At 56.0% G+C, this 461,373-nt stretch carries 342 protein-coding genes and 5 tRNA genes (1 of these 347 only partly in view); 154 read left to right on the top strand and 193 right to left on the bottom strand.

The window, feature by feature from the left end:
• The 13 genes from hybB to KQI65_04535 form a co-directional block, all read left to right on the top strand.
• A protein-coding gene (gene hybB / locus KQI65_04595; GenBank protein MCB2204005.1) for a Ni/Fe-hydrogenase cytochrome b subunit crosses the window boundary here: on the top strand, positions 1–98 show its 3' portion. Its footprint begins 1,120 nt before the window's first position; 98 of the gene's 1,218 nt are visible here — the last part of the coding sequence; the start codon falls outside the window, past its left edge; it ends in the stop codon at positions 96–98.
• Between the two features lie 34 nt (positions 99–132).
• Positions 133–918, top strand: coding sequence for a hypothetical protein (locus KQI65_04590; GenBank protein MCB2204004.1), 786 nt, complete (start codon positions 133–135; stop codon positions 916–918).
• 76 nt (positions 919–994) lie between these two features.
• Positions 995–2,602 (top strand): HAMP domain-containing protein, encoded by a 1,608-nt coding sequence (locus KQI65_04585; GenBank protein ID MCB2204003.1) that lies wholly within the window; start codon positions 995–997, stop codon positions 2,600–2,602.
• Positions 2,599–3,957, top strand: a complete 1,359-nt coding sequence (locus tag KQI65_04580; GenBank protein MCB2204002.1) for a sigma-54 dependent transcriptional regulator — start codon at positions 2,599–2,601, stop codon at positions 3,955–3,957. The genes KQI65_04585 and KQI65_04580 overlap by 4 nt, the downstream gene beginning before the upstream one ends.
• A 2-nt stretch (positions 3,958–3,959) precedes the next feature.
• Positions 3,960–4,502, top strand: coding sequence for an archaemetzincin (locus KQI65_04575; protein ID MCB2204001.1), 543 nt, complete (start codon positions 3,960–3,962; stop codon positions 4,500–4,502).
• A gap of 63 nt (positions 4,503–4,565) precedes the next feature.
• Complete coding sequence (locus tag KQI65_04570; protein MCB2204000.1) at positions 4,566–5,942, top strand: hypothetical protein; 1,377 nt, start codon at positions 4,566–4,568, stop codon at positions 5,940–5,942.
• Between the two features lie 138 nt (positions 5,943–6,080).
• Positions 6,081–6,725, top strand: coding sequence for a TetR/AcrR family transcriptional regulator (locus KQI65_04565; GenBank protein ID MCB2203999.1), 645 nt, complete (start codon positions 6,081–6,083; stop codon positions 6,723–6,725).
• Complete coding sequence (locus KQI65_04560; protein MCB2203998.1) at positions 6,722–8,026, top strand: TolC family protein; 1,305 nt, start codon at positions 6,722–6,724, stop codon at positions 8,024–8,026. The genes KQI65_04565 and KQI65_04560 overlap by 4 nt, the downstream gene beginning before the upstream one ends.
• Before the next feature lie 11 nt (positions 8,027–8,037).
• Positions 8,038–8,931 carry an efflux RND transporter periplasmic adaptor subunit gene (locus tag KQI65_04555; GenBank protein ID MCB2203997.1) on the top strand — a complete coding sequence of 298 codons (894 nt, stop codon included), beginning with the start codon at positions 8,038–8,040 and terminating at the stop codon, positions 8,929–8,931.
• Positions 8,928–9,860, top strand: a complete 933-nt coding sequence (locus KQI65_04550; protein MCB2203996.1) for an ABC transporter ATP-binding protein — start codon at positions 8,928–8,930, stop codon at positions 9,858–9,860. Before KQI65_04555 ends, KQI65_04550 begins: the two co-directional genes overlap by 4 nt.
• Positions 9,850–10,686, top strand: a complete 837-nt coding sequence (locus KQI65_04545; protein MCB2203995.1) for an ABC transporter ATP-binding protein — start codon at positions 9,850–9,852, stop codon at positions 10,684–10,686. Before KQI65_04550 ends, KQI65_04545 begins: the two co-directional genes overlap by 11 nt.
• On the top strand, positions 10,686–11,789 hold the full coding sequence (locus KQI65_04540; protein ID MCB2203994.1) for an ABC transporter permease: 1,104 nt from the start codon (positions 10,686–10,688) through the stop codon (positions 11,787–11,789). Before KQI65_04545 ends, KQI65_04540 begins: the two co-directional genes overlap by 1 nt.
• A gap of 18 nt (positions 11,790–11,807) precedes the next feature.
• Entirely contained in the window at positions 11,808–12,932 is a 1,125-nt protein-coding gene (locus KQI65_04535) for an ABC transporter permease (protein MCB2203993.1), read from the top strand.
• Between the two features lie 424 nt (positions 12,933–13,356).
• On the opposite strand, the gene KQI65_04530 is transcribed toward KQI65_04535, so the two are convergent.
• From KQI65_04530 to KQI65_04510, 5 genes are all read right to left on the bottom strand, one after another.
• On the bottom strand, positions 13,357–16,092 hold the full coding sequence (locus tag KQI65_04530; protein ID MCB2203992.1) for an insulinase family protein: 2,736 nt from the start codon (positions 16,090–16,092) through the stop codon (positions 13,357–13,359).
• Positions 16,093–16,198: 106 nt separating this feature from the next.
• Positions 16,199–18,532: a PAS domain S-box protein gene (locus KQI65_04525; GenBank protein ID MCB2203991.1), complete on the bottom strand. Its 2,334-nt coding sequence runs from the start codon at positions 18,530–18,532 to the stop codon at positions 16,199–16,201.
• A 42-nt stretch (positions 18,533–18,574) separates the two neighbouring features.
• On the bottom strand, positions 18,575–21,445 hold the full coding sequence (locus tag KQI65_04520) for a response regulator (GenBank protein ID MCB2203990.1): 2,871 nt from the start codon (positions 21,443–21,445) through the stop codon (positions 18,575–18,577).
• 23 nt (positions 21,446–21,468) lie between these two features.
• The gene (locus KQI65_04515; GenBank protein ID MCB2203989.1) at positions 21,469–22,290 is read right to left on the bottom strand and encodes a hypothetical protein; all 822 of its coding nucleotides are present in this window, start codon (positions 22,288–22,290) and stop codon (positions 21,469–21,471) included.
• Positions 22,291–22,410: 120 nt separating this feature from the next.
• Positions 22,411–23,124: a PIG-L family deacetylase gene (locus KQI65_04510; protein MCB2203988.1), complete on the bottom strand. Its 714-nt coding sequence runs from the start codon at positions 23,122–23,124 to the stop codon at positions 22,411–22,413.
• Positions 23,125–23,438: 314 nt separating this feature from the next.
• Here KQI65_04510 and KQI65_04505 point away from each other — a divergent pair, with 314 nt between their 5' ends.
• The 3 genes from KQI65_04505 (at position 23,439) to KQI65_04495 (ending at position 28,945) form a co-directional block, all read left to right on the top strand.
• Positions 23,439–24,710, top strand: a complete 1,272-nt coding sequence (locus tag KQI65_04505) for a hypothetical protein (GenBank protein MCB2203987.1) — start codon at positions 23,439–23,441, stop codon at positions 24,708–24,710.
• Positions 24,711–24,870: 160 nt separating this feature from the next.
• A complete protein-coding gene (gene aspA / locus KQI65_04500; GenBank protein MCB2203986.1) occupies positions 24,871–26,724 on the top strand; it encodes an aspartate ammonia-lyase in 1,854 nt (617 codons plus the stop codon).
• A gap of 112 nt (positions 26,725–26,836) precedes the next feature.
• Complete coding sequence (locus KQI65_04495) at positions 26,837–28,945, top strand: T9SS type A sorting domain-containing protein (protein ID MCB2203985.1); 2,109 nt, start codon at positions 26,837–26,839, stop codon at positions 28,943–28,945.
• Positions 28,946–29,073: 128 nt separating this feature from the next.
• Here the strand turns inward: KQI65_04495 and KQI65_04490 are convergent, their stop codons facing one another.
• Positions 29,074–33,114, bottom strand: coding sequence for a T9SS type A sorting domain-containing protein (locus KQI65_04490; GenBank protein ID MCB2203984.1), 4,041 nt, complete (start codon positions 33,112–33,114; stop codon positions 29,074–29,076).
• Between the two features lie 57 nt (positions 33,115–33,171).
• Positions 33,172–34,224, bottom strand: coding sequence for a WD40 repeat domain-containing protein (locus tag KQI65_04485; GenBank protein ID MCB2203983.1), 1,053 nt, complete (start codon positions 34,222–34,224; stop codon positions 33,172–33,174).
• 947 nt (positions 34,225–35,171) lie between these two features.
• Between KQI65_04485 and KQI65_04480 the strand changes: the two genes are divergently transcribed.
• The gene (locus KQI65_04480; protein MCB2203982.1) at positions 35,172–36,725 is read left to right on the top strand and encodes a lysophospholipid acyltransferase family protein; all 1,554 of its coding nucleotides are present in this window, start codon (positions 35,172–35,174) and stop codon (positions 36,723–36,725) included.
• 13 nt (positions 36,726–36,738) lie between these two features.
• Here KQI65_04480 and KQI65_04475 read toward each other — a convergent pair whose 3' ends face one another.
• Positions 36,739–38,427, bottom strand: coding sequence for a T9SS type A sorting domain-containing protein (locus KQI65_04475; protein MCB2203981.1), 1,689 nt, complete (start codon positions 38,425–38,427; stop codon positions 36,739–36,741).
• A gap of 298 nt (positions 38,428–38,725) precedes the next feature.
• Between KQI65_04475 and KQI65_04470 the strand changes: the two genes are divergently transcribed.
• On the top strand, positions 38,726–41,710 hold the full coding sequence (locus tag KQI65_04470; protein ID MCB2203980.1) for a hypothetical protein: 2,985 nt from the start codon (positions 38,726–38,728) through the stop codon (positions 41,708–41,710).
• A gap of 81 nt (positions 41,711–41,791) precedes the next feature.
• On the opposite strand, the gene KQI65_04465 is transcribed toward KQI65_04470, so the two are convergent.
• From KQI65_04465 to KQI65_04450, 4 genes are all read right to left on the bottom strand, one after another.
• The gene (locus KQI65_04465) at positions 41,792–42,661 is read right to left on the bottom strand and encodes a DUF3078 domain-containing protein (protein MCB2203979.1); all 870 of its coding nucleotides are present in this window, start codon (positions 42,659–42,661) and stop codon (positions 41,792–41,794) included.
• A gap of 146 nt (positions 42,662–42,807) precedes the next feature.
• Positions 42,808–44,469: a hypothetical protein gene (locus KQI65_04460; GenBank protein MCB2203978.1), complete on the bottom strand. Its 1,662-nt coding sequence runs from the start codon at positions 44,467–44,469 to the stop codon at positions 42,808–42,810.
• A gap of 19 nt (positions 44,470–44,488) precedes the next feature.
• Positions 44,489–45,256, bottom strand: a complete 768-nt coding sequence (locus KQI65_04455; GenBank protein ID MCB2203977.1) for an ABC transporter ATP-binding protein — start codon at positions 45,254–45,256, stop codon at positions 44,489–44,491.
• Between the two features lie 9 nt (positions 45,257–45,265).
• The gene (locus KQI65_04450; GenBank protein ID MCB2203976.1) at positions 45,266–47,086 is read right to left on the bottom strand and encodes a hypothetical protein; all 1,821 of its coding nucleotides are present in this window, start codon (positions 47,084–47,086) and stop codon (positions 45,266–45,268) included.
• A gap of 176 nt (positions 47,087–47,262) precedes the next feature.
• Here KQI65_04450 and KQI65_04445 point away from each other — a divergent pair, with 176 nt between their 5' ends.
• Genes KQI65_04445 through KQI65_04435 form a run of 3 tightly spaced genes read left to right on the top strand, consistent with a single transcriptional unit; the run spans position 47,263 to position 49,853 of the window.
• Positions 47,263–48,165 (top strand): metal ABC transporter substrate-binding protein, encoded by a 903-nt coding sequence (locus tag KQI65_04445; protein MCB2203975.1) that lies wholly within the window; start codon positions 47,263–47,265, stop codon positions 48,163–48,165.
• 28 nt (positions 48,166–48,193) lie between these two features.
• Complete coding sequence (locus KQI65_04440) at positions 48,194–49,012, top strand: metal ABC transporter ATP-binding protein (protein ID MCB2203974.1); 819 nt, start codon at positions 48,194–48,196, stop codon at positions 49,010–49,012.
• A 1-nt stretch (position 49,013) separates the two neighbouring features.
• Positions 49,014–49,853 carry a metal ABC transporter permease gene (locus tag KQI65_04435; GenBank protein ID MCB2203973.1) on the top strand — a complete coding sequence of 280 codons (840 nt, stop codon included), beginning with the start codon at positions 49,014–49,016 and terminating at the stop codon, positions 49,851–49,853.
• Here KQI65_04435 and KQI65_04430 read toward each other — a convergent pair whose 3' ends face one another.
• Complete coding sequence (locus KQI65_04430) at positions 49,854–50,258, bottom strand: hypothetical protein (protein MCB2203972.1); 405 nt, start codon at positions 50,256–50,258, stop codon at positions 49,854–49,856. It abuts the gene before it with no gap.
• 170 nt (positions 50,259–50,428) lie between these two features.
• Between KQI65_04430 and KQI65_04425 the strand changes: the two genes are divergently transcribed.
• The 9 genes from KQI65_04425 (at position 50,429) to KQI65_04385 (ending at position 69,268) form a co-directional block, all read left to right on the top strand.
• Positions 50,429–53,683, top strand: a complete 3,255-nt coding sequence (locus KQI65_04425; protein ID MCB2203971.1) for a PDZ domain-containing protein — start codon at positions 50,429–50,431, stop codon at positions 53,681–53,683.
• 229 nt (positions 53,684–53,912) lie between these two features.
• Complete coding sequence (locus KQI65_04420) at positions 53,913–55,994, top strand: hypothetical protein (GenBank protein ID MCB2203970.1); 2,082 nt, start codon at positions 53,913–53,915, stop codon at positions 55,992–55,994.
• A 20-nt stretch (positions 55,995–56,014) separates the two neighbouring features.
• A complete protein-coding gene (locus KQI65_04415) occupies positions 56,015–59,137 on the top strand; it encodes a T9SS type A sorting domain-containing protein (protein ID MCB2203969.1) in 3,123 nt (1,040 codons plus the stop codon).
• Between the two features lie 48 nt (positions 59,138–59,185).
• Positions 59,186–59,707 (top strand): hypothetical protein, encoded by a 522-nt coding sequence (locus KQI65_04410; protein MCB2203968.1) that lies wholly within the window; start codon positions 59,186–59,188, stop codon positions 59,705–59,707.
• 26 nt (positions 59,708–59,733) lie between these two features.
• Positions 59,734–62,859: a M4 family metallopeptidase gene (locus KQI65_04405; protein ID MCB2203967.1), complete on the top strand. Its 3,126-nt coding sequence runs from the start codon at positions 59,734–59,736 to the stop codon at positions 62,857–62,859.
• Between the two features lie 9 nt (positions 62,860–62,868).
• Entirely contained in the window at positions 62,869–64,338 is a 1,470-nt protein-coding gene (locus KQI65_04400; GenBank protein ID MCB2203966.1) for a hypothetical protein, read from the top strand.
• Positions 64,339–64,350: 12 nt separating this feature from the next.
• The gene (locus KQI65_04395) at positions 64,351–67,185 is read left to right on the top strand and encodes a TonB-dependent receptor (protein MCB2203965.1); all 2,835 of its coding nucleotides are present in this window, start codon (positions 64,351–64,353) and stop codon (positions 67,183–67,185) included.
• Positions 67,182–68,186, top strand: coding sequence for a PorV/PorQ family protein (locus KQI65_04390; protein MCB2203964.1), 1,005 nt, complete (start codon positions 67,182–67,184; stop codon positions 68,184–68,186). The genes KQI65_04395 and KQI65_04390 overlap by 4 nt, the downstream gene beginning before the upstream one ends.
• Positions 68,187–68,188: 2 nt before the next feature.
• A complete protein-coding gene (locus KQI65_04385; GenBank protein ID MCB2203963.1) occupies positions 68,189–69,268 on the top strand; it encodes a hypothetical protein in 1,080 nt (359 codons plus the stop codon).
• 87 nt (positions 69,269–69,355) lie between these two features.
• Here the strand turns inward: KQI65_04385 and KQI65_04380 are convergent, their stop codons facing one another.
• The 4 genes from KQI65_04380 to KQI65_04365 all read right to left on the bottom strand — a co-directional run bounded on the left by KQI65_04380 (position 69,356) and on the right by KQI65_04365 (position 74,040).
• Complete coding sequence (locus tag KQI65_04380; protein MCB2203962.1) at positions 69,356–70,633, bottom strand: HD domain-containing protein; 1,278 nt, start codon at positions 70,631–70,633, stop codon at positions 69,356–69,358.
• A 61-nt stretch (positions 70,634–70,694) separates the two neighbouring features.
• On the bottom strand, positions 70,695–72,776 hold the full coding sequence (gene ppk1 / locus KQI65_04375; GenBank protein ID MCB2203961.1) for a polyphosphate kinase 1: 2,082 nt from the start codon (positions 72,774–72,776) through the stop codon (positions 70,695–70,697).
• A gap of 21 nt (positions 72,777–72,797) precedes the next feature.
• Positions 72,798–73,292, bottom strand: coding sequence for a histidine phosphatase family protein (locus KQI65_04370; GenBank protein MCB2203960.1), 495 nt, complete (start codon positions 73,290–73,292; stop codon positions 72,798–72,800).
• A gap of 13 nt (positions 73,293–73,305) precedes the next feature.
• Positions 73,306–74,040, bottom strand: coding sequence for a phosphatase PAP2 family protein (locus KQI65_04365; protein ID MCB2203959.1), 735 nt, complete (start codon positions 74,038–74,040; stop codon positions 73,306–73,308).
• 330 nt (positions 74,041–74,370) lie between these two features.
• On the opposite strand from KQI65_04365, the gene KQI65_04360 reads away from it, so the two are divergent.
• The gene (locus KQI65_04360) at positions 74,371–76,980 is read left to right on the top strand and encodes an outer membrane protein assembly factor (protein MCB2203958.1); all 2,610 of its coding nucleotides are present in this window, start codon (positions 74,371–74,373) and stop codon (positions 76,978–76,980) included.
• Positions 76,981–76,993: 13 nt separating this feature from the next.
• On the opposite strand, the gene KQI65_04355 is transcribed toward KQI65_04360, so the two are convergent.
• The 3 genes from KQI65_04355 to KQI65_04345 all read right to left on the bottom strand — a co-directional run bounded on the left by KQI65_04355 (position 76,994) and on the right by KQI65_04345 (position 80,133).
• Positions 76,994–79,195: a TonB-dependent receptor gene (locus KQI65_04355; GenBank protein MCB2203957.1), complete on the bottom strand. Its 2,202-nt coding sequence runs from the start codon at positions 79,193–79,195 to the stop codon at positions 76,994–76,996.
• 71 nt (positions 79,196–79,266) lie between these two features.
• Positions 79,267–79,713: a hypothetical protein gene (locus KQI65_04350; protein ID MCB2203956.1), complete on the bottom strand. Its 447-nt coding sequence runs from the start codon at positions 79,711–79,713 to the stop codon at positions 79,267–79,269.
• A gap of 87 nt (positions 79,714–79,800) precedes the next feature.
• Positions 79,801–80,133 (bottom strand): hypothetical protein, encoded by a 333-nt coding sequence (locus tag KQI65_04345; GenBank protein MCB2203955.1) that lies wholly within the window; start codon positions 80,131–80,133, stop codon positions 79,801–79,803.
• Positions 80,134–80,337: 204 nt separating this feature from the next.
• On the opposite strand from KQI65_04345, the gene folE reads away from it, so the two are divergent.
• On the top strand, positions 80,338–81,150 hold the full coding sequence (gene folE / locus KQI65_04340; protein MCB2203954.1) for a GTP cyclohydrolase I FolE: 813 nt from the start codon (positions 80,338–80,340) through the stop codon (positions 81,148–81,150).
• Positions 81,151–81,194: 44 nt separating this feature from the next.
• On the opposite strand, the gene KQI65_04335 is transcribed toward folE, so the two are convergent.
• Both KQI65_04335 and KQI65_04330 read right to left on the bottom strand, forming a co-directional pair.
• The gene (locus KQI65_04335) at positions 81,195–82,205 is read right to left on the bottom strand and encodes an aspartate-semialdehyde dehydrogenase (GenBank protein MCB2203953.1); all 1,011 of its coding nucleotides are present in this window, start codon (positions 82,203–82,205) and stop codon (positions 81,195–81,197) included.
• A 74-nt stretch (positions 82,206–82,279) separates the two neighbouring features.
• The gene (locus KQI65_04330; GenBank protein ID MCB2203952.1) at positions 82,280–85,420 is read right to left on the bottom strand and encodes a DPP IV N-terminal domain-containing protein; all 3,141 of its coding nucleotides are present in this window, start codon (positions 85,418–85,420) and stop codon (positions 82,280–82,282) included.
• 250 nt (positions 85,421–85,670) lie between these two features.
• Here KQI65_04330 and KQI65_04325 point away from each other — a divergent pair, with 250 nt between their 5' ends.
• The 4 genes from KQI65_04325 to KQI65_04310 all read left to right on the top strand — a co-directional run bounded on the left by KQI65_04325 (position 85,671) and on the right by KQI65_04310 (position 90,985).
• Positions 85,671–87,392: an amidohydrolase gene (locus KQI65_04325; protein ID MCB2203951.1), complete on the top strand. Its 1,722-nt coding sequence runs from the start codon at positions 85,671–85,673 to the stop codon at positions 87,390–87,392.
• 155 nt (positions 87,393–87,547) lie between these two features.
• Positions 87,548–88,429: a hypothetical protein gene (locus KQI65_04320; protein MCB2203950.1), complete on the top strand. Its 882-nt coding sequence runs from the start codon at positions 87,548–87,550 to the stop codon at positions 88,427–88,429.
• Positions 88,430–88,447: 18 nt separating this feature from the next.
• A complete protein-coding gene (locus tag KQI65_04315; GenBank protein ID MCB2203949.1) occupies positions 88,448–89,260 on the top strand; it encodes a hypothetical protein in 813 nt (270 codons plus the stop codon).
• Positions 89,261–89,359: 99 nt separating this feature from the next.
• Positions 89,360–90,985 carry a BamA/TamA family outer membrane protein gene (locus KQI65_04310; GenBank protein ID MCB2203948.1) on the top strand — a complete coding sequence of 542 codons (1,626 nt, stop codon included), beginning with the start codon at positions 89,360–89,362 and terminating at the stop codon, positions 90,983–90,985.
• A 213-nt stretch (positions 90,986–91,198) separates the two neighbouring features.
• Here KQI65_04310 and KQI65_04305 read toward each other — a convergent pair whose 3' ends face one another.
• From KQI65_04305 to KQI65_04245, 13 genes are all read right to left on the bottom strand, one after another.
• Entirely contained in the window at positions 91,199–92,932 is a 1,734-nt protein-coding gene (locus KQI65_04305; GenBank protein ID MCB2203947.1) for a DEDD exonuclease domain-containing protein, read from the bottom strand.
• 35 nt (positions 92,933–92,967) lie between these two features.
• Positions 92,968–93,624, bottom strand: coding sequence for an ATP-binding cassette domain-containing protein (locus KQI65_04300; GenBank protein ID MCB2203946.1), 657 nt, complete (start codon positions 93,622–93,624; stop codon positions 92,968–92,970).
• 27 nt (positions 93,625–93,651) lie between these two features.
• On the bottom strand, positions 93,652–94,644 hold the full coding sequence (gene pdxA / locus KQI65_04295; protein ID MCB2203945.1) for a 4-hydroxythreonine-4-phosphate dehydrogenase PdxA: 993 nt from the start codon (positions 94,642–94,644) through the stop codon (positions 93,652–93,654).
• A gap of 2 nt (positions 94,645–94,646) precedes the next feature.
• A complete protein-coding gene (locus KQI65_04290) occupies positions 94,647–95,987 on the bottom strand; it encodes a GWxTD domain-containing protein (GenBank protein ID MCB2203944.1) in 1,341 nt (446 codons plus the stop codon).
• A 17-nt stretch (positions 95,988–96,004) separates the two neighbouring features.
• Complete coding sequence (gyrB, locus tag KQI65_04285) at positions 96,005–97,984, bottom strand: DNA topoisomerase (ATP-hydrolyzing) subunit B (GenBank protein ID MCB2203943.1); 1,980 nt, start codon at positions 97,982–97,984, stop codon at positions 96,005–96,007.
• 25 nt (positions 97,985–98,009) lie between these two features.
• A complete protein-coding gene (mnmE, locus tag KQI65_04280; GenBank protein MCB2203942.1) occupies positions 98,010–99,419 on the bottom strand; it encodes a tRNA uridine-5-carboxymethylaminomethyl(34) synthesis GTPase MnmE in 1,410 nt (469 codons plus the stop codon).
• Positions 99,416–99,709 (bottom strand): DUF721 domain-containing protein, encoded by a 294-nt coding sequence (locus tag KQI65_04275; protein MCB2203941.1) that lies wholly within the window; start codon positions 99,707–99,709, stop codon positions 99,416–99,418. The genes mnmE and KQI65_04275 overlap by 4 nt, the downstream gene beginning before the upstream one ends.
• The gene (locus tag KQI65_04270; GenBank protein ID MCB2203940.1) at positions 99,706–100,842 is read right to left on the bottom strand and encodes a DNA replication/repair protein RecF; all 1,137 of its coding nucleotides are present in this window, start codon (positions 100,840–100,842) and stop codon (positions 99,706–99,708) included. Before KQI65_04270 ends, KQI65_04275 begins: the two co-directional genes overlap by 4 nt.
• Before the next feature lie 2 nt (positions 100,843–100,844).
• Complete coding sequence (gene dnaN, locus KQI65_04265; GenBank protein ID MCB2203939.1) at positions 100,845–101,972, bottom strand: DNA polymerase III subunit beta; 1,128 nt, start codon at positions 101,970–101,972, stop codon at positions 100,845–100,847.
• A gap of 223 nt (positions 101,973–102,195) precedes the next feature.
• Positions 102,196–103,779, bottom strand: coding sequence for an Rne/Rng family ribonuclease (locus KQI65_04260; GenBank protein MCB2203938.1), 1,584 nt, complete (start codon positions 103,777–103,779; stop codon positions 102,196–102,198).
• Between the two features lie 102 nt (positions 103,780–103,881).
• Positions 103,882–105,489, bottom strand: a complete 1,608-nt coding sequence (locus tag KQI65_04255) for a hypothetical protein (protein ID MCB2203937.1) — start codon at positions 105,487–105,489, stop codon at positions 103,882–103,884.
• A 2-nt stretch (positions 105,490–105,491) separates the two neighbouring features.
• On the bottom strand, positions 105,492–106,001 hold the full coding sequence (locus KQI65_04250; GenBank protein ID MCB2203936.1) for a TlpA family protein disulfide reductase: 510 nt from the start codon (positions 105,999–106,001) through the stop codon (positions 105,492–105,494).
• Positions 106,002–106,034: 33 nt separating this feature from the next.
• Positions 106,035–106,658, bottom strand: a complete 624-nt coding sequence (locus KQI65_04245; GenBank protein ID MCB2203935.1) for an HAD-IA family hydrolase — start codon at positions 106,656–106,658, stop codon at positions 106,035–106,037.
• A 285-nt stretch (positions 106,659–106,943) separates the two neighbouring features.
• On the opposite strand from KQI65_04245, the gene KQI65_04240 reads away from it, so the two are divergent.
• Entirely contained in the window at positions 106,944–107,408 is a 465-nt protein-coding gene (locus tag KQI65_04240) for an EVE domain-containing protein (protein MCB2203934.1), read from the top strand.
• 97 nt (positions 107,409–107,505) lie between these two features.
• Here KQI65_04240 and KQI65_04235 read toward each other — a convergent pair whose 3' ends face one another.
• On the bottom strand, positions 107,506–111,804 hold the full coding sequence (locus KQI65_04235; protein ID MCB2203933.1) for a T9SS type A sorting domain-containing protein: 4,299 nt from the start codon (positions 111,802–111,804) through the stop codon (positions 107,506–107,508).
• Between the two features lie 382 nt (positions 111,805–112,186).
• Between KQI65_04235 and KQI65_04230 the strand changes: the two genes are divergently transcribed.
• Positions 112,187–112,648, top strand: coding sequence for a hypothetical protein (locus tag KQI65_04230; GenBank protein ID MCB2203932.1), 462 nt, complete (start codon positions 112,187–112,189; stop codon positions 112,646–112,648).
• A gap of 89 nt (positions 112,649–112,737) precedes the next feature.
• On the opposite strand, the gene KQI65_04225 is transcribed toward KQI65_04230, so the two are convergent.
• The 8 genes from KQI65_04225 to KQI65_04190 all read right to left on the bottom strand — a co-directional run bounded on the left by KQI65_04225 (position 112,738) and on the right by KQI65_04190 (position 120,024).
• Entirely contained in the window at positions 112,738–113,259 is a 522-nt protein-coding gene (locus tag KQI65_04225) for a CoA pyrophosphatase (GenBank protein ID MCB2203931.1), read from the bottom strand.
• 65 nt (positions 113,260–113,324) lie between these two features.
• Positions 113,325–114,206 (bottom strand): carboxylating nicotinate-nucleotide diphosphorylase, encoded by an 882-nt coding sequence (gene nadC / locus KQI65_04220; GenBank protein ID MCB2203930.1) that lies wholly within the window; start codon positions 114,204–114,206, stop codon positions 113,325–113,327.
• Positions 114,203–114,817: a gamma carbonic anhydrase family protein gene (locus KQI65_04215; protein MCB2203929.1), complete on the bottom strand. Its 615-nt coding sequence runs from the start codon at positions 114,815–114,817 to the stop codon at positions 114,203–114,205. Before KQI65_04215 ends, nadC begins: the two co-directional genes overlap by 4 nt.
• Positions 114,790–115,656: a DUF3108 domain-containing protein gene (locus tag KQI65_04210; GenBank protein ID MCB2203928.1), complete on the bottom strand. Its 867-nt coding sequence runs from the start codon at positions 115,654–115,656 to the stop codon at positions 114,790–114,792. Before KQI65_04210 ends, KQI65_04215 begins: the two co-directional genes overlap by 28 nt.
• 11 nt (positions 115,657–115,667) lie before the next feature.
• Entirely contained in the window at positions 115,668–117,269 is a 1,602-nt protein-coding gene (locus tag KQI65_04205; protein ID MCB2203927.1) for a S41 family peptidase, read from the bottom strand.
• Positions 117,270–117,435: 166 nt separating this feature from the next.
• Complete coding sequence (locus tag KQI65_04200; GenBank protein MCB2203926.1) at positions 117,436–118,257, bottom strand: formylglycine-generating enzyme family protein; 822 nt, start codon at positions 118,255–118,257, stop codon at positions 117,436–117,438.
• 115 nt (positions 118,258–118,372) lie between these two features.
• Complete coding sequence (locus KQI65_04195) at positions 118,373–119,095, bottom strand: glycosyltransferase (GenBank protein ID MCB2203925.1); 723 nt, start codon at positions 119,093–119,095, stop codon at positions 118,373–118,375.
• 17 nt (positions 119,096–119,112) lie between these two features.
• Positions 119,113–120,024 (bottom strand): YfiM family protein, encoded by a 912-nt coding sequence (locus KQI65_04190; GenBank protein ID MCB2203924.1) that lies wholly within the window; start codon positions 120,022–120,024, stop codon positions 119,113–119,115.
• A gap of 164 nt (positions 120,025–120,188) precedes the next feature.
• Here KQI65_04190 and rlmN point away from each other — a divergent pair, with 164 nt between their 5' ends.
• The 4 genes from rlmN to KQI65_04170 all read left to right on the top strand — a co-directional run bounded on the left by rlmN (position 120,189) and on the right by KQI65_04170 (position 123,995).
• A complete protein-coding gene (rlmN, locus tag KQI65_04185; protein MCB2203923.1) occupies positions 120,189–121,283 on the top strand; it encodes a 23S rRNA (adenine(2503)-C(2))-methyltransferase RlmN in 1,095 nt (364 codons plus the stop codon).
• 89 nt (positions 121,284–121,372) lie between these two features.
• Complete coding sequence (locus KQI65_04180; protein ID MCB2203922.1) at positions 121,373–121,927, top strand: adenylate kinase; 555 nt, start codon at positions 121,373–121,375, stop codon at positions 121,925–121,927.
• Positions 121,928–121,950: 23 nt separating this feature from the next.
• Entirely contained in the window at positions 121,951–122,865 is a 915-nt protein-coding gene (locus tag KQI65_04175) for a hypothetical protein (GenBank protein ID MCB2203921.1), read from the top strand.
• Positions 122,862–123,995, top strand: coding sequence for a hypothetical protein (locus KQI65_04170; protein ID MCB2203920.1), 1,134 nt, complete (start codon positions 122,862–122,864; stop codon positions 123,993–123,995). Before KQI65_04175 ends, KQI65_04170 begins: the two co-directional genes overlap by 4 nt.
• Positions 123,996–124,031: 36 nt before the next feature.
• Here KQI65_04170 and KQI65_04165 read toward each other — a convergent pair whose 3' ends face one another.
• Positions 124,032–125,078, bottom strand: coding sequence for a hemolysin family protein (locus tag KQI65_04165; protein ID MCB2203919.1), 1,047 nt, complete (start codon positions 125,076–125,078; stop codon positions 124,032–124,034).
• A 206-nt stretch (positions 125,079–125,284) separates the two neighbouring features.
• Between KQI65_04165 and KQI65_04160 the strand changes: the two genes are divergently transcribed.
• The 8 genes from KQI65_04160 (at position 125,285) to KQI65_04125 (ending at position 131,660) form a co-directional block, all read left to right on the top strand.
• Positions 125,285–126,847, top strand: a complete 1,563-nt coding sequence (locus KQI65_04160; GenBank protein ID MCB2203918.1) for a PglZ domain-containing protein — start codon at positions 125,285–125,287, stop codon at positions 126,845–126,847.
• Positions 126,848–126,850: 3 nt separating this feature from the next.
• The gene (gene tsaE, locus KQI65_04155) at positions 126,851–127,333 is read left to right on the top strand and encodes a tRNA (adenosine(37)-N6)-threonylcarbamoyltransferase complex ATPase subunit type 1 TsaE (GenBank protein ID MCB2203917.1); all 483 of its coding nucleotides are present in this window, start codon (positions 126,851–126,853) and stop codon (positions 127,331–127,333) included.
• On the top strand, positions 127,330–128,028 hold the full coding sequence (gene tsaB / locus KQI65_04150; GenBank protein MCB2203916.1) for a tRNA (adenosine(37)-N6)-threonylcarbamoyltransferase complex dimerization subunit type 1 TsaB: 699 nt from the start codon (positions 127,330–127,332) through the stop codon (positions 128,026–128,028). Before tsaE ends, tsaB begins: the two co-directional genes overlap by 4 nt.
• A 15-nt stretch (positions 128,029–128,043) precedes the next feature.
• Positions 128,044–128,889 carry an acetyl-CoA carboxylase, carboxyltransferase subunit beta gene (gene accD / locus KQI65_04145; protein ID MCB2203915.1) on the top strand — a complete coding sequence of 282 codons (846 nt, stop codon included), beginning with the start codon at positions 128,044–128,046 and terminating at the stop codon, positions 128,887–128,889.
• Positions 128,890–128,900: 11 nt separating this feature from the next.
• Positions 128,901–129,761 carry a pantoate--beta-alanine ligase gene (panC, locus tag KQI65_04140; GenBank protein ID MCB2203914.1) on the top strand — a complete coding sequence of 287 codons (861 nt, stop codon included), beginning with the start codon at positions 128,901–128,903 and terminating at the stop codon, positions 129,759–129,761.
• Positions 129,758–130,114 (top strand): aspartate 1-decarboxylase, encoded by a 357-nt coding sequence (locus KQI65_04135; protein ID MCB2203913.1) that lies wholly within the window; start codon positions 129,758–129,760, stop codon positions 130,112–130,114. Before panC ends, KQI65_04135 begins: the two co-directional genes overlap by 4 nt.
• A gap of 85 nt (positions 130,115–130,199) precedes the next feature.
• The gene (locus KQI65_04130) at positions 130,200–130,955 is read left to right on the top strand and encodes an NTP transferase domain-containing protein (protein MCB2203912.1); all 756 of its coding nucleotides are present in this window, start codon (positions 130,200–130,202) and stop codon (positions 130,953–130,955) included.
• Between the two features lie 66 nt (positions 130,956–131,021).
• Positions 131,022–131,660 (top strand): threonylcarbamoyl-AMP synthase, encoded by a 639-nt coding sequence (locus tag KQI65_04125; protein MCB2203911.1) that lies wholly within the window; start codon positions 131,022–131,024, stop codon positions 131,658–131,660.
• 92 nt (positions 131,661–131,752) lie between these two features.
• Here the strand turns inward: KQI65_04125 and KQI65_04120 are convergent, their stop codons facing one another.
• From KQI65_04120 to KQI65_04110, 3 genes are read right to left on the bottom strand one after another with little or no spacing between them, the layout of a single operon-like run.
• On the bottom strand, positions 131,753–132,061 hold the full coding sequence (locus KQI65_04120) for a hypothetical protein (protein ID MCB2203910.1): 309 nt from the start codon (positions 132,059–132,061) through the stop codon (positions 131,753–131,755).
• A 1-nt stretch (position 132,062) separates the two neighbouring features.
• The gene (locus KQI65_04115) at positions 132,063–133,475 is read right to left on the bottom strand and encodes an undecaprenyl-phosphate glucose phosphotransferase (GenBank protein ID MCB2203909.1); all 1,413 of its coding nucleotides are present in this window, start codon (positions 133,473–133,475) and stop codon (positions 132,063–132,065) included.
• 12 nt (positions 133,476–133,487) lie between these two features.
• Positions 133,488–135,722 carry a TonB-dependent receptor gene (locus KQI65_04110; GenBank protein MCB2203908.1) on the bottom strand — a complete coding sequence of 745 codons (2,235 nt, stop codon included), beginning with the start codon at positions 135,720–135,722 and terminating at the stop codon, positions 133,488–133,490.
• A gap of 211 nt (positions 135,723–135,933) precedes the next feature.
• Here KQI65_04110 and KQI65_04105 point away from each other — a divergent pair, with 211 nt between their 5' ends.
• Positions 135,934–137,007, top strand: a complete 1,074-nt coding sequence (locus KQI65_04105; protein MCB2203907.1) for a hypothetical protein — start codon at positions 135,934–135,936, stop codon at positions 137,005–137,007.
• A gap of 107 nt (positions 137,008–137,114) precedes the next feature.
• On the opposite strand, the gene KQI65_04100 is transcribed toward KQI65_04105, so the two are convergent.
• The gene (locus KQI65_04100) at positions 137,115–138,497 is read right to left on the bottom strand and encodes a dipeptidase (GenBank protein MCB2203906.1); all 1,383 of its coding nucleotides are present in this window, start codon (positions 138,495–138,497) and stop codon (positions 137,115–137,117) included.
• 546 nt (positions 138,498–139,043) lie between these two features.
• On the opposite strand from KQI65_04100, the gene KQI65_04095 reads away from it, so the two are divergent.
• The gene (locus KQI65_04095; GenBank protein MCB2203905.1) at positions 139,044–140,954 is read left to right on the top strand and encodes an ABC-F family ATP-binding cassette domain-containing protein; all 1,911 of its coding nucleotides are present in this window, start codon (positions 139,044–139,046) and stop codon (positions 140,952–140,954) included.
• A 24-nt stretch (positions 140,955–140,978) separates the two neighbouring features.
• Here the strand turns inward: KQI65_04095 and KQI65_04090 are convergent, their stop codons facing one another.
• The 3 genes from KQI65_04090 to KQI65_04080 all read right to left on the bottom strand — a co-directional run bounded on the left by KQI65_04090 (position 140,979) and on the right by KQI65_04080 (position 143,974).
• Positions 140,979–141,593 carry a hypothetical protein gene (locus KQI65_04090; protein ID MCB2203904.1) on the bottom strand — a complete coding sequence of 205 codons (615 nt, stop codon included), beginning with the start codon at positions 141,591–141,593 and terminating at the stop codon, positions 140,979–140,981.
• Positions 141,594–141,811: 218 nt separating this feature from the next.
• A complete protein-coding gene (locus KQI65_04085) occupies positions 141,812–143,173 on the bottom strand; it encodes a hypothetical protein (GenBank protein ID MCB2203903.1) in 1,362 nt (453 codons plus the stop codon).
• 48 nt (positions 143,174–143,221) lie between these two features.
• Positions 143,222–143,974, bottom strand: a complete 753-nt coding sequence (locus KQI65_04080; GenBank protein MCB2203902.1) for a hypothetical protein — start codon at positions 143,972–143,974, stop codon at positions 143,222–143,224.
• Positions 143,975–144,205: 231 nt separating this feature from the next.
• Here KQI65_04080 and KQI65_04075 point away from each other — a divergent pair, with 231 nt between their 5' ends.
• Together KQI65_04075 and KQI65_04070 are read left to right on the top strand one after the other, a co-directional pair.
• Complete coding sequence (locus KQI65_04075; GenBank protein MCB2203901.1) at positions 144,206–148,960, top strand: choice-of-anchor D domain-containing protein; 4,755 nt, start codon at positions 144,206–144,208, stop codon at positions 148,958–148,960.
• Positions 148,961–148,971: 11 nt separating this feature from the next.
• Complete coding sequence (locus tag KQI65_04070; protein MCB2203900.1) at positions 148,972–149,736, top strand: PorT family protein; 765 nt, start codon at positions 148,972–148,974, stop codon at positions 149,734–149,736.
• Positions 149,737–149,879: 143 nt separating this feature from the next.
• On the opposite strand, the gene KQI65_04065 is transcribed toward KQI65_04070, so the two are convergent.
• From KQI65_04065 to metK, 6 genes are all read right to left on the bottom strand, one after another.
• Entirely contained in the window at positions 149,880–150,443 is a 564-nt protein-coding gene (locus KQI65_04065; GenBank protein ID MCB2203899.1) for a DUF4287 domain-containing protein, read from the bottom strand.
• 42 nt (positions 150,444–150,485) lie between these two features.
• Positions 150,486–150,773: a ferritin gene (locus tag KQI65_04060; protein ID MCB2203898.1), complete on the bottom strand. Its 288-nt coding sequence runs from the start codon at positions 150,771–150,773 to the stop codon at positions 150,486–150,488.
• Positions 150,774–151,022: 249 nt separating this feature from the next.
• Entirely contained in the window at positions 151,023–153,260 is a 2,238-nt protein-coding gene (locus KQI65_04055; GenBank protein MCB2203897.1) for a M23 family metallopeptidase, read from the bottom strand.
• 13 nt (positions 153,261–153,273) lie between these two features.
• Complete coding sequence (locus KQI65_04050; GenBank protein ID MCB2203896.1) at positions 153,274–153,939, bottom strand: fumarylacetoacetate hydrolase family protein; 666 nt, start codon at positions 153,937–153,939, stop codon at positions 153,274–153,276.
• 184 nt (positions 153,940–154,123) lie between these two features.
• Positions 154,124–155,404, bottom strand: a complete 1,281-nt coding sequence (locus KQI65_04045) for an adenosylhomocysteinase (GenBank protein ID MCB2203895.1) — start codon at positions 155,402–155,404, stop codon at positions 154,124–154,126.
• Between the two features lie 49 nt (positions 155,405–155,453).
• On the bottom strand, positions 155,454–156,602 hold the full coding sequence (gene metK / locus KQI65_04040) for a methionine adenosyltransferase (protein MCB2203894.1): 1,149 nt from the start codon (positions 156,600–156,602) through the stop codon (positions 155,454–155,456).
• Positions 156,603–157,064: 462 nt separating this feature from the next.
• Between metK and KQI65_04035 the strand changes: the two genes are divergently transcribed.
• The 12 genes from KQI65_04035 to KQI65_03980 all read left to right on the top strand — a co-directional run bounded on the left by KQI65_04035 (position 157,065) and on the right by KQI65_03980 (position 169,679).
• Positions 157,065–157,140: transfer RNA gene (locus KQI65_04035), tRNA-Thr, on the top strand.
• Positions 157,141–157,209: 69 nt separating this feature from the next.
• A complete protein-coding gene (locus KQI65_04030; GenBank protein MCB2203893.1) occupies positions 157,210–157,806 on the top strand; it encodes an aminodeoxychorismate/anthranilate synthase component II in 597 nt (198 codons plus the stop codon).
• Positions 157,803–159,263: an anthranilate synthase component I family protein gene (locus KQI65_04025; protein MCB2203892.1), complete on the top strand. Its 1,461-nt coding sequence runs from the start codon at positions 157,803–157,805 to the stop codon at positions 159,261–159,263. The genes KQI65_04030 and KQI65_04025 overlap by 4 nt, the downstream gene beginning before the upstream one ends.
• Before the next feature lie 5 nt (positions 159,264–159,268).
• Positions 159,269–160,093 carry an aminotransferase class IV gene (locus tag KQI65_04020; protein MCB2203891.1) on the top strand — a complete coding sequence of 275 codons (825 nt, stop codon included), beginning with the start codon at positions 159,269–159,271 and terminating at the stop codon, positions 160,091–160,093.
• A gap of 168 nt (positions 160,094–160,261) precedes the next feature.
• Entirely contained in the window at positions 160,262–160,720 is a 459-nt protein-coding gene (locus KQI65_04015) for an NADH-quinone oxidoreductase subunit J (GenBank protein MCB2203890.1), read from the top strand.
• A gap of 27 nt (positions 160,721–160,747) precedes the next feature.
• Complete coding sequence (gene nuoK / locus KQI65_04010) at positions 160,748–161,050, top strand: NADH-quinone oxidoreductase subunit NuoK (protein MCB2203889.1); 303 nt, start codon at positions 160,748–160,750, stop codon at positions 161,048–161,050.
• A 74-nt stretch (positions 161,051–161,124) separates the two neighbouring features.
• Positions 161,125–163,062 (top strand): NADH-quinone oxidoreductase subunit L, encoded by a 1,938-nt coding sequence (nuoL, locus tag KQI65_04005; protein MCB2203888.1) that lies wholly within the window; start codon positions 161,125–161,127, stop codon positions 163,060–163,062.
• A 9-nt stretch (positions 163,063–163,071) separates the two neighbouring features.
• On the top strand, positions 163,072–164,613 hold the full coding sequence (locus KQI65_04000; GenBank protein MCB2203887.1) for an NADH-quinone oxidoreductase subunit M: 1,542 nt from the start codon (positions 163,072–163,074) through the stop codon (positions 164,611–164,613).
• Between the two features lie 114 nt (positions 164,614–164,727).
• On the top strand, positions 164,728–166,140 hold the full coding sequence (locus KQI65_03995; GenBank protein MCB2203886.1) for a sodium:proton antiporter: 1,413 nt from the start codon (positions 164,728–164,730) through the stop codon (positions 166,138–166,140).
• A 39-nt stretch (positions 166,141–166,179) separates the two neighbouring features.
• On the top strand, positions 166,180–167,604 hold the full coding sequence (locus KQI65_03990; protein ID MCB2203885.1) for an NADH-quinone oxidoreductase subunit N: 1,425 nt from the start codon (positions 166,180–166,182) through the stop codon (positions 167,602–167,604).
• A gap of 6 nt (positions 167,605–167,610) precedes the next feature.
• A complete protein-coding gene (locus KQI65_03985; protein MCB2203884.1) occupies positions 167,611–169,194 on the top strand; it encodes an NAD(P)H-hydrate dehydratase in 1,584 nt (527 codons plus the stop codon).
• On the top strand, positions 169,191–169,679 hold the full coding sequence (locus KQI65_03980) for a hypothetical protein (GenBank protein ID MCB2203883.1): 489 nt from the start codon (positions 169,191–169,193) through the stop codon (positions 169,677–169,679). The genes KQI65_03985 and KQI65_03980 overlap by 4 nt, the downstream gene beginning before the upstream one ends.
• A gap of 178 nt (positions 169,680–169,857) precedes the next feature.
• Here KQI65_03980 and ychF read toward each other — a convergent pair whose 3' ends face one another.
• Both ychF and KQI65_03970 read right to left on the bottom strand, forming a co-directional pair.
• Positions 169,858–170,940 carry a redox-regulated ATPase YchF gene (gene ychF / locus KQI65_03975; protein MCB2203882.1) on the bottom strand — a complete coding sequence of 361 codons (1,083 nt, stop codon included), beginning with the start codon at positions 170,938–170,940 and terminating at the stop codon, positions 169,858–169,860.
• 321 nt (positions 170,941–171,261) lie between these two features.
• On the bottom strand, positions 171,262–172,539 hold the full coding sequence (locus KQI65_03970) for a citrate (Si)-synthase (protein ID MCB2203881.1): 1,278 nt from the start codon (positions 172,537–172,539) through the stop codon (positions 171,262–171,264).
• 283 nt (positions 172,540–172,822) lie between these two features.
• Between KQI65_03970 and KQI65_03965 the strand changes: the two genes are divergently transcribed.
• From KQI65_03965 to KQI65_03935, 7 genes are all read left to right on the top strand, one after another.
• Positions 172,823–173,221 carry a (deoxy)nucleoside triphosphate pyrophosphohydrolase gene (locus KQI65_03965; protein MCB2203880.1) on the top strand — a complete coding sequence of 133 codons (399 nt, stop codon included), beginning with the start codon at positions 172,823–172,825 and terminating at the stop codon, positions 173,219–173,221.
• Complete coding sequence (locus KQI65_03960; GenBank protein ID MCB2203879.1) at positions 173,218–174,225, top strand: A/G-specific adenine glycosylase; 1,008 nt, start codon at positions 173,218–173,220, stop codon at positions 174,223–174,225. Before KQI65_03965 ends, KQI65_03960 begins: the two co-directional genes overlap by 4 nt.
• Positions 174,226–174,227: 2 nt before the next feature.
• Positions 174,228–174,863, top strand: a complete 636-nt coding sequence (locus KQI65_03955; protein ID MCB2203878.1) for a hypothetical protein — start codon at positions 174,228–174,230, stop codon at positions 174,861–174,863.
• On the top strand, positions 174,860–175,687 hold the full coding sequence (locus KQI65_03950) for an ABC transporter ATP-binding protein (protein ID MCB2203877.1): 828 nt from the start codon (positions 174,860–174,862) through the stop codon (positions 175,685–175,687). Before KQI65_03955 ends, KQI65_03950 begins: the two co-directional genes overlap by 4 nt.
• A gap of 73 nt (positions 175,688–175,760) precedes the next feature.
• A complete protein-coding gene (gene nusB / locus KQI65_03945; GenBank protein MCB2203876.1) occupies positions 175,761–176,216 on the top strand; it encodes a transcription antitermination factor NusB in 456 nt (151 codons plus the stop codon).
• A gap of 44 nt (positions 176,217–176,260) precedes the next feature.
• On the top strand, positions 176,261–177,610 hold the full coding sequence (locus KQI65_03940) for an MFS transporter (protein ID MCB2203875.1): 1,350 nt from the start codon (positions 176,261–176,263) through the stop codon (positions 177,608–177,610).
• Between the two features lie 228 nt (positions 177,611–177,838).
• Positions 177,839–178,750, top strand: coding sequence for a DNRLRE domain-containing protein (locus tag KQI65_03935; GenBank protein MCB2203874.1), 912 nt, complete (start codon positions 177,839–177,841; stop codon positions 178,748–178,750).
• Positions 178,751–178,898: 148 nt separating this feature from the next.
• On the opposite strand, the gene KQI65_03930 is transcribed toward KQI65_03935, so the two are convergent.
• The 6 genes from KQI65_03930 to KQI65_03905 all read right to left on the bottom strand — a co-directional run bounded on the left by KQI65_03930 (position 178,899) and on the right by KQI65_03905 (position 184,997).
• Entirely contained in the window at positions 178,899–180,284 is a 1,386-nt protein-coding gene (locus tag KQI65_03930; GenBank protein MCB2203873.1) for a S8 family serine peptidase, read from the bottom strand.
• A gap of 226 nt (positions 180,285–180,510) precedes the next feature.
• Positions 180,511–182,211, bottom strand: a complete 1,701-nt coding sequence (locus KQI65_03925; GenBank protein MCB2203872.1) for an NAD(P)-dependent oxidoreductase — start codon at positions 182,209–182,211, stop codon at positions 180,511–180,513.
• Positions 182,212–182,223: 12 nt separating this feature from the next.
• Positions 182,224–182,667: a hypothetical protein gene (locus KQI65_03920; protein MCB2203871.1), complete on the bottom strand. Its 444-nt coding sequence runs from the start codon at positions 182,665–182,667 to the stop codon at positions 182,224–182,226.
• A gap of 259 nt (positions 182,668–182,926) precedes the next feature.
• Entirely contained in the window at positions 182,927–183,268 is a 342-nt protein-coding gene (locus KQI65_03915) for a NifB/NifX family molybdenum-iron cluster-binding protein (GenBank protein ID MCB2203870.1), read from the bottom strand.
• Complete coding sequence (locus KQI65_03910; protein ID MCB2203869.1) at positions 183,265–184,146, bottom strand: P-loop NTPase; 882 nt, start codon at positions 184,144–184,146, stop codon at positions 183,265–183,267. The genes KQI65_03915 and KQI65_03910 overlap by 4 nt, the downstream gene beginning before the upstream one ends.
• Complete coding sequence (locus tag KQI65_03905; GenBank protein ID MCB2203868.1) at positions 184,143–184,997, bottom strand: ATP-binding protein; 855 nt, start codon at positions 184,995–184,997, stop codon at positions 184,143–184,145. Before KQI65_03905 ends, KQI65_03910 begins: the two co-directional genes overlap by 4 nt.
• 556 nt (positions 184,998–185,553) lie before the next feature.
• Here KQI65_03905 and KQI65_03900 point away from each other — a divergent pair.
• Together KQI65_03900 and KQI65_03895 are read left to right on the top strand one after the other, a co-directional pair.
• Positions 185,554–185,982, top strand: a complete 429-nt coding sequence (locus KQI65_03900) for a hypothetical protein (protein MCB2203867.1) — start codon at positions 185,554–185,556, stop codon at positions 185,980–185,982.
• A gap of 242 nt (positions 185,983–186,224) precedes the next feature.
• Complete coding sequence (locus KQI65_03895) at positions 186,225–186,860, top strand: hypothetical protein (GenBank protein ID MCB2203866.1); 636 nt, start codon at positions 186,225–186,227, stop codon at positions 186,858–186,860.
• 20 nt (positions 186,861–186,880) lie between these two features.
• Here the strand turns inward: KQI65_03895 and KQI65_03890 are convergent, their stop codons facing one another.
• On the bottom strand, positions 186,881–188,485 hold the full coding sequence (locus tag KQI65_03890) for a right-handed parallel beta-helix repeat-containing protein (protein MCB2203865.1): 1,605 nt from the start codon (positions 188,483–188,485) through the stop codon (positions 186,881–186,883).
• Positions 188,486–188,705: 220 nt separating this feature from the next.
• On the opposite strand from KQI65_03890, the gene KQI65_03885 reads away from it, so the two are divergent.
• A tRNA-Pro gene (locus KQI65_03885) sits at positions 188,706–188,779 on the top strand.
• Between the two features lie 251 nt (positions 188,780–189,030).
• On the opposite strand, the gene KQI65_03880 is transcribed toward KQI65_03885, so the two are convergent.
• The 7 genes from KQI65_03880 to KQI65_03850 form a co-directional block, all read right to left on the bottom strand.
• Positions 189,031–189,948 carry an SIR2 family protein gene (locus KQI65_03880; protein MCB2203864.1) on the bottom strand — a complete coding sequence of 306 codons (918 nt, stop codon included), beginning with the start codon at positions 189,946–189,948 and terminating at the stop codon, positions 189,031–189,033.
• A 47-nt stretch (positions 189,949–189,995) separates the two neighbouring features.
• Entirely contained in the window at positions 189,996–190,697 is a 702-nt protein-coding gene (locus tag KQI65_03875) for a M48 family metallopeptidase (GenBank protein ID MCB2203863.1), read from the bottom strand.
• The gene (locus tag KQI65_03870; protein ID MCB2203862.1) at positions 190,694–194,005 is read right to left on the bottom strand and encodes a DEAD/DEAH box helicase family protein; all 3,312 of its coding nucleotides are present in this window, start codon (positions 194,003–194,005) and stop codon (positions 190,694–190,696) included. Before KQI65_03870 ends, KQI65_03875 begins: the two co-directional genes overlap by 4 nt.
• On the bottom strand, positions 193,998–195,299 hold the full coding sequence (locus KQI65_03865; GenBank protein ID MCB2203861.1) for a restriction endonuclease subunit S: 1,302 nt from the start codon (positions 195,297–195,299) through the stop codon (positions 193,998–194,000). The genes KQI65_03870 and KQI65_03865 overlap by 8 nt, the downstream gene beginning before the upstream one ends.
• Positions 195,292–197,775, bottom strand: coding sequence for a type I restriction-modification system subunit M (locus tag KQI65_03860; GenBank protein MCB2203860.1), 2,484 nt, complete (start codon positions 197,773–197,775; stop codon positions 195,292–195,294). The genes KQI65_03865 and KQI65_03860 overlap by 8 nt, the downstream gene beginning before the upstream one ends.
• An 84-nt stretch (positions 197,776–197,859) precedes the next feature.
• Positions 197,860–199,239, bottom strand: a complete 1,380-nt coding sequence (locus tag KQI65_03855; GenBank protein MCB2203859.1) for a hypothetical protein — start codon at positions 199,237–199,239, stop codon at positions 197,860–197,862.
• 161 nt (positions 199,240–199,400) lie between these two features.
• Entirely contained in the window at positions 199,401–199,907 is a 507-nt protein-coding gene (locus KQI65_03850) for a hypothetical protein (GenBank protein MCB2203858.1), read from the bottom strand.
• Between the two features lie 201 nt (positions 199,908–200,108).
• On the opposite strand from KQI65_03850, the gene KQI65_03845 reads away from it, so the two are divergent.
• From KQI65_03845 to KQI65_03830, 4 genes are all read left to right on the top strand, one after another.
• On the top strand, positions 200,109–200,345 hold the full coding sequence (locus KQI65_03845) for a helix-turn-helix transcriptional regulator (GenBank protein ID MCB2203857.1): 237 nt from the start codon (positions 200,109–200,111) through the stop codon (positions 200,343–200,345).
• Between the two features lie 51 nt (positions 200,346–200,396).
• Positions 200,397–200,864: a hypothetical protein gene (locus tag KQI65_03840; protein ID MCB2203856.1), complete on the top strand. Its 468-nt coding sequence runs from the start codon at positions 200,397–200,399 to the stop codon at positions 200,862–200,864.
• Between the two features lie 65 nt (positions 200,865–200,929).
• The gene (locus KQI65_03835; protein MCB2203855.1) at positions 200,930–201,853 is read left to right on the top strand and encodes a DNRLRE domain-containing protein; all 924 of its coding nucleotides are present in this window, start codon (positions 200,930–200,932) and stop codon (positions 201,851–201,853) included.
• A gap of 120 nt (positions 201,854–201,973) precedes the next feature.
• On the top strand, positions 201,974–202,615 hold the full coding sequence (locus tag KQI65_03830; protein MCB2203854.1) for a class I SAM-dependent methyltransferase: 642 nt from the start codon (positions 201,974–201,976) through the stop codon (positions 202,613–202,615).
• An 11-nt stretch (positions 202,616–202,626) separates the two neighbouring features.
• Here the strand turns inward: KQI65_03830 and KQI65_03825 are convergent, their stop codons facing one another.
• Positions 202,627–203,256 (bottom strand): hypothetical protein, encoded by a 630-nt coding sequence (locus KQI65_03825; GenBank protein MCB2203853.1) that lies wholly within the window; start codon positions 203,254–203,256, stop codon positions 202,627–202,629.
• A gap of 184 nt (positions 203,257–203,440) precedes the next feature.
• Here KQI65_03825 and KQI65_03820 point away from each other — a divergent pair, with 184 nt between their 5' ends.
• From KQI65_03820 to KQI65_03800, 5 genes are all read left to right on the top strand, one after another.
• Positions 203,441–205,735: a hypothetical protein gene (locus KQI65_03820; GenBank protein MCB2203852.1), complete on the top strand. Its 2,295-nt coding sequence runs from the start codon at positions 203,441–203,443 to the stop codon at positions 205,733–205,735.
• 241 nt (positions 205,736–205,976) lie between these two features.
• Positions 205,977–208,919: a hypothetical protein gene (locus KQI65_03815; GenBank protein ID MCB2203851.1), complete on the top strand. Its 2,943-nt coding sequence runs from the start codon at positions 205,977–205,979 to the stop codon at positions 208,917–208,919.
• 165 nt (positions 208,920–209,084) lie between these two features.
• The gene (locus KQI65_03810; GenBank protein ID MCB2203850.1) at positions 209,085–209,663 is read left to right on the top strand and encodes a sigma-70 family RNA polymerase sigma factor; all 579 of its coding nucleotides are present in this window, start codon (positions 209,085–209,087) and stop codon (positions 209,661–209,663) included.
• Positions 209,663–211,138, top strand: coding sequence for a hypothetical protein (locus KQI65_03805; GenBank protein MCB2203849.1), 1,476 nt, complete (start codon positions 209,663–209,665; stop codon positions 211,136–211,138). The genes KQI65_03810 and KQI65_03805 overlap by 1 nt, the downstream gene beginning before the upstream one ends.
• Positions 211,132–212,775: a hypothetical protein gene (locus KQI65_03800; protein ID MCB2203848.1), complete on the top strand. Its 1,644-nt coding sequence runs from the start codon at positions 211,132–211,134 to the stop codon at positions 212,773–212,775. The genes KQI65_03805 and KQI65_03800 overlap by 7 nt, the downstream gene beginning before the upstream one ends.
• A 69-nt stretch (positions 212,776–212,844) precedes the next feature.
• On the opposite strand, the gene KQI65_03795 is transcribed toward KQI65_03800, so the two are convergent.
• A complete protein-coding gene (locus KQI65_03795; GenBank protein ID MCB2203847.1) occupies positions 212,845–213,378 on the bottom strand; it encodes a hypothetical protein in 534 nt (177 codons plus the stop codon).
• A gap of 346 nt (positions 213,379–213,724) precedes the next feature.
• On the opposite strand from KQI65_03795, the gene acs reads away from it, so the two are divergent.
• The 4 genes from acs (at position 213,725) to KQI65_03775 (ending at position 219,652) form a co-directional block, all read left to right on the top strand.
• Positions 213,725–215,617: an acetate--CoA ligase gene (acs, locus tag KQI65_03790; protein MCB2203846.1), complete on the top strand. Its 1,893-nt coding sequence runs from the start codon at positions 213,725–213,727 to the stop codon at positions 215,615–215,617.
• A gap of 193 nt (positions 215,618–215,810) precedes the next feature.
• On the top strand, positions 215,811–216,935 hold the full coding sequence (locus tag KQI65_03785; protein ID MCB2203845.1) for a hypothetical protein: 1,125 nt from the start codon (positions 215,811–215,813) through the stop codon (positions 216,933–216,935).
• 151 nt (positions 216,936–217,086) lie between these two features.
• Complete coding sequence (locus KQI65_03780; GenBank protein ID MCB2203844.1) at positions 217,087–218,523, top strand: SDR family oxidoreductase; 1,437 nt, start codon at positions 217,087–217,089, stop codon at positions 218,521–218,523.
• Between the two features lie 40 nt (positions 218,524–218,563).
• Positions 218,564–219,652, top strand: coding sequence for an MBL fold metallo-hydrolase (locus KQI65_03775; GenBank protein ID MCB2203843.1), 1,089 nt, complete (start codon positions 218,564–218,566; stop codon positions 219,650–219,652).
• Between the two features lie 38 nt (positions 219,653–219,690).
• On the opposite strand, the gene KQI65_03770 is transcribed toward KQI65_03775, so the two are convergent.
• The 4 genes from KQI65_03770 to KQI65_03755 form a co-directional block, all read right to left on the bottom strand.
• The gene (locus tag KQI65_03770; GenBank protein MCB2203842.1) at positions 219,691–221,613 is read right to left on the bottom strand and encodes a T9SS type A sorting domain-containing protein; all 1,923 of its coding nucleotides are present in this window, start codon (positions 221,611–221,613) and stop codon (positions 219,691–219,693) included.
• A 178-nt stretch (positions 221,614–221,791) separates the two neighbouring features.
• Positions 221,792–222,316 carry a DinB family protein gene (locus KQI65_03765; GenBank protein MCB2203841.1) on the bottom strand — a complete coding sequence of 175 codons (525 nt, stop codon included), beginning with the start codon at positions 222,314–222,316 and terminating at the stop codon, positions 221,792–221,794.
• Positions 222,317–222,457: 141 nt separating this feature from the next.
• Complete coding sequence (locus tag KQI65_03760) at positions 222,458–222,871, bottom strand: hypothetical protein (protein MCB2203840.1); 414 nt, start codon at positions 222,869–222,871, stop codon at positions 222,458–222,460.
• Positions 222,872–222,913: 42 nt separating this feature from the next.
• The gene (locus KQI65_03755) at positions 222,914–223,882 is read right to left on the bottom strand and encodes a hypothetical protein (GenBank protein ID MCB2203839.1); all 969 of its coding nucleotides are present in this window, start codon (positions 223,880–223,882) and stop codon (positions 222,914–222,916) included.
• Between the two features lie 262 nt (positions 223,883–224,144).
• Between KQI65_03755 and KQI65_03750 the strand changes: the two genes are divergently transcribed.
• Positions 224,145–226,058, top strand: a complete 1,914-nt coding sequence (locus tag KQI65_03750; GenBank protein MCB2203838.1) for a tetratricopeptide repeat-containing sensor histidine kinase — start codon at positions 224,145–224,147, stop codon at positions 226,056–226,058.
• Positions 226,059–226,074: 16 nt separating this feature from the next.
• On the top strand, positions 226,075–229,395 hold the full coding sequence (locus KQI65_03745) for a CHAT domain-containing protein (GenBank protein ID MCB2203837.1): 3,321 nt from the start codon (positions 226,075–226,077) through the stop codon (positions 229,393–229,395).
• Positions 229,396–229,492: 97 nt separating this feature from the next.
• Here the strand turns inward: KQI65_03745 and KQI65_03740 are convergent, their stop codons facing one another.
• From KQI65_03740 to KQI65_03725, 4 genes are read right to left on the bottom strand one after another with little or no spacing between them, the layout of a single operon-like run.
• Positions 229,493–229,960, bottom strand: coding sequence for a DsrE/DsrF/DrsH-like family protein (locus tag KQI65_03740; protein ID MCB2203836.1), 468 nt, complete (start codon positions 229,958–229,960; stop codon positions 229,493–229,495).
• A gap of 16 nt (positions 229,961–229,976) precedes the next feature.
• Positions 229,977–230,294 carry a TusE/DsrC/DsvC family sulfur relay protein gene (locus KQI65_03735; GenBank protein ID MCB2203835.1) on the bottom strand — a complete coding sequence of 106 codons (318 nt, stop codon included), beginning with the start codon at positions 230,292–230,294 and terminating at the stop codon, positions 229,977–229,979.
• A gap of 9 nt (positions 230,295–230,303) precedes the next feature.
• On the bottom strand, positions 230,304–231,005 hold the full coding sequence (locus tag KQI65_03730) for a DUF1641 domain-containing protein (GenBank protein ID MCB2203834.1): 702 nt from the start codon (positions 231,003–231,005) through the stop codon (positions 230,304–230,306).
• Position 231,006: 1 nt separating this feature from the next.
• Positions 231,007–232,236, bottom strand: coding sequence for an NAD(P)/FAD-dependent oxidoreductase (locus KQI65_03725; protein ID MCB2203833.1), 1,230 nt, complete (start codon positions 232,234–232,236; stop codon positions 231,007–231,009).
• Positions 232,237–232,464: 228 nt separating this feature from the next.
• On the opposite strand from KQI65_03725, the gene KQI65_03720 reads away from it, so the two are divergent.
• The 4 genes from KQI65_03720 (at position 232,465) to KQI65_03705 (ending at position 235,263) form a co-directional block, all read left to right on the top strand.
• Complete coding sequence (locus tag KQI65_03720; protein MCB2203832.1) at positions 232,465–233,211, top strand: hypothetical protein; 747 nt, start codon at positions 232,465–232,467, stop codon at positions 233,209–233,211.
• 90 nt (positions 233,212–233,301) lie between these two features.
• Positions 233,302–233,832, top strand: a complete 531-nt coding sequence (locus KQI65_03715; protein ID MCB2203831.1) for a TlpA family protein disulfide reductase — start codon at positions 233,302–233,304, stop codon at positions 233,830–233,832.
• The gene (locus tag KQI65_03710; protein ID MCB2203830.1) at positions 233,829–234,434 is read left to right on the top strand and encodes a thioredoxin family protein; all 606 of its coding nucleotides are present in this window, start codon (positions 233,829–233,831) and stop codon (positions 234,432–234,434) included. Before KQI65_03715 ends, KQI65_03710 begins: the two co-directional genes overlap by 4 nt.
• Before the next feature lie 163 nt (positions 234,435–234,597).
• Entirely contained in the window at positions 234,598–235,263 is a 666-nt protein-coding gene (locus KQI65_03705; protein ID MCB2203829.1) for an outer membrane beta-barrel protein, read from the top strand.
• Positions 235,264–235,432: 169 nt separating this feature from the next.
• Here the strand turns inward: KQI65_03705 and KQI65_03700 are convergent, their stop codons facing one another.
• The 4 genes from KQI65_03700 to lexA all read right to left on the bottom strand — a co-directional run bounded on the left by KQI65_03700 (position 235,433) and on the right by lexA (position 245,864).
• Positions 235,433–236,632, bottom strand: a complete 1,200-nt coding sequence (locus KQI65_03700) for an MFS transporter (GenBank protein ID MCB2203828.1) — start codon at positions 236,630–236,632, stop codon at positions 235,433–235,435.
• Positions 236,633–236,680: 48 nt separating this feature from the next.
• Positions 236,681–239,767: a DNA polymerase III subunit alpha gene (locus tag KQI65_03695; protein ID MCB2203827.1), complete on the bottom strand. Its 3,087-nt coding sequence runs from the start codon at positions 239,765–239,767 to the stop codon at positions 236,681–236,683.
• A 22-nt stretch (positions 239,768–239,789) separates the two neighbouring features.
• Positions 239,790–245,078 carry a hypothetical protein gene (locus tag KQI65_03690; protein ID MCB2203826.1) on the bottom strand — a complete coding sequence of 1,763 codons (5,289 nt, stop codon included), beginning with the start codon at positions 245,076–245,078 and terminating at the stop codon, positions 239,790–239,792.
• A 150-nt stretch (positions 245,079–245,228) separates the two neighbouring features.
• Positions 245,229–245,864, bottom strand: a complete 636-nt coding sequence (gene lexA / locus KQI65_03685; GenBank protein ID MCB2203825.1) for a transcriptional repressor LexA — start codon at positions 245,862–245,864, stop codon at positions 245,229–245,231.
• Between the two features lie 91 nt (positions 245,865–245,955).
• On the opposite strand from lexA, the gene KQI65_03680 reads away from it, so the two are divergent.
• The 3 genes from KQI65_03680 (at position 245,956) to KQI65_03670 (ending at position 251,265) form a co-directional block, all read left to right on the top strand.
• On the top strand, positions 245,956–248,070 hold the full coding sequence (locus tag KQI65_03680) for a hypothetical protein (protein MCB2203824.1): 2,115 nt from the start codon (positions 245,956–245,958) through the stop codon (positions 248,068–248,070).
• Between the two features lie 176 nt (positions 248,071–248,246).
• Complete coding sequence (gene asnB, locus KQI65_03675) at positions 248,247–250,175, top strand: asparagine synthase (glutamine-hydrolyzing) (GenBank protein ID MCB2203823.1); 1,929 nt, start codon at positions 248,247–248,249, stop codon at positions 250,173–250,175.
• Positions 250,176–250,200: 25 nt separating this feature from the next.
• Positions 250,201–251,265, top strand: a complete 1,065-nt coding sequence (locus tag KQI65_03670; GenBank protein ID MCB2203822.1) for a DUF1624 domain-containing protein — start codon at positions 250,201–250,203, stop codon at positions 251,263–251,265.
• A gap of 3 nt (positions 251,266–251,268) precedes the next feature.
• Here KQI65_03670 and KQI65_03665 read toward each other — a convergent pair whose 3' ends face one another.
• From KQI65_03665 to glmM, 5 genes are read right to left on the bottom strand one after another with little or no spacing between them, the layout of a single operon-like run.
• Positions 251,269–252,315, bottom strand: a complete 1,047-nt coding sequence (locus KQI65_03665; protein MCB2203821.1) for a YfiM family protein — start codon at positions 252,313–252,315, stop codon at positions 251,269–251,271.
• Positions 252,315–253,715 (bottom strand): phosphoglucomutase/phosphomannomutase family protein, encoded by a 1,401-nt coding sequence (locus KQI65_03660; GenBank protein MCB2203820.1) that lies wholly within the window; start codon positions 253,713–253,715, stop codon positions 252,315–252,317. Before KQI65_03660 ends, KQI65_03665 begins: the two co-directional genes overlap by 1 nt.
• A gap of 48 nt (positions 253,716–253,763) precedes the next feature.
• Positions 253,764–254,885, bottom strand: coding sequence for a glycerate kinase (locus KQI65_03655; GenBank protein MCB2203819.1), 1,122 nt, complete (start codon positions 254,883–254,885; stop codon positions 253,764–253,766).
• A 3-nt stretch (positions 254,886–254,888) separates the two neighbouring features.
• A complete protein-coding gene (gene eno, locus KQI65_03650) occupies positions 254,889–256,187 on the bottom strand; it encodes a phosphopyruvate hydratase (GenBank protein ID MCB2203818.1) in 1,299 nt (432 codons plus the stop codon).
• A gap of 41 nt (positions 256,188–256,228) precedes the next feature.
• Complete coding sequence (glmM, locus tag KQI65_03645; protein MCB2203817.1) at positions 256,229–257,608, bottom strand: phosphoglucosamine mutase; 1,380 nt, start codon at positions 257,606–257,608, stop codon at positions 256,229–256,231.
• 148 nt (positions 257,609–257,756) lie between these two features.
• On the opposite strand from glmM, the gene KQI65_03640 reads away from it, so the two are divergent.
• The 3 genes from KQI65_03640 to KQI65_03630 are packed head-to-tail and all read left to right on the top strand — an operon-like array spanning position 257,757 to position 260,910.
• Complete coding sequence (locus KQI65_03640) at positions 257,757–259,538, top strand: TrkH family potassium uptake protein (protein ID MCB2203816.1); 1,782 nt, start codon at positions 257,757–257,759, stop codon at positions 259,536–259,538.
• 15 nt (positions 259,539–259,553) lie between these two features.
• Positions 259,554–260,228 (top strand): TrkA family potassium uptake protein, encoded by a 675-nt coding sequence (locus tag KQI65_03635; protein ID MCB2203815.1) that lies wholly within the window; start codon positions 259,554–259,556, stop codon positions 260,226–260,228.
• Between the two features lies 1 nt (position 260,229).
• Positions 260,230–260,910 (top strand): hypothetical protein, encoded by a 681-nt coding sequence (locus KQI65_03630; protein MCB2203814.1) that lies wholly within the window; start codon positions 260,230–260,232, stop codon positions 260,908–260,910.
• Between the two features lie 23 nt (positions 260,911–260,933).
• Here KQI65_03630 and KQI65_03625 read toward each other — a convergent pair whose 3' ends face one another.
• The 23 genes from KQI65_03625 to cmk all read right to left on the bottom strand — a co-directional run bounded on the left by KQI65_03625 (position 260,934) and on the right by cmk (position 282,548).
• Positions 260,934–261,773, bottom strand: coding sequence for a phosphatase PAP2 family protein (locus KQI65_03625; GenBank protein ID MCB2203813.1), 840 nt, complete (start codon positions 261,771–261,773; stop codon positions 260,934–260,936).
• Positions 261,740–263,176 (bottom strand): 23S rRNA (uracil(1939)-C(5))-methyltransferase RlmD, encoded by a 1,437-nt coding sequence (gene rlmD, locus KQI65_03620; protein ID MCB2203812.1) that lies wholly within the window; start codon positions 263,174–263,176, stop codon positions 261,740–261,742. Before rlmD ends, KQI65_03625 begins: the two co-directional genes overlap by 34 nt.
• 33 nt (positions 263,177–263,209) lie before the next feature.
• Positions 263,210–264,247, bottom strand: a complete 1,038-nt coding sequence (locus KQI65_03615) for an AI-2E family transporter (protein ID MCB2203811.1) — start codon at positions 264,245–264,247, stop codon at positions 263,210–263,212.
• A gap of 1 nt (position 264,248) precedes the next feature.
• Positions 264,249–264,782 (bottom strand): cyclic nucleotide-binding domain-containing protein, encoded by a 534-nt coding sequence (locus KQI65_03610; protein MCB2203810.1) that lies wholly within the window; start codon positions 264,780–264,782, stop codon positions 264,249–264,251.
• Between the two features lie 7 nt (positions 264,783–264,789).
• Positions 264,790–266,187, bottom strand: a complete 1,398-nt coding sequence (gene cysS, locus KQI65_03605; GenBank protein ID MCB2203809.1) for a cysteine--tRNA ligase — start codon at positions 266,185–266,187, stop codon at positions 264,790–264,792.
• 34 nt (positions 266,188–266,221) lie between these two features.
• Complete coding sequence (gene recN, locus KQI65_03600; protein ID MCB2203808.1) at positions 266,222–267,922, bottom strand: DNA repair protein RecN; 1,701 nt, start codon at positions 267,920–267,922, stop codon at positions 266,222–266,224.
• A 140-nt stretch (positions 267,923–268,062) separates the two neighbouring features.
• The gene (locus KQI65_03595; protein MCB2203807.1) at positions 268,063–268,866 is read right to left on the bottom strand and encodes a hypothetical protein; all 804 of its coding nucleotides are present in this window, start codon (positions 268,864–268,866) and stop codon (positions 268,063–268,065) included.
• Between the two features lie 69 nt (positions 268,867–268,935).
• Positions 268,936–269,274: a 50S ribosomal protein L19 gene (gene rplS, locus KQI65_03590; protein ID MCB2203806.1), complete on the bottom strand. Its 339-nt coding sequence runs from the start codon at positions 269,272–269,274 to the stop codon at positions 268,936–268,938.
• A gap of 51 nt (positions 269,275–269,325) precedes the next feature.
• On the bottom strand, positions 269,326–270,030 hold the full coding sequence (gene trmD / locus KQI65_03585; protein MCB2203805.1) for a tRNA (guanosine(37)-N1)-methyltransferase TrmD: 705 nt from the start codon (positions 270,028–270,030) through the stop codon (positions 269,326–269,328).
• Positions 270,020–270,547 (bottom strand): ribosome maturation factor RimM, encoded by a 528-nt coding sequence (rimM, locus tag KQI65_03580; protein ID MCB2203804.1) that lies wholly within the window; start codon positions 270,545–270,547, stop codon positions 270,020–270,022. Before rimM ends, trmD begins: the two co-directional genes overlap by 11 nt.
• Positions 270,548–270,580: 33 nt before the next feature.
• Complete coding sequence (gene rpsP / locus KQI65_03575) at positions 270,581–271,111, bottom strand: 30S ribosomal protein S16 (protein MCB2203803.1); 531 nt, start codon at positions 271,109–271,111, stop codon at positions 270,581–270,583.
• A gap of 54 nt (positions 271,112–271,165) precedes the next feature.
• The gene (gene ffh, locus KQI65_03570; protein MCB2203802.1) at positions 271,166–272,497 is read right to left on the bottom strand and encodes a signal recognition particle protein; all 1,332 of its coding nucleotides are present in this window, start codon (positions 272,495–272,497) and stop codon (positions 271,166–271,168) included.
• A 147-nt stretch (positions 272,498–272,644) separates the two neighbouring features.
• A complete protein-coding gene (locus tag KQI65_03565) occupies positions 272,645–272,839 on the bottom strand; it encodes a T9SS type A sorting domain-containing protein (protein ID MCB2203801.1) in 195 nt (64 codons plus the stop codon).
• Positions 272,840–273,031: 192 nt separating this feature from the next.
• Entirely contained in the window at positions 273,032–274,441 is a 1,410-nt protein-coding gene (gene mtaB, locus KQI65_03560; protein MCB2203800.1) for a tRNA (N(6)-L-threonylcarbamoyladenosine(37)-C(2))-methylthiotransferase MtaB, read from the bottom strand.
• Between the two features lie 18 nt (positions 274,442–274,459).
• Complete coding sequence (locus KQI65_03555) at positions 274,460–274,846, bottom strand: group 1 truncated hemoglobin (GenBank protein ID MCB2203799.1); 387 nt, start codon at positions 274,844–274,846, stop codon at positions 274,460–274,462.
• 206 nt (positions 274,847–275,052) lie between these two features.
• Positions 275,053–276,165: a DUF4242 domain-containing protein gene (locus tag KQI65_03550; GenBank protein ID MCB2203798.1), complete on the bottom strand. Its 1,113-nt coding sequence runs from the start codon at positions 276,163–276,165 to the stop codon at positions 275,053–275,055.
• Positions 276,166–276,347: 182 nt separating this feature from the next.
• Entirely contained in the window at positions 276,348–277,097 is a 750-nt protein-coding gene (locus KQI65_03545) for an SIMPL domain-containing protein (protein ID MCB2203797.1), read from the bottom strand.
• A 92-nt stretch (positions 277,098–277,189) separates the two neighbouring features.
• Positions 277,190–277,585, bottom strand: a complete 396-nt coding sequence (locus KQI65_03540; protein MCB2203796.1) for a hypothetical protein — start codon at positions 277,583–277,585, stop codon at positions 277,190–277,192.
• Positions 277,586–277,615: 30 nt separating this feature from the next.
• On the bottom strand, positions 277,616–278,038 hold the full coding sequence (locus tag KQI65_03535; protein ID MCB2203795.1) for an acyl-CoA thioesterase: 423 nt from the start codon (positions 278,036–278,038) through the stop codon (positions 277,616–277,618).
• Positions 278,039–278,123: 85 nt separating this feature from the next.
• On the bottom strand, positions 278,124–278,759 hold the full coding sequence (locus KQI65_03530; protein ID MCB2203794.1) for a DUF2239 family protein: 636 nt from the start codon (positions 278,757–278,759) through the stop codon (positions 278,124–278,126).
• A 184-nt stretch (positions 278,760–278,943) separates the two neighbouring features.
• Positions 278,944–280,752, bottom strand: coding sequence for a 30S ribosomal protein S1 (rpsA, locus tag KQI65_03525; GenBank protein MCB2203793.1), 1,809 nt, complete (start codon positions 280,750–280,752; stop codon positions 278,944–278,946).
• 189 nt (positions 280,753–280,941) lie between these two features.
• Complete coding sequence (locus KQI65_03520; GenBank protein ID MCB2203792.1) at positions 280,942–281,835, bottom strand: 4-hydroxy-3-methylbut-2-enyl diphosphate reductase; 894 nt, start codon at positions 281,833–281,835, stop codon at positions 280,942–280,944.
• Positions 281,835–282,548, bottom strand: coding sequence for a (d)CMP kinase (cmk, locus tag KQI65_03515; protein ID MCB2203791.1), 714 nt, complete (start codon positions 282,546–282,548; stop codon positions 281,835–281,837). The genes KQI65_03520 and cmk overlap by 1 nt, the downstream gene beginning before the upstream one ends.
• Positions 282,549–282,879: 331 nt before the next feature.
• Between cmk and KQI65_03510 the strand changes: the two genes are divergently transcribed.
• Positions 282,880–288,108, top strand: a complete 5,229-nt coding sequence (locus KQI65_03510) for a hypothetical protein (GenBank protein MCB2203790.1) — start codon at positions 282,880–282,882, stop codon at positions 288,106–288,108.
• A gap of 80 nt (positions 288,109–288,188) precedes the next feature.
• Here KQI65_03510 and KQI65_03505 read toward each other — a convergent pair whose 3' ends face one another.
• The 14 genes from KQI65_03505 to KQI65_03440 form a co-directional block, all read right to left on the bottom strand.
• On the bottom strand, positions 288,189–290,444 hold the full coding sequence (locus KQI65_03505; protein MCB2203789.1) for a hypothetical protein: 2,256 nt from the start codon (positions 290,442–290,444) through the stop codon (positions 288,189–288,191).
• Positions 290,445–290,466: 22 nt separating this feature from the next.
• A complete protein-coding gene (ribE, locus tag KQI65_03500) occupies positions 290,467–290,940 on the bottom strand; it encodes a 6,7-dimethyl-8-ribityllumazine synthase (GenBank protein MCB2203788.1) in 474 nt (157 codons plus the stop codon).
• 14 nt (positions 290,941–290,954) lie between these two features.
• On the bottom strand, positions 290,955–291,782 hold the full coding sequence (locus tag KQI65_03495) for a PHP domain-containing protein (protein MCB2203787.1): 828 nt from the start codon (positions 291,780–291,782) through the stop codon (positions 290,955–290,957).
• A 45-nt stretch (positions 291,783–291,827) separates the two neighbouring features.
• Positions 291,828–292,586: a hypothetical protein gene (locus tag KQI65_03490; protein MCB2203786.1), complete on the bottom strand. Its 759-nt coding sequence runs from the start codon at positions 292,584–292,586 to the stop codon at positions 291,828–291,830.
• On the bottom strand, positions 292,583–293,797 hold the full coding sequence (locus KQI65_03485; protein MCB2203785.1) for a PQQ-binding-like beta-propeller repeat protein: 1,215 nt from the start codon (positions 293,795–293,797) through the stop codon (positions 292,583–292,585). Before KQI65_03485 ends, KQI65_03490 begins: the two co-directional genes overlap by 4 nt.
• On the bottom strand, positions 293,797–296,664 hold the full coding sequence (locus KQI65_03480; GenBank protein MCB2203784.1) for a BamA/TamA family outer membrane protein: 2,868 nt from the start codon (positions 296,662–296,664) through the stop codon (positions 293,797–293,799). The genes KQI65_03485 and KQI65_03480 overlap by 1 nt, the downstream gene beginning before the upstream one ends.
• 39 nt (positions 296,665–296,703) lie before the next feature.
• Positions 296,704–297,768, bottom strand: coding sequence for a bifunctional phosphoglucose/phosphomannose isomerase (locus KQI65_03475; protein MCB2203783.1), 1,065 nt, complete (start codon positions 297,766–297,768; stop codon positions 296,704–296,706).
• A gap of 65 nt (positions 297,769–297,833) precedes the next feature.
• On the bottom strand, positions 297,834–299,171 hold the full coding sequence (locus KQI65_03470; GenBank protein ID MCB2203782.1) for a glucose-6-phosphate isomerase: 1,338 nt from the start codon (positions 299,169–299,171) through the stop codon (positions 297,834–297,836).
• Positions 299,172–299,249: 78 nt separating this feature from the next.
• A complete protein-coding gene (ptsP, locus tag KQI65_03465) occupies positions 299,250–301,040 on the bottom strand; it encodes a phosphoenolpyruvate--protein phosphotransferase (protein MCB2203781.1) in 1,791 nt (596 codons plus the stop codon).
• Between the two features lie 22 nt (positions 301,041–301,062).
• The gene (locus KQI65_03460) at positions 301,063–301,329 is read right to left on the bottom strand and encodes an HPr family phosphocarrier protein (protein ID MCB2203780.1); all 267 of its coding nucleotides are present in this window, start codon (positions 301,327–301,329) and stop codon (positions 301,063–301,065) included.
• Positions 301,330–301,334: 5 nt separating this feature from the next.
• Positions 301,335–302,315 carry a polyprenyl synthetase family protein gene (locus KQI65_03455; GenBank protein ID MCB2203779.1) on the bottom strand — a complete coding sequence of 327 codons (981 nt, stop codon included), beginning with the start codon at positions 302,313–302,315 and terminating at the stop codon, positions 301,335–301,337.
• A 3-nt stretch (positions 302,316–302,318) separates the two neighbouring features.
• Complete coding sequence (gene fni, locus KQI65_03450) at positions 302,319–303,353, bottom strand: type 2 isopentenyl-diphosphate Delta-isomerase (GenBank protein ID MCB2203778.1); 1,035 nt, start codon at positions 303,351–303,353, stop codon at positions 302,319–302,321.
• A gap of 193 nt (positions 303,354–303,546) precedes the next feature.
• On the bottom strand, positions 303,547–305,607 hold the full coding sequence (locus KQI65_03445) for a thioredoxin family protein (protein MCB2203777.1): 2,061 nt from the start codon (positions 305,605–305,607) through the stop codon (positions 303,547–303,549).
• Between the two features lie 274 nt (positions 305,608–305,881).
• Positions 305,882–308,611 carry a hypothetical protein gene (locus KQI65_03440; protein MCB2203776.1) on the bottom strand — a complete coding sequence of 910 codons (2,730 nt, stop codon included), beginning with the start codon at positions 308,609–308,611 and terminating at the stop codon, positions 305,882–305,884.
• A 178-nt stretch (positions 308,612–308,789) separates the two neighbouring features.
• On the opposite strand from KQI65_03440, the gene KQI65_03435 reads away from it, so the two are divergent.
• Genes KQI65_03435 through KQI65_03420 form a run of 4 tightly spaced genes read left to right on the top strand, consistent with a single transcriptional unit; the run spans position 308,790 to position 313,888 of the window.
• Complete coding sequence (locus tag KQI65_03435; protein ID MCB2203775.1) at positions 308,790–310,211, top strand: dGTPase; 1,422 nt, start codon at positions 308,790–308,792, stop codon at positions 310,209–310,211.
• Between the two features lie 29 nt (positions 310,212–310,240).
• Entirely contained in the window at positions 310,241–311,401 is a 1,161-nt protein-coding gene (locus tag KQI65_03430) for a C1 family peptidase (GenBank protein MCB2203774.1), read from the top strand.
• A gap of 33 nt (positions 311,402–311,434) precedes the next feature.
• Positions 311,435–312,871, top strand: a complete 1,437-nt coding sequence (locus KQI65_03425) for an MBOAT family protein (GenBank protein MCB2203773.1) — start codon at positions 311,435–311,437, stop codon at positions 312,869–312,871.
• Positions 312,872–312,883: 12 nt separating this feature from the next.
• Positions 312,884–313,888, top strand: coding sequence for a hypothetical protein (locus KQI65_03420; protein MCB2203772.1), 1,005 nt, complete (start codon positions 312,884–312,886; stop codon positions 313,886–313,888).
• Positions 313,889–313,943: 55 nt separating this feature from the next.
• Here KQI65_03420 and KQI65_03415 read toward each other — a convergent pair whose 3' ends face one another.
• Genes KQI65_03415 through KQI65_03405 form a run of 3 tightly spaced genes read right to left on the bottom strand, consistent with a single transcriptional unit; the run spans position 313,944 to position 320,028 of the window.
• A complete protein-coding gene (locus KQI65_03415) occupies positions 313,944–316,469 on the bottom strand; it encodes a hypothetical protein (GenBank protein ID MCB2203771.1) in 2,526 nt (841 codons plus the stop codon).
• A gap of 3 nt (positions 316,470–316,472) precedes the next feature.
• Positions 316,473–317,252 (bottom strand): hypothetical protein, encoded by a 780-nt coding sequence (locus tag KQI65_03410; GenBank protein MCB2203770.1) that lies wholly within the window; start codon positions 317,250–317,252, stop codon positions 316,473–316,475.
• Positions 317,239–320,028, bottom strand: coding sequence for a valine--tRNA ligase (locus KQI65_03405; protein MCB2203769.1), 2,790 nt, complete (start codon positions 320,026–320,028; stop codon positions 317,239–317,241). Before KQI65_03405 ends, KQI65_03410 begins: the two co-directional genes overlap by 14 nt.
• A 251-nt stretch (positions 320,029–320,279) precedes the next feature.
• Between KQI65_03405 and KQI65_03400 the strand changes: the two genes are divergently transcribed.
• Positions 320,280–321,425 (top strand): DUF1624 domain-containing protein, encoded by a 1,146-nt coding sequence (locus KQI65_03400; GenBank protein ID MCB2203768.1) that lies wholly within the window; start codon positions 320,280–320,282, stop codon positions 321,423–321,425.
• A gap of 151 nt (positions 321,426–321,576) precedes the next feature.
• Here the strand turns inward: KQI65_03400 and KQI65_03395 are convergent, their stop codons facing one another.
• The 3 genes from KQI65_03395 to KQI65_03385 form a co-directional block, all read right to left on the bottom strand.
• A complete protein-coding gene (locus KQI65_03395; protein ID MCB2203767.1) occupies positions 321,577–322,182 on the bottom strand; it encodes a TlpA family protein disulfide reductase in 606 nt (201 codons plus the stop codon).
• Positions 322,183–322,224: 42 nt separating this feature from the next.
• Positions 322,225–322,443, bottom strand: coding sequence for a DUF1858 domain-containing protein (locus KQI65_03390; GenBank protein ID MCB2203766.1), 219 nt, complete (start codon positions 322,441–322,443; stop codon positions 322,225–322,227).
• 91 nt (positions 322,444–322,534) lie between these two features.
• Positions 322,535–323,707 carry a 4-phosphoerythronate dehydrogenase gene (locus tag KQI65_03385; protein ID MCB2203765.1) on the bottom strand — a complete coding sequence of 391 codons (1,173 nt, stop codon included), beginning with the start codon at positions 323,705–323,707 and terminating at the stop codon, positions 322,535–322,537.
• A gap of 183 nt (positions 323,708–323,890) precedes the next feature.
• Between KQI65_03385 and KQI65_03380 the strand changes: the two genes are divergently transcribed.
• The 6 genes from KQI65_03380 to KQI65_03355 all read left to right on the top strand — a co-directional run bounded on the left by KQI65_03380 (position 323,891) and on the right by KQI65_03355 (position 334,357).
• Positions 323,891–325,519: a DUF1800 domain-containing protein gene (locus KQI65_03380; GenBank protein MCB2203764.1), complete on the top strand. Its 1,629-nt coding sequence runs from the start codon at positions 323,891–323,893 to the stop codon at positions 325,517–325,519.
• A 39-nt stretch (positions 325,520–325,558) separates the two neighbouring features.
• Entirely contained in the window at positions 325,559–327,148 is a 1,590-nt protein-coding gene (locus tag KQI65_03375) for a DUF1501 domain-containing protein (protein ID MCB2203763.1), read from the top strand.
• Between the two features lie 145 nt (positions 327,149–327,293).
• Positions 327,294–328,388 (top strand): glutamine-hydrolyzing carbamoyl-phosphate synthase small subunit, encoded by a 1,095-nt coding sequence (carA, locus tag KQI65_03370; protein MCB2203762.1) that lies wholly within the window; start codon positions 327,294–327,296, stop codon positions 328,386–328,388.
• Complete coding sequence (carB, locus tag KQI65_03365) at positions 328,375–331,557, top strand: carbamoyl-phosphate synthase large subunit (protein MCB2203761.1); 3,183 nt, start codon at positions 328,375–328,377, stop codon at positions 331,555–331,557. Before carA ends, carB begins: the two co-directional genes overlap by 14 nt.
• 397 nt (positions 331,558–331,954) lie before the next feature.
• On the top strand, positions 331,955–333,295 hold the full coding sequence (locus tag KQI65_03360) for a hypothetical protein (GenBank protein ID MCB2203760.1): 1,341 nt from the start codon (positions 331,955–331,957) through the stop codon (positions 333,293–333,295).
• Between the two features lie 48 nt (positions 333,296–333,343).
• On the top strand, positions 333,344–334,357 hold the full coding sequence (locus tag KQI65_03355; protein MCB2203759.1) for a hypothetical protein: 1,014 nt from the start codon (positions 333,344–333,346) through the stop codon (positions 334,355–334,357).
• A 122-nt stretch (positions 334,358–334,479) separates the two neighbouring features.
• Here the strand turns inward: KQI65_03355 and KQI65_03350 are convergent, their stop codons facing one another.
• The 13 genes from KQI65_03350 to KQI65_03290 form a co-directional block, all read right to left on the bottom strand.
• Positions 334,480–335,064 carry a YIP1 family protein gene (locus KQI65_03350; protein ID MCB2203758.1) on the bottom strand — a complete coding sequence of 195 codons (585 nt, stop codon included), beginning with the start codon at positions 335,062–335,064 and terminating at the stop codon, positions 334,480–334,482.
• Between the two features lie 219 nt (positions 335,065–335,283).
• On the bottom strand, positions 335,284–336,180 hold the full coding sequence (locus KQI65_03345) for an MCE family protein (GenBank protein MCB2203757.1): 897 nt from the start codon (positions 336,178–336,180) through the stop codon (positions 335,284–335,286).
• Between the two features lie 83 nt (positions 336,181–336,263).
• Positions 336,264–336,494 (bottom strand): hypothetical protein, encoded by a 231-nt coding sequence (locus KQI65_03340; protein ID MCB2203756.1) that lies wholly within the window; start codon positions 336,492–336,494, stop codon positions 336,264–336,266.
• Between the two features lie 14 nt (positions 336,495–336,508).
• Positions 336,509–338,002 carry an ABC transporter permease gene (locus KQI65_03335; protein MCB2203755.1) on the bottom strand — a complete coding sequence of 498 codons (1,494 nt, stop codon included), beginning with the start codon at positions 338,000–338,002 and terminating at the stop codon, positions 336,509–336,511.
• A complete protein-coding gene (locus KQI65_03330; GenBank protein MCB2203754.1) occupies positions 337,995–338,960 on the bottom strand; it encodes an ABC transporter permease in 966 nt (321 codons plus the stop codon). Before KQI65_03330 ends, KQI65_03335 begins: the two co-directional genes overlap by 8 nt.
• Before the next feature lie 37 nt (positions 338,961–338,997).
• Positions 338,998–340,593, bottom strand: a complete 1,596-nt coding sequence (locus KQI65_03325) for an ABC transporter substrate-binding protein (GenBank protein MCB2203753.1) — start codon at positions 340,591–340,593, stop codon at positions 338,998–339,000.
• 196 nt (positions 340,594–340,789) lie between these two features.
• A complete protein-coding gene (gene hprK, locus KQI65_03320; protein MCB2203752.1) occupies positions 340,790–341,821 on the bottom strand; it encodes an HPr(Ser) kinase/phosphatase in 1,032 nt (343 codons plus the stop codon).
• Positions 341,822–341,887: 66 nt separating this feature from the next.
• Complete coding sequence (raiA, locus tag KQI65_03315) at positions 341,888–342,184, bottom strand: ribosome-associated translation inhibitor RaiA (GenBank protein MCB2203751.1); 297 nt, start codon at positions 342,182–342,184, stop codon at positions 341,888–341,890.
• Positions 342,185–342,209: 25 nt separating this feature from the next.
• Positions 342,210–343,118 carry a tyrosine recombinase gene (locus tag KQI65_03310; GenBank protein MCB2203750.1) on the bottom strand — a complete coding sequence of 303 codons (909 nt, stop codon included), beginning with the start codon at positions 343,116–343,118 and terminating at the stop codon, positions 342,210–342,212.
• A gap of 11 nt (positions 343,119–343,129) precedes the next feature.
• The gene (gene topA / locus KQI65_03305) at positions 343,130–345,382 is read right to left on the bottom strand and encodes a type I DNA topoisomerase (GenBank protein MCB2203749.1); all 2,253 of its coding nucleotides are present in this window, start codon (positions 345,380–345,382) and stop codon (positions 343,130–343,132) included.
• A 107-nt stretch (positions 345,383–345,489) separates the two neighbouring features.
• The gene (locus tag KQI65_03300) at positions 345,490–345,948 is read right to left on the bottom strand and encodes a DUF494 family protein (protein ID MCB2203748.1); all 459 of its coding nucleotides are present in this window, start codon (positions 345,946–345,948) and stop codon (positions 345,490–345,492) included.
• A 69-nt stretch (positions 345,949–346,017) separates the two neighbouring features.
• Entirely contained in the window at positions 346,018–346,452 is a 435-nt protein-coding gene (gene ybeY, locus KQI65_03295; GenBank protein ID MCB2203747.1) for an rRNA maturation RNase YbeY, read from the bottom strand.
• The gene (locus tag KQI65_03290; GenBank protein ID MCB2203746.1) at positions 346,445–346,936 is read right to left on the bottom strand and encodes a hypothetical protein; all 492 of its coding nucleotides are present in this window, start codon (positions 346,934–346,936) and stop codon (positions 346,445–346,447) included. The genes ybeY and KQI65_03290 overlap by 8 nt, the downstream gene beginning before the upstream one ends.
• 209 nt (positions 346,937–347,145) lie before the next feature.
• On the opposite strand from KQI65_03290, the gene gltX reads away from it, so the two are divergent.
• Genes gltX through nadD form a run of 3 tightly spaced genes read left to right on the top strand, consistent with a single transcriptional unit; the run spans position 347,146 to position 350,103 of the window.
• Entirely contained in the window at positions 347,146–348,588 is a 1,443-nt protein-coding gene (gene gltX / locus KQI65_03285) for a glutamate--tRNA ligase (protein ID MCB2203745.1), read from the top strand.
• A 4-nt stretch (positions 348,589–348,592) separates the two neighbouring features.
• A complete protein-coding gene (locus KQI65_03280; GenBank protein ID MCB2203744.1) occupies positions 348,593–349,519 on the top strand; it encodes a glycosyltransferase family 2 protein in 927 nt (308 codons plus the stop codon).
• On the top strand, positions 349,516–350,103 hold the full coding sequence (gene nadD / locus KQI65_03275; protein MCB2203743.1) for a nicotinate-nucleotide adenylyltransferase: 588 nt from the start codon (positions 349,516–349,518) through the stop codon (positions 350,101–350,103). The genes KQI65_03280 and nadD overlap by 4 nt, the downstream gene beginning before the upstream one ends.
• 37 nt (positions 350,104–350,140) lie before the next feature.
• Here the strand turns inward: nadD and KQI65_03270 are convergent, their stop codons facing one another.
• Both KQI65_03270 and KQI65_03265 read right to left on the bottom strand, forming a co-directional pair.
• Positions 350,141–351,127, bottom strand: a complete 987-nt coding sequence (locus KQI65_03270; GenBank protein MCB2203742.1) for an NAD-dependent epimerase/dehydratase family protein — start codon at positions 351,125–351,127, stop codon at positions 350,141–350,143.
• Positions 351,128–351,175: 48 nt separating this feature from the next.
• Positions 351,176–352,861, bottom strand: a complete 1,686-nt coding sequence (locus tag KQI65_03265) for a glutamine--tRNA ligase/YqeY domain fusion protein (GenBank protein MCB2203741.1) — start codon at positions 352,859–352,861, stop codon at positions 351,176–351,178.
• 325 nt (positions 352,862–353,186) lie between these two features.
• On the opposite strand from KQI65_03265, the gene KQI65_03260 reads away from it, so the two are divergent.
• From KQI65_03260 to KQI65_03235, 6 genes are all read left to right on the top strand, one after another.
• A complete protein-coding gene (locus tag KQI65_03260; GenBank protein MCB2203740.1) occupies positions 353,187–354,326 on the top strand; it encodes a pyridoxal phosphate-dependent aminotransferase family protein in 1,140 nt (379 codons plus the stop codon).
• Positions 354,327–354,347: 21 nt separating this feature from the next.
• The gene (locus KQI65_03255; protein ID MCB2203739.1) at positions 354,348–355,469 is read left to right on the top strand and encodes a GNAT family N-acetyltransferase; all 1,122 of its coding nucleotides are present in this window, start codon (positions 354,348–354,350) and stop codon (positions 355,467–355,469) included.
• Positions 355,470–355,476: 7 nt separating this feature from the next.
• Positions 355,477–355,761, top strand: coding sequence for an aspartyl/glutamyl-tRNA amidotransferase subunit C (locus KQI65_03250; GenBank protein ID MCB2203738.1), 285 nt, complete (start codon positions 355,477–355,479; stop codon positions 355,759–355,761).
• A 102-nt stretch (positions 355,762–355,863) separates the two neighbouring features.
• A complete protein-coding gene (kdsB, locus tag KQI65_03245; protein ID MCB2203737.1) occupies positions 355,864–356,619 on the top strand; it encodes a 3-deoxy-manno-octulosonate cytidylyltransferase in 756 nt (251 codons plus the stop codon).
• Positions 356,620–356,640: 21 nt separating this feature from the next.
• Positions 356,641–357,963 (top strand): 30S ribosomal protein S12 methylthiotransferase RimO, encoded by a 1,323-nt coding sequence (rimO, locus tag KQI65_03240; protein MCB2203736.1) that lies wholly within the window; start codon positions 356,641–356,643, stop codon positions 357,961–357,963.
• Between the two features lie 509 nt (positions 357,964–358,472).
• Positions 358,473–359,276: a GWxTD domain-containing protein gene (locus KQI65_03235; protein ID MCB2203735.1), complete on the top strand. Its 804-nt coding sequence runs from the start codon at positions 358,473–358,475 to the stop codon at positions 359,274–359,276.
• Between the two features lie 29 nt (positions 359,277–359,305).
• Here KQI65_03235 and KQI65_03230 read toward each other — a convergent pair whose 3' ends face one another.
• Positions 359,306–361,090, bottom strand: a complete 1,785-nt coding sequence (locus tag KQI65_03230) for an ABC transporter ATP-binding protein/permease (protein MCB2203734.1) — start codon at positions 361,088–361,090, stop codon at positions 359,306–359,308.
• 278 nt (positions 361,091–361,368) lie between these two features.
• Here KQI65_03230 and ablA point away from each other — a divergent pair, with 278 nt between their 5' ends.
• The 3 genes from ablA to ablB are packed head-to-tail and all read left to right on the top strand — an operon-like array spanning position 361,369 to position 365,070.
• Positions 361,369–362,703, top strand: coding sequence for a lysine 2,3-aminomutase (gene ablA / locus KQI65_03225; GenBank protein ID MCB2203733.1), 1,335 nt, complete (start codon positions 361,369–361,371; stop codon positions 362,701–362,703).
• Positions 362,703–364,124 carry a sodium:solute symporter family protein gene (locus KQI65_03220; GenBank protein ID MCB2203732.1) on the top strand — a complete coding sequence of 474 codons (1,422 nt, stop codon included), beginning with the start codon at positions 362,703–362,705 and terminating at the stop codon, positions 364,122–364,124. Before ablA ends, KQI65_03220 begins: the two co-directional genes overlap by 1 nt.
• Positions 364,125–364,179: 55 nt before the next feature.
• Complete coding sequence (gene ablB, locus KQI65_03215) at positions 364,180–365,070, top strand: putative beta-lysine N-acetyltransferase (protein ID MCB2203731.1); 891 nt, start codon at positions 364,180–364,182, stop codon at positions 365,068–365,070.
• An 18-nt stretch (positions 365,071–365,088) separates the two neighbouring features.
• On the opposite strand, the gene KQI65_03210 is transcribed toward ablB, so the two are convergent.
• Positions 365,089–366,033 carry a bifunctional hydroxymethylpyrimidine kinase/phosphomethylpyrimidine kinase gene (locus tag KQI65_03210; protein ID MCB2203730.1) on the bottom strand — a complete coding sequence of 315 codons (945 nt, stop codon included), beginning with the start codon at positions 366,031–366,033 and terminating at the stop codon, positions 365,089–365,091.
• Positions 366,034–366,617: 584 nt separating this feature from the next.
• Between KQI65_03210 and KQI65_03205 the strand changes: the two genes are divergently transcribed.
• Positions 366,618–367,943, top strand: coding sequence for a saccharopine dehydrogenase NADP-binding domain-containing protein (locus KQI65_03205; GenBank protein ID MCB2203729.1), 1,326 nt, complete (start codon positions 366,618–366,620; stop codon positions 367,941–367,943).
• A gap of 81 nt (positions 367,944–368,024) precedes the next feature.
• Here the strand turns inward: KQI65_03205 and KQI65_03200 are convergent, their stop codons facing one another.
• Both KQI65_03200 and KQI65_03195 read right to left on the bottom strand, forming a co-directional pair.
• Positions 368,025–369,335 carry a hypothetical protein gene (locus KQI65_03200; protein ID MCB2203728.1) on the bottom strand — a complete coding sequence of 437 codons (1,311 nt, stop codon included), beginning with the start codon at positions 369,333–369,335 and terminating at the stop codon, positions 368,025–368,027.
• 86 nt (positions 369,336–369,421) lie between these two features.
• Entirely contained in the window at positions 369,422–370,411 is a 990-nt protein-coding gene (locus KQI65_03195; protein ID MCB2203727.1) for a methyltransferase, read from the bottom strand.
• Positions 370,412–370,614: 203 nt separating this feature from the next.
• Here KQI65_03195 and KQI65_03190 point away from each other — a divergent pair, with 203 nt between their 5' ends.
• The 4 genes from KQI65_03190 (at position 370,615) to KQI65_03175 (ending at position 376,998) form a co-directional block, all read left to right on the top strand.
• Positions 370,615–372,582 (top strand): 5'-nucleotidase C-terminal domain-containing protein, encoded by a 1,968-nt coding sequence (locus KQI65_03190; GenBank protein ID MCB2203726.1) that lies wholly within the window; start codon positions 370,615–370,617, stop codon positions 372,580–372,582.
• Positions 372,583–372,740: 158 nt separating this feature from the next.
• The gene (locus KQI65_03185) at positions 372,741–375,248 is read left to right on the top strand and encodes a PDZ domain-containing protein (protein ID MCB2203725.1); all 2,508 of its coding nucleotides are present in this window, start codon (positions 372,741–372,743) and stop codon (positions 375,246–375,248) included.
• On the top strand, positions 375,245–375,922 hold the full coding sequence (locus tag KQI65_03180; GenBank protein ID MCB2203724.1) for a response regulator transcription factor: 678 nt from the start codon (positions 375,245–375,247) through the stop codon (positions 375,920–375,922). The genes KQI65_03185 and KQI65_03180 overlap by 4 nt, the downstream gene beginning before the upstream one ends.
• A gap of 68 nt (positions 375,923–375,990) precedes the next feature.
• Positions 375,991–376,998: a potassium channel protein gene (locus KQI65_03175; GenBank protein ID MCB2203723.1), complete on the top strand. Its 1,008-nt coding sequence runs from the start codon at positions 375,991–375,993 to the stop codon at positions 376,996–376,998.
• Between the two features lie 34 nt (positions 376,999–377,032).
• Here the strand turns inward: KQI65_03175 and KQI65_03170 are convergent, their stop codons facing one another.
• Positions 377,033–379,027: a hypothetical protein gene (locus KQI65_03170; protein MCB2203722.1), complete on the bottom strand. Its 1,995-nt coding sequence runs from the start codon at positions 379,025–379,027 to the stop codon at positions 377,033–377,035.
• A gap of 142 nt (positions 379,028–379,169) precedes the next feature.
• Here KQI65_03170 and KQI65_03165 point away from each other — a divergent pair.
• Positions 379,170–379,242: transfer RNA gene (locus tag KQI65_03165), tRNA-Gly, on the top strand.
• Positions 379,243–379,759: 517 nt separating this feature from the next.
• Positions 379,760–380,749 (top strand): phosphoribosylformylglycinamidine cyclo-ligase, encoded by a 990-nt coding sequence (purM, locus tag KQI65_03160; protein ID MCB2203721.1) that lies wholly within the window; start codon positions 379,760–379,762, stop codon positions 380,747–380,749.
• 86 nt (positions 380,750–380,835) lie between these two features.
• Here purM and KQI65_03155 read toward each other — a convergent pair whose 3' ends face one another.
• The 9 genes from KQI65_03155 to KQI65_03115 form a co-directional block, all read right to left on the bottom strand.
• Complete coding sequence (locus tag KQI65_03155) at positions 380,836–381,783, bottom strand: hypothetical protein (protein ID MCB2203720.1); 948 nt, start codon at positions 381,781–381,783, stop codon at positions 380,836–380,838.
• Between the two features lie 89 nt (positions 381,784–381,872).
• Positions 381,873–382,403 carry a thioredoxin family protein gene (locus KQI65_03150; GenBank protein ID MCB2203719.1) on the bottom strand — a complete coding sequence of 177 codons (531 nt, stop codon included), beginning with the start codon at positions 382,401–382,403 and terminating at the stop codon, positions 381,873–381,875.
• Between the two features lie 316 nt (positions 382,404–382,719).
• On the bottom strand, positions 382,720–386,451 hold the full coding sequence (locus tag KQI65_03145; GenBank protein ID MCB2203718.1) for a molybdopterin-dependent oxidoreductase: 3,732 nt from the start codon (positions 386,449–386,451) through the stop codon (positions 382,720–382,722).
• Between the two features lie 8 nt (positions 386,452–386,459).
• On the bottom strand, positions 386,460–388,217 hold the full coding sequence (nuoF, locus tag KQI65_03140) for an NADH-quinone oxidoreductase subunit NuoF (GenBank protein MCB2203717.1): 1,758 nt from the start codon (positions 388,215–388,217) through the stop codon (positions 386,460–386,462).
• 16 nt (positions 388,218–388,233) lie between these two features.
• The gene (nuoE, locus tag KQI65_03135; GenBank protein ID MCB2203716.1) at positions 388,234–388,728 is read right to left on the bottom strand and encodes an NADH-quinone oxidoreductase subunit NuoE; all 495 of its coding nucleotides are present in this window, start codon (positions 388,726–388,728) and stop codon (positions 388,234–388,236) included.
• A gap of 10 nt (positions 388,729–388,738) precedes the next feature.
• A complete protein-coding gene (locus KQI65_03130) occupies positions 388,739–389,227 on the bottom strand; it encodes a hypothetical protein (protein ID MCB2203715.1) in 489 nt (162 codons plus the stop codon).
• 222 nt (positions 389,228–389,449) lie between these two features.
• Positions 389,450–390,052: a DNA-3-methyladenine glycosylase gene (locus tag KQI65_03125; GenBank protein ID MCB2203714.1), complete on the bottom strand. Its 603-nt coding sequence runs from the start codon at positions 390,050–390,052 to the stop codon at positions 389,450–389,452.
• Positions 390,053–390,323: 271 nt separating this feature from the next.
• Positions 390,324–393,425 carry a T9SS type A sorting domain-containing protein gene (locus KQI65_03120; protein MCB2203713.1) on the bottom strand — a complete coding sequence of 1,034 codons (3,102 nt, stop codon included), beginning with the start codon at positions 393,423–393,425 and terminating at the stop codon, positions 390,324–390,326.
• Positions 393,426–393,657: 232 nt separating this feature from the next.
• A complete protein-coding gene (locus KQI65_03115; protein MCB2203712.1) occupies positions 393,658–396,606 on the bottom strand; it encodes a T9SS type A sorting domain-containing protein in 2,949 nt (982 codons plus the stop codon).
• 199 nt (positions 396,607–396,805) lie between these two features.
• On the opposite strand from KQI65_03115, the gene KQI65_03110 reads away from it, so the two are divergent.
• Positions 396,806–397,018, top strand: a complete 213-nt coding sequence (locus KQI65_03110) for a hypothetical protein (GenBank protein MCB2203711.1) — start codon at positions 396,806–396,808, stop codon at positions 397,016–397,018.
• A gap of 102 nt (positions 397,019–397,120) precedes the next feature.
• Here the strand turns inward: KQI65_03110 and KQI65_03105 are convergent.
• Positions 397,121–397,204, bottom strand: a tRNA-Leu gene (locus KQI65_03105).
• A gap of 205 nt (positions 397,205–397,409) precedes the next feature.
• Here KQI65_03105 and KQI65_03100 point away from each other — a divergent pair.
• The 6 genes from KQI65_03100 to KQI65_03075 all read left to right on the top strand — a co-directional run bounded on the left by KQI65_03100 (position 397,410) and on the right by KQI65_03075 (position 401,185).
• A complete protein-coding gene (locus KQI65_03100; GenBank protein ID MCB2203710.1) occupies positions 397,410–398,060 on the top strand; it encodes an energy transducer TonB in 651 nt (216 codons plus the stop codon).
• A 160-nt stretch (positions 398,061–398,220) separates the two neighbouring features.
• Positions 398,221–398,871, top strand: a complete 651-nt coding sequence (locus KQI65_03095; GenBank protein ID MCB2203709.1) for an energy transducer TonB — start codon at positions 398,221–398,223, stop codon at positions 398,869–398,871.
• A gap of 34 nt (positions 398,872–398,905) precedes the next feature.
• Positions 398,906–399,370 carry a hypothetical protein gene (locus KQI65_03090; GenBank protein ID MCB2203708.1) on the top strand — a complete coding sequence of 155 codons (465 nt, stop codon included), beginning with the start codon at positions 398,906–398,908 and terminating at the stop codon, positions 399,368–399,370.
• A complete protein-coding gene (locus KQI65_03085; protein MCB2203707.1) occupies positions 399,333–399,833 on the top strand; it encodes a hypothetical protein in 501 nt (166 codons plus the stop codon). Before KQI65_03090 ends, KQI65_03085 begins: the two co-directional genes overlap by 38 nt.
• 8 nt (positions 399,834–399,841) lie before the next feature.
• Positions 399,842–400,720, top strand: coding sequence for an NHL repeat-containing protein (locus tag KQI65_03080; protein ID MCB2203706.1), 879 nt, complete (start codon positions 399,842–399,844; stop codon positions 400,718–400,720).
• A 33-nt stretch (positions 400,721–400,753) separates the two neighbouring features.
• Positions 400,754–401,185 (top strand): single-stranded DNA-binding protein, encoded by a 432-nt coding sequence (locus KQI65_03075; GenBank protein MCB2203705.1) that lies wholly within the window; start codon positions 400,754–400,756, stop codon positions 401,183–401,185.
• 272 nt (positions 401,186–401,457) lie between these two features.
• Here KQI65_03075 and KQI65_03070 read toward each other — a convergent pair whose 3' ends face one another.
• Positions 401,458–401,967: a DUF134 domain-containing protein gene (locus KQI65_03070; protein MCB2203704.1), complete on the bottom strand. Its 510-nt coding sequence runs from the start codon at positions 401,965–401,967 to the stop codon at positions 401,458–401,460.
• Positions 401,968–402,156: 189 nt separating this feature from the next.
• Between KQI65_03070 and KQI65_03065 the strand changes: the two genes are divergently transcribed.
• A tRNA-Val gene (locus KQI65_03065) sits at positions 402,157–402,231 on the top strand.
• Between the two features lie 103 nt (positions 402,232–402,334).
• On the opposite strand, the gene KQI65_03060 is transcribed toward KQI65_03065, so the two are convergent.
• From KQI65_03060 to KQI65_03025, 8 genes are all read right to left on the bottom strand, one after another.
• Positions 402,335–402,703 carry a TIGR03987 family protein gene (locus KQI65_03060; GenBank protein MCB2203703.1) on the bottom strand — a complete coding sequence of 123 codons (369 nt, stop codon included), beginning with the start codon at positions 402,701–402,703 and terminating at the stop codon, positions 402,335–402,337.
• Between the two features lie 259 nt (positions 402,704–402,962).
• Entirely contained in the window at positions 402,963–405,113 is a 2,151-nt protein-coding gene (locus tag KQI65_03055) for a DUF4397 domain-containing protein (protein ID MCB2203702.1), read from the bottom strand.
• 225 nt (positions 405,114–405,338) lie between these two features.
• Positions 405,339–405,821, bottom strand: a complete 483-nt coding sequence (locus KQI65_03050; GenBank protein MCB2203701.1) for a hypothetical protein — start codon at positions 405,819–405,821, stop codon at positions 405,339–405,341.
• 249 nt (positions 405,822–406,070) lie between these two features.
• The gene (locus tag KQI65_03045; protein MCB2203700.1) at positions 406,071–407,666 is read right to left on the bottom strand and encodes a B12-binding domain-containing radical SAM protein; all 1,596 of its coding nucleotides are present in this window, start codon (positions 407,664–407,666) and stop codon (positions 406,071–406,073) included.
• A gap of 474 nt (positions 407,667–408,140) precedes the next feature.
• Entirely contained in the window at positions 408,141–409,088 is a 948-nt protein-coding gene (locus KQI65_03040) for a hypothetical protein (protein MCB2203699.1), read from the bottom strand.
• Between the two features lie 207 nt (positions 409,089–409,295).
• Positions 409,296–410,792 (bottom strand): HAMP domain-containing histidine kinase, encoded by a 1,497-nt coding sequence (locus tag KQI65_03035; protein ID MCB2203698.1) that lies wholly within the window; start codon positions 410,790–410,792, stop codon positions 409,296–409,298.
• Positions 410,789–411,502: a response regulator transcription factor gene (locus tag KQI65_03030; GenBank protein MCB2203697.1), complete on the bottom strand. Its 714-nt coding sequence runs from the start codon at positions 411,500–411,502 to the stop codon at positions 410,789–410,791. The genes KQI65_03035 and KQI65_03030 overlap by 4 nt, the downstream gene beginning before the upstream one ends.
• An 86-nt stretch (positions 411,503–411,588) precedes the next feature.
• Positions 411,589–412,791: a hypothetical protein gene (locus KQI65_03025; GenBank protein MCB2203696.1), complete on the bottom strand. Its 1,203-nt coding sequence runs from the start codon at positions 412,789–412,791 to the stop codon at positions 411,589–411,591.
• A 367-nt stretch (positions 412,792–413,158) separates the two neighbouring features.
• Here KQI65_03025 and KQI65_03020 point away from each other — a divergent pair, with 367 nt between their 5' ends.
• Positions 413,159–413,677 (top strand): hypothetical protein, encoded by a 519-nt coding sequence (locus KQI65_03020; GenBank protein MCB2203695.1) that lies wholly within the window; start codon positions 413,159–413,161, stop codon positions 413,675–413,677.
• 96 nt (positions 413,678–413,773) lie between these two features.
• Here the strand turns inward: KQI65_03020 and KQI65_03015 are convergent, their stop codons facing one another.
• The 9 genes from KQI65_03015 to KQI65_02975 all read right to left on the bottom strand — a co-directional run bounded on the left by KQI65_03015 (position 413,774) and on the right by KQI65_02975 (position 429,521).
• Entirely contained in the window at positions 413,774–414,424 is a 651-nt protein-coding gene (locus KQI65_03015) for a peroxiredoxin (GenBank protein ID MCB2203694.1), read from the bottom strand.
• 44 nt (positions 414,425–414,468) lie between these two features.
• A complete protein-coding gene (locus KQI65_03010) occupies positions 414,469–414,798 on the bottom strand; it encodes a DUF134 domain-containing protein (GenBank protein MCB2203693.1) in 330 nt (109 codons plus the stop codon).
• A gap of 136 nt (positions 414,799–414,934) precedes the next feature.
• Entirely contained in the window at positions 414,935–418,165 is a 3,231-nt protein-coding gene (locus KQI65_03005; protein ID MCB2203692.1) for a T9SS type A sorting domain-containing protein, read from the bottom strand.
• 245 nt (positions 418,166–418,410) lie between these two features.
• Positions 418,411–420,780: a T9SS type A sorting domain-containing protein gene (locus KQI65_03000; protein MCB2203691.1), complete on the bottom strand. Its 2,370-nt coding sequence runs from the start codon at positions 420,778–420,780 to the stop codon at positions 418,411–418,413.
• Positions 420,781–420,990: 210 nt separating this feature from the next.
• On the bottom strand, positions 420,991–425,163 hold the full coding sequence (locus KQI65_02995) for a hypothetical protein (GenBank protein MCB2203690.1): 4,173 nt from the start codon (positions 425,161–425,163) through the stop codon (positions 420,991–420,993).
• A 19-nt stretch (positions 425,164–425,182) separates the two neighbouring features.
• Positions 425,183–425,932 carry a hypothetical protein gene (locus tag KQI65_02990; protein ID MCB2203689.1) on the bottom strand — a complete coding sequence of 250 codons (750 nt, stop codon included), beginning with the start codon at positions 425,930–425,932 and terminating at the stop codon, positions 425,183–425,185.
• Positions 425,933–426,259: 327 nt separating this feature from the next.
• Complete coding sequence (locus tag KQI65_02985) at positions 426,260–426,742, bottom strand: DUF4468 domain-containing protein (protein MCB2203688.1); 483 nt, start codon at positions 426,740–426,742, stop codon at positions 426,260–426,262.
• Between the two features lie 137 nt (positions 426,743–426,879).
• Positions 426,880–428,520 carry a DUF362 domain-containing protein gene (locus tag KQI65_02980; GenBank protein MCB2203687.1) on the bottom strand — a complete coding sequence of 547 codons (1,641 nt, stop codon included), beginning with the start codon at positions 428,518–428,520 and terminating at the stop codon, positions 426,880–426,882.
• Positions 428,521–428,801: 281 nt separating this feature from the next.
• A complete protein-coding gene (locus KQI65_02975) occupies positions 428,802–429,521 on the bottom strand; it encodes an outer membrane beta-barrel protein (GenBank protein ID MCB2203686.1) in 720 nt (239 codons plus the stop codon).
• A 223-nt stretch (positions 429,522–429,744) separates the two neighbouring features.
• Here KQI65_02975 and KQI65_02970 point away from each other — a divergent pair, with 223 nt between their 5' ends.
• Positions 429,745–430,605, top strand: a complete 861-nt coding sequence (locus KQI65_02970) for a DUF72 domain-containing protein (protein ID MCB2203685.1) — start codon at positions 429,745–429,747, stop codon at positions 430,603–430,605.
• 32 nt (positions 430,606–430,637) lie between these two features.
• On the opposite strand, the gene KQI65_02965 is transcribed toward KQI65_02970, so the two are convergent.
• The 4 genes from KQI65_02965 to KQI65_02950 all read right to left on the bottom strand — a co-directional run bounded on the left by KQI65_02965 (position 430,638) and on the right by KQI65_02950 (position 440,372).
• On the bottom strand, positions 430,638–430,784 hold the full coding sequence (locus tag KQI65_02965) for a hypothetical protein (protein ID MCB2203684.1): 147 nt from the start codon (positions 430,782–430,784) through the stop codon (positions 430,638–430,640).
• Positions 430,785–430,936: 152 nt separating this feature from the next.
• Entirely contained in the window at positions 430,937–432,943 is a 2,007-nt protein-coding gene (locus tag KQI65_02960; protein MCB2203683.1) for an OmpA family protein, read from the bottom strand.
• Positions 432,944–432,999: 56 nt separating this feature from the next.
• A complete protein-coding gene (locus KQI65_02955) occupies positions 433,000–439,095 on the bottom strand; it encodes an SBBP repeat-containing protein (GenBank protein MCB2203682.1) in 6,096 nt (2,031 codons plus the stop codon).
• Between the two features lie 227 nt (positions 439,096–439,322).
• Positions 439,323–440,372 (bottom strand): T9SS type A sorting domain-containing protein, encoded by a 1,050-nt coding sequence (locus KQI65_02950; GenBank protein MCB2203681.1) that lies wholly within the window; start codon positions 440,370–440,372, stop codon positions 439,323–439,325.
• 265 nt (positions 440,373–440,637) lie between these two features.
• On the opposite strand from KQI65_02950, the gene KQI65_02945 reads away from it, so the two are divergent.
• The 7 genes from KQI65_02945 to KQI65_02915 all read left to right on the top strand — a co-directional run bounded on the left by KQI65_02945 (position 440,638) and on the right by KQI65_02915 (position 448,829).
• The gene (locus KQI65_02945; protein ID MCB2203680.1) at positions 440,638–441,810 is read left to right on the top strand and encodes an acyl-CoA dehydrogenase family protein; all 1,173 of its coding nucleotides are present in this window, start codon (positions 440,638–440,640) and stop codon (positions 441,808–441,810) included.
• A gap of 102 nt (positions 441,811–441,912) precedes the next feature.
• Entirely contained in the window at positions 441,913–443,385 is a 1,473-nt protein-coding gene (gene guaB, locus KQI65_02940) for an IMP dehydrogenase (GenBank protein MCB2203679.1), read from the top strand.
• Between the two features lie 134 nt (positions 443,386–443,519).
• Positions 443,520–444,650, top strand: coding sequence for a Xaa-Pro peptidase family protein (locus KQI65_02935; protein ID MCB2203678.1), 1,131 nt, complete (start codon positions 443,520–443,522; stop codon positions 444,648–444,650).
• Positions 444,647–446,029, top strand: a complete 1,383-nt coding sequence (locus tag KQI65_02930) for a glycosyltransferase family 4 protein (protein ID MCB2203677.1) — start codon at positions 444,647–444,649, stop codon at positions 446,027–446,029. Before KQI65_02935 ends, KQI65_02930 begins: the two co-directional genes overlap by 4 nt.
• The gene (gene purD, locus KQI65_02925) at positions 446,026–447,324 is read left to right on the top strand and encodes a phosphoribosylamine--glycine ligase (GenBank protein ID MCB2203676.1); all 1,299 of its coding nucleotides are present in this window, start codon (positions 446,026–446,028) and stop codon (positions 447,322–447,324) included. Before KQI65_02930 ends, purD begins: the two co-directional genes overlap by 4 nt.
• A 14-nt stretch (positions 447,325–447,338) precedes the next feature.
• The gene (locus KQI65_02920) at positions 447,339–447,725 is read left to right on the top strand and encodes a hypothetical protein (GenBank protein MCB2203675.1); all 387 of its coding nucleotides are present in this window, start codon (positions 447,339–447,341) and stop codon (positions 447,723–447,725) included.
• A 12-nt stretch (positions 447,726–447,737) separates the two neighbouring features.
• A complete protein-coding gene (locus tag KQI65_02915; GenBank protein MCB2203674.1) occupies positions 447,738–448,829 on the top strand; it encodes a UDP-N-acetylglucosamine 2-epimerase in 1,092 nt (363 codons plus the stop codon).
• Between the two features lie 47 nt (positions 448,830–448,876).
• Here KQI65_02915 and KQI65_02910 read toward each other — a convergent pair whose 3' ends face one another.
• From KQI65_02910 to KQI65_02900, 3 genes are read right to left on the bottom strand one after another with little or no spacing between them, the layout of a single operon-like run.
• Positions 448,877–449,425 carry a hypothetical protein gene (locus KQI65_02910; protein MCB2203673.1) on the bottom strand — a complete coding sequence of 183 codons (549 nt, stop codon included), beginning with the start codon at positions 449,423–449,425 and terminating at the stop codon, positions 448,877–448,879.
• Positions 449,422–450,639, bottom strand: coding sequence for a hypothetical protein (locus tag KQI65_02905; GenBank protein ID MCB2203672.1), 1,218 nt, complete (start codon positions 450,637–450,639; stop codon positions 449,422–449,424). The genes KQI65_02910 and KQI65_02905 overlap by 4 nt, the downstream gene beginning before the upstream one ends.
• Positions 450,639–452,003, bottom strand: coding sequence for an NAD-dependent succinate-semialdehyde dehydrogenase (locus KQI65_02900; protein ID MCB2203671.1), 1,365 nt, complete (start codon positions 452,001–452,003; stop codon positions 450,639–450,641). The genes KQI65_02905 and KQI65_02900 overlap by 1 nt, the downstream gene beginning before the upstream one ends.
• A 256-nt stretch (positions 452,004–452,259) precedes the next feature.
• Here KQI65_02900 and KQI65_02895 point away from each other — a divergent pair, with 256 nt between their 5' ends.
• The 4 genes from KQI65_02895 to KQI65_02880 all read left to right on the top strand — a co-directional run bounded on the left by KQI65_02895 (position 452,260) and on the right by KQI65_02880 (position 459,185).
• Positions 452,260–453,402 (top strand): tetratricopeptide repeat protein, encoded by a 1,143-nt coding sequence (locus KQI65_02895; protein MCB2203670.1) that lies wholly within the window; start codon positions 452,260–452,262, stop codon positions 453,400–453,402.
• Positions 453,403–453,432: 30 nt separating this feature from the next.
• Positions 453,433–454,626 (top strand): SPOR domain-containing protein, encoded by a 1,194-nt coding sequence (locus tag KQI65_02890; GenBank protein MCB2203669.1) that lies wholly within the window; start codon positions 453,433–453,435, stop codon positions 454,624–454,626.
• 262 nt (positions 454,627–454,888) lie between these two features.
• The gene (locus KQI65_02885) at positions 454,889–456,928 is read left to right on the top strand and encodes a T9SS type A sorting domain-containing protein (protein ID MCB2203668.1); all 2,040 of its coding nucleotides are present in this window, start codon (positions 454,889–454,891) and stop codon (positions 456,926–456,928) included.
• A 469-nt stretch (positions 456,929–457,397) separates the two neighbouring features.
• A complete protein-coding gene (locus KQI65_02880) occupies positions 457,398–459,185 on the top strand; it encodes a T9SS type A sorting domain-containing protein (GenBank protein MCB2203667.1) in 1,788 nt (595 codons plus the stop codon).
• Between the two features lie 135 nt (positions 459,186–459,320).
• Here KQI65_02880 and KQI65_02875 read toward each other — a convergent pair whose 3' ends face one another.
• A complete protein-coding gene (locus KQI65_02875) occupies positions 459,321–460,073 on the bottom strand; it encodes a hypothetical protein (GenBank protein ID MCB2203666.1) in 753 nt (250 codons plus the stop codon).
• 319 nt (positions 460,074–460,392) lie between these two features.
• Positions 460,393–461,067 (bottom strand): metal-dependent hydrolase, encoded by a 675-nt coding sequence (locus KQI65_02870; GenBank protein ID MCB2203665.1) that lies wholly within the window; start codon positions 461,065–461,067, stop codon positions 460,393–460,395.
• Between the two features lie 72 nt (positions 461,068–461,139).
• Here KQI65_02870 and KQI65_02865 point away from each other — a divergent pair.
• Positions 461,140–461,373, top strand: a 234-nt coding sequence (locus KQI65_02865; GenBank protein MCB2203664.1) for a hypothetical protein, incomplete at its 3' end; no start/stop codon positions are given.

The raw sequence follows: 461,373 nt of genomic DNA, 5'->3' as shown, positions 1-461,373 counted from the left end.
ATGAAGAAGAGACGGTACTTCGTATCAACGACGAGCCGGAACGGACCGCTGCACATCCTGTTGAGGGAAACCCCGCGGCCGAACTGCATCGCCACTGATTTCACAACAGCACGCAACTCACGGACTGCCGTCATGGGCATTATCATCGATACGCAGCAGGAACAACAATGTATCTGGGTTGAAGCGGGCGTGCTCAACTTCAAGCTCTGCGACAGGAATTTTCACTGTGAACACTGTCCGCTTGACGCCGCCCTCCGCGACCACGATGCATACTGCATGCAGGAGCATCCTGAGCTGACCTACCGCAAGGTCGATCTTCAGCTCCCGGATGACGTGCCTGACAGCCTGCAACCCCTGCTGGCGCCTCTGCGCTCGATTTCCCTGTGCGAGAACATGCAGTACAGCGCAAGGCATATCTGGGCTCGCGTCATGCTCAACGGCATGGTCGCCTGCGGACTCGATGCATTCGGCGCTGCGCTCTTGCCCGATGATCTGCAGATCGTGATCGTTGCAAACCATACGACACTGCAGGAAGGGGATACATTCGGATGGGTCTATGGTGGGAGCCACACAGTTCCCCTCTCTGCCCCGGTGTCGGGAACCGTGGTGTGCAGGAATACCTTCCTGCGCACCACGCCCGACGTCGTGCGTTCCGCACCCTATGAAAAAGGTGCGCTGGTCACCATCTCCCCTTCCGTCGCTTCCCTCGCCCATGCCCAGCTGTCTACCCCCCGCAATCATGACCGTCGCATCCGTAAGCGCGCCCGCACCCTGTCTGACCGTATCACCCGGATGCTCGCCTCCCCCATGGTCGGACCCTGCCTCAACGACGGTGGCGCTCCTGTCTCCTCACTCGAACAGATGCTCGGGGAGGAGCGCTACTGGAAGCTGCTCAGCAATTTCATTGGCGGAGAATAAGGTCCGAAGTTTGCTGATGGCAACGGACTTTCCTAGTTTGTACTGACAGCTTTCCCGTCCCTCAGACGGAGTTCCCATGCGCTTCTATCATTCTCTCAGCTTCAAAATCATTGCAACGGTATTCGCGGCGATGTTCATCGTACTGCTGTCGGTGAGCTACCTCCATATCGAGGCGCAGTACAACTTCCTCGAGCGCACCATTTATCTCTGCGCCGAACGCGCAAGTACCTTTTCCAAGTCGGCCCTTCTGCATGCCATGCAGGAAAACGACAGGGATAACATATGGCAAACAGTGAAAAACATGCGGGAAGCCCCCGGGCTCGACGTAATCCGCATTTATGACAAGACCGGGACCATACGCTATTCCACCAATCGCAGCGAGACCGGCACGCAGGTCGACAAGCGTGCCGATGCCTGCACCATGTGTCACGGGGAATCGTCGACGTTCACGCAGACCAGCAGCGATCAGTTCATGCGTATCTATGACTCCCCGCGTGGACACCGAGTGCTCGGACTCATCACTCCCATTGAAAACCGACCCGGTTGCTCCACGGCTCCCTGTCACGCACACAATCCGAAACAGACAGTGCTCGGCGTGCTCGACGTACAGATGTCCCTCGAGGAAACCGACGCGCATGTTGCCTCACAGCAGCGCATCGCCTTCCTCCTCTCCCTCGCGGCGTTCCTCATCCTCGCCGGGGTCAGTGTGCTGCTCATCTATTTCTTCGTGCACAAACCGGTGAAATCGCTGATCGCCGGTACATCCGCCGTGGCTGCGGGGGACCTCTCGCATCAGATTCACCTTGAACGGAAAGACGAACTCGGGCAGCTCGTGACCTCGTTCAATAAAATGAGCGGGGAACTGCAGAGGGCAAAATCCGCGCTGGTCGAATGGTCGAATACGCTTGAAGACAAGGTTGAGGAAAAGACACAGCAGCTCAATCGCGTGCAGTCACAGATCATGCACATGGAAAAGATGGCGTCTCTCGGCAAGCTGAGCTCCATCATCGCGCATGAACTGAATAACCCGCTGGCAGGCATCCTCACCTATGCAAGGCTGATCGAGAAACGACTCGGCAAGGGTGAAGTTGATGCCGAGCACTGCGAACGCATGGGCAACGAGGTCAAGCTGATCGCTGACGAAGCCCGGCGTTGCGGCGACATCGTGAAGAATCTGCTCTTCTTCGCCCGTGGCGGAGAAGGGAAATATAGCCAGGCAGACCTGGGCGAAGTAGTGGACAAGTCGATCAAGCTCGTCCAGCACAAGATCAATCTCTACGAGATTCATCTCGAAGTACAGCTCCCGCATGACGCCCTTCTCGTCAACTGCGATCAGAATCAGATTCAGCAGGTCGTGCTCGCCATCATTATCAACGCCATAGAATCCATGCCCGAGGGCGGCAGGCTGCGCATCGCCCTGCTGCGGCAGGAGTCGCAGGCGGTGATACGGATCGCCGATACCGGCGTGGGCATCTCGCAGGAAGATCAGCAGCGCATTTTCGAGCCATTCTTCACAACCAAGGAAGAAGGACACGGAACGGGACTCGGGCTCTCGATTGCCTACGGGATCGTGCAGAGTCACGAGGGACGCATCACGCTGAAAAGCGCTCCCGGCAAGGGAGCGGAATTTACCATCATTATCCCGATCTCCGGTCCGGATACGCACAGTCAGGAGGACGCATGAGCGCATTCGATCCATCTGAAATCACCATCATGGTCGTCGACGATGAACTGAGTGTTCGCCAGTCACTCGAAGCATGGTTCCAGGATGACGGCTACAGCATGCTCACCGCGGAAAATGCCGCGGAGGCACTCAAACGCATGCAGGAGCAGCACATCGATATCATTCTGCTCGATATCAAAATGCCGGGGATGGACGGACTGGCATTGCAGGACAGGATTCGGGAGTTCAACCAGGATGTGATCATCATCATCATCACAGCGTTTGCGACAGTGGATACCGCGGTGCGCGCGCTCAAAGCCGGGGCCTTCGATTACACGACCAAACCCGTCGATCCGGACGAACTTTCCATTCTCGTGCGCAACGCTGTCGATCGCATCCGCCTGCAGCGGGAAAACACCGCGCTGCGTGAAAGCATCGATCATCTGCAGTTCGTTGACGATATCGTCGGTGACAGTCCGCAGATGCAGAAAGTTTTCGAACTTGTAAAGACCGTCGCCCCGACCGATTCGACCGTGCTCGTCCTCGGCGAAAGCGGCACAGGCAAGGAGCTGATCGCCCGCGCCATTCACATGAACAGCACACGCAAGTACTTCCCCATTATCCCCGTCAATTGCGGCGCCATCCCTGAAACGCTCATGGAGAGCGAGCTGTTCGGGCATGAAAAAGGTGCGTTCACCGGTGCGCAGTATCGTCGCAAGGGGAAGCTCGAGATGGCCCGTGGAGGCACGCTCTTTCTTGATGAGATCGGGACCCTCGGACTCAAATCGCAGGTCGACCTCCTCCGTGTGCTTGAGGATCGCGAGTTTCACCGCGTCGGCGGTGAACGCATGGTGAAGGCCGATTTCCGCCTGATCTGCGCGACCAACCTGAACCTCGAAGATGAGGTGAAAGCCGGGAATTTCCGGGAGGATTTATTCTACCGCATCAATGTGTTCACCATTTCCCTTCCCCCTCTGCGAGAACGGCAGACGGACATCCCGCAGCTTGCCCGGCATTTTCTTGAGAAGCACTGCAGGACGATGAACCGGACCGTGAACGACATCGCCCCGGAAGCGATGGACATTCTCAAAGCATACGACTGGCCCGGGAACGTGCGTGAACTCGTCAATGCCATCGAACGCGCCGTGGTGATCAACAAGTCGGGTACCATCACCCCCGACGATCTTCCGATGCAGATGGCATCACGTCCCGCCTCGTCTTCAGAGGACGTTACCCTCGCTGACGTGGAGCGGAGACATATCGAACGTATGCTGGCTAACTTCGACTGGAATATTTCGCGCACGGCCGAGCAGCTGCATATCGACCGCGTCACACTGTACAACAAAATCGAAAAATACGGTCTGAAGCGTCCCTGACCGTGCGCAGTATGCAGGTCGTCCGCATTATACCGCTCGGCGCGCATCCCCGGGATGTCTCTTTCCAGTCCCTCATCATGGGACTGGAACAGGTGCTGCCCCTGCAGTGCCGCGTAGAGGCGATTCCCATGGATATCGATGCCGCACTCGACTCGTCCCGCAAGCAGTACCACAGCACGGAATTGCTTGCGAACCTGGTTTCACTGCCCGAACGGGGTGAGCAGCGCGTCCTCGGTATCACCCCATACGATCTGTTCATTCCCGTCCTCACCTTCGTCTTCGGGCAGGCGCAGCTCAATAACCGCGCCGCGCTGTTCTCGACGTTCCGCCTCCACAATGAATTCTACGGTATGCCGCATGCCGCCGAGACGCTGCAATCCCGCTGCCTCAAGGAGGCGCTGCATGAACTCGGGCACACCTTCGGACTCCGGCACTGCCTTGAGCTGCCCTGCGTGATGAACTCCTCCACTTACGTCGAAGACATCGATCTCAAACCTGCGGATTTCTGTTTGCCTTGCCGCGAACATCTGCAGGACGTATGTTGACACCGAACCGCTGAAACAGGGAGCATGTTCAGCGATTGACACACAACATATGGGGAGACCGCAATGCGAGGCTTGACGCAGGCATTCTGTTTTGCGCTGCTCGCCGCCATCGTGTACGTGAGCACGTTCACGGCACCGCTGGCAGCACAGCAGCACTGGTACTATGATTTTGGAACGGGCGTTGACAGCTGCACACAGGGCGTCACAAAGCAGCTGCTGCCAGCACCACCCTCGGGAGACACACGCGTCCGCATAGGATCGCAGGGCGGAGGCGTATATCTCAGGCAGTCCGGCGCCAGTGCCATCGGCAGCGGCAGCGAGATGCTGTTGCGCGCACCGACCGGTTCTTCACTCAACAAAGCGCAGCTGTACGACTTCGCACCCGGTGATGCACTCACCCTTCGCTGCAGTATGCGCATCGATGGACTGCCGGGCGACATCTACCTGTTCGCAGGCAATGGCAGCTGCTTTTCGGACAACGGGGGATTTACCTCGGCCGAGGTGTTCATGGGGGTGCGTTGGAGCATCGACACGGCCGGAACGGTGACCATGCTCGTACGCAGATCCTCGGGATGGACTCCGCTTCCCGCTGCGCAGATCGCGCGCGGAAACGCTTTCCTTTTCGAACTGTACGGGAACAATGGAAACTCATCCCGAAGCTACGTGCACGATAGCGTGCAGACGGTAGCCGCGGGATGCTGTGACATCTGGCTGGGGGGTGTTCGTGTTGCTGACGATATCAGTAAAACAGGACTTCCCGATTCCGTGCTCATCGACTCGTTCATGTGGTATGCCGCCAAAAGCACGGCGAATCTTCTCGAACTCACGGTCGATGATGTGCGCTACCTCAACAGTATCGCCGCACAGCCACTCCCCGTGGAGCTGCAGCACTTTCGCGCCGCACGGAAATTCGATGCGGTGGAATTACAATGGACTACCGCGATTGAGCTGAATAACCATGGGTTTTACGTGCAGCGGCGCACCGGCGCAGTCAGCGAATGGGAGAATCGTGGATTCATACGTGGACAGGGCTGCAGAAGCAGTCCCATGCAGTACCGGTGGAGCGATACCAGCGTCTCGAAATATGCAGAATATGCATATCGACTTCGCCAGCAGGACCGCGATGGAAGCTGCCACTATTCTGCGACCTGCGTCGTGCCCTCCTTCCCGGAAGAGGCAGACAGGGTGCATTGCAGCGTATTCCCTCTTCCCGCCCGCGAAGCAATCTCGGTTGAAATTTCGCTTCCCGCTGCATCGACAATTACCATCCGAGCCGTCACGCTGTCAGGGGAGGTCCTGGCAGAACATTGCGCCGGACGCCTCCTCCCCGCCGGTCGACACGTTCTGTCCCTCCCCTGCAGCTCCTGGCCCAGGGGAATGCATATCCTCGAGATACACGGAGGCGGAATACACGCAGCCCATCCGATGGTGCTTCGCTGACAGTATAAAGTATCGCTGAATACTGTCCGGAAACCCCAATTTTGGAATTTTTTTTCGCTCGGATTTGACTTCCTCAATCCGGGCGTCTATATTTGTCCATACAGTTTAACCGTATGGTTAAATCAACCAGTTAAGGATATGTTAAGCGATCGCAGTTACTCAGAAAGCGAAGAGAAGATTTTCCTGGCCGCCATCGATGTATTCAGCAAGCGCGGGAAGCAGGGAGCGCGGCTGCAGGAAATCGCGGATCAGGCAGGATTGAACAAGGCGCTGATTCACTACTACTTCCGCAACAAGGAGCGGTTGTACGATGAGGTGTTCGTGTTCGTCATCCGCCATTTCTTCCTTCGTCTTGCATCGACTATTCCTGAAAACGCTTCGTTCGATGAGATGCTGAAGCACTTCATCGACCGGTACATGGATCTCCTGAGTGAGAAACCCGCGCTGCCGCTGTTCATTCTGCGCGACATCGCCGACGGTGAACCCCTGCTGGGAGCAAAGATGCGGGAGATCTTTCTTCCGGAGGGAAAGAACGTCCCTCAGGTATTCATCCGGGGCTTCGAGCGAGCGGTGCGCCAGGGTGAGATTCGGGACCTCGGCGCCGCACAGACGCTGATCACGGTGATGGGATCCTGCATTTATATTTTCGCGGCCTTCCCGGTGATTTCAGCGGTACTGCCTGAGATTGCAGAGCAGCGGACGGCATTTCTCGAAGAACGCAAGCGTCATATCTACGACATACTGATGAACGGACTCAAACCACGAACGGAGCTGCACTCATGAAATGGCTGTTCACTCCCTTCCTCCTCATCCTGCTTGGAACAAGTGCGGTTGCGCAGCGCGAACTTTCGCTCGCGGAGGCACAAGCACTTGCGCTCGAGCATTACCAGGATGTGCACCTGGCGGAACTCGCCGTGCAGCGTGCGGAGCAAGGTGTTGACGCGGTACGCGCCCGCAGGCTGCCCAGGCTCGATTTCGAAGCCGGGTACACGCATGTCAGCGAAACCGCAAGCATAGATTTTCAAATACCCGGCGTCCTTTCACGCAGCATTTCCTTCGGCGATGGCAACGTGTATGAGACTGCCCTCACCGCCAGCGTCCCGCTGTTTTCCGGTTTCCGGCTTTCCGCCATGCAGGACGCCGCGGAAACGCGCAGCAGTATCGCGCGGGAGGCACTGCAGGGTACGCGCACGGCACTGCGTCACCGCGTCGCCCTGCTCTATCGCCGCGCTCAACTCGCCCGGCGCAGCGTGCACATCTATGATGAACAGCTGCAGTGGCTGGGCAAACAGCTGGAAACGCTCAAGCAACTCTATGCCCAGGGACAGGTGCTGGCCTATGACACGCTGCAGCTTTCGACCCGCCGCAGTGCGCTCGACCTGCAGCGCAGTTCAGCGCTTGTCGAAGAACGCAACACCCTGCTCACACTCGGAGAACTGCTGGTGCAGTCCGCGGGGAGTTTTTCCATCAGTGAAGAAATCACCTACGACGAAGCGCCGCTTCAGGAGTATCGCGCGGGGAAGCTCGGAGACATGGCGCTTGAGAAACGTTCTGACTTCCGCATCCTCTCGCTGCAGGAAAAGCTCTACCGTGATGTCGTTCGCAGCGAGGAAGCCGACTACTACCCTTCCCTCCAGGCCTTTGCATCCTACCGGTATGGACGTCCGGGCGTCGATCAGATCAGCAATGAATGGATGGATTATTACACTGCCGGCGTAAAACTGCAATGGAACCTCTGGTCCTGGGGAGGTGATCGTGCGGAGGTGGCGCAGCAGCAAATCGCGTTGAAGGAAACCGAGAGCAAGCGCAGCCGGCTCCGCGGCAGAATACTCACGGGTATTGACCGCATCGTCAACGAACTCGACGTCCTGCAGGCAACACGATCCGTACTTGAACGCCAGGTCGAGGAGAACGCCACCAAGCAGCAGCTGGTCCGTGCCCGGTTTACGCAGGGACTGGCGACGGCGACGGAACTGGTGGACGCCGAAACCGCGACGACCACCGCCCGGTTGCAGCGCGAACAGAATGAAATACGCTATGCCATGAAGCTCACCGAACTTGCCGTTGAAACTGGATGGAATTAAGGAGTACCCGAATGAAAGCGCGCATTATCATACTCACCGTCACACTCCTCGCATTCTCCGCATGCGGCAACGGAAATGATGACGCCCTGCAATACACCGGCATCATCGACGCCAACACCGTTCGCGTGAGCGCAGAGACCCCGGGACGCATTATCGCCCTGGAAGCGGACGAAGGGAACACCGTCAAGCGTGGTGATCTTCTCGCCCGCGTGGAAACCGAGCGGCTCGATTACCAGCTCGCGCAGAGCGGTGCGCAGCAGATGGAACTGGCGCATCAGATAACTGCTGCGAAGTCCCGCCTGAATGCCGCACGCGTGCAACGTGACAATCTCGCAACACGTCTCGAGCGCTTCCGCGCCCTGCTCAAACAGGAAGCCGTAACCCGACAGGCCGTCGACGACCTGAGCACGCAGTTCGAAGCCGCCGAAGCGGAAATCGCCGCGGCAGAAGCTTCGCTGGCCGCACTGCAGAGCAAGACGGGCCAGATCGATGCGGGACAGGATATCGTCCGCAAGCAGTTGCGCGATGCCGATATCGTATCTCCTCTCGACGGCAACGTGCTTGTCCGCTACGCCGACCGCGGTGAACTGCTTGGCATCGGTTCCCCGGTCTTTGAAATCGCCGACCTTTCGGAACTGTGGACAAAAATCTACATACCGGAAAAGCGGCTGCCGGAGGTCATGCTCGGTCAGCGTGTCAGCGTGCGCATTGACGGGAGTGACGAGGTGCTGTACGGCACCGTCAGCTGGATTTCGGAAAGCGCGGAGTTCACGCCCAAATCCATCCTGACCGAAGAGACGCGTACCGCACTCGTTTACCCTGTCAAGGTCACTGTCCCCAACGACCGCCAGTTGCTGAAGATCGGCATGCCCGTCACTGTCACCATGGAGAAGGGTAAATCATGACACCGCTGTTGTCGGTGAAGGACTTCTCAAAATCCTATGGCTCCGTCCGCGCAGTGCAGAACCTCGACTTCGAGGTCGAAAAGGGAGAGCTGTTCGGACTGATTGGTCCCGACGGTGCCGGGAAAACCACCACCATGCGCTGCATCGTCACCCTGCTGCGTCCCGACAGCGGGCGTATTACGGTAGAGGGAAAAGATGCCGTGCACGAGAGCAAGGCCATCCGCGCGATTACCGGGTACATGCCGCAGCGCTTCTCGCTCTATACGGACCTCTCGGTCGGACAGAATCTGCGTTTCTTTGCCGACCTCTTTGCCGTACCGCGTGAGGAAATTCCGGTACGCATGGAGCGCCTCTACCGCTTCAGTCGGCTGGAGCCGTTCGCCGATCGTCTGGCAGGCAGGCTCAGCGGCGGAATGAAGCAGAAACTGGCACTGTCGTGCACGCTGATACACAACCCCGTGCTTCTCGTGCTCGACGAACCCACGACTGGCGTTGACCCCGTGTCACGAAAGGAATTCTGGGACATCCTCCAGGAACTGCGCGACCAGGGGGTGACCATACTCGTCAGTACCCCGTACATGGACGAAGCCATGAAATGCGACCGTATCGTCATCATGCATGATGGACGCACGCTCGCGCAGGGGACACCGGATGCGCTGATCAACTCCATGCAGTATCCCATTTATGCACTGTACGATCAGCGGCTTGTGAAGGATTACGAACAGCTCGCGCTTGCTCCGGGTGTGCGCTCCGTGCAAACCTTCGGCGACAGTCTGCATGTCACGACCGAGGCTGAGGTGACCGCTGACGACCTCACACGAGAGATCCAATCCCGCTTTGATGTGAAGTCCGAAGCGAAACGCATCGATGCTTCGCTTGAGGACGTCTTCATCTCGCTTATCGAGGAAGGAGCGGAACATGTCGACTGATCTCGCCGTCTCCGCGCGCGGACTGACCAAACGCTTCGGTTCCTTCACCGCTGTCGATGGTATTTCACTCGACGTACAGAGAGGAGAAATATTCGGCTTCCTCGGAGCCAATGGCGCCGGTAAGACGACGGCTATTCGCATGTTCTGCGGGCTGCTCCCTCCGAGTGCCGGGGAGGCGACCGTGGGCGGATTCGACGTCCGAGAACAGGCCCGCAGCATCAAGCAGTCCATCGGCTACATGAGCCAGAAATTCTCGCTGTACGACGACCTCACGGTTGCAGAGAACATTGAATTCTACGGCGGCGTGTACGGTCTGTCACGTGAAGAAATCATCATGAAAACCGACCGCATGCTCGACGAACTGAATCTTCGCGGACGCGAAAACACCATCACCCGCGCACTCCCCCTCGGCTGGAAACAGCGCCTCGCCCTCAGCGTCTCGCTGCTTCACGACCCCTCCATCATCTTCCTCGACGAACCGACGGGCGGCGTCGACCCGATATCGCGCCGTAACTTCTGGCGCATCATATACGATATCGCCGCCAGCGGGAAAACCGTGTTCGTCACCACACATTACATGGATGAAGCGGAGTATTGCGGACGCGTTTCCATTATGTACAAAGGACGTATCATCGAACTTGGTGCGCCAACGGAGCTGAAACGCAAATACGGTCGCGACAGCATGCAGGACCTCTTCGTGCATCTCGTCACGGAGGACGAACCTGATGAACAAGGCGAACCGGATGAACAAGGCGAACCTGATGAACAAGGCGAACCGGATGCACCGATCAATGCCGGATCCAGTATCCGGGGAGGCGATGCCTGATGCGCAGACGCCTGCTCGCAATCATCCGCAAGGAATTCATACATATCTTCCGTGACTGGAGAACGCTGCTGATTATCCTGCTCATGCCGATTCTGATGATTGTGCTGTACGGCTACGCCATCACACTCGATATGCGGAATATCAGCTTTGGCGTCATCGACGATGCGCGCACACCCGAGAGTCGCATGCTCATCGAGGCGTTCAGCGAGAACGGATTCTTCAAGCCCTATACGCAGGAAGTGAAGCGCGACAACATCGAGCATCTCTTCATGCGACGCGACGTCCATACCGTCATCATCATTCCGAAAGACTTCTCAAAGCAGCTCGCAAACAATCACCGCAGCACCATCCAGCTGATCATCGATGCGAGCGACAGCAATGTCGGGACCTTCGTCAGTAATTATGCCGCACAGGTACTGCGTCTCTACAACCAGCGGATGAATCGTGAACTGCCGCTGCTGTTTGAACTCTCACCGCGCATTTTCTACAATCCCGATCTCGACAGCACCAACTTTTTCGTGCCCGGACTCGTGGCACTTATTCTCATGCTCATATCCGCGCTCCTGACAAGCATCGCCATCACGCGGGAAAAGGAAACCGGAACCATGGAACAGATACTCGTCTCCCCCGTGAATGCGCGGGAGATCGTACTCGGCAAGGTTTTCCCCTATATTCTTCTCGGACTTTTCAATGCCGGAGTCATCCTCGTCAGTGCCTGGGTGCTGTTTGCCGTGCCCGTACGGGGCAGTCTGCTGCTGCTCGGACTCATGTCGCTTATCTATGTTTTCGTCGCGCTCAGCTTCGGCCTCATGATATCCACCGCGGCGAAGACACAGCTCATCGCCATGTTCGGAACGCTCATGGCCACGATTCTCCCGACCATCATGCTCAGCGGTTTCATATTCCCGATCGCCAGCATGCCGCAGGCGCTGCAGTACCTGGCAAACATCCTCCCTGCAACGTATTTCCTGATCATCATCCGCGCCATCATGCTCAAAGGCGTGGGACTATCGGCACTGTGGCCACAGGCACTTATCCTCGCAGGGATCGGCACGTTCCTTCTTCTCGTCGCGACGCGGCGTTTCAGTATGCGACTCGAATAATACATCAGCACGGCAGCCATGCAGCGCATCTACTATCTCATACAGAAAGAATTCCGTCAGATCTTCCGCGATCGTCCGATGATGGCCGCGCTGTTTGTAATACCCTTCATACAGCTCGTGCTTCTCGGGAATGCCATCACCACGGATGTCACGAACCTCGATATCGCCGTCTGCGATTTCGACCGCACACCCATGAGCCGGGAATTCCTGCGCCATTTCGGCGACACGGAATACTTCAATGTCGTCGCCATCGAGGACGACTACGCATCCCTCAAGCATTTGCTTGATGAAGGAAAGGTCAAGTTCGCCCTGGTGATTCCCGAACACTTTCAACGTGATCTCGTCGGGGGTGAGCGTCCCGCAATTCAGTTGCTGATCGACGGCATTGACGGCAACAGCGCCGGTGTCGCCATCGGCTACCTCTCCGCCATCGCCGAGCAGCATCAGGTCGATCTCATCCGTATGGAGCCGTCGATGGGACGTGCCCTCCGCACGGCCACCGTGGTCAGCGCAGAGCCCCGCTTCTGGTACAATCCGGAAATGGAAAGCAAGGTGTACATCGTGCCCGGCATCGTCGCCCTCATCCTTCTGATCATCACCGTCTTCCTGACGAGCATGGGCATCGTGCGAGAAAAGGAAATCGGCACACTTGAGCAGCTTCTCGTGACCCCCATTCGCTCGTACCAACTGATACTCGGAAAGATCATTCCTTTCAGCATCCTGGGCTTCATCGAAATGTCCGTCGCCATCGGCTTCGTCTACCTGATTTTCGGCATCGGCGTTGAAGGCAGCCTGTGGCTGCTGTTCTTTGAGTCGGCCATCTTCATCCTCACCACTCTCGGTGTCGGCATTTTCATTTCCACCATCTCGGAAACTCAGCAGCAGGCCCTGTTCGTCGGCTGGTTCTTCATGATCTTCGCCATCCTGTTGTCGGGCTTTTTCATCCCCATCGCCAACATGCCTGATGTCATCCAGTATTTCACCTACCTCAATCCCCTTCGATATTTCATGGTGATCTTGCGGGAAATCTACCTCAAGGGCACACCGATTCAGTATCTGCTCCCTGAAACAGCAGCCATGATCGGCTTCGGTGTCACCGTCTTCAGCGCCGCCGTCATCCGCTACCGCCGCGTACTTAAGTAAATCAATCTGGGGGAACACGGATTCTCACGGATCGTACAGATCTTCACTGAGGAAAGTCGGAAGCCGGATTTGTCAACAAGTACGGCAGCTGATCAGGAATTCGTTTTCAACTGCCATCTTTGTATACAAGTTCGGCCTGCCCCTTTCTCCGTGAAAATCCGTAAGACCCGTGAAAATCCGTGTTCCCCTTAATTTCTCCCAAAATAAGTTCAGCCCTTTTCGATCGGTGGTGGAAGGACCAGAAGGAAAAAGGGCTGAAGGAGGATATTATGCACGCATTGATACGCCCGGGGCGGTACATTGTTGCATGCTCGGGGAGATTTTATTGGTCATAAATCGGGTACTATGCAGAGCGCTCCGGCGAATGATCACCGGAGCGCTTTGAAAGGGTGGAAACTGCCGCGTTCAGCGGCCGGAGCGATGCTCAGCGGAGCACATTCCCTTCGGCATCTACGACAACGACATTGCCCCAGTTGAGGGCTCGTATGCCCTGCTCGATTTCAGCGAGATCACCGACGACGACGGTGATGGCGTGCGGGAAATTAAAGTATTTCTTCGCAGCGCTGGTGACGGTTGACGGTGTCTGTTTTTCAATGGCGGGGATGTATCTGTCGAGATCGTCGATTGGAAGCCCCATGGCCAGCACATGCGTAATCTGTCCGAGCACCATGTCGTTGCTCTCGAAATTCTGCACATAGCCACGGGAGAGGTTTTTCTGCATTCCCTCAAGTTCCGTCTGCGTGACAGGAATGCTTCCGCTGATACCTTCGATTTCCTTGCGGAATTCAACCAGTGCTTCAGGAGTGAATTTCGTCTGCACACCTGCCATGGCGGACCAGTAGCCATAGTCCTTCGCATTGACCATGTGACAGAATGCACCGTACGCGTAGCCCTTGTCTTCGCGGATATTGAGATTGAGGCGCGACGAAAATGCGCCGCCCAGCAGTCCGTTAGCCAGATTCAGCGCGTAGTAGTCCGGAGTCTGGCGCTCGGGAGCGACAGAACAGATGCGTACCTGCGATTGAGGTGCGCCCTGCTTGTCTACCAGGTACACCGTCTGTTCGGCTGGTGCTGTTGCGGGAGGCATGGTGACGTCGGGAATGGCGCCCTTCTCCCACGCACCCAGGTATTCCGATGCGAGGTCGCGCGCTTCGTCCATGGTAATATCACCGACAAACATCAGTACCGCGTTGTTGGGTCTCCAGAATTGCTCCCAGGTTTCGCGAAGATCGGAGGTGGTCAACGCGTTGATCGAAGATTCCGTACCGCTGGAATTGCGTCCGAGGGGATGGTTCTCCCCGAACAGCATGCGCATGGCAATGTTGTTCGCGATGCTGCCCGGGTCACTCATCCTGCGCTTGAGTCCATCAAGCGATCGCTTCTGCAGACGGGCGAATTCTTCCTCATCCATCGCCGGATGCAGAACGACATCGGCCATGATGGCAAATGAAGGTTTGAGATTCTTCGCGAGACTGCTGAGGGTGACGCCGGCACTGAATTTGCTTCCATTGACGCGAAGACTCGATCCATACTGATCGAGATCGCGCTGCAGTTGCAGTGCATCGCGTGAGGTCGTGCCTTCATCCATGATTGCTGCGGTCAGCGAGCTGCGTCCCGCCTTTTCCGCCGTCTCCAGCACATCCTGCGTCTTGATCATCAGACTGGTGGAAACCACAGGCAGGTCCGGCCGCGGGGTGACAACGATTTCGAGTCCGTTATCCAGCGTACTGCGCTGCGTTTCGGGTGCCTTGAAACTCAATTGTCCATCGGTGGAAGGAATGACCGTGCGATCGAATTCTTCAGCATCGGGACGACCGGAAGTTTCCGGCGTGATATATATCTCAAGCCTGTGCGCATCCGCGATCCACTTGCGGAACGTGGACACGACATCCTCGGCCTTCACGTTCTGATAGCGATCGAAATCCTTCTGGAAATAATCCGGCTCCCCGAGAAAAGTGTTATACGAATTGAGACGGTCCGCAATACCTCCGAAACCTCCGATACGCTCGAGTCCACGCAAAAAGCCCATCGCCATTTCCGAACGAATACGCTGCATTTCCTCTTCGGTGGGACCCTTGGCGAGGAAGGACGCCATCTCTTCATCAACGATTGTTTTGATCTTTTCCAGATCCGCTCCCGGACGCGCGACGACTGTGATCGTAAATTCGCCGCTTATTTCCCGGCAGCTGTTTGAAATGCGCACGCTGTTGGCAAGCTGCAGATCGCGCACCAGCCTGCGATTGAGATACGAGGTCTTCCCGTGTCCGAGGATGGATGCGGCAAAATCCAGCGGCGCCTCTTCCTTCGAGAACATCGGTGGCGTGGGATAGACGAGCTGCAGCATGGCCATGGGAACGCGGTCTTTCGCCATCACCTGCTTATTGCGATTGAGGGTCGGGATATTCACTCCCGGACGCGACAGCGGCTTGCCCGGCGCAAGCGGACCGAAGTACTTGTGTACCAGTTCCTTTGCATGCGCAGGATCGAAATCGCCGACGAGTGTGAGCGTGCAGTTATTCGGCACATACCAGGTATTGAAGAAATCCTTGACGTCATCGAGCGTCGCATTTGTGAGATCCTCAATGGAGCCGATGACCGTGTGTGCGTAAGGGTGTCCGGCGGGATACAGATTATCCGCAACGAGATACTTCACCGCACTGTACGGCGAATTATCACCCTGCCGCTTTTCATTTTTCACCACGTCCTGCTGATTGGTGAACTTCTCTTCGGTGAGTGCGTCATCAAGGAAGCCCATGCGATCAGACTCCAGCCACAACGCATACTCGAGCGAAGTGCTGGGCACCGTCTCAAAGTAGTTCGTCCTGTCATTGTTTGTTGTCCCGTTCACTCCCCCGGTGCGGAGATTCGCGCCAGCCTGTTCGGCAAGCTGAAGATACTCACCCACGACGTGCTTGGATCCCTGGAACATCATGTGCTCGAAAAGATGGGCGAATCCGGTCTTTCCAGGCTTCTCGTTCTTCGAGCCAACATGATACCAGAGATTCACATTCACTGCAGGAATTTTCTTGTTCACGCAGAGGATGACCTGCAGACCATTCGACAGCGTGTATTTCTCATAATCGATTTTAGGCAGTTGCTGTGCCGTGCTGTTCGCTGTAATGAACAGAACGGAAAGCGCGAGGATAAACCAACGGAACATTTCTACACTCCTGATATCTTTGGGGAGATGAGAGCTATCCTGAATAATACGGGGAAATCCGGAAAAAGTTGTGCTCCCGCAAGGATATCAGGCTATGTGATGGTGCTCACGAGGCGTTTTCCTTGCCATTGATCGATGAAACTGCAGTGTGCTCGGATAAAGCCGGAAAGACCAGGGTAAATTTGGATCCCTTATTCTTCTCGCTCTCGACCTCAATGCGGCCATTGTTCAGTTCGACATACCGTTTGGCAAGAGCGAGTCCGAGTCCCAGGCCCTGATATTTCTTGGTGTACCCCTGGCTTTCCTGCGCAAACTCCGTAAAGACATACGGCAGGAAATCCTCGCTGATGCCAACCCCATTATCCTTGACCGAGACGTGAATCTCCTGCTCTACAACCCCTGCTCGGATGATGATACCACCCCGCTCCGAGTATTTGATGGCGTTTTCAAGAATGTTCGTGAGTGTCTGAGACACCATGTAATGATCCGCTTCGATCATGAGCGGGTCATCTTCAATCATAAGGACGCTTGTGAGGCCTTTCTCCAGAAAAGCGGCTTGCATTTCACGGTTGATATTCTTCACCACCTCGGCCAGGCTGAACTGCTCGAAGTGTGCTGTCAGTCCGCCCGATTCAATGTGGCTCAGATCGAGAATATGGTGCACGGTTTTGAAAAGTCGGCTTCCGCTTTCCTCCACGATGTGGAAATACTCTTTCTGTTCCTCACTGAGATGGTCGGCAAGGGAATCTTCCAGCAGCGAGGTGAAACCGAGAAGCGAATTGAGTGGTGTTCGAATCTCATGCGACATATTTGCGATAAAGAGGCTCTTGACACGAAGAGCTTCCTGCGCAAAACGCAATGTCTCTTCACGTTCGCGTTCATGTTTCTTTCGCTCGGTAATGTCGCGCACCACGGCAAACACGCGTACGCGGTCGAAGCTCTCAATTTCTGACAACGTGAGGTCGGCAGGGAACTCCGATCCATCCGTTCTCCGGCATATGCGTTCAACAACCTGGGAGCGAGAGGATTCCTCTTTCCGATCCTGGGCGATTGCGAGAAGTTGATCGCTGTCGAGGTCCGCAATCAGGCCCTTGCAGGCCGTGCCCATATGCAACTCGGAATCGAGAAAGAACATGGATGCCGCAGCGCTGTTCCAGATCAAGAGCCCACCATCCCTGTCGAAACCGAGAATGGCATCTTTCGCCGTCTCAGCAAGGACGCGAAAGCGCCGCTCACTGACCATCAGGTCACGTTCAGCCTTGACTTTATGAGTGATATCCTCAAGTGTTCCCTCGTAATATTGAATCTCACCATCTTCATCCGGGACGATAACCGCATTTTCACGCACGTCGATCCAGCTTCCGTCATGCCGACGAATACGGGTCTCATAGCCACTGACGGCTTTGTACCGGGTCATGATCCGTTCAAACTCGGTGCGATTGTACGCAAACTGTTCAGGCAGATTGCCGGACTGCAGTTCTTCCAGAGAATCACATTTCAGCATTTCAAGCAGGGCGGGATTCGCGAAGACAATCTGTCCATCACGGGTGCTCCGGTAGATGCCAACCGAGAGATTGTTGTACAGCGTCCGCAATTCCATCTCACTTTGATGAAGCGCCGCAAGCACTTCCTGTTCCTCGGTAACATCGTGGAGAATCAGAAGGACGTTTGATTCACTCTCATGCAGCAGTTCCGGGGCGTTCGCGCGCAACGAGACCCAGAGAAAGCTCCCATCCTTTCGCATCAAGCGGAATGGTTCGGTGTTCGAGGGGACACCCTGATTTCGGGAAGACGCAACAATGCGCTGCGCAGCCTTCCTGTCGTCCTGATGAATCAACGTCAGAAATTCTTTTCCCTGAAGCTCTTCTTTCTGGTAGCCGAGATATGAAGCACCAAACTGATTCGCCGCCACAATGCGGTTTTCATCATCGAGCGTGCAGTAAATGTCAGGGGCAAAGTCAAAGAGGAACTGATACTGCCTGCGGCTCTTTTCAAGAGCACGCGTGCGCTCTCGGACGCGGTTTTCCAGCTGGCGATTTTCGACACGCAACGACTCTTCCGCGACCTTCAGGCGCAGCATCGCGTTGATCTGTGCGATCAATTCCCCTTCATCGATGGGCTTGGACAGAAAGGCTTCCGCGCCCTGTTCAAGACCGTACACCCGGCTCTTGCTGTCGGTGTGATACGCTGTAAGCAGTATGATGGGGATGTACATGGTCTCCGGTTTGCTCTTCAGAAGTGAGCAGACCTCAAAGCCGTCCATTGCTGGCATGGAGATATCAAGAAGGATCAGGTCGGGGCGCAATCGCACCGCCTTTTCGATGCCTTCCACACCAGACATCGCGGTAATGATTTCGTCTTCAGGTCTCACATTTTTGAGAATGGCCTGCAGCGAAATCAGATTGTCTTCGCGATCATCAATGGCAAGAAATCTATGCATACCGTTCACTGTCTCCGACGAAATGAATGGGGGGCATCAAGCTCAGTTCACTTTGAGCATGGAGTAAAGAATTGCAAGAAGTTCTTCCTCGCCGACAGAACCTTTGAGCATGAGGCGCAGATGCGCGTCACTGTCAAGCAGTTCTTTTTCTTCGCGCGTGAGATTCTTGGCCGTGAGCACCAGAACGGGCAGATGTTGCGTCTGTTCAGCGGAACGCAGCATTTGCAGCACACTGAAGCCATCAATCTCCGGGAGCATCAGGTCGAGTATGAGGAGATCGGGATTGAAACTGCGTACCTGTTCAACAGCATTGACTCCGTGCGTGAGCGACAGCAGCTCAAACCCTTCGTCTTCGAGCACCGCGCGAAGCTGCAGGACGATCGCTTCGTTGTCTTCAAGGATGAGAATCCGTTTTGAACGTTCTTCGACAAGCGCAGGTTTTATGAGTGGAGTCAGCTCAGCCCGTGGAGCAGTTTTTATTCTGCTTCGCATTTTCTTCGGAAGGGTGACGGTAAAGCACGACCCCTTCCCCAGCTCACTATCCACGACGATACTGCCCCGCATGTGTTTTACCGCTTTCGACGCGATCGAGAGTCCGAGTCCTGCACCCTCATACCTCCGCGAGGTACTGCCATCAACCTGCCTGAATTCTTGAAAAATATGCGGCAGGTCATCTTTCGCGATACCGATACCGGTGTCGCGAACGGAGATCTTCACTTCGCTGCCGGCATCCTCAACCGTGATCCGCACCTCACCAGCATCTGTAAATTTGAAAGCATTTGCAAGCAGGTTCTGAACGATGAGCCGCACGTTCTTTGCATCCAGCGCAACATCGACGGGTTCGACAGGGAATTCCATGTGCATTGCGATGCTTTTGTCCTGCGCCAGAGTCTCCAGATTTCTGCTGATATCGCCAATCAGGCTGCTGATATTGAATTCTGAAATTTCTGACTCGATATGCGTGCTTTCCAGTCGTGCAAGATCGAGAAGATCATTGATCAGCGAGAGCAGTTCCTGTGCATTTCGCTGTACGATTGAGATGTATTTGATCTCTTCTTCCGACATTCCACTGTCGGCACGCTGTTCGAGAACGCGGGAGAGTGAGAGGATGGCGTTGAGCGGCGTGCGCAGTTCATGGCTGATGTTCGAGAGGAATTGACTTTTCATGGCATTGGCCTGTTCCAGCTCCCGTTTCTGTTCCTCCAGCATCTGATTCTGGTACTGCAGCTCTTCGGATTGCTGTTGCAGTTCTTCGGCCATGGATTCGAGTTCCTGGTTTTTATCCTGCAGTTCGGACGTCAGTTGTTCGCGGACTTCCCAGGCCTGGACGCGCTGCAGAATGGACGTCAGTTCCTGCTGCAGCATGGCGAGGGACTGCCGTTCCGTCTCGGAGAACGGCCGCTGTTTTGCTATCAGCAGCGCACCAAGCATGTCTTCGTCGTTGCCCAGCGCCAGAGTAGCCAGTTCCGACGGATGTGCGGTTCCCGCAATCGTTTCAAACTTTAGAACGTCCGGCTGCTCCAACCGCAGCAGGCTGAAATTCGAGCGCAGCATGGCCTCGCCCAGTTGTCCCCCTGGATGCTGCATGTCAAACTGCGGCAGAACTGCAAGTTCGCTTCCAGTCGCAGCGAACGGCGACATTTTCTGTGTCGTACGATCAGCCAGGTACAACGCCGTAATCATGGCATTCATTTCCCTGTTCAAGACCTTGCACAGCACTTCACCGAATTCCGGCAGATTACGGACGACGGATACCGTACTTATTATTCCAGTGCCCTTGTTGGCGACGGCAACACGGGTCTCAATACTCTGCGCCATTTCGTTGAACGCATTGCGCAACCTTCCGAGTTCGTCGAGCCGTTGCTTTTCCACCCTGACAGAATACTCACCACCGGCAATCTGCTGCGCCGATCGCACCAGTTCACGCAACGGTTCGGTTGTGCTGCGGGTGAGGAAATACGCGACAAGAATGCCAAGCAGGATGGCTGTCAGAAAACCGAGAACGATGTTTCCGATTCTGTCATAGTAAGGCTGATGCAGTTCCTCTACATCCTGCTTCGCTACGAAACCCCAACCGAGCCTGGGGAGATAGCTGTATGCTGCGATTACCTCGACCCCTCGATAATCCTTGGCCTGCACGACACCAGACTGTGCATTGCGGGCGAGCGAGGCTGGAACGGCATCAATGCGTCTTCTGAGCGCAGCCGCGGCATCGTGACGCAGGGCGGTCACTGCGACACCATCTTCATTGACAATCAGCGTTTCCCCCGTTTCCCCCAGTCCTGTCGAGTTCCGAATCATGCTTGTCAGGGATGCCGAAAGATCGATCTGCAGGACAAGCATCATCCTCCGTGCAGGTCGTGTGGAAATGGGAATCACGCAGTACATCGATGGCTGGCCGCCAATTGATGCAGACGGAAACGCGTCTGTAAAAACGACCTCACGCTCGTCAATATGCCTTGGAACATGATTGAAATATTGCCAGACGTTCCCTTCCATTTTACGCACTGAACTCAGTTTGATCACCCCCTCCTCGAAATCAATGACCATCCCGGTCTTGTACGCACTGTATCTGTCACAGATTTCCTGCAGAAAGTCCCGCACCGCTTCGAATTCCCCATCATTGGATGCGACACCATCGCCCTGCAGCAGAAGTGTCGCACTCCTGACCAGAGGTGCCAGAGTGGCGTAGGTCTGCATGTCTCCCGTGCGCTCATCCAGCCAGGAGTCGATTTCCCTGATCTTCAAATCCCGGACTGCAATGAGTTTGTGTCGCCCGGCCTCATTGATGGTGTGGACTTCACCATAAAAATCGAAGATAAAGAAGCATAAAAGAGGAATAATTCCGATGAGAAGGAGCGAGAGAAGGAATCTGCCACGGAGGGAATGAAAATGCATACTTGGGAATGGCATGTTCTGTCTCGGATCGATTCTGATTATTTCTTTTTGTAGAGTGGGAGTCCGTGCGCGAAGTGCTGGTACTGCCCCTCGGCCGTATCGGGGAGATTTTCATACTCCCCGAGCGCAAGATAGCCGCCATGCTGCAGTGCGGAATTCAACCGCTGCACAATGGTTTTCTGCATGGGCGGTTCATAATAAATCATCACGTTTCTGCAGAGGATGAGATCGTAGGTATTGAAGAGTGCTTCCGGCGGTCCGGGATTCCCCTCCCGTACGAGATCATGCTTTGCAAAACAGATCATCTCCCTGAGTTGCTGGCTGACCCGAAACATCGCCCCTTCCCGTGTAAAGAACGTCTGGATATCACCGAAGCGCAGGTTCTTGACTTCATCGGGATTGAAAAGTCCCTCCTTCGCACGCTGCAGGGCCCTGGTGTCGATATCCGTTGCGAGGATAAACACGCGAAACCCCGCCTCCTTGAAGTGGGACATTTTAAGCAATTGCATTGAAATGGAATATGCCTCCTGACCCGCAGCGCATCCGGCGGACCAGATACGGACAGTGCGCTGACCGAGTGTCTGCTTCTGCCTCACGATTTCAGGCAAAACGTGATGCTCGATATTTGCAAACAGCCAGGGATCACGGTTGAAACTGGAGAGCGGAATCGAGAATGACTGCTCAAACAACTCCCGCTCGTCAACATCATCATGCAGCAGATTCAGATACTGTTCAAAGGATGTACAGTGCGTAGACAACATACGTGCCTGCACTCTCCTCTTTACAAAGGGAGACCGGTATCCGTTGACGTCAATGTTGGCCCGATGAACAATTGCGTGTGAATATTCAATGCTATCCATACAACAGGCCCTCCGGGGACTGAACTTATCCGCGCTTCGACAAGAAGATAATACGCACTAATTATCCTAAATGCAACAAAAACAGACAGAAAGGCTGCCATCCGGTGACAGGTGCAGTTCTCAGGCAATGCCTGCACACATATCCGAAAGTGGCGGGTTGAATGATTCCATGTACAATTCGAAATACAGCGTATCCCCCACCTTCTCCACCACGCCCGATTTTTCGATGGTGTCTTTGTACGTGGCGTAGCAGCGGAGGGCCGATTTCATGGCTTCGATGTCGGCGGGACGCAACGGCTGGGCGCAACCGATTTCTTCGGGAGTGGAATGTTTGAGACGAATCTTGCCGTCCTCGAATGTCGGCTCTCCACTGTCGGGAACGGTAAGCAGCGCCAGGCGGCGGAGCGGCAGCCCTTCATCGAGAAGTTCCAGGTACACTCGCTTGACGATCGCATGCGTCACCAGGTGATCGTGAAAACCGCTTATACCGTGTACCGCGTAGCTGACGATGATGTCCGGCTGAAGCTTCCTTATGAAATCGGCGATGGCGCGTTCGAGTATACGCGGGTCCATCTGCTTGAGTCCGCTGTCAGGATAATCCCACACGGTCATCGACGACAGCTGCAGCGTCTTTTCAACCGCCTGCATTTCTTTGAGACGGATTTCCCCCATTTCCTCGATGCTCAATCCAAGGTCATGCCGCACACGTGTCGCGCCCCCGCGCGTGAGCGTGAGCAGATGTACCTGGTGTCCCACATCCAACTGTTGATGCATGATGCTGGCGGGACCGAAAGATTCGTCGTCAGGATGCGGAAATATATACAGGATGTTCATGATCAGCCTTTCAGCCTGTGGTGAGCACTTTCCAGGGATTGGCGCTCGCAGGCAGAATAATGAGATGTGTTGTTACGGTACACACTACGACGAGACGGGAAAGAATGCAAGGGTGTCCCTGCGCAACCCTCTCTGCCGAAAATATGCAGTTTCTGCATATTTTCATTTGCGGAAGGGTACCGGGAGGGGAATCAGCGGGCGATACAATATGCAGTATCTGCATATTGTATCGCTCGGGTTTCGACACACGCATGTAACTTCCATGCAGCGATGCGGGTTATGGTATGGGAACTTCGACATACGGGAATGCAGTCTTGAGAGGCAGGCTTTTCTACATCCTCATTATCTGTCCGGCCTTCCTCGCCATGGTCTCTTCAGCCCATGCACAGGTACGATGGACGGATATTCCTCGTCCCGCCGAGCCCATGGCTCCCATTCACTTCCCGGTGTATGTGACGGAGGATAACGGCATGTACGCCATCACATTCTTTACGGATCTCTACTACAGTGCGGATGAAGGCATCCACTGGTCGCCGGTCGATGTTCCGAGACCGATGTTCTGGGATGGTATCGATCTGGCCGATCCCCTCAACAGCGCTGTCCCTTATGTGCTCACGCATACCGGGATCGCACTGCTCGACAGCATATATGCGAGGCCTCTTCCTTCGTTCGACTCACTGTATGTCGCATCCATGTACACCGACGAGAGCGCTGCGCGGAGGCACCTGCTGGTTTCATCACGTTTCTATTCGCCGATCCACTTCCGCTCGCTCGACAGCGGCGAGAGCTGGGAGCGGCTCACGGATACCGAACTTCCGTTTCCCGTGAGCACCTCCACCTCGCGTTTGATACGGGATACGCTCTATACGACGACCGCATCGGGTGAGTGCCATTTCGTGACATGGGAAATGGACGCGTTCGTCCAGCTGCCGTATACGGCCCTTGATCCGTCCGCAACGCCCTGGGTGCTGGGTGACGGCATCATGATCATGCAGTACGATTCGAGCGTGGTGCGAAGCAGCGACGGCGGGAACTCGTGGTTCGATTCGCGGGTGGGACTCCCTTCCATTCCCGTCAGTATTGAAAAATGTGTGCGGTCCGTCGACGGCTCCATTTACATCCTGCTGAATGATAAACACGACTACCAGAAGCTGTTTCGCAGTGCAGACAGAGGACGCACCTGGAACCAGGTCTATCGCAATGGCGATGGACGCATCACCGATTTCCAGCTTCTTCGCAATGGTGAAATCCTGTGGTACTTCGGATCGGTGGCCTTCGCACGCAGTGATGGACTCGCCATGGCAGTGGACGTTGACCGACCGCCTATCCCCTCGCTCCCCGGCCTGTATCCCAATCCCCTGCGCAGCGGGGAGTCCGTCACCGTACTGCTCGGCGAGAATCCCCCGATGAACTGGGAGTGCTCCATCATCGATGCATCCGGCCGCAATCTTCATCGTCGCAGCGTCAGCAGTGATCGCACGGGAGCGCTGCATCTGCACATCCCTTCCCGGCTGTCCCCGGGCAGTTACTTCCTCCTCCTCCGATCCGGTACACACATCCATCTGCATCGCCTGCAGTTGCGCTGAAGTATCGCCGGATGATGGAATTCCGGCTGTCTCCTTTCCCTTCCGCCGGCATTGCGTCTCAGCGCTTTTGCGTACATTGCATACATCATTCCCGGCTGCGTATCGTCTGGCGCCGCGGTGAATACATACCTACCCTATTTCCGAAGCAGGAGTTTTCGTGATGGATTCCGCAATCATGCATGATTTCATAGCTGGCATCGAGCTTTTTCAGGACCTGGAGCCGGAGCAGAAAAGCATTCTTTTCGAGCAGTTCGAGGTGAAAACGTTCGCGAAGGACGAACTGCTGTTCGCGGAGAATACGGACAGAAGCTATCTCTGGATCATCTATGAAGGTGAAGTGGAGCTGTTCAAACGCACTCCTTTCGGGGAAGAAAAACGTATCTCCATTTTCACCCGGCAGGATTTCCTCGGCGAAGGTGTGCTGATGGACGATTCGCCGCATGCCACTTCTGCGCGTGCACTGCTGAAAACCACCGTGTTTGCACTGAGCCGCGAGCGTGTGTCGAAGGTGTTCGACGAGCACGGCAGCATCGGTGTGAAAGTGCTTTCCCGCGTGGCGAAAGTCATCTCGCGCCGCATGCGTCAGATTACCACGCATGTTGCCAACGTGGCGACGCAGTATGAAAGCGGACGCACCCGACGCGAGCACGATTTGCTCGGCGACCGCGACGTGCCCCATGAGCGCTTCTACGGCATTCAGACCCTGCGGGCGACCGAGAATTTCAATATCAGCGGCGTGCCGCTCAGCTTCTATCCTTCCCTGATTGAGGGAATTGCGATGGTAAAACTCGCAGCAGCGCGGGCGAATCATGATCTCGGACTGCTGTCCAAACCCGTGGCCGACAGCATCGTGCAGGCATGCATGGACATCATCAACGGTCGCCTGCACACGCATTTCGCAGTGGATATGATTCAGGGCGGCGCGGGAACGTCGACGAACATGAACGCAAATGAAGTCATCGCCAACCGGGCGCTCGAAATTCTCGGTTACGACAAAGGCGAATACAAAATCGTTCATCCCAACAACCATGTGAACCTTTCGCAATCCACCAACGACGCCTATCCTACTGCCATCAAGCTCGCCCTGCTGCGCAGCACCGAACCCTTCATCGCAGTGCTCCGCGACCTCATCGGGGCGTTTCGCAACAAGGCGGAGGAATTTTCAGGGGTGCTGAAAATGGGTCGCACGCAGCTGCAGGACGCCGTGCCGATGACGCTGGGACAGACCTTTGAAGCCTGGGCTGTGACGCTGGAAGAGGAAATCGACCGTCTGCATGAGAACGTCAAACTCTTCCTTGAAATCAACATGGGTGCGACGGCAATCGGGACCGGCATCAACGCCGTGAAGGGATACGAAGAGAAAGTCGTCGCCCACCTCCGCGATGTCAGTGGTTTTGAAGTGCGTTCGGCAAAGAATCTCGTCGAAGCGACGCAGGACACCGGCGCTTTCATCATGTTCTCTTCCGCCATCAAGCGGCTGGCGGCGAAGCTGTCCAAGATCTGCAACGACCTGAGGCTGTTGTCGTCGGGTCCGCGGGCGGGACTCAATGAAATCAACCTGCCCCCGATGCAGCCCGGTTCCTCGATCATGCCCGGCAAGGTCAATCCCGTCATCCCGGAAGTTGTCAACCAGATCGCATTCAAAGTCATCGGCAACGATCTCACTGTGACCCTTGCCGTGGAAGCCGGTCAGCTCGAACTGAACGTCTTCGAACCCGTGATCGTGCAGAGCATTTTCGAGAGCATGGAGATGCTGAAAAACGGCATGAACACGCTCAACCACCGCTGCGTCAGTGGCATCACCGCCAATGCCGATCACTGCCGTGCAATGGTGCAGAACAGCATCGGACTCGTCACCGCCCTCAATCCTGTCCTCGGCTACGAGGCCTGCTCCGGTCTTGCCAAGGAAGCGCTGGCATCAGGCCGCGGCGTATACGAGCTCGTACTCGAGAAAAAGCTGCTCTCACGCGAAGAACTCGATCAGCTGCTCGCACCGGAAAATATGGTGGGATAAACCACAGGGAATTCATTGTTTACGAAATCGTAAGTCTGAATTCATCCGCCTGTAAGTATCAACGCGTAATTTGACGAAAGATAGCGCGGCTTCGGACCATCTGGAGGCGCACATGCAACGTCAACTTCTTCTCGCGGTTTTCATTTCCTTCTTTCTCCCTCTGTCCAACACCTGTGCACAGGAAGGCGGACAGGCACTCTTTCTCGACAACATTGACTACACCGAAGGTGGTGATTTCGTCTATTTCCCGGAGCATGACTTCGGATTTACAGACGAAATAACTGTTGCCGCCTGGATTCGCTGGGAGACTCCTCCCACCAATACCATCACAAATCCTCACGAGCCCACGCAGAATAAGTGGGCAAATCTGGTCACCATCGATTATCACGACGATATCGATGAGGGCATTTTCTGGCTGCAGCACAACAGCGGAAATACAAAGTTCGAATGGGCAGTCCGCACCGGCAGCTCACGGAAATTCATACAATCCTCCACGGTACCCTTACAGGGCATCTGGTACTACCTCGTCGGAGTTTTTGACGGGAATCCAGCAGAGGGCAACACCAGCATGCGGTTGTATATCAACGGCGTGCAGGAAGCATCGGCCAATACCGGACAGATCAGCGGCAATCTCAAATCCCACAACGGCCGCATGCGCCTGAATCTGGGACGCATTCCATCCGACTACCGGCTGTTTAACGGACAGATGGACGAGGTGCGAATCTGGAAACGTGCGCTGTCGCGCGAGGAAATCCGCAAGCAGATGCACAGTGCGCATACGGTCAATACGCAGGATCTGGTCGCGTATTATCCGATGAATAATACTTCCGGGACAACCGTGTACGATTCCACCGGGAATCAGAACGGCACCTTCTACACCCTGCTCGTTGATGTACACTCCACCGCGAGTAATCTCTGTGATGCCATTCCGTTTTCAGACTTTACGACTTCGTCACCCTGGGAAATCGCTGATGCGGACAAACACTGGGACGGCTATGAACTGAGCGGTCTTCCGACCCTGACGGTATCCGGCGCAGGAGTAAACCAGGAAAACGCGATTGTCTCGCATACCTGCAACACGCTGGAGCTGGAATTCGGCTGGGCCGGCTCCGGTGCCGATACCATCGCGACCCCCGTTGTCGATGGGGACCCATACGATACCTGGCTGGGAGTACGCGACGATCTGCAAACATCGCAGTGGTGGGAATCGACAATTCCGGTCACGCTGGATCCCGTATACATCAAAACCACCACGCCGGTCATCGTGGGGGAATCCGGTGCCAGCATGCAGACATTCATTACGTCGACTCCCGACAGCAGTAATAATGTTATCGCATACATCTATGGGGATGTGAGCGAGCCGGCAATCACCGGAGAAAGCTTTCCCACCGGTATCGATGCGAGACCAGATATCATCTGGGGTCAGACATTGTTTGGCAGTGTGACCACATCCGCGATCATTGATTATTCATCTATCTCAGGGATCAGCACCCCCGCAGCTGTGACGCTCATGCGACGCACAGATCCGGATGCTGACTGGGAAGCAGTCCCCGTTTCAGGTTTGACGCACAATACCTCGAACCGCACGTTCACACTCACCGGCACGACCTCCAGCTATGAATATGCTCTGGGAGTGAATCTTTCCATCAATCCCCTTCCGGTAGAACTCACGGGGTTCACCGCACGATGGAAGGAGGACGGACTCATACTTCACTGGCGTACGGCCACCGAACTCAATTCACATGCTTTTGAAATTCAGTACAGGGAAAACGGCAGGGCAGCATGGACGACCCTTGCCACCGTCCCTGCTGCGGGATTGAGCAATGCTCCGCGGGATTATTCCTGGACGCATCGAGTTCTTCCCACGCAGGAGCACAGATACCGTCTCTTAATGCGCGACCGCGATGGAAGCTTTGAATACTCTTCGGAACTGATCGTGAATCGCAGTGATGTCAGTACTGTCTCATTCGAAGTGTACCCCAATCCAGCCTCCTCGCGCGTCGCGGTTTCCCTTTCCCTCGAAAGCGAACAGCCTGTGACACTCCGCGTCCATGACATGCTCGGCAGAACCTGCCTGGAAACAGAGCCTGAATATCTGCAGGCCGGGAAATCACTTCTTTCGCTGGATGTGACACAGCTCAGGCCGGGCATGTACATGCTTGAAGTTCGCACCGGTAATCGCCGCTATCACAAGACATTACGCCTTATCAGCTCACCCTGACTCGTGAATCCGTACCATACCTCCTGATACAAACCAGACAACCCTGACAAACGAAAAGGCCCCGAGGATTCGGGGCCTTTTCGTGTGGCAGAGGTAAGGTAGGTAGGTGGGTATTCTGCCGGCAGATTCTATTTGACCAGGTGCATCGTGCGCGTGAGCACGTGTCCCGCACTTTCGAGACGGTAGACATACACCCCGCTGGGCAGTCCGCTGCCGTTGAAGCGCACACTGTGCGTTCCGGCCGCGTGATGTCCCTCGGCGAGCGAAGTCACGAACTCACCGAGGAGATTGTAGACATTCAGCCTGACGTCTGCGGCCCGGGGCAGCGAAAATGTAATGCCCGTGGTCGGATTGAAGGGATTGGGATGGTTTGGCGCGAGCGAAGGCACACCGGCAAGCGCACGCGGCATGTTCTTGGCGACATTGTCATCCGCAGCCTCTTCCGTACCAGCGTAGCGATCCACGGCTGCAATCTCCCAGTTCTCCCCATGGGTGTGGACATTGGCGCGCACGCGAAGTTCGACTCCGTCAAACGCGGTGAGGTCCATTGAATGCGTCGCGACACCGGCGGCTTCGGCGAAGGTACAGAGCGGAAAGCTGTCCGCGCGCAGGATTTCATCGGTCCGAGCGTCCGCCACGCTCACCAGTACCTCGGCATTGGCCTGCTCGGACAGGTGCGCGAAACGCTCCAGCGTCATCAGCAGATGCGTGCCTTCGGAGGGAATAAAGGACGCACTGCTGACGTCGCCGGCAGCGTTACAGGGGGCTTCCCAGGAAAGCGGCTGCTCATCACCCGTGTTGTCAGCCAGTCTCAGGTCAGAAATCCCCAGTGCCGCAATGTCGGCATCGCGCTTCGCGAGCAGCTGTTTCTGCCAGCTCAGCTGCAATGCCTGCGACTTCGCGAGATTGTTTTTTGAGGCAAGAACGTTCCAGTCATACGGCTGCTGTCCATCAACCGAATACATGTCGAGCAGCGAGCCATCGCTATTTCCCCAGACCGTCATGCTCGGGTCCATACCGTCTTCATGTGCAAGAATGTTGACCGCCGTGCCGAGGCGAAGGACGTTGAGCAGTCCGGGCCGGTCATTGAACGCCACGCGCAGACTGCGGATCGGCTTTCCATTGATATCTGATGACGGCTGTGCGCCGAGGGTGGGACTGCACAGCTGCGCCGAACTCCCTCCCGTGCTGACGACGCTCGTTCCGGTGTTCCATGTCGGAAACATCGACGTGGGATTTATGCGCTCCCGAAGGACGAAAGCGGCAGGGAGTCCACCGGGTTTCGTTCCCATTCCCGGCCAGGTCGACCAGCTGTTGACCACATCGAATCCAACATGCACTGTTCCCAGTTCGGTCACCGCAATGCTCGGCGCATGACGCGCGGGATACATCGCGCCGACACTGCCCGTACGCGCATGCACCGTCTCCCTGTATGCTGTTCCGCCTGCGGACCAACCGACGATCGCCGCTGCCGTTGCCTTGCGGTCAATGCCGAGCCTGCAATAGTAGATAGACCCGTTCTCAATCCACGCAATATGGAAACCGTGATCGAAGCCCGGCTTCCGGGGCGCCATGGTACTGGCGGCGATACTCGGATAACGGGGCTGATCGACGGAATTCGTCTGCTGTTTGCCACGGACGAGCACCTGGTCGGTCACGATCGCACTGCCGCGCTGGAACACGGAGAATTTGAGTACATCTTGATCCTCCCACGTGGCGCAGACCACGGGTCCCGTCGCCTTGCAGCCCTCGTACTCACCCAGAACCGCCACGGCCGGCGTGCATTCCGCAACCATCCCCACCGGCGCACGGAACAGCTCATGCCAGCCATCCCCGGCCGTGACGCGCAGCACAACCTCACCGCCCGCGACATACGTGATCCAGGCATCATTTCCTGCAGCAGCGACGGAAGGACGCGAGGCCTGCTCCCCTGCTTCGCTCACGCGACGCTCTCCCGACCATGTCATTCCTCCATCCGTGCTGCGCACATACCACACCGCATCGTTGCTCTCATACACCGCGTGATACGTGTTCGCTGCATCGAGCGCAACTTTGCGCTGCGAATTGCTGCGCGTTGTCGGCACCGCATGTACCGCACAGCGATGCGCCTTGTACATCGCATTCACCACCGCACCCGGCTGCAGGAAATCAACAATCTTCGTGTCATACTGCTCGGGATTCGGGTACGCAGGATGTGGCGGATTCTGTTTATTGCGCGGGTCGACGTACATGTCCGCATTGCTGACATCCCAACCGACAAACGCATAATCGCCTACCTCGAATTCGTCACTGGCATGTGCATGTGAGTTGCGATCCAGTTGCTTCGATGCACGAATGGAGTAGTAGCCACGTTCGGGTTTCTGGGTATCGTAGCAATTGATGTGGATACCGCCATTGTAGTCCTGTCCGGGAACGGGATGATAATCTGAGAACTGCGCCGGTTGCCAAAGCATGCGATCATCGGAATCAGGATAGTAAACGCTCCAAGGATCAAGGAAGGATGGGAAAATATTGTGCAAGCCAGATCCGAATTGATCCCGTGCATTTAATGCAGGAGTACTGGATGCAAATGCTTGGCGATATTCTGCGATGACGCGATCCTGGTTTTCTCCAACGTATTCATCAAACTGATGCATAGTGGATATCCCATGCACATCGTCCGACCAGAATCTGAATTTTGCGTTTGTCACAGGATGCATTTCCGTATGCGAACGCAGTGAGAGATCATCGCCTGCTGATTTGGCAAACATCGTACCGGAAACCGTTCCAGTTGATGGGAAGGGATCCTCGAAATGCTCGCGGGCGAAAAAATCATCAAACCCAGGCGCTCCCACATTGCGCACCTCGTAATACTCATCCATCTGCAGCTGCTCGGCAAACCAGGCCAGGAGCGTTGCTGTGGCACGAATGGCATGGGGCAAGGTATGATCACGCACGCTGCACATGACGGCGTGCTTGTTGATATTCGGCTGTCCCTGCGTGATGTTATGCCGGTCCGGAATATCGCTCGTATTCCGGGGGATGCCCAGACTGGGGCCACTTCCATTGAAATCATCCGAGGAGAAGCTCGCCGTCAGGTTGCGCATGCCGGACATCAGGTGATACAGCGGATCCTGGGCGTTGCTGATATCAATGAGTCCGTCATTGATCATCTCCGCCGTCCACCAGCGCTTGACCGGAGATCCGACCCAGGTCTCATAGCTGTCCTCATCCTCCACGATCAGCGTCACCTCACCGATTTTAATCCCCAGCTGCTTCACATCCCTGGTGATGTTCATGTTGCCCATGTGCATATCCTTATGCACATGCGCTGGCACACTCATGTCCGCCAGTAGGTGGCACATGCGGCCGAATATCTCCCACACATACTGCTTCCGCTGCATGTCCGTCAGCTGGACGTGACGCCAGAAATGTTCCCCTGGCAGCATGATCTCGCAAGTGCCCTTGTTGAACAGCTCCGCCAGTGTATTGTAGCTGAGGAGCATGCACTGTTTCGCATCCGTTTTCTCCGGCAGCACGCACACGAGACTCTGCTGTGCATCATACATCCTGTCCTGCTCCTTCCACCAGTAATCGCGGATGGCGACACCATTGGGACGCGCGAGTTTCTGCATTTTGTCCCAGGCATTGTGCTGCACTCTGAGCGTCACCGTTTGATTCGGCGTCGAGAGGCAGGTCAGCAGTCCCGTTCCCTGCACCACGATGCCGTCCTTGCCGATATAATTGTCCTCGGCATTCGGATCCCAGAAATGCGTCAGTGTGGTGAATCCCTCCGCAAGACTGGGTTCGCCCAACATGGTAGCCCGAAACTCCTTGTACACCGCATCGATGCAATTGCCCGGTGTGTTGATGTCTATTGCCGGCCAGAGCGATCTGTCCGCTCCCCCGTAGCCGTAGACGATATCCTCACAATCCTCGCGGTACACCCCGACCATGATGGTGTTGCGCTGCCAGGGACCATCCCCGCTCTCGGCAACACCGATGTGATCCCGGAGCTTCATGGCCAGGCCGGGTTCTTCGGATTTCAGCAACTTGTAGGCCTCCCCGAGTATGTACTGATGCGTGCTCTGCGTGTGCTCTGCCTGTGGCACTCCCTGTGCAACGAGCATGGCGCGCAATGCGATCATCCAGAATAACGTGATCAGCAGGTACAATGATGTACGTCTCATGACATCCTCCCAAAGATGTTTTTGTGAAGTGTTCTCCCTGAAACCCGGCGGTGTTTGTTATTGCCGCGTCCCGTGTGCGATGACACAGACCTGTCCAGGCGCATAGGCAGCGATGTACACATGCCGTCCGCAGACGGACGCATCCATCACCGTCAGCATCGCCGGATAGGCGAAATGCACTTCCTCCCAGGTCGCCCCATTGAAATGCAGTATGTAGTTGTAGTCCGTCGTTGCAATGATCGAATTCGGCGCGTCGGCGATGACGTCGAAAATATGATGCCTCGCCTTCGTCACAGGCAGCAGATTATCCGTTTTCGCATCCACCAGCCTGAGAATATGCTCATTCCATGTGATGTACAGCGTGTCGCGATAATGCCACAGGTTGGACACCCTGCCATAGGGACAGCGAAACATCGTTTCTACTGTTCCGTCCGTTGAAATAGTGTACACATGTCCATCCCCCATGTTCGGATTTCCGGCGGCGATGTAGATCGTACCGTCCTCCGTCCCATGAACCTTGTACAGATGATCCTCTCCCGGCATGTTCACCCATTCAAAGGAGTCACTCTCCGGCGCATACAGCACACAGGAGTTATCGTATCCCACCGCACAGACGCGTTTCTGATCGGGTGACGCCCAGATATCGTTGATTCCGCTGTGGAAGTAAAATCCGTCATAGTTGTAAAGCGTCCATTTCGCACCGTCCCATTTATATGGCGATCCTCCACAGATCCAGACATTATTTGGTCCGAAGGCTGCTGCATCATCCAACGGATACCAGGAGCGTCCCCCCATGGAATTGAATCCTTTATACTTCCATTCCTTCCCGTTCCAATGGGCGGCATTCCCGACCGGCACGGGGGACACTCTGCCTGTCGAATCGTACCAGTAAAACTGTCCAGACACCCAGATATCGTCCGGTCCCACAGCCGCAATACCATGAATCGCTGACAGCGGCGCTGCAACAGTGTCAAACTCCCAGGTAAAAATATGACTCGTGGTATCGAGCGGAGCCGCGTTGACGGGATCCGGTTCTATGGGCTGCGGAGTGTCTTCACTGCAGGCGCTGAGGAATGCGGTGGTGAGGCAAAGGATGATGATTGAGCGCATGATATTCCCTGGTCCCTGTGTATACAATCAATGCGAGATCGAAAAGCGATACCGCGAGAGCGCCGCATGCGCTCTCAAACGGTATCTAAAACGCCTCCCACAGCACAGCTGAGGAAACCGGAACGCTGCAGACGTTCACTGACGCATTGCCGCTCCCTGTGACGCACCCTCCCTCAGCGCGTCCGGCAAATTGCGTGGCTTCATCGATTCCGTGGGGGCTTGCATTTGAATTGCCGCTCACCCTCGCAGTCCGGACTCTCCCGGCCGTCCGATGGACGGCAACAAGATCGGACATCCCCGTCGCGCGACGCGGCGCGGTGGCATTCACTGCTTCCGGCTGCGCGCCGGACTGCGAGGGTTCCCCGGAGACGGCATGCAAATGGCGACGACGCAATGCATCGAACAAAGATGGACACTTTCCCCGCTCCCTGACCGGCGTTCTCCCTGATTCCCCGTCTCCCCTCTCACCGGCTGTCCAAGTCTGCCCGCTTTGCAGTGGCATTGTGACGTTTCCATTTGACTTTTTATTAAACATTTAAAGATTCATATGGTGTTGTACTGTCAAGTTCCGTGACAAGAATACGTAATCGTGTCCCTACAGTCAACACCCAAATTCCCTAATTCCCTATTTACCAAACTCCCTATTATGGAATCCAGTACATACCACATAGGCATTTTCATGCTTTTATTGAACTTATGTAGGGTCATTTCTACACATTCGGTTGCGGTAACAACATGCGTTTTTTCGCTATTTTCAGCGATTTTTCTCCGTTCATTTAAAATAAGCGCCCGAATCGGGCTGTTTTGGGCATTGCTTCCGTGAGTATGTACCGAATTCCCCTTTTCAACAGTATTCACACAATTCCCCAATACCTGTGTAACGCATCGGTGGTAATTTGGGCTGGAATACAGAAGCACTTCCTTCCTCACCAATCCGCAGAACCGACATGATATCCTTCCAGCAGACCGACAACCGTTTCCGCCTTGAGATGCAGGACGAGAGTTTATTCAAGCAGGCGCTGTATCGCAGTGTGCAGCCGGCGCTGGAGCGGGCGCTGTCGCTGCACAGGCTGAGCGCGATTGCGGAGGCGTCGGAGGTGCTCGATGATGTGGACAGTGCGGAAGATCGCATCCTGCGTGTGCTGGATGTGGCCTGCGAGGCGCAGCAGGAGCAGCTGGATCGGATTCCGGCTGAGGGACCCCTGATCGTAGTGGCGAATCACCCGTTCGGGGGAATTGAAGGACTCATGCTCGCTTCCCTGCTCAAACAGCGTCGCCCGGACGTCCGCATCATGGCGAATTTCATCCTGGGACAGATACGGCAGCTGCGGGATCTCTTTATACTGGTCGATCCTTTCGGGAAAGAGGAATCCACCCGCGCCAACCTGGCGGCGATGAAGGAAACGCTGCGCTGGTTGGATCAGGGCGGCGTACTTGGCGTGTTTCCAGCAGGGACGGTCTCGCACATGACGCTGCGCAACCGGCGCGTGACTGATCCGGAGTGGCACAAGAGTATAGGACAGCTGGCGCAGCGTAGTGGCGCGGCGGTGCTGCCGGTGTTTTTCGAGGGACAGAATGGACCACTGTTCCAGGCGCTTGGACTCCTTCACCCCATGCTGCGCACGGCGCGGCTGCCGCATGAGTTCGTGAACAAAAAGGGACTCCGCAGCCGAGCGCATATCGGCAATGTGATTTCCCCGGAGCGGCTGGCCAGTTTCAAGAATGCAAAGGACGCCACCGCATACCTGCGCATACGCACCGAATTGCAGAATCCAGGGAATCCCGAAGTCGCGCAGGCAGCGAAAACCGTGAACCTGCGTCCCATCGCCCCGCCCGTCCCCACCGCCGCGATTGTCGACGAAATCCACGCCCTTCCGTCCGAAGCGCTGCTTGTCAGTCATGGGGAATACGAAGTGTATGTCGCCGGTGCGCCTGCAATTCCCTCAGTCATGAAGGAAATCGGCCGCCTGCGGGAAATCACCTTTCGCGCAAATCATGAAGGAACGGGAAAAGCACTCGATCTCGACGATTTCGATCCGCATTACCTGCACCTGTTCCTGTGGGACAGCAGTGCGCGGCGCATCGCGGCGGCTTACAGACTGGGACAGCAGCACATCCTTATGCAGTTTCTGCATAAACACAATATGGATGATCGGGCACGTCTCGTGCAGCCGCGTACTCCCCCCGCACAGGTGCCGATGACCATCGATCCCGCCACCATGTCCACCGTCGTACGCGAGATGAAAGACCTCTCCTCCCTCATCGCCGACATCGAAGCCGATCAGAAAGACATCCCCATCCTGCTCAAGCAGTATCTCAAACTCGGCGGACAGCTGCTGGGCTTCAACGTGGATCCGGATTTCTCAGACGTGCTTGACGGACTCATCCTCGTCGACCTCACACGCACCGACCCCCGCGTCCTCGAGCGCTACATGGGCAAGGAAGGCACAGCCTCCTTCCTCGCATACCACCGCAAACACTCAAAGCCCGCGCTGTTCTGAGTGAAGCTGCGGCTCACAACACAGTGAATGACCTGTACATGCTTCCGAGTGATGTTGCAATCACGAGGTGATATACACCAGGCTGCCATTGGGCGGCGGTGAGTGCAACGAGGGTCTCGGTTGCGTCAGAGGTCAGTTGCTCGGCGTGCACCAGGCGTCCAAGTACGTCGAAGGCGTAGAGAGAGATGGATTCCCCGATTTTCGAGGTGATGCGCACATGGAGATTTTCGCTTCCCGTGGCCAATGGATTGGGATAGACTGTGGCGGTCAGAGGGATCGCGGTGGATTGGGATGGAATTCCCGTGGCGAGCATGGGCGACCCGAGGTTGATCTGGAATCTGTGATCCAACCGTGTCCCTGTTTCGTAGCCACCGCCGATCGTTGCGAAATCGTCATATCCATCACCATTCACATCACCCGCATCGTATGCCCGGGCCAGCACATGATCCGCTTCTGGCGTTGTACCCTGGTAGCCTTTTGGTACTTTGTCCAATCCCCACGGGTGCATCGGGTACATGTGGTATAGTGTGCCTTTGTTGTAGTAGTAGGTATTCCAACCTATCAGCAGATCTTTCATGCCATTTCCATCCATATCTCCTACAGGATAGACGACCTTCGGCCCGAGGATGTGCTGATCCCGTGGATCGAAATTCGGTATGGAATCGGTCGGCTCGAACACCTGAGGTAAATCCTGCTGTCCATGAAAGACGAGAGCATCCCCGTAAATGCGATGTCCATTAGAATCAACTATATCATCGTATCCGTCATTATTGACATCAAATACGGCACTTGGTAACGTGGGACTGGGGCTCCACCCGTCGTCCCCGTCCAGTATCCTGTCTGGAGCGTCCGCGCGGCCCTCAGCATTTCCAAGATACAATTCCCATATTATTAGTTTATCAGGGTTCCTTGCCTCACCGGCGAACATCACATCATCAAAACCATCACCGTTGAAATCTCCAACAAGCACATCAATGGGTATATTCGTGCTATTCCCATACTTGACCAGGTTGATCACGATGTCCGGTTCATCCGAAAACGGCGGGTCGCCGAGAAATATGACGGGCTCGAAACGAAATCCAACAGTGTCCCAATTTCGGCGAAGCACGAGGAGATCATCCTTCTGATCCCCGTTGTAATCGAGCACTTGAATTGCGGCACGATAATCGTTATTCACCGGATGGTACGAGGTAGATCCCAGCAACTGCAATGAATCGCCTTGCAAAAGGTACTCCGGCTCGGGACCAAAGTAGGGAATCGTAGACTTCTGTATATAGATACGCAGTAAACCTCTATGTGCTGGATCTTCGACGTCGTTGATAAAATCCAACGCCGTCACGAGATCGAGCAAACCGTCGTGATTGAAATCGGCTGTGGCAATCCCAGGGCCGCCACCGTACAGCGTGTCATAGGGCTCATGGTGGAGGGGATCGCCACCCAGGAAGATGAACGTCGTGTCGTAGGCCGTGGCAACGGCAAAGTCACCGAATCCATCGCGGTTGATGTCCCCCAGCTTGCAGAACCACCGCGCAAATCCCGGATGCTCCTTGTGTACCACCTGGTCAAATATCCTAATCGCCCAGTCAGGATTGTCCGTCGTTTTCTGCAGCTGACCGAATGCGGGAGTGCTGAAGGACAGGCAGGCAAGCGCGATTGCGATTGCCGACCTGAATGGAATCCGAGTTCTCCTTGATTTGCTCACGATACTCCGCCCATCATTTCACACCGATGCACATTACAGACACAGCCATCGGGATTTCATTCCCGGGCAAAATCAGTATCTCATGCGCGAAAGTCAACTTTCCTGACCCGTTTTGAATGTCCACAGCAATTTTAGGACATGTTAAAATTTATTTTTAATACACCCTAAAACTCATTTCCCCGCTTTTTCTGCTCGAAATCGGCCGTTCTTGCAGGGTGCAATGCGCTGTGGCTTGAACTTTCAGCGGAGCGGATGCATTATAGGGGTATCATTCAACTCGCAACGGACCGGTTTACTTATGCGCACCTTGTTTTCGTTTCTTTTTCTGTGCCTGCTTTTTTCCAGCACGTTTGCGCAGGACAGCGTCGATGTCACATTCCGCTACTATTCGGCAGGCTCGCCGACATTCGTGCACCTGGCGGGGGAATTCAATAACTGGGCGAATAACAGCAACGGGACCATCAATCCGGGCTCGTGGACGATGACGAAGATGGGAGACGGCAGCTGGGAGAAAACCGTGCGGCTGGAAGTGGGCGGCGGTTCGGGACCTGATGGCTCGTATCAGTACAAGTTCAATCTCAATGGACAATCGGACAGCTGGCTGGCGGATCCGCTCAATCCATACACCTACGGGGGATACGGGAACAGTATCATATACGTGCGGCGTCCCACAATCCTGCACCTGCGCGCGGACAATGGTCCTATCCTGACCACGGATTCGGTGCGCGTGCTGGCGGATGTTTTCCCTGTCGTCGGTATGTCGATCGACACCGAGGGCTCGCGCGTCCTTCTCGATGGAGCGGAAGTCGCCACCTTCGGTTCGCAGTATGATGCTGCCACGCATTCGCTCGACCTCCTGCTCACCGATGTGGAAGATGGTGAGCATGTGATCACGCTCGTCGCCGTCGGCAGCGGAATAGAGCCAACGACGGATTCGATTTCCATCACGGTGCAGAGTTCTCCCCTGCAGTGGTTTACGCGCGACAATCCGGGCACGTACCGCGATTCCCTCCTGCTCGAGGGCTATACGGCGCAGGCCGGCGTGACCGACATCATTATTGTCAGCGACAACGGCGATACGCTGCAGACGGGAATGATCAACGAATCGTTTTTCGCGGAGACGGAGCTGTTTGAAGGCGACAATGTGTTTACCGCGCATGGGATGAAGGACGGCAGCGCGGTGCACAGCGTGCCGCTCATCATCCACCGATGGGTGGATCACGCTCCGAAAGCCGTCATGCAGTTCGGATTTTCAAACGAAACGGTATCGCTCAATGGCTTCGCCAGCACGGATCCCGATGGTGACCACCTGGCCTATTCCTGGAAATCCGAGGATGAGAAAAATCCCGCTCCGCTGAACATCAACCAGAGCGGTCCCATGCTGCAATTTCCCGCACCGAGCGTACCCGGGGAATATTATTTCACGCTCGAGGTGCTGGATCCCATGCATCATACCTCCATCGCGAGAAATTACATCCGCGTCTCAGACGGTGAGGCAGATCCGACGTTCGGACGCATTGATGAGAATCCCGCCTGGGTACGGGACGCCATTGTCTACGAAATCTTCGTGCCGGCGTATTCCTCCGACGGCGACCTCGAACATGTCATGCGCGATATCCCCCGCATGAAAGCGCTCGGGGTGAATACCATCTGGCTCATGCCGATCATGAACAATCCCGGCAGCATCAATTCGTTCAACGGGGGATACAGCATCATCGATTTCTATACCGTGGATGAGAGCATCGGTACTATCGCGGATTACGACGCACTGATCGACAGCGCACATGCGAACGACATGCGCGTCATCCTCGATATCACTCCGAATCACGTGCATGAGAATCATCGCTGGGTGCAGGACATCAGGGAATGGGGCGACTACTCCAGCTACCGGTCCTATATCGAGAACCGCGTGATCGGGGATGACCGCGGACTTGGACAGTCCATCGTCACCGACAACGGCTATGCGCTGTACGCGCGCTACTCGAACTGGTCGCTGGCGAACCTGAATCTCGGGAATGAAGACACGCGGCGCTATATGATGGACGTGTACCGCTTCTGGCTGATGAATCGCAAAGCGGATGGTTTCAGGCTCGATGTGTACTGGGGTCCGCAAAACCGCTATGGGGAAAAGACCTGGTGGCGTCCCTTCCGCGAGGAAATCAAGCGCTACAAACCCGACGCCATGATTCTCGGGGAAACCGACGGCACGGGAACGGGATCCGAAGTGAATTACGCTGACGGTGGAGGCGCCTGCGACGCAGGCTACGACTGGAACTGGTACGGGCAAATTAAAACCACGATGGGCAACGGCGTCATCGATGCGCTCGACGACCGCACGCGCAACTATTCCCCCAACGAAAATTACAATCACTATACGGGACCCAATGCGCATTACTTCCGCTTCATGGAGAATCATGACGAGACGCGCGTGGCCGAACTGTTCAACAGTCGGACCGACCGTACCAAGCCCGGGGCCGCGGTGATGTTTTCCGCACCGGGCATCCCGATGCTGTATGCGGGACAGGAGGTCGGCTGGAAGGGACAGCGCAACACGGTCGATTTTGTAGTCGCGCCTCGGCCGGATTTCTTCGATTATTACCGGGACCTGATTTCCATCCGGAAGCGCTTCTCCTCACTCCGTTCGCCGCGTATCACGCGCATCGCGAACGGCACGCCGGGAGTGTACAGCTTCCTGCGTCCCGCATCGGATGAGAACCTCATCACCACCGCCAACTTCACGCAGAACCCGGTGACGGTCACCGTGGATCTCGCAGCAGCGGGAATGAATCTCTCTTCCCCGCTCGAAGATGGCATGACCTATTACCTGAATGACATGCTCGCAGATTCTACCTTCGCGCTGACACGCGAGCAACTGGCGTCGTTTTCCTGCGACCTGCTGCCGTTCCAATCGCGCATCCTGCTTTTCTCTGACAGCGCGTACTACCCGATTGTCACCGGCATCGCAGAAGTACCCGCAGCTATCGGCGATTTTGCACTCGAGCAGCTCTATCCCAATCCCCTGACGGCCGGCAGCAATGGCACGTTGCGCTATACGCTGGGCGGCGCGCCGGGAAGCGAACATGAAGTGACCATCACGGTGTTTGACGCGCTGGGACGCGAGGTGCTCCGCACTCCCGCCCTGCTTCGCAGCGCAGGAACACACAGCCAGCCGCTACGTACGGCCGCGTTGCCGGCGGGACACTATCGCCTGCGGATGGAGTCCGTCAATCAGCACAGCGGCAGTCGCTGGACCTCAACCGGCGCATTCTCCATCCTGCGTTAGCAGTCTGTAAATCTCCCCTACGTGAAACGCCCTCCACTTCTGGAGGGCGTTCCGTTTTTCATCGAAATTTGTGTGACCGCATCAGAGCAGCGTGTAGCGGAGGCCAAGGGCCAGCGCCTGCTTGACCTGCGTCCTGCGTGTCTGCGAAATATCGTGTACGAGCAGCACGTTGAGCGAAACGTTCACGTAGTCGTTGACCTTGGCGCTTAGCGTGTTGTCCCAGCGCACATCCCATACGTCCATCTGATTGAAGGCGGAAAAAAGGTTGAGCTGCGAGGTGTAGAGAATGTTTTCCATAACCGTGACTTTCACGCCCGTGGCGGATTCGATACCGGTCTGGAAACGGAAGTCCTCAATTTCGTTCTCGGTGTCGGGGTCATCGGCGTAACCGTACTGCGTGCTGCTGAACGTTTCCTTGAAGGCGATACCGAGGCGCGTGAAGAAGGCCTCACCCATGTTGTAGGTGAAACCGGCCGACTGTATCAGGTACAGCGGATCGAAGGCGCCGGATGAATGCGTACGGATTTCATTCCCCTGGTCATCCTTTGTGATGGTGTAGCCGTCATCGAACTGCGTTCGCAGTTGATTGGCGACATAGGGATCGATCTTCCACCCGATATTATGTGAGTAGACACTTTCCCAGAACAGTTCATCTTCCGATTTCTGAAAAGGGTCATCACCCAGTTTTGTTTTGCCATACGTGATTTTCAAGGTGTTGTTCCACTTCCAGTCTGGCATGTAATACAGGAACTGTCCGTTGGTGAGAAAGGTCCAGGCCAGTGTATTCTCGCCGCCCTGTGTCCAGTTGTGCAGGCTCACCTGCGTGAGATTCAGACCCGCGACAAGCGTGTTGTTCCAGCCTTCGACAGGTCCTTCTTTCTCATCCTGCGCATGCAGCAATGGAGCGGAAAACAGCATGGCCAGAATAAATACGATTGCAGTGGTTTTCATAAGTAAACCCATGTTGTATGGAAATGATGGATGAACTCAGTTCGTAATGCGCTAGCAGCCGTCCGCTTCACGTGACAGGATGCACGCCACGTTGATAAAACTCATGATCAACGCAGTCAAGATAACAAACAGAACTGTAAAAGGGTTTACATATCGAATTGCATGCGGCTGGCTTTTTTTCGTACGCGCTCGGCGGCGAGACGTTCGAAAAACAGCGTGCAGAGGGCGAGCACGAGCAGTGTGATGCCTGTGGCGTAGGCAGAGGGATAGATAAGGCGTGTGAGCAGATTGATGATGATGGTCATCACCACGGCTGCGATGATGATGCCGACGAAAACGCCGGTGGTTCTTTCCCCTTTTTTCGAGGGACGTGAGAACGGCAGGTAGGGATTGACCATGACGAGCACCTGCAGGATGAGATGCGAAAGCATGCTCAGGATGAACATGTGCAGAAGCACGTGCTTGACGCTCTCGAAGTTGAAGGCGAAGACGATGCCGAGTCCGATGATGTAAGGAATGATGAAGAACACCACGAGCACGTCTTTCACCGCAAGCACCACTTTCCCCTTGTCCGACGGCGTCGCATGAAAAATCCATGACGCCTGCCACGAATCGCTGCGCGCCATCGACGCCATGAGCAGTACAGGGAAAAATGCCATGGCGAAATACAGCAGGTTGGCTTTTTCCCAGTGTTCCGCCGGATCAACGAAAGGATCCGCAAGTCCCCCGCCGCTGCTGAGTCCCGCAATCAGGTACAGCACCGTGAGCGGAATGATAGCGAGAACGGACATGCGGAATTTCTGATCGTACTTGAACTGATTGCGGATCAGCCGCGCTGCAGCGCGTCCCTCATTACGTGTGAACATCGGAAGCGAAAGCGCACGGGAGGGACGAGCGGGTTTGCGGTCTTCCGATATTTCCTCGAGCCTTGCGATCAGGGCGGCATATTCGAGGGAAAGCTTTTCGTACACATACGTGAGCAATGCGAGCGTCATGCCCGTCCCGAGCATGATCGAAGCCACCTTGAGCCAGGGGTTACCGCCCTGCGCCAGTGATATCAGGCTGGAAAACCATGTCGGCGGCAGTAGGAGCATCCAAACTTCATGCGTGATGTGCACGTCGCTGATCATTCCCGCCTGGAACAGCGACGAGAATATCATGCCGCTGCCGTAGACGATGAACGACAGTATCAGCTGCAGGTAGGAAAATATCCTGCGCAGTTTTTTCGGATGCACCACCTTCAGGAGGTTCACATACAGGAAGATGATTCCCATGGAAGTGAAGGTGCCTGCTCCGAGCATGCCAAGCAGCGCGAAGACGAACAGATGCGGCGCGAAACCGAAGCGGAACATGTACGCGATCGAAGGAACGAGTCCGATGGCAATCGTAATCACGCTGAGATAAATCAGCATGTTTGCGATGCGTGCGGTGAAGAAGGTACGCGACGACACCGGCCGGTGCGCGAGTATCGGGTAATCCTCCGGGGCAACGACGATGGACTGAAATTCCACGAGAATGGAAGTCGCCACGGTGAACATCACGATGGTCATCATCGCGGTACTCGAGAAGAAGAGATCGTCGGAGGCGACGACGAGGAAGGTGATGACGAGTCCGAGAAAACCGTAGAAAACGAGAATCTGCCAGAGTCCGGGGAAACGCCGCTTCGTTTTCTTTTTGCGGGAGGAGGCAAATAGTCCGGTGCGGAAATCAATACGCAGCGACGTACGCAGCAATGCGCGGAACTGCCGGGGATCGATGTCGAGCCGCTGCAGGATGCGGTCTATGATCGATGCATGCTTCTCGCGCATCACCATATCTCCCCTGGCATCACACGCGCTCCAGCGCGGCGAGGAAATCGTTGCTCAGTTCGCCGGCATCACGAATACCGGTGATGCGGGAGAATGCGTCCTCCAGTGTCGCGCTGTCGGTATCGCGGGTGATGCTTTCTGCGGTACCGGAAATAATCTGCTGTCCGCTGTCGATGATGACGATGCGTGTGCAGATGCGTTCAACCACTTCGAGAATATGGGAACAGAAGAAAATGGTCTTTCCCTGCGCCGCGAGTTTACGCAGCAGTTCCTTGACCACCATCGCGGCATTGGCATCGAGTCCGTTCAGCGGCTCATCGAGGAAGAGCACATCGGGACGATGAATCAGTGCCGAAGAGATCAGCACTTTCTGCTTCATGCCTTTCGACATCTCGGTCATGCGCTGATCGCGCACATCGAGGATGCCGAAGACATCGAGAAGATCATTGAAACGGGATTCTGCCAGCTCGGGATCGAGATGGTAGAGACTTGCGACGAAGTCGAGGTATTCAGCGGGAGTGAGACTTTCATACATCGCCCCGCTTTCGGGAATGTAGCCGATGCGCTGCTTGACCTGCATCGGGTCTTTCATGATATCAAAGCCCGCGATTTCCGCCGTGCCCTGCGTGGGCTGCAGCATGCCGGTCAGCATCTTGACCGTGGTACTTTTCCCGGCCCCGTTGGGACCGAGAAAGCCGAGGATTTCCCCCGGCTCCACGGTAAGTGTCAGATGATCGACGGCGGTAAACGTATCGAAACGTTTCGTCAGATCGAGCGCACGGATCATCGCGTCAGCTTATTCCCAGTCGCAGCGGAGGATGGTCCCGTTATGACCAACGACCCACTGCAGCTTCTTTCCGATTGCTTCGACGGACATCAGGCCGACATCGGCCACGCGATCAAGCTTGGTCCAGGTGCGACCGCCATTGTTGCTCAGCAGCACGGTGCCTTCGGGACCCACGGCCATGCCGTTGAGTTCGTCAGCAAAATCGACGTCCGCCAGCGGGAGGAAGAGATTCGTGCGTCCGCGTCCCCAGGTCTCGCCACCGTCGTCGGTGAAGAGAATGGTGCCGCGCTTGCCGCTGACCCAGCCGCTGCGTTCGTTGACGAAGCAGATGCCCAGGAAGTCGGCATTGTCGTCGGCCACGGCCGAGACATCGATATTCTTCCAGGTCATGCCGTCGTCGCAGCTGCGGTACATCATGCGACCATTGCCCGCCGCCAGCCAGCAGTTTCCGCCGATATGCTCGACTGTCTGCATGCTGACCGCATCAGGCATCATGGCTGCCGTCCACGACATGCCGCCGTTGACCGAACGCCAGATGTGTCCCTCATCACCAACCGCGATACCGACGTCGCCCGACATCGCAACACTGTTGATGTTGAAATTCTTGTCCTTCTGCACAAGCTGCCAGCTCATGCCGCCGTCAGCCGTCTTCGCGACATAGCCGCCGTATCCGACAACGACGCCGTTTTTCTCATCACGCATGGCGATGTCGTTGAGTTCGATGGCATCGGCCACCTTGACATCCGTCCACGTGTCGCCGCCGTCATGGGTGTACTGCACCGTACCGTCGAAGCCGACGGCCCAGCCACTGTTGCCCTTGAACTCGACCTGGTAGTAGGAGGAACGGGGTCCCTTCGATACACTGTACCATGTGTCACCGTAATCGGTGGAGCGCAGCAGCGTACCTTCGACGCCCAGAGCAATGCCCGTACCGTAATCGCTGAACGAAACATCCATCAAATCCTTCTTCGTGCCGCTGGGCACCTTGTTCCAGGTCTCACCGCCGTCAGTGGTCTTGATGATGACGCCGCCCTTGCCGATGGCCCAGCCATCGTTGGTGCCGACAAAGTACATCGAGATCAGCGTCACGCCCGTACCGGTTTCGATCATGCTCCAGTCTTCACCGCGGTTAGTGGTTTTGAGCATGAGTCCATTCCCGCCACAGATGAAGCGGACGTCAGAGTCGACGTAGTAAATGTATTCAGGATTGCCCGGCAGGTTGAAATCCTTCTTGACCCAGGACGTACCACCGTTGGTGGTTTCGAGGATGAGTCCGTTCCACCCCATGGCCCAGCCGCGACGGTCGTCGTCGAAGTAAATCGAGCGCAGGAAGAATGGCTCTTCGTAGGACTTGTTGATCCAGGTGTCTCCACCGTCAGAGGTGTAGAGAATGAGTCCGCCCACGCCGCAGGCCCAGCCGGTCTGCCGGCTGAAGAAATTGATGGCGTACACGCGCTTGGTGGTGCCGGTGTTCTGGCGATGCCATGTGCGTCCGCCATCGGTACTGCGGGAAATGATGCCGTCCTCACCACAGGCCCAGCCGTATTCGCTGTCGATGAAGCTCTGATCATGGAAAGAAATCGTCGTATTGCTTTCCGTCAGATCCCAGGTTTCTCCGTCATCGGTCGAACGGATGATTCTCCCCTGGTCCCCTACGATGATGATGTGATCCGCTTCGGGACGCTGAATACTGTTGTTGGTCACACCGTGGGGAAGGGGATTTTTCCATGTCCACGTCTGCGCCTGCATGGTGAACGCGGCGGTGAGCAACAGCGCAAGTGCCATCAGCATGCTTTTGCGGGCCGTGGAGGGAACTAGACGATCTCTCATGATCAGGTCCTCTGGTTTGATTGGGCGATAGGATCAGAACAGGGTAAAAAATACACCCCATGACCGGAAAATGAAAGGGTTCAGACATGAAAGAACGGTAAGAAGCGTGTGATTTCGCATTCTTGATCCCCCCGCGTATTTTGGGGGATATTCATTGATGCACGGCTTAACCTTCAATGCGCAGATATTTCCCGAACAGATTTCCCGCTTTCATTCTCGCTCTCCTGCTGTTTTCCGCCTGCGGCGAAAGGCAGGAGAAGGATGCGCGTCCCCTGGTGATCACCAGTATCGCGCCGCTGGGGGACTGGGTTCGCGCCGTCGGTGGTGACGACGTACGCGTGGCGGTGCTGCTTCCCCGCAGTGCCGATCCCCACACGTTTGAACTGCGTCCCACGCAGCTCCGCCAGGCGGCCGATGCCTCCCTGGCTGTGTTCATGGGGGCGGGACTCGAATTCTGGTCCGACAAACTCCTCGCAAACGCCGATGCCGAACTGCGTGTGCTGACGCTATCAGAGGGACAGCACCTGCTGCAGAGCGCACACGATGATGATGCGCACGGACATCATCATGCGGAGGGAAATCCGCATCTCTGGCTGGATCCCGTTTTTGCGAAGGAATCCACCGGCCGCATCGCCGATGCTCTCGTTTCCCTTCTGCCGGAGAAAGCGGAGGGAATCCGCAACCGCGCGCAGGCATGGGAAGATTCCCTTACCGCCCTCGATGCGTCTATCCGCGAAACACGCACACGATGGACGCGGCACAGTTTCGTGGCGGACCACAGTTCGTGGCTGTATTTCGCAGCGCGGTACGGACTCGAGCAGCGCGGCGTGCTTGAAGCCACACCGGGACGCGAAATCAGTGCGAAGGAAATGGGCGCGCTCATCGACCTTATGCGCGCCGATGATATCCACGCCATTTTCACCGACGTGCGAAAATCCACCCATGCCGTAGAAGTACTTGCCGAGTCTACCGACGCGCGCGTTGCCCTTCTCGATCCGATTGGCAGTGATGCGAGTGCACTTCACTATCTCGAACTTATGCACTATAATGTGGCCGAGATAACACGCGTGCTGAAGTAACACGCAAACCGGCAGCATCACCATACACATGTCCACTTCATCAGCCATATCGTTCCGCGGCGTCTCCGTTCGCTATGACCACCTCCCCGCTCTCGAAAACGTGAGCGTGGAAATTCCCGAGGGCAGCTTCTGGGGCATCATTGGTCCCAACGGCTCGGGGAAAAGCACGTTTGTCAAAACGGCGCTCGGACTCCTCACCCCGTATGAAGGAGAAGTACGCACGCTCGGTCATACGCCAGCCGCACTCGGCGCGCTGCGCGCACGCATCGGCTATGTGCCGCAGTACGCGGAACTGGACTTTTCCTTCCCTCTGCAGGTGATCGACGTAGTGGCCATGGGACTCTACGGTGAAATCGGCCTCTTCCGCCGGCTGAAGCGTGAGCACAGGCAGCGCGCCATGCAGGCGCTCGAGCGCGTGCAAATGGAGGAATTCGCGCACCGGCAGATCAGTGCGCTTTCGGGGGGACAACGGCAGCGCGTGCTCATCGCGCGTGCTCTCGTGGTCGATCCCTCCCTGCTCATTCTCGATGAACCGACGGCTGCGCTGGATCACGGGGCGGCGGAAGGACTTTATGACTGGGTGAACCGCCTGCACGGCGAATCCGGCATGACCATCATTCTCGTCACCCATGACATCGGTGTGGTCAGCCAGTATGTCGACAGTATTGCCTGTCTGAACCGCACGCTTGTTGCGCATGGACTCCCGAAGGATGTGCTCAGTGGTGACAGTCTTGAAGAAATGTACGGCTGCGGCGCAATGCTGTTCGGCCACGGCGAAGTGCCGCACATGGTAGTCCACACGAAAGAACAGGAAGAACGGCGCAGCAGCGAAGGACACAATCACTAGAATGGATTTCCTCCAACATACCTTCATGCAGCGCGCGCTGATCGAGGCGGTTCTCGTCGGCGGCATCTGTGCCGTGATCGGCGTGTACGTGGTACTCAACGGACTATCCTTCATCGGCGCCGGGATTTCCCATTCCACTTTCGCCGGTGTGGGAATCGGACTGCTTCTCGGCATCGAACCGGTGATGACCGCACTCATCTTCGCCGTCCTCGTGGCGCTCAGCATCGGCGCGGTCAGTGAGAAGAGCAGGCTGCGCCATGATACGGCTGTAGGGATTTTCTTCGCCGCGACCATGGCGCTCGGGGTGCTGCTGATTGGATTGATGCGCGATCGCTATGTGGATGTGCTGGGCTACCTGTTCGGCAACATCCTCGCGCTGACGTCGGCGGATCTCTGGATGAGTTCCATCATGGCGCTCATCACCGGCGGAGCCGTGTTCGCGTTGTACAAGGAATTTCTCGCGCTGAGTTTCGATGCAGAAGTTGCTGCGGTAATGGGACTCCCCGTCCGGCGCCTGCATTACCTGCTGCTGGTGCTCATCGCGGTTACCGTTGTGCTGAGTGTGAAATCGGTGGGTGTGGTTCTTGTCTCCGCCCTCATCGTCACCCCCGCGGCAGCTGCCTGGCAGCTCACCGTGAGCTTCCGCCGCATGATGCTGCTTTCCCTTCTTTTCGGCGTGACTTCCTCCGTCGCCGGACTCCTCCTTTCCTGGTACGTGGATATTCCCTCCGGCGCGGGCATCGTGCTCACCGCAACCCTTGTCTTTTTCCTCGCATGGGGATTTTCGCCCCGCCGCCGGGGCGCGGGACGCAACACTGCCGCTTCCTCCCTCTCCCGCTGATCACCCGTAAATCATTGGCAGCAGAATGATGATGGCTCCGATGGCCAGTCGTTTCATGCCCGAACTGCGGTACTCCGCCGGCGTCTTTTTGTTCAGCGTGCTGACCATGCGGTCGCGGTAAAACGGCATGAAATGAAACGGCAGGATGATCTCGAAAAGAATCACCATGGCGTAGAGCAGTATCTGTCCCACCTGCGCCGTCTCCATCACGAAATGTACAATCAGCAGGATGAAGGCAAGCGAGGTAAAGGCGAAGCTGATAAGTTCGAAGGCGCCGGGTTTCCCTGACTTGTAAAATGTGATTTCCGCCTCGCGATAGCTCTCGGGTGTGAGGATGGCCCGGAGGGCGCTGCCGAGATACATGATCAGGAAGGCGACCAGGGTGAGAAGTTCAAATGTCTGCATGGAATATCCGCGGATAATACAACAGCGTCTGAAATATACTCAAACCCGCGCACACTGCAATCATGCCGGGGTATGCAACAAGTCCCTCGGCTTTACCGTAGTTGAACGATGTGTCCTTTGCAGGATATATTGAGGGTTCATACGATTATCGTCAGACAGAGAAATCCCACATGCGTCCGTTCATTGCCGTCCTTCTGTTCACTCTCCTTTCCACACACATTGTCGATGCGCAGTCCACCCGGCTGCTCCGTTTCCCTGATGTGCACGGCGACCGCGTCGCCTTCGTGTACGCCGGCGACATTTATCTCGCCTCCACCGGCGGAGGCAGCGCGCGGCAGCTCACCGCGCATGAGGGACAGGAGCTGTTTCCCAAATTTTCCCCTGACGGAAAGTGGATTGCGTTTTCGGCAGAGTACAGCGGAAGCCGGCAGGTGTACGTGATGCCCGCGGAAGGCGGCGAACCACGTCAGCTGACGTACTATAATGATGTCGGCATCATGCCGCCGCGCGGCGGCTTCGATCACCAGGTGCTGGGATGGACGCCGGACGGCAGCCGCATTCTCTTCCGCGCCAACCGTCTGCCCTGGGGTGTGCGTATGGGACGTTTTTATACGATAGACTTCAATGGCGGACTCGAGACACCACTCGCCATCCCTGAAGGCGGGACGGGAATGTTTTCGCCTGACGGGAAGACCATGGTATACACGCCGATCTCGCGTGAGTGGCGCACGTGGAAGCGCACCCGCGGGGGACGCGCACAGGATATCTGGACCTTCGATCTCGAGAATCTTTCCGCCGAGCGTCTGACGGACAATGTGATGACCGACAACCAGCCGATGTGGATTGGCAACACGGTGTACTTCACGTCCGTCAGGAATTTCACCCTGAACATCTATGCGATGGATCTGGCGACGAAGAGCATCCGCCAGGTTACGCGCCATGACGACTACGATGTGCTCTGGCCCTCGACCGGCGACCGGAAATCCATTGTCTACCAGTGTGGCGGGTGGATCTGGCAGCTTGATCTCGCAAGCGGTGAAAGCCGCAGGCTGGATATCAACGTGCAGAGTGACGGACGGCAGTCCCTCCCCGTCTTCAAAAACGTGAGTGACAACATTTCCGACGCCGCCATTTCCCCCAGTGGCAAACGCGCCCTGCTCGCGGCGCGCGGTGATCTGTTCACCGTGCCTGTCAAGCATGGTCCGACCCGCAATCTTACACGCACGCAGGGCGTTCGCGAACACGCATCTTCCTGGTCGCCCGACGGCACGCAGATCGCCTACCTGAGCGATGTGACCGGTGAATACGAAATCTGGCTGCGTGCGGCCGGCAGCGAAGGCGCCGCGGATGAAGCGCTGCCACGGCAGCTCACCACGGGAAGCAGCAGCTGGCTGTATCCCCCGGTCTGGTCTCCCGACGGCTCCGCTCTCGCGTACGCCGACCAGGCGAACGGACTGCATATCATCGATATTTCCTCCGGCACCGTGACGGACGTTGCAAAGGGACGGCGTCGCGCGATCACCCATTACCGCTGGTCCCCCGACAGTCGCTGGGTGGTGTATACCATGGCCGCTCCTTCTGATTTGATGGGCATCTGGGTGTTCAACCGCGACAACGGGGAAAACACGCTGCTCAGCTCGGGCTTCTCAAACGATAGTGATCCGGTGTTTTCCGCGGATGGACGCTACATGCTGTTCTGCTCGAACCGCGATTTCAACCTGACCTTCAGCAGTCATGAATTCCGCTACGTCTACGACAGGGCCACACGCGTCTATGCCGCGGCCCTGACCGAGGATGCGCCGCCGTTCAAACCCATCCGCAGTGACGAAGAAAAGGGTGCCGGTGATGCCGCCGACAAAGACGCCTCATCGACAGGCGCGGAAACATCGCCCGCGCCGGTACGCATCGAAGCTGCCGGTTTCCCGGACCGCATCACCGCTCTCCCCGGAGCGCCGGGTACGTACTTTGCTCTGACGGCAGCAAAGGACGCAGTGTATTATCTGCAGCGTGACGGACGGGGTCCTGCAACCCTGATGCGCTACGACTTCAGCAAACAGAAGGCCGAGGAGTTGCTTTCGGGAATTACCTCGTACGAACTTTCCGGCGACGGCTCCACCCTGCTGTACAGATACGGGAAAGACTGGGGCATGCTGCCGGCACAGGCGGGCCAGAGCAAGGAAAGCGGCGTGCTCGACCTGTCGGGTGTGGAAATGAAAATCGATCGGAAGGCGGAATGGAGGCAGATTTTCGCCGACGGCTGGCGGCTGATGCGCGACTGGTTCTACGATCCGAACATGCACGGCGTCAACTGGCCGGGCATGCGCGAAAAATACGGGCAGCTCCTGCCCTTCGTTGAGCGCCGCAGCGATCTGGATTTCATTCTCGGCGAAATGGTGAGTGAACTGAATGCCGGACACACCTATGTGAATGCGGGTGACGAGCCGCGGGTGCCCCGCGTGGATGGTGGACTGCTCGGCTGCGAATTCGAGAACGACGGCAGCGCATTTTTCCGCATCGGCAAAATTTTCGAAGGAGAAAACTGGCATGACGCCTTTCGCTCTCCACTTTCCGAGCACGGCACGGGTGTGAAGGCCGGTGATTATCTGATCGCGGTCAATGGCGTGGAAGTCCGCACCGGCAGCAATCCCTACCGCTACCTCGAAAACACCGCGGGGAAAACCGTGACGCTCACCGTGAACGATCGTGCATCGAAATCCGGGGCACGTGACATCATGGTCAATCCAGTCAACAGTGAAACCTCCCTGCGTTTTCTCGACTGGATCACACGCAGGCGACATATCGTCGACAGCGCCTCCAATGGCCGTATCGGGTATATCTGGATTCCCAATACCGCCGTGGAAGGAAATCGTGAGCTTTTCCGCTGGTTCTATCCCCAGGCGAACAAGAAGGCACTCATTCTCGATGACAGGTATAACGGCGGGGGCTTCATTCCCTACAATATGATTGAGCTGCTCGATCGTGAGCCGCTGAACTACTGGGCCCGGCGCGGCATCGAACCCTTCAGCGCCCCGGACGTGTTTCACGAGGGGCCGAAAGCCTGCCTGATCAACGGCTACAGTTCTTCAGGCGGCGACGCTTTCCCGTACTATTTCCGGAAACGCGGACTCGGCAAACTCATCGGCACACGGACCTGGGGCGGACTGATCGGACTCTCCGGTCAGCCCTCCTTCGTCGACGGCGGATCGCTCAGCATTCCGTCCTTCCGTTTTTACGACACCGAGGGCAACTGGGCCATCGAAAACGAGGGCGTCTCGCCGGATATCGAAGTAATCGATCGTCCCGACGCCGTGGCAAAGGGTCACGATCCCTCGCTGGAAAAGGCCGTCGAAGAACTTCAGCGCGAACTCGAAAGCAATACGCCCGAGCGTCCCGCACCTCCGGTACCGCCGAACGAGGCGCGCTAAACAAAAAAAAAAATCGAGGAAGCAAGTGGAGAGTGCTTCAGGAAAAAGCAGGTAAGTTGTTTCATACGAACGCCTTAATGCCGTTTGTGTGCTTCATGTTACAATCTTGCTTTTCACGGAGGCCCTTTCTACTTTTCATCCTCACTCTATCGTTGACTGGAACAGTGAATGTGGCACCCCCACCCATTCAACGAAACATATTTCTCCACTCACAGCGACATCAGTTGACTTGAGAATTCTTACCGTTCTTCTGCTGATCGCCGGGCAGGTAGCTTTTGCCCAGCATCAAGGCGCGGGACCTTCGGCTCTGCGCAAAAGTCTGGATGATGATGAAAGCAAGTTCACCAATGTGGGCAGCATTCGTCTGACCATTTCCAACTTCGGTACTATCGGACATGGCTTCAATAAATGGCCATTCCAACCCAACTGTGAATACCCGGCCGGGTCCGGCATCGAGCACATCTTTGAGGGTGGACTCTGGATCGGCGCCTTCAAGGGTGGTGCGGGACCATATGTCTCCACCGGTGCGGTGGACGTCAGTTCCGTGCGCGACGTGGCAGCCGGCTTCGAATTTACGAATGCCGTTGGCACACGTACCGAGGAGCGTTCGACACTTGCGGATTCCCGGTTTTTCAGTCCCGATGCCATCAGTCATCAGGACTTCGTTGCCGATTTCACTGATTCCAACCGCGTCATTCCCGGCACCAACACCACCATTCCCCAGCACGACTATCCGCTGAAAGCTGCCGTGCACATGGAGACGTACGCGTGGAACTTCTCTTTCGCCGAAAACTTCGTCATCCTCAATTACACGATCACCAACGAAAGCGACCAGGCGTTCGACAGTCTCTACGTGGGCATGTGGGTGGATCCCGTGGTGCGGAACACAAATCTGTCTCCACCACGAGGCTCCTCTTTCTATAGCCGTGGCGGGAACGGGTATATGGATTCCCTGCGTCTCTGCTATGAATTCGATGTGGACGGTGATCCGGGCTTTACAGACAGTTACTTCGGGCTATCCGTCCTGGGTACGACGCCAATTCAGCGATTCGGGACCAAACCTGACGGCAGCGATTCGCTTGGTGCGCGCGTTGTGTTCAATTCATGGCAGTTCCGCAATACGACGGATCCGATTTACTTCAGTCCGGAAAACGACCGGCAGCGTTTCGAAAAGCTGGCCAGCGGACTCCCCCGCACTGAGTACAGCAACCTCAAATCCCCAAGTAACCGCTCGGTGCTGATGAGCACCGGTCCTTTCACACGCCTCGAGCCCGGGCAAAGTGTCAACGTGGTATTCGGCATCATCACCGCCAAGAAATATGGCAACGATCCGACACCCGACGACACCTATCTGGCGAAGAACAATCTCTTCCGCGGCTGGCAGTTCGCGCAGCAGGCCTATGACGGTGAGGATAAAAACCGGAACAATCAGCTCGATTTCGGGGAAGATCTCAACGGTGACGGTCAGCTGACGCGCTATGTACTGCCCGCTCCGCCCACTGCACCGCGCGTCAAGGTGATCCCTGGAAACCAGTCCGTCAATCTCTTCTGGGATGATCGCTCTGAATCCTCGGTCGACCCGATTTCCGGTGCGGAAGATTTTGAAGGATACCGCGTCTACCGCACGAATGCGGGCAGTGATCTGGACGTCACGAAAGTCCTGTCCAATTCCTTCGTCCTCGCCGGCGAATATGACAGGAAAGACAACGAGCTGTTTTACAACACCGGCTTCCAGGCGGTGCGGCTCCCCTCCCCCATCAAGTTCGCGGGAGATCCGACCGAGTACGTGTATGGACTGGAAGTGCCGAATCAGCTCAATGGCTGGCAGTATGTTTACACGGTCACGGCTTTCGACAGCGGAGACCCGATCAATAATGTCCAGAGCCTGGAAAGCAGCCGCCTGCAGAATGCCACGCGTGTGATTCCCGGAACGACGCCGGAGGACGCCATCGACAGGGAGCCGTTCGTGTACCCGAATCCCTACTACGCCAATGCGCTGTGGGACGGTGACGGCGAGCGCGAGCGCAAGCTGTATTTCGCGAATCTTCCCACTCGTGCGGAAATACGCATCTATACCATGGCGGGGGATCTTGTCAAGACCATGCGGCACGAAGCCGCTACATCCAATGGATCGGATATCGACTGGTTTTCACAGTATTCGGATGGCACGCAGCAGTTCGCAGGAGGCGAACACGCCTGGGACCTGATCACGGACAATGACCAGGCGACGGCGACGGGACTGTACCTGTATACCGTGGAAAACATCGATAGTGGAGAAATCAAACGAGGAAAATTCGTCATCATCAAGTAACCAGCACAGGAGTGTCTCGTATGAGAATGCTAAGACCGTTCATGTTTCTTTCTGCACTGCTCGTCATCTTCGCGATGACCGCCCAGGCGCAGATCACGTCAGATACGCTGACCATTCAGCAGATTCAGCAGCAGCCTGAAGACTCCCTGAACGCCGGCATCACCGACTCTCCCCACGTGGGCGACACCGTCACCGTCGAGGGTGTGGTCATCGCCGCACCGCGCATCAGTCAGGGTGGTCCCCCGACCTTCGCGCTCGGCAATGCGTTCACCATGTACATCATGGATCCCAACGGCGGTCCCTGGAGTGGGCTCAACGTCCGCGCCTCCGATTCCCTGGCCGCGGATGCCATTCTCTTCACCGTCGCCGATACGGGCTTCGTCGTGCGCTTCACCGGTGTTGTGACGCAGTATTACACGACCACGCAGTTCGAAGTCGGCGTCGGCAGCGACTGGAACGCTGACGTTTCCCTTGAAATCCTCGACGATATGGGACACCGTCCCGATCCCACCACGATCACGCTCGGTGATCTCGTCGACGGCGGTCCCCAGGACGACATTCCCCTCGGACAGCAGTGGGAAGGCGCCTACGTCAATATCAACAATGTCAAAGTCGGTTCCGTGAATCAGAACACCTCGACGGGACGTTACACCTGGACCATTCTCGATGGCGCTGGCAACAGCATTGGCGTTTACGATCAGAGTGTGTATTTCCGTGGCGGCTCCCAGGGCTTCGATCCGAACTGGGCTCCCCCCGCACCGGGTACGACCATCAGCTCGATTCGCGGTGTCATCTCGAGTTCGAGCCAGGGCATCGTCATCGCCCCGATTTATCCCGGCGACATGCAGCTCGGTTCCTTCCCGCCGATCGTCAGCGATCTCACGCGGGATATCGCCATTCCGACGACCTCCGACGCCGTGGAAATCAGCTGCATGGTTGAAGACAGCAATGAAGACGGCTCCATCACCGATGTCACCCTCGTGTACGGCCTCTACGAGAATGACGACAATGTGGAAGTCGACCGCCTGACCATGAGCTACGATGACGGCACGATGATGGCCACCGCGAGCATCCCGGCACAGGCCGACGGCGCGATCGTCTGGTATTACATCGAAGCGACGGACAACGATAACGAAACCGTGGTCTTCCCCGGCGACATCATCAACGGACGTCCCTTCTACATCGTGCGCGACGGCGACCTTCGCATTCGCGACATTCAGTACACCCCGTACGCAGACGGACGCTCGGGTGCCATTGCAGGCGAAGTGAGCATTCGTGGAACCGTGGTTGGCGGTGCTGATGATCTCGGCATGGTCTTCATCCAGGACGACAGCGCTCCGTGGAGCGGACTGATGGTGCGCGGCGACGAAAGCGTGCGCAATCTCGTGACCGGACAGGATGTGACCGTCACAGGTACCGTCGACGAGTACTACGACGTTACCGCGGTGGTGGACGCTTCGCTGACCACCGATCACGGAACGGCGACCGTTCCCGATGCGATTGAACTCGAAACAGGCACCTTTGAAAGTGATGTCGTCACCAATGGCAATACAGACGCCGAGCAGTGGGAAGGCATGCTCACGGTCTTCAAGAATCTTGAAGTGACGAGCGACAATGCTGACGATCCCGCCGGCAACTACGGTGAAATCCTCGTCAATGATGGTACCGGCGACATGCGCGCCGATGACATCGGCACCTGGAGCGACACCTACACCAACGATTCGACGGAAACCGGCAAGACCTATCTCGGTCCCGGAAAAACCATCGCCTCCCTCACCGGCGTGAGCTACTATTCCTTCGGCAACTACAAGCTGGAGCCGCGTGGCGAGGATGATGTCGAGGGTATCGGCACTGCCGAACATCCCCCTGTCATCACGGATCTCAAGCGCAACGTCGCCATTCCGACCTCCTCCGATGCCGTCACCGTGACATGCAAGGTCGAAGACAGCAATGCCGGCGGTACCATCAGCAAGGTGGAAGTTGTTTACGGCATGGCCGAAACCGAGAGCGGTCGCGTCGAGCTGAGCTACGACGAAAGCACAACGATTGCGACCGGCAGCATTCCCGCAATGGCTGACGGCGACGTGGTGTGGTACTATATCGAAGCCACCGACAACGACAGCGAGATGGCCACCTATCCTGAGGTCGTTACCGGCACCCTTCCCTTCTTCATCGTGCGCGACGGCAACATCCGCATCTGGGACATCCGCTACACGCCGTATGAGGACGGTGTACCGGGCTGCACAGGCTTCGAGAATATCACCACCCGTGGTACGCTCGTCGCCGGTCCCAACATTGGCAACTACTTCCTCCAGGGTGCGGAAAGCGAATGGAGCGGAATTCAGATCTATTCCAGTACGCTGAAGGATGAAGGACTCGCACTTGGCGACGACATCACTGTCACCGGTAAGGTCGGCGTGCGTTACGGTGTCGTGCAGCTCAGCGATGTGACCATCGACGAAAACCACGGAAACGTGGCACTGCCCGATCCGATCATGCTGTCGACTGGCATGTTTGAAACCGCAGTTACGCCGGATGGCGACATGGATGCCGAACCGTACGAAGGCATGCTCGTCGGCTTTGAAGATTTGACCGTGACCTCCGACAACGCCGATGCCCCCAATGGCAACTACGGTGAATTCCTGGTCGACGACGGCAGCGGCGAAATGCGCGTTGACGATCTCGGGACGTGGGATGACGTGTACACCACCGATTCCACCGACACCGGACTCATCTATCTCAAGCCCGGCACCTACATCACCGGTCTTACCGGACTGATGTATTTCGCGTTTGACAACTTCAAACTCGAACCGCGCAGCGAAGATGATTTCGTCGACGTCATCACGTCGCTCGAGCACATCCCGACCATGCCGAATGCAATCACGCTGCAGGCCAACTACCCCAATCCGTTCAGCGCAGCGGCTGGTACCACCATCCGCTTCGACATTCCGCAGGCAGGACAGGCCAGCCTCAAGGTCTATGACCTCGCAGGCCGCCTGGTCGCAACCGTGGTGGACGGCAGCCTCGAAGCCGGCAGCTATACCGCCCGCTTCGCGGCAGAGAACATGACCCCGGGCATGTACCTCTATCGCCTGACGGTCAACGGCATCAGCCGCACCGAACGCATGATTGTCACCCGTTAAACCCAACCGGGCAGGCGGGTTCGCCCGCCTGCCCATTTTTTATTGCATATGATCAAATTCCTCCCATATCTCGCAGCAGCCGTTGTACTGCTGATCAGCTCCGGTTGCTGTCCCTGCGACAGAACCTCATCGGCCGAGAACGCTCACGCAGACAGCGCGGCTCCCACCATACCGCTGTCCCATCCTCCGACCGAAATCGCCCTCAGTTCCGGTGGCGGATTCAGCGGCTACGTATCCGGCGAGGCCATCACCCCCGATGGCTTCGTGATCAGCTGGCATGGACGTCCCGGAACGCGTGAGAATCTCGACACGCTCGCACACATGGACGGTAAACAGCACGCACAGCTGCTCGACGATGTGTATGCACAGGACCCTGCGGGCATTCGGCTGCAGGAGACCGGGAACATGACGACAGCGCTGATCATCACATCCGGTGACGAGGTCTGGACCATTACCTGGTCCGGACAGCGCAGCAACGAGGAAGCCGTTCCTTTTGCCGCGCGCAAACTTCGCGACATCGTATGGAATGCCCTGCAATCGATTACCCCGGCGAACCCCGGCACCGAATAACTCTGCCTTCAGGAAAAGGAGACGCCATGGCACGCTTTTCGACACTCTTGATTCTCGTTCTCATCTCAACTGCGATGCTGTCCTCAACACTGCATGCGCAGCATCGGAAAGCTGAAACCGTGGCGGTGCACAGCAGCGCAGGTAATGTCACCATTGATCGCGTGTCCGCGCTCGGTGCGCGCTATGGCGACTGGAAAGAATCGAACCGCGTCCTGCGCACGGCGCCTGAGCTGTGGAATGTCGCAGGGCTCGATATCGACCAGATACTCGCCTATGGAGAGCATCGCGGCATCGTTCCCGGTTTCCGCGTTTCATGGGATGATCGCTATGGCATCCCCCTCGCCATGAGCGGCTCCGTGCTGCAGCACTCCATGGGGACTTTCAACGCCGATGCCGCACTGCATGACAGAACCGCACAGATATTCTTCCAAAAATTTGCTTCGCTTCTGAAACTGGAACCGGAGGCTGCAGGATTTGTCCTCAGCTCCGTCCTGCACACAGAAAACGGACGCACCCACCTGCGCTACCGTCAGGAAATTGAGGGCATCCCCGTCTGGGGCGGCGAGGTGGTCTGCGGATTTACTCCTCTGGGTGACCTCGATTATTTCACGGGGCGCTACGCGCCGTCCTCCCTGCATACCGAAGAAGCGTTTCTCCAGGGCAGCGACAACGCACTGCAATCCGCCCGCAGCTGGCTCGCGGCTCGCGGAGTGCATGATGAGCTTGAGGCGGGGAAATATGCAGTTTCTGCATATTCTGGTCCGACCACCACCCGAAATTACCTCATGGAAGCCGAAACGCTGCGTCCCGTCTGGGTCGTGGAAATGCGTACGGATGCGCTTGCACGCTGGCGCATTTTCGTCGACGCGCGCGACGGCAGCGTCGTACGCGGGTACAACTACACCTGCGCAGACGGTCCCGAGAAGGCGACGGCAAAAGACCTGGCGGGGAATGACGTAACCATCGACACGTACCTGCACCAGGGAAATTATTACATGATCGATGCGTCGCGTACGATGTTCAATGCCGGTGCGTCTGTATTTCCGAATTCTCCGGCTGGCGCCATTGTCACGCTCAACGCCAATAACAGCGACCTCGTCAACATTACGCAGTTCCAGTCGAGCAATAATAGCTGGGGCGACGCTTCGAGTGTCTCCGCGCATTCCAACCTTGGCGTTGTCTACGAATACTACCTCTCCACCCACAGCCGTAACTCCATCGACGGCAAGGGCGGGACGATCTACGCCATCGTCAATGTCACCGACGGCGGTCAGTCGATGGAGAACGCATACTGGAACGGACAGTTCATGGCCTTTGGTAACGGGGGCACGGTGTTCGATCCCATCGCCCGCGCACTCGACGTCACCGCGCATGAGCTGACGCATGGCGTCACCGAGCACACGGCGGGACTCGAGTATCTCAATCAGTCCGGCGCACTCAACGAAGCGATCAGCGATATCTTTGCGGCCATGGTCGATCGTGACGACTGGCTGATCGGCGAGGAAGTCACACGCACGAGTTCGCAGTTTCCCAATGGTGCGCTGCGCGATATGCAGGATCCGCATAATGGCGGAACGCAGGGCATCGCTGCATGGCAGCCAAAGCATATGAATGAGTTCGTCACACTCCCGGAAAATGTGGACAACGGCGGTGTACATATCAACAGCGGCATCATCAATCACGCAGCCTATCTGCTCAGCGAAGCGATCGGCCGCGACAAGGCGGAACACATTTTTTACGATGCGCTCTCCACAAAGCTGACCAGGCAATCGCAATTCATCGACTTCCGCCTCTCCATCATCCGCTCCGCGCAGGAGTTGTACACGCAGACGGAAGCGGACGCCTGCGCGAGCGCCTGCGACCAGGTGGGCATCACCGATGGGAATCCCACCGGTGATCCGACGGACTATCCTCCCGTTGATGGTATCGATCGCATGCTCTTTGTCAACACCGATCCTTTCCTCCCGGCACCGCTCTGGATCGTGACACCGCCGGGCGGACCGAATGATTTTTCCTCTGTTTCCTTTACAGAAGTGTGGAGCCGTCCGAGCATCACCGACGATGGCACGGTGGCCGTGTTCGTGGACACCGATTACAACGTTCGTGCCATTGCGCTCGACGGTCCGCCGAACGAGCAGGTCATCGACAACTCCGAAGTGTGGAACAGTATTGCGATAAGCAAGGATGAGAATCTTCTGGCCGTGACCACAGTGCTTCTGAATCCCGAGGTTTACATCCTCGACATTTCCGGCGCAACCCCTGTCGCACAATCCTTCGACGTGTACACCCCGAACTACAGCGGCGAATCCGTCCCCAACGTCGCAAAATTCCCCGACGCGCTCGACTTCAGTCTCGACAGCCGTACCCTCCTCTTCGATACCTACAATGAGATCGAGTACAACGGTCAGGCTCTCGGCTTCTGGGATATCAACGTCATGGATGTGTGGGACATGGAAGCGGATAATTTCGGGACGGGACGCATAGACCGCATCTTCCCGCAGGATCCCGATGTCAACATCGGCAACGCCATTTACTCGCGCACGAAGCCAACAGTCATCGCATTCGACGTGCAGTACCCCGGCGAATCCGAAGCGTACGTCGTCGCGATGGATCTCCTCGAAGGCAAGCCCGTCACTGTCGCACAGGCGTCCTTCGGCACCAACGGGTATCCGACCTATAACGGTGATGACAGCATGATTTCCTTCGTCGGTCTGTCTCAGGACATCAACGTGATTTACAACGTGGCGATGGAAGTAGACGGTATCACGCCTGCGGGCGACCCGCAGGGCTTCGTCCTCGCCGGTACGGCACCGGTCTGGTTCCGCACCGGTCAGCGTCCCGTTGCCGTCGAAGCCACACGGGCCGCTCTGCCCGACCGGCCTGTGCTGGGACAGAATTACCCGAATCCATTCAATCCCTCGACAAGCATTCCCCTGCAGCTTGCACGCAGCATGCATGCGCGCGTCAGCGTGCACGATATGCTGGGACGTGAAGTTCGCATCCTTGCCGACGAAGTGTTCCCGGCAGGAACACATGTACTGCGCTGGAACGGCCGGGATAATGCAGGGATGACGCTGCCCGGCGGCGTGTACTTCGTACGTCTCAGTGCCGGCGAAACAACGACAACCAAACAGATGCTGTATCTCAAGTAAAGCGACAATATGCGCCTACGCTACATTCTTCTTGGCCTGCTCCTGATCAGCGGCTGCTCGGATACCCCGAACGATCCGGTCGGCAACAAGCCGCCGGAAACATATCTCTCCCTGCAGCCGGATGGCGAACTCCGTACAACCACCAGCAGGCAGCATATCCACTGGTGGGGCGACGATCCCGATGGCTTCGTCGCCGGCTATTTCATCAGCTTCGACAATGTCGAATGGTCCTTCACCACACGCAATGACAGCGTCTTCGCCCTCTCGCTGTCCGGAAGCGACACCACGTACAGCTTCTACGTGCGGGCCGTTGACGATCAGGGGAATGCGCGTTACGATGCCGACGGGCCTTACGGTCCCGAGCCCTTCACCGACGAAAACGGGAACGGGGTATGGGATGACGGGGAAGCGTTTATCGATCTCGGGCTGGTCGATCCGACTCCCGCCGACCTCGACTACCCGATACAGAACTCTCCGCCGGTAGTGGAATTCCGGCAGGGTTCCGACGTGCCCGACACCACTTTCACGGTCGCGACCTTCGCCTGGCTGGGAACGGATCTGGACGGGGATGAAACGATACAGGCGTACATGTATGCCCTGAACGATACGCTCGACCCGGCCTCATGGCGCATGCTGCCCCGCAGCACGACCTTTCTCACCCTTTTCGAGAAAGACGGTCTCGTCGAGGGAGATAATGTGTTCTATCTCAAGGCAGTGGACATCGCAGGTACGGAGAGCCGGATCATCCGCATGCCGGATACATCGCGAAGCTGGTATGTCAAGAAACCGCGCACCGACTTGCTGATTGTGGACGACTACAAGCCCACGGACAATGCGGCTGGTTTCTATGCTTCGCTGACCGATACGCTGTTCGGCGGACGCTTTCGTAACGCGGATGTACTGGACATCAAGGCGGGGGCGAACACGACAACCAGAGGGATTTTCCTGCCTCCCTATATCAATCCGACCTTCATCGAAACGCTGAAACTTTTCCGCTATGTGATCTGGTACGGTGACAACACCCCGACGCTCGACGTGGCGCAGGTGGCGCTCCCGGAATACCAGAACAGCGGCGGCAACGTCATCTTCACTTCCGCCTTTCCTGAAGCCGCAATCGATCCGCGCGGTGGCATAACCGACTTCGCTCCGGTTGACAGCATCAGTCCGCTGGCCATTTCTTTTATCGCGAAAGGTGTCCGTGTGTTGCCCGACAGTGAATCTCCCGGCTATCCAGCTCTCGTCCGTGACGAGGGCGGCGTACCCGTCGCTTTCATTCGCGAACTGTACCGCAAGATCAACGCGCGCAATTTCTACCGCTTCGAGGAGAGTTCACGCTGGGAAGGCCAGCCAGTTGTGGCCGTACGCAGCGGAGACAGCCGGTTCATGCTCTTCGGCATTCCGCTTCACCGTTTCGACGGGGAAGGATCTGTCGGCTCTCTCATCTACCTGATATTCAGAAACGAATTTGGGTTGCAGTAAATGACAACCAGAATGATAGTACCGCTTCTCCTGCTGCTGCTGTTTTCGACGTCGCTGGCGCAGGCGCAGAAGGCGACCATCAAGGGAACGATCAAGGACTCCCGCACCGGTGAAACGCTTATCGGTGTCAACGTGCTCGTCAAGGGTACGTACTACGGTGCGGCGACGGACGTCAACGGGAAGTATGTCATACGCGACATGAATCCCGGAGAGTACACCCTCGTCATCTCGCTGATCGGCTACAAGAAAATTCAGCAGACAGGTGTCGATGTTGCAGAGGGACAGACGAAGACGCTGGATTTTGAAATGGAGGAAACCATCCTCACGATGGATGAAGCCGTGGTGATCATCGGTGAGAAACCGCTGATGGACATTGAGGAAACGGCCAGTTCGCGGACGGTGACCGCCGAGGATATCGAAGTCGCCGTGATTGAAAATGTGACGGACGTCGTGGCACAGCAGACCGGCGTGGTGAAATCCGATGAGGGAATTCACATCCGCGGTGGACGCGCGTATGAGAACGCCTTCCTCCTCGACGGCATTTCCGTACAGGATCCCCTTGCAGGAACCGGCTTTGGCCTGCAGCTCAGCGCCGCTTCCATCCAGGAACTGGAAGTGATCACAGGCGGGTTCAATGCGGAGTACGGGCAGGCCACGTCCGGCGTGGTCAATGTCACCACAAAGGATGCGACCGACCGCTACACGTTTTATCTCTCGCACAAGCGCGACAACCTGGGTTTCAACAGCGACAGCCGTTCGAACTGGAACACCGACATCAGCGAACTGTCGCTCGGCGGACCCGAACCGCTGACGTCCTTTCTCCTCCCTTCGATGGGCATTGACCTCCCCGGCACCATTTCCCTCTTCGGGAACATGTACGCCGGATTCTCCGACAACTTTACCCGGCTCACTCCCATCATTCGCGGCGGTCAGCCCACTGGCGACTACAGGGAAATTACTGCGGGGCAGCTGTATTCGAGCACGTTCGGCGGCACGCGCTTCGCTCCGCGGCAGGACAACAACTGGTTCTGGCTCGGCAAAATCACCTGGGCCTTCTCCCCCACCATGAAGCTGCGGTATTCGTATAACCAGTCCGTCAGCATCAATCAGAATTCCCAGTCCCTGCAGACCAACCTCGAGTACGTCGAACCGAGTCCGGGCTATCAGTATGAATTCCAGAACATCCTCGACGGCGCGAACACCTACACGCACAACACGGTTTTCCACACGCTGAGCTGGACGCATACGCTGAACAGCCAGTCCTTCTACGAACTGAAACTCAGCCGTTTCTATACGAACCTGCGTGCGGATGCGAACGGGAAAGACTGGACGCAGTACGAGGAACCGAAAGACCTGATCACCTTCCCGGTCGAGTACTACAATAAGGACACGGATTATGTCGGTGTGATCCCAGGTGACGGATTCTGGGATACGGGAAACGGCTTCACCTGGCACGATCATTACGTCGCCAATTACACGGTAAAAGCCGATTTCACCAGCAACCTGTCGGAGCAGAACAAGTTCAAGGCAGGACTCGACGTTACCTGGGGTGAAATGCAGGTGGTGGATATTTACAAGCCCTGGCTCGGCGATCTCGGACTCAACAATGACATCTACAATGTTCATCCGGCCTACGGTGCGATGTACGCGCAGGACAACGTCAACTTCAGCGGTATGATCCTGAATTTCGGTCTGCGGCTGGACTGGTGGATGCCCGGTAAATTCGTCGATGACGCGGTGGCCAATCCCGAGGTCATCACCATCCCTGATGACGTACGCGCATCGTATATGGAAAACACCTTCGGATTGTTCGGTCGCCGTTTCAAGGCGCGTATCAGTCCCCGTCTCGGCATATCGCATCCCATCTCCGACAATCAGACACTGTTCTTTTCCTACGGCCACTTCACCAAGCGTCCCCGTCCCCAGTTCGTTTACGCCAAGCTGAACCCCGTCAGTGCGAAATCCACCTTCCAGAAATTCGGCAATCCCGACCTGGATCCGGAAACCACTGTCGCGTACGAGCTCGGCCTGCGCAACCAGTTCACCGAAGACGACGTGCTCACACTGACGGCGTATTACAAGGACATCTTCGATTACGTCAGCACGAAGTCGGCGAAGATCCCGAGTTCGCGCTTTTCCGGCGGTTCTTTCATCACGTATATCAACCAGGATTACGCCCGCACGCGCGGTGTGGAGGTGGAGTACAAGAAACGCATTGGACGCTGGTTCCGCGGCACGGCCAGCTTCGCCTACAGCATCGCAACCGGCAAGAGTTCTTCTCCCGACGAAGGCGCACTCGTGCAGCGCGGTGATCTCGAGGAATCGATCAAGGAAAACTACCTGATCTGGGATCGTCCCCTGCAGGCTTCCGTGAGCGCAAGTTTCTACATTCCCCCCGGCAATGATCCTCTTGGAATCGGACTGCTCGAGGATCTGAATTTCTACTTCCGTGCTTTCTTCCAGAGCGGCAAACGCTACACGCCGGAACTTCTCATTGGCTATGATCCCAATACCGGTCGTCCCGTGTATGAGCGTGATCGCACGAACCTGTACGGAGATGTCGGTGAAAACTGGTTCTATCTCGATGTGAACATCGAGAAGCATATCATGCTGGCAGGACTCGACCTCGGCATCCTTGTGGAAATCACGAACATACTCGGGAATGAGAATTCCACCATCATCAATCCTGTGACGGGACGCGCGTACGAGTACGGCGATCCCACCCCTGGCGGTTATAACGATCCGCTTTACCCGGATCTGCAGGCCCCGCTCAATCCGTATCCTTACAATCCCGCGCGGTATCTTGCTCCGCGCAATATTCGCGCAGGAATTTCCATCAAGCTATGACAGGCACAAAACATATCACGCTGAGAACGCTTCTGCTCGTCCTGCTGCTTACCGCAGTGATAACGGGCAGCGCGCAGGCCCAGCTGATTCCGCTGCTCGGCGGACAGCGTGCGGGCATATCCTCGCTGCAATTCCTGAAAATCGGTACCGGCGCCCGTGCGGTGGGCATGGCGGAATCGTTCATCGCCGTTGCGGACGACGCATCGTCCCTCCATTACAATCCCGCGGGCATGGTGCAGTGTGAAGGACATGAACTGATGTTCTCGCACACCTCCTGGGTGGTGGATTTGCAGCACGAATTCGTCGCAGGTATCTACCGGCTCTCGCCGGGAGATGCTGTTGGTGTTTCCTTCACTTCCCTGCATACCGAAGACATGGAAGTGCGTACGGAAACGCAGCCCTTCGGTACAGGACGGTACTTCACTTACGGTGACATTGCGATCGGGCTCTCCTACGCCCGGCAGCTCACCTCACAGTTCTCGTTCGGCGCCACTGTCCGCTACGTCGAGGAAACCATCGACGTCCTCAAGACGCGTGCCGTGATGATCGATCTCGGAACGTATTACTGGACGGGACTCGGCAGCACGCGATTCTCTGTTGCCGTTTCCAACTTCGGGAACAACGTTGCGCCGGAGGGAACGGTGGATCTCCCGCATGGCGAAGAGGTCTCCTCATTCCAGGAATTCTCACCCCCTACGATGTTCCGCATCGGTTTTGCCTTCGAGCCCGTCGAAGACGACGTAAACCGTCTGACGGCTTCGGCACAGCTCAACCATCCGAACGATAACAGCGAGAACCTTGCGCTCGGGTTCGAGTACGCCTGGAACGAACTGTTCTTCGTCCGTGCCGGCTACAAGCTCAATGTTGACGAAGAGGGACTCACCGCAGGCGCGGGCATCAACGCTCCCATCGGTTTCGGCCGGGGCGGAGTGGATTACGCCTACGCGGACTTCGGCCGTCTTGGCGGCGTGCATCGCATCACTGTACGACTGGGATTCTGACCATGATCAGCCTACGCAAATCCATACAGACTTTGACCGCATGTGTGGCAGCGACCCTGCTACTCAGCGCATGCGGTGATACGTTCGATTCCGCCGACCTCGGCGCGACAGCCCCGCAGGAAACATACGGCGACACCAGCTACGTGCTGCAGCAGCCGATATGGACGGGCTTCGACGAACCTGTCGACGTGCTTCTCGGACGCGAGCCCTTCATTTATGTCGCCGAGCGCGGTGCAGGACAAATCACCATGATGGATCTCTCCGGCAGCACGATCGGGAGTTCCGCTTTCATTCAGCGTCCCACAGCCCTGGCGCAGGACTACCGGCTCGACCTGCTGGTGTGCGGCGAATTCGACACCACGATTGGCGGCACTTCTGCAACCTTTGGTGCCATTTACCGCATCAAACTCGTTGATGCCGGACATAACATCCCGCAGGCACGTGTTGAGCGAGTGTACTTCGATCCGCTCAATCCTGACAGGCGCTTTACCGGCGTCGCCGTACTCGTTGATAACAGCTATTACGTGACGCGCACCGGGCCGAACAACACCAGCCTCGTCGATCCTGACGACGCGGTGATGCTGTTTGACAAAAACGACAATCTGCGGCCACGCGTCGAATGGCCCGGACTCTCGGTCGATGGGACAGGACTCGCGACACTTACCGTCCCGACCTCCATTTCAACGTTCCCACGTATTACTACGGATTTCATCTTCACACAGATGGGTGAGCAATCGCTGTTCCGCACGCAGTGGATCACACAGCGCACGACAGGCGATGTCACACAGTGGGAATCGTATTATACGCCAGCGCGTGATGGTGAAATTGACTTCCTGCGGGTGAGTCTCTTCTCCCGTCCCGAAGATGTGACGGTTGACGATGCGGGCAATATGTACATTATCGATGCCGGACTCGATTCCCTTTTCCGCTTCAATCCCTCCGGTTTCATCACGCAGGCATTCGGCGGCGCGGAACAGTTCTCGCATCCTGAGGGCGTGGCGCATTTTGATCGGACATTGTATATCGCGGATACGGGCAACGACCGCATTCTCCGCTTCGTACTTTCCACCGATCTCGAGTAACGTCTATACCCTTCCCTGAATTGCAAAACGTGCCGCTGCGGTCAGTCCGCGGCGGCACGTTTCATTTTATGACTCCTGTAGTATCGCTCAGCCAGTCCCGAGCGGCAGCAGATCAATGGGCTGATCGGCGAAGAGCAGGAACATGACCACGTACAGAAGGATGGATACGACGAAGCCGTACATGAATACGTTGTAGGATACACGCAGATGGTGGTATTTACGTCCCAGCACCTGTCCGAGGTAATAGAAATCCCGGATCATGCTCCCGTAGAGGTAATCTTTGTCCTTCAGCATTTCACGCATGCCCCATTCAAAATCATCAACGGGCACATTGTAGAAATTTCCGAAAAACAGCAGGTTCGCCCGCTTCTGTTCGATATCCTCCCGCGTAAACATGCCGCTGGTGACCTTGGGGCGCGAGGCCAGCACCGCATAGACAATGGTTGTCAGGCAGACGGCCAGGAAAAGGAATGTGGGGACGGCCATGTAGGGATTGGTATCGAGTTTCCGGAACAGCACGCTGATGATGACCGAGATGACCAACGCATTGATACTGATCATAATGTTGGCCTTGCTGTCGACCATGGAGCTGAAGCTAACGTGATTGCGTGAGGTGATGCGGAACATCGTCTCCACGCCGCGATCACCTTTCCCGAGTATTTCCTTCACCCCTGCTGCCTGGTTGCTTCCGGACTGTTTGTCCTTCTTTTTCTTTTTTCCTTTCGGAGCCAGAGAAGCAAAATCAACGTCTTCCCCACGCTCCACTGCAGCCAGGCCTGTTTTCACCGTAGCCAGGTTTTTATCCAGTCGGTCCTGGTATTCGGCTCTGGCGTAGTCAGTATAAAACGTGCGTCCTTCAAGAAATGTGACCTGCTTCCGCAGCCATTCCTCTTCGCTGAATTCCTGTTTTGCGACGGCGGCCAGTTCCTGTCGCAGCAGCTGTGCACGGCTCCAGAATCGTTTCCTCCCGATGTGCAGGAGATCCGCGTCACAGATCACTTTTTCCTGAAGCGTCGTGGGAGCGACGTCGAGTTCAGTGACGAGGATGCAGTTTCGAACAGCCGCGATCGCATCACGATCATACTGCCGCTTCTTTAGAAAGCGTTCAGCGAAATCTGCACTTGCCTGTTCGTGATGCGTGTACACCTCGGTGATGCCCGTGTCGTGAAACCAGGCGGCGAGGACGACGACTTCCAGATCCTGGCCCTGCAGCCCGCTCGCCTCACCGATTTCCACCACGGCCTCGACCACCTCAGCGGTGTGCGCAAAGTTGTGAAAGCTGTAATCCTTCCCGAGGTGTTTCGTGAAATGCTTGAACACGTGGGAAGAAGCCTGTTCCGTCAGAGAGACATGTTCTTCGGCCATGGGAGACGCTCCGTTGTCGCGGGTTGCTATGATTGGAAAATAGTCCTTGCCTGCATGCAATTCAATCCTGCGGTCCATCATCTCCAGGCAATCGCGTATAATCACGATCCTTCAGGTATGCGTAAAATGCCGTCTGCGCACGAGCAGTCTCCGCATGCGCATCGGCGAAGAAGTAACTGTTCTGCTGTTCCGGATCGATGAGACGCGCCTTGGTGTCGTCGCTGAGCTGCGCATCCAGCATCGCATGCAGGTCCGCCATCAGGGCCGGATCCTTTACCGGGAAGGCGACTTCGATGCGCCGGTTGAGATTGCGCCGCATCATGTCGGCGGAGGCGAGAAACACTTCCTCCTCCCCGTCATTGTGGAACTGGTACACCCGGGCATGCTCCAGATAACGATCGACGATACTGCGGGCGACGATGTTCTCGCTCACGCCGTCCATCGACGGGACGAGGCAGCAGATACCGCGAACAATCAGCGTGACCTGCACACCGGCGCGCGATGCCCGGTAGAGCCGGCGGATGATTTTCGGATCCTCCAGGCTGTTCATCTTCATCAGAATGGACGCGGGACGCCCTTCTTTCGCGTGTGCGATTTCGCGTTCGATGCGCCGGTTGATCTCTTTGCGGAGATTGAACTGGGCAACAAGCAGGTGAGAGAACTCATATCCTACGCGCCGTTTGGAGAGAATATCGAATACGGCGGCGGCTTCCTTTCCCGTTTCCTTGTCCGCGGTGAAGTAGCCGTGGTCGCAGTAAAGTCCTGCCGTCTTCTCGTTGAAATTTCCCGTGCCGAGATACACGTAATGGCGTTTCTTCTTCCCTTCCCGCCGCACGATATGGTACATCTTGGCATGGACTTTCAATCCCGGGATGCTGTACATGACGTTGGCACCGGCTTCCTTGAGCCGCTCCGACCAGAAAATGTTCGCTTCCTCGTCGAAACGGGCCTTGATTTCCATGAATACGTTGACCCGCTTGCCCTGACGTGCGGCATCCATCAGCGCATTTCCAATAGCGGAATGCGAGGCGATGCGATAGAGGGTGATGGAGATCTGCTCCACCGCTTCATCCCGCGCAGCTTCTTCGAGAAAGCGCACTACGGGATCGAACTGCATGTAGGGAAAATGCAGCAAATGGTCGCGCTCCCGCACGGCATCGAAGAGCGATGTGGCCTGCGCGAAGGGCAGGTATTCGAGTGCGGGCAGCTCCTCGTCCTTCACCTCCGCACCGAGAGGGTTCGGGAAGGAAAAGAAGTCGTGGAAATTGTGATACCGTCCACCGGGAAACAGATCTTCCTTTTTCAGTCCATAATGCTTGCGTACCCTGCGCAGCAGGGCATCGGGCATGCCGGGATCGTACAGGAAGCGCGCGGGAACGCCAGTCTCGCGTTTGGAAAGTGCATGCTGAATTTTCTTGACGATATCGCCCGAGAACTCGTCTTCGATGCGCAGATCCGCATCCCTGTTCAGCTTCACCGACCACGCACCGTCCACTTCCCAGTCTTCAAATACCACCGGAAGATTCATCCTGATGACATCATCGAGGAACATGTATGCATGCGTCCCGTCCTCGGTCGGAAGCGGCACGAACCGCGGCAGGGTGTCGGTGGGAATTGTCACACAGCCCGTTACCTCGGCGTCCTCGCCACTCAACGGCTTGAGAGACACCAGCATGTACAGCGCGCGGTTGCGGAGGAAATCATCTTTCCTGCGCATACCCAGTATGTGCGCATCGAGAAAGGGCCTGACATTTTCCCGGAAATAACTGCGAATGGTCAGCAGCTGCTGCTCGCCGACTTCCTCTTCGGTCAGCAGCTGCACGCCGCGCGAGCGCAGGTGGCCGAGCAGCTCCTGGAAAATGCGTCCGAACTCTTCCTGCTGATGGTCGATACGGGTATACAGCTCTCCGAGCAGCGCCGCAGGATCGAGCTCGAGCTCTTCGCGTTTCTTTTTCGCGAGCGACATCAGGCTACGGATACCCGCGATACGCACGCGGAAAAATTCATCGAGATTGGATGAATAAATGGCGAGGAATTTCAAACGCTCGTAAAGAGGGACGCGATCATCGGCGGCTTCCTGAAGGACCCTGCCATTGAAGGCTACCCAGCTGAGCTCCCTGTCGTAAAGGGGATATTCTTTCATGGTTCCTGTCTTGGATGATGATCAGGTATGTTTTTTCGGATACTCAAAATATTCAATCGTGCCTTCACGGTCATCGACCGCACTCCACGTTTCCGCCTCGAATCGCACGCAGACGATACCGCAGGTGGGGAGATTGTCTTCTTCAAACCCTGCCAGCCGGTTCGCAAGCATCATCATGCCGGGATTGTGTCCGACAATCATGGCTGTCTCCGCAGAGTCGGGGAGCTGTTGAACGATGGTTTTCAACTGGCGGTCGCCTGCGCCATACATGTGCTCGTCTGTCTCGATATGATCGAGATCGTAGCCGAGTCCTTCCGCCAACAGGCGTGCGGTGGTGAGCGCACGGTTTGCGGGACTGCAGCGGATGTAATCCGGTTTCACACCACGCTCCTTGAGAACGGCAGCCATCACCGGGGCATCCCGGTGACCGCGCTTGTTGAGCGGCCGCTCGAAGTCGGTCAGAAACTCCTGCTTCCAGCTGGATTTTGCATGTCGTACGATAAACAACGTTTTCACTGTCGCTCCAGGATTAAAAGTAAACTTGCACTGATACGCCCTGAGGGGAGAGGCCGAGATTCCAGTCTGGTCTTCCCTTCTTCTTCATTCTCTCTTCCTCGCGGTGCACGGCGAATTTCGCCGCGGTGTAACCGATAACGGCCCCGAGAAAGACATCCGATGCCCAGTGATGATCCTGGTACCATCGTCCCAGTCCGACACCCGCCGCGGCACCGTAAAGAAGTACCGACGCCGCCCAGTGATCGATACGGGAAGCGAGCACGGTCGCGATGGAAAATGCCACATTGGTATGTCCCGAAGGAATGGACTGCTGGTTGCTGTCGGTCTGACCGGGATTGAATTCATACGCACCGAGGTGACCGGAGGGACGGCTGCGTCCTGCACTGACCGCGACAACATACCAGGTAATGCCACTGTAGATCAACGACTGGAGGAGAAGTCGCCCCGTCACGCGCACTTCTTCCCACCCACCAAGCCACCCTGTGAGATATGTCGCACCCGCTGCAATTTCCATGGTCGGCAGATGTCCGCCACGATCAAAGGTTCTCGCGACATCCAGTGTCGCTGTGTTCTGATTGCTTCTGGGGATTTCCTGCCAGGTCTCATCACCGAGCATCAATCCGCCGGTTACTCCCAGAACGCCCCCGGCGTAAATCCAGTCGTGTGAATCAAACGACAGCGGTGCCAGGATGTAGGCGAGACCGTCCTGCCCAAGAATGCGCAGGTCGTCAGTGAACACATCAATCATCCCTTTCTCAGAGATTTGCGAACTGTCTGAGAATGAAGTGGACGGTGCATGCTGCGCATCTGCGGAAGACATCCCGGACAGCAGCAAGACCGTCAACAGACCGATGCGACAAACGATGTGGCAGGAACGCGTACGGAAACGAGAACGCATACGGAAACGTGCTATTGATAAATGCTATATGGCAAAATAGACCTTTGCGGAGAGATCTGAAAAACAAAAACGAAAAATCGCTTCATTCAGCGTAAAATCGTGCATCTGTCCTTCCTGTCATGTATTTTACCCGGGCAACACTTCATGAGCCGCATAGACCACGAACCCAGGAGTTCGGACATGAGACGAGTCAGCATCCCCGCAGGTATCGTCCTATTTACTCTTGCATCCCTGCTGTATTCTGCCGTTCCATCACTTGCGCAGTCCCCCGGCGCCAACACGGGTGTGGCAGCTTCCGACACTGTCGTGGCGGGACCCGAGTACGCAGCCGGTAGCTTACATCGTTTCTTTTTCGGTGATCTCTGGCGCGATGCATGGACGGCGCCTGTGCGCATGCCATACCTCGACCTGGCATCGTATGGTGGTGGGCTCACTCCCCTCCATCGCGGCGGAGGGATGCAGACAGCTTCACTGCGGCTGAAGGGCGGCGACGGACGCGAATACAAATTCAGGTCGCTCAACAAGGATCCTTCGAAAACGCTCGAGGAAAAGCTGCGTGACACCTTCGTCGACGACATCCTGCAGGACCTCATCAGCACGGCGCATCCCTACGGAGCACTTGCGGCTTCACCGATCCTGAAATCTACCGGTACGCTGCATGCACCACCGACACTCTGCATCATGCCTGACAGTCCTGCACTCGGTGAGTTCAGAAAAGAATTCGGTGGCATGCCCGGGATGATCGAACTGCATCCGGACGAAATCGACAAAGAGCGCGGCTTCGCCGGATCAGACAAAGTCGTGGGTACGTTTTCCCTGCTCGACAAAGTGCAGCACGATACCGAAGACCGCGTGCAAAGCGTTGAATTCCTCAAGGCGCGCATCATCGATATTTTCATGGGTGACTGGGACCGGCATACCGATCAGTGGCGCTGGGCGCGATACGAAGAAGGAGAACTCGACTGGTGGTACCCCATTCCGCGAGACAGGGATCAGGCGTTCTGTCAGTACGACGGACTCATCCCGTGGCTCGCAACCGTTCTCATCCCGCAGCTTGAATCCTGTGACGAAGATTATCCGGGCATGCAGTATCTCACATACAGCGGCAGGCATCTCGACCGGCGCTTCCTGAGCGGCGTCCCCTGGTCTGCCTACGATTCGCTTGTCACGTACCTCCTCCCGCTGCTCAGTGACGAGGTGCTGCAGGAGTCCATCGATGCATTTCCAAAAGGCCTGCCGGAAGAAGGTGGCAATGTGCTGTATCATCGCCTGCAGTCACGCCGGGCGCAGCTTCGCGATGCGATACGGGATTATTACGAGGTACTGGCACTGGACGTCGATATCTACGGGAGCGATGAAGATGAGATGCTCGAGGTCACGCGTCATGCAGACGGCAGCGTTGAAGTCATTGGCCGCAGCAGGAATAAACTCGAGCGCCCCCCGTTCTTCCACCGCTCGTTCTTCCCCGATGAGACCTCGGAACTGCGCATTTATCTCGAAGGCGGCGACGATGTGGCCATTGTTCGGGGACACGCACCGCGCGGCATTATTGTGCGCGTAATCGGAGGACACGGACGCGACACTTTCATCGACAGTTCACGCGTGGGAGCGCTCCCCTTGTTCCGCAGCCAGACCTGTTTCTATGACCATGGCGACAATTCGTCCTTTACCTATGGTTCCGGAACCCTCATTGACCGCACGCATGTCAGGGAGGCGAAAACGAAAGAGGAACGCTACGAACCCCCACAACGCGACTGGGGTTGGGAATTACTTCCCGGTGTCATGGCTGGCTACAACGACGATCTTGGCATCCTGATCGGGGGCGGACCAGTGTTCACACGCTACGGATTCCGCAGCGATCCCTACGACTACCGGCTGAGTCTGCTTGCAGGCTTCGCCCCGCTTGAAATGCTGGGCAAGGCAGAGCTCACCGCCGATTTCCGCCGTGTGATTGCAGGACACAGTTTCACGCTTTCCGCCGGATACTCCGGCTACGAAGTTTTGAATTTCTTCGGTCTCGGAAACAGAACGAAAGTGGATCGGGGTGCTGAATACAGTTACGCGGTCAAGCAGACACAGCTGCATTTCAGTCCCGCTGTGCATTTTTTCCTCAGCAAGTATGTAACACTTTCGGCGGGCTTTGGCTTCCGCTATGTCACCAACGACCGGGATGACGAAACCCTCTATCTGTCTCTCGTCGAACCGTTGGGAACGGAAAACACATCCCTGGCTCACGTGGAAGCCGGCCTGTGCTACGACAGCAGGGACAGTGAAGCCTGGCCTTCATCCGGCGTTTTCTCCGATGTACGTGTGCGCTACTACCCTGCGATGCTCGACCTGGTCTCACGCTTTGAAACGGTGAATGCTGACCTGCGTGCCTATCTGCCGGTGGATTTCATCACCGAGTGGACGCTGGCCTTCCGTGCGGGCGGACAGTATAATCACGGGAAACATCCGTTCTTCGAGTCTGCGTTTCTCGGTGGACTCTCTTCAGCTCGCGGGTATGAGCTCAATCGCTTCGCGGGCGATGCTGCGATGTACGGTGGCGTCGAATGGCGGGGTCTTCTCGGAAACAGCTCTTTCATCGTCCCAACGGATATAGGCGCACTGCTATTCGTGGAGACAGGACGCGTATTCCTCGAAGAGGAGCAGAACCACGATATCTGGCATCCCTCCTGGGGCGGCGGATTGTGGTTCGCACCTGTCCATCGCGCATACACCTTCAGTGCCTCGATAGGACTCTCCCATGAGACCACGCGTCTCGATGTCGCAGCCGGCTTCGCGTTCTGATGCGCGTTCGGCGTCAGTGCAATTCGAAATGCAGCTTGTATGTCAACCTGAGATTGACACCTGCCTCAGGAAGGACGGCCTTGACGCGGGAAAGATGATTCCGGTACACCTGGTCGAGCACATTCTCCGCGGAAAGTGAGAGGTTGTGTACCTGTGCTCCTGTGCTGAACGAATACTGCGCGAACCCACCCAGAATAGCATATCCCGCCGTCTCCTCTTCGAATGCATCCACACGGGACTGCCGTCCCGCAAACGTGCTGTGCATGCCGAGCTGCAGAGTTTCCCGTTTCCATGTCACTCCTACTCGTCCTTTGACCGGGGGAATCTGTGGCAGCGGATCCCCGGTTTCCGCGAAGGAACCGTGTGTGTAGCTCACGGAGGCATCAACCTGCAGCTCTGGCAGGATATGCCAGCCGATCTGTGCCTCAGCCCCGTACAGCAGGGCCTCCACACTGCTGGTCGCGTATACCGGCAGAAATGTCGCGTAGTTGATCTCACCCGTATTGCGTGGTGTGATGAAAGACTGCAGGGCATTACGGAACAGGTTTATATTGAAATACAGGGCATCCCAACGGTGATAGAGAAAAAGCTCCGTCCCGATACCGTGTTCTTCGGGAAGGTTGGGGTTGCCCACCTCATAGGAGTAGGCCGCGAGATGTGGTCCTTCCGAAAACAGCTCCTCAATAGTCGGTACCCTGCTGCTGCGGCTGACGTTCATTCCCACATGCACGATGTCGGTCACATCGATCAGCGCGGTGGCGGAGGCGGACCAGGTATGAAATTCGCGCTCACGGATGTGCCCGATACGCGCGTTCGGGTCATCATGCAGAGGAGTAATGCGGTCGTAGTTGTAGCGGACGGCAGCTTCCATCTCCACGGGGCCCATCGTCCATCGCTCAAAAAGATACGGTGCTAGATTCATGGACGTACTTGGTGAGGTAAATACGAAGCCGCCCACGCTGAAGTCGCGGTACTCATAATTGAGACCGATATTTCCCTCGTCAATCGGTCCGACACTGTGATGCGTCATCCATATGCGTCCCGGATAATTGACGATGCGAAATTCCGATCCGATGAGTCCACTGGCTTCAAACTCCTTGTGCCGGTAATACGCGCGGCTTGCCTGCACCGATACATCGTGAAGAAAGCTTCCGTCGACCGCGTAGGAAGCGCGCGCATTGATCTGGCGGCGCTCCAGTTCGATATCCACTCCATTCGGATGCGCACCCACGAAACCTCCCGGAACGCCATACGCAAGGTCGTAGCCTCGATATGAGGCGCCGCCGTAGCTGCCCCCGTCAATGTAACTGCCACCAAATCCCATGTCGGTTGAAGCAGCGGAGGAATTGTGCAGTCGTCCTTCAGGCGTATCGAGATCTCCTGCCTCACGTCGGCTTACGTCGCCACGTAAAATAAAGGACGCGAGCGGGACGCTGGCATGCGCGGACGCCAGGTATCCGCGGTTGGCGGACTCACCGTATACACCGACGGAGCCGAGCACGTGCTCATGCCTGTCCATTGCAATGTCATGCCGGATGACGTTGACGACTCCGCCGAGTGTGACCGGAGACTGCGTGAGCACGCGGGGACCGCGCAGAACTTCGATGCGCTCGGCAGCGAACGGTTCAATGGTCACCGCATGATCGGGGGAGGTTGCAGAAAGGTCTGTGGTCTTGTTCCCGTCCTCGGTGATGAGGACGCGATCGCCCCCGAGTCCACGTATCACGGGGCGCGCCGGCGCGGGTCCCATGGCGCGCATGGCGATGCCCGTTTCATTCTTCAACGTGGCGGCAAGTGTCAGACCGAGCTCCCTGTCGAGGTCTTTTCCGCGCAACACCGTGGCGACTTCGGATGGATCTTCCACGCGGGAGTGCATGTGCGTGCCGGTGACGACCACGGGTTCGGTTCGGTAATTGCGCTCGCGGAGATAGATGATCATGTCCCGTTCTTCGTGGGCAGGAACGTCGACATTCATACTCTGTTCGTGATACCCGGCCCGATTGATGCGAAGGGAATACGGCCCCGGCTTCAGCTTTTCAAAAAAGAAACTCCCCTCTTCCTGCGTCGTCTGTTCACGTGCTGCGCCAGGATCGGACTGCGGGTAAATGAACAGGTATGCATTTTCAATCGATGCTCCACTTTCCGCGTCCAGTACGATACCACGGAGTCCTGCCTGCTGCGCCAACAGCGATCCGCCGGTCAAAAGAAGCACCATACCGGTCATGGCTGCCCGTAGCAGCCATGACCGTGTCGTATGGGAATTTCGGGGCTGCTTTGCTTCGCACATCATTGCACGACCAGCGGCAGGCTGCCGGAACGGAAGTCTGCATGTCCTTCATGGAGGATGAAGAATTCTATGCTTGTGGCTCCCTGCGTTTTCCCCCGGAGACGGAAGCTGAAACTCCCTTCACTTCCACTGTCCTGCACAACCGATGCTACCGTGGTGTCGGCAATTTCCCAGTCCAGCATGTGATGTTCGGCATCGGCCTCGAAGATGTCGTCGTGCTCATCGAAAAAGCGGGCTTCGAACATGTCGCTCGTATTGTCTGCAGTTGCGAACAACGTATCGGTGCTTTCCCCGCGAAGAACCTGGGCAACAGGGTTTCCAGCCTGATACAGAACGATACCGACTGCCTCGACATGTTCTTCCTGCGGCGTTACGGGGTCGTCTTCGTCGCAGGCGGATAAAAATGGAAGAGATGTGAGTGCGAGTATGAGAAATGCTTTGCGCATGGTACTTCCTTGCGATGATTGAATACTTGTAACTGCATATGAATACATCCGCAGACAAGGAGAATGCGGACAATGCCGTTGATTATATCATGCAAGGAAAGGGGGACCGCGGACGGGGTATCCACTCAGGTGCAGACTGACGAGTCTGCAGTGCGGAATCTGCGGAAGAAGCTGGAGGAACCGAGGAACGGACGACCACTGTGTGCGGTGCGGAATACCCAGAAATGCACTGTTGGCATACCAGGCAATGTGACAGTTGGACGCGTTGTGCAGCGACTCGGAGTGATGAGTGTCCGGCACCGAAGTGACGGCATTGCTCCCGTGCAGATGGATGGCATGGTAGTGAAATGCGACCACCAGGCTGAGTGCCAGGTACGCACCCGCAAGGATGAGTGACGGAGCAGAGCTCCGTGAGTTCATATGACGCATTTTATCAAGCATGCCAGTGTCGTGCCGCAGATTCAAACACCGATGCAGGGCATCGCGTTCCGCTCCACCCTGTAAGATACGGAAAAATGAAATCCTCGCTTGCAGGGAACTTGACTCACCTGGCAGTCGTTGTGAAGATGTTCAAGTTCAAAATATCAACCGGAAACGGGACACAAACAGGTCTGAAAGATCAACATGAATACAAACGGATTGAACGGACATACGAACGGGAATGGCAGGCATGCGAATGGCAATGGCACGCATGTGAACGGGAATGGGATGCACCCGAATGGCAATGGCACACTCGGGAAAAGCAATGGGGCCCATATACTTGCTGAGTACGCCGACATGCAGGATGTGGATTTACAGGGCGATTATCACGCCGCCTCCTCAGTTGACACGCCCCTGCGCGATGATGCTTTCGTTCTCAGTGACGACGAGAAAATGCAGATCATTGAGCGCAATATGACAGAAATCCTTCACACTCTCGGACTTGATCTGACCGACGACAGTCTGAGCGGTACGCCGCATCGCGTGGCGAAAATGTACGTCAAGGAAATTTTCCAGGGATTGAAAGAAGAGAATCGTCCCGAGGCGAAGGTATTCAAAAACAGTTTTCAGTACGGTGAAATGCTGGTGGAAAAAGATATCAGCCTGCATACGACCTGCGAACACCACCTGCTCCCCATTGTCGGACGCGCGCATGTTGCTTACGTCTCCACCGGAACGGTTATCGGACTCTCGAAGATCAACCGCATTGTCGATTATTACGCACGCCGTCCCCAGGTGCAGGAACGCCTCACAAGGCAGGTCGCCGAGGAACTCAAACGTGTGCTTAATACCGAGGATGTTGCTGTGGTGATTGATGCGAAACATTTCTGCGTCGCCGCGCGCGGCATACAGGACACGCACAGCAGCACGGTGACATCAGAATTCAGCGGCACATTCCGGGATGCCGAGACACGCCAGGAATTTCTGCAGTACGTGCGCATGAACTCCGCCCAGTGATTTCCCGTTTCACGCTACCTGGTTTTACGTAATCAGAGGAGACGTCAGCGCGTCTCCTCTTTCATTTTACGCCACAGCTCGGCAATCTGTACGGCATTTGTCGCCGCACCCTTGCGCAGGTTGTCAGACACCACCCACATCATCAGTCCCCTGTCGACTCCTGGGTCCCTTCGCAGCCGGCCGACAAACACTTCGTCCCGTCCCCTTGCCGCAGCGGCAAGCGGATATTCCGCAGCGTCAGGATCATCCTGCACGATCACACCTGGAAACGCTCCGAGGAGGGACCGAACCTCATCGATACTGAAATCGCGCGCAAACTCAGCACTGACTGCTTCACTGTGACTGTCCGCCACCGGCACGCGCACACAGGTCGGGGAAACCGCCAGTTGTGGCAGGGCAAGGATTTTTCGCGTCTCATCAATCATTTTGTGTTCTTCCAGCGTGAAGCCGTCGTCAGCAAAGGCTGCGATCTGCGGAAGCGCGTTGCCGTCGATGGCATGCGGAAAAGTATTTTCCACGCTGCTGTTTCCCAGGCGTTCCTGTTCGAGCTGACGGAGTCCCTTCGAGCCTGCACCGCTCACCGCCTGATACGTCGAAACAATCACCCGCTGAAGTGTGTAGGCATCGTGCAGCGGCTTGAGCGCAACGACCATCTGTATCGTCGAGCAGTTGGGATTCGCGATGATACGCGCCCGGGTATCGGGAAGCGCGGAAGGATTGACCTCGGGTACGATAAGCGGAACGTCCGCGTGCATACGCCAGGCGCTGCTGTTGTCGATGACAACAGCACCTCGCTCAACAGCGACAGGCGCCCATTCGCGGCTTGCTGCGCCACCGGCGGAGAACAGGGCGATATCGACACCATCGAACGCATCTGCGCTGACAGGGTGCACGGGGATATCACGACCGCGAAACTGGATGACGGATCCTGCGCTGCGCTCCGAGGCCAGGGGACGCAGTTCGCGTACCGGGAAACTGTGTTCCTCGAGGACCTGCAGCATCGTGCGTCCCACGAGCCCTGTCGCCCCCACGACAGCAATCACATAATCAATCATGGCGTATATACTCAATAAAAAAACCGCCCTGTCAACATCGCAAACAGGGCGGTGAATGACAAGACACGGCGGGATCAGAAATCCGCACCGAGGGAGAAATAGTATTTCGGACTGGAGAAGCCACCGCCATGATGTGCCCAGGCGATATCGAATTTCAACGGGAAACCGAGGAACCACATGCGCGCTCCGACGCCGGTACCGATCAGCAGGTCTCCGTTGATGAGGTTGCCGTTCGCATCGCGTTCAAAGGCCTTGAAATTGTCGAAGGTATCGACCGCTGCACCAACGTCGAGGAAAATCGCGCCGTTGACAGTCTGGAGGATATACGGCAGCACACCACCGAGGAAGTACTTCACCAGCGGGAATCGCAGTTCTGCATTTCCCAGTCCATACCGCGTCACGATGCGCGCATTGTAGTTGTAACCGCGCATGGGCAGGGCTGCGGTGAGGAAGGCAAAATCTTCTTCACTGTTGATGGGGATGCGTCCATTCTCAAACGTGCGGTTGATCCAGTTGTCCGTTCCTCCGAGGAAAAAGCGCTGGGGATTGCGTCCGAAACTGCCGCCGCCCGATCCGCGCAGCACGAAGGAGAAATCACTCCAGAAACGCCAGTACTTTCGATAGTCGAACGTGGCGGAAAGGAATGTCAACGAGGAACTGCCGAGGCCCGGACTTCCGAACGCGCGCACTTCGTAGCGTGAACCGCGTACAGGGGACCAGCCACCCCAGAGGCTGTTGTCATGCACGAAGCCGATATTGGGGACGATGACGGAACGTTCACTGATGGGCAAATCGACGCGGTCAAGGTTTTCCTGGGAAAGATTCATCCAGGTCACGGATCCTTCGAGACGATTGAATTTGTTGAAGGGATACGATGCGCTGAGACCGAATCCATATTGCCGGTAGCGTACGAGATCTTCATAGTCACCACCGGTGTAGCTGAGCAGAAAGCGCGCGCTGTGGAATCCCTGCACGCCCCAGTCAATGCGTCCCGGCAGATAGTAATAGCCCAGCGCGTAATCGCTGTTTTTCAGATCACCGATCAGATTCGTGAGGAACATGATCTGATGATTGCCGAGCATGTCGCTGAACGCCATCTGCGTCGTTCCCAGAACGCCGTAGAACGTACTGAAGCCGGCATTGCCATACACGAGGTCAGCAGAAAAGCTGAGCTTGTATTTGTTGATGACAAACTCGCCGTTCTCCTTCTTGTAGTTCTGCAGCGCGAACGCGGCGCGTTGTGCCTCCGGATCGCGTCCCCCCAGATCTCCGCCGAAGAGGATACGGTCCTTTCCCGCTTTCGTGGTCGTAAGCGTGTCGTCCGCATCCTGCTGCTGGCCAAGCTGAATAACGACATCATTGCCGACGGCAACGTTTTCCTCCTCGGAAGCAGTGTCGTCGGGAACTGCTGTCGCACTCGCCAGCGATGCCCCGGTACTCTCCATATCCTTTTCCTGGATACGCCGCTCGAGATATACCGTCGGCGGAAGCTCGTCTACGGCTTCCCGCTCGAAGGGAGACTTGAGCAGGAAAATGTCGAAGCCAGCTTCAAACATGGACGAGAACGCCAGTTTTTTTCCGTCCTCTGAGATCGACATCTGATACACGCCGCTCAGGGAATTGGTGATGGGATACTCTCTCCCACTCTCGAATTCATGGATGTACAGGTTCTTGATACCGTTCCTGTCGGCGATGAACAGCAGTTTGTCGCCTTCGGGACTCACGATGGGATAGCTTTCGTCGGCATTCGGCGTACTCGTGAGTCGCTCGATGCGACCGTTTTCCACCTCGACGCGATACAGGTCCATTTGGTTGTAATCATGTTCAAAGATGTTGAAATCTTCCGGCAGCGCCGATGGCTCGAGATACTGCTGCCGGTCACTTGAGAAGTAAATGTACTTTCCATCCGGCGACCATGACGGCTCCGCATCATTGAACACGTCATCCATCAGTTTTCGCGTGCGTTTTTCCTTCAGGTCATACACCCAGATATCGCTCTGTATGGTGGAATTCCCGACATAGGCAATGCGACCGCCGTCAGGGGACCACTGCACGGAGAAGATGCCGTCCTTGCTGACCGGAAGAGCCTCGTAATCACCGCTTTCCGCATCCACGATGCTGATGGCGTCGTTCGCTCCCGCTTTGGATGCCAGAGCCAGGAACTTGCCGTCCGGCGACCAGGTGAGGCCGGGCGTCAGCAGATGCAGTTCTTCAAAATCGTTCGTGTTATTTCCGTCAAGGATTTTACGCACGTTGCTGCCGTCAATGGCAGACATCATGTACACGCCGAAATAGTCGTCACGGTTGGAAATAAAGGCGATGCGATCACCCGACGGGGAAATGGCCGGACTCGTATTATAAAACGCACCCGCCTTGTTGTGATCCGTGAGCCGTTTCGCGTAGTCGCGCGGAGACTCCCGGATGGCGACATCCGGGTAGTACAGTTTCTTCTGCTCATTCATCCAGCGCTCTGACAGTTCCTTGAGATCGAGTCCGATAGACTCTTTCAACCCGCGATCGACACTACGCCGGGAACGGATGCTGTTGAGTACTTCGGCGATTTTCTGCTCCCCGTATTTTTCGCTGATATACCACCAGACCGACTGTCCCCCGCGATAGGCAAAATATCCGCCCAGATACTGAATCGGCGGCAGGTAATTGCTCGTCGACGCATCGCGAATGAACATGTCGGAATTCGTATCCCAGCCACCGAGCGCTTCATACTCCGCCAGTCCTTCATTCATCCACAGCGGCAGCACGAGCTGGATACGGTTCGACACCGCTGCCTGGAAAGACCCGCCGTAGAACATCTCGTTGATCACGGCATGCACCAACTCGTGGTGAATCACATGCCGGAACTGCGAATATGAGCCCTCAAAGGGAATCACGACGCGGTTTTTGAACAGCTCCGTCACACCGCCGATGCCCTCTTCGAGGTAACTGCCGACGACATTCGTCTGCTGAAAGTCGTTGTGGGAGTTGTAGACAATGAAGGGGATGCGCTGTGTAATGCGGTATCCGAGGGTCTTCTGCACACTTTCAAGCGCCACTTCCGCAGCGCGCGCGGTGAAGGCGGCGAGCTCATACCCGTCGTTCGCGTAATACACATCAAAATGTTCCGACTGAATGTAATACCAGTCGAAATCCGTGTACTGCACCTTGTTCTTCCCGAAATACTGCGCACTTCCCTGCTCAGCAAAGAACGGCAGTATCATCAGGATGAGAACGGTGGTAATAATGCGCTTAGGCATCATGTAATCTGCCTCGAAATGAACCAATACATGGAAAAATCATCAATGCAACATAATAGCCAGCGAACGCAGATCAGTCAAGCCATTTATGCGCAAGCGTTTAGCCATCTCCGCTGAAATACACGGAATTGTACTGAGCGGCGAACCGGACATCCCTTTGACACCGATTTCGTATATTGGGTTACGCCGACCATTCAATTTCCACGCATTCCCCATGAAACGCTTCATCATTGTACTTGCGATCGGACTATTCATGACTGCCTGCTCTTCTCCTGACTGTGATACCCTGTTCCATAATGCCGAAGTCCACACGATGGACGACCAGCTCAGCACCACCGGGGCTTTCGTAGTGCGTGACGGACGCATCGCCGCCACCGGCTCATATGAGGAATTGAGCGGGAAATGGCATCCACGCAGGGAGGTTGACCTCGCTGGTGCACAGGTATTCCCGGGCTTCATCGATGCGCATGCGCATCTTTACGGACTCGGGGAGGAGGAAGTAACTGTGCAGTTGCTCGGCACCGGCAGCGTCGCTGAAATACAATCGCTCTTACGGGATCAGCTCCGGAATTACACCGAAGGCGACTGGATTCGCGGCAGAGGATGGGATCAAAATGACTGGGAAAAGCAGGAATTCCCTTCGATGCGGGATCTGGATGCGGTTACCACCGCGCACCCGGTCTTCCTCAGCCGCGTTGACGGCCATGCCGGCTGGGTCAATTCGGCTGCACTTGAGCGCTGCAATATTACGCGGGACACGCCCGACCCGGAAGGAGGACGCATACTGCGCGATGTGAACGGCAATCCAACGGGAATCCTCCTCGACAATGCAATGGAACTCGTACGCAGCCATATCCCTCCCCCGGATATGGAGCAGCGACGCAGCGCCTATGCGGCAGCCATACGCCGCTGTCTCGCGACGGGCATGACGGGCATGCACGATATGGGACTCGACGGCGAGGATATCGAGGCGTTGCGCGGATTGATTGAAGATGACGCTTTCCCGTTTCATATGGTGGGGTACGTCGACGGACGCGGGGATACATGGGAGTCGAACCTTAAGCGGGGACGTCAAAGTATTGGTGCGCAACAACTTACCATTGCAGGCCTCAAGCTGTACGCTGATGGTGCACTCGGCTCACGGGGGGCGTGGCTGCTGGAACCGTATCGTGATGATGCAGGCAATCGTGGCATCCCCATCATAGACCGAGACACCATTGCTTACGAGTCCACGCGTGCAATTCGGGCCGGGATGCAGGTCTGCGTGCACGCCATCGGCGATGCCGCGGTGCGCACCGTGCTCGACGCTTATGCCATGGCACTGGAAGAGGCTGGCGAGGCCCGTTATCCCCTGCGGGTGGAACATGCCCAGGTCATTTCGCCGGCCGATATTCCGCGCTTTGCGGCGCTCGGGGTTCTGCCTTCGATGCAGCCGACGCATTGCACCAGCGACATGTACTGGGCCGAGGCGCGTCTCGGTGCGGCTCGCATCGCGGGCGCGTATGCATGGCAATCCCTCATCCGCAGCGGAACCATCGTACCCGGCGGCAGTGATTTCCCGGTGGAACGCCCGGATCCACTCGCCGGTATGTATGCCGCGGCATTCCGTATGGATGCGGAAGGACGTCCTTCCACACCACAGGATATCACCGCTGCGTTCACCACAGACGGAAGCGATGAAAACAGCACACAGAGGTGGGAAAACGGTTGGTATGCCGCCGAACGCATGACGCGCGAACAGGCAGTGCGGGCGTTCACCACCTGGGCGGCAGAAGCGGCGGGACTCGGTGACGACCTCGGGTCGCTCGAACCCGGGAAATGGGCGGATTTCGTTGTGCTGTCCGCAAATATCCTTGAAATTCCGCGCGAGAATTTCCTTTCGACCCGCGTCCTTTCCACCTGGGTACGGGGCACCGAAGTGTACAGTGCGAAATAACGCTTTTCTTCCTCCTGTGAAACATTCCTGCCATTTTCGGGGTACAAACAGCTGACCACCCTCTCCTTTCCCCGGAGAGGGTATCATTTGGACGCTGTTCTTTCGTATCTTTGCAGATGCGTGTTTTTTCAACCACCTCATGCGTTTTTCCCACGATGAAGAAGCTTTTTCCGATCCTTTTCCTTGCGGCATTCTGTACTGTTTCCGCGGGTGCCCAGCAGTTCGAGCTTTCGTACCGTCTTGCAAAGGACACCTACAAGTTCAAACAGCTGGAAGAGACCAATGCACTCGGACAGACCAATGACGGTCGGACGACGGAGATCAACCGGAAAACCACACGCTACGTGACGGTGGAGATCGAATCCGTCGGAGCCAACGGCATCAGTTACCGATCCGTGCAGGATACCGCCATTGTCGAAGAAAGCACCACGGATCCGCGCATTCAGCAGCAGAACCTGATCGTGCAGAATATCCTCACAGGCAAGCCTGTCCTGGTGCGGCAGTCCCCTTCCGGACTCACCATGGAAAACCGTGCGCTGCAGCCGCTGAATGCGTCGCGAATGCTCGGGCCCTCGGCAAATGACGCCATGTTCACCCCGCGGGCGGTGATTCTTCCCATCCTTCCCACCCGTCCCCTCGAAGTCGGGATGCGATGGACGGAAACACATGCGGACACGCTCAATCCCAGCAAAACAATTCCTCAATACGGTACCGGGAATGGCGTCCGCTACCTGCAGAGCAGTACCGAGTACGTGGTCGAGGAGCTGCAGGAGGTTGCCGGGAAGCGCTGCGTCAAAATCAGCTGGAAAGGCCTGAGCAGCATGGAGGAAAAGCTGATCTTCAGCAGGCTTGAAGAATACAATGAGGAAACGACAAAAAGCAGCGGTGAGATGCTCGTGGAAATCGACAGCGGCCTCCCCCGTCACGTCGACGTCTACGCCGACAAGGAAGCAACACGTGCCTTTTTCGGCGGTGAATCAAGCGTCATCCCGACCTCCATCAATACCCATACCGTTCTTGACCTCATATCTCATTAATGATACCCCGGAGTTTTTATGCGCAATCTTATCTACCTCTTCGTGCTTCTCGTCCTGGCGCTGCCTGTGCGCGCGCAGGATGCCATATTCCGTTATGAAGAGGGCGTGGAGTACAAGTACCTTATCGAGCAGTCCGGCCTCACCATCCAGGAAGTCCAGGGTCGCTCCATTACCGGCACAAATGAAACCACGATCAGCTCCATACTGACCGTCGTCGAAAAGCTGGATGGTGGCGATCTCCGTCTGAATATGCTCATCGAGAGCGCTCTCGCCATCAGCGAGGGTCCGGAAACAACCGAGACGAGTGGAACGGAATCAGCCGGGAAATCTGTGACCTTCACCCTCGACGCCGATGGACACGTCAGTGATGTCGACACAAGCATCAGAGCGCTGGCCCCGAAAACGCAGACTCTGCTGATGCTGCAGCTGAATATCTTCGCCCGCCTCGATCCCGAGCAGCTGCACGCTGGCGGAGAATGGGAACGTAACGAATCGGATACAACCAGTTCGGAAGAAGGAACCGAGATCATCACCGAAACGGAAAAGACGTACACGGTCAAGGCCGAGAAAGACATCAATGGGCACAACAGTCTCGAAATCATCGTGGAAACCGCACAGGACATCGACGGGAAAATCGTGCAGAACGCGGAGATCATGGTCAGCGGGAAGCGCGAAGGAAAGGGCAAATATTACTACTCGGCAGATGAAGGGCTGGTCACGAAAATCGACGCTGAGTTGAATCTGGATCAGACGCTGATGGTTACCGCGAACAACATGCGTATTCCGATTACATCCACCCAGTCCATGAAAATCGAACTCGTCTCCCCCTGATTCGGAACCGCATCCCTGACCGGGAAAATGGTGAGAACTTTTTACCCTCTCATGCGTATACGCGTGAAATTGCATCATTCATCAGCATTGGTGTGACCAATGAAACATTTTGTACCGATCCCTTCCCTGCTGCTGCTCTTCCTGCTGCTTGCCGTGGCAACACCGGCGCTCGCGCAGGTGGATCCTGCGGCGGAAGACAGTCTGCGTGCAGTGCAGGAAGTTCAGCTCAAACAGAAGAAGCTGACCCAGGAACTCGACGGACTCAATGCAGAACTGGAACGCATCGAGTCACAGCCCGAGAGTGCGGAACGCGACGAACGCATCGCCACCCTCGAACAGCAGATCAGCAACATCGAGAACCGCCTCGAAGCACTCGAGCGCAGCATCGACGACACATCTGACGATAGCTGGGATGAGGATGAATGGGAAGATGACGGTTCCTGGGAGGATGACAGCTCCTGGGAAGACGACAGCTCATGGGATGAAGAAGACAGCGAATGGTCGTGGTGGAAAGACGATGAAGATGGTGACGAGTTTGATCTTGAGGACACCTTCTTCAAAAAATATCCCGGAGACTTCCCGTGGATGTTCCCCATGATGTCACGTCTTCATGAGAGCTTCCTCCGTTACAACAGGGTTGAGGGACTGTATCTCGGACTCGCGCAGCCCAAGCGCCTGTACTGGCACAGCAAACCCTGGCTCGTGAGCACGGCTTCCCTCGGCTACGGATTCGCCAATCATACCTGGCGCTACAGCCTCGGGATGTATTTCCCCATCTATCTTGACGATCAGATCATCGAGATCGGCGGAAAGGGATACAGCCTGACGGACTCGAAAGACCAGTGGGCGTTCGACCGTGATGAAAATACGGCGACGGCATTGATCGCACGCGAGGATTATCTCGATTACTTCGAGCGCAGAGGCTTCACGGTTTCCGCTGCATGGTACTACCGCAATGAAGCGGGCATCAATGTGCGCGCAAGTGCGGGGTATGTGCATGATACCTACGGGAACATGAACCGGGAGACCAACTGGTCGATCTTCGGAGGAGACAAGCAGTTTCGTTACAACCCGGCCATCAACGATGGCAACGTCAACAGCATGGTGTTTTCCGCAGGCTTCAATACACTTGCCAGCCTTGACGATCGCGGACACGGCTGGGATGCACAGCTACAGTACGAGATGGCGGGCGGATTCGCCGCCGGTGATTTCGAGTTTTCGCAGATCACGGCTTCCGTGCGCCGTTATCAGCCCCTCGGTGAGCATCTGAATCTCAACCTGCGCGCCCGTGCAGGAGTGAGCGACGGCATGGTACCGCAGCAGCGCGCCTTCGAACTCGGCGGACCCGGTACACTCCCGGGTTATCGCTTCAAGGAGTTCGCCGGCAGTCATGTCATGCTCCTCAGTGCGGAGTTCATCGTCCGCAGCAGCATCGTGGGCAACGCCCGCGGCTGGGCAAAGAACATTCTGAAGAACACCAATATTATTTTCTTCGGTAATGCCGGTTCAACGAACAATGCCTCCCCGCTGCTCGGCGAGCTCACGGACGTAACACGCGGAGCGTACGACGTCAACATGACTGACGACTTCGTGCTCAACAACTGGAAATCCGATATCGGCGTTGCCCTTGGAAGCGCCTCCGGCGATTTTCGCATCGGTGCTTCCTGGCGGCTCGACAGGGACGAATCGCCCAACTTCGTCCTGCGCTTCACGCGTCCGTTCTGACCTGAAAGATCAAAATCCCCTTCCATACAAGCCGTCCCGCATTGCGGGACGGTTTTTTTTGCATCCCGGCAATGCAAATATGCAGTTTCTGCATATCCTGCCCGTCAGGATTATGCACTTTCTGCATAATTCACGCGGCGGAATTATGCACTTTCTGCATAATTCAGACCTGGAGAAGCAGTAAAACGGTATAAAATTGACGTGGGAGGAAGCTCAGGCGCTGTCGGCCTGCTTGGCTGCATCGCACTGACCGGCGCTGCGTATGGCTTCCGCACTTCGTTCGCATGCACTTTCGATCGTGTCTTCAGGAAGGATTTCGACGATGGTGGACTCATGCCGCCGCGTCAGGCACCAGGATGCGATGATGCGCATTTCATCGATATCTTCCTTGCGGCCCTGGAACAGCTCTTCCTGCCGGGAGAAGAATACATCTTCGATCTTGTTATGCAGCAATACTTCGGGGAGAGATTTCTGATCGACGAGAAATTGCGCTGCGAGCATGCCCGATTTGATGAGATGCACGTCAACGTTGCTGCGCCGCGCGAGGGTGATGATCACCAGGTTCTGCTTGCGCACGGACTGCACCATCAGGCGCTGCTGCCGGATAATACGTTCAACTGCGGCGATGCGATCACGCAGCACTGCTGCCCCTTCGAAATCGAGTTCTTCCGCGCGCGTTTCCATGCGTCCACGCAGGCGGTCGAGAACGCTGTCCTGCTCTCCCTGCAGAAACAGCACGATGTCATCGACTTCCCGCTGATACTCGGGTTTTCCCGTCACTGCCGCGCACGGCGCGCCACAGCGTTTGATCTCATGATACAGGCAAGGGGTATTGTCGGCGTCCGGTTTGATATTGCCGTCACACTCACGAAGCATAAAGAGCTTGTTGATGCTGTCAAGCGCATCCTCCACCGCAAAGCGTGAACGAAACGGTCCAAAATAATCCGCTCCATCATTCTCGATATCATAACACCAGCCAATGGTGGGCCAGTCGTTGGCAACATCGATACGGATGAACGGATACTTCCTGTAGCGCTTCAGCTGCGTATTGAACGGGGGCTGATGCTGCTTGATCAGCCGTGACTCGTTGAGCAGCGCCGACAGTTCCGTCTCCATCTCCTTCCAGGTGATGCCGTGCACGGCACGCACAAGCCGCCTGATCTTGGACGTATGCCCGATGTTGTGATAGAAGTACGAGCTGACGCGTTCTTTCAGGTCCCGGGCCTTGCCGATATACAGCACATCGCCGCGCCTGTCGTGGAAGAAGTACACCCCGGGTGCATGGGGCAGCTCGGAGAGATTGTCCTGCAGCCGGGTGAAATACCTTGGTGCACCGGTAATGCGGTATATCTGCTTGTTCTGAAACGAGAGCAGCTCACCGACATCGTGCGTATCGAACTCTTCTTCCAGGATCCGGATGAAATTGAGTAAGACGACAGCCGTTGCCTCTGCATCACCGGTCGCCCGGTGACGATTGCGAATGCGGATGTTGAAATGGGCGGCGAGCGCGCCGAGGTTTTTCTTGCTTTTCTTCGGGATCAGCCGCCGCGCAAGACGTGCGGTACAGAGATTCGGCACCTGCAGGGGTTCGAGTCCGCAGCGGCGCAGCGTCGCGTCCACAAATGAGCGATCGAAACGCACATTGTGTCCCACGAAGATGGCATCGCCGATGAACCTGCGCACTTCGGACATGACGTCTTCAGCCGGTGGTGCGCCGTATACCATTGCGTTGGTTATACCGGTGAGACGCTGAATTTCTTCGGGAATGAACTGCTTCGGATTGATAAGAGAACTGTATCGGTCGACGATCTGATTTCCCCGTAATCGGACGAGCGCGATCTCCGTAATCCGGTTGCGGTCGGGACTCAGCCCCGTTGTTTCGACGTCACATACGACGAATTCCATATCCGCAATCTGAAGCTGATACGTGCTGTCATGTTCCGGCATGGAAAGAAATCAGATGGTGAAACTGGGCTGTCGTGTCAAACGACATCGTAGAAATTTCGATTCTGGATCTTGATGACGCGTCCGGGACGCTGCGCGAGAAGGCTGTAGTCATGCGTCGCCATGATAATGGCAGTACCGCGTTTGTTCACCCTGTCAAAAATCGCGAGGATATCACGCGATGCGGAGGGATCAAGATTGCCCGTCGGCTCATCGGCAAGCAGGATGACAGGGTCGTTGACGAGCGCCCGCGCGATGGCGACGCGCTGCTTTTCACCGCCGGAGAGATCGTCGGGCATGGCAAATTCTTTTGAGGAGAGTCCGACCTCGGCCAGCAGGCGATGCACTTTGGAGGAAATCGCCTGCCGGCGTGCCCCGGTGACATGCAGGGCGAAAGCCACATTGTCGAACACATTCCGGTCTTCGAGCAGCCGGTAGTCCTGGAACACGATACCGATGGTCCTTCGCAAAAAGGGAACCTGATGCCGCGTGATGCTCGATGAGTCATAACCGCCAATGCGCACACGTCCCATGGTCGGCAGCGTGTCCATATACAGCAATCTCAAAAACGAACTTTTCCCTATACCCGTCTCACCGATGACGTACACGAATTCTCCTTCTGCGATCATGAGATTGGCGCGATCGAAGATGTCCTGATTGCCAAAGGTCAGTCGGACGTTGTGAAATTCGATCATCGCGCTGCGTCTCCTTGCAGAGTGAGGTTACTGCAATCTATTCAATGCAATGGTACGGGCAAAATACACGGCTTCTTTCATGCTCTCCGCACTGGCGATACCGTGACCGGCAATATTGTACGCCGTCCCGTGATCCGGTGATGTGCGCACGATCGGAAGCCCCGATGTCACATTCACTCCCCTCCCCATCGCGCTGAGTTTGAGAGGCACCAGGCCCTGGTCGTGGTACATCGCGATGATCAGATCGTACATCTGCTGTGTATGTGCGGAAAAGAAACCATCTGCGGGAAACGGTCCCTCGACGTTAATGCCTTCATTCTGCAGTGCAAGCACAGCGGGTTGAATGATATCCGCTTCCTCGTCGCCGAGCACACCGCCGTCACCGGCATGAGGATTCAGACCGAGCACCGCAATGCGCGGTGCATCGATGGCGAAATCATCAATCATTGCACGATGGCCGAGCCGCACCGTTCGCTCGACACGTTCGCGCGTGATGAGCGCCGCCACATCACGCAGAGGAACATGGATGGTCACCAGTCCGACATTCATCGTATTGCTGCTCAAAATCATCAGCACGTTTTCACCGCTCTCGCAGAGTGAGGCAAGCAGGTCGGTGTGGCCATGAAAAGGACTCCCCGCAAGGGCAATGGCCTCCTTGGATATCGGTGCCGTGACGAGTGCCTGCGCATCGCCGGAACGCACGGCATCGAACGCCGCCTGGATCGCGGCGAGACTGATGCGGCCCGATTCAGCGGTGGGACCCCCGACAGCGTCCTCATTGAATGCACCGTCAGTGACGATATATCCGACGCTTCCTTCCGCGGCTTCAGAAATGCGCTGCAGTTTTTGAAGAGGGACATCAATACCGAGCTGCTCATGGTAATGCAGGATGACGTCTTCCGGACCGAAGAGCACCGGACGGCAGCTGTCGAGAAGATCGGAACGCTGGAATGCCTTGAGCGCAATTTCCGGTCCGATCCCGTTTATATCACCAATGGAAATGGCTATTAAAGGGAGCATGATCATTCTTCATAAAGTTGGAAATCCCCATCTCCTTTCGTGTCCACGAAATGGAACGTCTTGCTGAGAGATGGGTAATACCAGATTTCCTCCGCGGGTTCGTCGCTCGTGAGGAAACGCTGCGTCTCTTCGGGGGGACCGAAAAGGATATACACTTTTCCCCGGTCAGTCAGGGCGCCGTTGCGCTCGTACAGTGTCTGGAAACGGTCGATGGTCTCGTCGACGCGACGAAAATACTCAGTCATCATTTCGTTGTACTCGGTTTCCGGAGTGTTGTCAAGCTCACTCCAGTACTTCCTGAAGTGCATCATCATCTCACGCCGGTCACCGCTTCGCATCCTGTCGTATTCATCTTCGGTCAGGATATAACGCATGACATCAATGGCGAACTCGATGTCGCGCAGTGAATACGGCATGTCACGCCAGTAGATACGTGTATCCGTAACGACGGAGTCGACACCCTCGGCACTCCTGGCGATAACAGTGAGACGGTACGCGCCGACATCGAGTTTCTCGATCGGTAATTTCAGGACAACGAGCGTCGCCTGTGTCTTGCACGATGTCTGGATGTCAAAACTGCGTACACGGCCATTCCCCTTCTGTGGGAGAATGTCGCGCAGAATTGTTGTCGGCTGCAGTGTCTGCAGCGGCAGCGCATCATCGTCGTCGATCACTTCCCCATCCTCATCCAGCCGCGACAACCTCACGCTCCAGTCCGCATGCCAGTCCGGCGCGGCTGCAATACCGATGAGTCCGGGAGATGCAAATGGCAGCGTCCCGTCATACCCGAGTACACTGTAGACACTCCCTCCCGGCGCATCCTCCATTGAGAGTGCGACCGGTTGACCGAACGTCCCTTTTTCCCGCACATTTTTCACCTTCAGAGTGCGCACGATATTGCGCTCCCGGGTAGAGCCACGATCCGTTACGTGGATGAGAAACTCATAGTCCCCTTCCTCGAGATAAAAGACCTGGTGAAAGAGCAGGAATTCGTCGCGCATCTCCGAGGTCTCATAACTGGCGCTGTTGAGCGAGGCGAAATGGTTGTATGTCTTGACCGTCTTCCCGTCCTTCCGCGCATGCATACTGATTTCCGCACCTGCGTGATACAGTGAATCCGCCGCTCCCTTCTCGGACCTCGTGAACACCATGAAGTCGTAGGAAATGCGCAGATACAGGTCAACCCGATTCACACCAACGGAATCGGACGGCAGCTGAGCCACCTCCGCATACAGCTTGTGTCCATAGCGGATATCGGGGATGTCCTGTGGCTGAGCCTGCAGAGGGAATACAAGTGCACTCAGTACAACAACGGTGAGAAGATGCATCCGGGTCAAAAACATGTCAGTCCTGTCACTTATCAGATATCGAGATTGCGTACATACTTCGCATTGCGTTCGATAAAATGGCGCCGCGGTTCAACGCTGTCACCCATGAGGATGGTAAAGAGGCGATCGGCCTCGGCAGCGTTTTCCATGGTGACCAGGAGCAGCGTGCGGGTCTCGGGATTCATCGTGGTTTCCCAGAGCTGGTCCGGGTTCATCTCACCGAGTCCTTTGAAGCGGGAAAGAGTAATGCCGCCTTTCTTGATCACTGCTTCCTCGTCGATGCCTTCAAGATCATCGGCATCGACTTTCGCGGCGCCGAAGGTCTTGAGAATTTCATCGCGTTCTTCATCGTCAAATGCGTAACGCTCGGTCTTGCCTTTCTTGATCTTGTAGAGTGGCGGCTGCGCGATATACACGCGTCCCGCCTCGACGAGCGACTTCATATACCGGAAGAAGAACGTCAGCAACAGCGTACGGATATGACTTCCATCTACGTCCGCATCGGTCATGATAATAATTTTCCCATACCGCAAACTAGCCAAATCTATTTCCTCATCTCCGCCGATGCCCGCACCGAGCGCGGAGACAATGGCGTTGATTTCGTTGTTCTCGAGCACCTTGTGCAGGCGTGCTTTCTCGACGTTGAGGATTTTACCCTTGAGGGGAAGAATGGCCTGGAAGCGGCGGTCGCGGCCCTGCTTGGCGGAGCCACCTGCGGAGTCGCCCTCAACGAGATAGACTTCGCAGTGCTCGGGATCGGTGATCGAACAGTCGGCGAGCTTTCCGGGAAGACTGAGCGAATCCATCGCGTTCTTGCGACGGGTCAGATCGCGTGCACGACGTGCGGCCTCACGCGCTTCCGCTGCGCGCAGCGCCTTTTCGATCACGCGCTTGGCGATGCTCGGGTTCTGCTCGAGATAGAGCGTCAGCTGCTCGCCGACGATGGACTCGACAATACTCTTGGTCTCACTGTTTCCGAGCTTGGTCTTGGTCTGCCCCTCGAACTGCGGTTCCGCGACTTTTACGCTCAGCACCGCGGTCAGTCCCTCGCGAAAATCGTCACCAGAAATCGAAGTCTTCCCTTCCTTCGCAATGCCGTTCTTGTACGCGTAATTATTCAATGCGCGTGTCAGTGCAGTTTTGAAGCCAACGAGGTGCGTCCCGCCTTCATGTGTGTTGATGTTGTTGACATACGTGTAAATGTTTTCCGAGTACGAGTCGTTGTACTGGAAGGCGAGTTCAACAGGCGTGTTGTCGCGCATGCCCTCGACGTAAATGGGCTTTTTCATCAGCGAATTCCTGTTGGAATCGATGTACTGCACGAAATCCTTGAGCCCGCCCTTGAAGAAATAGACTTCCTGCTCATCGTTGCGCTCGTCCTTGAGCGTAATCTTGATGGTTTTGTTCAGGTACGCGAGTTCACGTAAACGCTCTTCCAGAATTTCGAAACGGAAATCAATGGTTTTGAAAATCTCGGCGTCGGCAAAAAACGTGGTACGCGTACCGGTTTTCTTTGTCTTCCCGAGCTTTTTGATCTCTCCATCGGGTACACCACGGGTGTAGCGCTGACTGTACATCTGCCCGTCGCGATGCACTTCGACTTCGCACCATTCCGAAAGTGCATTGACGACGGAAACACCCACACCATGGAGGCCACCGGAAACCTGGTAGGTCTGCTTGTCAAATTTTCCGCCGGCATGCAGCGTGCACATGACCACTTCCAGTGTGCTGATCTTTTTGACCGGATGCGGTCCGACCGGGATGCCACGTCCGTTGTCGACGACGGTGATGGACTGATCTTCGTGAATCGTAATCTCGATGGAATCGCAGAATCCGGCGAGTGCCTCATCGATCGAGTTGTCGACCACCTCGTTCACGAGGTGATGAAGCCCGCGTGAACCGATGTCGCCGATATACATGGCGGGACGCTTGCGAACGGCCTCGAGTCCTTCGAGCACCTTGATACTGGTTTCGGAATACGAGCGCGCCTGCGCTTCCTGTTCTTTTGTCATGATGGTCTATTGAAATGTGAATGAATCATTTTCCAATACAGAAGCGGCTGAATACACCGTTGAGAATATCGTCGGTCGTTACCTCACCGATGATTTCACCAAGCGCATCGATCGCACGACGCACATCGGCCGCAAGAATTTCTTCAGTCATGCCTTCACGCTGCGCCGTTGCAGCTGTGCGAATCGCCTCGAGGCCACGCCGCAGGCAATCCGCATGACGGGCGTTAGTGACCAGCACTTCGCCCTCTTCGCTTTCGCTGCGCAATTCCCTTGCGACAGCCGCGAGATGTTTTCCGAGCGCGTCCACACCGTCGCCGTGCAGCGCCGAGATCGGCAGTCCGTGTGCCGCAAGCTCTTCCGCTGCATCCGCGTCAACGAGATCAGACTTGTTGAACAGCAGCAGAACCGGCGTGGCGGCGTCCTCGCGCAGAAGCTGTTCCTGCAGGAGACTTGCCTGCAGCGCTATGGCCTGCACGGCACCATCTCTTGCGTCTGACAGCAGGCAGACGATTTCCGCATTGCGCACGGCCTCCATGCTGAAGGCGATGCCTTCCCGCTCTATAAGGTCTTCCGTCTCACGCATGCCGGCAGTATCGATGAGACGCAAATACTCGCCATGCAGCAGCAGTCCTTCCTCAAGGTAGTCGCGCGTGGTACCGGGCATTTCGGTAACGATCGCTCTCCTTGTGCCAAGCAGTGCATTGAGCAGACTCGACTTGCCGACATTCGGAGCTCCGAGCAATACGACGCGCGCTCCTTCACGAATCACGCGTCCCCCGCTGAAACTGTCGAGGGCCGTCTGCAGCCTGGCTTCAGCCTGCGTGAGCATGTCCCCGAGCTGCCCGGAAGAAAGGAACTCAACATCTTCCTCCACGAAATCCAGGCTCAGTTCCAGCATGCCCGCGGCATGCAGCAGCTGCTCCCTGATATCGGTGACATAGCCGGACAGCCTGCCTTCGAGCTGGCGCAGAGAAGCACGGTGCGCCTCTGTGGAGCGGGCATGAATCAGGTCGGCGACGGCTTCCGCCTGCGAAAGATCCATTTTCCCGTTCAGGAATGCCCGTCGTGTGAACTCACCGGGTTCAGCCGCTCGCGCACCGGCGCCCAGCAACAGCGTCAGAACACCACGTGAAACGACACTGCCGCCGTGACAGCTGATTTCAACACTGTCTTCCCCGGTATAAGAGTGCGGCGCCCGGAACACGGTCAGCAGCACTTCATCAAGTGCCTCGCCATCGGCGTCGCGTATCATGCCATGATGGACCGTATGCGATGCGGCAGACCTGGGATCACTGCCGTCAAATACCCGGGCAGCGAGGTCCACGGCGCCATCACCCGAAATGCGGATGACGGCGATGCCGGACGTCCCCGGTGGTGTCGCAATCGCGGCAATCGTATCCTGCCCCGTCGTGGCCATCGTCTCTGTGTTCGTCATCTCAGGCGCAGCTCCGTGACGATATCGTCGCCAAGCGACGTATTGATGCGGCGTATCAGTTCCGTACGCATAAGCTGCAGTTCCTGTCGCCAGGCGGCATCGGTAACTTCAACCCACAGCACACCCTTGTGCAGTCGCTGGGCCTGCGCGTGGTTGGCGATGGCTGTTCCGACGAGTTCTTCCCAGCGCAGCAGTACTTCCTGTTCGCGGATTTTTCGCGTCATGCCCTGCTGCTCGAGAACGCGCTGCAGCGCAGCACCGAGCGGCGATGTCTTCCAGGGGGTACTCATGCGACTTCCGCCAGTCTCGACACCTTGCCGGCTTCAATGCGCAGGGTCAAATTCCTGGAGTGTGCACCCGCGAAATGCTGCAGCGTGCCCGCATTGGCGGAAGTGATAAAGGTCTGTCCCACTCCCTCGACCAGCTCGAGCACATGCGCCAGCCTGTCATCATCCAGTTCACTGAACACATCGTCGAGCAGCAGGATTGGTGCCTCATCGAGATGCGAGTCGAGGTAACGGTGCTCGGCCAGCTTGAGTGCGATAAGCACGGTTTTGTGCTGTCCCTGCGAGGCCTGTGCGCGCACATCGAGTCCGTTGAGCAGAATATCCATGTCGTCGCGATGGGGCCCGACGGTCGTACTCCCCCGGCGCAGATCAGTCTGAAACCGTCGCGCAAGCAAACTGCGATACGCCGCGACGGCATCGCTCGTACGCAGGTCGAGGTCCGCCGTCGCACGATAACGCAGCGTCACCTGTTCCCGGTCGCCGATCACACCCTGCATCGATGCCTGGAAGTAGGGGATAAATTCTTCGATAAATGCCGTCCGCCGCTGCATGATACGCACCGCGACTTCGGCGAGGGATGCGTCCCAGGCTTCGAGCGTGGCGCGAATGTCTGCGGGACGCCGCTCCATGTCGGAAAGCAACGCGTTGCGCTGACGCAGTGTGCGCCTGTACGCAAGCAAATCCATCAGGTAGCGATGCTGCACCTGCGAGATGATGAAATCGATGAAGCTGCGGCGTTCGCCCGGACCACCGGAAGTTATCGGACGATGCTGCGGTGAGAGTGACACGATCGGGAATTGGCCGATCAGGTCAGATGAAGACGGCAGTGCAGTGTTGTCGAGCTCAATCTGTTTGCGACCGGGATCTGTCGTATAGGTGACGGAAACCTCGCGACGGCTGCCTCCCCCTGACGTGAAGCTGCCTTCAAGGCGAAAATAGTCGCTGTCCTTCTGCACCAATCCCCTGTCCTGATGCGAGACGAAGCTGCGTGATGAGCAGAGAAACGACACCGCCTCGAGCACCGTCGTCTTTCCCGCCCCGTTTTCACCGAGAAGGAGTAGTGTCCCTTCGGGACAATCGATTTCCGTATGCCCGTGATTACGTAATTGAATTATACGCAGACGGTTGAGAATCATGTTCAGGCATTCAATCTCAGCGGCATGACGAGCATCAGTATCTCGATATCATCCTGCTGTTCTTTGGGTTGGATCAGTCCTGCACGCGTCGGCGCGCTGAAATAAAAGTCCACTTCCTCCGTTCCGAGATGCTGCAGCGCTTCGGTGATATACCGCGCATTGAAACCGATCTCCAGTTCCTCGTCCACCGAAAATGCAGCGGAGACAGACTCCCGCGCTTCACCACCGAAGTCGACATCCTCGGCGGAAACACGCAGCTCTTCTTTCGAAACGGAGAAGCGAATCTGATTGGTAATGGCATTGGAAAAAATTGAACAGCGCTGCACGGCGGCGATCAGGGCATTGCGATTGACGGCAAGCTGCTTGTCGTTTTCAAGTGGGATGACGCTTTCGTAATTCGGGTAGCGCTCGTCGATGATGCGGCTGATCAGTGTCATTTCTCCGAAGGTAAAACGCACGTTGCTGCGTCCGAAAACGACGCTCACCTCTCCGTCACCGAGGGACTTCGACACAATGTTCAGCGCTTTGGCGGGAATAATGACGTCGCGGTTGCCTTCGGTATTGGCTTCGGCGATCACACCGGCATGCTTGATGCGTACGAGGCGATGGCCATCAGTCGCCACGGCGTAAAACTCTTCCCCTTTCCACTGGAAGAGCACACCCATCATGGAGGGGCGAAGGTCGTCGGTGCTAACGGCGTACACGGTACGCGCGATGATGCTGCGCAGCAGATCGGTCTGCAGCTGCAGGGAAAATTCCTCCTGAATGCCCTCGGCTTCCGGGAAATTCGTGGCGCCTTCACCGGCCATCTTGTATTCACCCTGGTCAGTCTTCAGTGAAATCCGGTGATTCGTCTCGTCGGCGGAGAACATCATGTCCGTACTCGAAAGCGCGCGCAGCGTTTCGTTCAGCTTCTTTGCGGGAACGGCAACTTTACCATCTTCCTCTCCGCCGACCTGCAGGGCGACGGTCATGGAAATTTCGAGATCACTCGCGGTGAGCCGCAGCTCATTTCCTGCCAGTTCGAACAGCACGTTTTCGAGTATGGGCAGAGTCGATTTCGTCGGAACGACGCTGATGATTTTCGAAAGCGCCTTGTGCAGATCGCTGCTCACTGCGGAAAATTTCATGAAGTCCTCCGGAAGTATGCTCTTATGTAGCGGGGATTAATGTCGCGCTCACGGAAGGAAGCTGCCGCGTGATCCGGGGCGTATGCGTCCTTCCCTGCGATGTTGTATTCATCGTTGAAAGATACGAAAAAAACCGATGGGAATCCACCGGTCTTTCTCGCTGGAAAGCGTTTGATTACAACAAGTTACCCCACCTTCAGCATCGGGGGCCGGGGGAGCCGTCTCAGAGCATGAATTCCTTGGTGATATCGCGGTTTTTGCGGCGCGATATCATGCGGAATTCATCCACAGGCAGCGTGTGATCCCCGACGACTTTGATGCGCGCAAAATACTTGAGCATCAGGCGGGAGATATGCGAAAATGCTCCATCGGTGAGAAAAGACGCCATCGTCGGATGCACTTCGAGCGTCAAGCGCAGTTCCTTGCTCTTGACACGGAAGCGGCGCATCCAGCGTTCGATCTGTGTGAGGAGCGAGGTTTTCGAGAGTACGCGGCCTGTCCCTGAGCAAGTGGGACAGGTTTCGCTGACGGACATCTGCACGCTCTCGCGCACGCGCTGACGTGTGATCTGCATGAGCCCGAATTCGGTGATCGGGAGGATGGTGAATTTCGCCCTGTCGCGGCGCATTTCGCGGCGCATTTCATCATAGAGTTTCTTACGATTTTCTTCCTGCAGCAGATCGATGAAATCGATCACGAGAATGCCGCCGAGATCACGGAGCCGCACCTGACGCGCAATCTCGCGGGCCGCTTCGATATTCGTGCGCATGGAGTTGAGCTCCTGCTCCCTTTTCGCAGCGTAGCGACCCGAGTTGACATCAATGACTTTCATCGCCTCGGTATGTTCAATGATCAGGTAACCTCCGCTCTTGAGCCACACCTTGCGGCTCATCGACTGCTGTATCTGTTTCTCGATTTCGTACTTGTCGAAAATCGGCTCGCGGGCGTTGTGCAGCTCCAGCACGTCCACTTTATGCGGCGCGACCAGGTTCAGGTACGCGCGAATCTCCCGGTACATCTTGCGGGAATCGACCGCAACCCGCGTGACGTCTTCGGAAAAAAGATCCCGCATGGTGCTGCTGGACGTATTCATATCCTTGTACAGCAGCGTGGGAGGCGAAGATTTCTTGATGTTGCGCTCGATCTCGCGCCAGCTCTGAATGAGACCTTCCAGATCGGCACGCAATACGTCCTCCGACTTTCCTTCGGCCACCGTGCGAATGATGACACCGTAACCGCTCGGGAGAATCGACCGGACGAGTCGACGAAGTCGGCGCTTTTCCTTGAAGTTCTGAATCTTGCGTGAAACACCGATTTTATTGTCGAAGGGCATCAGAACGATAAAGCGTCCGGGAAGCGCCACTTCCGTCGTGACACGGACGCCCTTGTTTCCCACCGGCTCCTTGAAGATCTGAACGACAATCTCCTGTCCCCGTGTCAGCTGCACCTGGGAAGGAGGACGCCTGCTGCGGCGGGGACGGCGTCGCTGGTCTTTTTTCTTTCCGCTATCGTCCTCTTCGTCGTCGGTGATATCGTCAACCCCGTCCTCGTCACCCGTGATTGCACTGTATTCGCGAAACGCATCACCAACATCGGAGAAATGCAGGAAGGCGTCCTGCTCGAGGCCGATATCGATAAATGATGCCTGTATGCCGGCCATGACCTTGGCAACGGTGCCGAAGTATATGTCACCGACCATGCGCTCTTTCTCCTCGCTCTCGACAAAGAGCTCAGCGAGCTTGCCTTCTTCGACAATCGCGATACGTTGCGTGTCGTTCGTGGCATTGATAATAATTTCTTTTTGCATTGGCTTCTATATTCTAACCCTAGACAGCGGCTCGGCCATATGCGTGTTTCGCATATGGCACGGCCGCGTCAAAACTGTCATGCGGGACTTCCCGCGTTCTTGTTACAACTGCGATAGCAGGGAAACTCGTACGCCGTCGAATGGCAGCACTTCGCGACAGATACCGCTCGTGCATACCAGTCCACCACGCTCCGTTCCATAACTCACGGTTGCGATATGGCTGTTGCCGAGGCGGTACGCCAGTTCCGCGGTACTCCAGAACTGCTTCCCTGTCTGGTCCGCTTCGTCGGTGGTGTACTCCAAGCGGACTGTGGCCGACCACATCGCTGCGCGTGCCAGTGTCAGCGAGACGTACTCGTTGAAATACTCCGGATTCGCGCGTGAGAATGAATCGTGATAAAACTGTTGCTCAAAACTCGCGCCGATGCTGTATTCCTCATTCAACATGTATTCGATGCGAATCGGAATCGTCGTACTCGACTGCTCATGCGCGAGATTGGCTTCATACGGTGCGTCATAGCGCCGGTTGAATGCGGCACGGATGTACGACTGTCCTTCAAAATACCATTCGACCTCACCGTACAATTCCCAGAAGGGACTGAACTTCTCGTCGAGTGTGGGCATGAAATCCACATCCCGCTCGTACGTGACGAGGAAACCGTTATTTGAAGTATAGCCGTCATGCCTGCTGGCGACGGCACCGTTGAGATTGATTGTCACCGTCGGAGAGACGGAATAAAACACGTCCAGCTGCATGCCGATCTCATCATTGAAATCCACGACATGCGGATTGCGCGACAGCAGCGTGAAGTAATGTTCCTTGTGAACAATGGGAGGATTCTGCATGGGAAGCATGCGGGTGGGACGGTTGGGATCGCGCTCTTCCTCACCCACGATGTCGTAGCGGTAATCCTTGTACTCGAACGTCACACCCAGACCGATATCCGAGGTATAGGCGAGACTTCCGTACAGTGCATTTCCGTCGCTTTCCATGTGTTCGAACCCGCCGTCGGCGGTGGGACGCATAACGCTCGAGCGTTTCCACGCCTGCTGCACGAAGAAATCGAATCCGTAGCCACGGAGCGAAAGCATGAATTCCGGAATGTCGGCATGGACTAAATCCATTCCATACGCCGTGGGCAGTTCACCGTCAGCGCTCACCATACTGCCGCCGAGACGCATGAAACGCAGGGGACGCACTTCCATGTGTCCAGCGCGCACCGTGTACTCCTCAATGCGATCGTTGTTGAGCAAGTCGTAGTAACGCATCTTCCCAAGACCGAAAATGGCATTCATCCATCGATTACGATAGGTCCCCCGCAAACCATCGAGACGCGTGTCGTAGTTGATCCCGCGGTTCTCGAACAGGTTCATGGCGAGTCCCTTGCCGAACAATGTGTAATAGTCACCGGCACGCAGCTCGAGTCCTTCCTTGCTGAACTCCACGTAGCGCTTGCGTATGCCCTGGTATTTTGGACCGAACTCGGGGGGATCGTCATACAGGTATTCAAAGCCAACGGTCAGGTTGTCCCAGAAGAGACGTACATTCGTCTGATTCTCGATGTACTCTATGCTGCGAAGGTTTCCGCCGACAGTCTGTTCACCGTTGCCGTAGCGCATGAAATTCCCCACCGAATACTCCACCTGCGCCCATGCGTCCGCGCCGCAACACAGGAAAAGCGCTGCTGCGAGAAGAGCAATACGTTTCATCGTCACTCCAGAATTTTTTTAACGTCTTCCGCGATTTCATTCTCGTCTCCGGCGATATAGCCGGTGCGCTTGGCATGCAGCTTCCCGTCCTGATCCACAATAAGGGAATACGGCATGCTCTGTCCGTTCAGCTTCTTGAACACTTCGCTGTTCGGATCGAGCCAGAAATCATACGGCAGCTTCTGGGCCTTGACATACGCCTTGACCTTCGCGAGGCTCCTGGGGTTGTCCAGGTTGATCGCAAGGTAATGCAGATTCTGGTCCTTGTACTTTTCATACACGGTCCGCAGCGCTTTCATCTCCTGCTTGCAGGGCTCACACCACATGGCCCAGAAGCTGATGATAACCGCCCCCTTGTCGCCCGTGTCGCGTACGTCGGCCAGGTAATCCTGGAAGGAGTGCTCTTCCCCGTCAATGTCACGGAGGTAGAGATCGACACTTGTGAGATCCTGGGCAGCTGCCTGCCCGGCGATACTGATGAATACAGCAATCAGTATGACAAACTTTTTCATGTAAGTATCCTCTTATGAGTAAGAGATGTAATGCTAATGTTGTGGGGGCACAGGGAGTCCGTGCATCGCCAGCACGTCACGCGCACCGGCGGCGGACACATACTGATGCCCGTTCATGCCCATCGCGGATGCGGCATCCGCGTAAGCAGCAATGTCATCAAAGAACAGGGTTTCCTCCGGGGCGCAGCCGGCGGCATGAAGCGCCACGCGGAAAATGCGCTCGTCAGGTTTGGCCGTCCCGACATCGTAGGAGTACACCTTGTGTGAAAACAGTTCGAACACCTCCGGGAACTGCTTTTCCGCCCAGGCAATATGCAGCGGATTGGTGTTGGAAAGCAGAACAAGAGTGACCTGGTCATGCACACTGCGCAGCAGGTCGAGGTATTCGTCGTTGAGCCAGAAAATATCGCACCAGAGCCGGCGGAAATGCTCTTCATCAAGCGTACTGCCCTCCTCGAGCAGTTCACCGCAGGAGGTGAGAAATGCGCGTTCGTCAATAGCGCCGAGTTCAAACGATGTAACCAGTGCCCAGAACAGCGCCTCCTGTTCCTCATCCCACTGCGCCGATGGAAAGTCATGCTGCAGCCTCGCGGCAATGATTCTGTGATCGAAATGCAACAGAACATTCCCCAGGTCGCTGATGATGGCCTTGATCATGCACTGCCCTCCGAACGTGACGTCAGCCAATCCTTCCGCAGTGCGGGCTTTGAGAGAGTGAAATCGATGTAGGTGTATCCAGACATGTGCGGAAACTGTAGCAGACGTCAATATCGCAAAATAGTGAAGCGGTGCTGGGGAAACAACTTCTTTGTTTTCAATGGGAAACGGCGACCCGCTTCCCTGCATACGCCGCAGTCTCGGCGCGTGTTCCTTGCGGGCGAAACAATACGCGCTGCAGAAATGTTATCATCCTGAGTCAAACGATCCATATCGAGGAAAAACATGCCCAAAACACGTTACTGGCTGTTCAAATCGGAACCCGGCGCCTACAGCATCGACGATCTTAAAAAGGATGGGACGACATTCTGGGACGGCGTGCGGAATTACCAGGCGCGAAATATGCTGCGCGACGAGATCAAGAAGGGCGATCGCGTCCTTTTCTACCACAGCAACAGTAATCCTCCTGCGGTTGTCGGCACCGCCACGGTAACGCGAGACGGCTACCCTGACCATACGCAGTTTGAACAGGGACATAAAAAATTCGATCCGAAGGCATCGGAAGACAATCCCCGCTGGTTCATGGTGGATATCACTTTTGACAGCGCATTCGACGACCCCCTTCCCCTCGAGGAGCTCCGCGGCATTGCTGCATTGAAAGACATGGAACTGTTACGCAAGGGAAGCCGCCTCTCGGTTCAGCCGGTGCAGAAAAAAGAGTGGGACGCCATTCTGAAAAAGGCACGCTGAGCGAAGCCGCGGCTCGCAGCGTACACAACACGGAGATTTACTCTACGAAAAAAGGCGGTCGAAATGGACCGCCTTTCCCTTTTCAGTCACCCGGCATTTACTTCAGAAGTTTCATGCTGCGCATGCGCAGCTGCGACGGAGTGCGCAGCACGGTGATATACATGCCTGATGGCAGTTCTCCCGCCTCGAACGCCACCTGGTAGCGTCCCTTTTCGGCATAACCGTCGAGCAACGTCGCGACACGCCGTCCGAGCATGTCAAGCACGTAGAGATGCGTCGGACCTTCTTCGATAAGCTCATACGTTATCACGGTCATGTTGTTGAAGGGATTGGGATGATTCGGTTCGAGCGCCAGCTGTCCCGTTGCATCAAAGAGACGTGCTCCGCCTTCGCGGCAGATGCCGAGCAGAAACTCTCCATGAATACGCGTGACCTCGACGTCGGGTTGATCCCAGGTGAAGGTGGAAATCGTGAGCGGCGTCGACTCCGCGTTCCCCAGCGTGGCAATGAACTCGAGATGCCTGAGCACGCCGGTACTGCCGCCGAATGTTCCCGTCAGGTCAATTACACGCTCATTTCCTTCAATGCGTCCCATAGGTGTCGATCCCGTCGGAAGCAGCAGCGATGCGTTGTAGCGAAGCTCCGCGGTATAGCGCGAGGCAAGAACTTCTTCGAGATACTCCTGTTCCTCGAGGGAAAAATCGACGGCCACTTTTTCTCCGGGATTTGCTTCAACCTTTGGAAGCGAAACCGTGGAACGGGCCTGGTAGCCCTGTGTCCATTCATAGGGATCGGAAATCCTGCTGCAGCCAAAGTTGCTGCTGACGACGACCCAGTACCGCCGGTCAGGGACGGAGATGATGCTGGCAGCGTCCCCGGGAAGGACCGGCACCTGCTCCCCGTCAATCTCCTCATACCATGCATAAACATCCGCTGTCGTGGAATACAGGGTATCACCGCGACGCGAGATCACGGGTTTATCCGGCCATGGATGTACGGTGACGTCGAGTGCACGCGTACTGCCCTCGCAGCCGTATTCCGTCCATACCTGCAGCGCGTAACTGCCGCCCGCACGAACGACGATGGAGGATGTTTCCTCGCCTGTGGACCACAGGTAGCGTGCGAAGCTGCCGACGGCACGCAGGCGCACGCTGTCGCCCTCACAGAATTCGAGGGGCCCTTCCGCGACAATATCCGGCTCCGGCAACGGGTTGAAGCTGACGCTGAATGGAGCTGATTCGGCGGTACAACCTTCGATGGTGGTCACACGCACCGTCCAACTCCCGGCTGCATCAACAGTCATTGTCGACAAATTTGAACCATCTGACCAGAGGTACGACGCATACGTACCTGTGAGTCCGAGCGTGACCGTCCCCCCTTCGCAAACCGGCATTTCGGTCAAAGCGATGATCTCAGGTTCCGGCAGTGGATACACACGTACCTCGACCTCTGGTGATGTCCCGCTGCATCCTGCCATCGTCGTCACCGTCACGCTGTACCGCCCCGCCGAATCGACGGTCACGGCACTCCCGCTCGCTCCATTCGACCACTGGTAGCTGGCAAAACCCGGAGGCGCACGCAGCGTAACCTCTCCTCCCTCGCAGAACTCCAGCGGTTCATCCGCGGAAATTTCAGGCGAAGGATTCGGAAGCACTGTCACTGTGATCGTCGTGTCGCCCTGGCAGGACGCACTGCCGAACACCTGGTCGATACGCACGGTGAACACCCCGGGCGTTTCCCACACCACGTGTATCCGCGCGCTGTCGTCGGCACCGACGACCCTTCCGCCCGTGATGCCCCAGGTGTAGATCGATCCCGATACATGAGGCACGACGTAATCCGTTTCCGCGCCGGCACAGAGCAGCGTATCGCCGCTGATGCGTGGTGCGGGTTTATCCGATACGATGACTTCGATCGTATCCGAACTCCCCGGACAACCGTCGACGGAAATCACATCGACCCAGTAGTTGCCTGCATCTCCCACGGTAATGGTTCGCGAGCTTGCGCCAGTCGACCAATTGTACGAGAGATATCCCGCACCGGCATCCAGCGTCACGCTGTCGCCGATGCAAAACACCGGCGAACCGAGCACATCAATGCGCGGTTCGACTTCGGGCCATACGCTGATGAGCACCGAGTCACGCTGCAAACAGCTTTCCCGGTCGACGACGGTGAGTACGTACCACTGGCTCTTTGCCGGAGAAGCCATGGGATTCGGGATGTCGGTGGCTGACAGTCCTTCGGCGGGACTCCAGTAATAATTGTACGCGGGGGTACCGACGAACACCTGTCCCGTGAGCTGCACGCTGTCTCCCGGACAGATGGCGGTGGACGTCCCGGCATCGATACGCAGCTGATTCACGATCACCTGCACCGTGTCTTTCACACTGCAGCCAAACGCATTCGTCGCGGTGACCACGTAGCTGGTGGTAACATCAGGACGCGCAATCGGTGTCGGAGAATTCGGATTGTCCAATCCCTCCACCGGTTCCCAGCTGTACAGCACGGGGGCATGCGTCGTCCATGCAGTATCCCCGATCATGTGCTCCTTCCCTTCACAGATGCGTACATCATTCCCGGCATTGAGTGCGATGTCTGCAACGGTGACGCGCACACTGTCCGTGGTCTGACAACCATTGCTGGATCGCACGGTGACGATGTAGGTCGTACTGACTTCAGGAAACGCGAGCGGCGTCGGGGACGAAGGATCACTGAGAGATGAGGCGGAATTCCATGAGTATGTGTAGGGCGGCACCGCACCGGCAGCAGCAGCTTCAAGCGCCACAACCTGTTTGCGGCAAATTGTAGTGTCCTTCGAAGCCTGGACGATGACGTCGGAAACGCGAACGACGACGGTATCGGTACTGACACAGCCCGAGGGACTCGTCACCGTCATCACATATGTCGTCGTCACGGGGGGCGATGCTTCAGGAGTGACGACATTGGGATTGCTCAGTCCGGTCATCGGCGACCAGACAACACTGTAGGGTGGATTGTCCCCAACGACACTGCCTTCGAGCACGGTGATGCTGCCGGGACAGATATTCCTGTCGGGCCCTGCATCAATGACAGGATAATCCTCCACCGTTACATGCAGTGTATCCATACTGCTGCAGCCGGTGATGGAATCGTACACCGTAAACACATAGGTCCCTGACACAGCGGGATCCATGCTCAGCACCCGATCCGTTCCCATACCTCCACTCCACTCATATCCGAAGTACCCTGACCCGCCAATGATTCTGGCTTCGAAACGAAGTGACGCTCCGGCACAGAGAATAGTATCCGCATGCGCTACTGCCTGCATGTCCGGAACCTCGACGATGCGAATGGAGTCACGCACGAGTCCCGTATTACAGATATCCGGGATGTACACCGTCACCCATTCACCATCGTCAGAAACAGCGTCCTTGAATGCACTGATGGGAATGCGATAGCTCGCCTGTCCCCTTGCAAAGGTGAACGTGTTGACCACATGCGCGTAATCGCTGTCATTGATCGCTTCTCCCCGCAGCTGAAAACTCACCGTCATGGTATCTTCGAGATTCCCCATCCGCTGAATCTCAATCACGCCCGGATCGCAGCCTCCTTCTGCAGCGTCTTTCAATCCGACGACGCTCAGCTGATTCCCTGCATCGAAACTCCCGGAACGGAGAAACACTCCCGAGTCATAGAGATTATCGGAAACGTCCGCTATTGCCAGCTTGAGATGATAGGTCTCACAGGGGGTGACCACTGCTGACGCCCGCAGTACCGTTGTGAAGCCGTCGTATTCCACCGACTGTCCGATCGCATTGTTCACATAGTAACGGGTGGAGTCAATATGATTGACAGTATTGATAGCGACAGGGATACTCGTTCCGGGGATGAGGGCGATGTTCTTCTTCACCGGGAAGCCAGGACCGGAAATGTAGAATGCGAACACGTCATTGTACACGGATCCTACATACTCGGGATACTCTTCCGAGGCAAAGACGTAATCGAAAGACACGGTGTCCTGATAAGGAATGAAATCGAACTCGAGAACGGATGCGTCGAAGGTGAAATATCCCACAAGCTGCGAGAGGTCCGGGTCGCCTGCCCTGAGTGCGGGGTAGGAAATGTCATCGTAGTTGTTCGGTCCCACGGCGTAGCCGATCCACCCCGTCGTCATCAATACTCCCTCGTTGATCCCTATGTTGGATTTCGAGCCGTCGAAATAACCTATTCCCCTGGCGAAGCCTTTGTATGTGATATTGTCGACCTGTGCTCCGCCCCCGATGAAGTATGTGCGCACCAGCGAATCGACCGGGATTCCTTCCTTTATAGCAAGCTGCGCCCGCGCCTGCTGGCCGGCGGACGAGAGGAGCAGGACGCTCAGTGCCAGGAAAAATACAGCTCGGAACGAACGTGTCATGGAGTTCTTTCTTGGTGCGCGGAACGGAGACAGCATGTGCGGGTGGAAAATCCGCGGTGTGACCGGGCAGATGTTGGCCACTCATTTACGACACATGTACACTGTGGAAAGTTACGTTTTTCACCGCCACGCCGCCAGTGCTGAATTCCCGCCTTCAGCCAGGGACATCCGGATTTTTACAGCCGAATTCCTGACCAGTGGGTAGTCTTCTGCCCGCGGCAAATACAAAAAAAGTTGCACTGGAATCATCTTTTTTTCAGTGCAAAAATAAATCCGTACAAGATTTTTATCGCAGCTGCAACTCGTCCCTGATCACCGCGTACACGACAGTGTGTAAACAACAATCAAGCTGTTCAAATACATCAAAAAGCCGGAGGCTGTGATGAAAAAGGTAATGATAACGATGATGATGCTGTTCGCGATAAGTGCAGTTACCCAGGTGGCACTGGCAGGTGAAGCCAATCCCCCATTGAGTCAGGAACGACAGGAGTACATCAAGGAGAACGTGCTGGCAGGACTTCAGCATCCGTCCATGGAAGTACAGGCAGACTACGTGCAGTTGGTGATCGATCTGAAGCGCGCCTACCCCGAATACGACTTCGACTATGCGATCATTCCCCTGATGGACAAACTGAAGAACGAGTCTGATGACGGCATTCGTATCATCTCCGCCCTCGCTCTCTATGAGTACCAGGATTCCCGCAAGAGCCGCTTCGCCGTGCAGCAGACCGCGATGCTCGATGGCTCCGACCGCGTCGCAAAGCACTGCCAGACGCTGGTGCGCAAGTGGGACAACAGGTCCGAAAAGCCGATCTACACCGCACAGGTCGTATACCCCTTCTGATAGTGACCCACGATTTTCGTGGAACGTGAGAAAAAACCCTTCCCGCTACCGGGAAGGGTTTTTTCTTGTTCTCATGTTTCGGATTCGGCTCAGGCCGATGCATCAAGAAGCTGCAGATCCCGCAGAAAATTCCTGATGATCAGGGCTGTTGCACCCCAGATGGTTTCGCCATCATAGCTGTAGAAATACACTTCCCGCTCACGCCCCTCGAATTCGAAAAGCTGAATGTTGACATTCCCGCGCTGTGCGAAAAATGATAGCGGCACACGAAACATCCTCGCCACTTCATCCGGATTCGGGGTCAATCCATCATCTGACGACAGCACTGCAGCTACAGGGGAAATGATGAAACCGCTTGGTGTCCATATATCATCGTGACAGCCAAGAACTTCAACGTTTGACGGTGCAAGAGCAATCTCCTCTTCCGCTTCCCTCAATGCTGCCTGCCTGCAATCTTCACCTTCCTCGACACTGCCACCCGGGAAAGCGATCTGCCCCCGATGATGTGGCAAATCGCTGTTTCGCCTGGTCAGCAGAAGATCCCAGTCCCCCTGCACCGCGATCAGCGGTATCAATACCGCCGCCCGCCGGTAGCCGGGCCGATCAAGCATGTCCCGACTGTGCCCGGAAAGGACGGTGCGGATTGCACTGAGTGAAGGTGAAGGATCTGCAGCGGTCACAACGACGCTTTCTTTTCACTGATATTGAAGGAAATGTCAAGCGCGGCGACGGAATGCGTAAGCGCTCCGACGGAAATCATATCGACGCCTGTTTCGGCAATCGCACGCACGGTCTGTTCTGATACATTTCCAGATGCTTCAATGCGCACATCGCTGCGCTTGCCACGGATAAGTTTTACCGCCGTGGCCATTTCATCGAGCGTGAAGTTATCGAGCATGATGATATCCACTGCTTTGCAAGACAGTGCCTCGATCACCTGGTTGAGGCTGTCTGCCTCCACTTCGATCTTGATCTTCCGATCGGCGGGGAGCCGTCCGGCTACGAGATCAACAGCCTCCTTGAGTCCCCCGGCTGCGGCGATGTGATTGTCCTTGATAAGAACCATATCGTCGAGACCGAATCGGTGATTGGTGCCGCGACCGTGTGCAACGGCGAGTTTATCGAACGCGCGCAGGCCGGGCACGGTTTTGCGGGTATCCAGTATCTGCGTCTCGCTGCCTTCCACCAGCTTCACCATGGATGCCGTGGCGGTGGCGATGCCGGACATACGCTGCAGGAAGTTGAGGGCAACGCGTTCGGCGGTCAGCATGGACGCGATATTGCCGCGTACGACTGCAATGGACGCTCCGCGGAGCACGGGCATGCCATCGGTAATGCTGGCGTCGATGACCAGTTCATTATCCACCAGATGAAATACCGTTGCGGCAACTTCCAGTCCTGAAAGTACGCCGTTGGCCTTTGCAAGGAATACCCCTTCACCCTTGAGATCCGTTGGCACGGTACATTCGGTGGTGACATCTCCCGTCCCAACGTCCTCGCGCAGCGCAGCTTCAATTCGCTGCAGCATGGTACTGTCGTGAAGAATACTCAGTCTCATATGCGGCCCTTGTTTCGGTATTCAATATAGGAGTGGAAGTCGAGTCCTTTCTCGAGATCCCGATGCTTGCGGTACTCACCCACGTAATGAAGGTAGTTTTTCGCAGAATTACGGATATGCGCGCGCTCCTCGTCATCGAGTTCACGAACGACTTTCGCAGGGACACCAGCAACGAGCATCCCTTCGGGCACGGTAAATCCTTCACGCACGACGGCACCCGCCGCGACGAGCGATTCACTGCCGACCGTCGCATTATCAAGTACCTTTGCGCCCATGCCGATAAGGCAGGCGTCGTTGATGGTGCAAGCGTGCAGAATGGCGCCGTGTCCTACGGTGACATCCGCCCCGATCACGAGAGGATATTTCTTCCAGGTCTCATGCAGCGTACAGTTGTCCTGTATGTTCGTTCGCGCGCCAATCGTGACGCGATTGACGTCACCTCGAACGACTGAACCGAACCAGATGTTGGCATCCTCATCAATACGCACATCCCCGATAATGGTGACGTCTTCCGTCATGAACACGCTCGGGTGAATCTGCGGGTAAATACCCTGATAGGGATAAATCATGGAGTTGTCTCCCGTCAATCCTTGTATAGTGGCGGCGACCATCCGGGCCGCTTCCATTTGATCAATTCAATATACACGCTGCCGATCAGAACATGCATTTTGGCGACAATGGGTATGGCCGCCCTGTCCTCACTGAACCAGCCCTCGAATCCCCCCGTAAGTCCGAAAATCCCGGTAAAACCGGTTTCACCATCGAGTTTGACCGTCCGCACCTCTCGGTCGATGGCATCGAGGTCCATTTCCTCACGTTCCACACCAAAATTTATCGTGGTGATGGCCTTGTCTCGATACATGAGCACAGGCACCTTTTTCCGGCAATGTGCGTGCGCATACGCCCTTGCATAGAAGAGCAGACTCAATCCATCCTGCCAGTGCTTTCCTTCAAGGGCGAGCGTGTCGTCACGAATCCAATATGGATTGTCGTCGACGGTCTCGTGTATATAAACGACATCCTTTTTGCTGTCGAAATCGTAGTCGATGTGTTTGTACACGGTGTCGTTTCGCAGGTATTCCTTGTTGTGAAAATCCTGTGAAGCGAGCGTTCCGCCGATGCGACTCCGGTACAGCGTATTGAGCGTCACGAAGGGTACACCCCTGTAGGTGCGAATGAGGCCTTCCAGCCAGACCTGCAGGCCATGTTCCCCGTTGCGCACGCGAAGAACCCGGGTGCGAATTGTCCCGAGTCCCATACCGAGATAGCTGACCTCATAGGTAAGCTCCTCTCCCTCTGTGAACACGGCGAAGTTCGGCTTGCACTCATTCTGCTGCTGCTTTTTCGACTGCGAAAAAGCATGTGATACCAGCAGTAGTCCGGCAGCCAGGAAAAGAAAAACGTGGTTCCCGAAGAAACCACGTTTCCGATAAATGTTCATGTCAGTCATGGGGAGCGGGATCAGCGGAGGCCGGCGATCTTTCTCGCCTCGGGAAAGAGGCTCGTCGCCTTGCCGTACTGAGGATCGACTTCCAGCATGGAGCGGAACTGTCCCTCATTGCCATAGAGCGTCCTGGCGATCTGCGCCTTGACCACGGCACGGAGATAGTCCTTGTCCTTGTCGTATTCCTCCTGTTTGAATTCCACGCCCTTCGCCTTGCCGAAGGCAATCAGTTCCTTCATCATGGCGTCGCTGACCTGGAAGGACTTCACAAAAGCGGCAGCGTCGGCGTTTTCGTACTTCTCACGAAGTGTGGCGCCCTTCTTGTCCATGTAATGCGTTCCGAATTCAAAGACGAGGATGCGCATGCGTGCAACGTATTCGCTCAGATCTTCATAGCGGACGATGTAGTCGGGCGTGATGCCACCGCCGCCGTAAACCGGGCGACCGCTGTCGGTGTGGAATACCGGACGCGTGCTGTCGGCTTCTTCCGTATGCTCGATATTGTCGCCATCCACTTCCTCGCGGTGATAGGCGTTGCGGTAGTAATCCTCGTCAGAACCATCATAGGGACGCTGAATCATGCGTCCGCTGGGCGTGTAATAACGCGCGGTTGTCAGACGGAAGGCGGAGCCGTCGCTGAGGTCGAACTGACGCTGCACGAGTCCCTTTCCGAAGGAGGTTTCACCGACGATCAAACCGCGATCATGATCCTGCACCGCGCCGGCAACGATTTCGCTTGCCGAAGCACTGCCGTTACTGAGGAGGACGATGAGAGGCAGATCCTGGAACTCCCCGCTGCCTGTGGCAACGTAGTTCTCGTCGAAATCGCTGCGGCGTCCCTTCGTGTACACAATCTTCTGCCCCCTGCTCAGGAATTCATTCGCCAGGCGGAACGACTGTTCGAGATAGCCGCCGGGATTGCCGCGCAGATCAAGAACGAGCTTTTTCATACCCTGCTTCTTGAGATCACGCAGTCCGGTGAGGAACTCCTCATATGTCGTCGCAGAGAAGCGATTGATACTCATGTATCCGATTCCATCGTCAAGAAGGAAACCGGCATTTACGCTGTAAAGCGGAATCTTGTCGCGTGAGATGGTAAAATCAATGGGATCTGCCAGGCCGAATCGCTTGACGGTGACCACCACCTCGGTGCCTTTCTCGCCACGCAGCTTTTTCTGCACATCCTCATTCTTGAACTTGATGGCACTTTCACCGTCAATGCCAATGATTTTGTCTCCCGAGAGCAGTCCCACTTTCTCACTGGGTCCGCCGTAAATGACATTGGCGACTGTAATGGTATCATTCACGATGCGGAATTCTATACCGATGCCTTCGAAACTTCCCTTGAAATCCTCCTGTACCTTTTCGAGCTGCTTCGGACTGATGTACACGGAATGCGGATCGAGGGATTTGAGCATCCCTTCGACAGCATGCGTGACCAGGTCCGAAACCTTGACCTCATCTACGTAATATTTCTGCGTGTAGTTGAGAACATCCTTGAACTTGGTGAATTGTTCATAGATGTTGTCTTCGGATATCGCTCGGATCTGCGTACCCATGAAAATTCCGAAGACCAGCAGAATAAAAACACTCGCCAGGGAGATTTTCTGTTTGAACATGGTGCTTCTCTATCTGAAATGGGGAAGTGCGAAAATGTCTTGTCCGCTTACATGGTAGCAAAAGTCACTGTTGAAATCAATGCGCAACGGCGCGGCCATGGAGGGCAGTCTAAGACGGCTATCAGTAATAACTTGCTCCGGAGCGCGATGGTTCCGCTATGGGACTTCACCCGGCATTTCTGACCAGGCGTATGCCGATGTCGATGCTGTCGTACTTCGGTTCGAGCATGGAACGAAAACTGGAACGACACCCGTACTGATAGACAAACCATGAACCACCGCGGCAGACGCGCTGTGTCCCACCGGCAGGACCATGCGGATTGTTGTTTACACCCTGCGCATAATAATTCTGGCTGTACCAGTCCCAGCACCACTCGAATACGTTTCCGTGCATGTCATAAAGCCCAAAGTCGTTTGGTGCGAGCTTCCCGCGCTCATGAGTATGACCGTCAGCATTCCCGGAAAACCATCCACAGGACTGCAGGTCCTCAAGCGTCGAACCCGTATAGAAATCCGTGGTCGTGCCGGCACGACAGGCATATTCCCACTCAGCTTCCGTAGGCAAACGGTAACCGTTCGCGTCGAAGTTCGCCTTGACGGCACCATCAATATCAGAGTAAACCGGCGTCAGTCCATCTCGCTCAGAAAGCGCGTTGCAGAAGCGCAGCGCATCCGCAAATTTCACCTTCTCAACGGGATTGTTGTCGCCCTTATTGCTGCTGGGATTTTCACCCATGACATCCGAATACAGCTTCTGTGACACCTCGAATTTACTCATGCTGAACGCGTTGATTAAAACCTCCCGGGCTGGGCGCTCATTGATCTCATGCGAAGCACTGGGATCCCCCATAGTAAAGCTTCCAGCGGGAATGTTGACCATTTCAAGCGACGCACTCGGGTCACCACCGCCATCATCATCGTCGCATGCGCCCAGAACGAGGACACTGAGCAGAAGAACAGCCAGCGTGACAGGAAATCTTGAAAACATACTTTTCACCTGCAGACGAGATTGAACAACTCCATATAAAATATGCCGCCAGGCGAACTGAATTCCAAGCCTCAGCGCACTGCTTCCCATTCCTCAGCGCACTGCTTCCCATTCCTCAGCGCACTGCTTCCCATTCCTCACTTGAGGACTTATTCCGGAAAATCACCGCCAGCGCATTTCTCGTCCAGCCCCACAAAATGTGCAGGTAACCATACTTACGGAAGCGCCTGGGGGATTCATAGATCACCGTATGCGGCATCATGACGACTTTCCCTTTTTTCCGCACACGGCGAAACAGGTCGTAATCCTCGCCCGCGACCATCGAGGCGTTATAGCCGCCGATGCTTCGGAACATTTCCCTGCGCAGCACCTGGCATTCTCCCCTCCCCATTCCCTCGCCGATGGCGTTGAGAAAGCGCACGTAATGATTGTGCCAGAAATGGAACATGCGGTCCGAGAGGATCTCCTCTTCGGGAAACACCCTCACCACTGCCGTGACACCGCTGACAGTATCACGCTGCAGACAGCTTTCGATATCCCGGAAAAAGGAGGACACATCACTGATACGGATGTCGGCGTTGATGAAAACGAGGATGTCGCCCCGGGCAACCTCCGCACCGCGATTCCTTCCTTCGGCAATGGTCTGCCGGTGATCGCCCTCATGCTCAACGACGACGGCTCCATGCTCCCGCGCGATCTGTGTGCTCGCATCCTTGCTGCCCCCGTCACTGATGATGATTTCCACATCATGTGCGCGGCACAGTTCTGCGGGGAACTGCGCAAGAATCTGCGGCAGCAGTTTTTCTTCGTCAAGCGTCGGGATGATTATTGAAATCACGTAGTGCAGCGGCTGGTTTAGAAATAAATACCGTAAGCGATGTAATTGGGTGAGATGCGTATTGCGGGCGAGGGAAAATGAATAAAATTCAACGCCTCCTTCAATGTGTGCAGCAGCCAGGAATCTCCGGGGATGATCTCGCGCATGTCATAATCAAGCGCGATGATGACATTACGCTGCAGGTTCTCATACCCCTGCTCCGTATGCATGTTGCGAATGGAGATTCCAACTGCAATTCCCAGCCACGACGGCCAGTAATCCTGCCAGGAAGGAGGCAGCAGCTCATACATGTGGATACCCATCCAGTACGTCTGTCCCTCGTAGTCATCGATGGCGTTCCCCTTGTGCGTCCCATTGATGAAGGCATCGGACGGCCAGTAGGTGAACTTTGGCTGGAAACTCGAGAGATACGGCACGTAGTGCTGCAGCACAGGCCAGGCGGCACCGGCAACATCGGCGTAGGCGTCACCCGGACTGAATCCCCAACCCGTGGCAAAGCCGTCTTCAAATTCCACATACAGTTCAAAGAGCGAGCCAAGTGCAAAGCCGCCCCAGACAGCGGTTTCCTGCGAGGCGCCCGACCAGACCATTGACTTCTGTCCCAGCCACGACCCGAATGCCCCGCCATAAAAATGTCCCGCCTTGTCAACGTTCAAGGCGTAATCCGGATCGTTGACAAAATGAAACGGCCCACGTTGTCCCTGCCACCACGCATTCTGCTGATAGATATGAATCCCTGTCACCGTCGCGCCCAGCACCCCCCCGACGATTGCGAGATTCTCCCACTGCCAGTGTGTTTCATGAGGATCGTATCCCTCAAACGGAACCGGGGTATAAACACTGTCCTGCTGCGCCGCCACTGGGCGGAACAGAAAGAGGAAAACAAAAGCGGAGAGACAGAGCACACGCAGGGAAGGCAGACGGGACACGGACGAAATCCTCATTCACTGGAGAAATCAGCCAATCGAATAAAATACGACCACCGACTGCGCTGAACAAGTCAGCGATTCGTTCCCCCTGGCACCGGATTCCCGCACTTCAGCAATGCCGGGAAAATCCCTATGTTGCTATGACAGAAGCACACATATCTCCCATGCAGTCACAGAAAAAAAATATTTTCGGCCTCACCCTCCGCCAGCTCGAAGAAGAGATGACGTCTGCCGGTCAGCCGCGCTTTCGTGCCGAGCAGCTGTTCTACTGGCTCTATAACCGGGGCGTCGAAACTTTCAGCGCATGCGGCAACATGCCGAAGGCCCTGCGCAGCGAACTCGAGCAAAACTACCGTATCGCACATCCGACGCTCGTCCGCGAACAGCAGAGCGAAGACGGAACCCGGAAGTTTCTCTTCGCGCTCGACGACGGCAGGAATGTCGAAACCGTGCTGATTCCCTCCGAGAGTGAGGATGAAGGGGAACCCAGGCGCCTCACCATCTGTGTGTCGACGCAGGTGGGGTGTCCGCTCGACTGCAAGTTCTGCGCCACAGCTTCGATGAAACTCAAGCGCAACCTCCACCCCGGCGAGATCTTCGGGCAGTATCTCGCCGTGCAGAAGCATTCCGCACGGCGCATCACCAACCTGGTGTTCATGGGTATGGGCGAGCCCATGCTGAACTACGATCACGTCATGCACAGCGTTGAAATCATGACGCATGAGAAAACCGAAGGTATCGCGACAAGTCATATGACATTGTCGACAGCCGGACTCGCGGATCGCATCAGACAGCTGGCCGATGAGAATCGGAAAATCAAGCTGGCCATTTCACTGCATGCGACGACGGATGAACTGCGTCTCCGGTTGATGCCCATCAACAAAAAATTCCCTCTCTCCGAACTGCTCGACGCAGCAGAATATTATTACCGGAAAACGCGAAGGCGCATTACGTACGAGTACATACTCTTTGACGGACTCAATGACGGTCCCGAGGATGTCAGGCGACTGGTCAAGCTCACACGCCGCGTGCCGAGCAAGGTCAACATCATCCCCTTTCATCAGATCAGCACAGCGTATCCCGACGGCATGCCGCTCACGCTTGCGTCACCATCCCGTGAACACATCGAGCGTTTCGCCGCTGCACTGCGCAAGGAGGATGTAACCGTCATGCTGCGTTCGAGTTCGGGAAAAGACATCGACGCAGCCTGCGGCCAGCTGGCCGTCAGGCATACGACAAAACAGACGGAGAACCTCTGATTTGTTCACGTAAGGAAAATCCTTACTTTATTTTATCCGTTCGCTAGACAGAACTTACATCCAGTATCCCTTCCAATCTCGAGGACTACATGCGGCTTCTGATTTTCGGCCCTCCCGGGGCCGGCAAAGGAACACAGGCGCAGTTCATTTCCACGCATTTCAACATTCCGCACATCTCGACCGGAGATATTTTCCGGGAAAACATCCGCAACGGAACGCCACTCGGCATCGAAGCCAAGCGCTACTCCGAGGCAGGCGACCTTGTTCCTGACAGCGTGACGAATGCGATGGTCAAGGAGCGGCTCGAGAAGCCGGATACAGCGGCAGGGTTTCTGCTCGACGGCTATCCACGCACTCCGGCACAGGCGGAGGCACTCGACTCCTTCCTTCCTGACGGAGCAACCCTCGATGCGGTGCTGAACATGATTGTTCCGGAAGAGGAACTGCTTGAGCGTCTCGGAAAGCGCGGTCGCTCCGACGATTCGCTTGACACCATTCGCCACCGCCTCCATATCTACCATGAAACAACAGAGCCGCTCGCGGAGTATTACCGCGGAAAAGGTCTGCTCGTCGACATTCAGGGTGTGGGCGATATCACGGACATCACCGGGCAGATCATCACGGCTGTCGAACATCGTGTGTAAGACCTGATATGCATATTCGCAGAATGAACACTGTTGCGGCGGCGCTATTTTTGACCGCCGCATTTTTATTCCCATCTGCCGTCACGCTGCGTGCGCAGTCACTGAGTGACCTCGTCGAGCAACTGGGCGTCGAGGAACTTGCGCGCGACTACCTGCGTCCCGGTGTCGATGCCATCGGCTACACCATCAACAGTGGGTATGCGCATACCGCACGCGTCGATACGGCCTTTCACATCTGGGCCGGTGCAAAAGCGATCTTCACGTTTATTCCCGAGCAGCAGCAGACCTTCGTTGGCGTGTTGCCGGAGGCGCTGGTTTCGGCAGGCTATCCCGATCATGTGACAACCGCCACCGTCGTCGGCAACAAGGGGGCGGTACTGCAATCCAATCAGTCTTCGGCACCGGACATCGTGCTCCCGGATGGGACCGGGCTGCGACAGACAGCACTTCTGCTTCCGCAGGTCAGCTTCGGTCCCGTTCTCGGTACCGATATCATACTCCGCGGCCTGCCGCCCGCTACCTTCGACACGGAAATCGGGAAAGTATCGTTTTACGGTGCCGCGCTGAAACATGAACTGACCCACTGGTATGACTCGCCCGTCCAGGTTGCCGTTCTGGCCGGCTACCAGCAATTTGAAATCGGAGACGCGGTACAGGGAAACAGCCTGAACGGCATGCTGCTGGTCAGCAGGGACTTCGCTGCGATCACGCTGTTCGCCGGACTCGGGTACGAAGCATACGCCATCGATGTGAGTTACACGTACACTCCCGTGCAGACGGGACAGCAGCCCGAGGACATCACGCTGGAATTCCGCAGACGGAATCTGCGTTTCAGTTTCGGTGGAGCAATTACGCTGCTCCCATTGCTTGATATCACTGCCGGTTATAGTTTGGGCGAAATGGACAACCTCTCAATCGGAATAGGACTCTCCTTATGAAAGGACGCATCATGCTTCGGAGCCTCGCACTCCCCATCCTGCTCCTCATGTTTACCGCCAGTGCGAGCGCACAGGTGGAAATCGATACCAAGGCACTGCTCGAGGACTATTCCCGTGAACTTTTCGAGGCCAATGCCAAGGGCTTCATGAGTCCGCTCGTCATCGTGTCCAACGTCGGCGCGAACGATGCGTTTTACAACAGCGCCTATGTGCCGAAGGAAAACGTGTTCTACTTCGACATTTCCGTCAGAAGTATGTACGCAACTGTGATCGACGAGGAGCGCACCTTCATCGGACGGCTTCCGCTTGAGAATGCCGAGAATCCCTATCCAATCCTTTCCGAAGAATGGCAGCGTGTCCTGCAGTTGAACTATTTCAAAACACAGCTGCGCGGTGCTGTCGCGGCGGGTGAGCTGCAGCCCGAGGTGGAAACAGCCACCGTCTTCGGAGGAAAGGGTGCCGGTTTCAATGTGCCGAAGGAATATCTGCTCGAGAACGTTGCCGGCATCGACAGTGCCACACTGGCGGGACTGCCGAGCCAGCTCCCTCTTACGGACGGTACGAACCAGGATTTCGTCCTTGCCGCCGTGCCGCAGCTTACCATCGGCTCCTACTACAGCACTGAACTGCTTCTGCGCTACGTTCCGCCTGTCGTTTTCGATGAGAACGTCGGAAAATTCAGCTTCTTCGGTGTCGCCGTCAAACACGCGTTTACCAACTGGATTGAGAATCCCCCCTTCAATGCGGCGGTTCAGGTCGCATTTCAGACAAGCTCCATTACCAATGAAGTCGGCATCACCAAGGCCAAGCTCGAGGCCGACACCGACCTTTTTGCGGTCAACCTGCATGCAAGCCGGCGCTTTTTCCACTGGCTCGAGCCCTATGTGGGCATCAGCTATGAGACATTGAATTCCGAAGGCAGCTATACCTTCACCCTTCCGCAGAACATCAAGGATGAAATCGGCTACGATATTGATCCGCAGACCGTGCCGGTTTCCCTGAGCGACGACGCGGTCAAGGCCACGATCGGTGTGACCGGGCATCTTGGTCCGATGCAGCTCTTCGCGAGCACGGGAATTGCCAAGCATCTCATTTTCAGTGGTGGAATCGCCTACCGTTTCGCCCCGTAATTTTCATGCATCCCGCATCCGCAGCGGATGTGGCGATCAGGATGCAAATTCGTCCTTCCCCCTGCCGCGCCGTTCCTGCAACATGCGTGCGCGCACTCGCAAATCCACGTCCCTGTCGTGTTCGTCGACGATTTCTCCGACGAGCTGTTCAAGAATATCCTCCAGCGTAATCACCCCCGCCATCCCGCCATGCTCGTCGACCACGATGGCAAGATGCTCACGGTTTTTCAGGAAATCGCTGAGTATGACATTAAGCCGGGCGGTATCGGGCACATAGTGGACTTCCACCGCGAATTCGGACATCCGCCGCTGCCCTTTCCCTTTCGCAAGTGCCGCAAGGAGGTCCCTGATATGCGCGAGTCCAAGGATATCGTCCATATCCTCCCCGAAGATCGGTATACGGCTGACGGAGGCTTTGAACAGTTCGTGCCGGACTTCATCCAACGTCTCATCCGCACGCAATGCGAAGACCACTGTGCGCGGTGTCATGATATCCCGGGCCATGATGTCATCGAGCTGGAAGACGTGCCTGATCAGCTTGTTCTCCATGTCGAGAATGTTGCCGTCGCGATGGCTGAGGCGTGCCAGCACGGTAATCTCGTCCTCGCTCAGCTGCCGTGAGGCATCCTCGGATCCCCCGACGGGGCGTGTCATGAGATTGATGATGAGAACGAACGGATAGAAAAGAATGCGCAGGACGGTGACGATCACGGCCGTGTGGCGGGCATAGCTGGCGGCGTTGCGCTCACCAATGGTTTTCGGTACCACCTCGCCAAGGAGGATGATGACAAATGTCAGGATCGCAGAAAACACGCCTACCCAAAGGTCCCCGAACACGTCCACGGCGAGCGCTCCCACGATGATGGAGCCCGCAATATTGCTCAGGTTGTTGAGAATCACGATGGCAACGATGCTGTCCCGAATATTCTCCTTGTTCGCGCGCAACCGGAGCGCCCCGCGCTCCCCCTTCTCCACCATCTGCTCTATCTGTATGGCAGTGACGGAAAACAAGGCCGCTTCCATGCTCGAAGCAAGGAAAGACAGGGCAAGGATACCAACACTGATCAGGAGTAACGCAACCATGTCCGAATCTATCTCAATACTCCCTCAAACACAACAAAGTGCCTCACAATCGGCAATACAGCCTTGAGGACGCCCTGCGCAACCCACCCGGATTCCGCAGCATGCCCCCCTCCGCGGAGGCGTTCCCGTACCTTGTTTACCCCTGTGATCTTTTGTAGCTTTCATGTTTGTATCGCTTCCACACACCTTAGCATCAAGGACGCATAATGGCGGAAGACAAGGGACATATTCTCTGGGTCGACGATGAAGTGGAACTTCTCCGGCCTCATATCCTTCACCTCGAACAGCGTGGCTACCGTCTGAGTACCGTTACCAACGGTGAGGACGCGCTGGATTTTGTCCGGAATGAGCCGGTTGACCTGATTCTGCTCGACGAATCGATGCCCGGCATGGGCGGACTCGAAACGCTGTCGGAGCTCAAAGCCATGCAACCGGATATCCCCGTCGTCATGGTGACGAAAAACGAGGAAGAGGCGCTGATGGAAGAGGCCATCGGCGAGCAGATCAGCGATTACCTCACAAAACCGGTGAATCCAAGTCAGATTCTGCTCGTCGCCAAAAAAGTGCTGCAGGGGAAACGTATCGTTGGCGACCGCACGGCACAGTATTACATCCGCGAGTTCAACGATGTGTCAATGAAACTGCAGGGTCCGCTCGACCTTGAAGAGTGGATGGAGATTTACAAGAAACTTGTGGAATGGGAAATCGAACTCGATCAGCATCCGCGTCTGGGATTGCAGCAGACCATGGCGGATCAGCGGAAGGAATGCAACCAGGAATTCTGCAAGTTCGTCGAGCGTCATTACCGCGACTGGCTTGAGGACGACGATGTCACCCTCTCACCCCAGGTAGTGGATCGCTTTCTTCTCCCGCATCTCGAAAGCAAGGGGCCGGTGTTCTTCTTCGTAATCGACTGCATGCGTTACGACCAGTGGCTGATCATGGAACAACACCTGCGCGATCTTTACACTATCGAGAAAGAATTCTACATGGGAATTCTTCCGACGGCGACACCGTACGCGCGCAATGCGATTTTCAGCGGGTACTATCCTTCCGAAATTGAACGGGTGTTCCCGGATCTCTGGGCCTCGAAGGATGACGATGATTATTCAATGAACAAGTACGAGAAGGAATTCCTCGAGAAGCTTCTCGAGCGCCGCCGCATCAAACTGCGCAATGACCTGAAATACATCAAAATCATCGATCCCGAGTTCGGGAAGCAGATGGTGGGCAACATCGCGTCGTTCGTGAAAAACCACCTCACTGCAATCGTCGTGAATTTTGTTGACATGCTGGCGCATTCACGTTCCGATTACCCCATCCTGAAAGAGATTGCGCCGGACGAATCGGCCTACCGCTCCCTTACCAACACCTGGTTCACGCATTCGTCGCTCTACAACATGTTCCAGCAGATCGCGAAGACGCCCAACGCGACCATCGTCGTGACAACGGATCATGGCAGTGTGCGCTGTATGCGCGGGAGCAAGGTACTCGGCGACAGGGAAACCTCAACGAATCTGCGTTACAAATACGGGCGGAATGTCAAGGCCGACACCAAGCACGCGATGTACATCCGCAATCCTGAAGAGTACAAACTGCCAAAGCGCGGCGTAACGGTGAACTACGTCATCGCCAAGGAAGATTATTACTTCGTCTATCCGACAGAGTACAACAAATATCTCTCGTATTACCGCGACAGCTTCCAGCATGGCGGCATGTCGCTAGAAGAACTCATTCTCCCCGTCATCACCATGAAGGCGAAGGCCTGAACCGTGTCCGACGAAGTGCATGAGACATACAGCGTGGAGGAAACGCGTGCCCTGGGACGCCGTTTCGCTTCGACCCTGCCGGCGTCGGCGCTCGTTGCGTTCTGTGGTGATCTCGGCTCGGGAAAGACTGCGTTCATTCAGGGCGTATGTGATTATTTCGATTGTGCGGGACAGGTGAGCAGTCCTACCTTCACCATCGTCAACGAGTACTCCGGATCGCGCAGCGTGCGGCATTGCGATCTCTATCGCCTTGATGCGGTTGAGGACATGCTGGAAATCGGACTCGATGCGCTGTTCTCTGAAGATGGGATCATTCTCGTCGAATGGGCTGAGCGTGCGCTGCCCCTGCTGCCACTTCCCCGCTTTGAAGTTGCGGCAGCCCACGGCGATTCAGAATCCCATCGCTCCTACCGCATTCATCGGCTCGAGCATGGGGGCAAGAGCATCCTCAGCGCACCGCAGCAGATGTTCCAGAGGTCCGCTTGATACTCGGCATCGATACCGCAGCGCAGACGCTCGGCGTCGCACTGGCAGAGACCGGAAGCATCGTCGCCCGCAAATCGATAGACATACCGAATGCGCACGACGCAATGCTCGCCCCAGTCATACAGGAACTGCTGAAGGAAAACGGGCTGCAGGCCGCTGATCTTTCCACCGTCGCTGTGGCATCGGGACCAGGTTCGTTTACCGGACTGCGGATCGGTATGGCCATGGCAAAAGGCTTCGCATTCTCGCTTGCGATACCGCTCATCGCTGTCCCGACCATGGACGCGATCGCCTTCGCTGTCCGTCGCCAGAGGAATGTCGAGCACGACTCGCAACTGCTTGTCGCACTCGACGCGCGCAGAGAGCGCGTGTACCATGCAGCATACCGGTCCGAAGGGGACGCATGGACAAGAATTTCGGGCCCGGCCCTCTCCGCAATTGACGACCTGAAAGCACCGCATGCAGCACCGCTGTTGCTTGCCGGCGATGCAGCACAGACACTGGCGGAACGGTTCTCCCGTGGCACAGTGTTATCTGTCGCCTGCGCAACGGCGGAAGACATCGTCCTGCTCGGTACCGAAATGTTAGCGGCGGGACAATCCGCCGACCCTGAAACCTGCGAACCGCTGTACCTGCAGGACTTTATTGTAAAACAGGCAAAAAATCCCCTGTTTACAGCAACGGAAAAGGAATAGCACGGAGCTTCCATCATGGCGTGGTTTAAACGCAGCAAATCCAACATAGAAACTTCAGGCCGTAAGCGCGACGTACCGGACGGATCGTGGGTGAAATGCAATCATTGCAGTGAAATGATGCATCAGAAACAGCTCGAGGCTGCCCTCTACACCTGCATTCACTGCGGTGCTTCCTTTCGTGTCGGCAGTTCCCAGTACCTGGAAATCATCCTCGACAAGGGGAGCTTCAAGGAATATGACCGCAAGATGCGGGCGACCGATCCCCTCGAATTCACCGACAGCAAGCCCTATGCAGATCGTGTCGAAGCAACGATAAAGAAAAGTGGTCTGCAGGACGCCATGCGCAGCGGACTCGGAAAAATCCACGGCCGCACGGTTTCCATCGCGGTGATGGATTTCGGATTCATCGGCGGGAGCATGGGTTCTGTTGTCGGCGAGAAGATCGCGCGAGCGATCGACCGCGCGATCAAACAGAAATGTCCCCTCATCATCGTGTCCTCCAGCGGCGGCGCGCGTATGATGGAAGGTGCCTATTCCCTGATGCAGATGGCGAAAACCAGCGCACGGCTCTCATTGCTGCACGATGCCGGCCTGCCGTACATATCCATCCTGCTCGATCCGACGACAGGCGGCGTCACCGCCAGTTTCGCAATGCTGGGCGATATCATCCTGGCCGAACCCAAGGCGCTGATCGGTTTCGCAGGTCCCCGTGTGATCAAGCAGACCATCGGACGCGATCTTCCCGAAGGCTTTCAGCGTGCCGAATTTCTGCTTGATAAAGGCTTTCTTGACAAGGTTGTGCCGCGCGCGGATATGCGCGATACACTCGGCACCCTCCTCGAACACATGCATAACGTCTGATCGGACGCGCTGTGATACTTATCAATTCCATTGCATCGATGCAGGAGACTGCAGACCGTCTCCGCGCCGAAGGCAAACGCATCGCATTTGTGCCCACGATGGGCTATCTGCACGAGGGGCATCTTGACCTGCTGCGCCTGGCCCGTCAGCACGGCGATATTGTCGTGATGTCCATTTTTGTCAATCCCACACAATTCGCGGAAGGTGAAGATCTCGAACGCTACCCGCGAGACCTCGCGCGTGACAGAGAGCTCGCGGAAGCCGCGGGATGCGACATCATTTTCACTCCCACCGCCGGTGAGATGTACCCTGAGAACGACAGCAGCTGGGTCAACGTCGACCGGCTCGGAGCAACTCTTGAAGGTGCCCATCGTCCGACACATTTTCGCGGCGTTACCACCGTGGTCAGCAAACTGTTTCATATCGTGCGACCCCACGCCGCCGTTTTCGGCCAGAAAGACGCTCAGCAGGCCGCCATCATCCGCCGGATGACAACCGACCTCCATTTCGGCATCGAGATCGTCGTCGCCCCCATCCGCAGGGAACCGGATGGACTGGCAATGAGTTCGAGAAACACGTATCTTTCGGATCAGGAACGATTGGAAGCTCTCGCGCTTTCCCGTTCCCTCCGCAGCGCGGAAGCGATGTTTTTACGCGGCGAACGCCACACAGAAACCCTTCGCAACGCTGTGGAAGAGGAGATTATGGGCAGTGGTGTCACGCTCGATTACGTCGAAGTCGTCGATCCGGCGACCTTCCTTCCCATCGAAGGCCGTATCGAAACAACAGCCCTGATAGCCATTGCCGGTCGTGTCGGAAAGACACGATTGATTGACAACATCTTACTCGGAAAGCAGGCGACGCAGCAATGAAGCGCATCATGTTCAAATCCAAGATTCACCGTGCACGTGTCACACAGGCGGAGCTGTACTACGAAGGCAGCATCACCATCGACCGTGACCTCATGGCGCAGGCGGATATTCTCGAATACGAGAAGGTTCAGGTGGTGAATGTGAACAATGGTCAACGCTTCGAAACCTATGCACTCAAGGGTGAAGCCGGAAGTGGAACGATATGCCTGAACGGCGCAGCCGCACGGCTTGGCCACGTCGGAGACGAAGTCATCATTATTACCTATGCCGAATATGAAGACAGCGAACTCAGCGGCCATAAACCTTCCATCATTCTCGTCGACGAGCACAACAACGTAAAGCAGATCCTGTGAGCACCGTCAGCACCGGGAACGGATGTCACATGGGGGTCCCACACATCCCTCGTACCTTCCTGTCAAGTCATCTCAAGATCATCGTATGAATACACCCTCTCTTGCCGCAGTAATCATGGCAGCCGGGCAGGGCAAGCGCATGAAAAACCCCGATAAGGCCAAGGTCATGCACGAGCTTGCCGGTGTGCCTCTTGTCGAGCATGTTGTCCGCCTGGCAAAAGACCTCGGCGCCCAGCGCATCATCGTCATTGTCGGTCATCAGCGCCAGCAGGTAATGGATTATCTTTCAGGCCTCGATCCGGACATCGAGTTCGCCGTGCAGGCAGAACAGCTGGGTACCGGACACGCCGTACGGATGGCGGAGCCCCTGCTCGCTGACTTTGAAGGCGATGTCATGATCCTCTCGGGGGACGCTCCCATGACAAGACGTGAGACCATGCAGGCTGCGCTCGATAAGCACCATGAGGCCGCCTCAGCGGTGACCGTACTCACGGCAATGCTTCCCGATCCCACCGGGTACGGCCGTGTCATACGTGGCAGCGATGGGGAAATTCTGCGTATCGTCGAACACAAGGACGCAAGCGAGGAAGAGCGCGCGGTGCGGGAAATCAACAGCGGGATATATGTCTTTCAGAAAAGCCCCCTCTTCGATGCCCTGGCCCGTGTGACGAACGACAACGCACAGGGCGAATATTACCTCCCGGACGTCTTTGAGATTTTCCAGAATGAGCAGCGTACGATGATTCCGCATGTGGTCGAGAGTTTTGACGAGATTCGCGGAGTCAATACTGTTGAACAGCTTTCTGAGCTGGCATCAATATTCGCATCGCGCAAGCCGTAACCGTTTGCGTATATTCACGTAAGTAATTCATATCCACACCATCAAAGCACAACCGGACAGCGAGAAATGGCTACCCGTTACAACATTCATCCCGATAATCCCCAGCTGCGCCTCATCGACACGGTAGTCGATCAGCTCCAGCGTGGTGCGGTGATGCTGTATCCCACGGACACCGTCTACGCCATTGGCTGCGACATTCGCAACAAAGCGGGACAGGAACGCATTCGCAAAATGCGGAATCTGCCAGAAGCCAAACCGCTCACCTTCGTCGCAGCGGATATCTCCCAGATCTCAGACTACGCCAAGATTTCCGACACCACCTATCAGATCATACGGCAGCTCGTGCCCGGACCGTACACACTTCTGCTGCCGGCGACGAAAATGGTGCCGAACCTCGTGCTCAATTCCCGCCGCAAAGTGACAGGTATCCGGGTGCCGGACCATTTCCTCTGCCAGATGCTGATCGCCGAACTCGGCAATCCTCTGATTTCCATGTCCGCCAAGTTGCCCGATTGGGAAGAACCGGATACCAATGAAGGCCTGTTCGATCTGTTCGATCCTTTCGTCGACATCATTATTGAAGTCGATGCAAAGTACCGGTCCCCTTTCGGTGATCGCCTTTCAACCATGATCGACTTCACGGAAGAAGTTCCGGAGATCACCCGTGAGGGACTGGGCATCGAACTCGCACAGAAAATCATCTGAGACTGTCGTCCCGTACGTATACATCGCAAAACGTCCCCGCAGCGCGGGGACGTTTTCATTTCCATTCAGGTACAGACTTTGCCGATGTGCTTTCAGGACGCTGCTTGTCCTGCGGTCTCATCCTTCCCTCTCTGCTTGACAAAATAGGTGACATAGAGAATGACTTCGAAGAATGTCACCAGTATCAGCGAAATGGTATCGTTGTCGAGCCAGGTGCCAAATCCCTTCTCCGGGAAGAGAAAACGCACGATGAAACCGGCCATGGTCCAGCCCACCGAGAAAATAATGGCAACGAAAGCCAGCGACATGAAGGCGTCTACCAGCTTGTGTTCCACATACCCTTTGCTGAAGGCGTATACGGCTCCGATGATATGCAGATAGAAAACGATGATGGCGATCATGTCAGTATGCGTCCTTGCCGAATAAAATGGCGTATACGGTTTTGAAGATAATGCGAAGGTCAAGTTTGAGCGACCAGTTTTCAATATAGTAAAGGTCGAATTTCGTGCGTTCTGCAATCGGGACTTCCCCACGCAGACCGTTGACCTGTGCCCAGCCCGTGAGCCCGGTCTTGAGACGATGGCGCTCGAGGTATTTGGGTACATACTGCTGAAACTGACGGACGAACTCCGGGCGCTCAGGGCGCGGACCGACGACGCTCATCTCTCCGCGCAGAACATTGATGAACTGCGGAATTTCATCCAGGCTTAGACGCCTGAGCAATTTCCCGATGCGCGTGACGCGTGGGTCACCACGCTTCGTCCATGTCGGACCGGTTTCCTGCTCCGCATTGACTTTCATGGTGCGAAATTTCAGCAGTTCGAACTCCTCTCCTTCGAGTCCGACTCGCACCTGCCGGTAAAATATGGGTCGTCCCGACTCAATCCAGATGATCAGGAAAATCAACGCCGCGAACGGGGAGAATAACAGCAGCACGAGCAGGCTGAAAGCGATATCGAACAGCCTTTTCAGGATGCGTGCCCAGGTCGTCATCGGCAGGTCCTTCACACCGAGAAGTGGATTGCCGAGAAATTCACCGAGCCGAAGACGCGTTGGAGTGATACCGATCACATCCGGCTGCAGCAGAATCTGCACCGTCTTTCCTTCGAGCATGGAAAACAGCTGCGCAAGTTCGTTGTTTTCACCGACCGAGAGACAGACGAGAATACTCTCAATACGCTGCTCTTCAACCACGCGAACAATATTCTCAATACTGCCGAGACGCGGCGTGGCAACACTCTCAATCCGTTCATCCTCATGCGAAAGATACCCCATCAGGCGGTAGCCGTTTGCAGGCTGATGCTGCATCTTGAGTGCGAGGTCCTGTGCCATCTTGTTCGTACCGACAATGAGTACGTTCCGCAGTTCCCTGCCCTTCGCGTACAGTCTTTTCTCATACGAAAGCACGAGAACACGCCCGAGGAAAATCAGCGCGATCGAGAGTCCCCAGATAAACACGAACACAATACGGGAATACGAAAACTCACGATAGAAAAATGCGAGGCTGAGCACTACCAGCATCCCGATGCTGACGTAACGGATGACCTGGAAAAGTTCGAGGCTCATATCCACATCGCGCCGTGCGCGGTACACCCGGCGTCCACTGAACATCAGCAGCCAGATCGGCGTGATAACCAGTCCCCCGATCAGGTATGCGCTCACAGGCGGAAAACCTTTGGTCACGGGAATAAAGTTGACGAGAGGACTCTCGAAACGAATCAGGTAGGCCAGGTAAAAGGATGCGAGAATGGCCGCGCTGTCTGAGAGCACGGCCATCAGGGGAATGAGGAAGTCGTTTCGGCGCGGTTTCGCCATGGGATGCGGCTGCTAGAATTCGACCCGGAGATTTACTGTCGGCAGGATCGGGAGCATGTCGATGCGATCGCCTGACGTGCGGTCATAGTAGAACATGTTGTTGCGGTCATACACGTTGAGCACGCTTGCTTCCGCAACCAGCTTGATGAATTCGAACTGGAAGGCTTTTGACACGCTGACATCCATGCGGTGGTACGAAGGCAGACGGCCCGAGTTTTTGGGACCAAGCATGGTGTAGGGCTGACCGCTTTCACCGATATACCCCTTACCGTCGAAGAGTCCACCGAACTGCAGCCTGTCGTAAAAGCCGATGATCTGGGAGAACGGAAGTCCGGAGCCGTATTCCCAACGCACATTGACATCCCAGCCTTCCGCCGGCTTCCAACCCGCGATGATGTTGAGATTGTGCCGACGGTCATAACGCGGACTGTAGGTGAACGTGCCGATACTGCGGTTGGTGTACCCGAGCGAATAGGAAAGCAGTCCGTAATACTTCGGGTGACGCTCCTCGAGGAAAAATTCGAATCCATAGGATTCTCCTTCCGCTCGCGTAAAATCAGGATCGTCGGCATCGACCTTGTCGCGGTTGTAATCGACAAGGTTCTTCATGTCCTTGTAGTACGCCTGCACGTTGAAGTTCAACCCCGGCACACCGGGAATATCACCGTCCACGCCGACAATATAGTGATCCGCCTGCTCGGAGGGCTCGTCCTCCGGCACCGGAATCCATGTCTCGAACAGCGACACAACGTCGTCTTCATTCGTAATGGTGATGACACGCTGATGCACACGGGCGTAGCTGAGCTTGAAGGCAAGTTTCGGATTGATATCCCAGGCGAATCCGATCCTGGGTTCGAAGGCATCGGAACTGTTCGGGGAAAGCACGGAGAAGAGATCGGAGCGCACTCCCAGTTCGAGGGAGAACGGCCGGAACTGCTTGATTTTGTACTTGAACCATATACCCGTTTCGCTGCTCTTCTTCACCTCATCGCGCTGATAATTCGCGGAGTTGACGAAGCTGTAGTGGTACTCTGGAAGCCGGAACATGAAGCCCGCGCCGTACTGGTCACCGTTGTCGCGGAAATACGTGACGGACCCGTTGAAGTACACGTCATTGACCTCGGACATGCGGGGAGTGATTTGCGCGTTCGACCGGGGACGCAATTCCCCGAGGAAATTCGAGAAACTGAATGTCGTCTCGATGAGATACTTGTTCTCGAGAACCTGGAACCAGCTCATACCGTAGGCGGCGTTCTTCCACTCGTATTCCGGATCGAAGGTGGAGCCGGGCCGGATGACGTCACCACTGAAAAGGGTGTGCAGCGACAGCCGTCCGCTCTCACCGGTGGCAACGTTCATGCGTGCAATGACATCATAAAAATCGAACGGAGTGTCCTGCTGCACGAAATTCTGCAGCACCTCATCGAAAAAGCTCTTTCTTGCCGACACCATCCATGAACCATCCCAGGGCGTGGGTCCTTCGAGCAGCGCCTTGCCGCTCACCTGGCTCATGTTCAGCTTTCCGGAAAGCCGGTTCTTGTTGCCTTCTCGCGTGCGGATGTTGATCACCGACGAGAGCCTGTTGCCCCACTGCGCGGGGAAACCGCCCTTGATGATTTCCGCTTCCTTGACGGCATCTGCATCAAAGATGGAGAAGATGCCGAGAGCGTGGAAAGGATTGTAAATGGTCATACCGTCGAGGATGATCAGGTTCTGATCTCCGCCACCACCGCGTACGTAGAACTTGCTGCTGACATCGCTCGTCGAAACCACACCCGGCAGTACCGCAATGGTTCGGAAAAGATCTGCTTCCACCGCCTTGGGCACGACGGAAATCTCGGCAGCGGAAATAGGCATGGTGCTGATTTCCGTGTCATAACGAATGCGCCGCTCAGCCGTCGTTTCCACGACATCCATTTCCACGACCGATGGTGAGAGCTGAAGATCCATCGTCACGATTTTTCCCGGTTGGATCTCAAACTCCTTCGTGATCATACCGTATCCAATCAGGGTGATGCGGAAGGTCTTTTTTCCCGGGGGAATATTGCCGATGAAAAAGAACCCGTTCGCATCCGTCGCCGCACCGAGTCCTTCAGAGGGGATATAAATATTCACCAGCGAGAGCCGCTCGCCGGTCAGGGAGTCGGAGACAATTCCCTTGATGCCTCCATTCTTCTGGGCAAAGACCTGTTGGGAAAATACGATGGTGAGAATCAGGATGGTCGCAGTCGTCGCAATTCGCTTCATACAATCCAGCGTTTAATCCGGTGAATAAAATGCGGCATGGAGTAAAGAAAGGCGTTTTATCGTACCTTGCCTGATCTGCAGATCAATAGACAGCGAGCGAATGCGATACCGGTTTAGCAGGACACAGGCAGCGTTTCTCACCTCTGGCCGCGCCTCCGAAATCCGAACGGAATACCGGAGACAAGCTGAAAAATACCGAGATTCACTCAGAATGCAAACCAGGCTGAGGGCAGTATTTGCTGACCTCGATACGTCCCTGCTTGCCGCATGCATGGAAGCCTTCGCACTCGAAGCCGCGGCAATTGAAAAATGCGGGTTTGCGTCAGGATGCCTGGTCACGCGTGAAGGACTCGAGATGGCCTCATCGGCGGCGACGGCCAGACTGCATGCATCGCTCCTCCCGTCGCAGGGTGTGCTGCTCGACATTGCCTCAGGTATCGGCAGTGATGCGCTGGCCCTGACTCAGCGTGCCGATGGACTACTCTGCATAGAAGCGGATGAAGCACACGTCCGGCTGCTGCGACACAACCTTTCCGTTTCCGGATGTCGAAACGCACTCGCATTGCAGGGACTGGCGGAACACTGGCTCCCGCATTTGCGGACGGAGAAAATCTCCGGAGTCTTTGCGGATCCCGCTCGCCGGGATACCGGCCGCCGTTTCCGTGACATCGAAGAATACCAGCCCTCGCTGGACCTGTTTGATGCGCTTCCGTCTGCCACCCCCGTGGTGGTGAAGATTGCACCCGGGGCCGATGCTCCTCCCGGATGGCAGGTTGCGACGGTTGCCACAGGCAGCGCCTGTCCCGAACAACTGCTGACGCGCAACTGCGGACTCCCTTCCCGCTGTGCCCTGCATGCGGACAACGGAGAACGGTGGATTCCGGGTGACGCGCCTTCAAGGAATATCGGCGATCCGACATTTCTCATCGAGCCACATGCAGCCATCATCCGCACTGGTAGCGTGGCGCATTACCTGCGCGAGCAGCGCGCGGAAGCACTGGATCCTCAGATCGCCTACGGTTGGAGTGAAGAGCGTCCCCTGCCCTCCATCTGGCATCGCAGCTTTCATCTTTTGCGTGTCGAAGCATTCAACCGCAAGCGTCTCCGCCGCATCGCGACCGAACTGGATTTCGGTCCCACCACGGAGATCAAAAAGCGCGGTTTCCCGGAAACGCCGGAACAGCTGCGGCGTCAGCTCTCCCTGCGAGGCAGCCGCAACGGTGTGATTATCGTTACTCGTCGAGGTGATGAACACCTCATGATGTTCGCCGAGCGTATCGATTAAGCGAGAAAAGGAAAGGGCCGCCCGTGTGAGCAGCCCTTCACGAAGGAAAATATGCAGAATGTGCATAAACGCAGACGCGTTTTTATGCAGTTTCTGCATAAAAAGCACTATTTCTGCTTCAGCGCGGCATATTCCTCGAGAAAATGCATCGTTGTCGTGAGTCCCTTATTGAACTGGGATATATCCATTTTCTCATTGGGAGCATGCAGATTGTCGTCAGGCAGGCCGAAACCGAGGAGAATGGCTTCCACTCCGAGCAGGCGCTGGAAATCGGCCACGACAGGAATGGAACCACCTTCGCGGGTAAAGAAGGGATCCTTCTTGTACACCTTTCTGATCGCGGCTCCCGCTGCCTTCATACCGTCAGCGTTGATGGGCGTCAGCGCGGCATACCCGTTGTTCTCATACAGTTTGACATCCACCTTCACCGTGTCCGGCGCGATGCTCTTGATATAGTCTTTGAAGAGCTTTGCAATCTTGTCAGGATCCTGATTGGCGACAAGGCGCATCGAAACTTTCGCATGCGCGGATGCCGGCAGCACGGTTTTCACACCCGCTCCCGTGTGTCCACCCCACATGCCGTTGATTTCAAAGGTGGGACGAGCACCGGTGCGTTCGATGGTCGTATACCCCTTCTCACCGAAAGTATTGACCGCGCCGATGGATTTTGCATACATCCTGTCATCGTGCGGAATCTTTGCGAGTTCATTGCGCTCCTTACGGCTCAGGGGGACCACGTCATCGTAGAATCCTGGAATTTTCACCTTGCTGGTTTTCGGGTCCTTACACTTGACGAGAAGCTCCGACAACACCTGAATCGGATTGGCCACGCCGCCGCCGAAGGTACCGCTGTGCTGGTCGCCGTTGAGGGAGGTCACGGAAAGCTCGAGGTACGTGAGTCCACGCAGTCCGTACGTGATACTCGGCTTGGTCTTCCCGAGCATGTTCGTATCGGAAATCAGGATGGTATCACAGGTCAGCAGCTTGCGATGCTTCTTGACAAAATCCACCAGATTGATGCTACCGACCTCTTCCTCACCCTCAACGATGACTTTGATGTTGACCGGTAACTTCTTCTGTGTCTTGAGGTAAGCTTCGATCACCTTGAAGTGAATGAACACCTGTCCCTTATCATCCGCCGTACCGCGGCCGAACATTTTCCCACCGCGAATCGTCATGGTGAACGGTTCGGATTTCCATTTCTCAAGCGGCTCGACAGGCTGCACATCATAATGTCCGTACACCAGAACGGTGGGTGCTCCCTTTGCACCGAGCCATTCACCGTACACAACGGGATTCCCCTTGGTGGGATACTGTTTCACATTCTTCAATCCCGCCGCTTTCAGCTGTTTTTCCGTGAATTTGGCGGCCTTTGAGATGTCCTTCCGCCGTTCCGCATGCGCGCTGATACTCGGAATCTTGATAAACTCCGCCAACTCCTCCATGTAGCGATCCTGGTTGGCTTTGAAATACTCCGCAAGCTCTTTCATCACTATAGCTCCTGCTGGTGCACGAAATTGGGCGATTTAGACGTGAATTGAGGAATATACAAAAAATCAGTCCAGATAACAGATTCCATATTCCATATGGCAGATTGCAGATTACAGATTACAGATTACAGATTACAGATTACAAACTCGGCAGGAGCAGGGATTGCTTCCCTCGGCGTGTTCCCGGATACCTGCGCAAAGCCCGGAAGCAATCCCTGATTCTGAGTGCTACCGGAGGAACGCTGAGTATGGAAAAATGAAATGATGGAAAATGGAAATATGACATCATCCTTATGATTCCATTATTCGATCTTTCAATACTTCCATGTTCCGCAAATCAGGGATTGCTTCCGGGCGCCAGGCAAGCATCCGGGGACACGCCGTGGGAAGCAATCCCCGCTCCTGCCCAATTTGCAATCTGCCATCTGCCATCTGCCATCTGCAATCTGTAATCTGTAATCTGTAATCTGCAATCTGTAATCTGCAATCTGCCATCTGCAAATTGCCAATTCGGGGATTTGACTGCATTCGATGTACATTGCATGCATGGTATTGTTTTCAACCAACGGACTCAGTAAGACATTTCACGAGCAGCCGCTATTTACGGATGTGGCCTTCGGTATGGAGGAAGGCGAACGTGTGGGCATTATCGGGAAGAACGGCGTGGGCAAGACGACGTTGCTGCGCATCATTGCGGGCACGGAAGATGCGGATGACGGGAAGGTCGCCTTCAACAGCAAGGCCACGTTCGAATACCTTGAGCAGATGCCATCCTTTCCCGTAGAGCAGACGGTGCTTGATGCAGTACTCGATGGCAGAAGCGAGGTACGGGATCTGCTCGACAGGCATGAGCAGCTGTGCGGCCTCGTCGCGAAGTCGCACGATGCAGCGTTGCAGAAGGAACTCGATACCGTAACGGAGCGCATCGAGCATGTGCAGGGCTGGTCGCTGGAAACGGACGCACGCATCATCCTGCAGAAACTCGGTGTGCAGGAGTTTGACGCGGATGTGCGCCGACTGTCGGGCGGACAACGAAAGCGCGTCGCACTTGCGCGTGCACTGCTGCGCGATCCGGATTTGCTTATCCTCGACGAACCGACAAATCACCTGGATGCGGATTCCGTGCAGTGGCTGCAGGACCGCCTTCAGCAGTCCCCCCGCGCCCTGCTGCTGATCACCCATGACCGCTATTTTCTCGACGCCGTGGTCAATCGTATTGTGGAAATGGATCAGCAGCAGCTCATCAGTTTCCCCGGCAACTATGAGCAATACCTCGAGCGGCGCGAATCGATGATAAACGCACAGGAGGCAGAAGCCGAACGCACACGCTCGAAACTGCGGCAGGAACTTGCCTGGCTACAGCGCGGAGCGCGGGCGAGACGGAGCAAACAGAAAAGCCGCATCGACTGGATCGCGAAGATGCATGCGGCACCAAAACCGGTGCAGGAAAAACGCATCAAGATCGAAGTGGGCGACAGCTTCCTCGGCAGCAAAATCATCGACGCTGTCAATATCGCAAAGAGCATAGGCGGCAAGCTCCTTTTCGAGCATTTCACCTATCGCGCAACGGCAGGTGATCGCATCGGCATTATCGGACCCAATGGCTGCGGGAAATCCACCCTGCTCAACGTGCTCTGCGGGAACATCGAGCCCGACGAAGGAAGTGTGAAGATCGGGAGCTCCGTACGCATCGGTTATTTCCGGCAGGAAAACACGGACTTCGATCCAAGTAAAAGTGTCATCGCCACGCTGCGTGAAGTGGCGGAGTACATCGACACGGGTGTGGGAAGAGACCGCTATCTCTCGGCGACGGATATGCTGAAAAAATTCCATTTCCCCCATAAAAAACAGGGAGCGCTGGTCGGCACTCTTTCGGGCGGAGAACGCCGCCGCCTGGCCCTGCTCATCGTGCTGATGAACAATCCGAATGTGCTCTTCCTCGACGAACCGACGAATGATTTCGATCTGCAGACGATGTCCGCTCTCGAAGAATACCTGACCAACTTCCTCGGCTTCCTCGTCATCGTCTCCCACGACAGGATGTTTCTCGACCGCACGGTCGATTACATCTATTCATTTGACGGTGAGGGACAGATTCGCCAGTATCCCGGAAATTACACTTCATATCTGGAGCGCAAGGAAGCAGAAGCACAGCAGGAAGCGGAAACGCAGGAGCGTGTGCAGAAGAACACCTCGACCAGGCAGCCCGCGGAGCCGCGTCCGATAAAAAATCCGAAGAAACTGACCTGGAAGGAAGAACGCGCCTTCGAAAAACTGGAAACCGACATCCAGTCCCTGGAGGAAGAAAAAGCGACGCTTTCAGATGAGCTGGAAAATGGCGCAGGCGGGGACTATGCCCGCCTGGCCGAAATCGGGGAGCGCATCAGGGAGATTGATGCGCGTATCGAAGAATTATCTGACAAATGGCTGGAGTTTGCCCAGCGGCTCGAAGACTGATCTTCATCCGCTCCGTAACCAACCTTACTGCATCTGCTGCTGCGCCTCACGCGCCATACGCTCGATATCGGCGAATACATCCTTACATGCAGGATCATCCTTGAAACGCTGAATCAGAGACATGTAACTACGCATGATGTAATCCGTGCGCCGCATCAAATCCGGATCGTTCAGGTAGGCATCCAGCACACGCTGGAATTCCTGGCTACCCTGATAGTTCGCATCAATCTTCCCGGCGAACTCCGCATCGATCTGCTGCATCTCGATGGCGAAATCATTCTGCAGCGCGATGTATTTGCGAAGGGACTTTGCGGCGTCACTTCCCTTCTTGATATCGTTGGCAGCATCGGCCCATTTCTCCAGCGCGTCGTAGTACGGGACCTGGATACTTACCGTTCTCCGGAAGATCTGCCGCTCAACAGTACTGAGCTTGCTCAGATCGGGCAGATCCTCATCCGGAATATTCTCCGCAGGGGCGAGCGCATCCGGAGACGGCTCCGGGACCTCGGAATCCTCCGCAAAGGGCATGCGTACGACAGGAGATTCTTCCTGCTGGGCGGACTGTTCGGTCTTATCTTTATCGCTGCCGCAGGCAGTTACCATGAGTGCGGCAATGGTCAGGACGAAATACTTTTTCACGTGTTCCTCTTCGGTAAAAAACGAGCAATCCTGAAAAGTACACTTCCCGCGACCAACAGGCAATTACAATCAAGGGGTAACATCAATCAATGGTAACACGGATTCTCACGGATCCTACGGATTTTCACGGAGATTATGGCGAGTTCTTTCTACCTTCTCCGTGCAAATCCGTAGAATCCGCGCAGATCTGTGTTCCCCTTGATTGATGTTCCCCTTGATTATTGTTCGGGGGTCAGATTGTCGATTTTTTTCGTGGCGGCCTGGAGTTCTTCTTTTTTGAAATTGCTGAGGATGTTCACGCCTGTGGCGTTTTCAATGATTTCGTTGAGGGAAATCACCGCGGAAGGGAGCTGGCCCATGAGTCCACCAACCGTTTTGCCGCTGCCGCTGTCCACCACAGAAATTTTGTCGATGTTGAGCTTGCCGACAGTACCGACCAGCTGATTGATGATTTCCGGCAGCATGTTCAGGATGAACACCTTCTCTCCGTCGCCTTCTGCCGTCTTGTACGCGCTAATCATCTGGTTGAGGATGTTCACGTTCGCGAGTCCGTTTTCAATGATCTTGGCGGCGTCGCCCTTGGCCTCTAGTTCCATGGCCTCCTTCTTCGCGCGGGCCGGTTCGATGACATCGGCGGTGAGACGCTTTTTCTGCAGTTCGATGCGTTCCTGCTCCATGGCCTGCTCGTACACAACGCGCGCCTTTTCTCCGGCGACTTCCGCTTCTTTCTCCTTGATGATCGCTTCGCGCTCGAGTTCCGCCTTCTTGATGCGGAGGTTGTTATTCTCGATCTCAACGTCCTGCTGCGCCTTGGCCTTGGTTACATTGATAGTGCGTTCGGCATTGATCTGCGCGGATTCGATTTCCTTCTTCGCATTGGCCTTGGCCACCTCGGCCCTCTGCTGCGCATCGGCTTCGGACTGCTCAGCTTCAGACTTCCTTTCGGCTTCCGCCTTACGCGCATTCGAAAGCACCTCCGCGGTTTTCCTGCGGCCGATGCTGTCGAGATATCCGGCGTCGTCGGAGACATTCTGTATTTTCAGGGTATCGAGCTGCAGTCCGAGCGCCTTCAGATCGGTATCCGCCTCTTCAATCAAACTGCCGGCGAATTTGAGGCGATCGTCGTTGACTTCTTCGGGGGTCAGTGTTGCGAGTACGCCACGCAGGTTACCCTCGAGTGTGTCCTTTGCGATTTCATGTATCTCCGCCATGGATTTCCCGAGAAAACGTTCGACGGCATTACCAAAAGTTGGCTCGCTGCTGTCGATCTTGATATTGGCGATCGCCTCCACTTTGAGTGGAATACCCCCGTTGGAATATGCGTTCATGACGCTCAGGTCGAGAGGAATGGTTTCAAGAGACATGCGCGCGGCTTTCTCGATCAGCGGCACGCGAATCGCGCGTCCCCCGCGGATGAGACGGTACCCGACCATGGAACCGTCCGAGAGTTTGCGCTTGCGTCCGGAAAGGACGATGACTTCGTTGGGATGACAGATCAGAAGCAAACGGCTGATGGCAACCATGATGACGATGATCGCGAACAGCGCGATACCGAAAATTGATACGATGAATTCTTCCATGGTGATACGTCACTCTGTGCTGTGTATGGATAGCGATGGTAAATGCAGTCAGCGTTCCTCGAGAAAATCCCCTTTGTCAACCAGGACCACATCCTTTTCCAGAGCAAGGATGAACACGCGGTCCCCCGGTCGCACTTCGTCCGCCTCGCTGGATTCGTGCAGCAGCGAAAGCAGCTCTACGATTTGCCCCGCCGCCTCGACACGCACCTTCCCGCGACGGAATTTCGTCACCGGCAGCGTCACGACCGCAACGTGCCCGATGAGGCTGGCGATATGCAGGGCGTCGCCGGATTCCGAGCCTTTGAGGTAGCGCATGAATCGATGGCCGACGACCCCGGCAAACAGTCCCATGCCGATGGAGGACCCGAGGGTAAGTCCGAACGGCATGGTGAGCCAGCTTAACACGCTCCCGGTCAAACCGAAAAACGTGGTCATGTACACCATATTGCGGAAGCTGAAAAATTCGAAGGCAGCGGACAGCGCGGAAGTCCCATGTCCCCCACTCTCAATATCCTGCACCGTGTCCACGGCCGGATGTCCCCCGTCCACTGTCATATCCGCCGGGAGGTCCCCTTCCCCGAATTCAGCCTGGAGATCGACCGCGGTATCCACGTCACCCTGGAGATCCAGCGTATGGTCCATGTCGACGTCACCATGCAGATCGATGGAGTGGTCCATATCGACATCACCCTGCAGATCCATGCCGTGATCCACGTCCGCATCCGCATCCCCTCCAGCAAAGAGCGAGATGGTCAGCAGCACGCCGCCGAAAACGAGACATGCCAGGTACAACGTTAGCATACAGTGACTCCCATGCCGGTTTGCTACTATATAAAGGGACTGTTTGCACGATGAATGTAGCAATAATCTCCGTGAATTGATATGAGAACGGCGTTAAATGCGCCAAAAAGCAGGCCGAAAACCCTCAAATATTTTTTTGGACAAAAACTTGATTTTTACTGCATTTTTCTCATAAAGTACTTAAGTTAATGGTAGTAGTCTCTTTAATTGCAACAGGTTAAGAGGTTGATTATGCCATCGTCCGTTACTACGAGACCCCGGCTCCTGTTGTTGATACCGGCGGTACTGCTTGTCTTCCTGGCCTCGGGAACGCAGCAGGCTGCTGCTCAGAACATTCAGACAGTTCTGACGGTATTTGACAACGTCGCCAACAGCACCGACCTGCGTATCGGCATTCATGCGTCGGCATCCGACGGCATCGATGCGGGACTGGGTGAAGTCGAGCTTCCCCCCTATGTTCCCGGCAATTACGATGCCCGTCTGATCGACAACGATATCCGCACGCCATCCATACTCGGGAACGGTGTCGTCAAGGATCTTCGCGGTATTTTCACCGCTCCTCCCATCTCCCAGACCTTCGAGCTTCGGGTCCGTCGTGACCCGGGTGCGACGACAACCTGGATGAAATGGAGCCTTCCCCTCGCCACGGGCATTTCCAGCATGCGTCTGGTGTCGTATCCCGATCCCACCATTGTGGATGAGGATATGAGTTCCCTGGCGCAGGTGGAACTCCCGGTCGGCACGAACCGCTACCTCATTGAGGTAACGTATGGCGATCCGCCTCCCACACGATATACGCTGAACGTTGAAGTGAATCCCCCGGGCAAGGGACAGGTGCTGCGATTCCCGCTGCTGCCTGATTATGCACCGGGGACGGGTGTTGGACTCGTGGCCCTGAATCTTCCGGCCCCGGATACCTGCTATGTGTTCTCGCACTGGTCGGGTGACGCATCCGGTACCAACAACCTTCTCACGGTCAGCATGACCAGCAACAAGACGGTGATTGCGAACTACGCCCCGCGCACTTTCCCCGTGACGGTTTCCGAACTCGATACCTTCGTAGTGACACAGAATCCGCCGGATCCGCAGAAGGTGTACATCACCAACAGCGGACTCAGTTGCTATACATGGACGGCCACACCTACAGTCCCATGGCTGCGCCTGTCGAAAACCGTCGGTATGGGAAATGACTCCCTCGAAGTGGAAGTCATCACCTCGGCCATTCCCTGTCCGGGAACACATGCCGGCACTATCGAGCTGACTTCCGATTTCACCGATCCGAACACCATTGAAATTCCGGTCATTCTCCGCATCGGCCGCACAAGTCTGTCTGCAACGGTCGATGGCATGCCTTCCATCCTGAGCTGCCAGGACAAGGCGACCGATCTGATCACAGTGACGCTTTTCAATGAAGGACTCAACGGTGTCGATTTCAGCACGCCTCCTGACCTCGGCGAAGGCTTCGTGCTGAAGAATCCGAATATCTTCCCGCTGGCCATTCCGGCCCGCGACTCGGTAAAAATGTATATCGAGTTCGCTCCCACACCGATGCAGCGCGGTACCATTATCGAAAACGTCATCATGGCAGCGGACAAATGCGGTCAGGAGATTCTCTTCAAGCTCGAAGCCTCCCGCATCGCACCCACCGTCACAGCCGACGTATTTGAACTTGATTTCGGACTGGTCAACGCCTGCGGTGTCGACCCGCTGCCTCAACGCGACATCGTGCTCGAAAACGCACACAGTCAGCTGGCGGTGCTCCGCTACAACGTACCTTCCGGCTTCACACTGGTGAACGCACCGGATTCCCTTCCGGGCGGCACTTCGACGACGGTGACGATTGAGCCGGCGCGTCTGGGAGCGGAGACAATCTCTGGCGTCCTCGGCATCGAAGCCGATTTCGGCATCTGCGCCGAACGCTTCAGCATCGACATGCAGGGCACACGTCAGAGCCCATCGTTCTTTGCTGAGGCCGTCGCGACACCGGGCATGCTTCCGCCGCAGCTGTACGACACGACCTGCGTCGGTGAGTATTCCGAAGCCAAGAGCATTCGCATCGTCAACAACGGGACGGCGGAACTGCTGATGACTATCGGCGTGGCCGCACCGTTCGAGATCGATGCTTTCAGCAACACCTTCCCGCTGCAGCCGGGTGCCGACCGTGTGGTTCCCATACGCTTCCATCCCACCGCACCGGGCCTGTTCGAAGAGACACTTACGATTTCCGCGAATCTCTGCGACCTCGAGGCAAGCGTAGATCTCCGCGGTGTGACATTCTCGCAGCAGCTGCTGACTTCCTCGGTGACCCCGCCCAGCATTACGCTGGCAAACTGCGAACCGAGTGCGAAGATGCTGCTCCAGGTTTACAACGCAGGCACGGAGCCCGTTCGCTTCGAAGACCTGCCGGCACTGCCGAACGGTTTCGCGTGGGATGAGGCACTGCGCCTTCCCATCGTTATCCCGCCTGATTCGATGAATCCTTTCGAGGCATACATTCGCTTCGAACCGCCTCTCGGCGACGGTGGCAGCTTTGGCGGCAGCGTGCAATGGTTCGGCAAACCCTGCGGCAGCACGGTGTACTTCACCCTCGCCGGTGAACGCGTCCTTCCGCAGGTTTCGATCACACCCGAAACGCTGGACTTTGGAGAAATCATCTCCTGCGCCGATGGTGCAAGCGGTCCCAGCCGTGTCATCACCATCGAAAACAATTCGCCGCTTCCTGTCACGCTCAACGCACTGGCGGAAGCCTCGAAATATGAACTGCGCCTCGGTCCCATCCCCTTCCCGACACAGGGTGTGGAAATAGCGGCGAACGATTCCCGTGAAATCGATGTCATTGCGCGTCCGGGAATGGGCGGCAAGTTCAGCGATACCCTCGAACTCGAAATCATCGCCGGAACCGGAGGCTACTGCCGGGAGACCTTCCCCGTCGTCCTTCGCGGCGAACGTTATGAGCCCCGCTTCCTCGTGCGTGAGAACGGCTACAGCACCAACTTCGGCGACGTTTGTGTCGACGGTTCGGTGGTTCGCGGCTTCATTGTCGAGAACACCGGCGACAAGCGGCTCACGGTCATGACAGATGGCTTTACTGCTCTCTCGCCTTTCCAGCTGCTTGCAAAACCGTTCAAGATTACGCTGGAGCCGGGTGCGTACCGCGAATTCCCGATTCGCTACAATCCCCTCCAGGTCGGTATCGATGCACAGACCATTTTCTTCAGCTCGGACTACTGCAGCGACAGCGTAGCCTTTACGGTGCGCGGACGCGGTGTGCAACCCTTCTTCGAGGTCACCGATGTCAGTCCCCAGGGACGCCTTGAAGTCCTGAGCTGTGAGACGAGCAAATCGCGTCAGATCACGGCTTCGGTACAGAATACCGGACCGACGCCGGTCACGGTGCAGGACGGCAGTCTCCTTCCGGAAGGCTTCGTCTACGATCCACCCGAGCAGTTCCCCTTCACGCTGCAACCCTCACAGTCGCGGAACGTCATCGTACGATTCACCGCAACGGAGCCGGGTGATTACAGCGGGCTGGTGACACTGTTCGGCGCGCCCTGCGACATTCAGGCGGCCTTCCCCGTGCAGGCTACCGTCATCAACAGTAGTTACACACTCGAACCGCAGGCACTGGACTTCGGTGACATTCTTCTCTGTCCCGACGGCTTCGTCCACCCTGATGACCAGGCCCAGCTCGAACAGAAACTCATCTTCCGCAATACAGGCGCAGTACCGCTGGAGATCAGCGGTCAGATTCAGCCCGCGAATTCTCCGGTTCGCTTCATGGCACCACTCAGCTGGCCGCTCATCGTGGCAGCGGGTGCGTCGCAGGAAATCACCGTCGCCGTGCAGCCTCCGTTTGATGAGCAGGACCGTGACTTCAGCGGTGTGCTTGAGGTCACCACGGTGCGTGACATGCGATGCGTCCCCGAAACGAAGGTGATTCCGTTCGCCGGACAGCTCAGTCGCGTGTCGTACGCGTTCGTGCAGGACACGCTCGGCGCGACCGCCACCTGTGCGACCGAACCGGTGATGCTCCAGGCCGAATTGATGAACAACGGTGACGTCGACCTGACGCTCACACTGCACATTGATGGTTCTTCCGCATTCAGCTTCGAAAGCGGTCAGACCCAGCTCACCATTCCCGCGCATGACCGCGCTGCGGTTAACGTGCTCTACACGCCGATGGAAGGCGAAAGCAACGCCGCAACCCTCTACGCGATGGAGAATCGCTGCGGCAGTGAAATTTCCGTCGCGATGAATGTCGAGTACGAGCGTCCCGCTTTCGCGATCAGTGCGAGCGAAAATGGCGGTACGGCACCTCAGCTCAGTGCGCGTCCCGGTGACATCGTCGAAATCCCGGTCTTCGTCACTGAAGATCTCGTCTGCGAAATCGAGAACGGAACGCTGAGTTTCGATCTCAACTTCGACGGTATCTCACTCAACCCCGACCATGTCTCCGCCGGTCAGGGAAGTGCAGAATTCGCGCGAACAGGCGCCAACAGCCTGACCGTGACGGTTTCCGCCTCCCGCTTCACCGCCGGTCCACTTGTTCGGATTTCAATGGAAGTGCTGGTCGGACGAACCTCAAGCACGGAATGGAGTATTTCCAACGCTGCGCTCGAACCCGACATCGCACAGATCACCGCGGATGATGGCACCAGCGGTACGATTACCATTCGTCCCCGCAACGGTGTCACCACTCTCGCCGATCTCGGCATCACCAGTCTGACACCGCCGCGTCCCAACGTCCTTGATGGAAAGACCGGACGCGAAACGCAGATCCAGGTATCCGTCGATCGTGACAGCTATGTGGAAATCAAACTCTACAACCTGCTCGGTGTGGAAACCGACGTCATCCACCGCGGCATGCTCAAATCGGGTGCGTACAGCTTCCGCTACCAGGCGGACCGCATGCGCCCGGGAGTGTACTTCGTGGTGATGACAACCGGAACGTTCCGCAGCGCCCAGAAACTGATCATAGCCAACTAAGGAGCTGACTCATGAAACGCATCAGCATCATTCTCCTCCTTGCACTGACATTCGCCGGCACGTATGCAGCGCATGCGCAGGGCTTCCGGGTTGGCGACAGGGCCTGGTATACCGTGCGCGGAGGACTTTTCATCGGAGCCAACCAGAGTTTCCACAACGGGAACGTGCCTCTCCTCCCCTCGGCGGAGAACGGTTTTTATGCCGACGGCAACACCACCAATTTCCTCTTCGGCGTGCAGGGTGAAAAATCCGTGACGCGTTACGTGGTGTTCGGTCTCCGGCTCGCATTCAACCAGATGTCGGGGGATGTCGAGGGCCGCTTCACGGACCCCTTCCGTGTCGCCGACCCCGATGATCCCACGATTGTCAGTGAGGTCGTCCGTGACCAGACGGTCGACTATACACTGCAATACCTCACCTTTGGCGTGTACACGAAACTGTACCCGATGAGCGGTCCCGGACTGTTCGTCAGCGGCGGACTCAATGTCGGCACGCTGATCAAGGATAATTTCTCTCATGAAGCAACACTTGTCGAACCGGAATGGGCGAGCGGCAGCATTGCTCCTCCGCAGGAAGGCGAAATCGAGGACGTCAACGGCATGCGCTATGCTGCCAGCGTCGGACTCGGTTACGATTTCTTCTTCCGCTACGGTTTCCTCACACCGCAGCTCATCTACGAGTTCGGTCTCACAAACGTGATCGACGCGCCGTATGCGGATACCTGGAGAATCGACAACGTTCGCTTCGTGCTCGACTTGAATTTCCCTGTCCCCTAGCAGATGGGAATAACGGATGAGGGCAATTGAGCAGTGCCCTCTTCAACAATCACGACCAGTGGTCATTCCACGAGAAAGGCCGTCCCGATCACCGGGACGGCCTTTTGTTTTCAACTACTCGAACGGTACAAATTACATCCGGCTCAACCGGCGGAATCATACGCGATACGTATCCAGTCGATCAATTCCTTGTCCACTTCTTCAGGGGTTGTGAGACGCACCTTGTACTGACACATCTGTCCTTTCGGCAGCACTTCGAGTCGTTCCGTGGCTTCGACATCTTTCATATTGAGTCCCACCTCCATTCGTGAGTTCGTGGGGGGACCGATGGTGGCAAACTGTTTCTTCCGCCGCAGACTCACATAGGTTTTCTTCGGCGCAATTTCGAATTCCCCGAACTTACTGATTTCCTTCATCAGCTTGTCGTGCACGGGCAGAAACACCTCCTTTTTCCCGCTGTAAATACTCTCCAACACATCATCGCTTCCTCCCGAGGCTTCGTCCGGCATACCGTTCAGGTAAATATGCGTGAGGGTATTCGCATCACCATGCCCCATCCCCAGGTCTTTCTTGAGCATGTCCCGAATCTGTCCGTGCTTCTCGAGCCCGCTCTTCTCGATCACCTTCTTGAGCTGCGACAGGCTCTTCCCCGTCCGCTCCTGTATGTTTGTGAGCTGCGTTTGCAGCGCTTTATCTACGGCGCTCATGGCTGCCTCCATCTATGTAAATATTCCACCGAATCCGGCGTGTTAATCATGGGAGAAGGACTTGTCTGTGAAAAGATAGTCCTTCAATTCATCTTCGAACTTTGGATCGTTGCGGCGAATCCACTCCACCAGCATGGCGGCGTGTTCCTTTTCTTCGTCCCTGTTGTGCCTGAGGATGGATTTGAGATCCTTGTTTGCACAGACATCCATGCGCTGGTTGTACCAGTCCACCGCTTCCAGCTCTTCCATGAGTGAAACCAGTGCGCGATGCATGTCCTTTGTTTCCTGTGACAGTTCCGAGACAGGCTCATGATACCCTTCGTTGGCCATGGTGTACTCCTTCTTATCATTGAAAATACAGACTGTCGCGTGCTGGCATGGGATGCATACGTATATGCAACACGTTATTATCGGAAGTACGCGGCAGAAGTGCAATATGGGGTGGGTGCTTGCCGCACAGCCATGCGAAGAGGCTGCACGCACATACGTCCCGCGACAGCAGACCGCAACCTCAGTGCATCTTCTGCACAGCGCATCTCCCGTGCGCGCACACAATGCGTTGGTTGCTGTGAGTGACGCCTACATCTTCCGTTTGAGTACGGAGCTGTTCCCGGCCCGGTCTTTCGCATGAACGGTAAGTGTGCCCTTGCCGATGGATTTGTACACATCGTAGGGAACGACGAGCAGATTACGGCGCTCGTTGTATTCAACGGGAATGAGTGCCTTGTCGATGTACACAGCGATGGAGTTCCAGTCCACCCCGGACACGGAATCGCTGATGGAGAGGCGAATCGGTTCACGACTGCGGAACGCGAACGCGACGGAAATATCGGGCCCTTCATCATCATGTCTGAGATGATAGGTTCCGAGAAATCTTCCGAAGTGTGCGGCGACGGCGGGAGAATTCGGAATATGTACCGCACCATAATTTTTGACCGGATAATCAGCAGTGAGCAGATAATCGCTCCTGCGTACACGCGGCACCACGCTGACGAGGGGACGGCCGGCAAGTGGCATGTCTTCCGGCTCAACTCTCCAGGTGGGAATGGAATCACCTGATGGACTGCTCACGAAACAGAGCATAGAGCGGAACACGTCGCCCGGCTTGAAGGACATCACAAAGCGTCCATCATCCGCTGTCACCTGTCCACCGTCGAGTGCGCTGATGTGATATGCCTTGAAATTGTCTGTCCAGTGAATGGATTTTCGTCCCACCCTGTAATCGACACTCACGACAGCTTCACCGGCGAAGCCTGGCCATGTGGGACAGACGGCACGGTAGGTGTCATCGTCCAGCGGCAGCACCTGCGCTAATTCCGTTCTGTCGCCCTGCGTAATACGCACTGTCGGCGGCTCGGCGTACGGTGCCGCAATCTTGAGCCTGTACACGATTTCATCGAACAGGAATTCCCGCTTCTGGTAGAGGCGTCCTACGCTGTGCTTGACCGGCGCGGTGTTCCAGGTCGCCTGCACCGTCTCGTTCCCTGCAGCATCGAGGGTACGGGCACGTAGATCGCCTTTCTGCATTCTCGCGAGATCAACATCCACACCGTTGCCCGCAGCAGTGCCGGGCCACTGACGCACTTCCTTCCAATGGCGTCCGTTGCGCTCCTCGAAAATCAGCGCTTCGCAGTTTCCGAGAGTTTTCAAGTGCAGCGTTTTCCCTTCGAGCTTCTGTTCGAGTTTCACATCCGCTGCAATCATCACACGCATGGAGAGCATGGAGCGATTGCCTGCAAGATCCTCAGCCACAATGAGCAGTCTTTTTTCCCCGATGCCCAGATTGGCTTCGGAGAGTACTCCTGCGTCCGCAGCACGCTGCACATAGGTTTCGAGCAGATTGCCATCTTCGCGATACAGCTTGCGGAATTCTCCCTTTCGCGACTGCATGAGCCAGTGGTCCCTGTCAATGCGAATATGGAAATTGAGGGTGTCGCAGAAGCGATTCGACACGACGGAAAAGGCTTCCTTCCCGTCGACGAACATCATGATCTTGTACGGCGTCGGATAGTCCGTCGCCCCGTTCGCCCTGTCATGGGCGCGGAGCAGGAGTCCTACGCGTCCCCTGATCACCGGTACCGCGTTTACGCGGAACGAGCTTCCGGAGCCCCGGAGATTCTCTACGCTCTGTTCAAATACCCCGTCGATGCTCGAGCTTCCGTCGAGAGGCTGCAGGCAAAGCTGACGCAGTTCCGGAGGGATGGAATCGGCGGGACGAAGGTTGCGTGAGAGTCCCGGATTGACAGGATTGAAATCGCGATCGCGCACCTCGAAATGCAGATGTGCAGGTCCCGCCCCGGTCGCACCCGTGAATGCGACAACCTCTCCTTTCTTCACCCAGGTGGTGTCTTTCGCATCGAGAAGCGCATAGCCATAGGAACGGTCGAGCTGTGCGAGACGACGGCGATATGCTTTCAGCACGTTTTCTGAAAAGCTCTCGAGATGCGCATAGCAGGTGTGATAACCGTCGTGATGTTTGAGGACGAGGAACCAGCCGTAGCCGCCGGGTTCGAACATGATCGAATGCAGCCAGCCATCACGCGAGGCGTATACATCGTAGCCGGTGCGTCCCCCGGTACTGACATCGATTCCGGCATGAAAATGCGTGCGCCGGAATTCCGCGAAATCCGACGTGCGAATTGTCCCGGCATTCGTGGGCCAGAGGTAGTCATCCCAGTCCGTCTCCAGTGTGTCATATCGATTGCTGACACGCTCCTTTTCCACACGCTCTTGCGAAGTATCGTTGCCTGACAGCAACACATACCCGAAGGAAATGGCAAGGACAATAAGGACGGGGGCGACGGCACTGCGCATCACGGATTTCACCGGGTTAATTCGCCTCCGCGACGGTAAACGAGGCGTGCAGGATGTTTTCGAGCGACAGCTCGAGCCTGTCGCCACCGGCGATGGGAGCGACGCCGTGCGGCGTGCCGGTATAAATGAGATCGCCCGGCAGCAGCGTCACGATGCTGCTGATGTAGGCGATGATCTTCGGGATGGAGAATATCATGAGACTGCTGTCTCCCTCCTGCCGCATTTCTCCGTTGACACGAAGCGAGAAGCGCAGGCGGGAAAGCTCACCAAGTCGCTGCAACGGGAGGAAATCCGAAACGCAGGCAGCAGTTTCAAATCCCTTGGACACCGTCCATGGCAGTCCCTTGTCCCTCAATGCTTTTTGCGTATCGCGGGCGGTGAGATCGAGTCCTATCCCTACACCGGTAACATGCTGCAATGCGTTTTCTTCGGAGATGTTTCTTCCTTCTTTTCCAACCAGCAGTACGATCTCCGTCTCGTGGTGCACATCACTGCTGAATGCCGGCAGTTCGATCTGACGTTCCCCGGTGATCAGCGACGCCGCAGGTTTGAGGAAGAGTACCGGTTCGGCGTTGAATTCATTTTCCAGTTCCTGGATGTGCTTGATGTAATTGCGTCCAATGCAGTAAATCGTGCCTGCTTTGATGGACTGACTGTCTGGAAGGAGGTTTACGGTTGGCATGGCGATGGGATAGTGATGATGAATTCCTGATGAAATATACAGTCTCGCGGGCAGGCGAAAAAACGTGATCGGGCGGGAGCAGTCGGTCCTGTTACCGCGCAGGTGGTTGGTCTCCGAAAAAAACAACGCCGTCCCTCTCATGAGAAACGGCGCTGCAAAATGCTCGTACCGGAAACAGGCAGGATCAGGTACCGGCGCTGTAATCGTCCATGTACTCTTTTTGCTCCTTCGTGAGCTTGTCAATCTTGTAGCCCATGGTACGGAGTTTGAGCGCGGCGATATCCTGGTCCTGCTTGACAGGGATATCATGCACCGCGGTGTCGAGGCGCTTGCCTTTCTTCGCGAGTTCGGCCAGGCGCAACTGCGAGAGGAACTGGTTGGCGAAGGACATATCCATCACCTCGGAGGGATGTCCCTCGGCGGCAGCCAGGTTGACCAGGCGTCCCTGCGCGAGCAGGTATACACGGTTGCCGTTTTTCTTGAGGATGTATTCCTCGTTGTTGGCACGGATCTGACGCTTGCTCTTTTTGATCTTCTCGAGCTCAGGGATATTGATTTCACAGTCGTAGTGACCGGTGTTGCAGACCACGGCGCCGTCTTTCATCATCTGGAAATGTTTTTCGCGGATGACATCCTTCACGCCCGTAGCAGTAATGAACACATCGCCCACCTTGGCTGCCTGATCCATGGTCATCACCTCATGTCCCTCGAGCGTGGCCTTGAGTGCCGCGGTCGGCTTGACTTCGGTAACGATGGTATTGGCGCCGAGTCCCTTCGCACGTTCGGCGACGCCCTTTCCACAGTGGCCATAACCGGCGACGACGACGTTCTTGCCAGCGAACAGAATGCTCGTTGCGCGCAGGATGCCGTCGAGGGTAGACTGTCCGGTACCGTACACATTATCGAAATCCCACTTCGTCTCGGCGTCGTTGACAGCGATGACCGGGTATTCGAGCTGTCCCGCATCCGCCATGGCACGCAGGCGATGCACGCCGGTCGTGGTCTCTTCCGTACCACCGAGGATTTCAGGGATCAATTTTTTGTGCTTGTTGTGGATGGTGAAAATCAGGTCCGCGCCATCATCGAGCGTGAGGTTGGGCTTGAAATCGAGCGTGCGCTCGATGGCCCAGTAGAATTCCTTCACGTTCATGCCGTGCCATGCGTAAATGGACGTACCCTTTGCGGCGAGCGCGGCGGCCACTTCGTCATTGGTAGAAAGCGGATTGCATCCGCTCCAGCTCACATCTGCTCCAGCAGCGGCGAGCGTTTCGACGAGTACGGCGGTTTCCTTGGTCACGTGGAGGCAGCCCGCAATGCGGAAACCTTTCAGCGGCTTGGTCTTCTTGTACTTCTCGCGCAGCGCCATCATGACAGGCATGCGGCTTTCGGCCCACTCAATTTTCTTGCGGCCCTCGTCGGCGAGCTTGATGTCTTTGACCTTGTAGTTCTTTTTGGCTTTTGCCATCAGGGGATCACTCCTGTATTGAAATAAACGGTTAATCGAAATTGATGATCTATACCAGCTTCTTCTTGATGTCTTTCACCATGTCGAGTTTCTCCCAGGTGAACGTCTTCTCGCTGCGCCCGAAGTGTCCGTACGCTGCGGTTGCGCGGTAGATGGGACGACGCAGTTTCAGCCGTTCGATAATACCGGCCGGCGTCAGGTCCACGTTCTTCTGCACCCAGCGCTCGATATCGGTATCGGTGACGCCGTTCTTCGCCGTGCCGTGCGTATCGACATGCACCGACACCGGTTTGGCCACGCCGATGGCGTAGCCGATCTGAATCGTGCATTCGTCCGCCACACCAGCTGCGACGAGGTTCTTCGCGAGATGACGCGTGGCGTATGCTGCACTGCGGTCCACTTTCGACGGATCCTTACCGCTGAACGCGCCGCCGCCATGGGGAGCCCATCCACCGTACGTGTCGACGATGATCTTGCGTCCCGTCAGTCCAGAATCCCCGTGGGGGCCACCAATTTCAAATCGTCCCGTGGGATTCACATGCAGCTTGACGCGTCCCTCGAGCAATTCCTCGGGAAAGACTTTTTCAATCACATGCTCACGCACATCCTCTTTGATCTGCTTCTGGGAGACGCTCGGATCATGCTGCGTAGATACGACGATGGTATGCACACGCTTCGCTTCGCGTCCCTCATACTCAAAAGTCACCTGTGACTTCGCATCGGGACGTAGGTACGGCATGAGCTTCGGCTCATTCTTCCTGATCTCGGCGAGCCGCTGCACCAGCTTGTGGGAGTAGAGAATCGGACGCGGCATGAATTCGGGAGTCGCGTTCGTCGCGTAGCCGAACATGATACCCTGGTCGCCCGCACCGCCGCCTTTCACGCCGCGGAAAATGTCGGGAGACTGCTGGTGAATATGCGATGCGACGCCGCAGCTGTCTGCGTCGAAGCGATACTTGGGATCCGTATAACCGATCTCGCGTACCGTCTCGCGTACGATTTCCTGCACGTCCACATACGCGTCCGTGGTAATCTCACCGCCGACCAGCACGAAACCTGTCGTCGTAAAGCACTCGCAGGCCACCCGCGCCTGCGGATCGTCACGAAGAATACTGTCGAGCACCGCATCGGAAATCGCATCGCAGACTTTGTCCGGATGTCCTTCGGATACGGATTCGGATGTGAAGAGATAAGACATGGAAGTTTTCCTATCAGGTAATAATATGACGTTATCAATCGATCAATCTATGTCGTAGCTCCGCCTCCGGTGATCCTGCAGCTTACAGGCTCAGTACCGGTACATGTTCTTCACTCACCTTTCAATGCGGAGGGAAGGAACACAGCAGGGAACCGCAACTACTTCCCGCTCAGAATGCGGTATTATTAAAAGGTAAGAGAAAAATCTTTTCCGAAAAAGGCCACAATCAGCGCAATCAAGGGGAACACGGATCTCCACGGATTATACGAATCTTCGCGGAGACTGGGGGAATCCGAATTTGTCAACCGCTACAGTCACTGCTGGCAAATCGGGCCTCTCCTTTCCTCCGGCCTGCCGCGGCGAAGTCCGAGCGTAGCGAGGACGAAGACGGGTGAACATCCGTGTTCCCGTTGAGCGCAGCTTGTTGCATTTATCTTGCATCGCTCCTATATTTGTTGACTCGCCATCCTAGCTCAGTTGGTAGAGCAGCTCACTCGTAATGAGCAGGTCGTCGGTTCGAGTCCGATGGATGGCTCCAGAAAAGATACTCCCCGTTCTTCCTTGCGAAGGACGGGGTTTTTCTTTTTCCCGGTGATTATCTTGTGGGATGCGTTTACTGATCATCGACAACTTCGACTCATTCACCTACAACCTGGCCCAGCTGTTTGCGGCACTCGGAGATCAAGTGGATGTCGTCGTGCGGCGGAACGACGTTCCGGTTAACGAACTGGCCGCTCTGCGACCGGATGCGTTATGCATTTCACCGGGACCGGGAACGCCACGCGACAGCGGCGTCAGCCGTGAGGCGCTGAGGCGATGGGAGCGCGAGCTGCCTATACTCGGTGTCTGTCTCGGGATGCAGGTGATCAATGAACACTATGAAGGACGTACGGTGCACGCGCCACTTCCCGTGCATGGGAAAGCCCAGCTTCTGCGACATAGCGGTGCGGGGGTGTTTGCCGGACTCCCTTCCCCCTTCCGTGCCGCGCGCTATCATTCGCTCGCAGTGAAGCGAGCGTCGGAACTACTCGTTGAAGATGCGTGGACCGATGACGGCTGCGTGATGGCACTGCACCACAGCGCACTGCCAATTCATGCCGTGCAATTTCACCCCGAATCATTCATGACGGAACACGGCAGCGCGATGGCTGCAAACTTCCTTGCGCTTGCCGGGATGAGGATGAAGCCGGAGGACCCGCGATGAGTTTTCATGATCGCCTCCGCTCGATGCGTCCTTCAGTGAGGCGGGAAAGTACCTCCCGGGGAAGCCACGATGACTTCGTCGCGGAAATGCAGCCGGATGCCGAATCCCTGCCTTCAGCCATATATCTCAGTGGGGCGGAGCACGACTGCAGCCGCCGATCACTTGCAATGCTTCGTCCCGCCGCCATGCTCCGCGTCAAAAACGGCGTCGCTGAACTGCTTACGACACGCGGCTGCGAGCGGGAAGAAAATACGGACCCTTTCACACTGCTTGCCGCAGTCAGGGAAGGACTCACCGGCATTGAAACAGAGCGGGACGCCACGGCGGCTGTCGCCTGCTATGTCGCCTACGAAGCGGGAAGGTACATCGAACGATTGCCCGCAGCAGCGGAGGATGTGCTGGACCTGCCGGATTTCGTCCTTCTCTGGCCTACACGCATGCTGCACTTCGATCATGCCGCGGCGCAGCGAAGCGAATACAGTATCGTCTGGGCGATGGACGGCGAGCAGTTGCAGCCGCTTTCGGAGAACGGTATTTCAGCGCATTATGCAGATTCTGCATATTCCGGCCCGAGAAAATATGCAGAAACCGCATATTCACCTGCGTCGCTGCCAAGGCGCGGCTTTTCGCGTGAGGAGTATGAGTCTGCCGTACGCCGCGTGCGGCAGCACATTTACGACGGCGACGTCTACCAGGTCAATCTTTCCCAGCGTTTCAGCTTCCCGCTGCCGCAGCCGGCATTTTCGATCTGGCTCCGGCTCTTCGAGCAGAACCCAGCTCCCTTCTATGCCTGGGTAAACGCCGGGGATCACTGCGTGCTTTCGACATCGATGGAGAGGCTGTTCCGCCTGGAGACAGCGGATGACAAGAGCGTGCACATCGAGACGCGTCCGATAAAAGGCACGCGTCCCAGGGGACAGAACGATGAAGATGACAGCCAACAGGAACGCGCCCTGCTGGCCAGCGAGAAAGACGATGCGGAGCTTTCGATGATCGTGGACCTTGCGCGCAACGATCTCGGACGTGTATGCCGCACGGGAACTGTGCGCGTGCGGGAACACCGGCGCATCGAACGCTATGCCAACGTCATGCACCTGGTGTCCATTGTCGAAGGCACACTGTCCGGCGAAGCTGGAATCGACGATGTGTTCCGCGCGGTATTTCCCGGGGGATCGATCACCGGCTGTCCGAAAATCCGCGCAATGGAAATCATCGATGCGCTGGAGCCGGAGACTCGTCATGTCTACACGGGGAGTGTCGGTTTGCTTGAAGCGGACGGCACGGCGGATTTCAATATCGCCATCCGCACCGCGGTGGTACGCAGCGGCATCTGTCACCTTTCGGTGGGAGGCGGTATCGTGTTTGATTCCGATCCGTCGGACGAATACATGGAGACCCTGCACAAGGGCGCGACATTTTTCAACATCGCCGGAGTGGAATCCGGCCTTGAGGAGTAATACCGATGCAGCAGATCATTTATGTCAACGGAGAATACCACCCCGCGCGTGAAGCCCGCGTGCCCGCCATGGATGCCGGCATGTTGTTCGGGGCGGGACTGTTTGAAACCCTGCTCGCTCGAAATGGAACGCCCCGTCTGCTCGACAGGCATCTGGCCCGGCTGCGTGCTTCCTCCAACGCGCTCGGCATCCCGTTTGCACTTGAGGACGAAGAGGTGCGCCACATCATCGGCGAACTGCTCACGCGCAATGAACTGCTGGACTTCGAATGCCGTGTAAAAATTCTCGCAACGCCCGGGGACGTAGCGCAGCACTGGACGCATCGTCACGACACCGTGATGATCACTGCTGAGCCTTACGTGCGTCCCCCGCAGGACATCGCCTGGAAACTCCGTGCACCGGAACAGATGCTGGCGACGCCCATCGCCGGACACAAAAGCACGAGCTATCTTTCCTACCGCCACCTGCTGCACGCCGCGCGGCGTGAGGGGTATGACGACGCCGTGCTGCGCGACCGTCGGGGCAACATCTCCGAATGCACGTTCACATCACTCCTGATTTTCGACGACGACAAACTGGTGCTCCCAGAATCTGACGATGCGCTGCCCGGCATCACCAGTGGTGTCATGGCGGAAATATGCAGCGACCTGGGCATGGAGGTACAGCGGCGCACCGTGCAGCCACAGGAGCTTACCTCGGGAGCGATAATCTGCGTGGCAAACGCCCTGCTGGGACCCTTTCCGGTCAGCCATGTCGGCAACCATGCCGTCCCCCTCTTCCCGGCTGAAGGCATGCTTCCGCTGCGCGATGCCTGGCTCGCATTTTCCTGACCGGAAACTGCGCAAGTGCCTGTTCCCTGCTGGTTTGTATCAGTCACGCATTCCGGCTATATTCGTATGATTACGAGCTGATTTTCACCCTTTCCCGGAGAAAATGTGTCTTCCGATTTGATCGTCTTCCTCGTCCTTGCCGCCGTCGCGGTACTCTCAGGGATTTTGATGATCACGCGCGCGAATCCGGTCAACAGCGCCCTGTTCCTCATCCTGAATTTCATTTCCCTCGCCGGCATTTACCTCACACTCAGCGCCCAGTTCGTCGCCATCATACAGATACTCGTGTATGCAGGTGCGATCATGGTGCTCGTGCTCTTCGTCATCATGCTTCTCAATCTCGAGGACGAAGTGCCGCTCCGTGAAACCATGACGAAACGGCATTATGCAAGCCTGCTGTTCGCCCTCGTGACCCTCGGACTCATTATTGAAGTGATAGCATGGAAGGGGGCCGATTCACTTGCCGGTTTCACACAGCAGGCGCCGACGAGCGCTGAAATAGGGACTGTCGAACATATCGGCGGCGTGCTGTTCACGCGCTTCGTCTTTCCTTTTGAACTGACGTCCATTCTGCTGCTCGCGGCCATGATCGGTGCCGTGGTGCTGGCCAAAAAGCGTTTCCCCTGATCGAATGACCAAACGGAATACGGACTCATGATCCCCATACACTACTACCTGATTCTCAGCGCTGTCATGTTCATCACCGGTGTGGTGGGAGTGCTCACACGCCGCAATGCGATTATCATCTTCATGTGTATCGAGCTGATGCTCAACTCGGTGAACCTGACCTTCGTTGCGTTCTCGTCGTATCTCGGCAACGTCAACGGACAGATTTTCGTCTTCTTTGTCATGGCCGTCGCTGCAGCGGAAGCTGCGGTCGGACTCGCGATCGTTATCGCACTGTTCCGAAACAAGCAGACGGTCAACATCAACGACGTCAATATTCTCAAGTGGTGACACTGTCTCGGCCTGTGCGGGACAGCATTACCAATCCATCGACTACTGAAACTTCATAACGTCCATTTCGACCCATGCATCAATACGTCGGGCTTATCGTACTCTTTCCGCTGATCGGACTGCTCATCAACGGGCTGTTCGGACGGAAAATCAAGAATGAAAAGCTGATCGGAAGCATCGGCAGCGGCGCGGTGGGGCTTTCCTTCCTCGTAGCCGCAGGCATTTTCATCGAAATGCTTGGCATGCCCGCCGAAGAGCGTGGAAGCGTGGTTACGCTGTTCACCTGGCTGGCCGCCGGCACATTCAAGGTTTCCGCCGCCTACCAGGTCGACCAGCTTTCCATCTTCATGACCCTCGTTGTCACGGGTGTCGGTTTCCTCATTCACGTCTACTCGATCGGCTACATGCACGGCGACCGCAGTTTCTGGAGGTTTTTCACCTACCTGAACCTGTTCATTTTCGCCATGCTGAATCTCGTCCTTGCCGACAACTACGTGCTGATGTTCCTCGGCTGGGAAGGTGTCGGACTCTGTTCCTACCTCCTGATCGGGTTCTGGTACGACAAGAAATTCGACGGCGTGGGCATTACATGGACGGGTGACGCGGGCAACAAGGCCTTCTGGGTCAACCGCATCGGCGACTTCGCCTTCATGCTCGGCATGTTCCTGATCTTCAAGGAATTCGGTTCGCTGACGTTCAATGAAGTCATGCAGGGTTCGGAACACCTGGCTGTCGGGAACAGCACCGTGTTCTGGATCACGTTGCTGCTTTTCATCGGCGCAACCGGAAAATCGGCGCAGATCCCGCTGTTCGTCTGGCTGCCCGACGCCATGGCTGGTCCCACCCCCGTCAGCGCCCTGATCCATGCCGCAACCATGGTTACCGCCGGCGTCTACATGGTGGCACGCAACTCCGCGCTGTACGCACTGGCGCCTGACACCATGATGGTCGTCGCCATCGTCGGTGCGCTCACCGCCATCATGGCCGCGTCTATCGGACTCGTACAGAACGACATCAAGAAAGTGCTGGCATACTCTACCGTCAGCCAGCTCGGATATATGTTCCTCGCCCTCGGTGTGGGCGCTTTCACCGCTGGTATTTTCCACGTGATGACGCATGCGTTCTTCAAGGCCTGCCTCTTCCTCGGATCCGGTTCGGTGATTCATGCCATGCACGAGGAGCAGGACATTCGCTACATGGGCGGACTGAAGAGCGTCATGCCGAAGACGTACTGGACCTTCCTCATCTCCAGTTTCGCCATCGCGGGCTTCCCGCCGCTGGCAGGGTTTTTCTCCAAGGATGAGATTCTCTGGAAATCCTTCGCTGACGGCTCGGTACTGCTCTGGGGCATCGGTGCGCTGGCAGCACTGATGACGGCATTCTACATGTTCCGCATGGTCACACTCACCTTTGAAGGCGAGCCGCGCTGGGCGAAAGACAAGCATCCGCATGAATCCCCGGCCACGATGACCATTCCGCTCATCGTGCTTGCTTTCCTGGCCATTGTGGGCGGCTTCATCGGCATCCCCGCCGTGCTCGGCGGCGGCAACGCCATTCACCAGTGGCTGCATCCCATTTTCGCACAGGCGGAGCACACCATGGCGCTGGCCGAGCATCACAATCACACGCTCGAGTACATCCTCATGGCGGTGAGCGTCGCGATCGGCTTCATCGGTTTCTGGTTCGGTCGCTCGGTGTTCTTGAAGAACCCGGAAGCGGACAACAAGATTGCCGCGAAAACCGGTTTCCTCTACCGCCTGCTTGCCAACAAGTATTATGTCGACGAGGGGTACAACGGCAGTGTCGTGCGTCCCCTCGTGAAGACCTCGGAAAGCTTCCTGTTCCGCGTGTTCGACGTACGCATCATTGACGGTATCGTCAACGGCGTCGCAACACTGACCGCATGGGTCAGCCGCAGTATTCGCGTGATCCAGACAGGCGTCGTGCAGAGTTACGCCGCCCTGATCGTTCTCGGTATCGTTATCGTTCTCGGATTGATCATATTGAGCTGATACAACACGATGATTCCACACGTTCTCAACGTCGTACTTTTTCTCCCCCTCATCGGCCTCGCAGCCGTGCTGCTCGCGCGCCGCAGTGACGGAGCCGCCCGCTGGACGGGACTCGGCGCCTCGCTGCTGAACTTCCTCGTCTCGCTGGAACTGTTCTTTGCCTACGACCCGGCAAATCCGGCGATGCAGTTCGTGGAGAAAGTCAGCTGGATTCCCGCCCTCAACGTGAGCTATCATGTCGGACTCGACGGGATTTCCCTGCTGCTGGTGGTGCTGACCACCTTCCTGACTCCCATCGTGCTGATTTCGTCGTGGAAATCCGTGACGAAGCAGGTGCCCGCCTATGTCGCACTCATGCTGCTGCTTGAAACGGCCATGATCGGCGTCTTCTCCTCCCTCGACACCTTCCTGTTTTACGTGTTCTGGGAGTTGATCCTCATCCCGATGTATTTCATCATCGGTATCTGGGGCGGCAAAGAGCGCATTTACGCCACGGTGAAGTTCTTCATCTACACCATGGTCGGTTCGCTGCTCATGCTCATCGCCATTATCTGGCTGGGCTACTATGCCTCCACCCTTCCGGGCGGCACGTTCACCACCGACATTACCATGCTCTTCGACATCGCGCCGACGATTCCGCTCGACATTCAAGGATGGATGTTCGCGGCCTTTGCGCTGAGCTTTCTCATCAAGGTTCCCGCCTTCCCGCTGCACACCTGGCTGCCGGACGCACACGTCCAGGCACCCACCGGCGGATCGGTTATCCTGGCCGGTGTGCTGCTGAAAATGGGGACCTACGGTCTGATCCGTTTCAACCTCCAGCTTTTCCCGCTGGCTTCCATTGAATTCGCCTCCGTCCTTTCCGCGCTTGGCGTGGTGGGCATTATATACGGAGCACTCGTTTCCATGGTGCAGAAGGATGTGAAAAAACTTGTGGCCTATTCCTCCGTCAGCCACATGGGTTTCATTCTTCTCGGCATTTTCGGCATGACGATTGAGGGTTTGCAGGGTGGACTCATCCAGATGATCAATCATGGTCTCTCCACCGGCGCACTCTTCCTTATCGTCGGCATGATTTACGACAGACGTCATACGCGCATGATTGAAGATTTCGGCGGACTCGCCCGACAGATCCCGGTGTTCTCGACGTTCTTCATGATCGTCACACTGTCATCGATCGGCCTCCCCGGACTCAACGGTTTTGTCGGGGAATTCCTTATCCTCCTCGGCTCCTTCAACTCCACTGTACTGGGCTCGCACTGGTACGTCATCTTCGCTGCCACGGGCGTGGTTTTTGCGGCCGTCTACATGCTCTGGATGTTCCAGCGCGTGGTGTTCGGTGTCTCCCGCAGCGAGGAAAACAGCAAACTTGTCGACCTGTCGTCACGTGAAATCGGGCTGCTCCTGCCTATACTGCTTTTCATCGTGTGGATCGGCATTTATCCGAGCACCTTCATGGAGAAAACCGAACCCACGATGCAGCGCGTCGTCGACAAGCTGGAACAGGTACAGCGTGGTGAATTGCTGTCAACCACTGTTTCAGACCAGTAAATGCACAGGAGCACCTTGTTGAAACCGTTTTCCCGAATTTTCAGAGCGTGTATGACCACGCTCGTGGCTCTGATGCTTTTCAACGTCCCGGCCTTCGCGTCGGAGGCGGGTGAAATGCATTTAATTGAGCCCGATCCCCTTATGGTGATTCCCTTCATCCTTCTCCTGCTCGCCATTGCCCTCATGCCTTTCATCAACGGACACTGGTGGCATCATTATTTTCCGCATGTGGCCATCGGACTCGGCCTCATCACCATCATCTACTATGTCTTTTTCCTTCAGAATCCCGTGCGCATGCTGCACTCGGGAATCGAGTACTTCAGTTTCATCGCCCTCGTCGGTTCACTGTATATCGTCGCGGGCGGGCTGCACATCGCCCTGCAGGGCTATGCATCGCCCATTAAAAACACCATCATCCTCGCCATCGGTGCCGTACTCGCGAATATCGTCGGTACCACCGGCGCGTCGATGATTCTCATCCGTCCCTTCCTCCGCAACAACAAGTCGCGTCTGCACGCGTACCACATCGTCTTTTTCATCTTCATCGTCAGCAACATCGGTGGCGGACTCACCCCGATCGGCGATCCCCCGCTCTTCCTCGGCTACCTGAAAGGCATACCCTTTTTCTGGGTGCTCGAGTATGTGTGGGATATCTGGGGACTGACCATCCTCATGATTCTCGCGGTATTCGTCGCCATCGACTGGTTCTACTATATGAAGATGCCCGCCGACATCAGGCACAAGCAGGATGACGCCGGGGATAAGACAAAGGTGGAAGGACTGCACAACATCGGCTTCCTGCTGATGATTCTCGTCGCCGTGTTTATCCAGGATCCCCCCTTCGTGCGCGAAGCCATCATGATCATCGCCGCCGCGGGTTCCTATTACACGACGAAGGAGCATGTGCACAAGGCCAACGACTTCAATTTCTTCCCGATCAAGGAAGTGGGCTTCCTCTTCCTCGGGCTCTTCGCCACGATGGTGCCTGCCCTCGACTGGCTCGAGCTGAACGCCGGTTCGCTCGGCATCACGGCTCCGGGACAGTTTTACTGGGGCACGGGCATCCTTTCCTCCTTCCTCGACAATGCGCCGACGTACCTGAATTTCCTGAGCGCCGAAATCGGTTTGCTCGTCCAGCCCGACCTGATTCACCAGGTGCAGGAAGTCATTGCGAACGGTGCGCTGCACGCCCCGAACTTCATGCAGTATTCCGAGGAAGTACGTATGACGGTCAAGACGCTCGTGGAATATCACCCGAGCATGGTGGCCGCAAACAGCGTGCCGCTCAGCGACATCCAGGTGTCACAGCTGATCAGCGTGCACCCGCTGTACGTGATGGCCATCAGCGTTTCCGCCGTCTTCTTCGGTGCGATGACGTATATTGGCAACGCCCCGAACTTCATGGTGAAGTCCATCGCCGAACAGATGGGCGCGAAGATGCCCTCGTTCTTCGGCTACATGATCAAGTTTTCAATACCCATACTGCTGCCGATCTTCATCCTGATCTGGTGGCTGTATTTTTCCTAACCAGGATTTTTCCTTACACTGCGATTTCAGGCATACACGATGGAACAACTGCTCACTGATACGCTGAACACCGCACCGGTCGCCGGTACGATTCTCCTCGCGTTGATCGTTATCATGATCAATGCGCTGAAGAAAGATTCGCACACAGCGGAGTACTGGGTGTCGCTCATCGGCATTCTCGGCAACATCGCGCTGGCCGTGTGGACGTTCCCGCACCGTGGAACAGCCTTCGACGGGATGGTGATGACAGGCGGCTACGCCAGTCTTGTCAATATCATATTCCTTGTGGCGGCGGGACTCACCATAATGCTCTCCCGGGAATACATCGCGAAAATCGGTGTCGCGTACGGAGAATTTTTCCATCTCATTCTCCTTGCAGTCGGCGGAATGATGGCGCTTGCCACAGGAACCGACCTCGTCGTGACCTTTATCGGCCTCGAGCTGATGTCTGTCTGCCTCTACGTGCTCGCCGGCTTCAGCCGTCGCGTTCTCAAAGCCAACGAAGCCGCGCTGAAATACTTCCTTCTCGGCGCCTTCGCCACCGGCTTCTTTCTCTACGGCATCGCGTTGATTTACGGCAGCACCGGTACGACCAACATTCTTGAAATCGCTCAGAATCTGCAGGCACTCAAGTCCGATCCCCTGTTCCTGACAGGGGTCGGACTGCTGCTTGTCGGCTTCGCCTTCAAGGTCGGCGCCGTCCCCTTTCACATGTGGGTGCCCGACGTGTACGAAGGCTCCCCCACGATGGTCTCCGCCTTCATGTCCACCGGCGCAAAGGCCGCGGCCTTCACGGCCCTGCTGCTTGTCTTCACATCAACCTTCAAGTTCACCGAGAGCAGCATCAACACCGTGTTTGCCGTCCTCTCTGTCGCTTCGATGCTGATTGGAAACCTCGTGGCGCTGGCACAGAGCAACATCAAACGCATGCTGGCATACTCGAGCATTGCGCATGCGGGCTACATGCTTATCGGACTCACGGTCGGTGGTGAGATCAGTCTGGCAGGCGTGCTGTTCTACCTGATCTCCTACACACTCACCAACATCGGCGCCTTTGGCATCGCCTCGGTGATCGAGAACAGTGAGCAGGGCGGCACGGCCATCGACAACTTCAAAGGACTTTATTACCGCCGTCCCACGCTCGCGGTGATGATGGCAGTATTCATGTTCTCGCTGGTGGGACTCCCCCCGCTCGCGGGCTTCTTCGGGAAATACTACATCTTCGTCGCCGCAATCGAAGGCGGTTACACCTGGCTCACCATTATCGGTGTCATTACCAGTATGATTTCGGTGTACTACTATCTCCGTGTCGTCGTGGTAATGTTCTTCCAGACAGAGGAACAGCCCCAGCAGACGGTGTTTTCCGGCAGCAGTGCCTTTGCACTCGCGCTTTCAGCCGTCGGCATCCTGCTGATCGGCGTTTTCCCGTCGTGGATACTCGACTGGATGGGCCGCTTATTCTAGAAGCATATGCTTCCTGTCTACACATCTGACGAGATGCGCGCCTGTGACAGGGCCGCGATCGAAGAATACGGAATTCCCGGCATCGTCCTCATGGAAAATGCCTCACGGGGCGCCGTCGATGCCGCCGAAGAATTTTTTGGCGACATGGAGGGCGCCTTCGTCGTCATACTCTGCGGCAAAGGCAACAACGGCGGGGATGGTTTCGCCATGGCGCGGCACCTGGTCAATCGCCGGGCACGCGTGCTGGTGTACACGCTGGGACCCGATGAAGCGTCGCAGGGAGACGCGGCAGCAAACCTTCGGATCATCCGACGGATGGAGAAAGACACGGATCTCCTGCGCGTGCAGCTTCTGAGCGGCAGCGCTGCGCTGCAGGACACGATCGACCGGCGGCCCGACTTCGTGGTGGACGCCATGCTCGGGACCGGAATCAGTTCGCCAATCAAGGGGGAAATCGCCGAGATCGTTGAGGTACTCAACCAGTCCGACATCCCCGTCTTCGCGGTGGACATTCCCACAGGCATCAATGCGGATACCGGCGAAGTACTGGGCATTGCGCTCGAATGCGCCGCGACGGCGACCATGGGCGGACTCAAGCGCGGACTACTGCTGCGTGAGGGACGCGTGTATGCCGGAGAGGTGTTCAATATTGATATCGGCAATGCGCAGGCGGGATACACCGAACATGCGACTTCAACTTTCCAGCTCACCGAGCACGCCATGCGCAAATGGCTGCCGCGGCGCCGGCACGATGTGCACAAGTATCAGCTGGGAAATGTCTTCGTGCTTGCCGGGTCAACCGGGCTCACCGGTGCGGCCGCCATGGCATCGGAAGCGGCACTGCGCAGCGGTGCCGGCATCGTCAATCTCGGTGTTCCAGCCAGCCTCAATTCCATCTTGGAAATCAAGCTGACCGAAGTCATGACCATTCCCTTCGGGGAAACCAGTGTCGGGAGCTTCAGTCTGCAGGATTTCGATGCCATACTCAAACGCTGTGACGACGCCAGCATCAGTATCCTCGGTCCGGGCATTTCCCGGCAGTATGAGACGCAGAATCTCGTGCGCCGCCTCATCGAACGCGCCTCGCGTCCCCTCCTGCTCGACGCTGACGCGCTGTACGCCCTGCGCGAGCATCTCCCGCTGCTGCAGCAGACGCAGAACGACATCATCCTCACACCCCATGTCGGGGAATTCGCGCGTCTCGTGGTGCAGTCCAAGGAAGAAATCGAGAGCAAGCGCATCGACATCGCACAGACGTTCGCCGTGGAATTCGGTGTCACCCTCGTGCTCAAGGGAGCCCCGACAGTCGTCGCCACGAAGGATGGGAAGACCTTCATCAACTCTACGGGCAATCCCGGCATGGCCACGGCGGGATCTGGTGACGTGCTTTCCGGCATCATCGCAGGACTCGCGGCGCAGGGTGCCAGCATGGAGCAGGCCGCATGCCTGGGCGTGTATCTGCACGGACTCGCGGGCGATCATGCACGGGATATCGTCGGTGAGTACGGGCTGATTGCCACGGACATCATGCACGCGTACGGCGAGATTATCCGCGATCTGCTCAACGGCTCGGATGCCGCCCAGCGATGAGCCATCGCCAGCGTACCGTCCTTCCCGCCACCCTCTGGTTTCTTCTCATCATGGTGCTGTTGTCCCTCCCCGGATCGTCCTTCCCTGAAGTCAATTTCTGGAAGCCCGACAAAATCGCGCATTTCGGACTCTTCGGCATGCAGACCGTGCTCCTCTGGATCGCATTTGCGTACCGCAGAGCAGCCGGAAGTTCATCCGAGAGCGGCGGGCAACACAATGCCGGCAGCAAAACTGAAAATGGTGTCCAGCCCAATCCCGGTTGGGGGCTCCTGCTCCGTGCCGCCATTATCACCCTGATTTTCGGCGCACTCAGCGAATATTACCAGGACGTCTTCACATCGCGCCTCGCCGACACGTACGACATTCTTGCAAATGCCATCGGCATCGCGCTCGCCTGCCTGTTCATTGCCATCACCGGCCGCATGCGCATCCTGCACCTCTCCGCCCGACTCCTCCGCCTTCCTCTTCCATCGGAAAAATCCTGAAAAAACGTAATATTATTTAGACCAGGTATTGATTAGCGTCACCCCAGCACGTATATTGTGCCATACCTTTTCTGTAAATGGTCCGATTGTGATAAAAAAACCGCCCAGCACAGGCGGTTTTTTTATTACAGTCTCTTGGTGACTTGGTGTCTCCGTGACTTTGTGCAATCAAGAGATATCACCCGTGTCTTATCGTCAGCATATCCCCATCCTGCACCAGGTATTCCTTCCCTTCAAGCCGCCAGTGCCCGGACTCCTTGCAGGCCGAGATACTCCCGTACTCGACGAAATCCTCGAAGTGGACCACTTCTGCACGAATGAAGCGATCCTGCAGGTCGCTGTGGATGACACCCGCTGCTTCCGGAGCGACGCTTCCGCCGCGAACATTCCACGCGCGGCATTCATCCTCGCCGAAAGTGAGGAAGGAAATGAGTCCGAGCATCTCATAGGCTGAGCGGATAATACGCGTCAGAGCCGATTCCTCGATGCCATAGTCCTTCATGAACTCGGCGGCGTCCTCATCCTCCATCTGTGCGAGTTCCATCTCGATCTTGCCGAAGAAGGCATCCACGCTGATACCACTGTCCTTGAAGCGCTCCTGCAGCTCATTCACGATACCATCGGTCTCTCCCACCTTGTCCTCTTCCATGTTGAGGACAACGAGCAGCGGTTTCTGCGTGAGGAACTGGAAACCTTTTATCAGCTGTGCATCCTGCTTGTCGATCTCCACCGTGCGCAGCGGCTTTCCTTCGTCGAGTGCTTCCTTGAAGCGTTCGAGCACCACAAGTTCGTGTTTGAGCTTATCGTCCTGCACCTTCTGCACCTGCTTGCGCAGCTTCTCGACGCGGTTCTCAACCATTTCCATGTCACTGAGGAGGAATTCCGTCTCGAGGATTTCGATATCGCGGGCCGCATCCACTCCACCTTCGGGATGCGGATACATCGGATCATCGAACATGCGCACCACGTGCATGAGGGCGTCGTTCGTCTTCACTGATCCGAGGAAAGAACTGGTGAACTGCGTCGAAGAATGGTCGCCCTTCTTGAGGCCGATCACATCGACGAATTCGATTGAGGTATAGACTTTCTTCTTCGGGTTGAAGAATTCCGCCAGCTTATCCACGCGCGCATCCGGCACCTTCACCATAGCATGCTGCGACTGCTGCTTGGCCAGCGTCGCCTCATCGAGATGCGTCCGCGTCATGGTTTGAAAGAGTGTCGATTTCCCACTGAAAGGGAGTCCTACGAGTCCGATCTGCATAGTGTGATCCTAGTGCTTGTAACAGGATTCTAAAGATACGGGAATGGGGGGTAAATTGCAGATGTCAGATTGCAGATTGCAGATTGCAGATTGCAAATTGCAAATTGCAGATGGCAGATCGCAGATGGCAGATTAGCTCATCGGCCACACGCTCTGCGTGGGGACGATGGTCATTTGTCATTTGCCATCTGCCATTTGTCATCTGCAATTTGTCATCTGCCATTTGTCATCTGCAATTTGTCATCTGCAATCTGCCGTATGCAGGAAACCCCCGGTAACACCGAGGGTTTCCAAAGATTCAGCCAGATTATCAGATCATGATTAACTGTTAATCTGATCCTTGACCCATGACGAGGGGACGGATTTCGGACGGGTGATGGGGAGTCCGTAGGCGCGGGCGACGACTGCCTGGGATGCGATTCCCAGAGCGCGGCTGACGCTGAAGAGCACCGTGTAGTAGGAGAACTCCTTGAGTCCGTAATGATACAGCATGGCGCCGGAGCCGGCATCGACGTTTGGCCAGGGATCGGCGATCTTCTTGATCTGGCGCAGCACACCCGGGACCACGTCAAAGACGTTGGAAACGGTCTGGAACACGGGATCATCCATGCAATACTGCTTGCCGAAGGCGAGGAAGGCGTCGAAGCGCGGGTCGGTGATGCGCAGCACGGCGTGGCCGTAACCCGGAATCACCTTTCCGGAATCGAGCGTATCCCACGCGAACTTCTCGAGCTGTTCTTTCGACGGTGCGCCGCCGAATTCCTTGTTGACGTCGAGAATCCACTTGAGGCATTCCTGGTTCGCGAGTCCATGCAGCGGACCGGCGAGGCCGTTGAGTCCTGCCGACATGGCATAGTAGAGATCGGACAGTGCGCTGTTGACCGTCGCGGCCGAGAACGCGCTGACGTTGCCACCCTCGTGGTCGCTGTGGAGAACGAGGTAGAGGCGCATGAACTTGGTGAATTCACCGTTGGGATCGCCGAGTCCGAGCATGTGCACGTAATTGGCGCCCCAGTCGAGCTTCGGATCGGGCATGATGGCTTCGCCCTTGCCGAAACGCTTGCGATAGATCCATGCGGCGATGGCCGGCAGCTTGGCGACGATGGAAATGGCATCGTCGAGCGTTGCCATCCAGTACTCGTCCTTCTTCATGCCTTCGTCATAGCGCTGACGGAACACCGATTCCTTCTCCATGACGAGAATGGCGGTGTTGAACATGGCCATCGGATGCGAGTCGGCCGGCATGGCGCTGAGCACGTCCCAAACGTAACTGGGAACGTCCTGCTTCTCGCGCAGCTGTGCCTGCAGATCAGCCAGCTCTTCGTCATTCGGGAGCGATCCGGAGAGGAGGAGGTAGAAAATTTCTTCGGGAAGTTTCTCGGTGAGCTCTTTCAGCTCGATACCGCGAATAATAAGTCCTTTGTCCGGCGGAACAACGGAGGTATCGCAGACGAGGCCCTTTACGCCGCGCATACCGCCATACACCTGCTTGATAGTTACTTGAGAGACGACTTTGTCGCCATGCTCCTTGACGAGCTGCTTGATCTCATCGCGTTTCGGAGCGTAGACTTCTGCCAGTTTTTCCTGGAGTTTCGGCATTGGTCCTTCCTTCTGTTTGGAATGTAGGTACGTGGATTAAGGGTATCAGGATGATTATAGAAATTTCTGCAGTAAGATGAAAGATATCAAGGACATTTCCCCCGTTTATTTCTGGTGTTTCGAGAAAAAAAAACGGAGAGGGAGCCCGTTTTCTTCCCTTTGTTCTGTACAAAGATTTCTTATATTGCACGCACACCGCCATGACTACAGGGAACGGTTGGTGTCGTGAACTTCGGGACACCGGTTCACCTCGCTATCTACAACACTTTTTCCAGGTGCTGCCATGTTTGACGATCATGAAGAACTCGTACGCGTCGCTGTCGCTGTTATCCGTGACGGGGAGACGTTCCTCATCTGTCAGCGTGGGATCAACCATCGCTACGGACTCAAGTGGGAATTCCCCGGCGGCAAGCTCATCCAGGGCGAAACCCTGCGCGAATGCCTCGAGCGCGAGCTGTGGGAGGAACTCGATATCGAGCCGGTGAAGGCCAAGGAACTGCGCACAATACAGGCGACGTATCCGGATGGAGGGAATTTCCTGATCACATTTTTCCTCGTCACAGAATACAGCGGTACAATCCAGAACAAGGTCTTTGAGGATGTCAAGTGGGTGACACTTGAACAGATTCACACCTATGAGATGCTTGAAGGGTCACTGCCGATTCTGCCTTACCTCGAATGAGGGCGCAAGTCCACGTTCAATCCCGGTCCTTCCCCGCCCACAGGCGCAAACAGCTGCGCGAACGTCTTCTCCGCTGGTATACTCGTCATGCACGCACCCTGCCATGGCGAGACATCGACAATCCCTACTACGTACTCGTAAGCGAATTCATGCTGCAGCAGACGCAGGTTGCGCGCGTGCTCGAGCATTTTCCTCGATGGGTGGGACGCTTTCCAGACATCAATGCACTCGCAGCGGCGACCCGGCGCCAGGTACTCCTTGCATGGTCGGGAATGGGCTATAATCGCCGCGCATTGCATCTGCATGAGGCAGCACGCATGGTGCGCGACGAGTATGGTGGGACGCTGCCCTCGGATCCGGCGGAATTACAGAAACTACCGGGAGTGGGACGCTATACGGCATCAGCCATCGCCTGCTTCGGCTTCAGAAAGCGGCATGCGGTGGTGGATGTGAATATCCGGCGCGTGCTTTCACGCCTGAGTGAGAACATGGGAAACAGCAGCCACATGCTGCCCGAGCCTCTCATATGGCAGACAGCGGCCCTGCTCCTCCCCGAACGCGCATACTACAACTGGAATCAGGCACTCATGGATCTCGGTGCCACGATATGCACAGCCCGCGTTCCCTCCTGCGACCAGTGTCCCCTCACCACGCAGTGTCCCTCTTCCGGCAAGCTCGAAGAAAAGGCTCCGGCCGAACGCAACGTGCTGCGCGAGACACCGCGGCGCATTTACCGGGGACGCATTATCGAACTGCTCAGACAGGCGAAGGGGCACTGCATGTCCGCCGCAACACTCGGGGAAAAGACGTTCGCCGGGGAAACTACTCCTGCCGGTACTGCAGGGGCAACACGCGAGGCGGATCTGCGTCCCAGGCTGCTGGATATTCTCGCGACGCTGCAGCGGGACGGCATGATTCGCGCACGCAGGGGCAGACGCCAGGTGACAGATCTGCGCGCATATGCGGAAGGACTCGAAGATTTGAAAATCTGCATGACGGATTAGACATGAGAGCGGAAAGCGATATTTACGAAGAACTGGTGAAGGAATACGCTGAGCATGGAGCAGATATCCGTGTTCGACTCGAAGAATTCCGTGCCGTTCCCGAGCACCGCTGGTTTTACGAACTCTGCTACTGCATGCTCACCCCGCAGTCGAGCGCGAAGCAATGTGCGCTGGTCAGCGCAGAGCTCGAACGCCGGTCCTTTCTCGAAAAGGCCTTCGATCCCGCTCCCCTGCTGCGCAATCATGAGAACGGCTACGTCCGTTTTCACAACACCAAGGCACGGCGCCTGCTTGCGGCTCGCGAGCAGTGGATGGATACGCAGGGACGACTCCGCAGCGACCTGCCGGACCGCCACCTGCGCAATACGCTTGCTGAAACCATCGCTGGCATCGGCTACAAGGAAGCGAGCCATTTCCTGCGCAACATCGGGCGCAGCAATCTCGCCATCGTTGACCGGCACATCATCCGCAACCTCCTCCGGCTTGAAGTACTGCATGAATGGCCGAAATCCATTTCCCGGCGCCGTTACATGGAAATTGAAGCACTTTTTGAGGATCTTGCGCACAGGCTCGAAATCTCGATGGATGAGCTCGACCTCCTCCTCTGGCGACGTGAAACAGGTTTCCTTCTGAAATGACTTCGGATCCTCAACATTCATCCCAGGCTGCAACGCCATGGTCACCTCCTCTGCTGCGCCTTCAGCAGTGCAGCTTCGCGTATGAGAAGCTCGCGGTGCTTGAGGATATCGATTGCAGCGTCGAACCGGGAGAATTCCTCGGAATTGTCGGACCCAACGGCGCGGGTAAAACCACCGTCCTGCGACTGCTGTCCGGACAGTATCCTCCCCGTGCAGGCAGCGCGACTGCAAATGGCGTTTCCATCCATGCGATGCCTCCACGCGAGCGCGCGCGCATGATGTCCGTCGTTCCGCAGACCGAGGCTGTGATGTTTCCGTGGACGGTGTTCTCGCTCGTCATGCTCGGACGCCATCCGCATACAAAGAGCTTCGGCTTCGAAGATGCGCGCGATCACGAAGCGGTGCAAGCCGCCATGGAAATGGTAGGCGTGTCGCATCTCGCCTCGCGGGAAGCGACGTCGCTTTCGGGCGGTGAACTGCATCGCGTCCTCATTGCGCGTGCGCTGGCACAGGATACCCCGGTGATTTTCCTGGACGAGCCGAATGCACATCTCGACATCCGTCACCAGGTGCAGCTTTTCGCACTTCTCTCGCGCCTGCATGCCGAGCAGGGACGCAGCATCGTCATAATCACGCATGACCTCAACCTCGCTGCAATGTACTGCGATCGCCTCCTGCTGGTCGATAATGGAAAAATCGCCGCGCACGGGAATCCGGCTGAGGTCCTTCGCAGCGACCTGATCGCCCGGCACTTCGGCGTTGACGTCCTCATTGAAGATTCCTCCCCCCCGCACGTGCGGCTGCTTCCCCCGGAAACACTCTGAACATCCATGCAACCGTGGCATCCTACGCCGCGTTGCGCTATCTTTGTTAATCATTATTTGCGCTTGGACACTCATGTCGACCACACGTAGAGAAGCGCGGGAAAAGGCCATGCAGGTTCTGTATGCCTACGAAATTTCGCGCGAACCCATAGAAATGCTTCTGGAATCCATCGCCGGTGAGGAACTCGGGGAGAACGACGACCTCTATCGCTTCGCCCAGGCGCTGGTGTATTCCGTACTCAATCACCGCAGCGAGGCAGACCTTCTGATTCGCGAGAAAGCCCAGCACTGGGATTTCGATCGCATCGCGACGATGGACCGCATCCTCCTCCGCATGGGTATCGTCGAATTCCTGCATTTCCCGGAAATTCCCACCAAGGTCTCGATCAACGAGTGCGTGGATATCGCCAAGCGCTACAGCACCGATCAGAGCAGTCGTTTCGTCAACGGCATGCTCGACAGCATTCTCGGTGCACTGAACAGTGAAAATCGCATTCAGAAAGAAGGGCGCGGACTGATCGACAGGTAGCGTCGCTCCGCGTTCCGCGCATTCCCACAGCCTGAAAGGACAGCATGAGTGTTTCCGCAGCGGTACTGCGCACGCGCACCGCGCATGACCGCGTACTCCATGGCTGGTACATGTACGACTGGGCAAACTCCGCCTTCGCCGTCACCATACTCGCAGCCCTGTTCGGTCCCTACCTCGACAAGGTTGTCGTCCCCGCCGGCGGCGTTGACATTCCCCTGCTTGGCATCCATGCCCTCAGCGCGACGTCGCTGTACGGGTACGCGCTCGGACTCTCCGCCCTTGTCGTCCTTCTCAGCTCACCGATACTCGGTGCCATCGCCGACAGCACCTCCGCGAAGAAATCCTTCATGATGTTCTTCTGCTACCTGGGCAGCGCCGCCTCCCTGCTGATGTTTTTCGTCGGAGAAGGCGATGTCACCATGGCACTTCTTCTGTTCATGGTGGGAAATCTCAGTTTCGTCTCCGCCAACGTGTTCTATGATGCCTTCCTGCCGCATATCGCCACGCCGGATATGCAGGATGTGGTTTCCGGCAAGGGCTATGCCTATGGCTATGCCGGGGGAGGACTTCTCTTCGCGCTGCAACTCGTACTCGTGCAGTTTCACGACTTGCTCGGCGTGAGTGAAATCATGGCCGTAAGGATTGCACTCGGGAGTGTGGGACTCTGGTGGGGCGGTTTCGCCATGATCACCTTCCGCCGCCTGCCTGAGCCACGCATGGAGGGACGGCGTCCCTCAACGCCAACACTGGTAAAGGACGGCTTTGTGCGCATCCGCAGGACCTTCGGGAAAATCCGTTCGCTTCGACAGATGGGCATCTTCCTGCTCGCCTTCATGATATACAATGACGGTATCCAGACTGTGATCGCCATGGCTACCATCTACGGAAGTGAGGAACTTGGCTTCGACACGCTCACGCTCATGGGCGCGTTGCTGATGATTCAATTCGTGGGTATTATCGGAGCACAGCTGTTCGGCATGCTTGCGAAACGCTTCGGCAGCAAGAACATGGTCATTGTTTCCCTCGTGATATGGACGGGCGTGGTCGTGTACGCGTTTTTCATGACGCAGCCGATGGAGTTCTGGGTGCTGGGTGCGGTGGTCGGACTCGTACTCGGAGGAAGCCAGGCACTCTCTCGCTCCCTCTACAGCCGCATCATCCCTCCCGCCGCTTCTGCCGAATTTTTCGGCTTCTTTTCCGTCTTCGAAAAATTCAGCGCCATCTGGGGTCCCATCGTCTTCGCCCTCATCCGCCAGCTCACCGGCTCGGCACGCCTGAGCATCCTCTCCCTCGTCGCCTTCTTCATCGTCGGCATGCTCATCCTCATCTTCGTCCGCCTGGGTGAAGCCGAACGCGAACGCGACGAGCTGGAGCTCTTACTCCAGGAGGACTGAGCTCCAATCCCAGAAAACACAGCGCACGCAACATGACAGGCCGGTTTTGCAACATAAAGGCAAAACCGGCTTTTTTACGTCCCCTCGCTGAATGCAGGATGCAACATGAGGACAAAAATCAGCATCCCCGGGAAAAGACCCGGGGCGGGTCGCTGTTGTACATTGCACACGTTACCGCTGCGACCGAACGCAGCATATGTCCAACCCGTTCTCCGGGAGGAGGAAACCATGAAAGCACTTACCATTCTCGCCGCCATACTTCTGCTCGCAAATCTGAGCAGCGCACAGACCATCATCACCCTGCAGCCGGGTCCTGAAGACGGCAAGGACGCCATGGTCTGGGATGACCCTCTCTATAACAAGGCCATCCGCAACTATGCCACACATGAAGAAATGCTCGTGCACGCGTGGACGGACCAGGGCGTGCCGGTCTGCGCACGCAGCTATGTCGCCTTTGACCTGTCGGGCATCACACGAAAGGATCTGGTATCAGCACATCTGACACTGTACAACAATCCCTCCGGCACGTTTGAAGGACAGCATCGCGCTTGGAGCGGACCGAACAACGCCTGGGTGCGACGTGTGATCACACCGTGGAATGAGGAAGAACTGTCCTGGAATAACCAGCCTGCGTATACCGATCTGCATCAGGTGCAGCTCCCCGCGTCGCAGCTGGGGAATGAAGATTATACGATAGACGTTACTGCGCTGGTACGCGACATGCTGTACCGCTTCCCCGATCGCAGCCACGGTTTCGCCATCATGCTCGAGGAAGAGGATTTCTACCGTGCCCTGGTGTTCGCCACCAGTGATTATCACGATCCTTCGCGCCGTCCGAAACTGGAACTGCAATTCGGTGACAGGGCCACATCTTCGGTGCATCACGGCAGAAGCATGCCGCTGAAGCTCGACGTGTATCCGAATCCTTCTTCCACCCAGGTGGAAATCAAGGCCGAGCTGCCCGAGGGAAGCCGCGGCTACGTAGAATTACTCAATTCCGTGGGACAGGTACTGTTGTCTTGGGATGTCGAGGGCAGTACGCTGCTGCATCTCCCGCTCACCGGATATGCATCGGGACAGTACTGGCTGCGTCTCGGAACCGATGCGCAGGTCGAAATAAAGTCCCTCGTCGTGCAATAGAACAGGATTATGCAGTTTCTGCATAATTGCGTGCTGGGAAATATGCAGTTTCTGCATAATGCAAAACGCGGACGTCATGAGTGTGCACATGACGTCCGCGTTTTTCTATGCCAGGAAGAATTCTCACAACTCCTCCTTCTGCAGTGTCCTATTTCAGGGCCAGTTCCGCATTAATGCGTCCATAGCCGAATTCTCCGTCCTTTCCGGGGAGTCCGAGATCGTCGGCGCTGTCTTTGAGTTTCTCACAGATAGCGGTGGCATCCCAATCCGGATGTTCACTCTTGACCAGGGCCGCGAGTCCCGACACCAGCGGTGCCGCCATGCTCGTGCCCGTCGAGAACATGTACCAGCCATCGGGATTCCGCAGTCCCATTCGCTTTGCAACGGCAGGCGCGAGTGCGGAAATAACCATTTCATCCATGCTCCTGAAGGCATTGTTGTTGCAGTCTATGCTTCCGCCCGGGGCTGCGAGTCCGACGACGTCCGAACCATAGTTCGAATAGCAGGCGAGCTTTTCGCTTCCCCGCGCACTTGCAGGACCACTGGCGCTGACGAGCAGCGTACCGGCTTCATCGGTCACCACGAAGCTCTGCATGGAGCTGGCGCGCAGATCCATTCCAGCATTCCCGGCCGAAGCCACAACGGCCACACCATGACGTTCTGCGTAGTCGATGGCAGCATGCAGCATTTCAGATATTGTGGAAATCTGGGAGAGACTTCCGAGTCCACCGGCACTGAGGTTGATAACATCCACATCGGCGACGTCCACCGCGTACATGATTCCAGCAATGAGATTCGCGAATGATGCACGTCCTTCATCATCGAGCACCTTGACTCCAACGAGCGTGATATCCGGCGCGATACCGGCCACACCGAGGTTGTTGGACGAAATCAGCGCGGAGACATGCGTACCGTGGTAATGACGATCAATGAAATCACGCTTGTCGGCGGGATTGGAAGCACTGAGGTTGATGCTTGCATCGAGGTCATACTTTCCTTTCAGGTCTACATGATCAGGACTGATGCCAGTATCGAGCACGCCAACGCGCACCGAGCGGTCACCGCGTGCGGACTTCCATGCTTCGGAAGCCTTGATCTGCTGCAGTCCCCACTGTATATCGTAAAACTCAGCGTCCTCACCCGAACGGAGGCTGCCATCCGTGCTCGTGCCTGCTGCCTGCACGGTGACATTGATGTCGGAAGATATCGCGTTGACCCAGTCCACGGAAACATCGCGAACAAATTCCTCGAGCGTCTGTTCCTCCATAATGAGCGGAATCATCGCATCCTTCACATCGCTGATGCATGCGATGCGAATCTGCGGCCAGACTTCGTCTACCTTGCAGTTCATGGCCCGCATCCGCAGCCTGAAACCGGCTTCATCCCCCTCGAATTTCACCAGATAGTGATCTGTGACCTGGTAGCCGTTTCCGTCGCCGTCATGGACGGGTGCCGCGTCAAGTGTGCCCTCGAGCGCGATGAGAGAAAGGAAAAACAACCCAATATATAGCGAAGTGGATAGTGTGCGTTTCATGATGTCCTCCATGGAGCAATCATTATGAAAATGGATTCCGCAGCCGCTGGCTACGCGTTGACACGGGGCGCTGTTGCGCTCACTGTTCTTGATTTAGACTTATTCTCGTTAGTGACATCTACAGGATACACATCCATCCCACCCTCCACAATAGGTGGTACTACCCATTTTTCATGTGTTTTATCCTTTTTCTTCCTGTCCCCTGTTGCCGGGCGTAGCGCAATGCTCACATATCCGGTTTGTTCAGCGGTGTCCGTACCCCGGGATGCGCTGCTGTCAATCTGCTGAGCACGTCAACACTGTCCCTGCACACATCATGCAGTTCATCAACGAGGCGTATCATCTCCACCACATCACTGAAAATGTTCACCGCTTCAGTGGGCGGCACATGTCCACGTTCGCGCATGCGATCATACGCCTCCTCCACCTCATCGAGCGCAAGCTGCAGGCTCAGATCGACAGCCTCCTGGATATGTTCGATCCTGATACCAGGCTGTTTTTTCTTTGCGATGCACGCATGCAGTACGGGACCGAACAGTTCTATCGCGATACTCACCTGATCCTGCTCGAAACCTTCACGCTGCCGGTGAAAAGCCAGGAGGCGCGCATAGGTCCGAATGGGACGGCGATCGCGGGTACGAATGGAAAAGAGCAGCACCTCGAAGAAAAGTGTAACGTAGGCAGTGAGCGTCTGTGCTGTCATGCGAACGTAATCGCTGCATCCGCCGGAATCCTGCTCATCTCGGATACGCTGTACGATGTCAGGAATGATGATCTCACTGTCCACCTTGAGCATACTGGCGATTGTGAGATTCGGGCGCTGTGCGACACGGACGAACGCCGCCTGATTCCGCTGCGTCCAGAGCTCAGGCTGCGTCTTCATGTTTTCAATGAGGATGAGCATGCGGCGCGCGAGATCATAGCGTGGCGTGGGTTTCCACCCGGTCTCACGGTACGTATGTGTTGCATCGACGCGCAGCTCACGGTCGATATAGCGCAGCATCCAGATTTTTTCGAATGGCGATTTCCCGAACAGCGAGGCCACAGCCTGCCGCAAGGCCACGGCAGGGAGCGCCATCGCACGTGGGATATGCACCGGCGCGCATTCCCTTCCGTAAAGGAAGCGCGTCGAGGTGCAGAAGAGCTGTTCATGGGACGTTGTATGCGATGGACTGGCGTTATAGACAGCGAAAGGTGGAAGCGCTGCTGATTTTTCAACTATGCGGAGGAAGAGGGAAACCAGATCCCTGATGTGGAGATACGGGACAGCGCTTTTCCCTCGCCCGCCCAGCATACGCGCGTTCCATGCCGAAGAGAGCCAGGTATTGAGGAACGCGTATACGGGGGGATACTCGCACCAGTCGCTGAAGATTGCCGCCAGACGGACGATAGTACGTGCAAATGGCGCATCATGCTCGCGTATCACTTCTTCCGCATCCCGCTTGCTGCGCGCATACGGAACAGTGGCATCCGCAGAACTCTCCTCGGTAATACATGCACCACGTTCCGGAAAACTGCATGCCGCGAGTGAGCTTGCGAAGATCACGCGTTTGATGCCGAGCTTCGATGCGAGGTCGAGGACATTTCGTGTACCTCTCACATTGGTACGTTCGTACTCGGGGTGTTCCCTGTTTGTGAAATCGTAATACCCGGCGAGGTGCAGAAGATAGTCTGCCCCGCCATTCGCCTCGATGCATTCGGACACATTCAGCAGTGCGTCTCGCTGTGCGACATCCACCTGCGTCCACCTCTGCTGCTCCATTTTCGGAATACCGGCTTCGTACTGCGACCGCCGGGCGAGGCAGAACAGACGATACTTCCCCCGTGCGGCCTCGAGAAAATGTCGTCCCACAAAACCAGAGGCCCCGGTCACCACAATACCCGGCAGCTGCCGGTCCATCACCTCGCCATTTCTATCGATATTCACCGGTCACCTTCGCTACTGTGTGCCGTGTTGCGGATCATCAGCATGCTTCCCGTTCCCCTCAACGGATGCACTACGGCTTAAAAAGTGGACAGTGACGGCCATCGCTCCGTCACCAATACCGGAAAGCAGAATGAGCCAGACGGCATCCACAAAAACGTAGTAGGTAAGAAGAAAAACTGCGGCGGCGCTTTTGATAATGACGATGCATTGCAGAAGGAACTGCTGTCCCTCCCGCACCCTTGCCGTATAGAGATAGAGTACCCCGAGGAGCAGGTGGAATACGCCGCCCTGCACCGCGAAAAACGGTTCAGACAGTGCATGCCAGCCCGCCCAGACAAGGAGTTCTTCCGGATGAAGCAGTAACAACACACCGGTCAGCATGGAATGAAAGGCAATGCCGACCAGTGCGACCGAAAGCCATTTCCTGTCAGTCACCACGGAAGCGGCCCCGGCCACCTCTCCTGAATCCAGCAGTTCCTCGTGTACTCATTACGCGGCGGCCTCTTCCACCGCCCCGACCGGATCCCCTACCACGTCCCGCCCCGATTCCGAATCCTGCGCGCATGGGTCGCTGCGTCGATGCATCGTCCTGCTGCTTCGCTGTGGCATCAGTCGCTGTGGCATCAGTCTCCGTGCAGCGTCCACGCTGCCATCCAGTCAGTGGTCCGTTTCCTGTGGGACCTGTGCGATCAAATCCTGGCATCACTGCCTCCTGTTAAAGTTGTGGTGTTCGTGGTTGCTGTTCGAGGTATAATTCCCAGGCATCCTTCACGGTGCTTGCGGTCCCGGTCTGGATGACCTGTATGTTTGCGGCATTGAGTGCATCTTCTGCTTTGGGGCCTACGCGGCCGGTGAGCAATGTTCTTACACTGAGGTTGGCAAGCAATTGTGCGGATGCGGGTCCGGCGCCATGCTCTGCGTCGCCATTGACAGAATTGTCGATGTAGCGCGTTTGCAGGGTGACATCGTCAATAAGGAAGAACCCCTGTGCTCTGCCAAAACGCTCGTCGAGTGGGGAGTCCCAGGCATTGCGATGTGCGGTGATTGCAAGGATCATGTTTCTGCTCCGACAGTTTCGAAATGATTCCATATTTCTTCGATTGAATTGATGACCTCCTCGTCCTCGGACTCAAGGAGCGTCTTCCCCTGTCTCAGCATTTCCGGGAATGCATCAGACCAGGGGAACTCCGCTATGACAGGTATGTCGCGATTGCGGCACAGGGCATGGATTTCGTTGCGCGTGGTAGGATCGAGATCTGTTTTGTTAATGACGCAGAGCATGTCGAGCTCAAATCGCTCCAGCAGCGCCACGAGTCGCGTCATGTCGTGCACACCTGCCTGTGTGGCTTCAGTCACGACGAGCACATGCGTCGCACCGGAGACCGCGGAGATTGCCGGACACCCTATTCCCGGTGGACCATCGATGAGCACGCAGTCACTTCCCTGTTCCTCAGCGATGCTCACCGCCTGTTTCCGTACCTGTGCGACAAGCTTGCCGGAATTCTCCTGTCCCGCGAAGAGATTCGCATGTGACATCAGTTGACCGAAGCGCGTCCTTGCCTTGCTGAACGTCCCTGTGACGCGGGGATGCATTGAAATATGGCCGTCCATGCAGACATGGCTGCAAATCCCGCAGCCTTCGCAGGCGTACGGATCAATCACGACGGAATGATCGTCATATCGGATCGCATTCCATGCACAGGCGCTGACGCACATGCCGCATTGCGAACAGCCGCGTGTGTCCACAAGTGGTTCCGAACCACCGAAAAAGCGCTCCGTCTCAACTTCTACGGGCTTGAGCAGCAGATGGAGATTTGCCGCATCGACATCGCAGTCCGCAACCACGACATCACTCCCAGCCATCTGTGCCAGCGCAGCCGATATCGTCGTCTTTCCTGTTCCGCCCTTCCCACTCATGATCACGATCTGTTTCATGACGTCACCTCTTCACGGCGCATAATTTCCTCGAGTACGGTCATGAGCAGCGGTGTAAAGTTTGGAAGGACTCTCGGCAGCAGCATTCCCCGCGCCCCGGCACGTGCGATCTCCCTGCTCTGGGGAATTTCACCCAGGATGCGGATTCCCTCTTTCATGCAAAAAGCATGTACGGTCGTATCGTGTGCCACCGACTTGTTGATGAGCACGGCAAAATTCTGCTCCAGTTCCCGGAGCATGCTCACGGCAAGAATCATGTCATGGAGTCCGAAAGGAGTGGACTCCGCCACGACGACGGTGAGATCCGCGTGCCGCACCGCTTCTACTGCGGCGCAGGCCGTGCCCGGTGGCGCATCTATGATGGTAAGCTGCTCACTATCGTCCGCACGTTCCTTCACAGCGCGGATCAGTGCCGGCGCTTCGGTGGAACCGACATCCAGCCGGCCCGAAGTAATGGCCAGGTTTTCCACCTCGCGGCGCTCGACGACACCGATGCTTTTTGTGCCTTCCAGAATCGCTCCTTCAGGACACAGCGCAACGCAGCCCCTGCAGCTCTTGCAAAGCTCCGGAAAAACGAGTACCTGGGAGGGAAAAACCAGGATGGCGTGATACGCACACACCTCCTGGCAGCGGCCGCAGCGGGAACAGAATTGCTCTTCGACCACGGGTATCATACCGCTCACCTGTTCGCTCCTGCTCACAGGGACGTTGAAGTAGAGATGGGCATTCGGTTCTTCGACGTCGAGATCCAATAGCGCAACCCGCCGCTCGCGCGCCAGCAGATACGCCAGAGATGTCGCGATTGAAGTCTTCCCCGCACCGCCCTTTCCGCTGGCAATTGCGATGGTCACGGCGTCACCTCAAATCCCACCGGGGTCGTCTGCAGCATTGCGTCAGCTGCTGTAATCAGGTTGCCGTGCTGTCGGTATTGTGCTCGAATTTGCATCACCTTTTTGCACATATATTCATAACTCCCGCACCCATAATAACGAACATATGTTCATAATGCAAGGGGTTATTTTCTATCGATCAGGCAGTACTGACCACCAAAGACCTGGTCCCTGAACCGCATCAGATCTCTCGCATCGTTCCCCATCGTCGCGGGCATTACAGGGATGCGCGTCCCCACTCTGTTCCCTTCGCATCGTTCCACAATCCGGTGTAATCGCGACAAGAATAATGGACGTTTTTTCTTTTTTTCTTGACTTACCGGAATTCCGCGCTATATTAAGGCTGTCAATCGTCAACTCATATTCATTTGCTGACCATCGCTCCCCTGAAAATGGAAGTGATGAGAAATGGAAACTGGCTCTGCGCGACGGCAGCTTGCACGCGATCTCGTTGCGCGCCAAGAGAGCCATTGCGATGGCATACACACATATTCACATACATTTTCTGGAGTCCCTCATGAAAGCTCTCACCATCCTCGCCGCCTTCCTGCTTATGACAACGGCCAGCTTCGCACAGAACGGTGCTTCCGTAGACGATTTCGAGGTCTTCGGTTTATTTTACAATCCCTGTTGCGATGAACTCGTCGAAGTTATGGGAACGGCACAACTTGTCTTCCGCAATGGATTTGGAAATTTGAACAATAGCAATCTCGTCCTGAAGGGCGCCAGCGGTACCACCGCAGGCGGACGCACATACACACAGAGAGGTGCCTCGACGCAGAACATCGAAGTAAAGGATGACGGCAGTGGTGTTGCGACATTCCAGGTGCATTTTGTCGCTCCCGACGGCTGCAGCTTCAGTGTCCGAATGGTGCAGAAATTCACCTTCAACGCGAACGGCGAGCTTGTCAATGAAATCGTCAGCTCTGAAACCACCTGCGACTAATACTTTTACGACGCGTCACCACCGCGCGACAAAATTGAAGAGAGGGCGGACTCCGGTCCGCCCTTTTCTGTATCCACCCTATGGGGTGGTATGGAATGGGAACGTGATCGATCCAGCATGGCATCCGGGAGCAGCACCGCATGGATGAAACAGATTGCAAACAGCACCGTATTCTTTCATAGAAGCGTATATTATCTTATACCTTCGTTTACCTTATATGTCTCAAAGAATCCGGCATCATCATGCCCACTCCCGATCAGATTCTTGAAAGCCTGCAGAGTATAAGCACACAGTTTACTGGATTGGCCCTGCTCTGGCACATCGCGGCAGGCATCCTCCTTATTGCACTCATAGCGGGTCGGCGTCCAGCGCAACGCATGTTGGGTTTGCTGCTCACATTACCACTGCTGTCTGTCAGTTTACTTGCCTGGATGTACGGCAACCCCTTCAACGGCAGCATGTTTGCGATCCTGGCGGTCGCGCTTGTTGTCATCGCTCTACGATTTCCAGGTGCGAGGGTGAGGATAGATGGGAAATGGAAATATTCTGCCGTCGCCATGATCGTTTTCGCCTGGGTATATCCCCATTTTCAGGCTGATACCGGTATCTGGCACTATCTGCTAAGCGCTCCGCTCGGACTCGTACCGTGTCCCACACTCTCAATGGTGATTGGGATCACCATGCTTTGTGGAGGGCTCGGATCGAAGAGCTGGACGCGCGTTCTTGCTTCGGCAGGAATTCTCTATGGCACTTTCGGAGCCTTTCGACTCGGTGTTACGATCGACATCGTGCTTCTTGCTTCAGCAATGCTTCTGTTTGCGTTGCCCGGTCGAGATGCACCTGCAGAGAACAAACGCCGTCCTGAAAATGCTGTCTAAGTCAGCGAAATGTGATCGTGTCACTTCAGCACGACGAATGGGAGGTGCTGCTCACCGAGGAGGATGAGGTACAGGCCGCTGCGCAGATGGGAGACGGTAAGCTGCGGCGTACCGCGAGAAAGTCCTCCCTGCATTACACAGCGCCCCAACTGGTCGAAGATTTGATACGTCATCGCCTCTCGGTTTGATGAGAGGATATGGACAACGTCCCGCGCTGGATTCGGATAGAGTTCAAGATTGCTCACCTGTGGCAATTCATCGACATCGGTGTTTGCCTGGAACTCATAGCAGCCAATATCGGGTGCGCCGTTTGTGGGACGCGGGTTCCCATCCAGATCGTCCGGCGGGGCTACGATGCCGTCCGCTCCATCGATCAAAACGCTGTTCGGCAGGAGGTGGAAATCCAGGGTGGCGGCATTGCGGAAGTTCAGATCGTACTCGGAGATGTTTCGCAAAACGGCGTTCGGGTTGGGGAGGTCCTCGACGACGAACTGGTTGCTGACATTGTTTTTGACCAGGCAGCCGCTGCTTTTCTCGCCTCCCTTGGTGTCGGTGATCTGTATCCATGAAGGACCCGGACGAACTCCGGGCGTGGGATCCAGCACCGTATTGTTGATGATGCGGCAGTTGCGTGCGCCCATGAAGGTGATGCCATGCCAGTGATCGACGACGATGAGGTTGTTTTCCACCACCCAGTCATTGTAGAAGCCATCAAAACAGCCGATTCCCTGGAGAGGTCCCCGCAGCGGCTGATCCGGGTCAGTATAGTTCAGGATAATGTTTCGACGAACGATGTTGTGATCGACTGTGAGTCCCCCCGTGGTGTAGGACTGTATCCCGTCATCATGATTATCATCGACGTCATAGCAATTGCGGATGATGTTCGCTTCGAAAAGATTCCAGCTCCCGAGAATGCGCATGCCATCGCCCGAAAAATTCACGACCTCGGTGCCGCGGATGATATTCGCATCCCCCATCACCATGACACCCATATCGGTGTTGCGCACTGTACAGCCTGTGACCAACGACGAATCACAGCGTACGAAAATCCCTGACGATACTTTATCCAACCACTCCTCGGCCGTATCCCAAGGCTGTTCAGCGCTGTAGACATCACAGTTGTCGAGTGTGATGTGAGCAGTGGGTCCTGCATATCCATGACTTTCGAGATACACGAGGTTGCCGCCGTCGTACGCGCCATACGGCTCGGTACTGACCCGCACTCCGAGAAACTTCCACCTGCTGCAGGCGAGCAAATGCATGCTGCCGAGAATCGCCTCCTCCCCATCCGCCGCCATCACCACAATCTCACGCGCATTACGATAGCCGCGCAGAAGCAGCGAGCCATGGAGTCCGGCATGCAGCACCAAAGTATCCCCGCCTTGCACCGGAGCACCGGCATTCTTCGCAACCAGCGAACTTGTCGCCGGATCATACGGCAGGGGCGCAAACTCGAAAGAAGAAATCAGTCCTGCCTCCACCACCTCCTGCAGCGTCGCCCACGGCGCCGAAGCCGACCCATCATTCTGCATACTCCCATGGATCGGATCAACATGAAACTGCCGTGCCAGCGACCACCCCGGTACCGCCAGCACAAGCACGAGCATGCACAACAACAAACGCATACAACCCTGGAGCAAATGAAAGAATAATCCGCGCAACGATCCTCGGCACAGCCAGCGCACACCTGACAAGATACATCAGGCGCACAGCCCCCGTCAACGCCCCCAAGGCCGCTCCCATACTCGATACATTCACTGAGTCCCCACCCCATCAGCCATCCCTTCTCCATCCAACACCACACAACCTTGCTCCCCCACATTTTTCCAGCTATATTAGAAGATTCGGGGTGTAGCGTAGCCCGGTATCGCGCCTGCTTTGGGAGCAGGAGGTCGTCGGTTCAAATCCGGCCACCCCGACTAAGTCGTTGTCCTACAACATATTCGCTGGAACTGCGGTACGTTTACGGGACGGTTTGTGCGGCCTGCATCGTTCTCCGGTGCAGGCCGTTGTTGTTCACTCTCATGGATTAGGATGCCAATTGCCGTCCTATCTGATCAGGTTAGTCTGTTTCAACCAGGTTGGACAGATCCAAGGTGACTCGCCGAATTGTTCACATCCGTCTCTGGGGCTCTGTGGTTGCGTGGTTTCTCACTGCGCATCCGATGCATCAATGCAACCGGTCCTCGATAAAAGCTGAAATCTTCCCGCCACCCGTTTTATCAGCTCCTGGGCTGAAACGTAGCTGATCACAAAGCCGTCGCCACCGGGGTGCATTGATCCCTTTATGTGTTCCGAGGATCTGGGGATTATCTCCCCATTTTTGTCTATGCAGACCCTCGGGGATTCCAAGTTTCTTCATGTTCGCGTCTGCGTACCCGAATCCTACGAATAGCACCTTAGTCGCACTGGTGATCATGGTTCGTACATGTTGGAATTCGGAGTCCTCGATATGCGCCTCATGAACGACTCGAATGCTGTTGACGGCAGCGTCGATCAGATCTGGACTCACGCCTGATCCATAGGTCTCGCTCGAGAAGGGCCCTAAGCTTCCATGTACATGCATGATCGGGATTTCAGACTGGTCAAACACAGGATGCATGGAGTACTCGAAGTTGATCACTTCGCTCAAGTAGAACTCCAGTGAACGATCGTAGTTGAATGTCACAATGGCGAGCGGTTGAGCGCAGTATTCTTCCCAAGTTGGGGCTTTGATGATACCCCATAGCGATTGGTACCAGTGATCTGCTGGTTGATTAGGTGGAAATAGGTGCTCCCTGGTTTTTCGTTCAGCTTGCAGCATACAGTACGCCATCGCAGCCTTTCCAATGCCAAGGAAACGTCCTTCCTGCACACTACGATCGTCGTCCTCAAGAAAAGCATCAACTGAGGCTGCCCCCGATCGCCGCAATACGTGTTCGAACATTCCGTAGTGGTCGGGATCAATACCAATGTGCTTGAGTTCGTCATACTGTTCTTCCTGCCATTTTACCCGCAGGACTTCGTCACGCAGTTCGGCTCCCAGAGGGAAGCGATAAGGTTTGCTCGCCCCAGCACCCAGAATGAGCACAGTTGGTTCGGTAACCATTGCAGCCTCCGATTCTTATTCGTGTAGAACTTGGTGTCTCTCGCGTCTCAGACATCCAATCCCGCCCCATGCTTCCGCAGCCACTCCTTCCGCTCATGGTAGTCAGGGAGGATCTTGTCGACCTCGTTCCAGAACGCATCGGTGTGGTCGCGTTGGTGGAGGTGGCAGAGTTCGTGGACGACGATGTAGTCGATGATCGTCAGCGGCGCCATCATGCACTTCCAGTGGAATGACAGCTTGCCAGATGCGGAACAGGTCGCCCACTGTTTGCCCGTGTCGCGAACGTCCATACCTGTCGGCTTCACACCCACCTTCGGAGCATAGTACGCGACACGGTCGGCGATGCGTTCCCTGCCCTTGCTGGTGTAGAAGTCCACGAATGCCTGCCGTGCGGTCTTCCCGCCATCATCGATGTGGTCACGCCGCAGAAGGAAACGACCGTTGAGGAACTTCAGCGCTTCGTCCTGCTCCCCTGCCAGTGTCAGACGATACGACCGGCCGAGGTACAGGAATCCTTCCCCGCTCTTGAACTCCCGCAGGACTCGGGTCGCATTCAGGTCACGCCACTCGGCGAGTGCCTTGTAGATCCAGCGCCGTTTCGCTTCGACGATCTTTGCGATCTGCTCGTCAGTCGTCTCCTTTGGAGCCCGGACGATAATCGAACCGTCACGCTCGATCACGATATCCGCTGTCGAGCGTTTGCTACGCAGGATGCCATACGATATGTCGCTCTGCGTGTACATTGTCATGGCAGAAGTTCTCCGTGACGGTTCTGTGCGAGCTTGACGATCTCCACGGTGATGCGATCTACCTGGTCGTTCAACGCGGGGATGTCGGCGATCCGTATCTCCGTATCGATGTCCGAGCGCAGGCGTTTCACTTCGATCGGTTTCTTCCAGAAGTCCAGCACACCGACACGGCTCCGCAGCATGTCCACGACCGTGAGCATGAGCCGCTTCAGCGCTTCATCGTCTTTCTCTGGCACCTTGCCATCCTCGTAAGCGAGTTGCGCCACGTAGTCGTAGAAGGTCGAAGCTTCCTTCGTAAGTCCTTCGATGGTATCGGTGCGTCCTGCTGCAGCCTCTTTGCGCAGCTCTGCGAACTCCAACGCCAGCTGCTCCCAGTCGTCCTGTAACCTGTCGAGGATCTGCTGCAGCTTCTCACTGAGCTTGGCGTAGAAGGCGGGATCCTCCTCGAAATGCACGGTGCAGTGCTTGCGGATGGCGTGCTCCATCTCGCTGGCCTTCGCCTTCGCGCTACCTTCGGAATGCTCCTCTACGTGCTCGATGAAGTCATCGGCGAGCAGTTCGATCGGTGGAATCTGCGGGTTGATCCCGAGCTCGACGAGGTGCTCGTTGATCAGCTTTTTTACCTTCGCACCGGCGTCGGAGATGTCAAGCGAGGTGTCCTTGTAGCGTTCCTTCACCATGCGGAGGATGTAGCCGAAGCGTTTCGATGGGACGCGATACGTATGCCCGGCCGGATGCGGGAGGATGAGGTTCAGGCTCTGCAGGAATTTCTTGAGGTACACCTCGAAGTCCGCACGGCGCTTGTCGTCGCGCATTGCATCGACCGCCTGGTGGAGTACTGTAATCTCCTCCTTCGGGGCCCTCAGTTTCCCCTCTGCGAACAGAGCGATGTCCGCCACACCGGCGCTTGTGAAATGCTGCAGCAGGCGGCGATAGCGTTCCTCGAGTATCGGGATCTCACTGAGGATATCCTTGAGACCACCCTCGATGTCGGCCGCGTCCTCCGCAGTGTAGATCGTGAGTGCGTCCTTGAGATGGTTGGCGAGACCGATGTAGTCGACAATGAAACCGCGATGCTTGTTCTTCGCTTTGCGGTTCACGCGGGCAATCGCCTGCAGCAGGTTGTGTTCCTGCAGTTTCTTGTCGATGTACATCACCTGCTCGATAGGCGCGTCGAAACCGGTGAGCAGCATGTCGCAGACGATGAGGAACGCGATCCCGGTCAGCTCCATTTCGGGCTTGTCGAAGTCGAACGGCTTACAGAAGTTCTCCACGGCGTTCCAGCGCCGCGCCTCGTTTCGTGCTTTGGTGACAGCAGCAAGCTCGTTAACCGGATCCGAGGAGATGACGACCGCCGCCTTCAGGAATTCGATTCTGCGTATGAGTTCCTCGTCCGGCTCCGGCATCCTCCGTTCCCGCTCCACACGTTCAATCAGCGCCTTGCGGATGTATGCCTGATACCGGATGGTAGCGAGTTTCGAATGGCATACGACCTGCGCCTTGAAGCCGTCAGGCAGGATGTTGTCGACGTAATGATCCACCAGGTTCCGTGCGATTGCCTCAATGCGCTGCTCCGCTTCGAGGATGTCTCCCTGCGTGCCGTACCGTTTCTTTATCGCGAGGATTTCCTCTGGAGTGCGATCCTTGAAAAGATCCTCGAACTTCTCATCGAAGCCGTGCTTGTCCCTGATCGCCGTATCGGCCGTGCGGCCTTCGTAAAGAATCTGCAGCGTCACCTCATCATGCACAGCATCCATCAGCTTGTAGGTGTCGATGTACTCACCGAAACGCTTCACCGTGCGCTTATCACCGTGCTTTTCAGTGATGAGCGGCGTGCCGGTGAACGCGATACGCGTTGCATTCGGAAAGGCCTCGAACATATTGTCCCCGAGCTCGCTTCCCTGTGTCCGGTGTGCTTCGTCGATCATGAGCACGATACGGTCCGAGTCGTTGATCACGCCGAAGGGCTCGCCCGTGGGAATTGCGCGGTACTCCATCGGTTTAGCATCGGCGGCTTTCCTCAGCTCAGAGACGGGGCGCGGTTTCGCTTTGAGCGAGCCGATCGCCTTCTCGATCTCTTCCGGCAGCTGCTCATCGCGATCCATGAACTTGTGGATCATCACCATGTTGACGTCTGAGGCATCGGTCGCGAGGTGTTCGCGCATCTCATCGGCGCTTCCAATGATGTTCACCTTCCCGCCGATGAGCGCCGCGGTGCGGGCGAGCTGCTTTTCGAGATCGACGCGGTCGTTGACCATTATGATCTTGAAGTCGGCGAGGTCGGCTGAAGCGCGCAGCATGCGAGCGACAAACACCATAGTGAGCGACTTGCCGGAGCCCTGCGTGTGCCAGATCACCCCCGAGCGTTTCTCGGTCGAATCGCCCTCACGGAGACGCTCTGCGATCTTTCGCGCTGCGCGGTACTGCTGATAGCGCGCGATAACCTTGATGCGATGTCCTGAGTCGGTATCCATGAACACGGTGCAGGTCCGAAGCACATCCAACATTGTCGCCGGCGCGAGGAGCCCCTGAATGAGCAGCTCCTGCTCACGCTCGATGCCGAGCGGCGGGGTATAGACGCGATTGCTCTCCGGCCAGATATCCTTCCACGCGAAGAAGTGTTCGTGTCCCGATGTGATCGTGCCGAACTCGGCCTTCTCCCCGCAGGTGCGGATGACAAGCAGGTTGGTGAAGAATAGTCCCGGTTCGCCTTCACGCAGACCTGCTTCCTTCGTCTCCTCCCTGCCATCGCGATATCGTAGCAGTTGCTCGAAAGCGGCGTACATGGGGTTGCCCACGTTCGGGCCACCGATTTTGGCCTCGACAACCACCAGCGGTATGCCGTTGACGAACAGCACGATGTCGGGGATGATAAAGTTCTTCACGCAGCCGGGCGTGTCAATGCGGAACTGGTTGATTGCGTGGAATACGTTGCGCCCCGGATGCTCGAAGTCGATGAGCTTCACCACAGGGTACTCTTCGCCCGTTACCTCATTGCGATCAACCTGCGCCTTCATGAACAGGCTGTGGACCGCCTCGTTGGCCGCAAGCAGCGACTCCGGCTGCCGGAGTATCTGATCGCGAAGTTCGTTGAGCTGGTGCTCTGTGAGCCACTGCTGACCGTCATCGGTGAGGTTCAGCCCGCGTACCGCGTCTCTGAACACCTTGGGCAGTATCCACTCGCGGAAATTCGAGCGGAGGCTGGTGGTCGGATCCTGCGGAAGCCCCTGCCCCTGATTCACGACTGTCCAGCCGAGCGCGGCAAGCTGATCGAGAAACGGCTTTTCGACGTGGAGGTACTCAGACATCTGCTTCCTCTGTGTCGGTGGAGGAATTCGTGCGCACACGGACTCTGCCGGTGAGGAGGTCCTGCATGAGGCCGCGCTTCATCTCGTTAAGTTTCTCGATTGCTCCTTCGTTGAGAGCTTCCCGTTTGTCCATCGAATCATACATGTCCGCAATTCGGTTTCGTTCACCAGAAGACGGGTATGGCAGACGCAGCGGACGCAGATCTTCGAGGTTGATATTTTTCTGTGCTGTCTGAGGGGCACGGTTTTCGAGCCATCGCTTACTGCGACGTATCGCGAGTTCAAGAAACCGGACCACTTCACCTTTGTGAGCTTCCACTCCGACAAGGCTATCTGGGGCACACATCGGTAACCCCAAAATGCAGGTGTCGCAGATATTCGCTGCGATGGTCACCATAATCGTACCGACTGGGAAGGAACGACTGACGGCAAGGCCCAAATTGTTGAGAGTCTGGGAGTAGGAGTTTAACCAACGCCCTCTCGCCTCGGCTACATCACCAGTTTGAATGAACGGATGTGAACCTCCGTAGTAACGTGGGTCGTTTCGTGGGCGTACTGTGAATTTTCCTCTATTGACCTCTGCTACCTCAGCCAACCTTACAACCTCCCACTCCTTCGGAATCCAACCGATCGGCGACTCCTTGTACAGTTGCGGCGCCTCCTCGCGCGGTGGACGTAGCTTGCCGTCCTCCGTGACACCGCGGGTGAACAGGTCGTGCATCAGCCCGGACTTGATATGCTGCGTCTTCGCGATGAGTGCCTCGGTCTGTTCGATGGCCTCGTCGACAGTGGAGAGGATTTCGGCGATGCGACGTTGTTGAGGAAGTGAGGGGAGTGGTACAGCGAGCCTTGCGACATCAGCGAGATTTAGGCCTGCTTGGGCCGAACCTTTCTCGTACTTTCGAATATGCGGCTTGTAGTGGTCGGCTGATAAGACGTAGCGGATGAACTTGCTGTACGCAATTGACGGATCGACAGAGATCCTCGCCGTAGTCTGCGTGATGTTCGCCCCTTCGAGTTCGGGAGGAACCTCTGCTATCAATCCGACGTAGCCTACGATCGAAAAGAGGATATCACCTGCATAGACCTTCGATCGAGCGTAAGGGCGGTCGATAGCTTCCGAGACATGGTATAGGTTTGAGGTATCGACTCGTCCACTGCTGTAGTCCTTACCTCTAATGAGTGGGACACCATCTGGTGCAACATCCGGTCCAGGTTGCACAATCCCGTATGTGATCTGTCGCGATGAGTAAACGACTTCCTTCAGCGAGATCTCACTACACCACTCAGACATACCCCAGCTCCTCCAGGAATCCCTGCAACTTCGCAGTCGCCTCCTCGCGTTTCGCTTCGATGTCCTCTGCCGTCACCGCGTACTTTGCATGCAGATTTTCGAGTGCTGAGATGCACGCACGTTGATCGGTCCGCAGGTAGGCTGCGTAAGTGTCTTGGAGCGTCCGGTGCAGCCTCTCGATGATCAGTACGCGTGCTTCTTCAGGCGTGATCTTCTCGCGTGCAGCTGCGACAAGATCGTCCTGCGTGTTCACCATCGCACGCAGATCCCGCTTCAGCTGCTTCTCTTCGTCCTGCAGTTCCTTGTGCCGTTCGAGCTGCTCTGTGATCGCATCCGCCTTTCGCGCGAAGGCCGCCGCATCTCCGTAGCCGGGATCCTTCTTGGCGAGTTTCATCTCGCCCTTCAGTTCCTTGAGGCGAGCCTTCAGCTCCTTGACCTGCTCCTTCGGCAGGACACCGGTGTCGTCCTCGTCCTCGTAGTCATCATCGTCTGCGGCTGCGAACAGGGCATCGAGTTCCGCTATGCGGACGCGCTTCGCCTCCATCTCCTCGAGCACTTTGGGAAATTGGTTCTGCAGGATGTCGTCATCGGGGATCAGCTCCGGGCCCCATCCGCTGGCCGCGATGGATTTCAGGTCGAACTTGAGCTCGTCCACGTACCTCGCGAACGCACCGCGAATCTGGTAAGGCGTGAGAAGCGTCGTCTCCTTGAACGTTTTCTCGATAGAAGTGAGCAGCTTCCGGCGCACGGCATACACGTTGCCCTTTTCGCCGTTCTTTGGCGCCAGATCCTCGATCTCAGGCTGGTGTTTTTTCCACCATCGGTCGAGCGTCTTCATGAAGGCATCGTGCGCGGCAGCAACGCCCCCATCACCCTCGACGACGTCCGCAATCGCGCTTCGGTCCTTCATCTCGGTAGTAAAGTCCATGTAGGACTTCTCGCCCTTGCGTGGCTTGAAGCAGCGATCCCGAAGTCCAGTGTAGTTCTCCCAGAAGTGCGCCATGTTGTCGATTTCGCTGACCGGAACGCCACCCTTCAGGTGCGCCCGCACGTCATGCGGCTCCGGCGGCGGAGCGTTGTCGACGTAGCGGCGGATGTTGCAGTTGTAGTCCTCTGCCGCGATCTCCTCTATCGGTACGCGACGCGCATAGCCGGGGATTTCGTCACGTTCGCCTTTTGTGAGTGACCGGTAGGCGTGGACCATGCGGGAAATGTCCTCCGCACGCAGGAAGTTCTGCGCTTTTCCTTCACGGTATTCCCGGTCGGCGTTGATGAACACGACATGATCACGTTTCTGTGCACCGGCTTTATTCATCACAAGGATGCATGCTGGTATGCCGGTGCCGTAGAAGAGTCCGGCAGGCAGGCCAATGACCGCCTCCAGCCAGCCCTGGTCGATGAAGTAATGCCGTGCATCCTTCTCATCACCACCGCGGAACAGCACGCCGTGCGGCATGATCGTTGCCATCTTCCCGTCGGACTTGAGCACCGCGAGCATGTGCTGCACGAACATCAGGTCGGCCTTCTTGCCCTTCTCCGGCATCCACACGGCGAAGCGGCCCGGGTACTCGACATCTTTCTTGACGTAGTTCTGGCTGAACGGTGGATTTGCAAGCACGCGGTCGAAGCGCATCAGCTCGCCGTTTTCGGCCTTGTGCTGTGGCCTGCGGATCGTGTCCTCCTGCCGGATGTCCGCGTGCGGGATACCGTGCAGGAGCATGTTCATCTTACAGATTGCCCACGTGGTACCGATGTTGTCCTGTCCGTAGAGCGACACATCGTGCGGATCACCACCGATCTCTCGTATATAATCCCGGCTCTGGATGAGCATACCACCCGAACCCACCGTCGGATCATAGATGCTCATGTGCGCCTGCGGCTCGACGATCTCTACCATCGTACGGACGACATCTGCCGGCGTGTAGAACTCTCCTGCCTTCTTCCCTGCGGAGTCCGCGAAGTACTTGATAAGGTACTCGTACGCTGCGCCCAGCAGATCAGGGAATTCGAAGTTCTCGTCCTTCAGCGGAATCTTCTCGAAGTTCTGGATGAAGTTCGCGAGGATGTCGTCGTCCAGCGACCGCTGACCGATCTTCCGGTTGAAGTTGATGTGCTTGAGGACGTCCTGCAGCGCGTTCACGTTCGCATCTTCCAGCGCTTCGAGCGCCTTGTTCAGTGCGGTGCCGACATTCGTCTTTAGGTGCCTGATTGTTGACCACCGCGCCGCTTTTGGAACGAAGAACGTATAGCTGTCCGGATGCGCGAGCTTGTCCTTTATCTGCGCGTCCTTCATCCCTTTCTTCTTCAGGTCCTTCTGCAGCTGCTCCTGCTCCTGGTCGAACAAGTCAGAGAGCCGCTTGAGGAAGAGCATGCCGAAGATGTACTCCTTGTACTCGGAGGCATCCATGTTGCCGCGCAGGTCGTCGCAGGCGCGGAAGAGAAGGTTGGAGAGCTGGGTGAGGGTGAGTTTGGTCATAGGTTAGAAACTTGTATTGCGTAGTTCGAAGGTCATACTCATAAATGCTCCCACATCGAGACGCAGTAAAGCAACTGGTCCGACTTAGGTCTCTTTACACGGGTACCCGAACAGAAATTGTTTCTGTTCTCCTGTTTTGTTAGAAGTCTCCTGGATTGGAATCACTCCATGTGCAGCAAACATTGATTCCACAAACGCAGTATGGGCACGTTGGGCATCATAGTATCCTCTTACTGTCGATTTTATCACTGCATCCTTCACTATCACGTCACCGTCGAGGATGTGCGACATGAATTGATGAACCGGTAGCGGCCCGACTATTTGCTCTCGCAATGTCACTAATTGTCGTACATTCAATACTCTGATGGGACAATCGACATCACGCTGCAGTTGAAGTACTTTATCTCGCAGAGTACGCGAGCTCGAGGGAATTATGATGAGGACAAAGGAAAGCGGTGGAAGGGACGAAAGACCTCTGCGGACATCGCGGACATAATCACGTATTGCACGCGAATCCTTTGTCGGCAGGGAATAATTTGATTTCGTACTCTTTGCTTCAACAAGGAAGGTGAGTTGTTCTGTCGGTTTCCCTGAAATGCAAACGAGGTCGACCGTGCTTTGTGCAATCCTGGTAGAAACGACATATAATCCAAATGACTGCATGATCAAGGCAAGCTGTTGTTCAAATATTCGTTCGACCTGCTTCAATCCATATTTCTCGGAGATTCTTGCTTCACGTTGTGCAAGAGCAGGTAGCTCACTCAATCTGATTGCAGAAAATGGCCCTACCAGACGGTCTGCCCAACTATCGCCATCAACCTCGTAAAGCCTGTTGGCCAACTCGAGGGCACTATGAACAAGCCCGCCTCCCGCTACTTTTAATGGCCCCTCCGAGAGCTTATTGTATGCACGGAAAACATTCAGTAGTCCATTGTGAAGAAAATCCTCGAACTTTTCTCCCCCACCTTCGTGCACAGAATGGAAATTGTAGACTCTGAGCAGCCAACTGGACATTACTGCTTCAAAATAGTAAAAAAGGAGGACCTTAAACTTGTACAATAGTTTACTTGGTTCCGCATCTTCCGGTCTGCCAAGAAATTGGCTCATTGAGGCTATGCTCAAGTAGAGTGGTGTATCTTTTTGTTTTGATCCTGATGGCAACAGAATGTAGCGCATCGTGAGCACATCCAACCAGGATGACATAGTCATAAGCAGTTGTATTCGCAATTCATCTTCACCAAAAGTGTGCGTATGCCCATGCGGACAGGTCCATTCGAACTGCTTGATTGGGAGTTCGTGTTGATCGTCCAATAACTGGACTATCAGATTGTATATATTCTCGCATGCACCGAGAAGGAGCCCGTCTTTCCCCGTTGTCTGAAAAATATCTGAAGGTTGGAGTCGCAGAATTTTTAGGACCGTAGGTTTCGAAAGCTCGAGTTTAGCCAGTTCGGAGTAATTCATGAGCTGCGGCTCCAACTATGTTCTTAACAATCCGATTATTCCGATCTTGCTTTGCTTTTTTCTTGGACGAGCAGATGGATTCGATCATGAAAATACGAGCGCCCTACCCGAAAGGCAAGGCGCTCCCGATATTACTGTCCGGTTCTAAGACGATTAGTGGCTCACCTGCGAAACGTGACGACCAGACTATTCCCTTCACCGCGCATCCGACGAGCAGATCCATTAGCTTCGGCCTCCTTCTTCCGAGCCTTGAGCTGCTCTTTCATGCGGTTCACTTCCATCTCGAAGTCCTCGACCTCTGCTGGGTACTTCCATCCTGATCCGTAGGCTCGGGTGGAAACTTCCACGCCATGCACGTCGGTCGGTCCGGTGAAGAAGCGTTGATAGTCGCCCAGTGCGGGATCCTTGAGCTCGTCCAGTGCTGCAGAGAGGATCTCCGACCATTGCTTGAGCACGAGGTACGAGAGCAGCGCAGAGTTGCCCTCCAGCAGCCTGCGAACCGCCTCCTGAGCGATCAGCAGGTTCTCCCGCTTAGTACCAAACCTCCGCGGACGCATGATGCGAAGCGGATTCTGGATCGGCAGAATGTCCTCGTCGGTCACCGGAAAGAGTTCGTCCTTATCCATCTTTGGTGTGCTGATCGGCAGCACCTGTGCAAGTTTTTCCATGTGTCCTCCTTCAGTTGAGCCACGGTACGTTAGGGATCGTGATCTTCGGTTGCGCGACCGCTTCAGCCATTGTGACTGCGGTTTCGAATGCCTGACGCTTTATCCGGTCACCGGCGCCAAACTGCGTCGCCTCGACCCATTCCGGATTGTCCCGGTCGTGATCCACCCACTGGGTCATAGCGTTGAATACATTCGCCGTGCATGAACGAAAACCAGAAAATCGGCACCCGGCTACGGGAATACAGGGAGCGCGTCGGGATGACACAGGCGGAGCTGGCGGATCGCGTTGACGTCAGTCGGCAAACGATCAACTACATCGAGACGGGCACCTTCTGTCCCTCAACCTATCTCGCGCTTCGGATTGCACGGGAGTTTTCCCTGCCGGTCGAGGATTTATTCTACTTAATTGAAGAGGACGACGAACAGCGGGCTGTTTGAAAAGGCGCTTTCCCGTATATTCTTATGGAACGCACAACTCGGGATGAGGAGATGATACCAAATCTTAATGACGAAAAAGTGAAGGCCGCGGAGAGGCATGCAGGATTGCGGGGGTTCCATGTCACACAGGGGGTCCTGCTCGCACTGCTCGCGCTGGTTGCTTTTACCGGGAGCGACGTAATCGGCGATCCGCTGCTGCTGCTTGTGATTCCGATAGTCGCGGGGAGTTGGACCTTCATGATTCTGCTCCAGAATGCTGGTGTCTATGGCCGCTACAAGGAAGCTTACAGAAACGACCCAGCCATGCGCAGAAAAGGACTCTTTTCGCTCCTCGCCTACAGCCTGTTCACCGCGGCATTCTGGCTGGTGATCCGACGGATTGACCTGCTCGATGCGCGGGATGCGTCCTGGCGAGCGGATATCATCTGGTCTCTGGTCATGGGAACGATCAGCGGTGCGATCTACTACTACTCGATGTTTCGCCGGCGGGACAGGAAACAGGGATCGCCCTCCCTGTAACCTTTCACACCTACTCGTGTTTTTCTTCCTGTAGCTATGACATTTCATAACCAGGAGGAAGGACTATGAGGTCGCTCTCTACAATTCTGCTTGTACTTATCTGTGCGTGGAATGCGAATGCGCAGCAAACGATCGTGCTGCAACCGGGACCGGAGGATGGGAAGGATGCGATGGTATGGGATGATCCGCTTTACAACAAGGGCGTGCGGAACTTCGGAGATGATCCGCAGTTGCTTGTACATGCTTGGACCGACCAGCTTGTCCCTGTGTATGGACGTGTGTACCTGCAATTCGATCTGTCCGGCTGCCCGGATATGTCGCGACTGCAGGAAGCGACGCTGTACCTGTATAACAATCCTGAAGGACTCTTTGATGGCATGCATCAGACAGTCTGCAGCGGCTGCCAGTGCGGAATCAACATCGCGGAAATCCGATGTGCAAAGGAACCGTGGGATGAACACACAATAAACTGGCACAATCGTCCTGCAGGCAAGTACACCAATCTCAGCTATATTCCGAACCAGGGCACCTCGAGCCGCGATGTCGTCGTCGATGTCACGCGTACCATCCGGGAAATGTATAAGTGCGATCCCCCCGAAGATTATGGATTTCTCATACGTCTTCGAGATGAAAAACCACATGCAGCACTGGTGTTTACCTCCAGCGATTACCACATCCCGTCACGTCGGCCGAAGCTCGAGTTGACCTTTGCTTCGGTGTCAGGTACCGAGACGGTACCGACTACCCGTATGGCGCTCGACGTATCTCCCAATCCCGCAACAGAACAGGTGCAGGTCCGCACTGAGGGACGCGAAGGTTCCGACATGCAGCTCTCTCTTTACAACGCGGTTGGCAAGCTTGTTTTCAATCAGGCAGTGCAGGCGGGCGCTACACAGCGGGTCCCGCTCACAGCACTTTCCCCGGGAATGTACTTCTTCCGCCTGACCTCCGGGCAGGAGCAGATCGTGCGTCCCCTGGTCGTTCGGTAGTGCGCAGCAGAATTGATCTTCAGCCCATGCGATTCAGTTGTCGCATGGGCTTTTTTTTCGAGAAACTATTCCGCCTTCGCTCCGTATGCTCAGCTATCCATCATTTTCTGAGCTGCAGCAATGAAACGAAGGACAGGAATTCCGGATTATGCCTGGGATGAGGCCGGGGTGCGACGCTATGCGAGGGAATCCGCCCGGTATGACACGCAGTACCGTACGTTTCTGATGAGGCTTGATGCCGTTCGGCCGGGTACACGCATACTCGATGTTGGGGCGGGACCCGGTCCCCTTACCGCGCGTATTGCCGAACGCTTCCCTGATGCCGACATTGTCGCGCTGGAAATTTCCCCACTCATGGCGGAAGCCGGAGCCGCGCTGATCGAAGAACGCGGACTCTCCGACCGCGTGCAGTATGTCACCGGGGATGCAGCTGATCCTGCGCTCGCCGGACGGATCGGCCCCTTCGACCTGATCTGCAGCAGTTACTCACTGCATGAATGGAAAGACCCTCTCGCGGCCGTGCTGCAACTGCGTCGCATGCTCACACGCGATGGAGTTCTGCTGCTGCACGATTTGCGGCGCGTACCCTGGCTCGCCTGGATTCCTTTCCCCCTTCCCATGCTTCAGTCGATGCGCGCATCGTACACGGTCGAAGAGATCACTGCCATACTCAGCGATATCCCCGGCTCTCAGCTGCATGTCACGGCAGATGCCCCGTTCATGCTCACCGTCACACTGCGTCCCCTGGATGACGGACGCTAATTATCTGAAGCCTATTTCCAGTTCGGGAAATGAAAATCGCCGGGATTCGTGCTGACGGTGAGCACGAAAGTGCTGGCCGCGGCAGGAACGAATATGTCATGCATTCCCGACGTCTCCTTGCCTTCCCCTATATCGTAACCTGATTGAAATGCCGTCAGCCAGCTGAGTTCCTGATGTGTTCCCCAGCCTGCGGGATCTCCATCGATGAACGTGACGCCGATGTTGTTGACAGCTCCATAGGCAGCACTCATTTCACCTGCGGTCAGAATATGCGGTTCTGTGGATGGGAAGGCGGCAAGTACAATGTTCCCGATCCCGAAAGCTGGGCGTCCATCCATACTGGAATTCAGGGCGGTCGCAGGCGGCGCGTCCGGAAGCGTTATCGAGAATGTACCGGTTGCGCGGTCAATCTCCCCATTTCCAAAAAGATATACGTAATCACCAGCGGCGTCAACCGACCAGATGATGCTGAGCTTCGCATCTTCCGGGATCGTAGCACCATTCCGTATGTCCAGGGTCCCACTGATGGTGATGGTGGGATTCGTGGTGGTCGGACCGTTGGTATCTTCGTCGTCACTGCATCCCGTGGTGAAAATGAATGCACCCACGAGCAGAACGGAGAAAAGGGAAACCAGTTTCATGCGGTACCTCTCAGAATTGGTGAGAAAACAGGCTGCGGAATAATACGACATGGAAGTCGGATATCCGATTGTCGCTTCTGTACTGTCCGGATCGCTATTTGTTCCCGCCCGGGTTTTGTTCCTTGTCCCGCGGGGTGTAATTTTTACGATCAGAAGCTCATTCCCGCATTATTTCCTGGTACTCATGGCGAAGAAAGCAGCGAAACAACAGGGACAGTCGAAGCGGAAGCCGGTCCCTTCCAGGCAGGATAAATCATCAGCATCCGCACCGCGTCCCGCCCTCCCGGCTGCGACGCTGCTTCGCAGTGCGGGTGGCGCGTATGCCCTTCTTGTTTTGCTTCGCGTGGTCGCCGCCCGCTTCCCGGAGGCGCGACTGTGGGGACTCTCCTTTCCCGGTTACCTGCCGGAATGGGCGGAACTGCTGACGGCGGCTCTCGGACTCGCGCTGGCTTCCCCCCTGCTTTTCGGACTCTTTCAATGGAAAGCGCGACTGCTGCAGCGCGGCAATGCCGTGCTCTTTTCCCTTCTCGGTGCCGCAGCGGCTGCCGTGCTGTTCTGGCTGCTGCGCATGGATACGTTTTTCCTCGGTGACGGCGCTTCCTATCTCGCCGAGCATTTTCGCTGGGTGCGCGGTGCATCGATTTCAGAGGATGTGCTTTTCTCCGCCGGGTCGGCTCCGCTGACCGCTCGCATCCTCGCAACGGGCGCAACAATGTTTTTCGACGCAGCGCATCCGACAACCCTCACCTCACAGCCACAGTTCATTTTCCAGCTCCTGGGCGTGTTGTCCGGCGCCGTGTTCGTCTTCCTCGTCATGCTCACCGCCCTGCGACGGGACGAGGACGCTTCGCTGCGCCTCGCGCGCATTGCACTGCTGATCGGCACTCCAGCGACACTGTTCTTTTTCGGGTACGTGGAATACTACACCATGTATTTCACCGCGCTGACCGCCTTCTTCATCAGCAGTATCGCCGTAGCCGAGCGGCGGCTTTCCCCTGTCTGGATGCTCGCCGCCTTTGTGCTCAGCAGTGCACTGCATCTGATGACGCTGGTCACGCTGCCGGGACTGCTGCTCGCCCTTGCGTCGCGTGGAGACGAAAAACTGCGCACACTGGTCAACACGCGCGTGCTTCTCGCGGGAGCTGCTGCGGCACTGGTGGCCGGTGGCATCTATTACTTCGCATCCGGCGTCGCGACGGAAGGAAGCCGCGTCATCCTGGCACTCGCTCCATTCGGTGAGGAAGGGGCCATACAGCATTACACGCTGCTTTCCGGTGCACACCTCGGCGACGTTATCAATATGCTGTTGCTCTCCGCGGCTCCCGCCCTGCTGTTGCTTCCCTTTCTCCGGAACAACGAAGCACTTGATGAGCCACAGGTCGTGGCACTGGCGCATGTGATCTTCACCGGCTTCCTGCTGCTATTCGGGTATACCTGCTTCGGTATGGCGAGGGACTGGGATGTCAATGCCGGCTTCGGTGTCGCGACAGCGCTGCTGGCAATCACCCTGCTCGCGCGTCAGAAGGATCCCACGCGCAGATCGTATCTCGCATATCTCGCATCCGGCGCTGCCGTCGTCACACTCCTGCCGTGGATTGCGGTCAATGTCGATACCACGATGTCCGAACAGCGTTTCCGGGACATCATGGCGCTCGACGACCAGAATGTCACCGGGGATTTCGCGCTCAATGGATATGAGCACCTGCGAAAGCAGTATCAGCGTGAGGGACAACTGGAGGAGGAGACCTGGGCGATGCTCAAGAAAGTGGAAATGGTCGGGTACCCGAGGGATTTCCGGAAACTTCTCCGCGGCATTACACTCAACCTGCCTGCAAAGCAACAGCGTTCGTACATGGATGCCGTGTTCGATGAACTGCAAGGGAAACTCCTCCGGATGAAAGAAGAGGGCACCGATTCGCTCTATGCCGGCAGCAGAAGTGAATTCGTTGAAGTCGCCGTTGAAGCCCTGCTGCAGATTCCACAGCTGACTGGATTGCGGGATGTGCAAGACAGCTATTTCGAGCAGCATTGGCAGCGTTTCAATGCATTGCTGCCCGGCGATCCGCTGCTGCGGATGGTGAAAGATGATTACCGCTACGAACGCGGAGAGGAATTGACAGACGCAGTTCCCTTCCTCGAGGCATTGCCTGAAATCCGGAGCAGCAGTCTGATCGCGTCAAGGGCGGGACGCGCCCTGATCACTACCGGACATCCCCGGGAAGCGCAAATGATACTCGAACGCGCCATGGAAATCGACAGCAGTTTCACACTGCCGCATTTCCTGCTCGGCTATATCGCCGCGACGGCGAAGCCACCTCGTCCCGCCGAGGCCATCGCGCATCTGCAGCGCTTCATCGACACGCCTGAGGGACATCAGCTCGGCAATGAAGCAGCGCAGCAGAAGCTCATCGGACAGGCCAGGCAGCTTATCGGCAACATGACCCTGCTGCAGTTTGAAGGAGATTCCGGCACACACTGACTGACATCGCAAACGCCGGGATTCCACATTCCAGCATGTCCTTGACCTCCGCCGGCGAAGAATTATGCACTTTCTGCATATTCTGAAGCACATCCTTACCCGCATTCTGCATAATTACAAGCACACTGATGCAATCGCCGACATTTCTCTGCGGGCAGCGTTACTTTTCCCTCCCTCGATTGTTTATTCACTGACCGGTCCACACGATCGAACAGGCTTTCCATCTACACACGGTGCAACCATGAGAATGCGCAGCTACCTGCTCACCATATGTTTCCTGTTTTTTGCGGCAATCGTCGCGCGCGCCGGGAACAACCCTCACTACTATATCTACCAGGTTTCCGATTCGGTTACAGCGAAGGCCGGTATTCACACCCAGCTGCTTGTGACCATACAGAATCCGGTGAACACACCGGTGACGGTCACCTCCAGTCTCAACGGCGACCCGCAATTTGTCATCGATTCGCTGAGCAGGACACTCAGCTTCGACTCCTCGTATGCGATGCTGACAACAATTGACTTCTACAGTACAACGAGTGGCACCTTCCAGACCATGCTCCGGGTGACCGATGGCACGATCACGGATTCGACGCTTATCACCGTGTTCGTGAATCCAGCGAATTTTGCCTTGCTGCCACCTTACACATCCGCTTATGCGGAGCTGGGCGTGGCACGACAGATAGCGATAACGGTACAGAATCTGAAGAGTACAGCATTGCAGGTCACACCGAGTGTGGCTGGAGACGCCCCTTTCTCCTACAATGGTCCCGCCAGCGTCGCTATACCGGCATCTGCTTCGCAAACCGTGTACCTGGATTTCTTCAGCAACAGTGCTGGAACGTATAACGCAAAGCTCATCGTGACCGATGGAACGTTCACCGATACGACCACGATATATGTAACCACAGTAAACCAGCCCTACCATTGGACAACCAGCCCGTCGTCTTCAGGTACCACGGAAGCTGGAATGACGAGGTGGCTCTGGGTACATCTTCGCAACACCGCCACCAATCCGGTAACGCTGGATCTCGCACTGCAGGGCGATCCCGGTTTCTACCTGGAGGCGAATGCCTCACCGATTACTGTAGCCAATTTCGAAACCGCCCGCGTGCAGTTCTACTCCGATACTCCCGGACAGTATACCGGCATGCTTACCATCACTGATGGCATCGATATTGATACGGTAAGGCTGCTCGTCGATGTCGTCCCGAAACGCGGGAATTTCGAGTTCACCAGGGAGTACATGTCGATCTATGCCACCGCGATCGACCCGGATACCGCAACCATTGGCATTCGGAATCTCACCGACAGCACACTGAATCTGCAAGCCTATGTCGTCAGGGATTCCCGTTTTGAAGTCGTGCCAACGCCGAACTTTACTATTGAACCACGAAAAACCTTTTCCCTTGCCGTACGTTTCGTGGGTGCTGCCGCTGATGTGTACCGTGCCAAGATTGTCGTTACGGACGGTATCGCGGAGGTGGACTCAGCCGACGTGATAGCAGTTGTAGACGAGCCGCGAGATGGTAACAAACTCTTTGCCATGCGTACGCCCGACATGTATCAGCGTATCGAATTCGAGGCGCAACCTGGAGCATCGGTGACGGACACCGTGAAGATCCATAATCTGAGTTCCGGACAGCTGACAGTGGATCTTTCATTCTATGGGGACAGCTGTTTTACCATCCCGCAATCAAGTGTCATCATCGACAGTGGCGGCATTGCGGTCGTTCCTGTCACCTTTGTGAATCCACCGATCGGACGAGGTGGCGCGTACCTTATCGGTACATCCGGAACCGAGCACGCCGATGTATATCTCTACGGCACTACGGTGTACTGGTCTGACTACGACGGTGTGAAAGTCGTCAACGATCTCGATTTTGGCGCAGTCGATACCTCCACTTCCTACTGCATGGATGCCTGGGTCATCAATACCACCAACCATGCGGTCACGCTGACTGACATCAGCCTCAGTGGCGTCTCTTCACTCTATACACTGCCGTCGAGCGCCGACGTCACCATCGCTGCCGGGGATACGTCTGGTATCTCCGTCTGCTTTACTCCTGTTCCTCCTCCTGAGTATGTGACCGAAATGCTGCATTTTACGTTGAACAATTCATCGGGGACGCCAACCTCTCGTTCGCTTGTCGTCAATCTCATCGGGTTCAGTCTCACGGATTATATCCGCGTCTTCGACTCCACGAGAATGCATGTCAGCGATGCTGGTACGATGATCACTGCGATCAACACAACGGTGGAAGACGATTTCGTCCTGCAGAATTATCTCCCTGTTCCGGTGGCTCTGAATCTGAGCAGCAAGTTTGGTTCAGATAATATCACTCTGCTCAGTTCATTGCCCATTAACCTCCCCGCCTACGATTCAACTGTAGTTGGAAGTGGTCGCGGATCGATCAGAGTGCAGTATTCCCCCACCTCGGTCACCGGGTACCCGGGCATCGGGGAACATGCCAATTTCCACTTCTATTATCATGATTCCCTCATCACGGCAGATTACAACTTTTCGGTGTATGGAAAAGCGATAATCCCAATTCCCAGCTCCTCGGTGATAGACCTTTATCCAAAAGACAGCTTCGCTCCGATTATCGGACTCGGGAAGGTGAAGGAAAATGACGTCATCACCCTGCGTTTCATCAACAACCTGGATATGTCCGTCAGTATTACCAGTCTTGGAATGGACATTGACGCCTACGCCGAGATCATCGGTGGGACCACCCTGCCCGTGACACTGGCACCGGATGAAACAATGGAAGTGCAGCTGCGCATCACGCGTGATGTCCAGGCTGTCACCATGATAAATCTCACCATGCACGGATCGCATGAACACCTGAACTCGCGCTACATCCTTCTCGCCGGCAGTTCGGTCAGCAGCGTCGCTGGCGTCCCGCTTCCCGAATCGGCGCTGCAGATGTACACGACGCCGAACCCTGCGACTGGACCGGTACAAATTCTGCTCAACCAGACTCTGCGCTCCGGCAGCGTGCACGTGGTAGACATGCTCGGCCGCGTCATGGCAACAGTGCCTGTCCAACACAATAACGCGATGTGGAACGGGCGGATCGAAGGTGGACTGCAGGCCCCGGCTGGGACCTATCTTCTGCTCGTCAACGGAATCGACCAAAATGGACGGGCGGTGAGTGGATTGCATAAATTCCTGCTTCAATGAGGCAACCATGGGGAAAAGGGACGGTCCACGAGGATCGTCCCTTCTCCTGTTTCTGACACATAAAACTGTATTTCAGTGAGTAACGCGGTACTGCCTGTCCAAACGCTTCCTTTGCAGACCGCTGCATCGAAAGGGAACGGAAAGAACGCGAGCGGCAGGCGACATATGAAGTTGTCCGATTTAAGTGACGGCGAACTCCTCACCGCTTTCGGTGATGGCGACGACCAGGCCTTTGCCGAATTGTACCGGCGAAGACGCCTGGAGCTGTATCGCTTCATTCTCTCCATCGTTCGTGGCGACGAGGAACTGGCATCGGATATGTTCCAGGATACCTTTGTGAAAATCCATCAGAAGGCACATACGCTTCGCGACCATACGAATGTGCGCGCGTGGATGTACACCATCGCCCGCAATTCCTGTCTGAATGCACTCAAACTGCAGAACCGGCACTCACGCTTTGAGAGCGAGGAAGATATTCCGATCAGTTCGCCACACCCACTCCCTGACGCGCAGCTGGAAAAGAAAGACATGCATGCCCTCCTTGAGGATGCAATTACCCGTCTGCCGGAGCAACAGCGTGAGGCGATACTGCTCCGTGAGTACGATGGTTTCTCATATGCCGAAATCGCGGAGATCACCGGGAACAACATTGATGTCATTCGGCAACGTCTATGGCGTGCGAAACAGTCTCTTCGCACCATGCTCATATCCCGACTCGAAGAACGCGCGGAAGGAAATACATGATGCAACAATCATTTGAACATAAGGTGCTCGCCTATCTGGACGGACTGCTGGACCCGCGTGAAGAGTCGGCATTTCTTCGCGAGGTCTCGAGCGATCCGAAGAAACAGGAAGTGCTCAGACAATACAGACAGTTGGATGCGGCAGTGAAGCAACATGACGGTGCAAAGGGCATTCCGGCGTATACTGAACGTGCACTCGCATCTCGCATACCTGCTCTGAACACCGTCGTGGAAACGCGTCCCCTCGTCGGCGCAGTGTCGCAAAGCAGCAGACTCGTATCGCGCATTCCATGGAGACTGCTTTCCCTCCTGTTGCTTGGCGGACTCTTCTTCACTTCCCTGGTTTTCCTTTTGCCAGGCATCCCTGAATTTATTGCGGGGAAAGCAGATCATCCTGAAACGCAGATGTCTGCTGCGACACAAGCGGAGCAATCTCCTGTCACCGGACACCCTGCAGATGCAGTACAAGAATCAAGCGATGCCGCAGCCTCCGTGGTATCGAACCCGATCCGGCACGAGGGAACAGTCACCACAGCTGTTCCCTCAAACCGGATTTCACAGTCCGCCGGTGGACATGCCGCCTCAACGGGAAGAACGCCAACATCAATCGCTGGCGTTGAAACGCAACATGCAGGAACGGACGCACGGGCGGCAACGGACGCACGGGCGGCAACGGACGCACGGGCGGCAATGGACGCACGGGCAGCAATGGACGCACAATCAGTTCAGGTACCGGATAACGATCAAACCCGCAGCGGACTGGCACAGGTGGATTTCGTGCCCGAGCTCCCCCTGCGTCCCGTTCACGTAACTCTGGGAAGCGAAGACGAACACAGGCGCGGGAGCGGTTTCGTCTATGCAGCAGAAAGCAGCAGCAGACTGCTGGGAGGCCGGCTGTTCCTGTACCTGGAGTCCGGCGCCGCGCATCAGGAGATGCAGGGCAGTGGAACGAGAGCAAAGACCCTTGTGCAGGGTATGTACCTGGCTGGGATTCGCCTGGCCATTTCACCGCAGATTGAAGCGGGACTCGAATTCGGACAATCACTCTTCGCGCGTGAATCGATCGCAAGCTCACGCAGTGCCCTGGACAACACCGTATCAACCGAAACTGTGCTGATGAGTACGGCACTCAAAGATGAACTCCTGCCCTGGCTGAGGGCGCACGGCTTCTTCACCGTAAATCCCGGTGATTTTCTTCAGGTACAGGCGGACGCCGGTGCTGGACTCACGCTGGATGCGCAGCGCGATTTCATGTTCTCGGCGGGACTCTCGGTGCTGTATCCTCTCAGCTATGCGGTACGGGCGCGGGCAGGCATGCACTTTACGGGCGCCTGGCTGCAGGCGGCACCCCTCGTCCCTCTGGCAGAAACTCCTCTGAACGGACCGCTGGGGATCATCGATGCAAACGATACACCCACGACAGTTTTCAGTTCTGCACTTGAACTTCGTGTCGGAATAGGAATACTGCTATGGTGATGAAGGGAAAAGCCTTCTGGCTGCTCGCTGTCTGCGCACTCGGTGTGCTGCTCATCCCTGCATGCACGGACAGTGTTTCTCCACCCGCGGAAGTTACCTACTCCGCTGGCAACTACCTCTGGGGCACTACGCCTCCCCCCATCCGCTATTACCGTGAAACCGGTGAACGAACAGAAATACACATCCTTGAATTCGAGAACGGGGCTGTTCTCGACACGAGGTATGACACACTCGGAAGCAGGCTCGGTAGTACGACGCTGCACCGGCAGCATACAAACGGAACCGATATCCTGCTTGGCTGCAACGCATACAGCCTTCCGTACGTGCCTGAGCATCTGCGTTTTCAGCCCTACCTCTACACCGTACCAGGACCCGAGGTTGCCGCACGCTCATGGATGAACATGGATCGGGATCTGATATTCATCGGCGGTAAAAACGGCACTCTGTACCGCTTTCGTCCCGCCTCCGATGAGTGGGAGGCGATAGAGATCGCCTGGTCGAGTCCCGTCACGGCACTCAACAGGGATCTGCGGGCTTCGGGACAGCTGCTTGTGGCGACCGAGTCTGAGGGATTATTCAGACTCGGGATTTACGACAGTACATGGACCCACATCGCCACGCCGGCCGGCAGCATCAGTGATATCGAATGTGATGGAAACGGTGCACTCTTTGTCGTCATCGATGGACATCTCTACGTGCGTCACCCGGAACGGGCAAGCTGGGATCCCTTTCCGCTCCCCTCCCTTGCGGAAAACGTCACGCATATCGCCATCATCAACTACGATTTCACCCATTCCATGCTCTTCGTCGGCAGACATGATGGCGCACTTGCGCAAATTCATCTGCAATCTTCCTGGCCCACGCAGCTCACAACCTCTGATAATCCCGGCACCGAAAGCATTGTACAGATTCGCGCCTCACTCGGCTCACCATATTCCGCTGTTGCCGTCGCAATGCCCCCCGTACTGTATGTCACTCCTGAAAATTCAGGCTTCTGGGCCAGTGTCCCGCTTCCCTCGACGATACGTCCGACCGCGGTCTGTCAGTCGGATATCAGCGGCGATGTCATCGTCGGTACCGAAGACGGTGTGTACCGTTTCGATGGCTCTCCGGTGCGCCGTTCGGGACTGGAAGGGCAGCATGTATACTCCCTGCATTTCGGAAAGGACAATGCGTTTTACTGCGGAACCGGAATTGGGACATATCGCTCAGTGGATGGCGGAATCAACTGGACGCGCATCGACGCAACCCCGCAGATTCGGCAGCAGCAGAGCGGAATGACATTGCTTCCCGCGTCCTTTGCTGTAGGGAGTTCCTGGACGGCGGGGCAGGTACTGACCGGCGGCTCCGTGGGCGTGGAACTCCATGGACGTGTACTCGAGCACTTCGACAGACTGCTGCTTCCTGGCGATCGTGGTACGTACAACGATGTCATCGCCGCACGATATGCACTCGAGGATGCAACCGGAAGTCCACAACCGGGCAGCTATTACTGGACGATTTACTTCGCGCGGGACAGGGGACCGGTGTTTATTGAAGAAGTCATTGATAACAACATCGTCGCACGCGTCTGGCAGGTTGAGACACTGTCCACAATCCCCACCGCGACGCATTATCCCCGACGTACCCCACACTAAAAACAACCCCTCCGGCACACAGGCACCGAAGGGTAATTCGAGCTTTCACTGGAAGAATCCGTTCGCGGACTATCCCTTTCCATTCACATCGTTGCCCTCTCCCCCGTAGCCGCCACTGACGAGGTGACGGCGAACAATGGCGGTCCAGCGCTCCTGCAACTCCTGGTTGAGCGCGGTGAGCTTCCCATGCACCACCATGTCATTGGCCGTGTTCAGCACTTCCTCCATCTCCAGGCGCGCATGCGATTCCAGCTCCCGCAGTTTCATCGCTGTCATCACTGCAAATCCGTACTGTTCTCCCCACTTGAGCACGCTGCGCAGCGTGGCCACCACGCCGGTAAGCGCGACAAGGATGATAGTCTTGAGTGTGAGGGAGGGATCCGGACTGGGCTGCTGCGTGAGATATGTCACCATGGCCGGAGAAGCAATGGATAGCAGGACGATAAGCACATTGAACAATCCGCTGAGGCGTTTCAGCCACTGCGCACGTGCGGCGTATTCGTTGCGTTCCGCACCGATTTCCTCGATCGAGGCTATCAACGCGCTGCGGGCATCGTCCAACTGCTGACCCTGGACCTCCTTACCTTCCCTGGATTCGCTCATACTCGCCTCATTGACGCAAATGTCTTACACGGTGGCCTATATTAGCTAATTCACGGCGCAATGACAACCTTCACCTCCCCACTCACGCCATTTTGTTCTGCTCATTTGGAAGAAAAAAAAATGGGCGCCACGGCATAACGCCGTAACACCCATGGGGGGAGGGAGGGTATGTCAAACGTACAATAACCCTCGCACATTGTCAACCCTTTTTCTCCGAATTTTTCATATGCAGCAGTTTTTTCCCTTTTCAGCTCAATTCAACGGCAAATGCAACACCAGCCGTTTGCATGTTTCGTGAAGAGTTTGCAGAATACGGACATTCAACATCTCATATATGGAGGAGACCATGGCCGACAAGAAGCTGAGCGGAGACGTGTATTATCCATCATTCGAGCATCTCGGCGAGCCTCACGTGCGTGACCGTGAAACGCTCGAGCAGGAAGCGGAGAAGGATTACGAAGGCTTCTGGTCCCGCCATGCAGAGGAACTCGACTGGTTTGAGCCTTACGAAAAGGTACTTGACGACAGCAACGCTCCCTTCTACAAGTGGTTCACGGGGGGAAAGACCAACATCGTCTACAACTGTGTTGATCGCCATGTGCTCACCCCGCGAAGAAACAAACTCGCGCTGATCTGGGAGGGCGAGGATGGCGAATTCCGTTCCCTCTCTTACTTCGCATTGCGCCGGGAAGTCTGCAAGTTCGCCAACATCCTGAAGAGTCTCGGGGTGGAAAAAGGTGACCGGGTAACGATTTATATGGGACGCATCCCTGAACTGATGCTCGCCATGCTGGCGTGCGCGCGCATCGGCGCCATCCATTCCGTGGTCTATGGTGGATTCTCGGTCGAAGCCCTGCATGAAAGACTCGAAGACAGTCAGTCCAAAGTACTGATCGTCGCCGACGGCGCCTATCAGCGCGGAAAAATCGTTCCGCTGAAGGATATCGCCGATGAGGCGCTGCAGCGCGCAGCGACGGTACAAAGCGTGCTGGTGGTCAAGCGAACGGGACAGGAAGTAAACATGCAGCAGGGTCGCGATCTTTGGTACCATGACCTTATGATGCTTCCCATCGCGTCGAGCAGCTGCAACATGGAAGTGATGGATGCGGAGGATCCGCTTTTCCTGCTCTACACATCCGGTACGACTGGTAAGCCCAAGGCCATCCTGCATACTCATGGAGGATATATGGTCGGCACGTATACGACGCTGAAATACGTATTCGACATACAGGATCAGGACAGGTATTGGTGCGCAGCCGATCCCGGGTGGATTACAGGGCATTCGTACATCGTTTACGGTCCCCTGCTCAATGGAGCAACCAGTTTCATGTACGAAGGCGCTCCGACCTTCCCCTACCCCAACCGCTGGTGGCAGATGATCGAACGCTATGGCATCACGATTCTGTATACAGCACCGACAGCGATTCGCGGACTCATGCGTTTCGGCGATGCCTGGGCTGATCGTCATGATCTGAGCACCCTGCGCCTGCTTGGCTCCGTCGGTGAACCAATCAATCCGGAAGCGTGGAAATGGTATCATCGTGTGATCGGCAAGGAACGCTGTCCTATCATGGACACCTGGTGGCAAACCGAAACGGGCATGTTCATGATTACGCCCATCCCCTCGGATCCGTTGAAACCCGGCTCGGGAGGCAAACCGTTTCCGGGACTGCAGATGGAAATTGTGGACGAGGCAGGCAAGCCCGTCGGTCCCGATGAAGAAGGCTTCCTCACGATTAAAAATCCCTGGCCCGCAATGCTCCGCACGATCTATGGAGATCCCGACCGCTACGTCGAACAGTACTGGAAACGCTACCCGGGCAGTTACATGACAGGCGATGCGGCGAAACGCGATGCGGATGGGTATTTCTGGGTGATCGGACGCGTGGACGATGTGATCAAGGTCAGCGGGTATCGCCTGGGCACCGCGGAAATTGAGAGCGCACTGGTTTCGCATCCCGCCGTTTCCGAAGCGGCGGCAATCGGACTTCCTCACGAAGTGAAGGGCAATGCCATTCATGCATTCGTCATCCTGAAAACGGGCATCGAGGCACATGAACAGCTCGAGGAGGAACTGCGAAAGCATGTGGGACATGAAATGGGGCCGATCGCAAAACCGGAGAAGATCGACTTTGTTGATTCCCTGCCGAAGACGAGAAGCGGGAAAATCATGCGTCGCGTTCTTCGTGCCCGGGCCCTCGGTGAGGACCCCGGGAATCTCGCGACCCTTGAAGAATAGCCCGGAATCGCCTGTTTTGTTCAGGAAACTGTAATCCCTGATTCAGCCGCCTGTAAGGTTGCGATGTTAGTTTTCCCCAGTCAGCGTTCCTTCGCCCTTTCTCGAATCGATGGGAATGCACGACCCGCGGACGAACATCGCTTCGCCGCTGAATGATGGATTACAGTATTCTTGAATAAACAGAGGTGATTTCGTGGACAAAATCCTTACGACGATACTTATCGGGCTCGTCGCAACCACCGTCCTCACCACCTTCAATGTATTTGGTGAAAATCCTGCTGAAGAAATCGACAAGCTCTTCAACAGTTCGGAGCTGCAGGCAAAAGACCTGGCCGCCAGCGGCGTCGAGTACGCCATTCAGCAGCTGGAAGCCAATGCCGACTGGGCATCGCAAAGTACACCCACACGCATAGATCTGCCCGGCGTCGATCTTTATGTTGCAACAACGGGTGGCTCAGATCCCTGCGACATCAATCGTCCCCTGCAGAACGCGCGCTTCATTACATCCCGCGCTCTTGTGGACAATGAAGAGGTCACCGTGCAGGCGATCATCGACCGACCAAAAGACGGTGCCCTTCCGAATGCACTCAGCTATGCGCTATACACCGGCAACCGTCTGAACATCAATGACCAGATTCTCGTGCAGGATTTCGGCAATGTGCTGCGGAACACCAACGTGCACACCAACGGCTATCTCGGTGTCAGTGGACAGGGACTTGTCGAGGGCTTCGGCACCTACACTTCAGGAATAAGCACTGAAGGGGCAAAGCTTGCGAGCGTTTTCACCCCGCGTATCAACGAAGGCGGCAGTGGAGTGTTCCGTCACCCCACAATCGAAATGCCTGCCATCGAACCTGCTGACTGGGGGAGCATCGCGACCCGGACATACGCGTCCAGCACGACGTTGCGGGGCGACATCAATCTCGGTACACCCGACAGTCCCGGGGTCTGGCGAATTCGCGGTCACCTGAACCTGCGTGCAAACGTTCGCGGCTGTGGCATCCTCCTCGTCGAAGGCGATCTGCGCCTGTACTCGAATGAAGTGCGCAACCTTCTTCGTGAAAAGGACGAGGAACTTCTCATCGTGGTCGCAGGAAATGTCTTTGCCGAGGACGCAAAGGCACATGCCAATATTGTTTGCGGGGGTTCGTTCTTCGCAAGCGGGAATGTCATGCTCATCGGATCGCTTATCACGCATGAAGATGTGATGAATGTTGGCTCGCTCGATATCTACTACCGCCCCCTTTCCGATGACCTCGGTACACGCGTGTGGAAAACCGGCGCGCAGCCTCCCCGCATCGCGATGTACTACGAATGATCGCTCCCAGATAGACATTCACTGTTCCGTCTTCTCGAATACGGGCATGCCGCCTCCGGTGGGATGCCCGTTTTTTATCCTTCCGGTTCCGGCATTTTTTTCACCGCGACGCTGTTGTGCATTAAGGAAGAGCATTCACATGGATTGAGAAATGGCACGAATCCTGCTCCTCGGAGCGACCGGATATATTGGTGGAAGACTGCTGCCGCGCCTGCTGCAGCAGGGTCACGATGTCCGCTGTCTCGTCCGGAACCCGAAAAAGATTCCGGAACGTGATGCAGCGACCTCAGACATCGTGCAGGGCGATGTGCTGCGGCCCGACACACTTGCAGCTGCGTTTGAAGGGATCGACCAGGTATTCTATCTCGTCCATTCCATGTCTGCTGGCAATTCGGATTTTGAACAGCAGGACCGCGCAGCCGCGACGAATGTGTCACAGGCCGCCGCTGCGGCTGGTGTGAAGCGTATCGTCTACCTGGGTGGACTCGGGAAACGCGACGAGGAGCAGAGCCCGCATCTCAGGAGCAGGCACGAAGTCGGCGACATACTCAGATCGAGCGGCATCCCGGTCACGGAATTCCGTGCAGCGGTAATTGTCGGATCCGGCAGTGCCTCCTTCGAAATGATGCATCACCTCGTCAACCGTCTTCCTGCAATGGTTACCCCACGCTGGGTGGATGTAGGAACGCAGCCATTGGCCATCGCCGATCTGTTGGTGTACCTCGTTGAAAGTGTGGAGAATGAAGCCGCCACGGGGAAAATTATAGACATTGGCGGACCGGAAACGCTCACGTACCGGGAAATGATGCTGACGCTTGCCCGCGTACTGGGCCTCAGGCGAGTTATCATCCCTGTTCCGGTTCTGACGCCGAAACTCTCGTCGTACTGGGTGAATCTGGTTACGCCCATTCCTTTCTCGCTGGCAACATCGCTCATCGAAAGCGTGCGAAGCGAAACCGTTGTCACCAATGACCTCGCACGAAAGCTTTTCGACCTGCAGCCCATGCCATTCGAAGAGGCCGTCAGACGCGCGCTGCGCAAACTCGAAACGTATGACGTCGAAACGACATGGAGTCAGGCCGGCACTCCGCCTGTCCCACAGTCCCTGGATCCCTCGCATCTGCTGAGCGATTCGCGCACGCTCCGTTGCGAAGCACCGGCAGCAACACTTTTTTCAAAGGTCGCCTCCATCGGTGGAGATACCGGCTGGTACTATGCGAACATGCTGTGGCGCATACGGGGCTTCATTGACAAACAGGCTGGCGGAGTAGGATTGAGGCGCGGAAGGCGGCATCCCACGGAACTGCATCCGGGCGAGGCACTGGATTTCTGGCGCGTCGAAGAAATTGAACCCGGCAGGAGGCTCCGCCTTCGTGCGGAAATGCGTGTCTGGGGACGTGCCTGGCTGGAATTTCGTATCGAACAGGCGAAGAACGGGGGTTCCACCCTCATACAAACTGCTGAATATTACCCGAGTGGACTCGCGGGACTACTGTACTGGTACGGCATCTATCCTGTTCATGTACTCGTCTTTCGCGGCATGGCCCGGGCGATTGTCCACAGCGCAGAAACCGCTGCTGCGACCTGAGAAGTGAATTCCTCAAAGACAATTCATCTATGGTGCATACATGATTTTCATAATAATTCTCGGATTCATCGCCGGTGGTGTGGCTTACCTGCACAGCGCGGAACAGTTCGGCGCGCAGCCGGAAGGGGAACATCTCAGGCATATCGCGGAATCACCGCAGTATCATGACGGAAGATTTCGCAACATCAACGGAGCGGATGTGGAAATGAGCTTTTCAAAAGGTATGGAAGCGATGTATGAGATGATCACAGCGAAAAATACCAAACCGTCACACCCCCTTCCGACGGATTTCCCTGTTGCCTGGGGTGAACCGCCTGCGGACGATGGCTCCTACGCCGTCACCTGGTTCGGCCATTCCGCAGTCATGCTCGAGCTCGACGGCAAACGCCTCCTGCTCGACCCGATGCTTTCCGGCGCCGCCTCCCCCCTCCCGATATTCGGAAAGCGCTTCCCGCTCGAAACCGGAATCAACCTCAAGGATATACCTCCCGTGGACGCCGTGCTGATTTCTCATGATCACTATGACCATCTGGATCACAAGAGCATCACCATACTGGCCGACCGGGTCGGACATTTTTATGTGCCGCTCGGTGTCGGTGCGCATCTCAGCCGCTGGGGTATTGAAGGGAAACGGATTACGGAAATGGACTGGTGGGATGAAGCCGAAATAGATGGGATTCGTATCGCAGCTACCCCGGCACAGCACTTCTCCGGGCGCTCTCTGAACGATCGCAACAAGACGCTCTGGGCATCATGGGTGATGCAGGGGCGAGCCATCCGCATCTTCTTCAGTGGGGACAGCGGGTATGGACCGCACTTTACGGAAATCGGCAAACGCTACGGCCCCTTCGACTTCACGATGATGGAATGCGGCCAGTACAACGAGAAATGGCGCGCCATTCACTCACTCCCTGAAGAAAGTGTCGAAGCGCATCGCGATGTGCAGGGCAAACTGATGATGCCGATCCACTGGGGAGGATTTACGCTTGCTCCACATGAGTGGACCGACCCTGTAGTTCGCGTGCGCAAGGAAGCGCAACGCCAGGGTGTCATTCTGGTGACACCCCGAATCGGACAGCGCATGTTTCCGGCAGACGAACAGCCACAGGAAGCATGGTGGCGGGAATAAGTGGCCTATCCACCCATCTCAACCAATGGGAACAGAGCTTAGCGTAGTACCACCAATTGCGATGTCCGAGAATCTCCTGCCAGTCGAAGCAGGTACGTGCCCGACGGGAGTCCTGCAGTATTGATGGCATGATGCCGCAAGGCACCGGCCGTCCCTTGACTGTAAACGCTCCGCACCTGTCGACCGAGCATATCATAAAGCTGCAGATCACAGGCAGCCGCTTTCGGTGCATTCAGCTCGACATGCAGGATGCGGTTTTCCGCCGGCACAGGCTGCGGATAACATGCCGTGATGCTGGGATTCAACGCAGCGGCTTCGTCCTGTCGCACATCCGTTATTTTGGTCATCTCCATGAGCATAATGCCAGCCGGGTCAATGCTCCATTCGACGACCTCTTCATCCAGCACACCCGGAAGCTGCAGTATGTCTTCTTCCTGTGGATGCAGCCATCTGGTTATTTCCACTTCCTCGCCGTTCTTCATTGTGAGTTTGAATACCAGAGGCAACTCATACAGACACCACCCCCTGTCCGTCTGCAGCTGACGAATCCGGATGCGCATCGGATCACCGGATGACGCCGCGACACGCTTCGCGGTCAGAATCGGCCACCCTTTTTCATAGACCCATTGCTGGAAATACTGCTGCAAAGGCACCTGTGTGATTTCCTCCATCACAGCGCGGAACATTTCCGTTGTGACGTTCGCATAGCGGTAGCGTCGAAAATACTCGTGCATCGCCGCATGATAGAGAGAGTCGCCGACGACGTGCCGCAGCATGTTCAGAACCAGGGCGCCTTTGATGTAGATAACACTCGAGTAATTGAAAGGTGCGCCATGCCCCATGTAATTATACAGCGGCTGGATACCCTCGCTCACTGCGACTCCCTTGATATACAGATTTACATAGGAATGCATGTGATCGTCAAGACGCGCCTGCATCGTGGTGTTTGCACGATAGAGAATTTCGCTGTACATCGCGAAGCCTTCGCTCAGCCAGTTCTCCCTGAGGTCCATCGGTGTGACGCAATTCCCGAACCAGTGATGGGCCAGTTCATGTGCTTCCACTTGCGGCCTGGCAACTTCCCCGAGGTCCTCATGTTCAAGTATGACGAGTGTGTGTGATTCCTGGGACCCGGCGTCCGTTATTGCAAAACCAATTTTCTCGCCCGGATATGGCCCGTATTCCTGCTCAAATGTGGCGATCATGTCCGGCAGTCGTTCAAAGTACTTGTCCACCTCAAGCGAAAACCCTTTTTCCACGTAATATTCGACGGGGTACCCCATGCATTCGCGCTGAATGCGATAGTACGGTCCGACTGCCCAACCCGCGGTATGCGGATGGATGGGATCGCGCATACGCCAGTGAAAACGCGAGCGCGCTCCGTCGCACTGCTGGTCGATGAGAGTCCCCTGTCCTGCGGCGACGATACCCGCGGGCACGTCATACGTGATATCGTAAATGGCCTTATCCGCAAAGACGTTGTTGCACGGGAGCCAGTGACAGGTGGTGGAGACATACCAGTCGACTGAGGACTGTGCCTTCGCGGATACGACATGTTCCCCGAACATCACACCAGTACGATACATCCCTGGTGTGACAGCGGGATGCGTGCCGGCATAATGCACGGTAACAATGGTTGTATCGAGTGAAGCGAGCGGTGAGGGGAAGGTGACGGTAAGTACGCTGTCAATCTGCGACCATGCAATATCACTCCCCTCCATTCGCACTGCGCTCACGGTGTTCTCACGCAGATCGAACGACACTGCTGGTATTGGCGACCGGGAGGTGTTGCGGAGGAGGATATCAGCTTCCCCGGCGATGGAGCGGTGCTCGATATCAAATGTCAGCAGCACGTTGTAGCGGATGACATCACATTCGTGATGCTGTGCCTGCAGCATTCGAGGCAGAAAAGAGAGGAAAAGTATGCAACTGAGTAGAAGACGGCTGGTGGCAATGCGCATGATACACCTCACAGTTCACGGATGGAAGGAGACTGATGGTGCTGTTCATCATTGACTGCCGATCGGAGAACCGGCGGGTGGCCGCTTCGTGCGGCCACCGTCGCATTACAAGTGTGTCTTACGAAAAGATAGAAAGAACTGCGAATATTGGTATATGGGGACGATTTTCTGCCCTCCGCTACACACCCCACAGGTCCATGGTGTTCACAGTATGTCCCTGAAGTTTCAGGTAATAGTACAGCTGTCCCTTGTGCTGCTTGAGGTGATCGACCATCTGCAGCATGCGAATGGCGAGCGGAAATTCCATCGGATCCCAAGGTGCTTTTGCTATCACAGTGTGGAGTTCTTCTTCAGAAACGGAGTCGAGCATCTTGAGCGCCAGTGCCTTGTCCGCCAGCAGTTTCTCCACTGCTTCCTCGACAGAAGACACTGCCGGCATATTGTCTGCCACCGGCAGCATATCGGGCTCTCCGGATGCATCCGTCGGCATATCTGTCGGGAAGTCCCAGTCGCCGGTCACGAAGCCCTTGATATTACTGCCGCAGGCTTCGGCAACGTGATAAAGCAGTTGCCCGGTACTCATCCAGTTTGTTCCGCTTTCCGGCTTCCAGTCGAGCCTGCTGTCGTCAACTCTTCGCATGAGTTTTTCCGTCACACCGTAGTTATACTCGATTGCCCCGGTAAGTGTACTTTTCCAATCCACCACGACCTCCGAACTGATTAAAAAATATGGGGAAGAAATTTATTATAGCACTGTGCGGCGAATGCTGCAACAGCGAAAAAAAGGCCCGACATTGCAGCCGGGCCAGAGAAGTGTCCTGAGTTTTAACAGACGAGTTGAACCTTATTGCATATCCGCAGTGTGTTTCACGACGTATGCCTGGACCACACCGTTGTCCCACTCGTATTCAAACTCGATGCTATAGTTGATCGTTGAGATGTGATCATCAGTATAGTGTCGCATGACACCTTCGTTGTCCTCGACAGAGATATCCATATGCGTCACTTGTTCTGATCCGAGCTCGATCGCCTCGCTCTGAGATTCTGTTGGCGGCGGCATGGGCAGATCTACAGTGATGACACCATTGCTGCCCTCTCCCCTGCTGACGATTACCCCGCCACCGGGCAGGGATTCGTCGGCCTCCCAGGCCGGTTCAAACAGGATGTTGACAGATTTGCTGTCGGCAAGTGCCCATGCAATGCTGGCAAGCACGAGCAACAGGGCGATGATGCCGGTAAATCGTTTAAGCGAATTCATGAAGGCCTCCTATGAAGGGATGTGAGTTGGAACCGTTTGTTTTCAGTCCTTGAATTGCAGAGATATTCCGAACGATGCCGACTGATCAAGCTGGCGGCGCTTTGAATAATTCGGATCATAGACAACGCGAACGTCATAGTTCAACGCAAAGACGTTGTATTTAAGTTTGAGCTCAGCCTCGCCAATGGCGTGCGGCGTACTGAAGAAGCTGCTTAGACTTCCCTTGGAAAGCGCAACGCCAAAGGTGCGAAACGTCAGCTGCAAATCTTCCGTGAGGTCATTGAGGTATTCAAAGTTCACGAGACCGCTGTAACCGGATTCGAGTTTGACGCTGCGCGCACGGCGTATCGCTGAGAGCGGGTTATCCGGATCGACGTTCAGGCGCCGTTCACCCGTCAGCAGGAACCCCGAGGAGACGGTCTGCTGGAATGCATACCCGACGCCATAGCGCAGACTCAGGCGTTGTGTTTCACTGTCGGATTTCCAGTCGACCCAGTGTCCGAGATACAGCGTCTCATAGAAGAATGCGGGGTCCATAAACTTCGTCGGCTGTCCGTCCGTTTCACCGTGAGCCATGTCCGTCTCCATCGTGACTTCGAGGAAAAGACTGACGTCGTAGTTCTTGGATACAATCACTGATGGAATAACGGAAACAACGAGATCATCCCTGAGATTTCTCGGACCGCGGTCAGAATAGGCCTGCCTCTTGAAGTCCGCATTGAGATACGATTTGATATGCAGCAGTCCAACATCGAATGCCATGTTCGATCGCAATTGACTGTAAAACGTCAAGAGCAGAATCTCGGCATCTTTCTGCTGCTCTGTTGCCAGGGAGAAGTAAAAGGACGGTTCCACCAGGTATCTGAACGTGGTTTCTTCCGAATACTTGGGAGCGCGCTGTGCTGCTGCGTCCGGCACCAGAAGCAGCCACAGCAAAAACAAGGAGATTGCGTAGCGCAGCATGTGTAGTCCGTTTTCCGGAACGACGCCTGAAACATAGCGTGTTCTCACTTGCATCACCTGACGCGCAGATACGCCAGCGGTCCGTGATGTGAACAGCCCCCTCGTCTTGCCGACGAAAGCGTGCTCATTTAGAAAATGAAAACTGATGAACAGATTAAAATAGGACCGGTCGCATCACAAATGCAATTTATCTATCTTCGATCTTCGCAAATAGGAGGGGAATTCGTATATTTTTGTGTACATCCTCACCAAATACAAATAACTGTTCTTTCGAGCATTGAGTACGCCCCGGGAAACCCGGCAGGATATTATGAAATTTGTTGTGTCCGTTTTATTTCTGCTGTCCTTCACCTCGCCGGTGATGGCACAGCTGTCCGACACCCTTTCCAGAAAGATTCAGGAAGTTCCGCTCGGAAAGGAACGTGTCGATGTGATGAACGATCTGGCCTGGGAGCTGCGTCACAACAATCCTGATGAGGCGTTCGAGCTCGCACTGATCGCGCAGCGACTCGCCGACTCACTGCAGTACGAAGAGGGACTCGGCTGGGCGTACCGCAATGAGGGCGTTGTCGACTACATCCTCGGCAACTATGCAGACGCGGTTACTTCGAACATGAAAGCGTTGCGCATTTTTGAACGGCTCGAAGACAACAATGGGATCGCCTCCTGCTATCTGAATATCGGGGTAGTACACTGGCAGGTTGACAATCACGATGACGCGCTTCGCTATTTCAAGGATGCACTCAAACTGAATCCCGCCGCACAACAGCGGGCGACGGCCAATGCCAATATCGGGCTCATATACACCGAACGGGCAGACTATGATCAGGCGCTCGAATATTCCGAACGTGCGCTCGAGATCTACCGCGCGTCGAACGACAAGCTTGGTGAATCGACGGCGCTCAACAACATTGCGTGGATATACGAAAAACAGCTCAAGTTCAACAGGGCGGAAAAACAGTATCTGCAGAGTCTGAGGATCCGAGAGGGACTCGGCGATCAGCGCCGCATCGCCAGCGTGTGCATCAGTCTCGGCGAGGTGAATTCCGCAAAAGGAAACAACAACAAGGCACTGTCCTATTTCTCCCGTGCCCTGGCACTGTCACGGCAAATCGGCGACAAGCAGCAAACGCAGGATACCTATGCCGCGATGGCGGAGACCTACGCATCAATGCAGAATTTCAAAGAAGCGTACCGATATCACATTCAGTACGCGGCGATGAAAGACAGCATCATCGATGAACAGAAGGCGCTCGACATCGCAAAGCTTGAAGCCAATTACCGCATCGAGCAGGCCGAACAGGAAGTGATGCTGCTCAAGCGCAGCCAGCAGCTGCAGCGCACCATCGTGTACGCGACTTCAGGGGGACTGCTCCTCGTGCTGATTTTTTCGGTCATCATCTTCCGCGCTTACCGCAGTAAGTCGCGGATCAACAGGCAGCTTGAAGCAACGCAGAAGCAGCTGATCGTACAGGAGAAACTGGCATCGCTCGGACAGCTCACCGCCGGCATCGCACATGAGATTCAAAACCCACTCAATTTCATCAAGAATTTCTCCGAAGTCTCGCGCGAGCTGCTCGATGAGATGCAGGAAGTCGGGCTCGAGCCTGATCAGCGCCACCAGCTCATCAATGATCTTCGGCAAAGTGTGGAGAAGATTCTTGAGCATGGGAAACGTGCCGATGGAATCGTACGTGGCATGATGCTCCATGCACGCAGTTCTTCCGAAGAAAGACAATTTGCGGACGTCAACAGCATTCTCGAATCGGTCGTCGAGCTAGCGGGACATGCAACAACTTCGCTGCAGCTGGGTGAGCAACCGGTGTTCGAAAAAGAACTCTCATCCATGCTCCCGACTGTCAAAATCGTACCGCAGGATTTGAGTCAGGTTTTCCTGAATATTCTCAACAACGCCATCGATGCAACACGCGAACGCGCACTCAAGCATGAAGACGACGCATACGCTCCACATATCACCCTTCGTACTTCCGTACGCAACCGCGCGGTGGAGATTCGGATTCACGACAATGGCACGGGTATTCCCGAAAATGTGCGCAACCGCATTTTCGAGCCCTTCTACACGACGAAAGAAACCGGCAAGGGGACGGGACTCGGGCTCTCGATCTGTTACGATATCATCGTTCACAAATACAACGGAACGATGGAGGTGCTTTCTGAGGAAAACACGTTCACGGAATTTGTGGTAACCCTCCCCAGCGAGTAAGTTGTCGTATAGATACATGCCTGACTGTAGCGTTCCGGTGGTCTTCTCGCGCAGCATGAAACTCATACGCATCCCAATATTCCTCCTCCTTTCAGCTCTCGCTCTCACACCAGTGCTTCCGTTGCACTGCCTGCAGGCGCAGGTGATTGAAACGCCCTGTCCCCCAACCCGTCAGTATCTCTTTCCCGATGTCGCCGATTCCCTCCGATGGGTGGAATTGCAGCAGGATTTCAACCGCCGCGATTCACTGTACGCATTCGACGTCAGGGAGACGGACCGGGATACGCTCATCCTGATCAGCGATTCCCTTCTGCAGCTAAGCGAGGCGCTGTTCGGAAGGGATCCACACCCTGCTCTGCTCATCGCACTTAAATACAGCGCCGATGCCCGCTCCATGACGGATGCACAGTGGGGCAGCACGCACTATCGCCTCGCAGACAGTCTCTACCACAGCGTGTACCCATGCGAATCGGCGTTCAGCGTTGACTTACGCAACGGTCAGGGGATGTTCGCCTGGCTGCGGGAGGATTATTCCGCGGCGGAAGCATTCTTCGCAAGCAATCAGGAAACACTCGAACATCTTGGCGTCGCCGACTCCACCAAGCTCGCCGACAACCGGTACTGGCTCGGTCTGGTGCGCCACCAGATGGGAAATTATCACAGCGCCGTAGCCACCTTCGAGCGGGCAAAGGAGTGTTACCTCGCTCTCGGCGATAGTGCCACGGCGGCGGACTGCCAGTATTACCTTGCAGAGGGATTGTTCCTGACTCAGAAATTCGAGCAGAGTGAGGCGGCTTACAGGACACAGCTCCAGATGCAGGAAGCGCTGCATGGACGCATCGCGAACCCGACCATCGATGCCCTGCTTGAACTCGGTGATTTCTATCAGCATTGTGGCCGCTACAGTGACGCGCAATCCGTACTGACGGACGCCATGCAGCGCACTCGTCATCCTTCCTCCGCGGTCTCACCGACAACACAGTGGTCCCTTCAACTCACACTGGGCAACGTGCTGGAAGCCATCGGTGATGGTGCCGGCGCGGAAGAAGCCCTGCGTGAAGCTGCATCGCTTTCCGTCAGAGTCCCACAGGAATTCCGCGCGAACGTGATGGTGACGAGCTACAACAACCTCACGGTCTTTTTCCTCCGGCGGGGGCGCAACAGGCAAGCAGAGCAGATACTGCACAAATCCATGCAGCTTCTCGATTCGCTCGACGAAGGACGCGTGTTGCGCTTGCTCCGGGCAAAAATGTTCGGAACCCTGGGAAATATTAACCAGGCAATGCATCGTTTTGACGAAGCGGAGGGCAACTACCTTGAGGCCATTCGTCTTTTCGAGGAGGTCCAGGGAAAGGACGCCCGGGACCTGATATACCCCCTCAGCAATCTGGCACTGTTCTACAGGGAAAAGGGACAGCCGGAACGTGGCTATCCACTGCAGCAGCGAGCAATCAGCCTGCATCGCGCATTCTGGGATCGAGAGCATCCTCGGCTCGGGGTCATGCTGCGGAATCTCGCATCGATTGAACTCGCAATGGGGGAAGACGACAGCGCACTGACGCATGTGCGACAGGCAATCACGATACTGGGACACTCGTATGAGGATGTACAGTTCGACCTCATCAACAGCCTCTATGTCTACGCGACCTGGCTGCTGCGACACCCGAACCATGACGAGGCGGTCGAGGTCATGACCCGTCTTGTCGATGCCTGCGGTGAGAGGCTGCGTGCATCATTCGCCTTCGAAAGTGAGGAACAACAGCTGCTCTTGCACAGTGACCTGGTCTCGCGCTACCTGGCGACAGTTGCGCAATGGGCAGTGCTGCCTGCGGCTCCGCCGGAAGCGGCTCAGATTCTATACGACGGGATTCTCAAACTCAAGGGTGCTGTACTCACGGAGAACCTCAGGCTGCGGGCGTCGATGCATCTTCATACTGCGGAAAACGCGTTATATGATGAACTGACGCAGGCACGTTCGCAGTATGCATCTCTCATCTCACGTACCTCCAATGAAGCGGAGGAGGGACTCGACGAGCTGAAGCGACACCTCATCCAGCGCATCGATTCTCTCGACGCCCGTTTGCGCAGTGTCAACGTGCGCTATGACCAACACCGCAGTCTTGAAACCGCAACCTGGCGGAATATTCAGCGTGTTCTCCGGCCGAATGAGGCTGTCGTGGAATATCTCGCTGTTCCACGAAACAGCCTGTCTGATTCGCTGCAGTACTATGCCGTTATACTTTCGAAACACGGGTCGGCCGCGGCAGTGGATCTGGGCGGCGAACATGCCATCCGGGACGTGCTCACGAAACCTGGACTGGGCGGGTATCCTGCGATGCTCACTTCGCCCCGTGACATGAATGCATTGTACAATACCGTTTGGGCGCCGATCACGCCGCACATCAAGGAGGCCAAACGGGTGTATGTTGTGCCTGACGGACTTCTTCACAGGCTGCCGTTCGCAGCGCTGCTGCCGGATACGCTGAACGGGTGGCAGCACTGTCTCGATGCAAAGGTCGACCTACACCGTCTGACAGGCAGCAAACAGCTTCTCGATCAGCGACAGTCTTCACTGCTCGACCAACCTGTCGCCCGGGACATCCTGTTGTTGGGAAATCCGGACTTCTCCGATCCTTCCCTGCCGTCGTCATCAGACAGACGAGGCTGGAAAGCGCTCCCGGGCACCGCCCGCGAACTCACGCGCATCGCTGGCATCTGTGACTCCCTCGGTATGCAGACCACCGTGCTGGAACATGACAATGCAACAGAACAGAAACTTGCTGCTTCCTGCGCGCTACATCCGCGTTTCATCCACCTGGCAACGCATGGCTTTTTCCTGCCTTCCCGCGACATGGCAAAAGAAGTCGACACTCCTCCTGACAGCATTCAGCGCGGACGATCCTTCCTTGCATACGAGCAGCACCCACTACTGCGCTCGGGTCTGATTCTTGCACATGCGAATCCGGCCTGGACCGGAACGACACTCCCCCCTGACCGGGATGACGGCATCCTTACCGCCATGGAGGTCGCACAACTCCCACTGAGCGGGACTGAACTCGTGACACTCAGCGCATGTGAAACCGGACTCGGTGATATCCGTATCGGCGAGGGCGTTTTTGGTCTGCAACGATCCTTCTTTTCCGCCGGGGCATCCGCGCTGCTCATGAGCCTATGGGTTGTGCCCGATCAGCTCACCGTCGGCTTCATGGCTGATTTCTACTCGACCTGGCTCGCGGGCGCCTCACTGGCCGATGCACTACGCGGCGCACGCGCCCGGCTCCGCGCCCGCTATGACGACCCACGAATCTGGGCAGCCTTTACGCTCATCAGTCCCTGAATGATATTGTCTGCTCTCCGATTGAAGTAAAAAAAAACCGCATCCAAAAGAATGCGGTTTTTGCAGGCTTCCCCGGCAGCGTAAATTGCACACCGGATCATGTAAAAATAATCTGGGCATTACCTGACATCTCGTAAAACTGTCCGACACTGATGATATCATCGACCTGGGGACAAAAATCGTCTTTCGTCAGGTGGAACATATCAACGGTGGCTTTGCATGCATACATCTCTCCTCCGGCGTCGTGTATCATTTCCAAAAATTCACGAACAGGAGGAATGTCGAGTGTTTCCATTTCCTTTTTCATCTTGGAGGTCGCAAATGCAGACATGCCGGGAATGGAACCGAGAAGCGTCGGGATATGCATGGCCGGGTTTCCTACAGTCGCCACCTTCAGATTATCCAGACGTTTATCGATGATCGCATCGAGACCGAAAAAGGTAAAAAACAACGTTGCCTCGATACCCTCCATCCTCGCACCATTTGCCATAATCAGTCCGGGGTACACTCCTTCCAGGGAACCACGTGATACCACTATGGATACTTTTTCGATGGGTTCAGCCATAATTTCTCCTGTTAAGTTAGATGCAGCCCTTCGGTTTCGGCAAGCCAGCTATCTTCGCGGCTTTTTTCGCTGGTCCTTTCGGAAAAAGCTGGTACAGCTCCTTGGTATTGACACCGCTTTCCTTTGTCAGCTTTCGAATCGAAGGGGCATCCCCCTTAGCCTCGAACTCCTGGCGCATGAAGTCAATGACGATCCAGTGGCGATCCGTCAGGTTCCCGACACCCTCCTCTTCCGCTAGCGCCTGTGCGACGTCTTTATCCCAGTCCTCCCGATTTGCAATGTGGCCATCATCATCGAAAGCTATCGACTTTCCGGCCAGATCACGAGTCTCCATGTGTGCTCCTTATGTTAATGTGGTGGGCGGGTTTGCCGCTGGGTCATGCGGCGTGTTTGCGAGGTTCTTGAGAAACTCCAGCATGAATGCAATACCCCGCTTGACTTCAGGGGAATTGATTTCACGCACAAGAGTTGTGAGAGATACTTTCTCATCAATCGTGATGTCCAGCTTTTTGTAAACCACAAGCGCATTGTTCACGGCCTGCAGCATGTCCGGTTGGGTCAAACTTTTGATCGTATTCAGAATGGTCACGATGTTGTCCCCGAGTTGTTTGACGTCCTCGGCAGAAAAGCTTGTGACGACGGTATCCGTCATGCGAGACAATTCACGCAAGAATTCGAAGTACCCCTTCTGATCCATCTCATGCAGTCGGCGCATGAGGTCAATCGAAAGCTGGCGGGAAACGGGAGCGAAATCTTCAACAAAACCTTTCACACTTTCGAGTTGCTCGAAAGACCGGGTGATGTTGTTCACATTCCGAAGCAGTTTTTTACCGAGATGCGCCATATCTCCGGTACTGACCTCGTCGTGAATCTCCTCGAGTTCCTCCACCGTGCTCTTGTAGAGATCCCTGCCGACCCGCATCAGATCATCCTTCAGGTCCTCCATCTCCCGACGATGCCGCTGCTGATGCGCGAGTTCGGTGATGACGATATCAAGCTTGGAGTTAATCTCATCGATCTGTTCCTGCAGTTTTATTTCGTTCATGTCACATCCTCTTGCCTGCCATGGACATGTGGGATTCTATGGGAAGCTCCTTTCCGCGCAACAGGAAATTCCAGTACATCCAGCGGAACATGATTTTTCCATAGTGATTCATTTCCGTCTCCTCCAGGAGCGAGAACGGTCCGATACCAGGAAGCGGAAACTTCCCGGGCAGGGGTTCCGTGTCGTAATTGAAATCGATAAGAATTCCTTTCCCAAAGCCCGATTCAATGAAGCAGTTGGCATGCCCGTCAAAACGTCCGAGGAGAGGCCTGCCCTCGATATAGCTCAGAATATTCTCTGTCAGGATATCTGCCTGGAAGTGGGCAACAGATCCCGCCTTCGAGCTGGGCAGATCGGTTGCATCACCGATCACAAAGATATTCTCCGCCGCCTCCGACTGCAGGGTGTAGTTGTTCGTTGGAATAAAATTGAATTCATTTCCCATTTCGGAGCGGGCAACCATGGGATCCCCCATATTCGTAGGGATCGTAACGAGTACATCAAACGGGACCTCCTGCTCATCCCATGACACGATGCTGTGATTCTCGTTGTCCACTCTTCCAATATTGAACTCCGAGGTCAGGCCAATGTTTTTCTTGTCCAGGAAATCTCCGAGAATCGCGGATGCCCGTGGTTTGGTAAACGCACCCGGAAGCGGGGTCACGTAGTGGATATCGACTTTATCCCTGATTCCCCGTTCCGTAAACCACCAATCGGCAAGAAAAACAAATTCCAGCGGCGCAACAGGACATTTGATCGGCATTTCTGCAACATTCAGTACCAGTTTGCCACCCTCCCAATGCCGGAAAAACTCACCCAGCGCGCAGGCCCCTTCAATGGTGTAGAAATCGAATATCTGCTTGTACCACAATTCCTCCTTCATCCCTTCGATTTCCTCGGGTACAACTTTCGCTCCTGTCGCTACAATCAGTAAATCGTATGAGAGAACAGCGTTGTTTTTGAGCAATACCCGGTTCTGTTCCCGTTCGATTCGCTCAATTTCGGACATCACAACCTTGACGCCAGACGGAAAGAAATCCCGTTTGGGCTTGATGACATCCTTCCGCGTGTAAATCCCAAATGGGATGAACAGGAATCCGGGCTGATAATAATGGGTCTCGAACTGGTCAACGATGGTGATCTGCCACTGGGCACCATCGAGCATTTCGTGCATTTTATTGAGCATCATGGTGCCAGCGGTACCGGCGCCGAGGATTACAAGCTGTTTCATGCGCTCTCCGGAAGGTGGTGAGGGTGGGTGGTGTTTTGCATTTCAGGTTAAATGTCGGATGCGGAGCTCGCACAAAAGGATTCAATAAACTGGATTATTTTTGCAGAATTTCCTTTCGAAAATGTAATCCCCATGTAAGCTCCATGAAGGAAAGCGCATCGTAGATTGCATTCGTGAAAATACATCACACATGACTACGGTCAAGGTTGAAACACAGGGTCAATCCTTATGAGAGCGAAAGGTAAGATCATCATACTCGCCAGCGGCACGGCATTCCTGCTGCTCACATTGCTGGGACCACCGGCGGAACAGCAGCAGTTCGCCCTTGCGGCCGGACACCATGTCGCAGGCGCAGTCCGGGCAAACAAGACCATCCGGGAACACTGGGACATCACCGGATTGCGTACGCCCGTACGCGTGATAGTCGGGGAATTCTCAGGCAGACGAGAGGGACGCCATGTGCAGCTGGAATGGATGACAAGCCGTGAAATCGGGAATCAGGGTTTCGAGGTGCAGCGCGCATCTTCGCTCAGTCACGGCTGGGAGAAGCTGACCTTCGTCCCCGGTTTCGGCAGCAGCACCATGGAACAGACATACTATTATACAGACCGCAACGCACCGCCCGAAGACGTGCGCTATATGCTCCGCATCCGTGGTGAAGACGGCAGCGTCCAGTACTCGCGCATCATAAGCGTTCCTGCCGGATCCATGCTTCGTTCTTTCACGCTCGAACAGCTGCAGGAAAATCGTGGAAAGATTTTCCGCGCTACTGTGGAGCTGGAGGAAGGTGGTGTGACCGCGATCTCCGTGATCGACGGTAAAGGACTCACCCTTCTCCGCGTCATGGCGGCGTCCCGCCTTGAAGCCGGGAAACATGATTTCATTGTCGACTGCGCCAAGGTCCCAACAGGGAGCTACACCCTGTTGCTCCACACACCGGAGGGGCGGTTCAAACGCACTTTGCACGTACCCTGATTCCATTTCCCGCGGACACTCCCGGAACATTCGTCCCTCCTGCACTGTTGTATGCAGTACCCTTTTTATTTGAAATTGAAAGGATTCTGCATGCGGCCGTATTTCGCCGTTTTCCTCCTGTTTCTCACAGCCAACGCCTGGTCACAATCCAGTTCCGGCGACCCCGCCTCCTACCTCGATCCTGATGGCAGGAATATCCCGGTGTATGAGGGCTTTGATACCATCCTTCCTGAGCTGCAGGCACCGGATGAAGGAATTCTGGTCATCAATTTCTGGGCGACATGGTGCGCACCCTGCGTGGCCGAACTACCCTATTTCGAGGAACTCCGATCCCGGTATCCCTCTGGGCAGGTACGCGTCCTTCTCGTCAGCCTCGACTTCCCGAAGCAACTCGAAAAACGACTGCTTCCCTTTCTCGAAAAAAAGGACATACACAGCAGCGTCGTTGTGCTCGACGACCCGGACGCGAACAGCTGGATAGATCGCGTTTCACCCGAGTGGAGCGGTGCCATTCCCGCCACATTGATTCTCGGTCCCGGTATCAGGGAATTCCGCGAACAATCCTTTACACGCAAAGAACTCTTTACACTTGTACAATCTTTAGTGGAGTCACTCCCATGAACATATACAGAACCATACCGGCGATGATGCTTTTTGCACTGCTGTTCACCGCGCAGGCCCTGGCCGGGGGATATGAAGTCGGTGACAAAGCTGCGGATTTTTCCCTGAAAAATATCGATGGCAGTATGGTCTCGATGGCCGACTACCCGGATGCCAAGGGCTTCATCGTGATTTTCACCTGCAACCACTGTCCGTATTCCGTTGCCTATGAAGACCGCATCATCGCACTTGACGAGAAATATCGTCCCCTCGGCTACCCGGTCATCGCCATCAATCCCAACGATCCGGAGATACAGCCGGCGGATTCATTCGATGCCATGGTGGAGCGCGCGAAACAGAAAGACTTCCCTTTCCCCTACCTGTTCGATGATGGACAGCATGTGTACCCGAAATACGGGGCAACACGCACACCGCATGTCTTCGTCCTGCAGAAGCAGAGCAGCGATCTCATCGTGCGCTATATCGGCGCCATCGACAACAATTACAAGGATGCGGATGCTGCAGATGAACGTTATGTCGCTTCTGCCGTTGACGCGCTTCTTGCAGGTGACAAACCTGCCGTGGCATCCACCAAGGCGATTGGCTGCAGCATCAAGGACTGAGCATCCGAAAAAACCGTGCACTCGTGCAAGCAGCACACAACCCCTCGCGTGTTGATTGCCAGCAGTCGGCGGTTGCGGATGTAGCGTCACCTCTGTACTTTGCGCATTGATCACTCTGGCAGCAGTACACAGCCTGACTCCGTATCATATATGAGGAGGACGCATGAGAACCGCAGCATGCATCGCACTTCTGCTTCTCAGTCTCCCCGCATTCGCACAGTCCCAGGGCATGATGAGATTCTATCGCATGGCCTACAGCGTCAGCGGGTTTTACAGCAATGGGGGCTCGAATACCGACATTTCCCAGCAGGTCGGGAAGTCCGGGTCGGAATGGGATAGCGAACAGATTCAGCTCTCCACCCGCAATGGATATTTCGCGGCGAGGAGCTTTCTCGTGGGCGTGGAGCTCAACTGGCGCCAGAACAGCGGGGAACTGCGTCCCTCACCCAACCCGGATGCCTACCGGATGGAGTCGCATGAGCGCAGGCTTTTCATCGGTCCCCTCTTCCGCTGGTATCAGCTACTGACACATCGCTGGTACCTCTACCCGGAAGTATCCGTGGGCTACTCACACTATTATGGTGAGACGGAAGAAAGCAGCCGCACACTCACACAACTGCCTGCCAGCACGTCCGCACGAGGGGTCGCGGTGCACGCCGGAGCGGGAATCGGATATTTCATGACACGTCACCTCGTGTTCGACGCCAGTCTCCGCTACATGCGTGCCTGGCGCACAGGCGAGTATGAGGTGCCGGCCCTGCCGGATCGCGATGTCACGATGGATGAATATGATATTGAGCTGCTGTTCGGCTTCCAGGTCATGATTTGATCCCATCTGCAGATCTTTTCCCCGGAAATCACGCGTTCGCGCGTGATTTTTTTTACAGTCACCTGCAGAACTTCTCGGTCACCAGCAGAACTGCTCGGTCACCTGCAGAACTGAGCAGTCATCTGGGCCAAAGGAGTGGACGCGCGGTCAAAAATGAGTGGATGCGCGGTCAATGAGACTGTTTTGGACGTTCATTGAGCATGAGAATGCAGGGAATGGATAGCAGGGCAAGGAACGCTGTGACATTGAAGGTGGTGCGCAGGCCGAGGATATCGCCCGCGGCGCCTACGAGCTGAACACCGACGGCGCCGAGCAGAAAGCTCAGTCCCATATACACGCCATTGAGAAAGACCGGACGCTCTGCATCCTGATCCTGCACGAGCGCCAGCATTACAGGCATGGGTGCGAAGATTGCGAGTCCGAGAAGCACCAGTGCGGCGATACCGGGGGCACCATCCAGAAAGAGGAAAATCCAGAGAAGGACGGGACCGGAAACGGCGGATATCAGCAACGTGCGCTTCCGTCCGAAGCGATCTGAAAATCCCCCTGCCATGAACGTCCCCGCAGCTCCGGCGAACTGGAGGATGGAAAGGTATCCACCACCCATCCATACCGAAGCCCCTTCTTCAGTCATCAACGTCGGTAAAAATGCTGTCAGAGCGGATTTGAGCAGGGACTGGAACAGCAGCATACCACTCATGAGCAGGAGGAAACGGCGATGCTCTCTGAACGTATCGCGGATGCGCAATCCCTCACGTCGGGCACGAAATTGATCGGAAATGCGAATGCGATGGAATTGAAAATACAGCACCACGGATGCGGCGATTCCGAAAGGCATGAGCCGCCATGTGCCCTCCAGTCCCCAGATCGATACCGCCCCGAGAATGACGAGTGGACCGATACTCCGCGCAAACTCCCCCCCGAGCATGTAATAGCTCATCCCCCTGCCGGTGCGTTTCCCGGCGACCCGGCGTATCATCACGGGTGAAGGGACATGAAACAGCGTCGCGCTCACTCCCATTATCAGCAGCAGGAACACCAGTACCGCGTAATGCGGTGCCGCACCGATAAGGCTCATGACGATCGCCGTCAGTCCCGGTGAAACGATAATAAAGTAGCGCACACTCATGCGCTCAGCCAGTGCGCCGACGACGGGATTAAGCAGCGATGGCAGCCGCTGTACCACACTGAGGGAAGCGGCGAGTCCGTACGACATGCCCAGTTTGTCGATCAGCAGCGGCAGCAGTGGCGCAAGAAAGCTTGAATACACATCGTGCACCATATGCGCCAGGGAGATCATGACAATTTTCCCTGTCTGAAAGCGCTCTTCCCCGGTCACAGTCTGCGAATGTGCTGCATCGTCATTCATCTTCTAATATCGGCAATTCCCGGACCACTCGCTTCCTGTGCGCCGATATTATTCCTTCTTCAGCAGCGTGACACGTTCCGCGACTATGTTGATGACGTCATATTCCTTCGCCACCCGCCCGTAAATGATGAACGGTCCCGCAGTGCGAAGCAGATGCGCGTATTCTGAAAAACACCGGGGGAACAGCACCACGTCGATACGTCCCACCGAATCGTCGAGATTGATGAACATCATGCGTTCTCCCTTGCGTGTGCGCGTAAGCTTGGCTGCAATCATCCAGCCTCCCACCTGCACTCGACGGCCGACAAAGCGTTCAAGCGCATCGGCTTTCACCGTGTTGCGCAGTTCTTCAGCGAAATGGGAAAGGACATGCGTCGACACAGTGTATGTGAAGGTTTCCAGCTCGATCTGTGCGATCTGTGAAGGAGAATATGACTCGAGCTGTTCGAGTTCGTCATCAAATGAATCGAAGTGGAGCTGCAGTGCGGGGGCATTGTCGTTGCGCCGTTGCCGGTTGAAATACAGGCGCGTGCGCACCATGAGGGCGGGACGATCTTCCTGGAAACAGTCGCAGGCACCGCAGCGCACGAGGATACCGACGTCTTCAAAGCTCGCACCGGAGCGTGCGAGGAAATCGTCGAATTCCGTGAACTTCCCGTTCTCCCTCCGCTCAGCGAGGATTTTCAGCTGACTCCGTTCACTGAGTCCTTTGATATGCAGGAACCCGAGTTGAATGCTGCGGTCGTCGGGACAGTAATGCAGTTCGTCACTCACGTTCACATCGGGCAGCAGCACACGGAGTCCGAGCCGCCGCGCCTCCTGCACGTATACTTCCGGACGATAATAGCCGCCCTGGTTGTTGAGCACGCTGCAGAGAAACAGTGCCGGGTAATGCGCTTTGAGATACGCCTCCTGGAAGGAAAGCACGGCGTAGGAGGCCGAATGCGCCTTGCAGAAGGAATACCCCGCGAAGGATTCCATCTGCCGCCAGATTTCCTGCACGATCGGCTCTGCAATCCCTTCCCGGATACATCCCCTGAAAAATGTTTCCTTCAACGCCCGCATGGCTTCGTGCGAGCGCATTTTACCCGACATGGCCCGCCGCAAAAGATCCGCCTCACCGAGACTCAGCTTGCCGATGAAATGTGCGACCTTGATGACGTCCTCCTGGTACACCATGACTCCGTAGGTACTGCGAAGCAGTTCCGCCATCTTTGGATGCGGGGGATTGATCTTTGAACTGTCGTGGAAACGCTCGATGAAGGCCTGCATCATGCCGGACTGCGCGACCCCGGGACGAATGATGGAACTCGCGGCAGTAAGCATTTCAAAGGTATCAGTGCGAAGTTTTTTCAGCAGCTGAATCATGGCCGGAGATTCCACATAGAAACAGCCCACGGTTTCACCCCGCCGCATGATGTCTTTCGTGCGCGTGTCCTCACACGCAATTTTGTAATTCATCACCGGCGGCAGTTTCCCGGTTCGTCTGCGTACCTCCTGCATGGTATCTTCAAATGTCCCGAGTCCGCGTGTGGAGAGTATATCGAGCTTCTCCAGCCTCCAGTCTTCCATGGAAAACATATCCTGCTGCGTAATGCGCACGCCTTTCGGCGCAATCTGAGTCGCCGTATATCGCGTCATCCGCTCGGGAGCCAGTATCACTCCCCCGGAATGGATACCATAGTGATTTGGGAACTCCAGGATGGCGAATGCGGCACGCGACCAGTCCTTCCCGTATGGAGACCGCAGCACCGAACCGACCTGGCGGTGTACAGGACTCCCTTCATCCGCCAGGTCCCGGACCGAACCATAGGCAGGCAGCAGCGAAGTAATCTGTTTGATTTCCGCAGCACTGAAGCCAAGCACTTTCCCTATCTCTCGCAGTGCGCCACGGGGATTGAAGGTGGATATCGTACATATCATCGCGGTACGATCGCTGCCGTATTTCGCAAGCGCGTAGTCGATGATTTCGTCCCTGTTGCGCCAGGAAAAATCGATATCGAAATCGGGTGGAGATTTACGTTCCGGATTGAGGAAGCGCTCGAAGAACAGATCGAGTTCAATCGGATCGACGTTCGTAATCTGCAGGCAGTATGCGATGATGCTGTTGGCTCCGGACCCGCGTCCCACATACGGATAGTTGCGATGCTTCGCGTAGCGCACCAGGTCCCACGCCACGAGGAAATAATCCACAAACCCCAGGTCGCGTATAATGACAAACTCTTTTTCGATTCGTTCACGTGCCTCGTGCGAAGCGTTCGGATAGCGAAAACGAAAACCCTCTTCGGTCAGCGTGCGTAACCGATCGAGCTTCGCAGAGTCGGGAACATCATGAAACCGGGTGAATTTGCTGGTGGTCGTATCGAATTCGGTCGTGCATGCATCGATTATACGCTGCCGCTGCGCAAGCGCTTCCGGCACATGTTTGAACCATCTCTGAAATTCTTCTTCCCCGATGAAATACGCGGTCTCCGGTGCCAGCACACCCTGGGGAAGCGTTCCCAGTGTCGTATTCGTCGCAATGGCGCGCAGCATGCCGTGCAGTTTTCGTCCCCCAGGTGCTCCGAAATACACATCATTGGCAGCGACAAGCGGAAACCCCCTCTCCTTTCCCAGCCGCTGCAACGAGGGCCATTTCCCCTCCTCGTGCTTGAGCAACTCGATGCAGCATTCCGAACGACTGTCTCCGAGGGAAGAAAGGAGCCATTCATGCGAACAAAGGAGTATCACATTCTCATCGCAATGCGTACGAAGAATATCACGCAGCAGAGCCAGCGGATTGCCTTCCGTGTCCTCAGGTACCTCCGACGTATCCGATGCGTCACTGTCCGTGACGACCCGGGCCGGAGGATGTGACACGACCAGCTCGGTGAGTGCCGTGCAGATTGCGGCATAGCCGTCCCAGTTTTTCGCCAGCGCGACGGCACGCACCCCGCCTGCACGAAGCTCGGCACCGATGACGGGCTTGATACCCGCGTTTCGGCACTTGACGTAAAACTCCATGACGCCGGTGACATTGTTGGTGTCGGTCAGAGCGAGCGCAGTATACCCCGCCTTTCCTGCCTGCTCGATGATGCGGTCAATGGAGAGCGTTCCGGCGAGAAAGGAATAGAAGCTGTGTAAATGGAGATGCACGGCCTTTGTGGCCGGGCGGTGATTAGCGCATCACCGCCATACGGCCGATTTCTTCAAATGTCTCTTCAGTGAAATTTGCTACGATTTTGTAGAAGTACACACCGTTGGCGAGTTCGTCACCGTCCTCGTCCCTTCCATCCCATTTCAAAGCATTGTATCCAATATGCATTGATGTGGGCGGGAAATCGAGCACGCGGATCAGTCGTCCCGCAACAGTGTACACCTTCACCTTCAGCTCTTGCGGCGGTTCAGCCCCGGTAAGGAGGAAGGTGAACGAAGTCTCATTGGTAAAAGGGTTGGGATAATTATACATCTCGGCGATGCGGTTTTCCGTACTGACGATCAGTCGCAGTTCAGGCACCTCATCCTCATACACCGGCACGCTCTTGGCGTCAACCCCGTTGAAGCCGAAATAGTAGATACCATCCGCCAGTTCCAGCTGGAAACGAAGAATCGCCGGAGTCGATTTCGTGGACGGCGTAAAATCATAGTCCAGACTGTCGAAAGCGATTTCCTCACCGTCAATCGTCACGGTCAGGTTTTCCACGCTCTCAATCGGTGCAGGATTATTGCTGTAGAGTTTGACCACAATCTCTGGATTGTAGCGGATATAGTCGCCATTGAGCGGCGTGTAGCCATCGAACGTCACTTCGATCTGGGGACGGCTGGTATCCGGCTTCACGACGAACGATGAGATGTACGTATTGTTGTCTTCATACTGCTCCGCCACGGCATTTTCCCTGTCCACGCGCACAAACAGCTGCTGCGCTCCACGGAGGAAATCCGTATTGATCGTCACGGTGGAATCGAACCAGGACTGTGAAGCGAGTCCCGCCACCGTAAACTGCGCCACCTGCCGCGGAATATTGTCATCGCCCACGACATCGAGCTGCACCGGGAAGGACGCGCTTGCGCCCTCTCCGGCATTGAGAATCCCCACTGCAACCTCGACCGTCTCGCCCTGCTGCACCGAATCCGCCATCACTTCGATGGACTGGTAATTGAGCGCCAGCTCCGGCCGCTGTGTAAACTCAACGGCCCAGCTGTCGAGAACCGGATTCTGTCCGACAGCGGGTACAAGATCAGCCCGGAGACGAATGTAGGGATATTGGGTTGCATTGATAGAACTAATATCAACAGAGGACACATTGCCTGCCGCGATGAGCAAGTTCTGATTCCCCAGTGTATCAATCCCTAATATGGACAGAAGAATGTTTGCCTCTGTGATAGGAGGTCTTTCGAGATATACATCTCCCCAGGCTGTGGCAGGACCAATTACGGTTGATACAATAGAACCTGTATCCGGAACAACCGCTATAGTAGTATCAACAATAGCAGTTACTGCATTTGCCCCACCGGGTTCAAAAGCTTCCGGAACAGTACCCGGTGCGGCACCACGCCGTCCAATAATAGCCCATGACGAACGGTAATAACGCGCCACACTATCAATCAACGCGCTACCGATAGATCGCATTGCATTGGCAAATACCCCAGCGCCACGTGACCCCTCATCACCAACCACGACAGCTGCGATCTCTCCATACTGAACATTTTCGATAAATTTCCGTAGTGAATCGCGATCGGCAGCATTACCCCATGTATAAAAGACATCCCATCGTTTAGTTTCCAGTGTCGCACTATCTAGCACTGCAACCGCGTATCCCTGCCGCTTACCATTGAAAATGTTCGGACCATAATCCACCGTTACAATAGTGGAGATACCAGCATCCCAGCCTCCTGACTCCAGGTAAAGATACCGCTCCGCAGGAGGCAATTCGACTCTGTCTGACCGCAAATTGATAAGATGGCGGGAATCCTGAATAAACGTGGTACTATCGGATTGTATGTAATCAGCAATCAAATCGCCTTCCCATCGAATGAATGGTCCGACATATTCACCGGAGTTCTCCAACCTGGCTCTCCAGTAGTATTTATTCCCAGTCTGCAACGGAAGTGATTCAAGCTTTGTGACAGTTCTACCATATGTCGCATTTGCTTTCAACGCTCCTGAGAATTTTCGATCCGTATCGAACTCGAACTCAACGGCAGTAACACCACCTGGATCGTTGAGTGGATTTAGAATCTGTATATTCTCATTACCTCTTCGCTCAGTTGCAAGACGCTCATCCACAACATTCAAGTATGTACTTAGAATATCATACTCATACTCGGCGACGTTATCGGACTCCGATATCTCCTCGATTCGATTATCGATATCGAGCGTCACACGAAGGGAGTTCTTACCGGCGGCTTGCGGAGATGGGACACTAAGTTGCAATGTATCGAATACTGAGGGGAAAGGAATCATTTGGTCCTGACTGAACCACGTCCCGCCACCATTCAGCGCCTCGACACGAATGTCAAGAGAATCATCCAACTTTCTGCCAAAGTTTCCTACTGCGACACGGAATCGAAGCGTATCCATGCGATCAGTGATGATTGGATCCACGGTTCGTATCCATGTCGACTTAACGATCGGGTTAGTTTTTTGTGGAATGGGAAGTGAAATAATGGGATCTCCAATAAGCGTATTCGTCTGTATCGCGATCTGACTGGTTAGTTGGACACCAAAAATATCACTCATTTCATTCTTTGATAACCGGTGGGTATCTCCGATCCGTAGCACATTGTCCTGGAGCAAATAGCGGTAAAAAATCAACGGCATTGTCGTCAAGGTATTTTCAAATCCGGCTGCAGCATTTCCTATATACGCAATGGCGTTATTATCCTCTCCAGTACTAACAAAGACTTCAGAAAATGACAGATAGTTGGGCTCGGCAAACTTCCCTGTCGAACATCCAAAATCAGTCAACAGGCTTGGGCGACCGCTCAAACTCGCAAGCTGAGAAGGACGTGTAATGGTATTATCCCAGATTCTTGTGCCGCTATGGCCAATATATGAGATAAAGATTCCTCCATCGTCGATTCGATCATTGAGGAATTGCCGCTCGTATGGCCCAAAATCCGATGGCGGGTCAGCAGTTTTATAAAAATGCGTATAATTACCAGCGTAGTCTGGGGGTACTACGCTCTCATTAATTATGGACCAGTTGACTCCTGAGTAAAACGCATACTCAATCTGCCGAAATCCACCACTAAAATGCAGACTTGTCTTATTCCAAAGGTCAAAACCCAAATCAAGATAATTATCATGCTTCTCAAGATAATCGGTAATCTGTCCCGGAGTCGATACCGGCAAACGGCCAATTGAAATTTTCGGGTACACTTGAAGTGAGTCGAATGCTACAAACCAGACATCGCTAACAGGGTAGCCATATGATGGCACATAATTTCTCCCGAAGGTGGCTCCAGCAGCTTTATAATTGTAATTTGCATCACCGATAAGAAATACGTATTTCAACGAATCCTGAACCCACTCATGATAAGCATCGAACAGGAACAGTTTGATCGCTTCAGGCTGGAACATCCCATAGCTATATTCATCATAAATGTCATCGATATTCACGATACGCGTATCGACACCATATCTTTCCGTGATAAAATCAGTATACTGCCCGCACACGGAAACAAATTCAGGAGCAGTTATAACAACATAGGATGCAGCATCCTCCACTGCAGATAAGGGTTTAAAATCATGAAGGGTACCAGGCTGTGGCAATCGTATGGACGTATCCAGTGCAACAAAGTACGTTGCCCCCGCGATAACAGTATCAGCAATATAAACTGTGTAACTGCTATCGTAAGTGAAGCCGGCGACCGGCAACACACGCGATCTCCCATCATTTGTAACACGCAAAACTACTGGATCATTTGCTGACAGCGCCTGTAACCTTATGAGCTGAACACCAGTAGGCATCGTAGAATCAACTTGAAACACCCGCCATCCTTGTGAAATCTCGAGGAATCTGGGATACTCCAGTTCTGCCCAGTCAAATTTAAGGTCACTCTGCGGATCGACAATATTCAAATTATCTATAAACAATATGTTTGAGCCTTCGCGAAGGCTATCAGAAGGCAGGCTACCAGAGAGTAACATTTGCTCCCCGTAATCAACATTCTGAGAATCCAATGTCCCGACATTATTAACCTGAAGGATGGCCACGTGATTCATACTAATACTAGGTGTGCCATACTCATGCATGAGTTTCCCCCATGCTCTTGCATTTTGTCCTGGCTTGATGTGATCAGCTGCTGCTTGAACTGTTACCGAACCTCCCCGCCCTGTCCATGTCCAAAACCAGGTATCGTACAGCGACCAATGTGGGTCCTGGATACGGATGACATCTGCGCTCACTGACTGCAGCTGATACTCCTGTTCCAAGTGCACTTTCTCCATCGCCCAGTCAAGTGTATCCAGAGGGAGAGGTAGCATCCCACCATCAATTTCTGCTCTCAAAGGATCAGATACTGAAAAGCTTAGCCAGTATGCAGTCGAGTCTGTATAAATACTCATGTATTGTGGATATGGTTCTAACCAATCTTCTGGAATAAACTTGTATCCACGTTCATCGTAGTTCTTTGTACCATGAAAAATGAATTCATCCCCGTCATCGAAAACACCATCCTCCATTCCACGTGCGTACATAGCAACAGGCCGCCCCTTCCGGATCAACTGTACAGTTGCGGGATTGACATCGGCTGGGTTTATACCAGAAGCGCGAATCCAGTCCGCTGTGAGGTGAAAGATCCCATCCTGTGAAATGTAAAATTTCAACATGGGTAAAGAATAATCTATCCAAGTATGCGAGGTATCCACATTATTACTTCTCGTGGTGAATGGCATACTCATATACGGCGGTTTCCCGTCGGCTGCGATTGATGCCGCGAGTCCATCACGACGCACCCTGCGCAGCGTGTACTCCTCCACCATGCGGGTTTCGCCGGTGGCGGGATTCCAGGTCAGCAACGGCAGTTCGATGACGGCTTCCACTTCATTACCGGCCTGGTGGAATTCCTGCCGGAGGATGCGCACATCGGTGGCGGGACGCGAGTTGATCACACCATTGAAGGGACGATAGTTCATCACCACTGCTGAATCGGGAGACCAGCTTCCTTCGACATAATAAAATGGGGATGCGGCAATGGGTGCCGAGAGCGCGACATCCTCGATCACATACTCCGCAAGATCGCCCTGTGGCATGCGCAGACGCACAATCCTGCTCGGGATGCGGATTTCCTCCCCCGATACCGGGGCGTAGCCGTCAAGTATGAACAGCGAGACACCTTCTGCATCGAGAACGTGATATCCCATACCGTCATTGCGTACGCGTTCGACCTCCTGCGCCTGCAGGGTGGAACAGAGCAGGACAGTGCCGAGAATCAGCGAGAGGATTGCGGGATGTGAAGTCATGGTTTCCCCTGGACAACATGAAGTGGACTTGGCATCAGTTGCGAACCCTCCGGTCGGTTTCTACGCGAAATCGGATGTTCACTCTGGGTAATGCAGAAAAGTACGAGTTTTCTCATCCCATATCCAGCGCTTTTACAGGCCACTGCCGGGTCAATTCTGCATCTGTTCGACGGGGAATTCAAAGCAGTCGCCCAGGTCCCGCAGCACCAGCATCACGCGACCGACGATCTGGAACTCGTCCTCCTCAGTGACCTCCATCGCACGGAAACTGGGGTTGGCGGGAAGCAGCCTGATGGTCTCTCCCTTGTACTCGAACTTCTTTACCGTCAGACCGCCATTGTAATATGCGATCACGGTTTCACCGTTGTTGGCCACGGACTGCTGACGCACCAGCACCACGTCGCCGGGGAGGATGCCGGCGTCCCTCATACTGTACCCATCGACGCGCAGGGCAACGGGCTGCTCGAAAGGGACGATGCTGCGGTCGACCCGCAGGTACTCGACGGCCTCTTCCTGCGCCCAGGCCGGGGGACCCGCACTGACGTCGCCCACAAGCGGTACGCGGCGGAAGGACTGCTCGATCAGCCTGATACCACGGCTGATGCCCGGTGTGATTTCGATAAAGCCGATTTTTTCCAATCCCTTGAGAACGATTTCGACGGACCGCTTCCACAGTCCGGTCCCTTTCGCGATTTCATCCATGCTCGGCGCGCGGCCGTTCCGCTCGAAATACTGCTCGAGAAAACGTGCGACTTTCTTGCGGTTGTCAGTCCATTCCTTGCCCACGGGCATGTTCCTTTGTTATACATTCGTCTAACCGATTATAGTGAATGCGGGGTTCGAAGTCAAGTCAGTGGATTTTTGTATTTTTCCGTTCATGAAATCCGAACGGAAAAGAGCCTCGTTTCCAACAGTCCTCGTCATTGGCGCGGCAGCAATCGCGCTGTTGTACCTGCTGGCGCTGCTGCTGCCTGAGGGCAGACTCTGGGGAATGGACATGCTGCGGTACCTTCAGCTGCCACGGGGAGTGCCTTATGCTGTGATCATGCTGGCAGCGGTTGGCGGCCTGCTCTGGCTGACCGCAAGCCGGAAAGTGCGGCCTTCGATCGCTGCATGGATCATGCTCGTCGTCCTGCTTCTCGCGCCGGGGGTGGATACGTTTTTCTATGGGGACGGACCGCTGCTCATCCCTGAAATCCATCGCTATTCCGTTACCGGTGATTACAACGCCGCGCTGCTGCTCAACACGAAATCGTCCCCTCTCGCGGGATGGCTGCTCGTGTTCCTGATGACGACCATCCCGAAAATCACCGTGGAAATCACCACGGCGATGTACCCGTTTTTCTGGCTGGGCAAACTCTGCCTGGCGGGCGCGGGACTCTCAATCATCGCACTCACCAGCGGGAAACACCGCGTCTATGGCGGGAAACACCGCGTGTACGCACTCGCCGCACTCGCGGCCAGTGCAGGCGTGCTGCTGCTCATGGGTGAGGTGGAATTTTACGCGCCGGTATTCGCCGCCACAGCGGTGTACATGGTCGCGGCCGAGCGCGTGCTGCGGGCAAAGGATGCGGCGCTCTGGCCCGCTGTGCTTGCACTGATTGTCGCCGTACTCTCGCACTACATGGCCATCGTACTCTTCCCTTCCCTGATCTTTCTTTTGTTGCGAGCGAACAGCACGCTGAAGAACTGGGGACTCAAACAGGGCATCTCCGCAGGGAGAACGATTGTCGCAGCGGGAATTCTCGTCTATCTCATTCTCTCCTACGTGTTCCCGGATAATCGCATCCTGCTGCCTATTTCCAGGCAGGTGACGGATGCAGGCGTGAACACCTACACCGCGTTGTCATTCAAGCACCTCGCGGATGTGCTGAATCTGCTTCTCCTGCTCGCACCATTGTCCATTGTCGCCCTGGTGTTCTTCTGGCGCACAGAACTGCGAAAGCAGGAAGCAGACGCGGAATACGTCTTTCATGCACTTGCTGCATTGCCATTTCTGGGAGTGCTGCTGGTCATCAATGCATCGCTGGGCCTGGCGAGGGACTGGGATCTCGCGGCGGTCACCGCTGTCCCGCTCGTGTACGCCGCACTCGCCGCGGCGGAGCGATCCACATTCCGCCATGCAGCGCCGTTGTTCCTCGCGCTCTCGATTTTCCTGCAGCTCCCCTGGCTGCTGCTGCACGAGCAGCCGCGCGCCACGGCGGAGCGTTTCGAGCATATCATGTCGCTGGATGATGAACATATTTATGGCGACTACGCACTGAGCGGATACGATGCGTTACGCAAGTTCGACTACGGCGCGCAGGACGCAGAGAAGGAAATCGCGTTCACCAGGCGTATGGTGCAGCTCGTCGGCTACCCTCAGCATTACCGTGAACTGGTTTCGCTCGTGCAGGCACATGATGCCGCCGATCCTTCGCAGTTGCTCGATGCGTTGGAATGGATACTCCTGGAATTGAACAGAGATGCAGGCGTCGCGGAAGAGCGTGTCGACGGAAAAGCCTACGCATTTACGCTCTCGCAAATCGACTCCCTCGCACAGGCTGTCGGCATGATCGCCGTAGCACATGGCGGATTGCAGCGCGCTAAGACGAGAGGACAGATGCAGGCCATTGCCACCCGGACGCGTGACGGAAGGGCATTCCCGGGCGTGGAAGCCGTCGCACTGTATCAATCCCGCCGCTACGACAGCGCCGCCGTGAAGTTCGAGCAGGCGCTCAGGCAGGGATTTTCTTCCCCGACGCTTTACCTGTTTTTTGGCAATGCCCTGGCGCTGAGCGGACAGTATTCTGCTTCTCTCGCACGTTTGGAGGAAGGGGTGCGACAGTATCCGAACGACGGGATGCTGCGCTTCACTCTCGGCAAATATTACCTGCGTGCGGGCATTCAACTCGGGCGTGCCGCGGAATTGCTCAACTGGTGCGTGGAGCATGACAATCCCCCCGCACACAGCAGTGAAGCCCGTATCCTTCTCCGCCAATTGCAGGGCTGAAATAGGTCGTGAAGGCTTCTCCCCGCAGAAATATGCAGTTTCTGCATATTTTCCTGCCCTGATTATGCAGTTTCTGCATATTGGTTCACAGCGTGCGGGACTGATTTCTGCATTACGCTGCATTGGAGGGGCATCGCGGATGAAGTATTTTTCTTTTTTTACACTTGTAACGTGATATGTGCGGATTCGCAGGCGTATTCAGATACAGCAGACAGGGACCGGAAGTCACCACGTCCCTGCTTGAGGACATGGGAGAAGCCATCCGGCATCGTGGTCCGGATGATGACGGACAGTACATCTCAGATTGCGGGCGGGCGGGACTCTCGTTCAGGCGCCTTTCGATCATCGATCTGTCTTCTGCGGGACATCAGCCGATGGCCACTCCCGACGGCAGTGTCTGGCTGGTGTTCAACGGCGAGATTTACAATCATGCCGCCCTGCGCAAGGAACTGGAGGCAGAAGGATTCTCGTACCGCTCGCGCACCGACACGGAGACAATTCTCTACGCTTATCAGCACTGGGGCGAGGAGTTCATCACCCGCCTCGAAGGAATGTTCGCCATCGCGATCTGGGATTCCCGCACCGAGCGCATGCTGCTTTACCGCGACCGCGTCGGCATCAAGCCGCTGTATTATGCTGACTGCGCGGGAAGCATGGTTTTCGGTTCCGAAATCAAAGCCATGCTCCGCTGGCCGGGACTGACACCGGAGGTCAGCCGGGAAGCGCTGTATCATTACTTCACCTACATCCACACACCTGCACCGTGGACGCTGTACGAAGGAGTGTACAAGCTTCGTGCGGGACACTACCTCGTCATAGAAAAAGACGGTGAGCTGCGGCTGCAGAAGTACTGGGACGCCCTGGGACACCGGGAAGAAGGATTCGACTACAGCGACGAGTCCGCAGTCACCGAACGTATTCGCGATCTGTTCCGCTCGGCGGTTGAGAAACGCATGATGTCGGATGTACCATTCGGCGTGTTCCTGAGCGGCGGCATTGATTCGAGCGCCAACGTGGCATTCATGTCCGAGCTCATGGATCGTCCGGTAGACACCTTCACCGTGGCGATTCGAGGACAGGAAGACACCAACGAATTTCAGTGGGCGAAACGCATCTCCGAACGGTATCATACCAACCATCATGAAGTGGTGATTGACGACAGCGGTTTCCTCGACCTGCTGCCCACTATCGTGCATCATCAGGATGAGCCGCTGGCTGACCCTGTCTGCTTCCCGCTGTATCATGTTTCCAAGCTCGCGCGCGACAATGGAACCATTGTTATCCAGGTCGGTGAAGGCAGTGATGAACAGTTCGCAGGCTACGAAAGTTATCTGCGCGCTCAGCGCATGATGCGATTGGGACGCGCCATGCTGCCTGTCCCCTCCCTGCTCTCCCGAGGCGCCTACGCAGCTATGCAGCCGCTGCTGAAGATGAAGCGTGTCGATTACCGGCAGAACGTGATTCGTAATGTCATGGAAAAGCAGCCGGCATTCTGGGGAAATGCCATTGCCTTCTATGAGAAGGAAAAACGCAAAGCCCTCAATCTCGAAATATTCGATGGCATGGATCTGTATTCCTCATATGAACTGGCGGATGAGCAATTCCAGTTCGCCGCGCGCAAAGGGTATGGCTCCGAACTCGAACGCATCATTTACTGGGAAATCAAAAATCGCCTTGCCGAACTGCTGCTGATGCGAGTGGACAAAATCACGATGGCAGTCAGCCTTGAAGCGCGTGTGCCCTTCCTTGACCACAACATGCTGGAATTCAGCATGAACATCCCGGCATCGCTGAAGCTGAAAAACGGCGTGCCGAAGTACATCCTCAAACAGGCACTGCGCGGGATTCTCCCGGATGAAATCATCGACCGCAAAAAAATCGGATTTGCCGGATCGGGGAAAAACATGCTTACGGACGAAATTTTACGCCACGCGCGCAGTATTCTGCTTTCCCCGCGTCATTCTTATTATAATCCTTCATATATTCGCGGAATGCTCGACGAGTACGAGCGGACAAGGATCAATTACACGCCTCAGCTCTGGGCGCTGTATAATTTTGAACTCTGGCACCGTTGGTGGATCGAAGGCGATCGCGAGCTTTTCTGATCCAGTGCCCCTTCCCTGGTGATACATGCCGGAACCCAGCACTCGCCTCCCATGGATTGATGCCCTGCGCGGTCTCGCCATTATCCTGATGGTTCCGGCCAACCTCGCCCCGTACTTCACGGAGCCACACCCTATGTGGTTCCGCATTCTCGGATCCTTCGCAGCACCGACCTTCATCATGCTCAGCGCGGGCATGGTCATCCTCACCGGCGAACGGCACAACCTTGCGTACTTCCTCAAACGCGGCGCGATCATTATCGGCACGGGCGTCTGCATCGACCTGTTTCTGTGGGATATCCTTCCGTTCACGTCCTTCGATGTCCTTTACATCATCGGACTGTCCCTCCCCCTGATCTACATGCTCAGAAACAGCAGCAGAGCTGAGCTGCTCCGGCTGGCGATTATTGTTTTCCTCGCCACCTATGTGCTGCAGATGTATTTCGGTTACCATACGGAAGCGCTCGAAGTGTACCTCGACGAAATCACTCTGCCGTCGCTCGGACGACTGCTGCAGAGCTTCTTCATCGATGGCTGGTTCCCCTTGTTCCCATGGATCGGTTACGCTGTCACCGGTGCCGTATTATTCCGCACGATATTCCGGGAAAACAGCGGCGTCTCGAACCGCTTCCTCCTCCTCGGCGCAACGCTGACGGCACTCGGCTTCCTCCTGCTCTTTGTTCCGCTCCCCTTCGTGCGCAACCTGGCTGACGGCGCAATTCTCACCACTCGAGGCGGATATTCCGAAATTTTCTACCCCCCGACGTTTGCATACATCTTCACCTCGATCGGCATTGTGCTGCTGTTCAGTACGCTGATCCGGCGCATGCCTTACATGGGCATCACCGCCGTCCTCGCCTTTTTCGGACGCTACTCCATGCTCGTCTACATCCTGCATCAGCTTCTGGGTTCGCTGGTTGTAGAACCGGTCGTCTCATCCTATGGCATGGAAGCGATCGAATCCGGCCCCTGGTTCACCTTTGTGAACCTGGTGGTCCTTTCAACGATTTACGCCCTGTGCTTCGGTGTGGAAATGATAAAGCGGAAATATCCCACCCGCTTTACCGTGCTGCAGGTACTCTTCGGGAAGTAATACTCAGAAGTACAATCCGTAGAAAATTCCACTCGGCGTGATGCGAATCGCCGGGGCGGGGAAATGGAAGAGGTTCAGAGACTCCCGTACGAAATCCATGAATGCGGAATCGCCGGGGAGACGGCGAAAGTCATAGTCCAGCGCGAGGTACCACTCCTGTTCTCCCTGTCCTACACCTCCGGCAGAGTTGAAGATGCCGTCGCCAAGCATGGTATTGTTTGCACCATAGCCGACGGCAATGTTCAGCCAATCGGGCCAGTAAGGTTGCGCCGCCTCGGGTAAGACATCCTCGACGCTCAACGAAAGCCAGTATGTGAAGCCGTCATAATCCCGCAGGTAGTCGTGCTCGATCCATCCTGCTTTCACGGCGGGGGAAGGATGATAGCTCATCTTGATATTGACCGACTGCAGTGCAGGATAGATGCGCTGCAGATTCGGCCAGGTTGAGCCCACGGTATTCGCCGCCATATCCCACCAGCTGAATCCCCATTTCGCATACAGTCCATCGATGATTTCCATCTCGAGCTGATAAAACAGCGCCAGGGCACTCGACCAGTACATGTTCTGCGTTTCTTCCATCCCGGTCCAGCGAAACATGTGGAAAAGCGTTCTCGCATACGTCTGCGATCCCCAGATATGTCCCAGTTTGTCGACGTTCAGGTCGGCGTTGTACCAGTCGTTGAAGGAGTGGAAAGGCGCGCGGTCCGCATATTCATCATTGTAGAATGTCGCGAAGTAATACCCCATGATGCCTGCGTTCACCGCGAACATCGTTCCGCCCACAAGCCACATGCGTCCGCTGTGCACACCCTCCGCCGTCGTGTCATACGGCTGGGCCAGCAGCTGCGTCGCAAGTTCCTGGTGGGAAAGCAAGGGCAGAGTCTGTGCTTGCTGCGCCTGCGACCCGGAGGAATCAGCAATCGCCGACAGGCGCGCAGCGGATCGAAGCACAGCTGCCGAATCGAAGGGACGCGGATCCGGCTTCGCGCTAAAGGATTGCGCCGGCAGAACCGGCGCAATACAGAGCATGAATATGATAAGCGTTTTCATCAGGCCAGGGCAGTGGCTGCACGCAGCAGGGCTTTCATTTTGCTTTCGGAATCCGCTTCGGAATAGAAACGCAGAATAGGCTCGGTGCCGGACGCACGCACCAGCAACCATCCCCCGTCTACCCGGAATTTGAAGCCGTCGGTTGTCTCCGTGCTCGTGACATTGTAGCGTCCAAGCTTGTCGATGCCCTTTGCGCAGCGCGCAAGGATGGCCTTTTTCTTCTTTTCGGTGGTGTGATAGTCGATACGGTCATACCACATGCGGCCGAATTCCTCGAAAATCTGCTCGACCGCCTGTCCCAGTGTCATCTTTTTCTTCGCGAGATATTCGCAGAGCAACAGGTTGTTGAAGATCCCGTCGCGTTCGGGTATGTGCAGCGAAGTCCCGACACCACCGCTTTCTTCCCCGCCGATAAGGATACGGTCTTTGAGCATCAGCTCGGTGACGTACTTGAAGCCTACGGGACGCTCATAGAGTTTGAGTCCATACTTCTCGCACATGCGAGGCACAATGTCCGTCACCGATACGGTCTTTACCACGGCCCCCTTTTTCCCCAGATCCTCATGCAGGTACTTGAGCAGTATCGGAATCAGCAGCTGGGTGCTGATGAAGTTGCCGTGCTCGTCGACGCAGCCGAAGCGGTCAGAGTCGCCGTCCGTGACCAGTCCGATATCGTATTTTTCTTTCGTCACCAGTTCGATGAATTCCGATAGATTCTTTGCGAGGGGTTCGGGTGCGGTGCCCTTGAAGCCAGGATTGTGCTCGTCGTGCAGACAGGTGACACTCGGAAGAAGATGCTGCATCACTCCATACGAGGCACCATACATGACGTCGTAAGCAATCTTCATTTTCGACTTCGCAATTTTCCCGAGATCGATTTTCTTCTTGATGTCGGCAATGTAGAGACGATGCAGATCGATCGGTTTGATGAGTCCCTCTTTCCGCAGTTCGTCCATGGAGCGCAGTTTCGGTACCGTGCCCTTTTCCACGATGGCGTGAACCTGCTTCTCGATTTTCTTGATGTCCTTCACCAGCGCCGACCCGCCGAACTCCGCCTTGATCTTGAAGCCGTTCCACTGCGGGGGATTGTGGCTGGCGGTGATCATAACGCCGGCTGCCGCCTTCTTGCGGATGATGCCGAGTGAAAGCATCGGCGTGGAAACCACATTCTCGGCGAGCCAGACCTTGATACCCTGGCTGGCAATGACCTGCGCAGCGGCGGCGGCAAAGTCCTGCGATCCGAAACGCGCATCACCACCGACGACAACACCGTTCTCCGCCTTCGGATGTCTGCGGTAGTAGCGGGCGAATGCGAGAGCAACTCTGCGAACATTGTCGAAGGTGTAATCTTCGGCGATGAGCGCGCGCCATCCGTCGGTTCCAAATGTGATTGCAGCCATGGTTCACCTGTGATGATTTACGAGACATGAAAATGAAAGATACATAATCTACACCGTGCCGGAAAATTGCGACCAGTATGCGTGCACAGCGGCAGCAAGGTTCTGTTCCGCCTGTCGCATCGCGTCGTCTTCATCCGCATCTTCCGGAGTGATGCAAAGCACAGCATGCAAATGCATTTCCTGTGCAAGCCGCGGAGCGTGAGCGGAAGTCCTGCCCGCGAATGCGACCACGGGGATTCCGCGCGCGTGCGCTTCCCGTGCGATGCCGCCAATGACCTTTCCCTCACCACTCTGCGCATCGAGACTGCCCTCCCCGGTAACGACAATATCTGCATCATCCAGCGCGGAGGAAAATCCTGTGAGGTCGCGGACCGTATCGGCGCCGGACTGCAGGGACGCATTACAGAATGCGGCAAGGGCAAATCCGAGTCCACCGGCCGCGCCCATGCCCGGAGCCGTGGTGTCGACGTCCCGTACATCCCTGCAAACGACTTCCGAAAAATGGGCGATGGACCGATCAAGACGCCCGATGTCTTCGGTGTCAACGCCTTTCTGTGGTCCGTACACAGCCGTCGCCCCGCGCGCGCCGCAGAGGACATTGCGCACGTCGACGAGCGCAGTGATTGGAGGCAACTGCAGGGATGCGGCATGCTTCACTGCACGCACACGCTCGAGGGATGTGTACACATCCTGTCCCGTCTCGTCAGCATACGTAAACGCATACCCAAGCGCCTGTGCGCAACCGAGTCCGGCATCATTCGTGGCGCTGCCACCGAGTCCGACCAGGCAGGACCGTGCCCCCGCGTGAGCCGCTGCAGCGATCAGCTGTCCCAGTCCTGTACTGCGCAGATGGCGGGGATCACGTTCGCTGTCGGCGACCAGTGTGTAGCCGAGAACGGCGGCACTTTCGATCAGCGCGCGTCCATCACGCATTTCGAGCCAGGCAGCTTCGATGCTGTTTCCCGACGGATCCTGCACCGTTGCCGCATGCCGTGAGCCTCCGCGTGCGCGTTCCACGACTTCGAGTGTTCCTTCCCCACCGTCAGCCTGCGGCAGCAGAATACAGCGAGCCGCCGGGTCACTGCGGTGAATGGACTCCGCGATGACTTCGGCGGCTCGTATGGCACTTATCGAACCCTTGAATGAATCCGGTGCGACGAGAACGTTCACAGATCAGCGGGCGATGTTGAACGCAGCGACGCCCGGATAGAATCCGGTGGTATCAAGTTCTTCTTCGATGCGCAGCAGCTGGTTGTACTTCGCAATCCGGTCAGAGCGCGACGCCGATCCGGTTTTTATCTGTCCGGCATTCATGGCGACGGCGATGTCAGCGATGGAAGAGTCTTCGGTTTCACCTGAGCGGTGGCTGATTACGGAAGTGTACTTCGCACGCTTCGCCATCTCGATGGCATCGAAGGTCTCGGTGAGTGTTCCGATCTGGTTGACCTTGATGAGGACGGAATTGGCGATACCCTGATTGATACCTTCCGCCAGGATCGCGGTGTTGGTGACGAAAATATCATCGCCCACAATCTGGCAGCGGTCACCCAGGCGATCCGTCATTCTTTTCCATCCCTCCCAGTCATTCTCTCCGAGTCCGTCTTCAATGGAGATGATGGGATATTTATCCACGAGATCGGCGTAGATTTCAATCATTTCGTCAGCGGATTTCAAACTCTTGTCCGATTTGAAGAAGCGGTAGAGCCCGCTGCCGTCGTCCTGTTTCTCGTACATTTCGCTGGCGGCCACATCGAGCGCGATGTAGCAATCGTCGGCCGTATACTTCGCCATTTCCATGGCCTTGAGGATGTATTGAATCGCTTCCTCGTTGTTCGCGAGGCTGGGTGCGAAACCGCCCTCGTCACCGACAGAGGTGTTGAGTCCCGCGTCGCTGAGTACTTTTTTCAGTGCGTGGAAAATTTCCGCACCGCAACGGAGCGCTTCCGCGAAAGTCGGCGCACCATACGGTACAATCATGAATTCCTGGAAATCCACCGTGTTGTCAGCATGCTTGCCGCCATTGAGGATGTTCATCATTGGCACGGGCAGACTCTTGGCGTTCGTGCCTCCCAGGTAACGGTACAGTGGCATGTCGAGCGTTTCCGCAGCAGCGCGGGCAATGGCCATCGACACGCCGAGGATGGCGTTGGCGCCGAGACGTGATTTGTTGGGTGTACCGTCGAGTTCGATCATGTAATTGTCGACGCCGACCTGATCGAAGGCGTCCCATCCAATGAGCTCGTCGGCTAGGACGTCATTGACATTTTCCACGGCGTTGAGCACGCCTTTTCCGTTGTAACGGTCTTTGTCCCCGTCCCGCATTTCGACGGCTTCCCGCTCCCCTGTCGATGCGCCGCTGGGAACGGCTGCGCGTCCGCGCACGCCACTGTCAAGTTCCACTTCGACTTCCACGGTGGGATTGCCGCGGGAATCGAGAATTTCCCGTCCGATGATATCAACGATGGTCGTCATGGTATGTACTCACTTCCTCTATGAACGAATGTGAAAATCTGTTACAGGGGTTTGACTTCCGGACCGAACACGCGGGCGGCAACACCGGCTGCGAGCTGCTCCGCTTTCTCTGCGGTCGGGGCTTCAGCGATGATACGCATGATGGGTTCGGTGTTGGAGGCGCGAAGATGGACCCAGCCTTCGGCGAAATCCACACGCACGCCGTCTTCGCTGTTAATGCGCTCGGCGGCATAGCTTTCACGCGCAGCGCCGAGCACGGCTTCGGTATCGAGTCCCGCCGTCGAATACTTGAACTTCCGGATTTCATAATGCGGGAGAGTGGCACGGAAGGCTGAGGCGGGACCTTCATGCTTTGCCAGCGCGTGCAGCACCAGAGCCGTTCCGACAAGGGAATCGCGTCCCGCATGTACGGTGGGAAGAATGACTCCACCGCTCCCTTCGCCGCCCACGATCGCATTGTGCTCGCGCATACGCCGCACGACATTGATTTCTCCGACCGGAGAACGCAGCACACGCGCACCGAACAGCTCCGCCACATCGTCCACCGCCCGCGTCGTAGATAGGTTGACCGCAACAGCCGGAACACCCTCGTCCGCCTGCATGGAAGAAAGCACGCTGTACACTGCCGTTGTCACCGAGTATTCTTCTCCGAACGGTTCGCCATTCTCGGTAAACAGCACCAGCCTGTCGGCATCAGGATCCACGGCGATCCCGAGATCCGCGTGATGCTCGCGTACGGCTTCTCCCAGGGAAACGAGGTTCTGCGGGAGGGGCTCGGGTGTGTGCGGAAACACGCCGCTGCCGTCGCAGGCCACGGGAATGACGTCACAACCCAGCAATTCGAGCAGACGCGGCACGACAATACTGCCGGATGCGTTGACAGCATCAACAGCGACGCGAAAGTGGCGCGCGCGGATGGCTTCAAGATCCAGGAATGGAATGGCGAGAACGCGGGCGATATGCTCGTCCAACGGTTTCTCGACCGGCAATACTGATCCGAGCGTGTCCCAGGCAACGGACAGGGCCGAGCCTCTGTCGGCCATTGCAAATACTTCGGCATTTTCTTCGGCGTCGAGAAATACGCCGGAGGCGTTGAGGAATTTCAGACCGTTCCACTGCTCCGGATTGTGACTGGCCGTTATGGCGATGCCACCGCGCGCGTTGCTGTGTTCGGCATGCAACTGCACGGTAGGTGTCGGCACCATGCCCAGTTCCAGCACGTCAATGCCGTTGAACTGCAGGACGGCCCGTGCTAGATCGGTGAGTGCGCGGCCATGGGGACGTCCGTCATACCCGAGGACAATGGGTCCCCCACCGCACCATCGTGCGAAGGCGGAAACGTATGTGAGCACAGTTTCCGGGACCAGCGTCTCCCCCACGATGCCGCGAATGCCTGAAATGCTCCTGATGAGTGTTTTCATCAATGGAATAATCGTGATGTTCCGGGAATCGACCTCGTGTTCTTGAATCAAAACTACAAAGGGGCACCGCAAGAGTCAAACCTTCAGCATCGCCCTATTGCACTTTTAACGCTTCTTGGCTAGTTTTTGATGATTATCTGGAATTTACATGCGATTTCTTCCCAGGCTGCAAGTATCACCCGCCCAATTCGAAGAGCGCAGCAGGCGGATCAACCTCGTCATGCTGCTGCTGATCGGACTCGCCCTGACGAGCCTCGTCCTCGAATATGGCTTCTACTTCTCGGATAGCTACGAGCAGGTGTTCCGTATCGTGGATCTCGTCGTGCTGTTCGCGTTCATGGTGCAGCAGATGTTCAAGCTGTTGATCGCACCGGACCGCTGGGCCTATTTGTCTGCGCGCCGTGTAGAATACCTGCTGACATTTTCTCTTCTCCTCGCCGTGGCCCTCTACCCGCTGCTTATCAGCAGCTATGAAGCCCTTCCCGAGCGCTGGCGTGTGGGCAGCCTGACTTCCGTGTACATCGTGCTCGCCCAGTCGGTCATCCTCGCGGATATCATTTTCGGGGCCGTACGCATGAGCCGGCGTCTCAGCAGTCTGCACATCCAGCCTGCACGCATTTTCATCGCAAGCTTCGTGCTCGTGATTCTGACCGGGACCGTCGCCCTGCTCCTCCCGCGTGCGACCGTGCACGGAATTTCCGCCACCGACGCACTGTTCACATCGACAAGTGCCGTGTGCGTGACGGGACTCATCGTCGTGGATACCGCCACGGCGTTCACGCCTTTCGGACAGATCGTCATTCTCATGCTGATTCAGATCGGTGGACTGGGACTGATGACGTTCACGACCTTTTTCACTTTGTTCAGCGGACGCCTCAGCATCAAGGAACGCGTTCTCATGCAGGAGATGCTCAACAGGGAAAGTCTCGGCGAAGTGCGGCAGACACTCAGGAATATCATCGCCGTCACACTGCTGATCGAACTCATCGGTGCAGTATTCCTCTACTACAGCTGGGGCGACGTCGCCTTCGGCTCGGAACGTGCAAAGATCTTCAGTTCACTGTTCCACTCCGTTTCCGCATTCTGCAATGCGGGATTCTCGCTCTTCAGTGACAATCTCGCGGTATCGGGTGCAGCGATGAACGTGCAGCTGAACCTGGTGATCACGTCACTGATCATCCTGGGCGGTCTCGGATTCATCGCCATCGTCAATGTCGTTCGTGTGCGTCCCTGGGGCCGACCTGGAAGCCGGTTGCGCTACCGCCTCACCGCGCATACGCGTCTCGTACTCGCCAGCAGCGGCATCCTTATCGCAGCAGGCATGCTCCTGTTTTATTTCATCGAATACAATAACACGCTGCATACACTCAGCTGGTGGGAAAAAATTCTGGCTTCATTTTTCCAATCTGTCACCACCCGCACCGCAGGCTTCAACACCACGGATATCGGTGGCATGGCGGTCCCTTCCACGCTGCTCTTCCTCGTCCTCATGTTTATCGGCGCTTCACCGGGCTCCACCGGCGGTGGCATCAAGACAACAACGGCGTCGCTGGTATTTCTCTCAGCCATGAATCATGTGCGTGGAAAACCCGCGGTCTCCATAGCAAAACGGCGCGTGCAGCCGGCATCGATCGAACGCGCGTATGCCGCGCTCCTGTTCGGGCTCGGACTCATTGTTCTGACAGTATTCCTGCTGAGCTTTTTCGAACCGTTCCCGCTGCTCGATATCACATTTGAAGCCGTGTCGGCAGCAGCAACGGTCGGACTCTCACGGGGCATCACATTTGCCCTGACGGATGCAAGTAAAATCATTCTCGTATTTACGATGTTGATCGGACGTGTCGGTACACTTACCATGATGATGGCGCTCACGCGACGTGCGCCACTCAGCAGGTATGATTACCCCACGGAACAGATCGTCGTCGGATAAACCCGGAGAATTCTCATGGTTAAGCGTTTTGCCGTCATCGGACTCGGCTATTTCGGAAAGAATCTCGCGCGTGAACTCACCCAGAATGGTGCGGAGGTCATCGCTATCGACAATACGATGACAAAAATCGAAGAGATCAAGGATGAAGTCGCGTATGCCGTTCGACTCGACAGTACGGATGAAAAAACCCTGCGCAACCAGGGGCTCGAAGACCTCGACGGGGTCATCGTATCCATCGGCGAGGATTTCGAGAATGCACTCCTGACCTGCGTCCTGCTGCTCGAATTCGGCTGCAAGAACATCATCGTCAAATCCACATCTCCGATTCACACGCGTATTTTCAAGAGCGTGGGCGTGCACAAAATCGTATCGCCTGACCTCGATATGGCACAGCGACTGGCGGGCTCCCTGATCAGCACCAGCATTCTCGATGCCATTCCGCTCACCGACCGCTACAGCATCCTGCAGGTCAAGGCCCCCACGTTCATGGAAGGTCGTACGCTGAAGGAACTCGATCTGCGGCGTGAGCACAATGTCAACCTCATCACCATCAAACGAAAAAAGGATGTCATTTCGGACGGACCCGAAGACATCATCGGTGTGCCCATGGCGGATACGAAAATTGAAAAGCACGACACGCTGATTCTGATGGGAGAACGCAACAGTATAGAAAGGCTGGTGAAGGATTAGGATGTCCACCCCCCTGAAGAAGCATCCACCGCTGTTCCATCGGGTCCTGCTGGCACAGCTCTTTCTGCTGCTCCTCAGCTTCGTTACCGTCGTGGTGCTTCTCGATTACCTGTTCGTCGAGGGACTTTCCCTCTACATACAGCGCTCACCCATCATTCTCGTTCCCGTCGTCCTGGCACTCATCGGTTTTGCAGGACTCGGTGCTCTCTGGGCGTCTGGCAGCTCATCGGTACCGCTCGATCGCATCACGTCCCTCCTCGACAGGGATACCGATGCGGAAAGCGTGCTGGCAGAGCTGGAGGACGCTCGGACCGAAGAGAATGCAGCGTTGGTCAAGGCACTGCATGGACACCTGAAACGCAACGCGCATCGCTACCGCGCACGTCCCTTCTACTTCCAGATCGACGCGCACCTTAATATTCATGCAACGGATGCGGACACGGCCGCGCGACTTGGAAGCGTACCGGGCGAAATCTCGCGGCAGAATCTGCTAGACGTTCTCTCCGCCGACACAGAGGACGCAGCCACACTGCGGGCGGCATTGCACGCCGCGGAAGAACCGGGCGAAATCGATCTGCATTTCATCGGTCCGGCAAACCGCCCCATCATTGCACGCGCACAATTGCACCGGCTGCCCGGCGATCGCTGGCTGCTCCTGGGAAATGATATACGAAGGGGATGAGGCCCGGACGGAAAGGACGTTGCCTAGAGGGGAAGGATGATCCGGACTGCAGGACGATGAGGGCTGAATCCTGCGGATATGGGATATCTATCCGAATCTTCGACCTCACGGCTTTCTTCGAGCTGCACAACAGCGAGTCCGACAACGGTTCCAATCGCCGCACCGACGATGGTGTCAGAAAGCCAGTGCTTGTCTGCCATCACACGCTGCAGCACGGTTACTGTGGAAAATGTATAGAGGAAAACAGACAGGGGGAGACTGCCCACGCGGCGCGAGAGCGTGGAGGAAAGTGCGAATGCGGATGTGGCATGGCCGGATGGATGAGACCAGTACGCTTCATCGAAGCGGAAAAAATGGAAGGCCCCTTTCCCTTCGTCGGTGAATGGACGAGCGCGGCCCAGAATGGTTTTCAGCAGATGCGTGATGAAGGTGCTGTAAATCTGTGACTGAATGATCATACGCCCTGTCACACGGGTCCACTCATCGTCGAACGCCAGTCCCCCGCCATACATCCCGAGTCCAAGCACACCACCCGTGAGTCCGCTCCCGTAATAGTCTCCTACCACCAGCCAATCGTCCGTCGCCTCCGTCCGATGTTCCTGCGACCAGCTGCGAACATCATCATCCACTGTCCAGGCCGCCACTCCGGCCGCGGCGATAAGTCCGGCCGTCAGCCAGTCTCGCCCATCAAAATCAGCGGGAGCGGAAAAGATATCTCCGGCATCATCCACGAACACATCGAAATCATGATCGATAGCGCCTGACACCCTGCCCTGCGCATGAACGCCAGACACCGTCATGCACAGATACACGAGCACCAGTGCAATCGTCAGTCGGTATGTTTGCGCAGTGTGATGACGCATTCGATATGATAGGTGTGAGGGAACATATCTACTGGAGTGATGTTTTCGACGGCGTAGCCGTACTCCCGCAGCATGCCGCAGTCACGCGCGCTTGTGGCGGGATTGCAGGACACATACACGAGCCGCTCAACGCCAGAGCTCCCAATGGCCTCGACAACCTTGGTGTGCATGCCGGCACGAGGCGGATCCGTAATGATGACATCAGGTATGGGAACGTCCGGCGGTGCCTCGTCCCCGAGAAAGTTCACGATGTCGGCACAATGGAACTCGGTATTGTCTATGGCATTGTCCTGTGCGTTCTTTCTTGCGTCTTCTATGGCCGATGCGTTGAGTTCCACACCGACGACATGCCGCACGTGCCGGGCGATAAACAATGATATCGTACCGGTGCCGCAATAGAGGTCCCAGACGATGTCATCCTTCAGCAGTGCCGCGGCCTTCTCGGCGAGACTGTATAGTCGCTCCGCCTGCAGGGTATTGGTCTGGAAAAACGATGTCGGGGAAATACGGAAAATATTCTCTCCGAGCTGATCCCGAATACTGCCCTCCCCGAAATACACAATGTCCTCATCACCAATCGCAACGGATGACTTGCGGTCGGTCACTCCGTGCACGAAAGTGGTAACACCGAATTCCTCTCGCTGGAGAAGCTCCGCGTACTGCGGCATAATGTCCTCACGCCGATGCGTCGAAACCAGGTACACCATGCGCTCGCCGGTGTGCTTGCCTTCCCGGATAACCAGGTTCCTCAGATCTCCTGTATGCGTGCGCGTAGAATACGCGGGTACGTCATGCTCGAGGAAAAACGTGCGCGTCGCATTGAGAATCGCATTGCTCTCGGGCGACTCCAGGCGGCAATCGTCGATATGAAGGATGCGATCGTAGCGTTTCGGGATATGCAGTCCGAGTGCAAACAACTCGGCATCGCGGTCGATCACACCCAGTTCATCCGGCATGAGCCAGCGCATTTCTCCGAAAGAGAACTCCATCTTGTTGCGATACCAGAAAGGCTCAATCGCCGGGAGCGTGTCCTGCACTGGAGGAGTCTCAAAGCCGCCGACGCGCGTAAACGCATCGATCACGTGCTCCCGTTTCCAGTACAGCTGTTTGCCGTAATCCATGTGCTGCCATTTGCAGCCACCGCAGACGCCGAAATGCCGGCAGGCGGGATCGACGCGGTCAGGCGACGGTGAGAGCAGTTCTTCCACCCGTGCTTCGGCAAACTGCTTCTTTTTCCTGTACACCTGCGCTTTGACACGGTCGCCGGGCACGGCGCCGTCGACGAACACCACCATGTTACCCACACGGGCCATCGAGCGTCCTTCAAACGCGGCTTTTTCTACATCGATTTCAAGAACATCGCCCCGTCTGATGACAGGGACTTCGGACGTATTTTCAGACATGGAATCGGTAATGTGGCTGAGACAATAGTGGGATCAGTACACCGCCCTGTAGCGCTTCAGGCCGGAGTACAATTCAAAGGTGATCACCTTGATGACACTGGCGACGGGCACGGCGAAAAGCATGCCGAGAATGCCGAACAGCTGCCCCCCGATCAGAATGGTAAAAATAATGGTCAGGGGATGCAGCCGCACGCTCTGCGAGATGGTCAGCGGCTGAATGATGGAATCGTCGAGAAGACGAATCAGCGTGAAGGTGATCAGGATCAGCGGAACCTGTTCAAAGGTGCCGAGTGTAATGACGGAGATTGTGCTCGCGACCAGTGCAGCCGTAGGTGGACCGAGGTAGGGCACAAGATTCGCCATGGCAGCGACCAGTCCGATGAGCATGTAGTTCGGAATATCGAGGAGCCACATCGAGAACGTCGTCACAATGCCGATCACAAATGCGTCGAGGAGAAGGCCACGAAGATATGCCCCGAGCGACCAGTCGATCTTGTGCAGAATGCTCAGCGACATTTCAAAAAACTGGTTCGGGACGATTTCGATAAGAGACTTCTTCAGCTTCCTGCTGTCCTTGAGCATGAAGAATGTGGAGATCAGCGTCATCACCACGAAAATCATCAGTCCTACAATTCCCGAGGCGATGTTCAGGATGTTGTCGAACATCATGCTGACCAGATCTTCAATCCGTGTGGTCAGATGCAGATCGCGGACGCCAAGAAACGAGAGTGAGCTGACAATCTGCTTCTCGAGCTGCGGAATACTCTTACGCATTTCACCGAAGCTCACGCGTTCCTGCAGCACCATGACCTGATCGTACAGCAGCGGCGAGAGGAAATATGCCACAACGAGGAACGCCCCGAGCGATAGCAGAAACATGACGGTCGACGCGAGGAGCCGTGGCATGCCATGGCTCTCGAGCCAGTCAACAGCAGGCGTGATGACGAATGCGAACAGCATGGCCAGCAGCAGTATCGCCACGATGGAGCCAATGGTATACACCGTCAGTGCCAGCAGCAGTGCTACGGCGAGCAGGAGAAGTACGATGAGGATCTTGGTGTTGGTCAGCATCTCAGGGTGCTTCCTTCCTTGCGATCTCAGCTAGCAGACGAGCGTTTTCCACGCTTGCCTTGTAGAGGCGTTCCGCCAGAATACCGGCGAGTTTGGCGACCACCTTCACACCGATCCTGGGACGCGTTTCCAGAAGTGAGAACAGATCCGGCTGGAAAAATCCGAAGAGCTTGGTGTCTTCATAGGCCACGGCGCTGGCATTGCGGGGACGCTCATTGAACAGTGACATTTCTCCGAAGAAATCGCCTTTCGACAGGCGCGCTATTTCCGTAGAGCGGCTTTCGCTGACAATCGACACTTCCCCAGCTTCGACGATGTACATGCCGAGACCGGGATCGCCTTCACGGAACACATACTCACCCGCGTGATACTTGCGCCGGTGCAGGATGCGCTCCACCGCTTTGAGATCGCTGCGTGAGAGTCCTTCAAAAATCGGGACGCCGCGCAGCAGTGTGAGGAGATTCTTCTCCGGGTCGCGCTGGAAGAAGCTGCCCCAGAGGAAGGATGACGGTTGATGTTGTTCCTGATCGGCCATGGCTATCCTAGGACGTGAATTTCCAGGTTGTCCCCTCCCGCGAATCCTCGAGTACGATACCCAGCTCTTTGAGTCCGTCACGAATCCTGTCGGACAGTGCGAACTGCTTTTCCTTCCGCGCTTCCGTACGGAGATCGATGAGCAGCTGCATCACGCCCTCGAGCTTCTCATCGCCGCCCTGCACCTCGGCTTCCTCGCGAAGAACGCCGAACAGCGTCACGCCGACGCGCTGGAGAAAATCGGCAAGCGCATGGCGTGATGCATCGGACATGCCATCGTCTGCTCGCAGCACACTGTTCGCCTCGCGCGTCATTTCAAACAGCGCACCGAAGGCGGCGGGAGTATTGAAGTCATCATCCATCGCATCGGTAAAGCGGGTTTCCCATGCGGCGACATCGAAGGCCTGCGTCCCTGCTGCGGTAGCACGCAGCGTATCGTAGAGACCCTGCAGTTTCTGGAGCCCGGTTTTCGCAGCCTCGAGTCCTTCGTGCGTGAAATTCAGCGGACTCCGGTAATGCGTCTGCAGGTAGTAGAAACGCAGCACGGTGGCGGGATACTTCTCCAGGATTTCACGGGCGGTGAAGAAATTCCCGAGCGACTTCGACATTTTCTCGTTGTCGATGTTCAGGAAACCGAAATGGATCCAGTAATGCGCGAACGGTGCACCGGTGAGGGCTTCGCTCTGCGCGATCTCGTTTTCGTGATGCGGGAAAATCAAATCGTTGCCGCCGGCATGGATGTCGAACGTTTCGCCGAGGAATTTCTGCGACATCACCGAGCACTCGATATGCCAGCCCGGACGGCCGCTGCCCCAGGGTGCATCCCAGGCAGGTTCACCGGGCTTGGCGCTCTTCCACAGTGCGAAATCGACAGGATTTTCCTTGCGCGTATCCGCTTCGACGCGGGAACCCACGACGAGGTCGTCGATATTCTTGCGGCTGAGTTTGCCATAGCCATCGAAAGCGGAGACACGGAAAAACACATCACCGTCTACCACGTAAGCCGAACCGCTGTCGATGAGTCCCTGGATATGCGTGATGATTTCCTCCATCGTTTCCGTTGCGCGGGGATGCACGTCTGCGGGACGAATACCGAAACGCGCGGTGTCTTTAAGGAAAGCGTCTGCAAACGTATTTGCCACCTGCGAGGAAGACACTCCTTCCTCATTTGCACGGTTGATGATTTTGTCGTCGATGTCCGTGATGTTCATCACGTAAGTCACCCGGAAACCACGGAATTCGAAATAGCGCCGGATGATATCGGACATGACGAAAGAACGTGCGTTGCCGATGTGAAAGAAATCGTACACCGTGGGACCGCAGGTGTACATCCGCACCTCGCCTTCGCTGATCGGGGTGAAGGATTCGACTTTTCGCGAGAGCGTATTGTAGAAAGCGATGGACATAAATGGATCTGATTTGATTGTGAAAATGCGTGTGCTACACCATCAGCTCGCGCGCACTCTGTAAGGCGGCGTCGGTCACCTTGTCGCCGCTCAGCAGGCGTGCGATTTCACGGGTGCGCTCTTCCCTGTCGAGTACGGTCACGGCGGTGGACGTCCTTCCGTTTCCTACGTGCTTTTCGACCAGAAGATGCGCATTGCCGACACCTGCAATCTGCGGGAGGTGTGTGATGGTAAGTATTTGATGTTCTTTCGCAAGCTTCTTCATGGCGTTGCCGACCTTCTTGGCGATACCGCCACTGACACCAACGTCGATCTCATCGAACACCATGATGGGAATGCGGTCACGCCCCGCAAAGATGGATTTCAACGCAAGCATGATGCGCGAGACCTCACCGCCGGAAACCACTTTATGCAACGGTTTCACTTCCTCTCCCAGGTTCGTGGACAGCTGAAACTCTATGTCATCCCAGCCATACTCATCCGCGGAGACAGGAACACCGTCCTGCAGAAGATGCCGCTCATCAGCAGCGGTCGCGGGTTGCTGGCCGAGTTGTGTCTCAAACACTGCGTGCTTGATACCCAGCTCCGCAAGTTCGGCCGATACACTTTTCGACAGCGTGGCTGCGGCTTTCCTGCGGGCTGCACTGAGCGCTGACGCCGCGGTGGATGTTTTCGCTCGCAAGGTTTCGGTCTGCCGCTGCAGGTCTTCAATGCGGTCGTCGATGGAATCGAGTCCGTCGAGTTCTTCCTGCAGCTGAGCGCGCTTTTCGAGAAGCTCCGAAAGCGTGGCACGGAATTTCCGTTTCAGCCCGGTCAACTCCGCCAGACGGTGTCGCAGCTGCTCGGCCCGATCAGGAGAAAAATCGATACTCTCAAGGTAATCCCGCACCGAGCGCGCAATTTCCGCGAGTCCGGCAGATGCGCCTTCCACTTCTTTCTGCATTTCCTCGAAACTGTCATCGATATTGCGCAGCTCGGTAAAATGCCTGTCGCAGCGGCCCAGCATGTCGACAACGTTCTGATCCCCGTCGTACAGGAGATCAAGGATGGCGTTAGCCGAGACAGCCAGCTTTTCCGCATGCTCGACCACCTTGAGATCGCGTTCGACTGCTTCGTCCTCTCCTTCTTCCGGAGCGACCATGGCAATTTCTTTCAGCTGATGCTCAGCCACGAGACGTCGTTCGTCTATACGATCGCGGGTGCGAAGCGCTTCGGCGAGTTCCTTCACCGCGGCGGTGAAGTCAGCGTACAGCGCGGCGTAGGAGGAGAGCTTGCCGGCGACGGCGGGGTCGGAGTCGAGAATATCGCGATGGGTTTCCGGCCGGAGAAGGGATTGATGCTCGTGCTGACCGTGAATGTCGACGAGACGATCACCAAAGGTGCGAAGGGCATGGACCTGTACGGGCGTATCGTTGATGAAGGCGCGGCTGATCCCTTTTGCGGAGACTTCGCGTCGCAGGATGAGCACCGGCTGCCAGTCGATGTCCATTTCCTCGAGAGCGGGACGCATATGCTCAATGACGGACGCATCGAGTTCAGCCTCGACAACCGCCTTGGCACTCCCCTGGCGCACCATGGTCGTGTCGGCGCGTTCGCCGAGTACGAGTCCGAGCGCATCAATGACAATGGATTTTCCCGCCCCGGTCTCCCCTGTCATGACCGTCAATCCCGGTCCGAAAGGAATGCGGATTTCCTCGATCAGCGCGAAATTCCTGATAACAAGCGAGGTCAGCATGTAAACCCTGTAGCTTCCAGTAACAGTTGGAGCAATCTAGACCTTGCCCGGGTGACTTGCAAGGCAGGATACGGTCCTTCATTTCAAAACGACCATGCAGTGGACACCGCGCTTCATCATCGAAGCAGCGTGTACCCGGATCAGCCCTCTCCTTCCTCTTCCGGCGCCCAGAACGTGAAGTTGGGAATATCGGTGCGGAGGCCGTGGAAAAAGGCCATCTGGAAAAAGTTCTGCAATCCCTCCTGCGCATCCGGTGTGAAGCGGTAGCGGTAGTGGGGTGGCAAAGCAGACGTGACATCCGTACGCAGTCTGTGTTCCTGCAGAGCCTCATCAAGTGCAACGAGCACGTCGCTGTCAACGCTGTCTCCGGCACGCCGTACAGCATCGTCTATCGCGGAATCCATGCGGGCTTCCCAGCCGATGAAGATTTCACGTACAAAGGGCAGCTGTGTGAGGTCGAACCATTCATCGATCATGTCAATCACCGAGGCATCGCCTTCCGGCCTGCGCTCTTCATGCGAGGGGAACAGCAGTGCATCGACAGCCGCGAGGGCTTCTCCGGGCTCCTGCTTCATGGGAAAGAAGCGCGGATACATCCGGTATTTCTCCTTGAGAATCACCTCGGCGAGCATGGTATCGATACCGGGTTCACCGTAATAGCCGACGCTGCTGATTTCCCGCAGTCCTTTCCGGAACTGCAGGAGCACCTCGCCTGTCTCTCCTGTCGCGGCGACGCACGCGCCGGGCATGATGACGAGATCACCCTCCCTCTGCGCGAAGAGCAGCGGCGAGGCCAGAGCCATGTCTACTTCCCCCTCGAGAAGCTTCCAGGCGGTGTCGGCGGGCTGCTGTTCGATGCGGTCGAGCATGGGACCCGCTTCCATTTCGAAGGCGCGGAGCAGGTCGCGGTTGCGTTTGTGTTCCTGTGTGCTGAGTACTGGCATGATTTGCATTATGACGAAAGGAGACACGCACGGGCATGTCTCCTTTCAATGAGAAAAAAACAGTCCTGTTTACGTGGTCTTCGCGCGAACCTGCTTGGCGGCAAGGTTGCGAAGATAGAACAACTTGGCGCGGCGCACATTTCCCTGACGCACCTTCACCACCTTGGCGATGGACGGTGAGTGGATGGGGAAAATACGTTCGACGCCGACGCCGTTGGAAACCTTGCGCACGGTGAAGGTACGCTTGAGTCCGGCGCCTTTGATGCCAATGACGATACCCTGGTATTCCTGGATACGTTCCTTGTTCCCTTCCTTGACGCGCACGTGTACGTTCACGACATCACCCGGTGCGAATTCCGGCAAGTCGCTGCGCATCATGGACTGTTCAATGAGATCGACTTTGTTCATGGTGTTCTCCTACGATGTATCTCGTCCAATAGATTCAATATACTGCAATTCTCAATCATTTCTGTTTCGCCGCCGGGGCGCCTCATCCAGCAGATCCGGCCTGCGCTGTCGCGTGATGCGGGCCGCTTCCTTGCGTCGCCACTTCTCCACGCGCTTGTGATCGCCGGAGAGCAGGTCCTCAGGCACGCGACTGCCGCGGTATTCCGGGGGACGTGTGTAGTAGGGGCAGTCCAGCTCTCCGTCCATGAATGAATCGCTGAGCAGCGATTCTCCATCCCCGATCACTCCGGGGATGAGGCGGACCACGGAATCAATAATGACCGCCGCGGCCAGTTCCCCACCGGTCAGCACATAATCGCCGATGGAGAGCTCCATGGTAACCAGCTGGTCGATGACGCGCTGATCGATGCCCTTGTAGTGTCCGCAGATGATGATCAGGTTCTCGTGCATCGACAGCCGCTTGCAGCGGTTCTGATCGTAGACCTCGCCCATGGGCGTGGTGAGAATAACCTGATCGTAACTGCGCTGCTGCTGCAGCATCTCGATGCATTCAAACAGCGGCTCCGGTTTGAGAATCATTCCTGCGCCGCCGCCATAGGGTGTGTCATCAATCGTGCGATGCTTGTCATGCGTGAAGTCGCGGAGGTCGTGCAGTTCGATCTGCACGTAGCCGCCTTCCTGCGCGCGTTTGACGATGCTCTCGCTCAGTGGACCCGTGAACAGCGACGGGTGGCCGGTAATGACATCAATCCTCATCGACATCCTCGAACAGCCCGGGCACGGGCGTTACCACGATGCGTTTTTCCGCCGTGTTCACGCTCTGGATGAAGTCCGGCACGGCGGGGACCAGGACCTCGAAACCGTGGTACTCGACCACGTACACATCGTTGGCGGGGAGCAGCAACACGTCGCGCACGCTTCCCCGCGCTTCTCCTTCAGGCGTTTCCACCTTGCAGCCGATCAGATCATGGACGAAGTAGCGTCCTTCAGGCGGCGCTTCCATCTCGTCTTCCGTCACATAGAGGTTCAAACCGATGAGGTCTTCCGCGGCATCGCGGTCCTCAACGCCGGCGAACTGTACAAAAACGGTAGCAGGCTGTTCCGAGACGGTTGAAATCTCCATTGTGCGGACATTCTCAGCCTCCTCGCCGACGAGCACCTGCTCGAGGCTTTCAAATCGACCGGGGATGTCGGAATGGGACTGCACTTTCACCGCGCCACGAATGCCGTGCGCGGCGACAATGCTTCCGATCAGACAGAGTTCCTGTGCCATGACATCAGCGGACTGCCGTGGGAAACGACGGTCTTATTCCGCCTTTTCTTCAGCGGCGTCGTCAGCAGCAGCTTCCTCAGCCGGTGCTTCTTCGGCGGGTGCTTCAGCAGCAGCGGCGGCAGCGGCCTCAGCCTCTTCCTTCGCCTTTGCTTCTGCTTCGGCCTTGGCTTTGGCTTCTTCCTCGGCCTTTGCCTTGGCTTCCGCCTCGGCGCGGCGCTGGGCGCGGAGCTGCTTCTTGGAAACGGTCTTCGCCTTGCGCTCATCCTTCGCCTTCTGCCAGGCCTCGAGCTCCTGAGCGATTTCATCTTCGCTCTTGCCCTTGCGGAGAAGGTGGAAGTGCAGCATGATGCCCTGGTCGCTGAGAAGGCTGCGAACGGTATCGGACGGCTGGGCGCCGACGCCGAGCCAGTACAGTGCGCGTTCCTTGTCGATTTCCAGCTCTGCCGGAACCGTCAGCGGCTTGTACTGACCAATTGCTTCAATAAAACGACCATCACGGGGCGAACGAGAATCGGCGGCTACGATCTTGTAGATCGGCAGTTTCTTACGGCCTCTTCTCTGCATACGAAGTTTAACCACGGAATTGAACCTCCAGGGAGAATGATTAGTTGTAGACGTTTATGAAAATTTCTGGTTCATCATGCCTTTGGCGAACTGGCGCATGCCGCCGCGCGTCAGGCGTTTCATCATTTTCTGCATATCGGTGAACTGCTTGAGCAGGCGGTTGACATCCTGCACCGTCGTGCCGCTGCCCGCGGCGATGCGCTTGCGTCGGCTTCCGTTGATGATCGCGGGTTTCTGCCGCTCTTCGGGCGTCATCGACTGTATCATCGCTTCGATCTGGACGAAAGAGCGGTCATCGATTTCCACACCGCGGAGGGCCTTGCCGAGTCCGGGTATCATCTCCATCACCGACGAGAGCGGACCCATTTTCTTGATGGCCTGCAGCTGCGAATAGAAATCCTCCAGCGTGAACTGGTTCTTCCGCATTTTCTGTTCGAGCTTGGCTGCTTCGTCGGCATCGAACTGCTCCTGCGCCTTTTCGGCGAGGGTGACGATATCGCCCATGCCGAGGATGCGTGAGGCCATGCGGTCGGGATGGAAGGCTTCGAGCGCTTCGAGCTTCTCGCCGATGGACGCAAACTTGATCGGTTTGTCGACCACGCGGCGAATCGAGAGTGCCGCACCGCCACGGGTATCACCATCGAGCTTCGTCAGCACCACACCGTGATAGTCAAGACGGTCGTGGAAGGCCTTGGCCGTATTGACAGCATCCTGACCCGTCATTGAGTCGACCACGAACAGGATTTCGGTGGGATTGACGCGCTTCTTGATATCGGCGACTTCCTGCATCATCTGCTCATCGATGGAGAGACGTCCCGCCGTATCGATGATGATGACATTGCAGAGATTCTTGCGCGCGTATTCCAGCGACTCCTCGGCGATCTTGACCGGGTTTTTCTCATCGCCCGAGTACACCGGGATGTCAATCTGTCCGGCCAGCTGCTTCAGCTGTCCGATAGCCGCGGGACGATACACGTCACCTGCGACCAGAAGCGGCTGCCGGCCACTGCTCTTGAGATGCTTCGCGAGCTTGGCACTAAACGTCGTTTTACCGGAGCCCTGCAGACCCGCCACCATGATGATGGTCGGTCCCGTCCGCGCATAATTCAGATCCACACGCTCCGAGCCCATGAGCGAGACCAGCTCGTCATGCAGCACCTTGACGATCTGCTGTCCGGGCGTCAGGCTCTTGAGCACATCCTGCCCGAGCGCCTTTTCCTTTACATTTTCAATGAAATCCTTCGTCACCTGGAAGTTCACATCGGCTTCCAGCAGGGCACGGCGCACCTCCCGCAGGGTTTCGGAGACGTTGTCTTCCGAAATGCGGTGCTGCCCCTTTACGCGGCGAAGGGCATCTTCTAATCTGTCGGACAGTGCTTCAAACATATTCTTCTTGCGTACTGATTGTTTACAACCGTACTAGCTAAGAAAAATAAGGAAGTTACAGGAATTTTCCCAATGAGGGTGAGAAGGGAAATTACCCGATGAGGAGTCATGCAGGATTCTCGTCTCTTCCTCCAAATGATCGCTTATCTACCGAAGTACCTGGAAGGTGACATCACGAGTGTTTTCCCGGTATGTGAGTACGGCGATGTAGGTGCCGGGTGCGAGCGACGTGACATCGACGGAATGGTAATGCGTGCCGGAAGTGGATAAGCGATCGATCTCCGTGCGCAGCTGTCTGCCGAGGATGTCATAGAGCCGGAGCTGCACCGCCCCATGGGCCAAAATCGTTCTGCCAGTATGTCTGCGCGTCCGTTGTGGCGGACAACGTGCATACCATGAGAAAAAGCAAGTAGACAGATCTCATGCATACCCTCCAGGCTCTTGATGTCAATCAGCAATAAGTGGACACCAATAGCGTGAATCGGTTACGAAGCGACTGTCTGCAGGAATGATGTAAGAAAGAAAAGGATGGAATCAGTCCACTGCAATAACGGGAAGGGAAAGGTAGGAAGTCTGCGTGTCGGGTGCGGACAGCAACGTGCCGCGGACGACGCCGCGTTCGATGCGGTCGAGGCGCACGGGGAGGATGCTGTTTTCCATACCGGGCTGGTAAGGGATTTCAACGCGTACGTAGTTACTCGTGAAGCCGCCGATCATGCCGTGATCGTCGACTTTCTCGAACAGTACGTCCAGCGTGCGGCCGAGCTGGGACTGGTAAAAGGCGCGGCGCTTTTTCTGCGAAAGCGAACGCAGCATACGATTGCGTTCCGCTCGCTGCTTTGGATGCACCTGCTCCTCAATTTCCAGCGCATCCGTTCCGGGACGCTCCGAGTACGTGAACACGTGCAGGTATTCGAGTGGGATGTCCGTCAGAAATCGATATCCCTCCTCGAAGCGTTCGTCGGTTTCTCCCGGAGCGCCGACGATGACGTCGATGCCGATGCCGCAGTCGGGCACGGCGGTGAGTATCGCATCGATACGCTCGCGGAAACGGCGGGTGTTGTAACGCCGGCGCATGAGGCGCAGCACATCATCGCTTCCCGATTGCAGCGGGATGTGGAAGTGATTGCACATGCGGTCAGACTCCGCGGTCAGCCGGATGATGTCGTCGGTGAGCAGATTGGGTTCGATGCTGCTGATGCGCAGGCGAAAATCGCCGTCCAGCTCATTGAGCGCAAGCAGCAACTGGTAGAGATCCTCATCGGTGCCGCTTCCGAAGTCTCCGACGTTCACACCGCTCAGCACGATTTCCCGGAAGCCCTGGCCAAGAATGTGTCGCGCGTGATCGACAGTACGGGCAATGCTGTCGCTTCGGCTGCCGCCCCGGGCCATGGGGATGGTGCAGAACGAACAGCTGTAGTCGCAGCCATCCTGCACCTTCAGGAAAGCGCGAGTGCGTTCGTCTGCGTCCGCTGCCGCGGAGGGACCAAACTCGGTGACGTCATCCACATCATCGACGATGATGCGCGGACCCTGTTTCTCCAGTGCCGGATTGAGGTAGTCCATCACATGGAATTTCTCTTTCGAGCCAAGCACGAGATCCACGCCCTCAATGGAAGCAATCTCCTCGGGACGCAGCTGTGCGTAGCAGCCGACCACAATCACATAGGCATCGGGTGAACGCCTGAGTGCCTGCCGCACCAGCTTGCGCGCTTCAGCATCCGCCTTCGACGTCACCGAGCAGGTGTTGATCAGGACGACGTCACTGCTGTCCTTGAAATCAACAACGTCGAATCCCGCACCTGTAAACTGCTCACGCAGCGTCACGGTCTCGGTGTAGTTGAGCTTGCAGCCCAGTGTATGCATGCTTACGCGTTTCATAAGCCTGTAAAAAAGGAAAATTTCGCGGAAATAGAAAGGCAGGACGAACGCCCTGCCTTCCATTCTCCGTGTTCGCCGTTGCTACTTATGCATGATCTGTTCTTTCAGCGACCATGCGATAGAAAGGACTTCGCTCTTACTCTGATCGTCGATTTCACGTCTTTCGCAGACGGCCATGATGTCGTCGACGACGTGCATGTACTCCGCCTCGCTGATATTCATACCGCGATGCGTCGTTTCCATGTCCCGTCCCTTGTACGCTGCCGGTCCCCCACTGCCCATACTAAAAAAATCAACGGTGTGTTTTTTTATCTGGGAAAGGAGTTCCGGCTTCTCCTTATAGGGAAGAAAGCGCGCGGAGACTGCTGGATTGCTCATATGCTGGTCGACAATATCGTCGACGAGCGCGGTAATTCCCTCTGTGCCACCCAGGCGCGCGTACAGCGTATCCTGTGCTCTATTTTCCATTGCGTACTCCTCGATGTCTGTTGAACTGAATGTCACAGCAGCATGGAACACGATCACGGTCCGCGAACGTTGCTTCCTCATTGCGCATGGAGAATGATGCTGCGTTGACCTCAAATCTAACCGCACTGGCGTAATCGCGCTACAACGATTGAACCAGATGTTTGTACTATTCGATCAATACGATGGGACGGGACATTTCGGCAGCGTCAGACAGTCGAGATATGCGCGAGCTGTGCGGCGTAATGTGATGGGAGCAGGCCGTACTTCTTTTTAAAGCATTTCGAGAAATAGGAAAGACTGCAGAAACCGGAAGCGAACGCGATTTCACTCAGCGTCCCTTCACGTCTTTCGATGGAGCAGGCCGCTTTCTCGAGGCGGTAATCCTGCATGAATCGACTCGGCGCGCGTCCGGTGACTGCGATGGATTGGCGATACAGTTGAGACGTACTCAAACCAAGTTCCTTCGCGATCTCGGCGTTCTGCAGCTTCGGTTCAGTCCAGACGCGTGCAGCGACCTCCGTTAGTGCGATGAGAAACTGCTGCTCAGTATCGTTGAGCACACGCATGCCGGCAGGAAGTCCCAGCGCCTCGCTCCCGGCATATTCGTAGACGGATGGGGCGAGCAGCACTTCACCTTTCCTGGCATGATCGCTGAGCAGGGACGCACTGCGTACCGCATCGCCGAATAATTCCGAACTCTCCGTCACCGGGACTCCTGCGCTGAGACCGATGCGAGGCACCGCACCGATGGCGATCCCTTCAGAATCGGCAGAAAAGAAGTGCCGGATTTCCATTGCACAGGTGATCGCCTCCGCCAGGAGCGAAAACGATGCAATGAATTTATTTCCCGCATGTTCGACCTCCCTGCCACCATGCCGGGTCACAATATCAGAAATTCGTCCTTTTGCAGCCATACTTCGGGATGCCTGGTCTGCCGACATCTTAAGCTGAGACGGGCTGCGCGTATCGAGGCTGAGAATGGTGCGAAGTGCAGGTTCGATGATCTCCGTTGTCACGGGTTCTGTGCCTGCTGGCGTCTCGGGATCCTGTATTCTTCCGAGGAATGCCTCGATCGTATCACTCTCTACCTGGAGAATCAGATGTGGAATCAGGCCATGCGCGCTGTCGTGCATGGCCTGCACCGCCTGCGCATCCGGCGCCTCTATCAGACAGAACGCTGTCCCACGGGCTTCATCGAACCAGTAGGTTATGGCTCTGCAATTGTAGCGGTCCTGGATGTCCAGATCTTTCTGGTGCGCATGTGCCACATCCGCTGCTGTCGCACCGGGTACATCGTGGCGATCCATAAAAATTGGCATACTGTGTCGATTCCGGTCACCAACACACCCGTATACCGCTCTGCATGGAGCGTCATAAGGTATGCGTGGTTTCCCGAGGCCCTTTCAGGTACTATGAATACTGTCGTAAAGGATAGCCCCTGAACCGGTGAGAAACAACATCGGTCTACGCAACGGGTGTCGACTGACGCGCACTGCGTCAGTTAGCGCTCCGAGATCATGAAGGAAACGTTCACCCGAGCGCGGATGGCAATTTTCCCGAGGGCGATACTTTCCTGCACACCGCTCTCACCGCTGGTGATGTTCTGCATCACGTTCTGCGACATGCCCCTTGCCCGGCCATGGCCCCAGCTGTTCCAGTATGTGACCGGAGAACCGCTGTAGGTTTCGTCGATGCGCAATGGTGAGCCTAGCTGCTGTCCCATCACAGTCGCCATCTTTTCTGCTTTCTCCTTTGCTGCCAGCAATGCCAGTTCGCGTGCTTTTTCCCTGTGTTTTTTGAATTCGGTAGTCTGAAAATCGATACCGTGGATGTAGTTGACACCCGCTTCCAGAACGCGTGTGATCACGTTTTCGACAGTTTCCACGCGACGCACGGTGAGTGCCACGGTGTTGCGCACGAAATACCCGAGGAAATTCTCCTTGCGATATCCATCCCTGTAGCGCGGTTCTATACTGAGATGATCCGTCTGGATATCAGTATCCTCCACCCCTTCCCTGCGTGCCGCGTCGATGGCATCCTCAAGGATGTCGTTGTTTTTCTCCTTGGCAGTGGTGATATCCATATCCGAGGTTTCAATGCCAAGTGTGATGATAATTTCATCAGGCACCACGTTCACCACCGCGTCACCACTTACGTTGATCTGTCGGTAATCGTCATTTCCCATGCTCCCCTGAGCTGTCGCAGCAGAGGCAGCCAGCAGCAGAGCAAGTATCAGGATGTACGCTTTCATGTTTTCTCCTTCCGATATATGAATATTCCTCGGACACGCATTCGTCCATCCTTCGCACCCCGAACACCACTCTGCCAAACCGGTCGGCACGGTTATGCCATCGCCAGCACGGCACTGCTCGCCGCGAGCAGGAGAGCGACCGGCGTCATGATGCGTTTTTCCCAGATGCTTCGGGAAGCGAGATTTCCCGCAACGCTCAAAAGAAAGATGCCGGCAAACACCCAGAACGAAATCGAAATCAGTTGCTCGTTACGAAAGCTCTCATACATCCCGGCACGCTCCAGCACGCACAGAATACCGTACAGATAAATGATCACGGCTGCGACACTACCGATGCGCAGTGTCCACGGGAGACGTACGTATTCACCTCCCCAGGCGAGGTGGCCGAATGGCAGCCCCAGGGCGAGCAAGGACTGGAAGACAGCCAAAGCGGAGAAGAGCAGCAATGCCGTCCACGCTGCGAGTTCGATGACGGGAGGCGGCGGCATCAGTGCTGCCACCGTGAATACGTAATAACTTCAGGTATCATCGAGGTGCTCTGTCGCGTACGCGGTGGTGATTTCGTCAGGCATGGGTGCGGGACGACCGGATTTCAGATTAATGAAATACCCTTTCTGCTGTGCGCGGCAGTGTACGATGTTGCCCTGTGTGATTTCAAAGGCCATCGTCCATTTGGTGCGTCCAGCCTCGAGTATCCAGGCCTCGCCGTGCGCACTGTCCTGCATGGTCAGGGGACGCAGGTAATCGATGTGCGTCTGCGCCATCACCGGTGAAATGTCGCGCGCGAGGAGTCCCGCCAGCGGTGCATATTTCTCAAGGAACAGCGTTCTGAGGTCCTCGAGCCAGCGCACATAGGTAATATTGCTGACATACCCCATGCCGTCAACGTCATAGAGTTTGATCAGAAAATCTGTCGTTACGCAAAGTGGACGTGCGTCCATCCCGTCTCCAGTTGTTTTTTCGGGTAATATACAAAACACGGCGATCCCTCATGCCGGATCGCCGTGCAATTTGAATCGATTGCTTTCAGGAAAACGCCGCAGCCGAGAAGCGCAAAGAATGCTCACGAATATCTGCGGGCCAGTCGGCGATGTATTCCGCGAAACGCTCCCTGTCATCGGCGTACAGTGCCCGCAGCGCCTCCTCATAGCCGGACAGGTCGCCGCCCAACGCATTCATGAAGCGGTAGGTGATATCCTGTGCGCGTCGCATGCGATCACGTCCGCTGTTGTCCTTTCGTGCCGCCTCGACCAGCTTTCGCAGAGTAACGGAAGCTCCTCCCGGCTGGGAAGACAACCATTCCCAGTGCCGCGGCAGCAGCGTCACTTCGCGGGAAACAACGCCAAGTTTCGGCCTGCCGGGGCCACGCTGCGTCGTTTGATGCACTTTCTGCATATTCTCGGCACCGGTATTATGCACTTTCTGCATATTTTCTTCCCCACCATTATGCAGTTTCTGCATATTCGCCTCCGCGGCACGCTCTTCGAGTCTCGCAAGCACATCTTCAATATCCCCTCGGAAATCGATTTCCACGATACGTGCATCCGCCTCATCGAGTATCATGATCGAGGCATCCGGGTTGCGATCGGTGTATTCCTTCATCTCCCGCGCAACCTGCAGCGTCTCTCCCCTCGCGATACAGCGGTCTTCTGCAAACACCATGCAGCGTTCTGCAATCTGCGTATACATCATTCGTCTCCTTTAATTCAATATGATACACAAATATACCCGGGTAAAATTACAAATGCAATATTACCCGGGTATAAATATGTCTGCAGGATAATGAAAAAGCCGTCCATTCCGAGGTGGAGTGGACGGCTTTTTCGCGAGTTCCGCGACGAGATGATTACATGTCGTCGAAGTTGAGATCTTCCGGACGAACGTCCGTGCTCTCAGCGTCAGCGGCGTTGAGCAGTCCGTGTGAGGCAAGGTAGGCTTCGAGGGCCTCGGTATCCTTGTCCTTGAAATACTCGACGACGGAGAGGACAATCTTCTTGTTCTCCTTGTCGAATTCGATCACGCGGAGCGGGAGGCTGTCGCCTTCCTTGAAGTTCTCGGGGATGTTCTTGACCTGCTTGGTGGCCAGCTGCGAGCTGGGAACGAAGCCATCGACGCCTGCGGGCAGTTCGACGATGACGCCCTTCTCGATGAGGCGCACGATTTTGCCTTCGGTGTCGGTGCTGACAGCGAAGAGGGTCTCGAAGTTATCCCAGGGATTGTCCTGCACCTGCTTGTGACCAAGCGAGATGCGGCGCTGATCGGTATCGATACCGAGAATGACGACGTCGATCTTGTCGCCCTTCTTGACCAGTTCTCCCGGGTGGCGGATTTTCTTCGTCCACGACAGGTCACTGATATGCACGAGTCCGTCCACGCCCGGCTCCAGCTCGACAAAGACGCCGAAGTTGGTGAGGTTGCGGACCGTACCGGTATGCTGGGTACCGACGGGGTATTTCGCGATGAGATTGGACCAGGGATCCGGCTCGAGCTGCTTCATACCGAGGGAGATCTTCTTGTTCTCCACATCGAGGTTGAGGATGACGGCATCAACCATCTGTCCCATACTCACAACCTGGGAAGGATGCTTGATATGCTGCGTCCAGCTCATTTCGGAAATATGGATGAGGCCTTCGATGCCCTTTTCGATCTCGATGAATGCACCGTAGTCGGCGAGGGAAACGACCTTTCCGCGCACCTGTGTGCCGGAGGGATACTTCTGATCGATGTTTTCCCACGGATGCGGCTGAAGCTGCTTCATACCGAGAGAAATGCGCTTCTTCTCCTCGTCGAAATCGAGCACGACGACGTTGACCGTCTGGTCGAGCTTGACGATTTCGGTCGGGTGATTGACGCGGCCCCAGGAGAGATCGGTGATATGCACCAGTCCATCCACACCGCCGAGATCGATGAACACACCGAAGTCTGCGATGGCCTTGACAATACCTTCGAGGATCTGCCCCTTCTCGAGACTGTCGAGAATGGCTTTGCGCTGACCGGCGATCTGCTCTTCGATGATGGCCTTGCGGCTGACAACGATGTTTTCTGCCGGCTGATTGATCTTGACCACGCGGACATCGAGGGTTTTGCCGAGATAGGCGTCGAAGTCGCGCACGGGACGAATGTCGATCTGCGATCCGGGAAGGAAGGCGTCGACGCCCATGAGGTCCATGACAATACCGCCCTTGATACGACGGATGCAGCGGCCCTGCAGGATTTCGTCGCCATCGTAGGCTTTCTGAATACGCTCCCAGATACGCACAAAGTCTGCGCGCTTACGGGAGAGAATGACGTTCCCGTCCTTGTTCTCGACGGACTCGAGGAACACTTCCACGGTGTCGCCGACATTGAGTTCGGAGGCGTTCGAGAATTCGTCGGTGTCTACAATGCCCTCGGACTTGAAGCCGATATCGATCGTGACATAATCCTTGGTAAGATGCACGATGCGACCTTCGATGATCTCACCCTGCTTGAGCGAGGTCAACGTGCCTTCGTACATCGAACGCATCTCGTCAAATTCTTTCTTTCCGTACTCGCTGTCTTCGACGACAGTACCGACGGTTTTGACGATCACATCGTCCTGGGCGGTCTCCTGCTGCGACGCGGGCGCGGCGGCCGTGGTCGTCTCTTCAGCAGTGTTCTGGGTTTCTTCTGACATAAGTCTCCTTGGTTCGAGAATCACTTCGCCGTGTCCTGTCTTCCGTGCCACCAGGGGAAGCAGCATCGCGGGAAGCGTGAATTATTCTTTTGTTCAACAGTAATGAGTTTATGGTGGCGGTCTCGTTCGGCGCAGCTGCGCGTGGCGCAATCGCGCCTTCTGTTGTCCGCTGCATTCCTTGAATCAGGGTCAGCTGGACGGGACAAATCTTGTTTCGATCACTTCTTTCACATTCTGCATGAGCCAGTGCGGCGTACTCGTCGCGCCGCTGATGCCCACGGATTCGGCGCCTTCAAACCACGCCGGGTCAATTTCACTCACGTCTTCAATGAAATACGTATGCGGGTTCGCTTCCTTGCTGATATTGAACAGCACCTTGCCGTTCGAGCTTTTGCGACCCGCCACGAAAATCATCACATCATTCGCTGCCGCGAATTCCCGCAGCTTTTTGTCACGGCCAGAAACCTGTCCGCAAATCGTGTCCTTCGCATGAAAGTCCGTCGCGATTTCCTCCATGCTGCCTTCAGCAAACTCGGCGACACGCTCGCGCAGGTAGGCGCGAATATCACTGAAGGACTGCTTGTCCATCGTCGTCTGCGAGAATAACACCGTCCGACGGTCGAGATTCACCAGGCTGCGTGCTTCGTCGAGCGACTTGATCACAACGCACTGGTCGTTGGTCACACCGCGCAACCCGATCACTTCCGCATGTTCGCGCTTTCCGAAAATCACGATCTGCCACCCTTCATCGTAGTACTTCCGGATGCGCTCCTGCAGCTTGGTGACGATCGGACAGGTAGCGTCCACCAGTTCAATGCCGCGCTCACGCGCTTTCCGGTACGTCGCGGCCGGTTCACCGTGCGCGCGGATCAGCACCTTCGTGCCGTCAGGCAACTCCTCAATCTGCGCATGATCGATCGTACGCATGCCCAGCGCATCGAGTCGTTCAATTTCCTTCGGATTGTGAATGATGTCACCGAGGGATACGAGCTGCGCTCCTTCGCGGAGCTCCTCTTCAGCTATGTCTATCGTTCGAACCACACCCCAGCAGAAGCCGGCGGTCGGGTCAATATGCACTTCCATCAGTCGTTTCCTTTCCGGTAGAGATCGAGACGTTTCTTAACCAAACTCAGAATCATCAAAACCTGTTCATCGATGCTCGTATTCGTCGTCTCTACCTCTATCGCATCATCTGCCTTGCGCAGCGGGGAATGTTCGCGCGCGGCGTCATTACGATCACGTTCTTCAATTTCACGGCGAATCGTATCGAGATCACCGGAAATCCCCTTCTCCTCCAATTGCAGTTTGCGCCTTTCGGCCCGGGTTGCAGCATCCGCCACCAGGTAAATCTTGCAGGGAGAATGCGGAAACACCACAGTGCCAATATCGCGTCCCTCGAGAATTGCACCGGCACCGCCTTCGGCCGCCTTGCGCTGCAGCTCAACCATCGCCTCCCGAACGCACGGAATGGCGGAAATATCACTGGCCGCCTTGCTCATTTCCTGCGTACGAATATGCGCTTCGACGTTCTCACCGTTGAGCAGCGTGTGCTGCTCCCCGCCCTTGCGCTCGAGACGGATATCCACCTCGGGAAGTAATGCGCAAATGGCATCGGTATCGGAAATGGACACACCCCGCTGCCTGGCATACAGTGCAACCGCACGATACATCGCTCCGGTATCCACATAAATGAACCCCAGCTCGCTTGCCAGCGCCTTCGCCGTCGTCGTCTTCCCACTGCCCGCGGGACCATCGATGGCGATAATAAACGGGAGATTTTCAGTCCAATTCTCCATAAGACCATAAATATACAACTTCCGGTAGTCCTGAGCAATCGGGGAGGGAACACAGACAAAACGGATTAGACGGATCAGGACAGAACACAGATCACACCGATGTAAACGGATTTTCACGGAGATAGGGGAAAGCACTTTTTACAACCTCCGTGAAAATTCGTGAAAATCTGTGTAACCCGTGTTCTGCCCTGATCCGCTTCATCCGCTTTGTTCGTGTTCCCATTGAAGGAGTTGATCGGGTTGCGTTTTATGTTTAACTTCAGGCAAATGGTGTAATGTGCTTAATTACAACTATTTTGCTCGCCTTTTCGCAACGGACGCGGAGCTGACGATGAGTCTGCGGCAGATTCGATCCACTCTCACATGTTTGATGTTTTTCACGCTTTCCGTTCCTCTGCATGCGCAGGTGCATGCGGCGTTCACGGTTGATGTGGATTCGGGGGCTGCGCCGCTCAGTGTGCAGTTTTTCGACCAGTCCACCCCGTCGGATTCCGTGATCTGGCGCGGCTGGGATCTCGATGACGACGGCATTGCCGATTCGCAGGAGAAGAATCCGTTCTTCACGTATGAGACTCCGGGACGCAAGTCCGTCACCCTCGTGGTGCAGGACAGCAGCGGATACGATACTGCGCGATATGTGGATTTCGTGGAGGTTGCTCCCGTAGAGGAAACTGACATCGCCGTGAGTATTCACGTGGTGGAAAAGAACACGCCTATTGTGAAATTCGTCGAACTCTGGGGATATGCAGGCAGCGCTTCGCCTACACCGCAATCCCCCGTCTCCCTCCGTATGCCGGTGGACACGAATGGCATTGCCAACTTCTACAAGGGAAAATTCCTCAATGTGCTTTCCCAGAACATGACCGACCTGCTGCTGCTGGATGCAGATATGCACGTCCTCGGGAAAATCGGTTTCTGGTATCCGCTCAAGGATTTCATTCGCGGACGAAGAAAAGATGCTTATGTGATACTCCATCGCGACCTGGTCTCGTACCAGGATCATCCACGCGAGACCTCCGCATCTTCGCAATGGGTATTTCCACGCTATCTCAGATTCCCCTGGCAATACGGCGCCGATCTGCATACGCTCGCGATGAGCGGGGATGCGGTGCAATATCCGCTGTATCAGACAACCATGCTGCTTCCCCCTCTTTCTGCTGACAGTGGTGCGGCAGGGGCGGAACAGTTTCGCACGGACAATATTCGCCATGATCGGGTTCCTTTCGTACTGTTGCATGGACGAGGACGAACGGATCCCGCCTGGGGTGCCGATGAGGATATCATCTTTCCCTCCGACACTTTGGATGCAGATTTCAACGGCAAACGTGACTACGCATACACTTCGTATCCCGCGCGCCTGCAGCGACGTGACCACAATCATGCCGACCGTTTCGACGTGTGGCAGTACTGCTATCCCCCGGACCAGAACTGGGAGGAAAGCGGTTTCCTTTTCGCGCGCGATCTTGAGCTGCTGCTGTCAATGTATGACACCACGGTGGCTACCGCAGCGGCGCAGGGTATGGGGGGACTCGTTCTCCGCTCCTACCTCGAAGGTACCGCACGCAATTGGACGTACTTCCAGGCTGAAACTGCACCGGTTTCATTCCGGAATGATATCTACAAAGTTGTCTTTCTCGGCACCCCGCATGCGGGACAGTTGAGGGCGGGACTCGCATACGCAGCACCTGAGGAAATGCAGTTCCCGAATATCATGGACCGCTACGCGCCGGCACTGCGTGAGCTGATGCCGGGACGCGATGCGCTACAGCGTCTCTCACCGTCGTCATTTCCTGCAGGTGTCGAAGCTTTGAATATCGCAGGCAGTGCACCAGCCGTCAATCCCCCACTCCCTGTTGAATCCGCCCTGCATGACGACGGCAGCACCGCGCTCTCCTCGGCCATGCTCCCCGCAGCGCGCACTGCCAACGGCATACTCGCGGGTATGGCGTCAGAAGCACTGCAGACACCGGACGATGCGACAGGTCGACTTGCAGCACCGGATCCTGATCTGCTGCCTGGTCTGCTCTACGGCTTTACGCTCAGCGACAGCACCCTTGCAGATCAGATCGGTGAATTCCTCGTGTACAATGCGCCCGATACGCTGCGCTTCTCTTCTGCTCTCTACCAGCCGCCGTTCGCGCTGTCACTGCATACCGATGTAGGGATTCCTTCGGTCACGCTGCAGTTGCATTCCGGCGGGAACTGGCCGGTGAATGGGACCATGCGTCTCCGTCTCGATGTGAGCGCAGGCAATCGTCTGTTCGCGGAGGATCTTTCGCACTATGAAGCGCTGAGTGACGCCGGACTGTTTCTCTATCCATCCACCATGTATTTCGGCAGCGACCCTGTGACGCAGCAGGCTGGCACCGGTGCGACGACCTTCATACCGGTTTCCCGCGCAGGAGCGGAGCATCCCTTCCGCGGCGGTGCGCTCACCCTCAGCGGATATGGCTGGCAGCTCCCGGTACAGCAGCAGAGCATCCTGCCCGATCCCGTACTCAGTCGCATGGACAACCTCGGGCGGCGATTTGATCTGGCGCGTCCCGCAGGAGACATCGTCATGCTCTGGTCGCGCGAGCGCCGCAATACGCTGCAGATCTCCACGCATGAAAGTATGCTGCTCGATACGCGCCATCCCCTGCAGGCGCTGGAGCCTGACGCGATTTCATCACTCCTGGAAATCGAAACCGATTGCATGACGCAGGCACTGAGTGTAATTATCGATTACAGCGGGAGTACGGGGGATCCCGGCATCGCACTGCTCGCACCCGACGCCAGCATGGTTACACCCGCCATGGCCAATGACACGTCGGTATTCGCGACGGAATCCGCCGCATTGAAAATGAAAGCGCTGACAGTCATCGCACCGCAGTCGGGCAGCTGGCTGCTCCTGATCGACGGTGTCGCCATGCTTCCCCAGGGCGTGCGGGCCGCCGTTGAGCACGACAATATGCAGAATCTGCATATACGTCTGCAGCCGCGGGATGCACTGTCTCGTGAATCCGCTGTCGTCAGTGTCGCGCTCGAAGGTGGCCCGGCACTTACGCAGCAGAACGCGACACTGGTGCTCGTCGACAGTGCGGATACGCGCACACCGCTTCCTCTTCGGGACGACGGTACCGCACCTGATACACTGGCCGATGATGGTGTCTTCACGGCCGGTCTCACGCTCCCGCGCGCCGGCACTTATCACTTTGAAGCCTACTATGACGCGCAGTCCAGCAGTTGCGCGATCCGACGCGACGCCATGCTTCCGCTCCCGCTCGCACCATCGCTTGAACTGCTTTCCCCACTCGGTGGCGAAGTGCGGCAATCCGGCACGGTGCTTCCCGTGCGCTGGCAGGGTGAGCGTCCCACCGAGATTTTCATCGATCTCTCCACCGACAGCGGTGCCTCCTGGTCACAGATTGCGGGTCCGCTCGCCGTCGATGCCGGTGCATGGCAGTGGACACTGCCGGCGCTGACCTCGACGCATTGCCGCGTGCGTGTGCGCGCAGCAGGTAATCCGGCGTTGACCGACGAGAGTCCCGAAGATTTCACAATCTACGAGCAGCCCGTTGTGCAGGTTGTGGCACCGGATGGCGGAGAAGAATGGCGCGTGGATACTGAACACAGGATTCGCTGGGAAAGTATTGGCGTCTCTGCGCTCGACCTTGCCTATTCAACGGACAATGGCAACACCTGGCTGCCCATCGAAAGTGGTGTGCAGGCGGCGATGCGCGAATACGCCTGGCGCGTCCCCCTGACGCCTTCGGACCACTGCCTGCTGCGCGCCGCAAGTCATGACGATCCGTCCATCTTCGACCGCAGTGCAACGACATTTCGTATCACACCGATCCCCGCCGTCGAAGTGATATCCCCCAATGGGGGCGAGCAGTGGCAGATCCGCACCGTACAGCGGATTCGCTGGCAGAGTGCGGGAATTGACAGCGTGCGCCTGCTCTTCAGCGACAGCCTTGGGACGGCGTGGGAAGAGATCGGCCGTACAACGGCGGTTGTCGCCGAATACGACTGGAGCGTGCCCGATCGCATTTCCGACCTCTGCATGCTGCGCATCGAGGCGCTGGACGTACCTGGCATCTCTGATGAGAGTGATGGTGCATTTTCCATCACCCCGGAGCCATACCTCAACCTGGTCAAACCGGACGGCGGTGAGCGTTGGGAGATCGGGACGACGAAGCTCATTCTGTGGGAAAGCGCAGGCATTTCCTCGATCGACATCGAATACAGCACAGACAACGGGGCATTCTGGAAAACCGTCGCAGTCAATATTGAAGGCGGATTACACCGGTATTCCTGGATCGTTCCCGTTGAGCCCTCTGAGCACTGCCGCATCCGAGTGCGTGATACATACGACAGCACGCGTGTCGACGTCTCGGCCCAACCATTCGCAATCAGTGAATCGCTCACGCGTCCGACGCTCTACGCCCCGACGGATGCATCTGAAGGCGTTTCCACAATCCCGCGGTTCCGCTGGATTCCCTTCGCCGGAGCAGTCAGCTACCGGCTGCAGGTTACGAGCGACCCGGCAATGTCTTTCTGGACGCTCGATGAACAGGTTGTGGGTGTCTCCAGCTTCCAGTCACCTGAGCTCGACCGCAATACCCGGTACTACTGGCGCGTAAAAGCAATGCGTGCTGATGCGACAGAGAGTGAATGGTCGGTGGTGTGGAGTTTCCGTACAAGCGGTTCAACGCTTGCAGCGCCGGTGCACGAGGCACCTCCTGACGGCGCACTTGGCCAGTTCGAGACGACCAGCCTCTCCTGGTACGCCGCCGAGAATGCAAGCGGGTATCAACTGCAGGTCGCACGCGACGAGCAGTTTACGGATCTCGTCCTCAATGAAAGTGGACTGACGGGACTCTCCTACACGGTGGCCGGACTCTCACACGAAGACGATTACTGGTGGCGGCTGCGTTCGGGCAACACCGGATCTGCTGCTTATTCCGACTGGTCTCGTCCATGGAAGTTCAGTACCGCTCCGCCACCACCCCGTCAGCTCACCCCGTTTGACGGACTCCCGGACATCCCGGTCAATGCTCTGCTGCAATGGTATCCGACAGATGGGGCCCGTGCCTACCACCTGCAGGTGGCGATCGACAACAGCTTCGCCAACATCGTGTTCGACAGTACAAACATTCGTGGCACCGCGGTGTATGTGCGCAATCTCAAGAGCTACACATTTTACTGGTGGAGACTCAATGTGACGACGGGACGCGGCACAAGCGATTACAATACTCCGTGGCGCTTCCGCACCATTGATCTTGGCACAGGTATCGACATGCTCCCGGATGAGCAGGGATTTCATATCATAGGACTGTGGCCGCAACCGGCAAGGGGTGGGCTCGTGCATGTAATGCTGCACAGCGAAAACAATGCGAAAGTCATCCCCGCTCTCTACGACATGCTCGGGCGACTCAGAAAAACCTTCCCCGCTGAGCATGTGGAGACCGGTACTGCTTTGCTGCAGCTCAACTACGGTCAGCTTCCACCAGGCAGCTACATCCTGCGACTTGTTTCCGGAACCTGGCAGAAGCAGGAACTGCTTCACCTGCAGTAACCTGACAGAACATCACCGCACACATAAACGCAAACGGCTCCCCTCGGGGAGCCGTTCTGTATTCACAACTAATGGACTGCCTAAGGTTTGACCACGGCAAGCTTTGCTGTCGCAGTTTCAGCACCATTGGGAGAGGCAGCAACGACGAAGTACACACCGGATGCGGCATATTCGCCATTTGTTGTCCTGCCATCCCAGAATCCCACACGTCCACCAGGCGAGGTAAGTTCTGCCACGAGATTTCCTGAAACGGAAAGAATCTTGATAACAGCGCCTTCGACGAGCCCATCGATCATCACGCGGTCATCGAGACCGGGTTTGAATGGGTTCGGAGAAACAACCAGATCGGTGAATCCGGCAACCGGCTGCACGTACGGTGTCACGACGCTGGAGAGTCCGCGTGCCGTGGCGATATATGCCACCCCGGTTTGCGGGTGAATGCAGATGGTCTGAATATCATTATCCAGCAGCGGACTGTTGTCCACATCATACTGTGCGAGGATATCGCTTCCGTCAGCGGAAAGCACGAACACACCTTCTTTCGTACCTATCCACTTGTTGTTGACCGGATCAATGGCAATGCTGGTGACATACTGTCCCTCGATATTACAACGCGTGTTGAAACAGGTCGTGGAAACACGATCCGGCTGTGTTGGATCAAACACCGTGCGCAGTCCCCGGTCCGTACCTATCCATACATCCCCCAACAGATCCACCGCAACCGCGGTAACATCAGCATCCGCGTTGATGGCGTTGGCATCATTGGCACGCAGTTTGGTCCACGTATCGTCGGCGATCACCGTCGGTGTATAGTTGTCATTGAGAAGGTACACTCCGGTGAAAACGGGATCGTCGACGAGTACCCATTTCTGATCGAACTGATCGATGGTCAGCGCTGTCACGGCAAGTGGGGTGGGTATGACGGTGTTCGAGACGAAGCTCCAGGCACCCTGCGGCGAACGATATCCGAGAAGGTATGTGGGAGAAATGAAATGCAGTGTCCAGACTCCCCCACTGTTGTCTACCCGCACCGATCGCACCGCTTCGAATTCCGGATCTGTATCGATACCGGGGAAACCAGGAACGCTGCTGTGGTCGTAAGCCGTGAACACTCCGTTTGGATTCAGTTCGAGTACCCCTTCTCCCCAGGTAGCGAACCACATCGTGCCGTTCACTCCGGCAGCAACATCTGTGACCGCATTCGTTTTCATTTCCGGATGTGAATCGGTGGAATAATTTGTCCAGTCAGTACCGTCGAAACGGTAGATGCCATTGCCGCCACCAGCCGTACCGGATGCAACCCACAGCATCCCATCATTTCTGTCGACCGCCATCGCCTGAATGAAATTCGAGTTCGGGCCGTCCGGTCTGCGGAAATCCCAGGCGCTGCCTTCTGCGTAGCGGGCAATCCCATGATTGGACGCGAGTACGATATCGCCGCTGTCCATACGCACATCAGTAAGCAACGTCCCCGTGGGATAATGCGGCAGGTTGACGCTTTCGCCAATCGGCACAACACCGCCATCCTGACGAACCCGGTACAGGCTGTAATTCATCAGCAAGAGCGCTTCGTCACCATCCTCCCTGAGGCGAACCACTTCACCTCCGGGCAGTGCGCCCACAAATTCAACCCACTGACGCCCGTCAAATCTGTACAGTTTCGACTTCGTTGCGAGCAACGGCGTTCCACCGATTGCAGACAGAGCCGTTATCTCGCCAAAATCTCCGCTGCCCGTTCCGGTATAGACCGTCCAGTTCGCGGGATCTTTCAGATTGATGTTGTTGAGGTCACCAACCGCAACTCCTTCGTGTGTCGCGACCCAGAGTTTCTGTCCTGAAAAATACATGCCGACGATCGGCAACTGCGCACGCAGACTCCCGAACTTCTGCCAGGTATCGCCAAATTCCCTTTTCACATGATCGAACACCGCCACACCGAACTCCGTCCCGATATACGCGAGTCCGTCATGCATTGTAATGGAAGTCACACCACGACTGGGATACTCCGTTGCACGTTGAATATCGGAGATTTCATACCAATCGCCGGACGCTTCACGCACATTGATCATACCATTGCTGGCGCCGGCGATGATGGCACCATCCGCGGTTCGCGAGATTGCCATGTAATCGATGGCGGAAAGCCCGTCCACATTGGTGAAACGGGTATACGTTCCGTCTGTTTCAAGAAATACACCGCCACTTGACGCGGCCCAGAGTCCATCGTCCCCGATGACAAAGTCACGGACATTCTTCATATCCGTATAGGTGTGCCACGTCCCCACCTGCGCAGCAGCGCTTGTGGACAGGAGGAGAAGCAGCAATACTGCGCGCTTCATACGTGTCCTGTATAAATGAAGATTACTGTCCGTCGATAGCTGCAAACAGGTTCAGCATTTCCATCGAAGTCAGGGCTGCTTCCCAGCCCTTATTGCCCTGTTTCAATCCGGCACGCTCGAGTGCCTGCTCGGTCGTGTCCGTTGTCAGCACCCCGAATGCGATGGGAATGCGGCTCTCCATCGAGAGGTTCGCAATGCCCTTGGTCACTTCAGCAGCGATATAATCGAAATGGGGAGTCGCGCCCCGTATCACTGCTCCCAGGCAGATAATCGCATCGTACTTCTCGCTGTCGACGAGCTTGCGTGCGACAAGCGGCAACTCAAACGATCCCGGACAGTAGAGAACATCGATTTGCTGCTCTTCGGCACCATGCCGCGTCAAACAGTCGATCGCACCGTCAACGAGCCGACGTGTGATGACGTCGTTGAACCTGCTGGCAACGAGTGCGAACTTGAACGCTCCCGCCTTGAGGTCGCCCTGAATGGGTGTGAACATGGAATCCTCGTGTACTATTGAATAAAGAGTCTGCGTTTCATGGCCTGCACGATATCAGCGCCAACGGTGTAGGTCCCGAAGTTCTGATAGTCGTTGCGTTTACCGCCGTGGAAATCCGACCCACCGCTTTCCAGCAGGAAGTACGTCGACGCGATGCCGCGGAAGTACCGTTCCCTGTTGGCGTCGTGGGCGGGATGCACCACTTCGATGCCGTCAATTCCCGCTCGAATGAGGTAGGAGAGATCCTGTTCGCCGATATACCACCCGGGATGCGCGACAGTTGATATGCCGCCCGCATTGGCGATGATTTCGACTGCATCCTCGGGAGAAATCTTGTACTTGGGTTCGAAGGCGGGACCGCGATCGCCGATATACTGCTCAAACGCCTCTGCATATTCGTTGGTGAGTCCTTCATCGAGCAGCGCCGCCGCAATATGCGGCCGTCCGACCGCTCCGTGTCCCGCATGTTCGAGCACAATATCGAAGTCCAGCGGAAGATCCATATCATTGAGCTTGCGCACGATGCGCTCGGCGCGGATGAACCGTTCCTTGCGAAGGAACTCGAGCGTGTCTCGAAGCTGTCTGTTGTCGGGATCGAACATATACCCGAGAATGTGAATATCCTTGGTTCCGAGAGTGGAACTTAACTCCACGCCCGGAATCACTTCAATCCCAAAATCCTTCGCTGAATGTACGGCCTCCGCGATGCCGTCGATGTTGTCGTGATCGGTGATGCTGAGTACTTCAATGCCGACTTCGTGCGCACGGGTCACCAGCTCCTTCGGCGACAATGCGCCGTCGGAGTAGTAGGTATGCGTATGCAAGTCGACTTTTCCTGTCATGACTCAGGGAACAGGTGAAAGGGATCGCGGATCAAGGACAGAATTTCATTCATCAAAAAGACGATAGATGAAATATCCCAGTCCCAGCTGCAGGAGCGCCAGGGAGATGCCAGCGTAAATATCGTACTTTTTCGTTTGAGATAGTAGTTCCTCGTCTCCTGTCGAGAGGTAGGAATCGTATTTCGCATCGGCTTCCTGTTTAAGCATCACCGCGGCAACACCAGCAAGCAGACCTACTCCGGCAGGAACGAGAATGTCTGCAGCGGGAAGATGGAATCCGCTTCCGTTCCTCTGCACCTCACCATGCATCGCTTTCTCCTGCAGGGGCTGCAACATGACCAGGGCGCTTGCACGTGTTGTGCTCCTGGGATCAAAATCAACGCCCAGATAGCCGACAGCTTCGAGACGCAGGGTACCTGCCTGCCTGTCCACATCCAGCGGTGTTCTGCCGAGCAGCGAATCTCCGCGGTATACCGCAGCGCCATGCGGCAGGCTGCGCAGCTGAAACGTATTCTTGAATCGCAGCAGAACCACGCCTTCACCTGCATGAAGCGGCGCGTTCGGAAGGCGCTGCACCTGTGCATTCCAGGCACTGCGCGAGGGGAAATACACCCGCACGGAATCCCCATATCTGCGGTCGATGCGAAGCGGTGTGTGCCCGAGCAAAGAATCGCCCAAAAAAACATCCGCGCCGCAGGGTTCCGACTGCAGCGAGATGTATCCGCTCTGTGGTGGATCGATATCCTGTCCATGCGTCAGCATGGGAATGCAAAGGGTGAGCAATATGGGAATGAGATATTTCATCGATTACCTGTCGCCTTCGCTCCGACGTCCTCGATAGCTTTATCGCATCCGCTCATGACGGCTTCTCCATCCTCATCTGCAAGCACGATGCCGCGCGGTGTGAGCAGCGGGGCGGTTTCACTGCGCAGGGGGAGCGTCTCACAGACGGCAATCGCCCCGCTTTCGAGGTCGATGCGCAGCAGTATTCCTTTTCTGAGAAGCTGGTACACGGTGTTGCCCAGCAGCAGGGGCGCCGCACCGGGCAATTCGCCGATCTCCGTGCTCTGCAGGATGGTGCCACTCTGTGGATCAACGACGAGCAGGGTTCCGTCTGAGAGCGCAAGAACAAGGCGTGCGGAGGTCACGGCCGCTGGATAGTATACCGGTACGCCCGTTTCCAGTTCCCAGAGTTTCTGTCCACTGTGAAGATCAATAGCGACCACGCGCCCCTCATGATTCGCGGCGAAAACCCGTGGGCCCTGTATTACCGGACCGGCCTGCACTGCGGCGAAGGTCGGCTCGCGCCACATTGTTTCACCTGTGTTCACGGAAAGTCCGTACACATCACCAGCGGCGGTACCGACGACCAGGATGCTGTCTGCGGCTGCCGGCGCACCATAGACAGGGGACTTCAATTCACGCGTCCACTGTGGAAGCGAGTCTTCCTCCGAGAAACGGTAGACGAGTCCACCGACGGTTGCGGCGAATACCGCATCGTCAAACGCGCACAATCCGGCCTGCACAGCACCGGTGCGCCGCTTCCATTGCAGCGCTGCATTCTCAAGGGAGTAGCAGTAGAGATGTGCGTTCCCACCATCGGTCGCGATGTAAAGCTTGTCGTTCAGAATGGCAGGCGTCGCCGCGATAATGCCCTCCACGGGAAATGCGCCGTTCTGTTCTCCGTCGCTGAGCCGAGCGGTTTCCAGAATCATGGTAATAGACGGAAAAAGCACCGTCTCGCCGCGAAGCAGCATTTCCGCACGTCCCGCAGCTGCGTCCATGGAAAATTCCCACGCAGCGACACCGGCACCCGGCGCCGAGGCGTATGTATGCGTACGCTGTGCGTTCCCTCCCTCCTGCATCCAGTCTGCCACACCGCCCTGCAATGGCGCATCGAGCCAGGAGGATGCGCCGCAACCGGATAGAAGCAGCGCAGCGGCGGAGAACACGAGGAGGCGCAGCACGATGTGCTGTTCAAGACGGACCCCGGTCGTATCATCTCTGTGCTGCATCAGAAATCCCAACCGAAAAAGAACTGGTGGAACACATCGCTCTGGATGTGCGTGAAGTTGTCTTCAATGCGTTTCCCGAAATCATAGCGCAGCACAAACACCCCGAACAGGCTGAAACGCAATCCAGCGCCGACAGCACCGAGTGTCTGCCCGTACTCGCTGTCCCATGAATTTCCGGCATCGAAAAACAGTGCGCCGCGGAGAATACCCAGGTTGATGCTGCCGAAGGGGAAATCGAATCCGACACGATCGAGCACGGGGAAGCGCAGTTCGTGACTTGTCAGCCAGCGCTTGGTACCGCGAATCGACCATCGCGGCCATCCGCGCAAATCCCAGCTGCCGCCCAGGAAATACCTCCGCGCTTCCTTCCCGTGATTGTACAGGAACTCGTAGCGCATGGCGTAAGCGGAGCGCAGTGCAAGCCGAAGATACCGCCGATAATCGAGCATGACGGAATAGTAGTTGACGTTGGAATATCGCAGATCGGTAGTATACGAAAGCGTCACGTTGAAGCGGCTGCCGTCGATCGGACCTGTCCAATAATACAGCGCGTTGTCCCTGACATAGCTGACGGAGTTGGTGAGCAGCAGGGCCTTCCTTTGCCGGATCTCGGCAATGGCTTCCTTGTCGGAGTTGCTGAAACTGACAGAGCCCTCAATGCGCCGGAATTTCGAGATCGGGTAGGCAGCGGCGAAGTATCCTCCGTACGCGCGTTCGTAAAAGTACAGGTCAGGATCGAGAAGGTCGTAACGCCGACCCGCGTAATGAAACACACCGTAACTGTACGGGGTCTTTCGCCCGAGCGACATTCGCGAGACGGCAAAATTGAAACTCGACAGGAATTCACCGGATGTCTGCGCCGTGTTGTACACGGTAAAGAAATAGCGATCGTCTCCGAGTACATCACTCATGCTGAGCACAGCGCCGCCCAGCGTTCCGAACACCGGATCGGTGGAAATGGCACTCTGTGCGACATCGACTTCGTACTCTTTCCTGTACGCGAGACGTGAAGACACCGTTTCACCCGAGACCGACGGCGTCGTCCATGGCGCAACCTCCGCGGGCATGCGCTCAGGATATGCCAGCGAAAATGAATCAATACGGGAAGCGATATCTGGCATTTCGAGGATTTTGAAGCTGAAGCCATCGTATGCGGAGAACAGCAGTCCACCCTTCTTCGTCCACACCGGATCAAACGCCGCTGTGGTGAACTTCGTGATCTGCCTGACGGGTGGAAGCACACTTCGTGCATCCGACACGTTGAGGACATGGACATTCTGCGTTCCATCCCTGTCGGATGTACAGGCAATGAGGGTGCCGTCGGCGGACCAGGAAGGCGACGCGTACGAAATGCTGTCCTGTGTCAGGTATTGAATGCCTCCGCCATCCATGTCGAGCAGGTAAAGATCTCTCGCACCACGGCGTCCTTCGGGACCCCGGTCGGATGTGAACACCACGCGATCACCATCAGGAGACCACGCCGGATCACGGTCATCATAAAAATCGTCCGTAAGTCGATCAAGACTGCCCCGGGCGGGATCGGCCACATACAGGTCATACTGCCCCGCTGTACTGAGTCCCGCAAACAACACCCGCTTTCCATCCGGAGACCATGAAGGAGAATTGATCATGACGAGGTCGTCGAATCGCAGCGTGCCGAGCAGCCTCTCAGCATCGACATCGTACAGATGCATCACGTCGCTTGCGCCACTCTTGGTAACAAAGGCAAGCACCCCATCCCTGCTGATATCCATGCGTCCCCCGAGCAGATGGAAAGCTTCGAAGCGATCCGTTTTTTCTCCCTGGATGAGTTCAATGGTTTCGCCCCCGGTGAGGGACTTCTTATACACCCCACTGTACCCGGTATTGTTCGCCATGAAAATGACGTAGGAAGAATCACCCTTCTGATAGTACACCGGTTTGGAGTTGAATCCGGATGGCACAATGCTCTGCGCAACATCCGAGGGCCTGTCATGCGTCTCTACGAGCGGATAGTACCGCAGCTGCAGATCCCGTACCCACGCACGATCGAACTGCTCATATGAGAGTCCAAGCGTGTAACGGAACACCTCACTGAATTCTTCCGACACCCAGAAATTGTCTATCATGGCCACGATTTTCTCTTCCCCGTATGTTCGGGCGATAAAGCCCAGGGCGTCCTGCCCTTCCTTGTACATCAGGAAGCTTCCATTGATGGCCCAGATGTTCGAAAGCGGTGCGAAGTAACCGCTGAGCACAGCGTCACGCAACACCATCTCCGCCTGGCTGTCCCAATCCGTAGAATAGTATTCCGCCAGTCCTTCAACGAACCACAGGGGCAGGTAGCGGTCCGGACGCTGGCCATGTTTTGTCATCGTATGCGCCAGCTTGTTGTGCATGAACACATGCACGAGTTCATGGTTGATGACATGGCGAAACTGCTCCATCGAACCCTGACTGGGAATAACGACGCGTCCCTTCATGAACTCAAAAAAACCGCCGACGCCGTCCGGGATGAAGCCGGGCGTCACATTCGTCTGCTGGAAGTGCAGCGGAGAGCTGTAAAAAATGAGGGGGATGCGATGGCGCATCGTGAAGTTGAACACACGCTCGAGCTTGCGGTAGCTGCTCTCCGCGAAGTAGGCGCCCTTGCCGGCGAGTTCCGTCATCTCGGGATAGTAGTAGATGTCGAAATGCTCGGTCTTCAGGATCTGCCAGTCAAAATCCTTATGCGTGATTTTGTTGCGTCCGAACGGGAGGAATTGTGCCTGCACCTGAGGGACTGCGATTGCCCCAAGTAGCAGGCAGAGCATGACGAAGCGCAGCGTGCGGTACCGGAATCCCGGAAACGACGGCGGAGGCGATATGTGCATCGTAGCGTCTTTCATACATTGCGCCATGCGTTCCGGAAGAGTCTGAGGGGAAGCCTACAGCTTTCCCAGTTCTTCCTTGAGACGATTGATCTTTTCAATCGGATAAGGATCCACACCGTTTTGAATGGCGAGATAAAAACTAACCCAGTCTCCAAGGCAAATCAATCCCAAAACGCGGGCGAGCCGTGCCTCTTCCTTGGCATAAATCTCCACCACCTCTGCCGCGTAGGGACGCAGAAGTTCCATCGTCACAGCGATGCGCTTGCGAATCTGCGGCAGATCGTCCCTGTCATGCAGAACAACAACGCCAATGCGCTTTAACAGTTCGGGATTCTGTTCCCAACCCACGATTTCGTTGTGGTTCATCTCAGGAAACACGTTGGTGTACGAGAGCATTTTTGCGTTTTCCTCGATCTGGCAGCGCCAGCGCGTCAGCACCGCCTCGAGTCCGACCTGCGCCGCATACAGCACAGGCAGTTTGCCCTGCAGTTTTCCTGCAACCAGGATGGCGGGATTGCGATCACTGAGAAAATCAGCGTACTGCTTCGTCGCATTCTCCAGCACCTGCTGCGTTTCAGCAAGAACGGACTGCTGCAGGTCGAGAATATCCAGCCGGGCGGCGATCATCAGCAGCGGGAAGAACAGGTAGCCCAGCGCGGCGCGGGGAGCGAGTCCGCCAGGAATGACCGCCGAAGGAATGCCTGCCGCTTCTGCCTCATCGAGCAGTTTCCCGCCCGAGGTCACGACGACGATCTGTGCGCCGCGATTGACCGCTTCAGCGTAAGCGGACAACGATTCCTCTGTTCCACCCGAATAGCTGACGACGACCACAAGCGTCTCTTCATTCACGAAAGCTGGAAGCAGATATCCACGGTTGACGGTGATTGGAATGCGCGCTTCATGCTCCGCATAGACGCGCAGTACATCACCTCCGATTGCGGAACCGCCCATGCCGCAGACGATCAGATTGCGAATCCTCTCTGTGCGAATACTGCTGAGATTTACGGAATTACCAATATCGATTCCCGTCTTCGCCTGCTGCGGGAGGTCGCAGAGCACGCTGTACATGTCATGGGAATCGAGTTCGCGGATACGCTGGGAAAAATCGGTAGTGGTCATGCTGTTCTGTTATTCATGGTTGTGTTTGCGAGATCGAAAATGCGTCCCGTAGCGAAACAAAACACTCAGTTCGTGCTTTTGAGTTTGCTCAGCAACTGCGTGCGCAGTTCTTCAAAGCCGGGTTTGTTGAGCAGCGCGAACATGTTGCGCTTGTACTCTTCCACGCCCGGCTGGTCAAAGGGATTGACATCGAGCGCATAGCCGCTGAGCGCGACCGTGTATTCAAAGAAATACAGCAGGGCGCCAATGCTTCTGGATGTAATACCATCCATCAGGATGCTTGCATTGGGAACGCCACCGGAACGATGCGCGAGCGCCGTCCCCTGCATGGCGTTGCGGTTGACTTCCGCGAAGCTGCTTCCCGCCAGGTAGTTGAGTCCGTCGGTGTTGTCCGCATCCTCAGGCACACGTAACCCATCATGCTCTTCCGTGCTGAACAGGAAGGTCTCGAACAGCATGCGCCGTCCATCCTGGATGTACTGTCCCATGGAATGCAGATCTGTTGTATTCGTCACTGCCGCGGGGAATATCCCCTTCCCGTCCTTGCCTTCACTCTCTCCAAAGAGCTGCTTCCACCATTCGGTGACATATTGCAAGGCGGGGTGGAATGACGCGAGCACTTCAACGTAATGGTCGCTGCGATACATGGCATCGCGAAGCAACGCATAGTGAAAGGCCGGGTGCTCCTCCCCGCGCATGGTAGCTGCGGTTTCCTGCATGGTCGCGGCACCGTCGAGAAGTGCGCGGATATCCATACCGGCAGCGGCGATGGGAAGCAACCCCACCGGCGTAAAAACCGAGAAACGTCCTCCAACATCATCCGGGATGATGAAGGACTGGTAGCCCTGTTCATCCGCAACCTTCCGCAGTGCTCCGCGTGAGGCATCCGTTGTTGCGACTATACGTCGTGCGGCTTCCTCATGTCCATAGCGCTCCTCCATCATCTGACGAAGCACGCGAAAAGCCAGTGCAGGTTCGGTCGTTGTACCCGATTTTGAAATCACATTGATACTGACGCTGCGATTTTCGAGGTAGCGGAGCAGGCTTTGCAGATATGCGCCATCGATGTGATTCCCGGCGTAGACGATCTCCGGTCCTTCGTTCCCGAATGGCTGGCGAAGCGATTCGATCACTGCCCGCGCGCCGAGATAGGAACCGCCGATGCCGATGACAACGATGACATCAGACTGCGCACGCATTGCTGCGGCCGTATTCTCGAGCCGCTGAAGCTGTTCACGCGCTTCCCCGGGCAAGGTCATCCATCCCAGGAAATCACTGCCCGCCCCATTTTTCCCATGCAGCGTATCGGCGGCTGACGTGATCCGTTCCCGTGAGGCGTCCCACTGCGCGGCGCTCAGGCTGTCCCTGCAATTTGTATCATCAATGCGAATCAGTTCACTCATAACGTTCTCCATACGTTCCGTTCCTCACAATATTCCTCAGCGCGACAACAGCTTCTGCAGTATTCAAACCCGCAACTGTCATGCGCCATGCTCCTCATGCCTGCCGAGACCGTTGACCATGGTGGCGAAGAGTTCCGGGAAACGCTGATGCATGTAGGCACTCAGGTAGCTGCGTACATCGCGTGCGCTGCTTTTCCGCAGAGCCTCCGCCGCGACCTTGCGTGCTTCCTTGTAGCTGGTTGAGCGAATGATGGTCTTCACTTCGGGGATCACTGACGGCACCATGGAAAACTCATCGAGTCCGAGTCCCAGCAGCAGCGGTGTCGCCAGGGGATTCCCGGCCATTTCTCCGCACATTCCCACCCAGAGTCCGTTGGCATGTCCGGTTTCCACGGTCGTGCGAATCGCGCGCAGCACTGCGGGATGAAACTCCTGATACAGATCGGCGATCAGCTCATTGTTGCGGTCAACTGCCATCAGATATTGCACGAGATCGTTGGTGCCGATGCTGAAGAAACTGACGTGCTTCGCAAGTTCATCGGCGACGAACACGGCGGAAGGGACCTCGATCATCAGACCGAGTTCCATATGCTCGTCAAACGCAACGCCTTCACCCCGCAGTTCCGTTTTCACATCCTCAAGCATCTCCAGCACTTCTTCGATTTCGGTGACACCGGAAATCATGGGAAACATGATCTTGATGTTTTTCATCGTCGAGGCGCGCAGCAGCGCGCGAAGCTGCTGCCGGAAGATGACGGGTTTGTCGAGCATCATCCGAATACCTCGCCACCCGAGGAATGGGTTCGATTCGGCAACGTCAGAGTCCAGCAGCTTGTCTCCCCCGATATCGAATGTCCGGAAGATTACTGGCTGCGGGTACATCATATGTGCAATTTCGCTGTACTCGACGTACTGTTCCTGTTCGGAAGGGAAATCACCTTTTTCGATGTACAGATGCTCCGTGCGATAGAGTCCGATTCCCTTTGACCCCTGCGTGACAACGTATTCGAGTTCATTGATGAATTCCGCATTGGCGGAAAGTTCGACCTTGTGTCCGTCCTGCGTCTCGCAGGGCAGATCTCCGAGACCTTTCAAGTCTGCTTCGAATTGCGCGATGTTCTCGAGTTTGAGACGATACTCTTCCCGATGCTCCTCGGAAGGATTGACAATGACGAGTCCCCGCTGACCATCAAGTATCACTTCATCGCCGGTGCGTATAAGTTCCATGCTCTGCTGCAGAGCGGTGACGGCCGGAATTTTCAATGAGCGAGCGAGAATGGCTGCGTGCGAGGTGATTCCACCCAGATCGGTGGCATAGCCAAGGACGTCATTCCTGCTGAACAGAATGGTATCCGACGGGGTGAGCTGAGAGGCGATGATGACATGCTCGCCCTCGACGGTGGAATGCAGGCGCTTCTTCTGCAGATTGCGCATGATACGCTGGCCGACTTCGTCGAGGTCTGTCACGCGATCACGCAGCAGCTCGTCGTCGGCATCACCCAGCATGGACTTGTATTTCTTCAGTTCATCATAGATGAGGAAGTCTGCGTTCTTTTTTTCCTCACGCAGTCGTGATTGCAGCGCCGAGAGCATAACCGGGTCATCGAGCATCGCGAGCTGCGCTTCGAAAATGCTGGCCGCTTCCTCGTTGAGTTTTTCCCGCGCGAAACGAATGATTTTCTGTACCTCTTGACGGGAACGCTCGAGTGCATCTTCGAGCAGTTTCCCTTCGAGCAGCAATTCGCTTTCCGAGAGGATGCGCTCGGTGACGTACACCTCTTCCCTCTCGTACACATAGGCGGGACCCATGGCGATGCCGCCGGATGATGGCAGTCCCTTGAGAATGATTTCCTTTGCTTCCGTATTCAAGATTGCTTCCCTGTGTTAGCGCTCAGAGTTCGCCGAAGCCGTTCTCAAAAAGCTCCGTGACCGCATCAGCCATTTCGTCCTCATCCGCACCTTCAAACGTGAGCCGCAGGGTGGATCCCTGTTCGGCCGCAAGTGTCATGACACCGATGATGCTTTTCCCGTTGATCTCAAAGTCGTCCTTCTTGATGTAGAATTCCGACGCGAAGCGTGCCGCGGTTTTCACCAGCGTAGCGGCGGGACGCGTATGCAGTCCCGTGCGGTTCTTTATGGTTATTTCGCGTTCGATCATGGAATTCAGTGTTTGCGTTCGAGCAGCATCTGTGCGAGCCAGCCGAGCATGCTCCGGCCTTCGTTGTCTTCAAGTTCCTGCAGTGCGGCTGCGGCGGCTGCGGTATCATGCGCAATTTTTTCCCGCGCGCTGTCAAGCACACCGATACGTTCATATATGCTCTTGACCCGGTGTACCAGCCCTTCATGCGTCGCCTGCCGCGTCGCGACACTCTGGAGCAGTGCAAGGTCGTCACCTTCCGCCCGCTGCAGTGCGTTGACCAGCAGCCAGGTTTTCTTTCCTTCGATGATGTCGCCGCCGATGGGTTTGCCAAGCGTGCGCTCGTCAGCAACGATATCGAGCAAGTCGTCCTGTACCTGGAAAGCGCGTCCGACGCAACGTGCGTACTCGAGCAACGCAGCACGCTCCTTCTCGTGCGCGCCACCAATAATTGCCCCGATTTCTGCGGAAATGGCAACGAGCCAGCCGGTTTTCTTCCCGATCATCATCAGGTACTGCTCTTCGGTGACGGACGGCAGGTTTTCAAATTCCTTGTCATAACTCTGCCCCTCACACACTTCAATCACACCGTCGGTGAAGACGCGTGTCATCATGCGTACATCCCCTTTCTCAGTGTTCAGCAGGGTTTTGTACGCGATGCCCATCAGTTCGTCTCCGACCAGGATCGCGATGTTCTCATCCCACTTCCGATGGACCGTCTCGCGTCCCCGGCGCGTATCGGCGCGATCCATGATATCGTCGTGCACGAGGGTGAAGTTGTGGAGGATTTCAACGGCGACACCAGCGTCCACCGCGTCCATCGGGTCTCCTCCCACGGCCTGGCAGGCGAGCATGACGAGCACGGGACGAATGCGCTTGCCTCCTCCGCTCAGTACGTAACGCGCGGGTTCATACATCGTGACAGGCTCATCCCTGTCAATGACAGTAGCCACGCGGTGATCGATTATTTCCCGGTACTTGTTGTAGCGCTGAAGAAAGTCGTTCATACGTTAATGACTGTTGCGTTTTGTAATTGGACGGCAGCGCAGCTCACTGATATCCTGCGCGCCGGTAAGGAGCATGACTCCCTGCAGATCGCGCTTCCAGCCGCAGAGGCGGCTGCGCAGCGCGTCAGCGCCGCCTGTCATCAGGGCGCTGAGCAGGGGACGTGCGGAGGCGGCCATATCCGCGCCCAGTGCGATACACTTGGCGATCATAACGCCGTCGGTGATGCCGCCTGAAGCGATGATACGGAGGTCGGCGGGACGATTAACGCGAAGCTCTTCGAGAATATCAGCGGTCGGGATACCCCAGTCCCAGAATGATGGCGAGACTTCGCAGCCGTCCGTGCGCCGGAGAATTTCCACGCCCGCCCAACTCGTGCCGCCCGCGCCGGCGATGTCCACCCACTGCACTCCCACTTCGTGTGCTCGCATTGCGGCTTCGCGGGAAATCCCGGCGCCGACCTCTTTGAGTATCACGGGGATATCGAGTCCGGCGACCAGTTGGCGAATACCATCGAGCACACCCCGGAATCGCACCTCGCCTTCCGGCTGCAGGAATTCCTGCAGCGGATTGGTGTGCACCACGAGCGCGTCAGCTTCAATAAGATCAATCAGGTATCGGGCGGGACGCACATCTTCCATCGCAGCGACTTCGACCGCACCGATATTGGCGAGGATGGGGATGGATGGCGCATTGCGGCGCAAAACGCGATACGATTCGTGAAAGCTGTCGTTTTCGAGCGCCTGCCGCATGCTGCCGGCACCGATGGCCAGCCGCAGGTCTTCGGCAGCCTCTGCCAGCTGACCGTTGATTCGCTCCGCTTCCTCATACCCGCCGGTCATGCCACTGATCATCAACGGATATGAAAGTTCTGACCCGAGAAATTCGACTGATGTGTCGATATCCGTGAGATCCAACTCCGGAAGGGCATTGTGCGCGAAATCCCACTGATCCAGGCCATTGCTCTTCCTGCGAAACGCAACCTGCTCGTTCACGGCGAGGTCGACGTGGTCTTTTTTGCGGGATGACGTCTGGGACATGAACTGGATGCTCCGAAAAGGCTCGCGGGCTTCCTGCAGGGATGCGGGAAGTAAGTGTTTTATGGTCGTTTAAAGTACAAAAGAATTGTGTGAGATCACATATCGCGGAGCGCACAGGCGCACGGTTGGAAGCAAAAAGGCCTCGTCCCATGTCACGGGACGAGGCCTGGAAAATCTCGGAGCGGCGCAGCGGTCAGCGCATGGCGACGGCTTTGCTCTCCTGGAATTTCGAAAGTCCGTCTTTGAGGAAACGAACAAATTCCTGCGGATTACGTGTCAGTCCCGGGAAACTGTTGATCTTCTCACCATCCGGTGTCAGCGTCACATACAGCGGCAGCGCCACTGTGCCGAAGGTGGATTCCTGGAATTCCCGGTTATTGTCATACACCTCACCCTGTCCGTCAGTGTAGAGACGGACGAGGATATAATCTTCAAACAGTCCCCGCACGTCACTGCGTGGGAAAATGTTCGATTCCATCCAGCGGCAATTCGTGCACGCGAAACCCGTGAAATCAATGAAAATGGGTTTTGCCTGCTCTTTTGCTGCGGCCATTGCCAGTGCGTAGTCTGAGTACCACTGCTCCTTCCCTTCGGCGGCTTCCCCGCTTTGCATACTCGCACCACCGGTCATCGCGCCAAGGGACGCAGCCTGTATCGTTTCCTGATAATTCATCGGTGGCAGGAAGGCATCGAGTTCTCCCAGGGGTTTATCGTTCAAACCGGTATACAGGTATACCGAGATACCGAGAAAGAACACCGACCAGATCATGCGAACAACGCCAACTTTTTCCACGGGGCTGTCATGCGGAAGCTGCACCTTTCCGAGGAGATAGATCGTGATCAGGATGCCGATACCGACCCAGAAGCTCAGGAAGAGGTCACGGCTGAGGATGCCCATACCCCAGATGAGGTCGACATTGGACATGAATTTCATCGCCGCCGCCATCTCAAGGAAGCCCATGACCACCTTGACCGAATTCAGCCAGCCACCACTCTTTGGCATCGACTTGAGCCATGACGGGAACAGGGCCAGGAGGAAAAACGGAAGGGCAAACACACTGGAAAATGCGAGCATGCCAACGATGGACCACCAGATTTCACCCTTCGCAGCTGCGACCATGACCGTCCCGACGAAAGGCACCGTACAGGTAAAGCTGGTGAGCGTAAACGTGAGTCCCATAAGCAGCAGGCTGGCAATTCCCTGTCCACTGCCCGAAGCCACCGTCAGCTTTGTAAGAATGCCCGAAGGAACCACAATCTCGAACAGTCCGAACAGATTCAGAGCGAAGACAAGGAACACCGTGGCGATCAGAATGTTCATCCAGGGATTCGCAGCGAACTGGTTTATCCCTGAAGCCCCGAATATCAAGGCCAGTAATATCCCCAGTCCGGTGAATGTAAAGATGATACCGAAGGAATAAATGAGCGCGTCGCGCACGGACTGATAACGGGTCGCGGCCTCACGCTTGGTGAAAAAACTCACCGTGATCGGGATCATGGGGAATACGCAGGGTGTGAGCAGTGCCAGTGCACCGACCGACATTGCGAGTCCGATGTATGCCCAGAGTCCTTCCTCCTTGGCCTTCTCGACATCGCTTTCGTCGCCATACCCGAGCGATTCCTCTTCGACTGCCTCGTTTTTATCAGCCTCGGCCGCCATTGCGGCAGGTTCTGCCTCCTCGACTTCTTCTGCCACATTTTCATCCTGCATCTCATCACCGGCATCTGCCATGGCGGACTCGCCGGCAATTTCATCTGCGGCCTGCGCCATTTCCGCTTCAGCAATCGTAATCTCAAACGGAACCTCAACCGTAGTCGGCGGCAGGCACATGCGGTCGTTGCAGGCCATGAACGTCACCTCGATCACTGCTTTCTGTTTCCCGAGCTTTGCACCGGATTTCACTTTCCCGGTGACGGTGAAGGTGACGTCGTCTTCGAAATACTCGGTGTTTACACCGAAATTCTCATCGTATTTCACCACCGGCCTGGGCTGTCGCACCTTACCGCTCTTCTGCAGTGGAGAATCTTCGCTGAACACGATCTCCGTCGCGACAGGCCCCTCTTCCATCGGGGTCACGGAATAGACATGCCACTTGTCATTGAGTTTGGCAGTCAGCTTGACTTCCACAGTCCCCCCCGCCTTGACCGTCGCGCTCGTGGGCTTTGCAGACCATTTTGCAGCATCCTGGGCCTGGGAAAGCGACAGCGGGAGAATGAGCAGAAGAAGCAGAAAAAGGCTGGTAAAATGTCTCATGGTAGATCGCATCTATTAAATGGCTACAGTTTCTCAATCAAGGAAAATACGAAGTTCCACTGCCAGCGACAATGAAAAACCCTGTCACCTCCGGTAAGATGCCGATGCGGGGCAAATGATTCAAATTTAAAGGAAAGAAGAGGAACGCAGATTCTCGCAGAGCATACGCAGATTTTCGCAAAAATGATTTTTCAAGGTTTCCCGGCGAAAATCTGCGTAAAATTTGCGAAAATCTGCGGTCCTTTTAAGTCTGCACTAATCTGCGTCTATTTTCTCAATACCGGAGGCGGCCGCTGTCGGAGCCGCGTTTTTCGAGTTTGATGTCCTGGAGCTGCGGCGCTTTGAGGCGAAGGACGAAATAGAAGCTGCGATAAGGTCCGGCGGGCTGCCACTGGAAATTCATCTCCCAGCAGTGCAAATCTTTGCGGATGTTGATCTGTGGGGCACCGAGCTCCTTGTTGAAGATGTCGTAGTAACCGCTGAGAGTGAAATGCCAGGTTGGTGTGAGACTGAATGTGAGGTTGGCTCGAAGATTCGAGTTGCGTGTTTCGCGTGTGGGATTGCTGCGATTGACGCGATAGTCGTAACCGAGGGACAGGTTCCAGGGAATGCTGAAATTATACGGCGCGTTGAGGTCGAGGGTTTTGGGTCGCTCTTCCTCTTCCTCCTCATCGATGGCCTCCTCCTCTTCCTTGTTTTTTTGTATTTCCTTCTTCCCTGCAAAGGTGTTGTTCGACAGGGACGTGTTGAGCGAAATATTGAAACTGGTAAGCCGGGCGAAGCCCTGTCCCGCTTCCCAGAGATAGGTGTCAACTTCATGACCGGGAATTCTGGTCTCCGTGCCGTCTGGATTTGAAACGACACGTTCGTTCTCCCACACATAGGGCGAAAGCGTGGCGCCGCCACGGAGTTCGATGAGATTCTGTATGCTGGTGCGGTAGTTGAGGTTCACATTCCCCAGCTTCATGCTGTCTTTTACGAGATTGTAATTGGTCGATGCATCAAAGGTAAGCAACTGGAATTTCCGGGCAGTCTGCGTGCTGTCGTCTTCCCGTGGAGCGAGTTTCATCTCGAAGATATTCGAAAGCCTCGCGCTGATCGTCTGTGACTCCCCGGAACCGACTCCGCCGAACACCTCGGAAGGATTGTAAGAATACCCGGTATAGGGATCGTAGCGAATATCCTCGCCGGTGGAATCGACATAGGACTGGTAATATCCCCAGCTGTCTTTGGAAAAATCCGGATTCCAGTTGTAGCTGATCGTGGGCTGCAGAGTGTGCCGGAAGCCTATCACGCCAAGCATATTGGGTTCGAGCATGCCGTACAACTTCGTGCTGGCTGAGAGTCCGGCATTGAACGTACGCACCGCGAAAAACCCACTCACATCCCTGAAGTCCACCGTGGAGTCCGCGGCGTTGTAGTAACGCTCGGTGCGATGATCATACCAGCGCTCGGTGTAGCTGAAACTCGGGGATATCGTGAAAAATCCGAATTTCGGTGTCGATATCAGACTGAGCCGGTGCTGCACGCCCCGCCTGTCAAACTGCTCGTTCCCTACCGTCGTGTCGGACATTGCGATGCGTCGCACTTCTTTTACCTGGATGCGATTCTTCGCCTGCCCGGTATAGCTGAAACCGATCATCTCGTACCAGGCCTGATCGCCGAAACTGTTCTCACCGCGGAAGGGATAGATCTGGGACTGATTGAAGGTGATATCCGGGAGCGTGGTGACGGATGTCCCATCATCGAGTTTCTGCTCACGCTGCACACCGACGGATATCGACCGGTTGGTTCCTTCCCATGACTTCGAGTAAAGGGCACTTGAGCGCACCGAGGTCTGCAGCTGCTGATTGAGGTTATTACTGAAGTTGCTGATGTATGAATTTGTCAGGATGTTGACATCCGCCGTGATACGTGAGGTTGGGTCGATTTCCTGGTTGTGCGTGATTTTCAGACTCCAGTCCGTTGAATACTCGTCATCGGCCTGATAAATATTACCGATGTTGAAACGCTGCCTTCCGTAACTGGCAGTGACGCTTCCAGAGAAATTGTAACGAAGGGAATAGCGCACTTCACCACGCGCCAGCCAGCCGCCTTTTGAGTACCAGTCCCCTGTCAGTGAAAGATCCCAGTAATCGCTCGCGGCCAGGTAATACCCGCCATTGATCAGGTAGCGTCCACGGCTCTGGTCAAAGCCGAAGGCGGGGAAAATGATGCCACTCGAGCGTCCCCCGCTGCTCGGTATCACGGCAAAAGGCAGCCAGAGCAGGGGGATATCTTCAACGTAGAAGGTGATTGGCCGTGCGACGACAACCTCGTTCGGCACGAATTTCATTTCCGCGGAACCGAAGTAATAGTGCTTGTGATCGGGATTGTCGCAGGTGGTATAGCGTCCCCCACCGATGAAGTACTCGCTTTCTGAGACACGTTTGATACGTTCGCCGAGGTAGAATCCGTCATCGATTGCTGTTTCTCCTCGTGTGATGACCCCTTTCTTCGTCTTGAAGTTGTAGGTCATTTCCTCTCCCTCGTACTGTTCTCCCCCTTCACTGAACACCGGCGTGTCGGTGAATTTCCCTTCCCTGCTTGTATCGGGGATGCCCGTGGCGGCGATGGTGGATTGATCCCAGTTGATCGTGATGCGGGCTGCCTTGATTTTAGTCGTACCGTAGTCGATGTCCGCATCCCGGTACATCGTCATGGTTTTTTCGTCCATGCGATACAGCGCGGAATCTGCAGCCTTGTAGACGATGATGGTGTCGACCTCGTTAGACACCGGAAAAACGTAGACACTGTCCTGCGCGACCCGCATGGAATCTATAGCCATTGCCATGAGTGAATCGGCCTCCGCCCGCAGGCTGTCCTGCTTCGTCCGCAGGCTGTCCTCCATGATACGCAGGCTGTCACGCGTAAGGGACGCAGCATTTTCATCCGTCACCTGCGCATGAAGCAGGACGGGAAGAAATAAAAAGCTCAGGAATATGGCGGCGCCGACGGCTTTCACAACAAAGGTGTACGATTGGGGAAAATCTGCGGTTCCCGTGGTGAACCGCAGAAAATGACATCTGACAAAGGTACGAAAACCACCTGCATTCTACATTCCCCGATATCGTGGCAGTGACAGCATTCGGATTTCTCCGGTCAAATTGCGTACATTTTCCTCAGTCCTTTGCGAAAGGACATTGACCAACGGCAGTATGCATCCATTCTACCATATTTCCCCTCTTTATCATGCAGACGACAGCGAACGGCTGAGCGGCTCGGTTGCCCGCATCGGCGACCATCGCGATCCGTTCGAACGCGATCGTGCGCGCATCATTCACAGCTTCGCCTTCCGCCGTCTGCAATCGAAAACACAGATTTTCGCGCTGGGAGAATCTTCTTTTCTCCGCACACGACTGACGCACACGCTGGAAGTCAGCAATATCGGCCGTGCACTGGCCGCAGTCGCGAACAACCTCATCTGGCCGGGATATCCGCTCGGCAGCGTGAACGAACAATTTGAGGCGCTCGGGGGACCAATTGACACCAGCCTGATTGAGGCGGCCTGCCTGGCGCATGATCTCGGGCATCCACCGTTTGGACATCGCGGCGAAGAAGCGCTCAACCATTGCGTATGGACGCGCTGGCCGGGGAAGGACAACGGTTTTGAAGGAAACGGACAGACCTTGCGCCTGCTCACCAATGATACGCTCGAGGTGCACGGCGAACGGCATGGACTCAATCTCACCCGTGCTACCCTGCAGGCGGTGTTGAAATACCCGGCGATGTATTCCGAACTGCTTCGCCCGGAACGCTATCCCGATCCCGCCGTCAGTCCCCCCTTCAAGCCCTGGGCTCCGCCGAAGTGCATTCATAACGAAGAAGCACCTCTGCTCGAGTGGCTGCTGGCCCCGTTCCCGGAAGCGGACAGGCTGCGTCTGCGCTCCTTGGAAACCCGAGACGGCAAACATGCAAGCACACTCCACAAAACGCTCGAAGCGAGCGTGGTGGAACTCGCGGATGACATCGCGTACGGGACACATGATGTGGAGGACGCCTTCTTTTCCCGCCTCATCTCACCGGAAGCAATCATCTCGTACATGCCGCGCAGCAGTTTCGACGATCCTACCATTCATGACGTGTTCGCTGCCCTGATTCAGCGGATGGGCAAAGGCGCAGGTGCATCTCCCCGGGATGCGGTTCATGAAAAGAAAGAGGCCGGATCGGAACTGGTCAGCCGCCTGATTACCGCAGCCGTGCTGGAGGAGGACGAAAGATTTGAGCATCCGCGCCTGCGATGGACCATCACGCTCCCTGCCGATGAGCGGCGCGTACTCGACGCACTGAAAAACGCCGTGTATGAAATAGTGATCAATGGTCCCGCAGTACAGAGCCTCGAATACCGCGGCGGCATCATCATCCAGAAGATTTTCGCAGCATACCATGAATCCCCGGAGCTGCTCGGAGGTAAGCATGGACACCTGCTCCGCGAGGCGCAGGACGAGAAACAACGCCTTCGGGTTCTCTCAGATTATATCGCCGGCATGACCGACACCTTTGCCGAACGTACGTACAACCGGCTGTTTCAGCCTGGCAGCGGTTCGGTGTTTGACCGGGCGTAAGTATCCCTTGTTCTATCACAGGCATTATCATGAAAACCTCGACGTTTGCACTGCTTATCCTCCTCTCCGTCTCGACGTTCTGCCATGCGCAGGATGACGCCGACACGGCATCGTTCGGGTATCAGTTCACCACCATTACCAACCTCCCCGCCACGCCGGTTAAAAACCAGTACAGATCGAGCACCTGCTGGAGCTTCTCCGGCATCTCCCTGCTCGAATCGGAACTCCTGCGAATGGGAAAAGGCAACTTCGATCTGTCGGAAATGTTCGTCGTACGCAACACCTACCACAGTAAGGCTGTGAAGTATGTCCGATTACACGGCAACGCCCAGCTCGCCGCAGGCGGCGCGTTCAATGACGTGCTCACCGTCCTGAAGAACCGTGGCATGGTCCCTGACGCAGCGTACCCCGGTCTCGAGTATGACGAGGAAAAACACATTCACGGAGAGCTCGACGCTGTCATCAAAGGCTACGTTGACGCCGTGATCAAGAATCAAAACCGTAAACTGACACCGGTCTGGGAGAAAGGTCTCGATGGCATTCTTGACGCCTACCTCGGTGATTATCCTGCAAACTTCGCATATGAAGGATCATCCTACACCCCGCGGAGCTTCGCTGACAATGTGCTCGGGCTCAATGCCGACGATTATGTGCTGCTGAGTTCCTTCACGCATCATCCTTTCTACAGGCCTTTCATTCTTGAAGTACCGGACAACTGGGATTATGGCCTCGTGTACAATCTTCCACTCGACGAGTTGATGGAAACCATTGACAACGCACTCGATAATGGCTATACCGTTGCGTGGGCAAGCGATGTCAGTGAAAAGGGATTCGATTACCGCAAGGGACTCGCTGTCCTTCCGGCGAAGGACTGGGATGACATGCGCAAAACCGAGGCCGACTCAGTTTTCGTGACCCCTGTTCCCCAGAAGGTCGTCACACAGGAGATGCGGCAGAAAGCGTTTGACAACTACAGCACCACTGACGACCACGGCATGCATATCATCGGCAGCGCCAAAGATCAGGATGGGACGAAGTATTATTACGTGAAAAATTCCTGGGGCGTTGACCGCAGCAAATTCGATGGACATTTCTATGCGTCGTCTGCATTCGTAAGATGCAAAACGCTGTCGATCATGCTGCACAAGGATGCCATTCCGTCCGCTCTTCGCAAGAAGCTCGGACTGTAAGCCTCAGTACCCCTGACAGCCTGAAGAGCGCCAGTGCTATTCAATTCCATAGAATTCGCGGTATTCCTGCCGCTGGTATTTGTTCTCTACTGGTTTGCTGCCGCCCGGAAAACGGGGCTGCAGAATCTCCTGCTTCTTGCAGCAAGCTATTTATTCTATGGATGGTGGGACTGGCGCTTTCTCTCGCTGATCCTGCTCAGCTCCATGGTCGATTTTCTCGTTGGACTCGGTCTGGCGGAGGTGCGGGCGCGCAGCATGCGGCGCCTGCTCCTCGGCCTCAGTCTCGGAGTGAATCTCGGACTGCTGGGTTTCTTCAAGTATTTCAATTTCTTCGCGCAGAGCTTCTCCGACGCCTTCACCCTGTTCGGGCATCACATCGACCCCGCACGGCTCTACATTATTCTCCCCGTCGGCATCAGCTTTTACACATTCCAGACACTCAGTTATTCCATCGATGTGTATCGGGGGAACATGGAGGCGTCGAAGGATATCATTTCGTTCTTTGCATTCGTTGCCTTTTTCCCGCAACTGGTGGCGGGTCCCATCGAACGCGCAAGCAATCTGCTCCCGCAATTCCAGCGTCCCCGCGTATTCTCGTATGACAGCGCACTCGATGGATCGCGACAGATTCTCTGGGGCCTCTTCAAGAAAATCGTCATCGCCGACAATGCAGCGGTATTCGCCGATCACATTTTCAACCACTCCGCGGAACTGCCGGGCAGTACGCTTGTGCTCGGGGCCGTGTTTTTCGCATTGCAGATTTACGGGGATTTCTCAGGATATTCCGATATCGCCATCGGGACAGCGCGTCTTTTCGGTTTCGATCTCATGCGCAACTTCGCCTTCCCGTATTTCTCGCGCGACATCGCAGAGTTCTGGCGCAGATGGCATATTTCCCTTTCCACCTGGTTCCGAGATTACGTCTACATTCCCCTTGGCGGCAGTCGTGGCAACAGGTGGAAGCAGATTCGCAACGTGCTCATCATTTTCGTGGTCAGCGGATTCTGGCACGGGGCGAACTGGACCTTCATCGTGTGGGGAGCGCTAAACGCGCTGTACTTCCTTCCACTGCTCCTGCGTGATCGCAACAGGTCGCATACGAACACGGTGGCAGAGGGACGCATACTGCCGGGGATCCGTGAAACTTTTCAGATGGCTGTCACCTTCGCACTCACCTGTCTGGCCTGGGTATTTTTCCGCGCAGCCACAGTCGGCGATGCACTCACTTATATTGGGAATATATTTTCTGCTACCCTCTTCACGCCGCCGACCCTTGCGTTCGGATATTTCCCCCTTGTAGCACTACTCTTTCTTGCTGCCGAGTGGCTGCAGCGCGACCGGGAACACGTCCTTCAGCTGAGCGGGAAGCGAATGCCTGCGCCGTTGCGATGGACGCTGTACTACGGGATCGCAGCACTCATCTTCTACTACGGCGGGGAACCGCAAACGTTTATCTATTTCCAGTTCTGAGACCTCAAACGCATGAAGCGCTATCTGCGTCAGATATTACTTTTCTTCTCTCCGCTGCTGCTCCTGCTTGCGCTGTACATCCCCATGGATCCGTTCAAGGTCGTCTTCAGTCATGATGTCTACTACCGGTCTGGCCAACCGGATTACGTGGTACTGAACCGCGGCTATGTCAGCACAGAGACCTTTGCACAGCAATATGACAGACAGCAGTACAATGCCTTCATCTTCGGAAACTCCCGCTCAATATTCTGGCGTGTGTCAGACTGGAAGCGTCACCTGCCGCAGGCGGCCTCGCCGTTCCATTTCGACGGCTCAGACGAATCTCTGTACAACCTGCATAAAAAAGTGATGTATCTGGGAGCCAACGATGTCGACATTGCACATGCGATTATCGTGGCGGACTACAGCCTGTTTTATCGTGCCGAAGAGCGTGGGGCACATCTGCTCATCACTCCGCCGCGCCTTGTCGGATACAGCAATATCGCGGCCTTCCATGGCAGTTTTCTCCTTGCCTATCTCGATCCCCACTTCCTGCTCGCGTACTACGATTTTATGCTCACCGGTCAATTTCGCGATTACATGCGCGATCACAATGTCCTGAACGCCGAGCCCATGCATTACGATCGCGTGACGAATGAAATCAGTTATCCGCAATTCGAGGAAGCGATAGCCGAGGGGTCATTCTACGATGCCGCGAAGAGGGAAAGATTTCGCAGGCGATCATCCGTTCCGCCCCCTTCCCCGCCCTGCCTCGGAGCTTCGCAACGCCACATGTTGAAGGAAATGCAGGAGGTATTCGCCGCGGACAGCACCGAACTGCGAATCGTCATCAGTCCGCTCTACAATCAGCGTCCCCTGAATCCGAAGGATGTGCAGAGTCTGCGGGAAATTTTCGGCGAAAGTTGCGTGGCGAATTACTCGGGGGTCAACGATATCACTGAAGATTACCGGAATTACTACGAACTGTCACACTATCGTCCCAGAGTTGCAGCTCGTATCATGCAGGAAATGTACTGAGTCGCAATGAAGGTATCGGGCCCTCGAATTCTCATGAAAAGACAGCGGCAGTCCCTCATCGCACTCGCAGCAGTCTGCGTTCTCCGGAGAGTGCACCGTTGAAAAACAGCTGCACGGAATACGCACCGCTTGAAATCCCACGCATATCGAGGGGGAAACGGTAGTCGCCGGAGGATTGAAATCTGAAGCGCCGTTCCCGAATGCGTCGTCCGGCCATATCAGAAATCCGGATTGCAACATCGCCTTCCCCGGCCAGGCTGTAGGGGATGATGGTCTCCGCACCGGTGGCAGAGGTGACAGGGTTGGGATAATTCTGTCCCAGCCACGCAACGGTAACCGGCACCGGAGCGTCCGAGAAGATGGAGCGGCTGGATCGATACATGCCGCGTCCGTGTGTTGCTGCAAACAGCACACCGTCAGCTCGCATGCGCAGATCGGCGATGATGACATTGCCGATACCTTCGTTATCCACTGCCCAGGTCAGGCCTTTATCCGTGGATACAAACAGGCCGACATCTGTTCCAACGTAGATCTCCCGATCCAGTTCGGGATGCCTGAAGACAGTGTTGGCCGGGATATCCGGCAGCGCTGTCGCACCTTCGCCTGCGATCGATGTCCAGCTCCCCCCTGCATCCGTGCTGCGCCAGGCATGGGGCGACCCGAAACCACTGAGCGTCACAATCACATCGCGGGGATCGGCAGGATGCACCGCAAAGTCGGTGATGAAAAACGAAAACAATCCCTGGTCTATGCGCGTCCAGGAATCCCCACCATTCGTCGTTACACTGACTCGTCCACGTGAACTGCCCACGTATATCACATCCGGATCTGAGGCCGCGAGTCCGATTGCCGTAATAAAGGCATTGTTTCCGGCGAGGTCGTCACTGATGCGCTCCCATAATTCCGCACCGTTGGTGGTACGATAGACGCGGTTGGTACCCGCATACAGTGTCTTCGGTGAAAGCGGAGACATTTCGAATGGAGCAATGAAACCCACGGGGTCACTGCTTCCGAAATCCTGCGCTCTCGGGATACCGTTCATGGCACGATAGAAGGTGCGGCCAAAATCCGTTGATTTCATGAAATGCAGATAGTACAGTTCGGCGTACATGTAGCGGGGCTCGTCGGGATCGATCGCCGTGTAGCCTCCATCGCCACCGGTGACATCCGTCCACAGGTCGCCATCAAGAACACGAAGATTCCCGTTGTCGATCGTACCACCGAGCACCATGTCGCTGTGCGGATGCGGTGCGCCGCTGTGGAACTGAACAGTCACCATTCCGGAAGTCATTTCTGCAAAGTTTTCACCACCGTCCAGCGAGCGGAACATGCCGCCGTCGCTCGCGGCCAGCATCTCTCCTGGGTTCGCGGGATTGAAAAGGAGGACGTGCTGATCGGCATGCACATAGCTGTAGTCCCTGTAAGGATACCAGTTCGTCATTTGCTGCCAGCTGAAACCGCCATCCGTACTTCGATGCAGGTCGATTCCGCCCGCCCAGACAGTATTCGGGTCGGCCGGATGTACAGTGAGCGTGCTGTTGAACCTCCCCTGCTCACCCATGTAATTCACGCCGCTGACCCGGCTGTACGGAATGGGCAGCTCTTCCCAGCTCATGCCTCCGTTGCTGCTCTTCATCAACCCTGCACAGGTTTTGCCCACATGATCGGTGAACGCCGCATAGATGATATCGCCGTCCGATGGAGCGGGTGCGATCACGACGCGCGAATACTGCGTATCGAGAACCTGGCCAAGTGAGGTAAAGTGCTCCCCATGATCGGTAGAGCGGTATATGCCCATCGCTTCGAGTCCGGCATACACCACACCTGCCTGGGTTTCTGAAAACGCCACCATGGCAGAAAACACCGAGACCTGTGAAGACAGGATATTGCGCCAGCTCTGTCCGCCATCGCTGCTGCGATAGACACCCTGCCAGGTGCAGGCGAGCACGACATCAGGTTGATACGGATCGAAATCCACATCATACACATACCAGAAATCCCTGCCGAGCGTGGATGGCAGCAGTTCCCAGCTCTCTCCCCCATCACTGCTGAGATAAATCCCCTGTCCGAACGCAGCAGCACCCTGCCATGCGACATATCCCTCGCCACATCCTGCAAGGATGCGATCACTGTCGAACGGATCCACCGCGATGGCACCGATACGGAGATTGGGAAGCAGATCACCGAGCGCACGCCAGTCAAATCCACTGTTCGTCGATTTCCAGACGCCTCCCCCTGCGCTTCCGGCATAGATGACAGTGGGGTCCTTCGGATCAATCGCCATGGACCGGATACGGCCAGCGATGTTGACGGGACCAAGATTCAGCCAGCGCCACTGAGGGGCGGATTTTCGCAGACCCTGCGCGTCCATACTGCGGACATGCGCCGCTGCACTTTCGTATGCACGGGGGGGAATGCCGTTTGGCCATGCACGCTGCTCGTAAAAATACTTCGCAGCAGCATCAGGCCTGTCATATTCAGCGGGTGATCTCCCCGAATCCGGCCTTCCGCCACCGGAAAGCAGCAGCGACGACACGACTCCGGCGAGGAGCAAAGCAGCGAGTGATCGCAAGACCATCATGCATCAGAACATCTGATAGGCGACGGTAACATAGGCCCGGTAGAATGTCGGACGCCAACTGAATGCGGGCGCGGTCGATTCGTCCCGCAGCAGCTTGTCAAATGCATAGTCCACCTCGATTGCAGGAATGACATAGATATTGCGGAATGGGACAAACGCGTACTCAGCGCCGATGACGAAAGACATGCGCAGGTCATGCTCGACAGCGATGGGGCCATCCTCGATCAGGCGCACAGCCCCGGTTTCAACTTCAGACTCCGTCAGCAGAATACGTTTCTTCTGCACGAAACCGAAGCTGGGACCGATATACACACGCTCTCCGTCAATGCGGCCAAAGAGGCGGAGGAGTACATCGAACTGGAGAAGGTCGTAATTGAACGTGAGGTCATTGATGAGTGTCCCCGTCCCCGCGGTGGAAAAAAGCGAATCCGTGCGCCCGACAGCCCAGGAGGTCGACGATTGGTTACGCGCCAGACGAAGATAGATCGAGGCATCGGAAAAGAGCGGGATATTCAGAGACATTCCGTAGTAGGAATTGGCGCTGTACTCATCGGAATAAAAATCGCAGTTGCAGTCGCCATGGTATTCACCATTGATGTAGCCGAGATTCAGTCCGCCAAGCAGGGCGAACTGCCACCCGTTATACAGTTTCTCCGGTTCACGCGGAGCCTCAGGTTCGGTCTGTGCATATGCCGTACCGCTGGCGATCAGAATGGCGAGCAGCAGCGTTACCGCATGAGAGCCGTGTGCACGGAAGCGTCCGCGCGCGTCAATCGTTTTCAAGGCTTTTCAGATTTGATTCGAGTTGCTCTAGCATACGACGGAAGTTGTTTTGCTTGTCACGTTCACGCTCGACGACATCCGCCGGGGCATTGTCCAGAAACTTCGCATTTCCGAGTTTCGAGTCAATACCTTTCAACAGCCCTGAAATCCTTCCGATCTCCTTCTCCAGCCGCTTGCGCTCGACTGCGACGTCAATCAGTCCCTCGAGCGGCACATACACATCCGCCCCTGCGACCACCGTGGTAGCCGAGAGCGCGGGACGCGAGAGCCCGCTTCCCGCGGTCACCTCGTTGATACGCGCAAGCCGCTTGAGAAAATGCGTGTTTTCCTCGATTGCCTTCTGCTGCGCTTCGTCGTGGCAATTGATGACTACATCGCAGGATTTCCCGGCAGGAACGTTCATCTCACCCTGGATGGTGCGGACGCCATCGACGAGGGACTGCAGGAAGGTCATCTGCTGCACGGCATCGTCGTTGATGTACTCTTCCTTCAATTCAGGGAGACTCTGCTCCATGATGCTGAGTCCCTCACGACCGGACTCCATTTTGTGCCAGATTTCCTCGGTGATGAACGGCATGATGGGATGCAGCAGCTTGAGCATGGCATCGTACACGTACAGCGCCCGCTCGAGGGTGATACGGCGCAGCTTTTCATCGGGAGAATACAGCCGATCCTTGATAAGCTCGATATACCAGTCACAGAAGTCGTGCCAGACGAATTCGTACATGGTCTTCGACATGTCATTGACCCGGTAACGATCCATCGTTTCATGCAGCGTGCGGATTGTCTCGTGGAGCCGGCTGTATATCCACCGGTCTTCAAGTTCCATCTGTGGTGTGGTGACAGCGAGATTGACCACAGCCTCGTTCTGATGCCAGTGTCCTTCACGGAATCGCCACTCCCCGTTCGCCTCCATTTTCTCCTTGTTCATCAGCAGGAAGCGTCCGGCATTCCACACCTTGTTGGCGAAGTTGCGGCCGATTTCGCATTTCTGCGATGAGAAAAGGACATCCTGTCCAAGAGGTGCGAGATACGCGACTGTAAAGCGGAGCGCATCGGCACCGTACTCGGCGATCACATCGAGGGGATCCGGGGAATTGCCGAGCGATTTCGACATCTTCCGCCCCTGCTCATCACGGATGATACTGGTGAAGTACACTGCGTGGAAAGGCACGAGGTCTTTCTTGTCGGTTCGTGGGGAACCATCAGGCAATGGCACGTCCGGCATGAACTCGAGACCGGCCATAATCATCCGCGCCACCCAGAAGAAAATGATATCAGGCGCAGTCACGAGTACACTGGTGGGATAGAAATAGCGAAGTGCATCGCTGTCTTCAGGCCAGCCGTGAACGCTGAAAGGCCAGAGCCAGGAAGAGAACCAGGTATCGAGCACATCCTCATCCTGGCGGAGCTTATCCGATGCACCACAGGTGGGACATTGCGCGGGCATTTCCTGCATGGCGTCCTCCCAGCCGCAGGCATCGCAATAGAATACCGGGATGCGATGGCCCCACCAGAGCTGGCGACTGATCGTCCAGTCGCGGATATTTGTCATCCAGTGCTCATAGGTCTTAGTCCAGCGTTCAGGATAAAACTTTACCGTACCGTCACGCACGACTTCGAGTGCCGGTTCGGCGAGTGTTTTCATCGCGAGGAACCACTGGTCGGACAGGTACGGCTCAATGGCGACATCGGTACGGTCACTGAAGCCGACGCTGTGCGTGTAATCCTCGATCTTCTCCATCAACCCCTTCGCCTCGAGATCGGCGACAATGCGCTTGCGTGCCTCATAGCGATCGAGTCCGGCATACGCCCCGCCGTTGTCGTTGATCGAGGCGTCCACGTCCATGACGTTGATCTGCTCGAGATCGTGACGTGCGCCCACTTCAAAATCGTTCGGGTCATGGGCGGGAGTGATTTTGACGACGCCCGTCCCGAAATCTTTTTCCACGTAGGTATCGCCGACGATGGGGATTTCGCGATCCATCAACGGCAGGAGTACCGTTTTGCCGATCAGCTGCGCATAGCGCTCATCCTCCGGATGCACCGCGATGGCGGTATCGCCCAGCATGGTTTCCGGCCGCGTCGTGGCAACCACGAGGAAGTCCGTCGTCGATGGCTTGCCATCGGTCATGATCGGGTAGCGAATATGCCAGAGTTTCCCGTTCTGCTCCTTGTATACCACCTCTTCGTCCGACAGGGCGGTGTGCGCGACGGGATCCCAGTTGATAATTCTCTTCCCGCGGTAGATGAGGTCCTTCTTGTAGAGGCGGATGAACACTTCGCGCACGGCACGTGACAGCGATTCGTCCATCGTGAACACCGTACGGTCCCAGTCGCAGGCAACACCGAGTTTGCGCAGCTGCCGGAAAATGATGTCACCAAATTTTTCGCGCCATTCCCAGACGCGTTCGAGAAATGCATCGCGTCCGAGGTCGTGGCGGCTTTTCCCTTCCTCGCGCTTAAGCGTCTTCTCGACAACAGTCTGCGTCGCAATCCCTGCGTGGTCCGTTCCCGGTATCCAGCACGTATGTTCGCCCTTGAGCCGGTGCCAGCGCAGGAATACATCCTGCAGGGAGTTGTTGAGAACGTGTCCCATGGTCAGCATACCTGTGATATTCGGCGGCGGAATCACGATGGTGAACGGTTTGCGATCGGGATCCGCTTCCGCGTGAAACAGTCCCTCCTGCTCCCAAAAGTGATACCACTGGTCTTCGACCGCTGCGGGATCATAGGCCGAGGCGAGGGTGTTGGTGGGCGTGCTGTCATCGGACATGTAAACTCCGGTATCCTGTATGAAATGGACAAGCGTGCTGCGTGCGTTGGGACATCGCGTATCAGCGGTATCAGATTCCGCATGTCACCGCGGTCCCGTACACCCGGCAGCAAATTGACGAATCAGTAAAATAAGAAATAGGCCTGAGAGGAGGAAAAGAGCCCGCTGCAAGGAAGCTCTTTTTTTCTTGAATAGGGCGAAGTATTCCCGTAATTTGTGTGTTTATAAGAGCTGATTGCGATCTGAAGACCTTGGATAATACTCTGAAAAACAACAAACGCATCATTCTGCTGGATGTGATGCGCGCCTGGGCGGTGTTCATGATGATTCAGGGACACACCATTGACGCGCTGCTTACGAAGTCCTATTACAACAGCGACAACCTCCTGTTCAACATCTGGCAGTTCAATCGTGGGCTCACCGCGCCGATTTTTCTATTTGGCTCCGGCTTTGCCTATGTGATTGCCACCTTCCGGAAGATGGACGAGGGAACGCTTCCCCGCAGTGTCATTTTCCGCCGTCTGCGGTGGATCGGAGTGCTTTTCCTGATCGGTTCGCTGATGCACCTGCCAGCCGGTTCACTCAGCGACATGTTCAGCCTCCAGGCAGAACGCTGGTATCGCTTCTTCCATGTCGATGTGCTCCGGCTCATGGCCGTCACATTGCTGGGGATGTTCTCCCTCTTCATGATTGCAAGCAACAGGCAGCGGCTGTTTGCTTCCGCCCTGGGTATCGGACTGTTTTTCATTTTCGTGGCACCTCTCGTGTACACCGTAGACTGGGCAGCGCACACCCCGTTGTGGTTCGCCGCATGGATGAGCACCGCCACAGGTTCCTGGTTCCCCATTTTCCCATTCTCGGGATTCATGTTCCTCGGCGCTGCGGCAGCCGCACTGTACATGCGCTGGCAAGAAGAAGGTCGCACCGCGCAACTGCCGCTCTATTACGGTCTCGCCGGCGCTGCGTTGCTCCTTGCATTCTTCATCCCCCGTGAAGTGCTGCACTGGCAGCTGACGTTTGAAGGTGGATCCTCCAGCATATGGTTGAGCTTCAGCCGCCTCGGCTGGGTGCTCATGCTGTGGTCCATCATCGGCTACATGCTTCAGCATACGAACCGGATTCCCCGCATCATTCCCGTTGCCGGACAGCATACGCTTTTCATTTACGTCTCCCACATTGTCGTACTCTACGGCTCAGCCTGGATGCCCGGTCTCCGACAGACCTTCGGCAAAACGCTTATGCTCGAACCCGTGCTGGGCATCATTACCATCCTCCTCCTCGCGACCACACTGACAGCCTACTGGATGCATACACAAAAGCGGCAGCAAACCGTCGTGTACCGCTATCTCCCTTACGCGGCCATGGTCGTACTCGCTACCGTCCTGCTCTTCGCTTAGGATCCTGCCGATCACGAAGACAGCAAGACGCAAAGAGACGAATAATATTTGAAGCCCCCGTCGCGCTCATGGCAACGGGGGCTTAAAATTTCCTTCGCGTCTTCGAGTCTTCGCGTCTTCGCGTCTTCGAGTCTTTGTGCTCAACCAGATATCAAAGCAGTTCCTTGATCTGGCTCTCCCAGGCCGATTTCGGCTGCAATCCAACCTTCGAGGAGACGATGTTCCCATCCCTGTCGAGCAGGAAGGTGGTGGGAATGCTGCGCACGCCGCCGTAGGCCTGCGCGATCTCTCCGTTGCCGTGAAGGATATCATAGTTGATACCGGCCTGGCTCACGAACTGGGCCACCTTTGATTCTTCACCGGGCTGATCGAGGGACACGCCAACGATCTCGAAACCGTCATCCCTGAATGCTTCCTGCATCTCGATGAAATCGGGGATTTCACGCTTACAGGGTCCACACCAGGTTGCCCAGAAGTTGAGCATGACGACCTTGCCGCGATAATCGGAGAGGGACTTGCTGCCACCGGAGACTGCGGGGAGGGAAAATCCAGGGGCGGCACTGCCACCGGCGCTGCCGTTCTGCACGGCCGCCTGCTGCACCATGGTCGAAGGCTCGGGCTCGTTGAGTTTGTTGATCAGAAGAATGCCGACGATGACGACGGCAAATGCGGTGATAACCCATGCGAAAGGACTGAGTGATTTCTTCTCCACTTTCCGCTTGCTGCCACCGCTGCTTTTTTTACTGACTTTGCTCATAATACTCCAACGCTGCGTATGAAAAATTCCTTATTGCCTTGTTCAGGACACAGCTTTCTCCTGGAGAAAGCTGCGCAGTTCCTTGACGATGACCATCTGCCTGTCAATGGGAAAATCCTTTTCATCCATTGCGGAACCGAGTGTTCCCCAGATGGGCTCGCCACAGCGCAGACAGCGAATCCCTTTCTCCATAAGAAAGGTTACCGCATCGGGATATTTTTCCACGAGATCTTCGATGATGCTTTCGCGACTGATATCCATGGTAACCTCGAAAATGGTATGGAAGTTTGGAGATCTGAACCGTGTCTGCCTGTTCCTTTCGTATGATGCAGAACAGGCCATGAAGGTCGCATCACATGAGTTGGAAGCCCAGCGCCTCGAGCATCAGCACCGCTTCACCGGAGAATTGGCTGCGTTCGAGCGGAATTCTGCGGAATTCCCTGCGCACCGGGTATTCCGCCCTGAGTGATTTGAAGGCCACCCCGCGCTCTTTATGCACTTTCTGCATAATTGCACGCAGGGACGCATCATCACGTTGGATCGGCACCACCTGGCGAACGACCTCATGCACCTCTGCAAACGGCGAGACTGCTTTTGTCCCCGCGGCCGGCACGATGGCGCCGGATTCGGGAAGGTATTGCTCAAAATTCCAGGGATGCTCGATATCCAGCCAGTCGCAGAGGGCGTCGTGTACCATCTGCGTACCCAGCAGTTTTCCATCGAGGGAATGCCCGGCCACATGCGGTGTCGCGATATCCGCCACGTCGACCAGCGCTGGATCGATTCCCGGCTCGCCGGGGTACACGTCGAGAACGAGTGCACCACCCTCCCAGCGCCTCCACCGTGGCACTGCTTCCGGATCCAGCACTTCCCCGCGCGCAGCATTGATAACCGTTGCTGAAGGTGGCAGCATCGAGAGGCGTCGCTCACCGATAAGCTGCCGCGTCGGGAAGGGATCTGCGGAGGTCAACGGGGTATGAAGCGTCAGAATGGCACAATGCAGAAGTTCGTCCAGCGGAGAGAACCGGATATCGCTCCATGGAAGAGGTTTTTCGCCGCGCGCGCTACGTGGAGGATCGTTCAGCACCATGCGCAGTCCGAGTGCACGTGCGATATCCGCGACCTGGCTTCCCACATGTCCCACACCCACAATGCCGATATCAGCTGCGACGAGATCGGTCCTCTCACGCACATGCAGTTCGAGCAGAACAGCTGCCAGCCACTCCGCGACGGAACGCGCGTTGCTTCCCCCCGCGGAGGCCCATGGAATGCCCTGCGCTTCTAGCCAGGCAAGATCCAGATGATCCGTTCCCGAGGTCGCTGTCGCTACGAAGCGCACCTGCGTATCTTCGAGGAGTTGTTCATCTATACGAAGCGTCGAACGGCAGAGCAGGACTTCGGCAGAAGCCACGCATTCACGCGTCTCCACCTCGTCGCGCACATCATAGAGCCGCACATCGCCGATACCATCGCATGCCTCGGAGATGAACGGGATGTTGCTATCCGCCGCTATCGCTATCGCCACTGCTCAACCGCTGCGTTGTTGTGTACGTGTTTGCCTAACATACACGATGCGCGTGAGAATAGCACGTGGAATCGGCAGTTCCATGCAGACAGCCACTTTCTTACGCTTGACATGAAACTTTTTTGGATATAATATGTCGTATTACCGTCAGACGACAATTCTTTCACACTCAGGTACAAGGTTATGGATAGACGATCCTTCCTCTCACCCGCTGTTCTGGCTACCGCGAACGGGACAACGGGGGGCGAAGCTGCAGTCGCAGCCGGAGCAGCGTCCCGGCCGGACGTTGCACGCGTACACCAGGCTGTACTCGCCGAACGGGAAGCAAGCCTCAAGGGTTTGCCTGAACCGACAGCTTTGCCGCGGCTTGTGACATCCGGACTCGATCCCTATTCCCCCACGCCGGAAAAACCATGGGACGAGCAGCGTGTCGGGTATCTGATCCGACGCACCATGTTCGGTGCGAAACGGGCGGATATCGACATGGCAATGGAGAAGACACCGGCGGAGGTCGTCGACATGCTGCTCATGAGTGGAACCCCGCCAGCAGCCCCCGGCAGCTGGATCAACGAGGATTACTGGTACGACAATACCAACAATGACCGCACGAATCGTGATCGTCTTCAGGAAATGCGCGAATGGTGGACAGGGCTTATGCTCAATCAGGAGTTCTCCATTCGCGAGAAAATGACATTTTTCTGGCATGACCACTGGGCCACCGAAGCGCTTACCGTGCGCCAGCCCCACTTCAACTACTGGTTCATCGACCTCTTCCGCAACAACTACCTGGGGAATTTCAAACAGATGGTGAAGGATGTCACGATCTCGCCGGCCATGTTGGTCTATCTCGATGGCTGGTACAACACCAAACGCCGCCCGAACGAGAACTACGCGCGTGAGCTTATGGAGCTCCACACCCTCGGGGAAGGAAACGGCTATACAGAAGACGACATCCAGGAAGCGGCGCGTGCGCTCACGGGATGGACACTGAAGAATACCGGTACGAGTTCCGTCGGTACGAACACGTATGACCCGAAAGAAGCGGAATTCATCTCTTCCCGTTTCGACGATACGGAGAAAACGTTCATGGGCCGCACAGGCAACTGGGGCTATGAAGATGTCATCGATATCATATTCGAGGAGCATGCCGCTGAAGCCGCATCCTTCATCTGCCGGAAACTGTACCGGGAATTCGTCTATGAGATTGCCGATGAAACGATTATCGGTCAACTCGCCGATCTGTTGCGAACGAACAACTGGGATATTCGTCCTGTGCTTCGCACCCTCCTCCTCAGTGAGCATTTCTTCGACACCTCCAACATCGGTGCGCATGTCACCTCTCCGATGGAATATTACATCGGCAGCATCCGTCAGCTCGACATCGTCACCGACAACTTCAAGTACATTTACCAGGTGAACAGCGCCATGGGCTGCCAGCTGCTCGAGGCTCCCAACGTCAAGGGCTGGCCGGGCTATCGCAGCTGGATCAGCGCATCACGCCTTGCGAGCCGCTGGTCGGTGGCGGACGAACTGATCCTCGGGAACATGAAGAGCACGCCGAAATACAGCGTTGATGCCATCGAGTTCGCGAAAGGCGTATCCGATCCCAATAATCCACGCACCCTGATCCAGGACATCATCGAATATGCCGTGCCACTGAAACTGAGCACGAATCAGTTTGAAATCCTTCTCGACAAGCTGCTGGCAGGTGCACCGGAGTACGAGTGGAATATCAATCTCCCAGGCGCCGAAGGACATGTGAAGGATCTGCTCAAAGCCGTCCTTCGCCTCAGTGAATCTCAGCTCTGCTGACCGATCGAACACTTCTCAACAAAGCATCAGGAAACACACATGAAACGTAGAGACTTTGTCAAGACCAGTGTCGCGGCAGGCGTCGCCGCATCGACGATCGGTGGCATTTTCGAGCCCTTCGCCGTCAAGGCGTACGCCAACGCACCCTCACTCGCCCGTGCCGCGATGAACGCAGGTACGGGACGCGTGCTGGTGGTGCTGCAGCTCGACGGCGGAAATGACGGACTCAACACCGTCGTACCGAAAGAAGACAGCCTGTATTACAATCTTCGCGACACGCTGGCAATACAGAATCCCCTCCCGCTCAGCGATACGCTCGGACTCCATCCGTCCATGACCGGCTTCGAATCCCTCAACAACGACGGCATGCTCGCCGTCGTCCAGAACGTCGGCTACGACAATCCGAATCGCTCGCATTTCCGTTCCACCGACATCTGGTTTACCGGCTCGAATAACAACAAACCGAGCGATGTAAACACCTATCTCGAAGACGGCTGGCTGGGACGCTATCTCGACCTGCGCTATCCGGGGTACCCGGACCCCGCGGTGACCCCCGAGCATCCGCTGGCCATCGAAATCGGCACGACGACCTCATTGATGATGCAGGGTGAAGAACTCGGCATGAGCATGGCGATTTATGATCCCGACACTTTTTACCGCATCATCTCGGGCACGGATATTTCCGGTGGGGACCCTCCCGACACCAGTACGCCTGCAGGACTCGAACTCGAGTACATCCGCAACATCGCACTGGAGGCAAACCAGTACGCCAAGCCCGTGCGCGATGCGGCGAACATGGTGGAGAACCATGACGTTTATACCACGGGCAACGATGTCGCCGAGCGGCTGAAGATTATTGCGCGGCTGATCGCAGGCGGGCTCGATACGCCGATCTATGTCATTTCCCAGCGGGGATACGACACGCATGCTCAGCAGGACAGCGGGACTACGCCGAAGCACAGTGGTCTGCTCGGACGCATGTCGGATGCGATCAAATCATTCTTCGACGATCTGAAGGCATTCGGCATGGACGACCGTGTCATGCTCATGACCATCTCGGAATTCGGCCGCCGCGTTGAAGCCAACGGAACTGCCGGGACCGACCATGGTACCGCCCAGCCCATGTTCTTTGTTGGTCCGGAAGTCAACGGCGGTGTCTACGGAAACAATCCCGACCTCTCGGATCTCGACAGGAACGGTGATCTCAAACATCAGTATGATTTCAAGCAGATGTACGCCAGCGTGCTGCGGCAGTGGTTCGGCGTGATGGAGTCGAGCACCGCCCTGATTCTCAAGGGCGAGTGGGAAACACTTCCCCTCTTCTCACAGGCCCCCGTTGGCGTAAGCAATAATGGACTGCCTGCGGGCTTCGCACTCGAGCAGAACTACCCGAATCCTTTCACCCGCTCCGCCGGCACTTCGATTCGCTTTTCGACACCAGGGGGACAGACTCGATTGAACGTGTATAATCTCCAGGGGAAACTGGTGAAAACGCTCGTCGATGGATCCATGACACCCGGAACGCATGAAGTGCGCTTTAATCCCTCATCCCTCAGCAGCGGAACATACCTGTACCGGCTCGAATCCGCGCGCGCCGTGGAAACCCGCAGCATGGTGCTGGTTCGTTAACCATTAGTGACCGGAATCCGCCGGGGCGTTTCTCCGCAAGATGGAGAAACGTCCCCGGCTTCCGCTACAGAATTTTCGGAACGCACAGACGATTTTCTTATATTGGGGAGATTATCGTTTTCCACACCCATACATACACAGGTCAATGAAGAAGTCTGCTGTCCTCGTCCTTCAAGACGGAACGGTCTATCACGGTACAGCCTTCGGTCATGTGGGAGAAACACAGGGAGAAGTGTGTTTCAACACCGGCATGACAGGGTACCAGGAAATACTCACGGATCCCTCCTACTGCGGTCAGATTGTGACCATGACATATCCCCATATCGGGAATTACGGCGTGAATGAGGATGACGTCGAAAGCGGGCGCATCCAGGTTGCCGGCTTTGTCGTTCGCGACGGCTGCGACATACCCTCGAATCACCGCGCTACGTCCTCGCTGCCCGAATATCTCGACCGCCAGGGCATCGTCGGCATCCAGGGCATCGATACGCGTGCACTCACGCGCAAACTGCGCAGCGACGGTGCCATGAACGGGGTCATTTCGTCGTCGGGCATCGCAGTTGAGGAACTGCTGAAACGTGTGCAGGAACTGCCATCGATGGCCGGACAGGATCTCGCACGCATCGTCAGCTGCGGGGAAGCCTGGCACTGGCCGTCGTCCGACCCGAAGCGATACCGGGTCGTCGCGATGGATTTCGGGATAAAACACAACATACTGCGCCTGCTTGAGTCGCATGGCTGCGACGTGACCGTCGTACCGGCACAGAGCAGCAGCGAGGAAATACTCGCCATGAATCCGGATGGGATTTTCCTCAGCAACGGTCCCGGTGATCCGGATGCCGTGGCATACGGCATCGAAACCGTTCGGCAGCTGCTCGGGAAGAAACCGATGTTCGGCATCTGCCTCGGACATCAGCTGCTTGCGCTCGCGCTCGGGGGAAGCACGTACAAAATGAAATTCGGGCATCGGGGTGTAAATCATCCCGTGAAGAATCTCAAAAGCGGAAAAGTCGAGATCACCAGTCAGAATCACGGTTTCGCCGTGGATCCAGACTCACTGCCGACTGGCGTCGAAATCACACACTGGAATCTCAATGACAACACACTCGAAGGATTCCGTGCATCAGAGCACAACGCCTTCTCAGTGCAGTACCACCCCGAGGCCTCACCCGGTCCGCACGACTCCCGTTACCTCTTCGAACAATTCAATTCCCTGATGGATACCCATGCCAAAGCGTAGTGATATCAAGTCCATTCTCATCATAGGCGCGGGACCTATCGTCATAGGACAGGCCTGCGAATTCGATTATTCCGGCACGCAGGCGCTGCGGGCGCTGCGGGCCGAAGGTTATCGCGTCATTCTCGTCAACTCCAATCCCGCGACCATCATGACGGACAGACAACTGGCAGATGCGACATATCTCGAACCGGTGACGCCTGAAATCGTCGCGACAATCATAGAAAAAGAGCGCCCTGATGCGCTGCTGCCGACAGTCGGGGGACAGACGGCGCTCGACACCGCTGTTGCCCTGCACGATATGGGTGTGCTTGAGAAATTCAACGTGGAACTGATCGGAGCCGATGTCGAGGCCATACGGAAGGCGGAAGACCGCAGCAAATTCAAGGCAGAGATGGATGCCGTCGGCATTGACACCGCACGCGGCGATTTTGCGCGCAGCATGGAGCAGGCACTCGAACTGGTCGAAAACGTCGGTTTCCCCACCATCATTCGTCCCTCTTTCACTCTGGGCGGTACCGGCGGAGCTACTGCATATAATATTGACGAGTTTCGTGAACTGGCGCAGAAAGGACTCGACGCCAGTCCCATTCATGAAGTCCTCATCGAAGAATCCCTGCTTGGCTGGAAAGAATTTGAAATGGAGGTTGTACGCGATAAGGCCGACAACGCCATCATCGTCTGCTCCATCGAGAATCTCGATCCCATGGGCGTCCACACCGGCGATTCCATTACAGTGGCGCCCGCGCAGACACTCACCGACCGTGAGTATCAGCAGATGCGCAACTGGTCGCTCATCTGCCTGCGCACGATCGGGGTCGATACCGGTGGTTCCAACGTGCAGTTCGCCGTCAACCCTGAGACCGGACGCATGGTGATCATCGAGATGAACCCCCGCGTCAGCCGCAGCTCTGCCCTCGCATCGAAGGCCACCGGCTTCCCGATCGCGAAGGTCGCCGCGCGTCTTGCTGTGGGGTATACGCTCGATGAGCTGCCGAACGACATCACCGGGAACACCGTTGCAGCCTTCGAACCCAGTATCGATTATGTGGTCACGAAAATTCCCCGCTTCGACTTTGAAAAATTCCCGTCCGCAGAAGGCACGCTGGGCGTGCAGATGCAAAGTGTCGGCGAAGTCATGGCAATTGGACGAAATTTCGCAGAGAGCCTGCAGAAAGCTTTCCGTTCGCTGGAAGTCGGGTTGCACGGGCTCGAACCGAAACCCGGTGACGGGCGTCCCCTGGACATGCGCAAAATGCGTTTCGCCACAGCATTCCGCCTGTTGAAAGTGTGGAAGTCGTTCGAGTCTGGTGCCGACATCGAAGAACTGCATGAAATTACGCGCATCGACCGCTGGTTCCTGCGGCATATCCAGGCACTGGCGCTGAGTCCGGCCGACACCCCCGATGCCGATACGGTGCGACGGCTCAAACGTGACGGTTTCTCCGACATGCAGCTTGCGATGCGCTTCGGGAAAACGGAAGCGGAGATTCGCAATCTGCGCGATGAACTCGGCATCCATCCCGTGTTCAAGGAAGTCGACACCTGTGCCGCCGAATTTGAAGCGCAGACGGCGTACTGCTACGGCAGCTACGACAGTGAAAATGAAATAGAGCCGCTCGAAGGTAAAACGATAATGATACTCGGGGGCGGACCGAATCGCATTGGTCAGGGAATCGAGTTCGATTACTGCTGCGTGCAGGCGGTGTTCGGTCTGCGCGACCTCGGGTACCGCACCATCATGGTAAACTGCAATCCTGAAACCGTATCAACGGACTTCGACATTTCCGACCGGCTTTACTTCGAACCGCTGACATTTGAACACGTCATGAACATCGTGGATTTCGAGAAACCGGACGGCGTGCTCGTGCAGTTCGGCGGTCAGACACCGCTCAATATCGCCGGGAGATTGAAGGAAGCCGGGGTTCCCATTATGGGCACTTCGCCGGAAGCGATCGACCTCTCGGAAAACCGTGAGAAATTCGGCCACATTCTCGATGAACTTGAAATCCCCCGCCCTGACTACGGCACAGCCTTCTCCGAGAGTGAAGCCGTGGTCATTGCGGAACGCATTGGCTATCCGGTACTCGTGCGTCCCTCCTACGTGCTCGGAGGACGTGGGATGGAGATCGTCTACAACGCGGATGCGCTGGTCACCTACGTGCGTCAGGCTGCGGTGATTTCCGCTGATCAACCTATCCTCATCGATGCATTCCTGGAGGATGCGTTCGAGTTCGACGTCGACGCGCTCTGTGACGGCGAGGACGTCTACATCGGTGGCATCATGCAGCATATCGAAGAAGCCGGTATCCATTCAGGCGACAGCGCCTGCGCGATCCCACCCTACCATCTTCTTCCCGAAGCCCGTGAAGCAATCGAATCATATACCAGGCAGCTTGCCACATCACTCGGGACAGTGGGACTCATCAACATCCAGTTCGCCATGCGCGGAAACACCGTCTACGTCATCGAGGTCAACCCCAGGGCCAGCCGCACCGTCCCGTTTGTCTCGAAAGTAATCGACGCCCCACTTGCGCGTTATGCCGCCCAGCTCGCCTCAGGGAAACGGCTCTCAGAGCTGGATCTCAAAACCGCGGATGATCACGGGCTTATTGCCGTGAAAAAGCCGGTGTTCCCGTTCAACAAATTTCCCCGGCAAAGCGTCTTCCTGTCTCCCGAGATGAAATCCACCGGAGAGGTCATCGGGCTCGACACTGGCTGGGGTGCAGCCTTCGCCAAGGCGGAGATCGGCGCGGGCAACAAACTCCCTCTGGAAGGGAACGTCTTCATTTCCGTCAACGACAGGGACAAGGAAGAAATACTTTCCATCGCGCGCGATTTCGTCGAGCTCCCCTTCAAGCTCTTCGCCACGCGCGGGACGGCATCCGTGCTGCGCGCGAACGGCATTCCGGTCCAGGCACTGAACAAAGTCGTCGAAGGTCGACCCCATGTTGTCGACGTGCTGAAAAACGGGAATATCCACCTCGTGATCAATACACCACTCGGTGAAACCGCGAGAGAGGATGAATACGAGATCGGTCGTGCAGCCATCCGGCACAAAGTCCCTGTCGTCACCACCCTCTCAGGTGCCCGCGCCGCCATCCGCGGCATCCGGCGCTTGCTGACAGGCCGCCTCGACGTCCGCAGCCTCCAGGAAATCTTCGGAGACTGATTCTCTTCCCCTCCCCTCCATCCCGAATATCAGGGATTGCTTCCGGGAAGAAACACCGCCCCCGGGACACATGAAAGGAAGCAATCCCTGCTCCTTCCGAGTTTGCATTCTGCAATTTGTCATCTGCCATCTGTTTTCATGGATTGCTTCCGGGAAGAAACACCGCCCCCGGGACACATGAAAGGAAGCAATCCCTGCTCCTTCCGAGTTTGCATTATGCTCTGATGCGCGACTGTAAAAAAAAGATTCAGGTATCGCGATTTTTTTGTCGAATTTACTTGCTTCTGTCAACGATCCCCTATAAATTTGGTCTGAGCTATTACGATATAAAACTCTGTTTATTCTTTTCATACATATTGCTTCACCCCATTCCATCTAACTATTAATAGTTGCACCTATGAAACGTTTGTCATTCCTCATGGTCCTGTTAATCCCGGCAGTGCTCATGTTCACTGCCTGTGATGAGGACGACGACACGACTGGCGATCCTACGCAGCCCACAGCTGATGTGTCCACCTGCGTCGGATGCCACAGTGATCTTGAAACGCTGGAAGCAATCGCGGAACCGAACGAGGACACCGGTCCTGGCGAGGGCGGTTGCGGCGGCGAACTTCCCGAAATGGAACCACACCTGAAAGTGTACGTGGGCGGAACGAACGGCGCAAAGTTCAAAGAGTCGGCCCACGGAAAACTGGCCTGTGAAAGCTGTCATGGCGGCGTCTCCCCTGCGCGGGACAAGCATGAAGCACACACCGGCGATTTCGTATCGAGTCCGTCAAAGGATGCCGACAAGTACTGCGGCGGCTGCCATCCTTCCATTGCCGGAAAGGACAAGAACAGTCTGCACACGCAGGGATTCGGCCAGAAGCACATGGTCGCCACGCGTGGCGGCTTCCCGAGCTACGACAATTACCCTGAATCCCTGAAGAAGGGATACGACAAGAACTGCGGCAAGTGCCACGCATCCTGCGGCGAATGTCACGTCATGCGTCCCCGTCAGGCCGGCGGTGGTTTCCTTGCCTCTCACAACTTCCAGAAATCCCCCGACATGCGTCTGAACTGCACCGCCTGTCACTCAGCCCGCGTCGCACACGCCTACTTCGGCGAAGCAGCAGGTTCGCGTCCCGATGTGCATTACATGAAGCTTCCGGGTGGACAGTGCACGAACTGCCACAGTTCGCATGAAATGCACGGAACCGGCGAAAAGTACACGCAGCGCTACTCCGTTGCGAATCAGCCAAAATGTGAAGACTGTCATGGCGACAAGCAGGATGCCAACAGCTACCATCAGATGCACTGGGATACAATCAGCTGTCAGAGCTGTCACTCCCAGGATTATCAGAATTGCGGCAGCTGCCATGTCGACACCGGCGTGCGCAACGGACCGTATATGGGCTTCAAGATGGGACTCAATCCCCTGCCCGGCGTCAAGCGCTTCAAGTACGTGGTGCTGCGCAACGCACCGGCCGCTCCCGATACCTGGAGCAACTACGGTGTCCCGAGCATGAGCAACTTCACCGCGGAACCCACCTTCAGGCATGCAACGCCGCATAACATCAAACGCTGGACGGCGAGAACGGAAATCGAAGCCGGTCAGAGCTGTTCTGCAGCATGTCACATCAAGGACGGTGTGAATAAGCAGTGGTTCCTGTTCTCCGATGACCTTATGGAGCAATGGGAAAAAGACGCGAATGCCGGAGTCGTTGTCGACAACGCCATTCCCTCGAGTTGGAAATAATCATTCACCACCACCATCAATCCCTGCACCTACCCACAAGGAGCACCTATGAGCAACTACACAAAACTCCTCAAACAGTATGCGGTTCTTCTCCTCATCCTCCCCTTGCTGGTCTTTACCCAGGCCTGCTCTGATGATGATGATGATCCGGTAACGCCGACGACCTCCGAGTCCGCCCTTCTTATCCAGGAACTCGAAGGCGCAAACGGCGACTATCTGAATACGAATTGCCCCGCGATCGTGACGGCCGAAGCCGTGTACGAGAACGTCAGTGGCGCGAAGACCTGGTACGTCATCGACATCCGTTCGGCTGATGCATATGCAAGTGGCCACGTCCCGGGTGCCGTTAACGTTGCACGTGCCGACATCCTCACGCACGCACAGGCCAACAATCTCATGTCGAAAGAACGCATCGTCGTGATCTGCTACTCCGGCCAGTCGGCAGCATGGTCCACCGCCCTTCTTCGCCTGAGCGGCTACAACAACGCCTACTCCATGAAGTTCGGTATGTCCAGCTGGAACGAAGACTTTGACAGCATCAGCTCGAAAGTCGGCAGCGACTATGTGAATCAATTCGTGAAGGATGCCGCTCCGGCCAAGCCGGCACTCGGTGACCTCCCCACGATCAACACCGGTATGGCAACGGGTGCCGAGATTCTCGCAGCCCGTGTCGCAACCATTCATGGTGACGATTATGGTGCAGCCGCCGTCAGCGCCGCCGAAATTTTCTCGAACCCCGATCAGTATTTCGTCGTCAATTACTGGGGCGAAGCTGACTATACCGGTATCGGTCACATCCCGGGTGCCTACCAGTACACCCCGAAGGCAGACCTGAAGCTTGAGACCTTCCTCAAGAGCCTGCCGACTGACAAGACCATTGCCGTGTATTGCTACACCGGACAGACCAGCGCCAACGTCGCTGTTATCCTCCGCGTACTCGGTTACGATGCCAAGAGTGTTTCCTATGGTACGCAGGGCATGATCTGGCAGACCATGAAGGCCGCCGGTAAGACTGCATACGATGTCACTACCGACTGCAAGGGCTTTGACTACGAGAAGTAATACCCTCGAAGCCATTTGGCTCCAAAAAAAGGCCTCGTCCATCCGGACGAGGCCTTTTCTTTTCGTTTCATGTTGCGGCGCCAGAAAGTGCGGCGCACCATGGATCACATTGCAATTATGCTTTACATCGCCGACATGAGCGAGACGCCGAGAATGGAAAATATGATTGTACCGAGGATTCCGAAGATAATAATATAGACAACGACGAGAACGACGACGGTGACAATCATGTACACCACCACCTTCTCCTGCGGCGTTTTCATCATATGCGGAAAACCCAGGTACATCAGGTAGATGCCATAGAGACCGAACAGAGTCCCGAGCCAGCCTATCATGGGAATGATACTCAGGATTCCACCCACCCACGCAGGTGTATACGAGTACGCCACCAGCTGCATGGCTTTTCCCATGTCTTTCTCAGAATCAAAACCTGACGCAAGCAGGTTGACAACAAACGCAGTGAGGAGAACGATAATAATGGTGGAGACCAGACTGATCAATGCATATCCTACTCCCCACATAATCCCTGAGCCAAATCCAGAGCCGATAAAGCCATACCCGATAAACGATGCAATGGCGGGAACGAGGGCCATCGGGATGACATACCCGGTGAGAATGCTTCCCATGTCTGCCGGCTCATTGGCGATGACCTCCCACTCGGTCTTCGGGGACGTGATAATGTTTTTCGCTCGGTCAACAAGACTCATACAACCTCCGTACATATGAATGGTAACAGAAACTCCTGGCCAAAATCCCCGAAACGCCCTGACGGGGAAAGGGAATATCCCTCAAGAATGTTTGAATACAGGAATTTCGCTGGATTTGGCTACAAAGTCAAATCCAGTCCACAGGCATCTGCCTGAAGATTCGGAGTCGCAACGCCGTTACGGACTGCGATGGGAGTATCCAACGGGCGGGGGTAAAAATCAGAATAGATCGATATGGGTGTTGAATTCGCCCTGAATGAGGATGGAGGTAAGGGTATCGAGGCGAAGCAGCATGCGGTCGAGCCTGCCGACTAGCGCAGTATCATGAATAGCAGTATGCAGCAGTCCACGGGAGTCACGAATTTCAGTGACCAGCCCACGCACATCGGTAATGAGTGTATCAGCTCCGTCGAGAACGCGGCCCGTTTTCTCAAGACTGCCTGCTATGGCGGGATGCAGTTCCGTCAGCATCGTGTCCACCTTGCCGGTGAGCCTGGTCATGTTGACCGTGAGATCGTCGATATTTCTGCTGTTGCGTGTCAAGTACCCGCGTAATTCCGATGTCAGCGTGTGCAGGTTCGTCACCGTCTCCTTGAGAGACCGGGTAAATGCACTGTCATTGACAATGGCGTTGACCCCACGAAGCAGAGAATCCGCCTGCGTGGCGATGGTGCGGACATTCCCTTCCATATCCCCGACGATGCCGAGCGCACCTGCGATATCCGGATCCACCTCACCATGGAGGACATCATCCGGACCGAGTGGCGCACCATCCGCTCCCTGGAGGATTTCAATTTTCTTGCCTCCCATCAGCTCGAGCATCTGAATCACCGGAAGCGCGTTCTCGCGTACGACCACTTCACTGTGCATTGAAGCGACGACGTCGACGCCGGCATCAGACAGTTCCACCGACACAACCTTCCCGGAACGCACACCGTTTACGGAAACCTGATCGCCCAGCGCGAGACCAGCGGACACGGGAAAGCGCATGTGCACAGGGTACTCCGCACGCCCGACACTCCAGTCCTTGAAGATGAAAAATCCGAGGAACAGAATGATAATGCCGACGAGGACTGTCAATCCTACTTTGATTTCGTTGCGCTGCTGTTCTTTCACACAGGGATCCGGTCAGTGAGCTAAAGAAAACGGGCAGAATATGCCCGCGAGAAAATACGCAATCCACCGTCGCGGGGCAATGACTACTCCGGCTTTCCGCCGAAGAGGGCGTCCAGGGGATTCCCTTTCGGTCGGTTGGCGACTACATACTTGTCGTACATTTCCTGCAGTTTCTGCTTCGAGAGCCGGTCAAGATCTTCGTCGTCCTTGTCCCTCTTTCTGTACATATCGAAGCGTTCCTGCTCCTCACGGTTCATGCGCTGTTCGTAGTCCCTCAGCTCCCGTATAAGTTTATGCTGTTCGACACTGGTCATGCCATTCCTCCAGATCAGAGACGTTCATTGTTGAGCATGGGATCGAAGGCGTCGCGCAATCCATCACCCATAAGGTTGAAACAGACGACGACGACAACGATGGCAAAACCGGGCAGTGTGGACACCCACCATGCATTGGAAAGATAATCTTTCCCTTCGAAAATAATATTCCCCCAGCTCGCGGTCGGTGGCTGCACGCCGATATTCAGAAAACTGAGAGCAGCTTCGACGAGAATGATGCCACCAATCCGTAGTGTCGCATTCACAATGATGGGGGTGAGAATATTCGGCAGGATATGACGCGTGAGGATACGTGCATGTCCGAGTCCCAGCGTTCTGGCGGCAATGACAAATTCCCGTTCCTTCACCGATAACACTTCACCGCGAACGAGGCGAGAAATCCCCATCCACGAGGTGAGACCCAGTACCAGCACAATGAGTACCACACGTGGGACAGCGATGCTCTCGAATGCGGAGATGATGATCAGAATCAGAAAGAGCGCCGGAAAGGCAAGAAGGATATCGACGATACGCATGAGAATGCTGTCGGCGTATCGTCCGAAGTATCCAGCCATCAGTCCCACGAATGTGCCGAGGGATACCGAAAGCAGAACGGCGATAAATCCGAGACTGAGTGAAACCCGTGAGCCATAGAGAATGCGGCTCAGAATATCACGTCCATACCCGTCCGTCCCAAGCAGATAGGTGCGTGTACCGGAAAACTCATCTGGATCCGTACTGACCATCTGCGAGACAGGCATCGTGCGCAGGCTGTCTTTCACCGTCGCCATGACCTGGGCGCCTTCGACGCGAAAGGCATCCACCGCCCACTGGGCACTGAAGTTTTCTTCCATCAGCTCCTTGTTCACCAATACCAGGTCTCGCACGACGGAAGGATAGTCGGTATCGAGCTGAAGGGATTCTATGCCGATCGAGCGGATACGCGGTTCCTTCAGTTGCAGAACTGTTACGCTGCTCAGCGGCGGCTTGAATTTCGTGACAAGCCCGTCCTCGAAGACATTCGGATTGAAAGGCGCGAGGAAGGGACAGAGAAATGCCATGGTGTAGAGAAGAATGATGACGACCATTGCGGAAGCTGCGACTCTGTTCTTCTTGAACTCTCTCCAGGCCAGTGTCCATTGACTGAGTTCGTGTTCGTCGCCGTCAAGCACGAGCTGACGGAGCCGCCGCCGGTTGAGATGCCAGAGCACGATGGGCATGACGATGATAAACAACGCCGCCACCCAGTGTTCCATCACGTCGCCACGGAGAAAGAGACTGGTATGATCAAAATCCACCAGCGCGAGGAACACGCTCAATGCCATCGATTCAAACGAGCGCGCAAACTCACCGAAGCTGAGCAGCAGCAGGAATGGGAAAAGCAGGAAATACAGGAGCAGCAGGATGCCGAACGTCCGTCGACCGAGTACGATGAAGCCCACGCCCGGAATATTCCTCTGCGCCCATGAGTGGAAACCACGGAGCTGTTGTGCCGTGATCTCAGTCATAGCGAATCCTCGGGTCGACCATGGCATACAGGATGTCAGCCATGAGATTGCCCACGATAACCATGACCCCGGACACCAGCGTACACGCGATGATCAGTGGATAGTCACGAGCAAAGATGGCGTCAACGGTCAGCTTCCCCATCCCCGGCCAGGCGAATACGGTTTCAACAATGACCGCACCTCCGAGCAGGAACGGCAGCGAGAGTCCGAGCAGCGTAATGATGGGGATAAGCGCATTGCGCATGGCATGCTTGCCGATGACAAGAAGCTCGCTGAGTCCCTTCGCTCTCGCCGTGCGGATATAGTCCTGATTAATAACCTCGAGCAGACTCCCCCGCATATAGCGGCCTGTAGCCGCAGCGGAAGCGACACCGAGCACAAATACCGGAAGTATCATATGCTGGATGAGATCCCACAGGTAGTCGAGTGGGGGCAGGAAACGCGCCATGGCCGAGTGCATCCCCGAGGCCGGGAGCAGATCCAGATGCAGGGACACACCGAGGATGAGCATCAGTCCCAGCCAGAACTCCGGCATACTGTAAACGAACAGCGATGTAACATTGACGATGTGGTCGGTGGCACTGCCCCGCCGGAGAGCCGTGATGACCCCGAGGATAATCCCTATCACAAAATTGAACATCAGCGCAAACGCGGTGAGCAGCAAGGTGTTCGGAATGGTTGCCGCGAGGATATCCGTCACCATCGCATGCTTGCTGAAGCTCATCCCCAGCTCCCCGGTCACCATCCCCTTGAGCCACTTCACGTACTGCACCGGGAGCGGATCATTGAGTCCGAGCGCGTTCCGCAGGTTCTCAGCGAACATGGGATCCACATCTCCCTGGATATACAGGGAAACCGGATCACCCGGTGCGAGACGGATGATAAAAAATGTGAATGTCAGCAGCCCGAAAAGCAACGGGACTGCTGACATTACACGGCGAATGATATATCTGAGCACTGAGCGAGTTCCTCCCGGACTTCGGGTGAAACAACTATCAGTATGTCATGTACGAGTTGGGATCGCCAATCGTCCAGTTCCACATACCGTCCGTGACACCGAGCACGTTGATGTTCGTATTCTTCAATCTGCGGTTTATTCCGACAATATCCTTGATCCAGTAAAGGAAGGTACAGGGCTGCTCCTGATGCAGGATAGACTGGATTTCCTTCCAGAACGGGCCGGCATCACGCTGTGTCGGGACATGCAGGCCGAGCTTGAGCAATTCACCGATGCGCCTGTTGGAGAATGCCACGGTGTTGAACGGATTGCTGATATCGCCCCAGCGACCTGCGGGGTCGATGGCGAGCCCGACCGAGAAGCCGGCGATAAACGCGTCATACTGTTTGTCTTCAATATTCTGGAACAGCACCACGGGTTCGACCGACTGCAGGTTCACCTTGATTCCGATGCTCTTGAGTTCCTTCTGTACAACGGTGGCAACATATTCGCGGCGCTTGTTGCCGATATTGTAGTGCAGGGTGAACTCGAAGTCTTTGCCACCTTTGTCGAGGATGCCGTCACCGTTGCTGTCGCTCCAACCCGCGGAACGCAGCAGCTGACGTGATTTCTCCGGATCGTACGGATAAGGAATCAGGTCATGCTTGATCGCCCAGCGGAAAATCGGCGAGAAATCCGTCACTGCCAGCTCTCCGAAGGTCCCGAGCTCATGTTCCATGATTTCCTTGCGATTCACCGCATAGGTCAGCGCCTGGCGCACGCGGCGGTCGCCGAACAGCGGGTGCGGCTTGACGGTGCCGGTTTTGTGATATTCATCGACATCGATATTCATCCAGCCGATATATTCATAATTCCGCGGCGGAAGCGTTTCCAGCCTGATATCGGGATTGTTCTCCTGGATATCTTCGACATCATCAGGATAGACAGGACGCATGACGTCGACGGTACCTTTTTTCAGCTCCGTGAGCCTCGTCGTCGGCTCAGAGATCACACGAAATACGACGTTTTCAAGTTTCGCGGGATAGGGCAGCGTGCATTTCCCGTTGCGCGTGAGAATGATCTGCTGCTGGCGCACCCATTCCTCGAGCTTGAAGGGGCCTGCACCGACGGGACGCTCGTTCGCCGGATTGGAACGCAGCGTGCGGCGGTCCGCATTGCGGTAGATGTGCTCAGGCACCGGTGAAAGATTGATATGGAACAGCTGCAGCGGATACTGCTTTGCAAAATGGAAAATCATCGTGCTGTCGTCGACGATTTCCACACTTTTGTCGACATCAAACTTATTGTCCGTGAAAATCATGCTTTCGAGATAGCTCCGGCGGGGACTCGCGACAATGGGGTCCCCATAGAGCGAAAAGCTGAACTTGATGTCTTTGGGAGTCACAAGCATCCCGTCTTCCCAGCGCACGTCGGTGCGAAGATGCGCAACGATGTCCTTTCCTCCGTTGGCGGATTCCCAACGTTCGACAAGCCCCTTACCATAGGTTAATTCACCTTCGCGTTCGTCGAATTGCACGTCAAACATCATCGGGTAAATGTTGCCCTGGAGATCGCTGGCTGTCGCAGAATTTGAGACGACCGGGTTGAAGTTGTCTGCATCACCGGACAGCGCAACGACGGCAGTTTCGCTCATCGGGTCCTTTTCTCCGGATTTACTTCCGCATGAGACAAACAGGCCGACGCATAGTACGGCTACTATCAAATTCCGTGGAGACATACAACCTCCGATTGTTCTGAAATGGGAGAAAAACAGGGACGAGGAAGTCTCTATGTGAAGCGAGATGCTATATAAAGAAAAAAGTGAAAAGAACCGTAAAAATCAAATAATATCACTCGAAATCGTGCTCGAACCAGTCGATTGCGCGATCATCTGACGGTTTTCTGGCACGGGTTTCAAGACGTGTCTGCAACCGCTTCGAAAACTCGATGGCCGGGTCGTATCCGTAATGCTTGAGGAGATAGTTCAGAGCGATAACTTCGGTAATGACGGTGACGTTTTTGCCAGGGAAAATGGGAAGGCGAACATGCGGAATATTGGTGCCGAGCACCGTGGCTTCGCTGCTGTCGAGCCCGGTCCGCTCATACTCCGCTTTCTCATCCCATTCCTCGAGATGCACGATGATTTCGAGGCGTTTTTGAAAGCGAATGGCGCGGATACCGAACATCGAACGGATATCGATGAGCCCCAGACCGCGGATTTCCATGAAATGCTTCACCAGATCCGTCCCCGAACCCATCAGCAGCCCCTCGGCTTTCTGCGTAACGACGACGACATCGTCAGCAACCAGCCTGTGCCCCCTTTCCACGAGGTCGAGCGCAATCTCGCTTTTCCCGATTCCCGAACGGCCGATGAAGAGCACGCCCACGCCGTACACATCAACAAAGGCCCCGTGAATGACTGTCTGCGGCGCAAACTGATCATCGAGGAAGTCGCTCATGTAATAGTAGGCCTTTGTCGTCTCGAACGCGGTGTAAAACACCGGCACGCCATGACGCGTGGCGACCTCCAGCAGCGCGGGATTGAATTCATTGCCGTTGGTGACGACGATACAGGGGATGTCGAAATCGAACAGCCGTTCAAAGGCCGCGAGGCCCTGTTCCGGATCGAGCGAATTGAGGTATTTGATCTCCGTGTTCCCGAAGATCTGTACGCGATGGAAGGTAAAAAGCTCCACGTAACCGGCCAGTGCAAGCCCGGGCCGATGGAGGTTCTTCTCGGTGATTTTGCGCTCGCTTTCTTCGAGTCCGTTCGCAGAGAGCAGTTGTATACGGTCCTTGTTCTTTTCGTAGAACAGACCGACACTCAGATCCTTTTTTTCCAGGATCTTGAGGTTTTTCAGGGGGTCACTGGCAGCAGCCATGGCACATACAAAAAAAAGTGGGCGGTAAACCGCCCACAAGATACTAATCGCGTCCAGAACGCACAATCAAAGTCTGCGTCTCTTCCCCTTGTATTTCAAAAGCTGACGCTCAAGCTTGTCAACGGCATTGTCGATGGATTTATAGAAATTCTCGGATTTCTCTATGGCAACCAGTTGAGTTCCATACACCGCGAGGTTAATCTCCGCGATTTTCAGCGAATCTTTCGGTTTTTCGAAGCGGAGGACAATATTTCCCTGGACGATTCCGTCATAGTACTTCTTGAGCGTAGACACCTGCTGCAGAGCATAATGCTTCAGTCCCTCGTGGGCTTTGAAATGGCGTGCGGTGAATTGGACGTTCATGATACGCTCCTTTTCGTTGGATGATTCATGCGCGGGGATGCGCTTTCGCATACTCGCGCTTCAGGTGATCAGTGGTCACATGTGCATAGATCTGCGTGGTTGAAAGGCTCTCATGCCCGAGCAATTCCCGCACCGCCTGAAGATCCGCTCCCCTGTTGAGGAGGTGCGTGGCAAAACTGTGACGCAATACATGTGGCGAACAGTGTTCCTGTTCACTGACGACCCGAAGATGTTCGTGAACTATAGAATAGACACTTCGATTGGTAAGTCGTTTACCTCTTCTGTTGAGAAACATGGCTTCAGTATCCTCGACCTTCCTGTCCCCTCTCGCTGCTGCCTGGTCAAGCATTCGCATGGCATGCTGCAATGCCTGCAGCGCGGGCGTTCCGAGTGGCAGTATTCGCTCCTTTCTTCGCTTGCCGAGAACGCGGATGGTGCCGGCCTCCGTGTGGAGATCCCTCCTGTTGAGCGCAACGAGTTCACTGAGCCGCATGCCGGTACTGTAAAACAGTTCGAGTATGGCCGCGTCTCGCGCGCCCTCGACTGTAGTGGTATCCGGCAATCGCAGAAGGGCGTCAATGGACTCCTCATCGACAAAGGTCGGCAATGTTCGTTCAATCTTTATGGAATGCAGATTCACCGTGGGATTTGCGGAGGCGTACCCGCGTTGTTCGGCGAACCGGAAAAACGTTCGTAATGCGGTGACCTTCCGGCTGATACTGCGCCGGGACAGGCCACGATCCGCCAGCACACCGAGCCAGCTGCGAATGGTCAGGCGATCCACCGCATCGCAGTCGACTTCATCACTCTCCGCCAGTTCGCACAACCAGATGTGGAACTGCGCAAGATCACGCATGTAGGCTGTGACCGTATGGTCGGAAGCGTGACGCTCCACGACCAGGTAGTCGCGAAAGCGCTGAATGGTTTTCTTCATAAAGATCCGTGTTACGCCGCGATCTGTGAAGGATCGAACGGATCAAGCTCCTTTGTGAACTCTTCCTTGCATTCGGGACACTTCAGGAACTCACCTTTTTTCTGGGTGTACTTATGCAAAAGATATGAATTTTTGCACGAAGGGCAAGCCTTCGGTACCGGTCGGTCCCATGACGTGAAATCACAGTCAGGGTAGCGGGTGCAGCCATAAAAAGTGCGCTTGGTTTTGGTCATGCGCGACACGACCTCGCCTTCCTGACACTTGGGACATTTGAAACCGAGAGTGATCGGGCGTGTATACCGGCAGTCGGGGTAATTCCGGCAGCCGATGAATTTTCCGTAGCGGCTCTGCTTGAGTACCAGCTCACCGCCGCAGTCGGGACAGGGCTCGTCTATTTTCATTTTTTCCGCCTCGCCGGGAAGTGGCTTGGCGTTCTTGCATTCCGGATAGCCGCTGCAGGCCATGAATTTGCCGTTGCGACCCCAGCGAATGATCATCGGACTCCCGCACTTCTCACATTTCTCATCGGTCTCCTCCTGCAGACGCGCTTCCTCAGGGGATACGCTGTCGAGAAGCTTGGTGAAGGGACCATAGAAATCTTCCATCACCTTGAGATAGGAGGATTCCCCGGAAGCAATGGTGTCGAGTTCCTCCTCCATCTTCGAGGTGAAATCGACATTGAAAAGCGAGTCAAAATACGTCGTGAGCATCTTGCTGACATCCATCCCGAGTGTGGTGGCATGGAAGCGCCGATTCTGCTGTTCGACATATCCACGATCCTGAATGGTGCTGACAATCAGTGCGTATGTCGATGGACGACCAACTCCGTTGGCCTCGAGTTCACGTACCAGGCTGCTTTCCGAGTACCGGGGCGGCGGTTTTGTGAAGTGCTGATGCGGATCCACCTGTTCGGCGACGACCGTATCATTGACCTCGAGTCCCTCGGGGATGATCGATTCTTCCTCATTCACATCCTGTCCGTTCTCGCCCGCGAAATCATCGTAGACCTGCAGGAAACCGCGGAAGGTGTACGTCGATCCGACGCCTTTGAAGCGGTAGGGACCACCGTCGACGAGAATCGTGCGCTGCAGCATCTTGGCCTGTGCCATCTGACTGGCGACGAAACGTTTCCAGATGAGCTCGTAAAGCGCATACTGATCGGTGTTCAAATAGCGCTTCACCATCTGCGGAGTGAATTCCATGGACGTGGGACGAATAGCCTCATGCGCATCCTGGGCACTTTTCTTCACCTTGAAGGTGCGCGGACTGCCGGGGAGGTAATCTTTGCCGTACTGTCCCTGGATGAAATCACGCACCCCATCGAGCGCTTCATTGCTTGTACGGGTTGAATCCGTACGCATATACGTGATCAGACCAACGGCGCCCTCCTCACCGAGCTCAACACCTTCGTAGAGCTGCTGTGCAATGCGCATCGTCCGTTTCGCGCTGAAACGCAGACGGTTCGACGCTTCCTGCTGCAGCGAAGATGTGATGAACGGGGGCGAAGGCGAGCGTGAAATCTCCTTCGACTGCATGTCGGAGATGCTCCAGCTCTGGGCCTTCAGCTTTTCGAGCAATTCTTTGGCGGCATCCTCGTTCGGGATGACCGGGTCCTTCCCGTTGTCCTTGACAAGCTTGGCGTGGAAACTGCCGTCTTCCGGTTTGCGGAATTCGCCGGTGATGGTCCAGTATTCCTCCACCTTGAAATCCGCGATTTCCTTTTCCCGCTCACAGACGAGGCGCAGAGCGACAGACTGCACACGCCCCGCCGACAGTCCTTTATAGATGGTTTTCCATAGGAAGGGACTGACCTTGTATCCCACGATGCGATCCATTACCCGGCGGGCCTGCTGCGATTGCACGAGGCGCTCGTCGATGTGACGGGGTTGCTCCATAGCAGCCTCAATCCCACTCTTGGTGATCTCGTTGAAGAGCACACGGTAGACGGACTTGCCTTCAGTCTGCTTGGCAAGTTCCCGGGCGATATGCCAGGCGATCGCTTCTCCTTCGCGATCGGGGTCAGTTGCGATATAGACGCTGTCGGCCTTCGCGGCGCGTTTCTGGAGATCCTTGATCACCTGCGCCTTACCGCGGATGGTGACATAACGAGGTTCAAACCCGTTGTCCACATCCACACCGAGATCCTTGGAGGGGAGGTTCTTGATATGCCCCACCGAGGCTTCGACGGCAAATTTTTTCCCCAGGTATTTATTGATGGTTTTGGCCTTGGAAGGCGACTCGACGATGATCAGAGATTTCGACATGATTCCTGGTAATTGGAGTTGAACGCTGTGAACTTATCCCAGAGCGCAAACGAGAAGGGCGAATTCCTCTTGGAATCACCGGTTTCAGCGAGACGCGAACGGGACACCTAGTGAATAGTGTCCTTACTATTCAACATGAGACGGCTGCCGATGCGATTCGAGTCATCATAATCAAAAATGATTGATGCGATGACCGACTTCATCTCGTCGATGCCAACGGACCCGAAACCAGCCATCATGATGCGATCGATGGCGAGTTCGATATCCATATCATCCAGCAGGCGCAATTCGCGCAGCTGAAGGAGATACCCGTGTGCCTCCGGCGTGATGACAGAGCGCTCGGATTCGTGCAATACCCTGTGTGAATGCGGCAGCCTTCTGCTCCCCTCTGTCAGGATATTGTCACCGAGATGAATTTTATCAAATAGCCAGCTGAATGCTGTGCTTATTTCATTCTGCGTATAGCCTTTATCGGACAACACACGGAGATCGATCTCTCCAAGCCGCTTGTCCGTCTGCATTTCGTGTATCAGATACACGATTATTTCAACGATTCTTTCCTGCATTCCAAAACTGTATGTAATGACGAGTCAATGCTCGGTGAAAAAGTAGTCCTTCAGAGTCCGAATGTCAAGTCAACCCTGCGGGCGGTCAGAATTCATGAATTGCGCGAGAAGAAAGTCCTCCCGGCGCTTCATGCGCTTCCTCGCGGCTTCGCTTGTATCGTCATATCCCGTCAGATGAAGGATGCCATGGATGGCGAGACGCGCACATTCTTCGCGCAGGCTGACCGCGTATTCCCTGGCCTGCCGCCGGGCCGTATCCGAACTGATCACCAGTTCGGCCTCGAGGGGACGCTCTTCAAGGGGAAAGGTGATGATATCCGTCGGATAATCGTGACCAAGATACTGCCGGTTGATTTCATGGATTTCGCTGTCGCTGACCACGGCGCAGGAAATCTGTGCACGCGATACTCTCGCTGCACGGAGGGCGTGCGCAATGGCGTCCTGAAACAGCTGCGCCCCGATGGATCCAAGCGGGGCGCGAAATGTGACTGCGATGTCAGGCATCTGGTGGTTGTGCCTCCTGTCCATCATCATCCCCAACCTGGCCTTCATCACTTTCCTCCAGCATGAGTTCGGTCAGCGAGAGGGCGATGCCGGAAAGCATCACTTCGGGACCGAGTTTCGTGAAATCGCCGGACACCATCGTGCGATCGACGTTCGAATACAGCGAACAGCCCCCTTCCTTCTCGACGATGAGTCCTGAAATCTTTCCGCCTGCTTCGGCGAAGAAAGTAACCTCGCCCATCAATGCGCTCATCACCATACCGCTGCAATGCTGCAGCTGCAGGTTGCTGTTCGGTGTAAAGACGCTGACGAGGGCTCCTTCGGTATCGCCCATGGCGATACGAGGATAAATCTCGAGGGAAACACGGCGTTCGGGTTCGGCTCCCTTGATCTCATACCGGTAGTGGTTGCCGTAATGCTTTGCCTCCACTCCCAGAATGCGGGCGATCTCGGTGATTTTCGCATCCGTAAATTCGAAGCTCATCTGTTTGCTCCAGCAGCTGATGGTATCGTCATGACATGCTCCCGAACGATGTGTACAGAAGATTTGACGATTTGTTTCAAAATAGGGAAGGTTGCGCGGCATTGTCAAGAAAGCCGTATCCGGTCTGACAGAAGTCCGGCATTCTTCCTATATTTGAAATCGCATCCGCGATGAACCCGTAGAATGGTATGAACACAATGCTTGAAGGTATGAGTACAGAGAATATTCGCGTTCGTTTTGCCCCGAGTCCCACCGGTTTTCTTCATGTTGGCGGACTCCGAACCGCACTCTACAATGTCCTCTTTGCACGTAAACACGGTGGTACGGCGGTGCTGCGTATTGAAGATACCGACCGTTCCCGCTACGTCGAAGGCGCAGTGGAAAATCTTATCGATACGCTCGCATGGGCGGGACTCTCGTTTGACGAAGGTCCAGTCCGGGGCGGCAAACATGGTCCCTACGTGCAGTCCGAGCGCACGGAGCTCTACCGCAGGCATGCGCAGCAGTTGCTCGACGAAGGAAAAGCCTATCGCTGCTTCTGCACGCCGGAGGAACTGACAGCTTCGCGTGAACGCCAGGTGATGGAAAAGAAAGATCCCACGTACGACCGGCGCTGCCGCATGCTCAGCGAAAACGATTTGCAGCAGAAGCTCGATGCCGGACTCCCTTACACCATCCGAATGAAAATCCCGCTGGCCGGCCAGCTGCAGTTCCGTGATCTGATTCGAGAGGATATCACGGTACACTACGATGTCATCGACGATCAGGTGCTGCTGAAATCGGACGGTTTTCCAACCTATCACCTCGCGAACGTCATCGACGACCACGACATGCAAATTTCACATGTCATTCGCGGCGAGGAATGGCTGCCGAGCACTGCAAAACACCTGCTGCTGTATGAGTTTTTCGGTTGGACGCCGCCACAGTTCGCGCACCTGCCGCTGCTGCTCAATCAAGACCGTTCAAAACTCAGCAAACGCCAGGGCGATGTCGCGGTTGAGGATTATCGCGGCAAGGGTTTTCTCCCGGAAGCCCTCATCAACTTCGTCGCTCTCCTTGGCTGGAATCCGGGTGACGACCGTGAGCTCTTCACGCTTGATCAGCTGCAGCAGGAATTCAGCCTCGAACGTGTCGGCAAGGCGGGCGCGGTGTTCGATATGGACAAGCTGCGCTGGTTCAACGGACAGTATCTCCGCTCCCTTCCGGTGGAGCGTCTTGCCGAAATCTGCGCCCCGTATATGGAAGCCGAAGGCTTCGACACTTCGGACAGCGAGCGCACGCGCAGCGTCGTCGCCGCCCTCGTGAACTATCTCACCTTGCCTGAGGACATCACCGAGCACCTGTCTCTCTTTCTCCGCGATGGAGTGGGCCAACTCGGAGAAGATGCCCATGCGATGCTCATGAGCGAGGAGGCACAGCGGGTATTCACGCGATTCACCGAGGTGGCTCCAGAACTCAAGGATTGGAAGGCCGACACCATCAAGGCCATGATCAAGAGTATTCAGAAGGATACCGGCGTCAAGGGTAAGCAGCTGTTCATGCCGCTGCGCCTGGCTCTCACCGGAGAGGAACATGGTCCGGATCTCGGCATGATCGCCGAACTGCTTGGCCGCGAAACTGCCATCTCTCGCATCGCAGCACAGCGACACTGATCGGATGCAGCCGGAAGTCTCTATCATCATCATCCATTTCGGCAGCCTGCAGCTGACCCATGCGCTGGTCAGCCAGCTGCTGGCGCTGCCCGCAGTGCCCTCGCGGGAAATCATTGTTGTTGACAATGCCTCCGGCGACCCGTTCCCGGGGAGCGTCTATCCCACCGTCCGCGTTGTCCGGCTCGAAGAAAACCGCGGTTACGGTTATGCCTGCAACAGGGGAGCTGCGGCCGCCAGTGGCGCCTTCCTCCTCATCTGCAACAACGACCTGGAATTTCGCGGCAATCCCCTGCCGGCTCTGACCGAACGCTGTGCCACCGAAAAGGGTATCGGCGCGGTGGGGCCCGCACTCCGCTTCCCCGACGACCGTTTTCAGCTTTCCTGGGGACGCTTCCCTACGCTGCTGAGCGAATTCTTTGAAAGCCGACGCCAGCAGGAAAGCCGCGAAGGCGGCGGCAGCGGCCTGCGCAAACGTGAACAGGAGTCTGCCACCGTGCAGGAAGTGGACTGGGTGACCGGAGCCTGCGTCCTTGTCCCGCGCCAGGCCTGGGATTCAATCAGCGGTTTCGACGAACGGTATTTCTTTTATTTCGAGGATGTCGATCTGTGCATGCGGCTTCGTCGCCGCGGGTGGAAGGTGCTGTACGACCCGACAGTGACCATTACGCATCATGGCGGCGGATCCAATCCACTCGCCAATCCTTCGATTGTCCTCTCCTACCGGCGCGAGCAGCTGCGCTTTTACGCGCGCTACAATTCTTCGTTTTCCTTCTTCCTGCTTCGTCGCTACCTTCTCCTCAAGTTCCGGCGCCTGGTCGCCTCAGGCGAGGTGAGCACTGAGTTTGGCACCGAAATGGAGAATCTCATCAACGGCTTTTCAAGAAATGAAGAGCGCCGGATGTTTCATGCACGCGAAAAGAGAACATCATGAACATTGGCATCTACGGCGGCACGTTCAATCCCCCGCATATCGGACATCTCATCCTCGCCCAGAGCGCCATCGATGCGCTGCAACTCGACCATGTGCTTCTGGTACCGGCGTTCCGCTCCCCTTTCAAACTCCAGTCAGAAAGTCTCTCCGCGGAAGTCCGCGCGGAAATGGTCGAACTTGCGGTTTCCGGCAACGACCGTATCCGTGGCGAATACTATGAAGTACTCAAGGGAGATGTGTCGTACACGGTCGATACGCTGCGGCATATTCACGACGAGCATCCTGACGATGAACTTTTCCTGCTGATGGGTGAGGACACGTTTGCGGAGTTCCATCTCTGGAAGGATCCGGAGGATATCCTGTCGCTCGCCACTCCTGCAGTTGCGGGAAGACCGGGCTACGATGCCGCCGCCGCGGGACACGCATACGAAAAAGCGGCACGGAGATTTTCCATGCCGCTCATCGATGTTTCTTCAACGGACATTCGGCGCAGGCTGCGGGAAGGACTCTCGATTCAGTACCTTGTGCCGTGGACCGTGCAGGTTTTCATCATGTCGCAGGGACTCTACCGCGGCGAGAACTGATTGCAGCTCAGAGGGGCCTTCCCGGAGACATGCAGCCTTATTTCAGCCATCCCTGTTCGCGGTACCATTCGACCGTGCCGCGAATTCCTTCTTCGAGACTCACCTGCTGCCTGTATCCCAGTTCGTTCTTTGCCTTTGAGATGTCACAGGTCCAGTACCTCTGTGTGATATCCCGCGCCTTCTCGAGGTTCAGCGTTGCAGGCTTGCGCTGCATCGCCGCCACCACCTGCGCGATTGCCGCCACGGTATACACTATTGCATGCGGCAGACGCACCGTGACCGCCCAGGTGTCCATGACCTCCTTCGTCACTCCGCCCACCTGCGGCCAGGAAACGAATTCCTCACTCGCAATGAAGTAGGTTTCCCCCACACTGTTGTCAGCTTCGGCAGCCAGAACCATACCCTGCACGAGATCGAACGCATGCAGCAGGCTCAGGCGCTTATCGTCAAAACCGATCATGGAATCGAGATGTTTCGCGATGGTCTGGAAATAAATGAAGATTTCGGTATCACGCGGACCGTACATGGCCGGGGGACGCACGATGGTCCACGGCAGGCGCGCGCTGCGCGCACGGACCGCCTGCTCCGCGGCAATCTTGCTTTCCCCATACGTGGTGATGGGTCGCGGCTCGTCCTCTTCCCGTACAGGACGATCCAGGCTTGGTGAAGGACCCGCGGCAGTCTGACTGCTCACGTAGAGAAAACGCTTCAGCTTCGGTGCAAATTGCTCCGCCGCCGTCAGCATGTTCTCCGTGGCTTTTTCATTGCCGTCGAAGTATCCCGCACGGTCCCGTGCCTTGACCACCCCAGCGATATGATAGATGTAATCCGCGTCACGAATGAAATTTTCGAGGGAGGAAGCATCGCGGATGTCCCCTTCGATCAATTCAACAGCTTTCCCTTCGAGCCAGCGCAGGTTACTGCTTTTGCGCACTAGCGCCCGCACCTGATGTCCCTCTTCGAGCATGCGATCCACCAGGTGGGATCCGATGAATCCTGTTGCTCCCGTAATTGCTATGTTCATTCCTGTTTCTCCTCGAGGCGCCATGCGCCATGTCCCGCGCAGGGAACGTTATTTCTGCTTGTTGATCTTCGCCCAGGTGTCACGCAAGGTCACCGTTCGATTGAATACAGGGGCGCCGGGTGCCGAATGCTTCGAATCGACGGTAAAATATCCCTTGCGCTCGAACTGGAAATGCGTGCCGGGAACAGCCTCCCGCAGCGACGGTTCGACCTTTGCCTGCACCAGCGAAAGCGATGCGGGATTGATGTTGTCGAGCCAGGTACGGCCCTCCTCCACTGCATCGGGATCTTCCTTGTCGAAAAGCTGCTCGTAGAGACGAACTTCGGCATCGAGCGCATGCTGCGCGCTCACCCAGTGAAGGGTGCCCTTGACGCGGCGGTTGGCGTCGGGCATGCCGCTGCGTGTCTGCGGGTCATAGGTGCAGTGCAGCTCCGTGATATTGCCATCGGCATCCTTGATCACCTCTTCACACTTGATGATATAGCCGTAGCGCAGACGCACTTCGCGACCGGGTGCGAGGCGGAAAAACTTCCGCGGGGGATCTTCCATGAAGTCATCGCGCTCGATATAGAGCTCGCGTGAAAACGGGACTTTGCGCTTGCCGGCGGACTCATCCTCAGGATTGTTGACGGCATCCATTTCCTCGACCTGGTCTTCCGGATAATTCGTGAGCACGACTTTAAGCGGATCGAGTACTCCCATCACACGCAGCGCGTGAGCGTTGAGATCTTCGCGCACGCAATGCTCGAGCAGGGCGACTTCGACCGTGGAATTCTTCTTTGCCACACCGACACGCTCCGCGAAATCTCGAATGGACGCAGGTGTGAAACCACGACGACGAAGCCCGGAAATCGTCGGCATCCGTGGATCGTCCCAGCCATCAACCAGTCCGTCTTTCACGAGCTGAAGCAGTTTGCGCTTGCTCATGACCGTATACGTGATATTCAACCGAGCGAACTCTATCTGCTGGGGATGGTGGATGCCGAGCTGATCGACATACCAGTCGTAGAGGGGACGATGGTCCTCGAATTCGAGCGTGCAGATGGAATGCGTAATCCCCTCGATGCTGTCCGACTGCCCGTGCGCCCAGTCGTACATCGGATAAATACACCAGGCGTCACCGGTGCGATGATGTGTCGCATGCAGGATGCGGTACATGACCGGGTCGCGCATATTCAGGTTCGGCGAAGCCATGTCGATTTTTGCGCGCAGCGTATGTGAACCGTCAGCAAATTCGCCCTTGCGCATGCGCTCGAACAAGTCCAGGTTTTCGTCGACACTGCGATTCCGGAAAGGACTCTCCTTCCCGGCTTCAGTGAGCGTGCCGCGGTACTCCCGTATCTGCTCCCCACTCAGTTCGCAAACATACGCCTTGCCGGCTTTGATCAGTGTGAGCGCGTATTCATACAGCGTCTCGAAATAATCGGATGCAAAGTACTCGCGGTCGCCCCAGTCAAAACCGAGCCAGCGGATATCCTCCTTGATGGAGTCCACGTACTCCACATCCTCTTTCGTGGGGTTCGTGTCGTCGAAACGAAGGTTGCAGAGTCCGCCGTACTCCGTGGCAATGCCGAAATTCAGGCAGATGGACTTTGCATGGCCAATATGCAGATAGCCGTTCGGTTCGGGCGGAAATCGCGTGTGAACGCGCTGCTCAAATCGTCCCGTCCGATTGTGTTCGTTGATGATCTGCTTGACGAAATTGGTCTGCGAAGGGGTCTCGTTGCTGGTCATGGAGGTGACACGCTGGTTGAACAGGGGCTGAAGCGTCGAAACGCCGAAACAGCAATGTAATACCTTTATGCAGAAACTGCATATTCCGCTGCCTGGCATTATGCAGAAACTGCATAATCCAACGTTGCCTTTGACCCCTCCTCAGACTATATTGGGCACTATGATCGCCTTATAACTGAATTCCTATTCAGCTTCGGCGCCCTGTCAGGGTCACCGCGTCCGGTGCATGACGGGGATGACAGGCATTTGAAACGTTCTATCAGGAGTACGCGTGGATCTATTCGACAAATGCAAAGCTTTCACACGCGCCGACGAAGTGAAGGCCATGGGGTATTACCCCTATTTCCGGGCCATCGAGGAAAGTGAAGGACCGGAGGTCATCATTGAGGGCCGCAAAATCATCATGGCGGGTTCGAATAATTATCTCGGACTGACGGCAGACCCGCGGGTCAAGCAGGCCAGTGTTGACGCGGTGAACCGTTACGGCACGGGCTGCAGCGGATCGCGTTACCTGACCGGGACGCTGACCCTGCACAATGAACTCGAGGCACGCCTCGCAAACTTCCTCGACAAGGAAGCCTGCCTGCTTTTCTCCACGGGATATCAGACCGCACAGGGCATCATTCCGACGCTCGTGCAGCGTGGTGAATTCGTGGTGTCCGACAAGGACAATCACGCCTGCATCGTGGCGGGGAACCTGATGGCCAAGGGCGCGTTCGCCCAGTTCGACCGATACAAGCACAACGACATGGACGATCTCGAGCGGGTTATCGCAAAACTCCCGCAGGATAAGGGAAAGCTCATCGTATCGGACGGTGTGTTCAGCACGACAGGCGACATCGTCGATCTCCCGCGTCTGCTGGAAATCGCGAAAAAGTACAACGCCCGGATCCTGGTTGATGACGCGCATTCGACCGGCGTCATCGGTCCGGCAGGCAAAGGCACCGCGGCGTATTACGGCGTCGGTGACCAGGTTGACATGACCATGGGAACGTTCAGCAAAACCTTCGCGAGCCTTGGCGGTTTCGTGGTTGGCGACACCCCGGTTATCAACTACATCAAGCATCACTCCCCCGCGCTGATTTTCTCTGCGAGTCCGACTCCCGCCAGTGTGGCCGCCGCCCTGGCGTCACTCGACATCCTCGAACAGGAGCCCTGGCGCGTCGACAAGCTGCGTGAGAACGCCGACTATATGCGTGATGGATTTGCGAAGCTCGGCTTCAAGGTCATCACCGGCGAAACAGGCGTGGTCCCTGTCATCATCGGCGACGACACGAAAAGCTTCATTTTCTGGAAAGAGCTGTTTGACGCCGGCGTCTTCGTCAACGTCTTCATCAGTCCGGGCGTCCCGCAGGGCATGCAGATGCTTCGCACAAGCTATATGGCTACGCATGAGAAGCATCAGCTCGACCGCATCCTTGAAATCTGCGGCGAAATCGGCCGCAAGCTCGAAGTCATCGACTAACGTTTCATCAAAGGAATAGACATGAGTGTGACTGTCCGCCCGGTTTCCGGCAATGCGGAAACGAAACGCTTTATCAAACTGCAGTGGAAATTCTACCAGGGTAATGCCAACTGGGTGCCGCCGCTTGTCATGGACAGGAAGAAACTTCTGAGCAGGGAGAAAAATCCCTTCTACAAGCATGCGGAAATGCAGCTTTTCATCGCCGAGCGAAACGGGGAGGATGTGGGACGCATCGCTGCCATCGTCAACCGCAACCACAATGAGGTTCACGGTGACAAAATCGGGTTTTTCGGTTTCTTCGAATGCATCAATGATCAGGAAGTGGCCGATGCCCTGTTCGACACCGCGGCACAATGGCTGCGCGAGCATGGAATGGACACCATGCGTGGACCGCTCAATCCTTCCATCAACGATGAACTCGGGATGCTTATCAAAGGGTATGACCGTCCTCCGGTTATTCTGATGACGTACAATCCGGAGTACTACCCTGCACTCTGTGACGGCCATGGCTTCCACAAAAGCAAGGACCTTTACGCCTACCTGCTCGAGAACAAGAAGGTCATCACCGAGAAACTCGAGCGTGGACAGAAGCTGGTGCGCGATCGTTACAAACTCAAAATCCGCAATGTGGATTTCAAGAATCTCGAGAAAGACATCGTGGTGCTGAAGGACCTCTACAATCGCTCCTGGGAAATGAACTGGGGCGCCGTGGCCATGACTGATGAGGAATTCGATTTCCTTGCCGAGGATCTCGTACAGGTCATCGGCAAATTCAAGGATCTTGTTTTCATGGTTGAACGGGATGGTGAGCCCGTAGGATTCAGCCTCTGCCTTCCCGATCTGAACCAGGTGCTGCGGCACAACCGCGGTGGCGGCATTGTCGGGGCAGTCTGGCACATGTTGACCAAAACGAAAAACATCGACCTTGTGCGCATCCTCGTTCTCGGCGTTCTTCCCGAACATCGCGGGAAGGGTATCGACGCCGTCATGTACCATGAAGTGGTGCATCGCGCTGCCGCGCACGGGATTTATCTCGGCGAAGCGTCCTGGGTACTTGAAGACAATGAAATGATGAACCGCGGGGCGAAGCTCATGAACGCCGACCAGTACAAAACCTACCGCGTGTATGACATCGCAATCTGAAAAAGCAGTGTCTCTCGACAGTTTACGGGCAGCCGCGCAACAGGCGCGGCTCACCCTTTCTCCTGACGAACTCGCTGCGCTGCACATCGAACTCTCACATGTCCTCGATTATATCGACAGCAGGCTCCCGGATGCATCTTCCTCCGAGGACGTCCAACCTCTCGTCCATCCCGTACTGCATGCTGCCCCTCCCCGGGAAGACCTCCCGCTCGCATCACTCCCCCTTGAAGACGCCCTCCGCAATGCACCCCGCGTGAGGCACGGCTACATCCTCGTCCAGAGAGTCCTGTAGTACCATCACCACCAGGGCACTTTCGTTCAGGTGCTGCCGGTGTAGCGGTGACATTCCCCGACACCATGGCGAGAATCCGGCATTCGTGGTTATCTTAGGGGTATGAATACTCGAACGGTGATTGTGATACCGGCGCGGTATGCGTCGACGAGATTCCCCGGGAAACCGCTGGCGATGATTTCAGGCAGAAGCATGATTCAGCGTGTCTGGGAGCGCTGCCTGGAGGCAGAAGGCATCGATGAGGTTTTTGTGGCAACCGACGACGAGCGCATCCAGTCGGCAGTCGAGGAATTCGGCGGAAACGCCGTTATGACACCTGCCGAGCTGACGTCAGGCACCGAGCGCATGGCCTACCTCGCACGCACGGAGGAAGCGGAGATGTACATCAATGTCCAGGGCGATGAACCTCTGCTGCCACCGTCCACTATCGAACGCACGCTGCAGATGCTTGCCGCGCAAACGGACGCTGATATCGCCACGGCCGCCTGTCCCCTGCACGATGCTTCCGATATGCAGAATCCGAATATTGTGAAGCTGGTAACGGACCGGGCAGGTTTTGCGTTGTATTTCTCACGGGCAGCCATCCCGCATCTGCGCGATGCCGGTAACGAAAATGCCGAAACCGGTGTCTACAGGAAGCATGTAGGTATCTACGCCTTCCGGCGTGATGCCCTGCTCCGCTTCGCGGACCTTCCTCCCTCGCAGCTTGAAAGGACGGAAAAGCTGGAACAGCTCCGCGCGCTGGAGTATGGCATGCGGATCGCGGTCGCAGACGTGGAGCGCGACTCCCAGGCCGTCGACACCCCCGGCGATATCGCGGCTGTGGAGCGACTGCTCCACGCCGGGAACACAGATTAACAGATTATAGATTGCAGATTAATGACAAGTAGATCAGACACTGGCACGCAGCAGCGTATTTCCATTATCACTCTCGGGTGTTCCAAGAACACGGTGGATTCCGAGGTCCTGATGAATCAGATCGAGGCGAATCATCTTTCACTGGTCGAGGATCCGGGAGAGGCGAATACGCTGATCATCAACACCTGCGGATTCATTGATGCCGCGAAGGAAGAGTCGGTCAATACTATTGTAGAAGCGGTGGAGATGAAAAAGCGCGGCGCCATCGAAAAGCTGTATGTCGCCGGCTGCCTCTCCGAACGCTACCGCGCCGATCTGGAGAAGGAACTCCCGGAGGTGGACCGCTTCTTCGGGGTAACGGACTTTCGCAACATCATCGAAACGCTGGGCGGCAGCTACAAGTATGAACTGCTGGGCGAACGCCACCTGTCCTCCCCTTCGCACTCCGCATACGTAAAAATATCCGAAGGCTGTGACCGTCCCTGCTCCTTCTGCTCGATTCCGCTCATGCGCGGGGGTCACGTCAGTGTTCCGCTGGAAAAAGTCGTGCATGAGGGGAAATTCCTCCGTGAACTGGGTACGAAGGAATTGATTCTCATCGCACAGGACACGACGTATTATGGCCTCGACCTCTACAGTGAGCGGCGATTGGGACAGCTGATGGGAGAACTGGCGGATATCGACGGGATCGACTGGATACGCCTCATGTATGCATATCCTTCGCATTTTCCGCTGGATGTGCTCGATGTGATGCGTGAACGCGAAAACATCTGCAGATACATCGACATCCCCATCCAGCACGCTGACGATGCGGTACTCAAGTCCATGCGGCGTGGCATCACGCGCCGTGCCACGGAAGAACTGCTCGCTCAGATACGAACGAAAGTGCCCGGGGCCGCCATCCGCACGACGCTCATCGTCGGCTACCCGAACGAAAGTGAAGCAGCTTTCCAGTCGCTGTATGATTTCGTGGCGCAGCAGCGCTTCGACCGTCTCGGTGTGTTCCTCTACTCGCAGGAAGAGAACACCACCGCGGACATCCTGGGTGATCCCCTGCCGCGCAAGGTGAAGGAAGAGCGACGCGATGCCATCATGGAGCTGCAGCGCGAGATTTCACAGGAGAAAAACGAGGAGCGTATCGGTCAGCAGCTGCGTATCCTCACGGATCGCGTCGAAGGGGAGTACCTCATCGGACGCAGTGAATTTGATGCACCGGAGGTGGACAACGAAGTGCTCGTACCGCTGAATGATTTCGCGGACACTCCGCCGGTAGGGGATTTCGTGAACGTGGAAATAACCGGGGCTTCGGAATACGATCTCATGGCAACAGTACGGAGACAGTAATGAGAATCCTGACAACCGCAGTTCTTCTCTGCCTCGCAGCAACACTCACATATGCGCAGGACGACGAGGTCACACGCAACATGCAGAACATGCGTGTCCAGCCGTTTTTCTTCGATGCCCTGAATTTTGCGAACTACGATGAGTTTGGACTCTCCGGACGCCTCGATGTCTACGTCCATGTCCCCTATGACATCGTCACCTTCGTCAAGGACGAAGAATTTTATACGGGTGGCTATTCGATCACACTTTTATTGACGCGCGCTGGAGAGGAAGAAGATGGAAGTGTCATCGAGGAGAAAAGCTGGGAGCGCAACATCAAACTCCTGAGCTTCGAACGCACAAATAATCCAGGCTATTACGATCTCTCCCAGCGTTCCATAAAAGCCGCACCTGGCAAGTACCTGCTGGAAGTGATTTTCGAGGACAGCGAGTCGCAGAAGGAATTCCGCCTTTCCCGCGGCGTTGAGATCCGGAAATTCGATGCGAACGTGCTCTCCGTTTCTGATATCATGCTCGTCAGGGATGTCGAATTCAAAAACGGGAAGCAGCAGATATCGCCGCAGATCAATCCCAATGTCGCCGCACTGAAAGATGGCTTCGGCGTGTTCTTCGAAGTGTACAATCCCTACAATCTGGGGCAGGTGACGCTCGATTACCACATCCTGCGGCGTGGACGCGAGGTCTTTGACCAGCAGGCCAGCCAGAATATGAAAAAGGGGCATAACACCTTCCTTGCCAATATCGCGAACGCGGGACTCGGTGTCGGCAGCTACACGCTGAACGTCACGATCCGACGTGGCGACGACAGCACCGATACTGGCGTGCTCGCAACAGTAGAACGACCGTTCATGATCGAGTGGCTGACGGCAGGCGCACCGATCTCCATCGTGGATCTCGATGAGGCCATCGACCAGCTCCGGTATTTCGCCAAGGAGGATGAGCTCGACTACATCAAGGAAGCGCAGGACGAGGATGAACGACGCCGGCGTTTCGAGCAATTCTGGGAGCGACACAACCCCAATCCCGGTGCGGACAGTAATCCTGCCATGATTGAATACTACAACCGCGTTGCGTACGCGAACAAGCATTTCCGTCACCATTTCGAGGGATGGAAAACCGATCGCGGCATGGTCTACATCATCTATGGTCCGCCGGATTATATCGACCGACATCCGCTTGATGTTGAATCAAAACCGTATGAAATCTGGGAATTCTACGATATCAACCGGCGCTTCGTCTTCGTCGACGAGAGCGGCTTCGGCGACTACCGCCTCCTCTACCCGCTATGGGACGATCGAAACCGTCTGCGGTAAGTACTCGGCTGTTGTGCGTTCGCTCCGTCTCAGGCTGCGCTGCTGCTGAGGTCCTGTTCCTTGTACTGCAGCTGGTAAAGACGATAGTAAATCCCACGCTTTGCGAGCAGTTCCTGGTGATTCCCCCGCTCGCGAATCTGTCCCTTATGCATCACGAGTATCGTATCCGCGTTCTGAATGGTCGAGAGCCTGTGGGCAATGACCACAGACGTCCTGCCCTTGAGCAGACGCGCGATGGCTGCCTGAATAAGCAGTTCCGACTCGGTGTCCACGCTTGATGTGGCCTCGTCGAGAATCAGGAGTTGCGGATCATAGGCCAGTGCACGTGCGAACGCCAGGAGTTGTTTCTGTCCAACAGACAACGACCCGCCCCTCTCCCTGATCTGCGCATCGTAGCGCTCCGGAAGCTGTTCGATGAAATGATCGACGCCCACCAGCTGTGCGACCTCCTCCACTGTTTCCCTTGAAATTCTTTCGTCCCCCAGTGTGACGTTGTTGTGAATACTGCCGGAAAAGAGAAAGACGTCCTGCAGCACGATGCCGATATGTCTGCGCAGTTCCGATGAAGGAATATCCCGCAGCTCCGTGCCCCCGATGCTGATCGATCCTTTCTGAATTTCGTAGAAATGACACAGGAGGTTGATCAATGTCGTCTTCCCCGACCCGGTAGCGCCGACGATGGCCACACTGTGTCCCTTCGGGATATCGAAGCTGACATCACGCAGCACCCATTCGCCCTCGTTGTATGCGAAATGCACATGATCGAATCGGATGTCCCCGATTTCCGGAAGGGATTGTGCGCGATCCGGTGCGGGTTCCTGAATGACGGTCTCGTCATCGAGCAGTTTGAAAATGCGCTCGGACGACGCCATGGCGGTCTGCATGATGTTGTACTTCTCGGAAAGATCACGGATGGGTCGGAAGAACATTTCCGTGTACTGGATAAAGGAGATGAGCGTTCCGACCGTCATCACTCCAGCAAGGATTTCTCCGCCGGCGTACCAGATGATCAGTGCGACAGCGAGGGCGGAAATGAAATCCACACTGGGATAGAAGATGGCGTAATAGAACACCGACCGGATATTTGCATCCTGATGCGCACGGTTGATCTCCTCGAAGGTCTCCGCCTCTTTCTTCTCGCGGCCGAACAGCTGCACGGTCATCATTCCGGAAACGCGTTCCTGCATGAACGCGTTGAGGCGCGCAAGCTGCAGCCGTACCTCGCGATAGGTTTCCCGCACTTTTTTTCTGAAGAGGAAGGTGCCGTAGACCAGCAACGGGATGACGCTGAGCGTCACCAGGGCCAGTTCCCAGTTGATGGTGAGCATGAAAATGACGATCCAGAGCAGAATGAACACATCGGCAAATACGGTGACCAGTCCGGAAGAAAACATCTCATTGAGCACTTCCACATCATTGGTCACGCGCGTGACGAGACGTCCCACGGGATTCCGGTCGAAAAATCGCAGCGCCAGCCGCTGCATGCGCGTGAAAACCTGCATGCGCACATCCACGATGATATGCTGCCCGATCCACTGCGTGAAATACATCATGAAATACTGCGCGAGTCCCTGCAGCAACAGGGTGCCAAGCAGGAGCAGGGCGATCATGAGCAGTCCATGCTCGTCACCCACGGCGATGTAATCGTCCACGGCCAACTTTGTCAGGTACGGGCGAAGCGGACTCAGCGCCGAAATAAACACCGTCAGGAGAATTGCTCCGACGACATGCCACCGGTAGGGGCGCGCGTACTGCAGGAGACGCCGCATCAAGCGGCTGTCATACGCTTTCCCGAGTACTTCATCTTCCTGCATGGACTTCCTTTGCTGTTCTCGCAGTCTTTGCTGTTCTCGCAGTGTAAACGTGTCAAGATAGGAAAAAAGTTCGGATTTGGATTTTGTCCCTGATTTCTTTACTTGATACAGGATAGGGCTGTCCCATAGAAGTGAAACGTCAGTATCGACTTCCATTGCATATGCGGTAACGCTGCCCGGTCCGAATGGACGACGGGAACATTCCGCAGGCCCTTATCACACCCCTCCCTTTACTTAATCCCCTTTTTCTGTCTCATAACAGCCAACCAGGTGCTCTGATGTCGACGTATACCGACAGGCAGCAGGATATTGCTGAAAAAATTGATTCTGATGCCGTGCGTTCAAAATGGCACGACTGGCAGTGGCAGATGCGCCACTCCATCCGAAGCATTGACCGTTTCGAAACACTGCTGGGCGTGCAGTTTGAAGATGAGGAACGCGCCGCACTGCAGAAAACGCTCGATAAATTCCCGCTTTCGATTACTCCGTATTACCTCTCGCTGATCAACGGCGACGATTATCGCAACGATCCCGTTTTCAAACAGGCATTTCCCTCGCCGTCAGAGCTGGTCATCAGCGAATATGACATGGCCGATCCGCTGGCCGAGGACAGTGACAGTCCGGTACCCGGACTGACCCATCGCTACCCCGACCGCGTGCTCTTTCACGTGAGCAACGTGTGTTCAATGTACTGCAGACACTGTACGCGCAAACGCAAGGTCGGCGACATGGATCGTATTCCCGTGCGGAAAGAAGTGAAGCAGGGACTCGCCTACATACGCGAGCATCCCGAGGTGCGCGACGTCCTTCTTTCGGGTGGTGACCCGTTCATGCTCACTGACGAGTACCTCGACTGGATTCTCACGGAGGTACGCAGCATTCCGCATGTCGAGGTCATTCGCATCGGCACGCGCATGCCCGTGGTTCTGCCGTACAGGGTGACGGACAAACTGGTGAACATGCTGAAAAAACATCATCCCGTGTGGGTGAATACGCATTTCAACCATCCCGTTGAAATCACCAGTTCATCGCGCGCTGCGCTCACAAAACTGGCGGATGCAGGGATTCCCCTCGGCAATCAGAGTGTCCTGCTCGCGGGAGTCAATGACTGTCCCCGCATCATGAAAACCCTGGTACACAAACTGGTGCAGAACAGGGTGCGTCCGTACTACCTCTACCAGTGCGACCTTTCAGAAGGACTTTCGCATTTCCGTACGCCCGTCGGCAAGGGCATCGAAATTATCGAAAGCCTGATCGGGCACACCAGCGGCTTCTCCGTGCCGACCTATGTCATCGATGCGCCCGGCGGAGGGGGCAAGATCCCGGTGATGCCCAATTATCTTATTTCGTGGTCCACCAACAAGGTCGTGCTGCGCAATTATGAAGGCGTGATCACCACGTACAAGGAGCCGGATTCCTACGAACCGGTTTTCTGCGACCGCAACTGTGAACGCTGCGATCTGCAGCTGAAAGTCGATTCTGCGGAAGACGAGTACCGCTCGGTCGGTATCGCTGAACTTCTTGCTGACAACGACGAAGTCATTTCCCTTGTCCCGGATTCGAATGAACGCATCAATCGCCGCAATATCGGCGAGGAGGAAGGCCCCTCCTGATGCATGTCGTAGACTACGGAATCCTGATTCTCTATATGCTGGCCGTCCTTGCGGTCGGGTTTTATTTCATGCGCAAGAACGAGGACCGTGATGACTATTATGTCGGCGGTCGCAGCATGACCGCCGGACATCTCGGACTTTCCATTGCCGCAACGGATGTCGGTGGCGGATTTTCCATCGGACTCGGCGGACTCGGTTTCGTGATGGGCATGTCCGCCAGCTGGCTGCTGTTTACCGGTCTGATCGGTGCCTGGCTCGCTGCAGTGCTGATTATCCCCCGCGTAAAAAAATATGACGCGCAGGAAAAACTGCTCACCTACCCCGACATGCTGCGACGCACGTTCGGGGGACGCGTAGCGATGCTCGCTGCCGTCATCTCGGGAGTTGGTTATCTCGGTTTTACCGGCGGACAGATTCTGGCTGGTGCCAAACTTGCTGCGTCGACCATCATTCCCCCCGAGCCTTTCGGCATGGATGGCCTGTTTTTCTCGCTGCTGCTGATGGCGGGCGTGATGTTTATCTACACGGCGGCGGGCGGTATCAAGGCAGTGATTTATACTGATACACTGCAATGGATTGTGTTGCTCGGGGGACTGCTTTTTCTTGGCGTTCCCTTCGCGATTTCCGATCTCGGCGGATTCGCAGAGATCGAGCGCCACCTCCCCGCACATTTTTTCGCCTTCGACAATGTTGAAGCCGTGGAACTGCTCAACTGGTTCATCACCATCATCCCAATCTGGTTCGTAGGGATGACACTGTATCAGCGTCTCTATGCGGCAAAGGATGAGAAGGAAGCCCGGAAGGCGTGGTATTTTGCAGGTGTTCTTGAATACCCCATTATCGCTTTCCTCGGTGCCTTCCTGGGGATGGTCTCCCGCGTATACTTTCCGGAGGCAGAACCCGAAACCGGCCTCCCCATGCTTCTGAAGAGCACGCTGCCCATCGGCGCGACCGGTATCGTCATCGCATCGTATTTTTCAGCGATCATGTCAACTGCCGACAGCTGCCTGATCGCTTCATCCGGGAATTTCGTCAACGATATCATCGAACGATTGAAGCCCGACATTCCGCAGCACCGCATGATGTGGATTTCCCGTGGTGTGACGCTGCTTATCGGGATCATTACATTCATTATTGCCGCATCGTTCGAAACCGTGCTTGAACTGATTCTCCACGCATATTCGTTTATGGTGTCAGGACTGTTCGTCCCCACCCTCGCAGCACTTTTCAATTATAAGTCGAGCCCACAGGCTGCATTCTGGTCCATGATCGGTGGAGGAAGCACGACACTCCTCCTACTGCTCTTCGAGGTTCCGCTGCCAGGAGGAATCGTCCCGACCGCCTTCGGTCTCATCGTCTCCGCCATCATATTCTACGTGATGACAAAGTTGACCGACACCGAAAAGCCCGATCCGGCATGATCGCCTGTGATCCCATTTGTAATCTGTAATCTGCAATTTAAAATCCTGTATCCTCATGCGCACTGTAAACTCCCCCTTCGACACAATCGAGAAACTGCGTCACTCCCTCATCCAGCATGGTCCGAGCAGCGATCGTATCTACCTGATGAAACTGAATGCGGAAGACTACCCGGGCATCATTACGGAGCTCGTTGCGCTGGCTGAAGAGAAGCAGTACGGCAAGATTTTCGCGAAAGTGCCGTCGCAGGCAATGGAAGGCTTCCTGCACGCCGGATTCGCAAAGGAGGCCGAAGTTCCGGGTTTTTATACTGGGACCGATGACGCCATTTTCCTCGGCCGTTACCTGAAGGAGGAGCGCCGGCAGGTGGAAGCCTGTCTGCGCAGGCAGATGGAAGATATCGTTGCACTCGCGCGTCGCAAGGCTGCCGAGGAGCAGGCTGATGCAACCTCCACTGCGGAACGGGCGGCTGCGGAAGCGCTCCCTTTCACGCTGCGCAGGCTGGGTGTGGATGACGCGGCGCAATTGACGAGACTGTATGGAACGGTGTTCGAGAGCTATCCCTTCCCCATCTTTGAACGCGAGTACATCGTGCATACGATGGAGGAGGACAGCATTGCCTACTATGGGGCATTGACGGACGACGGGCGCCTCGTCGCGGCCTCATCCGCTGAAATGGACAAGGCCGGACGCAACGCGGAGATGACGGATTTCGCGACGCACCCTGATGCGCGCGGACACGGAATCGCCCTCCATCTTCTCCGCCTGATGGAAGCCGATATGCAGTCGCGCGGCATGATTGTGCTCTACACAATCGCGCGCGCTGTATCGACCGGGATGAACGTTACGTTCGGGAAAGGCGGCTACGAGTATACAGGGACGCTGATCAACAATACGAACATCTCAGGCCGCATCGAGAACATGAACGTGTGGTACAAGCGTCTGTAATCGGTATACGGGCGATGGTCACACGGAAGCAGTGCTGAAGCGCACTTCCTGTATCAGGTGTTCCCACATTGCAGAGTCGAATTCACCTGGCAGCAGACTCGCTGCATTCGCACTTCCTGCGGCAACCGCCCGCCGCAGCGCTTCTTCCATCCCTTTCCCACTATCCAGGGAAGCCGCGAGTACTCCGGACATTGCATCCCCGCTCCCGACGGGATTGACGCAAGCGACCTTCGGAGGAATAATTTCATGCAGGAACCCCTGCTCATCGAGCCAGACAACCGGGGCCGAACCATCGGTGACAATGACATGATGGGCGCCTCGTGACTGCAGATCCCGTGCCGCCTCCCGTATCCCCTCGCGCTCAATCTGAATACCCAGGGTGTTTCCCAGCTCTTCCCGATTGATTTTCACGACCTCCGGTTCCGCGCGCAGCGCCAGACGCAGCACCTCGGCCTGTGCGTCCAGGAGTACACGTCCACCACCGTCATGCGCGCGCATTGCGCAGTGGTAGTAGAGGTCCTGATCGAGTCCTTCGGGAAACGAGCCCGTGAGCAGCAGCGTCGACGCGCTCCGGGAACATGCCAGTGCGCGTTCTCTGAACGTCACAGCTTCAGGCGGCTCCATGGGCTGTGCCTCTTCGATCAGTTCCGTGGCGCAGCCTCCTTCCTCAAGGACTGTAATACAACTGCGCGTTTCCTGCGTCAACGCGGTGAGGTGCAATTCCACAGCTGCATCCTGGAATTCACGCTCCAGCGCATCTCGAAATGATGTTCCCACCGGCAGACAGAGACAAAGCGTCTCTGGAGATGCAGCATGCACCCTGAGCGCGCTCCGTGCTGCGTTCACCCCCTTCCCGGATGGGTACCGCAGAACCGATTGTGCTCGATGCACCTGCCCACTGCGCAAGGCACTGATGCGGTATATCCTCTTATCGTCCGGTGACGGCGTGATAATGGTGAGCAAACAATACCTCATACCTGAAGTGAAGCCAGTGCGAAATATAGGGAATCTCCGCGGCAGTTCGTGACATGGCGGCTGACAGGATATATATGGTTGGTAGTTTTTCGGGAGGGAGCCTGATCCCCTGAATCCTGATCCCGGCCGGTAAAGGGCTACCGGCCGGGTTCCGTGAACTCCAGGAAAAAAACGGATCAGGAAAAGCGATTGATCATCGCTCGCGTACTGGGCGGATTGGCTGGGTCCGCAGGTTCTGGCTTCGAGAAAGCAAAATGTACGCTTCCAATGTGCTTCGCTTGCATGAACATCCGTCGTGGATATTCATTCGCTATAAAATTAGCGATCAATGCCGGAACTTCCAAGAAATATTTCACGATCTGTTCCGCTTCCCCTCGACTTTCATGAAATTACCTCCGTATCATACGTGTTATTTTTCACGAAAACAGGATATATTGCCTTCTGTATGTGCGGTGCAGCTGTACCGTCTTGCATAGAAGCCATCCGCAGGAGTGTCATATCACAGCCTCACGCTGCTTCGCAGCACATAGAATAATCCCGAACATTCTCATTCGAGAAACAAGGAGTTTCCCATGAAACAGGTCCTCGTGCTGGGTGCGGGTCTCGTCGCACGCCCTCTGGTACGGTATCTCCTCGAAGAACCGGAATTTCATCTCACCGTCGCAACGCGTACAGTGAGCAAAGCCGAATCACTGATCAGCAATCACCCCCGTGGCAACGCTGTCGCCCTCGATGTCAAAGATGAGAGCGCATTGCGTGACATCATCGCAGGCGCGGATATCGTCATCAGTCTGCTGCCCTGGATTCACCATCTCACCGTCGCGCACCTCTGTCTCGAACTCGAGAAGAATCTCGTGACAACGTCATACGTGAAACCGGAGATGAAGGCGCTGGATGCGGCAGCGAAGGAAAAGGGCCTGCTGTTTCTCAATGAAATCGGTGTGGATCCCGGTATCGATCACATGGCCGCGATGCGCATTATCAACGGCGTGAAATCCGGTGGTGGTACAGTGCGGAGCTTCTACTCCTACTGCGGTGGACTCCCTGCACTGCAGAACAACAACAATCCGCTGGGATACAAGTTTTCATGGAGTCCGGTAGGAGTCATGCTCGCGGCAAAGAACAATGGACGCTACCGTCGCGATGGCGCTACTGTTGACGTTGCCCCCGAGCAGTTGTTCGAGCACTACTGGCTGCTGGATGTTCCGGGCGCAGGGACCTTTGAAGCCTACGTCAACAGGGACGCTCTCCCCTACCTCGATATCTATGGCATCAAGGATGCCGACAGCATGTATCGCGGTACCTTGCGAAACATCGGACATTGCGAATCGTGGAATTATTACAAGCATATGGGACTGCTGGATCAGGAGCGCACTTTTGATTTCAGCAAAACCAGCCCGCGTGAAGCGTTGGCTGCTCTGGTCGACAGCAACGGCGACGACGTAGAAGGCGATATCGCACGTTCCCTCGGTGTCCCCGCACACTCCATCAGTATCAAGAAGCTCGAGTGGCTCGGCCTGCTCAGCGATGAGCTTCTGCCACTCGGCGAATGCAGCGTGTTCGATATGTTCGCACACGTTCTCGAGCACAAGCTCGTGTATCACGAGGGCGAAGTCGATCTGCTGGTTCAGCATCACGAGTTCATTGCGGAGTATGCGGACGGTAAAAAGGAGAAAATCACTTCCACCATGGTCGACACCGGCATCCCCGATGGCGACAGCTCCATGGCCCGCACCGTCAGTCTACCCGCGGCCATCGCCACGAAAATGATTCTCCAGGAAAAAATCACCCTCACCGGTGTGCACATCCCCGTGCTCCCCGAAATCTACGAGCCCGTCCTCTCCGAACTCGAGACCATGGGAATCGCCCTCATCGACCGGCGGATGGAGATCAAATAGCAGATTGCAAATCACAGATTGCAGATTCATCGTCCCCACGCTCTGCGTGGGGACGATGTGCATTTGGGGTGCAGAACACCGTTACAGGTATTCCTGCAGATAGGTGAACTCGGGGGTGAGGCGGCCGCGATGAGCGATGATGGCGTTTTTAAGGGCGGGTGGAAGCTGCAGCGCTTCAAAGGGAACGGTGAGGTCCGCGGCTGCGAGCACAGGGACATGCGGCAACAGCGCTGCCCCGAAGGCCGTGGAGGCCTCGCGTGGGAGTTCCGTCGGCAACTTGTCGACAGCGAGAATGACAGGGCCATCCCCCTGATGTCCATCCCGCACCTGTCCTGATTTTGGCTCATAAACAAAGACGGGATTGAGTGCGTTGGTTTCCTTGACTGTCAGCTGCACGGAACCATCGATGTCACAGGTGATATCTCCGATGACGCGGAGCCGTGGCTTCTGCGTGCCGGACCACAGTGTTTTCGCTGCTTCGATGGTGACCAGGCGCGGGTACCGGGGCTCCCAGTATATCCCGTTGATCATCATGCTTAGGTACGGCAGGTACTGCTCGAAGATGGAACGGTAGCGCTCAGGCATATCATAAAATTCCTGCAGCTCAAATGGTGCATCATCCACCACCGGAGCGAACATGTCTTCTTCCCTGAACTCCACCTTGTAGACTACGTTTCGGGAGAACGTCCCCTGCCGGTAAAACGCTGCCAGGTCCTTCGCGGCTATCGTTTCCACGGGAAGCAGATCGTAGAGATGCTGCGCGCCACGCGATACATTGCCGTACCCGGTGAAGCCGCAGATGAAGGGAGTCAATTCCTCCGGCAATCCCTCCGTCCTGATCCGCTCACCCATCTCACGAAACGCACGTTCCGCATCACTGAGCAAACCGTACTCCGTGGCATAACGGACACCTGCAAACGGTGAGGCGATCCCTTCATGCTCGAGCCGTTTCCCCATGGCCCACATCGAATCGATCATGCCGGCGTAACCTGCGAAGTTCCCGAAAAACACGAGGCGTCGGCCCTCGGCGTCCTTGATCAACTCGTAGTCAAATAGCGTCATGTTTCGCTGCAGCATGTTTCGCAGCATATCCATGTTATAGGATTGCGCCTTGATGGTATGCGAGAAAAACATGTACGCCATGTCGTCGAGCATGTATTCGGTGTCGATTTCCTTGACGCCGAAAACGATGTTCGCATCGCGGAAGTCATCGCTCAGTTCGGCGCCCGCAGCAGCGTATTCTTCATCGGGAAATATGCGCTGCGGCATGCGCTCAACCAGCACACGGAGTCCATGATCGTTGACGAGTGATCGGACCTGATCTGGTGACAACGGTACACGCTGCTGCGTTGGATCCTTGGTCTCCCTACGAATTCCGATGGTGTTTTTCATGCTCTTCCCAGGTGAAAATGTAATACGGTTAAACTATTCATGCGCGTTCGCGGCGGGATGACAGGGCCGGGGAAAGCGCACACGGCCTACGGCTTCCTTGCGACCACCTGCGTGGTACCGGAGGGAGCGTCACGAACAATGATATCGACGAGTCCCGCCTCCGTCATCCACCCCTCCACTTCCTCCGCGGTAAACGTATCGCCGCCGGCAGTGGCTACAAGCATATTGAGAGCGAACAGGGCGCCGTGTTCGGGACGCACCCGGTCTTCTTCCATAATGAAATCCTGGATGACCAGCTGTCCCCCGGGATTGAGGGCAGTGGCACACTTTTTTACGAGCAGGGCGTTCTCTTCAGGTGTATTACTGTGAACGATGGCGGAAAGGAACACAAGATCGTAATCGCTGCCGATATCGTCATACAGATAGTTGCCGGCCAGTGTATCCATGCGTGCACTGAAGCCATTCTCCTCAATATACCTCGCAGTCAGGGGCACGACATCCGGTAAATCGAACACCGTCGCATGCAAATCCTGCTTGACGCGCAGCATCGCCATCGCGTACACACCCGATCCACCCCCAACGTCCAAAACGCGGGCGGCATCATGCAGATCGATAAGATTGACATCCCCCGGAGCCTGAGGAACGCCGCGATGGTGCATCGCCGCGATAAAGGATTCGAGCCAGGAACCATCCCGGTCTCCCGGAGTGTCACGAACCGTTGATGTTCCCGCCTTCACTGCTCCCGTGAGTCCACTCCAGAAATCCCACAGATTATTCACATGCGCGATGTTGCCGAGATATGCCGGACTCGATTTAACGAGATGTTTTTCGGCAATCGGCGTGTTCCGAAATACCCCGTCCGCCTTGCTCAGCAAACCCATCCCCACAAGGACATTCATCAGCCGGTCGGTCGCTCTGGCATCGGTGCCGCACTGTACGGCAACTTCGCTCGAAGTGCTGCCGTCAGATTTCAATGCAGAGAAAAGATCGATTTCAGCCGCGGTGAGCAATACCCGACTCTGACGAAACGCATTTGCGGTACGATAGACATCTTCCACTGTGCTGATGCTGGACATCTGGACTCCTTGGCTTGAAACAACTCTCCATGACAAAAATACGGCACGCGACCGGGATTTGACAGCTCTTTGACATTTCCATGACAAGTGCGCGGAGGCGGGTTGATATGTTTACTCTCGAATCCCAAACAGACGTTTCCTGCTCATCATCGACGAATATCAGAATGAACTACTGTCAAAAACAATGGATCAAGGAGCGCATCATGAAGTCGATTTTCACCACCCTGATGACACTGTTGCTTGTGGTCTCGCTGCAGGCACAGCCAAACCAGTATCTCACGATTCTGCATCTCAATGACACACATTCGAATATGCTTGCCGGCACCCCACGCTCGCCGCAAACGGGCCAGGGACTCGTCGGTGGCGCGGCCCGGGCCGCGACATATGTGCAATCCTGCTACGGCGAAACACTGCCGCCCGTGCTGCTGCATGCAGGCGACGCATTTTTCGGCGATCCCATGTTCAACCTGCTCGCTCTGCCTCCCGGCACACAGCGCTCCGTTGACCTCGAAGCCCTGATGGCCCTGAACTGCGACGCGATGGCACTTGGCAATCACGAGTTCGATGCCGGTCCCGATCTCCTGACCGAAGTTATCACCAACACCTTTGGCCTGGTGCCAGACTACGTGAACGAGCCGGACATCCCGTTGCTGTCTGCAAACCTGGAAATCCCGGCGAGCTACCCCAACGCACCGGTACTTGCGGGACACATCCACCCGTACACCATCGTGGAACGTGGTCCTTTCAAAATCGGCATCATTGGCCTGACAACACCGTCCACCAACGCCACCTCCATGCCGTCTCCCCTGCGCATCATCGGAATGGATGAGACGGAGATCGGTCAGGTTCTCGCCCAGGTTGGGGGTATCGCCCAGGATCTGATTGTCGACCAGGACTGCAACTACATCATCCTGCTCTCGCACATGGGCATGGAGCTCGACAAGCTCATCGCGACCAATGTTCCTCTGATCAATATCATCGTCGGGGGACATGACCACCTCGCGACAAAGAAACCGGTTGTGATCCAGAATGCCATGACGGGAGAAGATGTCTATATCGTGCAAACCGAGGGATTCTACCGTCAGATCGGAAACATCGAACTGCGCATGAATAATGGGGAAATTACCCTGCAGCACTACAAGCTCGTCGATCTCGATGCTTCCATTCAGGAAGATCAGACCATGCTCGCTGCACTGGATCCCGCGGTTCAGGGAATAGAAGCCTACGTTCCGGGAATGTTCTCCATGCCGATCACGAGCTGCAGCTGCCCGTTCACCGAGGTCGCGCACAGGCTGCGGACACCGGGACCCAAGGATACGCGGGTGGGCAATCTTGTCTCCGACGCGTTTCAGGATATGACAGGTGCGGATATCGGCCTGCAGCCCGGTGGATCGACTGCGCAGGCGCTGTATCACGGACCGATTCTCCCTGTCGACATCTTTCGCATGATCGGCTACGGTGCAAATGATGTGGATGCCATGGGCTTCCCGGTCGTTCTTTTCGACATCACCGGGGCCGAACTCGCGAAGGGTCTCGAATTTACGCTGGCGGATATCGACGTCGAAGATGAGTATTTCCTCCAGGTCAGCCGCAATCTCAAGTACGTGTACGATCCCACGAAACCGGCGGGCAGCCGGTTGTCGGCCGTACTGTTCAAGGGGAGCCCCCTTGACATGACAGCTACCTACTCGGTCGCCACCAACGAACTCGTTGTACTGTTCCTCAATGCGCTCGGTGTCGGGTACAGCAATCTGAGTTACTATCCCGACGCCAACTCCGAGTTTGAATTGCTGGTCAACTATATCGTCGGTACCGGTCTGACCTCGCTGCCCTGCGGACCGCATGCCGGCCGTATTGTGGCGACACCATCCCCGATTCTCCCAAACCCTACGGCGTCGACCCCGCCGATGGCGAAGATCACGAACAGCTCCCCCAATCCGTTCATCGGTGAAACTGCGGTGCAGTTCGAGGTGAACGGCGAAATGGCAGTCAGCGTCAAGGTCTATGACGTGATCGGACGTGAAGTCGCGACGCTGCACGACGGTTATGCCACGACTGGCGTCCACACCGCTCTGTTCAACGCAGACGGATTGCCCTCAGGAATGTATTTCTGCAGGATGCTCACAGCTGACGGTACAGTACAGACACTGAAAATGCTGAAGACGCGGTAATGTACCAGCACGGCACACGAAACGGACAACGCAGCGGGCGGCCTCCATTTGGAGGCGGCCCGTTGTTTTTACTAAAGGATATTCAGATATTATTCTATAATCCGTTTCCAAGCACCCAACAGCTCCGGGCACTCTTTCCCCTGGAATGGAAGAATCTCATGCCGTTTCTTCGGAACAAAGCGCTGCTGCTACTCCTGGACGTCCTGGCACTGCTTCTCTGCGTTGCCGGGGTTGAACAGAGCCGTCTGAAAGGCGGGCTGCATGCTGAACTCAAAGGGGAATACTCCAGTTCCATCGCGCCTGATTCCATCAGCGTGGCCTCCATATCGAAGATGGAACAGATCCTTCGTCCCGGGGACGTCATCTTGCGTGTCGACGGCTATCCACTGCACGAGGTGGAGGATGTCGAGCAGGTACTCGACACCCGGCACGCCGGTAGTGATGTCACGATCACCTACCGCAGGGACGGTGTCCTCAAGCACACGACATACACGCTCGCGTCCTTCTATTCGCCAACAGACATCGTAATTCAGTCCGGCGGGGTACTGATTTTTTTCGCCCTGGCATTTTTCGTTCTCTCCCGGCGTCCCTCCGATACCGAAGCCCTGCTCTTTCATCATCTTGCCATCACGGTTGCCGGGGTGATCGCGCTGACGCACGGGTATTTCATGATGGAGCCGGAAGGTCTCGGCCATCTGCTGCGTGCACTGCTGCCCTCCATTTATGCCTTTCTGGGGACGCTGATCCTGCACTTTTCACTGGTATTTCCACGTCCACGTCCGGTCTCACGCACGGTCCTCTCCCTCATGTATATTCCCTGCGTGATACTGACGGTTGTAGGACTCTACACGAGCTACCGCGCAACACTCCCCTTCGATCTTGCGCATGCTGGTGCGTATTTCGGGACGCTGACTGTCACACGGGTGTTCATGGTCGTGTGCAGCGGTATCGGTATTGCGATCATGCTGCGGACATTCCAGAATACGCGCGATGCGATCATCCGCAAGCAGATCGCCTGGGTGGTGTTCGGCGTAGGCTTCAGCATCCTGGTCTATCTGCTCTGGCAGCTCGGCAGTACCCAGTATGTCACGCGGCTGCTGCCGGCGGAATACAACCGCCTCGTCGACACGGTACGCCTTGACGAGAGCATCCTGATTCTTTCCCTGGTATTGACGGGCAGTTTCATTTCCATCGGCATCATCCGCTATCGATTCTTCGATATCGAATTCTTTTTCCGCCGGGGCACCGTCATCACACTCGTGGTGGCAAGTCTTTCTATCCTTTTCGCACTGATCCTGTACGCAGCGATGCTGCTTCTTACGCCATCGACAGCGATGGGCACGTATCTACTGGCGATTCTGACGCTGCTCCCGATATTGCTGCTTTTCATCCCCGTACGCTCACTGGTGCAGAAGTCCGTCGATCGCTGGTTTTTCAGGGTTGAATATGATTTCAGAAAAAGTCTGACCAGCATCAGCCGTGATATCGAGCACAGCGTCGAGCCCGGTGAGGTTGCGGAGGCAATTGTGCGAGGAATCGATGGAGTCATGCATCTGCACGGAGCGATGGTGCTTCTGGTGCGCGAGGACAGGCATCTCGACGTCATGGCGAAATCCGGGTTCCGACGCTGGAACTCCATGGGATTGACCGTGCATCCTGAACGACTGCAGGACCTCCCTTCCAAGCCCATTGTCCTGGCGAACGTGATGGAGAACGGCTGCGACGTCGAAGAGATGCGAATGGAGTTCGCCGACCGCTTTGGCGTAGTCATGCTGTTTACCATACGCGAGGAAGCTGGCGAGGTTCTCGGACTCATCGTGCTTGGCAACAAGCGGACGGGAACACGTTTCACCATTGAAGACATGGACATGCTGCACAGCATCACGACGCAGGCCGGGCTCCATCTCCAGCGACTGCGCCTGCAGGAGAAGCTGCTGCTCGAAAAAAGTGAAGCTGCGCGTCTTCGGGAGCTGAGCCAGATGAAGAGCTTCTTCGTCTCAGGCGTCTCCCATGATCTGAAAACACCCCTGACTTCCATCAAGCTCTTTTCCGAATTACTGGAGCAGCAGCTGCCCGAAGACGATGCCTCATCCCGTAAATATGTCGGCATCATGCAGGGAGAGTGCGACCGGCTGGGGAGATTGATCAACAATGTGCTCGACTTCACCCGTATTGAACGCGGAATGATGAAGTATCATTTCGACGTGACAGAGCTCAATGTCCTGGCGCAGCGTGCATACGACGTCATGCAGTATCAGTTCAGCGTCGCGGGATTTTCCTGCATCTGCGCACTTGATGATGCGCCGTTGTTGGTAGAGGCGGATGCGGATGCCATGATTGAGGCCGTGACCAACCTGCTCTCGAATGCCATGAAATACAGCGGGACCTCGAGGCGCATTGAACTGCGCACCGAGCGCAGAGGCTCGCATGCCATGTTGAAAGTGATTGACGAGGGACTCGGTATCGACGAGCAGGATATCGCACATCTGTTTGAACCGTTCTTTCGGTCGCGATCCGGAGCCGTACAGGAACATGGCGGGGTGGGACTCGGACTTGCACTCGTGAAACATATCGTCGACGCGCATCGCGGTGAGATCCATGTCGACAGTACTCCGGGCGGAGGCAGTACATTTACCATCACTCTTCACCTTGTGGAGGAAGCATGAAACGTGTCCTGATCATCGAAGACGATCCCGCCATTATCACCGGACTGGAGGCAAGTTTTACCGCCGAGCATTACGAGGTACACAAGGAAATGGACGGTGAGGCCGGATACCAGCAAGCCCTGAAGCTGCGCCCCGACATCATCATTCTCGACCTCATGCTCCCCTCAAAAAACGGGGAGGAGATCTGCAGAGATCTCCGCGGTAAAGACGTCACGACTCCCATCCTGATGCTGACCAGTAAAAGTGCGGAGATGGACAAGGTGCTCGGACTTGAACTCGGGGCGGACGATTACATGACCAAGCCATTTTCCCTCCGGGAACTGCATGCACGCGTGAAGGCGCTCCTGCGCCGCGCCCCCGATCTGCAGACCCCCGAAGAATTCACGACCGGGGATCTCTGGGTCAACCTCAAGACTTGTGAAGCGACGAAGAAAGGCGAAAGGGTCGACCTCAGCGCACGGGAATTCGAAGTACTCAAGTACTTCATCGTGCACAGGAATGAAGTCGTGACGAGGGACATGCTGCTCGATGATGTGTGGGGATATGATCAATATCCAACCACACGCACGGTGGACAACTACATTCTCTCCCTGCGGAAAAAAATCGAGGAAACCCCTTCATCTCCACAACATCTCGTGACCGTGCACACGGCGGGATACAAATTCATCGGCTGACGGTTATGATATTCCCCGGGCTCCCTCTATCTTTTGCATGAATTCCCCATGAGTGCAGGAAGCCTCACGTGACCCCGTTCAAAAAAGTCATCATCGCCCTCTCCTTCATGGTCAGCCTCCTGGTCATAGGGACCGGCGGCTATATGCTGCTTGAAGGGTACGTGTTCATTGACGCCCTGTACATGGCAGTGATCACGTTGGGTACCGTCGGATACCGTGAAGTCGCTCCGTTGAGCGACGCCGGGAAACTATTCACCATCTTCCTCATCATTGCGGGAATCGGCAGCGTCGCATATGCGGTTACGCAGGCCATCGAATATTTCATCAGTACGATTGTATTCAAGAGAAAGCGCATGGAACGGAGCATAGCAAAACTGACAGGACACGTTATTCTCTGCGGTTACGGACGAATCGGCCGACAGGTTGCCACGCAACTGGCCGCACGCGGTGTGCGCTTCGTGGTGATCGAACACGATCCCGACGTCATTGAGATACTCGATGGGATGGGATTCCTTTACGTGCAGGGGAACGCGACAGATGACGAAGCGCTTCGCAAGGGAGGCATCGATGATGCCTCGACTGTCGTAGCCACGCTGCCGACGAATGCGGATAACGTCTACGTCACACTGTCTGTCCGCAATCTGAACAGGGATATTCGTATCGTTGCACGCGCGGGTGATGCGGCATCTTCCAACAAGCTTCTCCAGGCCGGTGCCGACAAAGTCATATCCCCCTATGAACTCGGCGGCCGGTACATCGCCAACAGTGTTGTGCGTCCCCATGTCGTGAATTTCATGGATGTGGTCAGTGCGGCAAGGGATGAAAGCACGCAGAATCTCGAAATCGAATCGCTGCAGGTGACGGACAGCTGTGTCTACGCCAACAAGGCACTGCGCGATACCGACATCCGTGCCGAACTCAACATCATCGTCCTGGCCATAAAAAAGGCGGATGGAGAATTCGAGTACAATCCTTCACCCGACACGGTACTCGAAACGGGAGCAATGCTCATCTGTATCGGATTCGCCCATCACCTCGACCGGCTGGCCACCCTTCTGGGCGTAGGGAAAGAGTAGCATTCCCGCTCCTGTCCCACGTCAGGACGGCGCGCTACTCCCTGTCGGCCAGCACCACCAGGTGCAACCGTTCATGTATGCGGATCCGGTGCCTGCGATCGGGATTCAGCTCCACTGATCGCTCACCGCTCACCGGATCATCTTCGCAATACCCGATTGCTATCTCACCCTTGCTGATAGACGCGCGCAACAGCTGGTCAAAAGTCACAACCGCGTCGTCGCGGACATAACGCAGTGCATGCTTGAAGTAGATCTCGGCCCCTTCCTCATCCATCAGGTCACGCAGCACATGCTCGAGTCGTCTGTCCCTGCTGACCTGCGCGATAATACGACTGACAAGATCATTGCTGATGATCACATCCCGCACGGTGCCGGTCGATTCCGCCAGTTCCTTGTTTGAAAGATTGAGAATTTCTCCGACGATTTTTCTGGAACCAGTCCGTGCCATTCCCTCCTGCGCCTCCCCTGACGGCAACGGTGCAGTACCCTGTGAACGCAGCAGCAGCAGTGTCATAATCACTCTCGTATCCGGGTCCTCGACGAGACTGTCCTTCCACACATCACCGAGAACAATAATCGCATCGAATCCTGACGGGAGCAGCGCCTCGAGTACACCTTCCCGAAGATAATCTTCGCGTGTGATGGTGACGGCAAGCTCGTGTCCACTGCCGGAAGCGTGCTGCAGGACATCGGCAGAGATATCATCGGGGATTGCAGGACTGACAATTTTCATGGAAAAAGAGCTGCCGAGAGCGCGGGCATACGCGGCGTATTCTTTCAACAATGGCAGCACTTTTGCATTCCACCCGAGCAGCAGCACATGCCTGACTGGCGCAGCCTCCGGAACAGTTCCACCGTTGGGTGTCGGTGCTGTAGCAGGGAGTTCCGGATCGGCGCAGCGCATCCCTTTCTCGTTGCGTGAGAGCGCGATGATCTGATCCTCCTTCCGCAGACGAAAATCCGCGGCAGCGGATGCCGGCAGCAGCCGCACCATGCCATCCCTGTAGATGCCGAGGGGAATGGCGCTGCGGTAGGAGAACACGGCCTCCTCCCATGTACGTCCTTCGAGCTGAGGAGCCGCGGCGATATGTACCTCGTTCCCTGTATGCGAGAATACCTCACGGTAGACATCCACGAGTCCGTGCTGCCGTGCCGTCTGCAGGATGATCTTGCTCAGCTGTTCAAGCGGCTCGACGATGCTGATAGGGACATCGCCAGCAGCTGCCCGTGCAAGGCGCGCCATTGAGGGATGAAGGATTTCCGCAATCAATTGCGGCTTACGCCGGTCATCAGGCGCGGCGTCTCGGATAATATGCGCAGCAGCCATGACGCTCTTGACGACCTGGGCATCGCCCTGCTCCGAGCCCTCGTCACGCTGCAGAACGACAACGACCCTTGCCCTTTCGATGCTGAGCACTTCGAGATCTTTGATATCCGTCATCGAACCCTGCCGGATGACCCATCGGGTCCTGCGTCCCCTGCCGAAAGTTCTCCGCATCCTGGTCTCGACATCGTCAATCTGCATTCCGGTATGCAGTACATACACCTGCTTCCTGTTCTCAATACCCGCCTGAAGTTCACGGATAATGGGAACGACTTTCCCGCTCCATCCGAGGATAACAATATGTCCCTCTTCCACGACCCGTGAAGTGCCCCGCCGCAGCTGCTCTAGCCGCTGCTGGATGCGTGAACCGACGAGACCGATAATCGCTGCGAAAACGAGGAAATTGAACAGTGTGAGAAGGGTCGCCAGAATCTGGGGAAAGGTCCCCGTCTCCAGCCAGTAGGTTTCGAGTATATGCGTAATCACCCACCAGAGACGCACCGACGGCCAGTACGGTCCCTCACCTGTTGGGTCCGCCCCGTAGTCTGGTCCCGGAGTCACCTGGAATACCTCAACAATGATGAAGAACACCAGGACAACGGCGACGACGATCAGGGAGGAAATGAAAAGCTGAAGAGTGAAACCGGACTGGAAGAATTGGTCACTTCTGTACCGGAGACGTTCGCGAAGTGTGGGTTGTGGCATATTCGCGGTGCTGTGTGGTAGATGTCGAGGCAAACATAATGATTTGTGGGAATGCATGCCAATATCGGATAGTTTTCCCCGCAGAAAGTTGAGTCCAATCTTGACTGCCAGGGAGAAAGCATCTATATTCTCTCCAGATATCGCGGGTGTAACTCAGTTGGTAGAGTGTCAGCTTCCCAAGCTGAATGTCGCGGGTTCGAGTCCCGTCTCCCGCTCACCCTTTCCAGGAAGCCGGTACAATCGTGCCGGCTTTTTTTTCACTTCAGATGAAACGCTACTGGTGAAGGCCCGGGAGAATCGTCCTCTCAATTCCTTCAATCCCTGCTTTCCAAAAGTGTATAAAAAAACGTCCCGCGCCAACGGGACGTTTCATCCACGAGGTGATGCCGCTTTACTCAGTAAGCGCCATCGGAATGGGTTTCGAAGCAACCATGATAACCTCGAAACCACTTTCTGTGTGGCCACCCGATCCGTAACGGGACCGGATTTTCAATAACAAAAATCTATATACGAATAGGCAAAAGCTACAATCTCGATATCAACTGCTGTGAATATATGTCACATGTGATAAATATTCAACCCTCTATGCTATTTTTTTTAGTTCCTCTCTATTTTGGGCTGTTTTCGCTGATTTTATTTCACCCCTACGCAATATCTGTGTCCCTTTCTTGCTTCTGACACGTGTGACGTCTAATTTGCTTTTTTGTATTCAATGGAGAACAGCAATTGACTTTGACCTACAAGAATGCCGGGGTGGACATCGATTCGGGGGAAGAACTGGTCCGCCGCATTTCCGGGAATGTCAAAAGCACGCACGGACCGCGCGTCTTGACCGGTATTGGAGGCTTCGGCGCCCTTTTCGATGCATCTTTCACCGATTATCGTGAACCCGTTCTGGTATCCAGCGTTGACGGCGTCGGTACCAAGCTGAAGATTGCAGCGCTGGCGGACCGTCACGATACCGTGGGACAGGATCTGGTGAATCACTGCGTTAACGACATTCTGACCACCGGTGCCAAGCCGCTGTTTTTCATGGACTACTTCGCCACCGGGACATTGAATCCGGACGTGGCGGAACAGGTTATCAATGGTTTTGTCAAGGCATGCAGCGAAAACGGCTGTGCGCTGATCGGCGGAGAAACGGCGGAGATGCCGGGTATGTACGCTCCGACGGAGTATGATATTGCCGGGACAATCGTGGGACTGGTTGAAAAATCGAGCATCCTGCGGAGGGAAAACGTCCGCGAAGGCGATGTCCTGATCGGACTCCCCTCGACGGGACTGCATACCAACGGATATTCTCTGGCCCGTGCAGCCCTGCTGCCTCACTTCGCCATAGACGCACATTTCGATGATCTCGGCGGGACGCTGGCCGATGCCCTTCTTGCTGTGCACCGGTCGTATTATCAGCCCCTGTTTCCCCTGCTCTCCGAGGGCACCATCCACGGGCTCTCCCATGTCACAGGAGGCGGGATCATTGGCAATACCTCACGTGTGATGCCTGAGCAGCTCGCCCTGCGTGTCGCATGGGACGCCTGGGAGCGTCCACGCATCTTCTCGATGATTCAGGAACTCGGCAAAGTGCCGGAAGAGGACATGCGTCGCACATTCAACCTCGGCATTGGCATGATCTGTATTGTTGACAAAGACGCGGCGGATGGATTGATGTCCACACTTGCGGACGAGCAGCCGGTCATAATGGGCGAAGTGGTTGCTGCCTGACCTGCACGCTTTTGGATGAATATGAAAGCGTCATGTTCCGATCAGACGGGACATGACGCTTTCCATTTTCGGGTATGAGGGAAGTTTCAGCCGGCTTTCGCAACGACAAGACGCTGCAGGGCAGCATCGATGCAGCTGTTTTCGAGTGTCGCGTCACTTCCGTTCTTCCAGGAGAGCAGCATCGAGGTTACATCCTCTCGGGAGACATGATCCCAGCGCAGCTTGGGGTTACGGATGAAATCGCAGACGAGTCCGCGGACCTCCTTCTGCGTCGATGTGCGCAGGCTTGAGAGGAAAGCGAGAACGCTCTTCTGATCCCCGTACAGGCCACCGACGCGCAGGACGTAGCGCATGGCGTCGTACACGCGTTCATCATCCATGTAGCCGCAGGCACCTGCCACGAGATCGAATGCGCTGGGTGTGAGCGATGGCTGCGTACCGACGATACGCGCTGCGACACCGAGCGGAATCAGCTTTCGCCAGACGCGCGGATGGTCCAGTAATTCCTGAAGGTTCTGATATTCGAGCACGAAATGCTGCGTGTAGTAGTCAATCATCGCGTAGTTGATCAGATTCCTGGCATCCACCCAGTCGACGCTCATATCGATGAGTTCAATCACCACGGACGCTTTCTGCGGCTGCTGCTGCACGTAATGTCCGGCAATCATGGCCGCAATTTTCCGCAGATGAATGACCCCGTATCGATACCCATGCGAAATCCCGATGGAATTCGCCTGCGGGATTTCGACGACATGCAGCGGTGCGGCTTCCCAGAGCCAGCATGCAAAATCAAACCCGTTCGGTGGAAGGCCGGCGAAGCCTTCTGTCATGGCTTCGGCGATACGTCTCGCCATATCCCAGGCCGTGAGATAGCGATCACCAATTTTCGGTGGTGATTCGAGCTGTGTGATAATATCCGCGAGTACTTCCTCGAACGCGCCGCTGTTCACGGCCATACTGTTTGTGATATTACGATCAAATATGCTGCGAGCGGTTTGTTCGTCGGGTTGCAGCGGTGGTTGTTTGTAAGGCATGGCTCATCACATTCTGACTGATATCATTCCCCTTCCTCATATACAGCACAATACTCCGCTTGTTGCACGCCTGCACGTGCAGCAGCGGATTATTTTCTGTAACTCTCCGCAGCGAGTGCTGATGGGCTCCACAATTTCAGAAAGCGTGCTACCGCTTCCGGATCATGTCCCCCGTTCTTTTCGAGAAGGCCGCTGTCCTGCGTATGCAGCCGCGTCCCTTCACCGTCCAGCACCACAAGAACCGGGAAACCGAAACGCTGCGGCCAGGCGAGCCGCTCCATAACGTCCATATTCCGGTTTTCCTTGCTGTAGTTCACACGCAGCAGCACATAGTCGGTCTGCAGCAGCGAATCAATCACCCTGTTCGCCGACATCGTTCTGTCCAGCTTTCGGCACCAGCTGCACCAGTTACCGCCAACCTGAATCAGAACATGCTTCTGCTCCCGCTCAGCACGATGCACCGCCTCATCCACCTGCGCCATCGCATCCGCTTCCGGATCGTACAGCTTCTGCTTGTCCTGCGCACTCGCAACCGTCGCGCAGCAAAGCAGCAACACACAAAACCACACCAGCTGTCGCCAGCGGTCGGGCCTGTATGTAAAATGGGATAATATGCGCATTGTCGTACTGTGGTGTAAGGAATAAGATAGCAGGATATGGGATACCAGGAAAGGGAGATTTGAATACGAGGGCGAGGGCGATTTCGATTTCGATGATCGATTTCGATTTCGATGATCGATTTCGATTTCGATGATCGATTTCGATTTCGATGATCGATTTCGATTTCGACGATCGATTTCGATTTCGACGATCGATTTCGATTTCGACGATCGATTTCGCTCTCGCCATCGCCATCGTATATAAAAAAGCGCTCCAGTGTGCGTGAACTGGAGCGCTCTAACAAATACTCAGCATAAACTGAGAACCTTATTCCTCTTAAGCCTCGATCAGAGTGGTGCGTTCTGCCATGCGTGCGTCGATTTCGAGCACGTGAGGGATTTTGGCGCTGGTTGCGAGTACCTGATCGGAGTAGAGGATGAAGTGTGCCTTACCGTCATCGGTCGGGAAGGTGCGGTCGATGCGGCCTTCGAGTCCCTGCTGACGGATGAAGGACATCATTTCCTGCGAGAGGTCCTCGTAGCCGTTGAATTCCGGCTTGAGTCCTTCCATCTCGAGAAGCTTGCGCAGCAGTTCGATGTTCGACATCCCGTTGGCGGGCTCACCGATGGGATTGGTCTGCTGACGCACACCGGCCCAGTTCGTGAGGTGTCCCTTGCTCTCGAGATAACTCGACATCGGGAGGAATACATCTGCCATCTGGGCGGTCTCCGTCAGGTACATGTCTGCCACGACGAGGAATTCCAGATTGTTGATGAAGGCATTGTAGTCTTCCGATGCGGAAGGATTCTCACCCAGGACGAAGGCGGCGCGGATTTTATCTTCGCGGATTTTCCGGGAGATGTTCGTGCCGCTTTCAAGCACCTTGCTGATGTCGTGCTTCCAGAAGCGATTGACGGCATCGAGGATGCGCTCGTTCTTGATGTTTGCACCACCCGGCAGCATCTGGCGGTCGAAACCGGCGATGCTCATTCCGGTGTGATTGCACTCGCTGGTGAACAGCGCGATACCGGAGCCTTCAACGCCGATCTTGCCGAGCATCATCATCAGCGTCGCCAGAGCCTTCAGATCGTCGTTCGCACGGTCGAGCCTGCTGTCGAGGTTATACCATGCGACCACCTTCTTCTCGGGATCGAGCAGAAGCTCGACAATACGGGTGATCTGCACTTCCGGAACGCCGGTGACGCTCGCGACATCGGAGAGATCAATGCTCTCGAGCTGCGCCTTCACCTGATCGAAATTCGCGGTGCGGCGTCCGATGAAGTCTTCATTGATCCCACCACGGCGCAGCAGCTCGGCAATGACACCATTGAGCAGCTTGGTCGAGGTACCGCGACGAGGATCCGCCCACACGCTGGCATGCGGTACGAGGTCGATCTCGGCGCTGTTGATCACGATCGCTTCCGTGCCCTGGCGCATGCGACGCTTGACCCGCCAGCCCATGACAGGATTCTCGTTGGTGGGATTACCACCGAGGAACAGATAGAGATCTGCGTTTTCGACTTCTTCGACACTCACGCTGGCAAGCGTGCTTCCGAGCATCTCATCGAGTGCGTGATAATCGGCACCACTGACGAGCTTGTGGAAGGAAACGAGGTTGTTCGTCTCGAGTGCGGTGCGTCCATAGCGACCGGCAAGATAGAGTTCCTCGTCCGTCAGCTTCGGCGAAGCGGATACGAGCACACTGTCTGCGCCGTAGTCCTCAAGAATGCGCTTACGTCCCTTGTGAATGGCCTCAAAGGCTTCTTCCCAGGAGACTTCCACGAGTTCGCCGTCCTTGCGAACCATCGGCTTCTTGACGCGGCTGCCATCGAGATAATGCTGATAGCCGAAGCGTCCCTTCACACACAGCTCGCCAAAGTTCGGAGCCATGTCGGGGGCTGCGCCGACGACGTAAAACAGATCCGGGGCTTTCACTTTCAGCGTGACGTTGCAGCCAACCGAGCAGTAGTTGCAGACGTTGAAGACGGCATCCATCTGCCAGGGACCCGAACGACGGAACGGCATTCTTTCGACGAGGGTGCCGGTAGGACACACGTCGATGCAGTTACCGCAGCTCACGCAATTGGTTTCGTGCAGGGCTTTCTCCATCGCCGGCTTGACGATGGTTCGGAAGCCGCGGTTGACGAATCCGAGCGCGGCCACGTTCAGGATGTCCTTGCACGTATTGACGCAGCGGCCACAGTTAATGCACTTGTTCGAATCAATCTTGATGAAGGGATGACGCGTGTCGGGGGTGTAGCGGTTGAACTCACCCACGAAGCGTGTCTGATCCACACCGTACTCAGTGCAGTAATCCTGCAGACGGCAGGAGAGTCCTGCATCGCAGCCGCATTCCGCGCAGCGAAGCGCTTCTTCAAATGCGGTTTCATCACTGTAGGCTTTCTCCACTTCACCAAAACCTTTGAGGCGTTCGGCGACAGGGATCTCCTCTGCGTGATGACGCGTGCTTTCCTTGACGAGAGGGATGTCCTCGCGTGTCATTTTATGGAAGTTGTCACGCTTGGATTCGAAGCGGTCGGTCAGGGGTTCCACAATGCCTGTCTGCACATATTTGTCGATCGCTCGGGCAGCCATGCGTCCTGCGGCGATGGCATCGATCGCGTCAGCGGGACCCGTGACCACGTCACCACCGGAGAACACACCCGGACGATCGGTTTCAAACGTGCCGGACTTCGCTTCGATGGTTTTCCACTTGGTCACCTGGATGTCTTCGACCGTATCGACACCGTCGAGATCCGGCTCCTGTCCGATAGCAGAGATGATCCAGTCGCAGTCAAGCGTGTATTCGGATCCTTCGATCTTCACCGGACGGCGACGGCCGCTTTCGTCGGGCTCGCCGAGCTCCATGCGAAGGCATTCGAGGGATTTCATACGTCCCTCTTCCACGTTGACTTTCGTCGGCGCGGCGAGGAATTCCATCTTCACGCCTTCTTCTTCGGCGGCAACGATTTCCATCTCGTTGGCGGGCATCTCATTGCGCGTGCGGCGATACAGCAGCACGACTTCTTTCGCACCGAGACGAAGCGACGTGCGGGCAGCATCGATCGCGGTGTTACCACCACCGACCACAACCACGCGTCCCTTGATGTCAGGATTTGTTTTCATCTCGACGTTGCGCAGGAATTCGACGCCGGAGAGCACGCCCTCGGCTTCCTCGTTTTCCACGCGCATGGGCTTGCCGATCTGTGCGCCGAGTGCGACAAAAACCGAGCGGAATCCCTGGTCAAAGAGATCGTCCATCGAGAAGTCCTTACCCAGCATGCGGCCGGTATGTACTTCCACACCGAGATCGGTAATCCAGCTGATTTCCTTGTCGAGCACTTCCTTCGGGAGGCGGTACTCGGGGATACCGTAGCGGAGCATACCGCCGAGATGCGGGAGGGCCTCGTACACGACCGGACGATACCCTTCAATGGCGAGATAGTACGCCGCGGTGAGTCCGGCGGGACCACCACCGATAATCGCGACACGCACGCCGTTGTCGTCCTTGACTTCCGGCTTCCACATGTCACCGATCATATCCTGATCGGCCACATAGCGTTTCAGGAAATCGATGCCCACCGGAGAATCGACCAGCGTACGACGGCAGTTGACCTCGCATTTGCGAGTACAGACGCGTCCGCAGACCGAAGGCAACGGGTTCTTTTCCTTGATCAGCGCGACGGCTTCCTTGAATTTGCCAAGGCTGATGAGCGACATGTAGCCCTGGATGTCGACATCTGCCGGACAGTTGAGGCGGCAGGGGCCGAAGCAGTCGGCGTAGTGATTTGAAACGATCAGTTCGAGACAGGTCTTGCGCGCGCGGCGGACTTTCTCGGACTGTGTATTAATGACCATGCCTTCGCCGACCTTGGTCGAGCACGACGGGAAGAGTTTATTCTGTCCTTCCATCTCCACTACGCAGAGGAAGCAGGAGCCAAACGGCGGCAGCTTCTCGTCGTAACAGAGCGTGGGAATCGTGTCGATACCCTGATCTTCACATACCTGGAGGATGGTCTTGTCGGGGGATGCGGTTACTTGCTTTCCGTTTATCGTAAGTGTTACCATGGTGCACCTCAATCCTTCGTTACCGCGTCAAAGCGACACACTGTGAAACATTTTCCGCACTTGATGCACAGATCCTGGTTCAGGTAATGCATCTCTTTGCGCTCGCCTGTTATCGCGGCCGTGGGACAGGCCCGTAGACAGGCCGTGCAGCCGTTACAGTTTTCATTGATATCATACGTGAGCAGCGAGGCGCATTCGTGTGCGGGGCACTTCTTGTCTTTAATATGCGCTTCGTACTCTTCGCGGAAGTATTTGAGCGTCGTGATGACGGGGTTGGGAGCCGTCTGTCCGAGTCCGCACAGCGACGCCGAACGGATCTGTTCGCTCAGTTCCTCGAGGTTATCGAGGTCTTCCATCGTTCCTTCGCCCTCGGTGATGCGCTCAAGAATTTCGAGCATGCGCTTGGTTCCGATGCGGCAGAACGTACACTTGCCGCAGGATTCCGCCTGCGTGAAAGTGAGGAAGAATTTCGCGACGTCGACCATGCAGGTCGTTTCGTCCATCACGATGAGACCGCCCGACCCCATGATGGCGCCGGTTTTGTTTACTTCCTGGTAATCGACTGCGATATCGCACATCGAAGCCGGGATACAGCCGCCGGATGGACCACCCATCTGCACGGCCTTGAACTCCTTGTCGTCATGGATACCGCCGCAGACGTCAAAAATGATCGACTTGATGGTCAGTCCCATCGGCACTTCGATCAGTCCCGTACGCCGCACCTTTCCTGCCATGGCGAACACCTTGGTGCCCTTGCTGTTCTCGGTTCCATACCCGGCAAAGGCGCTGCCGCCGTTGGCGATGATCCAGGGTACATTGGCGAAGGTTTCAACATTGTTGATGTTCGTTGGTTTTCCCCAGAGACCGGAGACAGCCGGGAAAGGAGGACGGAAGCGCGGCATGCCGCGGCGTCCTTCGATGGACGCGATCAGTGCGGTTTCCTCACCACAGACGAACGCACCGGCACCTTCCTTGATCTTGATCTTGAAATTGAAGCCGGTGTCGAGGATGTTCTCTCCGAGCAGTCCGCGCTTCATGGCCTGGGAAATCGCCAGACGCAGGCGTGCGATTGCTTTCGGATATTCCGCGCGACAGTAGATATACGCTTCGTCGGCGCCGATCGCGTATCCTGCGATCATCATACCTTCGAGCACGGAGTGCGGATCGCTTTCAAGAATCGAACGATCCATGAACGCGCCCGGATCGCCCTCGTCAGCATTACAGATAATGTATTTTTTCGTGCCTTCGGCACCGCGGGTAAACTGCCATTTCTTGCCCGTCGGGAAACCGCCGCCTCCGCGTCCGCGGAGTCCGGAGGCCAGCACTTCGTCGATCACCGTTTCCGGTGTCATTTCCTTCAGCGCCTTGGTTACGGCCTTGTAGCCGTCGCGCTCGATATACTCTTCGATACTGCCCGGATCGATGATACCCGAGTTGCGCAGCACGATGCGTACCTGATTTTCGAAGAAGCCCTTTTCCCTGTCCTCGCCCGTGGCGAGCCAGTCGTCGATGACGGTATCGCCGACGATATCCTCTTCAACAATGCGGCCCACGCGATCGGGTGATACTTCGGCGTAGAGGTGGCTGCCGCCATTGCCGTCCTGGATTTCTACCAGTGGCTCACGGTAGCACATGCCTATACAGCCGGTTTCCTTGAGTTCAAATGCGCCGGGATGCTCTTTGAGTTCTTCCTGCAGCGCCCGGTAAACTTTTTCTCCGCCTGCGGAAATACCACAGGTTCCGAGTCCTACTAATACTGTTTTCATGTATGCCTCGCCGCCTTTACTGTTCGCTTGCTTTGGCGCGACGCTGGGCATCGCGAAGGATTTTACGCAGCTTCGCTGCTGTGAGGCGACCGAACACCTCACCATTAATTGTGATCACCGGAGCGAGTGAGCAGCAACCGATGCAGGCCACTGACAGCAGCGAGAATTCGCCGTCGTCGGTCGTCTCGTCATAGTTGACGCCCAGCTCTTCCTGGATCGTGTTATAGAGCATCTTCACGCCGTTGACATGGCAGGCTGTGCCATTGCAGACGCGAATGATATTCTTGCCCAGCGGTTTGGTGCGGAACTGCGCATAAAACGTTACCACCCCGTAAATCTCAGCGGCAGGGATGCCGGTGACATGGCTTATATAATGAATAGCCTTTTCCGGGACGTACCCGTAGGTGTCCTGTGCCGACTGCAGCAGCGGAATGAGCGCACCCTCATGTCCGTCGTACTTCCAGAGGTCGACATTGAATTGTTTGAATTCTTCAGTGTGTTGTTCTACCATCTGTCTGCCTCTATAATTGGGTGAGGTCGATGATCCAGTCACGTTTCACGCGGAGCATGCCGTCGAGGGGACGCACGGCGCTCTCCACCATTTTGTCTACGACCTCGAAGGTCGCGCCTTTGATCGCAGCCACGGCACCACAGTCGCCGAAGGCGAGAGCGGGAAAGGAATTCTCAGGCAGCGCCTTGAGCGCTTCCTGCACCTCGGCCGCTTTCTCACTGTCGACTTCCATCGTCAGCCATGCATACGTGGGTTCAGCTTCGACAGTGAAGCCGCCGCGAATTTCGTTGTCTACCTCGCAGTACAGCATGTTCTGTACACCGGGCAGATCTGCGAGCTGGTCGCGCACCGTATTATCGGACAGCGCAACGGCCAGGTGATAATGTCCGTCCACGGCATGCCAGGACTGAGTCTGTGGCATTCCGCGCACCGCATCGATTGCGGGGAGAAGTTGTTCGGTATCCCCGAAGAAAAGGAACGCATAGGCACCAGTGCTCATGATACCTTCCTTGTATTGTTTCTGAGAGAGGAAAAGACGAGGGAAGATCTATGGAAGGATGTCTGCGGATGCTGAGAAATGGTCATGCACAAATCGGGTCTGACGGGTTTCTGCAGTGAAAAGTGGCAGTTCTCGTGAATCAAAATGTGAAAAAAATAAACAGATACCAAGACCCGGAATCTTTTTTTCAGGTCAAAAAAAATTAAGCATTTGGGAAGGGATTCAGTCCCTGGTGCCGGACGGACGTCCGCGTGAGACGAAAGGATTATTCTCCAGGAAGAAGCGCCAGGGCAGTTCTTTGCTGCGGGAAATGCCGATACGGGTGGAAACGGCAATTTTCGAGGATGATACCGCTTCCACATCGAGAATTCCGACGACCCCTCCATCGAGCGGCAACCCATTCTCTTCCCTGGCGATGCCGAGCGCCTGGCAGAGTTTGGCCGGTCCATTGCTCAAGTCGACATCCTTTTTATCCCCACCCCTGTTTTCTCTCATCACCTCAATCCCGTCCATCGGTTCGATCGCGCGCAGCAGCACGGCCGCTCCCGTCCCCTCCCCTTCGACGACCACATTCATGCAGAAATGCATGCCATACGTAAAGTAAACATACAGCAATCCCCCATCCCTGAACATCACCCGGTTGCGTCCCTTCTCTCCCCCATAGCTGTGCGCAGATTCATCCCCATCCTGATGGTATGCCTCCACCTCCACGATGCGTCCACTCAGCAGCTGCCCGTCCAATTTTCGTACGAAGATTTTTCCCAGCAGCTCTCGCGCAACCGTAAGCACCGGACGACGATAGAATTCAGGGGGGAGGAAGTTCATACAGGGAAGATAATTGTTTTTTCCGCTCCGCGGAGTTGTTTCCCTCCGCTCCGCGGAGGGAGGTGTTTCCCCTCGCTTCGCGAGGTGAGGTGTTTCCACCGCTGTGCGGTGGAGGTATCTTTACCGTTTCACGGTGATGTTATTATCCTGGAAAAAGACCGGACCAGCGAAGCTGGGCCAAAAACTCCATCCGCACAGCGGATGGAAATAGCTACTCCGCATCGCGGAGGAAACAACGACTCCGAGCGCCGAAGGCGCGAGGAGGCAATACCTACTCCAAAACCACTCGCCGCTGTAGGCTCCCCTGCGCATGCGTGAGACGCAGGATATACACGCCGCGAGGGAGAGCGCTGACGTCAAGGGTGAGCGTGCCGTTGTGCGGAACATGCCGCGAAAGCCGCTGCCGTCCGAGTAAATCATGCAGCGTGACCGTCATCGATCCCTGGCAGCCGGAAATATGCAGATTCTGCATATTTCGCGCGGGATCGGGGTAGACACTAAGCTGCGGGGTGTTCGCAATTGGTGAACGCATGTCGAGCGTGCTGACCAGCAGCGTGTCGCTGCGCTGCGTGCGTCCACAACTGTCGACGACTTCCACCCAGTACCTGCCTGTGCGTGTAACATGGTGCACCGAGTCAGTTTCCCCTGGAATTCGCACTCCATCCCATACCCACTGAATTGACATAGCATCAGATGTTGTGAACAGGGAGTCGCCGCTGCGAGCAAGCCGAGGACGTTCTTCTCCGTGGTAACGAATACGCACCGCGTCCGTTGAATTTTCACAACCTCCCGGACTCAGATAAGTCACCGCGTAGATCCCTGGCTGTGTCACGAGAATATTTCTGGTGGTATCCTTTGTGTTCCAGAAATACAGAACCTGGCCGGCAGGAGCGGTGAGACGAATGGTGTCACCCGGGCACATGGCTGTCCCACCGTCAATTTCAATTATCGGCGGAGGATTGAACTCTCTATCGACATGGACAGGATTCGACCGGAGCATGCATCCGCTTGCAAGCATCACATCAACGTAATACCACCCGGTATCGGAAATAGCCACAGCACGTGTCGTGTCACCGGTAGACCATTTCCAGCCGTAATAGCTATCCTCAGTGTAGAGACGGATAGGCCAGCTGTCACAAAGTGTAAGTCCCGTGGGTGCATAAATCTCCGGCAACGGAAGTGTCGACGCATCAAAGATTCGCACGCTGTCGCGAACCTCACAACCATTGGAATCGATCGCCGCGAGAGAATAGTCCCCAGCAGCTGACACCACAATCGACCTCGTGCGTTCACCGGTTGACCACGCAACATCAGTGATACCGACCGCTGCTTCGAGTCGGATTCCAATCCCATTGCAGAGTGCGCGTCCATCCGGCGTGAAAATTGCAGGCAACTGGGATCCGAACAACCTGCATTCAACCGTCCGCGGAAAGCTCATGCAGCCTGCGCTGTCCCAGGCCGTCACCGTTACCAACTGCCAGTCATCCGGTGTTATCGTTATGCTCCGCGTACTATCTCCCGTTGACCACGCGTAACGCGGATATTGCTCTGTCACGGTAAGGCGAAGTGTATCCTCTTCACAGAGCCAGGCTACATCACCGACGTTAAGCGTGACCGAGGGAGCGGCAACGCTCACCCGAACTGTATCCGTAGGATGTGTGCAGCCCGAAAAATCCACTGCCACCGCCCAATACTCTCCCTCCGTACTTGCGACCATTGTTTCCGAGGGCGTTGAAGATCCGTTCCAGAAATATCTGCAGCCAGCGGTATCACCTGCAACTGTCAGCTCAAGCTGTTCACCATTGCATATCTGCAATCCACTGCCGGTATCGATACGAACAACGCGCTTGCGCGGCATATCCACAAGGACACTTTTCGATCGCAGAGTATCACCGAGAAAGCTCACGACATCAACGAAATAAACTCCACCCTCATCAATGGATACGCTTTCCGTCTTTGCCCCGTTGGACCAGCGGTATTCAGAGAAACCTTCATTCGCACGCAGGATGACCACATCACCAGGACAGGCCGACACGGGGCCCTCCGGCTCGATAATCGGAAACAGTTTGGGTACGATGTAATACCCACCGTCGAGTACATCAGTAAGGATGCAGGGATAGTTGGTTTGCACATTCGCGCTCAGTGGGAAGAAAGTGCTGTCAAATACACCCAGTGTACCGTACCGTAATGCAAACAGAGTATCATTGGACTGTACACTCAACGTGTCGAATAGCTGTATTCGTATGCTGTCGGTATATTCGTCCAGACTCATCGACAGACCATTGAGTGGACTGTCTGGCGGGATGGTAACGTCGAGAATATCTCGAGCAGGGCGACCGTTTGTAATTGTAATATCAAATGGGAACAACGTTCGGCTCCCGAGAGATTCATCCAGCAGGAAGGGAACACTGACGATATCGGTCGGCTCCGAGACAACTGTTCCAAGACGGAAATGCTGTTCTCTGAACGTTGTTGAATCGAGCGGCGCTCTGTATGTCTGACTTTTCTCGTCCGCACCATTGCAGAAATCCTTCAACTGCACCGACACCGTGCGCATGCTGCCATCTGCACAGCCGCGCTCATAGGTCAGGACGCATTCATAAAATCCCTGAAAAATAATACTGCTGATTTCCTGGTAGATGGCGGCCATCTGCCCTGCGTTCGGTCTCCGGTAGTACCTGCCACCGGTAAACAGGGCCAGTCTCTCAAGATCCACATCCTGGATTGTATACCCGGTACTGATGGTAAACACACGCAACCGGTTACGGTTTGCCAGACTGATAATTTCATCGATGCCATGTTCTGAAGCATTGTCCAGTCCATCAGTGAACACGAGAATCGCTCGGCACTGATTAACGCCGGAATTTATCAGTTCCTCAATCCCACGAATAACCCCATCAAAGGTGTTCGATTGCCCACCGCTCTCCAGCTGCTGTACGGCCGGGAGAAGCAGTAGTTTTAGTGGCGTCATAATCTGTTCGACTCTTATATCGTTCCCGGCAGAAATGAGTGTCGCCTCATCGATCTGTCCATCCAATAAATCAACAAACGATTTCATCAACAGCTTCGCATCATCGAGCGCTTCCCCTCGCATACTCCCGCTCACATCTGCGACCAGCGCCACAGAAACAGCGCAACGAATGGAAGGATCCGGACACCAATACGTGAAATTTTCGATTTCTTTTCCATTCTCAAGGATGGCGAAGTTCTGTTTGACCATATCATGCGCTGGCACACCGTCACAGCTGACCGCGAAGTACACTTCTATCGTCGGCCAGTTCACGGTGATCCGCTTGAAGTTCAGATTCGGCTGCGCCTGCGCGCTGCTAGCGAGCAGAATGCAGAGAATGATAACTGTCGTGAGGTGTTTCATATTTCCTCTGTAACAATTGAACCACGATGCCGCGAAGGGACGAAGGGAAGTTTTTGGTCCAGCTTCGCTGGTCCGGGCTTGAGCCACGACAACCATTTCACCATGACACTGTGACAACACCTCCACCGCGTAGCGGTGGAAAAGCCTCACCTCGCGAAGCGAGGGGAAATACCTCCTCCGCATCGCGGAGGAAAGCACGACTCCGAGCGCCGAAGGCGCGAGGAGGCAATACCTATTCCAAAACAACCCGCCTTGTCATGCTCCCCTGCCCGTGCGCGAGGCGCAGGATGTACACGCCGCGAGGGAGAGCGCTGATGTCGAGGGTGATCGTACCGTTGTGTGGGACGTGCCGTGAAAGCCGCTGCCGTCCGAGTAAATCATGCAGCGTGACTTCCATCGGTCCCTGGCAACCGGAAATATGCAGATTCTGCATATTTCTCGCGGGATCGGGGTAGACCGCGAGCTGCGGGGTAGACGGGATGGCTGTCGGGACCTCCAACACGCTCACGATGAAGTCTTCGCTGCGCAGGTTGCGTCCGCAGCTGTCCACGATCACGACGGCATAACGACCGGTTCGGGAGACCTGAAGCACAGAATCCGTTTCACCAGCGAGTGAACCATCCTCCCAGTACCACTGGTAGCTGACTGCGCCGGATTGAGTACGCAGTTGGTCTCCCGCGCGAGAAATCACCGGGAAACGGGCCTCGGGCTCATACAGAAATATCGTGGGAGCAGTATCCTCACAGCCCTCGGGTGTAACGTAGGTCACTGCGTAGTGCCCACCGTCACGCACAAGTATTGAGGACGTCGTTTCTCCGGTCGTCCAGAAATAGTACTGCTGTCCGGGCGGCGCGATGAGCTTTATGGTTTCTCCCGGACAGAGTAGCGTATCACCCTGAACCTGTATTCCGTCGTTCGGAGAACTGCGCCGGAAGATGTACACCGGTTGCGAGCGATAAACGCATCCGCCGTGGGCAGTGACATCCACATAGTAGGAACCGGAATCGCTGACGAGAATACTGCGTGTGGTGTCGCCGGTAGACCAGCGCCAGGCGATATAGCCCGCACCGCCGTCAAGAGGCAATGAGCCGTTCGTACAGATGACTGTGCCCTGTGGCGTTCCAATCCGCGGCGGCGGGAGCATCTCCGCGGGACGCGCAAACACGGTATCGATAACCGAGCAACCATTCGTGTCCGTCGCTGTCAGAATGTACTGTCCCGGAGAAGTGATATTGATGAATGGGGTTCTTTCTCCGCTGGACCATTCCCAGGAAACGAAATTCCCCGAGGCCGCGACTTGGGCCGACGCGCTGTCACATACATAGACCAGATTCGAGGGAAACAGTTCGAGCGTTTCCCCGGGATAAAGCAGCACTCGTATATTTTTCTTCACGCTCCGGCAGCCGGCACTGTCCCACGCGGTGACTTCGTAGGGACGATAGTATTCCCCCAGGACGAGGATCGATTGCGTACTGTCGCCGGTGGACCATCCATAGCGTGGATAATCTTCGAGCACACGCAGTTCCAGCAGGTCCCCTGCACATATCATTGTATCGTTCTGCACATTCAGATGCAGCGGCGGGGTGTTGACCGTCGCCATAACGGTATCCGTCAAGTGCCTGCATCCCTCGGCATCGACGACCTCGGCCCAGTACATTCCTGTAGCACCGACATTGAATTGAGCACGCGCCCAGGAATTGCCGTTCCAGTAAATCTGCGCCCCTTCGGTATCCCCACCCACGCGGAGCGTAACGGTTTCGGGATTGCAGACCTCAAGGGGTCCATCATGTTCGATCCACACATTGCGTTCCGGCCGAATGACCACGGTTACGCTTGACGACCGGAGTGGATCGCCGAAGACATCCTTGACCTGCACCCAGTACTCCCCGCTCTGATGCACCTCGATCGTCCTTCCCCTGTCTCCGTTCGACCACAGGTACTCGGAAAAACCCGTATTTGCCGAGAGCGTGACCGCGGAGGAGTGACAACCGTACACGGTATCCGGGCCATCAATACGGGGGAGAAGCCTGGGCACGATCATATATCCGCCCTCTTCCACTATTGTGCCGACGCAGCGTGCGTGATCATGCACTTCCGTACGCAGCGGGAAGTGGCTGCTATCGGCTATGCCCGCAGTGCTGAAATGCATATCGAGGAGTCTTCCCGTATCCCGCACCGCAACTTCTTCTTCGAGGGAGAAAAGCAGTCCGTCACCCGTTTTGGACAGTCGTATCTGAGCGTTCTCGATCGGACTGCCCTGGGGTATCGTCACATCATACAGTGGCCGCCGGGGTTCGGAAGCAGTCAGTTGAAGGGTGAACGGATAAAGGATGGAGTCTTTCGGAACTGCGGTGAGTTCAAGCGGGAGTGTGACCGTTGGTACAGGTTCGGAAACGATTTCAGGTATGCGCAAATGCTGGCGCCAGTAGGAGATACTGTCCAACGGAGCACGGTATTTCTTGCTTTTTTCGTCGTTGCCTCCGCAGAAATCCCGCAATTGAAAATCGACCGAACGCATTGTGCCATCAGCGCAGTCCCTCTCGTACGTGATGACACATTCCTGGAAACCCTGGAAGATGATAACGCTGATTTCCTTCAGGATGGCTATCATCTGCGCTTCCCTCGGATTCTCGTAATAGCGTCCCCCGGTGAGCAGTGCGAGGACCTCGAGATCCAGGTTCTTGATTGTGCGTCCGGTACCAATAGTAAAGATGCGAATCCGATTCCTGTTCGCAGTGGCGATCAATTCGTTCATGGTGTGATTAGATGCATTGTCCAATCCGTCAGAAAACAGAATGACCGCCCTGCACGAATTCACCCCGTTATTGATAAGCTCCATCATCCCTGCCCAGCACCCATTGAACACCGCCGATGATCCACTCGCGAACAATCCATCGATAGCATCGTAGAGAAACGGTTTCAGCGCAGTCATACCCTGCACGATCTCCGTCGTTTCTCCGGCTGAGACCAGTGCTGCTTCATCAAGCAACCCATCATGCGCGTCGATCAGCCAGTGCATTGCCTCTTTCATGCGCATCATGGGCTCCCCTCGCATACTCCCGCTGACGTCCGCCACCATGACGATGGACGAAGCGCAGCGGATGGCTGGATCGGGACACCAGAGCGTGAAGTCCTTGACCTCCTCACCATTTTCCCGGATGCGGAAATCCTGTTTCGACATGTTGTAGGCCGGTTCTCCCTGACACCCCACGCTAAAGTACATCTCAATCGTCGGCCAATTCACCGTAATGCGCTTGAAATTCAGATTCAACTGCGCCTGCGCGCTCCCCACGAACAGCATCAGCACTACAATATAAAGAGAGAGCTTCCTCAACGTCCGGCACCCAGTTTTTCATGGCGAGTCACATTAACAGTAACCCGTGATAAAGGTGAAAGTTACCGAATTTGCCAGTGTTTCCCCGTTTCCGCTCCCGGCAGGATGCAATGAACGCAGAGCGTTCATTGGCATCGCCACCACGCTTGAGCGTGATGGCGATGAAACGTTCTGCGTAAGCAGAACTCCCGCGCGGCGCGAAGCGGCGCTCACGCGACTCCGCGCCCGCCTTCGTTCCGCTTCTTGTCCCCCGTTTTAATCCAATGATGATCAGTGACCCGCCGAACTACGGCGGGGCAAGCAGGCGGAGACTAAAGCGAAAAATCCCGACCCGCGAATGCGGGACGGGATTTTTCTCAAGTGCCTGGAACAGGAGTCGAACCTGCACGCCCTTTCGGACACTACATCCTGAATGTAGCGCGTCTGCCTATTCCGCCATCCAGGCAAGAATCTAAATATACGACGATTGCCAGGAAAACACAATATATGCGCACCGGAAATTTTGTTTCGTGCCGGAAATTCAAGGGGAAACGGGAACAGAACGTACACGTTGCGGCGTAGAAAGTGAGTTGACAATACTACAGAGCGGAGGTATATTGCTTTACCTGAAACTGCGAACAATTCATTTACGATAAGAGCAGGATTACACGATGGCAGTCGAAAAAACCCCAAAGGCGGACGTCAAAGGAAAAGCGCGGAGGTACATGGAGATCTCGCTTATCATCGCGCTCCTCCTGGTGACCGCCGCATTCGCTTTTTTCCCGGATATCCAGCGTGAGAACGTGGCGATCCAGGCCAGCGACGAGATCGTGAAAGTTGAAGACATCGAGAACACGAGGCAGGAAAACCGCCCGCCTCCCCCACCGCGTCCTCCCATCCCCATCGAGGCTCCCAGCGCTGATGCCATTGATGATATCGACATCAGTTCGGAAATCGATCTCGAAGCGACGATGGAAGCTCCCGCAGCCCCTCCCGCACAGAAGCAGGTAGAGGAAGAGGAAGTGTACTTTGAGGTCGTGGAAGATCCCCCGACGATTATTGGCGGACTCGATGCCGTACGCAAGCATCTCGTATACCCCGATCTCGCGATTCGTGCAGGCGTGGAAGGTACCGTCGTCGTTCTTGCCTACGTGAACAAGGATGGCAAGGTCACCGGTACCGAGGTCATGCGCGGCATCGGCGGTGGTTGTGACGAAGCTGCTATGGAAGCAGTCAAGAAAGTCACCTTCAATCCCGGCCTCCAGCGTGGCAAGCCGGTGAACGTCAAGGTCTCCGTGCCCGTACGCTTCCGTCTCAACTAGACATCCCGTTCCCTCCCGGCACTCACCGGGAAGAGCATAGATAGTATCGCGAATTTCGGCCGGCCGATGACGGTCCGGCCGTTGTTCGCACACTCCTCCCTTCCGGGACACGGTATTCGGGATGCAACGATTTCCCCGAATCAGGAAGGAGGATGAGAGCATGGCAGTTCACAAAAAATCCCGGGCGAATATCAAAGGGAAAACACGGCGGTATTTCGAAGTATCGCTGGTTGTTGCGTTGATGCTCGTCATCTCCGCATTTGCATTCTTCCCGCTGGATGAGATGGAGCACCGCCTGATTACGAGAGCCGAAAACACGATTTCGATAACGGATATCCCCGTCACACAGCAGCAGACACTTCCTCCGCCACCTCCTCGTCCCCCGCTTCCGTTCGCTTCGCCGAATGCGACGGATATGTTGCCGGACTTCGACTCGGAGCTGGATACGCAAACCCCCGTTGGGCCACCTCCGGAGCTGATAGCGGATGACGATGACGCAGCGGAAACTGACGAGATCTTCGTCGCCGTGGAAGATCCTCCGACGATTGTCGGTGGCATCGAGGCACTGATGAATGAACTCGAGTACCCGCCGCTCGCCCGCCGTGCCGGAGTACAGGGAAAAGTTGTTTTGCGCGTGCTTCTCGACAAAACGGGAAATGTCGAGAAAGCGGAAGTCCTTCAGAGCCTGGGCGGAGGCTGCGATGAAGCAGCCATTGAGGCCGTGCGACGTGTGAAGTTCACTCCCGGACTGCAGCGCGACAAGCCCGTACGCGTATGGATAACCGTTCCCATCAATTTTCGACTGCAATAAGCAACTCCATCAATACCATAATGCGTGAGTATCTATGAAGAACCGTCTTGTTTCCGTTTTTGCCATGCTGGCCATCGTGTTCGCCGGCTGTTCCTCGGACGCAATCACCGATTCACTCGCCATTCAGTACGGCGACATCACCGTGACCACCGAAAAAGTCGGTAGTGAGAAGCAGGTGACCGCCAAAATCACCGTGCGTCTTATCAATCGTACGGAGAAGCAGATGAATGTCGGCTTTCTCGAGGGAGAACTGATCAGTGCGGCAACGAACGAAGCGCTGCTGCGTTTCCGTCCCATCATCCCCGATTCCTACGGCTCGATATCCACCGTCCGCTTGCTCCCGAAGGAGACGCGCGAGATTCCGGTTGTCATGCCTCTCGGACTCAAAGCTTTCGATACCAAGCAGCACCCGCAGGTGATTGTGGGACTCGCATTCCAGACAACAGATGGATACCGCACCGATGTCAAGAGCATGCCTGTCACGGTTACAACCAAGTAATCTCATTCTCGCCGCGGCGCTCATCGTTCTGATGGGCGCCTGCAGCGGGAGTCCGACCATTTTCGACCATCTGACCGTCGCACCGGCCGCTACGGAGGTGTGGAACAATTTCATGCCGGGAAACAAGCCTTCCGGGAATGCCATTCTCCGTCTCAGCGTCACAAATGCAAGCGAAGCGGATGTCATGCTCACTGATCCGGAGATGCTCATTCTCGATGCCTCCAGCGGTCAGCCTCTGCGGCGTTTTCCTGCTGTCGTACTCATTGAAGAACAGCGCGTACGCAAAGTCAACATCCCCGCGAAGAGCACGGTTGAAATCACCTTCCGTTCACCGGGCTACGGCCTCGAGCCGATCGATACCGAGATATCCCCGAAAGCGCGGCTCGCGATACGGATGAACTCCTCACTGGATCTCCCCCTGCTCTATCGCAGTCCCATCGTCGAAATTTTCAAGACGCAATAGGGGGAAGCATGCGCATGCTTCTTGCCATCTTCACAGCCCTGCTGTGCGCAGTGCCAATCACTGCACACACCCAGTCGCATACGCCTGCTGCGCTTGTTGAGGAATACCGTTTCGGTGATTTCACCGATGCCGAGGCGCTGTCGGTGGACCAGTTCAACAACGTGTATATCGTCGACGGCAGCACGGCACTGGTGCAGAAATTCGACATGCGTGGCTCACGCCTGGCCGAAGTCGGTGGTCCGGGCTGGGACGACACCCAGTTCGATCGTCCCACCGGTATTGACGCCCGGCTCGGAATTGCAGTCTACGTTGCCGACTACGGGAACAACCGGGTTTCCCGCTTCGACCGTGGTCTGCGTTTCATGGCTTCCCTCAGCGGCGAAGACGATGCCTCGGATCCCGGTTTCGGATATCCTCTCGATGTGGCAAATTCCTCTCTTGAACAGCTGTTCGTACTCGACGGAGAAAACAACCGCGTACTGGCGCTGAACAATCTGCGATCGGTCTCGCGGGTGTTCGGAGGCATCGAGGCCGGGGAGGGACGGCTGACCGAACCGGTCGCGCTGGCAGCGGATGAGAACAAGCATCTCTATGTGCTGGAATCCCATCGCGTGGTGGTATTTGATTTATTCGGAAACTTTCTGTTTCATTTCGGTAGCGACCAATTCACCGATGCACAGGGTATCACCGTCACGAAGAACGGCATACTCGTCGTGACTCCTGACACGCTGCATTTCTATAGTGCTCGTGGAGAATTGCGTCGTTCAATCGCAAAGGAGCAGATGGTACTTGCCGGCGCGTGCGGAGAATTTCGCGATGCCGCATATACCCTTCCTTTTCTCTTGATCTTGACACAACAGACCTGTATACTTTTCCCCAACAACTAACATTTTTGGGGAACAAATTCTGGAGGAACTACCATGTCTTACGGCGTAAACAAAGTGATGCTCATCGGCAATCTCGGCGGAGATCCCGAACTGCGTTACACCGAAAGCAACATCCCTGTCGTCAGCTTCAGCCTGGCCACTAACGAATCTTACAAGGACCAGAACGGCACGCTTGTCGAGCGTACCGAATGGCATCGTTGCGTCGCCTGGCGTAAGCTCGCCGAGCTTTTCGGCGAATACCTGAAGAAAGGTTCGAAGGTGTATGTCGAAGGGAAACTGCAGACGCGCAGTTGGGACGACAAGGACGGGAACAAACGTTACATGACGGAAGTCGTCGTCAACGACTTCATGTTCCTTGACAGCCGTGGTTCCGGTGGTGGTGGCAACGGAGGTTCCGGTGGCCCCGGACCCGAATCGTCTCCCCCGCCTGCAGCCGATCAGAAAGATGAGGATCTGCCGTTCTAGTCGAAATCACTGGCAAGGCATCGATCATCCATAACGCAGACGAGGTCCTGTTCCACATTAAGGAACAGGGCCTCGTCTTTGTATCATCCCTGCCAGGAGATTTCCTGTTAACTCTGACGCACTGCCGACAGTACGCTGTATGCGGGAGGGTGAAGAACGGCTCCTCTATAGGTATTCCACAAGGGGCTCTTGCCTGTGCCTCAACGCAGCAATATTCCGCGTATGAGTTCGTGCGCACATGCAGCCCCGCCCACCATTCGTTGCTTGCAACCTCACTCGTTGCCGTTCTTCGACCCCCTCCGCCTACAATTCCGTTTGCCATACCCTGGTCCGAGTGCCTCTTCATCAAGGTCCTCAACGTTCTCGGACCCACATCTGCGGCAGCACTGCCCCATCATCTCTTCCGCAAATTCCTCCGGGGAGAGGCTGTCGAGCTGTTCTTCTCCGCAATCCGAACAACGCTGCAGCGTATGCACATAATCGATCTCGCCGCCTTCAATCAGCAATTCCTTGCCTTCGACAATGCTCTGGGCCAGTTTCGTCCGCGCTGCCTCGATCAAACGCGAAAACGTCGGTCGCGAGATACCCATCTTATCAGCTGCAGGCTGCTGGTCCATGCCCTCGTAATCCGCCAGCCGTATCGCTTCGTATTCATCGACAGTCAACGTCACCGCTTCCAGATATCTGCGCGGTACGCCCACCGGTTTGAAGTGGTGGAATCTCGGGGGTCCATGTATACGTCTCGGTCTTCGGGGTCTTGGCATACCCAACTTTCTGAACATATGTTCGTTACCTGCCCGCACAATCTAACGAACATATGTTCATAATGCAAGCCTTCGCGGTACATTTCACACGATTCTCACGAATATGCAGATTCTGCATATTCCTGCTGAAGCAACGCGAAAAAAGTTCGTTTCCACCCGTGTTCTATTGGAAAATTCTGAGTCCCTGCCTATCTTTGTAATCTGTTCGGACGCATAGCTCAGTTGGTCCAGAGCGCTCGCCTCACACGCGAGAGGTCGTAGGTTCAAATCCCACTGCGTCCACGAAAAAAGCCCTCGCCTCGCGAGGGTTTTTCATTTCTGCTGAATTCATAGATCTGCGAGGAAGGAGCCTGCTCAGAGATGCGACGGGGAACGATGCGCTGTGCTACTGGCTCATGCCGAGGTACATACCGCCGAAATACGGAACAAGCCAGATGATCCAGACCACGAGGCTGTAGCGGTGGAAGCGCGTACGGATGCGCTCGCTTCCCCGTCGAACGACGATGGTAGCCCAGATTGCATGTGCAAGCATCAGCCAGAGCGCCAGCTGTCCGGTGAACGTATGGGGTTCAGTGATATCGAAAGGACCCGTTGCCATCTGATGCATGGCCAGCGTTCCCGAGACATCGAATATGAATCCCGTCCAGAATGAAAATGCATGCCAGGACTTAAGGTATCGGGCCAGACGCTCGGCCCATACGCCCAGCGAATAGAACACGAGTGCGAGTGTGATGAGAATGGCGGCAACAGACATGGAGAACCTGGATGAAGGTACTTCTGGGAAAAGTACTCAATCTTCCAGTATAATTGGCAACCCTTTCGCAGAAGCTCTTCCTGTCATCATTGCACAGGTTACAGATATGCTGAATATGCGGCGCGCATGGGAACACGAACAGGTCCACGATTGCTGTCTGGAAAACCATGGGGACGGAAAACAGATTTCCCTTTCCCGGAGAAACATGACAGCGGCTCCCAATGGGGAGCCGCTGAAGAGAGGGGACTTGACGTGACCTTTAACGAGCCAGGACCAGCATCTTCGAGACAACCTGTCCGCCGATATTCAGACGGTAAATGTATGTACCGGCGGGGAGTGCATTTCCCGCATCTGCAAGACCATCCCAGCTGGCGGTGTGTACACCTGCGGCGCGGAATCCGCTGACCACAGTGGCGACACGCTGTCCGAGTGCGTCATACACTTCCAGCGTCACATTACCCTCATTTGGAAGAGTATAGCGGAAGCTGGTGCCGGTAAGGACGGGGTTAGGCGCGTTCTGCTCGAGGACAAGCGCGTAGCTGCTGATGCCTGCATCAGATTTGCGCGGGCCCTTCCCATTCTTGATGATGCGCAGTACATCGCTGCCAATGAAAGCGCGTCCGTCGTTCAGCTGGCCGGTGACCACGACAGGGACACAGTCATTGTTTGAAACCGCGCCGAGCGTGGACGTTACATAAGGACGCTCGAATTTGAAGGTCCAGTCATTGATCATATCCATGCCGACGCTGCTGCAGTCGCCGCAATCCATGGGCATCGCCATATATGGCATGGCAACGTCACCTGCGGCAGGACTACCTGTCGGAGCCACACCATTGAGACGCACGGTCGTGGCGTCAATATTGGAAACGTCGAACCAGGAGGTACCGAGCACGGAGACCGGAAGTTTCCCCTGGGCGCGAACATTGAACGGATTCGGGCAGCCACCGGCCATGACATCAACGTAGACGCTCAAAGGGAGCTCAACAACGGTACCGTTCGGTAACGCCGCATACAGGCCAAAGGCCGGTCCGTTCTGATTCGCGGCAGGTGACAGGAATCCAGACGCAAACACGACCGCTGCAGCACCGCCAAGACCATTCAGATCCGCGACAAACGAGGCCACAATGACGTTGTTATTTCCACCCGGTGTAATGTCAAGGATATACTTGCCTGCAGGGACGGTGAAATAACCGGTCATGTCGCCATACGCAGCATCATCGACGAGCGTACCAACCCCACGTGCAATGACATCTACTCCGGGAGCATCTGTAGCACCGTGCAGCACGTTGATATCGACACCCGCGGCGCTCGTGCCGGACTCCTGTCCCATTGCCGTCGTGAACAACGTGAACGCCGTGCTGCGGGAATCAGGGTTGGCAGCGAAATTCGATGTGTTGAGGACGCCGTTGGCAGCCACCACATACGTTTTCGTGTCGCTCAAAGTGACGGGGAAGGTCGCAATGATGTCTCCGGGACCGGTGCTGTTCCCCGGTGCCACGCCGATGGTAAGCTGAACTTCTGCCGGTACGGTGACGAAAGGTGTGGCGGTGCGGAATGCAAAATCATTCTGGAAAAGTCCACCGTTGACATAAATGTCCACGCTCGATGCGGAAGGATCCGCGGCATTATGAATCACCTGCAGGCGGGCAGTCGGGGCCGGGATCGCAGGCAGCGCAACAACTGTACCATTCGGCAGCGCTGCGAAGAGTCCGAATGCAGGACCGTTCTGATTGCCCGCCGGGGCAAGAAAGCCGGAAGCGAACACCACCGCGGCTCCGCCGCCGAGACCGGTCAGATCAGCTTCGAAGGATGCTACAATGGTATTGTTGTCATTGCCCGGGGTGATGTCAAGCTTATAGCTGGTGGCAGGGACCGTGAGATAGCCGGTCATGTCGCCATACGCGGCGTCGTTCACAAGAATACCGGATCCGCGATTGATCACATCGACCGTCGGAGCATCCGTCGCTCCGTGCAGCACGTTGATATCGACACCCGCGGGGCTCGTGCCGGACTCCTGTCCCATTGCCGTCGTGAACAACGTGAACGCCGTGCTGCGGGAATCAGGGTTGGCAGCGAAATTCGATGTGTTGAGGACGCCGTTAGCTACTGCTACGTACGTCTTTCCTGCATCCAGGGTGACATTGAACGTCGTGAGAATGTCTCCTGGACCGGTGCTGTTCCCCGGTGCCACGCCGATGCCCAGTGGTACGCCAGCCGGTACGTCAGCAAAGGCTGTCGCGGTGCGAAACGCAAAATCGTCCTCGAACAAGACGTTGTTCACATATATGTCAACAGTTGCTGCTGCAGGGTCAGCAGCATTGTGAATGACCTGCAGACGCGCCTGTTGCGCTGTCATTGCCGTTGAGGCGAGCAGGAACGCGGCGATAATGAAAGAGAATGTGTATCTCATAGTGGCCTCCTATTCAGTGGGACGTAATAACAATCTACTCTGTCGAGTATCTGTATAAGATTATTGATCTAATTGCTAGACAGATACTCAACATCATCCCAGTGACGAGAAGTTCCCGGTTTTTAAACTATTGTCGACAAATACTCCATGCGAGCGCTGAACATCAAAAAAGGCGTCCCGCTGAGCGGGACGCCTGAATGATGCGTATGAAGGGATATCGCGCCGTTATTCACATTCAATCGAAACGTGCTTCTCTACGACGCTGAACTCAAAGGTGCAGATATCAATCTGCAGTGTAAGTACCTGATGCACGATGGAGGACGTACCGTCTTTCGCGATCACCCTCCATGTCGAAACAATGTCAAGGTTGAGTAGACAGCCACCGCAGACGGTGACGTCGGTTCCCTTCTGCAGGCCAACATCGATAATGCGGTACTCGTCACCCGTATCAAGGCCGATGCCACGGACGTTCTGCGTGTTGTAATGATACTTGAACGTCACACAGCCGTTCTCGTCTTCTACAATGTTGGCGACGAAGTTCAGGTTACCGGTGGTTTCGATCAGTTCACCGTTACAAAGATTGAAGGTAAGACCGTAGGGCATTTTCTCACTCTTTCCCTGACCCTGCGCACTTGCAGAAAATCCGAGCAGCAATGCGAACATGACAATGCCAGCAGCGAGAGAAATATTTTTGTATGCGGGAAACATAGAGGCTCCTCTATATATGGTTATGCCGGTTCTCCCGCGGCTGCAACAAAGCGATCAGCCTGTAGCTGCCACTTGGGTAGACCGAGCATGACCACACTTTAGGCCGTTGCCCGGACAATTCTTTTCGGATAATTGCGATGAATCGACTCCTCATTATACCTTGATCTCACGCCATATGCAATAGCATCGAGAACTATATTTTTTCTGACTCTCACGCCGTAAGATGCCATAGCGCGAAGATGAGTTGATTCAGTCCAGGACCAACTCCTCGATAGCGGGATCGAGGCTGCGCAATTCGTTGTGCACCATGGCAAGAACATGGTCTGACTGTTTGTGGAAATGTATGAACATGGCCGAGAGATTGACGGTAGCCTCGAGGGCACGTGGGTTCTGGATCACAATCCTGAGCAGCGCCTTCCAGTACAACCACCCGGTCGACTTGCTGAGGCCTGCTTTGGCGCAGACTCTGAAAAACGCGCGAAGCGTCCGGAACAGCTGCGAGGCGGGTGGAAAATACTTGTAGCGGGGTTTCAGGCACAGGCCAGTACGAACAACACGTTCATAGTAAAATTTGGGGGCGTAGATGTGTTTGACGATGGCCATGTAGTCACGAAGGACTTCTACGCGAGGTCTGACGGTTTCAAAATTCAGTCCACTCGTCAACTGATCCAGGTCGCTGTCATCTTCCTTGAGCGTCGCTCCGTCTTCAAACAGACGACCTTCCAGCTTCAACCGCTCGGTCAGCTGCGTGTTCGGTAGCGCGTATAACTTTCCGACCATTGCCATGCAGATGCCGGAATCCTGTATGCAGCTGATCATGTTCTTGGCCGACCGCTCGGTTTCATTGTCGAATCCGACGATGAACCCTCCATTGACAATCATTCCGTAGGATGAGATTTTCTCGACTGCATCACTGACGGATTTGTTCAGATTCGCAGTTTTTTTCGTCTGTCTGAGGATTTCCTCTTCCGGAGTCTCGATGCCAACGAACACGAAGCGAAAATCCACATCCTGCATCATCTGCATGAGCCCTTCGTCTTCAGCCAGATTTATGGACGATTCCGTGGAAAAGTAAAACGGGTATTTGTGCGCGCTTGACCAGTCCCGAATAATGGGCAGCACCGTCCGTACATTTTTCTTGTTGCCAATGAAATTGTCGTCGACAAAGTCGATGTGCCCTCTGTGCCCCAGGTCGTACAAAACCTGCAGTTCCCTGATGACCTGCTCGGGAGTCTTCGTTCTGGATTTTCTTCCATACAGCTGGATGATATCGCAAAACTCGCAGTCGAACGGACAGCCCCGCGAATACTGTATTCCAACCTGTATATAGTCCCGGAACTGGATGAGATCGAAGCGAGGCACGACCGCGAGGGTCATGTCCGCATGTTCCTCCGACCAGTATTCTCCACCTGTGCTTCCATTCGTGAGGTCCTCGAGAAACATCGGTATGGTGATTTCACCTTCACCACGGACGAGGTAGTCTGCACTTCGATACTTGTCCGGCTGAGACGTAGGATCGGGTCCCCCGACAACCACCGGACAGCCGAAGCCGTTCGCCCTTTCGATAATAGAGAGCACACTTTTCTGCTGCGGAAGCATGCCACCGGTACACACGATATCCGCCCATTCGAAATGTTCGTCGAGCAAGGGCTCAACGTTTTCATCCACCAATTTGAATTCCCAATGCTGCGGAAGCAGGGCAGCAACCGTCATCAGCCCGAGTGGGGCAGCGGGATATTTTGCACCGACAAGTCGGCAAATTTCCACGTAGTTCCAGAAACTGAACCTGGAAAATTGCGACTGAACAAGAAGACAGCGCGTTCCCGCATCCATGAGATTTGCCATGCTGCACACTCACATCGTGTTTGATAAATGACGCGGTACGGACTTGCCAGCCCCGCCTTTGTCACGTTGCATATCGCACAATACTCAAGTGTTGCTACCCCTCACATCCACGCACGCATCATTCGCGCTCGTTTCCTCGGACGCTGGGTATCGACAGTGTTGCCGCTAAACAGATTGTCTTGTGGATTTCTCTCATAATACATTTCTGCGTACCCAGCCACAAGGCTATTCGACATTTGCTGGTCTGGACATCATCGTGCGGCAGCGCGTGTCACCTGGCGTGCGAATGCAATTCTCAGTCATCCGCGGCCTGACTTCCACCCCGGATGGTAGCGCATACGGCAACAGGCGCCCTTTTCAGGCGCCTGTTGCCGCTGTGTGATGCTGTCCGGCTGGAGAGCTGCGTTTGATCAGCATCGAACCGGTGCATTGCTTCGGTAAATTGGAACCGTGTATCGCCGGCGGCGGGCTGTGCTACTGCACCGAGACGATGGGACAGTTGACATTCGCCACACCGGTTGCCAGGATGTTCGCTGATGTTGCCGACGAAAGATCCATGACCATGGAGAAATCGTTGTTGTCGTACACGTTCACGAACCACAGCGGTGAGTATGAGGCATCCGAAGGTATGGTTGCGGTGACGTTATGCGTCTGCATGCTGCCCATTTCCGTCATGAAACCGGAAGGGGGACCACCGCCCATCATATCGGGATTGATGTTGAATGCAACATAGATCGGGGAAATGGGGACCATCGAGAATCCCGTCGCCGGTGGTGTGGCGTGCAGTTCCTTCTCCAGGAAATTGAAGTAGAATACGATCTTCCCCTGGTACCAACCACGGGTCAGCGCGGTCGAGCCACCGTTGAGGCGCATCGTGGCTGTCGAACCTTCCGGGACGATAGGACAGTTCACAATCATGTCGGTTTTCTCAATCGCATACCCGGCGTCCATGATCTCCTGGTACGAGGTAACCGTGTTGGCCACGTAGTCTGCAGGGACCGTGACCTTCTGCACGTTCCAGAAATCGTTGTAGTCGGAATCACCCGGGATGTCGTCGACGATGTTCAGCTGGTCTGCAACGGGACTACTCTCGCCATCGCGGAACAGCACGAAAATGGGGGCGGACTCAAGTGGCTGCACGTCAAAATTGTAATACGAGACCTTCTCGCCGTTCGGTCCGAGTCCGTGCGTGATGAAGGGACCACTGTCAAAGTTGATCGCCTCGTTGGCGGCCGGGAGTCCGTTGGAAGACGTCCTGACAAAAAGATTGCCCGCGGTGGCACTGAAGCGGTCAATGCTGACTTTTTCAGCCATGTTCGGATCCACCGGCGTGGGTCCGACAGGAGACATTTCGTCATCACTGCAGCCAGCGAAAAGCAGCGCCACAACGACAGTTGCGAGAATTGAGCGTATGTGAAGCATGAGTATACCTCGTGTTGATAGAATGTTACGTGAAGTAGTATGCTGAAAACTACCGCTCATCTATCACGAAACTGTCACAAAAGGATAACGTATCGGTGGAATCTGCAGAGAATGAGTGAGGCTGCCGGCATGCTGCGTGACTGCAACGCAGCGCCGCAGAAAGTACTTCCTGTGGACGACTGCAACTGCGGAGATGCGCTTATGGAGTTATGTTGTGACGGGGAGCTGGAAGGAAAAGGCTGTTCCTTCCCTGATGGCGCTTTTGACAGAGATGGTAACGCCGTGCGCCTCGAGGATTTTCTTCACGATGGCAAGTCCGAGTCCGGTGCCCTCCTCCAGTGAGGCGAGGTCCTTTCCCCCCTGCGTATAGCGCTCGAACACGTGCGGGAGGTCCTCCGGCGAGATGCCCTCACCGGAATCGATGATCTCAACGTTCACCCCGACATCGGACTTGCTCAACGCAATCGTGATGGTACCCGATTCCGGTGTGAACTTGAGAGCGTTGTCGACCAGGTTCTGCAGCACGCGTTCGATCAGCGCAATGTCAGCATTGACTGGTGGAAGGTCGTGCGGCAGAACAGTTCGGACCGTGATGTTTTTCTGCCGGGCGAGCACATCGAACTTCTGCGCGACATCCTGCACCAGTTCCGCGATCGAAAACAGTTCCAACTTCGGTTTGGTCTGCTTGGCTTCCAGTTTGGAAAGTTCAAACAGTTCTTCGACCAGCTTGCGCAGACGCTCGGTGCTGGAAAGCACGGTGGAGAGATAGCGCATTTTATCCCCGGGATCGAGGGAGTCATCTTTCATCAGAACAGTCTCAACATATCCCTGGATGATCGCAAGCGGCGTTCGCAGATCATGCGAAACATTTGCCACCAGTTCGCGGCGCAACGTATCGAGGGTTTTTATTTCCTCCATATTCTGCGTGATGGTATCCGCCATGTGATTGAATGACTCCGCCAGGTCTGTCAGTTCCCCCTTTCCCGGCATGTGAATACGTGCGTCAACGTTTCCCGATTTGAATTCCTGCATCGTGTTCCTGATGGTGCGCACATTCTTTGTGATTGAACGGATTGCGAGTAGTCCGATCAGAATCGCCGCGGCAAGGGTGATAAACACGGTACGCGTACCTATCCGAAGGATGTAGCTGCCCAGGAGAAACGATGTCGACGATTCGTATTCCTCCCCTTCCAGAATGACATAAATATAGCCCTGCAGCTTGCCATCTTTCTCAATCGCCGCGGCGGAAAACACCTTTTCCCCTTCTTCCTTTTTCGGATCCATGCCCATCACAAAGCTCTTGCCTTCGGTGCGAATAAACTCTTGAATCGGATCCATGGAAATCCTGTCATGCTGCATCGTCTTGTTCGGCGCATAGTAGGAAAGAATGCGTCCCGTAGTATCGAGCAGATACACCTCGATGCTCGGATTAATGACCATGACGTTGTGAAACACCTGTTCGAGGCTCTCGGTGTTCACTTTCCCGTCGACAAAGGGAGTAATATCACTCGCGATCTGCGCTGCGACAGTGGAATTCAATCGCTGGGAAGCCTCCTGGAAATACATTTCCGCGGTGAAGGCAGCCACATAGATGTAAATTGCTGAGAGCACGAGGAGCAGGACCAGAAAGATCGCGGAAATCCTCCAGTACAGACTCGAAAAAATCGATCGCCGCATGCGTCGTTCCGCTCTTTTCTTCGTCATGACTCCTCCCATTCATCAGGGTCGCAGAAGCGATAGCCGACGCCCCAGGTAGTGCGTATGAATTTTGGCTCCGACATATCAGTTTCGATTTTGGAACGCAGGCGGTTGATGTGGGAGTTGACGTTATGTTCGTAGCCGTCGTACTGATATCCCCACACGGTGTTGAGGAGTTCTTCCCGCGTGTACGTGCGCCCGGGGTGGAAAGCGAAGAGTACCAGGAGATCGAACTCGCGAGGAGTCAGTTCAATCTTGTGCTCATTGAGCATCACGCGCCGCATTTCCCTGTCGATGACCAGTCCATGAAAGGAAAAAACGGATGTGGTCTCCGGCATGCTCTTCTGCAGCAATTCTACGCGACGGAACATGGCTTTCACCCGAGCGATGAATTCCCTGATGCTGAACGGTTTCGTCAGGTAGTCGTCCGCGCCCGTCTCCAACCCGAGCACCTTGTCGATTTCTTCCGACTTGGCGGTAAGCATGAGAATAGGTGTGGTCTTGCGTTCCGCCCGCAAACGACGGCAAATCTCCAACCCGTCCATTCCCGGCAGCATGATGTCGAGCACGATGAGATCGAATTCCTGTCCCATCGCAATGGCCAGTCCTTCACTGCCGTTGCGCACCGTCGTGGTTTTGCAGTCCAGGTCATGCAGATGGATCTCCAGCAGTTCCGTGATGCGTGCGTCGTCCTCTATAATCAGAACAGTATTCATAGTCTCGCTGTCATGTATTCGTGTACAGCATACTATTGAATTATTGTAAAAGTATCACGGATGCGTGGAGAAAAAGATGCTTGCCTTCAGTGATCAGTCGGATCATGGAGGCGACCTGCAAAGAGAATGCTCTTCGTCGTGTTATCACGAATCAGGAAAATAAACGGGTGATCCGCACGAAATACCGGATACCGTCTTGCGGATTTTGTCTGCATCCCGATACCCGTAGCTGCCGCAGCCTCTGTTCCTTCCTCGGTAACATCGACGTATGCTTTATGCCTGATCTGTCCGATCCAGAGATCACCTGCCGCCCAGCCCATCCCACCGAAATCGGCTTTCTCCGGCGTACAGGCTTCGAGCATGCCCAGTTGCCTGCATGCGGAGACAAGATCATAATCCGTCTCCAGTCTGTATCTGGGGAAATACAGGTCGATGGTACGGAGAGGCGAGGCATCCAATTTCTGCAGCACTTGCGACAGCCACTCCGCCGTGAATTCCTTTTCAATCGCATGGAGACCATGACGCTCTTTTGGCAGCAGAACCACCATGGATAATCGATCATTCTGATACGGGAGGGAAATCACCTGGAGAGAGGAGTTTTGCAGAATGCGGAATCGTCCCCTCTGCTGCATCATGGGATGTCGCACCTGTCGTCCCGGTGACACATGGAATACGGCGACCCTGGTGCGCGCAGGATTGAACCGGCATTCCCAGCTCCCTTTGAAGTATATCGCATTGAGCAGCATGCACACGTTGTTGGATGGGAGTGCGTCAACGAGCTTCACGATTTTACCGCCCGTACGCTTTCTGACCCAGTCATTGATGCGTCTGCTCCCTCCATTGAAAAATTGTGCCCGATACACTGACTCCAGCAATGATCGGTACCCCTCGTCAAGGTGACCGCCAGTCATGCAGAGGCCGTTCGCCATTTGAAGCGGCTGTCCGCTTTGCGCGGCAGATGAGAGCACGTTTCGATCAAGCTCCCTGAACGATGTGTGTGGATTGAATTCATTGTCGAAATGCAAAGCGCCTGACATTTCGCGCAACGTGCTTCCGCGCGCTCCGGCAGTTGCCATACCCAGGGCCGCGGAGATGCTGTACGGCGAGTAAAAGAGATTCTCTCCAGGCGTAGACAGCTTGTGATACAGATCCAACGCAAAATGGGTATTCGCCTTGACCAGGGCATCGACTGCGACAGAGTCCGCAGTTGCTTCTGTCAGTGCTCCCCCAGTATTTACAGGCAGCAGTGACAGAAGGGTTAATGTCAGTGCAAGGATAAGATGTACCATGGTCACACCTTTGGATTGGGGGTCAGGAATCATGAGCGTACTATGGGGATGCGTTCACCCCCCTCTCACGATCAAGCCGACACCTTTGTTCCCGGATTGAGGTAAAGCAACTCGGATTTTTTGCCTGAGGTGTCGTGCCCTCGATGTTGCGATGCTTGCCAGCCAGTCCGAAGTCATTCGAAGCACGCATCGCAATCTGAGTTTAATCGCATCGCACTTGCTTTTCGGCTATTTAATACTATCTTTATCTAGTCTATTTACCGATAATACATAGTTCGAGAACGAATCTTAAAAGCCGACGGAGACCACAAGTGGCGCTGTTCCGGTGAGGCGTAATCCCATATCATTTATATAGTGGAGAGTCATTATGACAGTTTCCAGAACACATCCGCGCAACATGGTTGCAGCGCTGACCCTTGCTTTCGTCCTTACAGGCCTGTTCGCGAGCGGATCAGCTTTCGCGCAGCGCACGACCAACCAATCATTCCCGTTTACGATGACGCAGTTCGTCGCCTGTGCGAATGATGGCGAAGGTGAACTCGTAACCTTTGAAGGGACCCTGCACATCATGATGCAGACCTGGGTCGATGACGAGGGCTGTACGCATATCAAATCGGTTGCACATCCGAAAAAGCTGTCAGGAACGGGATCGGTCACAGGTGACAGCTACCAGGCGACCGGCATGACCATGTCGATCGAAGACGAGATCGTGAACTGCGGTGAGGAATGTGTTGTGCAGTTCTCGATTGTGAACAACTTCCGCTTGATCGGACAGGGCCCCGGCAACAACTACACGGTACATCAGCAGATTGAATACACCTACGATTTCTGTAATCAGGAATATCTGAGTATCGAGTTCAAAAACGAAAAGATAGATTGCAAGTAAGAGCAGATCTGCCGCATTGCACGAAAGCCCCCGCACTGCGGGGGCTTTCTCTTTTTCTGGTGATGAACGTCGGGAGGTGGAGATTCCGAGCTGGCGTTACTTCTCCAGCGGCTTATGGCAGAACCACCAGTCATAGCACTCGTACTGCGAGGGACGCTCCGAGGCGTCTTTCACGTTGGTCGCCGGAGGCACGATGATACGGTCGCCGATGAGTTCGTTGTCGGGCCAGCCGGCGGGAACCGCTCCCTGCTTGTCGGAAATCTGCAGGGCGCGAACGGCGCGGACCACCTCATCCATGTTGCGGCCGATTTCCTGCGGATAGTACAGAATGATTCTGATCTTCCCTTCCGGATCGCCAATAAACACGGCACGCACCGTATTCGTCCCCTTGCCCGGATGCAGCATGCCGAGCTTCATCGCAATACTGTCGTTCGCAGCGACGATGGGATAGGTGATCTCGACGTCCAACGTTTCCTTGATCCACTCTACCCATTTGATATGGGAGAAGACCTGGTCGACGGACATACCAACGAGTTTGACACCGAGTTCATCAAATTGATCGACGCGTTTCTGGAATGCCACGAATTCCGTCGTGCATACCGGGGTAAAATCCGCCGGATGACTGAAAAGCACGAACCAGGATCCCTTGAAATCTCCCGGGATGTTCATTGGTCCATGCGTGGTCTGTACCTGCAGTTCGGGAAACTGATCTCCCAGCAGCGGCATGCGTACTTCATTTGTTTCCATTGATGTTCTCCATAGAAAGCATGAAAATTGAGATTGATGTATGTCTATACTTCATCGCCGCTGTTCCTGCGTCGATGTGGATGTACGTAGTCTATGGAGCCCCCCTCGATGTCCAGAGTTTTTCCCTCAATAATCGCCCGAACCAGAGAATAGCGGGCAGACTCGATCAGACGCGAAAACGTTGAGGGCGAAATGTTCATTCGTTCCGCCGCTTCCTTCTGATCCAGTCCTTCATAATCTGCAAGCCGCAACGCTTCAAACTCGTCGACCCGAAGGCAGACCCGGTCCAGCAGGCGCTGCGGAATTCCGGCGGGCTTGAATCGTACGAATTCCGGTGGTTCATGAACACGTCTTCTGCATGGGGGTCTTGGCATCACATCTCCATTATGAATATATATTCATAATGTAATTGTACGCATCAATGCGGAGGAATGCAAATCCTGCATGCAAGCAGAGAGATCCCACCGCGAGGATGGGATCTCTCTAAGTTGAATGCTCTGTGACACGTTCTCAGCGGAGCAGCAGCATTCTTTTTACCTGCGTCCGTTCACCTGCCGTGACACGGGCGAAGTAAATACCGGGCGGGAGATTGTGGGATGCAAACGCCCGAACATGCATGCCTGCAACGAGCGATTCCCCATCAACGATTCTCCGAACCTGCCTGCCGAGCGCATCGGTGATGCTGAGTGTTACCGTCGCGGGACGCCGGAGTGTGAATGCAAGCGTAGTGCTTGCCGTAAATGGATTCGGATAGTTCTGATGCAGTTCCACATCCTGTGGAATCTGCGCAGGACGACCAACGCTGCTCACCTGGCCGAGATCCAGGAGGTAGGAATCCCGCTCCGACATCGGGAGCTGGGGATGAATCCAGAACCTGTCTCCATCCTGAAAGCTTCCTGACTGTGCATTGAGAAGTGGCCAGATCAGATAAAGCATCGGTGTTGCATACGCATTGACATCGAGCGGAGAAGTGTAGGCCGGATTCGGTGACTCGGTATACGCAAGGTCGAGCGGAATCAAATACTCACGGTCTGCCGGAGAAGCTGTCGGGAACCAGCTCATGTCATTTGATGCCGATCCGGATCTTTCAACGAACGCATAGCTGATCTGGCGGGGATTGGAGGAATCGCTCATGTCATAGACGCGGAGCGGACTCTCATAGTATCCGTCATATGCGTAGTTCGGACTTCCTCCCTGGAGATACATGTAGCCCTTGGACTGCGCATTGCGATCAAATACCAGCAGGACAGGGTAGGTATCGAATATGTAGAGTGAAGTACCGAAAAACTGATCGCCATACGCGAGATACCCGGCGTAGGGGCTGAACCAGGTGCGATCAGGATGTTCAAACTCCCAGAGGGGGTCCTTCAGCGCCCTGTTCGTCCATCCCTCCTGGTAGAGGACAACGTCCCCGTACGTACTGCCTATACAGAGATGGATGCCGGCAATCTCCGGAGAGAAATGGCCATAGCGGTCCGGGACGGGAATCCCTGAATGCAGTACGACACCATCTGTGATATCCCGCACTGTCAGCGTTTTGTTCTCCGTATCCCTCCCCTCAACCGTGATACGCAGAAGGTGTCCGTTCAATGCGTCAGGATCCGAGACCACATAACCCAGTGTACCCACTGCGGGACCCTCCTCGTGAAAGAGCTCGCCTGTAAACATGGGCCTGGAGAGTTCATGTATCGGCAGTTCCAGTGTATCGTTCCACTGGCAGTACTGACTGGCAATGATATGTACAGGGACGCGAAATGTCGTATTGGGCAGAGCGTTCTCCGGAACATCCCATCGCAGCGCATGGAGAGTTGAGTCCTGCAGTCCGTTCAACTGCTCTGAATTCCCTGGCTGAATAACTGGTGAGTATCTGGAGATGAGCGTCGCCTCGGGTGCAACGAGCATCGACAGGTTCCACGGACCGAGTGCGAGCGTGGATCGGTTCTCAAGTGACATCTCAACGATGATGTTTTCACCGGGCGATGCCTCGCCATTGAAGTCCATATGATCGGACACCACTCGCAGATCATTGAGGCGAATCTCCCCGACAAGCGGCAGCATCCTCGCAGCGATGGCATCGTTCCGAATCTCTCCGTTCTCCGTCAGCGCAACGATAAGATCGGCACCTGTGGAAAATGCCGCATGTGTGAAAAGTCCGGCATACAATCCGTCCCCCGCTGCACCGTCACCATGCTGCCCGTCATCCCGGAGCGGGAAACGTCCGAGCTCCGTGCTGCCCGGTGCGCGGAGAATGGCTTCCAGATTCTGACCCGCCTCGGCCTGCACGTATGTCGTCAGTTCAAATGCGTCCTCCGCGGGCCAGGACAACTGATACCTGGTGTCGGTGAGTGCCAGCATGGGACGCATGGTCTGATAGCTCCTCCGCAGCCGGTACGCATTGTCAAGGAGCTGCTGCACCGCGAGCAGCGGTGTGACTCCTGTACCGATTGAAGTCGCACACACCACCTGCTGCGTATCGCCCACCGCGACTGTGAACGGACCGCAGGCAGACAGCATACGGCGGTCTCCCGGTTCATGCAGCAGGCCATCGACCCAGCCGAGTCCCGTACCCGGATCACCGGTAAGCGGGAAGCGCGTTGCCTTTGAGGTCGTTGGATCAATATAGGCGCTGCCGTCGTACAGGCGGCCGCTCAAATAATTGTACATCTGCGGTGCACCCAAAGCTGAACCGAGTTCCGGATCCTGGTAATCCGGATCGCCGTTGATATAGAATGCGAATGAACTGAGCGGCACGTTCCGATAGCCTTCCCGCCAGCCGTTTCCGTACCGCGCTCTCGATCCCATTGCGGGTGCGATCGCTGTCTGCAGCCAGATCACACCCACAGCAGGTGGCTGCATGTCATAAATGTCATCCAGCGGCTCCCCGTTGTATGCATACATCGCGACGAGGGACGTGTCAATTCCGACCAGATCATTAAAGGCATCCCCAACGTCAGGGTCGGCCCAGCGTCCGATATAACAATCCGTCAGGTCTGCTGTCCCCTTATTGATCATCGTGAAACTGACATAGATTGTGTTTTCCGAGACGGGATCACCCGTGCCTGTCCATGCGAGCACCTGCACTTCGATGCCCATCGGCATCGTTCCATACAGACTGGCCGCGCGGGCACCGTCAAGATCGTTCGAAACATACCAGCACATCTCCTTCCCCCGGAAGTCTGGCTTATCTGTTCCCGGGGTCCCTGCCATCCATGCATCGAAATCCGGCTCATACCTGCCATTGCTGTCTCCGTCAATCCACGGGGCACCGAGATCGACAGGCCATTCCAGGAAATCAATCCTGAAGGCCGATTGCTGGGCGGAGCTGAGGTGCGCAAATTCCTGCGAGGTGTAATCGCCCACGTGGTAGACACGATGTATCGGACTCCCCGGATTCGAGGCCTGTCCTGATGCGAGTATGTTTCCGGCCTGCAGCGCATTGACATAGGTGGATCCCCCGATATGCAGGGTTCCGGACTGGCGCGCACCGATTACAAAACCATCCTCGTACATGACATGTCGACCTGAAGCCGCAGGCCATTCCAGACCCGACGCATCGGACAACGGACTGTGCGAAATCGACCCGTTATTCGACAGCCACATGGTCATGTTGTTTCCGCCAAGCTGGACGTAGGAATCGTTTGTCAGAACGGCTGGCGTTTTCCCGAGCGGCTTGCCCTGTTTCTGCGCAAGCATGGGATGAGACACAAACAATGTGAGTAGAAGCAGCAAAATGATGCGCATGACGATCCTCCTCGCTTTGGCAATGATTCTGGACTCTTCAATGCACGTACTTCCTGCGCATGAGAAACAGAGACATTCTTGATTTTGGGCAAACTCGCTATCTGCGACAGATCGGTTGTCACGAGAATGTCATTTCGTTCCGTGTTTGCAAATGGACGTGAATCCCCTGCGGCTGCAATCGCCACAGGGGATTCCGTCTCAGAAGGTGCCCATACCATCTGCGAATTGGTACGGTGGCACGCTCATTACTTGATCAGCAACATGCTCCGCTGCAGAATCTGACCGCCGCCCTCGAGACGGTAGACATATCGTCCGGCTGCAAGCCATGAAGCATCGAACTGCACGGTATACGCACCGGCCGCATACCGTCCTTCAGCCAGTGTTTCGACCGTGCGTCCGAGCATATCGTACACACGCAGACTGATAATGTTGTCGTCGGGAATGGAGAATAGAATCGTCGTCGACGGGTTGAAGGGATTCGGGTAGTTCTGCTGCAGCGTCATGCTTCCCGGCAATGGAGCAGAGATGCGCTGTTTTGGAGCGCCGCAGGGTCCCGCGACAGTGTACAGAGCCGGACCTTCAACTGCGGCGGAATTGCTGTTGTGCGACACATGCACCTTGCTGACAGCAACACCCGTATTGCCTGCAGCATCGGTGACAGCGAGCTGAATGGAGTACACGCGTCCGTCGCCCGTACCATCCCGCTCCCTCCGCAGTTCTACCGACTGGCAATCCTGTGCGATCACGATGTCATCGAGCGTATTGCCCGAGCCCTGTCCGATTTCATCTTCATCACTGTACGCACCGACAATTCGGATATCACCGGCTGAGAGCATGTCGCAATTATCCGCGACGCTCGCGACAAGCTGCTGCACACCCACTGTTTCGTAACCATGATCCACAGGCCACAGTACCATAGGAGATGCAGAACTGATGATCGGTGCCTCGGCATCGTGCACGGTAACGGTGAAACTGCACTGGGGACCCGCATCGGTGTAGCAATCCACCGTTGTCGTGCCAACCGGGAAAATGCTTCCGGAAGGAGGGTTGCAGGTAACCGTGCCGCAGCCGATCGTTGCTGTCGGCATGAAGGTTGCGACAGCTGAGCAGAGTCCGGCATCATTGTCGAGAACGATGTTGTCGGGACAGGTCAGGTCACACAGCACGTATTCGTCAGCACCGATGCAGGGACTGCTGTATCGGGTCTCGCCATCGTAATCGAGAGGCAGATCAAGTCCCCCCAGTCCAGTGCGATATGCTGCCAAGGCCATTGTATGTAAATCTGTGGGAGAGAGCCACTCCGGATCAGCATCCAGGCTATGCTGATGGAATCCAGTAACCGACGACTTAAGAGCATCGAGAGAAATGTAGTTGACGCCACCCCATCTCCATACTGTCGAATATACATTCTGTCCAAACACATGTGCGATATTATAGTCGAAAACAGCAAACGGATTTGCACTGAGTACGTATATAGGACGCACGGCACCGCTCGACTCAACGGAGATCATATTGTTCGCACAAATGTTGTCGGAGGTGCTTGAACCAGAGGAATAGATTCCGTACGCCGTCGATATCAATGTTGTCACACGCAGTGAGTTGTGGATGACATCGGTTTTTTTACAGTTGAACATGTACAGCCCGCGTACATTTCCCGTACCATCAACAACTATCATGTTGTTGTACACCCGTATTGGCGTCGCATATTCAGCTGCATAGTAGTTGAGGTAGTTTAATCGCATACCGTACACCCGGCTGCTAACATAGTTCCGTGCAATCGTCGCACCATCAATAATACCTGAAACGTACAGTGCGCAGGCATTTCCGCCGCTTGTCGCGACATCCCTCTGATGTATCGTGTTCCCAACTATGGTATACTCTGCACCGTAGTAAATATAAATCCCATAGTCGTGGAAATTGAGAATGGTGTTTCCAATAAAGTGGTTGCTGCGGCAGTCATCTACATTGCCCTGAGAGGGGCCATGCCATTCGATACCTGTAAGTCCGTTGCGAATAGTATTTCCGGAGATGAGATTATAACTCCCATAATCTTCGTATCCCGGACGACCAGACAATGGCGCTGTTACGATGCAGCGATGGTAATATGATGCCGAATTCTCCGGCAGCGTGATATTGCAACCCGTGATCTCGTTGTAATCAGCGCTGTTACTGAATTTGATACCGTATCCGTATAACGCATCCGTGGAAACGATGCTGATATTCCGGATACGGACATAATCCGCACCGTTGAGTGTCACGACAGATCCATCAGCTGAAGGGACAGCATACGTCAGGATGCGGGTGGCGGCGTTTCCACTGCCTCCGTCGAATGTGACTGTGTTCACCGCGCTTGCACCGGTAATCTCCCCGATCACGATGCTTTCATTGTAGCTTCCCGCCAGCACATTGAACGTCACTGCGCCCGATATCCCTGAGCTGTTCAAAGCAGTGATGGCGTCGTTGAAGGTTGTGTAGTCTCCTCCGCTCCCGATCGTGTACGTACCACTGAGCTGCGCGCTCAATGAGCAAGGCAACAGAATCATCAGCAACAGTGGAACGGTGAGGAAGGAAAATGTTTTCAGGGATGATACGAAGTGGTTTCGCCATGAACTCATGTGGACCTCCGCCGGAATAATTGAGATGCAGGTGCGTATCGGCAGCGCGCAACCCAGTGCTGCCATTGAATACTATATTTAGGAGTAGTTGACCTTATCCCCATAATACCGCCTGCAGCGGAGCCACGCATCGGTACTACCACCTATTCTGCATCTCTCCCCCTGATTTTCTGAAATTCGCTCCCATCGGCATTCTGGAGATGCCGCCGTCTACTCCGCCTTCCCGGTCGTGATGAAACCGCGGACGCGGAAGAGAAGCGGGATGGCGCCGGCGAGCGCCGTCAGGATGGCTACGGTCGAATCGAAGTAATTGGGGTTCACGTAGAACAGCGCAGCCGCGATCACCACGAATCCGACGAGTATCGGGTGCTTGATGCTGCCCCAGATTCCGGGTGGCTCTTCAGCTTCCCATTCCCTGATCTGTTCGGGTGTCTTGACTTCGAGAATGAAACGCTCGAAGGTTTCATTGAATACGCAGAGACTCGGGTCACGTATCAGAAGGCCACGCGTGACGAGCTGACGAATAATGTTCAACGCCCGGTGCGGGACAAAGCCGTCCTGCGCTATACGATAGAGAACAAAGCGCTCTCGCTTGCGACAGGTCATCCAGATACTTTGATACAACGGTTTGCTCTGTTTACTGATCCACAGCAGCACATCATCCCTCTCCTTCAACAATCCGTCGCGCACCAACCGGTGTGCGTGCTCGGCAATGTCCTCCATTCCTGCAAGCGTACAATCCATATCGACGATTTCGGCCAGCGAGGGATGCGTCCCCAGTGGCTGTCTGTGCGGCGTACGTACATGCTCTTCCGTACTGTTGCCGTACTCGAGAGTGACCAGCATGTTCAGCACACGTTTCCAGCGCTCACGCAGATCCGGACTTTGCGGCGAATCGTCGCTTTGGAAGAAATAGTATTCCGGATCGACTGAGCACACAACACAGACACGGGCAGACTGGGTGAAAAGCAGGTGTTCAAGAAGTTCCAGCTTGCGCAGATTGGCGATGGCGTTGTTGGCATCATATTCGAAACAGTCGAGCACGACACGCCGGTCGTCTCCTGGACGATGTTCGTTGTCCTCGAGCAATGCCTTCATACTGTGTTCATTCAGGCAGTGTATTTCCGGCTCGGGCGACATGCTCCGGCAACGATCAAGAAAACGCCGGTGGTCCTCTTCCGACGTCCAGATGAAGAGGCAGCTGCCGTCTTCCCATCGTCCGGGAAGTCTGTCCGGCACACGCATCTCCGTCATGAACAGTCTGCGCGTGCCATACCTGATAAGCGTGTACAGTATCAAGAGAAATATTCCGAAGGCGAGAATCACGGGAAGCACACCGCCGAACCGTGGCGTCACGCGAAACGAACGTGGGTATACCAACGGTGGAAGGTTGTCAGCGCGAAATCCTGCATCCACCACAGCGGTGGTGTCGATCGACCCGGCGCCACCGGAGGCGAGCTGCCGGCGAAACAGCCGCGCACTGCTGTTGACAGGAAGCAGGAAGGCCCGCAGCAGTGTGTCATTCACGACTACAGGGACACTGCTGGACGCTTGCAGCCCCTCCTTCTTCCCAATGATATACACATCGCGCGTATCCCGCTTTGCGGTCATGGCAAGCGTGTCGTACAGCGCAGGGCCTTCCTCCTGCTTTACGCTTGCATTGGAAAGTCGCGACGCGTCTTCATGCAGGATACGTTCACTCTCATACTCCGCTTCAAGGCGGGCATTGCGCACAGTGAGTGAGCGAAAAAACGAATCCTTCTGCACTCTTTCGTACGCCATGCTGTGCAGGTCAGTCGCCCCACGGAAGAAAATCGCCATGGGGACGAAACTCACCAGCAACACGGTCGCCGTGAGAGACCGCACATACCATTTCAGACTTTCGTCGTTTTTCCCACGACTTCCGCGACGCTGCACGAAAAGATGTACCCCCCGGTCGATAAGAATCAGCAGGAGTACCAGTGCCGCCAGTACCAGCAAGCGTCCCCAGGCCGTCCATCCGACAGCAGCATCCGCATCGGCATCCATGTTCACGAAGAGAATGTAGAGGTACAGCAATACCATGATTGCATGGACAATGAACGCAGCTCCGCGCCGTGAACGCATCGCATGCAGCCAGCGTCTCCGATGATGCGTGGGATAGGGTATGGCATTTGCATCCATGTTCCAGAGCGTGAGCTGGTAGTGCGCATGCGGAAGCACGAGGCCCGTCAGCAATACCAGGTATACATCGTCGAAAAGGAACATCGCCGCAAACATGGTCACTGCTGCCGCGATCAGGCTGCTGAGCGTGCGCTCCTTGTACTGTTTTTCAAAGCCCGGTTTGTGCCAGAGCAGACGCAGCCGGGGATCCCACATATAGGCAAAAAATATGAAGCCAAGCATGATGGGGATGAAAAAATACAGGTACATCATGCCACTCATCATCAGGTTTCCCGCTTTCATATCCGTGATCATATCCTGCTCGGAGTAGACGACCAGATACCACGAATCCTTCACATGCGGGAGGGAAAACGGGGACGCAAGCATACGGACCTGGTCTTCCCAGTACCGTGTACTCACAAGGCCATCTGCCCCCGCTTCGACGATATCGCGAAGCGCATTGTCTCCGCACTCGTCAAACAGATTCTCATGCAGGCTGCGGCGCGTAATTGAATGGAAAAGGACAAATCCCGCGCGGTCGATGAACATGAAACCGTACCCTTCCGGAAACCAGGTGTTTACAAGCGAGCGCGGCAGGAGGTCCACGGCTCCCACTGCGGTATGGAGGGTGTCCCAGCATGCACCGGAATCGTCATCGGACGCTGCTGCTTTCACCCGCATCGCGCCTTCCCGAAAGAACAGGGGCGATGGACGGCTGTAGGCAACCATGAAATCCCCGCTCGAGCGGGTGTAATGAGGCTGTATATAACGCTGTGCGCCGTTCATGACAGCCTGGAAGTATTCCCGGTCCTTCACCGGTACATCGTAATAGAGATAGGGATTCTTCGTCCACAGCGCTTTCATGAGTCCTTCCTCGTCCATCCAGTACAGCTGATGGAAATACGGGTATCGTGACAGGATGCGATCGAACGCTCGCTGAGAGGGTTGATGAAAGATCGCTGGACGCAGATGGAAAGGCAGGGAATCGAGATGCCCCATCAGCCGAGATCCGATTGCGGAATCCGTCAGCGCGTGGACGGAATCGAATGGGACGCCCGAACGCGCAGCAATGTCTCTGTCCAGCATTGTGGTCATGCTGTCGAGCTGCGCGAACTCGCGGGTCACACGTTGCTTGATTTCACGGGAAAAATGTTCAAGGGTGCGATTGTCGACCTCGTCGACTGTTTGCTTGTTGTACAGGAAATCCGCCAGCAACAGGACGACCAGGGTCGACCCGAGGATGATGCATGCAATAGTGATGAGAACATTTAACGGCTGAATGCGTTCGTTGATGCGTGCGTAATGCAGCGTGATCAGAGGAATTGCAAGAAGCAGCAGGGCGAGGACAATCATACCGTCGAGCAGGGAAACGCCATGAATGGACTGCACCTGCTTTTCAAATCGATCCCGCTCCAGCATTCCGCAAACGCGCAGATCCTTCATCACCTGTATGTAGATGAGGAATTCCTTGTTGGCGACAGTGAGAAGGCCGACATTCGTGTTCATGGCAACCTCGAGGAAAGACCGATTCTGCTCGTCAATCAGCACGCTGTCGATGCGCGTGATGCGCATGGTCTGTGGCGCACTGTTGAACAGCACACTGTCTCCAGCCGCACTGACAAGCAGGATGGCATCGAAAGATCCTTCCGTGATTTGTGCCACGTCGAGAAGCTGATCGTAGCTGGGCGTTGCTTCAATGACGCTTGCGCTGTCACTGAACATGAGTTTGCGCTTCTGTTGCGCGACGCGCTGCACCTCCTCAGCATTGTCAGGCTTCTCCTCCTTTACCTCCCGGTTGCTTTGCGCAACGACATCTGCCTGTGGAGACTTCATTTTCTGTTCCGTGATCATTCTGCCTCGCAGATGGGCAGGCAGTTTCTCGTATTCCTGCCGTACCGAGACCCCCTGTGGCCGCGGAGGATTTGCCTCTGCGTTCCTCGTATACCGGCGATCAGGCTCACATGGCTGCTGTGCGGCCTTCCAGCGGTCATCAGCGGAATAATCCAGCGCATTGCCGACAGCATCGGCAAACGCATCGAGCCGTTCCTGGATAACGGTCGCGATGGTGCCGAGGTGACGGATGTTGTGTTGCGTCAGATGTTCCCTGTTCCGCTCAAGACTGCGAAAATACAGCAGTACACACACCGCGAGGAAAAGTAATACCGCTCCCACGGCAAAGTACTTACGCCGTGGAAAACCGCTGCGCCGCGTTTTCACCTGTCCGGAACTGTCCTTGCTCATATCCTGCTACCTTTCGCATCTATGCATTTTCAACCTGGCGCATACCATACCACCATCCGGCATTGTGATCGCTGAACTTGAAATCCCTGTTCCCGATGTCACCAAAGGCGGTAGAATGACTGGCCTGCAGATGAGAGATGACATCGTCCTGATTTAATACGAGGTACTTCCCGATAAGACCGACCACCTGCAACGCCATATTCGATGCAAACCCAGCCCACGTCGCCGTCGATGCAGATTTGAGCATTGCAATCGCAGAATTCTTCATCCCTTTCAGTTCTTCGTTTGTCGCCAGATCTTTCATGATCTGCCCGGTTTCCCGCAGATCCTCATCCGATTCGAACAACACCATATTCAGATCCAGGTACGTCGGCAACTTCCCATTCGGCGATCGATAGAACGACCATCCCGTGCTCCCGAATTGCAGCAACCGGTCAGGTCTGCTCTCAGGGGTATCGTCATCAGATGGATCGGAAGAAGAAATACGAAACGTGTCTACTTTGAAAGACAGTGGATCGGATGAAATATTGTCGAGCGCAACACCAATCAGATATAGCTCGGCTTCAGCATTAAGCCCCAGTAATGAGTCCTCCATATCCTCTTTTACGAAGACCTTGTAAATCCGGGCTTCGAGATATTGCTGGGGATCGATTTCAGGGGCTTCACTCGCGCGCGTAAGCGAATCAGCGGCGTGTGGATTTCTTGATTGCTGCAGGCCCTCGAACAACTCCCTGCTCCGGTCGAACGACAGCGTCGGTTTCATCATCATGGTGAACCTCCTTGTTCAGAATGATTGGATTGCCGTACGCCTCGTTTCCGGCAGTTCGCCAGTTGGTCAGACATCGATATCCCTCACAACATCATACGGGTATGACCTCCGCAGATGCACCCTGAATGGGAATCTGCTTTCGACGCTTCTGCACTGGCTTATGGTTAGACTCTGCCACACTATCCAATTTCCAACACAGATGCAAGTGCGGTGCTTCGGAAGCAGAAAAAAAATCCCGCCAGTGCCGCAAGGCGGCAGGCGGGATGCCGGGTTCGGTGTGGCCCGACGGACCTGTACCGTGAGTTTGAAAAACGGATCGATCCGGGATTACTCCGAATTCTGTATGGCAAAATCCAGCTGGCCGATCATTTCCTGAAAACGGGTCTCGACATCTTCATGAAACTTCTCGGAATTTGAATAGAACGTCATCTCTTCGTGCTTCTCGTCGGCTGACATCGCCGCGAGTCTTGACAGCTGAAAGAAGGCCTCCCCCTTGTCTATTTCGACACTGAGGGTGTACTCGATATCCACTTCAAGCATGGGCGCATACTCACTCGCACGCTTCCATACGCCACGCGCCATCAACGCATGCTGTGCGGTGTCTTCAAACTGCAGGATATCGCCATCCCACTCGCAATGCGCCAGCACCCAGCTTTTCACGGCATTGTAGATCTGTGCATCACTCCGGTCCGGGTAATGCATGCGCGCCTCATGACGCATGGCCTCAGGCGATGCGGTGCGCTGCGCAGCGCATCCGAACAACAGCAGCGCGACCAGCACTGGCATCCCCCCTTGCAATAGTTTTCTCATGACTTCCTCCATCGTGCTGATACGGCGGCACGCTGCCCCCGAAAGCAATAAAATGCGACCAAAATTTTTTTGTGTCAAATTTCAGTAAGCATTGCGCGGCATAAACCATGACCGTACACCGCCAGGGACCCAGGCTATCAACGCGTGAGCATCACCCGGCACTGGGCAGACTGGTTTCGCGCGTGCAGCACGACAATATACATCCCGGAGGGCAGACGACCGGGTGACCACCTGAGGTGATGCGTTCCTGCCTGCATGCGTCCCTCACTCAACCGGCCCACACGCTGGCCGAGTTGATTGTATACGTCGACGCGCACAGCCGTCTCGCGCGGCAGCGACAGCTGGAAGCTGGCCGACGTGCGGACGGGATTGGTCAGCGCCATGAGAGAAGCCTGTTCCGGCAGTGACGCTGCGGAAGCAGCACCGACCGTGGAGTAATCGAACGGCTCATCCACGAGATGGTAATGCTCTTCCGTCCCACCATCATAATCCCTGGTCAGATATGGACAGCGCAACGGCGTTCTTTCGTACTCGTTGAGGCTGGCCTGAATGGGTTCTCCACCATTCCAGTCGTAGAGAGGAATACTGGCCGGATTGAAAAGCGGACTCAGTCCCCGCTCATGCGCGATGTGATACAGTCCAAAGTTGCCGGGTTCGTGACCGGCCAGCCAGATGCCGACGATATCGACGTGGAAAGGGTTTTTCCCGAAGACGAGAATGTTGGACATGAAGTCCTGCGGCGTGTCACCCGGACCCGGTCCTGCGTTGAATCCATCGCCATTCCTTCCGTAAATACCCTCGATGATGTTGAGTCCGGGATGAATCACACTTTGCGAATCGCAGGTTCGCTGTGCCCAGGTTTCCATACCGTAGCCGCCGGATGCGGTGCGGCCGGGACGATCCCACCGTGGGATACCCGCAGCGAGATGCTGACTGTAGAGCGCATCGATATGCTGCTCGAAATCAGGGTGGAAGTCACTGAGTACAGATGATGGATGCTGCTTGGTGGCATCGACACCTTCGCAGAAGCGCACGTAGGGACTGACAACCATCCCCTGCAGATTCTTGGCGCAGAGCGTCATTCCCATCCCGTGCGTCTTGAACTTCGCGATGTTCAGCAGCCAGCTGTCTTCGTCATTGTACGGGGCAACGTACCCCAGGCGCTGAAACACCTGTCCGTCAGGGACGTTCTTCCAGATCACTTCCGTCCCCTCCTGCAGGGTCTCGAGTGTCATGTCGCGCAGATTGCGTCCGGTCGGGAAATCATGCACGTGCATTCCATACCGCTGCGACAGCTGTTCGACGAGCACACCCGTCACGTTGTACTCCCCTGCGCAGTAACCGTCTCCCAGCCAGTTCCCTTCTCGCGCAAACATATTGCCGCCCGGGAAACCGAGCGTGGTCACGCCGTCGACGACGCCGTCAAGAAAATCGAGATCGGTAATGATCCCCATACCTGCAGCGGTATTCCCCGTGCCGTTGGTGCAGGTCAGGTTGGGTTTGATGGCAAAGGCGGAACTGAATGGGATGTCCCCACCTTCGGCAGCGCTGAAAATCTCGGAAGCAAGTTCTCGGCCAGCCGCCCGCTTGGCATCTGTGGCGAGCTTGTCGGGCACGGACGTACGCTTGATGAATACTGCCTGAGGGTTGGCCTCAATGAAGGGATGCAAATCAAGGGCGTCGGCCGCTAATCTGGGCGCACGCGCGTAAGTGTGTCGCGGAATCGCAAGCGCCGCTGCAGTTGCCGCAGTTGTGGTGATGAACTCGCGTCGTTTCATGGGCAGTTCCTCCGAAGGGTGCAGATTGCTCCCGTAATATCACATATCAGCCACCCTGTATCAAGAACTCTGGACCGGGAAATCGGATGTGTGGCTGTTTCCTGCAATCATGACACGTGACACGAAGAATCATTCCCCCCGGACTCATGGGACGTCAGCGAGCTGGCGTGCATGCCTGGAGCTGCGAGTGCAGGATGCATCAGAAACTGAAACATCCACCAGTGACCGTGCCGAACGGACACCTGGTGGATGCTTGCAGATCTAAAGAATATGGCAGGATATCAGCGCACGCGCATGACGAAACCAATCGTCGCCTGCAACCCGGTCAGATCCGTCTGTCCGGTAAACAGCGGGTCGTCGAACTTGATGAACTGATACTTCGCACCGGCACTGATACCGAAATCCTCCGCGAAGAGGAAATCGAGTCCTGCACCGAGATAGAATCCGAAACGAATGTACGTCTCGGTGTCATCCGGTTCATTCTGATTCGAAACTCTTGTGATATCGCGACCCGTGAAACCGAAGTATGCGCCGACGCCCGCCATCGCGTAAGGCTGAATCGGATTGTCCGGCAGCGGCGCGACAGAAAGTCCGACGGTGATGGGCAGGATGATGGACCATGTCGAGGCATCCTGGATCTCATCGGGATTGGAAGTCACATTACTGAAATTGAAATCCGTCGTCGTGTACCACACCGAGGCGGAAGCGTCGAAAAACAACGGGCGTCCCACATTGCGACGGAAGTGGAAGTCCAGCCCAAGCGCCTGCGACTGATCTGCAAAATCGCCTGTTTCCTCAATGAGGTTGTTGTTGTAGTTGAACGCCTTCTCTTCGTCTTTGGGGAACCAGGCGCCGAAACGGACGGTGTAGTAGTTACTCTTTTCCTCTTTCGTCTGCTCGATACGGATGTTCGTCTCCTGCTTTTCTGTTTTCTTTTCCTGAGCAAGGACGCTTCCCGTAACAAGAAGCAGCAAAAGTATGACAGCCAGACTGCGTTTCATGTCTCCTCCTGAAAGAATGCGTTGCATTTCGCAAGTCATGAGCACACCATCCGCGCGAGACGGATAACCCAATGAACTTGTGCGTGTTTGAATGCGACAAAGTACGCATTTCAGTGTTTATTTCCCATACAGACGCGGATCGCACACTCGAATGGCTGCGAGGCTTGCGGCCTGTGCATGAAAATTGCTACTCTGCATGTATCGTCACCAATCGGAAGAGCATATGGCAGTTCTGCGCATCGGCACATGCAGCTGGAAATACGGGTCATGGAAGGGACTGGTGTATTCCGCGGAGAAAGGGATCAATTTCCTAGAGGAATATGCTGCGAAGTTCGATACGGTCGAAGTGGATCAGTGGTTCTGGTCGCTGCATGGACCAGGGAAAATCACCCTTCCGCGAAATGATACCGTGAACGAATATGCAGCAAGCGTACCGAAGGATTTTCGCTTCACGGTCAAGGCGCCCAACTCCGTGACGCTGTCCCATTTCCGCAATCGATCCCGGTCCGCAGCGCTGGAGGAAAATCCGGATTTCCTCTCCGTCGAGCTTTTCTCGCGCTTCCTCGACACTCTTGCGCCGCTGCATGGTCAGCTGGGACCGGTGATGCTGCAGTTCGAGTACCTGAACCGGCAGAAAATGCCCGCGCAGGATCTTTTCCTCGACCGGCTGGCAGATTTCCTTTCCGGCATCCCCCGGGATTTCCCCATCGGTATCGAATCCCGAAATCCGAACTACCTCAACAAAAAGTATTTCAACCTTCTTGCAGAACACAGGGCGCATCACGTGTTTCTGCAGGGGTACTACATGCCACCGATTACCGAGGTCTTCAAGGAGCATGGAGCGCCCGTCAGTGGAAGCTGCGTCCTGCGACTGCACGGACCCGACAGAAAAGGGATAGAGGAAAAGACAGGTGGGAACTGGAGCAGCCGCATCGAACCCCGCGACGATGAACTCCGCGAAATCGTGGATATGACACATACCCTGCTCGCACAGGACGTGGATGTGTACCTGAATGTCAACAATCATTACGAAGGATCCGCGCCGATGACCATCGAACGTGTGCGCGAAATGCTTCAGCTGTAATCTTCAGTACTCGGCAAACATGCATCCGTCGATCAGGCGGGTGTTTCCTGCTTGACACGCGGATCCATGATGCGCCGCACAAGATCATCCGCCTGTCTCGAAGCACGGCAGATTCCAAGGGTAAATATGATTGCTGCCAGTGAAAACAGCAGGAACAGCAGGGATATCAGCGTTGCCATGACAACCTCCATTTCTGGCATCTTTCATGCATAATGCGAATGGAAGCCTCCCTCTGCCAGTCAATCCGGCGTCATGGATGAATAATTCCTCTCCCTTCCGATATAACATGCGCGCAGGCGCCTGAGCACCTGCGCGCGAGGATGCGAAAAGATTATTCCACCGGCGTTTCGACCAGGATCGTCACGGTGCGGCAGTAGAACCTGCCCTCAGGCAAGTCGTTCGTGTACATGTTCGTTTCACCTTGTCCCGTCGCACGCTCAGGCGGGACACCGAGTGCGCGTGCGGCGCTGCGTGCACGTCCCTGCGAAAGCGGCTCGTTGACTGAAGTCTCGCCGATACGATCCGTGAAGCCCGTGATAGTCACCGTGGCGTTCTCGGCGATGCGGGGACGAATCATATCGATGATGCGTTCGTTGCGCGGACCAAGTTTCTCCGAATTGAAATCGAAGAGAATGAGATTGTAGCGGTCAATGATGCGATCACCCATCTGCTCGCGGCGCTTTTTCTGCACCGTAATCTGTTCGACGGGCAGACGTCCCGCTTCGGATGATGCCACCTGCTGCGCTGCATCAGTCACAGTGAGAATGTAAGTAAGGTCCTCATCCGAACGCGGAATGCTCTCGCGCTCGTTCTGCACTTCCCAGTCGATGGTCTCGGGGGGATTGAGTTTGCCGCGGAATCCCTTCAAATCCTTCTCGCCCTGCCGTACACGCAGCGCCCAGTCGATGACGCCTGCATCGCTCTGCACATCGGGACGGAAACGAATAAGCGGCGGATTGACCGAGCGCAGCGTATCGTCAATGATAACGGGATCGAGAATCTCCGGAACATTGCTGTAGATCTCTACCCGACGGTTTTCCTGAATGCCGTCGACTTCCTCGATGTTCGAAGGCTTTGCCGGAAGATCGCGGGCTTCGATACGAAGGCGATTCGGCGCAATGCCCCACACGGACGCAAAGTAGTCACGTACCGTTTCCGCGCGCTGCTTCGACAGCTGCGTATTCCCGGCTTCCACGCCTTCATCACTGTTATTTCCAACCAGCTGCAGCGTTGCCTCCGGATGCTCGAGCATGCGACTGCCGATGATGTTCAGAACATGATGGTAGGTCTCGAGATTGTCGAGCTGCTTGAGCTGCAGCATGGTAAAGGACGCGGTCTCCGGCTTCGAAAGCTTGTCATACCGATCCGGGAGCGTGGAGGAATTCTCATCAAAGAACACATAGTTGAGCAGGGGACGCATTTCGGAGGAAATGAACTCTTCCACTCGAATCGTCGCGATCGGCAGTTCCCTGCCTGCATCCGTCACCCCGGATGCCGTGACCGCAGCCATGAGCTCAGGTGGTGGCGGGGGTGGCGGGGGCGGCGGAGGTGGAGGCGGTGGAGCAACGATGCGAACCCTTTCCGCTCTGGGACGATACATCAGGGCAACACCGATGCGAAAGGTATTGACGGACCATGTGAGATCAGACACTACCTGTGTCAGTCCGAGTGAGTACAGCGCTTCCGGTGCAGCGAACAGCGTGCCCCGATCATTCAGCGGCACCTCGTAGCGCAATCCGCCCACGAGGAAAGCGACGAAGGAGGAAGCATCAGGAATGTCCCCCGCGGAAAAATTCCTCGTACGCTGCTGCGTATCGACGAACACACCACGGTCAGGTGGATCGATAATGGTCTCGACCTGTTCGTACTGTGCCGTCGTGACCAGACCCGCCTGCAATCCGCCAAGCAGCGAAAGTCCGCCTGCAATATTGTATGCGATCATCGGTTCAAGAGCAATGGCGGCAAGCGAGGCATCTACCGTATGCTCGAAGGTGCCTTCGTAAAAGGTGGGAGAAACAAACAGCATTTCCTTCTCCTCGGCTGAAAGCAGTCCGCTGTAATCCACGTAACCCAGCCGCACCAGCAGCGAAAGCTTCTGCATGAGCGGCAGCTCATAGAGCAGGCCGAGCATGAAGCCGCTGCCGTCACCTTCCTCGAATCGGGGACAGCAGTTGGGCACACCCGGCAGGCGCTGGAAATCCGCGCTGTGGTAGTTCAGCGCGTAATCACCGAATACGCCATAGCGGGGCCGTTGCGTATCATCCTCCTCGTTTTGCTGGGCGATGACGGCCGTCGAAAGCAACATGAAAAGCAGCGGAACAAGCAGGCGTGACTTCACGAATGCACCTCAACCGATGTGATAATCGTATGGAAAAGTCTACGGAAGGAGGGGGTCTATTGCAAGCGGATTTTTCCATCCCTGCGAATAGTGCGAACGAGGCCGTTCAGCCATCGCACGGAAACAAGCTCAAGAGGGATCACGCCCCTCTCCTCCTCTACGACCATGCGCACAACGGCCAGGGTCTTCTTTCCCCTGTGGTAACTGCCGTGAAAGCGCACATATTCTTCACCGTCGTCATCCGTCCAGAGATCACCCCCGGAGAGGATGCGAACACTTTTTTTTTTCAGCGGCATGAGGGCCAGCAATGTATCGGCGCCTGAGCGGTCGAGTCCTTTCGACGTAATGAGCCGCAGGCTGATATCCACGGTATCACCTGCATGCACACGGAGATCCGGGAGATCCACCGTCGCGGAAGCGAATTCCAGCTTCATCGGCGAACTCTCAGCCGAGCACCCCTGCGCATTCGACGTGCGCAGCACATAGGTTCCACTCGCATCGGCAACATGCATGCGTCCCCGCGCATCGGGAAGGACTCTGCCGTCGCGCAGCCACTGATATTTCTCTGCAGGAGCGGCGATCAGCGTATCGAGGCGGCGGAGCATGGATGCGACAGGCAAAGGGTGGACTGTCACCGTTACAGGCTCTGCCTGCGCTTCGCAGTCACCGTCTCCGACGACACTGACACTGTAGGTGCCGGACGCATGCGCCGCAATGCGCCGCGTCGTCGCACCGGTGGACCAGCTGTAGGCGATATAGCCTTTACCGGCGTCCAGCAGCACGCTGTCGCCTTCACAGAATGTCAGTGGTCCACGCGCCGCAATGGCGGGCGTGGGACGCGAATGGCGGGTGACGCTGAGAGATTGCGAGGTGCTGTTGCAACCATGCGCATCGGTCACGGTGACAGCATAGCTCCCGCCTTCCTTCACAGTAATGGATGACGATTTCGCACCGTTGCTCCAGGCATAGCCTGCGTACCCCGCAGGAGCGGCAAGCGTCAGGCTCTCACCTTCGCAGAATTCCGGGGGACCTTCGGTACGGATTTCCGCGACAGGTGCGGGAAAAACAGTAACGGCGACGGTATCGATGAACTCACAGCCCACGGCATCGGTGACGGTCATGAAATATATGCCGGAGGCACTGCCCGAAAATGCGGGAGTCGGGGACTTCCGGTCGCTGAGTCCTTTTGCCGGACTCCACATCACTTCATACGGGGATTGTCCTCCACTGATCCTGCCCCCCAGGCGAATTTCGTTTCCCTCACACACCTCAACCGTTCGCTGCATGTCAACTGCCAGTGCCGGCGGCACGCGTACGGTGAGTGAATCTTCCGCCATACAACCGTTTGCATCCGTAACGATCAGCCGATAGGTCGTGCTCTCCAGAGGAGAGGCACGGGCGGTAAGCGCATCGCTGCGGGTGAGTCCGGTTGCAGGCTCCCAGCGAAACGATATGGGGGGCGTACCGCCGGACACCTTACCCTTCAGGTCTCCACTGCTGCCGGGACAGAGTACGAGATCCTTCCCCGCTTCCACCTTCGGTGAGGGGAATACGGTAATCAGCACGGTGTCCCTGCTCACGCAATCGAAGCGGTTGCTTTTGCTCAGGACGTACCGTGTGGTCTTTGCAGGTCGTGCCACTGGCTGCGCGGAAGTCGCACTGCTCAATCCCGCTGCAGGTTTCCACGAATACTGGGCACCGTACATGGTGTCTACCACAGCGGCTCCGATACGTACTTCGCCCCCGTCGCACATGGTCTCGTCATCTCCGGCATCGGACTTGTTGCACGGGAGCACGGTCACCGTGATGGTCTTGAACACACGGCAGCCGTTCTGATCGGTAACGGTCACTGTGTACGTCGTCGTCTGAATCGGATTTGCAACCGGGGTAGCACTGCTGCCGTCACTCAGTCCATTACGCGGCGTCCATTCATAGCGATATGGCTTTCGTCCCCCGCTCGCAGACAGTTCGATACGCTGTCCCTGGTTACGACAAATCGTCAGTTCCTTCGGCGCAGTAATTACAGGTGCCGCCTGAACATCAACTGACACCTCATCCGTTGCAACACATCCGCGCGCGTCGGTCACCGTGAGCGTGTAGCGGGTGGATCTGTCTGGCTGTGCCGTCGTGGTGGCGGCCATGGGAGCACTCAGTCCCGCGGCCGGTGCCCACTGATAGCGATACGGAGGTGTGCCTCCGCTCACTGCGGCGTTCAATGCGACCGGTGTCCCGGAACAGGTCGTGACATCCTTGCCGGCATTGACGCGAGGCGGCGGTGCGACCTGCACCGTAATTTCGTCCGTCGCGACGCAGCCATTTTTATCGGTGATCGTTATGGTGTACACGCGCGACTGTGTAGTGCGGACGGTGGGATCGAGTTTGCGGACGCTGCTCAGCCCCTCGTTGGGACTCCAGACAACGCGGTACGGAGGCCGTCCTCCCGTCACACGCGCATCGAGCGTCACAGGCGTACCCTCGCACAGCACGACATCCTCCCCGGCGTTGACCGCCGGCGGTGCGAGCACTTCAACATCTACTTTCGCTTCGCCGACGCAGCCGCGCGCATCGGTCACCCGCAGTGTATACGTCACCGGGGAAGCCGGGCGAGCTACGGGACGGGCGATGTTTGCAGCGGAAAGTCCGAATGACGGCGACCATGCGTAGGTGTAAGGAGGTTTCCCGCCCGAGACGTCGGGCTCCAGCTTCAGGTCCGCGCCGAGGCAGACGCGTTCCTTGTCGCGCAGTCGTATTCGGGGTCTCGGCTGCACGGTCACGCGCACTGTTGACTGCACGCGGCAGCCGTTGGCATCTTCCGCGACAACGGTGTATGTCGTACTGCGATCGGGTGCCGCTCTGGGCATTGCAATATTCGCCGCGCTGAGCCCGGTCGCCGGTTTCCAGCTGTAGCGATACGGCGGCGTACCGGTCGTGGCTTCCGCCCCGATCTGCACGTCCGTTGAGGAACAGAGATCCACATCCGTCGCCATTTTCAGTACGGGCTGTGGGTGCACGCTGACGAGTACGGAATCGCGGACAATGCAGCCATTCCGATCTGTCGCGCTGAGAACATACATCGTCGTGTTCTTCGGACTTGCCACCGGACTCAAATCCTTTGTGGACGAGAGTCCCGTGCCCGGAGACCATGCGTAGGTGTAAGGCGGTTTGCCTCCACTGACCCTCGCGCGCAGTTTCAATTCATCACCCGCACAGAGCGCCTGATTGTCGCCTGCGTCCACGACCGGGGGACGATGAACGGAAACCGACAGCGTATCGCTCCCGGTACATCCATTCGCGTCGGTGACCGTGACGATATAGACGGCATCCTTCTGTGGCATGAGCTGCGGAGACTGCAGACCGGGGTTATCGAGTCCCACCGCAGGCTTCCAACTGTAGCGGAATGGCGCCTGTCCCCCCGTGACCGCGGCGCGCAGACGCACCGGTGCGTTCGCACACGCTTCGAGGCTGCGTCCTGCATCTACTGCAACCGCGGGATGCACGCGGACCATAACCGAGTCGCTGGCAGTGCAGCCGAGGGCGTCCCGCACGGTGATCACGTAGCGCGTACTGCGCCCGGGAGTTGCGACGGGATTCGCGGATTCCACGTTGTTGAGTCCTTCAGCAGGCGACCAGGTATAGGTGTAAGGGGGACGACCGTCGCGAACGTTTGCCTGCAGTGCTTCGCTGCCTCCCGGGCAAAGTGCACGATCATTCCCGGCATCGACCACGGGCGGACTGGAGACATGCACCATGACCGTATCCCGTGCGACGGCGCCTTCAGCATCCGTCACGACGAGCACATACTCCTGCGACTTCGATGGAGTTGCCTGGGGATGTATATCCGTCGCCGATGAGAGTGAAGATGAAGGTGCCCAGGAGTAACGATATGGAGGCTGTCCACCCACCGCTTCTCCACCGAGTTGGGCGCTGCCGCCGTAGCAGATCGTGGTATCGCGACCTGCATTCGCTGCAGGTTCATTGAAGATGATGCGAAGTACGAAAGCGTCTGTCAGTCCTGCGAGGTCACCCTGGTAAATATTGCCAGCAGTGCGGAAGCCACGGCTTTCCGTACCGCCAACAACGATGGAATTTCCCTTCGCATCAATCGCGAGACCGTAGGCGATATCATGCGTTTCGCCACCGAACAGCGTTCCCCAGATATAGGCGCCTTCTGTGCCGAACTGGGAAAGAAACACATCGTAGCCGCCCTTCTTCTCTTCCTGGAAACCTTTGCCAGCGAGCGGGAAATTCTTGCTCCCGGTAAAACCGGCAATCATGATATTCCCGTACTTGTCCACTGCCAGCCCCGTCGCCTTGTCGACTTCGGACCCACCCAGATAGGTCGCCCACTGGATTTTTCCACGGCCGTCCATCCGTGCGAGGAATGCATCAATGAGGCCCGCCTGCCGGCGCTGCTCGGCTTTTCCTGCTATGGGAAAACGCTTGCTTGCCGTGTACCCGGTGATGACGATATTCCCTTTGGCGTCGAGGAGCAGCTGGTCAACGTTGTCCTCTTCCTCTCCGCCTACATACGTACTCCAGAGCAACTTGTGCGTCTTGCCGCTGATACGCAGTACGATGCCATCGAAGCTGCCGCCGCCGTAAGATGACTGCAGACCCTGCGAGACCGCCGGGAAATTACTGCTCTCGGTTCTTCCGCCGAGAAAGAGGTCTCCTGCCTCATCCACCGCGATGCTGGTGGCGTAATCCATGCTCCAACCACCGATGTAGCTGGCCCACTGCCGCGTGCCTTTCGCCGTGAATTGCGCCACGAACATGTCATAATCCCCGCCGTTGCTGGTTTGCACCGCATCGGGTGTGACCGGAAAATTCGTACTGTACGTCCCCCCGGCAACATAGATCGATCCATCCCCGGCAACGGCGATGTCACTGCATTCGTCGGAATAGCTGCCGCCGAAATAGGTGGACCAGCGACGCTGGCCCTCGGACGTCAGCGCCAGGAGGAAGGCATCGTATCGTCCCCCGTTTCGTGGCTGCGTGGCCTCAGGCGAAACCGGGAGATCCCTGCTCGAAGTCGAGCCCGAGATATACAGTCCGCCATCTTTCTCGGCACGTGCGATGCAGGGATTTTCTTCCGACCCCGTCCCACCGTAATACGTCGACCACCGCATCTTGCGTTCACGGTTGAAGGCGGTAATGAACAGATCAAAATTGCCGAGGGATTTCGCCTGCAGGGCACCGGGCGTAACAGGAAAGTCGTTCCCTGCGGTGTATCCGCAGAGTATCATCCCACCTTTGCCATCGACGGTGACATCGCGGGCATAATCCGAAAGCTTGCCGCCAAGGAATGTGCTCCACTGAAGGAAAGGATCGATGACGAGCGTACGCGTTCTGTCATACGCTCCCATATTGAATGAGAAGACATGTCCATCCTTCGCCCATGCGATGTCGCACGGCATATGCACTGCCCCCGCCGGTTGCCAGGCCACCGGCGCGGAATCCTGCACGGTACCCGCGCCGTGACGGAGTGCGAGTCCGCCGCTGCCCGTGATCTTTCCGTCGTTCACACCATCGTAGCGCAGACGAATGCGTGAAGGATCCGCTCCGGGATGCACATGGAATTCATACTTCAATCCACCGTTCTCGATACGGCATGACAGGTCGATCCCCGGGTAGAGATCACGATACTCGATCACGCGGGACCCGGCAGCCTCAACGCCTAAGGGCGAACCGGGAATGTAGTAGCGAAAACGCGTCTGCGCACTTTCTGAAAAAAGAACGTCGGCGGGAATGCGGGCGGAGAGAAAACGAAGGTCGACACGATAGCGCTGCAGCTGCGGCGGCAGCGATGTGTAGTGCTCGGCACCGGGGATGCGGCGGGCCGATGCGGCGGCAAGACCTTCGTGAACGATGCTGATGCCCCTGTCGAAGAAATACAGGCGCGCCCCGTCGTGGACGGTGCTCACCGCGTGCAGGCGTCCCAGTTTTGCATCACCACTCCACTGCCCGTTGTTCTCAACGAGGAGAAACTCCTGCGCGTAAGGGATTGTCTCCAGTGCAGGGGGACGGCCCCGGTTGGGTGTCGCAGCCGGGTTGGATACGCGATATGCAGTTTCCGCATAAAAATCCCGCGGAGAATATGCAGATTCTGCATACGCCTCCGGCAGGAAATATGCAGTTTCTGCATAATCCATATGCTCAGCCGGTCGCGGAGGGGCCGCGACGGATTCAGGAGTCCCTGAACACAATACTATCAGCAGAGCAGGAGCAAACAACCAGGCGATTCGGGTGTGCATGGCGTGAGACCTGTGTCCATTGTGGAGAACCGTCATGAGACCGTTTGCGTGGGATCGAAACCGATCCCTCCATCCGATGATCGGACGGAGCGCACGCATCTCTCACGCATTCAACTGTTCCTGCATCAATGTACGACAGACAGGGGACGCATGGCAACATCCGTACCCTGCTGGATGCGAAGGAAATACCGTCCCTGTGGCAGGGTCCCGAGCTGAAGCCTCGTGCTCCGCATGCCCGCATTCACGTTTTCCGACCATGCTGCGATGCGTTCGCGTCCGAGCACATCGACAACACTCAGGCGTACATTTCCGGCCGAGGCGGAGAACCACTCGACGGTGATCTGTCCGGAAGCCACGGGATTGGGATATACCGATCGCACGGTGAGGTCACGCGCCAGGGGCACGTTTTCCGTCCCTGTGCTGATTTCCGATTTCGACCAGCTTGCGTAGACGAGTCCGGGCGTATTGCTGTCCGCATCAAGCGTATCGATGCTGATCGAACCGCTCACCCCTGTTTTCGTAAGAAACTGATAGCTGATGTCCGTCGTGTATGATTCGGTCAGCACCTGTCCCCCGAATTCAATCTTCGTCGTCGAGCGCGACCATTCCTTCACCACGAGGCAGGGTGTATCGCCTTCGGGGGTACGCAGCGTACCTTCTCCGACGACTTCGATGTCGCTCTGTTCGACCTGTTCCATTCCATCGAACGGCGACATGACCCCGCTCTGGTACGTCCAGTTCGTTCCATTCTGCAGGGGAAACAGCATCTGCGGTTTTTCCGGATTGTACTTGAGCAGAAAATCCATCCCCTGCACCTCGGCGCCGATCCCCAGCGCGTACAGTCCCTCATCACTCAGACGCAGGTACATGTATCCCGCGCCCTCCCCTGTCTGCACAGCCTGCGCATCCGTCGCATCAGGAAATTCATGGGGATACGGCGTCTGCGCCGGATCCATGAACATCGTCTGTACGGTCGTTGCATTGCCAGTGATCATCGAGAGGTCGTAGACCGACCCTGAGAGGTCAAACGTCGTGCCACCGGAAAATGTCGAATCGTATGATGTCATCTGCGTCGCGCCCATGCGCGCCTCAACATCTGCCCGTGTAATCTGTATCTGCGCATGCGCAAACGTGGTGGCGCATGCGAGCAGGAGTGCTGTCACAGCATATTTCATGGAAATACTTCCTTTCTGTTTATTCGTTGCCTGAATACGTCGTTGATTGTGCGCAATATACAAATATCCCACCCTGCTCCGCCAGTCTCCCTCCCGGCGCTGGATGACGGCCCCGGCCGTTGTTCATCCCTGCTGCGAAGCGCCTGTGGGAAGTGGAAGCGCACGGAGGAATGACACCCTACTACCTTGCTTTTCGCCGCCGTCCTTCTTAGGTTTGTTGATATTCTGGATTTCCCCAGCAGTCCCGCCTTCAGAGAACGACCGGATGGATTTTATGCAGACCGGATCAGATTTCTACAACATCGATATACTGTTTACGGAAGAAGAACGTCTTGTGCGCAGCACAATGCGGAGCTTCGTTGACGACGAGGTACTGCCGGTCATCGAGGAAGCCGCGAGGGAGGGACGCTTTCCGATGCAACTGCCGAAAAAGATGGCTGAACTCGGGGTCTTCGGTGTCAATCTACCCGAGGAATACGGGGGTGCAGGGGCGAGCAATGTGATTTACGGATTGATGATGCAGGAGCTCGAGCGCGGCGACAGCGGCGTGCGCAGTTTCGCCAGCGTGCAGAACTCCCTGGTCATGTTCCCCATCTACAAATATGGATCCGAAGAGCAGAAGAAGCACTGGCTGCCACGGCTTGCCGCGGCGGACGCCATCGGATGCTTCGGGCTCACCGAACCCGATCACGGCTCGGATCCCGGCGGCATGGAGACGCGCGCGGTGCGCGACGGTGACAGCTTCATTCTCAATGGCGCGAAAATGTGGATCACGAACGGGACACTGGCTGACGTCGCCGTCGTTTGGGCCAAGCTTGACGGCACAGTCCGTGGCTTCCTGGTTGAGAAAGGGACGAAAGGATTCAGCGCACCTGAAATGAAGGGGAAGCACAGCCTGCGGGCATCCGTGACATCGGAACTGGTTTTTCAGGACTGCCGCATTCCCGCCACGAACATGCTCCCCGATGCGGAAGGACTCAAAGCCCCCCTTTCCTGCCTGACACAGGCCCGATTCGGCATCGCATGGGGCGCAATCGGGGCCGCCGAAGCCTGTTACGATACCGCGGTGGATTATGCAAAGACGCGGAAGCAGTTCGACCGTCCCATCGGCTCATTCCAGCTCGTGCAGGAAAAACTCGCATTCATGGTGACGGAAATCACAAAGGCGCGTTTGCTCGCCGTGCATCTCGGACGCATGAAAGATGATGGCAGTATGAACTTTGCGCATGTTTCGCTGGCCAAGCGCAACAACGTCGACATCGCGCTGCGCATAGCGCGGCTCGCACGCGACATTCTCGGTGCGAACGGCATTCTCGACGAGTACCCCGTCATGCGCCATATGAACAACCTGGAATCGGTTCGCACCTACGAGGGGACGCATGATATTCATACCCTCGTGCTCGGTCAGCAGATCACCGGTATTCCGGCATATACGTAACAGCACGCAATGGCGTGACCCTACGCATTCATGTGAGAGCACGCATTGACGAGACAGAACGCATATACGTAAAACCTCATACACTTTCGGGAAGCTAGCATCATGCCGCACAAGCGTATTCGCATCGGACTCACCTTTGACGACATTCTTCTCGTTCCACGAAAATCCAGCATCCTTCCCCGTGAAGCTGATGTGCGCTCGCGTCTGACACGCAATATCACATTGAATACCCCGCTGCTGAGTGCGGCGATGGATACGGTCACCGAATCGGACATGGCCATCGCGCTGGCGCGTGAGGGCGGCATCGGTATCGTACACAAGAACATGAGCATCGACAAGCAGGCCGAGGAGATCGATAAGGTCAAACGCTCGGAGAGTGGAATGATTGTCAATCCCATCACCCTGCATGCAGATAAGACCGTGGCCGATGCACATGAGCTGATGGAGAAATACCGTATCAGCGGCATCCCTATCGTCGACGACATCGGGAAACTGATCGGCATCCTGACGAACCGCGACCTGCGCTTTGAACCCAACCGCGCGATGCTGGTGTATGACATCATGACGCGCGACAACCTCGTGACGGCACCGTTGGGGACCACGCTCGAGGAAGCGGAATCCATCCTGCAGGAGCACCGCATCGAAAAACTGCCGGTGGTCGACAAGAAAGGCCGGCTCCGTGGTTTGCTCACGTTCAAAGACATCATGAAAAAGAAGCACCACCCGAATGCCTGCAAGGATAATCTCGGGCGCCTGCGCGTCGGTGCCGCTGTCGGAATCGCCGCAGACACACTTGATCGCGTCAAGGCGCTCGTCGATGCCGCGGTGGACGTCATCGTCGTCGACACCGCGCATGGACATTCAAAAGGCGTGCTTGACACGGTGAAAAAAGTCAAGAAGCAATTCCCCGGTACGGATGTGATTGCCGGAAACGTGGCCACGGCAAAAGCGACGGAAGATCTTATCAAGGCCGGTGCAGACGCGGTGAAAATCGGCATCGGTCCGGGCAGCATCTGCACGACACGCGTCGTCACCGGCGTCGGCGTGCCGCAGATCACCGCGATCATGGACTGCGCGGAAGCCGCTGCGCAGTATGACGTGCCCATTATCGCGGACGGCGGAATCAAGCAGACGGGTGACGTACCCAAAGCCCTCGCCGCCGGAGCCGATTCCATCATGCTCGGCAGCATGTTCGCCGGACTCGAGGAGAGTCCCGGAGAAAAAATCCTCTATGAGGGACGCCGGTACAAGGTGTACCGCGGCATGGGATCGATTTCCGCGATGAAGGAAGGCAGCAAGGACCGGTATTTCCAGGATGTCGAAGACGACATTAAGAAGCTTGTACCGGAAGGCATCGAAGGTATGGTACCCTATCGCGGTAAACTGGAAGAAATGGTGTATCAGATCATGGGCGGCGTCCGTGCCGCCATGGGCTACTGCGGCGTCAAAAACCTCGGCGAGCTCAAAACACGCACCGAGTTCATACAGATCACGTCGGCAGGACTCAAAGAAAGCCATCCGCACGATGTCTTTATCACGAAAGAAGCGCCGAATTACCAGGCCGGCAACGCCTGATCGCAGGTTATTCACAGTTTTCCTGAATTGACCGGCTTCTGCACAGGAAAATAATCTGGCAAAACAGTCCGTTTAGCCCGATTTCCCGTGCCAGCATCACGTTATCCACAAGTTTTCAGAAGTTATCCACATTCTTGGGTGCAAAAAGCACACATAGGACTGCTTCCCGGGCGTCCGGGGACAGGCGTCGCGGTGAGAGTCTGCGTGTTCTGCAGGATGCACTGCGAGAGGGACTGGCAGACAGCTTCCTCGTCACCCACCTTCCTCACGTACGCTACCTGACCGGTTTCACGGGCTCGAACGGCTGGCTGCTGGTCCGTAAACGCTCAAGCATCCTGCTGACCGACCCGCGCTATCGCGAACAGGCGGCCCGGGAAGTACGCGGGACGCAAATCCTTATCGTTGCGGGACGCAGCATGACCGACGCCCTGCGTTCTGAAGGACTGCTTCGGAAGCAGCGCAGCATGGCCTTTGAAGCGGGGCACCTCTCCTACACCACCGTCAGCAACCTGAAGCGCACGCTCAAGCCGCTGCGCCTCCTGCCTCTGCACGACGCAGTGGAACAGCTGCGGGAAAACAAATATGCGGACGAAGTGCATTCCACGCGTCAGGCTATTCGCATCAGTGAAATGGTGTACAACGAAATCCTCCCCCTGCTCAAACCGGGCGTGACCGAAATTGACATCGCGGCGGAGATCACCTACCGGCAGCGTCGCATGGGCGCGGACGGCGACAGCTTTCCACCCATAGTACTCTTCGGAAAACGCTCGTCGCTCATTCACGGGCAACCCTCACGCAGTGCACTGCGCGCGGGCCACACGGTGCTCATGGACTTCGGATGCGTCGTCGAGGGCTACGCCAGCGATATCACACGCACGGTTTTCCTGGGAAAAGCGTCGCCCCGCATGCGCCGCATTTATGATGTCGTCGCCGGCGCGCAGGAGATCGGACGTGCAGCCGCGGCTCCCGGCCTCCCCTGCAATCAGCTCGACGAGCTGGTGCGTAATGTCATTCGCGACAATGGGTACGGCGACCGCTTCGAGCATGGGCTGGGACATGGCATCGGACTCGAAATTCATGAAGCGCCGCTGCTTTCATGGCGCAACAGCCAGCCGCTTGAGCCCGGGATGATCATTACGATTGAACCTGGCATCTATGTGCCCGGACTGGGCGGTGTTCGTATCGAGGATGATATCCTGATCACCTCCAGCGGCGCCGAAGCACTGACTTCCCTGCCCCGCGGCCTGACGGAGCTCGAACCGTGAGAGAACAGAAAACCGTACACCGCGTCCTGGTGATCGCTTATTATTTTCCGCCGCTCGGCCTCAGCGGCGTGCAGCGTACACTGAAGTTCGTCAAATACCTCCCTGCATTCGGATGGCAGCCAACGGTACTCACGGTCGACGAGCGAGCATATTTTGCGAAAGACGAGAGTCTGCTCGATGAGCTGGAAGGACTCGGCATCGAAGTGCTGCGAACGCGCTCGCTCGACCCGCTGCATCTGATGCGGAAAAAAGATGTGGTACGCATGCCATCGGGAAAGTCCCGCGGTCTGCTCGCCAAGCTCAGCAACGCGCTGTTCATTCCCGACAATAAGATTGGCTGGAAAAAACATGCCGTGAAAGCCGCGCTCGAAGCCCATGAGCGCCAGCCTTTCGATGTGATTTTTGCGACGGCGCCGCCCTATACCGATTTCGTCATCGGTGCGGAAATCAAGCGGCGCACCGGCCTTCCCCTCGTCATTGACTACCGCGACGCCTGGCTCGAAAATCCGCTGCACTTTTATCCCACCCCCCTCCATCGCGCACTGCATCGCAGGAAGGAACATCGCGTCCTGCGCAGCGCCGATACCATCATCAGTATCAATCGTCCCATCAAGGAGCGCATCCTGAAGGGCTACCCCTTTCTCGCGCACAATGACGTACAGATTCTCTCCCAGGGATTCGACCAGGACGATTTCCGGCAGGTGCAGCGTGCGCGCAAATCCGGCGGCCCCATGCGCTTCCTCTATGCCGGTACGTTCTACTACAACCGGACACCTGAGCATTTTCTCCGTGCGCTGTGCGACGCCTTTGACCGTCAGCCTGCGCTGCGCGGAAAGATTGAAGCGCACTTTGTCGGAACGGACCGCGAAGAAGACCGCAGGCTCACTGCGGAGCTGCAGCTCGATGATGCCGTGTTCATGCACGGCTATCTCCCGCATCGTGAAACCATACAGCACCTGGTCGATGCCGATGTGCTGTGGCTGATCATCGGCAGCGGACGGGGCGAAGAGATGATGTCGACTGGGAAACTCTATGAATATCTCGGCGCTCGCAAGCCCGTTCTCGCCTGCGTTCCGGAGGGAGCGGCCCGGCAGGTGCTGCAGAAAAGCGGCGCGGCGTTCTTTGCGTTTCCTGAGGACAGGAAGACCATTACAGATCAGATACTCGCCTTGTATGCACTGTATAAAAATGATAATTTGCCCGCTCCAGCGTATGACTATGTTGAGCAATTCGACCGCAAATCATTGACCGGCCGGCTTGCAACGATGTTCGCGTCTCTTCTCGAGGCGGACCCACATGGTACGCGCGTGCGTACGCGTTCAGCCGGAAGGCAGCGGGCGCATGATGAACATCACCCTACTTCTTCAGATGCAGCATGAAAATTCTTGTCATTGGCAACGGCGGCCGTGAACACGCCATCTGCTGGAAACTCAATCACAGCAGGAACGTCGACGCCCTGTATTGCGCTCCCGGGAATGCCGGAACGGCGCGACTGGGACACAATGTCAACATCAAGCCCACAGATATCGACGCCCTCCTTGCATTTGCGAAAAAAGAACACATCGACCTCACCGTCGTCGGCCCTGAGGCACCGTTGGCCGAAGGGATCGTCGACCGCTTCAAGGATGAAGGGCTGCGCATCTTCGGTCCCACCCGCAAGGCGGCACAGCTCGAGACCAGCAAGGCGTTCGCGAAGGACTTCATGAAACGGCACCGCATCCCCACAGCGGAATACCGTGTGTTCACCAGTGACGAAAGTGAAGCATTGTTCGAGTACCTCCACAGTTCCAAATATCCGCTGGTTCTGAAAGCAGACGGACTCGCTGCCGGGAAAGGCGTCATTATCGCGGAATCCGAGAAAGACGCGCTGCACAGCGCGAAGGAGATGATCGAGGGCGGTGCCTTCGGTGAGGCCGGCACGACACTGGTCGTCGAGGAATTCCTGACCGGCGTCGAAGCTTCCGTTTTTGCGCTCACCGACGGTTCACGCTTTGTCACCCTGGCTCCGGCGCAGGACCACAAACGCATTCTCGATAACGATCTTGGTAAGAACACCGGCGGGATGGGCGCATTCGCACCTACTCCACATGTCCCGAGTGAGCTGCTGGCCGACATAAAGATTCGTATCGTCAAACCGACGATCGACGGCATGCGCGCTGATGGCGTGCCTTATGCCGGGGTGTTGTTCGTGGGATTGATGCTGACGGAAGACGGGCCAAAAGTACTTGAATACAATTGCCGTTTCGGCGATCCCGAAACACAGGTGGTTCTCCCTCTCATCGATTACGATCTGGCTGACCTTCTCGGCGCGATCGCTGACAGCAAGCTGGAACTCAGCCGGCTTCCGCTGCATGACGCGAATGCCGTATGCGTGGTGATGGCGTCCAGCGGATATCCCGATGCCTACGCAACGGGAAAAACCATTTCCGGACTCGACAGCATTGATGAGAACCGTGAGGGTGTGATCGTGTTTCATGCGGGCACCAGGGAAGATGGCAGCCGTGTCGTCACAGCAGGCGGACGCGTGCTCGGGGTGACCGCTCTCGGAGAGGACAGGGATTTCGCGGCAAGCATCCGGCTCGCCTACAATGCGGTGAATCGCATTCGTTTTGACGGTGCGTATTACCGCACCGATATCGGTAAAAAGGCACTTCCATCCACGGACGACGAATAGCATCCGCAAATACCATGAGCAGAACACAAAAAACCCTCGGCGAAAAATGGGGCATCATCCCCTGGCTGAAAATCCGCATCGATCGCGAACCGGAATATCTGCGCGACATCATCGTTCCGCTCTGTGAGGACAACAAACTCGTTATGCAGGGGGTGTGCGATATCGCCTTCGTGGCGCCGACATCCGCAGCCGAGTGGAAGCAGAAAGCCCGCCGCCTCAAACCCGCCATCGATCCTGAAGGCGTGATATGGGTGATTTATCCGCGTGAAGAGTTCCGGGAGAAATACCGTTTTGACGGAAGTCTCAATGAAATGGTGGAGATTGTGCGTCCCCTCGGTCTCATCCAGGGCCGGCAGGCTGCTGTCAATGCGGAACTGACCTCCGTGTGTTTTCATCTCTGACACCCAGCGCGTATGTCCACACTTCTAACCGTTATCGGCACAAGGCCGCAATACCTGAAATTCGCGGCCATCGCTGCGCATGATCCTCTCCCGTTCAACAATGTGCTGCTTGACACCGGGCAGCATTACGACACCGCACTCTCGGAGCAATTCATCCGGGAATACGCGTTGCCGCGTCCCGCCGCGACACTTGACGCCGGGGGAATGGACGGCAGCAAACGGCTCGCGTCGTTGCTTACCCAGCTCGATCCGCTGATGCGGAAATACCGTCCCGATGCCGTGCTCTGTTTCGGTGACACCGACAGTACACTGGCCGCCGCACTCGCGGCCACGCGCCTTTCCCTCCCACTCATTCACGTGGAGGCCGGGGAGCGCAGCCGTGACATGCATGGGTCGCGCATCCATCCCGCTTCGGCGCCGGAGGAGGGCAATCGCGTGACGGTCGACCATCTCTCCTCGTTACTGCTCTGCGCGACGGAAGAAGCCGTGGACAATCTCGACGCGGAGCTGGCCGGAGGAGACGCCGTTTTCACCGGCGATATCATGTTCGACCTCTATCTCCGGGCGATCACCGACCTGCCCGCACTGCAGTCGCTCCGCCAGAAATACGCGCTTCCGTCCGGTGAATACGCGCTCAGCACCGTACACAGGGCTATCAATACAGACAACCCGGCAAGACTGACTTCACTGATCGATACCCTCACCGACCTCCCCCTGCCCGTATTCCTGCCACTGCATCCCCGCACCGAAGTCCGTCTGAAAGAAGCGGGCATTTCCTCCTCACAAGGCTCGCTGCATCTGCTCCCTCCGCTCGCTCATCACGAACTGCTCGCGCTGCTGCGTGGCGCCCGCCACGTGCTCACCGATTCCGGCGGATTGACGCGTGAGGCATGCTTCAGCGGCGTCCCGAGCATCTGTCTCGACGATGCGACCGCCTGGCATCAGCTCTGCGAGAGCGGGTGGTGTACAATTACGGGCAGCGATCCCCAGCGCATTCGCGAAGCGCTCGAGCTGCCACTGCCGACCGAAAGCGCAGTAACGCTGTTCGGCGACGGCATGGCCGCCGTTCGTACCATTGAAGAAATTCGTACTGCTCTCCCCTGAGGCAGCCGGTGAAGCGGCCGCCTGACATGTCTCCGCAGTCCCTTCCGTCAATCGCATAGCTCGCCGGACAGTCTTTTCCGCACGTAGTCGAACAGGCTGCCGAGCATGGTCAGCGTTCCGATGACAAGGACGGCAATAACCCACGGCTTGACGGCTTCCTGCAGATTGAAGGTGCCCCAGAATGCATGGTCGCGCCATGGACTGTCATATCCTCCCCATATCAGGAGCAGGAAGAGCAGCAGAACGACGCACGCATGAAGGATGAGCGCAACGATACGTCTGCGGCGAGTGAGCGTCGCGAGCATCTGGAACTTGTACAGGAAAATGAAGAACACGAGCACACCGACGATACCGACGGAGATCGCAATCAGGCCATGCACATCGAGGTCATGCGGCCAGAGCGGCAGGTAGGTCAGAAGCCAGAGTGCGATTGCGGTCACAGGGAGCGTCGCAATCATGGTAATGGCAAACACACGTGCCCAGAAGCGTGTTCTGCGTGCCTGCTCCTCGTCTGTAATTTTCTGCCCGGAACGACCTGACGATTCATCTCCCGGAGGGATATCTACCTTACCGCCCTTGCGCACGACCGTTGTCACGTTCCGCTCCCATCATCGTTTTTGCGCACCTCGTATTTTTTCGCGGGATCCAGATCCTGCGCGTACGGGCCGTTCCAGCTCTGCTGGAATTTTTCATGAAGCAACCCGACGAGTCCCGCCGAACGGAGGATGATCCCGGCGTTCCGCGAAGAGTGGAAATAATCGCGTGACCAGTTGCTGGTTCCGATCCACGCACGGTCGGTGTCGACAAGGATGTACTTGCAATGCTCGACCCGGGCGTAGGAAATGAAACCACCGCTTGCATCAGGGATGGCGGTGAAGCGCACCGAGATGTTCGGAATTCCCTGCAGATATTTGAGATCCTCCTGCTGGTCTGGATGAAGCGACCAGTCCGACACCAGCATGTGCACCTGCACACCGCGCTCAGCAGCGGCAAGCAGCACATCTCCAATGGGTGGATAACTGTGATAGCTCAGGACCTGGATACTGATACTGTCCTGCGCCCCTGCAATCAGTTTTTTAATTGCTGTTTCGTCCCACTCCGCCCCCATCGGGAGAAGATCGCGCGGACTGAACACCGGGGTGATCTCGTGCCTCCCGAGGTCATCCTCTATAACGACCGGGAATTTCCCGGTAATGCGGCCGGCGCTTCTGCTCGCTTCCTCCAGTCCCCGGTTTTCGGCGAGCTGCCAGTCGAAATTGAACACCGTGGTGAAGGCCGTCGCGATGGCGATGTCGGTGATCGCAACGCCAAGTTCGTTGATCTGTGTCAGGGAACGCCAGTCCCAGTTCTGACTCCCGACGAATACGGATTTGTCGTCGACCACGAAATATTTTGCGTGCAGCACGCCTCGTCCGTTGATGCCGGAAATATCATAAATATGGACGGTGATACCGTTTTCCCTGCGAAAAATATCAACGGTCTCGGGGTACAGGTCATAGAATTTTTTCTCCGCGAGCACGCGTACGCGCACACCACGCTTCGCGGCGGCAAGAACGGCTTCGATGACACCATCAAGAGCCTCGCCCTCCATGTTGGCGAAATAGAACTGTGCGATATCCAGGCTTTTCTCCGCAGCGCCGATCATATCCAGCCAGGTACTGCGTGTACTCTTGAAAGCATCGAGTCCGAGAGGGGTTTCCACCGGCGTACTTTCTACCAGTGCGATTTCCGTCGCTGTCTCTGTCTGCGTTTTCTCGCTCCCGCACGATGTCAGCAGCAGCACGGACAGGAGCAGTATCAGATGTTTCATCATGCGATCCAGACTGTTTTAACATTTACGAATTCCTTTATACCGTAATGTGACAGTTCCCGGCCATAGCCCGAGCGCTTGACGCCCCCGAAGGGAAGCCGGGGATCGGATTTGACGAGTCCGTTCACAAACACGGCGCCGGCGTCGATATGCGGCAGCAGAGCTTCCGCGCGCTGCGCATCTTTCGTCCACACACTGGCTCCGAGACCGAAATCCGAATCATTTGCCACAGTGATCGCTTCCTGTTCATCCTTCACGACGATAATGGCCGCAGCCGGACCGAAGGTTTCTTCCTCATACATCGGCATCCCCTTGCGCACATCGGTCACCACGGTGGGTGCATAGAATACACCTTTCATGTCCATTCGCCCACCACCCAGCAGCAGCTGCGCTCCCGCGTCGACACTGGCCCTGACCTGCGCATCGAGTTCACGCAGCAGATCTTCCCTGGCCATGGCACCGACCTCGGTATCATCCTCCATCGGATCCCCCACCTTCATTTCCTTCAGCGCCTGTACGAACGCTTCGGTAAAACGCTCACGCACCGATTCGACGATGATGAAGCGTTTCGCGGCGATGCAGCTTTGCCCGGTATTGATCATGCGCGCCGTCGCGCCGGTGCGTGCGGCCTGCTCCACATCTGCGTCGTCGAGGACGATGAACGGATCGCTTCCGCCCAGTTCCAACACCGTCTTCTTGATATCGCCGCCTGCCGTCTGTGCGACCTTCCCCCCGGCATGCTCGGAGCCGGTGAGTGTGGCCGCCCGCACTTCAGGCCGGCGCAACACATCGTCGACCTCGGAAGAGGAGATCATCAGCGTCTGAAAGCATCCTTCCGGGAAGCCCGCACGTTTGAACACCTCTTCGATCAGTAATGCACAGCGGGGCACATTCGAAGCGTGCTTGAGGAGACCGGTATTGCCAGCCATGAGGGCGGGAGCGGCGAAACGGAACACCTGCCAGAACGGGAAATTCCAGGGCATGACGGCGAGTACGGGTCCGAGAGGATCGAAGCGCACATAGCTTTTCCCCGCATCCGAATCGATGTATTCGATTTCCAGCATACCCGCGGCCTCCTCGGCGTAATACTCACAGACCCAGGCGCACTTCTCGACCTCGCTGCGCGCCTGTGTAATCGGCTTGCCCATTTCCATGGTCATGGCGCGCGCGTATACATCGGCACGCTCACGCAATTCCGCGGCAGCTGCCAGCATGTGCCGCGTGCGTTCCTCCATCGGAACCTTCCGCCACGCGGCGAATCGCTCCTCAGCAAGTGCGAGCTTCTGCGAGACACGCTCAGGCGCATCGGCATCGATATGTTCGAGAATTTCACCGGTCGCCGGATTGACGGATGCAAACGGCATGCATAACCTCCATGTAGATAGCGGGAATTGCAGATTATAAAATGGGAAATCGGCCGGACAGGGTCAACACCGGGCCGACAACCTGCATGCAGCCCGGTATGCAGTCGGTGGCAGTCCATCAGCGGGCAGGGAACCACATCGCGTTTTCACGCATATAAGCAGGCACTTCCAGCACGTTGCATCTGGTTGCAACTGGAGCGCAGACTCTGTATTTTGGCCTAGATTTCTACATTACTCATATCCATCCTCGATGCTCATGAAAACGCTCGTTTCCACCCTCCTCCTCGTCGTTTGTCTTCTAGCACCGGCCACACAGGCACAGGCACAGTATGCCTTCGGCATGCAGTACAGCGTCGCCCCCGACGACGCCTATGCCAAGGTCACCCTTCCTGCCACCGCACTGGCGGATATCATTGCCGAAGGTGCGGACGGCATCAAGCCCGAAGATGTCTGTCTCGGTGAGAAACCGGAGGGGACGCTCAGTGGTTACCAGGCGGACTTCGACGGTGACGGCAGAGACGAGATGTGGATGCTGTATCACACGGGGCCCGAGAAAAACGGGTGCAACGTGACGCTGATCGTCTCCCCGATGGGCGGCGGCAAGTATCAGCTCATGGATCTGCTGAACTTCCCGGGCGGCGAAGTGGTCATGCATCCCATCGTCACTCTTGATGAAGGAGTGCAGATGTATCTGCAGACCACGCGCACCTTCGAGGATGGTGTCAAGCAGGTCAAGGGTACGGTACTCGGTTACACCAAAACAGCCCTGATCGTGCTGACGACGTGGACGCAGAACGAGGGAATGATCAACGACACGTACATCACCGAAAAAGTGGATGCCGTTTTCACTGACGTGAATTTCGACAATACGAAAGAGCTGATCGTCCGCTTCAACGTGCATGAGACCGGCGGTGGTGCGGCGACGGCAGGAAATCTGGTTGACCAGTATATCCTGACCATGGACTTTCTCCCCAACCACATGCAGTATGGCATGTACGACTCGGTCGGGTACGCCAAGATCAAGGAAGCGGAAAACCTGGCCAAGGTCGGCCGCGGCAAACTCAACAGGGATGAAACCCGTATTGAGGGCATCATCGACTTGCGTGAAGCGCTGCAGACCAATCCCTTCATGACCTGGGCGCGCGTGCGTCTCGGAGAGTTCCTGCTGCATGACGGCAAGTACGCCGACGCGGAACAGACACTTATCCAGGCTCGCACGTTCGATGCGGAGTACAACAAAACATATCGCATTCTCGGTGATACGTATCTTCGCCTCAACGACTTGCAGAAGGCGCTCGCGGCATACGAGAAATACATGGAACTCGGCCCCGAGTCGAACTACTACAAGAAGAAAGTCGAACACAACATCAAGCAGATCACGATTCCGAAACGGCGATAAACGGACGTATCACCAGAGAAGGATTCATCCGTGCCTGACTTCAACTTTGCGCAGGGCAGCAATCCGCAAAACCCCGGATCGCGTGCCGGCTCTCCCCGACAGTCCACCCCTTCAACAGGCGGTGAGACACCTGGCGGGGATACGGGCCGTCACAGCGTATTGAACAAATACCCCGAAAGAGATCTCTCACATCTTAGTGGTGAATCGGCACCGCCCCCACAGGACGGGGATATGCCGCCTGCGTCGGCCGATGCTTCAGGGGTCGATGACGGCAGTTCCTCAGCAGAGGGGACAGCGACGACGGAGGGATCCGCAACCGATGCTGCGGCAGCACATGATACCGGAGAAGGCGGTTCGTCCGAGGCAGGCGATACAGGAGATGCGCCCGCGAAAGGCCAAAAATCCGGAAGCGGTCCGCTGATCGCCATTCTGAGCATTGTGATATTTCTCGTGCTCATCGCTTTTCTCTGGCATATCAATCCCTTCCCGTCCGTGCGCGACAGTATTGCAGGGCTTTTCAGCAGCAGCGAGGAAGTGATTCCACCAATGGATACGGAGCTCACCGACGACGCTGCCACGCACGTCGATGAAACTGCAGCAACGCCGATGCGATCATGGGATTATTTCCTGCAGGTTTCGTCATGGGACGATCTGGCAAAAGCCGACCTGGAAGCAGAGCGGTACCGTGCCCAGGGTCTTGACGTCGTTGTTGAAAGCGAATACATTCCGCGCAAACACCGCACGTATTACCGCGTGCGCCTCGGTCCGTACGACTCCCCGCAGCAGGCGACCGAAGCAAAGGCGAATTACGCCAGCGTGCTCCCGGCTGATGCCTTTCTTGACAGCACACGTCTTGCCGTGGACGAAGTCGAGGAAGACCTTCCTGCAGAAAGCACCGCCACAGCACCTGCACCACGGCACAGGGCTGATCCTCTCCCCACACAGCGGAGTGGCAGCGAGTTTGACGTGATCAACGAGCCATTGAACGGCTATGCGGTAAAGGTCTCATCGTTCAAGGAGCTGCCTATCGCACGCAGCGAGGCCAGGAAACTGGTCGGACTGGGCTACCCCGCGTTCCTGACGAAGAAGAGGATAGGCAGCACAAGCTGGTATCGCGTGCTTGTCGGTCCCTTTTCCGACAAACGTGATGCGGACCGATACATGGAACTGCTCAATGTCACCTACGGCAACGAAGCCTATACAGTAAATCTCGCATCCTATTGACGCATATCCACCCTGAAACACCGGGTTCCGGTGGATATTGTTAGGCTTTTGTTTGCACAACTATTACATTACGAATTGGATTCTGCCGTTGCGGACATCTCGCAGCGGACCGTCCTTGAGGCGTGCGATGTTGCGGAAAATGATGTTACCAAGTCCGCAATTCTGTGTCTAAGAAGAAAGACCGGCTCTCTCCGCCCTCTTTAGCCATTGCATGCGAACAACGTATAATTTACACGTTCCACTCAATCAACAGGAGTCACGAATGAAGAAACTGTTTCTGATCGCCGTTCTGGTGGCTTTCGCCGGAGTGGCACAGGCACAGCAGGTGGTTGTCAAAACACCTGATGCCCTGTCCGGATCGGCCCAGCTCGATGCCGCGAAAGCTCCCAAGGTCACCTTCGAGCAGAAGCTGCTCATGCTTACCGAACAGGCCCGCAACAACCGCGTGCGCAGCACCACGAACACGCTTCGCAAGACGCAGACCAATGACCTTTATGAAATCGGACTCATGGCCAACACGTATGCCATGATCGGTGACACCCGCAACCAGATCGCCTGCGACCCCAACACCGGGAATGTCGCCGTGATCTTCCGCGGCAACGATCGCTCCTCGCAGGGCGACGGCAACACGCTGTACATTCGCTATTCGAACGATAACGGCGCGACCTGGACGCCGCAGGGCGACAACATCGCCAACAGTGCAAGCCCGCGTTACCCGAGCATCTTCCTGCCGAACGCCAATGGCAGCAGCGGCGCCCACACCGCAGTGCTGTGGCCGCAGGTCACGACCTTCGGTGACGGAACCGACGGTTTCGGTGAAGTGTACTCGATGAAGGCCGACATCGGCAACGGCAACCCGTCGTACGGTCAGTTTGCCACTCCTCCCAACTGGTCAATCCCCTGGCAGATCAAGCAGGATCAGGCTACCGGCGATCTTTACAGCATCGCTCTCGCACTCGAGCCCTCCAACGGCACCTCCACCGGCGAATACTTCGTTATGAAGTCCACCGACGGCGGCGCGAACTGGAATCCTGTCAACTTCGACAACCCGGTGTGGTACGCCGACCTGACGCCCAGTGGTTATTTCACGACCAACGTGCGTTTTGACATCTCGCCGAACGGCACGATGATCTGCGCCTACAACCTGATCATTGAAAGCGAGCCGGGCTCGGCCCTGCTGCTCGAAGCCAACCATGAGATCGCCTATCGCATCTCGACCGATATGGGTTCCACCTGGAGCGATCCTGAGCGTATCAAGCCCAGTGCACTCCCGAATCTCCCGCGTCCCTTCGACGCCAAGTGCGAAATGTCATGGGATCTCGATGTGATCCTCGACAAAGACGACATGCCTCACTTCATCACCGTGCTCTCCGCTGACCTGTATCCGTTCTGGCCGACCAACGAAGCCCCGACGGACAGCACCATCAGCCTCGTGCACGTCGACTCCACTTTCACTTCGGAAATCTGCATGGTTCCCGAGGGTGGCTGGAAAGTATATCCGATTGGTCCCGTGCGCCGCGTGCGTACCGACCGCCTGTCCTTCACCGCTACCTCCTCCACCGACGCAGCCGCCGTGTTCCGCAACGAGCCGAACTGGGCCCGTAACTGGGACGGCAGCAAGATCTATGCGAAGTGGATCTCCCCGATCTTCACCTGGTTCCCGGTCGTCGATCAGACCCTGCCGGCTGACACCATCTGCCAGATTTATGTCAATGGCCGTAATGTCGACAGCCGCAGTCTCGATGCATGGACCTACAAGTGGAATTACACGGATCCGGACGACCCGAACACCTTCGTGCTCGACAGCATCATGCGCGTGACGGATCTTGAAGATGTCATGGCCAAGTACACGAAGATCGCCTACTATGCCAACGAGCAGGGCGAAGATGGCCATCTGCATATCATCTTTACCGAGTGGGGCATCGGTGAGCGTCTTGATGACGATCCCGTATTCACCGATCAGGTCGTCTGGTATGTGAACGATGTCATGCTCAAGGTTCTGGATGCCGTTGACGTCGAGCAGCTCGACGCAACCCCGGGTGCCTTCGCACTCGCACAGAACTACCCGAACCCCTTCAACCCGAGCACCGAAATCAGCTTTACGCTGCCGAAGGCTTCGCAGGTTTCCCTGCGTATCTTCAACCTGCTCGGACAGGAAGTTGCCACGCTGGTTGACGAGTATCGCAATGCCGGAACGCATCGCGTGACCTTCGACGCCAGCAAGCTTTCCAGCGGTATGTATATCTACCGTCTCGAGAGCGGCGCCAACAGTGTTGCGAAAAAGATGATGCTCAGCAAATAAGCAGATCTTTTTCCCGCTTTGAAATCCTCCCCCGTTTCGGGGGAGGATTTTTTTTGTTACCTAATTCCGATTCTGGTGTCCTAGACTATGAACACAATACATAGCCGCCTGGCGTCTGGGTGGAGGTGTCAGGCTCCCGACCGTTCCCACATGCATACAGGAGTCTGTCATGATGCGATGCCTCGCTACGCTTTTGTCCGTCCTCCTCCTGACCTGCAGCCTGTTCGCCCAGTCACCGCTGCGTGAGCCTCCTGCCACCCCCGCACATAAGGTCCAGCTGCGTCCGACCGATCAACCCGAACGCCAATCGTCTGCCCGAATCCCGGGCCCCCTCTCCCCCCTACATCGAACTTCCCAATCCCGCAACGCATACAGAGCCGCCTCCGATGCGCCGCGGCGACTGGTGAAGACAGCAAACACCACGGCGCAAAACGCTTCGGTGCAGTTTCCGCTCTTTGAGGTGGGACAAATGGCAAACACCTATTGCATGATCGGTGAGAACCGCAATCAGATAGCGTGTGACCCGAATACAGGAAGTGTCGCCATTGTATTTCGCGGTGATGACCGCTCCCCCGATGGTGACGGGAATACGTTGTATATCCGTTACTCCACCGACGATGGAAACAGCTGGTCGCCCAAAGGCGGCAATGTGGCGACCACAGACCAGCCCCGTTACCCGAATATATTCCTTCCCAATGCCGGAGAAACGGTACCGCAAACCGCACTGCTCTGGCCGCAGGTCGTCAGCTTCGGAGACGGCAGCGAGGGATTCGGTGAAATCAATGCGATGAAATCGGGGCTGATGAATCAGTCCCCCGCGTATGCAACAGTACCGGGTCCCCCGGACTGGGGCATCCCCTGGTCAATCATGATGGATCGGAGCACCGGCGATCTCTATTCCGCCGCGGAGGCGATCGATCCCTCCAACGGACTCTCCTACGAGGAATACTACCTTCTCAAATCGACTGACGGCGGCGAGAACTGGAATGCTGCGAGCCTTGAAAATCCGTTTTTCAAATCGGGCATCGTGCCGAACGGCTATGCAGCGCTGAGTCATCGCCTGAGCATCTCACCGAACGGAAGTACGATGGTCGCGAGCTGGGTACAGCTCAGCGAGACCGAACCGGGACGCGCCAACCTGATCGACGAACTGCACGCCATCGCATGGCGCATTTCAACGAACGGAGGAGAGAGCTGGGGTGAGGTACAAACCGTAAGACTGTCCGAACTGCAGGATCGTCCTGCCCCCTTCGAGACGAAGATTGCGCAGTCCTGGGATCTCGATGTCGTGCTCGACGCCGACAACATCCCGCATTTCCTTACCGTCTGCTCCGCTGATCTGAATCCCTTCAATCCCTTCGATGAAGCGCTGCCCGATTCCTCCATCAATCTCCGGCATGTCGACTCCACCTTCGTCACCGAAATCTTCCGTGACACCCGTGGGACATGGCACATCCTTCCCGCGGGACCCGTGTACCGGGTGCGTACGGACAGACTGGCGTTCACATCACAGTCGGAGAGCGATGAAGCTGCGGTGTTTCGGAATGAAGTCGCATGGGCACGCAACGGGGATGGAACGAAACTCTGGGCGAAGTGGATCACGCCCATGCTGACATGGACCGTGGCCGATGTTGCGGGAACTCCCACGCTGTTTGAAGACACGATCACGCAAATCTATGCCAATGGACGGCACATCGCATCGAACCTGAAACGGCCCTGGACCTATTCCTGGGATTTCGCCGAACCCGATCACAATACCGCGGAGATGGACAGCATGATGCGGCTGACCGCGCTGACCGATGTGGGTGCAAAATACACCAAGATGGCCGCGTATGCCGGTGAGCAGGACCAGCTCCACATTCTCTTTGTAGAATGGGGCATCGGGGAGCGAACTGACGATGATCCCCTGCTCGCCAACCAGTACGTCTGGTATCTCACCGGAGCGAATGTCCCGGTATCCCTCGTCGACGCTCGCGATGACCGCGGCACGGTTGCACAGTTTTCACTCGAGGCGAACTCGCCCAATCCTTTCACGGGAGGCACCGCGATACGCTACAGCCTCCCGCATGGGATGTACATGCGGTTGGCCGTGCACGACGCCCTTGGAAGGGAGGTTGCACGCCTGGTCGACGGGCAGCAGTCCGCCGGCCGGCACAGCGTACGATTCAACGCCGGGGATCTCCCCGCAGGCATCTACTTCTGCAAAATGGATAATGGCAAGACAAGCACTTCGCGCAAATTGATGCTGATCAGATGAGCACAGTGACGCATTACCCTGTTGATTGAGCGAAGTGACAGGGAGTCCGATAATGTGGGCGGGCTCCCCTAAATTCAAGGCGGTCCCTCTCCGGTGAGGAAAGGGACCGCCACTTTTTTCCTACGTCCGGCGGATTTACCGCAGGGCTCCGTTTTTCAGATTGGCCAGCAGGGCACCGGAACGTTTGAGACTGTCGAGAATGCTTTCAAACGCTTCGTGGCGTCCCTGTTTGCGGGCTTCCTCGAGCAGGTGGTTCTTGACAACCTTTGCGAACACCGTCGGTGAAATACTCGCGTCGCCCTGCGTTACGAAGGTTCCGAACACGTCGTTCTGGTACAGGTACCACACATGGAAACCCTCGATGATGTCACCGGTCAACGCGACCCGCGCCACGAGGGAATCGGCTGCGCGCTGCGAAAGCCCATGATTCTGCATCAGATAATCCATGCAGAGCGTGTAATGGTTCTCTCCGCGCTCGACGCGATGCGGTGCCGGCAGTTCTTCCGTGATTTCGTGCAGACTGTCATGCAGAAGATCGACGTCTTCCTGCAGCATGGCAATCTGTTCGAGTATCCCACGGCAGGCGGGGTCCGGTTCGCTCTCGATATGCGCCAGCAGCGTTTTCAACTCTTCCCGGCTCATGCCTGATTCCGGATGAAAGTTAAGCGTGAGGCGTCGCTCGGGAGCAACAGTCTGGTTGTAGGATTGCAGCAGGTCGCGCATGGATTCCTGACAGGAAACAATCGAGGAGGATTTTTCCTCCGCTTCACGCGCTTTGGCCTGGAATTCCTCAATGCTCATCTGTTTCCCGCCGCAGGCGGTAAACACAAACGTCACTACGAGAATCAGATGAATATTGCGGAACAATGCGGAAGCAAACGTATGCATGCATGCTCGCACAGGTGGAACAGGATGAACTACCCTTCCCTCCGGGCTGTCCGGGATAAATACCCTTTCGATGTTGTGTCATTGACCGCGCGCAGGGCTTGCAGGCAGACGCGGGATGGTCAATCAGTGCATTCCGTTTCCAAGAGCGTTGGCCCTTGAAGGGACACCAATCTGCGAATTATTTCACAAAAAACAAATAGCCGTTCGGGAACTCTTCCTGACCGTAAAAAACTCCACGCGCGGTAACAACAGGCGTACCCTGTCAGAACTCGAAACGATTGTCAAAGCTCGAAACGTTTGTCTGAGCTCAATGCGTCTGTCAGAGTTCGTAGCGTTCACCGAAGTCGAGAACGCGCGCCTGATGTCCCGACGCTTCCACCTTGCTGCGAAACTCCTGCGGGTCGGCCTCGATCACGGGAAAGGTGTTATAGTGAATGGGAATGGCCAGGCCCGGCTTGGCGAACTCCACCGCCTTCACCGCGTCATCGATGCCCATGGTGAAATTATCTCCAATCGGCGCGATCATGCAGTCGATGGCATCCCGCTGCCCGATGAGCTGCATATCGAGGAAAAGGCCGGTATCGCCGGTGTGATACACCGTCTTGCCGCCCATGGTGATAACGACCCCTGCAGGTTCACCCATGTATCTGCCGTCGGGAGATGACGATCCGTGATGTGCGATGGTGAATTTCAGTCGTCCGAAAGGAAACGTGTAAGCACCGCCGATATGCATGTTATGTGCCCGGGCACCATTTTCAGCTGCAAAATTGGCGAGTTCATTCACTGCGATCACCAGCGCATCGCAGCGTTTCGCAATCTCGAATGCATCGCCGATATGATCGCCATGCGCATGCGTCAGCACCACAAACTGCGCATCGATATCCTCCGCCTTCATCGGCGCGTTCGGATTTCCTGTCAGAAACGGATCGATCACCACCGTGTGCGTCCCGTCCTCCAGAAGAAAAGAAGAATGGCTCAGATACGTAATGTTCAGCATCGTATTCCTCCAGTTGATAATATCGAAGGGGGAAAAGCAATATAGAAGCACCCGGGTGAGATAGCAAGAGTGCCTGCGGCACGCGGGAGTGCCTGCGGCACGCGGGAGTGCCTGCGGCACGCGGGAGTGCCTGCGGCACGCGGGAGTGCCTGCGGCACGCGGGAGTGCCTGCGGCACGCGGGAGTGCCTGCGGCACGCGGGAGTGCCTGCGGCACGCGGGAGTGCCTGCGGCACGCGGGAGTGCCTGCGGCACGCGGGAGTGCCTGCGGCACGCGGGAGTGCCTGCGGCACGCGGGAGTGCCT

This window comes from bacterium (genome assembly GCA_020444325.1).
Taxonomy (GTDB): Bacteria; Bacteroidota; Ignavibacteria; order SZUA-365; family SZUA-365; genus BM516.
Note: the sequence above shows the minus strand (reverse complement) of the source record. Positions and strands in the feature narration are given on the sequence as shown.

Bases quoted from the DNA above. Each gene is read 5' to 3' on its own strand.
- KQI65_03900 (MCB2203867.1), top strand. From the start codon at position 185,554: ATGAAAGCTCTCACCATCCTCGCCGCCTTCCTGCTTATGACAACGGCC.
- KQI65_03230 (MCB2203734.1), bottom strand. From the start codon at position 361,090: ATGCAGGAAGATGAAGTACTCGGGAAAGCGTATGACAGCCGCTTGATG.
- hprK (MCB2203752.1), bottom strand. From the start codon at position 341,821: ATGGCTGCTGCCAGTGACCCCCTGAAAAACCTCAAGATCCTGGAAAAA.
- KQI65_04120 (MCB2203910.1), bottom strand. From the start codon at position 132,061: ATGATCGCCATCATCGTTTTCTATCTGCATATCATCGGAGCCGTATAC.
- KQI65_03405 (MCB2203769.1), bottom strand. From the start codon at position 320,028: ATGTCCGATGACAGCACGCCCACCAACACCCTCGCCTCGGCCTATGAT.
- KQI65_03375 (MCB2203763.1), top strand. From the start codon at position 325,559: ATGAAACGTAGAGACTTTGTCAAGACCAGTGTCGCGGCAGGCGTCGCC.
- KQI65_03350 (MCB2203758.1), bottom strand. From the start codon at position 335,064: ATGAGTCTTGTTGACCGAGCGAAAAACATTATCACGTCCCCGAAGACC.
- KQI65_04530 (MCB2203992.1), bottom strand. From the start codon at position 16,092: ATGTTCCGTTGGTTTATCCTCGCGCTTTCCGTTCTGTTCATTACAGCG.
- carA (MCB2203762.1), top strand. From the start codon at position 327,294: ATGAAGAAGTCTGCTGTCCTCGTCCTTCAAGACGGAACGGTCTATCAC.
- KQI65_02995 (MCB2203690.1), bottom strand. From the start codon at position 425,163: ATGAGCAAGGACAGTTCCGGACAGGTGAAAACGCGGCGCAGCGGTTTT.
- KQI65_03190 (MCB2203726.1), top strand. From the start codon at position 370,615: ATGAAGTCGATTTTCACCACCCTGATGACACTGTTGCTTGTGGTCTCG.
- KQI65_04170 (MCB2203920.1), top strand. From the start codon at position 122,862: ATGAAAGGACGCATCATGCTTCGGAGCCTCGCACTCCCCATCCTGCTC.
- KQI65_03195 (MCB2203727.1), bottom strand. From the start codon at position 370,411: ATGTCCAGCATCAGCACAGTGGAAGATGTCTATCGTACCGCAAATGCG.
- KQI65_03965 (MCB2203880.1), top strand. From the start codon at position 172,823: ATGTTTGACGATCATGAAGAACTCGTACGCGTCGCTGTCGCTGTTATC.
- KQI65_04395 (MCB2203965.1), top strand. From the start codon at position 64,351: ATGATAGTACCGCTTCTCCTGCTGCTGCTGTTTTCGACGTCGCTGGCG.
- nadD (MCB2203743.1), top strand. From the start codon at position 349,516: ATGAACATTGGCATCTACGGCGGCACGTTCAATCCCCCGCATATCGGA.
- asnB (MCB2203823.1), top strand. From the start codon at position 248,247: ATGTGCGGATTCGCAGGCGTATTCAGATACAGCAGACAGGGACCGGAA.
- KQI65_03180 (MCB2203724.1), top strand. From the start codon at position 375,245: ATGAAACGTGTCCTGATCATCGAAGACGATCCCGCCATTATCACCGGA.
- KQI65_03470 (MCB2203782.1), bottom strand. From the start codon at position 299,171: ATGAGTGAACTGATTCGCATTGATGATACAAATTGCAGGGACAGCCTG.
- KQI65_04450 (MCB2203976.1), bottom strand. From the start codon at position 47,086: ATGAGAGATCGTCTAGTTCCCTCCACGGCCCGCAAAAGCATGCTGATG.
- mnmE (MCB2203942.1), bottom strand. From the start codon at position 99,419: ATGACGAACACAGAGACGATGGCCACGACGGGGCAGGATACGATTGCC.
- KQI65_04540 (MCB2203994.1), top strand. From the start codon at position 10,686: ATGCGCAGACGCCTGCTCGCAATCATCCGCAAGGAATTCATACATATC.
- KQI65_03095 (MCB2203709.1), top strand. From the start codon at position 398,221: ATGGCAGTTCACAAAAAATCCCGGGCGAATATCAAAGGGAAAACACGG.
- trmD (MCB2203805.1), bottom strand. From the start codon at position 270,030: ATGAGGATTGATGTCATTACCGGCCACCCGTCGCTGTTCACGGGTCCA.
- rplS (MCB2203806.1), bottom strand. From the start codon at position 269,274: ATGAACAAAGTCGATCTCATTGAACAGTCCATGATGCGCAGCGACTTG.
- KQI65_03745 (MCB2203837.1), top strand. From the start codon at position 226,075: ATGCCTGACTGTAGCGTTCCGGTGGTCTTCTCGCGCAGCATGAAACTC.
- KQI65_04105 (MCB2203907.1), top strand. From the start codon at position 135,934: ATGCAAACCAGGCTGAGGGCAGTATTTGCTGACCTCGATACGTCCCTG.
- KQI65_03390 (MCB2203766.1), bottom strand. From the start codon at position 322,443: ATGGATATCAGTCGCGAAAGCATCATCGAAGATCTCGTGGAAAAATAT.
- gyrB (MCB2203943.1), bottom strand. From the start codon at position 97,984: ATGACAAAAGAACAGGAAGCGCAGGCGCGCTCGTATTCCGAAACCAGT.
- KQI65_03170 (MCB2203722.1), bottom strand. From the start codon at position 379,027: ATGCCACAACCCACACTTCGCGAACGTCTCCGGTACAGAAGTGACCAA.
- ychF (MCB2203882.1), bottom strand. From the start codon at position 170,940: ATGCAGATCGGACTCGTAGGACTCCCTTTCAGTGGGAAATCGACACTC.
- KQI65_03825 (MCB2203853.1), bottom strand. From the start codon at position 203,256: ATGAAACTGGTTTCCCTTTTCTCCGTTCTGCTCGTGGGTGCATTCATT.
- KQI65_04385 (MCB2203963.1), top strand. From the start codon at position 68,189: ATGATCAGCCTACGCAAATCCATACAGACTTTGACCGCATGTGTGGCA.
- KQI65_04130 (MCB2203912.1), top strand. From the start codon at position 130,200: ATGAATACACCCTCTCTTGCCGCAGTAATCATGGCAGCCGGGCAGGGC.
- KQI65_02920 (MCB2203675.1), top strand. From the start codon at position 447,339: ATGAGCAGAACACAAAAAACCCTCGGCGAAAAATGGGGCATCATCCCC.
- KQI65_03290 (MCB2203746.1), bottom strand. From the start codon at position 346,936: ATGAGCTTCGAATTTACGGATGCGAAAATCACCGAGATCGCCCGCATT.
- KQI65_03430 (MCB2203774.1), top strand. From the start codon at position 310,241: ATGAAAACCTCGACGTTTGCACTGCTTATCCTCCTCTCCGTCTCGACG.
- KQI65_04180 (MCB2203922.1), top strand. From the start codon at position 121,373: ATGCGGCTTCTGATTTTCGGCCCTCCCGGGGCCGGCAAAGGAACACAG.
- KQI65_03325 (MCB2203753.1), bottom strand. From the start codon at position 340,593: ATGAGCGAAACTGCCGTCGTTGCGCTGTCCGGTGATGCAGACAACTTC.
- KQI65_04410 (MCB2203968.1), top strand. From the start codon at position 59,186: ATGATCAAATTCCTCCCATATCTCGCAGCAGCCGTTGTACTGCTGATC.
- KQI65_04205 (MCB2203927.1), bottom strand. From the start codon at position 117,269: ATGTTCAAACAGAAAATCTCCCTGGCGAGTGTTTTTATTCTGCTGGTC.
- KQI65_04125 (MCB2203911.1), top strand. From the start codon at position 131,022: ATGGCTACCCGTTACAACATTCATCCCGATAATCCCCAGCTGCGCCTC.
- KQI65_03855 (MCB2203859.1), bottom strand. From the start codon at position 199,239: ATGAATTACTCCGAACTGGCTAAACTCGAGCTTTCGAAACCTACGGTC.
- KQI65_03455 (MCB2203779.1), bottom strand. From the start codon at position 302,315: ATGAACGACTTTCTTCAGCGCTACAACAAGTACCGGGAAATAATCGAT.
- KQI65_03795 (MCB2203847.1), bottom strand. From the start codon at position 213,378: ATGAGCGAATCCAGGGAAGGTAAGGAGGTCCAGGGTCAGCAGTTGGAC.
- KQI65_04270 (MCB2203940.1), bottom strand. From the start codon at position 100,842: ATGATTCTCAACCGTCTGCGTATAATTCAATTACGTAATCACGGGCAT.
- KQI65_04085 (MCB2203903.1), bottom strand. From the start codon at position 143,173: ATGGAAGAATTCATCGTATCAATTTTCGGTATCGCGCTGTTCGCGATC.
- mtaB (MCB2203800.1), bottom strand. From the start codon at position 274,441: ATGGAAGGCAGGGCGTTCGTCCTGCCTTTCTATTTCCGCGAAATTTTC.
- fni (MCB2203778.1), bottom strand. From the start codon at position 303,353: ATGTCCCAGACGTCATCCCGCAAAAAAGACCACGTCGACCTCGCCGTG.
- KQI65_04535 (MCB2203993.1), top strand. From the start codon at position 11,808: ATGCAGCGCATCTACTATCTCATACAGAAAGAATTCCGTCAGATCTTC.
- carB (MCB2203761.1), top strand. From the start codon at position 328,375: ATGCCAAAGCGTAGTGATATCAAGTCCATTCTCATCATAGGCGCGGGA.
- KQI65_04585 (MCB2204003.1), top strand. From the start codon at position 995: ATGCGCTTCTATCATTCTCTCAGCTTCAAAATCATTGCAACGGTATTC.
- KQI65_02895 (MCB2203670.1), top strand. From the start codon at position 452,260: ATGAAAACGCTCGTTTCCACCCTCCTCCTCGTCGTTTGTCTTCTAGCA.
- KQI65_03815 (MCB2203851.1), top strand. From the start codon at position 205,977: ATGAGAATGCGCAGCTACCTGCTCACCATATGTTTCCTGTTTTTTGCG.
- folE (MCB2203954.1), top strand. From the start codon at position 80,338: ATGAATACAAACGGATTGAACGGACATACGAACGGGAATGGCAGGCAT.
- KQI65_03130 (MCB2203715.1), bottom strand. From the start codon at position 389,227: ATGAGCACTGGTGCCTATGCGTTCCTTTTCTTCGGGGATACCGAACAA.
- KQI65_03750 (MCB2203838.1), top strand. From the start codon at position 224,145: ATGAAATTTGTTGTGTCCGTTTTATTTCTGCTGTCCTTCACCTCGCCG.
- rimO (MCB2203736.1), top strand. From the start codon at position 356,641: ATGACAAGTAGATCAGACACTGGCACGCAGCAGCGTATTTCCATTATC.
- KQI65_03660 (MCB2203820.1), bottom strand. From the start codon at position 253,715: ATGGCTGCAATCACATTTGGAACCGACGGATGGCGCGCGCTCATCGCC.
- KQI65_03075 (MCB2203705.1), top strand. From the start codon at position 400,754: ATGTCTTACGGCGTAAACAAAGTGATGCTCATCGGCAATCTCGGCGGA.
- KQI65_04290 (MCB2203944.1), bottom strand. From the start codon at position 95,987: ATGTTTTTGACCCGGATGCATCTTCTCACCGTTGTTGTACTGAGTGCA.
- KQI65_04060 (MCB2203898.1), bottom strand. From the start codon at position 150,773: ATGGCCAACGAAGGGTATCATGAGCCTGTCTCGGAACTGTCACAGGAA.
- ybeY (MCB2203747.1), bottom strand. From the start codon at position 346,452: ATGCCTGACATCGCAGTCACATTTCGCGCCCCGCTTGGATCCATCGGG.
- KQI65_04025 (MCB2203892.1), top strand. From the start codon at position 157,803: ATGAGTTTTCATGATCGCCTCCGCTCGATGCGTCCTTCAGTGAGGCGG.
- KQI65_04260 (MCB2203938.1), bottom strand. From the start codon at position 103,779: ATGCAAAAAGAAATTATTATCAATGCCACGAACGACACGCAACGTATC.
- KQI65_04175 (MCB2203921.1), top strand. From the start codon at position 121,951: ATGAACACTGTTGCGGCGGCGCTATTTTTGACCGCCGCATTTTTATTC.
- KQI65_03150 (MCB2203719.1), bottom strand. From the start codon at position 382,403: ATGCGCATATTATCCCATTTTACATACAGGCCCGACCGCTGGCGACAG.
- KQI65_03460 (MCB2203780.1), bottom strand. From the start codon at position 301,329: ATGATCGAACGCGAAATAACCATAAAGAACCGCACGGGACTGCATACG.
- KQI65_03910 (MCB2203869.1), bottom strand. From the start codon at position 184,146: ATGAAACAGATCGTGATCATGAGTGGGAAGGGCGGAACAGGAAAGACG.
- KQI65_03770 (MCB2203842.1), bottom strand. From the start codon at position 221,613: ATGCGCATTGCCACCAGCCGTCTTCTACTCAGTTGCATACTTTTCCTC.
- KQI65_03995 (MCB2203886.1), top strand. From the start codon at position 164,728: ATGCATTTAATTGAGCCCGATCCCCTTATGGTGATTCCCTTCATCCTT.
- KQI65_03475 (MCB2203783.1), bottom strand. From the start codon at position 297,768: ATGACCACTACCGATTTTTCCCAGCGTATCCGCGAACTCGATTCCCAT.
- KQI65_04455 (MCB2203977.1), bottom strand. From the start codon at position 45,256: ATGATCCGTGCGCTCGATCTGACGAAACGTTTCGATACGTTTACCGCC.
- acs (MCB2203846.1), top strand. From the start codon at position 213,725: ATGGCCGACAAGAAGCTGAGCGGAGACGTGTATTATCCATCATTCGAG.
- cmk (MCB2203791.1), bottom strand. From the start codon at position 282,548: ATGGAGAATTGGACTGAAAATCTCCCGTTTATTATCGCCATCGATGGT.
- pdxA (MCB2203945.1), bottom strand. From the start codon at position 94,644: ATGCTCCCTTTAATAGCCATTTCCATTGGTGATATAAACGGGATCGGA.
- cysS (MCB2203809.1), bottom strand. From the start codon at position 266,187: ATGTCCATCGCTTTCTACAATACGCTCTCGCGAAAAGTCGAATCCTTC.
- KQI65_03395 (MCB2203767.1), bottom strand. From the start codon at position 322,182: ATGAGCAAAGTCAGTAAAAAAAGCAGCGGTGGCAGCAAGCGGAAAGTG.
- KQI65_03185 (MCB2203725.1), top strand. From the start codon at position 372,741: ATGCCGTTTCTTCGGAACAAAGCGCTGCTGCTACTCCTGGACGTCCTG.
- KQI65_03120 (MCB2203713.1), bottom strand. From the start codon at position 393,425: ATGAAACACCTCACGACAGTTATCATTCTCTGCATTCTGCTCGCTAGC.
- KQI65_02980 (MCB2203687.1), bottom strand. From the start codon at position 428,520: ATGAAACGACGCGAGTTCATCACCACAACTGCGGCAACTGCAGCGGCG.
- KQI65_03980 (MCB2203883.1), top strand. From the start codon at position 169,191: ATGAGCCATCGCCAGCGTACCGTCCTTCCCGCCACCCTCTGGTTTCTT.
- KQI65_03735 (MCB2203835.1), bottom strand. From the start codon at position 230,294: ATGGAGACTCGTGATCTGGCCGGAAAGTCGATAGCTTTCGATGATGAT.
- KQI65_03830 (MCB2203854.1), top strand. From the start codon at position 201,974: ATGAAACGAAGGACAGGAATTCCGGATTATGCCTGGGATGAGGCCGGG.
- KQI65_03990 (MCB2203885.1), top strand. From the start codon at position 166,180: ATGGAACAACTGCTCACTGATACGCTGAACACCGCACCGGTCGCCGGT.
- KQI65_03665 (MCB2203821.1), bottom strand. From the start codon at position 252,315: ATGAAAACGCTTATCATATTCATGCTCTGTATTGCGCCGGTTCTGCCG.
- KQI65_03725 (MCB2203833.1), bottom strand. From the start codon at position 232,236: ATGAAACAGCTTGTAATCCTCGGCGCCGGTACCGCTGGCACCATGATG.
- KQI65_03000 (MCB2203691.1), bottom strand. From the start codon at position 420,780: ATGAGTTCATGGCGAAACCACTTCGTATCATCCCTGAAAACATTTTCC.
- KQI65_03880 (MCB2203864.1), bottom strand. From the start codon at position 189,948: ATGGTTACCGAACCAACTGTGCTCATTCTGGGTGCTGGGGCGAGCAAA.
- KQI65_03630 (MCB2203814.1), top strand. From the start codon at position 260,230: ATGTCCACCCCCCTGAAGAAGCATCCACCGCTGTTCCATCGGGTCCTG.
- rimM (MCB2203804.1), bottom strand. From the start codon at position 270,547: ATGGCACAGGAACTCTGTCTGATCGGAAGCATTGTCGCCGCGCACGGC.
- KQI65_03085 (MCB2203707.1), top strand. From the start codon at position 399,333: ATGTCAAGAGCATGCCTGTCACGGTTACAACCAAGTAATCTCATTCTC.
- KQI65_03555 (MCB2203799.1), bottom strand. From the start codon at position 274,846: ATGGAAAATAGAGCACAGGATACGCTGTACGCGCGCCTGGGTGGCACA.
- KQI65_04485 (MCB2203983.1), bottom strand. From the start codon at position 34,224: ATGCGCTCAATCATCATCCTTTGCCTCACCACCGCATTCCTCAGCGCC.
- KQI65_03420 (MCB2203772.1), top strand. From the start codon at position 312,884: ATGAAGCGCTATCTGCGTCAGATATTACTTTTCTTCTCTCCGCTGCTG.
- ribE (MCB2203788.1), bottom strand. From the start codon at position 290,940: ATGTTCACACCCATTCAGGGCGACCTCAAGGCGGGAGCGTTCAAGTTC.
- KQI65_04065 (MCB2203899.1), bottom strand. From the start codon at position 150,443: ATGAGCGCCGTAGATAAAGCGCTGCAAACGCAGCTCACAAACATACAG.
- KQI65_03720 (MCB2203832.1), top strand. From the start codon at position 232,465: ATGAGAGCGAAAGGTAAGATCATCATACTCGCCAGCGGCACGGCATTC.
- KQI65_04115 (MCB2203909.1), bottom strand. From the start codon at position 133,475: ATGGCGAAACCGCGCCGAAACGACTTCCTCATTCCCCTGATGGCCGTG.
- KQI65_03760 (MCB2203840.1), bottom strand. From the start codon at position 222,871: ATGAATTCGCTTAAACGATTTACCGGCATCATCGCCCTGTTGCTCGTG.
- eno (MCB2203818.1), bottom strand. From the start codon at position 256,187: ATGACGACCATCGTTGATATCATCGGACGGGAAATTCTCGATTCCCGC.
- KQI65_03050 (MCB2203701.1), bottom strand. From the start codon at position 405,821: ATGTTTCCCGCATACAAAAATATTTCTCTCGCTGCTGGCATTGTCATG.
- dnaN (MCB2203939.1), bottom strand. From the start codon at position 101,972: ATGAAATTTTCCGCAGTGAGCAGCGATCTGCACAAGGCGCTTTCGAAA.
- nuoK (MCB2203889.1), top strand. From the start codon at position 160,748: ATGATCCCCATACACTACTACCTGATTCTCAGCGCTGTCATGTTCATC.
- KQI65_03480 (MCB2203784.1), bottom strand. From the start codon at position 296,664: ATGAAAGACGCTACGATGCACATATCGCCTCCGCCGTCGTTTCCGGGA.
- KQI65_04580 (MCB2204002.1), top strand. From the start codon at position 2,599: ATGAGCGCATTCGATCCATCTGAAATCACCATCATGGTCGTCGACGAT.
- KQI65_04245 (MCB2203935.1), bottom strand. From the start codon at position 106,658: ATGATCAAGGCCATCATCAGCGACCTGGGGAATGTTCTGTTGCATTTC.
- KQI65_03025 (MCB2203696.1), bottom strand. From the start codon at position 412,791: ATGGTACATCTTATCCTTGCACTGACATTAACCCTTCTGTCACTGCTG.
- KQI65_03835 (MCB2203855.1), top strand. From the start codon at position 200,930: ATGAGGTCGCTCTCTACAATTCTGCTTGTACTTATCTGTGCGTGGAAT.
- KQI65_03100 (MCB2203710.1), top strand. From the start codon at position 397,410: ATGGCAGTCGAAAAAACCCCAAAGGCGGACGTCAAAGGAAAAGCGCGG.
- KQI65_04425 (MCB2203971.1), top strand. From the start codon at position 50,429: ATGCGTCCGTTCATTGCCGTCCTTCTGTTCACTCTCCTTTCCACACAC.
- KQI65_02955 (MCB2203682.1), bottom strand. From the start codon at position 439,095: ATGGATTATGCAGAAACTGCATATTTCCTGCCGGAGGCGTATGCAGAA.
- KQI65_03260 (MCB2203740.1), top strand. From the start codon at position 353,187: ATGGGGTATTACCCCTATTTCCGGGCCATCGAGGAAAGTGAAGGACCG.
- KQI65_04415 (MCB2203969.1), top strand. From the start codon at position 56,015: ATGAGAATGCTAAGACCGTTCATGTTTCTTTCTGCACTGCTCGTCATC.
- KQI65_04255 (MCB2203937.1), bottom strand. From the start codon at position 105,489: ATGAAACGTATTGCTCTTCTCGCAGCAGCGCTTTTCCTGTGTTGCGGC.
- KQI65_03940 (MCB2203875.1), top strand. From the start codon at position 176,261: ATGAGTGTTTCCGCAGCGGTACTGCGCACGCGCACCGCGCATGACCGC.
- KQI65_04590 (MCB2204004.1), top strand. From the start codon at position 133: ATGGGCATTATCATCGATACGCAGCAGGAACAACAATGTATCTGGGTT.
- KQI65_04545 (MCB2203995.1), top strand. From the start codon at position 9,850: ATGTCGACTGATCTCGCCGTCTCCGCGCGCGGACTGACCAAACGCTTC.
- KQI65_04355 (MCB2203957.1), bottom strand. From the start codon at position 79,195: ATGGTGCTTCTTTTGACCGGCGGATCGCTGTTGGCGCAGCAGGCAGGA.
- KQI65_04015 (MCB2203890.1), top strand. From the start codon at position 160,262: ATGATCACGCGCGCGAATCCGGTCAACAGCGCCCTGTTCCTCATCCTG.
- recN (MCB2203808.1), bottom strand. From the start codon at position 267,922: ATGCTGACCTCGCTTGTTATCAGGAATTTCGCGCTGATCGAGGAAATC.
- ppk1 (MCB2203961.1), bottom strand. From the start codon at position 72,776: ATGAAAGAATATCCCCTTTACGACAGGGAGCTCAGCTGGGTAGCCTTC.
- KQI65_04080 (MCB2203902.1), bottom strand. From the start codon at position 143,974: ATGCTAACGTTGTACCTGGCATGTCTCGTTTTCGGCGGCGTGCTGCTG.
- nuoL (MCB2203888.1), top strand. From the start codon at position 161,125: ATGCATCAATACGTCGGGCTTATCGTACTCTTTCCGCTGATCGGACTG.
- KQI65_04490 (MCB2203984.1), bottom strand. From the start codon at position 33,114: ATGAGACGTACATCATTGTACCTGCTGATCACGTTATTCTGGATGATC.
- KQI65_04565 (MCB2203999.1), top strand. From the start codon at position 6,081: ATGTTAAGCGATCGCAGTTACTCAGAAAGCGAAGAGAAGATTTTCCTG.
- KQI65_04045 (MCB2203895.1), bottom strand. From the start codon at position 155,404: ATGGCAAAAGCCAAAAAGAACTACAAGGTCAAAGACATCAAGCTCGCC.
- KQI65_03205 (MCB2203729.1), top strand. From the start codon at position 366,618: ATGAAACAGGTCCTCGTGCTGGGTGCGGGTCTCGTCGCACGCCCTCTG.
- KQI65_04210 (MCB2203928.1), bottom strand. From the start codon at position 115,656: ATGACTGACATGAACATTTATCGGAAACGTGGTTTCTTCGGGAACCAC.
- KQI65_03935 (MCB2203874.1), top strand. From the start codon at position 177,839: ATGAAAGCACTTACCATTCTCGCCGCCATACTTCTGCTCGCAAATCTG.
- KQI65_03950 (MCB2203877.1), top strand. From the start codon at position 174,860: ATGACTTCGGATCCTCAACATTCATCCCAGGCTGCAACGCCATGGTCA.
- KQI65_04320 (MCB2203950.1), top strand. From the start codon at position 87,548: ATGAAGAAGCTTTTTCCGATCCTTTTCCTTGCGGCATTCTGTACTGTT.
- KQI65_03775 (MCB2203843.1), top strand. From the start codon at position 218,564: ATGATTTTCATAATAATTCTCGGATTCATCGCCGGTGGTGTGGCTTAC.
- KQI65_02905 (MCB2203672.1), bottom strand. From the start codon at position 450,639: ATGAAACATCTGATACTGCTCCTGTCCGTGCTGCTGCTGACATCGTGC.
- KQI65_03955 (MCB2203878.1), top strand. From the start codon at position 174,228: ATGAGAGCGGAAAGCGATATTTACGAAGAACTGGTGAAGGAATACGCT.
- KQI65_03845 (MCB2203857.1), top strand. From the start codon at position 200,109: ATGAACGAAAACCAGAAAATCGGCACCCGGCTACGGGAATACAGGGAG.
- KQI65_04470 (MCB2203980.1), top strand. From the start codon at position 38,726: ATGCGCACCTTGTTTTCGTTTCTTTTTCTGTGCCTGCTTTTTTCCAGC.
- KQI65_03625 (MCB2203813.1), bottom strand. From the start codon at position 261,773: ATGCGTCATCACACTGCGCAAACATACCGACTGACGATTGCACTGGTG.
- KQI65_03060 (MCB2203703.1), bottom strand. From the start codon at position 402,703: ATGTCTGTTGCCGCCATTCTCATCACACTCGCACTCGTGTTCTATTCG.
- KQI65_04095 (MCB2203905.1), top strand. From the start codon at position 139,044: ATGGTATTGTTTTCAACCAACGGACTCAGTAAGACATTTCACGAGCAG.
- KQI65_02885 (MCB2203668.1), top strand. From the start codon at position 454,889: ATGAAGAAACTGTTTCTGATCGCCGTTCTGGTGGCTTTCGCCGGAGTG.
- KQI65_03805 (MCB2203849.1), top strand. From the start codon at position 209,663: ATGCAACAATCATTTGAACATAAGGTGCTCGCCTATCTGGACGGACTG.
- KQI65_03380 (MCB2203764.1), top strand. From the start codon at position 323,891: ATGGATAGACGATCCTTCCTCTCACCCGCTGTTCTGGCTACCGCGAAC.
- KQI65_04325 (MCB2203951.1), top strand. From the start codon at position 85,671: ATGAAACGCTTCATCATTGTACTTGCGATCGGACTATTCATGACTGCC.
- KQI65_04335 (MCB2203953.1), bottom strand. From the start codon at position 82,205: ATGATTGATTATGTGATTGCTGTCGTGGGGGCGACAGGGCTCGTGGGA.
- KQI65_02950 (MCB2203681.1), bottom strand. From the start codon at position 440,372: ATGAAATATGCTGTGACAGCACTCCTGCTCGCATGCGCCACCACGTTT.
- KQI65_03850 (MCB2203858.1), bottom strand. From the start codon at position 199,907: ATGGAAAAACTTGCACAGGTGCTGCCGATCAGCACACCAAAGATGGAT.
- KQI65_03985 (MCB2203884.1), top strand. From the start codon at position 167,611: ATGCTTCCTGTCTACACATCTGACGAGATGCGCGCCTGTGACAGGGCC.
- topA (MCB2203749.1), bottom strand. From the start codon at position 345,382: ATGTCGAAATCTCTGATCATCGTCGAGTCGCCTTCCAAGGCCAAAACC.
- KQI65_03930 (MCB2203873.1), bottom strand. From the start codon at position 180,284: ATGAAACGCACACTATCCACTTCGCTATATATTGGGTTGTTTTTCCTT.
- KQI65_03715 (MCB2203831.1), top strand. From the start codon at position 233,302: ATGCGGCCGTATTTCGCCGTTTTCCTCCTGTTTCTCACAGCCAACGCC.
- KQI65_03235 (MCB2203735.1), top strand. From the start codon at position 358,473: ATGCTCGTCAGGGATGTCGAATTCAAAAACGGGAAGCAGCAGATATCG.
- KQI65_04430 (MCB2203972.1), bottom strand. From the start codon at position 50,258: ATGCAGACATTTGAACTTCTCACCCTGGTCGCCTTCCTGATCATGTAT.
- KQI65_02875 (MCB2203666.1), bottom strand. From the start codon at position 460,073: ATGCATACGTTTGCTTCCGCATTGTTCCGCAATATTCATCTGATTCTC.
- KQI65_03485 (MCB2203785.1), bottom strand. From the start codon at position 293,797: ATGCAGCACAGAGATGATACGACCGGGGTCCGTCTTGAACAGCACATC.
- KQI65_03155 (MCB2203720.1), bottom strand. From the start codon at position 381,783: ATGCCTTACAAACAACCACCGCTGCAACCCGACGAACAAACCGCTCGC.
- KQI65_04300 (MCB2203946.1), bottom strand. From the start codon at position 93,624: ATGATCGAATTTCACAACGTCCGACTGACCTTTGGCAATCAGGACATC.
- nuoF (MCB2203717.1), bottom strand. From the start codon at position 388,217: ATGAAAACAGTATTAGTAGGACTCGGAACCTGTGGTATTTCCGCAGGC.
- KQI65_02915 (MCB2203674.1), top strand. From the start codon at position 447,738: ATGTCCACACTTCTAACCGTTATCGGCACAAGGCCGCAATACCTGAAA.
- ffh (MCB2203802.1), bottom strand. From the start codon at position 272,497: ATGTTTGAAGCACTGTCCGACAGATTAGAAGATGCCCTTCGCCGCGTA.
- KQI65_04560 (MCB2203998.1), top strand. From the start codon at position 6,722: ATGAAATGGCTGTTCACTCCCTTCCTCCTCATCCTGCTTGGAACAAGT.
- KQI65_03890 (MCB2203865.1), bottom strand. From the start codon at position 188,485: ATGCGTTTGTTGTTGTGCATGCTCGTGCTTGTGCTGGCGGTACCGGGG.
- KQI65_03865 (MCB2203861.1), bottom strand. From the start codon at position 195,299: ATGTCTGAGTGGTGTAGTGAGATCTCGCTGAAGGAAGTCGTTTACTCA.
- KQI65_04550 (MCB2203996.1), top strand. From the start codon at position 8,928: ATGACACCGCTGTTGTCGGTGAAGGACTTCTCAAAATCCTATGGCTCC.
- KQI65_03970 (MCB2203881.1), bottom strand. From the start codon at position 172,539: ATGCCGAAACTCCAGGAAAAACTGGCAGAAGTCTACGCTCCGAAACGC.
- rlmD (MCB2203812.1), bottom strand. From the start codon at position 263,176: ATGTCTGAAAATACGTCCGAAGTCCCTGTCATCAGACGGGGCGATGTT.
- KQI65_03840 (MCB2203856.1), top strand. From the start codon at position 200,397: ATGATACCAAATCTTAATGACGAAAAAGTGAAGGCCGCGGAGAGGCAT.
- KQI65_02945 (MCB2203680.1), top strand. From the start codon at position 440,638: ATGGATTTTATGCAGACCGGATCAGATTTCTACAACATCGATATACTG.
- KQI65_03520 (MCB2203792.1), bottom strand. From the start codon at position 281,835: ATGGAAGTGCATATTGACCCGACCGCCGGCTTCTGCTGGGGTGTGGTT.
- KQI65_03280 (MCB2203744.1), top strand. From the start codon at position 348,593: ATGCAGCCGGAAGTCTCTATCATCATCATCCATTTCGGCAGCCTGCAG.
- KQI65_02970 (MCB2203685.1), top strand. From the start codon at position 429,745: ATGGCAGTTCTGCGCATCGGCACATGCAGCTGGAAATACGGGTCATGG.
- KQI65_03740 (MCB2203836.1), bottom strand. From the start codon at position 229,960: ATGGCTGAACCCATCGAAAAAGTATCCATAGTGGTATCACGTGGTTCC.
- KQI65_03090 (MCB2203708.1), top strand. From the start codon at position 398,906: ATGAAGAACCGTCTTGTTTCCGTTTTTGCCATGCTGGCCATCGTGTTC.
- ablB (MCB2203731.1), top strand. From the start codon at position 364,180: ATGCGCACTGTAAACTCCCCCTTCGACACAATCGAGAAACTGCGTCAC.
- KQI65_04200 (MCB2203926.1), bottom strand. From the start codon at position 118,257: ATGTTTTCAAGATTTCCTGTCACGCTGGCTGTTCTTCTGCTCAGTGTC.
- KQI65_04380 (MCB2203962.1), bottom strand. From the start codon at position 70,633: ATGGCCGAAGAACATGTCTCTCTGACGGAACAGGCTTCTTCCCACGTG.
- KQI65_03265 (MCB2203741.1), bottom strand. From the start codon at position 352,861: ATGACCAGCAACGAGACCCCTTCGCAGACCAATTTCGTCAAGCAGATC.
- KQI65_04495 (MCB2203985.1), top strand. From the start codon at position 26,837: ATGCAACGTCAACTTCTTCTCGCGGTTTTCATTTCCTTCTTTCTCCCT.
- KQI65_04275 (MCB2203941.1), bottom strand. From the start codon at position 99,709: ATGAGTACCCCCTGGAAGACATCGCCGCTCGGTGCTGCGCTGCAGCGC.
- KQI65_03610 (MCB2203810.1), bottom strand. From the start codon at position 264,782: ATGGCCGATCAGGAACAACATCAACCGTCATCCTTCCTCTGGGGCAGC.
- KQI65_03550 (MCB2203798.1), bottom strand. From the start codon at position 276,165: ATGCCAATTTTTATGGATCGCCACGATGTACCCGGTGCGACAGCAGCG.
- KQI65_03870 (MCB2203862.1), bottom strand. From the start codon at position 194,005: ATGTCTGAGTACCTCCACGTCGAAAAGCCGTTTCTCGATCAGCTTGCC.
- KQI65_03505 (MCB2203789.1), bottom strand. From the start codon at position 290,444: ATGAAGCGCGCAGTATTGCTGCTTCTCCTCCTGTCCACAAGCGCTGCT.
- KQI65_04315 (MCB2203949.1), top strand. From the start codon at position 88,448: ATGCGCAATCTTATCTACCTCTTCGTGCTTCTCGTCCTGGCGCTGCCT.
- KQI65_04405 (MCB2203967.1), top strand. From the start codon at position 59,734: ATGGCACGCTTTTCGACACTCTTGATTCTCGTTCTCATCTCAACTGCG.
- nadC (MCB2203930.1), bottom strand. From the start codon at position 114,206: ATGAGACTGAGTATTCTTCACGACAGTACCATGCTGCAGCGAATTGAA.
- KQI65_04050 (MCB2203896.1), bottom strand. From the start codon at position 153,939: ATGCCAACCGTAAACCTCCTTCCAGACAGTCAGTCCATCAAAGCAGGC.
- KQI65_04350 (MCB2203956.1), bottom strand. From the start codon at position 79,713: ATGCGCAAAGCATTTCTCATACTCGCACTCACATCTCTTCCATTTTTA.
- KQI65_03640 (MCB2203816.1), top strand. From the start codon at position 257,757: ATGCGATTTCTTCCCAGGCTGCAAGTATCACCCGCCCAATTCGAAGAG.
- KQI65_03535 (MCB2203795.1), bottom strand. From the start codon at position 278,038: ATGGACGCACGTCCACTTTGCGTAACGACAGATTTTCTGATCAAACTC.
- KQI65_03670 (MCB2203822.1), top strand. From the start codon at position 250,201: ATGCCGGAACCCAGCACTCGCCTCCCATGGATTGATGCCCTGCGCGGT.
- KQI65_03705 (MCB2203829.1), top strand. From the start codon at position 234,598: ATGAGAACCGCAGCATGCATCGCACTTCTGCTTCTCAGTCTCCCCGCA.
- KQI65_04365 (MCB2203959.1), bottom strand. From the start codon at position 74,040: ATGATTGATGTGTTCACTGACGACCTGCGCATTCTTGGGCAGGACGGT.
- KQI65_03800 (MCB2203848.1), top strand. From the start codon at position 211,132: ATGGTGATGAAGGGAAAAGCCTTCTGGCTGCTCGCTGTCTGCGCACTC.
- KQI65_04075 (MCB2203901.1), top strand. From the start codon at position 144,206: ATGCCATCGTCCGTTACTACGAGACCCCGGCTCCTGTTGTTGATACCG.
- nuoE (MCB2203716.1), bottom strand. From the start codon at position 388,728: ATGGTAGAACAACACACTGAAGAATTCAAACAATTCAATGTCGACCTC.
- gltX (MCB2203745.1), top strand. From the start codon at position 347,146: ATGAGTACAGAGAATATTCGCGTTCGTTTTGCCCCGAGTCCCACCGGT.
- KQI65_04250 (MCB2203936.1), bottom strand. From the start codon at position 106,001: ATGAAAAAGTTTGTCATACTGATTGCTGTATTCATCAGTATCGCCGGG.
- KQI65_04310 (MCB2203948.1), top strand. From the start codon at position 89,360: ATGAAACATTTTGTACCGATCCCTTCCCTGCTGCTGCTCTTCCTGCTG.
- ablA (MCB2203733.1), top strand. From the start codon at position 361,369: ATGTCGACGTATACCGACAGGCAGCAGGATATTGCTGAAAAAATTGAT.
- KQI65_03730 (MCB2203834.1), bottom strand. From the start codon at position 231,005: ATGAACGAAATAAAACTGCAGGAACAGATCGATGAGATTAACTCCAAG.
- KQI65_03540 (MCB2203796.1), bottom strand. From the start codon at position 277,585: ATGCCGCCGCCTCCCGTCATCGAACTCGCAGCGTGGACGGCATTGCTG.
- KQI65_03020 (MCB2203695.1), top strand. From the start codon at position 413,159: ATGACAGTTTCCAGAACACATCCGCGCAACATGGTTGCAGCGCTGACC.
- KQI65_03005 (MCB2203692.1), bottom strand. From the start codon at position 418,165: ATGCGCATCATTTTGCTGCTTCTACTCACATTGTTTGTGTCTCATCCC.
- KQI65_03340 (MCB2203756.1), bottom strand. From the start codon at position 336,494: ATGACCAGTGTCGAACAGCATAAACTTATACGGGAGCTGAGGGACTAC.
- KQI65_03015 (MCB2203694.1), bottom strand. From the start codon at position 414,424: ATGGAAACAAATGAAGTACGCATGCCGCTGCTGGGAGATCAGTTTCCC.
- KQI65_03080 (MCB2203706.1), top strand. From the start codon at position 399,842: ATGCGCATGCTTCTTGCCATCTTCACAGCCCTGCTGTGCGCAGTGCCA.
- KQI65_03490 (MCB2203786.1), bottom strand. From the start codon at position 292,586: ATGAAATATCTCATTCCCATATTGCTCACCCTTTGCATTCCCATGCTG.
- KQI65_04435 (MCB2203973.1), top strand. From the start codon at position 49,014: ATGGATTTCCTCCAACATACCTTCATGCAGCGCGCGCTGATCGAGGCG.
- KQI65_03270 (MCB2203742.1), bottom strand. From the start codon at position 351,127: ATGAACATAGCAATTACGGGAGCAACAGGATTCATCGGATCCCACCTG.
- purD (MCB2203676.1), top strand. From the start codon at position 446,026: ATGAAAATTCTTGTCATTGGCAACGGCGGCCGTGAACACGCCATCTGC.
- KQI65_04160 (MCB2203918.1), top strand. From the start codon at position 125,285: ATGGCGGAAGACAAGGGACATATTCTCTGGGTCGACGATGAAGTGGAA.
- KQI65_02975 (MCB2203686.1), bottom strand. From the start codon at position 429,521: ATGAAACGCAGTCTGGCTGTCATACTTTTGCTGCTTCTTGTTACGGGA.
- KQI65_03415 (MCB2203771.1), bottom strand. From the start codon at position 316,469: ATGATGGTCTTGCGATCACTCGCTGCTTTGCTCCTCGCCGGAGTCGTG.
- KQI65_03010 (MCB2203693.1), bottom strand. From the start codon at position 414,798: ATGCCAAGACCCCCATGCAGAAGACGTGTTCATGAACCACCGGAATTC.
- nusB (MCB2203876.1), top strand. From the start codon at position 175,761: ATGTCGACCACACGTAGAGAAGCGCGGGAAAAGGCCATGCAGGTTCTG.
- KQI65_04230 (MCB2203932.1), top strand. From the start codon at position 112,187: ATGAAAAAGGTAATGATAACGATGATGATGCTGTTCGCGATAAGTGCA.
- KQI65_02900 (MCB2203671.1), bottom strand. From the start codon at position 452,003: ATGCCGTTTGCATCCGTCAATCCGGCGACCGGTGAAATTCTCGAACAT.
- KQI65_03045 (MCB2203700.1), bottom strand. From the start codon at position 407,666: ATGGCAAATCTCATGGATGCGGGAACGCGCTGTCTTCTTGTTCAGTCG.
- raiA (MCB2203751.1), bottom strand. From the start codon at position 342,184: ATGAACGTCCAATTCACCGCACGCCATTTCAAAGCCCACGAGGGACTG.
- KQI65_04460 (MCB2203978.1), bottom strand. From the start codon at position 44,469: ATGCGCGAGAAGCATGCATCGATCATAGACCGCATCCTGCAGCGGCTC.
- KQI65_04360 (MCB2203958.1), top strand. From the start codon at position 74,371: ATGAGACGAGTCAGCATCCCCGCAGGTATCGTCCTATTTACTCTTGCA.
- KQI65_04215 (MCB2203929.1), bottom strand. From the start codon at position 114,817: ATGGTCGCCGCCACTATACAAGGATTGACGGGAGACAACTCCATGATT.
- KQI65_03635 (MCB2203815.1), top strand. From the start codon at position 259,554: ATGGTTAAGCGTTTTGCCGTCATCGGACTCGGCTATTTCGGAAAGAAT.
- KQI65_03355 (MCB2203759.1), top strand. From the start codon at position 333,344: ATGAGCAACTACACAAAACTCCTCAAACAGTATGCGGTTCTTCTCCTC.
- KQI65_04110 (MCB2203908.1), bottom strand. From the start codon at position 135,722: ATGAAGCGAATTGCGACGACTGCGACCATCCTGATTCTCACCATCGTA.
- metK (MCB2203894.1), bottom strand. From the start codon at position 156,602: ATGTCTTATCTCTTCACATCCGAATCCGTATCCGAAGGACATCCGGAC.
- KQI65_04135 (MCB2203913.1), top strand. From the start codon at position 129,758: ATGAAGCGCATCATGTTCAAATCCAAGATTCACCGTGCACGTGTCACA.
- guaB (MCB2203679.1), top strand. From the start codon at position 441,913: ATGCCGCACAAGCGTATTCGCATCGGACTCACCTTTGACGACATTCTT.
- KQI65_03710 (MCB2203830.1), top strand. From the start codon at position 233,829: ATGAACATATACAGAACCATACCGGCGATGATGCTTTTTGCACTGCTG.
- KQI65_03615 (MCB2203811.1), bottom strand. From the start codon at position 264,247: ATGCTGACCAACACCAAGATCCTCATCGTACTTCTCCTGCTCGCCGTA.
- KQI65_03530 (MCB2203794.1), bottom strand. From the start codon at position 278,759: ATGGTGTTTGCAGAAGACCGCTGTATCGCGAGGGGAGAGACGCTGCAG.
- KQI65_03495 (MCB2203787.1), bottom strand. From the start codon at position 291,782: ATGACAGGAAAAGTCGACTTGCATACGCATACCTACTACTCCGACGGC.
- KQI65_03820 (MCB2203852.1), top strand. From the start codon at position 203,441: ATGGCGAAGAAAGCAGCGAAACAACAGGGACAGTCGAAGCGGAAGCCG.
- KQI65_04020 (MCB2203891.1), top strand. From the start codon at position 159,269: ATGCAGCAGATCATTTATGTCAACGGAGAATACCACCCCGCGCGTGAA.
- KQI65_04390 (MCB2203964.1), top strand. From the start codon at position 67,182: ATGACAGGCACAAAACATATCACGCTGAGAACGCTTCTGCTCGTCCTG.
- kdsB (MCB2203737.1), top strand. From the start codon at position 355,864: ATGAATACTCGAACGGTGATTGTGATACCGGCGCGGTATGCGTCGACG.
- KQI65_02985 (MCB2203688.1), bottom strand. From the start codon at position 426,742: ATGAGAAAACTATTGCAAGGGGGGATGCCAGTGCTGGTCGCGCTGCTG.
- KQI65_03895 (MCB2203866.1), top strand. From the start codon at position 186,225: ATGCCCACTCCCGATCAGATTCTTGAAAGCCTGCAGAGTATAAGCACA.
- KQI65_03035 (MCB2203698.1), bottom strand. From the start codon at position 410,792: ATGACGAAGAAAAGAGCGGAACGACGCATGCGGCGATCGATTTTTTCG.
- KQI65_04235 (MCB2203933.1), bottom strand. From the start codon at position 111,804: ATGACACGTTCGTTCCGAGCTGTATTTTTCCTGGCACTGAGCGTCCTG.
- aspA (MCB2203986.1), top strand. From the start codon at position 24,871: ATGGATTCCGCAATCATGCATGATTTCATAGCTGGCATCGAGCTTTTT.
- KQI65_03125 (MCB2203714.1), bottom strand. From the start codon at position 390,052: ATGAACTTCCTCCCCCCTGAATTCTATCGTCGTCCGGTGCTTACGGTT.
- rpsP (MCB2203803.1), bottom strand. From the start codon at position 271,111: ATGCAGAGAAGAGGCCGTAAGAAACTGCCGATCTACAAGATCGTAGCC.
- KQI65_03040 (MCB2203699.1), bottom strand. From the start codon at position 409,088: ATGCTTCACATACGCTCAATTCTCGCAACTGTCGTTGTGGCGCTGCTT.
- KQI65_03200 (MCB2203728.1), bottom strand. From the start codon at position 369,335: ATGAAAAACACCATCGGAATTCGTAGGGAGACCAAGGATCCAACGCAG.
- KQI65_03145 (MCB2203718.1), bottom strand. From the start codon at position 386,451: ATGGTAACACTTACGATAAACGGAAAGCAAGTAACCGCATCCCCCGAC.
- KQI65_04570 (MCB2204000.1), top strand. From the start codon at position 4,566: ATGCGAGGCTTGACGCAGGCATTCTGTTTTGCGCTGCTCGCCGCCATC.
- KQI65_03960 (MCB2203879.1), top strand. From the start codon at position 173,218: ATGAGGGCGCAAGTCCACGTTCAATCCCGGTCCTTCCCCGCCCACAGG.
- KQI65_03875 (MCB2203863.1), bottom strand. From the start codon at position 190,697: ATGACAATGTACACGCAGAGCGACATATCGTATGGCATCCTGCGTAGC.
- KQI65_03055 (MCB2203702.1), bottom strand. From the start codon at position 405,113: ATGAGATACACATTCTCTTTCATTATCGCCGCGTTCCTGCTCGCCTCA.
- KQI65_03030 (MCB2203697.1), bottom strand. From the start codon at position 411,502: ATGAATACTGTTCTGATTATAGAGGACGACGCACGCATCACGGAACTG.
- KQI65_03445 (MCB2203777.1), bottom strand. From the start codon at position 305,607: ATGAGACATTTTACCAGCCTTTTTCTGCTTCTTCTGCTCATTCTCCCG.
- KQI65_04030 (MCB2203893.1), top strand. From the start codon at position 157,210: ATGCGTTTACTGATCATCGACAACTTCGACTCATTCACCTACAACCTG.
- KQI65_03780 (MCB2203844.1), top strand. From the start codon at position 217,087: ATGGCACGAATCCTGCTCCTCGGAGCGACCGGATATATTGGTGGAAGA.
- KQI65_03220 (MCB2203732.1), top strand. From the start codon at position 362,703: ATGCATGTCGTAGACTACGGAATCCTGATTCTCTATATGCTGGCCGTC.
- KQI65_03310 (MCB2203750.1), bottom strand. From the start codon at position 343,118: ATGAAGAAAACCATTCAGCGCTTTCGCGACTACCTGGTCGTGGAGCGT.
- KQI65_04070 (MCB2203900.1), top strand. From the start codon at position 148,972: ATGAAACGCATCAGCATCATTCTCCTCCTTGCACTGACATTCGCCGGC.
- KQI65_04305 (MCB2203947.1), bottom strand. From the start codon at position 92,932: ATGCCGGAACATGACAGCACGTATCAGCTTCAGATTGCGGATATGGAA.
- KQI65_04515 (MCB2203989.1), bottom strand. From the start codon at position 22,290: ATGGATAGCATTGAATATTCACACGCAATTGTTCATCGGGCCAACATT.
- rpsA (MCB2203793.1), bottom strand. From the start codon at position 280,752: ATGTCAGAAGAAACCCAGAACACTGCTGAAGAGACGACCACGGCCGCC.
- KQI65_04000 (MCB2203887.1), top strand. From the start codon at position 163,072: ATGATTCCACACGTTCTCAACGTCGTACTTTTTCTCCCCCTCATCGGC.
- KQI65_04465 (MCB2203979.1), bottom strand. From the start codon at position 42,661: ATGAAAACCACTGCAATCGTATTTATTCTGGCCATGCTGTTTTCCGCT.
- KQI65_04525 (MCB2203991.1), bottom strand. From the start codon at position 18,532: ATGCATAGATTTCTTGCCATTGATGATCGCGAAGACAATCTGATTTCG.
- KQI65_03860 (MCB2203860.1), bottom strand. From the start codon at position 197,775: ATGACCAAACTCACCCTCACCCAGCTCTCCAACCTTCTCTTCCGCGCC.
- KQI65_03680 (MCB2203824.1), top strand. From the start codon at position 245,956: ATGAAATCCGAACGGAAAAGAGCCTCGTTTCCAACAGTCCTCGTCATT.
- rlmN (MCB2203923.1), top strand. From the start codon at position 120,189: ATGCAGTCACAGAAAAAAAATATTTTCGGCCTCACCCTCCGCCAGCTC.
- KQI65_04440 (MCB2203974.1), top strand. From the start codon at position 48,194: ATGTCCACTTCATCAGCCATATCGTTCCGCGGCGTCTCCGTTCGCTAT.
- KQI65_04520 (MCB2203990.1), bottom strand. From the start codon at position 21,445: ATGCCATTCCCAAGTATGCATTTTCATTCCCTCCGTGGCAGATTCCTT.
- KQI65_04345 (MCB2203955.1), bottom strand. From the start codon at position 80,133: ATGAACTCACGGAGCTCTGCTCCGTCACTCATCCTTGCGGGTGCGTAC.
- KQI65_04480 (MCB2203982.1), top strand. From the start codon at position 35,172: ATGATATCCTTCCAGCAGACCGACAACCGTTTCCGCCTTGAGATGCAG.
- KQI65_03700 (MCB2203828.1), bottom strand. From the start codon at position 236,632: ATGAATGACGATGCAGCACATTCGCAGACTGTGACCGGGGAAGAGCGC.
- KQI65_04225 (MCB2203931.1), bottom strand. From the start codon at position 113,259: ATGCTTGATCGGCCCGGCTACCGGCGGGCGGCGGTATTGATACCGCTG.
- KQI65_02880 (MCB2203667.1), top strand. From the start codon at position 457,398: ATGGCAAACACCTATTGCATGATCGGTGAGAACCGCAATCAGATAGCG.
- KQI65_03115 (MCB2203712.1), bottom strand. From the start codon at position 396,606: ATGTCGAAACAGGATTTCCGCATCCGGGAAAATGGTGAGGAGGTCAAG.
- KQI65_03810 (MCB2203850.1), top strand. From the start codon at position 209,085: ATGAAGTTGTCCGATTTAAGTGACGGCGAACTCCTCACCGCTTTCGGT.
- KQI65_02990 (MCB2203689.1), bottom strand. From the start codon at position 425,932: ATGATGATGAAACCGACGCTGTCGTTCGACCGGAGCAGGGAGTTGTTC.
- KQI65_03255 (MCB2203739.1), top strand. From the start codon at position 354,348: ATGAGTGTGACTGTCCGCCCGGTTTCCGGCAATGCGGAAACGAAACGC.
- KQI65_03360 (MCB2203760.1), top strand. From the start codon at position 331,955: ATGAAACGTTTGTCATTCCTCATGGTCCTGTTAATCCCGGCAGTGCTC.
- glmM (MCB2203817.1), bottom strand. From the start codon at position 257,608: ATGAAAACACTCATCAGGAGCATTTCAGGCATTCGCGGCATCGTGGGG.
- KQI65_03335 (MCB2203755.1), bottom strand. From the start codon at position 338,002: ATGACTGAGATCACGGCACAACAGCTCCGTGGTTTCCACTCATGGGCG.
- KQI65_02965 (MCB2203684.1), bottom strand. From the start codon at position 430,784: ATGGCAACGCTGATATCCCTGCTGTTCCTGCTGTTTTCACTGGCAGCA.
- KQI65_03300 (MCB2203748.1), bottom strand. From the start codon at position 345,948: ATGCAGGAAAGAATCGTTGAAATAATCGTGTATCTGATACACGAAATG.
- KQI65_04240 (MCB2203934.1), top strand. From the start codon at position 106,944: ATGCCCAAAACACGTTACTGGCTGTTCAAATCGGAACCCGGCGCCTAC.
- KQI65_03915 (MCB2203870.1), bottom strand. From the start codon at position 183,268: ATGATCCTTGCAATCACCGCACATCGCAATGCCTGGGACTCCCCACTC.
- accD (MCB2203915.1), top strand. From the start codon at position 128,044: ATGGCGTGGTTTAAACGCAGCAAATCCAACATAGAAACTTCAGGCCGT.
- KQI65_03545 (MCB2203797.1), bottom strand. From the start codon at position 277,097: ATGAAAGCGTACATCCTGATACTTGCTCTGCTGCTGGCTGCCTCTGCT.
- KQI65_03690 (MCB2203826.1), bottom strand. From the start codon at position 245,078: ATGACTTCACATCCCGCAATCCTCTCGCTGATTCTCGGCACTGTCCTG.
- KQI65_04445 (MCB2203975.1), top strand. From the start codon at position 47,263: ATGCGCAGATATTTCCCGAACAGATTTCCCGCTTTCATTCTCGCTCTC.
- KQI65_03595 (MCB2203807.1), bottom strand. From the start codon at position 268,866: ATGCCAGTACTCAGCACACAGGAACACAAACGCAACCGCGACCTGCTC.
- KQI65_03510 (MCB2203790.1), top strand. From the start codon at position 282,880: ATGAGTCTGCGGCAGATTCGATCCACTCTCACATGTTTGATGTTTTTC.
- KQI65_04510 (MCB2203988.1), bottom strand. From the start codon at position 23,124: ATGAACATCCTGTATATATTTCCGCATCCTGACGACGAATCTTTCGGT.
- KQI65_04555 (MCB2203997.1), top strand. From the start codon at position 8,038: ATGAAAGCGCGCATTATCATACTCACCGTCACACTCCTCGCATTCTCC.
- KQI65_03070 (MCB2203704.1), bottom strand. From the start codon at position 401,967: ATGTTCAGAAAGTTGGGTATGCCAAGACCCCGAAGACCGAGACGTATA.
- KQI65_04400 (MCB2203966.1), top strand. From the start codon at position 62,869: ATGCGCCTACGCTACATTCTTCTTGGCCTGCTCCTGATCAGCGGCTGC.
- KQI65_04165 (MCB2203919.1), bottom strand. From the start codon at position 125,078: ATGGTTGCGTTACTCCTGATCAGTGTTGGTATCCTTGCCCTGTCTTTC.
- KQI65_04100 (MCB2203906.1), bottom strand. From the start codon at position 138,497: ATGAAAGAGCTTGCGGAGTATTTCAAAGCCAACCAGGATCGCTACATG.
- KQI65_04330 (MCB2203952.1), bottom strand. From the start codon at position 85,420: ATGATACTGCCGTTCTTTGCTGAGCAGGGAAGTGCGCAGTATTTCGGG.